The sequence below is a fragment of the Sinorhizobium sp. CCBAU 05631 genome (assembly GCF_002288505.1).
Lineage (GTDB): Bacteria > Pseudomonadota > Alphaproteobacteria > Rhizobiales > Rhizobiaceae > Sinorhizobium > Sinorhizobium fredii_C.
Window position 1 is genome coordinate 623,546 of the sequence record NZ_CP023064.1, and the last position, 461,373, is coordinate 1,084,918.

Below are 461,373 nucleotides of genomic sequence, written 5' to 3' on the forward strand. Positions count from 1 at the left end.
ACATCGGCGAGCCGGTGACCTGGAACCCGTCGAGGCAGACGGCCCGGCATCCCTCGAAGACCACCACGCGGGGCCGGAACTCAGCCGGAATGAAGGTGCCGACATCCGGGTCGTCGCCGGTGATGAAATGCTCGCCGCCCGCCTCGATCCTTCCCGGACCGGTGATCCGCACATTCTCGGCGTTGCGTGCGACGATCATGCCCCTGTCGGATTTTTCGGCGATGACGCGAACGGCCGTATCGCGATAGGCGTGGTAGTCAGGAATGGGCCGCAGCAGGACGCCTTCCGCCAGATGCAGTTCGACGCCGCTCTTCAGGAGCAGCCCGCCCGCCACGTGCTCGCCGGCGAGCAGCGACACGCGGCCGCCGCCGCAAGCGGCGACCTGATCGATTGCCGTCTGGATCTCGGCGGTCGCATCCCGGCCGGTCGCGTCGATGCTGAGCAGCTGCGGCGTCACGATTTGGTATCCTCCTCGAGAAGCACGTCGATCAAGAGCAGCATGGTCAACGCCTGGCCGTAGGGGGTCGGCAGGTTGGGGATGCGCCGGTAGAAGTCGAGGTCGTGGCCCATCGGCGTTCCATCGGAGACGCCCTGGACGACGCCCTCCGCGTCGATCTGGCCGAGCACCGCCATCAGGGCGCGATCGGCGTGGACGCGGTCTTCCTGCCGCAGGATGCCGGCTTCGATGCCGCGCAGGAGGCCATAGGCTATGCCGGCGGTGGCGGAGGTCTCGACAGGCGAGGTCGGGTCGTTCACAAGCGTATGGAACATGCCGTCGTCACGTTGATGACGCTTCAGCGCACGGACCTGGCTGGCGAGCACGTTTGAGAGGAAGCGCTTGTCGCTGGGGTTCAGCGAGGGCACGAGCTCGAAAAGCTCGGGGATCGCCACGGTGATCCAGGCATTCCCGCGCGCCCAGAAGGCTTTGGCGAAGTTGTGCCGGCCGTTGAAGGTCCAGCCGTGATACCAGAGGCCGGTGATCGGGTCGGAGAGATAGCGGGTGTGAACCATGAACTGGTAGACCGCCTCGTCGATCCAGTCGCCGCGGTCGCAGATCACCCCGGCGCGGGCGAGGAACAGGCAGGCCATGAACAGCGTGTCGTCCCAGAGTTCGCCGTCGTTCAGCCGCTCCTTGACGACGTGCTGGAAGCCGCCATCCTCGGTCTTGGGCAGCTTGTGCACCAGCCAGTCGGCCCAGTCCTCGACGAGGGCGCGGAAATCTGGCCGGTCGACATGCTCGGTCAGGATGACCAGCGGCAGCATAGGCGCCGAACTGTTGATCTGGCGCGGCGGCAGGCCGCGTTCGATCTGCCAGGCATACCAGCCGACGAGATCGTCGATCGCCTTGCGATCACCGGTGGCGATTGCGCGGCGCAGGAAGCCGTAGAGACCGACGCCGACCTCCCAGTCCCACTCGTCGAACTGGATACCGCCGGCATGATCCGCGCCGACGAGGCCTTCCTTGATGCCCTTGAGGCGGCTGAAGGCGGAGGCGACCTTGTCGATCTTCGTCTTGAGCATCGATCGCTCGATGTTGATCTTATTCATCTGCATGGTCCACTCATGAATAGAAGAGACGGTCCGCCCGACCGGCGGGACCCGCACTGTCGAAGGTGATCTCGGGCTGCGGCTGCGCGTGGCCGAAGGTCAGGGGCTTCCCGCCGAGCGAGAAGGCGCCGTCATGGGAAAGCCGCAACGCCGGCCGATTCGGAGGCGCGACCGAAAGCAGGCGCCGATCGGCGTCGAAGCTCACCTCGGTCAAGTGAATGCGCTTGCGAAATCGCTCGAGATCAGTGCCGCTGCCGCAGCCGATGGCGCCGATCCAGCCGCAGAGGCGTCCCTCGGAGCGGAGCTCGCGCCCGGCCGTGGCGCCCTTGGTAAGCATGGTGAGGCCGTTGGTGGCGTAAAGAGCGGCGAAGCCGGCGCCCGAGCGGACGATCAGCCAGTTGTCCTCGATGAGGATCTCATCGAAACCGTCCCGTCCGAGATAGGCGTGCGTCCAGCCGTTGCGATGATCCTCCGTGTCGAAGATCATCAGCGCCAGGTCGCGGTGCTGGGCGACGCGCGGAAGAATGCCGCTGCCTGCCCAGTAGGAGGGCCGCTGCGTGCCCCAGGGATCGTCCTCGCCCGGGTGGTTCACCCAGAGCCGCGCCATCGGGTGGCCCGCCAGGCGGATGTCCATCACGTGCTGCTGGTGTCCCTTTTGGCCGGTCTTGTGGTCGACGACCGTCGATAGCTGCGCCGCCTCGTTCTTGAAGAGAACGAGCTTGCCGGCATCGAGCCCCTGCGCGTAGCGGGCCTCGATGGCTCGGCCGGGCTCCAGCCGCGCCAGCCGGTCGAGACGGGTCGGCGGGACATAGGCGGATGAGCAGAACATCGGCAGCGACGCGACGCCGCCGTTCAGCCATCCCTCGCCGAAGGCGACCGCGGCGAAAGGCGCGAGCTCGGTCAGCGGTCCGGCCCGCAGTTCCTTGTCGTAGGCGCGGCCCTGCGAGCCCGCCGGCACGCCGGCAAGAGTATGCAGCGCGATCATCTCGAAGATCAGGTCGAGCTGGCGCCGGGCGCGGCCGGCGAGTTCCGGCTCGGCCCAATGTTCGAGCGCCAAAAGGCCGATGAAGTCGATCGGGTAATAGGCCGCCGAGTTCCATTCCGCGAGCCCATGCGCCTCGACTCTGTCGAACCAGCGATGAAGGCGTGCCTTGGCGAGCGCCGCCTGCTCACGTCCGTTCCGCCCCGAGGCCGCGAAGACGGCGTCCGGCAGGAAGTCTCCGGCGAGCAACTGGCTCGTATGGAAGCACAGCACATGGTTCTCGCTCCAGAACCACATCACGTCATTGCCGGGCTCGTCCACCCAGTAGCGGTAGGCGAGGACCGATGCCCGGATTCTCTCGACGGTCTGAGGTCCAAGGTGCCCCCCGTAGGCGCGGACCAGCCAGAGCAGCGGCACCAGGACGAAGTCGGAACAATCCTCGCGTCGGTCGATCGACTGCAGCGTCACCGCGATGAGGCGGTCGATCGTTGTCCTGTCGTCGCTGCCGGAGGCGACCATGGCAAGCGCCCGGCCGATGCGTTCCGCCCCGTGGCGGGCACTGAAATCGAGTGCCGCCCGCTTTCGCTCGGTGATGCTGCCCGCCCGTGTGGCTGGCGAAAGCCGGCCGAGGAAGGCGGTATCGATGACCCGGGTGACGGTGCCGGCGCCGGATCCGATCGTCAGCCGCACGCTGTGATAGCCATCGGGAATGCCGAGGGTTTCGGGAATGGAGAGCCGCGTCTCGGCTGCGCCGAGCGTCGTGGCAGCGCGCGTCAGGATCGCTCGATCGTGGCCATGGCTCACGACTTCGACGAGGAGGGGAAGGTCGGTTCCGGACGGGGCGTCGAAGACGAGTTCGAGCGCCGACCCGACGAAGACGTCGCGGCTGGGCCGGACGTCGCGCACAAGGGCGGCGAGGCGGTTGACCTCATCGCTGTCGAGAGGAACCGGCAGGACGACCGTCAGCGGCGCCTCATCCAGAAGCTCGAGCTCGAAGAACCAGATCGTGTCCCGTTCGGCGAGATCCTCCGCGTGAAGCAGGATTTCGTTGTCGCCCGGTTGAAGGTCGAGCGTTACGTCGGTCGTGCTCTCGACATTGCGCCGGAACGGTTCGAAGCGCACCTGCTCCGCGCCGTTCACCCAGATGCGCAGGCCGCCGCAGGTGCGGAGCCTCAGATGGAGCCGGCGCGGGGCATCGGTCCGCAACGTGCCCTTCAGCCACCGGCGGATATGGGTCGGCACATGCCAGAAGCCGGTGAATTCGACGCGGCGGTTCGAGCCCGGCAGGTTCAGATGCTCTGCCGGCCAGTCGCGTTCCGGTTCGATCGTCCGGCCGACCATCTCGGCCCAGAAAGCCTTGCGGCAGGGCAGGTCGCCGACATCGACGAAACCGTTGATGAAGCGGTAATTGACGCGATCCTCCGCCGGCGCCGCGGTCCCGGGGAAGCCGTCGCTGATCAGCTCGGAGACGATCCAGGCGGTGATCGTCTCGCCCTTTCGGACCTCATAGGTCGGGTCGAGAGACGGCGCTTGCGTTGCGGAATTCTCCTTCATAGACCGCCTCCCGTCGATCGTATGAAAATTTTTTCACCAGTGGCGTTCTGACCAGTTAGGACGTCCCGCCTGCGATATGCCGGCAAAGAAACAGCTTGACCTTTGCGCTGTCAAGTCGCAAAAAGGTGAAAATCGAATTTGGCAGAGGAGTTCCGGTTCGATTTATGAAAATATTTTCATAGGGAGGATGAGCATGTCGAAACTCTTATCGGGCGTCAGCGCCTTTGTAATCGCCGGCTTCGTCGGCGTGGCTTCGGCTCAGGCCGAAACCAAGACGATCACATTCCTGTTTACCGATGACGATCAGGGCTACGTCCAGCGCATGGCCGAGCTCAGCAGGGAATTCGAGAGCACCCATCCGGATGTGAAGGTCAATTTCGTCTCGTCCGGCTACGACGCCGTGGCCAAGCAGTTGCCGGTGCAGCTTGCGGTCGGTGAGGGCCCCGATCTCGCCAAGATCACCGATTGGCAGCTCGCTCCCTATTACCTGGACATGCGCCCCTACATGAAGGATCCGGAAGCTTACGCCAAGCTTCACGGCGCAAGCCTCGAACAACTGCGCCTGCCGAACATCAACGAGCCGAATTCCATCAACGGCTACGTGGCGTCGCAGACGCTCAACCTGCCCTTCGTCAACAAGACGCTGTTCGAGCAGGCCGGCGAGCCCCTGCCGGGGCCGAAGGCGACGCTCAAGGAGATCGTCGAAGCCTCGGCGCGGGTCGCGAAGGCAACGGGCGTGCAGGTTCCCTTCACCATGGACCGCTCCGGCCACCGCTTCTCGGGTGCCGCCTTCTCCTACGGTTCGACCTACGTGAAGGACGGCAAGTTCAACTTCCCGGACGAAGCAGCCAAGAAATATATCGCCGACGTCTATTCCTGGACCGAGAACAGCAGCTTTCCCAAGGAAATGTGGGGCGCGGCCGGCGGATCGCAGTACAAGAACATGGGTGACGAGTTCGTCAACGGCAACGTGGTGACCTATCTCGCCGGCAACTGGATGGTCAATCCGTTCCAGACCAAGATCGGCGACGCCTTCGATTGGACGGCGATCAATGCGCCTTGCGGCGAGGCCGGATGCTACGCCATGCCCGGCGCCACCGCGATCGTCGGCTTCAAGCGCACCAAGCACCCGGAAGCGGTGGCCGAGTTCATCGAGTTCCTCGGCTCCGAGAAGATCCAGCGGGAAATCGCCGAAAATTACGTGATCCTCACCGGCGCCGACATCAAGGACCCGCAGTACAAGCTTTCGAGCGAGAACGCCAAATCCGCCATGGCGGTGTTCCTCGACAACAAGAAGAACGTACCGCAGGCGGCGCGCGACTTCGAGCGCCAGAAGGGCGGATCGGCGCTCTACCAGCAGATCGTGCAACGCATGAGCCAGCTGATCGTCGGCGAATTGTCGCTCGATGAGACCTACAAGGTGCTGGAGGACGACGTGCGCAAAATAAACGAAGCGCGCGCCACCCAGTAAGCGCCACTCCCATAAGCCTCCCAGGCTGGACGGCGTGCCCGCTCCGTGGGCGCGTCGTCTCTCGCGCTCGAAGCAAAACGAAGAGGAACCTCATGCAGTCGTCGATAACTGTTCGCCACGCGGTTCACTACTCGCAGTCGGGAAGCCATGACCGGGAGCGAGTTGCGGCAGAACTTCATGATCGAGGAACTGTTTACGCCCGGGCGCGCGACCGCGGTCTACACCCATTACGACCGGCTGCTCCTCATCGGCGTGATGCCGGACAGGCAAGCGATCGGCTTCGGCGAGGACTTGGCACGCGTCGTCGGCGGCGAATTCCTGCTTGAGCGGCGCGAGTTGGGGCTGATCAATATCGGCGGTCCGGGGATCGTCCGGGCGGACGGAGCGGTCTTCGAGATCGGCTTCCAGGACGCGCTCTATCTCGGCATGGGGACCCGAGACGTCTCTTTCGAAAGCGCCGATCCTTCGGCGCCCGCCAAGTTCTATATGAACAGCGCCCCCGCCATGCCGCCTTTCCGGCCCGGCCTATCCGCAAGTCGGAAGCGATTGAGCTCAATCTCGGCGACGGCAAGACCTCGAACAAGCGAACGCTCTTCCAATATATTCATCCGGATGTCGTGCCGAGCTGCCAATTGCTGATGGGCATGACGCGGCTCGAGCCGGGCAGCGTCTGGAACACCATGCCGGCGCATACGCATGACCGGCGCATGGAGGCCTATCTCTATTTCGAGGTGCCGCAGGACGCCTTCGCGATTCATCTCATGGGACGGCCGGAAGCGACCGGCCACCTGATCGTCAGAAACGAACAGGTGGTCGTCTCGCCGCCCTGGTCTGTCCACTGCGGCGCCGGCACCTCGGCCTACGCCTTCATCTGGAGCATGGCGGGCGACAACAAGTCGTTCAAGGACATGGATTTCGTGCCGATGGGGGAGATCCGATGACCGCCGCCGCCGGCCCTTTCGACCTCATCGGAAAGCGGGCACTGGTCACCGGCGCACACTGGCCTGGGGGCAGGGCCTCGCTGTGGCGCTCGCTTCCGCCGGCACCGACGTCATCGGGCTGGGATCGCAGGAGATGCCCGAGACCCGGAGTAAGGTGGAGGCGCTGGGTCGGCGGTTTGAGGAGGTCGTCTACGATCTGCGCAATCCGCGCGGTATATCGGTGATGTTTGCCAGTCTTGTCGAAGGCGGACGAACGGTCGATATCCTGAACAACAATGCCGGGCAGATTCGCGGTCCGACTTCACCGAATTCACCGAAGAGGACTGGGACGACGTTCTGAACATCAATCTGAAGAGTGGCTTCGTGCTCTCCTAGGCGGTCGTCCGGCATATGCTCGAACGCGGCGTCAAGGGGCGCATCGTCAACATCGCCTCCCTCTTGTCCTTCCAGTGCTTGCCGTCGACGGCGGCTGGCTCGCCCGCTAGCTCGGAAGGCACCAGTTGCCGCTCTTCGGCGACCGCCTGCCCCATCTTCCTTTCGATCGCGTCCCATGCGAGGCTTCGGCTGGGATCGCCGCGGGCGGTGCAATTTCCGTTGCGGCCGGTTCCACCCGTTCCCCGACCGCCCCTCGGGCGTTATTTGCGGGAGTGCAGCATGCGGACACTCGAGCCTTTGCCGGTCGTCGCGATCATCGGAGGCGGTTTCAGCGGTGCCGCCGTTGCGCTGCATCTCACGCGCTCTCTGGGCGTGGAGCGAGCGGCGCGGATCGTCGTCTTCGAACGCCGCGCCAGGCTCGGCTCCGGCCTTGCCTATGACACGGCAGAGACCGCGCATCGCATCAATGTGCCGGCCTTCAAGATGAGCCTTTATCCGGACGAGCCGGAAAGCTTCGCTGACTACGTCGTCCGAGCCGATACGGTCGCGACCGATCCGGGCTCCAATAGTCCCGACGGCATAGCCTATCCGCGGCGGTCAGTGTTCGGCGACTATGTCGCGGCCGAACTCGCCCCTTGTCTCGCCAGCGGGGCGATCGAGCACAGGCGCAAGCGCGTACTTGAAATGAAGCGATCTGCAGGCCAGTGGACGATCCTTGCGGAGGATGGGGAGGCACTCGTCGCCGGCATTGCCGTTCTTGCCGTCACGCATCCGGCGCCGGCGCTGCCAAAGGCTCTGCTGCCGCTTTCGTCTTCCCCCAAGCTGATTGCGGATTCAACGCGCGCCGATGCGCTGGACGGCATCGCGCCGGCAGATCGCGTGCTGATCGTCGGCAATGGTCTGACAGCGGCGGATGTGGTCGCCGCGCTTGCCGAGAGAGGCCACGGCGGGTCGATCGTTTCCATTTCGCGGCGCGGCCTGCGGTCTCGCGGCCACCCGGCGATCGCGCAAGAACCGTTTGGCGACTTCGTCTCCGATCCGGCCAGCCGCGCATCGGAGCTTCTTCGCCGTATTCGCCGAACGCTGCGGGACGCCCGGCAACAGGGCCTGAGCTGGCATCCGGTCATCGACGCGGTGCGGGCGCAGGGCCAGCAGATCTGGCAGGCCTTGCCGCTCGTCGAGCGCCGCCGCATTGCGCGGCTGGCGCGATCCTATTGGGACGTGCATCGGTTTCGCATAGCGCCGCAGGTCGAAACCGTTCTGGACAAGGCGATCGAGGAAGGCCGACTGGAAATTGTTGCTGCCTCCATCGCATCGGCGGCGATCGAGGACGGGGAGATCCGGGTCGATCTCCGGCAGCGCGGCCGCGACGCGCCGCGGCGGATCGTCGTCGATGCGATCGTGGTAACCACCGGCCCCGCCCATGGCGAGATCCTGAAGTCTCAGCCCTTTCTGGCGGGACTTGAGAGGGACGGCGTGCTCGCTCCTTGCGAAACCGGTCTCGGGATTGCATGCGATCTTCGTTCTCGCGCCGTTGGCGCGGACGGCCGGGTGCAGCCGAACCTCTTCATCGCCGGACCGCTGGCGCGCGGCACCTTCGGCGAATTGATGGGTCTTCCCCAGGTGACGGAGCATGCGGTTTTCGTCGCCCGAGAAATCCAGGCGCTGCTCACGATGAACGAAGCGAACGGCTTCACCCCGTCTCCGGCCTGAGAATTCTCCCACCGACTCGGAGAAAATATTATTTTGATTAAAAACAGCGGCTTGATCGTAATTTCGGGCGTGCGCAGACGCCTTTCACGGTGAAATTTGGTTTTGCCATTGCATATCTCGAAGCAGCATCTATATATACCCCGTCGAACATTGCTTGTGACCTTTGTCTACGCGCTGATGCGCTTCGCCAGATTTCCTTTCAAATATCGATCAAATCGGGTGAATACTCGCCCGTAATCTCTACCATGAAAGGAAATCGTTATGAGTTCAGGCACCGTAAAGTGGTTTAACAGCACCAAGGGCTTTGGCTTCATCCAGCCCGACGACGGCTCCACGGACGTGTTCGTCCATATCTCCGCCGTCGAGCGGGCCGGGCTGCGCTCGCTGGCCGAGGGCCAGAAGGTGACCTACGACATCGTCCGCGACAACAGGTCCGGCAAGAGCTCGGCAGACAATCTGCGAGCTGCTTAAATTGTCATTCGCCTCCGCTGACCACGGATGTACTGGCAGGGAGCGTTTGAATGACAGGGCGCCGTTGCGCGTCTGAAAAGATGCGCGGCGTTCAAGAGGAGGTCGGGGTAATGCCCGGCCTTTTTTGCTTGTGCCACCTAAAGGGCACAGACGAAGGAGATGGCCATGAGCCGGAACACCTACAATGTTGGCGATACGGTCGTGCTGAAGTCCGACCTGATGCGGATGTTGGCGGCCGACAGGACCTGCCGTATCGTCGGCATCCTGCCTGCCGCCGAACACGGAGAAGCACAGTATCGCGTCCGGCTCGGGACCGAGACCTTTGAACGTCGAATTTTCGAACACGATATCGATCCTGCGGAAAGCGCCCTGCCGGTCAGTGAACGCGTTCCGGCGGCAACGGTCAGTGGCAGTCCTTGGCTTAAGCCGTTGAGCATCAGGACCGCCAAGTGAATAAGGGCTGGAGCGCGCACGCGCCTCTTATTCCCCCGCAAGGAAGCACTCGGAATTTCCCGCCCTCTGGTTCTGATCGAAGGAACCATGTAGCAACTCATCAAACGGAAAGGATGTATTTTGCAGGTACTTGTCAGAGACAATAACGTCGACCAGGCTCTCCGCGTTCTCAAGAAGAAGATGCAACGCGAAGGCGTCTTCCGCGAAATGAAGATGCGCAGCGCCTATGAAAAGCCCTCCGAAAAACGTGCTCGCGAAAAGGCCGAGGCCGTTCGCCGCACCCGCAAGCTTGCGCGCAAGAAACTGCAGCGCGAAGGCCTTCTGCCCTCGCCGAAAAGAGTGGCGCGCACGCGCTGAGCATGTCTGTGCGGGTCAGGGGCGAGAGCGTCGGCTCTATTTGCCCTCCCGCGCAGCCCTTCCTTCAGGCGACTGTCACGACGCGTACATGTCCGCGGCGCTCTAGCACGTCGATGACGACGCTGGTGCCGGAGTGGTTTGCCGCCACGTCGACGGAGCCGGAGCCGATTTGCAGGTTCCGGATCTCGAGCTCCTCGATGAAGCCGGGCAAATAGGGCGTATCGAAGGTGATCTGCATCTGCTTCGTAAAGAATTCTATTCCGAGGCACGACTGAAGCAGCGATAGCGGCGCTGCCGCCGCCCAGGCCTGGGGAATGCAGGCGACCGGGTAGAAGGTCGGGCCCTGGGCGCGCTGGCGCGGAAAACCGCAAAAGAGCTCCGGTAGACGCCGCAGATCGATATAGGTCGAGGCTGCAAACAGTCCCTCAAAGATCCGCGCCGCCTGCAGACGAAAGCCGTAGCGCGCCAGACCGAGCGCGATCAAGGCATTGTCGTGCGGCCATACCGAACCGTTGTGGTAACTCATCGGGTTGTAGCGGCTTTCGGTGACCGGGATGGTTCGTATCCCCCAGCCCGAAAACGAGGCGCCCGACATCAGCGTCTTTGCGACAACTTCGGCTCGCTCGGGAATCGCAAGTCCGGTGAGCAGGGCATGCCCTGCATTTGAGGAGCGGACCCGGCAGGGCTGCTTGTCGCCGTCAAGCGCCAACACATAGGTGCCGAGTTCCGCATCGAAGAAGATCGCGTCGAAGCGATGCCGCAAGTCATCGGCGCGGCGCGAGAACTCGACGGCCCGGTCCTCGTGGCCGAGAACCCTGAGCATCCTCGATGCCGCCTCCCAGGCGCCATAGACATAGGCCTGCACTTCCGCGATGGCGATCGGCCCCCTGGCGAGCGTACCGTCGGCGTGGAAGACGGAGTCGTGGCTGTCCTTCCAGCCCTGGTTGGCGAGCCCTTCCTCGGTCCGGCGACCGTATTCGACGAAGCCGTCGCCGTCGCGATCGCCGTGGACATCGATCCATTTCAACGCGGCCTCGATATTCGGCCAGATCGTCCGGATCGTCGAAACGTCGCCGGTGCGTTGCAAGTACTGCCCGGCCAGCATCACGAAAAGCGGCGTCGAGTCGACGCTGCCGTAATAGCGGCGGAATGGAACTTCCCGCAATTCGGCCATCTCGCCGAAGCGCACCTCGTGCAGGATCTTGCCTGGTTCGGCATCCGACAGGGGATCGAAATCGGTCGCCTGGTTGGCGGCGAGATGCGCAAGCACGCCGCGGGCGATCTCCGGATCGAGCCACAGGGTTTCGATCGCAGCAATGATCGCGTCGCGGCCGAAAACCGTGCTGAACCAGGGGATCCCCGCATAGGGGTAAGGTCCTTCATTGGTCTCGGTGATGAGCATGTAGAGGTCGGATATGCTGCGGCGCACGACCTCGTTGAAGACCTCGTTCGAACTGACGATCGCCGCCGCCCGCCCCGAAGAGGTGCGCAACGCACGACGCGCATCCCGGAGCGCAAAGAAGAACGACCTGTGACCGATGGTGATCGCCGGCTCCCGCTGGCAATTGACCTCAAGGAAAAGCGTTCGGCTTTGACCGGGTGCAAGACCGATCTCGAAAACGGCTTCGGTTGCAGAAAGGCGCGAGGGCGGCGGATCGAAGCCAAGCCGGGTCGTCCGCTTCTGAGCGTCCAGTCCGGTATAGGAAAGATGCACCTCGCTGGCCTTTGCCGTCGGCGGATGCATCTGGCCGCGCTTTTTGCGCTGCTTGCCGCGCACCTCGAACAAATCCGCGAAATCGGCTGCAAAGGCCAGCCTGATTTCTATCTGATGCGGCCTCTCATGAAAATTGCGCACCAGGATCCGTTCATAGCAGGTGCCGTTCCAGAGAAAACGGGACCGCCTGAGATGGATCGAATCATGGGGAAGCGCCAGTGCGCCGCTCTCGTCCAGGAAGTCAGGATTGGTCAGGTCGCAGGTCAGCGTCGCGTTGTCGTCTCTCAAGGTGGAGGAGAGGAGCAAGGGTCGAGCGCCGTTGATGGTCACGGCGAGATGGGAGAGATGCCGTGTGTCGCGATGGAACAACCCTTCGGGGCTGCCGGAACCCGAATAGGCGTCGCCGTTGTGGTCGAAGACGGCGAAGGTATCGCCGTGCTTCAAGGTGTTCGGACGTCGTTCCTGCAGGGAGGTGGCTGCAGCAACCGCATATTCGGGCGGCTCGGTGACCGGAGAGTCGACGTTCTCAGGGGACATGGCGCTTCCCTTGGCACGCACCGCGGGGCGCCCCGCGAAGATGTCCGTTAACAACACCCTGCTGATTTTGTTCCCAGTTTGAGGAAATAAGTGGGCAGCGGATGGACAATTGCGCAGGAGCCAACCGGAGTTGACGAGGCACGGCTTGGCAACCTCACCCGCCTCCATGGAACAAGGCTGCAAGTGGCTGGTTTGAATGACATAACCAGTCGCGTTCCACGACGGGAGGAGCCAAGATGAGCAATGACACGAGCGGACGCAACCTCGGGGACCAGCCCGGTTCCCCCGCAACGACGCCGGACCGTGCGGGCAACCAGCCGGAAGCCGGAACAAGGGAAGGCGAAGGCGGCATGGACCGTTCCCTGCAGCAAGCCGTCCGCGAGGACCTCGACGAACTTCGGCAATTTGCCGATGAGCGGACGGAAGAAGCCAAGGAAGCCGTCAGCCGCGCTGCGGAGGACGAGAAGAATGTGGCCGCACGCCAGCTTGGCGGCATCGCCACGGCGCTTGAGAAAGTCGGCGGCGAACTCGAACAGTCGGATCAACGCGCGCTCGGCCGCTATGCCAAGCAGATGGGCAGTTCGCTGCAAGACTTGGCACGCGACATCGAGGGCCGCGAGCTCGGCGAAATTGCCGCCATGGCGGAGGATTTCGGCCGGAAGCAGCCGCTGGCCTTCCTGGGCATGGCGGCCATTGCCGGGTTGGCCGCCAGCCGTTTCCTGACGGCCTCGGCTCATCGCCGCAGCAGGCGGAGCGTTTCCCAACCGTCCTCGCCAACGCCATCGGGAAGCAGTCGACCAAGTGAAGGCGGGTGGAATTTTACGGAGGATCGGCGCAATGCTTAACCATCGGGACGACCGCCCCCTATCGGAACTGATGACCGGGCTGGTGGCGGATATATCGGGACTTTTCCGCAAGGAAATCGATCTCGCCAAGGCGGAGGCGTCGGAGAATGTCAACCGGGCGATAGGCAGCCTGGAGACGCTTCTAATCGGCCTGATCTTCGCCATCGGTGCCATTGGCGTGCTGTTGAGCGCGGCCGTCCAGGGACTGGCCGCCTTTCTCATCGCGCGGGGCATGATCGAGCCGAACGCCGACGCCCTGTCGGCCGTCATCATAGGCGTCGTAGTCGCGCTTCTCGCCTGGGCGATGATCTCGCGCAGTCTCTCGAACTTGCGCGGCAACAGCCTCAAGTTCGATAAGACGGCCAGCTCCCTGCAGCGCGACCTGGACGTCGTGAAGGAGAGAGTGCAATGAACGACTATTCCCACACGCACTCGGCTGCCGAACTGCAGCGCGAGATCGAGGCCGATCGCCAGCGGATCGAGGAAAAGTTCCACGCCATCCAGGAACGGATGTCGCCGGGCCAACTGATGGACGAGATGCTTGAATATGCCAAATCGAGCGGCGGCGCCGAATATATGGGCAATCTCGGCGCCGCGCTCAAGGCGAATCCCATTCCGGTCGCATTGATGGGAGTAAGCCTCGCCTGGCTCCTCGCCAATCCGGGCTCACGCGCGCCGAAATACCCGGATAACACCGCGGACGAGTATCCGCTCGCCACCGTGACCGGCCCGGTGAAACGCACCGGCCCGATCGAGGAGAGCTTCGGCGAGCGCTACAGCCACTTCGCGGACGAAAGCGGCAATCGCTTCCGGGCGATGACGGATGCCGCCGGGCGCCGCGCCGGCCACTTCATCGACCAGAGCGGCAAGATCTATCGCGGTTTTGCCGACGCAGCCGGCCAGCAGATCGAGGATATAAGGGACGAGACCGGTGCCCTGTTCGACGAGGCCTCCGGTTGGGCGTCGAGAACCTGGCGGCAGGTGAGCGCCTCGGCGAGCCGCATGTCCGAGAGCCTTGCGGACACCGGCCGGTCGCTCGCGGGAAGCGTGCAGTCGGCGGGAAGGTCGCTGGAAGACCAGGGCGCGCGATTGAATGCCGCGATCCTCCAGCATTTCCGCGATCAGCCGCTGGTCGGCGGCGCGCTCGCCTTTGCGGTCGGTGCGGCAATCGGCGCGACGCTCCCGCACACGGAGGCCGAAGACGAGGCCATGGGCGAGGCGGCGGACGAAATGCGCAGCAACCTCGCCGCGAAGGCAAATGCCGCAGTTGGCGAGGCGATCGGCACGGCACAGGAGGTGTTGGATAAGACGAGCAATGCCGCCTTGGAAGCCCACGACGCCGCCAGGGACCGTGTCCGCGAAACGCTTCGGGAGTGACGGCTCGCCTGCGGTGGCCTGATCGACGAGTGCCGCGATAAGCCGCTCCAATCGACGGGCGACAGTTTCCGCTGTCGCCCCTTGACCATGCTCGCCTCGAAGTTCTCGCCACCCCACCCCTCATAGTCTGATCCTCCCAGCCACACGGGGGCCGGCGGCGGGCCGTATTTGCCCTTCGGCTGCGCTTCGGACGCCGGTCCACTTCCAGTCATCGTCATAACAGAGCCGCTGCAACCACCCCGTTGTTGACATTTTTTGCAGAACGTGAAATTTCTTTCAGTAGGCGATAAAAATATCATGCAATGCAAAAAGTCACGCGGCGCAGCATCGGACGGGAAGCGATGGCGATCATCGGGGGATTGGCGGTTCGGGATGATGAAGCCAGCATGGCGACGCGGGCGGCCTGGCTGCACTACGCCGGCGGCTTGACCCAGGCGGAAGTCGCCAAGCGCCTCGGCCTCACCTCGTTGAAGGCGCACCGGCTGATCATGAGGGCCAACCAGGAAGGCCTGGTGAAGGTCTATATCGACGGCGACGTCTCCGAATGCGTCGAGCTCGAACAGAAGCTTTCCGGCCGCTACGGCCTCGACTATTGCGAGGTCGTTCCGGATTTCGACAGCGACGACCTGCCGCTGAAGGCGCTCGGCATTTCGGGCGCGCAGTTCCTGAGGCGCGAGATCGAGCGGGGCGAGACGGCGCTGATCGGCGTCGGCCACGGGCGAACGCTTGCGGCGTGCGTCGAATACCTGCCGCGCACGCCCAGCAACAACACGCGCTTCGTCTCGCTGCTCGGCGGCCTGACGCGCAAGTTCTCAGCCAATCCGCACGACGTGATCCATCGGCTGGCGGAGCGTACCGGTGCCGAAGCCTTTGTGATGCCGGTGCCGTTCTTCGCCAACACGGTCGAGGACCGTGACGTGCTGTTCAGCCAGCGCGGCGTTCGCGAGGTCTTCGAGCTGGCGAAATCGGCCGATCTCCTGATGGTCGGCATCGGCACGGCCGAGCGCGAGGCATCCCTGGTTGCCACCGGCATGATCGAGATGAGCGAAATCGAGGCCATTCAGAAAAGCGGTGCCACGGGCGAGCTGCTCGGCCACTTCTTCGACGCAAAGGGCCGGCCGATCGAGACGACGCTTTCCAACCGCACCTTCACGCTCGGCCGCAAGGACCTGCGGGACCGCCGCACCGTGGCGGTCGCCGGCGGCAGGATCAAGACACGCGCGATCCGTGCGGTGCTCGAAAGCGGGCTCTTGAATGGGTTGATCACCGACGAGCGCACGGCGCAGGCGCTCGCTGCCTAGCGCATCGGCCCGAAAATCGGACCCGATTTTCGGAAAGCCGATGCGTAGGTTCAAAGACTTATAGCGTCCTCTGAGCGTCCCGAAGGACGCACGGCGCTGGAGAAACATTCGAGGCCGCGGCAGGGGGAGGAAACCACCGCGGCCGGGGAGGCAGTACCGGTCGGGTAGCCGGTCAGCTCATTGAAGCATTCTTACCCGCAACGGAGGAGAAAACAGATGTATGAGAAGGAGAAAGACCTCATAAGCGCATTCCTGCGCGGCGAGGTGGACCGCCGCGGGATGCTGAAGGGCCTCGGTGCGGCAGGTCTGACGGCAGGCACCGCCGGCACGTTGTTCAACATGATGTCGACCCGGGCGCTTGCCGCCGATTTCGACTGGAAGGCGCATTCCGGCAAGTCGGTGAAGCTGCTCTTGAACAAGCATCCCTATGCCGATGCGATGATCGCCAACCTGCAGACCTTCAAGGATCTGACGGGCATGGAAGTCACCTACGACGTCTTCCCGGAGGACGTCTATTTCGACAAGGTGACGGCGGCGCTGTCCTCGAGTTCGTCGGAATACGACGCCTTCATGACCGGCGCCTACATGACCTGGACCTACGGCCCGGCCGGCTGGATCACCGATCTCAACGAATGGATCAAGGATACGACGAAGACCAACCCCCAATATGGCTGGGATGATTTCCTGCCGGGCGTCAAGGCGTCCTGCGCCTGGAACGGCCAGCCGGGTGGCGCGCTCGGTTCGGAAGACGCCAAGCAATGGTGCATTCCCTGGGGCTACGAGCAGAACAACCTCTCCTACAACAAGGAGATGTTCGACAAGGTCGGGGTCGGCGTTCCGAAGAACCTCGATGAACTACTGACGACGGCCGCAAAGCTCACCAAGGACGTCGGCGGCGGGGTCTACGGCATCGGCGTACGCGGCTCGCGCTCCTGGGCGACGATCCATCCGGGCTTCCTTTCGGGCTATGCGAACTTCGGCCAAAAGGATTTGAACGTCTCGGCCGACGGCAAGCTTTCGGCCGCTATGAACACGCCGGAATCGAAGGCCTTCCACGCCAAGTGGGTGCAGATGATCCAGGAGAGCGGCCCGAAGGACTGGTCGACCTATACCTGGTACCAGGTCGGCACCGACCTCGGCGCCGGCGCCTCGGCGATGATCTACGACGCCGACATCCTCGGCTACTTCATGAACGGCGGCGATAACAAGATGGCTGGCAAGCTTGCCTATGCGCCGTTTGCCGCCAATCCGGCCGCCTCCGCACCGACGCCGAACATCTGGATCTGGTCGCTGTCGATGTCCAACTTCTCCAAGGACAAGGACGCGACCTGGTACTTCCTGCAATGGGCGACGGGACTTGAGCACGCGATCTTCGGCGCGACGAAGATGGATTTCGTCAACCCGGTGCGGGCGACCGTCTGGAAGGACGAAATCTTCCGCGAGCGGCTGAAGAAGAGCTATCCGGGCTATGTGGAGATGCACGACATTTCCGCGCCGGGCGCCAAGATCCACTTCACCGCCCAGCCCCTGTTCTTCGACCTCACCACCGAATGGGCGGCAACGCTCCAGAAGATGGTGGCGAAGGAAGTGCCGGTCGACGAGGGGCTCGACAAGCTCGCCGAGAGCATCAATCGCCAGCTCGCGGAAGCAGGACTCGGCTGATCGCCGGCGGCGCCGGCCCGCACGCCGGGCCCGGCACACCGCAACGAATGCGCATACGAGGAGGGGGTCTGGCTGCGCCGGCCGCGGCCGGCCCCTTCATCGCCTTTCGAAATGGCATTTGAACGGAGCTGGCCATGGCTTCAGTGACGCAATCCGGGGCAACGCCCCGCGGTTTCAGGATCAGCAAGAAGGTTCTGCCCTATGTGCTTTCCCTGCCGGCGCTTCTCGTCTGCATCGGCATCCTGATCCCGTTTTTCTCGGCGGTGGTCTATTCCTTTCAGCGCTACCGGCTGAGCCAGCCGTGGGCGCGCCAGTTCAACTGGGGCGAGAACTACCTGAATTTCTTCACCGATTCCGGCTTCTGGAATACGCTCAGGGTCTCGCTCGTCTATGCCGGCACCACGGTGGTCCTCGAACTGCTGCTTGGCCTCGGCATTGCCCTGCTTTTGCAGCGACGCTCGACCGTCAACAATTTCATCTCGATCATGCTGCTCTTGCCGCTGATGACGGCGCCGGCGCTGGCGGCTCTGATGTGGAAGCTGATGACCAATCCGGGCTTCGGCATCCTCAGCTACTTCGCCAGCCTGATCGGCCTCGAGAATTTCCGCTGGGCCTCCTCGCCAGACACGGCGCTCCTGACGGTCGTGCTCGTCGACATCTGGGTCTACACGCCCTTCATCATGATCTTGCTGCTTGCAGGCTTGCGTTCCCTGCCGACCCAGCCCTTCGAGGCGGCGGCCCTCGACGGCGTGCCGCGCAGCTTCGTGTTCTTCCGCATCACCCTGCCGATGCTGACGCCCTATATCCTGACGGCGACACTCTTCCGGCTGCTCGACTCGATCCAGCAATTCGACATCATCTATGCGATGACGCAGGGCGGCCCGGGCGATACGCTGACCGTCTTCCAGGTCGAGGCCTATCTCAATTTCTTCCAGTCGACCAATGTCGGCCGTTCCGCCGCGCTGCTGATCATCCTGTGGGCGATCACCTACATTCTGTCGAACGTCTTCATCAAGAACTGGCTCCGGCTGCGCGAGCGCGCCCGCGGCGAGGCGTAGAGAGGTCAAGATGGAAGCCATGTCTCCGCTCGAACGGCTGCTGCGCGGCGTTGCCCTGACGCTGGTCGTCGTCTTCTTCATGTTCCCGATCGTCTGGATTTTCCTGATGTCCTTCCAGACAAACGAGACGATCCTCAGGATACCGCCATCGGTGGTCTTCACGCCGACATTGGACAACTATGCGGCGCTGATCACCGGAAAGCTGCAGACCGCCGCCGGCACGCTCGACATCGCCTTCATGCGCAATCTTGGGAACTCGGTGTTCTTGTCGGTCGTATCCGTCGCCGTGGCGCTCGCCCTCGGCGTCCCCGCCGCCTACGCCTTCGCGCGGCACAAGTTCAGGGGTTCGGAGGATATCGCCTTCACGCTGCTCTCCTTCCGTTTCGCGCCGCCCCTGCTGGTGCTGCTGCCGCTGACGCAATATTTCCAGTGGCTTGGCCTCTCGAACACCTATTTCGGTCTGATCTGGGTCTATCAGCTCATCTGCCTGCCGCTCATCCTCTGGATCGTGCGCGGCTATTTCGAAGACATCTCGGCCGATGTCGAATATGCCTATCGCATTGCCGGCCATTCCTGGTTCTCGACCTTCCGCAAGATCGCCTTGCCGCTGGCGGGGCCCGGGATCGCCGCCGCTGGCCTGCTCGCCTTCATCTTCGCCTGGAACAATTTCGTCTTCGCGCTGGTGCTGGCCTCGGCCGACAAGCAGCCGGTGACGGTCGGCGCGCTTGCCTTCGTCACGGCCTCAGGCATCCAATACGGCCAGATCGCCGCGGCGATCGTGCTGTCAATCACGCCGACGCTCGCTCTCGCACTCTACGCCCAGCGCTACCTCGTCGAAGGCCTGTCGCTCGGCGCGGTGAAGGGATAATCGCTAATGACGACACTTGAATTGAAGAATATCGTCAAGCGCTACAAGAGCCAGACCGTCCTCGACGATCTGTCGCTCGAGGTTGCCGACGGCGAGCGGCTGGTGCTCTTCGGCCCGTCCGGCGCCGGCAAAACGGTCCTCCTGAGGCTGATTGCCGGCGTTATCGACCCGGACGAGGGCCGCGTGCTGATCGGCGGCGAGGATATGACGGACGTCGATGCGGAGCATCGCGGCGTCGGCATGGCCTTCCAGAATTTCGCCCTGTTCCCGCATATGAGCGCCTTCGACAATATCGCCAGCGCGCTCACCGCGCGAAGATTCCCGAAGGAGGCGATCGCCGCCGGGGTCGAGAAGGTGGCGAAGCTCCTGAAGATCGACCACGTGCTCAGCCATCATCCGAAGGCGCTTTCCAACGGGCAGAAGCAGCGCACGGCGCTTGCCCGGGCGCTTGTCGGCTCCCCGCCGCTGCTCCTCCTCGATGATCCGCTTCGCAACGTCGATGCCAAGCTTCGCTTCGAGATGCGCCTGGAACTGCCGCGTCTTCTCGCCGCCCAGGGTGCGACCGTCGTCTACGTTACCCAGGACTATAAGGAGGCGATGGCGCTCGGCGACCGGATCGCCGTAATGTTCGAGGGACAGCTTCGCCAGATCGGCACGCCGGCCGACATCTACGACACGCCAGCGGAACTCGAGATCGCCCGGCTGTTCGGCGACCCGACGATCAACCTGCTCGACGTCGTGCCGCAGCGCGGGCCGGACGGCGCCTTTGCCGAACTGTCCGGCGTTCGCCTTAGGCTGCCGGGGTTCGGGCCCGAAATCGTCGGGAAGGCCTGCGTTCTCGGCATCCGGCCGGAAAACATCACCTTCACCGCGGCGTCCGCGCCCGGGGCAATCCCCGTCACGGTCGAGGCCGAAACGCCGCTCAACGAGAAAACCGTCACCCTGACGCTAACGGCGCGCCGCCGGGAAATCCTCGTTTCTCGCCCGGCGGGCACACCAGGCCCGCAGGCCGGGCCGGCGCACCTTGCGGTCAACAGCCGGACGACCCTGCTGTTCGACAAAGGCAGCGGCCGGCTGATGCGGCCGTCGGAGCCTGCCTCCAAGCGGAATGGAGAAGCGGCATGACCGACATTGCGCTCCTGCTGAAGGATGTCGACAAGTTCTACGGGCCGATCGACTACGGCGTCCATGCCGTGAAGAAACTCAGCATGGATGTCAGGAAGGGCGAGATCATCGCGCTCCTTGGCTCGTCTGGTTGCGGCAAGACCTCGACGCTCAGGATGATCGCCGGCTTCGAGGCGGTGTCTCGCGGCAAGATCTCGCTTGGCGGCCGCGAAATCCAGACATTCCCGCCGGTTCGCCGCAACGTGGCCATGGCCTTCGAAGGCTATTCGCTTTATCCGCCGCTGACGGTGCGGGAGAACATTGCCTTCGCGCTCAAGGCCTCGAAGCTGTCGCAGAGCACCGTCGACGAGAAGGTGGCCAGCATCGCCAGGCTGCTCGAGATCGAGGACATACTCGGCCGCTATCCAAGCTCGATCTCCGGCGGCCAGCAGCAGCGCGCCTCGCTCGGCCGGGCGCTGATCCGCGACGCCAGCCTGCATCTGCTCGACGAGCCGATGGGGCAGCTCGAGCCGCAATTGCGCGCCGTGCTGCGCGGCCGCATCAAGCACTACATCAAGGAACGCGGGCTGACCGCCATTCTCGTCACCCACGACCAGACCGAAGCAAATGCACTTGCCGACCGCATCGCCGTCATGGAGGGCGGCGTGCTGCAGCAGTTCGACACGCCGCAGCGGATCAAGGAGCGGCCGGCCAATCTCTTTACCGGCACCTTCGTCGGCGAGCCGCCGATGAACGTCTTCGAGGCGAGCGTCACCGCCTCCGAAAGCCGCCTGGCCTTCGGCCTCAAGGACGGCATCCGGCTGGAATATGCCGCCTCCGATTTCTCGCATGCGGTGCGCGATGCGCTGAGAAAGCGCCAGCGGGTGATTCTCGGCGTCAGGCCCTATGCGGTGAAACGCAGCGCCGACGGCGTCACCGGCCGCGTCGCCGTCAACCAGTGGCTCGGCGACCAGACGCATATCGCCGCGGATTTGGCCGGCGGGACGCTGGTGCTGGTGGAGCACGATCGGGCAAGGCTCGAGGTGGGCCAGCCGATCGGCATTCGCCTCGAGCCGGCGAGCCTGCATGTCTTCGACGTCGAGAGCGGCGCGGCGATCTCGCATGGGGAGGAGCTCGCCTGATGCGCGACATCCTGATCGGCATCGATGCGGGGACGTCGGTCATCAAGTCGGTCGCCTTTGACCTCGGCGGCCGGCAGCTCGCCATGGCGGCCGTTCCGAACAGCTACGAGGCGGTGGAGCGAACCGGCAGCGTGCAGGACCTGCGCCGCACTTGGGCGGACACCGTGAAAACCCTGGTCGAGCTCTCGGCCAGGATCGAGAACCTCCCTGGCCGCGTTGCCGCGATCGCGGTGACCGGTCAGGGAGACGGCACGTGGTTGATCGACAGCGACGGCGAGCCGGTCGGCAAGGGCTGGCTCTGGCTCGATGCGCGGGCCAGCGAAACGGTCGAGCGGCTGCGCGGCGACAGCGGCGATGTCGAGCGTTTCGCGCATACCGGTTCGGGACTTGCCGCCTGCCAGCAGGGGCCGCAACTGCGCTGGATGCTGGAAAACGCGCCGGAGATGCTGGAGGGAGCCGCCACGGCCTTCCATTGCAAGGATTGGCTCTATTTCAACCTCACGGAAAGGCGCGCCACCGATCCATCGGAGGCGAACTTCACCTACGGGGACTTCCGTACCCGGCAATATTGCGACGCGGTGATTTCCTTCCTCGGTCTCGAGAGGCTTACGCATCTGCTGCCGGAAATCGTTGACGGGGCGGCGTCGCATCATCCGCTCTCTAAGGCTGCCGCCTCGGCCACCGGCCTTCCGGTCGGGACGCCCGTGGTGCTCGGCTATGTCGACGTGGTCTGCACGGCGCTCGGGGCAGGGCTTTATGATCCGGGAACCGATGCAGGGTGTTCGATCATCGGCTCGACCGGCATGCACATGCGGCTGGCGAAGAGCGCCGACGACGTTCGGCTCAACCGCGACCTGACCGGCTACACCATGTGCATGCCGATCCCGAACACCTATACGCAGATGCAGTCGAACATGGCGGCGACGCTCAACATCGACTGGATCCTTTCGATCGCCGGCGGCGTCCTAAAGGGGATGGGGGTCGAGAAATCGAAGGGCGAGTTGCTCGCCCATGTGGATGGCTGGCTTGAGGAGGCGAGGGGCACGCCGCTGCTCTTCGAGCCCTATATTTCCGAAGCCGGCGAGCGCGGTCCCTTCGTCGACGCTGCGGCGCGTGCCTCCTTCGTCGGCCTGTCGAGCACCCATGGTTTCGGCGACATGGTCCGGGCCGTCTTCGACGGCCTCGCCCTTGCCGCCCGCGACTGTTATGCCGAAATGGGGCCGCTGCCGGAGCGCATTCGGCTGACCGGCGGGGCGGCGCGCAGCGCCTCTTTGCGCCGCATCCTCGGCGGTGCGCTCGGCGCCAGCATCCAGACCAGCGAACGCGAGGAGGCGGGCGCCGCGGGCGCCGCGATGATCGCTGCCGTTTCGCTCGGCATCTACCCCTCGATGGCCGATTGCGCTGGCGATTGGGTGCGGCCGCAACTGCGCACTGCCGAGCCGGCCGACGAGGAACTGGTCCGGCGCTATGACGCGCTTTTCCCCGCCTACCAGCAATCGCGCCTCGCACTCAGGCCCGTCTGGCACGCGCTCTCCCACGCGGCCGGCTCGGGAGATCAACAGGACAAACCGAAATGAAGAAGATTGCCATCATCGGCGACCGGTTCATGCTGCCGGAGGTGTTCCGCGACAAGATCGTCGCGGCCTGCGGCGACGGACATGAGATCCGCATCCTTGAACAGCCCTGGCCGGATGTGCCGATGGAGCATGGCTATGCGGTCGAGGGGATGGACGGGCTCAAGGAATATCTCGGCAAGCCCGCCGAGATCATCCGCTGCGTCGGCGACGCCGAAATCCTGGTGACGCAGCTTGCGCCCTTGTCGCGGGCGATGTTGTCCGAACTGCCGAACCTGAAGCTCGTCGCCGTCTCCCGCGGCGGGCCGGTCAATATCGACATGAGTGCCGCCCGCGATGCCGGTGTGCGGGTCGTCAACACGCCGGGACGAAATGCGAGCGCCGTCGCGGAGTTCACGATCGGCGCCATTCTCGCCGAGACGCGGCTGATCCGGGTGGGCCACGAGGCGTTGCGCAAGGGCGAATGGCGCGGCGATCTCTACCGCGCCGACCGCACCGGCCGCGAGCTTTCGGAATTGACCGTCGGCGTCGTCGGCTACGGCAATATCGGTGCCAAGGTCGTCCGGCTGCTGCGCGCCTTCGGCACCAAGGTGATCGTCCACGACCCCTATGTGCAGCTCAGCGCCGAAGACCGCAACGCCGGTGTCGAGCACGTCTCGCTCGACGACCTGCTGGCGCAATCGGACGTGGTGACGCTGCATCCACGCGTCACTGCCGAAACGCGAAACATGATGAATGCGGAGGCCTTCGCGAAGATGAAGCCGGCGGCGATCTTCGTGAACACCGCGCGCGGTCCGCTCTGCGATTATGAGGCGCTTTACGAAAACCTCGTCAGCGGTCACCTGTCGAGCGCCATGCTGGAGACATTCGCGGTCGAGCCGGTGCCGGAAGACTGGCCGCTCTTGAAGTTGCCGAACGTGACTCTGACGCCCCATATCGCCGGCGCCTCGGTCCGGACCGTTACCTATGCAGCCGAAATGGCGGCGGAGGAGGTGCGCCGCTACATCGCCGGCCTGCCGCCGGTCAATCCGTGCTGAGGGGAGGGCGATGAGCGAGCCCGGGACATACGACCTATTCGTCATCGGCGGCGGCATCAACGGCGCGGGCATTGCCCGCGATGCAGCCGGCCGCGGCCTTTCCGTGCTGCTCTGCGAGAAGGACGATCTTGCCCAGGGCACGAGTTCGCGGTCCGGAAAGCTCATTCATGGGGGCTTGCGCTATCTCGAATATTACGAGTTCCGGCTGGTCCGCGAGGCACTGATCGAGCGCGAGGTGCTGCTCCGATCGGCGCCGCACATCATCTGGCCGATGCGCTTCGTGCTGCCGCACAACCCCGCCGACCGACCGGCTTGGCTTGTCCGCCTCGGCCTGTTTCTCTACGACCATCTCGGCGGCCGCGAGCGCCTGCCGGGCACGCGGACGCTCGACCTCAGGACGGCGCCGGAAGGCGCGCCGATCAAAACGTCCTATCGCAAGGCGTTCGAATATTCCGACTGTTGGGTGGACGACGCCCGGCTGGTCGTCCTGAGCGCCCTTGATGCGGAGCAGCGAGGCGCCCGAGTCCTCACCCGCACCGCCTGCACGAGCATCCGCCGCCGCGGCGAGCTCTGGCAGGTCGAGATGACTGATGCCGGGACCGGTGCGAGGACGGAGGCGCGGGCGCGCTGCGTCGTCAACACCGCCGGCCCCTGGGTCAACGACACGATCGGCCGGGTCGCCGGGCTCAGCTCCCGCCGCAGCGTCCGGCTCGTCAAGGGCAGCCATATCGTTGTGCCGAAGTTCTGGGAGGGGAGGCAGGCCTATCTCGTCCAGAATCCCGACAAACGGGTCATCTTCATCAATCCCTATCAGAACGATCTGGCGCTGATCGGTACCACCGACATTCCCTACGAGGGACGGCCGGAGGACGTTGCCGCCGATGCCGACGAGATCGCCTATCTGATGAAATCGGTGAACCGCTATTTCAAGCAACAGCTCAGCGAGGCAGACATCATCCAGAGCTTCTCCGGGGTCCGGCCGCTCTATGACGACAATGCCGAGAATCCTTCGGCGGTGACGCGCGACTATATTTTCGAGTTGGATGCGGCGAACGGCGAGGCGCCGCTGCTTTCCGTCTTCGGCGGCAAGATCACCACCTTCCGCAAGCTTTCCGAACATGCACTGGAGCGGTTGAAATCTTTCTTTCCGAAAATTGGTCCGGCCTGGACCGCGGGTGCCCACCTGCCGGGCGGCGATATGGCGAATGCGGATTTCGACCAATTCCTTGGAGAGCTGCGCGCCTGCTATCGCTGGCTGCCGGCCGATCTCTTGAAGCATTATGCCAGGCTTTACGGCACGCGGACCCACGCGCTGATCGACGGGGCAACGTCGCTCGACGAGCTCGGCACCGGCTTCAGCCGGCTCTTCCGCGAACGCGAAGCCCGCTTCCTGATCGAAACCGAATGGGCACGGACGGCGGAGGATCTGCTCGAGCGTCGCACCAAGCATGGCCTGCATATGAGCGAAGCCGAGAAGCGGGCCTTCGGCGGCTGGCTCAAGGGTCAGCAGGCGGCCGCATGAGAAAGGGGCAGGCGATGTTGCGAAGCTCCGAATTCGAAGCGCTTCTAGATCTGTCGGCGCGGATCGGCGCCGATCCGGAGCTCGTCCAGGGCGCCGGCGGCAATACCTCGATCAAGGAGGGCAATACCCTCTGGATCAAGGCTTCAGGACTTTGGCTCGCCGAGGCTCGGGCGCGCGATATCATGGTGCCGGTCGCGCTCGATCCGCTGATCGACGCATTGGAGCGCGACGATCCGGCGGCGGAGAGGGCCCAGGACTTCGTCATCGAGGAGCTCAACCCATCCGGCCTCCGGCCGTCGATCGAAACCACGGTGCACGCGCTGATGCCGCAGAAGGTGGTCATCCATGTGCATTGCGTGGCGACGATCGCAGCCGCCGTGCAGACCAATGCGGCGGCCATCGCGGCCGAAAGGCTTGCCGGCATTCCCCATGCCTTCGTTCCCTATGCCCGCCCCGGCCTGCCGCTCGCCAGAGCGATCGGCGAACGGATCGATGCCGATACGGCCGTGCTGGTGTTCGGCAATCACGGGCTGGCGGTCGCCGGCGATACGATCGAAGATGCGGCGCTTCTCCTCGTCGACGTCTCCGAGCGGTTTGCCGGCCTCGTGCGCCAGGCTCCGCCCGCGGACCTGTCGGCGCTGTCGCGCCTCGCCGTCAACAGCGCCTATCGTCTTCCGGAGGAAGAAAGACTGCATGACGCCGCAACTGATCTCGAAAGCTGCAGGATCGCCGCCGGCGGCAGCCTCTATCCCGACCATGTGATCTTTCTCGGCAAGGGTTCGGTGATCGCCGCGCCGGAGGATACGGCTCTTGCGATCGAGGCGCGCTTTCTTGAAGCGCGAGAGCCTTTGCCGCCGGTTCTCCTTTTTCCGGGCAAGGGGGTGCTGGTCCTCAAGGATATAACCGCCGGGGCGCTTGCGATGGCCCGCTGCCTTTCCGACGTGGCGGCGCGCATTCCGGCGAGCGCGCGGCTGCGCTACCTGACGGATGCCGAGAATGCCGAGCTTCTCGGCTGGGATGCGGAAAAATACCGTCAGCAGCTGAACCGCGCCGGGCAGGTGCTGCAATGAGCGGTGGAGACGGGCTCGTCCTCGGCATCGATATGGGCACGTCCGGTGCCCGCGCCGTGGCAATGGACGAAGCCGGGAACGTCGCCTCCTCGGGCGCCGCCAAGCTCGGCGCCTTTTCCGAGGACCATCGCGATCCGATCGGCTGGTGGAAGGCGGTACAGGCCGCACTTCTGGAGGCGCTTGCGGCAATCGATCCGGTGCGCGTGCGTGCAATCAGCATCGACGGCACGTCCGGGACGATGTTGCCGGTTGCGGCCGACGGAGAGCCGCTTGCGGCGCCGCTGATGTACAATGATCCGGTCGGCGACCCGGCCATTGTCGACCGCATCGCCGCACATGCGCCGCTGGAAAGCGCCGCGCACGGCGCGACCTCCGGTCTCGCCAGGCTGCTGGCGTTTCAATTGTATCCCGGTGTCTTCCGCGTGGTCCACCAGGCCGACTGGCTCGCAGGGCATTTGACCGGCCTCTACGACGTCACCGACGAGAACAACGCGCTGAAGACCGGCTACGATCCCGTCCAACGGTGCTGGCCGGACTGGTTGGCGCGGACCGGTGCGCGGGTCGAGCTGCTGCCGGACGTCCAGCCGGCCGGAGCGCCCATCGCGACGATTTCACCGGCGGCGGCGGACGCCTTCGGCCTGCCGCGCGATACGGTCGTCGTCGCCGGCACGACGGACGGCTGCGCCTCGTTCCTCGCCACCGGCGCCGACGGGCCGGGCGATGGGGTCAGCGCGCTGGGCACGACCCTGACGGTGAAGATGCTGTCGGATCGGCCGCTGTTCGCTCCGGAATTCGGGCTCTACAGCCACCGGATCGGCGACATGTGGCTTGCCGGCGGTGCCTCCAACACCGGCGGTGCAGTGCTTGCCGCGCATTTCAGCGCCGAGCGGATCGGCGAACTTTCGGCGGAGATCGATCCGGCAACCGCGACGGGTCTCGATTTCTATCCGTTGACGAGGCCCGGCGAACGCTTTCCGATCGCCGATCCCGCGCTGATGCCGCGCATGACGCCGCGTCCGGCAGATGACGCGGAGTTCCTGAAGGCGATCTTAGAGGGGATCGCGGCCGTCGAGAGCCTCGCCTATCAGCGGCTCGCCTCACTCGGCAGCCCACCGCTTCGGACGGTCCGCAGCGTCGGTGGCGGCGCCGGCAACAGGGCCTGGACGGCCATCCGCGCCCGCAAACTCCGCGTGCCGTTTCTGCCGCCGCGCTCCGAGGAAGCGGCGGCCGGCACGGCGCGGTTGGCACTGTCCGGTGCAAAACAAGCGGGGGTGCTATGAGTGCCGCCCGCACAATCCCCGGCCTCTCGGCGATCGCCGAGGCCTATGATGCCTTCCTCATCGACCAGTTCGGCGTCTTAAGAGACGGGCGCGGGCCATATCCGGGTGCCGCCGAGGCGCTTGTCCGCCTCAGGCAGGCCGGCAAACGCATCATCATCCTTTCGAATTCCGGCAAGCGCTCGGCGGAAAACGACCGCCGGTTGGCAGCGCTCGGCTTCGAGCCGGGCAGCTGGGACTGGTTCCTGACCTCCGGCGAAGTTGCCTGGCAGCTCCTGAAGCGGGAAGAGGCAGCCGCAGCGGGAGGGATGCGCAAATGCCTGCTGATCAGCCGCGACGGCGATCTGTCGCCGCTGAATGGCCTGGATCTCCTTCGGACGGAGAGCGGCGAGGAGGCCGACATCGTGCTGCTCGCGGCAAGCGAGGGCGACGCCCATCCGCTTGGCTTTTACGAGGATCTGCTTCGGCCCGCGGCGCAGCGCGGTGTCCCCTGCCTCTGCACCAATCCGGATAAGGTGATGCTGACGCGGACGGGGCATGCCTTCGGCGCCGGACGCATTGCCGAGCTCTATGAGGAACTCGGCGGCAGGGTGCGCTGGATCGGCAAGCCGTTCCGCGACATCTACGATTTCGCGCTCGATTTCCTCGGCAAGCCCGATCCGGCGCGGGTCTGCGCGGTCGGCGACAGCGTCGAGCATGACATTGCCGGCGCGGCAAACGCCGGGCTCGGCTCTGTGCTGGTCACGACCGGCATCCTCGAACGGCAGTCGGAGGAGGGGCGCCACGGGCTGTTCGCGGCACACGGCGCCATGCCCGATTTCCTCCTGCCGAAATTTCTCTGGTAGCCAGGAGCCCGGCCATGGCCTTCACCCTGTCGCTCAACACCAATCCCCTGGTCAACCGCTTTGCCGAGCCGGACGATCTGATCGACGCGATCGCCGAGAGGATCCGGATCGGCCACGTGCAACTCACCCACGAATTCGTCAATCCGAGCTGGCCGGCGGCGACCATCAGCAAGGTGACCCGGCAGTTCCGGGCGGCGCTTGCCCGCACCGGCGTGAAGATCACCTCCGGCATGACCGGACCCTATGGGCGGCTCAACCATTTCGGCCATCCCGACCCGGATGTGCGCCGCTATTATGTTGATTGGTTCAAGACCTTCGCCGATATCTCGGCGGAACTCGGCGCCTCCGCCATCGGCACGCAATTCGCGATCTTCACGCTGAAGGACTATGACGACCCGGTGCGGCGCGAGGAGCTGATGGCGATCGCCATCGACTGCTGGCGCGAAGTGGCGGAGCACGCCAAGGCGGCGGGGCTCTCCTATCTCTTCTGGGAGCCGATGTCGGTCGGCCGCGAATTTGGCCACACGATCGCGGCGTGCCGGGAACTGGACGGTCGCCTCGCCCGGGCCGAGTTGCCCATCCCGTTGAAGATGATGGTCGATATCGACCATGGCGACGTGGCGTCCGACAACCCGGCCGACATCGATCCCTACGCCTGGGCGGAAGCCTTTCCGCGGCGATCGCCGATCATTCACGTCAAGCAGTCGTCGATGAACAAGGGAGGCCATTGGCCCTTTACCGCCGCTTACAACAAGAATGGCCGCATTACGCCCGAGCGCCTGCTCGATGCGGTGAGGAGGGGTGGGGGAACGGACAACGAGATCTGCCTCGAACTGTCGTTCCGCGAGCGCGAGCCGGCCGATCACCAGGTGGTCCAAATGATCCGGGAGTCCGTGGAATACTGGGAGCCTCATATCGATACTGGGCTGAACGATGAGAAATATCACACATCAATATAACAAAATACCGCAAACCACGTTGCAAAATCACATAATCATGTTATCTCTCTGTTGAGATGCGTAGCGAAAGACCGCGCGCCGAGAGGATGATGGCAGTGAAACCGGAAGACAGGCGACAGGCGGTCATGGACGTCCTAATGGAGGCGGGCACGGCCACCGTCGAGGACCTTTCCATTCGCTTCGGCGTCAGCAAGATGACCGTGCATCGCGATCTCGACGACCTGGAGCAGGCCGGCCTCTTGCGCAAGGTCCATGGCGGCGCGTCGATCCAGTCGAGCTCGCAATTCGAGAGCGACTTCCGCTACCGCGAGAAGATCGCCACGGCGGAGAAGCGGCGGATTGCCGAACATGCCGCGACTTTGATCGAACCCGGCCAGAGCATCATCATCGACGACAGTTCCACTGCCGGTGCGATTGCCGCCTGCCTCAAGGACATCCGCCCGCTCACCGTCATCACCAACAATCTCGGCGTCATTGCCGAGCTATCGGGCGCACCGGGCATCAACCTGATCGCGCTCGGTGGCCAGTATAGCAAGAAATTCAACGGCTTCTTCGGCATCGTCACGGAGGAAGCGCTGCGATCGCTCAGAGCCGACGTCGCCTTCCTGTCAAGTTCGGCAATTGAGGGCGCCACGGCGTTCCACCAGGACCAGGAGGTCGTGCAGACAAAGCGGCAGATGGTGAAATCGGCGGCGCGCAAATACCTGCTCGTCGATCACGGCAAGTTCGGCCGCTCCGCCCTGCATTTCCTGACCGGGCTCTACGTTTTCGATGCGGTTTTGACCGGCAGCGAGGTTTCGAAGGATCATGCCGCCACGCTCGGCGAGGCCGGCGTCAAGCTCATCGCTGTCAGCGACCAGAAAATAGCGGAGCAGGCATGAGCAAGGCGCGGGTCTGGGTCGGCACCAGCTGGAAGATGAACAAGACGCTGTCGCAGGCGACGGCCTTCGCCGAAGGCCTGGCGGCTGCCGATGCGGAGCGCGACCAGCGCATCCAGCGCTTCGTCATGCCGCCGTTTACGGCGGCCCGCGAGGTGAAGGACAGGCTGAGGGAGACGAGCGTCCAGGTCGGCGCCCAGAACATGCATTGGGACGACGCCGGCGCCTGGACCGGGGAGATTTCTCCCTTGATGCTGAAGGATTGCGGGCTCGATCTCGTCGAGCTCGGCCACAGCGAACGCCGCCAACATTTCGGCGAGACCGATCGCACCGTCGGGCTGAAGACGGCAGCGGCCGTCAGGCATGGTCTTGTCCCGCTGATCTGCATCGGCGAAACGCTTACCGAACGGGAGGCGGGCGAGGCCGATGCCGTTTTGCAGCGCCAGGTGGAAGGGGCGTTCGCGCTTCTCGAAGGCGACGCCAGAAGGGAGCCGGTCCTGCTCGCCTACGAGCCCGTCTGGGCGATCGGCGTCAACGGCATACCGGCGACCGCCGACTATGCCGACGCCCGCCACCGGCGGATTGCCGAGGTGGCCGCGGCGGCGCTCGGCGTCGCGGTGCCGGTGCTCTACGGCGGCAGCGTCAATCCCCAAAACTGCGAGGAGCTGATCGCCCAACCCCATATCGACGGCCTCTTCATCGGCCGCTCCGCTTGGGAGGTCGGCGGCTATCTCGACATTCTGAAGCGCGTCGCCGGTGCGATCTGACCGGCCAAGGTTTGGAACAAGTGCGGAAAGGAAGCCCCATGAGAATCGCAATCGGTGCAGATAGTGCAGGCAAACCGTTGCTCGATGTCATTGCCGCGCATCTCGCCGGCCGGAGCGACGTCGAGGTCAAGGATCTGAGCCAGGCAGGCTTTTACGCCGAACTGTCGGAGCATCTGGCAAAGACGATCACGGCCGGCGAGAACGATCGCGGCATCTTGATCTGCGGCACCGGCATCGGCGTCTGCATCTCGGCCAACAAGGTGCCCGGCATCCGCGCGGCGCTCACCCACGACACCTATTCGGCCGAGCGAGCGGCGAAATCCAACAACGCCCAGATCATCACCATGGGCGCGCGGGTCATCGGTCCGGAATTGGCGAAATCGATCGTCGATACCTGGCTCGCATCCGAGTTCGATCCGCAAGGTCCGTCGGCCGGCAATGTCCAGGCGATCGATCGTCTGGATGCAGGCAAATAAAGCTCCGTTTCCGCATCGCCCCGTGATCCTCCCTCGGGAAGTGCGGCGTTGACGCCCGGCAGCAATGCCGGGTGTCTTCGTTGCGGACTTACTTTTCACTGCGAATACCCATCCCGGGCTCCTCGGCGCCCGGTAGTGGCTCGGCGGAGCGCCGATGACGCGCTTGAAGGCGCGGCTGAAAGCCGCCTCCGAATCATACCCTCACGGCTTATCTAAGAGAACTCGGATCGTTAAAGATTGCTTTGATGACAAAGCATGCATGCTCCCCTTGTGGCCACTGAGATCGAAGAACGCAGCGAGCCGGCCTGGGCCGGCGTCATCTCGCTAGCGCTCGGCGTGTTCGGCCTCGTCACCGCGGAGTTCCTTCCCGCAAGCGTGCTGACTCCGATGGCGGCCGATCTCGCTATCAGCGACGGTACCGCAGGGCAGGCGGTCACGGCGACCGCCGTGGTCGGCGCCATCGCTGCGCCGACGATCGCGATCGTCACCCGCGGATTTGACCGCCGGCTTGTGCTCTGGGGTTTTACCCTTGCTCTGATCCTCTCCAGCTTGCTCGCCGCCATGGCCACCAACCTCACCATGCTGCTTGCAGCCCGCGTCATCCTCGGGATCGGGCTCGGCGGCTTCTGGTCGATGATGGCGGCGATTGCGCTGCGCCTCGTTCCGACGCGTCTCGTGCCGCGCGCCATGTTGATCATCTTCACCGGCGTCTCGCTCGCGACCGTCTGGGCAGCGCCCGTCGGCGCCTATATTGGCGATCTTTGGGGCTGGCGCGTCACTTTCCTGGTGGCTGCCGTGCTCGGCGTCGTCACGCTCGCGGTGCAGATGACAAGCGTGCCGCGCCTGCCGCCGCAATCGGTGCCGAGCATCAGGCTGCTGTTCGATCTAGTACGCCGCCCGAGCATCAGCATCGGCATCATCACCGTGCTGCTCTTTGTCTCGGGTCATTTCGCCGGCTTCACCTATGTCCGGCCGTTCTTGGAAAAGATACCCGCCTTTGGCATCGAAGCGATCTCGCTGACCCTGCTCGCCTACGGCGTCGGCGGCTTCTTCGGCAATCTGGCCGGCGGCTTCGTCATCGAGCGCAGCATCACGGCCGCCGTCAGTCTCGGCACGCTTCTCATCGCCGCGACGGCGCTGGCGCTGGTGGCCTTCGGTGCGAACGATCTTGTTTCGGCGGGCGCCGTCACCCTCTGGGGCTTCGCCTTCGGAGCCCTGCCGGTTGCGGTCCAGACATGGATGGTCCGGGCGGCACCGGACCAAGCGGAAAGCACCGGCGGACTGATCGTCGCCACGTTCCAGTTGGCGATTGCCGGCGGCGCGGTTCTAGGCGGCCTCTTCGTCGACGGCTTTGGACCGCTCGGCGCCATCAGTTATTGCGCCGCCGCAACGCTCGCCAGCGCGCTCTTCGTTCTGGCCTCCCGGCGCAGCATAGGGGTGTGAACATTGACTCCGCCGGAGCAATTCCTAGATGCCCCCTAAGTTTCAAAGGTCCTTGGGAGTATTGCGTGGCTGGTAGGTCCTTTCGCGCGGCAATGGCGCAGGTAATGAACGATGCGGATGTCGACGCGATCGCAGCGTCGGCAGCCGCAGAAGGCGCCGACATCATCGTCTTCCCGGAGATGTTTTCGAACGGTTACAGCCGCTTCGATCCTGAAGATCCGGTCGCCCGGCAGGCCTGGATCGATGCGGCGGTGCCGATCGACGGCGCCTTTGTGAAAGGCTTTCGGGAGGCGGCGCGCAGGCACGGACTGGCGATGGTGGCGACCTTTCTCGAGGGCGGCAGCCCCAAGCCTTTCAATGCCGCAGTCCTGATCGACAGTCGAGGCGAGGTTGTCCTCCACCAGCGCAAGCGGCACGTCTGCTTCTTCGACGCTCCGGAAGAAGCCTGCGCCGCCGGCGAGACTTCCAGCGTGGCGCGGCTCAGGACTGAGGCGGGCGAGGTCACGATCGGCATCATGATCTGCATGGACCGAGAATTTCCCGACGTCACGTCAGACCTCGTGCGGGACGGCGCCGAAGTCATTCTCGTTCCGAACAGCTGTCCCTTGGTTGATGATCCCGCGGTCGGGGACGTCCGGATCGCAGGCGTGCGGGCACTGGCGTTTCAATCTGTCCTCGGCGTGGCGGTAGCGAACTATCCGGCGCCGAAGGACGACGGGCGGTCCTTTGCGGTCGATGCTCTGGGGAGGATCCTCTCCATGGGCGGACCGCAGCCGGAACTCGTGTTCGCGGATTTTGATCTGGACCGGATCAGAGTTTTGCAAACAGAGGACTGGTTCCGGCGGGTCCGTTGAGGAGCAGCACCCGGGTCATTCCGGAACAAGGAACGCGACCGGGAAGCCGTGGAAAACCTCCGAGATCACAATGCGTCGCTGCGAGTCGACGGTCGCGCCCGTTGCGAGGTTTCGCAATCGCCTCGGTTCGCACTCCTCCGGCCACAACAGGTAGGTGTCACGCCAAAGGTCGGAACGAACGGACAGCCCCTCTCCAAGATGCCTGAAGACGAGCCGTGGGACGAGGGTGACCGAAAGCTGATCCTCCCTGCGGCGCATGAATGCGGCGGCGTGTCGGGAGGCAGGGCCTTGGATATCCAAGGGGAGGTATTCGCCGCTCGCCAGCAGCGCCGCGCCTCGGCCTTGGCGATGGTTCAGGCAGAGCCTGATCAGCCACTGTTTGCAGTCTTCGAAGTCGCCGGCTGTCGGCTGACGCCGCAGGTCGCGCAGCGAGGGCCGCGGTGAGAAGCCGCGGCGGTTGTCCGGATCCACCAGCGAGAGGTCGAGGCGCTCGCTGCCCTGATAGATGTCCGGAATGCCCGGCGCGGTGAGTTTCACCAGCGTTTGCGAGAGGCTGTTGATCAGGCCGGCGCGGATGAAGGGCGCGGTCGTATTCTCGAAGTCGTCGAGAAAGGCTCGATTCTGCCAGTCGAGGATGCCGCGAAGAAATCCGGTGACCGCCGCTTCATAGGGCTCGTCCGGGGCATCCCAGCTTGTCCGGAGCTTCGCCTCGCGCAGCGCCTTCACGGCGAAGTCTTCCATACGCTCGCGCAGGGAAAGCAGATCCTTCTCGTCAGCGTGGGGTTTGATCGGCCAGGCGCCGAGCAGGCTGTGATAGAGAAACTGCTCGACGGAGGTTTCCGGGGCAAAGGCGCCAGGCTGGAGGCCAGCCCGGTTCATGTCGCGCCAGCGGTGGACTGCCGCCGCCCAGAGCTCCAGTGCCTCGCTGATCACGTAGAGGCGGGCGCGGGCGTCCTCGCCCCGTTTCGTGTCGTGGGTCGCGGTTGTCGACAGGCCGGCCGGGCTTCTGCTTCCCCGTTCCCGCATCCCCTCGTGGAACCGGGGGACGCCACACGGCGCCCAGGAGGGCGCAGCACCCACCTCATTGGCGGCGAGATAGTCGCCGCGGCGGTAGAAAAACGTATCTTCGACCGCCTTGGCCATGACCGCGCCGCTCAATTGCTGAAAGCGCGCCCGCAATTCGGTCGCCGCCTGTCGATCCGTTTCGGCATCGTTCGACCTCAGGCAAGCCGTGATCGTCGCGATCTCGGCGCCGACCTCCGGTGCGGCAGCGCGTGACCGGGACTCGATCCCGTCGAGCATCCGCCGATCGTGCTCGCTTGCGCCACGGTCGCTGAGATAGGTGCGGTAAACCGGCATTGCTGCGATCAGATGGCGAATGGCCTCGGCGATTTGCTCGCTTCCGTCCGGTGCGTTGTCATAGCCCCGCGCGCGCCCCGCCAATGCGGCGAGCCGTCGGACTTCAGCGTTGAAATTGTGGCTCAGCACCTGCAGCTTGCTTTCGGTAACGGCCCTCTCCGTCGCGGATCGGTGATCTTCTCTCCAAAGCCCGGAAGATTCGTCGGAGAGCAGATCGGCAAGTGTCGAGATGAACTCGTAGCCCGTGGTGCCATCGACCGGCCATTCCTCCGGCAGCACCTCGTTCGCCTCGAGTATTTTCTCGACGATGATATAGGTGTGCTCGCCGGCGCGTTCCCGCAGCCTGTGAAGATAAACCTCCGGATCGGCAAGGCCGTCAATGTGATCGACGCGCAGTCCGTCGACCAATCCTTCCTCGACAAGGCCGAGGACAAGCCTGTGGGTGGCCTCGAAGACCGCTGGATCTTCGACGCGAAGGCCGACGAGGCCGGCGATCTCGAAGAACCTCCGATAGCTGAGGTGGTCCCGCGCCGCTTTCCAGCTCATCAGCCGCCAGCTTTGCATGTCGTGAAGTCGCTGCAGCAACGGCTTGTCGGCGGAGACCCGCTGAAGATGCGCGTCGAGAGCGGCGGCAACAGGGGGCGTCTTTAGGAGAGAAGCCACTTCGGAGTGAAAGCCTAGGGCATTGTTCGCTTCCGCTTTCTTGGCGACGCCGATCAGCCTGTCGAGAGCGAGGTTGCAACCTTCAAGGGCCGCCGGGTAGGAGGCGGGGTTGAGAGGGTAGAGGGCGTCGTAATAGGCAAAGGCCAGGCAGTTTCGGTCATGATCGAATGTCAGCCGTATGCTGCCGTCCGCCAGTTCCTCTTCGAACTGCCGGCCAAGAAACGGAAGTGTGAGCGGCGCACGCCAGTCGATGTCGAAATGGCCGGCGAACGCACTCGCCTGTCCCCATTCGACGACGCTGTGCCACCAACGGTTCTCGAGATGCGCGGCCATGTGGTTCGGCACGATATCGAGGATGATCCCGAGTCCATGCGCTCTCAGTTCTCCGACGAGCCGGCGTAACCCGTCGATACCGCCCAAGGCTGGGTCGATCTCGTTGAAGTCGACTATGTCATAGCCATGCGTCGAGCCGCCGACCGCGGAAAAAATTGGCGAGGCATAAAGGTGTGAAATGCCGAGATCGACGAGATGCGGGATCAACTCCGCGGCTTTTTCGAAGTCCATCCCGTTTCGAAATTGCAGTCGGTAAGTCGCTTTGGGCAGGGGCATGGCAGGTCGGTTTGACATCTATGCGGGCACAACACGCTGCGGCCGAGCTTTGTTCCGCCGGCGTAGCGGGAACAATCTCGGTTGAAATGGATTTTTTTGCAGTCGCCACCCACGGGAAAAGAAGCTTGGCCTGGAAGACCGTTTTCACTGGCACCCCGCCCAGCCGATTGCGCCGGGCACGCCGACCGATCATCAAGGAAGCCGAGAATATCTGGCGCAGCGCGCCGGCCGAGCGGGTGTCCTTCCTCGTGGACGGGGCGGCCTATTATGCCTGCCTCGATCGGGTGCTCGAGCAGGCCGAAGAGCAGGTCTGGATCACCGGATGGGATTTCGATCCGCGCATCAAGCTGCGGCCGGACGATCCGGACGCAAAGGCGCTCGGCACCAAGCTCGAGGCGCTGGTCGCGCAAAAGCCGAATCTCAGGATCCGCATTTTGATCTGGGCGATGGGGCCGATCTATTCGGGAAAGTCGTTGCGACTGTTTCGCGGCCAGCAATGGGCTTCCCATCCGCAGGTCGAGCTCCGTTTCGCCAGCCACCACGCGTTGCGCGGTTCTCATCACCAGAAACTCGTCTCCATCGACGACCGGATCGCTTTCGTCGGCGGCATCGATCTGACCGCCCGGCGCTGGGACACGCCGGACCACCTGGCCGAGAATGACCTGCGCCGCGATCCGGACGGAAATCCTTATGATCCGGTCCATGACATCCAGGTGGTGCTGGAGGGCGAGGCGAGCCGGGCGATCGGCGATCTCTGCCGCTCCCGCTGGAAGTCTTCGGTCGGCGAAGGTATCGGCGCTCCAGGCTCGTCGGCGGTCGCCTGGCCGCCCGGCATCGAACCTCTCCTGACCAATTGCCGGATCGGGATCGCCCGCACCGAGCCGGGCTTCGGCAAGAGGCGTGGGCGGCAGGAAGCGCTGCGGCTCACCCTCGACGCTTTGCGCAGCGCCCGGCGCCACATCTATATCGAGAACCAGTATTTCGCCTCGCATCGGATCGGCAAGGTTCTGTGCGAGCGGCTGCAGGAGCCCGACGGACCCGAGATCGTGGTCATCACGACGCGCAGTTCGCACGGGTTTCTCGAAAGGGTGGTGATGGGGGGCAATCGCGACCGCCTTATCCGGCGGCTGAAGCGGACGAATCGCTACGGCAGGCTGCGGGTCGCCTATCCCGTCGTCCCTGCGGCGGACGGCTCCGAACAGGAGGTGATCATCCATTCCAAGGTGGTCGCTATCGACGAGCGGTTTCTTCGGGTCGGGTCGTCGAATTTCAACCACCGTTCGGAAGGGTTCGATACCGAGTGCGACGTTGCGGTGGAGGCGGCGAACGAGGAGCAAAGTGCCGCGATCGCAGGCTTTCGCAACGCGCTTCTGGCGGAGCATCTGGACGTCGAGCCGGCGAAGATCGAGAGCATGCTGCAGGAAACGGGCTCCCTCGTCGCCGTCGTCGATCGGTTGAACACGCGCCGGCGTAGTCTGCGGACCTTCGACGGGATCGAAGGCCACGGCGCGACCGCGCTGGTCTGGGCAACCGACATCGTCGATCCGCGCCGGCCGTTCAGGCCCTTCCGCCGCACAGGCGCTCTGCTGCGGCGATGGATCGGTCAGCTTTTCGCCTTGCTATCCAGGCTTCTCGCATTATCCCAGCGGCGGACTTCCGCGATCGACAGCGAAATCAAGCCGAGCGGCAGCGGCAGGAAGAAATAGATCGCCCTGAAGGCGATGAGGGCGCCGATGCTCGCCGACTGCCCGAGCAGGAAGGCGATCGTTGCCTCGAGCACACCGATGCCGCCCGGAACGTGGCTGACGAGAGCGGTCAGGTTGGCGCCGACATAGGCCGTCGCGGTTTCGAAGAAGCCAGGAGTTCCGAACGCCAACACCAATTGATGCAGGCAGGCGCTGACGCAGAGGAAGTTGGCCGTGCCGACCAGGACCTGGCCGGCGGCGATCCGCAGCGGCGGCATTTCGAACGACCATCGGAATAGGCGAAGCGAACCGCGCAAGAACCCGGCGAGCACGATATAGCCAGCCGAGGCGGCAAGGCAGGTGATGCCGAGAAGACGGGCGCCGCCTTCCGACAGGCCGATGATCGGCGCGGCGCTCTCCGGCATGATCAGACAACAAAGGCCGGCAAGGGTCAGGAGGCCGACGCCGACGGTGACGCCGCAGAAGAGGATGATTTTGGCGATCTGCTCGACACTCAATCCCCAGCGCGAATAGAACCGATACCGGACCGCGCCGCTGCTCAAGGCCGCCACGCCGACATTGTGGCCGATCGACAGGCTGGTGAAGGAGGCAAGCGCCACCTGACGATAGGGAAGCTTGTGGCCGACATAGCGCACCGCGAGCGTGTCGAACAGCGTTAGGCAGAGATAGGAGAGGACGACGAAGCCGATCCCCGCCAGCAGATGTGCAAATGGGATCTGCAGGATGGAGCCGACGATCTCCTCGAACGTGTATTGACGAAGCGTTCGGTAGATCAGCCAGGCGGCGACGCCGATAGCGGCGAATATGAATAGTCTGGCAATGATTTTCTTCGGCATCGGCCTCGTTCCTTTGCGCGTCCACCGGAACGAAATGCAGGTCCCGTGTGTTCCCGAACGCAGGACCTGCAGCGACGCGCCGCCCTATCGAACGCGCAAAGGTCGCTGCAGCACTTTGATCTCTGCCCGAAAAAGCACCATGCCTCGACCGCTTCGCTTCCTCACCTACAATGTCCATGCCTGCTTCGGGACCGACCGAAGGCTCGACCCGGCGCGCATAGCCGCGGTGATCGGCGAATGCCGGCCCGACATCATCGCCCTGCAGGAGGTGGACGTCGGACGTGCCCGCAGCGGCGGCACAGACCAGGCGCATATGATCGCCACCCACCTCAACATGGCCGCGCATTTTCATCCGGCTCTGCACCTGAAGGACGAGCGGTACGGCGACGCGGTGCTGACGGCGCTGCCGATGCGGCTCGTGAAGGCGGATGTGCTGCCGTCGACCGGGGAGCCGCGCGGAGCGCTCTGGGTGGAGATCGATCTCGCTCATGCCAAGCTTCAAGTCATCGTCACCCATCTCGGGCTGCGCGGTTCGGAGCGGGTCCGCCAGGCGACGGCTTTGCTCGGTCCCGGCTGGCTCGGCGGCATAGGGCAGGGAGACGCGCGTGTGATCCTTGCGGGCGACCTCAACGCCATCGCCCGCTCGGCCGCTTACAGGCTGCTGGCGACACATCTCAAGGACGTACAGGTCCAATCGAATGCCAAGCCGCGCCCGACCTTTCCCTCCCGCTTGCCGCTGCTGCGGATCGACCATGTCTTCGTCGGCGACGGGATAAGTGTCCGCGATTGCAAGGTGCATAGCAGCGTCCTTGCGCGGGTTGCTTCCGATCATCTGCCGATCCTGGTCGAATTAGACATCGAGCCGACTGCTAAAGGGTGCCTGACCGAGGCGGACGATCGCCTGGAAGGGACGCAACGCCGGTGACGGATCTAGAGTGGGGGAGGCGGCGATGAACTGTCGCTTTCCCGGTTGTGGGCACGCCATGTATCGAGCAGCAGCAAAGTCACCGTGAAAGTCACCGGTCCGATCACCAGCCCTGCCGGTCCGAAGACGATGACGCCGCCGATCATGCTCATGAATGCCACGACGGTGTGCAGCTTCAGCCGTTCCCCGACGAACATCGGATAGAGCAGGTTGTCGACGGTTGCCACCACGCCGGCGCCCCAGACAGTCAGGATCAGCGCCTTGCCCCATTCGCCGGTCAGCGCAAGCGACAGAGCGGCCGGAATCCAGATGATGAAGGCGCCGAGAACCGGCACCATCGCCAGCAGGCCCATTGCAAGACCCCAGAGGAGCGGCGACGGCAGACCAAGCAGCCAGAACATCAGGCCGCCCAAGGTGCCCTGCACCAGCGCGACAGCGAAGGTCCCGAAGACGATCGCGTGCACCGTTTCGCTGACGCGCAGGAACAGCCTGTTCATCTCTGGGGATGTCAGCGGAGAGAAGTTCTTGAGCATGGCCAGGGCTTCGCGGCCGTCGCGCAGGAAATAGAACAGGAAATAGAAGGTTAGCACGAGGTCGATAATCTGCACCACCGATCGGCGGACCAGGATTGCGCTGAAATTGGTGAGCAAGGTCGCGGCGTTGCCTGCAAGCCCAGCGAGGTCGAGCTGGGTCTCGATCCACAGCAGAACCAGCCCGATACGCGGATAGCTGGCAATGGCGTCGCGCCAGCTTCCCGTCCTCAGCCCTTCCGCGATGATCTGGGCGCCCTTGGCTGCCTCGTTGACCAGCCGCTCGGCAATCAGCATGAGCGGCACGGCGACGATGAAGGCGGCAATCGCCACCGTCGCCGCAGCGGCGATTTCCGGGTAGCGGAGGTCCTTTGAGATCCGGCGGTGGAGCGGGTGGAACATGATCGCGAGGACCAGCGCCCAGGTCAGCGCCGGCAGAAAAGGCACGGCCAGCAGGTAGCAAACGACGATTCCAGCTGCGATTGCGATCAGGATCACCAATGACCGCGAACGTCGCGCGGTCAGCAATCGATCTGGAGCTTCCTGTTCTGCCTCGGCCGAAACGTTCCTCGCCACGTGAAAATCGCTCCTTTGCGAACAATCTGGCGCCACCCGAACAGACTTGTCAAAAGATAGGTTCCACCTCCGATACGCCCGGCCACGTCAAGGAACCTTCGGACGAGCCGAGGGTTCGATCCTTGGAGCTGGAAAAGGATCGTGACGATGAGCAATCCCAAGGACGAAGCCCTCAAGAATCAACCCATGCCGTCTCCTACCTGGAAGCCCGATCCGAAGGAGATGAATATGGATCCGAAGCCCTTGCCGGATCAGGCTCGCCCAGCCGGCGAGGAGGCCGACGAACCGCCGGCAAGGAGCGGAACGTCGGAGCGGCGCGAGAAGCCGACCGAAGCAGCCGGAAAGGACAATCCGGTCCATCATACGGGCCGCGTTCCGCCGAAGGTGACGGACGACGAGCTCTGATGTGCTGAGGAGGGATTGATATTCGCGGCATTCCTTCGTCGGACACTGCACATGACCGTGCGCACCTTTGGTCTCGGGGATGCTTCTCCCTCCTCATCTCTTGTGCTCGTCACAGGAATGAGGGGAGAAGAGTACACGCTGGTGACACACCGTCACCGCATCATCTTGATTTTCGCTTCCTTGACCGCAGCGACAAAAGCTTGGCGCGCTTGATCCTCTGGGGCCGTTCCGAGCATGGCGTCGGTGCAGGCATTGAGGGCGGCGTTGTAGGCGTTGCCATGGGAGACTGGCCAATGTTCGCTAAGCAACCTTGCCGCTTCGGCCGGGCTCCAGACGATCTGGACACCGTCGAGATCGGGCAAGTCCACGATGACGCATTCGTTCCATGACTTGAACATGTCGGCGTCCCTTGGCTTCTGGCCCACCTAACTGCCTCTGAACTCTTTCGTTCCCGTGCTTTCCATCTTGGCTTGCATCATTGATGCGGGAACGCGGCAATGATGGATCACTTGTTGCTGTGGGTCGGCTCGGCCCCGGTCGCACGAGGAGGCTCTTCCGTTTCGCGTCCGGGAGTGCCGGGTTCTTCCTCTGGGAGCTTTTTGGGTTGCGGTTCTTTGGTTGGCGGGTCGGGGATGCCGAGCGGAGGGACGGGATTTGGCGGGATGATGCCCGGTCCGGGACCGGGGCCGGTGGGGTCGGGTTTCATGGCGGAACTCCCTTGATGCGTCCGGACAGTCCACTGGTGTCACGATTGTTCCTGCTGACGAGGCTGAGGCAACATTAAGACTGCGGACCGCTCGCCTCCTCACAAGTCGCGAATGCGGGCGTCAGCCGGCGCGTTCGGCCGATCAGCGCTGCCCCGCCGAGTCGGCGACCTGCGGCGTATAGACGACCGTGTCTGCTCCGCCCTCCAAAAAGCCGCCGCCGATCGTCAGGTAGACGAAAATGGCGCATACCGCGAGCAGCAGGACCGCGACCGGGAAGGTGGCTGAGGCCTGCTTCTCGGGCGCCAGGCGCTCATTTCTTCGGGTGAACATATCCATTACTCCGTTGATCATAGGAGAACGAAATCGCGTCGCCGGGGTTCCCTGACACGCCTGGATGCGGCGCTAGCGGCCGGCTATCATTCGAGGTTTGAAAGTCACTCTCGGAAAAACTGACTATTCACTCAAGGAAATATTGACGGTCCTGCGCCCCACGCTCGTCCATTTCCTTGCGCATGACCACCGAGACCGACCTCGGCGCGTCCGAACCGGAGAAGCACACGCCGGTGATAGGGCCATGCAACTCAGTTTGATTGAACAATATATCAATCTTGCTGCATTGCGGCAGGGGGCGCAACGGCGCGCTTTACGATCATGGCACCGACCTTAGGCGTTTCGGCGCCACGGCGCTGCAGCCGCTGACGATCTCGGCGGCAGGGGACAGAAGAGAAAAAGGACGGCGAGACGGTCACGGCGAAGAGCAGTTCCGGTGCCAGTAAGATCAAAACGCCGCTGATCGTAACGCCACGATCAATCGCGAGATCTCTCCCTAAACCGGCGCCAAGCTGTCGCCGTTCGAGGCGTGGCTGGTGCTGCGCAACCTCGAAACGCGGCCTTTGCGCATGCGGCATTACCACGATGCAGAGCTGAATGTTGCGACAAGTCGAGGCCGCTTGCGATCAGAACTCCTGCCAATCGGCCGTCGCAGCGGCGGTTTGTCCACCGAAGGCGCCGGCGAGCTTGCGGCCGAGCGCCCGGGCGGGAGAAGCCGCCGGCATGCTGTCGGCTGCGGCGAGGCGCGGTGCCGCGCCCGCCTCGAGCCGGAAGCGGGCGATCAGCCGGGCGAGGTTCGCCGCCTCGTCGGCGAGCCGGTTCGTCGCCGCCGTCGATTCCTCGACCATCGCCGCGTTCTGCTGCGTCACCTGGTCCATCTGGTTGACCGCGGTCGAGACCTCCGACAGGCCGGTCGACTGCTCGCGGGCGGCGGTCGCGATCGAATGGACGTGCTCGTTGACCTTGATCACATGCCCCTCGATCAGGGTGAGTGCCGCGCCGGTCGCGGTCACCAGCTTCACCCCGGCCTCGACCTCGGTGCCCGAGCGCGAGATCAGCGCCTTGATGTCCTTGGCCGCATTGGCGGAGCGCTGCGCCAGTTCGCGCACCTCTTGCGCTACGACGGCGAAGCCTTTGCCGGCCTCGCCGGCCCGTGCCGCCTCGACGCCGGCATTGAGTGCGAGCAGGTTTGTCTGGAAGGCGATCTCGTCGATGACGTTGATGATCTGGCCGATCTCGCCGGAGGCCGCTTCGATCCGGCCCATGGCCGAGACCGCATCCTTGACGACAGCGCTCGACTGCTCGGTGCTCTTGCGGGCCTCGTCGACCATGTGGCTGGCCTCCGTCGCCCGCTCCGTCGAGCTCTTCACCGCGGCGGTGATTTCCTCCAGCGCCGAGGAGGTCTCTTCGAGCGAGGCGGCCTGCTGCTCGGTGCGCTTCGAGAGGTCGCCCGAGGCAATCCGCATCTCGCCGGCGCCGCCGTTGATCGTGTCGATCGCCCCGCGGACCTCGCCGAGCACGGTGCGCAGGTTCGCCATCGTCTGATTGACATTGGACTGGAGCTCGCCGAAGGCGCCCTGGAACTCGCCGCGCATGTTTTCCGTGAGGTTACCCACCGCCAATGCCGAGATTACCCGGCGGGTCTCGGCAACGCCGCGGTCGACGAAGGTAACCAGTTCGTTCACCTGGTTGGCGAAGCGGTCGAGATCGGCATTGTCATAAGTCTTGGTGATGCGCCGCGTGAAATCGCCGGCAACCGCCGCGGTCACCACCTCGCCGATGCTCGACTGAAGGTCCGCGCTTTTCGCCTGCAGCGCCGCTTCCTGTGCGTTCAATTCGCGCACCTTGAGGCCGTTCTGCTTGAACACCTCGACGGCGCGCGCCATCGCGCCGATTTCGTTCGCCCTGTCGGTAAAGGGGATTTCGAGCGACAGATCGCCATCCGCAAGGGTGCGCATGACCGCGGTGGTCCGATTGATCGGGCGCGAGATACCGACAATCGCTAAGGCCATGGCGGCGAGAGCGCCGAGACAGGCGATCGCCAGCAGCATGAAAGTCGTGATGCGGGCGCTGGTGAAGTCGGTCGAGCTGTCCGCGTAGCTCTGCTTCGCCCCCGCAAGGTTGATGTCGCGGAACCCGTCAGCCAGCTTGTCCAGTTCGTTGTAGCTTTGACGCATGGCGCTTGTCAGGAAATCCCCCGCCTCGTCCTTCTTACCGGCGCGCGACATCGCGATCAGCTCGTCATGTTGCTTCAGATAGGTGGCGAGTACATCCTTGAACTCGGTGTAAAGCTCGCGCTCCTTCTGGTCGTACACCAGCCCGTCATAGGTTCTCATCCGCTCTTCCAGTTTCTTGAGATCGGCGGCGATTGCGTCGTCGGCACGCTTCATGCCGGCTTCGGTGCGGTTGACGATATGCCGATTTTCCGAGCCGCGGAGGTTGGAAATCGCAGTGTTGATCTTGTTGGTGATGTCGACGCTCGGCACCCAGCGCGTCGCGAGGGTCTCCACGTCGCCGTAAATGCTGCGAGCTAGGGAAAGGGCAAACAGACCTTGCCCGATAAGTAGCAGCAGCAAGACGGCAAAAGCGCCGACGAGTGAGGTTTTGAGTGAAATCCGATTCATCGATCCTCCGGTCAAATGAGATCTAGGAAGTCGTCATGGTTCCTGTCGGTAGAGAAAAGTCGATAGAGTCATTCGCACGGCAGTGTTCTTCGACATACTCCGGGTGCTACAACCATGGCATGCAGAAGCGGAAGTGAACAATCTCTTATAAAGGTTACCATATTGCTGATTCAGTGGGCGAGCGGCCGCCATTGCTGCGCATTGTGGATATTCAACGCCCCGTTTGTGCTAGTTTCACGAGTAGCCCGTCAGCCGATTCCTATCGGAGATGCATCTGCCGCGCCACAAAGCAACTCTTTACATTTAGTCGTGAACGGAACGAGCGTCGCCGGCTGCATCCATCCGCTCAATATCTCCGGCGCGAGCCTCTCCGGCCTCTCCGTAGAAGTGGTCGTCTACCCGTGGAAGTATTCGTTGCAGATCTAGCCGTATCGGATATGCCCACTGTTTCATCAGGCCCGTCCCAGCAGGCTAATTTTTGGTCACCTGCCCAGCGAGACGGTAGAGCTTCTTCGAGCAAGCCACTGCTTTTGCAGCGCTTATATCAAATGTTTGCAGTTGGCATGTCTCTTGCTTTTCATCTGGTGAGCCCGAGCTGACCGCCGGCGGTGCCCAATGTCGCGCACCAGGAGCAAGGTTGCTTAAGCAGGATGGAAGCGGCGATCGCTGAGAAGCGACGCGCGTTGTTCGGGGCATTTCCAGGATCAACGATCGAATGGCGCCTTTGCGCCGGGAGAAGCTATGTCCGCTGTTCACCAGTCACAGAAGATCACTGCCGGGGAGCAGGGCCGCGCCCTGTGGATCTCGACGACCGCTTTCACCATCTGTTTTGCCGTGTGGACGATCTTTTCGATCATCGGCGTGCGCATCAAGCAGGAACTGGGACTAAGCGAAGCGCAGTTCGGCCTGCTGATCGGCATGCCGATCCTCACAGGCTCGCTGATCCGCATCGTGCTCGGCATCTGGACCAACCGCTACGGCGGCCGGCTCGTCTATACGGTCACCATGCTGGCGGCCGCGCTTTCGACCTTTCTCCTCGCCTACGCCACCACCTTCCCTGAAATGCTGCTCGCCGGCCTCGGCGTCGGCATTGCCGGCGGCTCCTTCGCCGTCGGTGTCGCCTATGTCTCCCCCTTCTTCCCGCCGGAAAAGCAGGGGACGGCGCTTGGCATCTTCGGTGCCGGCAATGTCGGCGCGGCGGTTACCAAGTTCCTGGCGCCGTTCGTTCTCGTCGCCTATGGCTGGCAGACGGTCGCGCAGGTCTGGGCGGCCGGGTTGTTGCTGACGGCCATCGTCTTCTGGTTCACGACTGACGACGATCCGAAGTTCCGTGCCCGCCGCGAGGTGAGCCAGCCGCGCAAGAGCTTCCTCGCCGAATTCGCGCCCCTCAGGAACGTTCAGGTCTGGCGCTTCTCGCTCTACTATTTCTTCGCCTTCGGCGGCTTCGTCGCGCTAGCGCTGTGGCTGCCGCGTTACCTCGTCGGCGTCTACGGTTTCAATCTCGAGACGGCGGGCATGATCGCCGCGGCCTACTCCATTCCCGGCAGCATTTTCCGTGCCTATGGCGGCGCTCTTTCCGACAGGATCGGCGCGCGCAAGATCATGTATGCGATGTTCGCCGTGTCGGCCGTCGCAACGCTCATCCTCTCCGTGCCCGAGGGCGGCGCGTTCCAGATTACCCCGGTCGTGTTCGTCGCCGTTACCTTCGTGCTCGGCTTCGTGATGAGCCTCGGCAAGGCGGCCGTCTACAAGCACATTCCCGCCTATTATCCTGAGCATGTCGGCGCTGTCGGCGGCGTCGTCGGCATGATGGGCGGCCTTGGCGGCTTCATCCTGCCCGTCGCCTTCGGTTTCCTCAAGGACCGGACCGGCCTCTGGTCAAGCTGTTTCATGCTGCTCTTCGTGATCGTCGCCGTCTCGATGGTCTGGATGAACGCCTCGATCCGCCAGTTCAAGCGGCGTGCCGACGAGGGCGCGCCGGCCGGTGCCTACGGGCAATAGAAGGACGGCACGGCTGCAGCATCGATACTGAATGCAGCCGCGCGGCACATCCGAACCCCCAACATACCACTTCCCCGCAGGGATTGCCAAAACCCTGCTTCCTGCCCGGCACTTTAAGTGCCGGGCTTTTTCGTTCCTCTTTCGAAGCCCTGAACTCAGAAGGAAAGATCGAGGACCTTGCCCTCGAAGAGCCGGTCGCGCGAACCTTCGAGGTGCTTGCGCATCAGGTCGCGGGCCTCTTCGGCGCGGCCCTCCTGAACGGCGCGGTAGATCTGCCGGTGTTCCTCGTAGACCTGTTCCAGGCCTGGCCGCGGGCCCATCAGCGAAAGGCCGTGAAGGTGCATGCCGACGGCGATATGGGCGCGCAGGGCCTCGAGCGAGGCGGTGTAGTAGTGGTTGTTGGCCGCTTCGGCGACCGCCTTGTGGAAGAGGAAATCGGCATCGGTGCGGTGCAACTGATGGCTTGTCGCTTCGCGCAGTTCGGCAAGCGCCGCGGCGATCCGAGCGATCGCCGCCTCGTCGCGTCGCTGGGCGGCGTAATAGGCGGCGGCGGGCTCGATCGTCAGGCGGAATTCATAGCAGCGCTGAATGTCGGCGATCGACTTGACCGGCGAATAGGCGAGCTGCGCGGCGGCCGAGACCTGGGCGCTGACGAAGGTGCCCGCACCCTGGCGCGAATAGATCAGGCCCTGCTCGCGCAGCCGCCCGAGCGCATCGCGCACGACGGGGCGGGAGACGCCCAGCATCGAGGCGAGCTCATGCTCGCCCGGAAGCCTCGAATCCGGTGCGTAGTTGCCGGTGCGGATCCGCTCGTGCAACTGGTTGAAGACCCGATCGACGAGCTTTACCGATTTGCCGCGTTCGCTTTTCGCTTCGGCTGCCGCCTCATGGCCAAGGCCGCCATTCTCCGCCATTCGCTTACCCATCCTGTTCATCGGCCGCATTCCGTAATTCTGGCGCGTCTCGCAGAACCTTTAGCAGAGATTGCGCATTGCCGAAGCCCCCCGACTTCATCGCTGACCGCATCCTCCCGCCGCCCCGGCGCTCCGTCTCGAACCAGGGGATTCCCGCCTCGATCTCGCCCCTTGGCAACAGCACGCGAGCCCCCAGCGTATGCAGGATAGCATAGGCCGTATCACCGCCGCCCATCATCAGCATGTCGGGCGCCATGGCGGCGACGAGACGGGCAACGCCTGCGGCGAAGCGTTCCGCCACAATCTCCGGTGCCTCGGCCAACGTCCCGGTGCATCTCAACAGTGCCGGCAGCCGCGCCGGTCCGCGCTCACCAGGCACTTCGCCGGCCGGTGCATCGACGTGACTGGCGATGTGACCGCTTTCGAGCAGCACCGCCATCTGCGTCTCGGTGATCGGATCACGCGAACCGAAAGCAAAGAGCGTGCACGGCGACGGCGCGAAAGGTGCCGGCGACGAAGGCCGGGCGAGCCGCCGGGCAAGCGCACGCCCGAGGCCGCGCGCTCCAACGCCGATGCTGGTCGACCAGTCGAGGCTTTCGACTAGCGCGTCGAGATCCTCGTCTGAGGCCGCGTCGGCGATCCGAACGTCGATGGCGCTGCCGGAAAAGAGCGGCTTGATCGGCAGCGGTTCGCCGACGCCGAAACCGGCGACACGGGCTTCGCGGGTGTAGCGTCCCTGGTCGGGCACGGCAGGAGCGACAGCCAAGCGCCGGCGGCCGACGGCAAAGGCCAGCGCTTCGCTCTCCGCCCCGACATTGCCCTTGAGGCGCGAGTCGATCTTCTTCAGCACGAATACGGGCGAGGTTCGGCACAGGGCGGCGGCGGCCCGCCTGACACGATCCGCAGCCCGGAGGGAATCGAGCGCGCGCGACACCGTATTGACCACGACGACCTCCGCGCCCGTCGCAATCGCGGCCTCGACTGCCTCGACGTCGAGCGCCACGGCGACGCTCAGGCCTGCATCGACGAAGGGCGTTCCGGTGTCGAGGGCGCCCGTCAGATCATCGGCGATGATGGCGACTTTGAGGGTCATGCTATTCGCCGTTTACGGCGTGGCAGGCGACGAGATGCCCCGGCCGCGCCTCCTTCCACTTCGGAACCACCCGGCGGCAGACCTCCATGGCGATCGGGCAGCGGGTGTGGAAGCGGCAGCCGGAGGGCGGGGCAAGCGGGCTCGGCACGTCGCCTTCGAGGATCTGCCGCTTGCGGCTGCGCTCATGTTCGGGATCGGTTTCAGGCACCGCCGAGAGCAGCGCCTTGGTATAGGGATGCAATGGCGTCTCGAAGAGCGCGTCGCGGCTGGCAAGCTCGGCGAGCCGACCGAGATACATGACGCCGACGCGGGTCGAGATGTGGCGTACGACCGCCAGGTCGTGGGCGATGAACAGGTAGGTGAGGCGGTACTTCTCCTGCAGATCGAGCAGCAGATTGATGATCTGCGCCTGGATCGAGACATCAAGAGCCGAGATCGCTTCGTCGCAGACGATGAACTTCGGCTGGCAGGCGAGCGCCCGGGCAATTGCCACACGCTGGCGTTGGCCGCCGGAAAGCTCGTGCGGATAGCGTGAGGCGAAGCGCGGCGGCAGGCCGACATCGGTGAGCAGTGCCGCAACCTTTGCTTCGAGTTCCGCCTTGCTGGCGAGCTTGTGGAACAGGATGGGTTCGCCGATCGCCTCGCCGACGGTCATGCGCGGGTTGAGCGTCGAATAGGGATCCTGGAAGACGATCTGCAGGTCGCGCCGGAAGGGCCGCATCCGCTTCTCGTCAAGCGCCGTCAGGTTCTGGCCCTTGTAGAGAACCTTGCCGGAGGTCGCCCGATGGAGGTTCAGGATGGTGAAGCCGGTCGTCGACTTGCCGCAACCGGACTCGCCGACGAGGCTGAGCGTCTCGCCTTCGACGATATCGAGGCTGACATCGTCGAGCGCGTGCACTGTCGCCGCCCGTTCGCCGAAGGCGCCGAGCCGCACATGGAAGTGCTTGACGAGGTTTTCGATCTTCAGCAGCGGTTCTGCACCCATCAGGCGGCCTCCAGCGCTTTTTCGACGGCGAAGCAGGCGGCGCGGTGGCTTCCTGCAGCGGAAACGGGCTCGAGCTTCGGCACATGCGAGCGACAGATGTCCATCGCCAGCGGACAGCGCGGCGCGAAGGGACAGCCCTCAGGCCTGCGGCCCGGTTCCGGCGGCGTGCCGCCGATCGAGTTCAGCCGCGAGGCCGGTGCATCGGAGAGTTTCGGAATCGAGGCGAGCAGCCCGCGCGTATAGGGGTGGCGCGGATTGGCGTAGAGCGCGTCGACCGGGGCATCCTCGACGACGGTGCCGGCGTAAAGCACCACGACGCGGTCGACGAGGCCGGCGATCAGCGCGAGGTCATGGGTGATCCAGACCACCGACATGCCGAGCTTTTCGCGCAAGCCCTTCACCAGGTCGACGATCTGCGCCTGGATCGTCACGTCGAGCGCCGTTGTCGGCTCGTCGGCGATCAACAGCTTCGGCTCGCAGGCAAGCCCGATGGCGATCATGACGCGCTGGCGCATGCCGCCGGAGAGTTCGTGCGGATAAGCCTGAATGCGGTCCTCGGGCCCCGGAATGCCGACGAGGCGGAGTAGCTCGATGGCACGTTCGCGGGCTTGTTTCCTGTTCATGCCGCGATGGTAGATCAACGGCTCGGCGAGCTGGTCGCCGATCCGCATTACCGGGTTGAGCGAGGTCATCGGATCCTGGAAGACGAAGCCGATGTCGCCGCCGCGCGCCTTTCTCAGCTCCCGATTCGACATCTTCTGCAGGTCGTGGCCGTCGAAATGCGCCTCGCCCTTGGCGACGCGGATCTTGTTGGGCAAAAGCCGCATCAGGCTCAGCATGGTGAGGCTCTTGCCGCAGCCGGATTCGCCGACGACGCCGAGCGTCTCGCCCTTGTCGACATGCAGGTCGATGCCGTCGACGATGACCGCGGGGCCGCTACGCGTTTCGATTTCGACCGTCAGTCCCTTGACGTCGAGCAGGCGATATTCCGTGTTCGCGCTCATCATTTGCTACCTCGCGGGTTCAGGGCATCGTTGAGGCCGTCGCCGAGGAAGGAGAAGGCGACGGATGCGAGGCCGAGGACGGCCGCCGGTGCGGCGAGCAGATGCGGGTAGTGTTGCCAGACGCGCAGTCCGTCCGAGATCATGTTGCCCCAGCTGGGCGTCGGCGGATTGACGCCGACGCCGAGGAAGGAGAAGGCGCTCTCGAGCACCATCGCGGTGCCGAGGCCGGCACTGACGGCAACGATCAGCGGCCCGAGCGCGTTCGGTATCACATAGCGCATTAGGATGATGCGGTTCGACAGGCCGAGCGCCTGGGCGGCGGTGATATAGGGCCGGCTGCGGATGGAGAGTACCTGGGCTCGCACCAGACGCGCATAGGGGGGCCAGGAAATCAGCGCCATGGAGCCGAAGACGAGCAGGAAATCGATCCAGACCGTCTCGCGGTAGAACGGATTCAGCGTTTCGAGATAGCGCGCCTCCATCCATTGCGCGATCGGCGTCTTCAGCGATGCGTTGATGACGACGACGAGAAGCAGGTTCGGCACCGACATGGTGATGTCGGTCAGCCACATGATCACCCGGTCGAAGGGGTTGCCGAAGAAGCCGGCGACCGCGCCGAGAACCGTACCGATGACAAGCGCGATTGCCGTCACCACGACGGCGACGACAAAGGCGGTCCGCGTACCGTAAACGACGCGGCTGAAGACGTCGCGGCCGAGATCGTCGGTACCGAAGAGGTGGGCGAGGGACGGCGCCTGGTTGCGGGCCTCGAGATCCTGGCTGAGGAAGTCGTAAGGCGTCAGATAGGGGCCGAACAGCGCGACGAAGGCGAGCAGGATGATGATGCCGAGGCCGAAGATCGCCAGGCGGTTTCGCTTCAGTCGGTACCAGGCATCGCGCCACAGGCTGACCGGCGCTTCATCCATAAGAGGGGCGGGCTGGGCTTGAACGCTAGACATGTCAGCGGCTCCTCTTGGCATCGACGGCGCGCGGATCGAGGAACGGATAGAGGATGTCGACCAGGAGGTTCGAGATCATCACCAGGAACGAGCCGATAAGGGTGATCGCCAGGATCACCGGATAGTCGGAATTGGTCAGCGCCTTGACGGTCAGCCGGCCGAGGCCCGGCAGGCCGAAGACGAGTTCCACGAAGATCGCGCCATTGACGATGGTGATCATGATGAGGCCGAGTTGGGTGACGACCGGGGTCAGCACCGGCCGCAGGATATGCTTGAGCGCCACGACGATCTCGGGCACGCCCTTCGCGCGGGCGGTCCGGACGAAGTCATCGGAAAGCACCTCGATCACCGCGGCGCGCGTCTGGCGAATGATGAGGGCGATCGGCTGGAAGGACAGCACGACCAGCGGCAGGAGGATGCGGATGTCGAAGACACCGCCCCAGCCGTAGGGCACGTTGACGCCCGGCAGAAGAACGATGAGGGCGACCATCAAGAGCGGCCCCGCGACATAGGCCGGGATCGCCCAGAGGAAGAGCGCCGAGCCGAGGATGATGTAGTCGAGGCGGCGGTTCTGGTTGAGCGCCGCGATCATCCCGAGCGGAATGGCAATGAGCGCGGTGAGAATGATCGAGCAGAGCGCCAGCTTGAAGGAGACGGGTGCGGCCGCCTTGACCATCGCCCAGACGGAGCGCCCGGAGTTCAGCGAGTTGCCGAAATCGCCCTGGAGCAGGTTCCAAACATAGTAGCCGAACTGCTCGATGAAGGGCTTGTTGAGCCCGGCGCCTTCGCGGATCGCCTCGATGCGTTCCGGATTATAGGCGACGTCTCCCGGCGCACGCAGGAAGATCAGCTTGATCGGGTCGCCGGCGCCGTAAAAGGCGAGGGCATAGACAGCCATCATCACCAAGAGAACCGATGGTATCCAGATGGCAAATCGTGTCGCGACGTAACGCAGCATGTCGCTCATTCCTCCCGCATGGTGCCGGCCAACCCGCCATGGCGATCTCCGGGCGTCATGCTTTGCCTGAGCCGGCCTGGGTCCGTAAAGGGCGCTGGCGTGCCGGCCGTTATGGGCGCCAGGACCGCCACGGAAGCCGAAGCTTGCGTTCCATGCGCCTATTTGAGCGCGAAGGCCCGGAAGCCTTCGCGCGACTCGTCCTGTTTAAGGTCGACAGCAGCCGGCCGTATCAGCCGACCGAAATCTCCCAGGGCTTGGCAACCTGCCAGTCGAGGTTCTTGTCGATGCCCTTGACCTCGGCGGTCGCCCAGCGCGACATCGCCTGAGCATACCAGGGGATGAAGGTCCAGTCGTCGCGGAAGGCCTTTTGCGCCTCCTGGGCGAGCGCCACGCGCTGCGGATCGTCGGCCGCCTTCGTTGAGGCTTCCTTCAGCAGGCTGTCGACCTTGTCGTTCTTATAGCCGCCGAGCTTGTTCTGGGCATTCGAGGAGGTCGAAGCGATGGAACCCTGCAGGTAGGAGACGGCATCCGGCACGCGGGTGCCGACGTCGTCGCGGAAGATCTGTACGGCATTCTGGTCGGGGCCGGCATAGGCGTCCTGCTGCGGCTTCATGTCGACGGCGGAAATACCGAGATTCTGGCGCCATTGTTCGGCGATGAACTGCGCAGCCGCCTCAATCGCCGGGCCGGATACACCGACGAAGAGAAGCTTCGGCAGCTTCTCCGGTCCGCCATAGCTCGACTCGGCAAGCAGCTTCTTGGCGCCTTCCGGATCGTAAGGGTAGGGCTCGAAGCCGGAATTGTCGGCGCCCGGCACGGAGTTCAGGATCTGGTCCGTCTTCTTGTGCGGACCGTCGGGGAAGGAGGCCTTCATCAGCCCTTCGCGATCGACGGCGCGGATCAACGCCTCGCGCACCTTCGGATCGTCCATCGGCTTGCGCGCCGTGTTGAACCAGAAATGCTGGCTGGTCGGGATGATTGGGCCGGAGGCGAAGTCCGCTCCGAGGTCCTGGATGATCGTCGAGGTGACAAGTTCCGTATGGGCGTTGAATTCGCCGGATTTCAACAGTGACGTCGCGGTGACGTTGTCCTCGATCGAGCCGATCTCGATTCGCGCCAGCTTCGGCTTCGGGCCGAAGAAATTCTCGTTGGGCTCGAAGGTGAGCGTGCCGGCATCGATGTCGATCGCCGTCAACTTGAACGGACCGGAATAGACGGCGCCGCTGTCCGGTGTGTACCAATCGGCGATCTCCTCGCCGTCTTCACCGCGCGACTGCTCGGCCTTGGTGATCGGCGCGATATGGTTGGCAAGGCGCATGAAGAAGATCGGGTCGGCCTCGCTCAGCGTCACGACGACGGTGCCTTCGTCCGGCGTGGCGATGCCGGAAATCTCTTTGGCGCTGCCGCCGCTCACCTCCGCAAAGCCGGCGACCTTGCTCAACACTTGGTCGGCGCGCTGGTTCTTGGTGTTCGGCATCGCCGAGACGTTCCACGATCCCTTGACGTCCTCGGCGGTGATCTTGCTGCCATCGGAGAAAGTGGCCTTCGGATCAATCTTGAAGGTCCAAACCTTATCGCCCTCGGAGGACTCCCAGCTCGTGAAGACATAAGGATTGATCTTGCCTTCGCTGTCGAAGAACATCGGCGAGGCCCACCAGATGGAGTTCCAGCGATAGGGGACGCCGCCGCCGCGCAGCGGCGACCAGTCCTGGTTGAAGGCCGGATTGGCCACCTTCAGCACCTGGCCTTCCTGGGCCATCACGATGCGCGCGTTCATGCCGGCGATCGTCAGCGCCACCGTGGCGCCGAGACCCAGCTTCAGCGCCTCCCGCCGCGAGATGCCCGCCGTTGCGGAGTCGAGGTCATTCCGTCTGGTCATTTCTTCCTCCCGTGCGTGAAATCGAGCGCCTCCGCTCTCCCCGGATCATGGTGCTCTGATTGGCCCTACACTGGACCATATTGTAAATATGTCAACTAAAATTGCGCGTCCGTTCAACAGCGAGGTCGGCGTTGTTAAAAAAACACGTATAATCAACTGGTTGTAGATGCGCGAAAATTGGAGCTCCGTTTTTCATATTGACAACAGGGGTCATGTTGAACCAAACAGGAGCGATGAAGCGCATGCGGGAAGCGGCGAAAAGCGGTCCGGAAGGCCGCATCTGACAAGTTCGTCAACCGTTTGCGGGACCGCGGAGGAGGCGCAGATGAACGGACGACATGTGGTGACCGGCGTTTATTGCGCCGCTGCGACGCCGCTTAAGGCCAGCGGCGATCCCGACCTCGCGCTCTTTTCCGATCATTGCGGCAGGCTGCTGGCGGAGGGGTGCCATGGGATCGCCCTCCTCGGCACGACCGGCGAGGCCAATTCGTTTTCGCAGGACGAGCGCAGGGCAGTCCTGGAGAGCGCCCTCGGAACCGGCATTGCCGCCGACCGGCTGATGCCCGGCACCGGGGTTGCCGCCATACCGGAAACGGTTGCGCTGACGAAGCATGCGCTCTCGCTCGGGGTGACGAAGGTCGTGATGCTTCCGCCCTTCTACTACAAAGGCGTCAGCGACGAGGGGCTCTACGCAGCCTATTCGCAAATCGTTGAAAAGATCGCCGACAACCGGCTGAAGGTGATCCTCTATCATATTCCGCAGGTCTCCGGGATTCCGCTCTCGATCCCGCTGGTCAAGCGGCTCGCGGCGGCCTTTCCCGAGACCATCGTCGGCATCAAGGATTCCGCCGGCGACTTTGCCAACATGCAGGCGCTGGTGGCGGAGCTGCCGGGCTTTTCCGTGCTGGCCGGCGCCGATCCCTTGCTTCTGCCGCTCCTGCAGGTCGGAGGCGCGGGCTGTATCACCGCGACGTCCAATCTCGTCGCCGATTCCCTGCGGCTGATTTTCGACCATGTTTCGGATCCGGCAAAGGCGGCCGAGGTCGAGGCGGCGCAGGCGCGCATCAACGCCTATCGGACTCTGTCGAATTCCTATGTGCAGATCCCGACGATCAAGGCGATGGTCGCCCTGAGGCGCGGGGAGGATGCCTGGCTCCAGACGCGCGCGCCGCTCGTGCCGCTGAACGACAGCGAGCGCGCCGATCTCGCCGAAAAATTCGCGGCTTTGGACTGAGGAGGATCGGATGACCTATTCCGCCCTGGAGCCGCACGAGGTTCCGTCCCAGATGACGGGCGAGCTCGTCCCGAGCCCGGCCGAGCCCGGCCGCTGCGACGCCTATCTTCCATCCCCTTGCGTGCAGAACCACGCGGCCAATCTTGCCTTTCTGCCGGATGGCACGCTGACTTGCGTCTGGTTCGGCGGAACGATGGAGGGCATGGGTGATATCTCGGTTTACATGTCGCGGCTGGAGCCCGGCCAGCGCCGCTGGTCCAGCCCGGAAAAGATGTCGGACGACCCGGCGAAGTCCGAGCAGAATCCATTGATCTTCACGGCGCCGGACGGCCGCGTCTGGCTGCTCTTTACCTCGCAGACCTCCGGCAACCAGGATGGAGCGGTGGTCAAACGGCGCATTTCCGATGACCGCGGCAAGTCTTTCGGTCCGACGGAAGTGCTTTGCGACATTCCCGGCACCTTCGTGCGCCAGCCGATCATCGTCAATGACGCCGGCGCCTGGCTTCTGCCGGTGTTTCGCTGCATCGGGAAAGCGGGCCGGCGCTGGACCGGCGACGTCGATCGCGCCGCCGTGCTGATTTCGCGCGACGAGGGCAGGAGCTGGACGATGTCCGACGTGCCCGACAGCATCGGCGCGGTTCACATGAACATCGTTCCGGCCGACGGTGCCACGATGATCGCCTTCTATCGCAACCGTTTTGCGACCCATGTGCTCAGAAGCCAGTCGGACGATGCGGGGCTCAACTGGACGGCGCCGGAAGCGGTCGACCTGCCGAACAACAATTCGTCGATCCAGGCCATTCGCACAAAAAACGGCGCCATTACAATGGTTTACAACCATAGCAATGCGTCCATGTCGGATGCGCGCCGGCACTCGCTTTATGACGAGATCGACGGCGGCGAGGAGGGCGCTTCCGCCAATGAGGTCGTCTCCGCCCGTCCGGCCGTCTGGGGCGTGCCGCGCGCGCCGTTAAGCCTGGCTTTTTCGACGGACGGCGGCCGAACCTTCCCGCGCCGCATCGATCTCGACACGGGCGATGGCTATTGCCTCAGCAACAACTCGAAGGATTCGCTCAATCGCGAATTCTCCTATCCGTCGATCGTTGAGGACGCCGAGGGCCGGCTGCACGTCGCCTACACCTACTTCCGTCGGGCGATCAAATACGTCCGGTTGGAGCCAGGCTTCCTCGAAAATGCCGGGTGAACTGGCGTCCGGCTGACCGGCTGCGGCCCAGAATTGACAAGTGTAGCTGCTGCCATCGCATCGCTGGCTTGCCAGGGTCAATCGCTGTGCGCTGGCGGACGCCGCAGCGCGCGAAAAGGAATTGCCTTTTATTTACAAAGCGATAGCGGTAACCGTCCGGCGTCGTCATCGGCCGCGGTGAAGCAGCAAAGAACATATCACGGACAAAAGCGCGGTCACGGCTCTTGCCATAGGGCGATATAAAGTATAACAACTTTACATCTTGTCGTACTTGCGGCGCCGGGTTCAGGGAGGATCGAGCGGATGAGCAATCTGGAAACGCCCATTTCCATGGTGAAACCAGGCCTGATCGAATTCGGCACCGGTGTGGCGGCAAGGCTCGGCACATGGGCCGCCAGCAAGGGATACCGCCGTGTCCTCGTGATTTCCGATGCCTTCAACGCAACGCGGACTGAAGTTCTCGGGCTCGCTGGCGAGGTGACCGTCTATGGCGAGGTCAAGGCCGAGCCGGATACGAGCGATCTCGAGCGTGTGCTCTCGGCAGCGGAGGATGCCAGGGCCGATCTGATCGTCGGCTTCGGCGGCGGCAGCGCCATGGACCTCGCCAAGCTTGCGGCGGTTCTTGCCGGCTCGCCGCAGCGGCTTGCCGAAGTCGTCGGAGCCGGCAAGGTCGCGGGCCCGCGCAAAGCCGCGCTTGCCCAGGTGCCGACCACATCCGGAACCGGCAGCGAGGCGGGAATTCGCGCCCTCGTCACCGACCCGGAGACGACAGCCAAGCTCGCCGTCGAAAGCATCCATATGCTCGCCGATATCGCCGTCATCGACCCGGTGCTCACCTTCACAGTGCCGCCGAAGGTGACCGCGGCAACAGGCGTGGATGCGCTCGCCCATTGCGTCGAGGCCTTCACCAACCGCAAGGCCCATGCCGCCATCGACATCTATGCGATCAAAGGCGTGCGGCTTGTCGGCCGCTATCTCGCCCGCGCCGTCCGCGACGGCAATGATGCGGAGGCCCGCGCCGGGCTGTCGCTCGCCTCGCTTTACGGCGGCTATTGCCTCGGCCCGGTGAATACGGCCGGCGGGCATGCGCTTGCCTATCCGCTCGGCACGCGCTGGCACGTCGCCCATGGCGCCGCCAATGCGCTGATCTTCCCGCATGTGCTCGCCTTCAACACGCCGGCCGTGCCGGACAAGACGAGGGCGGTGCTCGAGGCGCTCGGCCTGCCTGCCTCGGAGCGCGTCGACTCGGTCTTCGATGCCGCGCATGGGTTCTGCGCCGCGCTCGGCATCGAAATGAAGCTCAGGCAGCTCGGCGTGCTTGCCAACGACCTCGGCACGATGGCCGACGATGCCTTCGCCATCCGGCGGCTGCTCGACAACAATCCGCGCGACCTGTCGCGCGCCGACATTCTCACAATCTATGAAGCCGCCTTCTAGGCGGGGCACAGGGAGAAAACCATGGGCAAGGACACCCGCGTCGCAATCACGCTCGGCGATCCGGCCGGCGTGGGGCCGGAGGTGATCGTCAAGGCGCTCGCCTCGCTGCCGCGCAAGGAGCTCGCGAGCTTTATCGTCGTCGGCAATATCGAGGCGCTGGAACGGGCGAATCGCGCCACATCCGCGGCTGTCGACTTCGCGTCGCACCCGACGGACGGCGCCGTTTTGGTCGAGGAGGTGCCGATCGACGCGCCCTTGCCGGAGATCGGCAAGGTGAACGCCACGGCCGGCGAGGCCTCGGTGCGCTATATCCGCCGCGCCGTTGAAATGGCGACGGCGGGCGAGGCCGATTGCATCGTGACGGCGCCGATCAACAAGGAGGCGATGAATCTCGCGGGCCATCATTTCGACGGCCACACCGGTCTTCTGGCGCACTTCACCGGCTCGAAAAGCTCCTTCATGCTGCTTGCTTCCGAGCGGCTCAACACCATCCACGTGTCGACTCACGTGTCGCTGCGCGGCGCCATCGCGCGCGCGACGGTCGAGCGGGTGCTGGCGACGATCGAGGCCGGCCACAATCATTTCCTGCGACTTGGTATGAAGCCGCGCATCGCCGTCGCCGGCCTCAACCCGCACTGCGGCGAGAATGGTCTCTTCGGCGACGAGGACACCCGCTTCCTGGCGCCCGCCGTCGAACTGGCCAGGGCCAGGGGCATCGACGTTTCCGGCCCGATCTCGGCCGATACCGTCTTCGCGCGCGCCTATAACGGCGCCTTCGACCTCATCATCGCGCAATATCACGACCAGGGACACATCCCGATCAAGCTCGTCGCCTTCGATACGGCGGTGAACGTCTCGCTCGGGTTGCCGATCGACCGCGTCTCCGTCGATCACGGAACTGCTTTCGACATCGCCGGCACCGGCAAGGCGAACCACGTCAACATGCTTTCGGCGATCGCCTATGCGCGGCTGATGGCAAGTTCGCCGAGGCGAGCGGTCGCGCAGTAGCGGCACTCGCAGGAGACGTCAGTCCCCGGACCATGGCGCATAATTGGCGGCATCGACGGCCGAAGGTCGTCCCTCGATATGCAGCTCACTCAGCCGTGGCGGCGTGTGGGCGATGACCTTGCCGCGACGGATCACGGCGAGCCGGTTCGGCCTCAGCCGCAGGGCCTCCAGCGTATCGCGTGCCTGGAGAATGACGAGGTCGGCGTTGCAGCCCTTGTCGAGACCATAGCCTTCGAGGCCCATCGTCTTCGCCGAATTGACGGTCAGCGCGTCGAAGATCTTCCGCTTGTCGTCAATCCCGGCCATCTGGGCGACATGGATCGCCATGTGCCCGACCTCGAGCATGTCGCCTGAGCCCATCGGGTACCAGGGATCCATGACGCAGTCGTGGCCGAACGAGACGTTGAGGCCGGCCTCCATCAATTCGCGCACGCGTGTCAGCCCACGGCGCTTCGGATAGGTGTCGTGCCGGCCCTGCAGCATGATGTTGATCAGCGGATTGGCAATGACGTTGATCTCGGCCTCCGCCATCAGCGGGATGAGCTTCGAAACGTAGTAGTTGTCCATCGAATGCATCGAGGTGAGGTGCGATCCCGCCACCCGACCCTTGAGGCCGAAGCGGATCGTCTGCGCTGCCAGGGTTTCGATATGGCGCGACATCGGATCGTCGGTCTCGTCGCAATGCATGTCGACCGGCAATCCCCGCTCGGCGGCGATCCGGCAGAGCGCTTCCACCGACGCCGCGCCGTCGCTCATGGTGCGCTCGAAATGCGGAATGCCGCCGACGATGTCGACGCCCATGTCGAGCGCCCGGTACAAGGCGTCGACGGCGCCGGGCGAGCGGTAGTAGCCGTCCTGCGGGAAGGCGACGAGCTGCAGGTCGATATAGGGCGCGATCCTTTCGCGGACTTCGAGCAGCGCCTCGACGGTAACCAGCCGCGGATCGCTGATGTCCACGTGGCTGCGAATGGCGAGGAGCCCCTGCGAGACCGCCAGGTCGCAATAGCGCAGCGCCCGTTCGATCAGTGCCTCGCGCGTCAGAGTGGGGCGCAGTTCGCCCCAGAGCGCGATGCCCTCGAGCAGGGTGCCGGAGCGGTTCATGCGCGGCAGCCCGAGCGACAGCGTCGCGTCCATGTGAAAGTGCGGATCGACGAAGGGCGGCGTGGCGAGCCGGCTGGTCGCGTCGATCTCCTCCTTGCCCGACGCTTCGATCTTCGCCGCCACCTCGGCGATCCTTTCGCCTTGGATGCCGATATCGATGCCGCTGCGCCCGTCCGGCAGATTGGCGTTACGAATGATCAGGTCGAACATGGCGGCTCCAGCGGATAAGATGAGAAACACCAGCGCCAGCTGCGGCGAGTCGGCGGCAGCATCATAGCTTGCACTACACTATCATTGTAGGCGAGGGGGCCACGCGCGATGAGGTGCTGCGAAGTCGCGCTTAGCGAGGCTGGCCTGCATCGGACGGTCGATGTCTTGCGTGCGGGGACGGGGTCGCCAGACCTCCGCTTGAGGCACAGGTAGGTCAATTCTCCTCGACCGAAATACCCTGCTCGCCAATCTTGATCTCGATGCCTGGCTGGTTTTCTTCGCGGTAGACGTAGATGCCCAGTCCGACAGCGACCACGGCGAGAAGAGTGATGATGAGATAGAGGCCATTCCGGCTCATTCAGTGCGTTTCCTTCAAAGCGTTGACATGTCCGTAGCTAGGAAACCTGGCGGGAAAGGCAACCGCTGCGTGCTGTGGCGTCAGAGCTGGCGCGGCTCAGGACGGGTCGCAGTTATCAGCCTTGTTGCTGAAGTGGGCGTTGCCGAGGCCGGTGCCGATCGTCAGAATTCCCCAGTCGGAAACGTCCTGCATGAAGGGTATCTGCGAGAGACCCTGAACAACGGCGTCGTTGTGCATGATGACGAAGGTTTCCTCCTCGCCGATTTGCGGAATGGCTCGCTTGAGCGCGACGGGCAGGTTGAAATGCTCGCTCTCCCAGTTGCCGCCCGGCAAGTTCTGGCCGCCGCGCAGGATCGATCCATCGTCATTGATTACTCCGGGGCAAGCCACTCCGATCACCGGTGCCGGCGCGAGGCCCGCCTTGGCCCCCTTTGCGGCAAGCTTCTCGATCATGGCGATGAGCCGCTCGATCGTCGCGCTTCGATTGGGCTTGTCGTCCGCATGCCGCCAGATATCCGACTTCCAGACCGCGGCCTTCGAGAGGTCGGTCCCTTCCTTCAGGCGCAGCTCGACGATGCCCACGCGCACGTTGGTGCCGCCGATGTCGATGGCAAGAATGGCCCTGTGGCCCTTGAGCATCCAGCCGGGCATCAGATGAGCGGCGCCGATGAGCCCCGCATCGTCCGGATGGTGGACAATGGGCGCGAGCTCGATCCTCAGACCCTCGGCTTTCAACAGCACCATTGCCCGGGCAATGGCCAGTTCACCGACGGCGCTTCCACGGAAACCGCCGCCGATCACCACGCGCTCGGTATTCTTCCAGCTCTTCTGCTGCAGGAATTTCCCGAGCACGCCGGAGAGTTCGCCGGCAAATTCGTCGACCGCTCCCATGACGAGGGCGGCCGCCTCCTTGTCGTCTCCGAGCAGGAATGCGTCGATCTGCTTTTTCGACAGGCCGTCGGTCGGGGTGTTGCCGAGCGGGTCTTCGCCGCCCTTGCGCACACGCTTGCGCCAGGCATCGAGCTTTTCCTGAAAGGCAAATTTGTTGGCCCTGTCCCCTAAGAAACCGTCGCCGGAACGAAGCCCCAGATTGTAATCGTCGACCGTGACCGACGGCAGATCGCCGGCACCATGGATGAGCGGGGCCCCATTTCGTTTTTCGTTCACGGATCTGCCCACGCAACCTCCTCATGAAGCCTCGCCTGCAGTTGTGCGCTGGCGGCGTCACTTACAACGTAAGGGGCAGGGCGATGTTCCCGCGTTGCTTCACCTGTTTCCGATGCGCCCGCACGCAATTCGGCTCTCGGCGCAGAACTAGACCTAGCAGTCAGATATTCTCCGGCGTGTAGATGTCGAAGGGCAGGATGGTCTGCCCTGGAACGCCGGCGGTACCCCGGTCGATCGCACCGATCATCAGGTTGACCGTCTCTCGCGCCAGCGTCTGGACCGGTGTGGCGACCGCCATGATGACCGCCTCGTCGGCAAGGGCGCCGCGCGATTCCGGTGTCAGCTCGTTGACGACGACGAGCAGCTTGCCGACCAACTTCTCCTCGCGGATCGCCGAGATCGCCCCCTCCATGCCGCCGCCGCAGACGTAGAAACCGAGAAGGTCCGGGTGGCGTTTCAGGAGGTCGAGGGTCGCCTCATGGGTGATCTCGGCGGTATCGAGGTTGACCATCGTGTCCAGCACCTCGAACTCCGGCGCCTTTTCGCGAAAATAGGAGCGGAAGGCGATCTCGCGCAGTTCATGGCCGAGAAAGCGATGGCTGCCGATGAATGCGGCGACCTTGCCAGGTCGCTTGGCCGCCTTGGCGATCATCCAGGCGGCCGTTCGCCCGACCTTTTGGTTGTTCAGGCCGATATAGCCCTCGCGCACGCCGGACGCGAAATCGGAAAGCAGTGAGAAGGTCGGAATGCCGCGCTCTCTCAGTTCCTCGACCGCGGCAGTGACGGCCGGGTAGTCGGGGGCGACGAAGGCGATTGCCTGATTGCGTGCCGCCATTGTCTTAAGTTTCTCGGTAATCCCCGCCGGCGTCGAATTGGCGACGAAGTCGATCTGCGGGATGACCCGGACATTGGTCAGTGACAGCGCCGCATTCTCCATTTCCCGAGCGACCGCCTGATAGAAGGCTTGCTGCGGCTTCTGCAGGAGAAAACCCAGACGGTACTGCGGCAGGTCCTCGAAAACCCGCTGCCGCAGCAGCCCGACCGCATGGTAGCCGATTTCCTTTGCCGCGTCGTAGACGCGCCGCGCCGTCTCCTCGCGCACCGGGTGGCGTCCGTTCAGCACCCGGTCCACCGTCGCAACACTCACCCCCGCGGCCCGCGCCAGATCCGCTATGGTCGGCCTGCTGCTCATCTCCGCCTCCCTGACAGCATTACCTCATGAATGAGGCCACAGTTATGATGTGTTTTGATAGAATATATCATAGCTGCATTGAGAGCTGTCAAAAGTCAACTTATTCTCCTCGCATCAGATGAAGGCGCAATCCGGAGCGCTCTTCGGGAGGCAGGGATGACGACAGGTCCGACGAAACGAGATTACAGCCTGCTGGGCCGCGATGCCCAAGCCGCGGTGGCGAACGGCCTCGCCGCGGCCGAGTGGTACCATACGGAAATTCCGCGCAAGCAGATGAAGGAGTTAATGAAGCGCGAGGATGGTCCGGCGATTCGCGACACAGCGATCTGGCTCGGCAGCATGGCTGTCCTCGGTGGGCTCGGCACCTATTTCTGGGGCACCTGGTTCGCCGTGCCGTTCTTCCTTGCCTATGGCGTCCTTTACGGCTCGGCCTCCGACAGCCGCTGGCACGAATGCGGCCACGGCACCGCCTTCAAGACGATGTGGATGAACGACGCCGTCTACTTGATCGCCTGCTTCATGATCATGCGCAATCCGGTGACCTGGCGATGGAGCCACACGCGCCACCACACCGACACGGTCATCGTCGGCCGCGACCCGGAAATCGCCGTCATGCGGCCGCCGGATCTCTTTCGTCTCGTCCTCAATTTCTTCGGCATCATCGATGTCTGGTATGCGGTCATCGACATGCTGCGCAACGCTTTCGGCGTGATCAGCGCAGCGGAAAAGACCTTCATTCCGGAAATGGAACGGTCGAAGGCGATTCTCGTCGCCCGCATCTGGCTTGCCATCTATCTGGCGACCACCGGTCTCTCGGTCTATCTCGGCTCGATACTGCCCTTGATGCTGATCGGCCTGCCGCGGCTTTACGGCGCCTGGCACCACGTGCTGACCGGCCTGCTGCAGCATGGCGGCCTTGCCGACAATGTCATCGACCACCGGCTGAACAGCCGCACCGTCTACATGAATCCGGTGAGCCGCTTCATCTACTGGAACATGAACTACCATGTGGAGCATCACATGTTCCCCATGGTGCCCTATCACGCGCTGCCGAGGCTGCACGCGATGATCAAGCACGACCTGCCGGCGGCCAACCCATCGATCCTCGACGGCTATCGCGAAATGATCCCGGCCTTCCTCCGGCAGCTGCGTAACGAGGATTATTTCCTGAAGCGCGAACTGCCGCCGACGGCAAAGCCCTATCGCGAAGAATTCCACAACGACCGGGAAGCCCAGGCCGCCGAGTGAGCGGCAGGCGATCCCGCAAATCAGAACAAACGACTGAATGGAGGAAACCCATGAGCTCGAACTGGGTCGAGGTCTGTGCCGCCGACGAAATCGACGAGGAAGACGTCATTCGTTTCGACCATGAAGGGCGCACCTTTGCCGTCTACCGCAGCCCCGATGACGAATATTTTGCCACCGATGGGCTCTGCACGCATGAGCAGATCCACCTCGCCGACGGGCTGGTGATGGAGGACATCATCGAATGTCCGAAGCACAACGGCCGCTTCAACTACAAGACCGGCCAGGCCAAGGGCGCGCCCGTCTGCGTCAATCTCACGACCTATCCGGTCAAGGTCGAGGCCGGCAGCGTCTTTATCGCGATTTCCTGACGCTTCAGGGGCGAGGGGAGGAGAACATGAGCCATATCGTTATCGTCGGCGCCGGCGAATGCGGGGCAAGGGCGGCCTTTGCTCTCAGGGAAAAGGGTTTCGAAGGCGAAATCACGCTGATCGGCGCCGAGCCGCATCTCCCCTATGAGCGTCCGCCGCTTTCCAAGGACGGGCTCGACGGGGCCGAGCCGCCGAAATATGTGGCCGGCCTCGAGCGTTACGAAGAGGCGCGCATCACCGTGGTGACGGGCGTCGCGGTCGAGGCGATCGACCGACGGCGAAAGGCTGTGCGGCTCGAAGGCGGCCGTGCGATCGACTATGATCGGCTGCTGCTCGCGACCGGCGCCCGGCCACGCGCCCTTCCGGGCATGAGCGGAAACGCCGAGCGCATCCGGATGCTCCGGACGCACGCCGACGCTCTGGCGATCCGCAGGGCGCTGGTACCCGGCCGAAAGCTCGCCATCATCGGCGGCGGCTTCATAGGCCTCGAGCTTGCCGCGACGGCCCGCAAGCTCGGCGCCGACGTCGTGCTCATCGAGGGCCTGCCGCGCGTCCTATCGCGCGGCGTGCCGCAGGAAATCGCGGATGTCGTTGCCGAGCGACATCGGCAGGAAGGTGTCGAGATCGTATGCGGCGGGCGCATCGCCGCGCTCGAGGCGGATGACGGCGGCGCAAGGGTGCTCTTCGCCGACGGCACCAGCAGGCTCGCCGACCTGATCGTCGTCGGCATTGGCGCGGTCCCGAATACCGAGCTTGCGGAAGCCGCCGGCATTCTGATCGAAAACGGCATCGCGGTCGATGAGACGCTGCGGACATCGGACCCCGACATCTATGCGGCCGGCGATTGCTGTTCCTTTCCCCTGTCGCACTATGACGGGCGGCGGGTGCGCCTCGAAGCCTGGCGAAACGCGCAGGATCAGGGGACGCTCGCTGCGGCCAATCTCATGGGTTTGGCCGAGCCTGTCGCGAGCGTGCCGTGGTTCTGGTCGGATCAATACGAGCTGACCCTGCAGATCGCCGGCCTTGCCGACGGCGCCGCGACGACAGTACGGCGCGATCTGACGGACGGCGGCTTCGTTCTCTTTCATCTCGATGGCGAAGGCCGGCTGATTGCCGCAAGCGGCATCGGGCCAGGCAACGCGGTCGCCCGCGACATTCGCCTCGCCGAAATGCTGATCGCCGCCGGCAGCAGGCCCGACCCGGCGGCGCTTTCCTCGCCCGAGACCAAGCTGAAGACGCTGCTGGCGGCCTGACGGCCGCTGCAGTTCGCCCCCTTCCAAGCATTCACCGGAGATTTCCATGAAACACCGTCGCCCGACCGTTGCCGATCTCTTGTCGATCAAGGGCAAGCGACAACTCACCATGCTGCGCGTCGTGACGCTGGAGGAGGCCGAAGCCGCCGAGAAGGCCGGCATCGACCTCGTATCCGTTCCGCCGGCGCTGCTGGGACCGGAATTCCGCGAGGCGGCGCCGACGGTCTTTGCCTTTCCCGGCCTCGAATATGGCGACTTTGTCACCGCCGAAGACTATCTGCGCGGCGCGTTCCAGGCGATGCGGGCGGGCGGCGATGCCGTTTATTGTGCGGCCGGCCTTTCGACGGTCAAGCGGCTGCGCGAGGAAGGCATCCCGGTCTGCGGCCATGTCGGGCTGATCCCGTCAAAGGCCACCTGGACCGGCGGCTTCCGCGCTGTCGGCAAGACGGCGGCGAGCGCGCTCGAGATCTGGCGCCAGGTGAAGGCGCTCGAAGAGGCGGGCGCCTTTTCGGCCGAGATGGAGGTTGTGCCGGGAGAAGTGGCGGCCGCGATTTCTGAGCGCACCTCGCTGCTGATGCTTTCGATGGGAGCGGGCACCGGATGCGATGCCCAGTATCTCTTTGCCGAAGACGTGCTCGGGCAGAACCGCGGCCATTATCCCCGCCATGCCAAGGTCTATCGCAACTTTGCCGCCGAATTCGAGCGGCTGCAGCGGGAGCGTATCGCCGCCTTCCGAGAATATGCCGAGGATGTCCGCTCCGGCGCCTACCCGGAGAAGGCACATCTGGTCGGTATCGAGCCGGCGGAGTTGAAGGAATTCCTCGGCAAGATCGATAAGCAGGAGCACGCGGCGTTCCGCGTAAGATGATCGTGACAGCGCCGTTGCGTCGTTTCAGACGCAAAAGGTCGCTGCAGCACTTTCAATTGCTGCAGGAATTATCCTTTAATTGGCTCCGGTTTACAGCACCGCGCGTGTTATCAGACGCGCAAAGGTCGCTAGCACCTTGAGTTGCTGCATGTCTTTGTCCTTGAATCGAGATCGATTTAAGGAACATGCAGTAGGGAAGCAAATGGGCGCAACGCCCAATGATGCGACAGCTAAGGACAAATGATGAACAGCTATGTCTTGACGGTAACCTGCAAATCCACCCGCGGCATCGTCGCGGCGCTTTCCGCCTATCTCGCCGAGCAGGGCTGCAACATCATCGACAGCTCGCAATTCGACGATCTTGAAACCGGCCTGTTCTTCATGCGCATTTCCTTCATTTCGGAAGAGGGCGTCGGCCGTGCCGCACTCGAGGAGGGGTTGAAGCCAATCGCCGAAAAGTTCGCCATGGAAACGGCGCTCTATGACCAGGCGGAACGCACCAAGGTGCTGCTGATGGTGTCGCGTTTCGGCCATTGCCTGAACGACCTGCTCTACCGCTGGAAGATCGGCGCGCTGCCGATCGACATCGTCGGCGTCGTCTCCAACCACTTCGATTACCAGAAGGTCATCGTCAACCACGACATTCCCTTCCACTGCATCAAAGTGACGAAGGAGAACAAGCCAAAGGCCGAAGCCCAGCTTCTGGAGATCGTCGAGCAGACCGGCGCCGAGCTGATCGTTTTGGCCCGCTACATGCAGGTTCTGTCCGACGCGCTCTGCAAGAAGATGTCGGGGAAGATTATCAACATCCACCACTCCTTCCTGCCGTCCTTCAAGGGCGCCAATCCCTACAAGCAGGCCTATGAGCGCGGCGTCAAGCTGATCGGCGCGACGGCGCACTACGTCACCGCCGATCTCGACGAGGGCCCGATCATCGAGCAGGACATCGCCCGCATCACCCATGCGCAGTCGGCCGAGGACTATGTGTCGATCGGCCGTGACGTCGAGAGCCAGGTGCTGGCGCGCGCCGTGCACGCCCATATCCATCACCGCACCTTCATCAACGGCAACCGCGTCGTGGTGTTTCCGCCGAGCCCTGGGAGCTATGCGTCCGAGCGAATGGGCTGACGGCAAGGAAACGTATCGCCAACCGACTCAACCCCGCTCGGCAACGAGCGGGGATTTTCGTTCCAGGCTGCTGAATGGCTTCGGCTTTGCGCGTTTCCGAAAACGCCGCTTGACTCTGCGGTATTATGGCATACCATAGTATGTAATAGAGATATCAAGGAGGCGGCGATGCCCATCGAAATCCGCAAGACCCTGCTGCAGGTGGAGACGACGCTGATCGAAGGCGGCAAGGCTGCGCCGGCGCCGCTGAAGCTCTATTCGGCCATCGCCGTCGTGAAGAACCCCTGGGCGGGTGTGGGCTATGTCGAGAACCTGAAGCCGGAGATCCACGCCGCTGCCCCGGTTCTCGGCGAGCTGCTGACGAAGATGATCATCGACGCCGTCGGCTCGGGCGAGGCGGTCGAGGCCTATGGTAAGTCGGCCATCGTCGGTCTCGACGGCGAGGTCGAGCATGCCTCGGCACTGATCCACACGCTGCGCTTCGGCAATCACTACCGCCAGGCTGTCGGGGCCAAATCCTATCTGGCCTTCTGCAATACGCGCGGACCGGCAAACGCACCCTTGATGATCCCCCTCATGGACAAGAACGACGAAGGACGCCGCTCCCATTATCTCACCATCCAGACTTCTATCGCCGACGCCCCGGCGGCAAACGAGATCGTCGTTGCGCTCGGCGCCTCGGTCGGCGGACGTCCGCATCACCGGATCGGCGACCGCTATCAGGATCTGAAGGATCTCGGGCAGGACGTCGCCAACCCGGCCGGCGTTTGACGCCTCTCTATTGGACCGCGGCGATGCTTCAGTCAGAGCGAACGGAATTTGCTGGCCTGGGTGCCGGGCGAGAGCGAACCGCACATGGCGCCGCCTATGTGGAGACCGGCCATGGCGAACCGCTTGTCCTCGTCCACGGGGTAGGCATGCGGCTCGAGGCCTGGGCGCCGCAGGTTGCCGCCTTGTCTGGCCGGTGCCGGGTCATCGCCGTCGACATGCCGGGCCATGGCAAGAGCGACAGGCTGGCTCCGGGCGCCAAGCTCGAGGATTTCGTCGCCTGGCTGGGCGTCTTTCTTGATGACCTGAAACTCGCGTGTGTCAATCTCGCCGGCCATTCGATGGGCGCCCTGATCGCCGGTGGCGCGGCCGTAACCTTTGGCACGCGCATCCGCCGCGCGGCGCTTCTGAATGGCGTATACTTGCGTGATGCCGATGCGAAGGCGGCAGTCGTCGCCCGGGCCCAGATGATCGGCAAGGGCGCCGTCGACGTCTGCGGGCCGCTGAAACGCTGGTTCGGCGAGGATAGTGGAACCGCGTCGGTCTACGAACTGACGCGAGGCTGGCTGCAGGCCGTTGATCCTGAAGGCTATGCGACGGCCTATAGCGCCTTCGCGCATGGCGATGCCGTCTATGCCCCACGCTGGCCCGAGGTTCGTTGCCCGGCCCTGTTCCTGACCGGCTCGGAGGATCCGAACTCGACGCCGGAAATGGCGCACGCCATGGCCGCCGCGGCGCCGTGCGGCTGGGCGCGAATTATTGAAGGGCACCGCCACATGGTCAATCTGACGGCGCCCGACACGGTCAATGCAATCCTCGAAGACTGGCTTTCAAGGGAAGGGGAGAGGTCATGAACACAGCTTCTTTGGACCCCCGCGCGCTGCGCGACGCCTTCGGTTCGTTCATGACCGGCGTGACGGTGGTCACGGCGAAGGACGCCTCTGGAAATCCCATCGGCTTTACCGCCAACTCCTTCGCTTCCGTGTCGATCGATCCGCCGCTGCTGCTCGTCTGCATCGCCAAGACCTCCCGCAATTTCGCGACGATGACGGGCGCCAAGGGCTTTGCCGTCAACGTTCTGTCGGAAAAGCAGATGACCGTTTCCAACACCTTCGCCAAACCGGTGGAGGATCGTTTCGCGACGGTCGAATGGCGGCATGGGCCATACGGCGCTCCGATTCTCGCCGGCGTCAGTGCCTGGTTCGACTGCTCGACGAACGAGATCGTCGACGCCGGCGACCACGCCATACTGATCGGCCGCGTCGAGGCCTTCGAGAACGGTGTCATGGCCGGGCTCGGCTTCGCACGCGGCAGTTACATCACGCCGGGTCTGTCCGGCAAGGCGGTGTCGGCCGCCGCGGAGGGCGTGCCGCTGATTGCCGCCGTCGTCGAGCGCGCCGGCGCCGTCCTCTTGATCCCGGAGGCGGGTGGCCACTGGCGCCTGCCACAGATGGAGCTCAAGGGCGGTGAGCCGCTGGCGGCGCTGCAAGATCATCTGACGAACACGACGGAATTGGCGATCGAGGTCGGATTTCTCTATTCGGTCTACGACAACAAGACGACCGGCCACCAGCACATCGTCTATCGGGCCGCCGCCGAGCCCGGCGACACCGAGGCGGGGCGGTTCGTCCCGATTGCGGACCTGCCGCTCGACGCGATGGACAACTCCGCCACGGCCGATCTCCTGAGGCGCTTTGCCGCCGAGAGCGCGCTCGGCAACTTCGGCGTTTACGTCGGGGATGAGAAACAGGGCAAGGTTCACCCCTATGCCAGAAAGGCCTGATCCATGAAATTCTCGCTTTTCGTGCATCTCGAGCGGCTCAATCCCGGACAGTCGGACGAGAGCCTCTATCGCGAGTTCATCCAGCTTTGTGAAATCGCCGACAAGGGCGGCATGCATGCGATCTGGACCGGTGAGCACCATGGCATGAGCTTCACGATCGCGCCCAATCCCTTCCTCAGCCTCGCCGATCTCGCCCGCCGCACGAAAAATGTCCGGCTCGGCACCGGCACTGTGATCGCGCCGTTCTGGCACCCGATCAAGCTCGCCGGCGAAGCGGCGATGACCGACATCATCAGCGACGGTCGGCTCGACATCGGCATTGCCCGCGGCGCCTATAGTTTCGAATACGAGCGGCTCGCCCCCGGATTGGACGCCTGGGGCGCCGGCCAGCGGATGCGCGAGCTCATCCCCGCCATCAAGGGCCTGTGGGAAGGCGACTACGCGCATGAGAGCGAGTTCTGGACCTTTCCGTCGACGACCTCGGCGCCGAAGCCGATGCAGGCGCCGCATCCGCCGATCTGGGTGGCGGCGCGCGATCCCAACAGCCATGAATTCGCGGTCGCCAATGGCTGCAACGTACAGGTCACACCGCTTTGGAACGGCGACGGCGAGATCGCCAGCCTGATGGAGCGTTTCGAGGCGGCCTGCACCCAGAACCCGGAGATCAAGCGCCCGAAGATCATGCTGCTGCAGCACGCCTATGTCGGCAAGGACGAGGCTGATCTCGAACAGGCCGCCAGGGAGATGAGCGTCTACTACAACTATTTCTTCGCCTGGTTCAAAAACGAAAAGCCTATCCGGCAGGGGCTGATCAAGACGATTTCCGAAGAGGAAATGGCTGAGAATGCGCTGATCTCGCCCGAGGTGATGCGCAAGAACCTCGCGGTCGGCACGGCCGATCAAGTCATCGCCCGCCTGAAGACCTATCAGGCGATGGGTTACGACGAATATTCCTTCTGGATCGATACCGGCATGAGCTTCGAGCGCAAGAAGGGCTCGCTTGAGCGCTTCATCGCCGATGTCATGCCGGCATTTGCGGAGTAGGGCACATGCAGCGCTTCCAGTGCTATATCGATGGCGAATTTGCAGACGGCGAAGCCCGCTTCGAAAGCATCGACCCGGCGACGGGTGCGGCCTGGGCGGAGATGCCGGAAGCGCGCGAAGCCGATGTCAATCGCGCTGTCGAGGCGGCCCATAGGACCCTTTCCGCGGGACCGTGGTCCAAGCTGACCGCCACCCAGCGAGGCAAGCTTCTTTACAAGCTTGCCGACCTCGTCGCCGAGAATGCCCAGAAACTGGCCGAACTGGAGACGCGGGACACGGGCAAGATCATCCGCGAGACCTCGGCGCAGATTGCCTATGTCGCGGAATATTATCGCTATTACGCCGGGATTGCCGACAAGATCGAGGGTTCCTATCTGCCGATCGACAAGCCGGACATGGATGTCTGGCTGCGCCGCGAACCGATCGGCGTCGTCGCTATGGTCGTGCCGTGGAACAGCCAGCTGTTCCTGTCGGCGGTGAAGATCGGCCCGGCGCTGGCGGCCGGCTGCACCATGGTAGTGAAGGCCTCGGAAGACGGGCCGGCGCCGGTCCTTGAATTTGCCCGGCTCATCCACGAGGCGGGCTTCCCGGCCGGCGTCGTCAACATCATCACCGGCTTCGGCCCCGCCTGCGGTGCGGCGCTCAGCCGCCATCCGAAGGTCGATCATATCGCCTTTACCGGCGGGCCGGAGACGGCGCGTCATGTGGTACGCAATTCGGCGGAGAACCTCGCCTCGACCTCGCTTGAGCTCGGCGGCAAGTCGCCCTTCATCGTCTTTGCCGATGCTGATCTTGAGAGTGCGGCCAATGCCCAGGTCGCCGGCATCTTCGCGGCGACCGGCCAGAGCTGCGTCGCCGGATCGCGATTGATCGTCGAGACAAGCGTCAAGGACCGCTTCCTCGACATCCTCAAGGCAAAGGCCGAGGCGGTCCGGATCGGCAGCCCTCTCGACATGGCGACCGAGGTCGGGCCACTCGCGACCCGCCGTCAGCGCGATCATATCGAGGCGCTGGTCGAGCGCTCGCTTGCCGCCGGCGCCAAGCTGGTCACGGGCGGCACGGCCCCCGAAGGCGCCGGCTACTATTACCGGCCGACCATTCTCGATTGCGACGGCAGTGCTTCGCCGTCACTTGATGAGGAGTTTTTCGGTCCCGTCCTTTCCGTGCTTTCCTTCGAAACGGAAGCGGAGGCGCTCGAACTCGCCAACAATACCCGCTACGGCCTCGCGGCCGGCCTCTTCACCCGCGACCTCACCCGTGCACACCGCCTGATCAAGGGGATCCGCGCCGGGATCGTCTGGGTCAATACCTACAGGGCGGTTTCGCCGATCGCGCCCTTCGGCGGTTTCGGGCTTTCCGGCCACGGCCGCGAGGGCGGCATGGCGGCCGCGCTCGACTTTACGAGGACGAAGACGGTGTGGCTGAGGACCTCGGACGAGCCGATCCCCGATCCTTTCGTGATGCGGTGACGGCGATGTTGTACGAAATCCGCACCTATCGGCTGAAGAACGGCGCCATCCCCGCCTACCTGAAGGTGGTCGAGGAAGAGGGCATCGCGATCCAGAAGAAGCATCTCGGCGAGCTCGTCGCCTATTTCTTCTCCGAGATCGGGCCGATCAACGAGATCGTGCACATCTGGGCCTATCGGAGCCTCGACGATCGCGAGAGGCGCCGGGCCGCACTCATGGAAGACCCGGCCTGGCGGGCTTTCCTCCCCAAGATACGCGACCTCATAGAAGTCGCGGAGAACAAGATCATGAAGGCGGCGCGCTTTTCGCCGACGGGCGGCAGCGTGTCATAGAACAACCAAGCAAAACCGGATCACGGAGCAAGGGAACATGAAGAAGATACTCGCTTTGGCGGCTGCAGCCGCAACCATCGCAACGGCCATGCCGGCAACGGCCGCCGATCTCGTCTTTTCCAGCTGGGGCGGCACGACGCAAGACGCGCAGAAAAGCGCCTGGGCAGAGAAATTCACGGAAAAGACCGGCATCAACGTCCTGCAGGACGGGCCGACGGACTATGGCAAGCTGAAGGCGATGGTCGAGGCAGGCTCGGTGACCTGGGATGTCGTCGACGTCGAGGGCGACTATGCGGCGCAGGCCGGCAAGAACGGGCTGCTCGAGAAGCTCGACTTTTCGGTGATCGACAAGACGAAGCTCGACCCGCGCTTCGTCACCGACTATTCGGTCGGCAGCTTCTATTATTCCTTCGTCATCGGCTGCAACAAGGATGCGGTCGAGGCCTGCCCGAAGACCTGGGCCGATCTCTTCGACATCGAGAAGCTCCCCGGCAAGCGCGCCTTCTACAAGTGGTCGGCCCCGGGTGTCATCGAGGCTGCGCTGCTCGCCGACGGCGTCCCGGCCGACAAGCTCTATCCGCTCGATCTCGACCGCGCCTTCAAGAAGCTCGACACGATCAAGCCGGAAATCATCTGGTGGACCGGCGGTGCGCAGTCGCAGCAGCTCCTCGCCTCCGCCGAGGCCCCCTTCGGCAGTCTCTGGAACGGCCGGATGACGGCGCTCGCCCAGAGCGGCATCAATGTCGAGACCTCGTGGGAGCAGAACATTACCGCCGCCGACTCGCTCGTCGTGCCTAAGGGCGCAAAGAACAAGGAAGCCGCGATGCAGTTCATCGCGCTCGCTACCTCGCTTCAGGCGCAAGCCGATCTCGCCAAGGCCACCGGCTATGCGCCCATCAACTTGGATTCTCCCAAGGTGATGGACCCGGAATTGGCGAAGACATTGCCGGATGCGCAGACGGCAAGCCAGGTCAATGCCGACATGAGCTACTGGGCAGAGAACCGCGACGCAATCGGCGAGCGCTGGTACGCCTGGCAGGCAGAGTAAATGTAGGAGGCGGGGAGTGCGCAGCCCGTACTCCCCGCCGATCCGGCGCAGGGGCAGGAGGAGGTCCCTCGCGCAGCTGAAATGGGAGACACAGCCATGTTGTCGCGCACCGACGCGAGGGCGGAAGGATCGAAGATCCCTGCACACCGCCTGCGCTTCACCGACTTCGACCTGACCTTGCCGGCGCTCGGCCTGCTGGTCCTGTTCTTCGTCGTGCCGGTCGCCATCCTGTTGGCGCGCAGCGTCTCGGAGCCCGTGCCGGGCCTCGGTAACTATGCCGAACTCTTGGGCTCCTCCACCTATCTCAGGATATTCGCAAATACCTTCATCGTTTCCGGCCTGGTCACGCTCGTATCGCTGCTGATCGGCTTTCCCGTCGCCTGGGCGCTGGCCATCATGCCGAGCCGCCTCGCTTCTGTCGTCTTCGCCATCCTGCTCTTGTCGATGTGGACCAATCTCCTCGCACGCACCTATGCCTGGATGGTGCTGCTGCAGCGCACCGGCGTCGTCAACAAGCTGCTGATCGGCCTGGGCCTGATCGACAAGCCTCTGCCGCTCGTCAACAACCTGACGGGGGTGACGATCGGCATGACCTATATCATGCTGCCCTTCATCATCCTGCCGCTCTATGGCGTCATCCGGAAAATCGATCCGGCCGTTTTGCAGGCGGCGGCGCTTTGCGGCGCCAATCGCTGGCAGGCCCTCGTCCGGGTTCTCCTGCCGCTCGCCATTCCCGGCATGGCGGCCGGCGTTCTGATGGTCTTCGTGATGTCGCTCGGCTACTTCGTCACGCCGGCGCTGCTCGGCGGGACGGCGAACATGATGCTCGCCGAACTCATCGCGCAGTTCGTTCAGTCACTGGTCAATTGGGGCATGGGCGGTGCAGCGGCCCTGGTGCTGCTGGTCGTCACGCTCGCGCTCTATGCCGTTCAGCTACTCTTCTTCGGCACCGACCGGATGGGAGGGCGTTGACATGCTCCTGAATTTCGACCGACTCGGCCGGTGGAAGCTGGTTCTCCTCGGCATCACATTGCTGACGGCCGCCTTCCTGCTCCTGCCCATCCTGTTCATCGCGGCGCTCTCCTTCGGCTCGTCGCAATGGCTGATCTTTCCGCCGCCCGGCTGGACGCTGAAATGGTATCAGGAACTGTTTGCCGATCCCCGCTGGCTGGAGTCCGCCTGGACGAGCTTCCAGATCGCCATCATCGTCACGGTCCTTTCGGTCCTGCTCGGTCTCGTCACCTCCTTCGGTCTGACGCGCGGCCGCTTCATGTTTCGCGAAGCGCTGAAAGCCCTATTCCTGACGCCGATGATCCTGCCGGTCGTCGTTCTCGCCGTGGCGCTCTACGCGTTCTTCCTGCAGATCGGCCTCAACGGAACGCTGACCGGCTTCGTCATTTCCCATCTGGTGCTGGCGCTGCCCTTCTCGATTCTGTCGATCACCAGTGCACTCGAGGGTTTCGACAAGTCGATCGAAGACGCCGCCGTGCTGTGCGGCGCGTCCCCCTTCGAGGCGAAGATCCGCGTGACGCTACCGGCGATCAGGCACGGCATCTTCTCGGCGGCGATCTTCTCCTTCCTCACCTCCTGGGACGAAGTCGTGGTGGCGATCTTCATGGCGAGCCCCACGCTGCAGACGCTTCCCGTCAAGGTCTGGGCGACGTTGCGGCAGGATCTGACGCCGGTCGTCGCCGCCGCCTCCACCCTCCTCATCCTGCTCACCGTGCTTTTGATGGTGCTCGTCGCCATCGTTCGCAAAGGATTGAAGTCATGAGCAAACCCTTCGTGCAAATCCGCGGCATCCGCAAGGAATATGGACCCGTCACCGCCGTTCAGGACGTCAATCTCGACGTAGCGCAGGGGGAGTTCCTGACATTCCTCGGGCCCTCCGGCTCGGGAAAGAGCACGACGCTCTATATTCTTGCTGGCTTCGAGGATCCGACCCGCGGCGACATCGTGCTGAACGGGGAAACGCTGCTGTCGACGCCGTCGCACAAGCGCAATATCGGCATGGTGTTCCAGCGCTACACGCTGTTTCCGCATCTCACCGTCGGCGAGAACATCGCCTTCCCGCTGAAGGTCAGGCGGCTGCCGAAGGCCGAGATCGATGCCAAGGTGCGCGACATGCTGAAGCTCGTGCGGCTCGAAGGCTTCGAGGACCGCAAGCCGGCACAGATGTCCGGCGGCCAGCAGCAGCGCGTCGCGCTGGCGCGGGCGCTCGCCTATGACCCACCGCTGCTCTTGATGGACGAGCCGCTTTCGGCGCTCGATAAGAAACTGCGCGAGGAGATCCAGCACGAGATCCGCCGCATCCACCAGCAGACGGAAGTGACGATCCTCTATGTCACCCATGACCAGGAAGAGGCGCTCAGGCTCTCCGATCGGATCGCCGTGTTTTCAAAGGGGGTGATCGACCAGATCGGCACGGGACCGGAACTCTACGCCAATCCGGCAACCCGCTTCGTCGCCGAGTTCATCGGCGACAGCGATTTCCTACCCTGCGATCTGGTGACGGCGGCAAACGGCAAAGCGGAGATCGCGCTCGCCGGCACGACAGTTATCCCGAACGTACCGGTGCATGGCAAGCCGGTTGCCGGCGGCAAGGCGGCGCTTATGCTGCGGCCGGAACGCTTGCGCCTGATGCGATCGGCGCCGGGCGGCGCGACCGCAGTTCCCGTCACCGTCAGCGATATCACCTTTCTCGGCAACAACATCCATGTCGCGACCGAGACCGCCAGGGGCGACGCGCTGGCCGTTCGCCTTCCCTTCGGTCACGAGGCGATTTCCAGCCTCAGCCGCGGCGACAGCGTCTGGCTCGGCTTCGACCCGGCGACGGCGCACGTCTTCTGCTGAGGCGGCGTAAGGCTCGGAAAATCGGTGATAAATCCCAGATTGGCGCCTGCTTTGCTAATCTTCAGAGAGTTCTTCCGCTGTTGCTGCGACAGGTGCATTGCCCAAGGAATTATCCGCATATTTGAAAGCAAGTATGCTGATGACCGAGGCGATGATTACGAACAGGACGAGACGCATGAAGGTTTCCCGGGGATCGTTGCATTGGCTAGCAACTCACCCGGAGACCTCGTTGTTCCAGCGCGAAGGATGCCTCACCGGTAGTTGGTGGGAACCAGTGCCGCCCTGGCCGGCGGCGTCTCCAACTCCGCTCGGTCGACAGCAAGGATGCTCATCACGAGAGAGACGAGGACGAGTATCAGCGCCATGAATGCGATGCCTGCCTTATCCATCCCTCATCATGATCGCGGGAATGCGAGCAAAACGGGGCGCCGGCGGCCAAGAATTCCACCAGTGCGCATCATGGTTAATTTCGTCTGAAGAGAGGGGCTTTTTTTACTTTCGCGCCAGCTCCGGGCGGCACTGTTACCCCGCCCTCGCGCCTTGCTGTTCCGCGAGCAGCGCCTCGGCGATTGCCGCCGCATTCTTGACATGCACATTTGCCGCCTCATAGGCCGCCGCGCCGTCGCCGGCCTTGATCGCGTCGATGATCTTCTGCATCTGGGCCGGACCCTGCTTGTCGCGGTCGGGCGTCTTGATCGTCATGGAGCGCAGGTGATTGATCCTCGCGGTGATCGAATTGACGATTCCCCAGGCGACATGGCGGCCGGAATTCTCGAACAGGGTGCGGTAGAAATCCGTCGTGGCGCTGAGAACCGCCGCGAGCTCGTTGGCGGCATAGGCGGCCCGGATGCGGGCAAGGATGCGCTCGAGCTCGGCCACGACCGCGGGGTCCTTTTGTGTGGCGCAGGCCTTGGCGGCGATGCCTTCGAGCACGCCGCGGATCTCGTAGATCTGCCGGGCCTCCTCCGGGGTTGTCTCGGCGACGATCGGGCCGCGGTTCGGTTGGATGGCGACGAGGCCTTCGGATTCCAGGTGCCGCAGCACCTCGCGGACGATCGTCCGGCTGACGCCGAGCTGGTCGCAGAGATCGCGTTCGACAAGCCGTTCGCCGGCCCTGAAGTGCATGTTGACGATAGCGTCGCGCATCTTTTCCAGGGCAAGCTCGCGAAGGGTCTTCTCCGGACGGAGCACTCGCATCGGCTGTTCAGACGCGCTCATGGGGCCGTTCCCTTTCCGCCAGCACCTGTGGCAAATGCGCGATCTCGATCCGGTCCTGGCGGTTACGTATACCATAATATCACTGGAGAAGGCGTCTGTCAGCAGGATACGCGTCGACATGCGCTGCGTCTAAAGTTGTCTGCCGGCCGGAAGGGATAGTCACGAAAATGCCGCAGTTAACCCTGGGCGGCCCCGGTGGAAAGCGACTCGATGAGCGCGGTGATGTAGCCATAGCAGAAGGCGAAGGCAACGCCGGTCGGGTCGCGGCCGCTGATCGTCGGCACGTGGTCGGGCATCACCATGTATTGGTATCCCACCTCGTGATAGATCTTCAGCGAGCGCACCATGTCCATGTCGCCCTCGTCGGGGAAGGTTTCCGTGAAGGAAAGCTTGCCGCCGCGGATGTTGCGGAAGTGCAGATTGAAGATCTTGCCGCGCGTGCCGAACCAGCGGATGATCTCGTCGATCTCCTCGCGCGGATTGTCGAGCATCTCGCCGATCGAGCCCTGGCAGAAGTTCAGGCCGTGATAGGGGCTCTCATGCATCTGCACGAATTTCTTGAGCCCCTCGACCGTGCCCAACACGCGCGTGACGCCGCGATAGCCGGGCGGCGCATAGGGATCGTGCGGATGGCAGGCGATGCGTACCCGATTGCTGGTCGCAACCGGCACGACGCGTTCCAGGAAATAGTCGATGCGCTCCCAGTTCTCGTCCTCCGACAGAACGCCGGCCAAGCCCGGCGCGGCGTTCTGGTCGATCCGATCCCAGCGAAATGCCTCGTTCATCGAACCGCCGCGGCCGCGTTCCATTTCGCTGCGGGGAATGCCGATCAGGTTCAGATTGTACTTGGCCGCCGGAATGCCGGCGCGGGCGCAGTTCTCGATCATCCGGCAGACAGCATCGATCTGCCGATCGCGTTCCGGGCCGGCCAGCAGGATATCCGGAAAGGAAGCTTTCTCGATCGGCTTCGAGGGCAGGGGAAGCTGGATCATGTCGAGTACGAGGCCGAAACTCTCGACATGGTCGCGATGCCGTTCCAGATCCTCGAGCGTCCAGCCTGCCGGATCGCCCGGCGGATCGGCGGAGATGTTTTTGACGCCAAGCTGGGCGTAGACCCGATGATCCTCGTCGTCGCGCGCCGCGACCTGCGTTCCTACATACACGGAGAGGCTCCTTTCCGAACTTATCCAATGTCGTATGACATAATATGAATTCTTCGGAGATGTCGAGCGATTATTGCTCGGCGAGCCGGCGATAGCGGCGCTGGCTGGCGATGATGTGCTTGCGCATCGCCTGCCTGGCGCGTTCCGGATCCTGGTCGGCAATGGCTGCGAGGATGTCGGCATGTTCCGCCTGGACGCCGAGCAGATAGGCCTTGTCGGCCGCCTCGGGCAACGTCGTGAACTGGCTGCGGGGAATGGCACGCGGCCCGAACTGGCGCATCACATCGAGGTAAAAGCGGTTGTTGGTCGCCGCGGCGATGGCCATGTGGAACTCGAAATCGGCCTCGACCGTCGGCTTCCCCTCCTCGATCAGCTGCGCCATCTTTCTGTTGGCGACGCTAATCGCCGCTTCCTGCTCGGCGGTCCTGCGATATGCGGCAATCGCCGCGGCTTCGCTCTCGCAGGCCAGCCGGAACTCGAGGAGCTCGAGCGTTTCCGGGATGCTCCTGATTTCGACCGGAGTGAGCGCGAAGCGCCGGCTTGCTTTCGGGTCGCTGACAAAGACGCCCTTGCCCTGAATGGGGCGGACGTAGCCTGCGGCGCGCAGGTCGGCGATCGCCTCGCGGACCACCGTGCGGCTCACGCCGAAGCTCGCCTCCAATTGCGGCTCGGTCGGCAATTGGTCACCCTCCTTCAGCCTGCCGGCCTCGATCTGCCGGCGCAGTTCGTCGATTACCTGTTGCGCCAGTCTCTGTCGTCCGCCCGTCATTTATCCCTCATCAGAGTCCGTTGCTTTCACGGTCTCGCCCGGAAAGCTCTTGCCAACGCCGCCGAATGTCGCTAATTCATACTATGACATACGGACGACGTAATATGTCTCCTATAATAGGTCAGGGAGGAGTTTCAATGAAGCATTTTTCGAAGGGCCTCATCGCAGGGGCCGCGGCAATCGTTCTGAGCTTTTCTGCGCCCGGCGCACACGCCGCTACTCCCGACGACCAATTGGTCATTGGCACCTCTCTCGCCCAGGTTCTGTCGCTCGATCCGCAACAGGCGACCGAGGCGAAGGCGATCGAGATCATGTCCAATCTTTACGACCGGCTGGTGAAGACGGAAAACCGCAAGATCGCGCCGCAGCTCGCCGAAAGCTGGGAGATCGATGACAAGGGCATCACCTTCCATCTGCGCGAAGCGACCTTCGCCTCCGGCAATCCGGTCACCGCCGACGACGTCGTCTATTCGCTCGCTCGGCTGCTCAAGCTCGATCAGGCCTCGGCTGCCAATTTCAAGCGCATCGGTTATATGGCCGACAATGTCGACAAGCTTGTCAGGGCAGTGGATCCGAAAACGGTGCGCATCGACCTTTCCGGCGAAACCACGGCGGAGCTGCTGCTCTACCGGCTGGCAATGTGCGTCGCGAGCGTCGTCGACAGCGTCGAGGTCAAGAAGCACGTGCAGGACAATGACTACGGCAATGCCTGGCTGCGCACCAATTCGGCAGGCTCCGGCCCCTTCACGCTGAAGCGCTGGACGCCGAACGAGATGGTCATCATCGAGGCGAACGACGCGTATGCCGGCGGCGCTCCGCACATGCGTCGTGTCATCGTGCGGCACGTGCCGGAAAGCCAGGTGGCGCGCCTGATGCTCGAGCGCAACGACATCGATATCGCCAGCGCGCTGAGCGCGGCGGACCTGAAGACCTTCGGGGACCAGCAAGGTTTCGAGGTCCAGCGGGTGCCGACCGGCGGCTTCTATGTTCTGTCGATGAATGCAGGCAACCAATATCTCGCCAATCCCAAGGTGCGCGAGGCGATCGCCTACAGCATCGACTACAAGGGCATCGAGCAGACGATCATGGGCCCCTATGGCCGGGTCCGCAACGTGCCGGTGCCGGAGGATTACGAGTATGCCATTGCCAATCCGGACTGGCACTTCGACGCGGCGAAGGCCAAGGCGCTGCTGGCGGAAGCGGGGTATCCCAACGGCTTTTCGCTGACGCTGAAGACCATCGCGCAGACGCCGCGCATCGACCTGGCGACTGCCATCCAGGGTTCGCTCGGCCAGGTCGGGATCAAGGTCGACATCCAGCAGGGCAACGGCTCGGACATCATTGCCGATCACCGGGCGCGCAATTTCGACCTGCTCATCCCCCAGACCGGCGCCTACATGCCGAACGTCCTCGGCTCCATGGAACAGTTCTCCAGCAATCCTGACAATTCCAAGGAGGCGAACAATGCCGGCAACTTCGTCTGGCGCTCGGCCTGGGACATTCCGGAACTGACGGCGCTGACCGCCAAGGCTTCGCTCGAGCCGGACGCGAAGAAGCGGGGCGAGATCTATGTCGAGATGCAGGAAAAATTCGTCGAGCAGAAGCCCGCCGTGCTGCCGCTTTTCGAACGCTTCGAGCCGATCGTCGTCAATGCGCGCGTCAAGGACTATGTCGGTCATCCCAATCAGCTGACGCGGCTCGAAGGCGTCACCAAGGCGTCCGACTAGGGGCGGCGTCGGGACACGGCCATGAAGGAACTCACCGCAATCGAGCTGGCACGGCGCGTCCTCCATCTCGTCATCAGCCTGTTCATTCTGCTCTCGGTCACCTTCGTCATCGGCCGTGTCCTGCCGGCCGATCCGGTCGGCGCCATTGTCGGCGAGCTGGCGGATCCGGCCGCCTACGAGGCGATGCGGGCGCGGCTCGGCCTCGACCTGCCGATCTACCAGCAGTTCTTCATCTATCTGCAGGGCCTGTTCCGGGGCGATTTCGGCCAAGCCATCCTCACCGGCAACTCGGTCGCCAGCGACATGCTGCAGGCCTTCCCGGCAACCTTCGAGCTGGCGACGCTGGCGATCATCATTTCGGCCGTCATCGGCGTTCCGCTGGGCCTCGCGGCCGCACTGTTCCGCGACAGCTTCATCGACAAGTTCGCCCGCGTCGTGGCTCTGGTCGGCCACTCCATCCCAGTCTTCTGGTTTGGCATCGTCGGGCTGGTGATCTTCTATGCGGCGCTCGACTGGGTCGGCGGACCGGGGCGGATCGACGTCTTCTATGAGGGCATGGTCGAGCCGGTGACCGGCATGCTGCTCGTCGACAGCCTCCTTGCCGGAGAAACCGAGATTTTCTGGAACGCGCTGTCGCACATCATCCTGCCGGCCGCCATCCTCGCCTATATGGCCATGGCCTATATCACCCGCATGACGCGCAGCTTCACCCTGGAACAGTTGAGTCAGGACTACGTGATTGCGGCCCGTGCCAAGGGTGCGGGGCCGGCCCGCACGGTCACCCATCACGTCCTGCCGAACATCGCCGTGCAGTTGATCACGGTGCTTGCGATTTCCTACGGCAATCTGCTCGAAGGAGCGGTGGTGACCGAGATCGTCTTCTCCTGGCCGGGCATCGGCCAATACATGACGAACGCCCTGATGATCGGCGACATGAATGCGGTGCTCGCGGCAACCATCATCGTCGGCTTCGTGTTCATGCTGCTCAACTTCATTGCGGACATTGCCTATGCGATCCTCGATCCACGGACCCGGGAGGCGGTATGATGAGTGACGCGATCCGGACCCATTCAGAAATGCTGCAGTCGCCAGGTCTCACGGAGCGCATGCTTTCGGCGCTCCGCCGCGCGGCCGGCAAGCTTGCCGAGGAGCCGCTCGGTCTGGCTGGCTTCGCGATCATCGGCCTACTCCTGCTGGTGGCCGCCTTCGCGCCGCTGATCGCCCCATATGACCCCACCGCCCAATCGCTGTCGAACGCGCTGCAGCCGCCAAGCCTTGCGCATCTCGCCGGGACCGACGAGTTCGGGCGCGATATCTTCAGCCGGCTCCTCTATGGTTCGCGCATCACTATCCAGACGATCTTCTTCGTTTCGATCATCGTCGGCCCGATCGGGCTCGTTATCGGCGTCGTCTCCGGCTTCTTCGGCGGGCGTACCGACGCGATCCTGATGCGCGCCACCGACATCGTGCTTTCCTTCCCGTCGCTGATCCTGGCGCTCGCCTTCGCGGCGGCGCTCGGTGCCAGCCTGTCGACCGCGATCATCGCGATTTCACTGACTGCTTGGCCGCCGATCGCCCGGCTCGCCCGGGCTGAGGCGCTGGTGGTTCGCAATGCCGACTATGTGGCGGCCGCACGGCTCTACGGGGCGAGCCGGCTTCGCGTCCTCTTCCTCTACATCGCCCCGATGTGCATCCCCTCGGTCATCGTCCGCCTGACGCTCAACATGGCCGGCATCATCCTGACGGCCGCGTCGCTCGGCTTCCTCGGCCTCGGCGCCCAGCCGCCGGCGCCGGAATGGGGCGCGATGATCTCGAGCGGCCGCAAGTTCATGCTCGATTTCTGGTGGGTGGCGGTGATGCCGGGGATTGCCATCCTCCTGACCAGCCTCGCCTTCAACATCGTTGGAGATACGCTCCGCGACATCATGGACCCACGCCATGCCCGATCGTGACGCTTCGCCAATCCTCTCCATCCGCGACCTGAACGTCCGCTTCGGCCGAGACGCGGTCGCCGCCGTCACCGATATAAGCTTCGACATCGGCCGAGAGCGCGTCGGTATCGTCGGCGAATCGGGCTCCGGCAAGTCGACGACCGGCCGGGCGATCATGCGGCTGCTGCCGCCGAAGGCGGGTGTCACCGCGAAGACCATGACCTTCTGCGGCGAGGAGCTGCTTGGCAAGACGGAGCGGCAGATGGACCGCTTGCGGGGACAGGAGATGGCGCTGATCATGCAGGATCCGCGCTATTCGCTGAACCCCGTCCTGTCGATCGGCAAGCAGATCTCCGAATCCGCCCGGCTGCATCTCGGTCTCAAGGGCAAGGAGGCTCTCAAGGCTGCGCGCGACATGCTGGTCCGGGTGCGGATCAGCGATCCGGACCGCGTGATGGGGCAATATCCGCACCAGGTCTCGGGCGGCATGGGCCAGCGCGTGATGATCGCCATGATGCTGATCGCCCGGCCGAAACTCGTGATCGCCGACGAACCGACCTCGGCCCTCGATATGAGCGTGCGCAAGGACGTCCTGCTGCTGCTCGACGAACTGGTGCGCGAGAACAATTCCGGTCTCATCCTCATCAGCCACGACATCCGGATGGTGGCGAGCTTCTGCGACAGGATCATCATCATGTATCGCGGCCGGATCGTCGAGGAACTGACCAGCCTCGACGAGGCGCAGCATCCCTATACGCGGGCTCTCGTCGCCGCCATGCCGGACGCGCGTCACCCGGTGCGGCGACTCGCCGTCATGGACCGCCAGGCGCTCGAAAACATCGGGGGGAGGGTGGAGTGATCAGGGTCGAGAACCTCGATGTGGCTTTCGGGCACGGCCAGAGCCGCCACCACGTGGTGCGCGACGTCAGTTTTTCCGTGGCGCGGGGCGAGACGCTCGGCATCGTCGGCGAGTCCGGCTGCGGCAAGTCCACGCTGTTACGCTCGCTGGCGGGCCTCGAGGGCGGCTGGACGGGGCGCATCTGGTTCGACGGGCGCGAAGTCGGAAAGCTTCGAGGGCGCGAGGAGCGCAAGCTGGCGCAAATGGTGTTCCAGGACCCGTATGGTTCGCTCCACCCGCGCCACCGGATCGGCACGGCGCTGGCCGAACCCGTGAAAGCGATGGGCCATCGCGACGATCGGGAGCGGGTGCTGCGGGCCCTGCGGCAGGTGGGCCTCCCCGCCGATTTCGCCAACCGTTTCCCCCATGAGCTCTCGGGCGGCCAGCGGCAGCGCGTGGCGATCGCCCGCGCCCTGATCCTGTCTCCGCCGATCCTGCTGCTCGACGAGCCGACATCGGCGCTTGACGTGTCGATCCAGGCCGAGGTCCTCAACCTCTTGGCGGACCAGCGCGACGAGCGGAACCTGACATTCGTGCTGGTCAGCCATGATCTCGCCGTCGTTGCCCATATGTGCGATCGGGTTCTGGTGATGAAGAACGGAACGTTCGTCGACCAGTTGACGAAAAACGACCTGCAGCGCGGCGTCGCCCATGATGCCTATGCGCGCGAGCTGTTCGACGCGAGCTTCATGCAGCCGGAACAAGGCTCCTGATGCTGGTAACGAGCTCGGTCCCGTCGAATGGCTTGCTGAGGCGCGGCAGCGCACGGAACCGCTCCGGCAGATCCGATGGCGCATAGCCGGTCAGCAGCAGGACCGGCACCTGGCGTTCAAGCAGTTCGTCGACGAGCGGGTAGACGAGCTCGCCGCGCAAGTTCAGGTCCAGCGTCGCTACGTCGAAACTCTCGGCGCGCGAGGCCGCGATCGACGTGCTGAGGCTGGTGAAAGGCCCAACCACCAGATAGCCGGCCGCAATAAGATCGTCCTCGATTTGTAATGCCACCAGAAATTCATCTTCGACAACGAAGACCCGATATGGCTGCGTGGCGGTCATGGGGAGGGTTCGCGAGGGTAGGGAATGTCGATCATGCAGACCAGGCCTTGCGGCGCGAATTGGAGCTTGACTTCGCCGCCGAGGTCGGAGGCCAAGACGCGTTCCAGCAGCAAGCGGCCGAAACCGTTGCGCTTGGGGGCGAGGACGGCCGGGCCGCCCGATTCGCTCCAGCGAATATGGAGCCGATCGGTTTCCCGGTCTGCGGACCATTCGATGCCGACGCCGCCGGTTTTAACCGAAAGCGCCCCATGTTTCGCGGCGTTGGTGGCAAGTTCGTGGGCCGCCATGCCGAGCGTCAGGGCGTACTTAGGCGGCAGCATCATCGGCGGTCCGGAGAGCGTCACGTTGTTCCTGCCATCGTCGTGATAGGGGGCCAGTTCGTCCAACAGCACGGTTTCCAGCGAGACCCCCGACCAGCTTGCTTCGGCCAGACGCGTATGGGTTTGAGCGAGCGCCCTGATGCGGGCATCGAACGAGCGATGCGCCTCGTGCATCTCCGGGCTGACCGAAAAGGACTGGCGCGCGATCGAGCTTACGATTGCAAGCGTGTTCTTGACCCGGTGGCTGAGCTCGGCGACGAGAAGGTTGCGTTGGGCTTCGGCTTCCTTGCGCTCGGTGATGTCCATGCAAACGCCGGCGAGCTTGCCTGGCTTTGCGGCACCTTGAGGCGAGAACTGCGCGAACGCCTCCATCCAGCGGATCCTCCCGTCGGGGAGCCTGATCCGGTAGACGACGTGATAATCCTCGCGCGTCTCCATCGCCCTGGCGATTTCCAGCTCGACAAGGAGGAGATCGTCGGGATGGATGTCGCGCTTGAAATCCTCAAACGTGCCGCCGAATGTTCCCGGTTCGAGCTGATGTAGCGCCTCGAGGCCCGGCGACCATATGACCTTGCCGGTGGCGATATTCCATTCCCAGGCGCCCATCCGTCCGGCGCCGAGAGCGATCTGCAGCCGTCGTTCGCTCTCCTGCAGCGCTTCTTCGGCCTGCTTGCGCGCGGTGATGTCCACCGATGCGGCCACGGCGCCGACCACCTCCCCGGCGGTGTCGCGCAGCGGCGTGGCGTTGCCAAAGAGGTAACGGGACGTCCCGTCCTCGAAGCGGATTTCTTCCTCGAAGTTCGACACCAACTCGCCGCGCGCCGCACGCTGCACCGGGAGCTCCTCGGGCGACAGCATCTTTCCCAGCGAGAAGACGCGGAAGTTGTCAGGTCGCTCACCCGTCGGGGCCGAGAGCGACAGGTTGCTGTCGGGTGCTTGACGGAGAAGCTCATAGGCGGCTCGGTTGCCGCTGATGACACGGCAATCGGGCGCACGCGCGATCCAGATCGAAGCCGGCACCGCCTCCATGATGGCCATCAACTCGGCTGCGCGTGCCCTCTCACTTGCCTCGTTGCGTCGCAGCTGCTCCTCGGCGAGACGCCGCGCCTCGTCGGCGCGCATGCGCTGGATGCTGAAGCCGAGCTGGCGGGCGATCGTCAATGCGACGTCGACCTCATTGTCGGTGAAAGCATGCGGCTGGTCATAATAGGTCATGAACTTGCCGATGAGCCTGCCGTCGGCGACGAGCGGTATGAAGCCGAGCGCATAGATACCTTCCGCCTCGATGACCGGCCGAAGGGTCGCAACCGCCTCGGCTTGCGCAACATCCTCGAGGAAGATTGGCTGCGGATCCCGCTCATCGCCGGTCCAGGGAGAATGACCGTCCACCGCGGTCCGATATTCTGGCGACAGCCCGCGCCAGGCGACGAAGTGCATCTTTGCGGAACTGTCGGTTGCTGAACTGTCGAAAATCAGAATCGAGGCCCGATGGCAGCAGAGCGCGCCCTGGATGGCATCGAGCGCGGCCTCGTAGACCTCCGAGATGTCCTGGGCCCGGTGCAGCCGCTCGGTCAGGCGGTAAAGCGCGCTCTGTTCGCGCAGGCGAGCGGCCAGCGCCGCGGCGCTCCGCCTTTGTTCGGTGATGTCGCGGGCGATCTTGGACGCACCGATAATGCGGCCGTACGCGTCTCGGACCGGCGAGACGGTCAGCGATATATCGATCAGCCTGCCGTCCTTGCGGCGACGGATCGTCTGGTAGTGATCGATCCGCTCGCCACTACGGATGCGTCTGAGGATGTTGGGCTCCTCGTTTTCATAGCCGGGCGGCATGAGAATGGTGATCGACTTGCCCACCACCTCGTCGGCCAGGTACCCGAACAGCCGCTCGGCGCCCTTGTTCCAACTCGTGATGATGCCGTTCAAATCCTTGGCGACAATGGCGTCGTCTGAGGATTCGACGATCGCCGCCAGATAGCGCGAATCCTTCTCCGCGCTTTTGCGTTCGGTAATGTCGACGAGCAGATTGACGGCGCCGGCAAGTTCACCGGACTTGTCGAAGATCGGCGTGGGATGCGGGAGGAGCAATGCGGTCGAACCGTCCGGTCGAACCGCCACCAGTTCCTGCCCGCGGATCGGCTGGCGCCCTTTCAGCGCCATCGCCATTGGGCATTCGTCGTGCGGCAAGGGCGTGCCGTCTGGGTGACGAAGCTTCCAACTGATGCACCAGCGGTCCTGGCCGAGCACCGGCTGGCGCCCCGCGAGGCTCGCTGCGGCCGGGTTGCAATAGGTGATGAAGCCGTCTGCATCCGTGATGTAAACGGCAACGGCAAGCGCATCGAGTGCCGCTCGAAAATCTGGTGACCCCAACACACTCAGATCGCCCAAATCGAATTTGGGCAGAGTCTCCGCACTGCACATCTGTTCCCTCCGCACGCCGCATAACGCTGGACAACGCCGCTGATCGGAGCTTTGTTCCGAGGCGCCCCAAAAGAGGTAGGGGTGCTCGACCGCATCTCAGATGGTAGGTTCGTCGGAGAGGGTGTAGCCCCTCGGGCTTTCGCGGAGGAGGAGGTCACTCAAAACTGGAGATATACGATGAGCAGAACTGTGCTAAATGCCGTGGGCAAGCCGCTCTATTACAGCGGAAGCTCGACGGCCTGGTTTTCCGCCACCGGATCAGGGCCAACACTCTATGGCACCGCCGGCAATGATTCCATGTGGGGCGACAGTTCCGTCAACGTCACCATGATCGGCGGGAAGGGCGACGACATCTATTATCTCTATTCGGGGATCAACCGGGCCTATGAGGCCGCAGGCGAGGGTGTCGATACCATCAATACCTGGATGAGCTATACGCTGCCGGCAAATTTCGAGAACCTGACCGTTACCGGAAGCGGCCGGTTCGCCTTCGGCAACGATACGGACAACATCATCAAGGGCGGCTCGGGAAGTCAGACGCTCGACGGCGACGGTGGCAACGATGTCCTGATCGGCGCGGGCGGGGCCGACACCTTCGTGTTTGCGCGAGGCAACGGAAGCGACCTCATCACCGACTTCAATTATGACGACACTGTTCGCTTGGACGGCTACGGGTTTACTTCCTTCCAGCAGGTCCTCGCCAATGCGAGCCAGGAAGGGTTCAATCTGCGGATTGCTTTGGCAGATGGCGAGAGCCTGGTGTTCGCCAATACCACTGCCGACCAGTTGCAGGCGCATCAATTCAGGCTCAGCCTCGATCGCTCCGTGCTGACACAGACATTTTCGGACGAGTTCACCACGCTCCAGCTCCGAAGCGGCACGAGCGGCGTCTGGGATCCGAAATTCTGGTGGGCGCCTGAGAAAGGCAGCACGCTTACCGGAAACGGCGAACTGCAATGGTATATCAACCCAAGCTATCAGCCGACGGTTTCGGCCAATCCGTTTTCTGTCAACAACGGCATTCTGACGATTACTGCCAAGCCCGCGTCGGAGGCTCTCCAGGCCGAAATCAACGGCTATGATTACACGTCCGGAATCCTCACGACACACTCGTCCTTCGCCCAGACCTACGGCTATTTCGAAATCCGCGCCGATATGCCGGACGACCAGGGCGTCTGGCCGGCCTTCTGGCTGCTGCCCGCCGATGGCTCCTGGCCACCGGAACTCGACGTCGTCGAAATGCGTGGCCAGGATCCGAATACCGTTATCGCCACCGTTCATTCGAACGAGACCGGCTCGCAGACCAGCATAGCGAGTGCAGTGAAGGTCGCTGACGCCAGCGGCTTTCACAAATACGGGGTGCTTTGGACCGAGGACGAGATCGTCTGGTACTTCGATGATGCGGCGATCGCGCGCGCCGACACGCCGTCGGACATGCACGACCCGATGTATATGCTCGTCAACCTGGCGGTCGGGGGCATCGCCGGCGCGCCGAGCGATGGGCTCGTCGATGGGTCGCAGATGAAGATCGACTATATCAGGGCCTATCAGTTGGACGCCGACTGGCAGATCTAACGACGGAGGCTTGGGAGGCCGACAGCAAGCGGCCGGTCTCCCTTGTAGATGTTACTTCTGGATGCAGGTATCCGCCGTGTCCTTGGTGCATTCGTCGAGACCGGTAAAGACCGGATCCTCGACCGGCTTGCCGGCGATGAGATCGAGCATCACCGACGGCGCCTTGTAGCCCATCTCGAAGGGCCGCTGCCCGACGAGGGCGGTCACCAGACCTTCTTTCGCGATAGCCACTTCCTCGCCGATAGTGTCGGCAGCGCCGATAACGAACTCGTTCTTGGCGATCTTGTCGGCCATGGGCTTGAACAGGTCGCGGTAAGGCTGCGGCGCGCCGAACAGCGGCCACCCGCCCATGATGCCGAAGGCGTCGAGGTCGGGATTGGCGGCCAGGATATCCGTCATCGCCTGCACACCCTTTGCGCCGTCGTCATTGGTGAAGACCGGGCAGCCGGCAACTTCGGTCCAGCCGCCTTCGCCCTTAAGCTCCGCCAGCCCTTTTTGGCCGGTCAGCGCGTCGCGCATGCCCTGGGCGCGGCGCAGGATATTGTCTGCGCCGGGGTTGCCTTCGATGGTGCAAATCTTGCCGCCATTCGGCTTGCCCTTCTTGATGTACTCGCCGATACGGTAGCCCATCAGGTAATTGTCCGTGCCGAGATAGGTCTTGCGAAGGGCCGAATCCTCGGCCGCGAGATCCGCGTCGAGTGTCATGACCGGAACTGTCGGATTTGCGGTCTTGAGCGTCTGGGCAATGAGCTTGGCGTTCGAGGGCGAGATGGCGATTGCCGCGGTATCCGCCTTGCCCAGCATGTCCTGGACGATCTGGGCCTCACCGGCCTCGTCGGATGTCGAGGCAGGGCCGGTGTAGAAGCACTCATATTCCGAATCCGGATTTTCCTTGTTCCACTTCTGACAGCCCTGGTTGATCGCCTCGAAAAACGGGTTGTCGAGGCCTTTCACGACAATGACAAGCTGCTTCTTCTGGGCCAGAGCGGTTCCGGCGCTGAACGCCAGCACGGCTGCGGCAAGCAATAATGCCTTCCTCATGCTTTCCTCCCTTGAAACGCGCGGACACCTCGTGTCCGCGACACCAGTCAGCCGGGATACCAGACGACGCGCGGATCCTCCTCCGAGCGTTCGTACTGCCAGGCAGAGTCTATAAGCTTCTCGAGATCATAGGCGGGTTGCCAGCCCAGCAGGTATTTGGCCTTGCTGTTGTCCATCCAGTTGGAATGGAAGCGGCTGCGGATATTGACGAAGCCAAGAGCGCGCGTGCGGGCGAGATAAGTTGCAACTTCGCCGTAATCGACCGGTCGATCCATCGAGATGTTGAAGAGCTGCCGGACCGCGCAAGGATGATCGATCGCCGCCAGTATCGCCGAGACGAGATCATCGACATGAACGAAGTTGCGCTTTAGCGGTCGCCCGTCGGCGTCCAGCAGCAACGGCACCGTGCCGTCTTTTTCATAGCGCTTCGCATCGGCCTCGGGAACGAGGTCCTTCCACACCGGCCCGCCGAAAACATCGTCGCCGAAGGAGAGGGAGTATTTGAAGTCATCCTTCTCCATGATCCAGGGCGCGCGCAGGCAGCAGCCGTTCAAGCCATATTGGATGCCGTATTGCTCCAGCATCACCTCCTCGAGGACTTTCGACAGGGCGTAGCAGCCCGGATAGGCCCGATGCGGCGTCGCCTCGGTGATGGGGCCGTTGTGCCGGTAATGGAAATGGCCGACGCCTGCATCGCCGCCGATCAGGATGAACTGCCGGGCGGTGTCCCTGGCGCGGAATTCCTCGAGCAGCCAGAACAGTCCCTTGACCGTCACGTCCATGACGCTGTCGGGGGTCTCCTTGCAGGTGGCGAGATGGATGACATGCGTTATCCCGGCAAGGGCGCGGGCGACGAAATCGCGCTCGGCGATCGTTCCGCGAACCACTTCGACACGGTCAGTCTCGGCATGCAGGCGGTTGTGACAAAGCGCACGGATGCGCGCCTTGGAAAAACGCGGATCGTCAAGCAGCCTAGCAATGAGGTGCTGTCCGACCTTGCCCGTTGCCCCGGTGACAAGGATCAGCATGCTCTCCTCCTGCTGATAGCTAATATCGGCGCGCCTCGCGCGTCAACGAATATTTGTAATACAATATGAGTTCGCGCGCATATACGTCTTTATTTGTAGGATGATTGATTGACGCTGTTCCGCGCATTTGCGTAAATGGAGATCGCATCACCCAGGGGAGGAGACCCGGCAGCGGCGTCATACAGGCTTCGTCCCGACGAGGTATGCGTGAGCACGGCTTCTGCCAGCTATCGGGAGGCTAACGTGGCGGTTCTCGAACTCGCCAATGTTTCCAAGCATTTCGGCGCCATCCAGGCGGTCAACGACGTTTCCTTCGCGCTTCAGGCGGGCGAGGTCGTCGGCCTCATGGGCGATAACGGCGCCGGCAAATCGACGCTCGTCAAAATGATCGCCGGAAATTTCCGGCCAAGCCATGGCACTATGCGCATGAATGGGGCTGATCTCGTCATGCATCGCCCCGTCGAAGCGCGCAAGCATGGTATCGAGATTGTCCACCAGGACCTGGCGCTCTGCGATAACCTCACGGCGGCGGCGAACGTGTTCCTCGGTCGGGAGTTGCGGCGCGGTATCGGACCGTTGCGCATTCTCGATTACAAATCCATGTACCGGCGTGCCGGCGAGATCTTCAGGGAGCTCAAATCGGAAACCCGCCCGCGCGATCTCGTCAAGCAGATGTCCGGTGGCCAGCGGCAGGCAGTCGCGATCGCCCGCACCATGCTATCGGAGGCCAAGATCGTGCTGATGGACGAACCGACGGCGGCGATCTCCGTTCGCCAGGTCGCGGAAGTGCTGAATCTCATCCGCCATTTGCGCGACCGCGGCATCGCCGTGGTGCTGATCAGCCACCGCATGCCGGACGTCTTCGACGTTGCCGATCGCGTCATCGTCATGCGGCGCGGCCGGAAGGTTGCCGACAAGGCGATTGCGGCGAGCTCGCCCGAAGAGGTCACGGGCCTGATCACCGGGGCGATCGAACAGGTATAGTGGGGCTCAGGAAAAGCGAAGGTCGGTCATGGCAATTACCTTGGATCGAGCGATTGGGCAGAGGCAGCAGGGCTGGATCACCTCGGTTCTGTCCAGCCAGACATTCTGGGTGCTGATCGCCGTCATTCTGGCCTGCCTTTTCCTGTCGGTCGCGACGGATACCTTCGCGACCCCGAAGAACCTCTACAACATCACCCGCAATTTCACCTTCGTGGCGATCATTGCGCTGGGCATGACGCTAGTGATCATCACTGGCGGTATCGACCTGTCGGTCGGATCTGTCCTTTGTCTCTGCAGCATGGTGCTCGCGGTGGTCATGAATGCTGGCTATAGCATCGAAGTGGGGATTGCCGCCTCGGTCGGCACGGCCCTGTTGATCGGAGGTTTCAACGGCGTGATGATCGCCTATCTCGGCTTTCCGCCCTTCGTCATCACGCTCGGCATGTTGTCGATCGCGCGCAGCCTGGCGATGGTCGCCTCCAACAACACCGTCGTCTTCCAGTTCGGTCCGGATCACGACACTCTGCTGGCGCTTGGCGGCGGCGCCTGGTTCTTTGGCATCGCCAATCCGGTGATCTACATGATCGTACTGGCGCTGCTCACCGGCTTCGTGCTGCGCTGGACGAAGTTCGGCCGCTACGTCTTCGCGATCGGCGGCAACGAGCACGCCGCGACGCTGACGGGCGTCCCGGTCCGTCGCATCAAGGTTGCCGTCTACATGATTTCGGCACTCGCGGCGGGCGTCGCCGGCATCATCCAGACCGGCTGGCTCGGCGCCGTCACCACCAACATTGGCGCCGGCATGGAGCTCCAGGTGATCGCCGCGGCGGTCATCGGCGGTGCCAACCTGGCCGGCGGCGTCGGTACCGCTTCAGGCGCGCTGATCGGTGCGGCGCTGATCGAAGTGATCCGCAACAGTCTCGGCCTGCTTGGGATCAATGCCTTCTGGCAGGGAACCTTCATCGGCGGCGCGACGGTGCTCGCCGTTCTGTTCGATCGCATTCGCAGTTTCCGCCAGAGCGAGTAAGGGCGGTCGAGCCGCTCAGCCCTTGGTGAGGATGCGCTGCATTTCCATCATGGCTGCGTCGTGTTGCGGGTCGCGCCCGGCCGCGTAGGGCAGGCTGAAGGGCACGGCTATGTCCGGTTCGACGCCGCGGCCTTCCAAACGAAGAGTGTCGTCGATGACCGCATCGGAGACCGCCACTTCCAGAAGACTGTCATCGGGAAGAAGAAAGGCGCGTCCGGCGAGCAGGGCGCCGGCCGTCCGTGAGCCGACGAGCGGTATGCCATTCACCTTCAGGGCATGCGCGAAGAGCTCGAGGCCGCTTCTCGATCCCTGATCGATAATCGCCACTACCGGCCGCCGCCAGCGAACGGTTCCGAACATGTCCTTGCCGTCCCGCGAGATCAGCCGGAACGTCGGCACCCCGCCGACGAAAAGGTCCGCCGCGTCCGGCGGGCCGCCGCCCCATCGACCGCGCAGGTCGACAATAACCCCGTCGGCGTTTTTGAGGCGACCGCCGGCGAGTTCACGGGCGACGATGTCGAGGCCGTCGCGGGTCGACAGCGTCCAGAGCCGCAGATAGCCGATGCGCCGCCCATCCCGTTCGGTCACCGCTATGCTGTTCTCGATCGCCTTTTCGAACGTGCGCAGCGGCTGCAGCCGCTCGACGGCGACCGTGACGGTGATCGGCAGTGCGTCGCGGTGCCGGCGCAGCCGGACGTCGACGGTTCGGCCGATTTTGTCGCGGAAGGAAGCGATCTCGCGGTAGGGCAGACCGTCCACGGAGAGGATCTCGTCGCCGAGCCTGATGCCTGCCCGGGCGGCGGGGGCCCCGTCATAGACATCGCTGACGAAGCGCTGACGGCCTTCCACCCGCGTAACCATGCCAATTCCGGCATAACGAACTTCGCCGTCCGGCGGAAACAAGCGTTTGATGTCGTTGCGGATGGCGAAGCGGAATATGTCGGCCAGTTCGTAATAGTCGATCGTGTCGTCGGTGAAGCGGCCGGTATGCGACACGCCGAGGCTGGCAAGCACGGTGTCGACTGCCGCATCGACGCGATCCTCCGAGCTCTTCGCGGTCAGCCTGCCGCGCTCATCCGAGACCTGGCGGCGGACCGCGGCACTGAAGCGATCAAGCGCGGATGTGTCATAAAAATTGTCGACGACTAACTCGACGGCGCGATCGAAGACCGCATGGCCGGAACGGGGCAGATCCAGCGCGAACCCGTGGCAGGGCACGAGCAAGAGCAGGAGCGCGAATGGCAGGGAGCGACTGGTCTTCATCGTTGCGGAACCATGTTTCCCATGATGCCCAACACTATCCGCAAAGCCGCGGCCGGATCGAGACTCCCCTCAACAACATTCCGTGAAGCCAATGGCCGTAGCCGCCGCGAAATTCAGCTTCGGCTCTCGGGATTGCGATGCCGCAAATGCCCGAAACGAAAGCGTCCGGCGGCGGCCGCGCGTACCATCATCATCTCGCCGATGGTTTCGTGGGTCATCAGGCCGACGAGGCGGTCCATGCTGTCCACGACCGCGACGGCAGGGGAGCTCGCCTCCTGCATGAGGCGGAGGCTTTCGTCGAGGCGCTTGCGATGGTGGATTCTCGGCACGTCACGGCGCATCGCCAGGACGACGGGCGTTGTCGCGCCCTTTTCCTTCAATGTACGGATCATATCGTCCCGGGTGAGCAGGCCCTCGAAATGCCCGGAGGCGTCGACCACGGGGAACTCGCGCTGCGTCGTCGCAAGCAGCGCTTCGATGGCCTCGTCGATGCTCGCCGTGCGGTCAAGCTTCGCGAATTCGGTAATCATTACGTCGCTCACCAGAACGCTGCCGGAAACTTCGCGGATCTGGGCGTTCTGCGCTTCCGCGGTCGCTGCCAGATAGACGAAGATTGCGATGAAGATCAGCAGCGGATTGTAGAACAGGCCGACGAAACCGAAGACGAAGGCGAGGCCCTGGCCGATCATTGCGGCGATCTGGGTGGCGCGCGGCCAGCTCAAGCGCGAGGCAAGCGCGGCGCGCAGGACGCGGCCGCCATCCATCGGAAAGGCCGGGATCATGTTGAAAAGTACCAGAAACACATTCACCCCGGCGAGCCGCGCCAGAAAGCTCATATGCGGGTCCTCGATCCCGGCGATCTGCTCCAGGCCGATCGAGGTCCTGAGCACAAGAATGAGGACGCCGGCGATCGCCACGTTGACGAGCGGGCCGGCGATCGCGATCACGAATTCCGCCCCCGGCTCCTCCGGCATGCGCTCGAGCCGGGCGACACCGCCGATCGGAAGCAGGGTAATATCCGGCGTCTTGATGCCGAAATGGCGAGCCGCGGCAATGTGCCCGAATTCGTGCAGCACGACGCAGCCGAATACAGCCAGGACAAAGGCGATCCCTTCCAGCGCGGCCGGTGTACCGCCGATCCGGTAGTGCATCAGCCAGATCCAGACGAGCAGCAGCGCAAAGGTCACATGCACGCGGAGCGCGGTGCCGGCAATCGTCCCAATCCTGAATGACCAAGCCATGCGCGATGCGCTCCTGCCGTACGGGATAGACCGTGACCGAGTGTACGCTGCCGGCGGCGGCTTGGACATCGCCTCGATCGTCTACCGGGCGGCGGCGCAAACTCGAATGTACAATCAATGGCCGGCAGGTTCGTTCCCTGCGGCTGCCGAAGCGTCATCGGGATCGATCGCGATCGATCTGCGTCTGACATCGCCCGGACGCCTGAACGCCCCTAATAGGCTCTTGCCGGGACAAAAAGACAGATCGTCCTTCCGCGGTCTTCGCCCGCCGCCGAGCACCAGTGATATTCGCCGTCCGGCGATATGCGGACCCTTCTGTCGGAATAGGGCAGGACCTCGCCGGTAGCGTTGATGATGTAGCCTTGGGGTCGTTCGCTTACGGCCGTCTGGTTGACGTGACGGCAGTCGAAGTTCGAACAGCAGGAGTTCGGATATTTCCAGCCGCTTGGCGCGTCATGGGCGTAAGCAAAGGTGGTCGTAGACAATCCGACGAGCAAAAAGAAAATTCCGCGCATTGCGATCTCCTTCTCCAGCAGGATGTCGAGAGAACGCGTTACATTCGAAATCCGCTTTAACCATTGGAATCGAATAGCTTTTATGGGCTCGGGATCGAGCCCCCGCAAAAACACTGCGATCGGCAAGGACAGTCGCCAATTCCCCAACGAGAGCCACTGGTTCGGACCCGACGGCGTTCGCTGGTGCTTACAAACGGTGGGATCATCCAAATTGATCCACATCAGCGCCGTACATTTCAAATCCGGCGAATTCACGTCTTGGCGCTGCAATTGGTGCCAGCAGCCACCTCTTGATTGTGACGAGGCAGGTTGCGGCCCACTCAGGACTGCTGGATATGGAGGGCGTCGCTGGCGCCTTCGACAAGCTCCATCGGCCAGAGCTTGCTCGCCGTCCCATGCGGATAATGCTCGCGGAAGGCCGGCATGGTCGAGAGCAGCGTTTCGGCCAGGGCTACGCCGAGATCGCGCAGCGCTAGCCGAAAGCAGGTGAGCGAGGGTGAGAGGAACTGCGCATGCGGGCTGTAGCGTCCGATGACCGCGATATCGCGTCCGGGCTTCACGCCTGCCTCCGAAAGCGCCCGGTAAAAACCGATCGAGATCGTCTCGTTGATCAGCACGATGGCGGTCGGGCGCTCGTCGAGTGAGAGAAGTTCGCGGCCGATCTCATATCCGCCCGCTTCATTGGGCGTGGACCGGAAGATCAATTCCTCGTCAAGCGTTAGTCCGTGGGCGGCCAGCGCCTCGCGGCAGCGTTCGACGAAGACATAGCCGAGATTGACGTCGTCATGCGGGCGTGTGACGGCGATGCGGCGATGGCCGCGCGCCACCAGCCGGTCGATGGACGCCTGCGCCATGCCCTCGAAATCGAGATCGAGCCAGGGCTGGCCGGCATCCGTCAGGGTCCGGCCAAGGGTGACAAAGGGAATGTTGCGCTCGGACAGAAGCTCGACACGGGCATCGTGCCGTTGCGTCGCCGAGAGGATCATCCCGTCGGCAAAGCCGCGGGTCACCACGCGGCGCAGATAATCCGCCGGGTCCTCCTGCGACGAGCAGAGCAGCGCGACGAGATCGAGCTTGTGCCTGGCGAAGACCGCCTGCACCCCGTCGAAGACGCTCATGAAGAACGTGTCGCCTTGACCGGTGATCTCCGTACCGGTCTGCATCATGAAACCGATGATGTTGGTCGTGCCCTGGCGCAGGCTTCGCCCCGACTGGTTTGGCACATAGCCGAGTTCCTTGGCCGCCGCCAGCACCCGCCGGCGCGTCTCCTCGTTGACATCCGGGCGATCGTTCAGTGCTCGGGAAACCGTTCCAATCGAGATGTCGAGATGCTGCGCAAGCCGCCGAATGCCCTTCATTGTCGGAGTGTTTCCTCCTCTGCCGCTTGCCGTTCCCGATTCCCTATTGACATGTTTCGGAAACTCCGCATAGTTCCGTAAACGTTTACGGAGGCCGATACAAGGCGAAATCGTCATCGTTCAGGAGGAGAAGCGTGATCTTGCGCGCAGTTCTATGCGGGTGCGGAGCCATGGCCAGAGGCTGGGTGAGGGCAATCGCCGCCAACCCCGATCTCCGGTCGGAGATCCGGTTCGTCGGGCTTGTCGACGTCAAGCTGGAGGTCGCCACCGCGCTTGCCGCCGAGGTCGATCTTCAGGACGTCGTCATCGGACCCGATCTCGACGCGGTGCTGGCTGAAACGAAGCCGGACATCCTCTTCGATATCGTCGTACCGGCTGCGCGTCGCGACGTGGTCGCGGCCGGATTCCGGCATGGCTGCCACGTTCTGAGCGAGAAGCCGATGGCCGCTTCGCTGGCGGACGGCCGGGAGTTAATCCGTCTCGCCGATGAGGCGGGGAAGCTGCATGCGGTCGTGCAGAACCGCCGCTTCATCTCGGGTGTGCGCCGGATCCGCCGTTTCGTCGACGAGGGTGCACTCGGAGAACTCACCGGCATCCACTGCGACTTCTTCATCGGTGCCCATTTCGGCGGATTCCGGGAAGAAATGGAGCACGTGCTGCTTCTGGACATGGCAATCCACACGTTCGACGCCGCCCGCTTCATCGCAGACAAGAAGCCGCTTGCCGTTTATTGCTATGAGGAGAACCCGCGCGGCTCCTGGTATCGTCACGGCGCTGCCGCGATGGCGATCTTCGAACTTTCGGATGACGTGACCTTTACCTACCGCGGCTCCTGGTGCGCCGAAGGCGCCAATACGAGCTGGGAGAGCGCCTGGCGGATCACCGGGACGCGGGGCACCCTGCTTTGGGATGGCGCCGAGAGCTTCCATGCCCATACGGTCGCGGGCGGCGAAGGCCTGCAACGCGAACCGCTGCCGCTCGAAATCCCGGAACCCTCCGACCCGCGGCAGACGCACGGGCATGTCAGCGTGATTGCCGATTTCGTCGCATCTATCCGCAGTGGGCAGAAGCCGGAAACGGCGAGCGACGACAATATCAACAGCCTTGCCATGGTGTTCGCGGCGATCGAGAGCGCCCGCACCCGGCAGCGCGTGACAATCTGAGCGAGGCATTTGATGAGCAATCCAGCCAAGTCCATTCGCATCGGCACAATGGTCAGCGCCACCAAGGGCGAGGCGGCGAAGCGCATCGCCGAGATCGCTGACCTCGGCTTCGAGAGTTTCGAGCCGTTCTTCTGGCAGACGACCAACGGGCAGGATCTCGCCGAGTTGGGCAAACGTTGCCGCGAGGCGATCGGCGATCGCGACATCACCATCTCGACGCTTGGCATGTTCGGCAATCCTCTCGAGGAGACCGACATCGACCTGCAGACGCTTCAAGGCTGGAAGGCCTGCATCGACAATGCCCACCATTTCGGGGCGACCTGCGTCGCCGGATTCACCGGCCGCATTCGCAACCGGCCGCTCACCGACAGCCTGCCGCGTTACCGGAAGGTCTGGCGGGAGCTTGCAGCGCGTGCCGCCGACAGGGGCGTCAAGATTGCCTTCGAGAACTGCGCTATGGACGGCAACTGGGCGACGGGCGACTGGAACATCGCACACAATCCCGACGCCTGGGAACTGATCTTCAACGAGACGCCAGACGACCACATCGGGCTCGAATGGGAGCCCTGCCACCAGATGGTCTACTTGATCGAGCCATTGCCGCAGATCCGCAAATGGGCACACAAGATTTTTCACGTGCACGGCAAGGACGCGACGATCCGCTGGGACGTCATCCGCGAGCACGGGATATTCGGCAAGGAGAAGTTCGTCTTCATGCGCACGCCTGGCTTCGGTGACAGCAACTGGACCGACATCATTTCCGAGTTGAGGCTCGCCGGCTGGTCCGGCTCGATCGATATCGAAGGCTGGCACGATCCGGTCTATCGCGACGCGTTGGAAATGACCGGCCAGGTGCACGCGCTCAATTACCTGAAGACCTGCCGGGGAGGTGACTTCGTCGCCGATCCTGCCTGAGGCATGCCCGACGGCCGGCGTGGAGGATGCCGGCCGCGGGTCAACATTGAGAGGAGGAGACCATGGGTATCAGCAGATATGCAATGCTGGGCGCATTCGCCCTTGCCAGCCTTTCCTTGCCGGCCTTGTCCGCAAGTGCAGAAGATGTGACCATTAGCGTCTGGTCGCTCGACAGGGACATCCAGCCGGCGCCGAACTTGATAAAAGATTTCAACAAACTCAACACGGGAATTAAAGTCGAATATCGGCAGATCCAGTTTGATGACGTGGTCAGCGAGGCAATGCGCGCCTATTCAACCGGACAGGCGCCGGATATCATCGCGGTCGATAATCCCGAACACGCGCTCTTCTCCTCGCGCGGCGCCTTTCTCGATCTCACCGACAAGATCGCGAAATCCTCGGTGGTCAAGCCGGAGAACTATTTTCCAGGACCGCTCGCCTCGGTGACTTGGGACGGCAAGTATTACGGCATTCCGAAGGCGACCAACACGATCGCGCTTTACTACAACAAGGACATGTTCAAGGCGAAAGGCCTTGATCCGAACAAGCCGCCGCAGACCTGGGACGAACTGGTGGAGGCGGCGCGCAAGCTGACCGACCCGGCCGCGAACGTGTACGGCCTTGCCTTCTCCGCCAAGGCAAACGAGGAGGGAACCTTCCAGTTTCTGCCCTGGGCGCAGATGGCCGGCACCAGCTACGACAACATCAACTCCGAGGGTGCGGTGAAGGCGCTCGAGGTCTGGAAGACCATTCTCGACGAGAAGCTCGCTTCTCCCGATACCCTTACGCGCGGCCAATGGGATTCGACCGGCACATTCAACTCGGGCAATGCGGCGATGGCGATTTCCGGCCCATGGGAACTTGACCGCATGATCAAGGAGGCGAAGTTCGACTGGGGCGTCGCACTGCTGCCGGTGCCGCAAGTGGGCGCCGAGCGCTCCTCTGCCATGGGTGACTTCAACTGGGCGATCTTCTCGAGCACCAAGCATCCGGAAGAAGCTTTCAAGGTGTTGGAATACTTCGTTTCGCAGGATGATAGGATGTTCAAGGATTTTGGGCAGTTGCCGGCCCGTTCCGATATCGCTATTCCGCCGACCGGCGAACCGCTCAAGGACGCGGCGCTCAAGGTATTCCTCGAACAGTTGAAATACGCCAAGCCGCGCGGTCCGCATCCGGAGTGGCCGAAGATCTCCAAGGCTATCCAGGACGCTATCCAGGCGGCCTTGACCGGCCAGATGAGTTCCAAGGACGCGCTCGATCAGGCTGCCGAAAAGATTAAGTCGGTTCTGGGCTGACTAGCGTCCGCCGCTCCCGCGGGCGGCGCATTCGTCGGCGGGTCATTGCATCCGCCTCGAGTTTCCTCCCGAGAGAGGCGATCTGCGGCTTCGGCCGAGATCGCCTCCGGGGATGGGGGATAGCCAATGAAGAAAATACTAGCCAGCGTCACGGACGGAAAAGGCTTCGACATCGGCCTCGTTCTGCTACCGCTCGCCTTCCTGTTCGTCATGTCCGGGCTGCCGCTCGTCTACAACGTCGTTATGAGCTTCCAGGAAGTGGACATGTTTAGCCTGGGCACCTTCGCCCGGCCTTTCGTCGGCTTCAAGAATTACGTCGACCTGTTCTCGCAACCCGAAACCCGGCCCATCCTCGTCAATACCGCGCTTTTCGTCAGCGCTTCGATCGCCGGCCAGTTCCTCATCGGCTTCGCCCTCGCCCTGTTCTTCTGGATGAACTTTCCAGGAGCGTCCTGGATGCGCGGCCTCTTTCTCGTCTCCTGGGTGATGCCCGGTCTGGTCGTCGGCGCCATCTGGAACTGGATCCTTTCCGGCGATTTCGGCGTGCTCAACTTCTTCCTGCGGGAGATAGGCATCATCGAAGGCAATATCTTCTGGCGCTCCGATCCGCACTATTCGCTCTGGGCGGTGATCATCGCCAATATCTGGCTCGGCACCTCCTTCAACATGATCCTTCTTTCGGTCGGTTTGTCGGGCATACCGAAGGACCTTTTCGAGGCGGCCGAGCTCGATGGAGCGAACGCATTGCAGCGCTTCTTCACGATCACCCTGCCGATGATGCGTTCGACGATCGGCGCAATCATCGCGCTCGGCCTGATCTTCACTCTGCAGCAGTTCGACCTCTTCGCCGGCATTACCTCGGGCGGGCCGAACAACTCGTCCAACGTGACGCAGTATTGGGCTTGGGACCTTTCATTCCGGCAATACGACTTTGCCAAAGGGGCGACGATCTCGGTGATCATGATCGTCTTCGTGATGCTCGCTTCCATTGTTTATGTGCGCTCCACCCGCCACGAGGTCCGAGGATGACCGACGATTTCCGCAATCGGCTGATGTTTGCCGTCGCGCTCGTTCTGGCGGCCATCTACCTCTTCCCGCTCTATTGGATGTATATCACTGCGCTGAAAACCGGTTCGGCGATGTTCGCAACGCCGCCGAAATTCCTGCCGAGCGATCCCCAATGGAACATCTACGAGTTCGTCTGGCAAAGCCGCAACATGGGACGCTACCTGTGGAACTCGCTGGTCATCGCCTTCGGCGCCGTTTCGCTGATCGCGGTGCTCGGCGTCGGCTGCGCCTATGTCCTCGCCCGCTACCGCAATGCCTGGGTGGACATCGGCCTGTTCCTGATCCTGATGCTTCAGGTGCTGCCGGCCTCGCTGATGGTGACGCCGATCTTTGTCGGCTTCTCGCAATTCGGCCTGCTCGACACGCCGCGGTTTGCCGTCATCCTAGCGATCGCCGCAAAGAGCATGCCCTTCTTCGTCGTGCTCGTCCGGGCGACCTTCATGAGCGTTCCGATAGAACTGGAAGAGGCGGCGCTGGTCGACGGCAATTCGCGCATCGGCGCCTTCTTCAACATCGTCCTGCCGCTTGCGAGAAACGGCATCCTGGTCAGCGCCATCCTGATCTTCATGCAGGCCTTCGGCGAGTTTGTCTATTCGAAATCAATGATCCAGGCGGTCGAATTGCAGCCGGCGAGCGTCGGCCTCAACTCCTTCATGGGGCCGAACACCAATGAATGGAACAACATCATGGCGTACGCCACGATCTATGTGACGCCCATTCTCGCCGCCTTCGTCCTCTTGCAGCGCCGTATCGTTTCCGGCCTCACCTCGGGAGCCCTTAAATGACCCTCCAGATCGAGCTCAACGGCGTCAACAAATATTATGGTGCCTTCCATGCGCTGAAGGACATCAACCTCGCCATAGAGGAGGGGACCTTTGTCGCCCTTGTCGGCCCGTCCGGCTGCGGCAAGTCGACGCTGCTTCGCTCGCTCGCAGGCCTCGAGAAGATCTCGACCGGCGAGATGAAGATCGCCGGCCAGCGGATGAACGACGTTCCGCCGCGCAAGCGCGACGTGGCGATGGTCTTCCAATCCTATGCGCTCTACCCGCACATGACCGTCGAGGAGAACCTCACCTACAGCCTGCGCATTCGCGGCGTGAAGAGAGCGGAAGCCCGGAAGGCAGCCGAAGAGGTTGCCGCGACGACGGGCCTTTCGCACCTGATGAAGCGCTATCCGCGGGAGCTGTCGGGCGGGCAGCGGCAGCGCGTGGCGATGAGCCGCGCGATCATACGCCATCCAAAGGCTTTCCTGTTCGACGAGCCGCTCTCGAACCTCGACGCAGCCCTTCGCGTCCACATGCGTAAGGAAATCCGGGCACTGCACGACCGGCTGCACGCTACGTCAGTCTATGTGACGCACGACCAGATCGAGGCGATGACCATGGCTGACCACGTCGTCGTCATGCGCGACGGCGTGATCGAGCAGCAGGGACGGCCGCTCGACCTTTACGACAGGCCTGCCAACAGGTTCGTCGCCGGTTTCATCGGTTCACCGGCGATGAACTTCATCCCGGCCATCGTCGCGGAGGGCGGGGCGGACGCAATCCTCGATTTCGGCAGGACGCGGGCGAGGTTGACGCTTGCCGCGCGCCTGGCGCCCGGCCTCGCCGTCACCGTCGGCATCCGACCGGAGCATGTCAGGATCGTCACCGCCGGCGAAGGGGCCTTCGACGTCCCGGTCGGCATTGTCGAATCGACCGGCTCGGCCACCTATGTCACCGCCGCGACGCAGCCCGAATTGACCGTGGTCGAGACCGGACGCGGAGAGGTGAAAAGCGGCGACGTCATCGGCCTGGCGATCAATCCGCAGCAACTGCATCTGTTCGATGCGGAAACGGGAACGCGGATCGAAGGGGAAGGCGGTCGCGCGAACCTCCGATTTGTGCCGCGCGCTGCCCCTCATCCCGCTGCCGCGACCTTCTCCCCGTTTTGACGGGGAGAAGGTGGCCGGCAGGCCGGATGAGGGGCGGCCCGCCCAGGGCGCCTGCGAACTTACGCCAAGTTCTCCCGTGCCCTGAGGTCGAGGATCAGCCGTTCCTGCCCCACCCGGATGACGTGCTCCATGGCATGGCGGGCGCCTTCCTCGTTGCGGCGGCCGATTTCCTCGACGATGCGGATATGCGCCAAGGCGACCCGGTCGATTTCGCTGTCGTCCGCCGAGGGGCTGGTCAGCCGGAAGACACCCACGAGTGCGGCTTCGATCAGGCTTCCGACCGACCGCATGAAAGGGTTGAGCGAGGCTTCCAGCAGCCGTAGGTGAAAATCGAGATCGGCTTTCGCCAGCGTCTGGCCACTATGGCCCGCATCCCCCATGGCCACGGCAAGCCGCATCATCCAGGCGATGTCCGCATCAGTCGCGCGGCGGGCCGCGAGGCTTGCGGCATAGGGCTCGAGGGCGAGGCGCACTTCGCTGACATGGCGCAGAAACTCCTCGTCGACGCCGGCGCTGAAATGCCAGGTGAGCACGTCGCCGTCGAACAGGTTCCAGTTGGCCCGCGGCATGACGCGCGTGCCGATCCGCGCCCGGGCCACGACGAGGCCCTTGGCGGCCAGTGTCTTCATCGCTTCACGTAGGACCGTGCGGGAGACGTTGAAGCGTGCCGCGAGTTCAGTGTCGCCGGGTAGCGTTTCGCCGACGGGGAAGTGACCGGAGACGATCGCCTGGCCAAGCTCGTCAACGACGAGCCGATGGCTGGTCCGCTTGCCCGGTTGGTGGCCGAAACCCGACGACGGCATTTTAGGCGGCCCTCCACCTCGTCATGCGTGCTGCCGATCAGGGCGGGAGAGGCGGATGATCCCCTTCTGCAGGAGGATGAAGGCGAAGAGCAGCAGGCCGATCAGGATCTTGGTCCACCAGCTCGAAAGGGTGCCGTCGAAGGTGATGTAGGTCTGGATGAGGCCTTGGATGAAGATACCGACGAGCGTGCCGGCAACAAAGCCGGAGCCGCCGGTCAACAGCGTTCCGCCGATGACGACCGCAGTGATCGCATCGAGCTCGACGCCGACGGCGGCAAGGGAATAGCCGGCCGAGGTATAGAGCGAGAAGACGATGCCGGAAAGTCCGGCCAGGAGCCCCGACAGCGCGTAGATCCTGACGGTCGTGCTGGCGACCGGCACGCCCATGAGCTTGGCCGTCGCCGTGCCGCCGCCAAGGGCGTAGACATTCGTCCCGAAGCGGGTGCGGTGGGCGATAAGGATGCCGACGGCAAAGACGAGCAGCATCAGGCCGCCGATCAGTGTGATGCGCCCGCCGCCAGGCAGCTTGAAATAGAGGCTCTTCAGCGTCGCGTAGAAGGGGTGCTTGATCGGAATGGAATCGATCGACAGCACGAAGGCCATGCCGCGGGCGAGGAACATCCCGGCAAGGGTGACGATGAAGGCCGGCATTTCGAGATGATGGATGATTGCGCCCATCAGCGCCCCGAAGAGCGTCGTGATGGCGAGCACCAGCACGAAGGCGGCGAGCGGATGGATGCTGGTCTGTTCGAGCACGACCGCAAGGAAGACGCCGGTAAAGGCGATCACCGCGCCGACCGAGAGATCGATGCCGCCGGAAAGGATGACGAAGGTCATGCCGACGGCGGCGATGCCGAGAAATGCGTTGTCGGTCAGCAGATTGCCGATCACCCGCGTCGAAAGCATGTTCGGGTATTGCGCGGCACAGAGCACGTAGCTCAGAAGGAAGATGAGGATCGTCGCCGTAAGCGGAAGATATTTCTGCTTCATTTTGCTTCTCGCTCGGTCGGTTTGCCGGCTGCGCGTGGCATGCTGACGAAGGTGAAGGCGGTCCGGAAACGCGGCGACTGCAGCACCAGGATGAAGACGATGATCGCCGCCTTGATGATCAGGTTGAATTCCGGCGGGAAGCCCGACAGGAGAATGCCGGTGTTGATCGCCTGGATGATGACGGCGCCGAGGACCGATGCGGCGATGCTGAACCGGCCGCCGAGCAGCGACGTGCCGCCGACCACAACCGCAAGGATCGCGTCGAGCTCCAGCCAGAGCCCGGCATTATTGGCGTCGGCCCCCTTGATATCGGCGGCGGCGATGACGCCGGCGATCGCCGCGCACAGGCCGGAAAGGACATAGGCCGCAATCAGCAGCACCGGCGTGAAGACGCCCGAGAGCGTGCTCGCCTCCCTGTTGACGCCCACTGCCTCGACCAGCATACCGAGCGCCGTCTGCCGGACGACGAGCGCGACGAGAATGCCGAAGACCAGCCAGATGACGACCGGCATCGGCAGGCCCAGGAAGGAGCCGCTACCGATGAAAATGAGGCCGGCATCGTTGAAGGTGAGGATGGCGCCCTCGGTGATGAGCTGGGCGATGCCGCGCCCGGCGACCATCAGCACGAGGGTGGCGATGATCGGCTGGATATCGAGGACGGCGACGAGAATGCCGTTCCAAACCCCGCAGAGGATGCCGACGGCAAGGGTGACGAGTAGCGTTTCGGCCAGCGAATGGCCGGAGGTGATCAGCGAGGCGGAGACCGCGCCGCAGATCGCCATCACGGCGCCGACCGAGAGATCGATGCCCTTGGTGGCGATGACGACCGTCATACCGATCGCCAGTAGTACCACGGGCGCGCCGCGGTTGAGGATATCGATGAGGCTGCCGTAAAGCCGGCCGTTCTGAATCTGCAGGTGGAGGAAACCGGGAAAAATGATTGAAATCGCGGTGATGATGATTGCCAGAGCGATCAATTGCGGCAGCAGCCTGCCAAGATAGGTTCGCACGATCGATGTCACGATGCCTCCCGCTCGTTTGCCGCTGCGATCGCTTCGACGATCTGATGCGCTGTAATACGGTCTCCGCCGAGCTCGGCGACGTGGCTGCGGTCGCGCAGCACGACGACGCGGGAGCTATAGGCGACCAGTTCCTCGATTTCGGACGAGATGACAATCAGCGACAGGCCCTTCTCGCGCAGGCTCTCGATCAGCCTGACGATCTCGGCATGCGCGCCGACATCGATGCCGCGGGTCGGTTCGTCTAGGATCAGGAATTCTGGTTCGGTCGCAAGCCAGCGGGCGAGGATCGCTTTCTGCTGGTTGCCGCCGGATAAGAGCTTGATCGGCTTCTCGCGGTCGGCGGTTCGGATGTCGAGCGCTCGAATGTACTGGTCGGCCAGCCGGTTCTGTTCGGCGCGCGAGAGCGGCCGCGTCCAGCCGCGCCTTGCCTGCAGCGCCAGCACGATGTTTTCGCGCACCGACAAATCGCCAACGATACCGGCCGTCTTGCGGTCTTCCGGGCAGAAGCCGAATTTGTGGCGGATCGCCGCCCGCGGCGACGACAGATCGACCGTCTGGCCGTCGATTTCCGCGCTGCCGCTGTCGGCGCGATGGGCGCCGAAGAGCACCTCCGCCGTTTCCGTGCGTCCGGAGCCGAGCAGGCCGGCGATGCCGACCACCTCGCCGGCCCGGACGTCGAGATCGAAAGGATTGATGCGGCCGCGGCGGCCATAGTTCCTGAAGCGGTAGCGCATCCGGCCCTCGGCGGTCGCGGCGCGCACAGAATGAATCTCGGCTGCGAGCTCACGACCGATCATCATGGCGATCAGGTCGCGCCGGTTGAGATCGGACGTTTCGCGCGTGCCGACGAGTTGACCGTTGCGGAGCACGGTGATGCGGTCGGAGATTTCGTAGACCTGTTCGAGGAAGTGGGTGATGAAGATGATGCCGAGGCCGCGCGCCTTGAGGCGCCGGACGATGCGGAAGAGCATGGCGACCTCGTGCGCGTCGAGGCTCGCCGTCGGCTCGTCGAGGATCAGCACCTTGCCGGACAGATCGACGGCGCGGGCGATCGCCACGACCTGCTGGATCGCCACCGAATAGCTTGCGAGGTCGCGGGTGACATCAAGGTCGAGCTCGTATTCGGCAAGCAGCTCACGGGCCTTGCGGTTCATGGTGCGCGTATCGACCATGCCGAAGCGGCGCGGCTGGCGGCCGAGGAACAAATTTTCCGCGACGGTCAGGTTCGGCAGGAGATTGACCTCCTGGTAGACCGTACCGATGCCGAGCCGCTGGGCGTCGAAGGTATCGCGCGGGTCGACTTCGGCACCGTCAAGGAGGATGCTGCCGCCGTCCCTGCGATAGGCGCCGGTCAGGCATTTGATGAGCGTCGATTTGCCGGCGCCGTTTTCACCGAGCAGCGCATGGACCTCGCCGCGCCTGAGGTGAAAGTCGACCTTGTCGAGCGCCTTCGTTCCGGGAAAGCCCTTCTCGATGCGGACGGCCGAGAGAATTTTGTCGTTGCTGGTCTGCATGGAAACTGTCTCTGCACCGGAAGGCGGCGCGATGCCGTTTCGGGGAGTCGCGCGCCATTCCTCGCCAAGGATCAGGCGTTCTTTCCGAGGCGAACGGTGAGACGCCACGGAACATTGTCGGCCCACGCGAGCGGATCGCGTGGGCCGCAAGCGAGATCAGTAACCGAGGCCCTTCTTTTCCTCATAGACCTTCATCGGATCGTCGGCCTGGGTGTAGAGCTTCGATTCCGTCTGGATCCACTTTGCCGGCTCCTTGCCGTCCTTCAGATAGGCAGCAAGCGCATCGAAGGCCGGGCCGGCCATGTTCGGCGTCAGTTCGACCGTGGCGTTGGCTTCGCCGGCGGCCATGGCCTGGAAGATGTCCGGAACGGCGTCGATCGAGACGACGAGGATATCCTTGCCCGGCTTCAGGCCGGCTTCCTTGATCGCCTGGATCGCGCCGACGGCCATGTCGTCGTTATGGGCGTAGAGTGCGCAGATGTTCTTGCCGCCGTCCTCGGCCTTCAGGAAGCTTTCCATGACTTCCTTGCCCTTCGTACGGGTGAAGTCGCCGGTCTGGCTGCGGACGATCTTCAGGTTGTCCTTGCCGGCGAGCGCCGCTTCGAAGCCCTTCTTGCGGTCGATGGCGGGCGAGGAGCCGGTCGTGCCCTGAAGCTCGACGACGTTGCAGGGCTTGCCCGCCACGGTATCGACGAGCCACTTGCCGGCGACATTGCCTTCATGCACGAGGTCCGAAGTCACTGCCGTCAGATAAAGCTCCTTCGGTGCGTCGACGGTGCGGTCGAGCAGGATCACCGGGATTTCGGCATCCTTGGCTTCCTGCAGGACTTCGTCCCAGCCGGTGGCGACGACCGGCGCGAGAAGGATGGCGTTGACGCCCTGGGCGATGAAGGAGCGAATCGCCTTGATCTGGTTTTCTTGCTTCTGCTGCGCATCGGCAAATTTGAGGTCGATGCCGCGCTGTTCGGCCTGCTGCTTCGTCAGCGTCGTCTCCGCGGCGCGCCAGCCGGATTCCGATCCGATCTGGGAAAAGCCGACGACGAGCTCGTCGGCCGAAGCGCTGCCGAAAGTGCAGGCAGCAAGGATCGTTGCACTAGCAAGTGCCTTCACGAATTTCATGATTTCCTCCCAAAGAAAGCTGCTCTCGATGCAGCTGTGGAGAAAAAATCATATAATATTACTTTTGTAAACTCACATTTGAATGCAACTGTTTTTGTTCTTGTGGATTCATCCGCAAAATGTGGGCCTGGTACCTTCTCAAAGTGTCGCCAGCGTGCGGTTGGGGAGCGCGCCCTGATAGAGCTGCTGCAGCCGCACCTTCTCCTCCAGCGCCATGACGATGTCCTCGCCGAAATCGACCCCGTGCGCCGCTTCGATTTCGGGCAGGCCGCCAGGGGTGAAGACATTGGCTTCCAGGACACGGTCGCCGACGATATCGAGTCCGACCAGAAACATACCGTCCTCGATCAGTTTGGGCCGCAGCTTTTCGGCTATGGCGAGAATTTCCGGTGTGACGGTCGCCGGTTCGGCGGTGCCGCTGGCGTGCAGGTTCGAGCGGACATCGCCCTTTGCCGGTACGCGTCGGAAGGCGGCATAGACGCCTTCGCGCTCGAGCGGCCGTCCGTTCATCAGGAAAAGCCGAATGTCGCCGCCGACCGCCTCCGGAAGATAGTTCTGGGCGATCAGGTATCCGGTTCCGCTCGCCGCCTCGAAGATCTGGTTGAGGTTGGCTTCGTCCTTGGAGCGGATCTTGAATACGTTCTTGCCACCGGATCCCTGCAGCGGTTTCAGGATCACGCCGTCCGGATGGTCGTCGATGAAGGCGCGGATTTCCTCGATGCTCCTGGAGATCATCGTCGTCGGTCGCACGACCTCCGGGAAGCCCTGGAAATAGAGCTTGTTCTGCGCCAGCGCCAAGCCGTCGGGGTCGTTGACGACGATGACGCCCCGGGCCGCGGCCAAGCGTCCAAAATTGGTCCCGACATAGACGGCCCAGGGGCGCCGGTCAGCGTCCTCGGAGGGATCGTTTCTGAGGAAGAGCACCTGGATCTCGCTTATCTCCATGGTGGTCACCTTCTCCTGAGCGCTTCTGAGGCTCGCGAGCAGCGTTTCTGGCTTCTTCGGTTTGGAGCCGGTCAGGGTCGTTGCGCGGATGAGCAGGCTGTCGTCCGGGCGGAGCACGAAGTCTCCCGGCGTGACATAGCAGACCTCGTGGCCGCGGGAGAGCGCCGCCAACGCCAGCGACGTCGTCGTGTAATACGTTGCCTCGCCCTCGATGGAGTTGACGAAAAAGGCGATGCGCATGGGCGTCTCCTAACTGTCCAAGAGATCGAGCGGGGACATTCCCGATCGCGCCCTCTCAAGTCGCGCCGGGGTTTGCGGATGGTCGATGAACATGGGGCGCACCGCCGGCGCCCCGATCAGGCCGCGGGCACTGAGCTCCTGCATGACCCGGAAATGCGAGGCCGCGATCTTTCCCATCCAGAAGGGCTCGAGCGCTCCGCCCTCGGCCAGATGGTGAAGCAGTTGCAGGAGCCCCCGCAAATAGATTGCGTCCTTGACCAGCCCGCCGCCGCGATAGACGCGCAACACGACGTTGAAGGCATCCGCCTCCGGCAGGCCGCGCTCACGCGCGAGCAGCCGATAGGTGTCCGGCAGCGAGGCCCCGTCGAGCATGGCGGCGCAGGCAATCACGCGTGCGGCGATCAGGCGCAGCCGTTCGCTCGTCATCCCGCCGGACAGATATTCCGCAAAGACCGCCAGCCCCTCCTGCATGCCCTCGTATCCCGCAAGACCCGAGCGAAACAGGCGCAACCCCTGGGCCGAGCCGTTAAAATAGGTCAGCAGATGAACCCCGATCTCGTGGCTGAGGATCGCTTCGACGCGATCGATCGGCATCAGGGTGCTCCGCGAGATCAGCAATCGCCTGCCCGATACGAGCAAGCCGGAGGGCAGGTCATCCCGCACTTCGACGCGTGCTTCGAAGTCGCTGCAGCGGCGCTGATACTCGGCGATCATTTCGCGCGCGCGTCTTTCGACGAAGTGGCAATCCGCCGGCGGTCGGATCGCCGATGCCGAATGGCGGCTCTTCTTTGCGCCGCTGTCGCTGACGCCAAGGATGGTCTCGGCCACGCGCAGGAGCTCGGCCTCCACGGGACCGTAAAGCGCTCGGCCGAATTCGATGAACTTTGTCGTTTCCCGTGCGGAAAGGATCGAGAGTTGCAGATCGAGCTCCTGCTGCTTCTCCCGGTACAGTTGGTAGAGCACCGGATCCTCGAGATGCTCGAAGGAAATGGAAAAGAGCTTTCGCTTGGCCGCCTCCACCTGCAGCGTCAAGGGTCGATAGAGGAAGCGCGGCGTGCGATCGAAACCGCTGGAGGCAAACTCGCTCCAGGCGGCCTCGGCGTTGATCGGCGTGACGGCAAGCAGGAAATCGAAAGTCGAGGCCACTTCGTCGATGCAGCGGTCGGTGCGCACGACCGCGTCGACAAAGGCCTTCCGCCCCAGGGCGCGATGCGTGGGGGCGGTCAGGCTCCCCGTCGAAGTGGCAAAAGCCGAAAAGGCGTGCAGGCCGGCATCGAAGATCGCAGCGACGAGACGCTCGCGCAGCTCCGGGTAGATGTTGCCCGACTCCTGCTGGCGGTAGACCGGCGCAAAGCGCACGCGCATCGACGGGAAGGGGATGTCGAGCGCCCCGGCCGCGGTTCGCCCGTCTCCCGGCCAGTTGTGGACTTCGACTCGCGGCGTGCGGAACTTGACCTGGATCGCCTCGATGGCTGCGATGAAGGCACGTGCGGCTGCACGAATGGGTCCGGTTTTTTCCGCCGTCACTTCGATCGTGAAGGGCGGCAGAAACGGTTCCTTGTCGGTGAGCAACTCGTCAGAAGCGAGTTCCCCCATTTCGAGCACCATGAAGGCACCGAAGCGGCGTTCTAAGAGAGCCCCGACGGCAGAGACGATCAGTTCGGCGGTCGGGCTGTCCGGCGCGAGAAGATAGGAAGCGTTCGCCTGGGTGATTTCGCGCGCGACGGGAGCATGGCCGACGTCCGAGACATGGACGCAGAGAAAAGGCAGGGCTCGATCGATATGAAGCCGGCCTCCGTCCGGCAGTTCCTTCCGCACCGCCTTGCCCGCTTCGATTGCCGCGAGCGCTTCGGTCAGCCAATTCGGCTGCCCCGCTCTCACAGCGAGGGGTGCGCTTGCCGACTTCATCGCTCCGCCTCCAGGGCGTCGGCGAGGGCCGGCAGCGTCGAGGCGAGCAGTTGCCGGAGCGCGCGAAGCGTCTCGGCGAATGGTTCTCCGGTCCATTCCTCCATGAAGATCTTCTTGAACTCCACGGCGATGGCGCAGCCCGTCTGCGGGAACTGTTCGTGGATGAAGCGCGTCTGGTATCCGCGGCCCTGAAAGGCGATGTTTTCCCGGACATCGAGGCGGCCGCCGGGGAAGTCGAAGGACCGGATCGCTTCCACGAAGCGATCGACGAGCGGCGCCCATTTCTTGCGGTCCATGGAAAAGGTGCCGATATTGACGTCCGGCGCTTCAGCCGCGAACGTCGGCTCCGCCTCGCGGCCGGCGCGACGGTGGTTGTAGCTGTGCACGTCAAGGACGACGAAGCGCCCGTGGCAGCGCTCGATGCCGCTGAGATAGGATTTCAGCATCGCATAATATTCGTCGTGCATGGCGAGCGACGCCTCGGTGATCTCGCTCGGCAGTTCGCCAGTCCAGACGTTGAGACCCCAGGCCTGTTCCGGCCGCAGGTAGATTGCGCCATCGCGCGGCCGGTTGAGATCGACCTCGAAACGGGACCGGTGAACGACGATCCGGTTCGGCACGTCGCGGATGATGAACTCGGTAAAGGGGTCCTCCTCGCGGAGGCGCTCTTCCTCGGTAAGCCCGCAGAGGCGCTTGGCTGCGTCACGCATCGCGTGGCCGTTGTGGATGGCGGTTGCGACGACGGGCGACTGGCCGCGGTGCTGCGTCCACCATTCGCCGGCGGCTGCGAGCGTCAAGTCGGTGACTTCCTGAGCGATGTTCATGTCCATGGTTCCGCTGCCGCATCCGCCCGTCGATGGATGGCATTCGCCAGCTACAATCCCGAACAAAGTTTTTCGGTTCCAAATGTTGGAGGAAGACCAGTCTTCTTACGCGCGATTGATCGTGGGCAGGAAGAGCTCTACTTCCCGCTGCCGCTCGGGGCTGAGCGTTTCGACATTGGTCTTCCAGAACGCCTCGGCCTCGTCCGGCTCCGGCTCCCAATTCCGGATCGACGTCACGTTGTCGTCGATGACCACACGGCGGTGGCCGCCGAGGCGCAGATATTCGTCCGCCAGCTTGCGCGCATTCATCTGTTCCATGGCTTTACTCCACGTTCTTCCCGGTTCAGAACGCCAGCGCCCTCGGAACGTTCCCGGCTTCTGGACGCTCCCGGGACACAGCTATGAAGTTTATACGCTTTTTGCTCTGCGGATGCGAGTTTCTGCGCGGATCGTCCGGCGGGCCGGATTAGGCGCTTTGCGGACCGCTATGCTATCATTCGCGCTTTCCTTGAGCCGTGCAGGGAACAGCGAGATGTAGCGGAAACTGGCTGCCATTCTGGTCGGCGATTTTGTCGCCTCCACGTCGGCGATGGAGCACGACGAGGAGCAGACGATCGCGCGCCTGGTCGATTGCATGACCATCATTGGAGAGATCGTAACCCGCTTCGAGGGCCGGGTCTTCAATACGGCGGGCGACGCCGTCCTCGCGGAATTCTCCAGCCCGGTCAACGCGCTGCGTGCCGCCATGGAGATGCGCGGAGCGATCGCGGCCGTGCCCCGGACTTCGTCGCAGGACATGCGCTTCGGCCTGCATCTCGCCGACGTGGTCGTCGTCGGCGAGGATCTGCGCGGCGATGGCGTCCCGAGGCCCACCGCATCATGGGCGCGATCAAAATGAAGCGCGGCGATTTCGTCGCCTCGCGCTTCCACCATGAACGCGCGATCGAATTGGCGCCGAACGACGCCTACACAGTCGGCCGCTGCGCGGCTTTCTACCTGTTCGCCGGCGAGCCCTTGCGGGCGCTCGAACTCCTCGATCGCGCCGAAACACTGGATCCGTTTCTCCCCGTCTGGATCACCGAGGAGCGGGTAGCGGCTCTTTACGCGCTCGATCGTTTTGAGGACATGTTCGAAGTGGCCCACAAGCTGCCGTTCCAGACGCGCCGCACCTATCTCTATCGGATCGCGGCGCGCATGGCTCGCGGTGAGACACCGCGCGGGGCTGAACTCGTGGCCCAGGCGCTCGCCCTAGACCCCTCACTGTCGGCCGAGTATCTGATTGGCCAGGAGCTTTTCAAGGACAAGGGCATATTGGGGGCGCTGGTCGAACGAACCCGCGCCGCTGGTCTGCCGGCGTCGCGTGACGCGGCTTCTTGCGCTGCCTGAGCCGTGATCCGGAGGATGCGGTCTATACCGCGTCCTGGCCGGCGGGAGCCGTTTTCTCCGCAGTCGAACCACGCCGCCTGCGCGCCTGATGGCGGCGGGCAATCTTCGCGCGCACGGCCTTCAATGGCCGCGCCACCTCCTCGGAAAGCGCCTCACGGACGGCGTCGGAGATCACAGAGACAACGAAATCGGCTTGCAGCTCTTCGACCAGTTCGGCGATCGGCGTGCCGTCTTCCCGCCACAGCACGATGCCGATGCGGGCGATCGGCGTGAGGCGTTTCAGCCGGCGCACGATGAATTTCGCATGGCGAAGTGAATCCTGATCGAGGAAAGTCACGAGAATCGCGTTGCGCCCCGGGAAGGGCAGCGCCCGAATGGTCCCGGGCTTCAGGTCGTCATGGCTTGCGGCAGCGACATCCGCCCCTTGGACGCGGATGACCTGGGCGAGCATCGCCGCCGTCACATCGTCGAGTTCGCCGCGTCCGCCGATGCAGAGCACGGATTTTCCGTCTCCGAGTGGCAAGTCATAGTCGTCGCTCTGATCGTCTCCTTCGCCGTTATTTTCGCCGGCCTCATCCTCCTCGTCCTCTTCTTCCTCTTCGGCGGCGATTTCCTCGAGATTGGCGACAAGCGTGCGGGCGCTTTGAGCTATCTGAGCCACCTGCGGCTCGGACAAAGCGCCACGGGTGCGGTCGTGCTCGGCGAGCAGCAGGGCGGGAATTGCGACCGTGTCGTAGAATTCGACGAGATATTTCTCCTCGAGCATTTCTTCGGCGTTGTCGGTCGCCTCGTCCGGATCGCCGGCCAGCAGTCGTTGATAGAGCCGTTCCTTGGGGTCCAGCACCGGCTCGTTGCCCAAGAGGATTTCGAGGAATTCGAACTGCGGGACATGGCGGCCGAGCACGACAAGACAAACGGTGAGCGGCGTCGACAGCACCAGGCCGACCGGCCCCCAGAGCCAGGCCCAGAAAATCGCCGCGACGATGATCGCGAGCGGCGAAAGGCCGGTCCGCGAACCGTAGAGCCAGGGCTCGACGACATTGTTGCTTAGCAGTTCCAGGACAATGAAGAGAGCCGCCGTCCAGAACAGCAGGCTCCAACCCTGAGCGGCGGCGAAGGCGAGAAACAGCGGAAGGACAGCGGCGATGACGGGGCCGATATAGGGGACGAAACGCAGCACGATAGCGAGCATTCCCCAGAGAATCGCATTGGGTATGCCGAGCAACCAGAGGCCGACCGCCAGCGGTATCCCGTAGGTGATGTTCACCACCAGCTGCATGAGCAGATACTGGCCGACACGCGCGGCGGCATCCTGCAGTGCCTCGGTCGTGCGGTGCAGATCGCCATAACCGACAAGCCGGATGAAGCGGTCGCGCAGATCCTCTCTTTCGAAGAGCATAAAGATCACGACAACGATGACGAGACCGGTCGTGGCCAAAGGCCCGAGCAGGGGATTGATGATATTCCTGAGCGTTTCGATCGGGCGTTCAGGAGAGAATATCTCTACAAGAAGCGGTTTCTGCCCGGGTTCCGGTGCAGGGGATACGGGCGTTTCGGGCCTCGGCCGGCTGATCTCCGTGCTGATCCTTTCCACGACGCGGCTGATGCGGTCGAAGATCTGGCTTTCCGAGCCCGCCTCCTTCAGAACCCTGATCTTCTCGATGATGTTGTATTGGTAGGTGGGGAGATTCTGCGCCACTTCGCTGACCTGCACGGCCAGGATGACGCTGAATGCCGAGAGGAACAGGAAGGCTGTCGCGACGGTGACTATAACTGCGACCGAGCGCGGCAAGCCGGCTCTTCTGAGCCGCGAAACCACGGGTGCCAGCGCAAATGTCAGCAGGATCGCGATCGCAAGCGGCAGAAACACTTCGCTGGCGAAATAAAGAACGGCCACCGTCGCCGCCGTCGCGGCAAGCGTTGGAAGCCGGGAAGGCTGCGCGATTGCTGACGACCCTGGCGCGAAAGCGATCTGCAACGATCGGCTGCCGGCCTTGACCTGATCCTGATCGGCTCTCCGAGAAAACCTCAGCATCTTATCCCTATGCCCCCAAAACCATCAGACTGCTTTGTGCATCTCCGAAGGGCCTTGGGCAAGATGAGGCCTACACCACGGCGCTGCCGGCGAGCAGGGCAAGGATCAGGAAGAGCAGGAATATGGCGAGCGCCAGATAGAACAGGATCTTGGCGATCCCGGCCGTCGCCGCGGAGATGCCGGAAAAACCGAGGAAGCCCGTTATCAGCGATATGACCAGGAAAATGAGAGCCCACTTGAGCATGGCGCAACCCTTGTTCGTAGCGTCCTCCTAAGCAAGTAGAGCGGCCATGGACGAAGCCTAGCGTGGCGGCCCGAAAAATCGGAGTCGCTGTAGAGGAGCAATCGCCTGCTACTTGTTCGGCCAGATCTCCTGTTCCCTGCTGACATCGGCGAGGCCCCGCCGCGCGTCCCGGTTACCGGTTGCCGCGGCGGCTTCGAAGATGCGCTTCGCTTCCGCGAAGCGGTTGAGGTTGAGATAGGCATAGCCGCGCAGGACCATCAGGTCGGTACGCTCCGTGGAAATCCGCCGCAACTGATCGAGGAATATCAGGGTTTCTCGGTAGCGGCCGGCGTCGAAGGCGGCGATTGCCCGGTCTGCCAGGATGGCGGTCTGCAGTTCGGCCACGCGGGCACGGCTTTGCGGCGACTTCGTCGCGGCGACGGCCGCCTTGCTTGTCAGTCCGGCGCGAAGATAGGCCAGGCTCTGACCGTAGGCGGCATCCTCCCTCACGGCGGAAGCGGGGGCGCGAAGCGCAACCTCGAAGGCTTGGACGGCTTCAAGCGGACGGTTCATGTCCATCAGGCACCATCCCCGTGCCAACGCCGCCTGCGGCGACAGGCGGCTCGGGTCGAGGGTCTCGCGGCAGGCTATCGTCCTTCGCACGACCTGACGCGGCGCGGTGCCGACCCGCGCGGGCAAGCCGCCTTGTCGGCGGACAACGGCGCCGGCTGGCTGACCGCCTGCCGCTACGTTCGGCTTTGCACCTTGCAGCACCGGCGGAGCCGGCAGCTGAGCGGGTTCCGCCGGCTTCTCCGGCTCGCCCAGACGAGCGATCCGCTCCGAACGGCCCGCCCAAAGCCGCTGGATCTCGGCCGTGCCGGCGGTGTCGCCAAGTTGATGGCGGGTGATCGCCAGACCATAGGCCGACGGCTCGTCATCCGGTTTCCAACTGAGCGCCGTCGAAAACCATTGAAGGGCCGTCTGCGGCTGCCCCAGCGTGCGGGCATACCAGCCGAACTGCTGCGCAGTGGCCGGATCGCGCGCCTTGATGGTCTCCTGCGCTATGCGTTGAAGGACTTCGCCGGTGAGAATCACCGGCGGTTCCATCGCCAGCAGATTGGCGGTTGCGGCCATATAGGTGGCGCGAGCGTCGGCCGAAGCATCCCGCCAGGGATAGAGCACCTTCTCGGCTTCTTCCGGCGCCTTGCGGTCGATCAAGGTGAGCGCCAGGCCTTGCGAGGCGGAGGCGGAATCCTGCTTCTCGCGCGCACGCCTGAACCATTGCTCCGCCGCGCTCATGTTCTTGCGGCGCAGGTGATACCAGCCGAGCAGCAGCGCGTCCGATGCCGTTCCTTGCGTCTCGACCAGCCGTTCGACCCGCTGCAGGTATTTCGGGTCGACGGCGAGCGTCGCGTCATCTTCACCCTCGGCAACGAAGCGGCGGGCGAGGTCGTCGCGGATGCTTTCGAACTCCAGCGTGCCTGATGCGTTGGGTTTCTCGTAGGAAAGCAGTTCCTGGACCATGGCATAGGGCAGGAGAGCTGCTGCCTTCTGCAGCGTCGCGAGCCGCTCCGGTCCGCTGTCGCAATTCTTCAGGATGTAGAGATAGGCGTCGCGCGCCCGTCCTTGGCGCTTCGTTTCCGCAAAAGCTTCGGCGACGCGCCAAAGCACGTCAACCTCGCTGCAGGTGAGCAGGATGGGCGTGCTCGCCCCGACTTGAATGACAGTCTCGTATTGCTTGAGATCGGATGCATTGACGAGCCTTGCCCGGGCCTCGGCGACATCGAGGCGCTCAAGGAGGTCGGCGGGCGGCTGCCAACCGGCTTCTCTCGATCTCCGGTCGGCGATCGCCTTGCGCACCTCGGCGTAGCGGCCTTCCGCATAGAGCTGCCACATGGCTTCGAGCTGCACGTCCTCGTTGCGCGGAACTGCCAGGGGATCCTCGGGAGGGGTCCAATTGGGATAGAGCGCTCTCAGACGCGAAATCTCCGCCTGCAGGCGGGCCGTATCGCCCTGGCTGGCGAAATAGCGCAGCGCCGATTCGTCCACGGCTGCCGGTTCGTCAGGCGGAGGGGTTTCCGCTTCGGACGGCGTCTCAGCCTGGGCGACGTCGCGCGAACCCGGCTCTCTCGCGCCCTTCCGGCTGTCGCCGACGTTACCGAAGGGCACGGCCAGTTCCGGTGCGGCACTGGCGATGAGGTCTCCCAAGCCCTTGCGCAGATGGTTACCGTCGGCGAAGCCGGCGATTCCGATCACCGTTGCGGTGACACCTGCGAAGGCTATGACTGGAAACTTCATAAGCACTCCGGATGCTTTTCCTCCACGAAAGACAACCCCAGCAGGTGCAGGGTCGAAGGGTAGTATTGCGTCGGTTGGAACGCCTTGGCGTCCTCTGGCATCTTCGTGCCTTCGAGCACACAGGCCAGAATATGGTTAATAATTCGATAACCTGGATCCGTCAGCGTCGCGCGCACCGCTCCGCTTTCGAGATCGCGGGTCAGAAGCTCGCCTTGCGGCCCAGAGATCCCACGTTGCAGCCGCAAGAGAAACTCCCGATCTGATTGATCGGCGCGCACGAGGTAAAGGGGAATTCGCAGAGCGTTAAAACCGAACTCTCGCGGAAATCCGGCGGCCGGCTTGAGTGTGGTCTTGGCGCTTACCCAATCGGCCGGCATGTCCTGCGGTCCAAATTTCATGCCCTGGATCATCGTCTTGCCGTCTGCCCCGAGCTCTTGCCATTTCGGCGAAGGGACGAGTCGGTCGAGCACGGGCAGTGCTTCGAACACCCAATAGGAGGGATTGATGACCGGGCCATCGTCCCGGTCGGCGGCTGAAAATCCCGCGACGCCGGGCAATAGCAGCGTGCGCCCGCCATGTTTGACGACGGTCTTGTCGAGAATGGCCTTGGCGATCGTGGCTGCCGCCTGCGAATAATCCCTGCGGCCCCAGCGCTCGGCAGCGAGCGCCAGGCCATAGGCGATCAAAATGTCGCCGTCGGTCGCGTTGTTGATGTCGGTAACATGCGGATCGTTGTCCGGACTCCATTTCCAGGCCGCAAGCCCGTCGTCGCGTAACAGAAGCTCGCGACGGGTGAAGGACCAGATCTGCTCGAAATCGGCCGGTTTGTCTGCCAGGAACGAAAGCAGCAGGCCATATCCCTGTCCCTCGCTGTGGCTGACATTGCCATTGGCGTCGTCGAGGATGCGCCCGCTCGGATCGAGGAACTTCGACTTGTACTGCGCCCAGGCGTCGGCTTTCACGCTTGCCCGCCTTTCATCCGCTCCGACCGGCCCGACAAGCGCCGCCAGAAGGAGCGCGAATATCAACAGGTATCTCATGTTCGGCGCCCCAGTTTACCGAGCAGCACGGCAGTGGCCAGTCCGAGCACGACTGCAAGGCTGACGAGCAGTACCGCATAGAAGAGAATGTTCGTCGAAAGCCAGTTCGCGGCGATCAGCCGGTAGTTCCAGAAAGACGGCGGCTGCGTCTCGATGAGTCTGAAGCGGCGGGCCGGCGTGGCGCTCACCTTGTCGTCCACGGGGTCGTAGACCGCGATGTGCCCCGACACCTCGCTCCACCGCGACGTGTCCGCGATCGCCGCCACCCCCTCGCGCAGCAATGCCGGCGAAGGAGCTGCAACCACTGTCCAGGTGGCGTTCTCGGCCGGATTGGCCGATTGTGCCACCAGCAGAGTCGCCGCTTTCGGCGGCACGAAAGGCGCCTCGGCCTCCGGTATCAGTCGCAGCGAATTCAAGGAAATGTCGAAATTCTCCTTGAGCCAGCTTTCGAAATCGATAATGGCGCTCCGCCAGCCGCCCCCCTTCAGCCGCGTCTGCCACTCGTCCAGCGCCGTCTGTGTGTTGCGCCCCTGGGCAACGTCCTTCGCGCTCCCCCAGGAGGCCTGGCTGACCGGGTCGATCCCGGCCTGCGTCAGCACCATCTTCGGCAGCTGCGGCATGGCGCCGATGAACAGCGCTTGCCTGCCGTCGGCCACCAGCGGATCGGCGATCGTTTCGATCTGCATCGGCCGTCCGCCGGCGACGGCCAGCTTCGCGATAAAGGTGCCAGCCGCGGAAAGCGTGTCGGGGTCGGCTCTGTCGATGTAGAGTGCCACCGGATCGGCGCTGCCGCGATAGGGATAGGCGGAGCCGGACGTTGCCGCGAGGTCCGGGCGCCGTGCGATGCGGGCGAAATCGGGCATCGCGAATTCAGACGTGTCGAACAGGGCAAAGCGCGGTTCGGAAGAAGCCGGCGTCCCGGGCGCGCATGTCTTGTCGGCTTCGGTCAGCAGGACCGCTTCGAGCTCGATGAGATTGGCACCGGGCCGGAAATGCCGCAGCGTCACATTGATCGGAAGGTGACCAAGGATCCCGCCCGCCGACGCTTCCAGGGCGACCGTCGTGGCGATGTTGCCGTTGACATAGACGTCGATCCGGCTTCCGGGACGGACCGCCTCCGTATAGCCGGCATCGAGAAGGATGGTGGCCTCGCCATAGGCGTCGGCATAGAAATCGGATGGGATCGCCACCTGGAGGGCCGTCCGGAACCGCCGGCCGGAGAACTCGCTCGTCGCGACGCCCAGTTCGGAAAAGCGCAGCCGCTTGCCGGAAAACACCAGCGGCGTTTGCGGCAGCCGCCAGCGCTCCGTCTTGATGACGTCGCGCGGGATGTTCGAGGGTTGCTCCGTGGCGGCGGTGATCGTTTCGATCGCCGCCGCCACGGCCGTCCAATCGGGGCCGCTGAGGACAAGAACCGGCGCATGTGCCGTCCCGGTTTCCGCGAAGGCGGCAATCGTGCCGGTCGCCGCCTCGGCGGGCAGCGAGGGAAGCAGGGGCTGGAGTTCCGTTGCGGTTCCGGCAACGATCGTCAGCTCGCCGGGCTTGCCGAGCTCCGGCATGATGCGGCTGAAGACGATGGACTGGGACCGCATGCGCCCGAGTAGGCCGACGCCCTGCGCCAGCCGCATCAGCACCGGTACGCGGCTCGGCTGCTCCAGCGCGGGCGCCACGATATTGAACTGGGTTCGCCCGGTCTCGTTCGTGCCGACGGCCTGAATGTCTTCGATTGCGGTCAGTGCTCGGGGCTCCTCACCCTCGAATGTGATGAAGGCGCTCTCCGAGGCGATCTCTGTCCAGAGTTCGTAGGTCGACTGGATCGTGCAGTCCGTTCGATGGCGGTGGTGCGCGCGGAAGCGGATCTCGTTCTCGCCGGTACGCAACAGGCCGGCGGGAATGTCGTAGCTGCGCTCGTGCGGCCCGTCGGCTGCCTGCACCGCTCCTTCGCCGACAAGCTTGCCGTTCACCAGGACGGACAGGACGGATGCCTCGGGCGCAACGACGATCGCGTTCTGATAGGCAAAGGTCAGCCTGCGGCCGGCTTGCGCCTGCGCCGGCGTGAGATAGAGGGACCAGGCGCGCTCGTCCGCTTCGCCGGCGAGCGACAAGGTCGGAAACGGCAGGACGAAGCGCCGGAACGGCGCTGCCGCCGGGCGGGGCGAGACCGCCTTGGGGCTGCCGGAGCTTGGCGCCGCATCTCGTCTTTGCGGCGCCTCTTCCACCGGCGGTGCGGCACGCTGTTCGGCAGGGCGCTCCCCGGACATGTCGAAGGGGGAGGGCTGTGCAGCCGCCGGCGAGCCGGCCAAGAAAGCCATCAGGAGAGCGAGCACGCGTTTCATTTGCCCGCTCCCGCTTCGGTCTTGATGCTGCGGAAGAAGTAAATCAGGCCGCGGCTCATCTGATAAAGGGCGAGCCACAGGAACCAGAGAGAGCCGCGCACCAGGCCCGGATTACCGCGCCGCAGGCGCTGAAACTCGCTCCACTGCTGCGAGTTCGCAAAGATAAGATCGGCGACGAGACTGTGGTGGCGGGCGATTTCCGGCAGATAGCGGCAGCCGACGATTGTCAGATCGCCCTCGGTTTCGATGTTCCTGATCGAGACCGGCAGCGTTTCGAAGGTACCGTCGCCGCTATAGGGCTGGAAGCGGATCTGCCCCCTGACATCGATCAGCAGTTCGTCGGTGGGTAAGCCGTAGACCTGGACTCGCGCCCCATGCGCCGAAACATTCTCGATCGTTGCCGGATAGGTTTGCTCGCCGAAGGAAAATTCGCAGCGGCGGCTGACTTTCACACGCCGCGAGGCTGCCTTTTCACCCCGCTCGGAAACGACCCCGAGCGCGCAGCCCGCCATGATGAGATTGAGGAGATTCCAGCCGCCGACGACGAGGGTAATGTCCGCCTTGTAAGGCTCCGTATAGACCCGGTAGATGGCGAGCGCCGTGGCGATGAGGAGCACGGCGAAGATGATGAAGAAGGGCCGGCTGATCTCGGAAAGCCGGCTTTTGAGGACGGACTCGTCCTTTGCCGTCACCTTGAACGTCGGCTTGCGCGGGTTGAGCAGAACCGAAACCACCGCCGGCAGCAGATGAACCGTCTGCGCATATTCGTAGAGTTCGGATATCCAGGGCCAGCGGAACGATCCGTATAGGTAGTTCTGCATCGTCAGGTTCACGAGCATGTAGACGAGCGTATAGGCGAGGAATTCGCCGCCGGAGGCGGTGAAGATCTGGAGATCGAAGAACAGGTAGAACAGCGGTGCGAAGAGGAAAATCGTCCGCGAGAACGGAAACAGCCAGAAGAGCGTCGACGACATGTAGCAGAGGCGCTGCGGTATGGACAAACCGCCCTTGAGCAGAGGGAAGCGGAACATCAGGATCTGCATCATTCCCTGCGCCCAGCGACTGCGCTGGCCGATGAAGCTCGCGAATGTCGCCGGCTGCAATCCGGCGATCAAGGGGCGGTCGACATAGACGCTGTTCCAGCCGCGCCCATGCAGTGCCAGCGCCGTCTCGCAATCCTCGGTGATGCTCAAGCCGCTGAAGCCGCTCGTATCCTCCAGCGCCTTGCGCCGGAGCACGGCCGCCGAGCCGCAGAAGAAGGCGGCGTTCCACTTGTCAAGACCGCGCTGGATGATGCCGTAGAACATCTCGTTCTCGCTTGGCATCTTCTCGAAGGTCCTGAGGTTGCGCTCGAGCGGATCGGGGTTGAGGAAAAAGTGCGGCGTCTGCACCAGGAACAGGCGCGGATCGTCTTCGAAATAGCCGACCGTTTCGAGCAGGAAGTCGCGCGCCGGGGCGTGGTCGGCATCGAATACGGCGATCAGCTCACCGTTTGAATTGAGCATCCCGTTGTTGAGATTGCCGGCCTTGGCATGTTCGTTGCGGTCGCGGGTGAGGTAGCGCACGCCGAGATCCTCGCAGAGTCTCTGCAGTTCCCGGTGTCGTGCGGCAGCGCGATGCGCATCGACGAGATTGGTGGAATTGCGCTTCTGCAAAGTGCCGCCGTCGTCAAGCAGCCAGACCGTCAGTTTCTCGGCCGGGTAGTCCATGCCCTTGGCCGCGGCGAGCGTGTTGGCAAGCAGGTCCGCATCCTCGTTATAGGAGGGCACGAAAACGTCGACCCTCGGGTATTTCCCGGGCGTCGCCGAACGGGAGGGCCGCGGCGGAAGCGGCATGGCGACCACGAACAGGCTGAGGCCGAGCATCATGACGCTGTACATTTCCGCCAGGTAAAGCAGGAAGCCCGGAATGAAATTCTCCGGCTGGTTGACAGGCGGCAAGGTGCTCGTCGTGCGCCAGTAGACGTAGCGCAGCACCATGGCACTGCCGAAGGCAAGCGCGATGAGCCGCCATTTGCCGCCTGCGTCCAGGAGCTTGATGAGCCCCATGAACGTCACGACGAGGACGCTTGCGACCAGCTGCGTCTGCATGTTGACGGGCAGCGTGATGAGCGTGACCAGGCAAAGGGATACGACAACCCATGCGGCAAGAGTCGCGATCTTACTCATACATTTGCCTTCCAACAGCGGCGTTCATGTCGCTGGCAATGGTTTACAACACTAGCCGGATCGGACGATTCCATTGGCCCCTTAGCAGGCCCGAGTTAGCGCCCGTTTAAGGGCAGGCCGGCCCTCCCTGCGGTGTGCAAGTCGGCAGGGGGACGACGACGCTGCCTGCCGCGCCGGTGGGACCCGCCGGGCTCGGCAGGCTTCCGCCTGTCTGCGGTGCGGGTAGTGGCGCGACGACCGGCTGGCGCGTCACCTCCGGTATTTCGATCTCAGGCACCGTGCGCGCGGGAGTCGTCACCACTGCGAGTCTCGGGCGTTCGAGCGCGGGTGCCTGGTCCGAAGGCGGCGCCGTCCGGTAGATGGGACTGCCGGTACGTCCGAGCCGGGCGTCGACCGTCGGCGGCGGCCCGTAGGGGTTCCAGGACGGATCGCCGATGATGGTCCCGCTGATCGTATAGGCGTAGACGATATTCAGCAGTTCGTTTTCCGACGCATCGGTCGCACAATAGCGGAACCGCACCTGTATGGTGCCATAGCTGCGCAGAGGCGAGCGCTGGCTTTCCGGCGGACGTATCTGCTGCCAGGCATAGAGGCAGGCGTCGCCGTCGCGCCGCCCGAAGGCATAGCCGAACGGACCGTAGTTGTTCTGAAGGAAATAGGGCGACTGGGCCAGGGGGACGCCCGGAACTGCCCGTCTTGCCTCCCGCATCATTTCCGATGCACGGACGGCCGAATAGGTTGCCGTCTTCTGATCGAGCCCGGCACCTGTCGGTCCGAAGAATGTGGCGCGCAGGTAGTTCTGTCCGGGTGTTGAAGCGGAGGTATGCAAATTGACGTCCTGCTCGACGGCGTTGCCGAAGCGCCGCTCGACCACGTTTAGGATGTCGGGCCCGCCGGGCGGCGGCAGGACGAGCGCGTTTTCCGTCGCTACGATGGTTGCGCCGGTCGGCACGCGGGCACCTTCACGGGCCGTGCAGCCTGCAAGGGACAGAGACGCGAGAACGATCAAACCGACGGCCTTGCCGCTGCACCGCAAACTGGCAACCTCCAACCTTGCCTTACAGGGACGCGCGTCTTCTTGAAACGCGCAAAGGCCGCTGCGGCACATCGAATAGCTACATGTTTCAATAAATCGGCTCGACAAAATGAAACACGCAGCAGGCAGGTAAGGAATGCAGGGGCCGCGCCACCCGCATTCCATATCTCAATCTCATGCCACGACCACGAATCGCGATCGGCCGGCACGCTAGAGATTGCATAGTGCAAGTGGAGGCTTTTTCAAACCCGCGGAGAAGGAGGCACGCAAGGCGGGGCCGTCCAAACGGCGCCCGGGGCCGCCGCGACTGGTCTGCCAGAGGCAGGCCGGTGCCCTTTTTGTCCAAGGAACATTTCTGATTGAGCGCGGTTCGTCGGGAGGGAGATTGAAGCCATGAACGTGCAGTCCGAACGCAGCCAGTCCCTTTGGATGGCAACCGCCGCGGAGCACCGGCCGCAGCTGCTTGCCGCCAATGAGCGAGCCGATGTCGTCGTGGTGGGCGCCGGTATCGCCGGTCTCTCGGTCGCCTACGAATTGTGCCGTGAAGGACAGTCGGTGATCGTCGTGGATCGGGGCGCTCTTGCCCGAGGCATGACGGCTCGCACAAGCGCGCATCTTGCCTCCGTCCTCGACGACTTCTACCACGAACTCATCAGGCTGCGTGGCCTCGAGGAGGCGCGGCAATACTTTCGCAGCCAGGTGGCGGCCCTTGATCGGGTGGAACAGATTCAGGCGTCCGAAAATATCGAGTGCGACTTCCGTCGCCTGGACGGCTATTTGTTCGCGGCGTCGGACGAAGACGTTTCCATCCTGGAGCGGGAGATCGATGCCTGTCACAGCCTCGGCTTCTCCGGCGTCGCCTGGGATGCATTGCCGGGTACTGGGGACGGCGGCGACCGCCGTTGTCTCCGCTTCCCGGACCAGGGACGGTTCCATCCGCTCAAATATCTCGACGGCCTCATCCGCTGCATCGAACGCGATGGCGGACGCCTATACGCAGAGACGCCAGTCGTAAGTGTCGAAGAGAAGGACGGCGAAACCATTGTCCGCACACGGGAAGGCCGCGAAATCCGCGCGCGAGCGGCGGTGATCGCGACGAATTCGCCGATCAACGACTGGATCGCGGTTCACACGAAGCAGGCACCATATCGCACCTATGTAATTGCCGGCCGAGTACCAAGCGGCGCGGTGGTCGACGCGCTGTACTGGGATACGCTGGACCCGTACCACTATGTGCGCCTGCAGCCGTCAGGCGCAGACCATGACTGGCTGCTTGTCGGCGGCGAGGACCACAAGACCGGACAGGTCGACGACCAGCCGGAGCGGCTAGCGAGGCTCACCGAATGGGCAAAGTCGCGCTTCCCGCAGATCGGCGATCCGGAATTTGCGTGGTCCGGCCAGGTCATGGAGCCAGTCGACCACCTCGCCTATATCGGCCGAAATCCCGGAAACAACAACGTCTTCGTTGTGACCGGCGATTCCGGCGAGGGCCTGTCGAACGGTGTCGCCGGTTCCTTGATCCTGCGCGATCTTGTCATGGGCCGTGAGAATATCTGGGCCGGCATCTATCAGCCCAGCCGGATCTCGATCGGCGCAGCTGGCGAGTACATTTCTGAAAACCTCACCATGCCGGCCAATCTCGCCGAACATCTCACTGGCGGGGAATTGTCTTCGCTCGACGAATTGAAGCCCGGCGACGGCGCCCTCATTCGTCGCGGCACTTCAAAGCTTGCCGCCTACCGCGATGACGGCGGCGAACTCCATGTTCGATCCGCGACTTGTACCCATGCCGGCTGTGTCGTGCACTGGAACAGTTTTGAGAGGTGCTGGGACTGTCCATGCCACGGCTCCCACTTTTCGGTGGATGGCGAGCCCCTGAACGCGCCTGCCTTCACGCCGCTTGCGGCCGCTGACGAATAGGCGCCGCGGCGGGACCGCCATATCTTCCGGCCATGAGTGGCCCCCCGGAACAACCGGCCGCTTGAGCCGTTCGAAGCAGGCTGTTTGACAGGAAACCGGAACGGCGAGACGCCAAGTGCGCGATAAACTCGACTATGATTGCATTGTTGTCGGTGGTGGCCCTGCCGGCCTGGCGGCAAGCGTCTATCTGGCGCGCCTCAATCGGCATGTGGTCGTCGTCGACGAGGGGAATAGCCGCGCTTCTCTCATTCCGCGCTCTTACAATCATCCAGCCTTCCCGGATGGCGTCCCGGGTCAGGTGTTGCTCGACCGTATGCATGATCAAGCCGGCAAGTTCGGAGTCGAGCGTCTCGCCGCCCGTGCCGATCTGCTGGAGCGGGTAGCGGACGGCTTTCAATGCAGAGTGGCCGGCCGCCTTCTCGGGAGCCGCGCGGTCATCTGCGCGACGGGCCTCCTCGACGTTCTTCCGCCCTGGCCGAATGCGAAGGAACTCGTGCGGAATGGCAATCTCAGGCTATGCCCGATCTGCGACGGGTATGAGATCAACGGCGCACCGGTGGTCGTCATCGGCAACAACCGGCGGGCGCTGAAGGAAGCCGCATTTCTGCTGTCGTTCACCGACGACGTGACGGTGGCGACCTTGGGCGCCGAACCCGAGGGCCTGACGCCTGCGGACATCAGGCCGCCCATCCGGCTGCTCACCGCCCGATTGGCCCGGCACGCGCCCGTTCCCGAAGATCGCATGGCATTGGAATTCATGGGAGCGGCAACGATGGAGGCGGTGGCGGTCTATTCGGCGCTTGGCTGCAGGCCTCAGTCCCTCCTGGCGCAGGCAATCGGAGTGAAGCTTGACGAGGAAGGGCGGATACCGACCGATCGGCATCAGCGAACCGATGTCCGGTTCTTCTACGCGATCGGCGATGTGGTGACGGGCCTAAATCAGATGGGAGTCGCCATGGCGCAGGGAGAGATCGCCGCGGTCACCGCGCACAACGATCTGTCGGAGGCTTTCGGCAATCCTTGAGCGGGGTACTCGTCAGGGCCTCGCGCTCACGCGGGTGAAAGACGCCGCGCCAGGCCGATCTTCTCGAGTGTCGTTCGCAGCACCGCATCAAAGGCGACCTTCCTCCAAAGCTGCCGGTAACCGAGGCGTTGATAGAGTTCGAGCGCTCTCGCATTCGCAGCGGCCACTTCGATGTGCGCTTCGCAGTATCCGCGCTCCAGGATTTGTCTTTCGAGCGCTCTCACAAGCGCCGATCCGGCGCCTCGACCCTCGAATGCCGGAGCCACCCAGATGTCGCTGATCGTATTGTCCGCGTGCTCGCAGGCCCCGATGCCGGCAGCCTGGCCTTCGACCTCGGCTACCAGGACCTTTGACCGCATGTCCCGTAGAAATGGCAGGAACGGGTTATCCTGCTCGACCGCCAGCGCAACTTCCGGTGGGATGAGCGGCTTTATCCCCTTACACCAGGCCGAGAGCCCCAGCCGGGCAAGAGCCTCCACTTCGTCCGCTAAAGCCGGGCGCACGACAATCATGTGGTCTGTCCCTCCCGATAAGCGCCACGCCGCCGCTCACCACTCTATAGCGGGCCGGGCGATCATCAGCCAGAAAATCCCGAGGACCGCAGCAAAGGCCGGAAAACCGAAGGCGAACCACAGGTGAAAGAGCCGATAATAGCGTTTGGGCAATGGCTGCCCACCCTTGCTCGCGGCCTCGGCGAGCCTGCGCATCTCCATCTGCATCCAAACGACCGGCAGCCAGAATGCACCGGTGATCAGGTAGAGGAGGATCGACAGCAGGATCCAACCTTCCGTCAGGGAGTAACCGACATGCCAGGCGAGCGCCACCCCCGTTATCGGCTGCAGGACGACGGCGGTGGCGGTGAACAGGAAGTCGGCCAGGACAACGATGCGCGCAACCGAAGCGATCGTCTCGGCACGACCGGTGCGATGCGCCACCAGCATGAAAAACGCGATGCCCGCGCCCGTGCCCAACAGCACGGAGGCCCCGATGATGTGCAGGTACTTGAGAACGAAATAGAGCATCAGCGCTCCTCCAGGATCGCCAAGGCGGCGAGGTGCAGCACGATGATCGGCCAGATCTTCATCAGCGGGCCGAGCGGTTCATTCCACAACTCAGGGAGTAGTATCGTCCCGGCCAAGGCGTAGAAAAGGGAGAGGCCGATCGCACCGTAGAGCCCGGCGCGGCTCGTTCGACGAACCGCAATGGCAAGTCCGATGACGATGTCTGCGATCGCTCCGGCGACGACGCTGGGGCCAGCAAGCACCCCCGCGCCGGTGCGCTCCATCAGGTCGATGCCGATCTGGTAACCGGTCGTCAGCGATATGACGCCGGTAGCGATCCAGAACAACGACAACACGACGAAGATGACCGGCTTCAGGAGGTAGAGCCTGGCAAACCATCTTTCCTGAACCGTAACCGGCGTTCTCGCCAGCGCCACCGAGAGCGCGGTCGGTTCTATCCCGGTATTCTCCGACCACGCCCGGATGTCGCCCACGGCACCGCGGGTGATCTCCTTCTGCGCCGTGCTGCGCGTCGGCGGAAGCCAGCCGAGTGCCCCGGCGAGATCGCTGAGCTTATAGAGGAGGCCTGCGAGCGGAGCGGGTATGTTGAGGATGCGGGCAGGGCTCCAGCCAAGCCAGTGCCGGTAGGTTCTCACGACATCTTCGAAGGAGAGGGGCCCCGGCCCTGCTATCTCCAGGATCAGTCGCTTGGGGGCACTCGGATGGACGAGCATCTCGACGGTGCGTGCCACGTCTTCGAGGCGCACGACCTGGAGCAGCCCGGTATTCGGCATGATCGGCAGGACGGGCAAAGCCGCCAGCCCACGGATGAGCGCACTGACGCCAAAGGCGCCGGGGCCGAGCACAACGGAAGGGCGCAGAATGACCCAGTCGAGGTCCCTGGCCATCAGCGCCTCGTCGCCTTCGAGCTTGGTGCGCGAAAAGGGGGAAGGTTGCTGCTTTTCTACGCCCATGGCCGAGAAATGGATGACGCGGCGGACACCGGCCTGTTCGCAAGCTTGAAACAGGGCGGAGGGACCGCGGATATGGACGCCGGACGTATCGTGACCCGGCCCGTCCTGGAGTGTGCCTGCGCAATTTACAACGGCGGCTATGTTCAACAGATGCGGCAGCCAGTCTTCGGGCCGAACCGCTCGGGCAAGATCGAGTTCCACGGTTTCGCCGGTCTTTGACAGCGAAGAGCCCGGTCGAACCACGCGTACGACCGTCATGCCGCGCTCGAGAAGCTTCGCGCAGACGGCAGAGCCGATCAGCCCCGAAGCCCCTATTACAAGGACTCTCATCCTTCCCCCTTCTGTCGCCGGCGATTACCGTAATACCGCAGCCATTGCCGGCGCGTTGCACCTTACTGCTCCAACAGGCGCCGGGTGGAACATGTTCCGCGGATGGTGAACAGCGGATTATCGAGAGAGCCGGTTCAGTGCCTCGCGAAGCGTCGCGGCGGCCTCTTCCCGCTCGCCGGACGACATGAGGTCGGGCTCTGCATCAAGCTTCAGATGCGGGAGTTCCTTGTGAATCGCGTCGCAAGCGACGCTGAGATTGGCCCTGAAGTCGACGACTCGGAAGGTAGCGACCGGGTAGGCTAGGCCCTTGACCCGGACGCGTCCCACCTCCTCGCAATGGATCACATCCTGCACCTGCGCGAAGGTCTCGTAGGAAATCAGCACCGCGCCAGGCTCCGCTTCCTGCTCCAGTCGGGCGGTGAGATTCACGGCCCCGCCGATGATGGTATAGTCCATTCGATCTTCGCTGCCGAAATTGCCGACGGTGCAGTAGTCCGTGTGAATGCCGATTCGGCAGCGCAGGGGCGTCTCTATTCCGGCGCCGCGCCAGGCTTCGCCGAGTTCGGCCATCCGCTTCTGCATGGCAAGTGCCATCGAAACGCAGGCGATGGCGTCCTCCTTCACGCCGCTCGTCTCCGGATCGCCGAAGAACATCAGGATGGCGTCGCCGACATACTTGTCGATCGTGGCGCCGAAGGACAGGGCGATCTTCGACATTTCTGTCAGGTATTGATTGAGGAGCTGAGTGAGTTCCTCCGATTCCATCTTGTCGGTCGTCTCGGTGAAACCGGCGATGTCGGAGAAGCAGATCGTCAGTTTCTTGCGCTGGCTCGCGATGCTGACATCCTGCCGGCCGCTGAAGATCGAACTGTAGACCTGCGGGGCGAGGTATTTCGCCAGCTTGCTCGACAAGGCTTCGAGGGCGGCCGATTTTTCGGAAAGGTCCTGCTCGCGACGTTTCAGCTCCGTCACGTCGGAATAGACGGCGACCGTGCCGCCGCCCGAAATGCGGCGTTCGCTGATCTGCACCCAGCGATCCGGACCGCGCTGCTGCAGGATCGTTCCGACGGGATTGCGGTGCGCCGCGAGGCGCCGGGCGATCCACTCATCCTCCCGTCCGATGGCATCCTCGATCAGGCCGCGCTCCGCCGCGGCACGGATGATCGCCTCGAATTTCGTGCCGGAGACGACGGCGTCATCCATGCCCGGATAGAGTATCTCGCGATATCGGCTGTTGCAGAGGAGGAGCCGGTCCTCGCCATCATAGAGCGCGAAACCTTCGGAAATGCTCTCGATCGCGTCGATCAGGCGCTGGCGGGCTTCGGCGACGTCGCGCAGGTTCTTCTCTTCGACCTCGATCGCTGTGTCGCGGAAGACGCGCAACGCCTTGGCCATGCGGCCGATCTCGTCGCGCCCGGTATCCGGCAGCGTCACACGCAGGTTGCCGGCGGCAATGGCGAGCATGCTGTGGCTGAGCCCGGCAAGACGGGCAAGCAGGTTACGGTCGACATAGAGCCAAACGATCATTACCGAACTCAGCAGGCTGAGCAGGGCGGAGCCGAGCACGATCGCGGTGCCATAGCGCCGCACGGTCGCGGCTTCGGCGCCCGCTTCGGAAATATCCCGTTTCGCCGCCGCCACGAGGCGATCCACGGCAAGCGTCAGCTTGCGCGAAAGCTGATCGTTTTCCGCCACCAGCTTCTCGCCCTCTGCCAGGAGAGCAAGTTCTTCGCCGCGCGCGCCCGGAATGCTTGTTGGCCCGTCGATCAGCGCCTTGAACTCGTCGACGAGCTGACGGAAGCGCTTGCGCAATTGCTCGTCGAATTCGGGCGTGACGGCCTCCAGCGCGTTGACCGAGCGGTGCAGGGGAAACGAAAGCAGCGACAGGTCGCCCGGGGCCGGCACGACGGCAGCCTGCAAAAGCGTGTCGTTGATCGCCGCTATCTCGCGTTGCGCCGTTTGCTGCGGAATATAGGCGGCGATTGCCCGGGCGAGATCTCGCGTCGCCGCAGCTTCCGCTTCCGGCGACAGTGTCGGATCGACAGTCGCGGCCCGCCACCGCGGCACCTTGGAATTCATCACGAGAATGCCGGGCGCGACGAGCCGCTGGCTGGCATTGGTCGTCGCCGACAGGCGGCGCAGAAGCTCCTCCTTTCGGGCCACGGCGTCGAGACGCGCGGTCACGAGACCATTGAGGGCGTTCAGGTTGCGCCGCAGCCCCACTGCCGCCGCTTCGATTTCGGCAACGACCGCCGAGCTGAGCGCCGTTCCCCTCAAGGCGGCAAGCAATTCCTCCAGGCGCGTCATCTCGCTGCCGATCGCCGCCGATACCTCGGCGTGCCGGGCCTGGCTGCTCGATGCAAGCACGGCGGGAGCGGTGGCGGCGACGCGCTCGGCTTGGCGGGAGAGTTCGAGAGATAGAAGGGCGGACGGGGCCCGGCGCTCCGTTACCCGTTCGAGCACCTGGCCGAGCTGGAGAAAGGCGTATAGCGCGCCAGCGGTCGCAAGCACGGCGAAGGCACTGATGCCGAAGAAGGCGAGCAGCAGACGACCGCGAATGCCGAGACGATCAAACATCGCGGCCCCTCGCTCCGGCTGAGGCGGTCAACATCGTCCGCACGGATTTCTTCTCAGATGCGTGCTGCTGCGGTGAGCCGCCAGTTACTCCAGCGGCACGTACTCGCCACCCTTCCAAATATACCATACCCAGTTCTGAACGGTGAGGTCGCCCTTCTCGTCGAAATCGATCCGGCCGAGCACCGTATCGAACGCGTGGTTGCGCAGCGCCGCGATGACTTTCGGCGGTTTCAGCGACCCCGCTTTACGGACCGCCTGCGCCCAAACTTCGGCGGCGCCGTAGCTGTGCAACGTCCAGGAGTCGGGCTCGAAATTCTCCGCCCGGAAGCGCTCGACGACCTCAGCCGCCTCGGCATTGCGACGCGGGTCGGCGACGAAGGTAAAGAGTGTTCCTTCGGCAGCGGGGCCGGCGATCAGGCCGAAGGCCTCGGTTGCAGTGTCGTCACCGGAAATCACCTGCACCGGAAAGGCGCGCTCGCGCGCTGCACGAACCATGAGCGCCGCTTCCGTGTGATAACCGCCGAGATAGAGCACCGTGATACCTGCCCTTTGCAAATCCGCGATCTCGGCCGAGTAGTCGTCCTTCCCCGGTTCGTAGCTCTGATAGATCGCCTCGTTGACGCCGCGCTTATTCAACTGCTTCTTCGTCTCTTCGGCGAGACCCTTGCCGTAGGTCGTGTCGTCGTGAAGGATTGCGATCTTTTTGGTTCCCCACTGATCGGCCAGGTAGTTGCCGGCCTTCAAGCCCTGGGCATCGTCCCGACTGCAGACCCGGAAGACGTTGGCATGGCCTTGCTCGGTCAGGGCCGGATTGGTTGAGGACGGCGAAATCTGCAGCACGCCGGCCGCGGCGTAGATTTTGGAGGCGGGGATCGAAGCGCCCGAGCAGTAATGGCCGACGACGAAGACCGCACGGTCGGCGACGAGCTTCCGGGCGGCCGCAACGGCCTGCTGTGGATCGCAGAAATCATCCGCCACGATCAATCGAACCTGCTCGCCGAGGACGCCGCCGGCGGCATTGATCTCCGCGACTGCCATCTCCGCGCCGCGCTTCAACTGGGTGCCGGTCCAGGCGAGTTTGCCACTCATCGGGCCGGCAACACCGATCAGAACTTCCGCTTGAGCCGGAAAGCTGAGAGCAAGGGCAACGGCGGCAGCAAGGGCGAGAGGTCGGCGCATGAACACCTCCGCCTGCAATATACTCTTGATGCGCCGGTGCGGCTACGTGTGGTGGCGAAAGGTTGCGTGCCGCTTGAGCATGCCGGGACGTTCAGCAGTTGATCGGCGTCCCGTCCGCAACGTGAGCCCAATATTGCGGCAGCTCATCGTTGATCGTGTACCAGGGTGCCTTCGAGCCGACGAAAATGTGCTCGCTCGGCCGGATTGCCGGTTCGTCGGCGAGCGGACCGAGCGCGACATGCACATAGGCGCCATCGCGGACCACCGAATAGAGAAAGGAGCCGCACTTTCCGCAGCGGGCATTGTGCGCGTTCTCCTCACCGTAGCTCTCGACATGGTGTGCCCCTTCGGTGACCGTGAACTTCTCCCGCTCGATGCCGGCAAACGGCTTGAAGGCGGACCCGGTCGTCCGCCGGCAATCCGCGCAATGGCAGTTTGCGGCATAGCGGAACGCGTCGGCGACGACATAGTGGACGGCGCCGCAGAGGCACCGTCCGGCTAGCATACGAACGCTCTGGTCTGTCATGATGATCAAATGGCCTCCTGGCTCGACGCAAGTTCCTGAGCGATCTCCCAAATATGGCCCGACGGATCCGCAAAGGCGGCGGTGCGGCGTCCCCAAGGGCGATCGATCGGGCCGTTAAGCAGTCTCACGCCTCGACCCTCCAGGCTGGCGCAGGCGGCGTCTACATCAGCGACCTTGATCGTGAGCAGGATACGCGCGCCCGAATTCGCCGACGCCACCGGCAAAGGTTCGATCAGTTCCGGCGCCTGCGACACATGAAGCAGATTGATCATGGCGCCCCCGAACTTAAGGACGCAGGAGACGTCATCCTGGTACACGATTTCCGGCTCAAAAACCTTCCTGTAAAAGGCTTTTGCCTCGCCGAGATCATCCACAAACAGGGTTACGACTTCGAGCGCAACATGCAATGACAATTGTTCCTCCTTTCATGCACTTGGCAGCGCCGACCTGAATGTGATTGGTCGGCGGCTCCAAGACGCAGCCGCAGCATCCATTCCGACAAGGAGAGTGAAATCTTTCGCAAAGAAGGGCGGAGTTCAAGGCTGCAGATGTGAGGAAAACTTCGTCAGATCAGGACGCTTCGCGCGGGGCAGGGGTGCGCGGCCAGCCGAAGGGCCGGTGCGAGGCGGATGCGACCTTTCCAATCAGACCAGCGGCGTTCCAATGATATCGACGCCGTTTTCGCTGCAGCACCGTGTCAGGGCCTCGATGATTTCCGGTGTCGGCGCCGACTGCGGCGGCAATTCCGGCCGATCGGCCGGGCGGCCCATCTGGCGCAGCAGTGTTTCGAAGTCCGAACCGCGCGTGATCGTCAGGCACCGCGCCCCACCGCTCGATTCGACGCGGAAGGTGTGGGCGAGGCCCTTTGGCGCGACAACCGTTTCGCCGGTAACGGCAATCCGCTCGCGGCCATCGATATGGAAGCGCATCCTGCCTTCGAGGATGTGAAAGACTTCGTCTTCCCGGTGATGCACGTGCAGTGGCGGAGAATCCCAGTAGGGCATCTGGTGCTCGACCACGCAGATGCCGTCGCTCCCCTTGCTCGAGGAGACGTGGATCGCGACGAGCGTGTTGTTGAACCAGAAGAGTTCCTTGCTTTCTGTGATGTTGCTAGTGATGGTCATGGCGGGCGTGCTCCTTTGCCTTATGTGACGTGGCGTCGCGGGTGACTTACCGGCCGACCGGGTCGAGCGGAAATCGAATGATCGTATGGGGCGAATTGACGGGATGAATTTAAATGCTCTGGACCTCAATCTGGTGCGGGTGCTCGATGCCCTGCTGCGGGAAAGAAGCGTCACCCGCGCCGGCGATCGGATCGGCTTGAGCCAGCCTGCCGTCAGCGCGGCACTCAACCGCTTGCGTCACGCGCTCAATGATCAGTTGTTTGTCCGGCGCGGCAACGAGATGGTGCCGACGCCCCGGGCGGAGAGCCTGGCGGAGCCGGTGCGGGTGGCGCTGCGCGAAATCGAACGCGTTTTTCACGCAGCCAAGAGGTTCGAGCCTGCGGAGCTTGAGCGCACCTTCACGCTGATGGGGGCCGATTTCTTTTCGATGCTGCTGATGCCGTCCCTGGCAGCGCGCATCACGCACACGGCGCCTGCCGTGTCACTCCGTTTTCTCGACAGCGCGCGCGGCGATGTCGCACGGCTGCTTCAGGACGACGAGGTCGACGCGGCGCTCGAGCGGCCGCTGGAGGTGCCCGACTGGGTCTCGAGTGCCCTTCTCTTTCACTCACCCTTTGCGATCATCGCAGCCAAGGACAATATCGCGATCGGCCGGGCTGGGATCGGCGAGAATGGACTTCTGCCGATCGAAATCTTCTGCGAACTTCCGCATGCCATCCGCTCAATCGACGGTTCGATGTCGGGCTTTACTGACGACGCCCTCGCCAAGATCGGGCGGGCGCGCCGCGTGAGCCTGGCTTTGCCGCACTTCCAGGCCGTGGCGTTGGCCGTGGCAAGCGGGAATTACCTCGCCGCTGTTCCTCGCCAATTCGCAGTTTCGGCCGCGCGGAGCCTGCCGATTGCCATCTATGAGCCACCGCTTACGATCCCCGTTCCGGAGATCAGGATGTATTGGCACGCCCGTCACGACGACGAGCCGCCGCATCGCTGGCTGCGCGGTCAGATCCTCGGGACCGTCGACATCCTCGGATTCCCCGAAGCGGGAGTCGCGTGAGATCAATCGGATAGGGCTGCACTCCCGGACTTGGTCTTCGCACGCATTGCTTCGTCGGCCTTGCCGATATTTTTGCGCCGCCTGTCGAGCCAGTGCATCGCCGGGGTGACAGTGAGCCCGTGCGTAACGATGGAAATCAGCACGATCAAGGCGACGGCGGACCACATGACGCCGACCTCTTCGAAACGCGCCACCCCGGTGGCAAAGGCGAGATAGTAGATCGAGCCCAGGCCGCGGATCCCGAAGACGGCGATCGCCGCCCTTTCACCCTTGGGCAAGGTCGATGGCAGGCTCACCCATCCGGTGGCCGGCCGGGCAATGGCCAGGACGAAGAGGGCAAAGGCGACCACGCGCCAATCGAGGTCGACAATGAAGTGTCCGAGGCTGACGGCGGCGCCGAAGCAGACGAGAAGCACCATCATCAGGAGCCTTTCGATCTGCTCGGAGAAGTCGTGCAGTTCCTTGTGAAATTCGTGGTGTCGCTCGACGGTGCGGAAGGAGAGCGCGGCCACGAACACGGCGACGAATCCATAGCCGTGGACGAGTTCCGTCAGGCTGTAGGCGAGGCAGGTGATTCCCAAGGCGACGAAACCGTCGCCCGTGCGCACGAGCGCAGCGCCCTTCGGAAGGCGAAACGTGGCAAAGCCGAGCGCCTTGCCGACAATCCATCCCATCACGATGCCGGCGAAGAGCCGCCAGGTGACATCCAGCAGCAGCCACCCGGCGAACCAGCCCGGCTCATCGGAGGCGAGTGCGATCGCAATTGCCAAATACACGAACGGAAAGCTCAGGCCGTCGTTCAAGCCGGCTTCGGACGTCAGCGCGAACCGAACTTCGTCCTCGGTTCCCGTCTCCGGCGGTCCTACCTGGACATCGCTCGCCAGGACCGGGTCGGTCGGTGCCAGGCAGGCGGCGAGCAGAATGGCGGAAGCTGCTCCAAGACCGAGTATCAGCGAGGCGCCGGCGGCCATCACGGCGATCCCCAGCGGCATCGCAATGCCCAGGAGCCGCCAGGTGAGAGCCCAGTTGCGCAGGCCGATCGGCCGGTCGATCTTCAGTCCGGCACCCATCAGCGCGACGATGACGGTGAACTCCGTCATATGCTCGATGACGAGTCGACTGTCGAACGAGCCGAGATCGACGACCGGTCTGAGTATAGTGTGTCCGGCCAGGGCGCCGATGGCGATGCAGAAGATGGGCAGTGAAAGCGGCAGACGGCGAAACGCCATGGGAATCCAGGCGGTCAGCAGGATGACCAGCCCAAACAGCCCAAGCGTTATGTCGTAGTGCTCCATCCGCGGTACCTCTCAGTCGATCAACGCTGGGGCTGGATCGAGATCGAAGGTCACGAGGGGATTTGTGGACATGATAGCTCCGAAAGACGCGCAGCAAGATCGTAAAAAACGCGTCTGCCGCGTCTGACGTTCCCGTCGACCACGATCAACGGTCATTGATGGGCAACATCTGGAATCCGAAGCTTGGCGCACCAATATCATTGCATGAGCAACAAACCTGCTTTGATCGGAGGGTCAAAGGGAAATGCATATGCGCTTTTCGGATCTCGCCATTGACGACCTTGAAATCTCGATGCTCCGGCGCGTTCATGTCTATGCTTGCTCCTCCAGGGAGCTGGAGCCGGAAAGTGAAGAGGGTGCTAAAATAGGCAGGATGCTTTTTCACCTATACCAGCAAGGCGTAAGGAGCGAAATCGCCCTGATGCGGATGTTAACGACGGGCGACGCGACACCCGAAATGACCGCCGATTAGCCACTCGGCACCTGCTTGTGTGAAAGCCCATCCGAGGGCGGGGGCGTTTTGTTGTCTATATGCGGAAATCCGCCACGGCGGCTCGCCCGGCCTGCGTGAACAATTGTGGTGTTCGAGCGTTTTCCTTCGACCTCACAACGACGTGGAGGAACTGGCATGCGTCGCGACATGCAGCGTTACATGATGATCGAACTGATCGCCCTTATCGCTTCGCTCGCCGTAGTCGCAGCGGTTATGGTGGTTACCCTGCTTCCGGGCTGACACATGGCGGCCTCCGAGCGGAGTCAACCGATGGCTGAACCGTCCCTGATGATGCGGTTGGCATGATTATGTCGGATCACTTTGCCGGATCGCGCGTTTCCTCCAATAGCAGTGGACCTCGAATTGTCTGAGGTCAGGCTCGAGGAGAAAGAGTACGCCTAGGTACCGATGAACGAGCTTCAGAGAGAATTTTCCCCTGCGAACGAGTATGACGTGCAGCGGCTGCCGTTCGCAAAACGCCTCGAGGATCTGTCGCCCGGCGAGTGCATCTGGCCTATCAACGGCGGCGGACCCTATCTCTTCTGCGCCGCCAAGGCCGCCGGCAAATACTGTCCCCATCACAAGGTAAGGCTGATACAGAAGCGCGGCGTTCATCTCCAGGAATGAGCCGCCCCGCCGACTATCTAAGATGGATTGTTCTTGTCGCCGCTGGCGCTTGGCGGGTTCGGGTCGATCGTCTTCACGCCGTCGGCATTGACTTTCGTGTCTTCGATACGCGTCGCATTGCTTGTCGGAAAGCGGTCGACGTAGAAATAGAACAGTGCGCTGGAGAGGATGATGATGGCGGCGCCGATCAGCGCCAAACGCTCCCAATTTCTGTTCATGTCTGCATCTCCCGTCCAGTATCGAACAAAACTGCGGCAGGGGGCGATTGTTCCGGGACGGCGCGCGGCGACTGGTCAAATCCTCGGCGCGCTGGAACAAGGAAGTTCCCCGAAAGTTGGGCGCTAGCTTAGGATCGAGAGTAACACCGGACATGCCTCGATGAACGCTAAGGACGTCGATCTTACGAAGGCAATGGAGACCGCCGATCCGGGCAGGGGGCGCAGTGCAGCCACGCCGGGAGAGATACCGGCGAAAGGGTTGCGCGACGTGTTCTGGCGGGTGATGTCCGAGATCTCCGAGGAGCGCGTCTTCCTGATCGCGGCAGGGGTAAGCTTTTACCTGCTGCTGGCGCTGTTTCCGGCTCTGGGCGCGCTCGTCTCGCTTTACGGGTTTATCGCAAATCCCTCCGATATAGGCGCGCATATGGCCGTATTGGACGAGCTCCTGCCGCCCGGCTCGTACAGTATGATTACGGATCAGCTGACGTCTCTTGCCACGCAGAAGACGTCGACCCTCAGCCTTGGCTTCATCGGCGGACTGTTGGTCTCGCTCTGGAGTGCGGCCAACGGCATTGCTGCACTCTTCGACGCCATGAACGTCGCTTATGGGGAAAAGGAGAAGAGAGGGATCGTTTCTAGAACGCTCCTGTGCCTTGCCTTCACCTTTGCCGCATTGCTTTTTGCCGTCGTCCTCATCGTGGCGATCGGCGTCATTCCGGCCTTGCTCGCCTATCTATGGCTGGATCGCTGGATTGAGGTCCTGACGAGAGTGGCGCGGTGGCCGGCCATTCTGCTGCTCGGGACCCTCGGCACCGTGCTCATCTATCGTTATGGACCGAGCCGCGAGCGGGCCAAGCTGCGGTGGCTGAACTGGGGCGCCGTATTCAGCACATTGCTGTGGCTCGCCGCCTCATGGGTATATTCCTACTATCTGGAAAATTTCGCGAACTACAACGCGACCTATGGCGCACTCGGCGCGCTGATTGGCTTCATGATGTGGGTCTGGATTTCCATGGTCATCCTGATCACCGGCGCTCTCCTTAACGCCGAGCTCGAGCATCAGACGGCGGTCGATTCCACCACTGGAGAGCCGATGCCGATGGGCGAACGCGGGGCTTTTGTCGCCGATACGCTCGGAAAGGCTGCGGATTAGCCGTCGAGGGCGCCTGAGCGACGGCCGGCGCGCCCTCTACCTCACGAGATTGAGATTTTACGCTGGCCTTTGCACGCAATACGCTCATAGCCTGGACATCCAAGGGAGGCATGCCATGAAACGCATGGCACTTATCGCGACGGTATTGGCCTGTTCGGTCGGCCCGGCTGTTGCTCAGGACACGTCGATGAGCTTCTTCGTCACCAGCTCCAATCCGGGCAAGGGCGGTGATCTCGGCGGACTTGCGGGCGCCGATGCCCATTGCGGCGCGCTGGCGGCGGCCAGCGGCTCGACCGGCAAGACCTGGAGGGCGTATCTGTCTACCGACACGGAGAACGCCAGGGACCGTATCGGGACAGGGCCCTGGTACAACGCCAAGGGCGAAAAGATCGCCGACGATGTCGCTGCGCTTCATGGCGAGACCAACAACCTGACCAAACAGACCGCGCTCAACGAGAAGGGCGAAGTCATCAATGGTCGGGGCGACACGCCGAACCGCCACGACATTCTGACCGGCACGAAGCCGGACGGAACCGCCGCCGCGGAAACCTGCGGCAACTGGACGATGGGCGGCGCGGAGGGTGCTGCAATTGTCGGCCACAGCGACCGCACCGGTACCGACGACTCGGCCGCGGCCAAATCCTGGAACTCTTCCCATTCGACGCGGGGCGGCTGCACGATTGAGGCCTTCAAGGGCACCGGAGGAGACGGCCTCTTCTATTGCTTCGCGACCGATTGAGGATCGGCTGAAGCTGCAGAGGCGACGTTACACGTAGCGGGCCAGCATTGAGCGTATGAAAGTCCTGCAGGCAAGGGCAAGAGCCTGCAGGAGCGGGCGGCGTCCGTCGACCAGAGCGTTGAACAGGCGGCGCAGCAAGGAGCTCGCGTGCCGGAGTGCTCTCCTCGACCGCCGCTCATCCTTAGTTGAAAAAATCGGCCCGATGTGGGGTAAAGCTATCGACGAGACGGCCTGGCTCCAGCGCCTTGACGCCATGGACCACCCCGGACGGCACGATGAAACTGTCGCCGGCGGAAAGAACCTGGGTCTGCCCGCCGACCGTCACCTCGAAGCTCCCCGCCGCGACATAGCTGGCCTGAACGTGCGGGTGAGAATGGGGAGCGCCGATGGCTCCCTCATCGAAGGCGAATTCCACCAGCATCAATTCGTCCGTCGAGAGGATCACCCGGCGCCGATTGCCCTCTCCGAGATCTGTCCATTCGCCTTCGTTACCGCGGGCGAAAAGTTTCCTATCCATGATCGTCTCCTATCTCGCGAGCCAGCCGCCGTCGACCGGAATGACGGCGCCGTGCATGTAGTCGGAAGCCGGGGCAAGCAGGAACACCGTCGCATCGCCGATGTCGTCCGGCGTGCCCCAGCGGCCGGCTGGGATGCGCTCCAGAATGGCCGCGCTTCGCTTTTCGTCGGCGCGGAGCGCCTCGGTGTTGTTGGTAACGATATAGCCGGGCGCCACGGCATTCACGTTGATGCCCTTCGCCGCCCATTCGCAGGCGAGAACCCTGGTGATGCCCAGCGCGCCATGCTTCGACGCGGTATAGGAGGCGACGCGGATACCTCCCTGGAAGGAAAGCAGCGAGGCAATATTGACGATCTTGCCGCGCCGTCCCTCGGCAAGCAGCCGGCGGCCATAGGCCTGGCTCAGGAAGAACAACGAACTGAGATTGATATCGATGACGTCGTCCCAGTCGGCTTCGCTGAAATCCACCGCGTCGGCGCGGCGGATGATTCCGGCATTGTTGACCAGGCCGTCAAGCGAACCATGCTCGCTCCACAAATCGTCGATCAGCGAACGGCTCGCTTCGCGGTCCGCAAGATCGGCATGCGCGGAAATGAAGCTTCCGCCTGCCTCCGAGATCTTCGTCTCGGTTTCGTCCATGGCGGAGCGGCCGACGCCGATCACTGTTCCGCCGGCGCGGGCGACCGCCACGGCCACGCCCTGGCCGATGCCGGTATTGGCGCCGGTGACGACGATGCGGCGGCCGGCGAGGCTGAAGGCCGACGGAACGCTCACTTCAGCGCCTCCATCGGCACCATCTCCACATCGGTATAATCGACATTGTCGCCGGCCATGGCCCAGATGAAGGCATAGCTGGACGTGCCGCAGCCGGAATGGATGGACCAGGGCGGCGAAATCACCGCCTCCTCCTTCGCCATCACGATATGGCGTGTTTCGCTCGGTTCGCCCATCAGATGCAGAATGCGTGCCCCGTCCGCTAGGTCGAAATAGAGATAGGCTTCCATGCGCCGATCGTGAACGTGGCAGGGCATGGTGTTCCAGACGGAGCCGGGCGCAAGTTGCGTCATGCCGACAACGAGTTGGCAGGTCTTCACACCTTCCGGGTGAATGAATTGGAAGATCGAGCGCTCGTTCGAGGTGGCCGCGCTGCCGAGATCGAGCCGTTTGGCATCGCCGATGCGGATATGGCGCGCCGGCAATGCCTGGTGGGCGGGCGCGCTGAGCAGATAGAATTTGGCGGGGGCGGCTGGATCTTCGGACGAGAAGGAGACGTCATCGCCCATGCCCGCATAGATCATGTCGCGCGGCTCGAGCCGGAAGCTTTCGCCACCGACCTCGACGTGGCCGGCACCGCCGATACTGACGGCAATGAGCTCGCGCCGGTCGAGGAAGCGGGGCGTGCCTGTCGGGCGAATGGTCTCCAGCGGCAGGGGTGCGTCGACCGGCATCGCGCCGCCGACGATCATCCGGTCGTAATGGGTATAGGTCAGTGAAATGCGGCCCGGCCTGAACAGCCCCGAAATGTGGAAATTCGCGCGAAGCGCATCGGTATCCATGCGCGCGGCGGCTTCGGGGTCGATGGCGTGACGGATGGCATAGTCGATATGGGTTGCGGTCATCGGCGTGTTGTCCTCGGATTTGCAAGAAAGGAAGTCAGTCCCGGCGGGTTGTCGTGTCCAAAATCCATTTGGCCTGCTGACCGCTCAGCCGCACGCGATAGCGTTCCTGGCTGGCGGTAAGATGGGCGCGCATGGCGGCGCGGGCAGCGTCCGGATCGCTGGCGGAAATCGCCTTGAGGATCGCCAGATGCTCGCGCTGCAGGCCCTCCTGATATTCGCGCGACAGGATGCTGTCGGTGCCCCAGGGCGAGGCGATGTCGCAGGGGATCGCCCGCATGCCAAGCGCATCGAGAACTTCCACATAGTAGGGATTGTTGGTCGCAACGGCGATCGCCCGGTGGAAGGCGAAGTCTCTCTTGCCGGTCGCCTCGCCGCGCTCGAGCAGCCGTTCGAATTCAAAGAAGGCCTCCTGGATCTGCGCCTCCTGGGCGGCATTGCGCCGAAGCGCCGCAAGCCCGGCGCTCTCTATCTCAAGCCCCATCCGCACTTCGATGACGTTCAGGGCATGGGAGATCCGGTTGCCGACGTCGAGGCTGATCGAGCCGAAAGCAAGTGTCGGGTGATCCTTGACGAAGACACCGGCTCCCTGTCGCGCCTCCACGAGACCATCGGCGGCAAGGGTCGCGATCGCCTCGCGCACCACGGTCCGGCTGACGCCGTAAAACGCGCTCATCCGGCTCTCGGTCGGCAACTTGTCGCCGGGAGGAATTTCGCCTTTCAGAACCTGCTCCCGGATCGCGTTCGCGACGCGCTCGGAAAGCTTTGGCTTGCGCTCCGTCTTCGATTCGGCCGGGGAGTCCATGATGTTCTTACCCCTTGAAGACGCCCGGCAGCCAGAGCGAGAGGGCCGGAACATAGGTGACGAGCCCGAGGACGATCAAACCGGCCAGATAGAAGGGCCAGATGCTGCGCATCGCCTCCCACACTGTGATTTTCCCGACCGCGCAGGCGACGAACTGGACCGCGCCGACCGGCGGCGTATTGAGGCCGATGCCGAAGTTCAGGATCATGATCACCCCGAAATGGACCGGATCGACTCCATAGGCCATCGCCACAGGCAGAAAGATCGGCGTGCAGATGATGATTGTCGGCCCCATGTCCATGAAGGTGCCGAGGAACAGCATCAGGACGTTGATCAGGAGCAGCACGATGATCGGGTTCTCCGAGATCGTGTTCATCCAGTCGATCAGTGCCGCGGGCACCTTGAGAAATGCCATCAGCCAGGAGAATGCCGCTGCCATTCCGATAATTAAGAGGACCATCGCCGTCGTGCGCACCGCGCCGAAGGTGGCGTTGACGAAGTCCTGCCAGCTCATTTGACGGTAGACGAAGACGGTCACGGCCAGCGCGTAGAGAACGGCGATGCATGAGCTTTCCGTCGCCGTGAACACGCCCGAGCGGACGCCGCCGAAGATGATGGCGATGAGCAGCAGGCCGGGGGTCGAGATGAGTAGGAGGCGGCCGACCCTCGCGAACCCTGGAAAAACCTCAGTGGGGTAGCCGCGGCTGCGCGCCACGAAATAGGCGGTCACCATCAGCGCGGCCGCATAGAGGAGGCCGGGGAGAATGCCGGCGGTGAAGAGATCCGCAATCGAGATCTTTCCACCCGCCGAGATCGAATAGATGATCATGTTGTGCGACGGCGGCAGCATCAGCGCGATCAAAGCCGCCATGGAGGTGACGTTGACGGCATAGTCGGCGCCATAGCCGCGCGCCTTCATCTGCGGGATCATCAGACCGCCGACGGCTGCGGCCTCTGCGACGGCGGAGCCGGAAATGCCGCCGAACAGCGTCGCGGTGACGATGTTGACCTGTCCCAGTCCGCCGCGGATGTGCCCGACCAGCGAGGCGGCGAAGGCGACGATCTTCTGGGCGATGCCGCCACGTACCATCAGGTCGCCGGCATAGATGAAGAACGGGATGGCGAGCAGAGAAAACACGCTCATGCCGGAATTCAGCCGCTGGAAGATGACGAGCGGCGGCAGCCCGAGATAGAGCACGGTCGCGAAAGAGGCAACGCCGAGGCAGAAGGCGATCGGCGTGCCGATCAGCATCAGCAGCGTAAATACGCCGAAGAGGATCATCATATCCATCCGATCACGCCTTTACATTCGCGGTGTCGAGTTCGGCGGCAGCCTCCGCCGGCGGCAATTCGTCGAGAAGATCGTCGATCGGTTCTCCTGCAAGCCGAAGAACGATGCGTTCCAGGGCGAACAGGCTGATCAGCACGCCGCCTGCAACCAGCGGCACATAGTTCCAGCCGCCGGAGATGTGCAGGGACGGCAGAATGGTGTCCCAGGTGAGCCTGACAAGCTCGATCCCGTACCAGATCATGCCGCAGCCGAAGGCGAGCGCGACAAGGTCCGAGATCATCCGCAGCCACTTCTTCCCACCCTTGGGTACCACGTAGAGCAGGACGTCGAAGCCGAGATGGTAGTTTTCCCGCACGCCGACCGCGGCACCCAGGAAGATGAACCAGCTCATCAGCATGACGGCGCCGGGCTCGGTCCAGCTCGGCGAGTCGTTCAGCACATAGCGGCAGAACATCTGCCAAGCGACGATCGCCGTCATCACGACAAGGCCGATCCCCGCGAGCCAGAGCGAAAGCGTGCTCAACCCCGAGAGCGCGCGGCCCGTTTTCACCAGTCTGGTGGACATGGTCGTCATCCCTAGAAGGGATGGGCAGGGTCGGGCCTGCCCATCAAATGGCGTCATTGAACCGCCCGTACGTCCTCGACCATCTTCTTCAGGACCGGATCGGTGACGTGCTTCTCGTAAACCGGCTTCATCGCATCGATGAAACCCTGCTTGTCGGGCGTGGAAATCTTCGCGCCGGCCGCCTCGACCTTGGCGCGCGACTCGCTGACCTTGGCCGCCCAGAGCTCGCGCTGCTTGGCGACGCTGTCCTTGGCGGCCTGCTTGAAGATCTCCTGGTCTTCCGGCGTTAGCTTGTCGAAGGCGGCCTTGTTCATCACGAACACCTCCGGAAGAATGGTGTGCTCGTCGAGCGAGAAGTTCTTCGCCACCTCGAAATGCTTGGCGGTGTCGTAGCTCGGGAAATTGTTCTCCGCGCCGTCGATGACGCCCGTCTCGATCGCCGAATAGACCTCGCCATAGGGCATCGGCGTGGCGTTGGCGCCGAGCGCCGCCACCATGTCGACGAAGATGTCCGACTGGATGACGCGGAACTTGAGCCCCTTCATGTCGGCAACCGACGTGATCGGCTTCTGCTTGTTATAGAAGGAGCGCGAGCCCGCATCATAATAGGCAAGCACCACCAGTCCGGCGCCTTCGAATGCCTTTTTGATCTGGTCGCCGATCGCGCCGTCCATGACCTTGTGCATGTGCTCTTCCGAGCGGAAGAGGTAGGGCAGGGCCGGGATGATCGACTCCTTCACCGTGCCGTTGAAGGGTGCCATCGACACGCGGTTCAGTTCGATCACGCCGGAGCGCACCTGCTCGATGGTGTCCTTTTCCTCGCCGAGTTGCGCCGAGTGGTAAACCTCGACAGCGTAGCGGCCGGCAGTACGCTCCTTGACCAGCTCGCCGAAATATTCGACGGCCTCAACCGTCGGATAGCCGTCCGGATGCGTATCCGATGAGCGCAGCACTGTCTGGGCGCTGGCCGCACCGGTCATGAATGCAGCGGCAAGCAGCAGGCCCGCCGTCAGTTTTCCAAGAATTCTCATGCTCTCCTCCCGTTTCGCATGATCAGATCGATGATCTCACTTTCACTGTTTCAAAGTCGGTACGCCTTCTTTGCGAGTCCGCAGGCAAGATCTCGGGCAAGCTCGCAGGCCTCGTCCTCTCTCAGCCGATGTTCGGCCACCAGGCGTGCCAAAAATGCGCAGTCGACCCGGCGTGCGATATCGTGGCGCGCCGGGATCGACGGAAACGCCCTGGTGTCGTCGTTGAAGCCGACCGTGTTGTAGAACCCGGCCGTCTCGGTGGTCATCTCGCGGAAGCGGCGCATGCCTTCCGGGCTGTCGTGGAACCACCAGGCGGGCCCGAGTCTGAGCGCCGGGTAGACGCCGGCGAGCGGCGCAAGCTCGCGCGCATAGCTCGTCTCGTCCAAGGTAAAGAGAATGACGGTCAGGTCGGGCTCGAGTCCGACGGCGTCAAGCAGCGGCTTCAAGGCCGTCACGTAATCCGTGTGGGTCGGAATATCGAAACCCTTGTCGCGGCCGAACTTTGCCAGCATCGACGGGGAATGATTGCGGAAGGAGCCCGGATGGATCTGCAGCACCAGTCCGTCGTCAAGGCTCATCTTTGCCATTTCGGTCAGCATCTGAGCACGGAAGAGTCGGCTCTCGTCCGCATCCGCCTTGCCAGAGCGCACCTTGTCGAAGAGCGCCACTGCGGCCGCCTCGGAAAGGTTCGCCGTATCCGCCGTGGCATGGCCGTGATCCGTGGAAGTTGCGCCGAACTGCTTGAAATAGGCGCGCCGGGCCCGATGCGCGTCCAGATAGCCCTTCCATGTTCCGGTGTCGGCGCCGGTGATCTGACCCAGCCTGTCAAGATTGGCGGAAAAGCCGGCGAACTCCGGATCCACGACCGAGTCGGGTCTGTATGCGGGAACGACGCGGCCCTTCCAGCCGCTTTCGCGGATTTTCGCGTGCCAATGCAGATCGTCGAGCGCGCCGTCGGTCGTCGAGATTACCTCGATATTGAAGCGTTCATAGAGGGCGCGGGGGCGGTAGTCCGGCTTGTCGAGGCAAGCGGAGATGCGGTCGTACAGGCGATCGGCGTTTTCCGCCGAGGGCAACTCCTCAATGCCGAAGAGGTTGGAAAGCGTGTAGTCGAACCAGAGGCGCGTCGGCGTGCCGCGAAACAGATGATAGCGTTCGCAGAAAAGTCGCCAGATCGCGCGTCCGTTCGTCTCGACCGGCGCGCCGTCGAGGGTCGGCACGCCGAGCTCTTCCAGTTTCACACCCTGGCTGAACAGCATGCGGAATACATAGTGGTCCGGTACGATGAGAAGCTGTGCCGGATCGGGGAAGGGCTCGTCGAGCGCATACCACCGCGGTTCCGTGTGACCGTGCGGGCTGACGATCGGCAGTCCGCGCACCTCGGCATAGAGGTCCCGCGCGAGCCGCCGCGTGCCCTCGTCCGCCGGAAACAGAAGATCTGGGTCGATCAGCCCCTTCATGTAGCCCGCTCCTCCTATAGGCTCGCTATGGCTAGAGCCTGTAAAATAAAATGTCAACAGACAAATTTTTTTACTTGTATGATGAATTTGGTTGTGCACGTTCTTACGTTGAGCAAGTCGCGTTCGGCCCCGTCGCGGCAGCGGTGCGGGTTTGCCCAAGCGGTCGCCGATCACCGGGTGATGGAGAGAACGAGATGGCAAGGATACGCGTCGGTCTGATCGGCCTCGGCATGGCCGCAGCGCCACATGCCAAAAGTCTGCTCGATTTACAGGAGAGGGCCGAGGTTGCCGCTGCCTTCAGTCCTACGCCGGCGCGGCGCGAAGCATTTACGCAGATTTACGGATTTCCCACTTGCGACGATGCCGAGACGATCTTCGCCGATCCGTCGATAGCAGCCGTCATGGTGCTGACGCCGCCCAATACACATCTTGACCTCGTCCGGCGGGCGGCCGCAGCGAACAAGCATGTGCTTCTCGAAAAGCCGCTGGAGATATCGCCGGCGCGCGCCGAGGCATTGGTGGAACTTGCCGAAAAAGCAGGAATCGTACTCGGCATCGTGCTTCAGCACCGCTTTCGCCCGGTCAGCGAGGCACTTGCCGAACTGATCGAGGAGGGGCGTCTCGGCGAGATCGTCAGCGCTTCGGCGCGCCTCCACAACTGGCGCCCGCAGAGCTATTACGACCAGCCGGGACGCGGCACGCGGGCTCGCGACGGCGGCGGCGTGCTTCTCACCCAAGCGATCCACACGCTCGACCTCATCATTTCGCTCGCCGGCCTTCCGGAGGAGGTCAGAGCCCATGCGGCAACCAGCAAGGTGCACCGCATGGAAACGGAAGACCTCGCCATGGCGGCCATCCGCTTTGCAAACGGAGCGATCGGCACGGTGAGTGCTACCACCTGCGCCTATCCGGGCTTTCCCGACGAGATCGACGTCATCGGCACGCGCGGCATGGCGCGCCTCGGCGGAAGGAATTTGACCGTCTCCTTTCACGATGGAACGGAACTCACGATCGAGGACGAGGCGGCCGGAGGTGCCGGCGCCGATCCGATGGCCTTCCCGCACCACCATCACCGCGCGGTGCTCGCCGATTTCCTCGATGCCATCGAGACCGGACGAGAGCCGCGCGTCAACGGCCGCGAGGCGTTAAGGGTTCATCGCCTCATTGAGGCAATTCTCGTGGCCGCCGAGAGCGGCCGCCCGCAACGTTCTTAGGCCTCGTTGCGCCACCTACGACCAATCGGGGAGGCGGACATGGCTTTCTCAGTGAACATGACGGCTCACCTATAGCGACCGATCGCCAGATCCTTCGCGTCGATCTCTGGCTTGCGCCCGCCGACCAAATCGCTGATGAGACGGGCCGAACCGCAGCTCATCGTCCAGCCGAGCGTGCCGTGTCCGGTGTTGAGGTAGAGACCGGCAATCTTCGTCGGCCCAATCACCGGCGTCCCGTCCGGCGTCATCGGCCTGAGCCCGGACCAGAAGGATGCCTGTCGCAAATCGCCGCCTGGGAACAGATCTGTCACCGAATGGTCGAGGGTGCGCCGCCGGGCCGGGCCAAGATCATTGGTGTATCCAGAGATTTCCGCCATGCCACCGACACGGATCCGGTCGCCGAGGCGTGTGATGGCGATCTTGTAGGTCTCGTCCATCACGGTGGATTCCGGTGCGCGCGAAGCGTCGGTGATGGGAATCGTCAGTGAATATCCCTTGACGGGATAGACCGGCAGCTTGATGCCGAATGGTTTCAGCAGCAGCGGTGAATAGCTGCCGAGCGCGACGACGACCGCATCCGCGTTCAGCCGGTCGCGTTCGGTCAGGACGCCGCGCACCTGCCCGCCTTCAACATCCAGCCCCTTGATAAGCGTGCCATAGGCGAAGCGGACTCCGAGCGCCGCCGCCCTGGCGGCGAGCGCGTTGGTAAATTTGAAGCAGTCGCCGGTTTCGTCCTTCGGCGTCAGCAGACCGCCGACGATCTTTTCTCGGACATGCTTCAGAGCGGGCTCGACCCCAATGCAGCCGTCACGGTCGAGCACCTTGTAGGGCACGCCGTCGGCCGCCAGCGCCTTGACATCCTTGCCCGAAGCGTCCAGCTGCTGCTGCGTCCTGAAAAGCTGCAGCGTGCCCTGCATGCGTTCGTCATAGGCGATGCCGGTCTCCGCCCGGACCTCCGCCAGTGATGTCCGGCTGTAAGCCGCGAGGCGCAACATGCGGCTCTTGTTGATGGCGTAGCGCTCCGGGGTGCAGTTCCTCAGCATCTGGAACATCCAGGTGAGCATGGCGCGGTCGATCTTCGGCCGCAGGATGAGCGGCGCATGCTCCATGAAGAGCCATTTCAGCGCCTTCATCGGAATACCGGGTGCGGCCCAGGGCGAGCAGTAGCCGAAGGAGACTTCGCCGGCATTGGCGAAGCTGGTTTCCAGGGCCGGACCTTGCTGGCGGTCGATGACGGTGACCTCGTGTCCTGCCTTGGCGAGCTGGTAGGCACTGGTGACGCCGATCACACCGGCGCCGAGAACGATGACTTTCATGGTTTCCTCGATGATGGACGATCAGCGGTAGCGACGCTCGTAGCGGCGGCCGAGGCTAGTCAGAATTTCATAGGAGATGGTGCCGCCTGCTTCCGCCAGTTCTTCAAGCGTTTGGTGAGGGCCGAGAACCTCGACAAGGCTTCCCAGCGTAAGCGTGCCTTCGGGAAGGGCGGAAATATCGACGGTTATGCTGTCCATCGAGACGCGCCCGACGAACGGCAGGCGAACGCCGTCGTAGAAAACGGCGCCGCGATGGCTGAGACTGCGCGGCAGGCCGTCGGCATAGCCTGCGGCGATCGTGGCAAGCCTGGTTTCGGCGGAAGTCACATGCGCACCGCCATATCCGACCCGCGTGCCGGCCGGCACCGTTCTCGTCTGAATGACGGCAACGTCGAGCCGCACGACCGGCTCCATTGGATTGGGCTTGCCCGCTGTGGGTGCTCCCCCGTAGAGGGCGATGCCGGGACGAGACAGCACACCGTGATAGTCGTCGCCCATGAATATGCCGCCGGAATTGGCTAGGCAGACGCTCAAGCCTGGAAACTCGGCGGCGATCCGACCGATCTCGGCGAGCTGCTCTGCATTCTGGCCATTGTCCAGCTCGTCGGCGCAGGCGAGGTGGCTCATGATGAACAGAATTTCGATATTGCCGCAGCCCTCGAGATCAGCCGCAAGCGGGGTTCGTTCCTCCGGGGGAACCCCCAAGCGCGACATGCCCGTGTCGAACTGCAAGACGGCGGGAAGAACGCGCCCGAGCTTCCGCGCCGTCAGCGACCAGCGGCGGAATTGCTCGAGAGAGTTGAGAACCGGAACGATGCGGGCCTTGGCGCAGGTGATCTCCGTTCCGGGCTGCAGCCCGTTGAGCACGAATATCTGCGTGTCGTTCGGCAAAAGCGGTCCGAGCTTCACCGCCTCGGGGAGATGCGCAACAAAGAAATGCCGGCAGCCTTCCGCATGCAGGGCGTCGGAGACCTGCTCGGCGCCAAGGCCATAGGCGTCGGCCTTGACCACCGCGGCGGCGGTTGCCGGTGCGACCCTTGTCGAAAGCTTTCGATAATTCCGCCGCAAGGCGGCAAGATCGATCGTCAGGTAGCCCGAAGCGCCACCCACCGTTTGTCGATCTGGAACATGCAAGGCATGACGGTTCATGTGCAACCCTCTCGTTGCGCAGAACATATTGAAACGATCGTCGAATATCTTATCTGGTGTTGATTGATTGTATCAAAGTATGGGCAATACCTGCACATACTGCACAAAAACGGAGCTTTATGCATGACAGCGCTTGACGCGATCGATCGAAATATCCTGCGTCTGCTCCGCGTCAACGCGCGCATGAGCAATGCCCGCATGGCGAAGGAGGTTGGCCTGTCGCCGTCGGCTTGTCTGCGCCGGATAAGATTGCTCGAAGAGGCCGGCGTCATACGCGGCTACACCGCGCTGGTGGAAAGCGGCAGTTCCGAGGACACGATCGCGGTGATCATCAATATCACGCTGGAGCGACAGACGGAGGATCATCTCGACCGTTTCGAAGCGGCGGTGCGCAAGCATCCGGAAATACGCGAATGCTTCCTCATGACGGGCGGATCGGATTATCTGCTGCGGGTAGAAGTCGCGGGCGCCGGCGAGTTCGAGCGGATCCACAAGGACATTCTCTCGACGCTGCCCGGCGTCCTGCGCATCCATTCGAGCTTTTCAATCCGCAACGTTCTCGCCACCCGAACCAAGCCCCGGCGGTGACGGGTCTGTCGAAGGTTTCGGGGCAAATAATCCAGTGGGTGGCTTCATTGTCCGAAGTTCCATAAGATAGATTACGCGATTTTTGCGTGTAGCCGCAAAGTTAAAGTGTCCTGATCCTGCAAAGTAAGAATGTCACTCTCCCCGCGTTTTGATGACGTGGGAGATTGCGGATGGGATTGATTGCGATGAGCGAGCGCGACCTGCAGCGGATCGAGGTTTTGTCGAAGGTGGTCGACGGCCGGATGACGATGGTGTCGGCTGGACATGTGCTTGATCTGAGCACCCGCCAGGTTCGCCGGCTCCTGGAGCGGATCCGGACGGATGGTGCGGCATCGATCCGCCACAAGGCGATCGGTCGCCCATCGAACAACCGGATTTGCGACGGCGTGCGCGACTATGCGGTGGCGATCGTGCGCGAGCGTTATGCGGACTTCGGTCCGACGCTGGCGGCCGAGAAGCTTGCCGAGCTTGATGGTCTAACCGTGTCGCGCGAGACCTTGCGCAAATGGATGTCGGAGGCCGGCCTGTGGCTGTCACGCAAACAGCGCCGGACGTTCCATCAGCCGCGGCTGCGCCGTGAGGCCTTGGGCGAGCTGGTGCAGATCGACGGCTCCGAGCATCGCTGGTTCGAGGATCGCGGGCCGCCGTGCTCGCTTTTGGTGTTCGTCGATGATGCGACCGGCAAGTTGATGCAGTTGCGGTTCGTGCGCTCGGAAAGTGCGTTCAGCTATTTCGAGGCGCTGGAGCTCTATCTGCAGGCGCATGGTGCTCCAGTCGCCTTCTATTCCGACAAGCATTCGGTGTTCCGGGTGGCGAAGAAGGATGCCAAGGGCGGTCAGGGCATGACGCAGTTCGGCCGCGCGCTTTCAGAGCTAAACATCGAGATTCTTTGCGCAAATTCGAGCCAGGCGAAGGGCCGGGTCGAGCGGATGAACCGAACGCTGCAGGACCGGCTGGTCAAGGAACTGCGGCTCGCCGGGATCTCCGGCATGGACGCAGGCAACGACTTCCTGCCCGGCTTTATCGCGCGTCACAATGCACGCTTTGCCCGCACCCCTGCCCGGTCGGAGGATCTGCATCGGCCGCTGAACCTCATGCCGGACCGGCTAAAGGATATTCTCTGCAAGCGCGAGCAGCGTTATGTCGGCGCCCAGTTGACGTTCTCCTACGAGCGCAAGCGGATCATGCTCGAGGAGAACGAGGTGGCACGCGGACTGGTCGGGCGCTATGTCGAGACCTACGCTTTCGCCGACGGCCGGCTCGACGTGCGCTGGAAGGGACATTCCCTGCCTTATAAGACGTTCGACAAGGACCAGCGGGTGACGCATGCGGCGATCACCGAGAACAAGCGGCTTTCCGATGTGCTGGCCTACATCAAGGGGCGGCAGGAGCAGTTGCCGGCGCCGAAGGTCCGGACCAACAGCGACAAGAAAGGCTACACGCCACGCGGCCGTAAGCCGGGCAAACGGACGGATTTTATGAACGATCCCGCGGTCATGGGCCGGCGGCAGCAAGCGCTCTCTCGCCTTGATGCCGCAGAATAATCAGCGGTCTGGCTGTCAAAGCTAAAGCCGATCAGTGGATAATCCACCCGCCCCGATCTCACCTTGCAACCCGGACCAGCCGGTCAGATCGGGGCTGGTCCTCGTGCCGTGTGGCAGCGCTGCAAGTGACATTTCTACTTTGCGCCGGAGCGGACATTTCACCCTGGCCGCCACATGCGGCATTTTAGAGATGCGACATATGAGCCAGTTAGAGATGCGACAGTCGTCGCCTCTTGGGATGCTGGTCAAACGCTTCCGCCACCAACTTCGCCAAGGCCAAAGAGGCGGTGAGGCCCGGCGATTCTATGCCGAACAGGTTGATCAGCCCGGGCACGCCATGCACGGTGGGGCCCTGTACGACGAAATCCTGATGGGCGACCTCTGGAGGCACGATCTTCGGGCGAATGCCGGAATAGGCCGGCAGCAATGCGCCATCCTTAAGGTCTGGGAAATAGCGGCGTACGCCGGCATAAAAGAGCGCCGCCTTTGCCGGGTCGACATCGTATCGAAGCGTGTCGACCCATTCGATGTCGGGGCCGAACCGCGCCTGGCCGGTCAGGTCGAGGGTCAGGTGGATTCCGAGGCCTCCCTTGACGGGGACGGGATAGATCAGGCGCGAGAACGGCGCCTTTCCGACGAGCGAGAAATAGTCTCCCTTTGCGAAGTATTCCTTCGGCACCAGCGCCGGCGGCATGCCGTCGATCAGCCGTGCCAGCTTGGGTGCGGCAAGCCCGGCGGCATTGACGAACAGACGGCAGCCGAGACGTGTCGGTGCGGCGCCGCCGACATCGACCACAATGCCGCGCGCGGTTGCCCTACCCCGCTCGACCGGGCTGTTGCAGACGAGGACTGCGCCGGCATTTTCGGCATCGCCGAGCAGCGACAGCATATAGGCGTGACTGTCGACAATGCCGGTCGAAGGCGACAGGAGCGCGCCGGTCGCGGCAAGTGCCGGTTCGAGGGAGCGCGCCTGCCCGGCAGAGATTTGCCTGACATCCGTCACCCCGTTGTGCGCCGCCCCGGCGGCGATCGCCGGCAGCTGTTTCAGCTCCGCTTCTGAAGTTGCGACGATCAGCTTGCCGCACCGCTGGTGTGGAAGCCCGCGCTCGCGGCAATAGGCATAAAGCAGGTTTCGGCCGTCGACGCATAGACGCGCCATCAGGCTGCCTGCCGGATAGTAGATGCCGGCATGGACGACTTCGCTGTTGCGCGACGAGGTCTCGCTTCCGATGCGATCGGCCGCTTCGAGGATGAGCACCTCGCGGCCGGCCAGCGCAAGGGCGCGGGCAACGGCAAGCCCGATGACGCCGGCTCCCGCGACGATGCATTCCACTTGCTCCAGCGACATGGCAGGCCCTGACATCATTTCATTGCTTCACCGAATCTATGAAAGCAACGAAGTGCGCTAACTCTCTGAAATTATGACTTTTGGACGGAGGACCGCTACATGCCTGTTCTAGAAATTGCTCTAGCACAGGAGAGCGGGACGCGCCAACGACCCGTTAGATCGATGCTCCCTCGCCCATTCGGGTCATGGTCTAATTCTTGACTGCAGACCTCGTTGTGCGAGCCTTGAGACGGAGGTCGCCGAGCGGCAAAACGCTCTTATGTAAATCCAATGAATTCCATCCCCACCCAACCGTCACATTTCATACTTTCCCATTCAATGGGAGGTTCCCATGTTCAGCAGGAACGAATGGCACGCTCACGAAACCGAGACTTCACCGGCTTTTGCCGTTGGCGTCTTGCTCTTGTCGATCGGCCTCATCGTCGCTTACCTCGTGCTGGCGACCGGCGTCGCAGACGATAGGCGATCCGGAGCCAAGGTCTACGCACCGCTGACCCAAGAGAGGCTGAGCGCGCCCGGGAGGTTATGACAGTTTCTTGCGAACGGCTCCGCAAGGTCTCGGCGCTGAGTGCCTTTTCGCTAAATGATCACTTGTTCCCCCAACTCGACGACGCGGTTGGCGGGCAGATGGAAGTAGTCGGTCGGGTCAATTGCCGAGTCAGCCATCGCTATGAACAGCCTGTCCTGCCATCTCGGCATACCCGAAGCGGGGTCCGGAACGAGCTTGCGCCGGCCGAGATAGAAGGACGTCGACATGATCTCGAATTTGAAACCTTCCTTGCGGCAGCGCGCCAGCGCCCGTGAGACATTCTGGTCATCCATGAAGCCGAACCTCAGCTCGAGCTTGCTGAACCGGTCGGAGAGCTTCGTCAGCGTGTAGCGATCCTTCTCCGCGACATAGGGCACCCTTGCCGTTTTGATGGTCAGGATGACGTTGTGCTCGTGAAGCACATGATTGTGCTTGATGTTGTGCAGGAGGACGGACGGCGTGGTCTCGGGCGTGGCGGTCAGGAAGATCGCCGTTCCCGGCACTTCGACCGGAGCGTGCTCGGATTTTCGTTCGACGGCAGCGATGAACTGGTCGAGCGGCACTTCCAGACGCGCAGTCTTCTCGCGCAGAAGCTGCACGCCTCGCCGCCAGGTCCACATGATCGTGATCAACGTTCCGGCGAAAAGGATGGGTACGAAGCCGCCATGGTGAATCTTGAAGAGGTTGGCGCCGAGAAAGACCATTTCCAGCAGGAACAAGGGGAGTAGGACTGCAATGGCAGTCAGCACAGCCCAGCCCCACTGCCGGCGAACGAACTCGAACGCGAGAATCGTGTCGATCAGCATGGCACCGGTGATCGAGACGCCATAGGCGGGCGCGAGGGATTCGGAACTGCCGAACACAAACAAAAGGACGAGCACCCCGATGAGGAGCGCCGTGTTGACCAAGGGCAGGTAGATCTGGCCAGTATGGGTTTCCGAGGTGTAGCAGATCTCGAAGCGAGGCAGGAAGCCGAGATGGATGGCTTGCCGCACGAGCGAGAACGCGCCGGTGATTACCGACTGGCTGGCAATGATGGTCGCGAGCGTCGCAAGGAGCACCACCGGCAACAGGGCCCAGCTCGGAAACATCAGGAAAAACGGGTCGGAGATCGCCTCCGGATGCGACAGGATCAGCGCGCCTTGTCCGAGATAGTTCAAGGTCAGCGCCGGGAATACGACCGCAATCCAGGCCGCCTGGATCGGGGCGCGGCCGAAATGCCCCAGATCGGCGTAGAGAGCTTCCGCTCCCGTGACCGTCAGAAACACGGCCCCAAGAACGATGAAGCCAACGAGGCCGGCATTCCATAGGAAAACGACGGCGTGCACGGGATTGAAGGCTCCGAGGATCGCCAGATCGTCGCCGATATGGGCCACGCCCGCCGCGCCGAGGACGATAAACCAGATGAGCGTGATCGGCCCGAAGAAGATCGAGACGGCGCCGGTGCCACGCGACTGAACGGCAAACAACAACACCATGATCCCGACCGAGATCGGCAGCACATAGTCATGCAAAGCCGGCGTCACGAGCTTCAGCCCCTCCACGGCGGAGAGCACCGAGAGCGCCGGTGTGATCATTGCGTCGCCGATGAAGAGCGACGCACCGAAAATGCCGGTGAAGAACATCAGTACCGGATACCTGGTGCCCTTCTTCATCAGCAGGGCAAGCAGGGCCAAGGTGCCGCCCTCGCCATTGTTGTCGGCGCGAAGCAGCAGGATCACGTATTTAATTGTCACGATGATCGTCAGCGTCCAGATGACCAGCGAGATGAGGCCGATGATCTCTGCCCGCTCGACACCGCCCGCCGCAAAGGGCCGCAATGCCTCACGAAACGCATAGAGGGGGCTGGTGCCGATGTCGCCATAGACCACTCCCACGGATCCGAGCATCAGGGCGAGAAACTGGCGCAGGCCACGGCCCTGTGCCGGTGCATGGTCGACGGAGGCGGTCATGGGTTCTCCACGTCAGAAAATCCCCGAAGTGACGGACGCGCATGATGCTGGGCCAAAAATGGAGGCAGGGCGCCAACTTCTCTGCAACGCGCGGAAATCGGAGAAGTTTCTATCTTCGTACAGGACTGTACCGCCGACTTCCATGACCCAGAAAGGGAATCCAGCAGAAATCCGCTCTGGCAGAAGCTTGACCTCTGGCCGTCCGGGGGCTGGTCGCCTGAGCTATCCGGCAACCGCCGGTCGGTCGGAATCGGTTTCATCCACGTGAATGCGGTCCCGGCCGGCGAGCTTGGCCATGTAGAGGGCCCGGTCCGCACGGGCATAGAGGCTGATCGCAGTGTCGCCCGGCTGAGCACCCGCGATGCCGGCCGAAAACGTGTATCCGAAATCGGGCCGCTCCTGAAGCGGACGGGACTTGCGCACGGAGGCGAGCATTCTTTCGAGAATCAATTTAGCCTGCTCGACGGGCGTGGCCGGTAGGGTAAGCACGAATTCCTCGCCGCCGACCCTCCCGAAGCAGTCGGTGCGCCGCACCAGGCGGTGAATGCGCGTCGCGAAATCCCTCAGGATTGCATCACCGGTCTGATGGCCGAACTGGTCGTTGATGCTCTTGAAACGGTCGATGTCCAGCACGCAGAGGCAGCCTGGCGAGCTCTGCTGCAGCATGTCCTCGATTCTCGCCGTCACGAAACGGCGGTTGGCGACGCCGGTTAGTTCGTCGGTATAGGAGGCCTTGATGGCCAGATCACGATCCTGTCGCACCGTGCGCGCCTTCACCCTGAGACCGGTCACATCGGTGGCCACGCAAAGCATCCAGCCATCCTTCTCGACGGTTTCGGTCATCCAAAGCCAGCGCCCGTCGAACAGATCGGTTTCAAAAGACCTGAAGCCGACCTTGCCGCGGCGCGACTGGGTCGATCGCAGCCATTTTTCGAAATCTCCCGAGCGAATGACGGTTCCGCGTTGGGCATGAAAGTTCCGCCGCATCAAGTCCGGCCATAGCGGCGTCTCATCCGGTGCGACGAAATAGGCTGACCGGAATGCCTCGTTGGTTTAGCGCAGCCTGTCGAACTCGTCATAGGCGGCGACGAGAACCGGAGAGGTCTCGAAGAGTTCAAAGAGTCGACTGGTATCCTTCGCCATATGTCGACGTTAGACGGTCTTCGTTAAAGGAAGCAATAAGCCAGCGGTGCGAATGCAAGCGCTTGGCGAATGGCCGCCGCTCCGTCGTGGCCGATATTCCTCTCCGGCAACGGTCCCAAAGGGCAAACCAGCACTTGCACAGAGATTCGGGGCCGCTACCTGCAGTGACTCGTCATCGTCCCAATCAGGCATACACTGAACGTTTCCGGCACACGCTCGGGCGCCACGGATGTGCGAATCCGCCCCCGTCGAGAGGAGATGAACCATGGTGCCATCTCGCGACCGGTGCAGCACTTTCGGCCCCACAGAGGTGGATCTGCTGCACAGCATTTTCGAACAGATCCTGGAGGAAAAGGGTGTGGAGAGCAGCGGCGAGAGAGCGAATGAAATCGCCGCACGGTTGATTCGCATTTATCAGTCCGGCGTGCGCGACGTCGCAATGCTGAAAAAACTGTCCGTGCGTCCGCGGGAGTGATCCCACGACGCGAGGTCGGGCCGCCTGCCATCAGTGCAACGTCTTGTTTCCTGGGAAGGGAACGGGAGTGGCTTCGGCCATTTTCGCGGCCATTCGCATCGCGATCACATAGTCTTCGGTGAGCTCCATCAGCGCGAGCGCGATCTCCTGCCACGTCCAGCCGGCGCTTTCGGCCAGACTCGTGAAAATCTGAAAATCCTCTTCCAGCGCGCGCTCGCACTCGACCCGGCGGTCCGGGGGCTGGGGCTGGGTGATCGTGTCGGTGACCTTAGGCATCGTTCCTCCTAGTGAAGAGGGAAACTCGCAGACGAGGAGACCGGTTCCATCGCGCCGTTCCGAAAAGCATCTGGCTGCGGGAGGCTCGATCGAGACGAAGAAAGCGACCGCGCGCAGCGTTACTCCTGAAGGGCGTGGAGACGGTCATGGTTCCGCACAATCAGTGGAAGCGCGACGTTGAGGCTCGGCAAGGTGAGTTCGCGTCCTTTCCCTATGATCGAGCGACCGTCGAGCGATTTCGCCAAGCGTTCCCACGGTCCCGGTGGAACGACGAACGCAAGAGCTGGTTCGTGCCGGGAACGACGGCCGCCGGTCGTATCGAGCGGTGGCTGGCACGGGAAGCAGAGCGCGCCGACATCCATGGTGACGCCAAAGGCCGCGACGCCTATGATTTCGAGCCCATCGTCAGCCCATATCTAGAGGTCCGCGACGACCTGCGCATCCGAACGCCCTATTCCAGATCGGTGATCGAATTGCTGCGCGGAATTCCCTGGGCGCATTGGGACGAGGATGGGCGGGTCTGGCGCGTACCCTTCCGGTCCTACGAGGAACTGCAGCGACACTGGCCAGGGATCGAGGAGGCCGCTCGAAGAAGCGAACCGGAGGAAAGAAAGCGCCGCCGAGATGCGGAAAGAGGTTCCGAGGCAGATAGAGCGGCGAGAGCGCGGGTCGCGGAAAGGCGTCGCCGCCGCTATCCCCTCCCCGCTGACGATCCGCCGCCCTTGGACCGCCCGGTTACGACCGTTCAGTATGGGAGCGTCGTCTTTGTGGATCTCTCCGGCGAAGTCGCCGAGCCGGCGTCGCTGGCGCAATACTATCCGCAAGCGGATCACACCGTTGACCACGTTTGGGGGAGATGGCGCCCACCGACCCTTGCCGAACTCGTCGCGACATGGCCGGCCCGCCGAGAGCCCGGGCCCCAGGCGCTTTCCAGGGGATGATGGCAGCAAACACTCACCAAGTTGAGGATCGCCCGCAGAAACGCACGCTCCATGGCGCGACGCCAGCAGGCGCGGAAGCCGGCGGGCATCTCCGAACATCGAACGCGCGCCGAATAGCAAAGCGGCCGATCCGTTCGGGCCGAAATTGACCATCCAGACCGCTGGCGGCTTTGCGGTATGTCGAACTGCGGCTATGTTCCTTTTCCGTTCACGCGCGATTCGCGGCAATTTCCGCCGCCTTCACAGGACGCGCCTGTTCAATCGGAGGCGGGACGAGGTCGGATGAGCGTGGCATATCTGGAAAAACTGAACGAGCGCCAGCGCAGTGCCGTCTCACACGGTGTCGGACCGGATGCCCATATCGGTGGTCCGCTTCTCATCATCGCCGGCGCCGGCTCAGGCAAGACAAACACGCTAGCCAACCGGGTGGCGCATCTCATCGTCAACGGTGCGGACCCCCGACGTATCCTGCTGATGACCTTCTCGCGCCGGGCGGCCGCCGAGTTGGGCCGAAGAGTCGAACGCATCTGCGGCCAGGTTCTCGGCGGCAAGGCCGGCACGATCTCGGACGCGCTTGCCTGGGCGGGAACCTTTCACGGCATCGGCGCGCGGCTTCTGCGCGACCATGCCGGGGAAATCGGTATCGATCCGGATTTCACCATTCACGACCGGGAAGACAGCGCCGATCTCATGAACATCGTGCGGCACGAACTTGGTTTATCGAAAACCGAGAACCGTTTCCCCACCAAGGCGACATGTCTTGCCATCTATTCGCGCACCGTCAATGCGGAACAGCCGCTCGACGAGGTCCTGCACGACAATTTTCCCTGGTGTTCTGCCTGGGAAAAGCAACTGCGCGAACTTTTCGGCGCCTATGTCGAAGCCAAGCAGGCGCAGAACGTCCTCGATTACGACGACCTGCTGCTCTACTGGGCGCAGATGATGGGCGACGCCGCCCTCGCCGAGGACGTCGGCGGCCGGTTCGACCACGTGCTTGTCGACGAATATCAGGATACCAACCGGCTGCAGGCTTCGATCCTCCTTGCGTTGAAGCCGAATGGTCGGGGCCTCACCGTGGTGGGCGACGACGCCCAGTCGATCTACTCGTTCCGCGCCGCGACGGTGCGCAACATTCTGGATTTTCCGGCAAGCTTCACGCCGGCGGCGGAGATCATCACGCTCGATCGGAACTATCGCTCGACACAGCCGATCCTCGCTGCCGCAAACGGCGTCATCGAACTGGCCCGCGAACGCTTCACCAAGAACCTCTGGACCGAGCGGCAATCGGCCGAGCGGCCGCGGCTCGTGACCGTGCGCGACGAGGCGGATCAGGCCAACTACGTCGTCGAACAGGTCTTGGAGAACCGCGAAGGCGGAATGCTGCTGAAGCAGCAGGTCGTGCTCTTCCGCACCTCGCACCACAGCGGCGCCCTCGAGGTTGAACTGACCCGCCGCAACATTCCCTTCGTGAAGTTCGGCGGGCTCAAATTCCTGGACAGCGCGCATGTGAAGGACATGCTGGCGGCGTTGCGCTTTGCGCAGAATCCGCGCGACCGGGTCGCGGGTTTTCGGCTGATGCAATTGCTTCCCGGCGTCGGTCCGCAGACGGCCGGGCGCGTCCTCGAGGCGATCGCCGCCGATCCGGAACCGCTGGCGGCGCTTGCGGAGATCCCTGCCCCGCCGCGCTCCGGCGATGCCTGGTTGCTCTTCGCTGACATGCTGCAGACCCTGCGCTCCACCCGGACCGGCTGGCCAGGAGAAATCAGCACGGCCCGCGCCTGGTACGAACCGCATCTGGAGCGTATCCATGAAGACGCCGAGGTCCGCAGGGCCGACCTCCTGCAGCTCGAGCAGATCGCCAGCGGCTATCCGTCGCGCGAGCGCTTTCTGACCGAGCTCACCCTCGATCCGCCGGACGCCACCAGCGACCATGCGGGCGTGCCGCTGCTCGACGAGGACTATCTCATCCTCTCGACCATCCACTCGGCCAAGGGGCAGGAATGGAAATCGGTTTTCGTGCTGAATTGCGTCGACGGCTGCATTCCGTCCGATCTCGGTGTCGGCAGCACGGCGGAGGTCGAGGAGGAGCGCCGTCTGCTTTACGTCGCCATGACGCGCGCCAAGGACAGCCTGCATCTGATCACCCCGCAGCGCTTTTTTACGCACGGTCAGCATGCCCAGGGCGACCGGCATGTCTACGCCTCGCGCAGCCGCTTCCTACCTGCAACGCTTCTGCAATTCTTCGAGTGCTCGGCCTGGCCCGTTGCCAAGCCGGCTGCGGCTGGCCAGCGTGATGCGCAGCAATTGCGCATCGATGTCCGGGCCCGCATGCGCGGTATGTGGCGTTAATGCATGTCGCCCAAAGTGTGCAGCGTGAATACGTTTGAACGCGCCTTAGGAAAATGATCGTTGCCGGCTCGCTGGAGCCGAACGCGCCAATTGACGGACGAGCATTGTCGGCGCAGTGATCGAGCGGTCGTCTTTAGCCATGCCGTTCAGAACCTGGAGCAGATCGTAGCCGGCCGGCCAGCGGCCGAAGCCGCTCGCGATGTTGATGTGGCCGGCATGGCCGAGATCGACGAGGCGGCCGCCCCATTCTTCACACAAAATCCGTAAGCGGTCGAAGCGCATATAGGGATCGTTAAGACTGCCGACGACGAGACTTGGAAAGCTAAGCCGCTGTCGCGGCATGCCCCCGAAGGCGATCGCCCCCGGATGCAGTCGCTCCGTCTCCTCGAGATCACAGGGGCCGACCAGAAGCGCGCTTCGGATTCGCTCGACAATCGGGCGTCCGGCCAAGGCCGCGACCAACAGGCAGCCCAGACTGTGGGCGACGATGTCGACCGACGGATGCCTGTCGATTTCTGTCTCCAGAGCACTTCGCCAAGCCGCAAGCGCCGGTCGGTTCCAGTCGCCCTGCTCGACGAGCGTGGCCCCTGGTTGATCGATGAGCCAGTGGCGCTGCCAGTGCCCTCGCCCGATCCGAACAAACCCGGAACGATCAGCGTCTTCACCATACGTTCGCTCCCCGGAACACCGGTTGCTGCAAATGAATAGGTTCATGCGGAGATTGTGCCCGGCAGCAAGAGCGAAGGTAAGGAATGAAGGTCCATTCTCTACAAAATTACTGGAAAAAATGCCGGACACGCGAAGCGCGCCGACCGACCGGCATCGCCTCATCCTGCAGCGAGCAAATCAGCAATAGCGCCGGTGGAGCGAAAGCCAGCCGTCGCCGCCGATCCGGACCTCGATGTCGGCGTAGTGCTCCAAAGTCAGATGCGGCGTTCCCTCCGCTGCCGCGTGAGCACCGGTGATCACGGCCACCTCGGCGCCGGCGGAACTGCCCGCGAGTATCCCAGCCGGAGCATCTTCGAAGACCAAGCAGTCCTCGCCGCGAACACCGAGCCGGCTGGCGGCGAGAAGATAGCCCTGCGGATCGGGCTTGCCCGCCGTGACGTCCTCACCGGTGACCATGTGGCGCGGAACCGGAATGCAGGCCGCGGCAAGGCGGCGCCTGGCCAGCTCCAGCGGCGCCGACGTGACGATCGCCCAGCGCTCCGGCGGCAATGAATTAAGGAAGGCGACCGCCCCGGGTATCTCGACGATACCCTCCACATCGGCGATCTCCGCCAAGGCGAGCGCGTGCGCCTCGAGGTCGGGGTCGACGGCGAGCCCGAGCTTGCGGATCGTGTCCGACGCGCGCACGCCGTGCACCGATTTCATCAACTCATGGGGATCGAGCCCATTGCGGACCGCCCATGCCCCCCATACCCGTTCGACGACGGCCATGGAATTGAGCAAGGTGCCATCCATATCGAACAGCAGGGCAGCGAAGCTTTTTGGGAATATCGCGGTGGTCAGGGTATCCAAGCCGGCTCCTTGAAACGAGTGTCTCGCGCATCGCGCGATTGCACAACTATCCCTGGACGGGCCGGCGCACAACCTCCTTCTCGGCGCTCTCAGCGATGCCCGCCGGCAATAAGAAAATTGATCGGCCCGCCGGCGACGTCATCGTCGAAAACGGCGCAGGAAAGCACGCCGCCGAAGACGGCACCCGAATCGACATTGGTTCTGTTGCCGACAGTGCGGGGGTTGACGCGGCTCGGCGTGTGCCCGTGGCAGACATGCTTGCCCCAGTAATGGCCGGAGTAGTTCGGATCGGTCCGCATCCAGAGCAGAATGTCGTCGCCCTGCTCCTCGAGCGGGATCGAATCATCTACGCCGGCATGGACGAAGATGCGATAGGGGTCGACAAGGATCGACGGCAGTTCGGCCATCCAGACCAGATGGCTCAAGGGTATGGCGCCGCCGTAGGACTCCAGGGTCTCGCCGCCGCCGTTCATCAGCCAGGAGCTCATCTCGGCGAGACCCTTGCGGGCCGAGAGCAGCATGTCTTCGTGGTTGCCCTTGAGCGTGAGCCATTGCCAACCGGCCTTGGTCGGTCCCGCCATGATCCGCTCGACGACGCCCCGGCTCTCCGGGCCCCGGTCGACGAGGTCGCCGAGAAAAATCACCCTCCCCTCCGGCGCGGCGGACTCGATTGCGCTCAGTAGGGTTTCGAGCTCATCGAGACAGCCGTGAATGTCACCGACAGCAAATGTCAGACGTCGGCCATTCATGAAGCGGTGCTCCTGTCCCCGTCGCTGCAGCGGCGCGCGTGTTGCACCTTGAATTGCTGCTACGAACACATGGTTCAGCGAACAGCTCTATCGCATTACAAAATTTAAAGGAATCGCTTTCGGCTAAAAATTGCGGAAACGCAATATGTAGGTTAATCAGGCGGCAGAAGAGCCGGAAGAAGGATGTCCGGCGCTTCCGTGGCACAGCTCAACGGCGCGGCGTGGCCCTCGGAATGGCTGAACTGGTGATGGACACCGGGTCGCTGGCAGGAAACGTGTCCTCGAGCCCCTCCTCCAACTGCTCTTCCATCGCATCCGCGTCATGTGCCTGGCGGGCATTCGCGAGCGCGCCTTCCGGGATCGATGGGGATCGCCGCGCGCCTGTTATGCCGAGCAACTCGCCATCCGCCTCCATGGCGGCTCCAAGGATTTCCTTCGCGCGCGCCACGGCGTTGAGCCTGTTCAGGGTGCCGGCCGCGTTCTGCGGGCACAGGACGGAAACGACTTCACCCGTCGCACCGACGAACTCGACGGTGAACCCCGCCTTGCCGCCGCGCTCGGGGAAGACCTGGATGCCAACGAACTGCATCGCTTTCTCCTCCATGCTAGCGCGGCAGTCTACCAGATTTGTCGAACTGCCGACAGCCGCCGTGGCGCAGCATTGTCAGCCGCATGGAAGCCCGGCGCCCCTTTCTCCCGCCCCGCCGGCCTGGTACAGGCCGCGAAGGCGTCGAGGGCGCGATTATAGACTCGCGTCTGCACGTCCATCATGCCCAGCACAGTATGGAACAGGTTGTCGTGCGACCGCGGCTCGTTGGTATCTCTGGCAAGGCAGCCCGTGTCGACGCCCATCAACGCCTGGTAGGGCTTCGAGAACCAGGCGATGAAGGGGACCTGAGTTTGTTCCTTCGGTGCGATCGCATAGGGAGCGCCGTGCAGGTAAATGCCATTCTCGCCAAGCGATTCCCCATGGTCCGACATGTAGATCATCGCGCCGGCGATGCGGTCCTGATGCTTCTCGATGAGCCCGGCGACGCTCGCCAGAACATGGTCGGTATAGAGGATCGTGTTGTCATAGGCGTTGACGATTTCCTCTGTCGTACAGCTCATCAGCTCCGGCGTGCGACAGTCCGGCGTGAAGCGGCGGAACGCTTCGGGATAGCGCAGGTAATAGGCCGGGCCGTGACTGCCGAGCTGATGCAGTACGATGACGCTGTTTTTCGTCGTCGCGGCAAACTTCTTATCCAGGTCGCCGAGGAAGATTTCGTCGAGACATTCGCCATTGCTGCAAAGTGGGCTGTTCTTTTGGTGCGTCATGCTCGCAAAACTGACGAGGTCGGCGATGCCCTTGCTGCCGGTGTTGTTGTCCCACCAGGTGACCGAAACGCCCGCATGCGTCAGTACGTTGACGAGGTTTTCGGTCGAGCGAGCTTTCCAGTCGCTATACTCGATGCGCGGATAGATGGAAAACATGCAGGGCAGCGAGACGGCCGTCGCCGTGCCGCAACTCGTCGTGTCACGGTAGTTGACCACTCCGAGTGCCTCCAGTTCCGGATTTGTGTCGCGGTGATAGCCATTGAGAGAGAAGTTCATCGCCCGCGCAGTCTCGCCTGCGACCACCACCACGACGACAGGCTTGCCGGCTTTGGCGATGCGCGCGCCTTGTTTGGCGTCGACCCCGAGCGGCTGCACGACCAGATTGTGCTCGCGATAGCTGGAAAGCCCGTAGCGGATCGCCGACGTGATCGGTCCGGCCGGATTAAACCGGACCATCAGATCCCGATGCTCCCTGAGTGCATAGGCGATGCCGGCAAAGTTGGCGTAGATGAGCATGCCGCTCAGGAGAAGCGCTGGAGCAATGAAGAGGAAATTGATAGCCGCTTTTGAGAGCAGCGGCCGATGCTTGATCTCAACCCAGGCTATGAGAAGCGACGGCAAGAGCGCGTAGAGCGCAAGATGAAGCGCCAAACTGCCAGTCAACAGGTGGCTTGCCTCCGGCACGGTGGTGACGGCGGCGTTTCCTATCATTTCCTTGTCGATGACGATGCCGAACGTCTCGGTGAAGTGCGACGCAGCCGCCGATATGGCGATCAGCAGGATCAACAGCGGCTTCATCAGATATTTCATCGACAGCATGGTCAGGACTGAAAAGGTGGTCAGACCGAGTGCCACGCCGAACGATAGGACAGCGATCCACGCGTGACCGAAAGAGGTCACCGCATGGCTCCAGAAGGAATTGTTGGTGATGAGCAGCAGATAAAGCGTGGCCGCCGCACTCAAGGAGATGCTGCCGATCTCCGGCCGGCGAATTCTGAAGACAGCCAAAACATTGTTCTCCAGGATGGAAATTCTTTGCCCGTGGTTACGTCGCACCTTTTTCGAACCGGCGTCGTCCCTATTCTTGGACGCGACGAAGTTGCCGGCGTGTCACGACACCTCCGCCAGTACCGCGGGCAAACTGTCGAGGTCCTGTCGGGCACGATGCTCCCCGGGTTCTGCGACGTTGGCACGTGAGGGAAAACCCCCTATGGTCTGCGGCCGCCAATCCAAGAAGGCTTTAGATCAGGGAAACGCATGCGCCTGCTGCTTATCGAAGACAGTCCCCGCCTCATCGAACTCGTGGGCGAAACCATGCGCGATGCGGGCTGGCGGCTCGACGCCGTTTCGAGTGTCAGCGAAGCCGAGGCTGCCATTGTCGAACGGGAGCACGATCTTGTACTTCTCGACCTGGGCCTGCCGGATGGCGACGGCCTCGACCTTCTGAGATGGATAAGGCAGGAGCACGCCGGCTTGCCGGTGCTGGTCATCACCGCCCGCGGCTCCGTCGACGAGCGGGTCCAGGGTCTCGATGCCGGGGCGGACGACTATTTGGTGAAGCCCTTCCACCATCGCGAATTGCTTTCCCGCTGCCGGGCCATGCTGAGGCGCAATCCGCACGCGATACAGCCGGTGCTCGAAGCCGGGGCGCTGCGCTTCGATCCAGCCACCGCAGAGCTCAGCTGCGATGGGACGATCATCGCCCTTCCCCCGCGCGAGCGCTCCCTGATCGAGATATTGATGCGTGAGGTCGGGCGCGTCGTTCCAAAGCGACGGCTCGAGACAGCCCTCTCCGAATATGGCCAGGAGCTTAGTTCCAACGCGCTGGAGCTCGCCGTCTCCCGCGTTCGGAAGCGATTGCAGCCCCTCGCCACCGGTATCCGGATCGAAACGGTGCGCGGCATCGGCTATCTCCTGCGGACCGCTGCATGAGGAAAGGCAATCCGTCGCTGATCGGCATCGTTGCCGGGCGCATCATCGCCTTTTCGCTGCTCGCCATGGTGCTTGAGATCGGCGTGGTTTTCGCGGATTACTGGTTTGACGACGAAAAGCTCAGCGTCCTGATGCTGCAGCAGGAAACGGAGATCCTGTCGCAAGGGATCACGACGGAGGGCGGGCTGCCGACATTCAGAGCCGATCGTGCGTTCCGTGAACGCTACGTCGAACTGGATGGGCGCGCAGGCGCGATCTATGTCCGGATTCGGACCGCTTCCGGCTCTATCCTCTTTTCCGATTGCACGACGGAATGCGCCGAGCATTTCCTGCCGTTGAGCATTAATGCGCCGCGCTTCTGGAAGCGGACAATCGAGGAGGGAAAGCCATTCAGCGTGGCGGGCGGCCAATCCTTCGAGCGGGGTGGCGAATCCGTGTTCGTCGAGCTGGCGATCCTGAAAGACCCGAACGGTTTCATGTATGGGGCCCTCCTGCGCGAGATGTTCGATTCAATGATCGTTCCGATGACGCTGATGTTTTGCCTCGTCATCGGCGCGACGATCTGGTCGATCCGAAGTGCGCTGAGGCCGGTGGCGATGGCGGTCAAGGCTGCGGATGCGATCGACCCGCGCGACAGCGGCGCCCGACTGCCGATAACCCGCATGCCGGAAGAGATCGAACGGCTGGTAAGCGCCGTCAACCGGCTGCTTGCCCGTGTCGCCGATCTCGTTGAATCGCAGAAGGTCTTCTCTTCCTCGATCGCCCATGAGATACGCACGCCGGTTTCGATCGCCAAGATGGAGTTGAGCCGGATCGACGATCCGCGGGCGCGCAATGCCGAGCGGGATCTCGACGCGCTGACGCATATTCTCGAGCAGCTGACGTCGCTGGCGCGGGCGGACGCAGTGGACCCTTCCGCCTATGAACAGGGCAATCTGTCCGAAATCGGAGCCGAGGTGGCGCAAGCCACGGCGCCGTTCGTCTTCGATCACGACAGGTCGATCGAGTTCGTCGACCGCGGGACGACGCCGGTAAGGATGATCCCCGCGCTCGTCGAGAACATGCTCAGGAACCTGATCGAGAACGCGGTAAAGCACAATCCGCCGGGTACCCGGATCGTTCTGACCTGCGGGCCCGGCCCACAGGTCTCCGTCGAGGATGACGGCAAGGGCATGGTCGATCTACCGGAACTGAACGAGGACCTCGGCTACGTCAAGCGCTCCGGCCAGCTCGGTCTCGGCCTGAAAATCGTCCATCGGATCGCCGAGTTGCACAAGGCGAAAATCTCATACGACACCGCTCCGAACCGGGGCACCAAGATCACGATCGACTTTGCCTCTGCGGCCTGAATTCGGCGCCGCTCCTTGTGCCGGGTATTTGTTGAGCATAGTGCATATTTTTTAATCCGGTGCGTTTTCTTGGATGCAGATTTCGTGCCCAATCCGCAGTCACATGCTATTGCGCTGTGCACTTCGTTCTCGTTCCACCCTCCGTGTCGCTGACGAATATCCATGTCTAAGGCCGCAGCCCTTCTTCGACGTTTCATGCCCTCGCTGGTACCGGTCAGCGGCTGGGAGCGCCTGCGCGCCTCCTGCGGCGCGCTCATCGGGGTCCTGTCGACAGGGTTCGTCAGCACGGTTGCCGTCGGGGCCGACGCCAGCCTGCCGCTGCTCATCGCCCCGATGGGAGCCTCCGCGGTGCTGCTTTTCGCCGCGCCGTCGAGCCCGCTCGCCCAGCCCTGGTCGATCGTGGGCGGCAATGTCGTCTCCGCAACGGTCGGCGTCACCTGCGCCTTGCTCATCCCGAACCCGGTGGTGGCAGCAGCCATCGCCATTGCCTTGGCGATCGGCGCCATGCTGCTCCTCGGCTGCCTGCACCCGCCGAGCGGCGCCGTCGCCCTGACCGCGGTTCTCGGCGGCCCGGTGATCCGTGAGGCGGGCTACGCCTTCGTCTTTTCCCCGGTCGCCATCAACTCGCTGGTCATCCTGACGGCGGCGCTAATCTTCAACAATCTTACCGGCCGGCGCTATCCGCACCTTGCCCCTGCCCCGAACCCCCATCGGACCGAGGATCCGCTGCCAAGCCAGCGCCTCGGTGTCGTGCCGGACGACCTCCAGGCGGTGCTGGCGCAATATGGCGAGATCGTCTACATCAGTCCCGAGGAGCTCGACAGCTTCATTCACCAGGCGCAAATTCGTGCCTTCACCCGCCGGTCGGGCGAAATAACCTGTGGCGAGATCATGTCCCGCGACGTGCTGACCGTTGCGCCCGACACGCCGCTGCGCAAGGCATGGCGAATGCTCGTCGCACACCGAATTCAGGCCTTGCCGGTGGTGACCCAGAAAGACGGCATGGTCGGCATGATTACCCAAGCCGACTTCATGAAGCACACGACGCTGGCGGCGGACGGGCGGCTGCAGATCGGCCTTCGCGAGCGGATTGGCAATATCATTGGACTGCCGGCGAAATCGCCTCGGCTGGTTTCCGAAATCATGATGCCCCGAGTCCAATCGGCCCTGCCGGAAACAATGATCGCCAAGCTGGTGCCGCCCATGGCGGACATGGGTCTGCATCATATGCCGATCGTCGACGCTGACAACCGCGTCGTCGGTATCGTCACCCAGTCGGATCTTATCGCGGCGCTGTTCCAGGGGCGGCTTGACGCCGTGCAGCAGGTCGCCTGATTCGCGATAGTTCCTGATCCTCCTCATTTCCATTGCTGGCCGCGGCTGGCCGAGGCGCCAGCTGGGCCAAACGCTCCCCGGCACCCATTGGATTTAATTCGATCGAGTGACTTAGTCGTTTGAATGATATAATTTCAGCAAATGATGAAAAACAAGGACACCATGACACAGCTCAAGGCCGAGCGCGGCGACGCCACGCGAGAGAAGCTTCTCGCCACGGCGATCGACATCTTTGGCCGCTACGGCTTCGACGGCGCCACGACGCGGAAGCTCGCCGATGCGGCGGGCGTCAACCTCCAGGCCATCCCTTATTATTTCGGCGGCAAGGAGGGCCTCTATATCGCCGCGGCCGAGCACCTGGCAGCTCTGATCGGCAACCATGTCAGCGATTTACGCGCCATCATTCATGGACGCCTTGCCGAACTCGAGGAGCAGGGCCAGCCGATGACTGCAGCCGAGGCGCGCGGCTTCCTCACCCAGATGGTCCAGAGGATGATCGTTCTCTTCGTCAGCAAGCAATCGGAGAGCTGGGCGCGCTTCATCATCCGCGAGCAGATGGAGCCGACCGAGGCATTCACGCGCCTCTACGGCAACATCATGCGGCCGATGATCGAGATGGCCCGGCGGCTGATCGGCGCCATTCTCGAGGACGACCCGGCCTCCGAGCACATCCGGCTCAGAACCCTCTCCTTCGTTGGCAGCGTGCTCGTGTTCCGCATGGCGCATGCGGCCGTCTATGCGCAGCTCGAATGGGAAACAGCCGGGCCGAAGGAGATCGAGACATTGCACAGGCACGCGGCTGAACTTGTCGCGATACTCGGTGCGGAGAAGGATCGCCAGCCATGAAGAAGATTGCACTCATCGCCCTGGCCCTTGCGGCCGGCGCGGCCGGCGCCTGGTGGCTGGATCTGCCCGCCCGGATCGGCTGGGCCGAAGACCACAGGAACACGGTTCTCTACGGCAATGTCGATATCCGCCAGGTGTCGCTCGGCTTCCGCGTCAGCGGCCGTATCGCCGAACTGCGCGTCGACGAGGGTGATACCGTCAAGGCCGGAGACGTCATCGCCAGACTGGATGCCGAACCGTTCCAGCAGGCGCTGGACGCCGCCGAGGCGGATGCCGAGGCGCTCCGCTCAACGCTCGCAAAGCTCAAGGCCGGCGCTAGGCCAACCGAGATCGCCCAGGCTCGCGCCGCCCATGAGGAACGCCTTGCCGAACTCCAGAATTCCGAACTTGCCTATCAGCGGGCGCAACGACTGCGGCCGGCCGGCACGATCTCGCAAGCCGAGCTCGACCAGGCGATCGCAAGCCGTGCCGCGGCCACGGCCCGTGCGGCCTCCGCACGCGAGGCATTGGCCCTGCTCAAAGAGGGAAGCCGCGTCGAAGACATAGCCACGGCCGAAGCGCAAGCGAATGCGGCAACGGCCAAGGCCGCGAGCGCCCGCACTGCACTCGAGGACGTCTCGCTGGTCGCGCCGAGCGCCGGCGTCATCCTCTCTCGCGTCCGGGAAGTCGGGGCGGTCGTCTCGCCGTCGGACACCGTTTATGTGCTGTCTCTGACCGCGCCCGTCTGGGTCCGCGCCTATGTCTCCGAACCGGACCTCGGCCGCGTCCACCCTGGGATGAAGGTCAAGGTGACCTCAGACTCTAACCCCCGGCAAGGCTATGAGGGAACGATCGGATTCATTTCGCCGGTGGCGGAATTCACGCCGAAGTCGGTGGAAACGCCCGAGCTTAGAACCGATCTCGTCTATCGGCTGAGAATCGTCGTCGACAAGCCGGGCACTGACCTGCTCCAGGGCATGCCGGTGACCGTGCACCTGCCAGGCCAGGAGACCGGGTCATGACATCCGCTCCCGACAACTCGGCCGCGGCGGCGCCTTTCATACGGCTGTCGTCCGTCTCGAAGCGCTTCGGCGAGGCGCCACCTGCCCTGGACTCCATCGACGGCATAATTGCGGGCGGCAGGATCACCGGCCTAGTCGGTCCGGATGGCGCCGGCAAGACGACATTGATCCGGCTGATGACCGGGCTGATGCTGCCCGACCAGGGTACGGTCGAAGTGCTCGGCTATGACACGCGTAGGGATCCGGCGAGCATCCAGGCGGCGATCGGTTACATGCCCCAACGCTTCGGGCTCTACGAGGATCTCTCGGTCCAGGAAAACCTCGATCTCTATGCGGACCTGCGCGGCCTGCCGCTCGCCGAACGCGGCCGGACCTTTGCCGAGCTGCTTGAATTCACCGATCTTGCCCGTTTCACCGCGCGTCTGGCCGGCAAGCTCTCCGGCGGCATGAAGCAGAAGCTCGGCCTTGCCTGCGCGCTTCTGCGTAAGCCGCGGCTGCTGCTGCTTGATGAACCCGGCGTCGGCGTCGATCCGATCTCGCGGCGCGACCTCTGGAAAATGGTCGAGAACCTGACGGCGGAAGGCATAGGCGTGCTCTGGTCGACGGCCTATCTCGACGAAGCGGAAGCCTGCGATCATGTCCTGCTGCTCAACCAGGGCAAGCTACTGTTTTCCGGTTCGCCGCACGAGATGACCGGGCGCGTCGAAAATCGAGTCTTCCGTCTCTCCGGCACGGTCGGGCGACGGCGCGAAAGACTGGCACGCCTGCTGGACCAGGAGGGCGTCGTCGACGGCGTCATCCAGGGCGAAGCGATACGCCTGGTGATGAGGCCAGGGCTCGCCCCTCCGTCTCTCGACGAGGCATCTTCCGGCCGCGCCACGACGACACCGCCGCGCTTCGAGGACGCTTTCGTCGACATGCTCGGCGGCGGTCCCGGCGGGCAGTCACGGCTCGCTGGGACCCAGCGGCCATTTACCACCGACGGCGGCCGGCCGGTGATCGAAGCGCGCGGGCTGACGAAGCGCTTCGGCGACTTCACCGCCGCCGACAGCATCACCTTCGAAATCCCGCGCGGCGAGATTTTCGGCCTGCTCGGTCCCAACGGCGCCGGCAAGTCCACCACCTTTAAGATGCTGTGCGGGCTCTTGAAACCCACCGCCGGCGAGGGTCGGGTCGCGGGCTTCGATCTCCGGCGCGACGCAGCCGAGGCGCGCAACCGGCTCGGCTACATGGCCCAGAAGTTCTCGCTCTACGGCGACCTCAGCGTCCTGCAGAACCTGAATTTCTTTGCCGGCGTCTACGGTCTCTCCGGCTTGAGGAAGCGCGAGCGGATCGACCTGATGACCGAGATCTTCGATTTCCGCGCGATCCGAGACATGTCGGCGAAGGACCTGCCGCTAGGCCTCAAGCAGCGGCTGGCGCTCGCCTGTGCCGTCTTGCACGAGCCGGAGGTGCTCTTTCTCGACGAACCGACGTCCGGCGTCGATCCGATCACCCGGCGCGAGTTCTGGACCCATATCAACGGGCTCGTCGAAAAGGGCGTCACCGTTCTCGTCACCACCCATTTCATGGACGAGGCCGAATATTGCGACCGCATTTCGCTCATCTATCGCGGCCGGTCGATCGCCCTCGGCTCGCCGGACGAGATGAAAGCGCGGGTCACCGGCAAGGACCTGCCGGATCCGACCATGGAAGACGCCTTCATCGCTCTAGTGCAGGGCTCGGAGGCAAGGGAGGCAGCATGAGTGCCGACCAGAAAAGGCGGGAGGCCGAAAGCTCTGGCCGCGGAAGGCGCTTCGCAGCCCTTGTGCGCAAGGAAACCTACCAGGTGGTGCGCGACCCGAGTAGCATCCTGATCGCCTTCGTGCTGCCGCTGATCCTGCTCTTCCTGTTCGGCTATGGCGTGTCGCTCGACACGACGCAGACGCGGATCGGCCTCGTCGTCGAGGAGGCGACGCCGCTGACGCGCGATCTTGCCGCGAGCTTTCAGGCTTCGCGTTATTTCGCCGTCGTCAATGGCCGGGACCGCCGCGAGTTCGAGGACGACCTCGTCCTCGGACGAGTGCGGGGCATCGTCGTCATTCCGGCGCGCTTTGCGGCCGACCATGCGGCGGGACGAAATCCTGCGGTGCAGGTGATCGTCGACGGGTCCGATCCGAACACGGCGAATTTCGTGCAGAACTATGCGCAGGGAACGGTCGCCAATTGGGAGCGGCAGCTTGCGAGCGAAGGCCAAGGCCAGTTGCCGGCGATCGCCGCCGAACAGCGCTTCTGGTTCAATCCGGAACTGACCAGCCGCAACTTCTTGGTCCCTGGCTCGATCGCGATCGTCATGACGCTCGTCGGCACATTGCTTACCTCGCTCGTCGTCGCCCGCGAATGGGAACGCGGCACCATGGAAGCGATGATGGCAACCCCCGTCTCGGCTGCCGAACTGCTTGCCGGCAAGCTTCTGCCCTACTTCATTCTCGGCCTCACCTCGATGACGCTCTGCGTTCTTCTCGCCGTCTTTCTGTTCGGCGTCCCGTTCCGGGGGTCGGTGGTCGCGCTTTATGCGCTCTCCGCGGTCTTTTTGATGCCGGCACTCGGGCAGGGTCTGGTGATCTCTGCCGTCACCAAGAACCAGTTCCTGGCGTCGCAACTCGCACTGATCACCGCATTCCTGCCGGCCTTCCTGCTTTCGGGCTTCCTGTTCGAGATCAACTCGATGCCGACCGTCATCCAGTGGATCACCTACGTCGTGCCGGCGCGCTATCTCATCCCCAGCCTGCAAACAGTGTTTCTCGCCGGCGACATCTGGCCGATGTTCGCCCGGGCGATTGTGGTGATGTTCCTGATTGGCTGCGTTTTCTTCGCGCTCGCCGCACGCAGCACCAGAAAGAGGATCGGTTAGATGTGGTGGGGCAGACTGAAGGCGCTGATCGTCAAGGAACTGCTGGCCGTGCTGCGGGATCCGAAAGGCCGCACGATCCTGATTGGCCCGCCGATCATCCAATTGCTCGTCTTCTCCTACGCGGCGACGCTCGAGGTGAAGAATGTCGACCTCATGGTCTTGAGCCGCGACAACGGCCGCTGGAGCGAGGAGCTCGTGCAGCAGATCGGCGGCTCGCCGACCTTCCGTTCGATCCGGCTCGCCGACAGTCCCGCCGAGGTCCGCGCCGCGATCGATAACCAGCACGTGCTGGCCGCTCTGGAGATCGGCCCCACCTTTTCCCGCGACATCGAGGCGGGAAAGCCCGCCGAAGTGCAGATGATCCTGGACGGGCGGCGCTCCAACGCCTCGCAGATCGTGTCCGGCTATCTGAGCCGCATCGTCGGTGCGCTCGCAGCCGAGGCTCCGGCCGGCAAACGCGCCGCCTCCGAGGCGATCAGGGTCGAGGCGCGCAACTGGTTCAACCCCAATCTCACCTTTCAGTGGTTCATGGTGCCCAACCTCGTGGCGAGCATCGCTCTCCTGATCGGCCTGATCGTCACTGCGCTGTCGGTCGCTCGCGAGCGGGAACTCGGCACATTCGACCAGCTCATCGTCTCGCCGCTGCGGACGCACGAAATCCTGATCGGCAAGCTCATCCCGCCGATGATGATCGGGCTCTTCCACATCACCATCTATATTCTGGCCGCCGTCTTCGTCTTCGGCGTGCCGCTGCGCGGCTCGCTGCTGCTGCTTTACGGAAGTGCCATCTTCTACCTCGCCGCAGTCGTCGGACTCGGCCTCTTCATCTCGGCACTGTCGATGACCCAGCAGCAGGCCATCCTCGGAGCATTCCTGTTCATGGTTCCGGCCATGCTGCTATCAGGTTTTGCGACGCCGATCGAGAACATGCCGGCCTGGCTGCAGCCGGTGACGCTGATCAATCCGCTGCGCTATTTCCTGGTCATCGTGAAGGGCGTCTTTTTGAAGGATATTCCGCTCGCCGAGGTGGTGCACCAAACCTGGCCGCTGTGCCTGATCGCCGTCGTCACGCTTTCCTCCGCCGCCTGGCTTTTCCGCCGTCGACTGGAGTGAGGGTCAGAGGAGACGGACGGGACCGGGATAGCGGCCGACGATTTCGTCGGATGTCACGAGCACAAAACCTTCGACAATCGATTGGGCGACGAGGATGCGGTCAAATGGGTCCTTATGGATCGGAGGAAGCTGATCGACGGCCACCGCATGAGCGCCGTTTACCGGCAGTTCCGCATAGCCGTTGTCGAGCAGTCCGCGACGCAGTAGCCGAGGATCGGCCTGGAAGTCCGCCCGCCCGAGACCGCGCTTGATGGCGATTTCCCAAAGGCTCGCCGCGCTGAAATAGGGCGCGTTTGCACCGTCTTCGATGAGCGCACTCGCTCCTTTTGACAGGCGGCCGGGGCTGCCGGCCGCCCAAAGCAAGATTTGCGTATCCAGAAGAATGTTCATGCGCCGAAAAGGTCTTCGATTTCGTGACTGCCCATTCTGTCGAAGTCGTCTGGGACGATGATCTGGCCTATCATGAAGCCGAGCCTGCGCTGCTCTGCCTCTGCGGGTTGGTCGATCGGCACGACCTTCACCATAGGTTTTCCTGCCTTGGCGATAATGAAGGGCTCTCCCCGCGCGGCTTTTTCGATCAGGCGCGAGAGATGAGTCTTCGCCTTGTGAATGTTAATCGTTTCCACCGCTGCCTCTGACATTTGGACTTAGTTCACCAAACTTAGTCCATCGCATGCCCGTTTTCAAATCGACCAGGCAGCTAGGCTTTCAGGAACCGCTCGATCGCCGCAATCTCGTTCTGGCGGATGTCGTGTCCCCCGGAATGCCATTCGAGGTCTACTTCCGCGTTCTGCGCCTTGAAATAGACCACGAGCGCTTGCGTCAGCGGGGCCGGGCAGATCGGATCGCGCTCGCCGGCGGTGATCAGCACCTTCCGGCCCGCCAGCGCGGCATGGTCCTTCGGACGGAACGGGATCAGCGGATGCATGAGCACCGCCCTGTCGAAGACACCATCTTCGATCAGCACATTGGCGAGGATATTGGCGCCGTTCGAATAGCCAAGACCGATGATCTCCGAGGCATCATGCTCGGCGGCAAGCGCTTTCACGAAGCTAGCCATCTTGTCGGTGGCGCGGGCGAGGTCCGCCATGTCATAAACCCCCTCGCCCGTGCGCCTGAAGAATCGAGCGGCCCCGTGCTCGGAAACGTCGCCGCGCGGCGAGACGATGGTCGCCTCGGGCAAGAGCTCGGCGCCGAAGCCGAAGAACTGGTTTTCGTCGCCCCCCGTTCCGTGCAGGACGAAGAGGATCGCTTTGCCGGGCTTGCTTGCCCTCAGCTTGTGAACATAGCCATGGTCGGCCATTGAATTCTCCTTTTCCGCCAACAGGTCGGCGGTCGTTTGTAGCACGGAACTTCAAGAGCGCTTGCGCCTCCCGCGCATCGACGAAGGAGGAGCGGAGCGCCGAAGGACACGTTTAGCCTTCCAGCTTTTGCAAGTGGCTCTCGAGGATCGGTCGCAGATGCTTGTGCTGCTGCGGCAGTTTCAGCGCCTCGCCGAGATGGGCGATCTCCTCGTCGCGGTCGAAGCCGGGTTCGTTGGTGGCGATCTCGAACAGCACACCGCCCGGGGTGCGGAAGTAGATCGCCCAGAAATAGTCGCGGTCGATCACCGGCGTCACATGGTAGCCGGTATCCATCAGCGCCTTGCGCACCTCCAACTGCTTTTCGCGATTGTCGACGGCAAAGGCGACGTGGTGCACCGAGCCGGCCCCTTGCGCGGCGCGGTTGATATTCGGCAATGTCTCGAGGTCGACAAGGCTTGCGCCATTGCCGCCCGGCACGATCAGCCGCGTGACGCCATCCCTGCGGTCGAGCTCTTCATAGCCCATGAACTTCAGCAATTCCGCGGTCGCGCCCTCGTCGCGCAGCCGCATGGAAACCGAGTGGAAGCCGCGAATCGCGTGATCCTCGAAAATTCCGCCTTCGGTCCAGGGCGTGCGCGAGTCGTCCTCGACCTCGACCAGGGCAAAGCCGTCGCCGTCCGGCCCTGTGAAATTCAGGCGTTTTTCGCCGAAGGCCTCCTCAGCCTTGACGCCGGTGACGCCGAGTTGCGTCAGGCGCTCCTGCCAGAAACCGAGAGACCCCTTCGGCACGGAGAAGGCAGTCGTTCCGACCTCCCCCGTCCCTGCGCGCCCTCGCGGCATCTGCGGAAAGGGGAAATAGGTCATCACCGTGCCGGGCGTTCCGGTTCTGTCGCCGTAATAGAGATGGTAGACGTCCGGCGAATCGAAGTTCACGGTCTTCTTGACGCGGCGCAGGCCAAGCGTGTTCGTGAAGAAGTGATTGTTGGCACGGGCATCGTCCGCCATTGACGTTACGTGATGCAGGCCTCTGATCTGGTCGAGCATTTGTCGCTGCCTTTCTGCCCGTCTATCCTCGGGCTTGTCGATGCCGGATAGATGCGCTCTTCCGCTCGAGCGCGAAAGACCAGTGGCAACAAACGCATTGTCAACGTTGTGTTGACGTACATCGATGTTCGTCTATACCGCACGGTATTCACCGACCGCTTGCCACCGGTCGAGCACGCTCTTACGATCCGGAATACTGTCTGAAATCCGCGGGAGGAGGAGCCCGGGCATGCCGTGAAACATCGCTTCCTGCTCCTGCTCCTGCTCCTGCCGGTTGCCGTCGTGACGCTTGCCGTACAAGGCAATGTCGTTGCGACCCGGAGCTACATGCAGGAAGCCTCGGCGCAGGCGAATACGGCGCTGAGACTGGCGGTTGCCGCCCTCAGCGGCCATCTCAACCGCTATCAGGCTCTGCCCGCCTTGATCGCCGATCACGATGACATCAAGGAACTGGTGACGCGCCCGCGGGATCGCCGGCTGCGCGATTCCGTCAACGGTTATCTGAAAGAGATCAATGCGCTCCTGAAATCGTCCGACATCTACGTCATCACCCCCGACGGCGACACGATAGCCGCCAGCAATTACGACGGACCGGCAAGCTTCGTCGGCCAGAATTTCAGCTACCGCCCCTATTTCCAGGATGCGCTCAGGGGGGAGCAGTCCCGCTTCTATGCGCTCGGGACGACATCGCTGAAGCGCGGCTATTACTTCGGCTCGCCGATACGTATCGGCGAGGAGGTCCGCGGCGTTATCGTCTTCAAGGTCGATATCGAGACCATCGAGGCCTCCTGGCAGGGCGGCGAGTACAGAATTTTCGTTTCCGATCCAGAAGGCATCATCTTCATGAGCGGGGATCCGGAATGGCTTTACGCGAGTATCCTTCCCCTGACGCCGGATCGGCTTTCCCGGACGGAAGCTTCCAGGCGCTATGCCAATGCTATCCTTCACCCCCTGCCGGTCGCTCGTAGCGAGGTCGACGGTCATGCATTGATTAAAGTCTCGGGAGCAGACAGCGCCCGGGAGTATCTTGTCCTCTCGCACTACATGCCGGAAGCGGACTGGACGGTGAACGTACTGACCGACACGGCTTCGGTCAGGACCCAGGCGCTGACCACGGTCGCAGCCGCCATCCTGTTGCTCTGCCTTGCCGGGTTGGCGGTCGCGATCCTCATCCAACGGCGGGCGCGGCTGCGCGAGCGCATGCTGATGCAGGCGCAGGCGCAGGAGGAACTCGAGCGCCGGGTCGAGGAACGCACCGCCGATCTCGCTCGCGTCAACGAGCAGATCGAGGCCGAGATCGCCGAACGGCGGCTTACCGAGCAGCAATTGCGCCAGACGCAGGCGGACCTCGTCCAGGCGGGCAAGCTCGCCGGGCTCGGCCAGATGTCGGCCGCCCTTTCGCACGAGTTCAACCAGCCGCTTGCCGCCGCCAAGACCTATGCCGACAGCGCGGCGCTGCTGATCGAGAGGGGGAGGACGACGGAAGCGAGCGACAATGTCAGGCGCATCTCCGGGCTCATCGACCGCATGGCGGCAATCAGCCGGCATCTGCGCAATTTCGCCCGCAAGCCGAATGAGAAGCTCGGCCCCGTTCCGCTCGAAGACGTGATACACGACACGATGGAGATCGTCGCGACACGCCTGAAGACGGCGCAGGCTGCAATCGACATCGACCTCGGCCCCGAAGCGCTGGTCGTCCGCGCCGGATCGGTGCGGCTGCAGCAGGTGCTCGTCAACGTGATCTCCAATGCGGCCGATGCGGTCGAAGGGCTTGATGACCGCACGATATCGCTGCGCGCCTGGCGCGAAGGCGACATGGCGGTGCTGACCATCCGCGATCGCGGGCCTGGCGTCGCCCCCGCCATCGCCGAGCGCATCTTCGATCCTTTCTATACGACCAAGGGTGTCGGCAAGGGTCTCGGCCTTGGCCTCTCCATTTCCTACAATATCGTCAAGGATTTCGGCGGCAGCCTGACTGTGTCGAACCATGGCGAGGGAGGAGCCGTGTTCCGTATCGTGCTTGCCGTCGTTCCCGAAGCCGAGAGGGAGGCGGCAGAATGAGCGAAAGCCGCGTGCTGCTCGTCGACGACGAAGAGGAGTTGCGCCGCTCGAGCGCGCAGGCGCTGGAACTCGCGGGCTTCCGGGTCGATACCTTTGCGGGAGCCGAGCGAGCGCTCGAGTTCATCAGCTTCAGTTTTCCGGGCGTCGTCATCAGCGATATCCGCATGCCGGGAATGGACGGCATGACATTCCTGCAGCGCATCCGCGAGATCGATCCGGAAGTGCCGGTGATCCTGGTCACCGGCCATGGCGACGTGCAACTGGCGGTCCGGGCGATGCGGGAGGGAGCCTATGACTTCGTCGAGAAGCCATTCACGGCGCAGACACTTGCAGGCACGATCCGCCGGGCGCTTGATTGGCGCGGCCTGGTGCTCGAGAACCGGCGCTTGCGGGCCGTCGCTGGCAAGCGCGACGATATCGAACAGCGCCTGCCCGGGCGAAGCCAGGGCATGGTCGACCTGCGCTACCGGGTGCGCGCCATCGGCGCGTCGGACGCCGATACGTTGATCATCGGCGAGACCGGCGTCGGCAAGGAGGTGGTGGCCCGGGCGCTGCATGATCTGAGCAGCCGGGCCAACAGCCCCTTCATCGCCATCAATTGCGCCGCCCTGCCGCAAAACCTGATCGAAAGCGAGCTCTTCGGCCACGAGCCGGGGGCATTCCCCGGGGCGCTCAGGCCGCGTTACGGCAAGTTCGAGCACGGGCGCGGCGGCACGATCCTGCTCGACGAAATCGGCTCCATGCCGTTCGATCTGCAGGCGAAATTCCTGCGCGTACTGCAGGAAAGGGTGATAACCCGGCTGGGCTCCAACGAGACAGTGCCGCTCGACGTGCGCTTCATTGCCACCAGCAAGCTGGAGCTCGAGCCGGAGGTCGCCGCCGGGCGCTTCCGCGCCGACCTGCTCTATCGGCTGAACGTCGCGACCTTGCGCGTCCCGCCGCTTGCGGAACGCCGCTCCGATATTCCGCTGCTTTTCATGCAGCTCGTCCGGGAATCGGCCGCCCGCTACGGCCGCGACGACATCGAGATCTCGCCCTCGCTCGCCTCAGAAATGGCAGCGCGGGACTGGCCGGGAAATGTCCGCGAACTGCGTAATGCCGCCGAACGGCTGGTGCTGGGCCTCGAAACGGACCGCGACGAAGCAGCCTCGCCCGCCAACGGGTCTCGCCTTGCCGACCGGGTCGCCGCCTTCGAAAAGAGCGTCATCGCCAGCGCCCTCGCAGCACACGGCGGCGCGCTGAAGCCGGTCTATGAATCGCTCGGCATCTCGCGCAAGACGCTCTACGAGAAAATGCAGAAGCTCGGCCTCGACAAGCGGGCCCTGACGGACGAGCCGTAGACGCGAAGCCTTACAGCGCCGCGCGTCTTATCAGACGCGCAAAGGTCGCTGTAGCACTTTGAATTGCTGCATGTCTTTTGTCCTCAAATCGAGATCGATCCAAGGAGACATGCAGTAGGCGCGTGCTCCGCTCCATCTCGTCTCACGCTGTTGCCTTGCCAAGCGCGGTAGAGGGATCCACGGCGGCGCTGCTTTGCGGGGAGGCAGGCAATTGGTAGATGACTGCCGTCCCTTCCGTCTTGTCGAGATACTGCATGAGAGCGGTGACGAGGTGGTAGAAGATCGAGGCCGGAACTTCGTTAGCGACGACCCTTCCCTTCTCGTCGATGCGGTCGATCCACATTCCGAGGGGGGCGGGGTCGATATGCCAGCGGAACAGGTGGCCGACGCGCGCCTCGATCTCCGGCTTGAGGTCCGGTCCGCCGGTTCCTTCAAGCGCGATCGCGGCCTTTATAGCCTCGGCCTGCGGCCAACTGCGCGAGATGACGTCGAGCGGCAGGCCGGATCGCGAGACGGCGCCATAGGCCAGCCCGGTCGAGCGGTTGAGGCCGTTGGCGATTGCGGATGCATAGAGTTTCCGGGCAAAGGGGATCAAATCCGTCTGCCTGCTCTTGGAGACGAAATCGACCAGAAGAGATGCCCATTCGAAGTGATGGCCGGGCTCGGTCCACTGGCCCTGCTCGCCGGCGGCCGGCCGCCAGGAATCGTCGAAATATTCTCCGAGCGTCCAGCTTTCGACATCGAAGAAGTGACTGCGGAACAGATCGATGATGCGGGCAGCGCGCCGAAGGTAGCTGCGCTCGCCGGTCGCCGCGTGCCAGGCGAGAAGGGCTTCGAGCAGGTGCATGTGCGGGTTCGTGCGGCGCAGCTCGGTGCCGTCGGAGGTTTCCAGGAATCCAGTCAGCCGTTCGTCCTCCAGATGGGCGTCAAGGAAGGCGAAGGTCTCCTGGCCAAGGCGCAGCGCTTCCGGGTGTCCGGCCTGGTGGGCATGAGCAAGCGCCAGGAGCACGCAGGCATGATCATAGGTGTCTTCGCAGCCATCGGCGATGGCGCCGTCTTCCTGGAGCACCCTTGCCCAGCCGCCCCGCTTCGTGCGGCCTTTCTCCATGAATGCGATGCCGTGCGCGATCAGCCGGTCGGCATCGCCGTCCCAACCGCGCAGCTTTGCCACGGAAAAGGCGTAGACCTGACGGGCCATGGTGCGCATGCGCTTCGGCTTGATCAGCGGCGCGCCATCGAAGCTCAGCGCTTCGTGAAATCCGCCATTCCGCTCGTCGACGCCCGCCGTCGACCACAGCGGCAGGGTCTCTTCGAACAGCCAATGGGCGACCCGCTGCCGCCAGGCCCCTGGCAGCAACACGCGGTCGTGCGCCGGCGTGAACTTGGTCTCCAGCCGCCCGCTCTTCTCCAGCTGTTCGACGATGCGTTTGACCTCCTGGCTCTTAGCCACCGGCGCTACGAAGGTCGCGTCGGCCGTCGCCACGATCGCGATATCCTTCAGCCCGATGACCGAGAGCAGGCGGCCCTGGCTGCGCAGGTAGGAGTGCTCGCAGTCGATGGCGACGACGTCGCCGATCGCAACATTGCCGGTCGCATCGGTCGCGCTGACGTCAAGCAGCGACTGCCAGGAGCCGAGGTCGCTCCAGCGGAAGCTTGCCGGCACCATGGCGATGTCGCCGGCATGCTCCATGATCGCGTAGTCGATCGACACCGAAGGAATTGCCGAATAAAGCCCCTGCGGCAGATACGCGCCCGACACCTCGCTCACTGCCGCAGCATGGGCGCGCTCCGCCTTCTCCCAAATCTCCGGCTGAAGCATGCGGAATGCCGCGCGCATGGCGCTCGCGCGAAACAGGAAGATGCCTGCGTTCCAGAAAAAGGTGCCGGCCGCGACATAGGCCTTTGCCGTTTCCAGGTCGGGCTTTTCGACGAAGCGCGCGACATCGCGGACATCGCCCTCCCCCGTCGCCTCGATGTAGCCGTAGCCGGTCTCCGGCTGGCTTGGCGAGATCCCGAAGATGACAAGCCTGCCCGCATCGGCAGCCGGCATTCCCCTTTCCACCGTTTTCCAGAATTGCTCCTCAGTTGAAATTTCGTGGTCCGAAGGCACGACCAGCACCAGCCCGTCACCGTGGGCAGCGATCGTCTCGAGCGCGGCCACCGCCACCGCGGCCGCCGTGTTGCGGGCGACGGGCTCGAAGACGGCGCGACCGCCCGCAAGATCGATGCCGGCCATGTCGGCGCGCACTCGCTCGGCATGGCGTTCGGAGGCGATCAGATGGATCGGCGTATCGCCCGCTGGGCGAGCTTTGAGCCGCCGGATGGTGCCGAGCAGCATCGAGCCATGGCCGGAAAGGTCATGGAATTGCTTGGGATTGTCCTCGCGCGATAGGGGCCAAAGCCGCGAGCCGACGCCGCCGCTCATCACGAAGCAGGAGATCCGTTCCGCCATTCTCTCGTCCCCTTCCCTTTGCCCGCCAGCCGGGCGGAATGCCGCACACGTCTTGCCGCTCAGAACGTCTGGTTATAGGGGCCGACCTCCGCATGCTCCCTGAGAACACGGTCGACCGCCGCGAACATGGCCCGCTGCTGTGCTTCCGACACCGGGCTTTCCACCACGACGACAAGCTCCGGCTTGTTGGAGGAGGCCCTCACCAGACCCCAAGTGCCGTCCTTGATCACCACACGAACGCCGTTCACGGTGACCAGGTCTGCGATCCTCTGACCGGCAATCGGCAGACCGTCGCGCTGCATGGTCCTGAAGCGCTCCAGCACGCGCTCGACGACTGCGTATTTCACCTCGTCGCCGCAATGCGGCGACATCGTCGGCGATCCCCAGGTCACGGGAAGAGCGCGATAGAGCTCGGCCATGCTGCTGTCGGGATTGCGGTCGAGCATTTCGCAGACAACGATCGCGGTGATCAGCCCGTCATCATAGCCGCGCCCGAGAGGCGGGTTGAAGAAGAAGTGACCTGATTTTTCGAAACCCGCGATGGCGCCGAGTTCGGCGACCCTGCGCTTGATGTAGGAATGGCCGGTCTTCCAATAGTCGGCGCGAGCACCGTTCGCCTTCAACACCGGATCGGCCGCGAACAGCCCGGTAGACTTCACATCGACCACGAACACGGATTGGGGATGCAAGGCGGACAAATCCCGGGCCAGCATCACCCCGACCTTGTCGGCGAAGATCTCGCGGCCCTCATTGTCGATCACCCCGCAGCGGTCGCCGTCGCCGTCGAAGCCCAGCCCCACATCGGCGCCGCTTTCAAGCACCTTGTCCCGGATGGCATGGAGCATCGCCAGGTCCTCGGGATTGGGATTATAGCGCGGGAAGGAATGGTCGAGCTCGCAGTCGAGCGGGATTACCTCACAGCCGATCCGCTCCAGCACCTGCGGCGCGAAGGCGCCGGCGGTGCCATTTCCGCAAGCCACCACCACTTTCAGCTTCCGGGCGATCCGCTTTCCACGGGTCAGATCGTCGATGTAGCGCTGGCGGAAGTCCGGGACGAATTCATAGGAGCCGCCGCCGGCGAGGTCGAAGTCGGCCTCCAGCACTATCCTTTTCAACTCGGCCATCTCGTCCGGACCGAAAGTCAGCGGCCGGGCCGTGCCCATTTTGACGCCGGTCCAACCGTTCTCGTTGTGCGAGGCGGTCACCATCGCCACCGACGGCACGTCGAGCGCGAATTGCGCGAAATAGGCCATCGGCGACAGCGCCAGGCCGATGTCCCTGACCCGTGCGCCGGCGGCCATCAGCCCACTGACCAAGGCCAGCTTGATGGCAAGCGAATAGGAGCGGAAGTCATGCCCCGTCACAATGTCGGGGCCGGCGCCCGAGCGTCGGATGAAGGTGCCGAGCCCCATGCCCAGAGCCTGCACCCCCATCAGGTTCAGCTCCGGAGCCTTCCCGTCGTTCGGCCGCCCAAACCACCACCGCGCGTCGTACTCCCGAAAGCCTGTCGGCCTGATCAGCGCGCTCGTCTCGAGAGCAAACCGGTCGGATTCGGGCTCACGCGGGGCGCCTGGTTTGAAGGAAGCAAGATCCATCTGCATCATCTCGCATGCCGCTGGCTGTTGAAACGGGAAGAGCGTCGCCGCGGCAACCACGGCTAACCTGCGGCACGAGGATACTGTTCGCCAGAACGGAAGATCCCCGGCTGCAATGTCGGGATCGGCAACTTCTACGCGTATTACTGACATAAAATCCAATGAATTACTTTGGTCTAACTGTCCAATAGATACTAAGAGGAAGGTCTACTCTCTCTCCGATGCAGAAGTAGACTTTTGCTAAACATTTATACAGGTATACAGGCCTAAGCTACTCGAAATTAACAATAACAGATGCTGGACCGCGAATGAAGTATCACATTCTAATAATCTATGTAGCGATTTAGTATTAATGCGATAGCATTACAGGCCAGCATGTTCGCCCGCCGCGCTTTTGGCAGCGCAAGAGCACACTGTTCCCCGGCTGGCAGTCAATGAAAGGGCGTCAGGGCTTCGGCATCATGCGTCGAGAACCCGGCGAGCGCATACTTGCCATCGGCGAAGGGTAGCGAGCGGCGATGCCGCAGTTCCTCATCGACGACAGATTGGATGCCGGACCTGAACCGCCTCACACTGAATTGCGCTGCATGCGTCCTGATGACATCTGCCCGGAAGGAATCCTCCCTGGCCTCAAAGGAATAGATGGCCTTGATCAACCCTTCGACTGTCTGGTTCTCGAACAGAATGCCCGTCAGTCCTGGCACGACCGTTTCGACCGCGCCGCCGCCGCCGTAGGCGACGACGGGACGGCCGCTCGCCATCGCCTCGACTGGAACGATGCCGAAGTCTTCCTCACCGGGAAAGACAAAGGCACGGCATTTCGCGAGCTTCTCCTTGAGCACGGCGAACGGCGCACGCCCCAGAAAGGTAACGGTCGGACCGGCCATGCGCTTCAGCCTGGCAATGTCCTGCTCCTTGCCGCCGCCGATCACCACCAGGTTCTTGCCCATTTTGGTGAACGCCTCGACGGCGAGGTCGATCCGCTTGTAGGAGACGATCTGCCCGGCGCAGAGATAGAAATCCTCGACCTCGGCCGAAGGCGAGAAGTCCTCGATGCCGACAGGCGGATACACCACGGTGGCAGGTCGGCGGTAATACTTGCCGATGCGGGCCGCCACATGGTGTGAATTGGCGATGAACCGGTCAACGCGAAGGCTGGTGTTGACGTCCCATGTGCGCAACATCGGCGCCAGCACCGGCATCATCATGCGCGACAGGATACCCGCACTCGAGCGGTAGGCGTGATAATGATCCCAAAGATAGCGCATCGGAGAATGGCAATAGCAGATATGGGCGGCATGCGGCGGCGGGATGATACCCTTGGCCGGACCGGATTCGCTTGAGATGATCAGGTCGTAGCCGCTGAGGTCGAGGCTTTCGAGCGCAAACGGCATCAGTGGCAGCAAGGATTGATAGTGGCCGATGGCCCCGGGGACTCGCTGCAGAAAGGATGAAGTCACCTTGTGCTTCTTGATCGTATCGGAAACCTGTGCCTCGTCGTAGACTAAGGTGAAGATATCCGCTTCCGGATAGAGATCACACAACGCCTCGATCACCTTCTCGCCACCGCGCATCGAAACCAGCCAATAATGTACGATTGCGACGCGCATAGCTGTCCCTCGCTTTCAATACCCCAGCTCAGCATGCGTCAGACGGGCATGTCGTTGATAGCGCCAAGAACGGTTCGCGCCCGCATCCGAGCGAACGATGTCCCTGATCGAAAGGGTTAGGTCGGGCTGGGGTCCGGCGCAGCGCTAGGGCATTGGGCAGGTGTCGCCTATACGATAGTTTCCCTGGTTTAGGCAGCTTCCCCAAAAGGGATTAGCCGCGTTTAGGCCGCAGTCAATTTTATCTCGAACGTTTTGAGCCGACAATCAGGGCGGGTTTTGCGTTCGGCCGCTCGGCGGATCGCGACCTTCTGAGAAATTTGCGAGGTCCCATGCGAACTGCCGGTCAGAGCCTGCCGAAGCTGATGCGTACCCTCGGACGCGCATCGACGTTTTGCTCCGCAATCGGTCTGGTGGCCTTCGGCGCCCTTGCGTCGGCCCATGCCGATTCCGCCTTTCGCCTGCAGCCGCAAACGAGAGTTAAGGTGGCGATCGTCGAGTGGATGGCGTCTACCGGCGAATACAAGGAATGGTCCGCCCTCAACGGAGAATACAGCGTGTCGCCGTCCGGCACGATCTCCGTGCCCATGGTCGGGGAGATCACCGCCAAGGGCCGCACACCGGCCGAGCTGTCTTCAGCGATTGCCGATCTGCTGAAGCAGCGTACCGGGCTAATGACGGCACCGCAGACGACTGTAGAGGTCATCCGATATCCGATGATCTATGTCACCGGCCTGGTGGATCGCCCGAGCGAACTCGAATACAGGCCGGGCCTGATGGTCATGCAGGCCGTGACCATGGCAGGCGGGAGAGAGCGGCGGACAAACCCGGCCGGCGGATACTCCGACATGGAGCAGATCCGCTACACGGGCGAGCTCAATCGTGTGGAACTGGAGTTGCTTCAATTGGCGGCCCGCCGCGCGCGGCTGCGGGCCGAATTCGGCGAGAGCCCCAAGGTGGAGTTCCCCCCGGTGCTGACAGGCGCCAAGGGCGCCGCGATCCAACAGATGATCCGGGACGAAACCACGCTCTTCGATGCCCGGCGTGAGGCGCTGCGTCGACAGATCGAGTCTCTCAACGAACTCGCCACCCTGCTGAAGAACGAGATCGATGTCCTTGAGGAAAAGAGGGTTTTCAAGGAACGGCAGGTCGTGATCGCCCAGGATGAACTGAAGGGCGTGTCGAAGCTGCTTAGCGACCAGACAGTGACGAAGTCGAGGCAGACCTCGCTTGAACGGATACTTGCCGAACTCCAAAGCGACAACCTCGACCTGCAGATCGCCGCCATGCGTGCCAGGCAGAAGCTCAGCGAAACCGAACGTGACGTGGTCACGCTCCAGGGACAGCGCCGCACCGAGGCGGGACGCGACCTGCAGACGACGGAAGCTTCGATCGAGGATCTGAAGGTCAAACGTAATACCTATCTGCAACTCCTTCAGGTGAACGGCGCCTCGCTCTCGCGCATCGCCAGCCTCAAGACGTTCGATCAGCAGCCCCTGGAATACTGGATCACGCGCGCCGGCCAGGACGCACCATTCAGGGTTACGGACTCAACACTGCTCGTGCCCGGCGACGTTCTGGACGTGCGCTCGCCGCTGCCGGAGGCGGTCGACATGCAACTTCTGTCATCCGTCGGAATCGAACAGTCACAATAACCACAAGCGCATGAGCGCCGCACCTTCGATAGGGAAGCACAATGGTCGTGCATGACATCTCGAAAATCGTACTGGACGAGAACTTCGAGGCGCGCCGCGCCGATCGGCAGGAGAATATATCCTTTCGTGACGTGACCGATTTCCTACGCCGGCATACGGCACTCATCGGGTCATTCGGGGCGATCGGGCTTGCACTCGGCGTGTTCTACATCCTAAACACCTCGCCCTCGTACACAGCCACGGCGCGGCTTGTCATCGATCCGGAGCAAGGACGCATCGCCTCACAGGACGCATCAACCGGCACGATCATCATCGAGGCGGCCGAAATCGCCAGCCAGGTGGAGATTGTCAAGTCCGAGGCGATCGCGCGCGCCGTCATCGAGCAACTGAACCTCACGAAAGACCCGGAAATCGTCAGCACCTCGTCCTGGATGTCCTCCATCAAGGAAACGGTGAAATCCGTCTTCACGCTCGGCGCCAAAGATGAAGCCGACAACGTGCCGGACGAGGAGTATCTCATGCGACGCACCATGGCGACGTTCCTGTCGCGCATGACGGTGCGTCGGGTTGGCCAGTCCTACGTGCTCGAAATAGGGTACACTTCGCTTGACCCTCAGAAGGCGGCAAAAACCACCAACGCCATCGCCATGGCTTATATTAAGACAGGCTTGAACGAGCGGGCAGAAGCGGCCCGCAGCGGCGCCCGCTGGCTCGAAAGCCGGCTGATGGAAATTGGCGAACAGGCGCGTGCCGCGGCAATGACCGTCGAAGATTTTCGTGCCATGAACGACATCACGACGATCGGCACGACTTCGACGCTCGAGCAGCAGCAGCTCTCAGAGCTCAGCAGCCAAATGCTAGCAGCGCGGGCAGCGACCGCGGCCGAGTCCGCCAAGCTGATGACCTTCCAGGAGGTGATCGCGAGCGGTTCGATAATGGCGGATATCGACGAAGGCGCCGACAACCCGCAACTCCAGAAGCTGCGCGACGAGATGCGCGCCGCCACCAGCAAGCTCGAGAATCTCAAGGCCCGCTACCACGAAGGCAATCCGGCCATCGTCGCCGCCAAGGCCGAGATCGAACGGCTCGAAGCGGCCATGCGCGCCGAGTTCCAGCGGATCGAGCGGCTCTTGCGGTCGCATGTCGACATCGCCCAGACCCGCGAAAAGCTCCTGGAGACGGAGCTTGCCAAACTTACTGCGGCCGGCGCAGGCAAGAACGTTGCCCGCGTGGAACTCTCCGAAATGGAAAGCCGAGCCACGACCTACCGCAACATGTACGAGGGTGTCCTGCAACAACTCATCGGTGCGCTACAGACGCAATCCTTCCCGCTCGGCAAGGCTCGCATCGTGATGGCGGCTACCGCCCCCCTCGGCAAGACCTGGCCGAAACCCTCGACGGTCCTGCCGCTTTCGCTGGCTCTCGGTTTGGGAGCGGGACTGGTGATGGCCCTGATGCGCGATGGTCTCGACCGCCGCGTCAGTTCGAGCGAGCGCCTCCGCGCCGAACTCGGCATCGCATCGCTCGGACACGTTCCGGTCTACCGAGGCGGACCGCGGCCGCAGCAGCCGGCCATTGCGTCCACGATGCTGCCGCTGCGCTCGGTGCTTGACATGCCCTATTCGCGCTTCTCCGAGGCATTGCGCGGTGTCAAGAATTCCATTGATTCCGCCTTCCCGGCCAATGCCACAGCCGTGGTCGGCGTAACGTCTGTCGGCCCCGGGGAAGGCAAGACGACCATCGCTGCCAATCTTGCGCAGCTCTACATGAACGAAGGCACGTCCGTTCTACTGGTCGACGCGGATTTCATCGGCTCCCGTCTCAGCCGCGTCACGAGCGAGGACGGCGCGAACTTCGGCATGGAGAGCCTGCGGCTCATCGGCATATCGGGACAATATTCGAAACGGAGATCGAGCGGCGAGACACCGAACCCCGAGGACTTCGACGGCAAGGCGGTATGCTGCGTGCCGGTGCTGACGGTCGACCAGACCCGCAAGGCGGCGGTCGCGCATCAGCGCTACGGCCACTTGCCGGCGTTGAAGGCTGAGCTCGAACTCTTGCGGCAGCGCTACAAGGTGATCATCGTCGACATGTCCGGCTTCGAGGATTCTGCCGACACGCGGGTGATTTGCACCTATCTCGACGGTATCGTCGTCGTGCTCGGGCAATCCGACAAGATGACGGTCGAGCGTCTTGCCGAAGCACTTTCGACCTTTGGCAAGTCGCGCGTGGCGCTGCTCGGCGTCATCTCGAACCGCAGTGAAGGTCCGCGTCGTGCCAAGATGAAGGATCGGAAGCCATGGCGCCCGAGCAGCATGTGATTCCGTCCGCCGTTCGGCCCGAAAGCACCAAGGCGTCGCCTTCGACAGGCGCCTCCACGACCAGGATCGCCATCGGCATCGCCAGCGCCGGGCGACGGGAGGTTCTTTCGGCGGTTCTGCCGCTGATTGCCCGTCAGACGCGCAGGCCAGATGAGGTGATCGTCTGCCTGTGCTCGACGGCCGACATCGACCAGCACAGCATCGACATGCTCGACTGTCCCGGCAAGGTCATCCTGTCACAGCGGGGTCTCTGCCGTCAGCGTAACGCGATCCTGACGGCCGTGACAGCGGACGTCGTGCTCTTTCTCGACGACGATTTCCTGATGGCGCCGGACTACCTCGGGGAACTCGAGCGCCTCTTCGAGGAGAACCCCGGCATAGCGATGTCCACGGGAACCGTGGTCGCCGACGGCATCATCGGACCAGGCATTTCGATCGAGGTCGGGCTCGAGACTATCGACGCGACCAAAGGCAAGCCGCGCGCGGCGGAAAGGCTGGAGCCGGTCTACAACGCCTATGGCTGCAACATGGCCATCCGGATGGCGGCCGTCAGGCGCGGGCAGCTGCGATTTGACGAGAACCTGCCGCTATACGGCTGGCTCGAAGACGTCGACTTCAGTCGGCTGGTTGCGGCCCACGGCAGCATCGTGCGCTCCAACCGCCTGCTCGGTGTTCACCTCGGCACCAAAATATCGCGGACCCCCGGCGTCAAGTTCGGTTATTCGCAGATCGCCAACCCCATTTACCTCGTGCGCAAGAAGACGATGAGTTTGCCAATCGCGGCGGTCCAGGTGGCACGTAACCTGATCGCCAACATCGTCAAGGTCTGGAAGCCGGAGCCCTGGGTCGATCGCAAGGGCCGGCTGCGGGGCAATGCACGCGCCTGTCTCGACCTTTTCTTGGGTCGCCTCGGGCCGCGAAATGTTGAAGGACTGGAGTAGGGTCCATGACCGGCATCCCGCCCGCCCGCATCGTCATCATCAATGACCGCTCCACCAGGGTCGGCGGAGCGACCAATCTCGCGATCCTTTCGGCCGAACTGCTGCGGCGGCGCGGACTTTCGGTCACGTTTTTTGCCGGCGACAACGCGCCGGGGGAGCCGCCCGCGGACGACATGATAAACCTGGGACAGGCTCCGTTGCTCGACCGGACGCGAAGCGACGCTCTGCGCCTGGGCCTCTACAATCCGCGGGCCCACGAGGCGTTGAGCGGACTGATCTCGACCCGCGATACGCCGACGACGATCTATCACGTGCACGGCTGGTCGAAGATCCTGTCGCCAGCCATTTTCCGCGCACTCGCCAAGGTGCGCGAGCGGGTTGTCCTGCATGCCCACGACTATTTCCTCGCCTGCCCCAACGGAGGCTTCGTGAACTACAGGACGCAACGCGTCTGCGAGCTTGAACCGATGTCGCGCCGATGTTTGGCGACGCAGTGCGACAAGCGCGGCCTGCATGAGAAGCTCTGGCGGACGGCGCGTCACCTCTTGCGCGAACATCTCTTTCCCACTCGCAGCGCACCTGCGCACATCGTCATCGTCCATGAGAGAATGCGCGAATATATGCTGCGCGCCGGAATCGGCGACGGGCGCATCTCGACGATCCGCAACCCCGTCTCTCCGCTCGCCGGACCGGGCCTGGCGCCCTGGACGCGCGAGAATTTCGTCTTCATCGGACGGCTTGAGGAAGAGAAGGGGTACAAGGACGCGGCGCGCGCGGCGTACCTCGCCGGTGTGCCGCTGCATTTCATTGGCGACGGCGCAGGCCGCGCCTTCCTCGAGCGGGAATTTCCGCAAGCGAGGGTTCACGGCTGGAAATCCAAGGAGGCGATGCATGATATCGTGTGCGGGGCACGAGCCGTCGTCGTCCCCTCGCGGGTGCCCGAACCCTTTGGCCTGGCTGCGCTTGAGGCCGCCGGCAGTGGATTGCCCGTCATCATCACCAATGCGGCTCTGCTTTCTCAGGAAATCGCGGCGTCCGGCTGTGGCTTGTCCTTCACCCCCGCGAATGTGGACGACCTTGCCGCAGCCATGCGCCGCATCGCATCCGACGACGATCTCGTTCACCGGATGAGCATGACCGGCGTGGCTGTGGCCGGGCAATTGTCACACACGCCCGAAAGTTGGGCCGACGCACTCATCGATCTCTACGAAAGCATTCTGCTGCGCGGCCGATCAGATCCACGGGCACCGGCCACACTGCCGGCCCCTCGCGCGGCAGGCTGGGGGACCCTGCGCGATCAGATCTGGTGATGCTCGCCACCATTGACATCGTGACGGCTAGCACGCCGTCCGTCGACCGGCCGAGCGTCATCCTGATTTTTCCTGCCGTGTACGTCCATTGGACTAGGTGTTGGCCATCATGATCGGATTGTCAATCAAGGTGGCCGCTGGCAGCCTGAAGGACATCGGACGACTTCGAGGAGCGAGAGATATGCTGTCTATTTCCGATGGCGCGGCAAGAGGGGAACGCTCCATTCCGGCGACGGTTGCGGCGCCGCGCGGCGACCGCGGTAAACGCATTTTCGACGTGACGGTTTCCGCTGCCGCGCTCCTGTTCTTCGCGCCGCTGCTGGCAGTCATCGCCGTCGCGCTGCTCGCCGTGGACGGCCGGCCGCTGATCTTCCGTCACGCACGCGTCGGCGCCCAGGGCCGGCTGTTCGATTGCCTTAAGTTTCGATCGATGCGGCGCGATGCCTCGGAACGGCTGACGGAACTGCTCGCGACTGATCCCGAGCGTCGACGGGAGTGGGCCGAGAAACGGAAGCTCAGCAGCGACCCCCGGGTCCACTGGCTTGGGAAGATTCTTCGAATGACCTGCCTCGACGAGCTGCCGCAATTCTACAACGTGCTGCGTGGCGACATGAGCCTCGTCGGACCCCGCCCCATACCTCCGGACGAGACCGAGAAATACGGCAGCAACCTGCACTACTACACATCGTTGAAGCCCGGAATGACGGGAATGTGGCAGGTAAACCGGCGGGCCGACACCACTTACGAGGAACGCGTCCAGTACGACATTAAGTATTGCCAGTCCCGGTCGGCCTATCTCGACCTGGTGATCATCGTGAAAACGGTCGGCATCGTCCTGTTTGCAACGAACTATGCGTAATGGGGCGATTCACCAGATGAAGATGACGAGCGCAGCCCAAAAGATGAGGCAAAACGCGATTGCCAGCCAGCGAATGACCAATTGCGCGTTCCATGAAGTTCGGCTGGTCATGATGTCCATTCCGCCAAATGGTGCCTGCCTCGACATCTGCGGCGAGCCCTTCGTTCCTGCCGGGGGGCAAAATGTCCGCGGAGAGACGATCGCCTCCGCCTGCCCATCCATTCACAGGCGCAAGTCCCGGTTGCCCTACTCGTCATCCTGCGACCGACGGCAAATCGACCCACGCCTCTATGTCATAGGACACCCGTCATGTGGTGATATTTCGGCAACAGAGTGGTGTTTTCCAGTCCGTCGTGGCACACGTCCCGCGGCTCCCAACAGCGAGCGGGCGATGCCAGTCGGCAGGCCGGACGACCGGACGATCCGCGAGCGATGATGCGGCGCCATCTTTCCATCGCCGCCGTACACCTCGGAAACCTGTCCGCCGGTCTGCGGCGACTGGTCAGCCTTCCAGCCCTGGTCGGGGATGGCTTCATGGCCCTCTCCGCCAAAGTGGTCTCCCAGGCGGTTCAACTCGCTATTTTCATCGTCGCCGCGCATGTCCTGGAGGCTGCCGAGTTCGGATTCTTCGCTTTCAGTTCATCCTTCGCCATTTTCGTCCTCGTCATGGCCGAGGGCGGGTGGGGCGAATTTGTCATGAAGGCGGGAGCGGACAAGGTCGATCTAGACCAGCTCGCGACCATGTCGATCCTGTCGGGCGCGATCGCGACACTGCTCGGCCTGCTTGCAGCGCTGGCGGCCGTCTCGTGGTTCGCAGACGGCTGGTCGGCCGTCCTGATCCTCCTGTTCAGCGCCTGGTACTTGCCGGCGTCGCTCTCCACGGTCTACGACGGCATCCTCATCTCGCGCGGGCAATTGCGTGGCCAGTCCCTGATCCGCATCGCCGGCGAAGCGGTCGGACTTGTCGTTGCGATCGGCGGGCTGTGGATAGGCCAAGGCATCGCGGCCCTCATCTGCGGTCGGCTGGCGCAGCAGATAACCTTCCTTGGTGCATCGATGGTGCTCGTGCGCTGGCTTCCCTCCCTGCGCCTTTGCCGCGACTTCGCGCTCGAAGTGCTCGAGTTTTCGCGTCATATCGTCGCCAACCGCCTCGTCGTGTTCTTCCGCTCCTATGCGGGCACGCTGGTGGTCGGCAGCGTTTTGGGTCTTGCGGAGGCCGGTTACTATCGCGCCGCCGAGCGGATCGTCGCCGCGTTTTCCGAATTGATGGGCGAGCCGGCGCGCATGCTGGCCTGGATCGTCTTCGGCCGCGCCGGCGGTCAGGCCAAGGGTGAGCGCGACCGAGCCGCGATCGGTTCCACGGCAACCACGTTCATGACCGTGCTCATGGCAGTCTCCGCTCCGGTCTATCTCGGCCTTGCGCTGGTGTCGGGTGGACTGATCGACGTCCTGCTCGGCGAGAAGTGGGCGCCCGCCGCCATTCTCGTCGCCATTCTGGCAGCCAAGCAGACCCTGCTCATTCCCGGATACGTGACCGAGCCGCTGCTTTCGCTGAGCGGCACCATTCACAAGATGCCGCGGGCCATAATGCTGAACGGGGCGATCTCCGTCGGTCTCATCGTGCTGCTGACCCCGTTCGGCGCGATCGCCACCGCGCTCGGACAGTGCCTTGCGGCCGTCATCTCATTCAACATCTCGATGCGCCTTCAAACCCAACAGGGCGGCCTCGTCTGGAGCCGTGTGCTCGGCAATTGCGGCCTGGTGGCCATCGCTGTCGTGGCGATGGCGGCAACCGTGCTGCTCCTTGGCAGGATTGCCGAGGTGTCGGCACTGAGGCAGATCTCGACGGTCGCCCTCCAGGTCGTCTCCGGCGCCTGCATCTATGTAGCAACGCTGGCCCTCCTGCAGCGGTGGGGCGGCGCGCTGAAGCCTATTTTCGCTTTCGGGCGGCATTGACGACTGATCCAGTGACGCCTGCCACGGGGGAACCACAGATGCTGGGCAACGATATCAGGAACACGGCCTATCCGCTGTTGCGCCGCGCGGTTCGCAGCCTCAACCAGTCGCTCACGCCGCTGCGCGCTGCCGGCGGACGACTGCGTTATCTTTCTCCCTTCCCGCAGCGGTTCACCGGCGCTTATGCCACGTTCGAGGAGGCGCTTGCCACCGCGCGGTCGAACGGTCTCGCCGGCTACGATCACGAGGAAATCGCCGAAGTCGCGTTCGAGCAGATGTGCAAGGTGGCACCCTGGGACTATCCGGTGCTGTTCTGGATGCACCAGATCGCCGGCGAGGTTAACGGGCTCGTCGATGCCGGCGGCCACATGGGCACGAAGTACCGGGCGTTCCGCAATCTCATGCAATTCGACGACACGTTCCGATGGGTCGTCTACGATCTGCCGTCGATCGTCCAGGCGGGCCGGCGCAGGGCCGAGCGAGAAAATCTCCCCGCGTTGCACTTCGTGGAGTGCATCGCGGATGCCGGGCCGGTTGAGCTCTTCCTGGGCTCCGGTCTACTGCAATACCTAGACGTCCCGTTGTCTCGGCTCCTCAACGAACTCCCTGTCCCCCCACGACATCTGATTTTGAACAAGGTGGCGCTACGAAAGGGAGGAGCAGTGGTCACGCTTGAGCGCATTGGACGCGCGACCGTTCCCTACCAGATGCGCGATGAAGGCGCGCTGCGCCAGGACATCGAACACCTCGGCTACACGCTCGTCGATCGCTGGACAATCCCCTCGCTCGCCCACGTGATCGAGACGCATCCGGAACTGGGCGCAAGCGAGAGCGCCGGCTTCTACTACCGGCTCGGATAACAGCATTACCCCGGCGTGCCGTTTGCACCGCCGGGCGTCACCTCCCGGTTGCGGCGACCTGCCGCCGCAATTCCACGACGGAGCGGCGTTCGTTGCGGGCCTTCAGGTGATCGGCAAGCCGGATCGCCAGTGCAAGGGCCATCAAGGTCGGGTTGGCGTGGCCCGGCGTCGGAAAGACCGAACTGCCGGCGATGAACAGGCCCTCGACGCCATGGACCATGGCATCGGGGTCGACGACGCTGACTGATGGATCGGTGCCCATGCGCGTCGTGCAGGAGGGATGCGCCATGTCGGTGAAAACCGCCTTGCCGTCGTCGTTCTCGGCAATCCAGGCGGCCAAGCGGGGCGCCGGCAGGCCGTTGCGGACGAACTGCGAGGACAGGGCGTGCGCCAGCCGCTTTATGCTCTCGACCTCCGCCTCGCCGATTTTCCAGTTCACGCGCGGCAACGGCGTCCCGAACAGATCCCGCTGCTCCGAGAGAGTTACGCGGCTGTCCGCATCGAGCCTCTGCTCGGCCATCACGTCGAAGCGAAGCTCGTCGGAACGGTGCAGCATTCCGCGCTTTTGGACGAGGCGGCGGAAAGCGCCCTGGGCCAGCAGGCCAGGCGATCGGAGAGCTGTCGCGAGATCGCCGAAAAGCCGCGTGCTGCCGCCCTGCATCAACCGTTTCACCGCTGCCCAGGGATCGCCGGCGGCATGGACCTGCACCGGATAGGCCGCACAGTTCACCAGCCCGTCGCGCCGCTGCACATGAGGACTGAGACGCATGCCGTGGAGATAGAAATGCGGCCGCCCCTGATGTGACAGGCCGTAGAAATTGAAGTGCCCGGCCAGCTTGTTGATATCAGGACCGACGAAGCGCGCGATCGCTGCGCGAGGATGGTCGGCGAGATAGCGACCGACCACGTCTCTGGAATTGCCGACGCCCGATTTCATCACCGCGTTGGAGGCGAGCAGCAAGCGGGCGTTCTCGATGCCGCCTGTGCAAAGCACCACGGTCGCCGCCTGCACGGTCGCGTGGACGCCCTCGACAGCGCGTATATCGAGCGAGATCACCCGTCGGGCGTCTCGGTCGAGATTGATGGCCGTCACCGTGGCGCGCGACAGCACGTCGACATTCGGCGCATCGAGATCCCGCGCCATTCGGCTAAATCGCATCGGCTCACCGCGTCGGTCGCGTTCATGGCTGAACTGCCAGAAAAAGGGCCGAAGGAGATCGGCGTCGAAATCGAAGCCGCGCGGCGGCGTCCGCAGCAGGCGATACAGGCTCTCGTCATAGACATTCGGACCAAGGTTGAGCAGGTCGGCGGCCTTGGCCAACGCGGGCGACAGGTTCTCGCGCGTCATCGGCCAGCCGGACACCGGCAGCCACGGCCGGCGCTCGAAGTCGATCTCGTCGAAACTCGCGCACTTGCCGATCCAGGTATGCGAACTGCCCCCGAGCGTGCGATTGCGCAACTCGAAGGGAGCCACATCGTTCAACCAGGCGAGCCCGCCGTTATAGCCGCGGCCAAGTGGTTCGGCGCCGGCGCGGGCGATCGGCTCCCCCACATTTTCGACAGCGTTCAGAACTTGATGCTCCTGGCAGAAATCGGGGCCGCCGCTTTCGATCAGCAGGACACGACAGCGGCTCTTGGACAACTCGCGAGCAATCGTGATGCCCACCGGGCCGCCGCCGATGAGAGCGATGTCCGCCCGAAAGTTGGTTCCCGACGGGAAGGTGCGGAGATCGTGGATCGACATGCGCCTCTCCTGCGCGTTGGATTCCGGTGGTACCAGAAGCACTCTCGGGCCGAAATCCGCCAATATGGATAGGAGTTTAGGTGCACTACTGATTTCGGATAGGCGGGGCCTGCACACTTTGAGCAGGCCATGACCGTATGTCCATTTTGAAACGCGGCAAGCACGCGACTAACCTTACACTGCGCCGGTATGCGGCAGCGGTCCTCTTGCCTGGAACGCCGGTGGTCGGCGACGACGGGACCGGCGCGGATCGGAGAACAAGCGATGGCTCGCGTAGGATTGAGGGAATGGCTGGCACTTGCGCCTGTCTTCGCGTCGGGAAAGCTGGCGCGATTCAGCGGCGACGGCACGGGTCCGCTGACGCGGTTCGAAGCTAACTTTTCGGAGAAATTCGGCGTCAAGCACACGCTAACTGTCAGCAGTGGAACGGGCGCGCTCATCGCCGCGCTCGCGGCCTGCGGCGTGGGCCCCGGCGACGAGGTGCTCGTTCCGGCCTATACCTGGATTGCGACAGCCGCAGCGGCGATCGCCGTGGGCGCGGTTCCGGTCATTGTCGATATCGACGAAACCCTGACGATGGATCCGGCGGACATTCTTCGCAAGCTTACCCCGCAGACCAGGGCGATAGTTCCTGTGCATATGGCGAACATGGTTTGCAACATGAGCGCGATCCTGGCGATCGCGCGAAAGCACGATCTCATCGTAGTTGAGGATGCCTGCCAGGCGGTGGGGCTCACATACAGGGGCGTGCGTGTGGGAACGATCGGTCATGCAGGCGCCTACAGTTTCAATCAGTTCAAGAACATCAACATCGGCGAGGGAGGCGCGATCGTTACAAATGACGACCGTCTCTTCGCTCGCGCACGCATGTATCACGATATCGGAGCGCTGTTCCGCGGCCATCTCGACAATTACAACGAACCATCGATGGTCGGTGTAAATCTCAAGGCCAGTCAGATACAGGGCGCCATGCTCAACGTCCAACTGAAGAAGCTCGATCCGATGATCCGGCGGATGCGGGTGCGTTACGATGCGATGGCGGAGATTCTCGACAGCGCGGGGTTCACGCTGGGCCCGCACAATGACCAGGAAAGCGCGGCCGGGCTGCACCTCCTCTTCGACACTGCCAAGGAAGCAGAAAGCTTTGCCGCAGAGAACAAGCGGGGCGTCTACCGTCTCTTCGATTCCAGCCGGCACGTCTATACCAACTGGCTGCCGATCATCGAGCAACGCACCGCCAATCCCAGAATGAACCCCTATTCATGGGCTGCGCGGAGGATCGAATATGCGCCCGACAGCTGCTCGAGGTCGCTCGACATTCTCAAGCGGACCTGCCGAGTGAGTCTTGGCGAAAACTACCCCTTGGCGCTGATGACCTATCTCGCCAGACGCATGCGGCGCCAGCGCGAGGCATCGAAGGGGGGATTGGCCTATGCGACGTAGTCTCGAGCGCATCGGCCCGAACACCATCGACATATGGCAGTGGAGCATCGCGCCCGAGGCGGCGCAAGCCGAGGCACATCTTCCGCTGCTCAGCGCCGCCGATCGTGCCCGCGCGTCACGGTTCATCCACGCCCGGGACCGGCATCGCTTCATCGTCGGCCGTGCGGGGCTGCGTCTGGTGCTCAGCCGCTACCTTCATATTCCGCCAGCACGCATCGGGCTCGCCTACAATGTCTTCGGCAAGCCGCGCATCGCCGCGGCGATGATCCCGGAGTTGCACTTCAATCTAAGCCACAGTGCCGATGTCGCCATGCTCGCGGTGTCGGATCACTATCCCGTCGGCCTCGACATCGAAGAAATCAAACCGCTGAAGGAAGATGTCGCCACCCATTTCTTCTCGCCTCGCGAATGCGCCGAACTGGCCGCCTTGCCGGAGCAAGATTATCTCGCGGCCTTTTATCGCTGCTGGACACGCAAGGAGGCTTTCGTGAAGGCGCACGGCGCGGGCCTCTCCCTGCCGCTCGACACTTTCGACGTGACGATCAGCGCTACCGAGCCGCCACGACTCAAGCGGCTGGACGGCGACGTGGACGCACCATCGAACTGGAGCCTGCTGGAACTGATGGCGCCGGAGAACTTTCACGGCGCCGTGGCGGCCCTGACGATCGGCAATGCCGTGCGCCTGCGCTATCGCAGGGAGGACGTCTTCCGGATCAAGACATCAATCGCGCATCCAGGACGTAGCGATCTCCAGCAGCATCGAAATGGTGGCAGCCGACCAATCCAGGCTTGAAGTCGGGCTCGATCGTGCGCACGCATTTCTCCCTGTAGGTGTCGAGATCCAGTTGCTCGATTTCCATGATATTCAGCCCGTAGCCATAGATGCCGTGCGCATTGCGCTGCGAGGGGCGGAACACACGATCGTCGCGCGCGAAGATCCGCCCGGCGTTCCGGGCGAAGGTGCTGCCGATCACCACCGGATTGCGCCGGTGCGGAGTGATGCGCGATAGGGCCGGCCCGTCGACTTCGAATATGTGCAACTCGCTGCAGTGATCTTCGAAGGCGTGGTATTCCGACAAGTTGGTGAAGAGCCACCAGCGATCGGCGTGGCGGGTCAGCACGCTGTCGGCGGCCGACATGCCGTTGAGCGCGGTCGAATGAAGCTCCCATTTCAACGGAAACTCCACGCAGCGCCAGATCTCGATCCGCTTCGACTGATGCGTTTCCGGCATCATGAAGATATCTTCGCCATCGCGAAAGACGAAGGGATATGAAAGGTGATAGTGGCAATCGAGAGCAATGCCGATAGGCTGCAAACGGTCGCCGTCGAGCCGTCCCACGGCGATATGCGCCTTGCGGTCGCCATCGGCATAGGCTTCGTAGAAGAGGTAGCAGGCGCCCTCGTGTTCGAGCAGGAAAGGATCGGCCCTGATGTTGTCGCGGGTGGGGGGAATTTCGACCGAGCCGCACGGCTCGAAGTTGTCGATCCCGCCGCTTCCGGTGTAAAGCGTCCAGACCGCCGATCCCGATCCCGTCTTCTTCTTGAGCGCCTTGAACGCACGCCCGGCAAGTTGTTTGGTGAGGCCGGCCACGTATTTGGCGAGTTCCCCGGTCGTCGGCGGCGCCGCATCGGGTGGTGAGTGCGACGTCGACGGCAGCTCGGCCGAATCCGCCAGGCGCGACAGTTCGCGCATCAGCAGGGTGGCCGCGCGCTCCTTGACGAAATTGATGTTCCGGAGCGCACTGAACTTGATGTTGAAGGACGAGGCGGCGATGTCGCCCACGCTGGAGCCAGACCGGACATAGAGGGAGAGATCAACGCAAGGCGCATTGCGGGCAACCTCACGATAGCTGAACCATTCGCAGCCCCTCGCCTTCTGGTCCGAAAACGAAAACGCCCATTCGCCGTAGCGCAAGTGCCCGACGGCATCGTCGGGCATTCCGTTCGGAGACATGCGGATGACGAGGTCAAGCCCGAGTTCGGCGATTTGCGCCTGTACGGCACCCGGCGTCGACTGTGCAAGTGGCACGATGCGCTGCTTGCGCGCCTCGAAATTGCAGGGGCTGTACGGCGCCTGCCTTCCCAGCGTCTTCTCCTCGAAGCCATAGGCCAACTTCAGGAGTGCCGAGGGAGCGGTCCGGAATCCCCGGGGCCTGTCGATCAAGATCGCGGTCAGGGCATAGCGGCGGTCCGCTATGATGCGGTCGAAGACCATAAGTTGCCAGTTCTCGAAGTCTACGGCATCCGCGAGGATTCCAATGCGCAGCGGGCGGCTCAGATCGCGCATGGTCGTGCTCTCCACGTCGGTGATCAATTGGTGCTACGGCCGCCGAAGCGATGTGTGGCAATGGCGGCAAGTGCCTTGATACTGTTGCTGTTGAGACTGTCTTCATGCCACCCCTCGAGGTCGAAGACCTCCGTGTCGGGGGCAACGGCCTCGCCCCAGCCGAACAGGAGCTTGCGCGCCCGCGGATGGTTCGCCTCGCTGCGGAAAAGCAGAACCGGATTGCCGTCGGCGTGCGCAGGACGATAGCTGCGAGCCGCGTCGACGAGCAGGTCGGTCACCCTTGCATTGATCTCTTCCTCGTCCGAGTAGGCGCCTGCCTGCAAACCGATGCGTGTCATCAGGCCGAGGCTGAAATTGAACTCCCGGAGGAAGTCGACCAGGCGGATGCGCCCGGCCAATAGCTTGCGGGTGAAATAGCCGAGCCGCTTCAGGCGCCGCTCGCCATTCCAGCGCAGCCGGCGCAGCTTCGGCTGGGAGCGCACGAAGCCGGGGGCCCAGGCGTCTATGACCGCAGTGAAGCGCAAGTCCGCTCCGCGCTCGCGAAGCTGCCGGCCCACTTCCATGGCCAGCACGCCGTTGACGCAGAGCCCCATGATGGCGATCGGCCCCTTGAGAATGTCGGCGCCCATCCTCTCGACGACGCGCCGTGCAATGTCTTCGAACGACATTGACGCAAGTCTTCCGTCGAGATCCGCGCTGAACATGTTGGCGTTGTAGACGGACACAGTGCTGTCGAGCTCGTTGGCGAGCCGATAGTAGAGAAACGGGTGGTTCAGAGTGTAGAGCGAGCACGGGCCCGTGCCCTCTCGGCAGACGCTGACGGACCAGGGATTGTCGTCTTTCGCTGCCGTATCCCCGTCGGCAACGCCGAAGATCGCACCGGCGAAACCGCTAAAGGTCGGTTGCTTGAACAGCAGCTCCAGATCCGCTTTCCCGCCGAGCTTGGAGCGGACCGCGGACAACATTCGCAAGGCGAGCAGAGAGTGGCCGCCGAGCGAAAAGAAATTGTCGCCGGGCGCGATTTCTCGGACATCGAGCACATCGGACCAGATGGCTGCGAGCGCCTTCGTCCTTTCGTCAATCGGCATGCTGGTCTTGCCCGCGGCAGGTGTGACCTGCACCGCCGGCGCGGTTTTGACGGGGACAGTCAGCGCATCGCGATCAACCGTGCCATCGAATTTGCGCGGCAGGTTCAGGAGCACACTGACGCCTTGCGGCATCGCCGGGGTCGCCAGCTGCGACCGGAGATAGGTCATGAGCGTCTCGGGCAGTCGGTCGAGCGGCTCGATCATATTGGGGACAGGCGTCACGAAGCCGTAGCTGCCTATGCCGCCATCGGTAGGTACCACCGCCGCTGCAGCAACCGAGGGGTGGCTGGAAAGGACTTGCTCCGCGACCGGGACAGACCGAAGAATTTCCGGCTGCTGGAATATCTCCCGTTCGGGCACGATCAACGAGGACAGCAACGCGGACGGCCGTTCCAGCACGATCTCGTAGATCTGTTGCCAAAGATCGAGCAAGCCCTCGATGGTGCGCCGCTCGAACAAGTCGGCATTGTACTCGATCGACATGCGCCAGCCGCTCGGGCGGCCAATCATCATGAAGCTGAGGTCGTAGATTACACCCGGCGATTGCGACGGCGCACTGATAAGTTCGAGGCCGCCATATCGCTGGTCCTCGAGAAACGCCTTCTGGAGATTGAAGTTGACGGAGATCAGTGGATTGCGCGAAGGATCGCGCATCGGGTTGACCATCTCGACAAGCTTGTTGAACGGCATCCGGTGATGATTGAGCGCTGCCGTGACGATCTCGCTTGCCGAGCGCAGGTGGTCGGCAAAAGTCATGTCACTGGGGAAGTCGAACCGCAACACGATGTTGTTAATGAAAACGCCGATCAGATTCTCCAGATCGGTGTCGTCGCGCCCGGCCACCTGGGACCCGAAGAGGACCTTGTCGGCAGCGGCGTAGCGATGGAGCAGCGCGCTCACCACGGCAGCGCCGAAACTGTAGAGGGAAACGCGATGCTGCCGGGAGGCGGCATCGATGCGCTCGCCGAACTCGACGGGTTTGGCAACCGACAGGATGGAGCCGCGTGTCGTCTTGACAGGTCCCCTCGGATGGTCCGGGACGACCTCGAAATAGGGAGCGCCTTCGAGACGCTCACGCCAGAACGCCTTCTCCGCCTCGAACCCATAGCTTTCCAGATACTCACTCTGCCAGAGCGAGAAGTCGCCATACTGCAAAGGCAGTTCCGGGAGGGCAGGCGAACGCCCGGCCTCGATCGCCGCCGAAATTTCGCCGACCTCCCGCCCAAGCACGCGGATCGACCAGCCGTCGAAACAACTCTGGTGGGCGGTGATCAGCAGGAAGCCGCGGTCGTTCTCCACCATCAGCAGCGAGACGCGGAAAAGGCAGGGCTGGCTGAGGTCGAACGGCGCGCGCGCCGTCTCCTCGCCGATCGAAAGGATGCGGGCCTCGCGCTGGTCGGCCGGCACGTTCCTGAGATCGATCACCGACATGCGGAAGTCGACCTGGTCGACGACCTGTTGGCATGGACGGCCGCCAACTTCGACGAAACGGGTGCGCAGGATCTCGTGACGCTGGATGATGGTGCGGAACGCCGCCTCGATCGCCGACGAGCGGATCGCGCCGCGCACCTCCCAACGCACTGCGACGTTGAGCGCGGGATTTCCGGGTTTCATCTGGTCGAGAATCCAGCAGCGCAGTTGCGTCTGCGAGCAGGGAAATTCGGCGACGACCGTCGGTGCGGTTGTCGGAACTGCCTGGTTCGTTTCCTTCATGCCCGTGTCACCTGTTCGATGCGGCGGCGCGCGCCATTGCGGAAATCCCTCAGCGAGGGAACAGAGGGATGGGGAAGCGTCCCATCCGTCTCATTGCGAGCCTCGGCGAAGGCCGCGAGTTCGGCCACCGAGGGATGCATCATCAGATGCTTCGCCTCGAGTTCGAGGCCGCTGTCCAGCATACGTGCCGCGATGCGGAAGATGACGAGCGAGTCGGCGCCCAGCGCGTAGAGATTGTCCTCCACGCCGATATCGTCGGAATTCAGCACCTCGCGCCAGATGGTGCAGAGTCGCTCCTCCATCGGCGTGCGGGGCGGCACCCGGATCACGGTCGCCGCGCGCTGCGGCAAGCCCCGTTGTTCGAGGGCCTTCCGATCCAGCTTGCCGTTGGCCGTCTGCGGGAGCGTCTCCTCGAATGACCAGAAGGTCGGAACCATGTGGGCAGGAAGGTTAGCTTCCGCGTGGGCAGAGAGTTGCGCGTTGCTGGGGCGGCTGCCGCCTTCCTCGACCACCAGGTAGCAGACGAGGTGCTTTTCGCCCCGACCGTTATGCGCCGCGACGACGGCGCATTGGCGAATGCCGGGTGCGCGTGCCATGACGGCTTCGATGTCGCCGAGTTCGATGCGGAAGCCACGCAGTTTGATCTGTTGGTCGCGGCGGCCGAGCAATTGCAGGGAGCCATCGACAAGCCGTCTGCCGACATCACCCGTCCGATAGAAGCGCTGTGGCGTGCCGGTGCCGATGTCGATCTCGACGAAGGCTTTTTCGGTGAGGTCGGGACGATCGAAGTAGCCGTTCGCCAATCCCTCGCCGCCGATGTGGAGCTCACCGGTAACACCGATCGCCGCAATACTGCCGGTCCGGTCAAGAATATGAAGCTGCGTATTGGCAATCGGGTGACCGATCGTGATCGGCCCGTCGGCTGCATCAATCTTCCCGACGGAGGACCAGATCGTCGTTTCCGTCGGTCCGTACATGTTCCAGAGTTCGCCGCCGGTGGCGAGCAAGGTTTCGGCCAGCGCCTTCGGCAACGGTTCGCCGCCACAGAGCATCTTGAGCCCGGGGCGCTTGAGGCCCGCTTCCACGAGCATCTGCCACAGCGTCGGCGTCGCCTGCAGCACGGTGGCATTGCACTGCTCGACGAGGCGCACGAGCGCAAAGCCGTCCCGGACCGCCTGGCGGCCCGCCAGTACGACGCGTCCCCCCGTGATCAGCGGCAGATACAGCTCCAGGCCTGCGATATCGAAGGAGATCGTGGTGACGGCGACGATGGTGTCGCGATCGGTCAGACCCGGTTCCTTCGCCATCGACACCAGGAAGTTGACGAGCGCCCTGTGCGACACTTCCACGCCTTTGGGTGCCCCTGTAGAACCCGACGTGAAGATGACGTAGGCGGCCGATGTTGTGTCGGTGGGCAGCTTTGGTGCACTTCGGACGGCCGCGATGGCGTCGGCGTCCCTGTCCAGTCGAATGGCCTGGAGCTGCGATCCTGCAAGCCCCGCGGATTTTTCGCTATCGCAGATGACGGCCGCCACGCGTGCGATCTCTAGCGTCTGGGCGAGTCGGTTTTCCGGGTGCGCTGGATCGAGCGGCACGTAAGCATGCCCGGATTTCATGATGGCGATCAACGCAACGACCATGTCGAGCGAGCGCTCGACCAGCACCGCAATCCTCAGCCCAGGATCGGGCACCACCTCCTGGATATAGGTGGCGAGTTGGTCGGAACGGCGATCGAGTTCCGCGTAGGTTAGCACTTGCCCGTCGTGCTCGACGGCCGCTGCATCGGGCTGGGCCTTAACCTTTTCCGCAAAAAGCGAGAACACGAAGGCGTCGCGATCATAGTCCGCCGCGCTGTCGTTGAGCGTGTGGACCAGCCAGTTCTTCTCGCTTGCGCGCATCAGCGGAAGCTGGCCGATCGGCCTGGTTATGTCCTCGGCAAGCGCACCGGCGAGGGTTACAAGATGGCCGATCCAGCGTTCGACCGTGCCTCTATCGAAGACCTCGGCATTATAATCGACGTCGATGCGCACGCCCTGCGGGCCCTCGGTCAGGTTGAAGAACATGTCGAAGTTGGAGAAAGCCTTGCCGTTCGAGGCGATCCGCGTCTCGAGGCCTCCGAAGTCCAGATTTTCCGGCACTCTCTCCAGGTTGAATTGAATCTCGGTCAACGGCAGGCGGTGCATGTCGCGCTTGATGCCGAGCTTCCGCACCAGGGTGCCATAGGTGTAGTCCTGATGCTCGAAGGCATTGATCACGAGTTGCTGCGTGGCTTTCAGATGTGCGTCGAACCGCATGCTTGCATCCACCTGCTGGCGCAGTGGCAGCAGGTTGACGCAATGGCCGACGAGCGTCTGGCCGTCCAGCAGGCTCTGGCCGGCCGAGGGTACGGCGACGACGATGTCGTCCTGCCCGGAAAGACGGGAGATCACCACCTGAAGCGCTGCAAGCAGTGTGGAGAACAACGTCGCACCAGCCTTGGCACCGGCTTTCTTCAGAGCCTTGTAGTCATCGGCTTCAATCTGCCCGTGCACGGTCCCGCCGGCAAAATTCCGGCGCTCCGGGCGGGGGTGGTCGAGCGGCAGGTCCGGCAGGTCCGGGACCTCCGCGAATTGATCGAGCCAGAAGCGCTCGGTCGCGTTCGACATTTCCGCCTTTGGCGCAAGATCCGTGGCATAGGTCGCGAAGGACAGGGCCGCGGGCAGGTCTGGCGTCGCGCCATCGACCAGGGTGGAATAGGCCTTCGCCAGTTCCTCGACGAGAACATTGACGGACCAGCCGTCGCACACGATGTGGTGGGCGGTGAACACCAGCCGGTGGCTCTGGGGTTCCATGTGCAGGATGCATGCCCGGGCGAGCGGGCCTTCTGCCAGATCGAAGGGCGTGTGCGCATCGTCTTCAAGAAACCGGGCGAACAGCGCTTCACGATCGGCATCCCCGACGAGATCGACGTGACCGATATCGAGATCGAAGTCGGGAATGAACTCGAAATGATCTCCCGCTCTGCCGAACCGGATCTGCAGGGCGTCGTGCCGCGCGATGACGGTCTTGAGGGCCTGGTGAAGCTTCTCTTCGTCAAGCTGCCCGTCGATCGTCATCGTGAAGGATTCGTTGAACGCGCATGACGCACCGTCCCCGGCTTGCGCCGCCAGCCAGATCTCCTTCTGCGCCTCCGTCAAAGGAGCCGCCGAAGGACGGGCCGCCCGCGGGGTCGACGTCTGCGGTGGGGAGGCAAACTCCGCAGGCGGCGTACCGAGAATGCCGACCGCCTGAAATGCATCAAGGCTTTCACGGAACGCGGCAGCGATCGCCTGGAAATCCGCTTCGCTATGGGCCGTCGTGAGGAAGCAGGGGTAGCCGTCCTGGATGTGGATGCCGAGCATGCGCATCTTCGCATAGAGCAGCGTGCCCAACGGATCGTCCCTGCCGAAATCGGTGACGAACCAACTCTTGTAGCTTTGGACGACATTGGGAATGCCGCGCCGCGCGAGATCGGCGTTGACCTCAGCCACCAGCGCCTCAGTGCGTTCGGCCACCCGTCCATACAGAGCGGCGCCGTCGCCCTCAATATGCTGCAGCACGGCACGGGCCGCAGCGAGAACCACCGGATGGCGAACGAACGTGCCCGCGCAGAAGGTCGGCGCGGTCATCGGCACGGAATCGTCGCCATAGCTCCAGTGGCCGCCGTCGAGCGCATCCATGAACCGGCTGTCGCCGACCAGCAGGCCGATCGGCATGCCGCCGCCGACGACCTTGCCGTAGGTCGCCATGTCGCCCTTGATTCCCCAGATCGCCTGCATGCCGCCCGGATCGACCCGGAAACCGGTGACGACCTCGTCGAAGACGAGCGCGAATTCGGACGCCGTTGCGATCTCGCGCAAAGACCGCACGAACGCCTGCGGACGTAGCTCCGGATGCCGGCTCTGCACGGGTTCGATGATGACCGCGGCAATCTCTCCGGCATTGGCGCGGATCCAGTCGAGACTCTCGGCATCGCCGTAGCGAAGCACGGTCATGTTGGTGACGGAGGCCGCCGGAATCCCCGCCGCGACCGGCAGCGCGACCGGTGTGCCTCCACGGTTCCTTCCCTTCACCAGAACCTCGTCGAACTGGCCGTGATAATCGTTGCCGAAGACGACGATCCTGTCTCGGCCGGTCACTGTGCGGGCGACGCGCATCGCGGCCATCACCGCTTCCGATCCGGTGTTGCAGAAGGTCACGCGCTCATGTCCGGTCATCGCCGCAACCAGCTCGGCGACTTCGCCGGCAAGCGGCGTCTGCGGACCGATGGCGAAGCCCGCATCCACCTGGGACTTTATCGCCTCGGTCACGAAATCGGGCGCATGGCCGAAGGCGGTCTGCCCCATGCCGTTGACCAGGTCGATGTATTCGTTGCCGTCGATGTCCCAGATACGGGAGCCCTTCGACCGATCGGACACGACCGGGAAGACGATCTCTTTCCAGTCCTGCCGAAAGCCGGCGGCCGTGCGCGGATCGGCAAGCCACCGCCTGTTGCGGTCCGTGAAGCTCTTGGATTTCGGATTGCGCGCCTCGTAGGCAGTGATCAGCTCGGCTACGAAGGCGTGCTTCTCGGGTGTCATCTCGGAAGCCGCGTTCTTGGCGCCGGGGCTGTAGAGCTTGATCCGCTGCGCGCCGACATCGCCATCGCCCACGGCCCGTGCCGCTTCCGCCGTCACCGGCATAGGCATGGGCTGTACCGTCGTCGCAACGGGCGCTGCCGCGGACAGCGCGCGCTCCGCGGTACCCGCCTGCAAGACCTGGAGCTGCTGCGAGAGAATCGACTGCACCATCAGAAGTTGAGACTGCAAGATCCCTTCAAGACCGCTGGCGCTCGCGGGCGGCGCGCTCGCCGTCGGTGCGCTGAAGGCGGCGGTCGGAGCGGGCGCCGAGGGCGCCGGCGGCACGGCGACCCGAGCCGCACTGGCGGGTTCCGCGGCCACCGCTTCGGCCGAGTTTGCCGGTTCCGGCGGCAGTTGCTGGTCAAGGTGGCGCGCCAGATCCCGGACGGTCGGGATATTGCTCAGCAATTCGCGGAAGGAGAGCTTGATCTTGTAATCCTTTTCGATCCGCTGCGCGAACTGTCCGATGAACAGGGAATCGAAACCCAGCTCCAGGAAGGTCGCCGTCGAGTCCCCTGCCCCGAGTGCCTCGCCGGACATATCGGCCAAGACGTTCAACAACGAGGCCTCAAGCTTGGGAGCGCGGCTCGCCACGGGTATTGGTTTGACGACTTCCATGGTGGGACTTCCCTCGATCGATGGGGCTGACGCAATGGATGCAGGTCTCTCGGCAGTCAGTGCCGGTGCCGCCGAGGCGTGGTCGCCGGCGCGCCGGACCGATTGCGGCGCATCGATCCAGTGCCGCTGACGCTGGAATGGATAGGTCGGCAGGAGCAGCTTTGACGGCTGCGGCCCGGGTTTCTCCGGCCAGTCGAGATCGCAACCCGCCGTCCAGAGCTTGCCATGCGCCTCTGCAAGCGTCTCGCTCGCGGCATGGGCGCGATCGTGTTCCGGCAGCGACTGAACGATAGCATGGGTGGCATCACGGCTCAGTGTCTGAGCGGCAAAGACCGAGAGCGTGCGCCCTGGGCCGACCTCGAGCAGCACCGGCTTCTGCTCCCGGCTGAGAGTTTCGAGCCCCTGCGAAAATCGCACCGCCGCCCGGCAATGACGCGCCCAGTAGTCCGGCGACATGCCCTGCTCGACCGTTTGCCAGCTGCCGCTGACACAGGAGACATACGGCAGGTTCGCCGTTCCGTAGGTGACCCTGGCGGTTTCCTCGCGCAGCGCGTCGGTCACTCCGTCCATCATCGCGGAATGGAAGGCATGTGAGGTGTGCAAGCGGCTGAAGGCGATTCCGGATGCCTCGAGGGCCGCGCAGGTCGCGTCGACGCCGGCGAAAGTCCCCGAAATGACGCAGAGCTTGGGGGCGTTGATCGCCGCGATCTCCACATCCGCGCGCAGGTGCGGTGTCACGGTCTCGACATCCGCGCGCACGGAGACCATCGCGCCCTGCGGCTGCGCCTGCATGAGGCGGCCGCGGGCGGCCACCAGGCGCAGGCCATCCTCGAAGGAGATGACATTGGCGAGCGTCGCGGCAACAAACTCCCCGACGCTATGGCCGATCATCGCGCTCGGCTCGAGCCCCCTGCTCATCCACAACCGCGCCAGAGCGTATTCGACCAGATAGAGACAGGGCTGGGCAATCCGCGTCTCGCGCTGCTCGTCCGCCATCGCCTGCGAGACTGCGCCGGCATGACAGATGAAATCGCGAAGGTCGATCTTGAGGGACGCGCGCAGGATTTCGGTGCCGCGATCGATCCAGCGTGTGAATTCCGGCTCGCGGTTGTAAAGCACGGCGCCCATTCCGACATATTGCGAGCCCTGGCCCGGAAACATGAAGACGACGGGCGGGCGATCGGCGGCGACGGCGCTCGCCACGCGCTCGGACCCTAGGCGCTCTACCGCGTCGCTGACGCTGTTGGCAACGATCGCGGAGCGATGCGCGAAGGCCCGTCGGCCGGTCTGGAGCGTATGGGCGACGGCCGCCAATGTACCATCGGGCATCTTTGCAAGATGGTCTCGCAGGTTGAGGCGCATCGCCGCCAGCGCCGCTTCATTGCGCGCCGACAGGGGGAGAATGAATTGGCCGCGGGGGGGATCGCCCGCCGCCTCCCCGCGGACCGGTGCCTCCTCGACGACGACATGGACATTGGTCCCGCCGACCCCGAAGGAGCTCACGCCCGCCCGTCTCGGACCCTCCCCCTCTGGCCAGTCGGTCATTTCCGTGGGGATGTAGAACTGGCTCCCGTCGAGGTCGATGCGCGGATTGGGGCGCGTGAAGTTGGGTAAACCGGGGATCTTTGCGTGCTGGAGTGCCAACGCCGCCTTGATGAGGCTCGTGACGCCGGCCGCCGCATCAAGATGGCCGACCGTACCCTTCACCGACCCGAGTGCGCATGATCCCCGCCGCTCGTTCGTTTCGGCAAAGGCGGCGCGCAAGCCTCCGAATTCGATGGGATCGCCAAGTGGCGTCGCCGTGCCGTGGCATTCGACATAGCCGATGGTCGCAGGATCGACGTCGGCGCCCGCCAGCGCTGCAGCAATGGCCCCGGCCTGGCCAGCGACGCTCGGCGCTGTGAACCCGACCTTCTCCGACCCGTCGTTGTTGACGCCATAGCCGCGGATCACCGCGAAGATGTGGTCGCCGTCACGAAGCGCATCCTCCACCCGCTTCAGGAGGACGACGGCCGCGCCGCTGGCAAAGACCGTTCCGGCGGCTCGTTCGTCGAAGGGTCGGCAAACCCCATCGGGCGAAACCATGCCGCCCTCCTGGTAGAAATAACCGCGCCGCTGCGGCACGGTGATCGACACGCCACCGGCGAGCGCCATGTCGCAACTATAGGTCAGCAGGTTCTGGCAGGCCTGCGATACCGCCAGCAGCGACGTCGAGCAGGCCGACTGAATGGTGATGGCGGGTCCGCGCAGATCAAACTTGTAGGCAATCCGGGTCGCCAGTGCATCCGTCAAGGAGCCGACGATCTGCTGGAAGCAACCGATCTGGTAGTTGGACGTGAACTCCTCCGCCTTCGCCCGCTCTCCAAGTACGTTGTTGATGAGATAGGTCGGCATCGAAGCGCCGGCGAAAACGCCGACAAGTCCGGGATATTTCTGTGGGTCGTAGCCGGCGCGTTCCAGCGCTTCCCAGCAGATCTCCAGAAAGACCCGATGCTGCGGGTCGGTGACTGCGGCCTCCCGCGGAAACATGCCGAAAAACTCGGCGTCGAACAGTTCGATGTCGGGCAGGTGCGGCCGGGCGGGCACGTAGTTGGCGCTGCCGCGCTCCTCGTCGGTGAAAGCGTCTTCGAGCTCATCCGGTTTCAGCTTGGAAAAGGCATCCCGCCCTTCGCAGATCATCTGCCACAGGGCTTCCACCGAAGGAGCTCCGGGAAAGCGGCCGGACATGCCGATGATGGCGATGCCGGAAAGATTGCTGTCTGCTTCGCCAATCGCCGTCATGGAGCACTCCTGCGGAATTGAGACATGGTCTTGCGCTGCAGCGCGGCTCGCTCCGCCGCCGACATTGCCCGTGCGCCAGCAATGGCTCTGCCATCGAGAAAGCCCGCCAGTTCCCTGATCGTCGGATGCTCGAAGAGCGCCACGACGTCGACCGGCCGGCCGAGATTGCTTTCGAGTGCTGCATGGATGCGCATCAGTTGAAGCGACGTCCCTCCGAGGTCGAAGAAATTCCGATCGAGTTCCACCGCCTGGATACCGAGGACAGCCTGCCAGAGGCCGAGCAGGACCGCCTCGGTCTGGCTCGTGATCGGTGCCGTTGCCGTTGGCGCCGCATTGACAGGCAGGGGCAGCTTGGATCGGTCCACTTTCCCCGATTGATGCAGCGGAAGCTGGCGGAGCACAGTGACGACGCTCGGGATCATGTAGGCCGGCAAGGCGTTGCGCAGCCGCTCCATAACACCCCGTATCAACTCGGCGTCATCTGCGGTGGCGCTGGCCTGTGGGCAGATATAGCCGAGGATTCGCTTGTTCTGCGGACCGAGCGTCTGGCAGATGACGACGCCGTCTGAAAGGCGCGGGTCGCGCCGGAGCGCGGCCTCGATCTCGTCGAGCTCGATGCGCTTGCCGTTGAGCTTAATCTGTCGATCAACTCTGCCCTTGAACCGGGCCGACCCGTTTTCATCCAGGACGGCCAGGTCGCCGGTCAGATAACCTCGAAGGGGCGCCTCCGGCGTTTCGATCGTGACAAACCGCTCCGCCGTCAGTTCGGGCCGCTTGAAATAGCCGATGGCCACGCCGTCACCCGTCAGCACCAGTTCGCCCTCGACGCCAGCCGGAACCGGACGACGCTCTTCGTCAACGATCAGAATGCCGGTATGCTCCACCGCCTGACCGATCGGCACGTCGCTACCGTCGAAGCCTGCCGGTATGTCGTAGGCGGTGGCGAGAACGGTGATCTCGGTCGGCCCGTAAGCGTTGGTTACCCGGCAATCGGGAAAAGTCTTCTGAAAGCGCCGCACATGTTCGACAGAGGCGACTTCGCCGCCGAAAAACATGTGGCGCAACGACGGCAGGGCCGAACCGGGGTAGTCGGCGAGCAGGTTGAAGAGCCCCGTTGTCAGCAGCGCGACCGTGACGCCATTGCCGCCCACGACATCGCGCAGGCGGGCGACCGAAAAGTTGCCGTCCGGCAAGATCGCCAGCTTGCAACCGTTTGTCAGGGCGCACCAGACCTCGAAGGTGGAGGCGTCGAATGCGATCGTCGCGGCGTGCAGCATGACGTCGTTGCTTGTGAGCTTGAGGTAGTTCTGGTCCAGCGACAGCCGCGCAATGCCGCGATGGGCGATGGCAACGCCTTTCGGTCGGCCGGTAGAGCCAGAAGTGAACATCACATAGGCCAGATCGCCGCCACCGACTGCGATGTCAGGCCGGATCTCGTCTGCGCCGCCAGTGAGTTTCTGGAGCAGCGCGAACAGATCGACGTTCGATCCCTTTGCGTTCGGGACCGAACGGATCGTCCGCGCCGTCTCGGGGTCGACGAAGACGACCTTCGGCTCGCATTCGCCGATGACATAGTCGAGGTGCTCAATGGGAAAAGTCGTGTCCAGCGGCAGGTAAGCGGCCCCGGCCTTCAGGATCGCCAGCATGGCCACAATTGCTTCCGGCGACCGCGGCACGAACAAGCAGACGATGTCGCCTTTCTGGACCCCTTCCCGGATGAGATAGGCCGCTAGGCGGTCCGAAACTCGTTCAAGCTCGTCATAGGTGATCGTGCGCCCCTCACAAACTAGTGCTACCGACTTCGGACTGGCTGCAGCGTGCTGTGCAACGATCGAGGGAATGGAGCGATCCCGGTCATAATGTATGATGACATCCGAGCGCGGCTCCGCCGATCGGGCGACGCCGGATTTCTCCTCCGTCGCGGAAACACGGAAGTCCATCATTGCCGATCTCCTGTCCCTTTCCCGTCCCCACAGAGCGCCGAATGCGGTCGTCCGACGCGACTGGCAACGGCGACACAACTTTCAAGCCGTGCCGCCGGTCGTCAGAATTTCATGGTGAGGAAAAATAAACAGTTGATCATTGGGATAGCTTCAGCTTTGCCCGCTGCCAAAAGGGTTAGACTGCTTAGTCCTTCGGCGGAAGCTCTCACGGGACGGCCGCGGTCGCACCTAGAAACGAGGTCGAACAAGCTCCGAGCGCGTGAAATGCGCACGCGCTCCGTGGAGGTGAAATTATCTCGAGATATCAACGGAAACGGTAGGCGCGGACGTAGTCCACATACATGTGGGAAGGGTCGGGTGCATCGTCTGCGGTCGACTCGACGAGGGCGAGGTTGAGCAAGATGAACATCGGCTGGCGATGCTCGGGACGCGTGCTTGCCTTCCAGACCAGGCGACGGTCGAAGTACATTCGGATGAACTCGGCGTCGACCTTGACGCCATAAGTATGGAATTCTCCCGGATCGCCGGCAGCAAAAGCATCGATGCGCTTGAACTGGGAATCGTGACGCCCATCGCGATGCCACACATGCACGACGGAGGAGTAGCCGTCCGGCTTGTCCCCGTAGAACTCCAGCACGTCGATCTCGGCCGTCGCCTTGGACCGGTCCTTGCCGATCAGCCAGAAAGCTGGCCAGACTCCGGCGCCGGTCGGCAGCCGCGCCCGCATCTCGAAATATCCGTATTGCTGAGCAAAGCCTTTGCCCTTGGGGTCGACCGAGGCAAGCAGGCCGGAAGTCCATTTGCCCTCGTCGTCGCGACTGGCCTCGATGCGCAGGATGCCGTCCTCGGTGGTGAACGGATATCCGGCTTCAGGATTGGCAAAGCGCGCACCGCCGAAATCGCCCGACCAGGGCGTATGCGCGATCCAGCGCGTGTCGGGCCCCCAGGCGGATACGCTGAGGGTGTCGAAACTCTCGTCGAAAGACGTCTCCATCCTGTCGAGTGAGAGCTCGTCGCCGGTATCGCTGCCAGCAACGCCTTCTGCCGCCACCGGGCCGGGGAAGGTCGATGCCAGCGCGCATGCCAGAAGCCCCGAAGCGAGCCTCCTGATCAGGAACCGGCGGTTCAATCCAAACCCGAGATCGCGAGGGTGCGAGAACATCAGAACAAACTAGCGCAAGCCCGTCGCGGCCATCCACTACCAAATCGGGTCGAGCGGCTATACGAAAGGCGTAACCGCGGGCGTAAATACGCGCGTAACAGCCTTTGCTACGATCCTGGCACAACCGGATCTTGGCAATGAACTTTGAACTGATCGGCGTCATCACGGTGATTGTAGGACTGGGCGTCTTGTTCGCACCGGTCCATTGGGCCTTTACGTTCATGGTCATATCGACGGCACTCGGTTCCGCGGCTGCGTTCAACCTGCCTGCCCTTGGCGGCGCGTCCGTGCTTGTGCCCAACGTCTTTCTGCTCTTCTTTTGCGCCAGGATCTTCATGGCCTATGGCGAAGGGCCGGTGCTTGCGGCCTACGCCCCACCAAAGGCGGGGTTCTGGCTCTTGGTGCTGACGATGTTCGGGCTGATGACCGCGATCCTCCTGCCGCGCCTGTTCCAGGGTACGATCGATGTACTGACCGTCGAGCGTTCGGTCGGCGCGCGCAGCATCGTCGCCCACGTGCCCCTTCGCTTTTCGTCCAGCAACATAACGCAAGCAATCTACGCGCTCGGCGGTGCTGTCTGTTTTGGCCTTTGCTACGCGTATATCCGCCGGACCGCTGCGTCCGCGCATCTGGTCAACGTTCTCTTGATCGTTGCCGCCGTCAATCTCGGCTTTGCCGTCGCCGACGTCCTGACCTATTTCACCGGCACGGAGCAACTCCTGGAGTTCGTCCGGACGGCCAACTACGCGCTGTTGACGGCCTCCGAGAAGGGTGGCTTCAAGCGGATTTCCGGCGCCTTTCCCGAGGCGTCGGCCTTCGCCGACTACACACTGGTTCTCTTCGCGGCCATTGCCAGCCTCTGGCTCGACCGTATCCGCTCGCGCGTGACCGGACCGATGGCGGCGGCGTTGCTTGTCGCATTGGTGCTGTCCACGTCCGCGACGGCCCTCGTGGGCCTCGCCGTCGTCGTCCCGTTTCTCTGGTCGCGCTCGGTCGCATCCGCGCTCGGTTCCCGGCGAGCGGGGCGCACCGGCTTCCTCCTCGCCGTGGCCGCCTTGATGCCCCTCGCCCTTATGATGACCATAACCCTCTTCCCGGCCACCGCCGAGTCCATCAATCAGTTCCTCGACGAGATCCTGCTGTCCAAGGCAGACAGTCAGTCTGGTCGGGAGCGCATGGCCTGGAACGCCGCCGCCTACCAGACATTTCTGGACACTTCCGGGCTCGGCGCCGGGCTTGGAAGCGCTCGCGCATCGAGCTATCTGCTCGTGCTCCTCTCGAACGTCGGGGTCCCGGGGACGGCGGCATTCTGCCTCTTTGTCGCCGCCACTCTCCGGTCCAGAATGCCGAAGGCGCCGAGCGGCGACGGGGAAACGGCGTCGGTGGTGCGTGCGGCAAAGGCCGGGTTGGTCGCAGGGCTGACGACATCGCTCATTTCAGGCACGGTTTACGATCTCGGCCTGACATTCTACATCCTTGCCGGCAGCATCTCGGCCCTCACCTATCCTCGCGTCACGATGACGCAGCCCGCTCGGGCGCACCTAGCCGGCGCGTCGGGACGGCGACATTCGGGAAGCCTGTCATGAAGGTCCTCGTCTTCAACGTCAAATACAGTGCGAACCTCGGAGACGGCCTGTTGGCACAATGCCTCGAGGGCGAACTGATGCGCGGATCCGATGAACTCACCGTCGAGACGATAGACCTCGCAGGGCGGAGCGCTTTTGGAGAGAGCAACAATGCCAGGCGGCGTCTGTTCCTTCGGGCTCTCCAGACGCTTCCCTCCTTTCTCCGGCGCACCGCGGTTTCGCGCGGGCTTGCCGGAAAGCTCGGCAACTTGCGCGATCGTTGGCAGGCGTTGATAGACGACGCCGACGCCGTGGTGATCGGCGGCGGCAATCTCTTTCAGGACGATGACCTGAACTTTCCCCTGAAGGTCGCAACCGTTCTCGATTGCGTGCGGCGCAGCGCAAAGCCGCTCGCGATCTATGCGGTCGGGGTCGGACGCCAATGGTCGCCGCGCGCCGACGAGCTGTTTCGCAGGCTTGAACTGGCGCGTGTGGTTCATGTCTCCGTTCGCGACCGCATCGCGGCCAGGAACTGGGCGCAACATTTTCCCGCCGGCCCGCACGCCGAGATCGTCCCCGATCCCGGCCTCCTGGCCATCGATCTTCTGGCAAGACACTACGGACGTGAACCGGCGCGGACCATGACCATTGGCGTCTGTGTGACCGACCCGCTCATCCTCCACAGGCACGCGACACAGGGCCGGTCGACCATACCTTTCCGCGGTCCGGGTGAATATCAGGAACTCATCAAGCTGCTGCTCGATGACGGCTACAATGTCCGCCTCTTCAGCAATGGCGCCGAGGAAGACCAGGCGTTTGCAAGGCGACTCCTCGGCGCGCCGGACCTCGCCCGCTGTGTCGCCCAAGACAGGCTCAGCCTGGCGCCGCGTCCGACCCGACCCGAGGAGCTCGTCGATACGATTGCCGCGATGCAGGTGATTATGGCGCATCGACTTCACGCATGCATTGCCGCCTATTCGCTGGGCGTGCCGCAGATCGGGCTCGCATGGGACGAAAAGGTCGAGGGCTTCTTCAGCTTTACAGGGCAACCGGACCGCTTCGCTGCCGGTGACATGCCGGTCCGGCAGATGGCAGTCGCCTTGGCGGAAGCTGCACGCCAGGGGATCGATCCGACGGCGCGGGATGAGATCGTCTCGCGAGCGCGATCTGGCGTGCGCGGGCTCGAAACTGCCCTGCTAGGCGCGCAGCCGGTCAAGACTGCTGGTGGAAGCAGCATCCAGCGCCACGACCGACGCGCCGCACTCACCGCTTCCGCATCAGTGAGACCGTGAGCCTTTCATCCCGGATCTGAGTCCAATGCTTGAAATCCCGGCATTGGCATTGATTTTGTTCGCCTTTCACAGCACCTGAGCGGGAGAATCCCCCACGGGGGCTAGGCAACACTCCCCCGATTTATCACCAGCCTAACTATCTTGGGTAATATTCCCAACCATCGGTTGCCTGATATATTCTAAAGTACAATCGTGCAGACCGAAGAGAGAGTGTGCGCGATGGTGGGGCGACTTGAGGCATTATCAGGTGCATCCATCCGGCGCACCCCCTTGAGCACCCAGACATGAGCTGATCGCGAAGCAGCCGAAAAGACTGACGAATCGGTAGTAATAGTGAGCGACGATACCCGTTAATTGTTGAATTATTCTTATATTTAAGAACGAATTGGAGTACTATATATGTATATTCTCTCAGCGACTGTCGGAAGAACCGTAACGAACAGCCCTGCAACCTTTCAAGTGCCGCTCGACCGTCAATCGCCTCCAGGTTTGACTGACCCGGACGTGACTGACCATCCGGAGGATGCGGACTACATCCTGCTCATCGATCCACGCGCCCTGGACAGGGAGTGCCTAGCCAAGAGCTTGTTGGACTATGATCCGACGCTCAGCATCGTGACGGTCGGTTCGTTCGACGAGTGGCGCGCCCGCAAGTTGCACGCCGATCCGTCCGCCGTGCTGCTGATCGTTGGCGGCAGCAAGATCGGCGAACAGGAAGTCTGCGAGAAGATCGAGAACCTCGCCGAGAAGTTCAAGTTCAGCCCGGTGATCGTCGTTGCCGAAACCGACGAACTCGGCCAAATCCTCAAGGCGCTGGAGTGCGGTGCCCGCGGATACATTCCAAGCAATGTCGGTATCAATGTCGCGGCGGAGGCGATTGCGCTCGCACGCGCCGGCGGTGTCTTCGTTCCGGCGAGCAGCATCCTGACGATGCGCGAAACGATCAACTCCGCCGTCAACGGCGCGCGTTGTTCCGACACCTTCTTCACGCCCCGCGAGATCGAAGTCGCCGAGGCATTGCAACGTGGCAAGCCCAACAAGATCATCGCCTATGAAATGGACCTGTGCGAAAGCACGGTTAAGGTCCACATTCGCAACATCATGAAGAAACTGAACGCGACCAATCGTACCGAGGTCGCCTACAAAATCCGCGAATTCATGAAGTAGGACGGGGCGGCTTCACCGCGAAGGGCAATCCGTATCGTCTCGGCCCGCACGGACGCGGGCCTGACCTGCGGTGGATGTTTCCACCATCGCTCAAGTCGGCGCGAGTCGAACTCGCGCCGAGGCGCTGCATGTCTCCTTGAATCGACCTCGATTTGGTGCATGTCGCCCAGAAGTGTGCAGCGGTTTTGGGATGACGACATGCACAAAAACAAAGACCTGAAGCGCGCCGCGTGAACACGTTTAAACGCGACGCGCTTTAGGGACAAAGACATGCAGGGATTCAAAGTGCTGCAGCGACCTTTGCGCATCTGATAAGACGCACGGCGCTGTCGTGATCTCCGACCGGAACCTTGCGGCAATTTGCGTCGCCGAGGACGAACCGTCAGACCGTCGCCTGCTCACACGTTGAAGGCGGCGCCGATCAGCGTCTTGGTATAAGGCTCCCTCGGCGCTTCGAAGATCGCGTCCGTTTCCCCCTCTTCGACAATGCGACCGTTTTTCATGACGATCACATAGTCCGACATCGCCTTCACCACGGAAAGATCGTGGCTGATGAAGATGTAGGAAAGGCCGTGCTTGCGCTGCAGGTCGCGCAGCAGCTCGATCACTTGGCCCTGTACCGAGCGGTCGAGCGCCGAGGTGGGCTCGTCGAGGATCACCACCTTCGGCTTCAGGATCATCGCCCGGGCGATGGCGATGCGCTGGCGCTGGCCGCCGGAGAATTCGTGCGGGTAGCGATTGCGCGAGGCGGGATCGAGGCCCACCTCCTTCAAGGCGGCAATGGCGCGCCGGTCGCGCTCCGCACGGCCGAGCCCCGGCTCATGCACATAGAGGCCCTCGGTGATGATCTCGCCGATCGTCAGGCGCGGCGAGAGCGAGCCGTAGGGATCCTGGAAGACGAGCTGGAGCTCGCGGCGCAGGGGCCGCATCGTGCTGCGGTCGAAACCGGAAATGTCGGTCGCGCCGAAGCGGTAGGAGCCGTTGCTCGGCAGCAATCGCAGCAGCGCCCGCCCGAGCGTCGATTTTCCCGAACCGGACTCGCCGACGATGCCGATCGTCTGGCCCTGCCTCAGGCGCAGGTTGACGCCGTCGACCGCCCGGAAGACGGAGGACGAGCCGCCGAACAGGCCTTTGCCGATAGCGTATTCGACCGCCACGTTGCGGCCCTCGAGAATGATCGGCGCGTGGCCCGGCGGCGCCGGCTTGCGGCCGCTCGGCTCGGCGGCGAGCAACATCTTCGTGTAGTCCGCCTTGGGTCGCTCGAAAATCTCAGTCGTGCTCCCCTGCTCGACCACCTCGCCGCGCCGCATCACGGCGACGCGCTCGGCGAAGTGCTTGACGATGCCGAGGTCGTGGGTGATCAGCACGATTGCCATGCCGAAGCGCTTCTGCAGCGATTTCAGCAGTTGAAGGATTTGCGCCTGGATGGTGACGTCGAGTGCGGTCGTCGGTTCGTCGGCGACCAGGATGTCCGGCTCGTTGGCAAGCGCCATGGCGATCATCACCCGCTGACGCTGGCCGCCGGAAAGCTCGTGCGGATAGTTGCCGATGCGACGCCCGGGCTCGGGAATGCCGACCAACTCCAGAAGTTCCAGCACGCGCTTCTTCGCCTCTTTGAACGTGCCGCCGCGGTGATGGACGATCGGTTCGGCGATCTGCCGGCCGATCGTATAGAGCGGGTCGAGCGAGGTCATCGGCTCCTGGAAGATCATGGTGATCTTCGAGCCGCGCACGTCGTTGAGGGCCTTCGGCGGCAGCCCGATGAGTTCCTGCCCGCGGTAGCGCGCCGATCCGGCAACCGTGCCGTTCTTCGCCAGGAGCCCCATGATGCCCATCATCGTCTGGCTCTTGCCCGAGCCGGATTCGCCGACGACCGCCAGCGTTTCGCCGGCATTGACCTCGAGATCGATGCCCTTGACCGCTTCGACCGTGCCGTCCGGGGTAGAGAAATCCACCTTGAGGCCGCGGACGGCGAGAATGGAATCCTTGGTGTCTGCCATGTCAGCGGTCCTTGGGATCGAGCGCATCGCGCAGGCCGTCGCCGACGAAGTTCAGCGAAAACAGCGTGACGACGAAGAAGATGGCCGGGAATATCAGCAGCCAGGGCGCCGATTGGATGTTGTTTGCCCCTTCGGAAATCAGCGCGCCCCAGCTCGTCAGCGGCGCCTGCACGCCGAGGCCGAGGAACGACAGGAAGCTCTCGAGCAGGATCACCTTCGGCACCACGACGGTGACGAAGACGATCACCGGGCCGATGGTGTTCGGAATAATGTGCCGGCGGATGATCTGCCAGTCGGTCAGTCCGAGCGCCTGCGCCGCACCCACGAATTCGCGGCGCTTCAGGGCAAGCGTCTGGCCGCGCACGATACGGGCCATGTCCAGCCACTCGACGGCGCCGATCACCAGAAAGATCAGGATGAAACTGCGGCCGAAGAAGACGACCAGAACGACGACGAGAAAGACGAAGGGCAGCGAATAGAGAATCTCGACGAAGCGCATCATGACGTTGTCGACGCGCCCGCCGATATAGCCGGAGGTCGCCCCGTAGACGACGCCGATGCCGAGCGAGACGAGGCTGGCGAGCAGGCCGACCGCAATCGAGATCTGGCCGCCCAGCATGACGCGGACAAGGAGGTCGCGGCCGTTGGAGTCCGTGCCGAACGGGAAATATTCGCGATCGACCTGGCCCTCGACCTTCAGCCTGCGACCATCGTCCTCGGTCGCGACGACCTTGGTGTTTTCGAACTCGTTGGCCCTATCGAAGTAGCGCGTGGCGCGCGGATCGATCGGTTGCTCGGAGGTGACCGTGGCAGTGAAGGCTTCGCCCTCGACGTGGAACTCCTCGAGCGTCACGCGGGCGCGCGCCGCGACATTCTCCATGACTTCCTGCAGCGTCGAGGTATCCGGACGCGGCTCGAGGCTTGGGCCGATCGACACATAAGAGGGGAAGACCTGATCGTAGCTGTGCGGCGAGAAGAACGGCCCGACGAAGGAGAAGAGCGCGATCAGTGCCAGCATGACGCAGCCCGCCATGGCGGCGCGGTTGCGGCGGAAGCGCAGCGCCGCGAGTTGGAAGAGGCTGCGCCCTTTTGTCTCCGGCGAGACCGCCGGGACCTGAACGATATCAGTCATGGCGAACCCTCGGATCGAGCAGGCCGTAGAGAATATCGACCAGAAGATTGAAGACGATGACGAAGATGGCGATGAGGACCACCGTGCCCATGACGAGCGTATAGTCGCGATTGATCGCGCCGAGCACGAAGTAGCGGCCGACGCCAGGAATGGTGAAGATCGTCTCGACGACCGCGGAACCGGTGAGCAGTGCCGCCGCGCAAGGGGCCAGATAGGAAACAACCGGCAGCATGGCGCCGCGCATCGCATGGGTGACGACGACGACGCGGGACGGCAACCCGTAGGCCTTGGCCGTTCGAATGTGATCCGTGTGAAGCGCCTCGATCATCGAGCCGCGCGTAAGCCGTGCGAAGACGGCGAGCTGCGGCAGGGCCAATGCGATCATCGGCAGGATCAGGAAGCGGAACGACCCGTCGCCCCAGCCCCCGGCCGGGAGCCACGACAGCATGATCGCAAAGATGAGGGTCAGGACGGGACCGACAACGAAATTCGGCACGGTGACGCCGACGGTCGAAATCGACATCACGGCGAAATCGAGAAAACTGTTCTGCCTCAGCGCGGCGATCGTGCCGGCGATTACGCCGCCGACGACGGCAAGTATCAGCGCGTAGAAGCCGAGCTCCATCGAATAGGGCAGGCCCTTGCCGATTAGCTGCGCGACATTGTTGTCATGGTAGATATAGCTCGGGCCGAAGTCGCCGGTTACCGCATTGCTGAGATAGATCAGGTATTGGCGCCAAAGCGGCTGGTCGAGATGATAGGTCCTCATCAGGTTCTCCATCGTCGATGGAGGAAGAGGGCGCTCGAGATTGAAGGGGCCACCGGGGGCAAACCGCATCAGGAAGAAGGATATCGTGACGACGATGAACAGCGTCGGCACCGCACTCGCCAGCCGGCGAAGGACGAAGGAGATCATGGACGTGGCTCCGGAGGCGACGCGCGGGCTCCCGCGCGTCGCCTCATTTCGTTACTCGGCGATCGAGAGGAACTTGCTCAAATGCGCATTCGGCGCATTGTCCTGCCAGCCCTTGACGCGGCTCGACACGAGCCACAGGTCCGCCTGGGTGAGGAACGGCGCAATCGGCTGCTCCTTCATCAGCAGGGTCTCGGCTTCGTGGAGAATCTTCGAGCGCGCCGCCGGATCCTGTTCTTCATAGGACTTCTTCATCAACGCGTCGAACTCGGCGTTTTCGAAGTGGCCATAGTTGAAGGTCTTGTTGGTGCTGAGGCTCAGCGCCAGGAAGTTCTCGGCGTCCGCATAGTCGGCGACCCAGCCGGCGCGGGCGACGTTGAACTTGCCGCCTTCCTGCAGGTAGGCGTAGTGCGACGAGACGTCGAGATTCACCAGCGAGACCTTGGCGCCGAAAGTGTTCTTCCACATGTCGGCGACCGCCGTCGCCACGCGTTCGTGGTTCGGGTTAGTGTTGTAGCGGATCTCGATGTTCAGCGGCTTGCCGCCCTCGCCGTAGCCGGCCTCCTTCATCAGTTCGATCGCCTTGTCCTCGCGGTCGAGCTGCGACATTTCCGCAAAGTCTGCCTTGGCCGGTTCGCCGTATCCTTCGATGCCCGGCGGTACCATCGAGTAGGAAGGAATTTGCGAGCCGCTGTAGATCTCCTTGGCGAGGAAGTCGCGGTCGACCGCCATCGACAGCGCCCGGCGGACGCGGACGTCGTTATAGGGCTCCTGCCGCGTGTCGAAGGCGTAGTAATAGGTCGCAAGCGTCGGCGAGACATGCACCTGGTCGCCATAGGACTTGCGCAGCCGCTCGATCTGATCGGCCGAGAAGTTGTAGGCGAGGTCCATTTCCTTCGCCTCGAAGCGACGCACCGAGGCCGCCTGATCGTCGATCGGGTAGAAGATCACCTTGTCGAGCTTGACGTTGGCGGCATCCCAATAGCTCGCATTCTTCTCGACGGTCAGGCTGTCGTTCGGCACGTGCGCCGTCAAGCGGAAGGCGCCGTTCGAGACCATCACGCCCGGCTTGACGAAGTCGGCACCGTTCTTCTCGACGCTCGCCTTGCTGACCGGCAGCGCCGTCTGGTGCGCCAGCAGTTCCAGGAAGAAGGGCGTCGGCCGCTCAAGCGTGATTTCGAGCGTCTTTTCGTCGACGGCCTTCACGCCGAGCTGGTCGACCGGCACCTCGCCCTTGTTGACCTTTTCCGCGTTCTTGATCGGGAAGAGAATGTTGGCGTACTCGGCGGCCGTCTTCGGATCCTCGACGCGGCGGAACGAGAAGGCGAAGTCCTCGGCAGTCACCGGCGAGCCGTCGGACCACTTGGCATCGGCGCGCAGCTTGAACGTATAGACGACGCCGTCATCGGAAAGCTCCCAGCTTTCCGCAGCACCCGGCACGATCTTGCCGGCGGCATCGTAGATCGTCAGGCCCTCATAGAGATCCTTGAGGATGAATTCCTCGATGTTGATGGAGGTGTGCGCCTGGTCGAGCGTCTGCGGCTCGCCGGCATTACCGCGATGCAACACAGCTTCAGCGAGCGCCGGGCTTGCACCGATAAGCAGCGAGCCGATGAGCGCGGCAGCGCTGAGGTTGAGTTTCATTGAAGCCATTTTTCTTCTCCTTCCCCTCGTTTTGAGTGTGGTTGATCGCAGGAGAGAAGTGCAAATCCTCACCAAAGGCAAGGCGATTTTGCATCCTCCTTTATAAAACGAAACTCTGATAATCGCTTTAGTTGCATCGCGCCCTTGCGGGGGATTCCATCGCCTGTTAGACCTGTCCAGCCAACGAATTATGCGCCGGAAACCCGCAACTGCAACGATTTAGATCAGAAAGAGAGAACGAGCCCGCGCTCTGTTGACAGGGCGAAATAAGACTCCGTGCAAACTTCATGAATAGATATGGCACTTTACGTAATATGCGGAAAAATTCTGATCGCCTTTCGCAATCTTTTTGCGGGATGCGCGCATTGCGTGCTGCCGGCCGAAGACACCCGCAACCAGGCGACGGATCGAGACAAGGAGAGAACAGGCACGACGAAAGCGCCGTTCCCACCGGATTTCTCCGCGGACGCCACCACCAACCAGAAAGCGAATGCCCCGATTTTTCGCATGAGGGCTTTTCATCCACAGCAAATTCCTCTGACGCACGTCAATCAACTGTCCGCCCCGCCCATCGTTCCGGTTGCCAAAAGGTCCTCATCAACTATTGTGCCTCTGACTTGGGCCGCTAAGCCGGTTCGGAGGCATCGGAGCGCGCGCGCACGCTGCCGCGTCGCCGGCGAACGAGCCCGCACCGTGGCGGCGCGTGGGCCGCTTCATTCACGGCGCCTGGAGTGAGGCGCACCAGCATCAGGGAGATTTCGAATGGCATTGATCACATTGCGGCAACTGCTCGACCATGCGGCGGAGAACGACTACGCGCTGCCGGCCTTCAATGTGAACAATCTCGAATATATCCAGGCGGTCATGCGCGCCGCCGATGCGACCGACTCCCCGGTGATCCTTCAGGCAAGCCGCGGCGCGCGTGCCTATGCGGGCGACGCCTTCCTGCGTCACCTGATCCTCGGTGCGGCGGAAGAATATCCGCATATCCCGGTCTGTCTGCATCTCGACCACGGCGACCAGCCTTCGACCTGCATTTCGGCGATCACCAACGGCTTCACATCGGTGATGATGGACGGCTCGCTGGAAAAGGACGGCAAGACCGTCGCCAGCTACGATTACAATGTGGCAGTCACGGCCGAAGTGGTGAAGATCGCTCATGCGGCGGGCGTTTCGGTCGAAGGCGAACTCGGCTGCCTCGGCAACCTCGAAACCGGCGCCGGCGACAAGGAAGACGGACACGGATTCGAAGGCAAGCTTTCGCGTGAAGAATTGCTGACCGACCCCGACCAGGCCCTCGACTTCGTCTCCAAGACCGGCGTCGATGCTCTGGCGGTGGCGATCGGCACCAGCCACGGCGCCTACAAGTTCACGCGCGAGCCGGATGGCGAAATCCTTTCGATCGAGACGATCGCCAAGATCAACAAGCGGCTTCCGAACACCCACCTCGTCATGCACGGATCATCCTCGGTGCCCGCCGACCTGCAGGAATTGTTCAACGCCTATGGCGGCAAGATGAAGAAGACCTGGGGCGTGCCGGTATCCGAGATCCAGAAGGCCATCCCGCTCGGCGTCCGCAAGGTCAATATCGACACGGACCTCCGGCTCGCCTTCACCGGCGAGATCCGCAAGCACCATATCGAACATCCGGACAATTTCGATCCGCGCAACTACCTGAAGCCGGCCATCGCGCATATGACCGAAGTCTGCAAGGAGCGCTTCGAGGCCTTCCGCGCGGCCGGCCAAGCATCGAAGATCCGGGTGCTGCGGCTCCCGGAAATGGCCAAGCGCTACGCCAAGGCAGCCTGACGGCGCATTGCCAGACAGGAAGGCGGAAGCCGCGCACCCGGACTGACGGCGCGCGGCTTTATTTTAGTCCAGCCGCTCCAGCGGCGCCTCATGCTCGTAGAGCTGATCCATGCTGAGCGAGGCGACGTCGGCGAGCGGCGTCTGACTTTTCACGCGGCCGCTTCCGAGAACCACGACGTCGTCGCAAAAGGAAATCGTGCTTCTGTGATGGCTGATGACGATGGTCGTGCGCCGGCCGGCGCGCAGCTTGAGCGTCTCGACGATTGCCGCCTCCGACAGTCCATCCACGGCGTTCGTCGCCTCATCGAGAATCAGGATCGCTGGATCGCGCACCAGCGCCCTCGCAAGCGCGATGCGTTGGCGTTGCCCGGCCGAAAGACTCGCTCCCCGATAGCCGACCACAGTCTCGTAGCCTTGCGGCAGCATTTCGATGAAGCTGTGCGCTTCGGCCAGTTTGGCCGCTCGCTCGACTTCCGCGGCCGTCGCCTCCTGACCGTAGGTGATGTTTTCATGAATACTGCCATCGACGAGTTCCAGGTCCTGGCTGGCGACGGCGATCTGGCGCCGCCATTGCGCCGGATCGATCTGATCGAGCGGCACGCCGTCGATGAGGATCCGGCCTTCGTCCGGGTCGACGAAGCGGCACAGGAGGTTGACGATCGTCGTCTTGCCGGCGCCCGATCGGCCTATGAGGGCCGTCGAACGGCCCATGCGGATCGCGAAGGTGGCGGCGCGCAACACGACGGGGCGCGCTTCCAAGCCCGGATATCTAAAGGTCACCCGATCGAATGCGATGTCCCGGTGCAGGCCCTCGACCGGTTCGCTCCCGGCCGGGGGTTTCGGCTTGTCAGACGAATCCAAGAGCCAGCGCACTTCTTCGAGCGATCCGCTCCAGCCCTGGATTTGGCTCCAGGACATTTGCAAGGCTCGCACATGCGGTTGCAGCCGGTAGAGCAGCACGACGAAGGCAACGATTACCGGGAAGCTCACGCCGACGGACCAGGCGCTCACGACCGCCCCCAGGAAAAGCGCGGAATGCAGTACTTCCGTCAGCGGCGGCAGGATGCCCTGTCGCGTTTGCAAGACGAAAGCCGCATGGCGCACGGAATCGGAGGCCGTGTCGAACGCCGCCTTCTCGCGACCTTCCTGCCCGAAAACGCGGATCAGCCGTCCCGCATGAACGAGATGCAGCATCCGCGCCGCAAGCTCGCTGTTGAAGGAGGTCACATTGCGGCTAGGGCCCCTCAGGGTCGCCGATAGTGCCGCATGCGCTATCTGGACAAGGATCAGACCGAGCGCGACGAAAAGCGTCATCTGCCAGGAAAGAAGCAGCAGGAAGGCCAACAGGATCACCGCGGCGGACGCGTTCACCACGGCGGCGAGCACGGTCTGGATCGCGTCCGAGGCCCGCCAGGATTCATTCGAGATGATGTTGAGCAGCCGGCCGGGGTTCTGTTGCAGGAAGAATGGGTAGCCTATACGCAAGAGCTGATTGGCCAATGCGCTGCGGGTCGAATGGCTCGCCTTTCCGTAGATAAAATTGGTGAGTACGGTGTTCGCGAAGGCGAGGAGGTTCTTAAGGACGATCAGCGCAAGGATCGCAGCCGCGAGTGCCAGCAGCCTGTCGCCTTTGTCCAGCTCCGATCCCACCTGCTGGAAGATCGCCGAGATACCGCTCAGAGCGGGGGAATCGTCGCTGCCGGCGATAATCCCGAGCATCGGGATGATGAGACCGATGCCGGCTCCTTCGAGCGCCGCGCTTGCGAGTCCGAGCACCACGACTAATGGAAGCAGGTGCAATTGGCGCCCGAGCGCGTCACGCAGAAACTGCAGGCCTGGCATGAGGAAGCGCACAATCATCGGCTCCGCTCCAGCTCAGCTGTCCTCTCCTCGACCGGCTGCAGCTCGGTCGGCGCGGCCCGGCTTGCCACAACGAGATAGGCGAATTTCGCGGCGCCCAACAGGTTCATGGACACGATCGGCCAATGGGACAGTTGGAGTTCAGGATCGAAACGGGGACCGCCAAAGACCTGGCCACATGCCGATCTGACCGTCCAACAGAAATGCCGGAGAAGCCACGGCGCTTTGAAGAGATGTTTCAGGCAAAGCGCTCCGTTGCCCAGGCTGTAGCTTCGGTGGAGCTTTTCGATCGCAGCGCGGGACGTTCGTCCGTGGTGATGAAACACCGTCATGTCCGGGACGTATTCGACGGGGATGCCGAGTTGAAAGGCACGCACGAGATAGTCGGTATCCTCGGCGGAATGGAGCGGCGTGCCCGCGCCGAAGCGTTCGTCGAAGTGGCCGATAAGAGCAGCGACCTCGCGGTGCATGGTCATGTTGCAGCCGAGGACGAAGCCGCCGGGATGGACATCGCGGGTCAGGCGGGCAGCGATCTTCGACCGCTTGATTGTGAAAGGCTGGTCGCAGGCGTTGCCGAGCTCGACGCGGCCGCCGCGAACAACGCGCTGGTCGCCGGTTACGTAATGCCGTTCCAGGTCACGCAAATAGGCTCGATCAATTTCGCAGTCATCATCTACGAACACCAGAATCCGTCCGCCGGCCCGCTCCAATCCCGCATTGCGCGCGGCCGCAAGGCCCAGGCGCGGCTCGGTGACGAGCGTGATCGTCATATTTGAAGACGCGGCGATGCGGCGCAGCTCGAGCGGTGTGTCGTCCGTCGATCCGTTGTCGACCACCACGAGTTCGCTAGTGACGGCGGGGTAAGCGCTGCGAGCCGCCTCTATCGAACGGATACAGGCCTTAAGCGCCCGTACGCGGTTCCGCGTACAGACGATGAAGCTCGCGTAAGGCCTCGTCCGCGCCCCAGCAGCGCAAAGGTTCGTCCTCGGTTCCAGCGTACGTTCAAGCGCCATTTCACACCGCGCCATGTTGAGGAAGGATCGTCGCCGCTGGAACGGATTGCATATAACGCGCCAGCCAATCCACTTTCCTGGTCGCGGCCATGGAGAGTCGGCTGCACCAGGGTGCACGCGCGCCGGCGAGCAGGCCGTACCGCTCCCGGCGCCGAATGAGCTGCCATTTCCCCGTCCGTGTCAGGAAATCGTGCGTCAGTTCCGGCCGTTCTTCATCGACGATCATCTGATAGAGGAAGTAGAAGAAGCACAGGATGCCGTCTTCGTAGGCCTTGCGTGTCTCGGCCGGGCAGGTGGAAATCCTGCGTTCCAGCGAGAGCATGAATTCGGAAACGGCCGCGATCGTCTGCCTCGTCACCGCGGCTCCGATCTCGCGAAGCGGGCTGGCATCATCGAAAAGACCATCCCGTTCAAGGTTTTCAGCGACGATCTTCAAGTGCGTGTGACGCATGCGCCGCTGGTGCTTGCTCGTCACGCTGTTGCCATGGATGCGGTAGGCAACCAGTGGCTCGTCGATCATCGCGGCCGGACAACAGTCGGCGATCCGACGGAACAGATCGAAGTCTTCCGCATGCGGATAGTCCGGATCATAGACGAGAAAACTTTCGGGGATTGCTTTCCGATTGTAGACGACGGTCGAGTGGAGGAAGAGGGTGAAAAACATCGACAGGATGCGCATGCTTTCCCGCCGGTATATCGGGCTAGGCTTCCCGCGGATGATGCGTGTGCCGATAAGCGTATCGACGCCTGAGCCGCACAAGGCAAGCCGAGGCTCTTCGGCAAATAGCGCGACCTGTCGGGAGATGCGCGACGGATAGGCAACGTCATCGGCATCCATCCGCGCCACGAGCTCGCCGTTTGCGAGCGCCAGTCCCTCGTTCAAGGTCGCAATCAGGCCGCGGTTCTCCCGCGAAAGAATGGAAAGGCGACCATCCCCTTTTCGATAAGTCTCGAGGATCTCCAGCGAACGATCCGTCGATCCATCGTCGATCGCAATCACTTCAAGGTGTTTGTAGTCCTGGTACAGAATGCTCTCGAGCGCTGCAGCGAGGTAGGGTTCGCCATTGTAGACGGGCAGCAGGACGGACACCAATTGGCTGGGCATGGTTCGGCTCATGTTTATTGCACCTCCGAGCCCTGGAAGGCCCCAGTGCGCTCACCCGGCGCGGGCCGATACGCGGCGCCTTCCGAATTCCCGCTTCCGCGGCGAACATAGGGGAAGTGGCGTTTTAGCGCGTTGAGCGGCTGCTCGAAGGCGATCCAGGAAATCGAAGCAAGGATCAGCGTACCGGCGCCGGCGACCAGGAGCCGCCCCGGCCCCTGCTCCGAAACATTGACGGGAATGATGGGTTGCGCCTTGACGACAAGGGCAAGCACGATCGCATGGTAAAGATAGATGCCGTAGCTGATGCGGCCGAGGGCGACCATCGGCCCCCATCCGAGAAGGCGGCCAAAAGTGCCTCCGATCCCGCGCGGGCAATTGCCGACGAGCAGCGCCAGCGGCAGGAGCGGAAGGATCTCGAGCCCCATCCAGGCTAGCCACTCCAGGAGCGGCGGCTTCGACGTCGGGCGAGACCATAGGAGGATCAGGGAAATGGCCATAAGCGGCACCCAGCTTCGCTCAACCCATCGAGGCCAAGCTTCTCTGCTTGATCGTCTGGTGGCCAGAAGCGCGCCGACCGCCAGCGCGTCCATCGAGGCCGGCGGCAACAAGTCGCGCGCGAGCGACGGCGTCCCGGTCAAGGGCCAATAGAAGCGGTAGGCGAGCGAGAGGGCGATTACGCCGAGACAGATAGCGGCGACCGAGCGCCTGGGCGCCATAAGCACGGCCAGCGGCCAGACAATGTAGAATTGCTCCTCGATGCTCAGGCTCCAGGTATGACAGAGCACCCAAGGGTTCCACTCGTTCTGCAGCGCATACCAGAAGTTCGAAAGATAGAGCGCGTGCCAGGCGAGCACTTGCTTGGACCCTTCCAAACCGATCAGCCAAACGAAGCCTAGCACCGCGAAGTACGGAGGAAAGATGCGCAGCGCCCGGCGCACGTAGAAGGATTTGAGGGCCGCAGCAGTTTCGAAGCGAGCATCAGCGCGCGCTTCGAGCAGCAACCGGGTGATCAGGAAACCGCTCATAACGAAGAACAATCGTACCCCGATATGTCCCAGATGGGATCCGTCGGCGAAGAAGTGCGCGTAGAGAACCAATGAAACGGCGATGGCTCTTAGGCCGTCCAGCTGCCGGTCGCGCGCAATCTGCATGAACATCCCCAGAGTAAAACCTTGCGGGATTCTTCTTGGCGGCATCCCTTGCCGGTATGATTTTTGCCGCAGCTTCGCCAGATGCTCTTCGGAAGAGCGGTGAGTTCAGGTATATGAAAAATAGTTAAGGCGGTGGTCGGCGACTGTATAGCCGAATAGGGCCAAACTTTGGCACGCGTCGCGCAAGCATTCCGGTGGAGGCATCGGAACGCGCAGAAGTGTGTTTCGCCTGCAACGAGAGACGAGATCTGAGTTGGTTGCAAGAATCTTGGCACTACGCCAAATAAGATGCAGCAGCGGTACGCCTACTTACCTGAAGTCGCCGCCGTAACTCTTTGCCAAGCCGCCTAAAAAGTCGGCGGCGTATTGATCCACAGCAGCACGGTCTCGCCGTCGTGGCGGTTCGACCAGGCATGGCGGCGGCGGCTCTCGAAATAGAGGGAGTCGCCCGGATGCAGGTCGTAGAACTGATCCGAATCCAGCACGAACTCGACGCGACCGGAAAGCACATAGACGAACTCCTCGCCTTCGTGCCGATAGGCTCCCTCGCTCGAGGCGCCGGGCGCCAGTATGAAGCGGTGGCAGTCCATCTGGTTCTTACCCTCGGCAAGCAGTTGCACCGTCACGCCTGGAGTCGTACGCGGCCAATTGCGCCATTCGCCGGCGCGGACAAGCGCGCGTGCCTGCGGCTCCTCTTCACCCGAGAGGCTCGAGACCGTGGTGCCAAAATGTTCGGCGAGATTGTGCAAGACGGCAATCGAGACGCCCTGGGAGGTTCGTTCGAGCGTCGAGAGTACCGATGGCGCGATGCCGACATCGCCGGCCACCTGTTCCAGTGTCTTGCCCGCCGCATGCCTGAGGCTTCTCAATTTGCGCCCGACCTGGAGGTCGGCATTGGCTTCCGCCGACGGCCCGGGCCTGGCGTGGTCGTTCGCCGCGCCTTCGGCCTCCAGCGCCTCGCGAATTGCCGCCGGGTTGAGGCCGCGCTCGGCGCGAAACCAGGAAATGCGCTTCAACCGCGCCAGGTCGGCCTCGGTATATTGCCGATGGCCGGTCGCCGAACGGCCGGGCACCACGAGCCCTTGGGTTTCCCAAAGACGCAGCGTCGAAGCCGAGACGCCGGCGAGCCTTGCCGCTTCGGCCACCTTGTAGCGAATATTGTCCGGCCCGCTCATCTAGATCCGTCCCTTCCGACGCCGAAGACGGCGCGATTCCCCGTCGTGCACAGTTTTCGGCAATCTAGCGGCGCGCCCCGCGGATTTACAAGAAGCGGCCATCACTAGGCCTGCTCGCTCCATCACCAAATTTGATTTGCTTTCCATGTCAAAAGATGTACCACTTCCGGAGAAAAGTTGCAGAAAAAATGCAATATATCTCTGAATCCAGACAGGACAGCGACGATGACCAGCCTGACCGAACGCAAGAATGCCGCCATTTCCCGCGGCGTGGGGATGACAACGCAGATCTATGCCGAGCGCGCCGAAAATGCCGAGATCTGGGACAAGGAAGGCAATCGCTTTATCGATTTCGCTTCCGGCATCGCCGTGGTCAATACCGGACACCGCCATCCGAAGGTGATCGCTGCCGTCAAGGCGCAGCTCGATCGCTTCACCCACACCTGCCATCAGGTCGTTCCCTATGAGAACTACGTTCACTTGGCAGAGCGGCTGAATGCGCTCACCCCCGGCACGTTCGCCAAAAAGACGATCTTCGTCACCACCGGCGCCGAGGCGGTCGAAAACGCGGTGAAGATCGCCCGCGCCGCAACCGGACGCCAGGCCATCATCGCCTTCGGCGGCGGCTTCCATGGCCGCACCTTCATGGGCATGGCGCTGACCGGCAAGGTCGTGCCCTACAAGGTCGGCTTCGGCGCGATGCCAGCCGACGTGTTCCATGCCCCCTTCCCGATCGAGTTGCACGGCGTCAGCGTCGAGCAGTCGATCGCAGCGCTGAAGAAGCTCTTTGCCGCCGACGTCGATCCGGGCCGCGTCGCGGCTATCATCCTCGAACCGGTTCAGGGCGAAGGCGGCTTCTATCCGGCCCCGACCGCGTTCCTGAAGGCACTCCGCGAGATTTGCGATCAGCACGGCATCCTGTTGATCGCCGACGAAGTCCAGACCGGCTTTGCCCGCACCGGCAAGCTCTTCGCTATGCAGCATCATGACGTTGCTCCGGATCTGACGACGATGGCGAAGAGCCTCGCCGGCGGCTTTCCGCTCGCGGCGGTGACGGGCCGCGCCGAGATCATGGACGCGCCGGGCCCGGGGGGCCTTGGCGGCACCTATGGCGGCAATCCGATCGGCATCGCAGCCGCCCACGCCGTGCTCGACGTCATCGAGGAAGAGCAGCTTTGCGAGCGGGCAAACCAGCTCGGCAACCGGCTCAAGCAGCGCCTTGCCGAGATCCGCGAAAAGGCGCCGGAGATCGCCGACATCCGCGGCCCCGGCTTCATGAACGCCGTCGAATTCAATGACGCGAAACCGAACCTGCCGAGCGCGGAGTTCGCCAACAAGGCCCGCCTCGTCGCCCTCGAAAAGGGATTGATCCTGCTCACCTGCGGCGTCCACGGCAATGTCATCCGCTTCCTGGCGCCGATCACCATCCAGGAAGAAGTCTTCGCCGAAGCGCTCGATATCCTCGAAGCATCGATCGTCGAAGCGCGCGGTTGACGGCACGCCGGCCGACCGCTATCGCGCTCGTCCGACACCGGCTTGGGGCGCGCGGACGCGTGCCCCGCAACAAAACAAAGAGCGAGGCTTGCTGAGCCGTGGCCCGCCTCGCCGGAGGACGCGCCATGGCCCTGACACCCGCACTCACCAAGCACCTTCGCGCAGCGGACCAATTCGCAACGCTCGATCGGGTGACCCGGGCCGCCTCCGAGTGGAACGGCCCGACCTTCGATGTCTTCAATCCTTCGACCGGCGAATTGCTGGCGACGCTGCCCGACATGGAGATCGAGGACGCCCATGCCGCAATCGATGCGGCCGCCTGCGCCCAGCCGCTCTGGGCGGGAAAGCCTGCCAAGGACCGAAGCGCGATCCTGCGCCGCTGGCACGACCTGATCGTCGAGCATGTCGACGATCTCGCTGCCATTCTCACGGCCGAGATGGGCAAGCCGCTCGGCGAGGCGAAGGGCGAAGTGCTGCACGCCGCTTCCTATGTCGAGTGGTATGCGGAGGAGGCGAAACGCGTCTATGGCGAAACCTTTCCTGCCCCTGCCAACGACCGTCGCATGCTCGTCATCAAGCAGCCGGTCGGCGTCGTTGGCACAATCACGCCCTGGAATTTCCCGGCATCGATGGTCGCCCGCAAGATTTCACCGGCGCTTGCCGCCGGCTGCGCCGTCGTCCTGAAGCCTGCGGAACAGACGCCACTCGTCGCCGGTGCGATGTTCGTGCTCGCCGAGAAGGCCGGCTTTCCAGAAGGCGTGCTCAATTTGCTCTACGCTTCGGAGGGGGCGCCGATCGGGCGCGAACTCTGCAGCAATCCCAAGGTCCGCAAGATCAGCTTCACCGGTTCGACCGAAGTCGGCCGCCTGCTGATGCGGCAATGCTCCGACCAGATCAAGAAGGTCAGCCTCGAACTCGGCGGCAACGCCCCTTTCATCGTCTTTGACGACGCCGACATAGACGAGGCGGTTGACGGCGCGGTTCAGGCGAAGTTCCGCAATGCCGGGCAGACCTGCGTTTCGGCAAACCGCATCTATGTGCAATCGGCGGTGCACGACGCCTTCGCCGCGAAATTTGTCGCGCGGGTACGCGAGCTCAGCGTTGGCGACGGCTTTTCGCCCGGCATCACCATCGGTCCGATGATCGATGGCCATGCGATCGAGAAGATCGAGGCGCATGTCGCCGACGCCCTCGCCAAGGGTGCCGAACTGCGCTGCGGCGGGGAGCGAATCGGCACGAACGGGACCTTCTTCGCGCCCACGGTTCTCACCGGCATCTCGCACGACATGCGCGTCGCCCAGGAGGAGACATTCGGGCCGATCGCCCCGATCATCCGCTTCGAGACCGCCGAGCAGGTGGTGGCCGAGGCGAACGACACGATCTACGGTCTCGCCGCCTATTTCTATGCGGAGAATCTCAAGCGGGTCTGGCATGTGGCCGAGGCGCTGGAATACGGCATGGTCGGCATCAATACCGGTCGCATGTCCTCCGAGGCAGCCCCCTTCGGCGGAATAAAGCAGTCCGGGATCGGCCGCGAGGGTTCGCGCCACGGCCTCGAAGACTATCTCGAGATGAAATATCTCTGTATGGGCAATATCTGACCTTTCGAGCTGCACCTCTCGGTTCATCGCATTGCCGGAACCTTCCGGCTCTTGAAATTCACGCTGCGCCTTGCCAATTGGGGCGAAAACCGAAGCAGGATGAATATCCGTCGGCTCGCTTTGGCCCGTCGAAGTCAGCTAATCCCAGGAGGCCCGCAGCACGATGAGTGACGTCGAAATGTCCGTCGAGAAACATGTCTTCGAAGCCGATGTGGCGAAACTGCTGCATCTGATGGTGCACTCGGTCTATTCCGACAAGAACGTCTTTCTCCGCGAACTGATTTCGAATGCCGCGGACGCCTGCGAGAAGCTGCGCTACGAGGCGATCGTCGCGCCGGAACTGCTTGGCAGCGATCCCGCTCCGCGCATCACGCTAACGCTGGACGAGGAGAACGGCCGCCTGGTCGTCGAGGACAACGGCATCGGCATGAGCCGCGACGAGCTGGTCGAATCGCTCGGCACGATCGCCCGCTCCGGCACCCGCGCCTTCATGGAGCGGATCGAGGCGGCACAGGGCAAGGACGGCGCGCAGCTGATCGGCCAGTTCGGCGTCGGCTTCTATTCGGCCTTCATGGTGGCCGACAATGTTGACGTCGTTTCCCGCCGCGCCGGCGCCGACAAGGCCTGGCATTGGGCGTCGGACGGCAAGGGCAGCTACACGGTCTCCGCCGTCGAGCTCGCCGATGCGCCGGCGCGCGGCACCCGCATCACGCTGCATCTTATGGAGGACGCAAGAACCTACACCTCGCGCTGGACCGTCGAGCGGATCGTCAAGGATCAGTCCGGGCACGTGCCGGTACCGATCTCGATCGTCGAGAAGCCAGGCGCCGAGCCTGCACAGGTTGCCGACGGTACGGCGCTGTGGACCAAGCAGAAGAGCGACATCAGCAAGGAAGACTACACGGACTTCTACCGCGGCGTTGCCGGGCAGTACGACGAGCCGGCGGTGACCGTCCACTTCCGCGCAGAGGGGCGCCACGAATATACGGCGCTCGCCTTCGTTCCCGGCTCGAAGCCTTTCGACCTGTTCGACCCGGACCGCAAGGGCCGCATGAAGCTCTATGTGAAGCGTGTCTTCATCACCGACGAGGCGGAGTTGCTGCCGCGCTACCTGCGCTTCGTGCGCGGCCTCGTCGACACCGCCGATCTGCCGCTCAACGTGTCGCGCGAGATGATCCAGGAAAGCCCGCTGCTTGCGAGCATCCGCAAGGGCCTGACGAATCGCGTGCTGACGAGCATTGAAAAGCTCGCGGAGGGCGAGCCGGAGACCTTCACCACGCTTTGGGAGAACTTCGGCAGCGTCATCAAGGAAGGCATCTACGAGGATTTCGAGCGGCGGAGTCAGCTGCTGGCTCTTTCCCGATTCCGTACGACTGCCGGCGATGAAAAGCCGCGCGCCTTGAGCGACTACGTCAAGGATATGAAGGAAAGCCAGTCGGCGATCTACTACCTCACCGGCGACAACCTCGCCCAGCTTAAGGCGTCTCCGCAGCTCGAGGGATTTCGCGCCCGCGGTATCGACGTGCTGCTCTTGACGGATCCGGTTGACAGCTTCTGGGTGACGACGGCGCCTGATTTCGAGGGAAAGCCGTTCAAGTCGATCACCCAGGGCGCCGCGGACCTCGCCGGAATCGCGAGGCAGGACTCAGAAGCCGCCTCGTCCGAGGCGAATCCCGCCGTCACCGAGTTCGTGGACTTTGCCAAGGCGACGCTCGGCGAAGCGGTTTCGGATGTGAGAGCTTCCGACCGCCTGACGGAAAGCGCCGTCTGCCTCGTGGCGCCGGAACACGGTCCGGACCGTCAGCTGCAGAAGATGCTGCAAGGTGCGGGGCGTATCGAAGGAGCGGCAAAGCCTGTGCTCGAAATCAATCCCGGGCATCACCTGATCGCCGCCCTAGCTGACTGCCCGGCGGAAGAAGGCTCGTTCCGAGAGGACGCAGTGAAACTGCTTCTCGATCAGGCGCGGGTTTTGGACGGCGACAAGCCGGAGGATCCGCGCGCCTTTGCGGAGCGGCTGTCGCGCGTTTTTGATAGGGCGTTGAAGGGCTAAAATTCTGCCCCTCATCCGGCCTGCCGGCCACCTTCTCCCCGCACGCGGGGCGAAGGAGACTCGCGGCGCCTCTCAAGCTCCCTCTCCCCGCAAGACGGGGAGAGGGTTAGTACCCGGGCTAAACCCGAGGAGAGGGGCAAATCAAGACACGCGCGTGCAAAATCAGGGCAAGTCTGTACGACCTCATCCCTTCTCCGGGCCGCGCGCGCCCATTCCAATTTCCGCCAGCACTTCAGCCGTATGCTCGCCTAGACGCGGCACGCCGCGCTCCAGGGCCAGCGCTGCGCCGGAAAACCGGACCGGTGCTCTGACACCCGGCGACGTGCCGGTCGCCGCACCCGTATGCGGCGTCTCGACCCGCATCCGCCGATGGACGATCTGAGGATCGGCAAAGACGTCGGCAACCGTGTTGATCGGCCCGCCCGGCACGCCGGCCGCTTCTAGCTTGGCGAGCAGGGCGTCCCGGGTAAAGTCTTGGGTTTTCGCGGCGAGTTCCGGCGTCAGGCTGTCACGGTGCTGAACACGGCCCGCATTCGTGCGGTAGCGGTCGTCGGCGGCAAGGTCGGGACGGCCGAGCAGGTCGCAGAACTTGATAAACTGTCGGTCGTTGCCGACCGCGACGATCAGGTGGCCATCCGAGGTCGGGAACACCTGGTAGGGCGCAATATTCGGATGGGCGTTGCCAAGCCGCCGCGGCGCCTTGCCGGAGACGAGGAAGTTCAGCGCCTGATTGGCGAGCACGCCGGTCATGCAGTCGAGCAGAGCCATGTCAATCTGTTGGCCTTCTCCGGTGCGCTCCCGCTGCGCCAGGGCCGCCTGCACGGCGATGACGCCATAGAGGCCGGTGAAGATGTCGGCAAAGGCCACGCCGATCTTCTGCGGCTCTCGATCCGGTTCGCCGGTCAGGTCCATGATGCCGCTCATGCCCTGGATGATATAGTCGTAGCCGGCGCGATGAGCGTAGGGCCCGTCCTGGCCGAAGCCGGTGACGGAGCAATAGATCAGCCGCGGATTGATTTGTCTGAGGCTCTGATAGTCGAGCCCGTATTTGGCGAGCCCGCCGACCTTGAAGTTTTCGAGAACGACGTCGGACTGCGCCGCGAGCCGGCGCACGGCCTCCTGCCCCTCCTCCGTCGTGAAGTCGAGAACGACGGAGCGTTTTCCCCGATTGCAAGCATGGAAATAGGCGGCATCGAGCTTCTCGCCCCCCTCGCCTTCGACGAAGGGTGGCCCCCAGCTGCGCGTGTCGTCTCCGGCCGGACTTTCCACTTTGATGACCTCGGCGCCGAGATCGGCGAGCGTCTGGCCGATCCACGGACCGGCGAGGATGCGGGCGAGTTCGAGAACCTTTATGCCCTTCAGCGGCGCTTCCATCGTCACACCGCTCAGAAAAAGGCCTGCAGCCCAGTCTGGGCGCGGCCGAGGATCAGCGCATGGACGTCGTGCGTCCCCTCATAGGTGTTGACCGTCTCGAGGTTCACCATGTGGCGCATGACCTGGTACTCCTCGGAAATGCCGTTGCCCCCATGCATGTCGCGGGCCATGCGGGCAATGTCGAGCGCCTTCCCGCAATTGTTGCGCTTGACGATCGAGATCATCTCCGGCGCCATCCGCCCCTCGTCCATCAGCCGCCCGACGCGCAGCGACGCCTGCAGCCCGAGCGCGATCTCGGTCTGCATGTCGGCGAGCTTCTTCTGGAAGAGCTGGGTCTGGGCGAGCGGTCGGTTGAACTGCTTGCGGTCGAGGCCGTATTGCCGCGCCGCATGCCAGCAGAATTCGGCCGCGCCCAGCGCTCCCCAGGAAATGCCGTAACGGGCGCGGTTGAGGCAGCCGAAAGGACCCTTGAGACCTTCGACATTCGGAAGCAACGCCTCCTCCCCCACTTCGACATTGTCGAGAACGATCTCGCCGGTGATCGACGCCCTGAGCGAAAGCTTGCCGGCGATCTTCGGCGCCGATACGCCCTTCATGCCCTTCTCCAGCACGAAGCCGCGAATGGCATTGCCATGCGCCTCCGACTTGGCCCAGACGACGAAGACATCGGCGAGCGGCGCGTTGGATATCCACATCTTCGAGCCGATCAGCCGATAGCCGCTGCCGGTCTTGATCGCCCTGGTCTTCATACCTGCCGGATCGGAACCGGCATCCGGCTCGGTAAGGCCGAAGCAGCCGATCCACTCGCCGCTTATCAGCTTCGGCAAGTACCTTTGCTTCTGCTCCTCGGAGCCGTAGGCGAAGATCGGATAGATCACCAGCGAGGATTGCACGCTCATCATCGAGCGATAGCCGGAATCGACCCGCTCGACCTCGCGGGCGACGAGTCCATAGGCGACATAGGAGGCGCCGACGCCGCCATAGGTGTCGGGCACGGTCACGCCGAGCAGGCCGAGCTCGCCCATTTCGCGGAAGATCGCCGGATCGGTCTTTTCGTCACGATAGGCTTCGATCACCCGCGGCTGCAGCCGCTCCTGGGCGTAGGCGCGCGCCGTATCGCGGATCATTCGCTCGTCTTCGCTCAGCTGATCCTCGAGGAGGAATGGGTCGTCCCACTGAAATTGACTTTTGCCGGCCATGTTTCTCTCCCATCGGATCTAAATAGGACCGGGAATCAGGCCGCATACCTTTCCCCATCCCGCTCCCTGGCGTTATCGCAACCGGGGTCGAGCCTTTCAAATGCAATTGAGGCAATGGCTCATGCACCTGCTGCATGGTTTTCCTGAATTGGGGGCAGTTGCAAGCAGTCGTCTGCTTCATCCGCTTCTGTTGTCGCTGATGAGAGGGCCCAGGCCCGCGCCTGTGAACTGTAACAGAAGCTACAACAAACTGACATCGCGCCTTCACGAAGCGTCGATATGGCAGGGATCACTAATAAACGATCGCCCACCGACGAGGACCTGCCGCCGATGTTTCAGTTGAGGAACGTGACCCGCCAGTTCGGCAAGAAGCGAGCCGTCGACACGGTCACCTTCGACATACCGCAAGGTCAGATGGTCGGGGTCATCGGCCGGTCCGGGGCGGGCAAGTCGACGCTTCTGCGGATGATCAATCGGCTCGTCGACCCCACCTCCGGGACGATCGAATTCGCCGGCATCGAGGTATCCTCGCTCAGGGGTTCTGCCCTGCGGCATTGGCAGCGCGACTGCGCGATGATCTTCCAGCAGTTCAATCTGGTTCCGCGCCTCGACGTTCTGACCAATGTCCTCCTCGGCCGGCTGAACCATCGTTCGACGGTCTCGAGCATCCTCAACCTGTTCACCCGGGAGGAACGGATCATGGCGATCGGCGCACTCGAGCGTCTCGGCATCGAGCAGACGGCGCTGCAGCCGGCCGGTACGCTTTCCGGCGGCCAGCAGCAGCGCGTCGCGATCGCCCGGGCGCTGATGCAGCAGCCGAAGGTGCTTCTCGCCGACGAGCCGATCGCGTCGCTCGATCCGCTCAACGCCAAGATTGTCATGGATGCGCTGCGCGACATCAACGAGCGTGACGGCATCACCGTCGTCACCAACCTGCACACGCTCGACACGGCGCGCAACTATTGCGAACGGATCATCGGCATGGCGCAGGGCCGGATCGTCTTCGACGGACAGCCGAAGGATCTCACCGCCACGGCGGTCGCCGAGATCTACGGCGCCGAAACGGCGATCGAGGAATCGATGACCTCGACGAGCATCAACATTCCCGCGGCTGTCGCTCGCGAGGAAAACGCATCGGCCGGCTACAAGCCGCTGGCACTGGCCGGCCTCTAAGGCCGCCGCGATCGAATGCCCGCGTCAAGGGCGCCCAATCGAAACAGCCACTGATCCGGCGAGGCCGGATAAACGGGAGACGAACCTCATGCTGAAGAAAGCTCTTCTGGGCGCCGTTGCGCTCATCGCCCTGGCCGGCCATGCCCAGGCCGAAGACCTAAAGGAATTCCGCATCGGCATCATGGGCGGCGAGAACGAAGCCGACCGCCTGCGCAACTACCAGTGCCTGGTCGACAAGCTCCCGGCCGCCATCGGCGTCGAGAAGGTCTCGCTCTTCCCGGCTGCAGACTATGACGGCGTCATCCAGGGGCTGCTCGGCGGCACGCTCGACTATGCCGAACTCGGCGCTTCCGGCTACGCCAAGATCTACCTCGCCAAGGCTGATGCCGTCGAGCCGATCTTGACCACGGTCCAGACCGATGGCTCCACCGGCTACCACTCGATCATGGTCGCCCGCAAGGACGCCGGCATCACCAAGCTCGAGGATCTCAAGGGCAAGAAGCTCGGCTTCGCCGATCCGGACTCCACCTCCGGCTACCTCGTCCCCCTCGTCACCCTTCCGGAAGCGATCGGCGCACCGGTCAAGGAATATTTCGGAGAGACCGGCTTCGGCGGCGGTCATGAAAACCTCGTCCTCGAAGTCCTCAAGGGCACCTTCGCTGCCGGCACGACCTTCGGCTCCGGCGTCGGCGAGTTCAAGGACGGCTACACCTCCGGCAATCTGCGCAAGATGGTCGACAAGGGCGTGCTCGACATGAACGACCTCGTCGAGCTGTGGCGCTCGCCGCTGATTCCGAACGGCCCGATCGTCGTGCGTACAACGATGAACGACGACATGAAGGCGAAGTTCAAGCAGTTCATGATGGATCTGCCGAAGACCGACGCCGCCTGCTTCTCCGCCATCCAGGGCGGTGATTTCACCGGCTTTACGGAAGTCAACAGCGATTTCTACAAGCCGATCATCGACGCTCGCAAGGCAACGATCGGCGGCTGATCAAGAACCGCCAGATTTACGCTGGCCGCGTTACGCGGCCAGCGTTTGATTGTTCGGGGTTGCCGCCGGCACCCACCGCAAGAGGCCGGCACGAGCCGGAAATCCCATGGCCACCTCCCTGCTGTCACAGCGCTTGAGCGAGAACGGCGCCCTGATCGAGCGTCATTGGCAGGAGCTCAATACGCGCCGTCGCCTCTACACCTGCCTCGGGCTTGTCGCCCTGGCGCTGGCGCTCCTCGGCTCGCTCTGGTTCGCGAACGACTCGAATGCCGGGAAATTCCTTGTCCGCCTGCCGCATTTCTTCGACTTCGTCGGTGACCTGATGCCGCGCGAGCCGATGGAGATCGTTCGGGCGCTCTTCGATCTGCCCTCTCCCTACGACGACGGCAGTTTCAAATACAACTATCCGGATGGCCGGCTATACGTCACCGAGAGCGTCTACATTCCCGAATACTTTCACAAGATGCTGGAGACGGTGAATATCGCCATCTTCTCGACGCTGATTGGTGCGTTCTTCGGCTTCATTCTGTGCTTCCTCGCGGCCCGCAACCTGACGCCCAGCGCTTGGGTGCGCGGCCCGGTCCGCCGGATCATGGAAATCCTGCGCGCATTTCCGGAAGTCGTGATCGCCGGCTTCTTCCTGGCGATCCTGTCGCTCGGCCCGATCCCCGCGATCGCGGCGGTGTCGATTCACACGATCGGTGCGCTGGGCAAGCTGTTCTTCGAAGTGGTCGAGAATGCCGACATGAAGCCGGAGGAGGGCCTGCGCGCTGTTGGCGCCAGCTGGATCGAGCGGGTTTGGTTCGGGATCGTGCCGCAGGTCTTGCCGAACTTCACCAGCTATTTCCTGCTTCGCCTGGAGATCAACGTGCGCGCCTCGACGATCATCGGCGCTGTCGGCGGCGGCGGAATCGGCGAGCTCCTGCGCCTGTCGATCGGCCAGGGCCATCAGGCCAAGACGCTCGCGATCGTGCTTTTGCTCTTCGCAACGATCTTCGCCGTCGATCAGTTCTCCGCCTGGCTTCGCCGCCGCCTCGTCGGCGACCAGGCCTTCCAGCTCGCCCAGTAGGAGCGCGCCATGATTGCCTCGACCAAGCCCAGCGCGCTCGAAATGGAAGCCATTGCGGCGCGCCACCCGCATCTCCTGCAGTCATCCACCGCAAGGCGGCGCAGGACGGCGCTGATCGGCATCGGCGTCGTTCTCTATCTCGCATTCAGCTGGTGGCTCTTCTCGATCGGCCATGTGCTCGCCAACGCCAATTGGGGTATCGCGGGCACCTATCTCGCCGACTGGGTCTCCTATGAGGTTCGACCCGAGATCGCCGTCGCCCCCGACGGGACGATGGCCGTTTCCTACCAGCGCAACTCGCCGCTCGGTCGAAATCCCGATCCGGAATGGGTGACCCTCGAAAAGCGGACGGCAACGCGCACCGTCGAGGCACCGGCTGCGACGAAACAGGCGCCGAAGCCGAAGACGAGTTCCTCATTCAACTTCATGGCTCCGAAGGCGGCACTCGGTGGCGGAGAGGCTGCAGCCGCCCAGAACGCTGATGAGACACGTACCGAGGAAATCGTAACCCGAGCGGTCGTAACCTATGACCGTTCGACGCGCATCGAAGTCGGCGACAAACTGGTCACCGCCAACCACGGCGGCGAAACGCTCACCATGACGGTTGACGGTGTCGACACCGTCACGCCGCAGACACCCCTCCCAAGCTGGGCCACGCAGAAGCGGCCGGGCGAAAAGGTCACGCTTTCCTTCGGCTCCACCGGCTGGGCGGAAGTTACCGGCGACGAGGTCTCGATCCGCAATCGCTTCTTCGGCTGGGCGAACTTCCTCTTCGACACCAACTCGCCGTTCTTCGGAAAATCCTACGGCGAAGTGGCACGTCTGATCCTGTCGGGAGACCGAATCGACCCGGCGCGCTCGAACCTGTCACTCGCCTGGGACAACGTCCTCTACAATGCCGAATGGCAGCATCTCGATGTCTGGACGAAGCTGCTGCAGACGGTCGTCATGGCCTTTGTCGGGACGGTGTTCGCGTCCCTTATCGCCTTCCCGCTCTGTTTCCTTGCCGCCCGCAACATCACCCCGAGCCGTGTAACCAACCAGTTGGCCAAGCGCTTCTTCGATTTCCTGCGCTCGGTCGACATGTTCATCTGGGCGCTGTTCTTCACCCGTGCCTTCGGTCCGGGGCCGCTTGCCGGCATGTCGGCGATTTTCTTCACCGACACCGGCACGCTCGGCAAGCTCTACTCCGAAGCGCTGGAAAACATCGATGACAAGCAGCGCGAAGGCGTCAAATCCGTCGGCGCTCCGCCGGTCGCGGTGCAGCGCTTCGGCGTGCTGCCGCAGGTGCTTCCCGTCTTTGCCAGCCAGGCGCTTTATTTCTGGGAATCGAACACCCGCTCCGCGACTATCATCGGCGCCGTCGGGGCCGGCGGCATCGGGCTGAAGCTTTGGGAAGCCATGCGGACCAATTCGGATTGGGAAAATGTCGCCTATATGGTGCTTTTGATCTTGATGGTTGTCTTCGTTTTCGACAGCATCTCGAACGCGTGCCGCTCCCGGCTGATCGGGCGCAGCGGACACTGAACTCTTTTTGCGCTTCAGACCGATGCGATCATGATGTTGTCATGCAAATCGGCTAGCTGCGCATCACACCCACAAGTGGTCGGCTCGCCTCACCGCCGGCCGACGATCAAGAAAGTGAAGACCAGTGCGCTACGCAATCTATTTCGCGCCGCCGGCCGATGACCGGCTGTCGCAGACCGCGTCCCGTTGGCTCGGCCGCGATGCCTTCCTCGACGGCGCCTTGGCCTGGCCGGACAACTTGGCACTCGAACGGGAACAGCACATGACCCTGACGGCCGAGCCGCGCCGCTACGGTTTCCATGGGACCTTGAAAGCGCCCTTCGCGCTTGCGGCGGGACGAAGCGAAGCGGAATTGATCGCCGCCTTCGACGAATTCGCCGCGGAAATCGAGCCCTTCGAGATACCGGAGATCAGGCTCCAACAAATCGGTCCGTTCTTCGCGCTCGTACCGAGCGCGACGTCGGCGCCCATGCAAGATTTGGCGGAGCAGGCGGTTCGCCGCTTCGAGCCTTTTCGCGCCCCTCTCTCCGGAGCTGATCTCGCCCGCCGCAATCCGGAAAAACTGACGCAGCTTCAAAAGGATTACCTCGCGGCATGGGGATACCCCTATGTCTTCGAGGAGTTCCAGTTCCATCTGACGCTCACCGGCTCCGTGCCGGAGGAGACGCGCGGCCTGATGCGCGATACGCTCGAGGCCGCCTTCGACGAATTTATCGGGCGGCCGCTGAGCGTCTCGACGATCGCTCTTTTCGTCGAGCCGCAGCGCGGCGCCCCCTTCACCGTTCATTCCCTGCTGCCACTCGGCAGCGCATCCGCACGAAAGATTGCATGACATGAGCAGCGAACAGGTTCTGAGCAATGCCCGCATCGTTCTCGAAAATGACATCATCGATGGTTCGGTGCTGATCCGCGACGGCAAGATTGCCGACATTTCGGAAGGGGCGAGTCGGGTTGGCGAAGATTTCGAGGGCGACTACCTGTTGCCCGGGCTGATCGAGCTTCACACCGACCACCTGGAGGCGCATTATTCGCCGCGTCCGGGTGTGCGCTGGCTGAAGATCGCCGCCATCCAGGCGCACGACGCCCAGGTCGTCACCTCCGGCATCACCACCGTCTTCGACTGTCTGCGCCTCGGCTCGGACGAGGAAAGCGGCTTCCCGAAGGGCGAGATGCGCAGCATGGCCGACGCCTTGGCGCAGGCGAAGGACGAGGGCCGGCTGCGCGCCGACCACCTCATCCACCTGCGCTGCGAGGTTTCGACCGCCGACGTGCTGGAGCACTACGACGATTTTCGCGACGACCCGCAGGTTCGCCTCGTCTCCCTAATGGATCACGCCCCCGGCCAGCGCCAGTTCCAGACGATGGAGCAGTATATCCTCTACTATAAGACCAAGCGCGGCCTGACCGACGAGGCTTTCGCCGCTTTCGTCGAGCGCCAGCAGGCGCTTTCGGCACGCTATGCGGCCCCGCACCGCACGGCGCTCGCGCAAGCCTGCGCGGAACGCGGCATCACCGTCGCAAGCCACGACGACGCCACCCTCGCGCATGTCGAGGAGTCGATCGGCTACGGCGTCCGGCTGGCAGAGTTTCCGACGAGCTTCGAAGCGGCTGAAGCCTCCCACCGGGCGGGATTGAGCGTTCTGATGGGGGCGCCCAACGTCGTGCGCGGCAAGTCGCATTCCGGCAACATCGCCGCGCGTGAGCTTGCGGAACGCGGCGTGCTCGACGTGCTTTCGTCGGATTACGTGCCCTTCAGCCTGATCCATGCACCCTTCATCCTCGCCGACGAGGTCGAGAGCATCGACCTGCCGAGCGCGATCGCCCTGGTGACCGCAACGCCGGCACGCACCGTCGGCCTCACCGATCGCGGCCGGATCGGCGTCGGCCTGCGCGCCGATGTAGCGCGTGTCCATCGGCCCGAGGGCATTCCGGTGGTTCGCTCCGTATGGCGCGAAGGACGGCGTGTCGCATGATGGCCGCGGAAAATCAGGGCGGGACGCTCATCGTCGTCGTCGGCCCGAGCGGCGCCGGCAAGGATAGCGTCATGGGTTTCGCCGCCCGCCACTTCGCGCAGCGGCCGGATATTCTCTTCGTCCGACGGGTCATCACCCGCCCCTCGGATGCCGGCAGCGAAGTGCACGAAAGCGTCTCCACGGCGGAATTCGAAGAGATGCAGCAAGTCGGCGCCTTCGCCGTTTCCTGGCAGGCGCACGGCTTGAGCTACGGAATTCCGCGTGAGATCGCCGACAGGATCGAAAGCGGTATGACGGCAATCGTCAACGGCAGTCGTGCAGCCCTTCCCGCCATCCGAGCCGCCTTCGGCAAGGTGGCCGTTGCCCTGGTCACCGCCGACGCATCGGTGCTCGCAAAGCGCCTCGCCCAACGCGGTCGCGAAAGCGAGGAAGACGTGCTGCGTCGACTGAAGCGGCAGGTCCCCGACGTCGTGGCCGGGCCGGACGTGACCGTGATCGACAATAGCGGCCGGCTCGACATTGCCGGGCAGCGTTTCGTCGCACTTGTCGAACAGCATTGCGCCAAGGCCCCCCACCCCGCCTGATCGCCGACCCTCGGACAATTTCGCCCAAGCCCCGGATCGAAAGACCGGGGCTTTTTTTTGGCGATTGCTGGCCCGGTCCACGGGCCGCCTTACCTCCTGGCAGAAGGTCGAACATTTTTTCCGCTTGCCGCCGGCTTGTTATGTATATACATTATCGCAAGAGAAGGGCGGAAAGCTTATGAACGAAAACGCCGACATGAAAGCGGAACAGAGCAGTCTCTGGCGCAACGTGCGCCTTGCTACGCTTCGCGAGGATTTGGGCCCGCTCGGCATTGTCGAAACGGGCGCCGTGGCCGTGCGCGGTGGTCGGATCGTTTATGCCGGCGCCGAAAGCGAACTCCCCTCTCGGCTGTCCGGCGCCGACCGGGTGATCGATTGCGAAGGCCGCTGGATGACGCCGGCGCTGATCGACTGCCACACCCATATCGTCCATGGCGGGAACCGTGCCCGTGAATTCCAGATGCGGCTCGAAGGCGCGAGCTATGAAGAGATCGCCCGCGCCGGCGGAGGAATCGTCTCCACCGTAAAGGCGACCAATGCACTGTCGGTCGACGAACTCGTCGAAGCAGCGCTGCCGCGGCTCGATACGCTGCTTTCCGAGGGCGTTGCGACGATCGAAGTCAAATCGGGCTATGGCCTCAACATCGAGGCGGAACTGAACATGCTGCAGGCGGCGCGCAAACTCGCGCAAGCGCGCCCGGTCCGCATCGTCACCAGCTATCTCGCCGCCCACGCCACGCCGCCGGAATACAAGGGCCGGAACGCCGACTATATCGAAGATGTCGTTCTCCCCGGACTAAGCCGGGCCCATGCGGAACGACTCGTCGACGCTGTCGATGGCTTCTGCGAGGGGATCGCCTTCTCACCGGCCGAGATCGCCCGTGTGTTCGATCGGGCCAAGGCGCTCGGCCTGCCGGTCAAACTTCATGCCGAACAGCTTTCCGATCTCGGCGGTGCCAAGCTTGCAGCCTCCTATGGCGCGCTTTCGGCCGATCACCTCGAATATCTCGATGCGGACGGCGCGACCGCCATGGCGAAGGCCGGTACCGTCGCCGTCCTGCTGCCGGGAGCATTTTACACCCTTCGCGAAACGCAATTGCCGCCGGTCGAGGCGCTGCGCGCCGCCGGCGCGCGCATCGCGATTGCCACCGATTGCAACCCGGGAACCTCGCCGCTGACGTCTCTTCTCCTGACCATGAACATGTCGGCGACGCTCTTCCGCCTGACGCTGGAGGAATGCCTCGCCGGCGTTACGCGCGAGGCGGCGCGCGCGCTTGGTATCCTCGGCGAGACCGGCACGATCGAAGCGGGAAAGTCGGCCGACCTTGCTCTCTGGGACATCGAGGCGCCGGCTGAGCTGATCTACCGCATCGGGTTCAACCCCCTCTCCGAGCGGATTTTCAAGGGTGAAAGGATTGCCCGATGACCATTGTTCTGAAACCCGGTTCGGTACCGCTCAAGGACCTGGAGGCGATCTATTGGACGGGTAAGCCGGCCCGCCTCGATCGCGCCTATGATGCCGGTATCGAAAAGGCCGCAACCCGGATCGCCGAGATCATCGCCGGCAATGCCCCCGTCTACGGCATCAATACCGGCTTCGGCAAACTCGCCTCGATCAAGATCGACAGCGCCGATGTTGCCACCCTGCAGCGCAATCTGATCCTGTCGCATTGCTGCGGCGTCGGCCAGCCGCTGCCGGAGAATATCGTGCGCCTCATCATGGCGCTGAAGCTCATCTCGCTTGGTCGCGGCGCGTCCGGCGTGCGCCTCGAACTCGTCCGCCTGATCGAAGGGATGCTCGAAAAGGGCGTCATCCCGCTGATCCCGGAAAAAGGCTCGGTCGGCGCCTCCGGCGATCTCGCGCCGCTCGCCCATATGGCCGCGGTGATGATGGGCCATGGCGAGGCCTTCATCGCCGGCGAGCGCATGAAGGGCGATGCTGCCCTAAAGGCAGCCGGGCTTTCCCCGGTGACGCTCGCCGCGAAGGAAGGCCTGGCGCTGATCAACGGCACCCAGGTTTCGACGGCACTGGCGCTGGCGGGCCTGTTCCGTGCCCACAGGGCCGCCCAGGCGGCGCTCATCACCGGCGCGCTCTCGACCGATGCGGCCATGGGATCGTCAGCCCCGTTCCACCCGGAGATCCATACGCTGCGCGGCCATCGCGGCCAGATCGACACGGCGGCCGCACTCCGGGGGCTGCTTGACGGGTCGGTCATTCGCCAAAGCCATCTCGAGGGCGACGAGCGCGTGCAGGATCCCTATTGCATCCGCTGCCAGCCGCAGGTCGACGGCGCCTGCCTCGATCTGCTGCGCTCGGTTGCCGCGACCCTCACCACCGAGGCCAATGCCGTCACCGACAATCCGCTGGTGCTCTCCGACAATTCCGTCGTCTCCGGCGGCAATTTCCATGCCGAGCCGGTCGCCTTCGCCGCCGACCAGATTGCGCTCGCGATCTGTGAGATCGGCGCCATTTCGCAGCGCCGCATTGCGCTCCTCGTTGACCCGGCCTTGAGCTACGGTCTGCCCGCCTTTCTCGCCAAGAAGCCGGGCCTCAATTCCGGGCTGATGATCGCCGAAGTTACCTCGGCCGCGCTTATGTCGGAGAACAAGCAGCTCTCGCATCCCGCCTCCGTCGACTCTACGCCGACGTCGGCCAACCAGGAAGACCACGTCTCCATGGCCTGCCACGGCGCCCGCCGCCTGCTGCAGATGACCGACAATCTGTTCTCGATCGTCGGCATCGAGGCCTTGGCCGCCGTCCAGGGCATCGAATTCCGGGCACCGCTTGCGACCAGCGCGGAACTTCAGAAGGCGGCCGCAGTCGTGCGCGCCGTTTCCCCGACGGTCGAGGAGGATCGCTACATGGCTGACGACCTCAGGTCCGCCGGCGAACTCGTTGCCTCCGGGCGGCTCGCAGCCGCCGTCTCCGACGGCATTCTCCCGCGACTGGAGATTTGACATGGCCGTCTACGAAGTCCGGCAGGGCACCTCGCCCGTCATTCTCGGCTTTCCGCACACGGGCACCGACGTTCCCCCGCCGATCTGGCAGCGCTTGAACGACAACGGCCGTATCCTCGCGGATACCGATTGGCACATCCACGAGCTCTATGAAGACCTGCTGCCGGAAGCGACCATCGTCCGCGCCACCTTCCATCGCTATGTCATCGACGCCAATCGCGATCCGGAGGGCGCCAGCCTCTACCCGGGCCAGAACACGACCGGCCTTGTTCCCGAAACCGATTTTGATGGCGTGCCTATCTGGAAGGAAGACGAAGGCCCGACGGACGCGGATATTGCCGCGAGACTGCGCGATTTTCACGCCCCCTATCACGCCGCGCTCGCCGCCGAGATCGACCGGGTCAAGGCCATTCATGGCGTGGCGGTCCTCTACGACTGCCACTCGATCCGCTCGCATATCCCCTTCCTCTTCGAGGGCAAGCTGCCGGACTTCAATATCGGCACCGATATGGGCAAGACCTGCGCCCAGCAGATCGAGCGTACGACGGCGGATATCGCAAGCAAGGCAGAGGGTTACACCCACATCCTGAACGGACGCTTCAAAGGCGGCTGGACGACCCGTCACTATGGCCGCCCCGAGACCGGCGTCCATGCGATCCAAATGGAACTCGCCCAATCGACTCATTTGGCGACGGAGGCGCCGCCCTTCGCCCTCGACGCAGGCAAGGCCAAGCTGCTCCGCAGTCATTTGAGGGCGATCCTGGAACAGATCGAAGCGATCGCCCTCGGTCTTCGCGATAACTAAACTTACAGAATTGAACAAACACAGACACTTATGGCGGAATGCTGATCCGATAGCGCAGCACATTCTCCAGCATCCCGCCGGAACCGCAATTGACAGGGAGTGAGGCATGACCATGAACAATCCGCGCCACAACATCCGCGACGTGCGCAGCCCGCGTGGCACCGAGATCAGCGCCAAGAGCTGGCTGACGGAAGCGCCGCTCCGGATGCTGATGAACAATCTCGACCCGGAAGTCGCCGAGAACCCGCACGAACTCGTCGTCTATGGCGGCATTGGCCGGGCCGCCCGCACCTGGGCGGATTTCGACCGGATCGTCGCGACGCTGAAGGATCTCAACGAGGACGAGACCTTGCTCGTCCAGTCCGGCAAGCCGGTCGGCGTCTTCCGCACCCACAAGGACGCGCCGCGCGTGCTGATCGCCAACTCCAACCTCGTGCCGCACTGGGCGACCTGGGACCATTTCAACGAGCTGGATAAGAAGGGTCTCGCCATGTACGGCCAGATGACCGCCGGTTCGTGGATCTATATCGGCAGCCAGGGCATCGTGCAGGGCACCTATGAGACCTTTGTCGAAGCCGGCCGCCAACACTACAACGGCGACCTCAAGGGCAAATGGGTGCTGACCGGCGGCCTCGGCGGGATGGGCGGCGCCCAGCCGCTTGCCGCCGTCATGGCCGGCGCCTGCTGCCTCGCCGTCGAATGCAATCCGGATTCCATCGATTTCCGTCTCCGCACCCGCTATGTCGACGCGAAAGCCGAAACGCTTGACGAAGCGATGGAGATGATCAACCGCTGGACCGCCGCGGGCGAGGCGAAATCCGTCGGTCTGCTCGGCAACACGGCCGAGATCCTGCCGGAGATGGTCCGACGTGGCATCCGCCCGGACATGGTGACCGACCAGACCTCCGCCCATGACCCGATCAACGGTTATCTGCCGAAGGGCTGGACCATGGCCGAGTGGAAGCAGAAGCGTGAAGGCGATCCGAAAGCCGTCGAAAAGGCCGCCCGCGCCTCGATGCGCGAGCATGTCGAAGCGATGATCGCCTTCCAGGACATGGGGATCCCGACCTTCGACTACGGTAACAACATCCGCCAGGTGGCGAAGGAAGAGGGCCTCGAAAACGCCTTCGCCTTCCCTGGCTTCGTGCCGGCCTATATCCGCCCGCTGTTTTGCCGCGGCATCGGCCCGTTCCGCTGGGCGGCGCTGTCCGGCGATCCGGACGATATCCGCAAGACCGATGCCAAGGTGAAGGAGCTGCTGCCCGACAACAAGCACTTGCACAACTGGCTCGACATGGCCGCCGAGCGCATCGCCTTCCAGGGCCTCCCAGCGCGCATCTGCTGGGTGGGTCTTGGCGACCGCCACCGCCTCGGCCTCGCCTTCAACGAGATGGTCAGGACCGGCGAGCTCAGCGCACCGGTCGTCATCGGCCGCGATCATCTCGACTCCGGCTCCGTCGCCTCGCCGAACCGCGAGACCGAAGCCATGAAGGACGGCTCCGACGCCGTGTCCGACTGGCCGCTCCTGAACGCACTGCTCAACACCGCGTCGGGTGCCACCTGGGTCTCGCTGCACCATGGCGGCGGAGTCGGCATGGGCTTTTCGCAGCATTCGGGCGTCGTCATCTGCTGCGACGGCTCGGAAGATGCCGCCCGCCGCATCGAACGGGTACTCTGGAACGATCCAGCAACGGGCGTCATGCGCCATGCCGATGCGGGCTACGACATCGCGGTCGATTGCGCCAAGGAACAGGGCCTGCGGCTCCCGGGCATCCTCGGCAACTGACGAAATGGCGGGGAGCTGCCCCGCGGCCTCCCGCTGCCCGGCTCCTACGATGCCGCAATCCTGGCACGCTTGCCGTCGAGCAAAAGGAGCAGCACCAGCCCTGCGAGCCCGGCCGCAGCGCCGAGCAGCGCCGTCCCGGAATAGTCGCTGAAGCGCGTGCCGACCGCAAAGAGCGCAGCGCTGAACGCCCCGCCCAAAAAGATGTTCACCGCGATCAGCGAACTGCCAAGCCCCGGCCGATCGGCAATCAGGTCCTGGAGGTAGGTGATCGGGATGCTGATCAGCGCCGCCGCACCGAGGCCGCTGGCGAGGGTCAGCGCATAAACGTGCCAAGGCCGGTCCGACAAGCCGAGCAGCGCCAGATAGACCACGTAGACAGCGGTGCCGAGCGCCAGGGCATCGACATGGCTGAGGCTGTATTGAATGCGGCCCCAAACCAGAATGAAGGCCACTTCCAACAGCGCCACGACGCCGACGACGATGCCGATGTCGGTAGCGGTGCCGCCGGCCGCACCGGTGACGATCAAGGGAAGGACCGCCGCATTGACATGTAGGGTCGAGGAAATCAGCGCGATGGCGACAAGCCGCCCGAGTACCCGCGGCGACAGAATCTCGCCCAGGGAAACGAGCTAGGAAAGCCGTTTGCCGAGGGCTGAGCCGGCACCGGCTGTGGGCGGCAACAGGAAAGCGACGAGGATGAGGTTGGCGGCGCAGCCGAGACTCGCCAGCAGATAGGCCGGCAGCATGCTGCCGCGCGCTGCGAGCACGAAGCCGACCACGCCCGGGACCAGCACCCAGGAAAGCGAGATGGCGGCCCTCACTGCCGAGTTGACCGCAGCCGCGTCCCTGCCGCCCATGTGGTTGGCCGCTGTGCGTACATTGGCGAAGAGGAGCGAATTGAGGGCGCCGTAGATCGGCAGGAGCAGCAGCGTGGCAATCACGAAGCTCGCCTTCGCCGGCCAGGCATAGACCATCCCATAGCCGACAACGCCGAACAGAATGACCGCCAGCATCAGCGTGCGGTAATTGCCGACGCGGTCCGCGACGATGCCGACGGTGACGCTGGCAATGACGTTGAGTAGGGCGGCGGCGAAGATCAGCGCCGAATAGAACGCGTTGCCGAGGCCGAGTTCGGTGATGCCGACCACTGACTGATAGGGCGAGGTCGCGGCGCCGGCGAAGCCGAAGAGGAATATCGCGAGCATGCTCGCGCGAATGACCGGGTTTCGCATGGCCGTGAGCAGCGACGAAGACATGGAGGGGGTGTTCCGCGGAAGGGGCGAGGTCAGTTCTGTCCGCCCGAGGCATCGAGCGGGGTCGTGCGGCTGCGGCGTCAGGTCCAGCGGGCGGACAGCCGCGCCTTCGGGGTGAAGTCGAAATCGCGATCGAAGGGGAAGATTGGCCGCTGGCGGCGCTCGCTCGCGAGCTTCTCGATATCCTGATTGACGACACCGTCGGTGAGCGCCATCAGGTTGGGATTGGCGATCGGCGCGAGTTCCGGTGAAAGGTAACCGGACTTGACGACCAGCAGGCGGACCGCCTGCGGGTCGAGACCGAGCCGGCGCAAATCCTCGATATTGTGATAGGGCCGCCGCCGGGCCGAAAGCACGACGGTGATGCCGCCGACCTGAACCACCGCCTGCCGTTCCGCAAGCAAGCCGGGATCGTCAAGCCTGACGATCTTCGCCGCGGCTTCGACGGCAGCACCCGAGGGGTCGAGGCTGCCGCCGATCCGAAGGGCCAGGGTCGAGCCCTCGCTTGCGGCAAAGCATGCCTCTACCGCCGGCCGATCGGCGATTCCGGCAATGAGCGCGTCCTGCCAATCACGTGCCAGAAGCGCCTTCAACACGTCGGCGCGGTCGCCGACGCCGCCGCCGGTCGGGTTGTCGCCCGAGTCGGCGAGAACGATCGGTCGCGTCGTTGCCGCTTCGGCAATGTCGAGCATGGCTTCTAGGGCTCCGGTCACCGAACCGAAACGGAATTTTTCCCGGGCATCCCAGTAGCTTGCGGCGATTTCCTCCGCCGCTTTCAAAGTGGCTTCCTGGTCCGATCCGGTCACGACCGCGCAGGCGGTGGCCCGCGGCTCGTCCGCCCAGACATAGCCGACCATCAGATTAGCATCGAGGATGCCGGCCCGAACATTAATCTCGGGCAGGACTCGATAAAGGCTTGCCGCAGGCTCTTCCTCCGTCGAGGTCCTCTCTCCTGGCAGGAGCAGCGGCACGGGCGCCCAGGCGACGCCCGGCCGAGCGCCGGTGCGCAGCACCTCGACCAGCATCGTCCACGCCCTCACCATGGTTTCGCGCGTATCGATATGCGGCGCCGTGCGATAGGCGGCGAAAATATCGATTTGGTCGATGATCCGCTGGCTGACATTGCCGTGCAGGTCATAGCTGACGGCAATCGGGCAGCCGGGACCGACGACGTCACGGGCAGCCGAAATCCAGTCGGCCTCCGCATCGTCCAAGCCGTCGACCTTGATCGCGCCATGCATGGCGAGATAGAGTCCGTCGATCGGCACGGCTGCCTTCAACCCTTCCAGGAACTCCGCCTTGAAGGCCACATAGGCCGGCCGGGAAACCGGCCCACCGGGGACGGCGCGGGCATGGAGCAGCGGAACGTGTTCCACATCCTCAGCGTCGAGGAAGCTGAAATTGTCGGCCCTCAGCAGTTCCTCGCCCCTCAAGACCCGAAAGTCCTCGACCGACATCAGGACGGGCGAATAGGTGCTGCATTCCGTGTGGATTCCGCCGACGGCGATCCGCATGACTCAAAACTCACAAGATCGGGCTCAGGGGAGCGATCGCCGCAAAGCGCAGCCAGTCCTTCTCAGCCTTTGGCGTCCAGGCCGCCTCGGCGATCGCCGACAGGCGCGGGAAGACGAGCCGGTTGAAATAGCCGCGCGACAGAAAATGCTCCGACCAGATGCAGGCCTGCACGCCCTTCATTCGGCTCTTTAGCTCTTCCGGGAACTCGCCTTCCGCCTCGTAGGCATAGGTATGCGCCGGCGTTGCCGTGCCGGCCCAGCTTGCGCCGGGCTCCTGCCAGGCTTCCGCCTGGGCCATGTCGAGGTAGTAGGCCTGGCCGGGCGTCATGACGACGTCGTAGCCCTCGTGCGCCAGTTCGATGCCGACCTTGGGGTTCTCCCACGCCATCAGCAGCGTGTCCTCGGTTCCGACGCCGCCGCCATGGGCGACCTCGTTCCAGCCGACGAGCTTGCGGCCGCGCGCCGTCAGCATCTGCTTCACCTTTTTGAGGAAGAAAGACTGGAGCGCGAAGGTGCCGGAAATGCCCTCCTCTTCCATCAGCCTGCGTGCCAGGGGCGAGGCGAGCCACGAGCCGTTCGCCACCTCGTCGCCGCCGATGTGGATATAGCGGCTCGGGAAAAGCTCAACCATTTCGTCGAAGACCTTCTCGAGGAATTCGTAGGTGAGCGGGACGGCTGGATTGAGCGCGTTGTTGGGATAGCCCTGGACGGAATGATAGCTCTCCGGCGCCTCCTGGCCATCCGCAAGATCGGGAAGTGCCACGAGCGCCGCAGTGCTGTGGCCGGGGATGTCGATCTCCGGCACCACCTCGACATTGAGACCGGCCGCATGGCCGACAATCGCCTTGACGTCCTCCTGGCTGTAGAAGCCGCCCGAGGGCTCCGCCCCGTTGCCGAGCTGCGGCAGCAGCGGCTCGTCAGGCCCGCGCAGTACGCCGAGGGTCGTCAGGGTCGGAAAAGCCTTGATTTCCAAGCGCCAGGCCTCGTCGTCGGTCAGGTGCCAGTGGAAGATATTGAGCTTGAACCAGGCGAGAATATCGATCAGCCGCAGGACGTCGGCAGTCGGATAGAACTGCCGCGACACGTCGAGATGGCAGCCGCGCCAACCGTAGCGCGGTTGGTCGGCGATCGTACCCGAGGCAGGAAAACGGAATCTGCCGGCATGGCTGCGCGCGCCGTCGAGGAGCTGCGCGAGCGTCGTCAGCCCGTACTGCCGTCCGGCTGCCGCGCTATATTCAAGCCGGATCTCGCGGGGGGAGAAGGTAAGACGGTACGCCTCGGGAGCCAGATCAGCACCCTTTGCGAAGACAATCGGCACCCCTTGCTCCGATGGTGCGAGGCTGAAGGGAGAGTGCCCGGCGGCAAAGAGCCGATGAAACAGCGCCAGCACGTTCGAAACCGCCTCGACATCCTCCGGGCTGCTTCCCGCGGCCGGGTAGAGGACCACGGGAAATTCATCTCCTGCCACGGCGTCGATCTTCGCCGGCCAGGGCTGCAGCGCGAAGGGCAGGTCGAGCCGTCCTTCGGGCAGACGGACCGGCGGCGGTTCGCTCGTGGCACCCTCGAGCCTAAGGTCCGAGACCGCCACCGGCACATGCTTGCCATTGGAGAGCGTCAGATAAGCCGACTTCGCCCCGTCGCTGCAGTGCTTGGCCTGCCGGTGCAGACCGCTGACCACGAAGGTCCAGCTTTCCCCCGGCTGAAGGGTCAGCCCCTCGGGCGGGGCGAATTCATGAAAATTGGCGTTGCGGCGCAGGAAGACGGCGTTCTCGCAGGCAGCCGGATCGATGACGCGAGTGAGCGAGGTGTAGACGAGACGGAAGCCGCTCAGCGCCCTGCCGGAGAGATTGAAGAGACTTAAGGTGAAGCGACCGTTGGGGCCGCCATCCGGCTGCCAGGCAGATTCGAGGCGATATGAAACCGGCTGCATCAGCATCCTCCAAGGGGATTGGTCAATAATGGCTGGACTGCGAGAAGGTGCGGGCGAGTTCGGCCTGGCCGGCTGTCAGGCCGCAGTCGACCGGCAGGCACACGCCCGATATGGCGCCGGCTTGCGGCCCGGCCAGGAAATCGACGGCATTGGCGACGTCTTCGGGGTTGACGATGCGCTGAAGCGGATACCAGCGCATGGCCTCCTCGAAGACCTGCGGATTGGCCGCGGCGCGGGCTTCCCAGGCCTGGGTGCGCACCGTGCCCGGCGCCACCGCATTCGAGCGGATGCCGAACTTGCCGTATTCGACGGCGATGAGCCGGGTCAGATGCAGGAGGCCGGCCTTGGCGCAGCTATAGGCCGGATGTCCGAAGACGCCGACACCATTCACCGAGGCGATATTGACGACCGAACCCCTGCTCTCCTTCAGCATGTCCTCGACCGCCCGGAAGCAGAGGAAGGCGGCTTCGAGATTGAGCGCATTGTCCATCCGCCAGATGTCCTGCGTCGTATCCTGCAGGCTGACGGCGCGCGCCGCGCCGGCATTGTTGACGAGCGTATGGACGACGCCACGCTCCCCCGCGGCTGCGGCCATGGCCGCCACGCTCGCCGCATCCGTCACATCGCAGGCGACGGCGGCGAACCGTTCCTCTGCGCCGAGTTCACGCGCGACCTTGGCTCCGGCATCGCCGTCCATATCGGCGAGGAGAACGACGTCGTGTCCATCCGCCAGGCGACGGGCAATGGCCCGGCCGATGTCGCCGGCTGCGCCGGTGACGATCGCTACGGATTTCGGCTTGGGCGGTTGCTCTGCCACATCAGTCTCCGAGAAGCTGGCGATCGTCGCCATCCCTATGCGCGACCAGCTGCTGCTTGATGCGCCTGAGCGTTGCGGTGGCCTGCGGCTGGACACGGTAAGCCACCAGGCTGGCAAGGATGTCGACCAGAGCCACATAGGCGATGCGCGTGGATGTCGGACGATAGATGTTGTTGCCTTCCGGCAGGTCGACCGGAACGGTGATGTCGGCGGCGCGCGCCACCGGGCTGCCGGTCTGGGTAAGCGAGATGGTCGGCACCTTCGCTTCGCGGGCAAGGCCGAAGGCACGCACCAGCTCGGCGTTGCGACCCGAAAAAGACGAGCCGATGATCACATCGCTCTGCCTGGCGGCTGCCGCGAGCATCAATTGCATGCTGTGGTCGGAGCTCGCGGTGATGCGCAGGCCGAGGCGGAAGAGGCGGTTCTGCAATTCGCCGGCAATCATCGAGGAATTGCCGCCCGACCCGAAGGCGTAGATCATTTCCGCGCCGGCTAGCCGGTCGGCCGCCTGTTCGAGGGCTGCAAGGTCGAGCGAACGATGCAGCAGGAACAGCGCGTTCTGCGCCTTGGCGATGATGTCCTGGGCCACATCGCCGGTCTCCTGGCTTTTCGGCTCGGGCTTCAGGTAGCGCATCCCGACATAGGCGGTGCGGGCGAGTTGCACCTTGAAATCGGAAAAGCTGTCGCAGCCCAGCCGCCGGCAGAAGCGCGTCACCGTCGGCGGCGAGACATCCGCCTTCCCCGCAAGCTCGATGATCGATGCGTTGACGGCAAATTCGAAGTCGTTGAGCAGAATGTCGGCGATGCGGCTCTCCGCCTGCGAGAGCCGCTCCTTTTCATGCTGCAAGGTTGCGAAAATATCCATCCGGACGGCCACTCCTATCTGAGCCGCGGGATGCGGGCGGAAATCCGCACGCACTTTTCCTCATCCCGCGACATATTGGGCGTCCTTGGGCTTATAGGCGACGCAGTCGATCTCCACCTTGCAATCGACCATCATCGAAGACTGCACGCAGGCACGCGCCGGCGGATGAGCTCCAAAATATTCCTGATAGATCTTGTTGAAGCTCCAGAAATCGCGCGGGTCGTCCAGCCAGACGCCGACTCTCACCACGTGCTCGATACCGTAGTCGGCCTCCTTCAAAATGGCCAGCAGATTGCCGATCGCCCGGTGGGTCTGGGCGACGATGTTCCCGTCGACGATCTCGCCATTTTCCATGGCAACCTGCCCGGACACATGGAGCCAGCCGTCTACCTCCACGGCCCGCGCGAAAGGCAGCGATTTTCCGCCCGCCCCGATCTCTTCGGTGCCATAGCGTTTGATGGACATCAGGAACCTTGTGCAAATTATTTTCGCATTGCGTTGACAAATCACCACAGAAAGACAATTTTGGCCAGAGAAAAACGCCAATCATGAAAAGAATTTCAATAAGGGGCGAACACATGCGGAATCCCTTCCAGAATCCGTTCCCCGTCAGCGACGCCGCCAGGCGACAGATCTGGGAGATGCTGGTGACGCGGGACATCGACGCTTTCCTTGCCGCCGACTGGTCGCTGGTGGCCGCCGATTTTGTCGAAGAGGGTTTCATCGGCATCGATGGAAAACGGACGGCAAGCCCTGACAATTGGCGGCTGGCGTTTCCGTCGCTTGCCGCCTATCGCGACGAGTGGCTGCGCCAAGCCCTGGATTTTGCCGAGCAGTCCTTCTCGGAGGACGCGCGCACGGCGATTTTCACCACCACGACGCTCGAGGACATCGAGATCAACGGCGATCGGGCGCTCGCCCGAAAGAAGTTCGATGGCGAGATCAGGAAAGCCGACGGCAGCGCCGATGTCCTGAAGTGGCAAACGGTCTATTATTGCAGGCTGCATGAAGGCCGGTGGAAGATCTCTGGCTTCACCGGTTATCTGCCGAATCCGATGGGTGATTGAGGAAGGCGACGGCATTGCGCATTTTTACAGCGGCCCTGGCAACCGAAACGAACACCTTCTCTCCCATCTGCATCGACAGGCGCGCCTTCGAAGCGTCGCTTTATGCGCCTCCTGGCAAGCATCCGGAAACGCCGACGCTCTGCACCGCGCCGATCACCGTGGGCCGCCGCGTGGCGGCGGAGAAGGGCTGGCAGCTGATCGAGGGCACCGCGGCCTGGGCGGACCCCGCCGGGCTGGTCAACCGGCAAACCTATGAGGCATTGCGCGACGAGATCCTCGGGCAATTGCGTTCGGCCCTCCCCGTCGACGCCGTGGTGCTCGGGCTGCATGGTGCGATGGTCGCCGACGGCTACGAGGATACGGAGGGCGATCTCCTGACGCGCGTGCGCGAGATCGTCGGGCCGGAGGTGCTTGTCTGCGTCGAGCTCGATCCGCACAGCCATCTTACTGAAAAGCGTGTCGCGGCCGCCGATTTCTTTGTCTTCTTCAAGGAATTTCCGCACACGGATTTCGTCGATCGCGCCGAAGACCTCTGGCGCATTGCCGTCGACACGCTCGAAGGGCGCGTTCGACCGGTCATGTCGGTATTCGACTGCCGGATGATCGACGTCTTTCCGACGTCGCGCGAACCGATGCGCAGCTTCGTCGACAAGCTGATGCGGATCGAGCGGGAGGATCCGGACGTCCTGTCGCTGTCGGTCGTGCACGGCTTCATGGCCGGCGACGTTCCGGAGATGGGCACCAAGACGGTTGTCGTCACCGATGGCCGTCCGGAAAAGGGCCAAGCGCTCGCTCGCGAACTCGGCCTCGAACTTTTCGAAAGGCGCGGCACCTTCCGCATGTCGGAAATCGACGAAAGGCAGGCGGTCGCCGCGGCGATCGCCGCACCTGCAGGTCCGGTCGTAATCGCCGACATGTGGGACAATCCCGGCGGCGGCACGGCGGGCGATGCGACGGTCGTGCTCGGGGAACTGCTCGCGAACGGTGTGACGGACGCGGCGATCGGCACCATCTGGGATCCGATGGCCGTGCAGATTTGCATGGCGGCGGGCGAAGGCGCCGAAATTCCTTTGCGCTTCGGGGCGAAATCGGCCCCCGGCACGGGCCATCCGATCGACGGCATCGTCAGGGTGGTGCGGCTGGTGCGCAATGCCGAAATGCGCTTCGGCGAGAGCTTCGCCCCCTTCGGCGACGCAGCGCACCTTCAGTATCGCGGTATCGACATCATTCTCAATTCGACTCGCGCCCAAAGCTTCGACCCGAGCCTGTTCTCGGTGATGGGTATCGATCCGAATGCGAAGAAAATCCTGGTGGTCAAATCCACCAACCACTTCTACGCCTCGTTCTCCAAGATCGCGTCGCAGATCCTCTATTGCTCGGCCGGAACACCCTACCCCAACGATCCGGCGAAAACGCCCTATCGGCGGGCGCGGCGCGATATCTGGCCGATCATAAGCGATCCGCACCGGCGTGAACATCTCGATACGATACGCGACTCCGCAGCCCAAACGCACACGTCCGGCCCCAGTGCAGCCCGCAGTCGGGACTTCCTCTATGGGGATGACGGGCTGCTGTAATGATCGCCGTCGACACGTCAGCCTCCGTGTCGCTTGTTAGCGGGGCGGCGAAGGCGGTGATGCCGCCTCTTCCTTCAGCCAGGAAGCGAAGATTTCTGCGGCGGGGGCCGGTCGGCGACCTTTTGGCGTGACGATCCAGTAGGCGATCCGATCGGACCGGACCGAGTGCGCGAAAGGTTGCACGAGCCGTCCGGCCGAAAGATGGTCGCGCACCATATGCAGGCGCCCGATCGCGACACCTTGCCCATTGAGAGCCGCTTGAAGCACGATGTTGTAGTCGGTCAGCTGAAGTATTCGGCCGCGCCGATAGTCGACACCGGCTTCGCCGCACCAAAGCTGCCAGTCCACGGGCTTGCTGGACTCGAGCAGGGTCTGGGCGAGCAAATCCGCCGGCCTTGCGAAGCGTGATCCATCGCCGTAGAGGGTCGGGCTCAACACGGGGCTCAGCTCTTCGTTCATCAACCGCTCCGCCAACATCCCATCCCACTGCCCGGCACCGAAGCGTATGGCCAGGTCGACATCGCCGGTTTCGAAGGTCGTGAGACCCAATGTCGGCTCGAGGTCCACCTCAATCTCAGGATGCTCGATCATGAACCGGGAAAGACGGGAGACCAGCCAGTTGGCGGCAAAGGAGGGAAGGACGCTGACGCGCACGCGTTGCCTGGCAGCGCGGTAGCGAATCTCGGAAGTCGCGCCGGCGATAATCCCGAAGGCTTCGGTGGTCCTGCCGAGATAGTCCGCCCCCTCGATCGTCAATTCGATGCTCTTGGCTTTGCGGACGAACAGCCGCACGCCGAGCGTCTCCTCGAGCTGCTTGATGTGGTGGCTCACTGCGCTTTGGGTGATCAGCAACTCTTCGCCCGCCTTGCGGAAGCTGAGCAAGCGACCCACCGCTTCGAAGGCCCGCAAGGCCTGCAGCGGCGGCATGGTGCGGGATGTGCGCATGGGCTCTTTCGTCGTGGCATTAGCGTAATCGATCGCACCATAGCGCAGTTTGAATTGGAAGCAATCGAAGGACCCTCGCATTCTCTCGGCATTTCCAACGGGAGACCGCCATGTCAGCGACCATCGCATCCAAACTTTCTGCCCTCGGCCATCGATTGCCGGGAGCTTCGGCGCCGGCGGCGAATTACGTCTCGACGGCTCGAACCGGCAACCTCCTCACCGTTTCGGGGCAGATCAGCGTGAGGGATGAAGAGGTCCTGACTGGGATCCTCGGCACCGGCGTTTCTGAGGAGGCAGGTCGCATCGCGGCCGAATATGCTGCGATCGGCGTCCTCTCGCAGATTGCGGCGGCAACCGATGGCACGTTGGCGGCGGTCCGGCGTGTCGTTCGGCTCGGCGTCTTCATCGCCTCGACGCCGGCCTTCACGGCGCACTCGCAAGTCGCCAATGGCGCATCGGACCTGTTCGTCGAGGTGTTTGGCGAAGCGGGGCGGCACGCGCGTGCCGCCGTGGGCGTGGCCGCGCTGCCCGCCGGTGCCATGGTCGAGGTCGACGCACTGGTGGAGCTGGGGCCTGCCGCATGAAGGAAGCACTCGACGTGGAGCAGCTTCGTGCGGAGACTCCCGGCTGTGGGGCCGGAATGCATTTCAATCATTCCGGCGCCTCGCTGCCCTCGCAAGCGGTACTTGCGGCGATCTGGGACTACCTGCGCAAGGAAGCGATCGAGGGACCGATGGAAGCGGCGAGTGGAACGAGCGCGCTTCTGGAAGAGGTGCGCGCCGACACGGCCGCACTGATCGGCGCCGATCCGAACGAGATTGCCTTCCTCACCAGTGGGTCGGCCGCCTGGGGCGCGGCTTTCTCGGCCTTGCCGCCGCTTGTCGCCGGTGACCGCATTCTCGTCGGTCGCCAGGAATGGGGCGGCAATCTCGCCACAATGCAAGAGGCCGCGGCGCGGGCCGGAGCGCGGATCGAGACAATTCCCGCCCGTGATGACGGCAGCGTCGACGCCTCGGCGTTGGCATCGATGATCGACGATCGCGTGCGTCTGGTATCGCTCACATGGCTTCCCGCGAATGGCGGCCTCATCAACGACGCGGCGGCCGTGGGCCGCGTGACCAAGGGGGCCGGCATTCCCTATTTCATCGACGCCGCCCAGGCCCTCGGCCAGATCCCGATCGATGTCGCCTCGCTCGGATGCGATGTGTTGAAGGCAACAGGCCGGAAATTCCTCCGGGCGCCGCGCGGCACGGCGATCCTCTATGTCAGACAAGAGTTCCTGCCACGGCTGACGCCGCGCTCTCTCGATGTGCTTTCGGGGCCGATCGTCGATGGGGTCGTCAAATTCCGCAACGACGCACGCCGGTTCGAGGCGGGCGAGATTTCGCCGGCGCTGATTTTCGGGTTGGGCGCTGCCATTCGCCAGGCACGGACCCTCGGCATCGGAGCGATCCGCGCGCGGATCAGCGGACTCTCCAGCGCGCTGCGCGACAATCTGCGCGGTATTCCGAATGTGACGCTGCGGGATATGGGAACAGAACTCTCCGGTATCGTCTCCTTTACGGTCAAGGGCGTTCCGGCGGCCGACATTCGTGCGGCACTCGCCGAACGGCAAATCGCGATCGGTGCGAATGGTGTTCCCTATACGCCGCTCGATATGACCGCACGAGGACTGGACCATATCGCCAGGGCGTCGGTAAGCTATCTGAACACGGCGTCGGAGATTGCCTTACTGTCAGAGGCAGTGGCCGACATGGCCAGGCGAGTGTGACGTCGCTCAATATCAGCCGCCAGTTTGTGAACCTGTGAGGGCAAACTGGCCAAAAGTGAAAATCGGAGCATACGATGGATTTGGGTATCAAAGGCAAGCGGGCGTTGGTCTGCGCCGGTTCCAAGGGGCTGGGCCGAGGCGTCGCTGAAAAGCTCGCCGAGGCGGGCGTCATCCTGACGCTCAATGCGCGCGAGCCGAAACAGCTTCGCGAGACGGCGCGCGCCATCGGCAAGGAATATGGCGTGGAGGTCGGGATCGTCGCCGCCGACGTCACCACGGAGGATGGCCGCGAAGCGCTCATGCGGGCGGAGCCGCGTCCGGATATCCTTGTCACCAATGCCGGCGGGCCGCCGCCCGGCGACTGGTCGAGCGTGACCGAAGACAATTGGCTGGAGGCGATCAGGGCCAATATGCTGGCGCCGATCCTGCTGATGAAGGCCTTGATCCCCGGCATGATCGAGCGGAAATGGGGCCGCATCGTCAATATCACCTCGGCCTCGGTGAAATCGCCGATCCCAGAACTCTGTCTCTCCAACGGCGCCCGCACCGGGCTCACCGGCTTCGTTGCCGGCACGGCCCGTCAGGTCGCCCGTCACGGCGTCATCATCAACAACCTGCTGCCCGGTTCGCATGAGACGGAGCGTCTGGAAAAACTGCTTGAAAAATCCGCCAAGGCACGCGGGATTTCGCTCGAAGAGGCTCGCGCCGAGGAATATGCGCAGAATCCGACCGGGCGCATCGGCACGCCGAGCGAGTTCGGCGCCGCCGCGGCATTCCTGTGCAGCCAGTATGCCGGCTATATCGTCGGCCAGAACCTGCTGCTCGACGGCGGCGCGCTCAATTCGACGCTCTGACTGCGCCGGCACTCATTGTTCAATCGACGATCCGCCGGACCATGATGATGTCGTCGACTTCCCGGCCGTTGCGGATGCAGCCGCCGGGAATGCGACCGACCGCTTCGAACCGCTCGCGGCGGTAAAAGGCGATTGCCGCCGCGTTTTCAGCGCTGACCGACAGCTCCAATTGCCGGATGCCTTGATGCCGCGCGTGGTCGGTCACCGCTGCGAGCAGCAGCCCTGCGGCATCGCTGCCGCGCAAGCTCCGATGCACGTAGACCATGACCACGGTGGCGCGATGCGCCATCATGCTGGCGCTCTGCCGCAGCAGGCCCATGATGCCCACCGGTTCGCCGCCGCGGAAGGCGACGAAGACGGGATTGTCGGTCAGCCGCCGGCGCCATTCTTCGTCTGGAAGCTTTTCCCAATCCGCCGCGCTGCTGGCAAAGGAATCGGGCTCGGTGCGCAGCGCCTCGAGGCGGATGCGCCGGAAGGTCCCGACCTCGTCGGGGCCCAGCAGTCGTATCGCCACGGTCACGCTCAGGCCGCCGGATCGAAGAGGGCCAGATCGATGTCGGTCATCTCGACCCGACGCTCGAAGGCAACGCCATTTTCGTCGAACAGGTGGCAATCACCGGCGCGGATGCCGGTCGTCACCTGTTCTTCCGCGCGGATGACGGCGGTACCCGGCAGCATGGCGCAATAGTTCTCGCCCTCGCCACCGAGCGAAGCATAGGCAACCGTGTGTGCTCCGAGGCGCTCGATGACCGACGGGTTGATCACCAGCGTCAGGTCGGCGGAGCCCGTCTGGATGTGCTCCGGCCGCACGCCAAGCGTCAGCGAACGGCCAACCATGCCGCTGCGGGCCGTAACCGGTACGACCGCGGTCTGTCCTCTGTAGTCGATTTCAACGCCGTCCTCGCGCACGCCGATGCAGGTGACCGGCAGAAAATTCATCTTTGGATGGCCGATGAAGCCGGCGACGAAGATGTTGGCCGGTTTGTGATAGAGCTCGAGCGGCGCGCCGGTCTGGGCGATCTCACCGGCATTCAGCACGACGATCCGGTCCGCCATCGTCATCGCCTCGACTTGGTCGTGGGTGACGTAGATCATCGTTGCCTTCAATTGCCGATGCAGTTTCGCGAGCTCGATGCGCATGTCGGCGCGTAGCGCCGCGTCGAGGTTCGAGAGCGGCTCGTCGAAGAGGAAGATCTTCGGCTCGCGCACGATCGCCCGGCCGATCGCCACGCGCTGGCGCTGACCGCCGGAAAGCATGCCCGGTTTCTGCTGCAGCCGCTGGTCGAGATGGAGGATGCGCGCCGCATGCTCGACCTTTGCTTTCAGCTTCTCCTCCGCCATCTTTTCCACGCGCAGCGGAAAGGCAATGTTCTCGAACACGGTCATGTGCGGATAGAGCGCATAGGACTGGAAGACCATCGCGATGCCGCGCTTGACCGGCGGCAGGTCGTTGACCCGCTTGCCATCGATGACGATGTCGCCGGCGGTCGTCTCGTCGAGACCGGCGATCATTCTGAGCAGCGTCGACTTGCCGCAGCCGGAGGGGCCGACGAAGACCACGAATTCGCCGTTCTTCACCTCGAGTTCGACGCTCTTCAGCACCTCGTATGTGCCGTAGAATTTCTGAACCTTGTTGAGATTGAGCTGTCCCAAGTCACTGTCTCCGACCGCCGGCGAAGGCGGCTTATCCGCGAATAGGCGGGACCGCGAGGATTGAGTCCCCGCGGTCCCCTCGGGCTTACTTGTACTGCTCGAGATCGGCAGCAGCCTTTTTCAAGGCATCGGCCGGTTCCGCCTTGCCGGTGACGACCGACTGGACCATCTCGATCATGGTGTTCTGGAACCCTTTGTAGTCCTTGAAGAGCGGCTCGGGTCCACCATAGGCGATCCCGTCGATCAAGGGCTTCCAGGATGCATCGGCCTTGACGAATTCATCGACCTTCGGCGACGGGCGCAGCGGCGTCAGCCCCGCGCCGCCCTGCAGTTCGTACTCGCCCTGCGGACCGGGAGAGGTGATGAACTTCGCGAATTCGATCGCCTTTTCCTCGACGCCCGTATCCTTGAAGATCGCCAGGCTGTCGGTGATCAAGAGCGTGCCTTCGCCCTTGGCCGAGGGGCCGAGCGGCAGCGGCGCAATGCCCCAATTGATCTTCGTTTCCTTCAGGCGCGCGGCGGCGCCGGAGCCGGCCTGCATCATGCCGACCTTGCCGTCGAGGAAGATGGCCCGAATTTCGTTTTGCTCGTAAGCGGTTGCGCCTTCGACGGAATAGGGCGTGATATCCTTGTAGGCCTGCAGCGCCGCCAGCACTTCGGGGCTGTCGATGACGATCTTATCGCCGTCGATCACCTTGCCGTTGTTGGTGTAAACCCAATGCATGAACTGGTGCATCGTGTTGTCGAAGGTTTTCGCCGGCAGACCATAGCCCGGAATACCGGTTTTTTCCTTGATCTGCTTTGCGAAGGCGATCTCGTCCGCCCAGGTCTTCGGCGGCGTCTCCGGGTCGAGACCGGCCTGCTTAAAGAGGTCCTTGTTCCAATAGAGTGCCTTGGTCGAGAAGGCGATCGGCACGCCCCACTGATTGCCCTCGAAGGTTACCGTGTCGACGATGTTGGGGTAGTAGCTCTTCTTCTCTTCCTCGGTCATCGGCACCGGAACGATCAGTTCGTTCTCGGCGAATTCCTTGAGGGTACGGGATCCGACATAGGCCATGCCAACCGGCGTGCCGGCCGCGGCGAGCGTCGTCGCCTTGTCCTGGCACTGCGCCCAGCCGACGACTTCCGGCGTCACCTTCCAGCCGGGGTTCTTGGCTTCCCATTCCTTGATGTATTTCTCGTGGATCGGGTCGATCTTGTCGCCGCAATAGATCCAGCTGATCTCCTGGTCGGCGGCCTGTGCGGCGAGCGCGGTCGATCCGAGCAGGGCAAGCGCAAGAAACCCGGTTTTGTAAGCGATGGTCACTGTAAGACTCCCGTTCTCTGGTGGTTGCTTATTGTTTCACCGCGCCGGCGGTCAGACCGCTGACGAGATAGCGTTGAAGGAAGAAGATGACGATCACCGCCGGCGCGATGCCGACGAAGCTTGCGGCCATCAACTCGTTCCAGACGACTTCCTGGCGGCCGAAATAGGCAAAGAGCCCGACCGGCAACGGCATGTATTCGGTCTTGGAGTTGAAGGTCAGCGCGAAGATGAACTGCTGGGCATAGGAGCCGATGAACGTTGTGATCGCGACCACGGTGATGCCGGGCATGGCGATCGGCAGGATCACGCGGCGAAGCGTATAGAAATGGCTGGCGCCATCGACGAAGGCCGCTTCGTCCAATTCGCGCGGGATGCGCAGCATATAGGTGCGCAGGAGCCAGATCGCCGAGGGAATGAGGAAGGCGACCCCGGGCACGATCATCGCGAAATAGGTGTTAAGCACGCCCATGCTGCGCATCAGCCGGAAGAGCGGGATCAGCAGCACGGCGCCCGAAAACATGTTGACCGCGAGGAAGGCGCCGAGCAACGCCCCGTTTCCCCGAAACCTGAAGCGCGCGAAAGCGTAGGCGGCCGGCACGACCAGCGCCAGCACGACCGCCGTGACGATGAAGGACACGAAGAACGAATTGAAGATGTAGCGGGCAAATCCCGGCACGCTTACCCACATGGTCCTATAGGCTTCGAAGGAGCCGTTCTCAGGCCAGAAGCGATAGGGCGAGGAAAACAGCAGGCTGAGCGGTTTCAGCGACACCAGGAAACCTTCGACGAAGGGCGCCAGAATGAAGCTCAGGAAGACGAATATCCCTGCATAGATGCCGACGAGCTCGTACCAGCGGTAGCGGTTGATCATGGCCGGCTGGCTCATCGGCTTTCTCCGGAAGCAAGGCGGTGCGTGACGCGGAAATAGGTGATGCAGAAGATCGACAGGAAGATGCAGATCAGCACCGCACGCGCCGCACCCTCACCGTATTTCTTCGAGCCGATGGCCGTTCGATAGGTGTCGATGATCATCGTCGTCGTGTCGCCGTTCGGGCCGCCTTGCGTCAGGATCCAGATGATGTCGAAGGAGTTGAAGGTGGCGATCAGCGACAGCATCGACATGGTGATCATCGACGGCACAAGCAGCGGCAGGGTGATGCGGCGGAAGCGGTAGAAGCGCCCTGCGCCGTCCGTCCAGGCGGCCTCGTAAAGATCCTGCGGGATCGCCTGCATCGAAGCGAGCATATAGAGGGTCACCAGCGGCACGCCGATCCAGACATCGGTGATGATCGTTGCCCAGAAGGCCGTCGAGCCGTGCGCCAGGAGGGCGACCGGGCCGCTAACCAGCCCCAGGTTCTGCAGCAGGCCGGAGATCATCCCGAACTGGCCGTTATACATCCAGCCCCACATGAAGATGCCGATCGCCATCGGCACGATCCAGGGCGGCATGGTGAGCACCCGGAACAGCGCCCGCCCCGGCACTGCGGCATTCAGCATCACTGCGCCGAAGGTGCCGATGATCATCTTGATCGCCACCGAAAAGGCGGTCCAGACGAAGGTCCGGATGATCACTTCCGCAAAGGTCGCGTTGAAAATCTTGTCGTAATTGGCAGTGCCGACCCATTTGGTGGTCTTCTTGAGCGAGGCATCCGTAAACGACAGAATGAACGTATCGACCAGCGGATAGGCGACGATTACCGTCACGTAGAGGACGGCCGGAAGAAGCAGTATCCAGGCGAAGATGACGGTGCTGCGGCGAACACTCATGCCCCTGCCCCTCAGGCCGCACGGGCGTGCAGGGCTTCGTCGAAGCGGTCCCAGAGCGGCCGGAGATCGATGACCTGCCGCTTCATGCGCGCCTCGTCCATGGAGAGCGCCAGGATGCCCGCCTCCAGCGCATCGAGCGGCGAGACCGGCAGCGGTCCGCCGTGCTTGACATGGGCGATGATCTCGGCCGCCATCTGCTCGTCCGCACCATAGTGCTGCGAGAGTGCTGTTTCCGTCGCATATTTCTTCTCGACGACCTTCCTGCCGGAGAGCGCCTCGTGGACGTCGAGATAGCCGCGGATGAAGTCGCCCTCCGCCATGCCGCGCGAACCCATCACGCAGAAGCGGCGGAACTGGTCCGGCACGTTGAGGTTCGTGTGGAAATTCATCGCCACGCCATTGGCGTATTCGATGATCGCAACCTGATAGTCGATGATGTCGCCGTCGCTGTCGAAGACCTTGTCGGAGCCGAGCCAGCCGCTCGGCTTGCGGTGAAACAGTTGCAGGTCGTTGATGCCGTCGCGGGCGGGATCATTGGCTGGGGTGAAACTCTTGCGCCCGCCGAAGCTCGCCACCCGCTCCGGCCGGGCGCCGACGACGCCGTTATAGAGGTCGAGGTCGTGGCAGCATTTCTCGAGCATGAAGCTGCCGGCATAGCGTCCATAGCGGCGCCAGTCGCGCATGAAGAAGGCGCCATGATAGGGTTCGATATGCTCGGCCGCCTCGATCGAAACGATCTCGCCGAGGGTTCCAGCCGCCTGGGCGGCGCGAAGATCGCGGTACATAGGCGCATAACGCAGCACCAGCCCCACCATCAGCCGGTCGTGCCCATGCTTCGCCAGCAGCGTGGCAAGTTCGACGCTCTGCTCTATGGTGCTGACGATCGGCTTTTCGCAGAAGACCTTGAGACCCGCCTCGAGTCCGATGCGGATGTGATCCAGATGCATGTGGTTCGGCGAGCCGATCATCAAGAGGTCGAGTTTTTCGCCGGCAATCAGTTCCTCCGGCTTGGCATAGGCCTTTCCCGCCGAAATGCCCTCTTCCGCAAGCGTCGCGAGGCCGGCGGGGGCGGGGTCGACATAGCCGGCGATCACGAAGCTTTCGTCGATCGCCTTGAAGACATAGCCCAGATATCCGAGACGGAATCCGAGTCCGATTATCCCGACTTTCATGCTGATGCCGTTCCCGTTTCGTAATTTATTTTCGTAGACTGGGATAGAATTTTCATCGCGTCAACAGAAATCCAAACATTCGGAGAAAATGTGAAATTCATTTTCATCGGCCGGCGAACGCCGCTTCCCGTCAGGGCTCCCGAATGGCACGCCTGACGCTATGCATGGGTGCGTCCGGCGAGCGTGCGCTCCAGCGCCTGAAGCAGGTCGTGAATGAGCACGGCGAGCGCCGCAACGATGAGACCGCCCTGCAGGACAAAGGCGAGATTGTTCGACTGCAGGCCGGCAATGATGACCTCGCCGAGGGTCTTGGCGGCAACGGTCGAGCCGATCGTTGCGGTCGCGAGGCTGATCACGACCGAAAGTCGGATGCCGGTGAGGATCACCGGCAGCGCCAGGGGAAGCTCGATCTGAAGAAGCCTTTGGCGTTCGGTCATGCCCGCACCGCGCGCCGCCTCCATCACCGCAGGCGGCAGCGTCGTCAGCCCCGTCAGGGCATTCTCGAAGATCGGCAGCAAGCCATAGAGAAAAAGCGCGATCAGCGTCGGCTTCTCGCCGAAGCCGAAGATCGGAACCGAGAGCGCCAGCACCGCCACGGGTGGGAAAGTCTGGCCGATATTCACGAGGCTGCGCGACAGCGGCAGGAATTCGGCGCCCATCTCCCGCGTCACGAGGATCGCCAGCGACACGGCAACAAGCGTCGCGGCGAAAGTCGCGACGAGCACGGTTCGAAGATGGAGGAGCGTCAGCCAGAAAATGCTGCCCCGATTGTAGACCGCCGGCGCATTCTCCTGCACCAGCGGCCTGAATAGCGGCTCGAACCAGCCGGGCTGCAGCAGGAAGGCCAGCAAGACGAGGAATACCGCCAGCCGCAGGAGCGTCGGGAGCGACGGCATCACCGCGGCCTCGCGGCACGTTTGACCAGGCCGTCGAGGCTGATCTTGCCGAGGATGGAGCCGTTCGCCGCCGCAACCGGCAAGGCAGAGCGCCCGGACCACAGGAGTTCGGAAAGGGCCTCGCGCTGGCTCAAGGCCTCCGGTATCGGCGTGCCCTCCGCCGCACCGGGTTCGACGGCATCGCCTGCCGTCTCGATGGCCAACAGGCGGAATGGCCTTTCCGTCGCGCCGATCAGTTCCTCGACGAAAGGCGTTGCCGGGCGCACCAGCATCTCGGCCGGCGTTCCGTGCTGCACCACTTCGCCCTTGTCCATGACGGCAATCCGGTCGGCGAGATGGAAGGCCTCCTCCATGTCGTGGGTGACGAGGATGATCGTCGTGCCGAAATGCTTCTGGATGGCGAGCAGGTCGTCCTGCGCCTTGGCCCGGATGATCGGGTCGAGCGCACCGAAGGGTTCGTCCATCAGAAGCAGGTTCGGCTCCGCCGCCAGCGCCCGCGCGACGCCGACGCGCTGCTGCTGGCCTCCGGAGAGCTCGTGCGGATAGCGCGGCCCGAAGAAATCCGGATCGAGCTGGAAGAGGGTCAGCAGTTCTTCCACCTTGGCCTTGACCCGCGTCCTTTCCCAGCCGAGCAGCGTCGGTACGGTGGCGATGTTCTCGGCGACCGTGCGGTGCGGAAAGAGGCCGTGCCCCTGGATCGCATAGCCGATCCGGCGGCGCAGTTCGAATTCCGGCACCAGGCGATTGTCCTCGCCGTCGATCCGGATCATGCCGGAGGTCGGCTCGACCAGACGGTTGACCATCCTGATCAGCGTCGTCTTGCCCGAGCCCGATGTCCCGACGATGACGGTGATCGTATGCGGCATGACGGTGAGCGAAACGTCGCTCACCACCTCGGTTTCGTCGTATCGCTTGGTGACCCGGTCGAATTCGATCATGTGGCCTTGCCCCGGCTGTGTTTCGGACCCGTCACTTCGATCAGGGCGTCGAGGACGATCGCTGCGGCAAAAGCGAGCAGGACGGTCGGCACGGCACCAAGCAGCACGAGATCCATGGCCGTCTGGCCGATGCCCTGGAAGACGAAGACGCCGAAGCCGCCGCCGCCGATCAGGGCGGCGATGGTGGCAAGCCCGATATTCTGGACGAGCACGATGCGGATCCCGGCAAGAATGACCGGAAAGGCCAAGGGAAACTCGACTCGGGCGAGCCGCTGCCCTTCGGTCATGCCGAGCCCGCGAGCGGCATCGTTGGCCGCGCGCGGCACGCCGGCGAGGCCGACGACCGTGTTGGCGACGACCGGCAGCAGCGAATAGAGAAAGAGCGCGACGAAGGCCGGAGCGACGCCGATGCCGCGCACGCCGATTGCATGAGCGCCCGGAACATGCGTCGCAACCCAGCCGAGCGGGGCGATGAGGATGCCGAAAAGGGCGATCGACGGGATCGTCTGGATGGCGTTCAGGACATTCAAGAGCGCCGCCCGCAGCCGATCTACGCGATGGCAGAGAATGCCGAGCGGCAGTCCGACGGCGGTTGCCACGGCGAGCGATCCAAGCGCCAGCGTCAGGTGGCGGCCGGCCTCGGCCCAGAACGTCTCGGCACGACTCGCATATTCCTTGAGGATCGACAGACCATTCCATTGCCCGGTGGCGAGCATTGCGCCGATGAGCGCCAAGGCCCCCGCGAGGAATAGAAGCCGGAGGCCAGGTCCGGGGTTCAACCGCGTCAACGCATCGGCGACCAGAAGCGCAAAGGCAAGGACGAGTATCCAAAAGCCCGAGGCCGGCGAGACGCGGGCATAGGCATTGTCCGCCGGCGTCAGGCTGGCCGCAGCGCTGCCGATGAGAAAGCAGAGTGCGACGAGGGCCGCAAAGGCCGCCGCCATGCGCACGAGAACGGATGTTCTCAGGACCGCAACGATGGCACCGGACATTACAAGAGCAAGAAGTCCGTAGCCGAGCGACGGCGGCAATGCTTCCAGGATCGCCTTTCCCTCCCCCTGGACGATGCGGTTTGCCCGGAATGTCGCGAAGGGGGCAAGAAACGCCCCATAAAGCGCCAGAGCCGCAATGATTACGCCGAGCTTATCGATAATAGTAAGGGGTCTGCGCTCTATTTCCCGGATGACACCGCTCGCCATGAATTGATCCGCTCGCCCCATCTTTCGCGGGGGTTGTCCGATCCAGCATCGGACAACCCCCGTTCATCAGCCTACTTCAGGAAGCCGTTCTTCTTCAGAAAATCCTCGGCGACCGCCTTCGCCGGTTCGCCGCCCACCTGCACGCGGCCGTTCAGTTCCTGCAGCGTCACGAGATCGAGCTTCTCGAAGACGGGCTTCAAAAGCGTCTCGATATTGGGATTTTCCTTCAAGATGGCCTCCCGGATGATCGGCGTCGGCTGATAGACCGGCTGCACGTTCTTGTCGTCCTCGAGGACGACCAGGCCGGAGGGCGCAATGCCGCCATCGGTACCATAGACCATCGCCGCATTGGCGCCGTTCGTCTGGTTGGCGGCCGCGGCGATGGTCGCTGCCGTATCGCCGCCCGACAGCGTGATCAATTGCTCCGGCTTCAGCGTGAAGGCGTAGGCGGTCTGGAATGCCGGCAAGGCAGCCGCGGAGTTCACGAACTCGGAGGACGCCGCCAGGATGACCTCGCCGCCGTCGCTGACATATTTGCCGAAGTCGGAAAGCGTCTTGAGGCTGTTCTTCTCGACCACCTCCTTGCGCAATGCGATCGCCCAGGTGTTGTTGGCCGGCGACGGTGTCAGCCAGACGATCTTGTTGGCATCGTAGTCAAGCTTCTTTGCCAGTTCATAGCCTTTGGCCACATCCTTCCAGGCGGGATCGTCTGCCTTCTCGAAGAAGAACGCGGCGTTGCCGGTATATTCGGGATAGATGTCGATTTCGCCGGCCGTGATCGCCTTGCGGACAACAGGCGTAGCGCCGAGTTGGACCCGGTCGGTGGTCTTGATGTCGTTGGCATTCAACACGGCGAGAATGATGTTTCCGAGAACGCCGCCCTCCGTGTCTATCTTGGAGGAAACCACGACGTCGGCCTTGGCCGCGGCGGTACTCAGAGCAAGGGCTAGAGCGGTGCCGATAACTGTGTTCATCAGGGTCAGGCGCATGATTGTCTCCCTCAATTGATCGCAGCCGCCACGGCTCTCCGCTGCGTCCGGTTAGAGCATCCATATATGTCAGGGTTCCGCAAAGAACAGGGCAACGACCCTTTAGTACTTGCGGTTGAGCTTCGGGTCGACTGAGGTCAGAACACGTACTAACAGGTTGCAATCGATGGCGAAGTCGGTCACTCTTACGCGAGGCCTCCCTTACAGCAGCAGTTCTCCGTACCCGGTGACGGCTGATCGCCACTTTCGTCATTCCAGAATGCCAGCATGAGCCCGGTCGGCCTGAGGCAACGGCATTTCCGCACCGGCCGCAGCGGTCCTTGAGAAAACAGTCGGGGGATGTGATGACCGTCTATGTGCTAGCGCTTCTCATCGGCGTCGTCGCAGGGTTGCGGGCGATGACCGCGCCAGCTGCCGTCAGCATCGCCGCCGCGGCCGGCTGGCTGCCGATTGCCAGCACCTGGGCGGCCTTCATGGGCTACCGCTTCACGCCTTATATCTTCGGCCTGCTGGCGCTCGTCGAATATGTCACCGACCAGCTGCCGGGCACGCCGAGCCGCACGGTGCCGCAGCAGTTCGGCGCCCGCATTGTCAGCGGCGGCTTTTGCGGCGCGGTCATCGGCACGGCAAGCGGCTCCTTGGCCGGCGGTGCCATCGCCGGCGTTATCGGTGCGATCATCGGAACGCTCGGCGGTTATCAAGCGCGCAAGCGGCTCGTCGCGATGACCGGCGGCAAGGACCTGCCGATCGCCCTTCTCGAAGATCTCGCCGCAATTCTGCTGGCCTTTTGGGTGGTGTCGTCATGAGCAGGCAATTCGATGCGATCATCATCGGCGCCGGTCAGGCCGGTCCGTCGCTTGCCGGCCGATTGACGGAGGCCGGCAAGACCGTGGCGCTCATCGAGCGCAAGCTTTTCGGCGGCACCTGTGTCAACACCGGCTGCATGCCGACCAAGGCGATGGTCGCGAGCGCCTATGCGATCCACACGGCGCGCCGCGGTGCCGAATACGGCATGACGACCGGTCCTGTTTCGGTCGATTTCGCCCGGGTCATGGCCCGAAAGGAAAAAATCCGACTCGAGTCGCGATCGGGAATCGAATCCTGGCTCAAAGGCATGAAGAACTGCACGGTGCTGGAAGGCCATGCGCGCTTCGAAGGTCCAACCGAGATCCGCATCGGCGAGGAGCGGATTTCCGGAGAGCAGATCTTCCTCAATGTCGGCGGACGCGCCGCGATCCCGGATTTTCCGGGCGTCGACGAGGTCCCTTATCTCACCAACAGCTCGATCATGGAGCTGGCCCACCTGCCCCGGCGTCTCATCATCATCGGCGGCAGCTATATCGGGCTTGAATTCGCACAGATGTTCCGCCGCTTCGGGTCCGAAGTCACCGTCATCGAGAAGGGCCCTCGCCTGATTGCGCGCGAGGATCCCGACGTCTCGGATGCGATCCGCGCCATCCTCGAACAGGAGGGAATCCACATCCGCCTCAACGCCGAATGCATCCGCTTCGCCAGGCACGCCGACGGCATTGCCGCCGGGGTCGACTGCACGTCGGGCCCCCCGCAAGTCGTCGGCTCCGACGTGCTGCTTGCCACCGGCCGCCGCCCGAACACCGACGATCTCGACCTCGACAAGGCGGGTGTTACGACCGACGCACGCGGATACATCGAGGTCGACGACATGCTGCGCACCAACGTGCCGCATATTTTCGCGCTGGGCGACTGCAACGGACGCGGCGCCTTCACTCATACATCCTACAACGATTTCGAGATCGTCGCCGCGAACCTCATCGACAATGACCCGCGCCTGGTCAGCGACCGCATTCAGACCTATGCGCTCTACATCGATCCGCCGCTCGGCCGGGCCGGCATGACCGAAACCGAGGCGCGCCGGACCGGCCGCAAGCTGCTGATCGGCGCCCGGCCGATGACCCGCGTCGGCCGTGCCGTCGAGAAGGGCGAGACGCAGGGATTCATGAAAGTCATTGTCGACGCCGACACGAAGGACATCCTCGGCGCCTCGATCCTCGGCACAGGCGGCGACGAGGCCATCCAGAGCATCCTCGACGTCATGTATGCGAAGCGGCCCTACACCACGATCAGCCGCGCCATGCATATCCACCCGACCGTGTCGGAACTGATCCCCACCGTATTCGGCGATCTTTCGCCCGCGACGTAGCGCAAGAATTTTAGAGCACTCCAGTCAGTTGGAGCGTCTGGTAGCCGGCCAGCAGGGTGATCAGAATTCCGACAAGCCGCAGGAGTGTCTTCTCCTTCAGCGCCTTGACCATCCAACCGGCCAGCGGCGCCGCCAGGACGCCTCCGGCGATCAGACCGCCAATCGATGCCAGATAGTCGCGGAAATGGCCTGCTTCCTCCCAGTGGCCGGTTACGATCATGGCGAGGAAGCTCAGCGAGACCGAAAGCGCAATCAGAAACTCGCTCGCATTGACGGTGCCGATGACGAAGCGCGGCTGTCCGCCGGCGCCGAGCAGGCCGGTCGTCGCAACGGGACCCCAGCCGCCGCCACCGGCCGCATCGAGGAAGCCGGCAGTGGCGCCGAGCGGCGCAACGATTCGCATTTTCACCGGGTTCGTCGGAATACGATGAAACGACCGGTACAACAGCCAGCTCCCGATGATGGCGAGATAGGCTGTGACGAAGGGCTTGACCTGGTCGCCGTCGAACGAAGTGAGGACGAAGGCGCCGAGGATGCCGCCCCCGACGCCGAAGGGCACGAGGCGCCGGAACAGTTTCCAGTCGATGTTGCGGTGATAGAGATGGGCGGAGCCGGAGGCGGCGGTGGTGAACAGTTCCGCGGCATGGGCCGATGCCGAGGCTTGTGCCGGCGGCACGCCGAAGGCGAGGAGCACCGTCGACGAGATCACGCCATAGGCCATTCCAAGAGCACCATCGACAGCCTGAGCCAGAAACCCGACCGCCGCGAACAGTAGGAAGTCTTCCATGGGAGGCTCCGCAACAGGATTCGTTTAACATAGCGAAGCCTCGCGTGCGCATCGACACGGAGGCTTATCGCTCGACCGAACTGCGTTCATGGTGCCCTCGGGCTCGCAATAAACGGAACATGCGTTCTGCTTGTTCCGCGAGTATGGTTCAATCCGGGCGTGTTCTTCAATACTGTAGGATCGCAGGGTGCCTACTGCATTTCTTCTTAAATCGGCGTCGATTAAAGAGGAAGACATGCAGCAATTCAAAGTGCTGTAGCGCGTCGCTCAGACGAACTCGCTTTGAGCACGCTTTCAGCCATGCGGAACAAGTCGACTGAGCCAAATTCGGAGCCAACATTCTCGATCGAAAATAGCACGAGCAGCTGACTGTCAGGGCCGCCATTTGCGGGCGCCCGTTCGCGCCCGCGATTTCTGGCCATCGCTATTTTACCGGGATCATCAGGTGGGCATAGGGCGTGCCCGCCCACATGACATAGGGCATCGTCGTGTCGGGCTTGGGATCCGTCGGATAGCCTTGCATCATGTCCGTCGCGTTGACGATCATGACATGCGGCCCGGTCTGCACCCAGTTGTTGCCCTCTTCGGGCTTCGTCGCATAGGGATCGGTATTGCTCGCGTCGGTGCCGCCGGCCAGCATGTACATGAAGCCCACCTTGCCTTTGGGCGGCTCCTTTTTGCCGATCCATGCCATCGCCCATTCCATCGCATTGGCATCGCCGCACATCGGGTCGGGGCCGGGCGTGACCGGGTTGTCCGGCATGCACCAGAAACCGTTCGTGCCCTCCCTCAAGGTGCGCATCGTGCCCTTCTCATCCATGGCATGGATGGCAGCGCCGCTTGCGACCGCAGCGGGCGCTGCGGATTCGGCGCTCTTGATCAGCGCAGCGTCGTCGGCGGCTGCGCCCTGCCCTGCGACCAAACTGCTCGCCGCCAAAAAGGCAGCAGCCGTCAGAACCCGTTTCATGGCCGTTCTCCCGGATCGTGTTCATGGTTTCATGCTATCGGCCCGCGGCTGTGTCTAACCGCATTAGCTGACGCTAAAATAATAGCAGAGCGGGCTCAACCGGACAATTTGGCAAGGCTGGCGCCATCGGCAACGCTCGTCGCCTGTGCGGCACGCGTTCACCTTCCACGGCTGAACCACCGCAGCGACATGCAGGAAAGCCCGGCGTCGATCTTCCCAATCTCCGTCGTTTTCAACGGCACCACCTTATAGCCGGCCTTTTCGAGCATCTCGATCGTACGCGGAAAATCGGCGCCGACCATCACCACATCGTTGACGCGAAGTGCATTGGCGGCTGGTTCCTCGCCTTCGGGAATGAGCATCTGCCGGAGTTTCTTGAAGGCGCCCGAGCGCGCCAGGCGGCTGGTGGAGAGCACCGTTTCCTCGTCGAGCAGCGAGCAATCGGTCTTGAAGTGGAGGACGCCCTCCGGCGTTTCAACAATCTCGCTCTTGCGGCCGAGCTTGTCCAAGCAAGCCTGCAATGCCTCGGCCCCCGCTTTGTCGGTGCGGGCAGAAAGACCGATCATAACGCTTTCCTGGGTCGTGAGAACGTCGCCGCCATCGGCATAGCCTGCCGGCAGATCGAGGACGGTGTCGAACAGGTCGCGGAGCGTCGGCGCGATCTCTTCGGTTTCCCGAACACGCGTGGCGGCACCCGGGCGCAGAACGATCGCGCCCTCGGTGAAGACCAGCGCCGGGTCTTCGACGAAGATCGAATCCGGGAAGGCCTCCAGCGGCGGCAGTACCGTCGCCTCGACGCCGGCCTCGCGCATCGCCGCCAGATAGGCGTCGTGTTCGGCCTTGACGCCCGCATAGCTTGGGCTGCCGCGGTCCTGCGCCCGCAATCCGCAGACAACGGAATTCGCCGGTTCCCGGGCGATGATCGAGTTGAAGTGATAGACCGGACGCGATGTCATCGAGAAACTCTACCCCTCTCAGTTATCCGGAAATCCGGCTGACGAATTCAGGATTGCCGCGCAGCGTATTGCTGACCGTGCAGATTTCCACTTCCGCCGCTTCGGCGATTGCGTGGCGCATTGCGTCGTCGATATCGCCGCGGATGACGAATTCGATATCGAAGCGTGCCACGCGCGACGGTTCGTCCTGCGCCTTTGCGCCGGTCACGTTGGCCGATATTTCCACGACCCTGTCGAGCAAGCCGTAACGACTTGCAGCGATCCGAGCGCTGAGCACCAGGCAACTGGCAAGCGAAGCGTAGAGAAGGTCGAGCGGGCCGAACCCAGCCGGCGACGGGCTCGTGACGATGTCGAGCGCACCGCCGGTCACCGAGGTCACATGCGGGGAACCCGTTCGCCCGACGGTCGCGCCCGCGCCGGTCTGCCTCGTCTTCACTCTGAGCTCGGCCATCGGGCTTCCTCATCCATCTGCTGAGAAGACAATATTCCAGCTATTTCGGGATTCGGCCATGGAGATCAAAGTCGATTTCAGGATCAGCCCTGGCTGCGCGGCCGTGCCGGGGCGAGCGACCTTCACCGCCCGACAGCTTCTCCGGTGTTCTTCAGGAAGAAATGAACCTTCGCCATGTCGATCGGAACTTCGATCACGTCGTCCGGTGCGATACGCGCCGCGGCGTGCACCTGGGCGGTGAACGAGGCCGATTCTACTCTTCCGATCACCAGCGTGTGGGGACCGAGCGGTTCGATATCGCGCACCTGCAGCTTGATCTTCGGAAAAGCCGCATCGGTCGCAATCGTATGCTCGGGGCGGATGCCAAGCACAACCGCCTCGCCGATATGGGGAGCAAGCCTCATGGCCAGGTTTTCCGGAAGCGGAAAGGCGACGTGGCCAGGCGCTCGGAACGAGAGCCCCGCTTCGCCGCGTTCGACATTGCCGTCTATAAAATTCATGCTCGGCGCGCCGATGAAGGCGGCAACAAAGAGATTGGCCGGCGCTTCATAAAGCGTGATCGGATCGGCAGCCTGTTCGATGCGCCCCTGGTTCATCACCACGACGCGGTCCGCCATGGTCATGGCCTCGACCTGATCGTGCGTCACATAAACGGCCGTGGTCTGCAGCCGCCGGTGCAGAAGCTTGATCTCGGTGCGCATTTCGATCCGGAGTTTCGCGTCGAGGTTCGACAGCGGCTCGTCGAAAAGGAAGACGTCCGGCTGACGGACGATCGCGCGGCCGATCGCCACACGCTGCCTCTGGCCGCCGGAGAGCGCGCTGGGCTTGCGGCTGAGATAGGCGCCGAGATTCAGGATACGGGCGGCTTCCGCTACGGATTTTTCGATCTCGGCCTTCGGCGTGCCGCGAACCTTCATGCCGTAGCCGATGTTCTCGGCGACCGTCATGTGCGGATAGAGGGCGTAGTTCTGGAACACCATCGAACAGTTGCGCAAGCCGGGCCTAATATCCGTGACATCGCGTTCACCGATCCGGATCGTGCCGGAAGACGCGGTCTCCAGCCCGGCGATCATTCGGAGCGTCGTCGTCTTGCCGCAGCCGGAGGGGCCAACGAGAACGACGAACTCGCGGTCGGCGATCGACAGATCGAGCGGCGGGATGACGGTAACGCTGTCGAAGGATTTGCTGACTTGTTCCAGGCGGACCTGCGACATTCGAATGCCTTTCTCGAGACCCCATGCCCAAAGCCGGGGAACGCACTGCGAAAGAGGGGCGTCGGCTGCCAGCCCCCGTGCGGTGCCCGCTCCGGAACCGGAGCGGGCACCTATCCTTATTTCTGTGGGAGGCCCATCGACGAGCGATAGGCAGCAAGTTGCTTGTCGCGGCCGAACTCGTCCGTCAGCTTGTTCCATTGCTCGGCCACCGCATCGAGTGCCTGCTGCGGCGTCACCTCGCCTGCAAGGGCCTTGGAGAGTTCGATCTCGAGCACCTCCGTATAGGAGAAGTAACCGGGCAGACGCATGTCGAGCGCGATGTTCTTGGCGGTGACCGCTTCCTTTTGGGCGCCGAGATATTCCTTCGCCTCACGATCCGAGAAAATCTTCGACCAGAGTTCGAGATTGGTGGTGTGCGAAAGGCGATACGGGTTGACCCCCGTGCCGCCGGTAATCGCCGCCTGCGCCGAGACCTCGGGGCTCGTCAGATACTGGATATAGTTCCAGGCGGCCTCCTGCTTCGTGGACGAACTCGGCACGGCTGCCTGCCAGCCACCGAAGGCCATGAAGGAGGTCTGCACAACCTGATCGAACTTGTCCCACTTCTTCGTCTTGTAGTTATAGATCTCGTCTACTCCGGGCAGCGGCGCCGAGCCCACCTTGCCGGCGACCTTCGACTGCTTCGGGTCGGCGGCGATAACACCCGTGTCGCCCCAGCCAATCGACTCTGCCACCTGTCCGCCGGCAAAGGCGGCGTTCACTTCACCGAAGGAGAAGTTGAGCGCATTCGGCGGCGCAAGCTTGGAGGCGCGGATATATTCCTCGAGGCCGCGGACCCAGCCGGGATTATTGACCTGCGCGTCCATCGTGTCCGGATCGAAGAACATGCCGCCCGGATTGTCGGGATGGCTCGTATAGCCGGCCACATGGCTGAAGAGGAACCAGAACTGCTGGCCGCCACGGCGGAAGGCTTCTGCGGTACCCCAGAGGTTGTTCGCCGGTTGATTGAAGAACTCGGCGATGTCGAGATACTCTTTCCAGGACTTGGCCGGCGCCAGGTCGTAGCCGTATTTCTCCTTGAACGCCTTCTGGTTGTCCGGATTCTCGAAGAGATCGATGCGATAGGTATAGGTATGAGCGTCGCCGTCCATGGTCTGCGACAGGACCTTGCCGTTCCATACCATCAATTGTTCGCGATAGACCGGCGCGATATCTTCCCACGCCGCACCCTGCCGCATCTCAGCCGGCATTTCGGCGAGGAAGTCGGTGAAATCCGGCGCCCATGCCGGTGCAAAGGCGATGACGTCGAAGGCGTCCTCGCCGGAGGTCAGCGAGGTCACGATCTTCGGATAAAGTTCGGACCAGGGAAACTCGACGACCTTCACCTTGCCGCAGGTTTTCTCCTCCCAGCCCTTCGCGGCGATCTGAAGCGCCGAAGCGATGTAGGGGCCGGTCTGGGTCGTGGCGGTCAGTTCCACCCCGCTGAAGTCCGGGTCGCAGGCAAAGGCCGTTCCGTTGGCCGCCGCGGCCAGCAAACCGGCGGCGGTGGATGCAAGCAGAAGTCTCCTCATTTTTTCCTCCCTCTGAGTGAACCTTGCGAAGCTGGAGATGCGTGCGGTCACTTGATCGCTCCCAGAAGCAGGCCCGACCGCATGAGCCTGCTCAAGATCCCTGCCATGATCATCATCGGGATGATCGCCACGAGTGCTGCAGCGGATATGGACCACCATTCGTCGCCGCGCTGGCTGTTTTGTCCGGCGACCAGGATCGGCAGCGTCTGCCATTTCGAACTCGTCAGGAAGAGCGCGAAGAGGAACTCGTTCCAGACGAAGGCAAGCGTGATCATGAAGGTCGCGATGAGGCCGGGTTTCGACATCGGCAAGACGATGCCGAAGAAAATGCGCCAGGACGGCACGTTGTCTACCATGGCCGCCTCTTCCACCTCGATCGGAAGCGCTTCGAAGAAATCCCGCATCAGCCAGATGACGATCGGCAGCGAGAAGGCGATATAGGCAAACGTCAGGCCGATATAGCTGTCGACGAGCTTGAAGCCGAGCTTTCCGACTTCCGTATACATGAGATAGAGCGCGAAGGCGGCGACGATCGGCGGAAACATACGCTGGCTTACGAACCAGAAGACGATGTCGTTGTTGCCAAGTTCCGGCCCCGGCAGACGAAAGCGGCTGGAGATCACCGCGAGCGCGAGCGCGGCGATGAAGGAATAGATGAGCGAAATCCCTTGGCCGAAACCGAGCACGTTCCGCCCGAGCAGAAAGCCGCCGAAGGCGACCACCACGAAGATGAGGGCGGAGAGCAGCCGAAATCGAAAGGTGAACCGCACGAGCGCGTAGGCCGCCATGGCGCCGATGAAGGTTGCAAGCACCGCAGCCGACAGGCTGACGATCAGCGAGGCGATGAAGGTGTTGTAAAAGGCGCCGCGCTCGCCGGAGAGCAGTTCGTTCCAGGCCGTCAGCACCGGCTCGAAATCGACGAACGGCAGATAGGTCGGCCCGCCAACAACGGCAATCGGCGTCTTGAACGAGGTGATCGCCACCCAATAGAGTGGAAACAAGGTGAAGGCGAGCCAGACCAGGCAGCCGCCGAGCGCCAGCCAACGCCGCTTTCCCTGAAGGGTGCGCACGCTCATTTGTGCTTCTCCAGATAGGGCTTCAGCACGGCCAGGTAGACGAGGCCGATCACCGTGATGAAGATCAGGAAGAGGAAGGACAGAGCTGATGTGTAACCGAGATTGAACTTCTTGAACCCCTCCTGATAGGCGAACAGCGTCAATGTCTCTGTCGAGACGCCCGGTCCGCCGCCGGTCATCACGAAGACCGTGTCCATGATCTTGTAGCTTTCTATGAGGCGAATGAAGACGACGGCCGTCGAGATCGGCAGCAGCATCGGAAAGGTGATGTCGCGGAACTGCTGCCAAGGCGTGGCGTTCTCCAGCGCCGCGGCCTCGTAGACGTCGTCCGGCAAGGTTTGCAGCCCGGCCAGCAACATCAGGATGACGAACGGCGTCCATTGCCAGACCTCGACGACGATGATCGAGCCGAGCGCCCAGGCCGTCCGCGTCAGAAATGGGAGGTTCGGAAAGCCGAAGAGCGTCATGAACTCGTTCAGCGGCCCCATCGTCGGGTTGAGGATCTGGCGCGCGACGAGCGCCACGGCGACCGGGGCCACAAGCATCGGCAGCAGGAAGCCGACGCGGAATATCCCCTCGCCCGGCACGCGGGAATTCAGCGCCAGCGCCACGGAAAGGCCGATCACATATTGCAGCCCGACGGAAAGGAAGGCGATCAGCGTCGTCGTGCCGGCAACATGCCAGAAGCGCGGATTGGAAAGCAGGTCGGCATAGTTGCCGAAGCCGACGAAACGGGCCGGCATCGGCGGCACCAGCCGCATGCTCATGAAACTCGTCGTCAGCGAATAGACGAGCGGAAAAATCGAGATCAACAGAACGATGATCAGGGCCGGCCAGATGAAGAAATGCTTGATCGGGTCGTTGCGCGTCATGCCGCCGCTCCGCGCGCCAGCAGCGCCTCGATCTCCTCGAGCTTCGGCATCGCCGGGGCCGTTCCGCGGCGCGTGACCGCAATGCCGGCCGTCGCGCAACCGAACCGTACCGCCTCGACCGGCAAGACCCCGCGTGCCAGAGCCGCGGAAAAGCCGCCTACGAATGCGTCCCCTGCGCCGGTGGTGTCGATCACCGGACCGCTGGCGACCGCCGGCACGAGCACCGACTGACCGTCGGCATGGTAGAGCACGCCACGCTCGCCGAGCGTGATCAGCGCCGTTTTCGCCCCCTTCTTCAGCAGCACATCGCCGGCGCGGCGGGCATCGTCAGGCGTCGGCAGCGCGAAGCCGACAAGTGCCGCCGCTTCCGTTTCGTTCGGTACGATGTAGTCGCAGAGCGGATAGATGCTTTCAGGAAAAGGCTCGGCCGGCGCCGGGTTGAACACCGTCGTGACGCCCGCGGTATGGGCAATTTTGAGCGCTCTTTCTGCAGCCGCCGCCGGTTGTTCCAGCTGGGTGACGAAGACGCGCGAATTCTCGATCGTGCCACGCGCCGCTTCCACATCTTCGATGCCGATCGAGCCGGCGGCGCCGGGATAGACGATGATGGCGTTCTCACCGTTCTCGTCATTGACATAGATGAAGGCGGCGCCAGTTGGCAGATCATCCATCTGCAGGACCTTCGGCGTCACGCCTGCCTCGGCATAGGTCTTCAGCGCCATCTCGCCGAAAGTATCGCGCCCGAGCCTCGAAATGAACGAGACCTGACTGCCGGCCCGCGCCGCCGCCACCGCCTGGTTCGAGCCCTTGCCGCCCGGACCGACGGAGAAGCCGCTGCCGGTGATCGTCTCGCCGAGCCGGGGCATGCGCGACGCCAGATAGGCCGTGTCGGCCACGAAGATCCCGAGGATCGAAACACCCGTCTTCATGCGTAGCCTCCTCTCTCAAAAAAGCTGCCGACCGGGTGTTTCAGGCTGTTTCCGGCGGAATAACCCCCTTGGTGATGAGGAAGCAGCCGTAGAACCGCGTCTCGCCGGTGGTGATGACGCAGTAGGCCTTCTTTGCTTCCTCGTAGAAGGCAAAGCGCTCGATGCCGTACATCGGCGTCGGCTTACCCTCGGCGCGATCGATCTCGGCCTGAACTTCGCGCTGCACGGCGGGGATCTCCTCTGGCGCGCCCATCACTTCCATGCGGCCGACCGAAGGCTGCAGCGGCGTGTCGAGCGGCAGCACGGAGAGCACTGCCCTCACCGCGCGGGCGGCCGAAACATTGTCGATATGGAGCAATTTGCCGAGCGTCGTCTGCCGGGCGATGGCATCCGAGGGGAAATTGGTATCGGAAATCACCAGCGTGTCGGCGTGCCCCATCGATCGGAGCGCGTGCAGCACGTCCGCATTGAGCGCCGGGTCGATATTCTTGAGCATGTCGGTCCTCCTCCAAACCATTAATTAGACTGCCGCGCCGCGGCATGGCGCCGCTGGCGGTCTGATCACATATGCAAATGCCTTGTACACACCGCCGGTCGGCCTCCTCCGCCAGGTGGCATGCGCGGACCCTCTACTCGCCGTAGGGGATCCAGATGTTCTTGACGTCGACGGCGCGGCGCAGGAAGGCCGGCCCTTCGGCAGCCGAACGGTCCAGCCAGTCGATCGCCTTGCCGTAATCGACGAAGGTGCGCTTGAGATTGCCGATCGAGAGCCTCTCGACAAGGGTCGATAGCTCCGGCGAACCGAAAGCCCAGAGCGCGTCGACGTCGTTGTGGCCGGCCAGCGTCTTGGCCAACTCCGTCGCCGAACCGGTGACGATGTTGACGACGCCGGCCGGAACGTCGGACGTCTCCAGCACCGAATAGAAATCCGTCGCGGCGAGCGGATGCGGCTCGCTGGGAACGGCGACCACCCGATTGCCGACAGCGATCAGCGGCGCGACGAGACTGACGAAACCGAGCAGCGGCGCCTCCGGCGGGCAGATCACCCCGACGACGCCCTGCGGCTCGGGCATGGCGAGCGCGACGCCACGCAGAGGCGGCAGGTGGACGACGCCCTCATACTTGTCGGCCCAGGCGCCATAGCTGAAGAGACGGGCGATCGCGGCCTCCACCTCAGCCTTCGCATTCGCCGCCGACGCGCCGGTCATGGCGACGATGCGGTCGGCAAATTCCGCCGCCCGGCCGCTCAGATTCTCGGCGATGTAATAGAGGATCTGGGCGCGGTTGTGCGTCGTCGCCGAAGACCAGGCTGAGGCCGATTGTGCCGCGACGACGGCGTTGCGGATATCCTTGCGATTGCCCTCGCCGACTTCGCCGATGACCTTGCCCTTCGGCGTCAGGATCGCGCGAGAATAGTTGCCATCCGGCCGCGCCTGCTTGCCGCCGATGAAGAGCTTGGCGGTGCGGTCGAGCTGCGGCATAGCGAAATCGCCGGCGGCGGCCTTGAGGACCGGCGCCGCGATTTCCGTGCGGAGCTTCCGGCCGAGCCAGGCTCTGGGCTTCAGATATTCGTAGCACCCTTCCTTGCCGCCTTCCCGGCCGAAGCCGGATTCGCGCTTTCCGCCGAAGCCGCTGGAAGCGTCGAAGAGATTGGTGGCATTGACCCAGACGACGCCGGCGGCAAGCTTGGCGGCGACATGCAGGGCGAGCCCGATCGTCTCGCTCCAGACGCTGGCAGCAAGGCCGTAACGGCTGTGATTGGCAAGCTGTACCGCCTCTTCCGGCGTGCGGAACGTCATCGAAACGGCGACCGGGCCGAAGATTTCCTCCGTGGCGACGACGGAGGTCGGTTGCACCGCCGTCAGCAGCGTCGGCGGGTAGAAACTGCCGCCCTTGGGGAGTTCGATCTGAGGCTGGTACAGCGCCGCCCCTTCGGAGACACCCTGGCTGACGAGGTTTTCGATCCGCTGCAACTGCACCGGCGCGACGATCGCCGCCATGTCGATCGCCTTTTCGAGCGGATGGCCGACCCTAAGCGTCCCCATGCGCCGCTTCAGCCTTTCGTGAAACAGCGGCGCCGCGCCCTCCTGGACGAGCACCCGCGAGCCGGCGCAGCAAACCTGGCCCTGATTGAACCAGATTGCGTCCACCACGCCTTCCACCGCCGCGTCGATATCGGCGTCGTCGAAGACGATGAAGGGCGACTTGCCGCCGAGCTCCAGCGTCAGCGACTTGCCGGAACCGGAGGTTTTTTCGCGAATCAGGCGGCCGACCTCGGTCGAGCCGGTGAAGGCGATCTTGTCGATGTCGTCGTGCTCGACGATCAGCGCACCCGTCTCTCCCTCGCCGGTGACCACGTTCAGGACGCCCGGCGGCAGGCCGGCAGCAGAGGCAAGCTCGGCGAAAAGCAGCGCCGTCAGCGGCGTGAACTCCGCTGGCTTCAGAATGACCGTGTTGCCGAGCGCCAACGCCGGCGCCACTTTCCAGGCGAGCATCAGGAAGGGAAAGTTCCAGGGGATGACCTGGCCGACGACGCCGACCGGCACCTGATCGGCAAATTCCATTTCCTGGAGCTGCGCCCAGCCGGCGTGATGATAGAAGTGGCGGGCGGCAAGCGGAATGTCGATATCGCGCGTTTCGCGGATGGGCTTGCCGTTGTCGAGCGCTTCGACCACGGCGATCAGCCGGGCGTGACGCTGGATCGTCCGCGCCAGCGCATAGAGATGCCGGGCCCGGGCGTGGCCGGAGAGCTTCGCCCAGGGGCCTTGCGCCTTGCGGGCTGCCGCCACGGCGGCGTTGACGTCCTCGCGGCCGCCGAGCGCGATCTTCGCCAGCAGCGCACCCGTCGCCGGCTCGAAGCTGTCGAGCGTCTTGCCTGATGCGGACACGACGAAGCCGCCGTTGATGAAATGGCCGAACGCGCCCTTGTGGCGGGCGAGCCAGGCCCGGGCTTCGCTATCGCCTTCGGGTGCGGGGCCGTATGACATCTCGTCGAAAAACCTGGCGACGCTCATCGGATTATCCTATCGGGTGTCTGTTGAGGGCCGAGTAGGCGCCGCTGACATGGTGTTCGAGCTGGCGCTCGATGTCCGCCAGGAGGCTCGATGCCCCGACGCGGAAGAGGTCCGGCTCCAGCCATTCGCGGCCGAGCTCCTCCTTCATGAGGAACTGGTAGTTCAGGACGTCCTTCGCCGCCGAGATGCCGCCGGCCGGCTTGTAACCGACCTTCGTGCCCGTCCGCTCCTGATAGGCGCGGATCATCCTCAGCATGACGAGGGTCACGAGCAGCGTCGCGTTAACACCCTCCTTGCCGGTCGAGGTCTTGATGAAATCGGCCCCGGCCATCATGCAGACGAGCGAGGCGCGGGCGACGTTGCGCAACGTCTTGAGGTCGCCGGTCGCCAGGATCGCCTTGACATGCGCATCGCCGCAGGCGTCGCGGAAATCGCGCATCTCATCATAGAGCGCCTGCCAGTTGCCGGTCAGCACATGCTCGCGGGTGATGACGATGTCGATTTCCCTGGCGCCGTCAGCAACGGATGCTTCGATTTCCTTGAGCTTGACGTCATGCGGCACGAGACCGGCCGGAAAGCCGGTGGAAACCGCGGCAACCGGGATTCCGCTGCCCTCGAGCGCCTCGACCGCCGTCGACACGAAGCGGTGATAAACGCAGACCGCGCCGGTCGTGATGTCGCGATCGCCCATGCCGAGCGCATCGAGAAGATCCTGGCGCACCGGCTGGCGCGCCTTGGCGCAGAGACGCTTGACGCGCTCCGTCGTATCGTCGCCATTGAGGGTCGTCAGATCGATGCAGGTGACCGCCTTCAAGAGCCAGGCAGCCTGCGCATCCTTTTTCACGGTCCGGCGACCCGGCAGCGTCGCGACACGACGCTCGGCGGCTGAAAGATTGACACGCTGGTCGAGCACCCAGGAAAGATCGAGATCGACACCGTCGTTGCGGGGCCAGTTATGACCGGCGCCGGCGGGCTCGGCAGCACCGGCCGGCACCCTCTTCACAGCAAGGTCTTCCAAGCGATTACTCCTCGTATCTCCCTGCCGGACCAGGCCCCTGCGGGTCAACCGCCGACTTGTTATTTTTTTATCTACTTTTTGTTATCATTTCATCAGGCTTGATGAGTGTCAAGCGATGACGCGGTCGAAGCGGCGAGACTATCACATTTATCCCGTCGGCGCCTCACGCACCGCAAGCGCCGCCTCTCCGTCTTCCGTGATCACCGCCCGGAATGTGGTGAGCGGCGCAAAGAAGGCGGGCTTCAGCCTGCCGATCTTGCTCTTGTCCACCACGAGGTAATTCTCTCGCGCGAGTGAAATCACCTTCTGCTTTACCGGCACTTCATGAAAATGAACGCATGTCGCGCCACGGCTGGGGTCGACGCCGGCCGCCGAGAGGAAGGCTACATTGATGCCGAGGTGATTGAGCGTCTCGAGCCCGGAATTGCCCGAGAAAGAAGCCGAGGACGGGTGGTAAACGCCGCCGAGCATGACGATCCGGACATTGGGCCTGCGGGTCAGGCGATCGGCCACATTCAGAGAATAACACACCGCCGTAATTGAATAATTTTCCGGGATGAGATCGACGAGATACTCAAGCGTCGTGCCGCAATCGATGAAGATCGTCTCGTCGGGACGGATGTGCTGGGCGGCATGGACGCAGGCTTCCCGCTTCGCCGCCGCGTGACTGTCGGCCGCACGCGCGAGATCGTAAGGCGCCTCAGCCTCGATATCGGCGGCCGGAACGATATGCCCGCCGAGATATCCGAAGAGGCCGGGGTTGTTGGCGACGTCGCGCCGAATGGTCATTTCGGAGACGCCCAGCAAGGCGGCTGCATCTTTCAGATGCAGAACGCGCCGCGCCGATAGGGCATTTGTCAAAGCGACAATCCGTGTTGTCTTGCGATTGGCCATTTCCATCCGGAGTCCGCGCCCTGGGCAGGCTTAAACCAGGGGCGCGACGAGCTGCAGCCTAACAATCTTTGTTAGAAATATCACAAATGTAAACGTCACCGCAAGTGCGCTGTGCGTTGTCGTCCGGCGCAATACAATCTGGATAGGAAGCGCCGTTGCGACACTCACAAATGAAAAGCGTCGCGCAAACCTCCGGCGTTTTTCGTCGGCCGAAGGTCGAGATCCGCCTCGATATGATCGATATGCTGCAGCATCAGCGCGCAGGCAGCTTCGACATTCTTCTTTTCCAGTGCATCAACGATATGCTGGTGTTCATTGTGGCCGCAGCTTGAGATCACCGATTGCCCATAAAGCGCGATCACGAGCGAGGAGCGCGCAACGAGCTCATCCATGAAGCGCTTGAGAATGGCATTGCCGCTCATGGCGGCGACCGCCAGGTGAAAATCGCCGGAAGCCTTGATCTCGGCGCGGCGGGCAGGTGCGCCGCGCTGATTCATCAACCGCTGCTCTTCCGCAAGCAGCTTTCTGAGTTCCTTGACCTCAGCCTTGCCGATATGGGGCGCTGCCTCGCGGAGTATGACCGGTTCCAACAGCCGGCGGGTCGCGAATATCTGCTGAGCCTCGATCACGGAAGGAAAGGCGACGAAGGCGCCGCGATTCTTCTCGACACTGACGAGCCCCTCATAAGAAAGGGCCTGAAGGGCGGCGCGAACCAGCGTCCGGCTGACATTGAAGAGGCTGCCGACGTCGGTCTCGGAGAGCTTCGTTCCGGGCGCGAGGCGCCGCTCGACGATCGCATCGCGGATCGCGTCGCGGATCTGCTGGGCGCCGGTGTCCATGGCGCTTCCCGCCGGGCTTAGATTGACTGACGTCATGAGGCAGGGAATCCGAACGATGCCGTTACAGTGGATACAGCGGAAGTTAACCGCTTGTTGCCGTCAATCAAAGCTCAATATTGTATACAATGATAGGCAGTCTTTGAGCACGAACGCCCACAAAATGTGCATCCAACATGGCCCGCCGGCTGCCCAGTTTGGCGACGTACGAAAACATAGCCGCGGATTCAGGCCTTTAGCAAACTGGCACGCTTGATGCTTCTTCTCAGCTGCAAGGAGAAAGCGGGCATGTCCAAAGCAGCAGAGATCGATATCGCTTCCGTTTCCAAGGTCTATGGCGCGACGACCGCCGTCCATGCCATCAGCCTGAAGATTCCGGCGGGCAGCTACTGCTGCCTGCTCGGCCCCTCCGGATGCGGCAAGACCTCGACGCTGCGCATGATCGCCGGCCATGAACGCATTTCCTCCGGCGATATCCGCCTCGGCAGCATCGTGGTCACCGACTTTCCGCCAGCAAAGCGCGGCACGGCGATGATGTTTCAGTCCTATGCGCTGTTTCCCCATCTCGATCTCGTCGACAACGTCGCCTTCAGCCTGAAGATGAAGGGTGTCGAGAGGGAAGAGCGCCGCGCCAAGGCGCTCGAAGTGCTGCGATTGATGCAGATGGAGGCCTATGCGACGCGCCGGCCGGCGCAGCTTTCCGGAGGCCAGCAGCAGCGTGTGGCCCTCGCCCGGGCGCTGATCACCGACCCCGAAGCGCTGCTGCTCGATGAACCGCTTTCCGCACTCGATCCATTCCTGAAGATCCGGATGCGGGCGGAACTCAAGAAACTGCAGAAGACGCTCGGCATCACTTTCGTCCATGTGACGCACAGCCAGGAAGAGGCGATGGCGCTCGCCGACCTGATCGTCATCATGAACGACGGCCGCATCGAGCAGGCGGCAGCCCCGCGAACCGTGTTCGAAAAGCCGGCGACGGCCTTCGTCGCCCGTTTCATGGGCGACCACAATGTTCTTTCCGGCCGCGTGACCGCGATCGGCCGCGGTGTCGTTACCCTGACGGTGCCGGAAGGCCAGACCTTTTCCGTCCGCGACGTCGCCCAGGAGGTCGGCAAGCCGATCGACATCGGCATCCGCACGGACCGCGTGCGCCTCGAACCCGCATCGGACAAATCACTCGGCTTCCAGGGTGTCGTCTCGAATGTCGAATATCGCGGTGCCTCGGTGAAGATCACCGTTATCGGCGCCGGCAGCGACGAATTCACCCTCGTCGTTGCCGATACCGAGTACTTCAGCAAGCCCCTGTCGGCCGGCGACGCGGTGTCCCTGAGCTGGGCCCTTGAGGACGTGATCCCTCTCGGCCGCCTCGCAGCCTGATGCGGGCCGAAATGCGACGATCGACCCGATCCCACAAAAACCATCAATCAAGCACCACGAAAAAGGGGAACGACAGCATGACTAGTGAAACGAAGACTGATAAGGGAATATCCCGGCGCACCCTCCTGAAGACAGGCGCCGCCGCGGTCGGCGCCATCGCCGGTTCCGGCGCCATCACCGGCTTCCCGACGATCTGGGCGCAGAACCCTATCACGCTGCGCCAGTTCGGCACCGGCGTTTCGAACATCAATGCGATCGCCGAGAAGTGCAAGGAAGATCTCGGCATCACCCTCGAGATGACAGCGACCGATTCCGATGCCGCCGCCCAGCGCGCCGTCACTCAGCCGGATTCCTACGACATCGCCGACATCGAATATTGGATCGCCAAGAAGGTCTTCCCGACGGGCGTCATGCAGCCGATGGATGTGTCGAAGATCAAATACTACGACAAGATCGTGCCGCTCTTCATCAACGGCAAGCTCAAGCCGGAGAGCGTCGTCGCCCAGGGCACCGCGCCGCACACCGTCGGCTTCGTCGAGGCGCAAGACTCCAAGAGCTTCGCCAAAGAGCCGACACAGTGGATGACGCTCATCCCGACGATCTACAATGCCGACACGCTCGGCATTCGCCCGGACCTCGTCGGACGCGAGATCACCACCTGGGCCGACATCATGGACCCGGCCTTCAAGGGCAAGTCGGCGATCCTCAACATTCCGTCGATCGGCATCATGGACGCGGCGATGATCATGGAGGCGATGGGCAACATCAAATACGCCGACAAGGGCAACATGACCACGGACGAGATCGACCAGACGATCGATTTCCTCATCAAGGCGAAGCAGGACGGCCAGTTCCGCGCCTTCTGGAAATCCTTCGACGAGAGCGTCAACCTCATGGCCTCCGGCGAGGTCGTCATCCAGTCCATGTGGTCGCCTGCGGTCGCCGCCGTCCGCTCCAAGGGCATCGCCTGCAAGTACCAGCCGCTGAAGGAAGGCTATCGCGCCTGGGGCGGCGGCCTCGGGCTCGCGGCGCATCTTCAGGGCGCACAGCTCGATGCCGCTTACGAATACATCAACTGGTATCTCTCCGGCTGGGTCGGCGCCTACCTCAACCGCCAAGGCTACTACTCCGCCGCCTTGGAAACGGCGAAGGCCCACATGTCCGAGGACGAATGGGGCTTCTGGGTCGAGGGCAAGCCGGCCAAGGGCGACATCCTCTCGCCGGAGGGCAAGGTCATGGAAAAGGCCGGGGCAGTGCGCGACGGCGGCTCCTTCGAGGAACGGATGGGCAAGGTCGCCTGCTGGAACTCGGTGATGGACGAGGACCGCTACATGGTGCGCCGCTGGAACGAGTTCATCGCGGCTTGAGCGAGAGGTTTTGCGCTCTCCCTGGTTTAACTAACCCTCTCCCCGCTCGCGGTGAGAGGGAACCGAGACGTCGCCGCAAGCTCCCTTCTCCCTGCTTGCGGGGAGAGGGTGCCGGCAGGCGGATGAGGGGCTGCCAAAGCTGTATGTATTCGGAAGGATAAATAATGACGGCAGTCGCAACCTCAGGAGAAATGAAAGCCGACAAGGCACGCCGCGGCCTTGCCGCGCCGTCCTGGCTGATCGCCTATCTCCAGGTAGCGCCCCTTCTCCTCATCCTCGGCTTTTTCTTCATCCTGCCGATCCTGATGATCATCGTCGTCAGCTTCTGGGATTACGACTTCGCCGGCCTTTATCCCGACTTCCTGACGATGAACTATACCGACACTCTCGGCTCCTGGGTCACCTGGAAGACCTATCTCAACACGCTGAAATTCACCGCCATCACCTGGGCGCTGACGCTATTCATCGGCTTCTGGGTCGCCTACTTCCTTGCCTTCCATGTCCGCACGGCGACGATGCAGATGGTGCTCTTCCTCGTCTGCACCGTACCGTTCCTCACCTCGAACATCATCCGGATGATCTCCTGGATACCGGTCCTCGGCCGCAACGGCCTCGTCAACTCCACCCTGACCAAGCTTGGCCTCGTGGCGAAGCCGATCGAATGGCTGCTCTATTCCGATTTCGCCGTGGTCCTCGCCCTGGTGCATCTCAACACGCTGTTTATGGTGACGCCGATCTTCAACACGCTGATGCGCATCGATCGTTCGCTTATCGAAGCGGCGCGCGACTGCGGCGCGAGCGGCTGGCAGGTGCTCTGGAACGTCGTCCTGCCGCTTGCCAAGCCCGGCATGGCGATCGGCTCGATCTTTGTCGTCACGCTAGTCATGGCCGATTTCTCGACGGTTCAGGTGATGTCCGGCGGGCAGAGTGCATCAGTCGCGCTGATGATGAAGAACCAGATGTCGCTGCTGCAATATCCGGCGGCGGCCGCCAATGCGGTCGTGCTGCTCATCGTGGTGCTGCTGATGGTTGCGGCGATCCTCAGGGTCGTCGATATCCGCAAGGAGCTCTGACATGAAGAACGAGAGACGCGGCAAGGAATTCTACCTGCTCGCAGCCTTCTTCGCGCTGTTCGTGCTGTTTCTCTACGGGCCGCTTTCGGCCGTCCTGATCCTCTCTTTCCAGGGGCCGGACGGCGGCCTCACCTTCCCATTGAACGGCGTCTCGCTTCACTGGTTCTACAATCTCTTCGAAAAGCAGGCCGTCGGCGATTTCGGCGCCTCGTTCCGCCGCTCTTTCACGCTCGGGCTGATGGTCATGGTGGTGAACGTCGCTGTCGCGCTGCTTGCGGGGCTTGCCTTCCGCCACCGCTTCCGCGGCTCGACCGCCCTGTTCTACATGACCGTCGCAAGCCTGGTCGTACCGTCGATCATTATCTCGCTCGGCATCGGCGTCGTCTTCCAGCAATTCGGCCTGAAACCTGCCTGGTATTCCTCGGGCTTCGGCGCGCATCTCACTTGGGCGCTTCCCTTCGGCGTGCTTATCATGTTCGCCGTCTTCAACCGCTTCTCGCCGGCCTATGAGGAGGCCGCCCGCGACCTCGGCGCGACCTCCTGGCAGACCTTCCGCCACGTCGTGTTGCCGATGATCGCTCCGAGTCTGATCGGCGTTGGCCTGTTCGGCTTCACGCTCTCCTATGACGAGTTCGCCCGCACGCTGATGACCTCCGGCACCTACAACACCCTGCCGCTGGAAATCTACGGCATGACCACCAACGTTACGACGCCGGTGCTCTATGCGCTTGGCACCGTCACGACGCTCTTCTCCTTCACCATCATTCTCGCAGCGCTCGCCATTATCCTCGTGCTTCGGCGCCGCCACGCAAGGTTAAGCTGACGTCCATGCGCATTCTACTCGTCAATCCCAACACGACCGTCTCAATGACCGAAAAGGCGGCGGCCGCCGCACGGGCGGTGGCGGCGCACGGCACCGAAGTCATCGCTGCCACGTCAAGGAGCGGGCCGGCCTCGATCGAAGGGCACTACGATGGAGCGATCGCCGTCCCCGGCGTGCTCATGGAAATACGCGAAGGAGAGGCGGCGGGAGCAAACGCCGCGATCATCGCCTGCTTCGACGATACCGGGCTTGAAGCCGCCCGAGCCCTCGCCGGGATCCCGGTGCTCGGTCTTTGCGAATCCGCGGTGATCACCGCCGCACTTGTTGCCCAGCGCTTCGCCGTGGTCACGACGCTCGAGCGTTCCCGCGTCCTCATCGAAAACCTTGTGCGCCGCTACGGCATGGGCGACCGGGCGAAGGTCCTTGCCGCCGACATTCCGGTCCTCGCGCTTGAAGACAAGGCGTCGAGCGCTTCCGACAAGCTTAGGCGGCGGATCGAACGGGCGCTAGACGACGGCGGCGCCGAGGCGATCGTCCTCGGCTGTGCCGGCATGGCCGACCTCGCGCAATCGCTGCAGCGCGAATACGACATTCCGGTCATCGACGGCGTCTCGGCGGCGGTCAAGCAGGCCGAAGCGCTCGTCGCACAGGGACTCGTGACCAGCAAGCGCGGCTCCTATGCCTCGCCCCTCGCGAAGGCTTATACCGGGGCGATGGAGGCCTTTGCGCCGGCTCGCAGCTGACCCGTGCCGACGAATCCCTATGGTTGCAAAGCTGGTTGTTGACAACGCTCTTCGAAGGTTGAAAGAGTGGTGCTCACTCGAAGCGGGCAGCGTTGGGAGGACTTTGTCGATGCGCGCGTTTCTCGGCCTTACCACCCTTCTCTTCGCGCTTCTTTCCCTCGGCACTCCGGCCGCGGCCGCCGAAGCCGACCGCAAGGTCGAGGTGACCGGCGACGCCGATTATTTCGGCTTCGATCTACGGACCGAGCAGAATGTCTCGCTCGACGAGTGCCAGGCACGCTGCATCGCCGACCGCGCCTGCAGGGCCTTCACCTACAATCCCAAGGTGAAGTGGTGTTTTCTCAAGTCCGACTTCAACCAGCTGAACACGTTCAAGGGTGCCATCGCCGGCAAGGTCGTCGAGACCGCCGCGGGCGAACCGGATCTCGGCGCCCCGCCACGACTGCCCTTCGTGTCGGACGACCTCCTGCAGCAGGCGCGCGACGTCAAGGCCGGGCTCGCCTTGGCAGACGATCAACTGGGCTTCGGCGTCAACGGGTTGATCGAAGCGGGCCGCAACGAGTTGACAGCCGGCAATTTCGTCGCGGCGCTCAAGGCTTTCCGCGGCGCGCTGGCGATCACCCCGGAGAAAGGGGACTTGTGGCTGGAGACCGCCAGAACAGCCAACCGCTTCAGCGGCGGCACGGATCTAGCAAGCGAGGCCGCCCTTGCAGCGCTCAACGGCTACCAGCTGACGAGGACCGCCCAGAGCCGCGCCGATGCGCTGGCCATCCTCGCCCAGGCGCTCGACAACCTGCAGAATTACCGAGCCGCGCTCCAGGCCTACAAGGCGAGCCTCGACCTCGTGCAGGCCAAGACGGTCGAGACGGCTTATCTCGACCTCAAGGAGCGCCAGGGCTTCCGCGTCACCGGCCACACGGTCGATGCGGATGGCGCAAGCCCGCGCGCCTGCGTGCAATTCTCCGAACAGCTGCTGAAGAACGGCCCCGACTACGCCTCCTTCGTGACGCTCGACGGCGTCGCCCCGAAGGCGGTCGAGGCCAAGGGCAGCGAGATCTGCGTCGATGGGCTCAAGCACGGCCAGCGCTACAAGCTGGCCTTGAGGCCGGGACTGCCATCGTCTGTAGACGAAGTCATCGAGACGCCGGTCAGCCTCGACATCTATGTCAAGGACCGCGCGCCGATGGTGCGCTTCACCGGCGACAGTTTCGTGCTTCCTTCGACGGCGCGGCGCGGCATCCCGATCGTCTCGGTGAACTCGGAAAGCGCCAACCTCAAGCTCTATCGCGTCGGCGACCGCAGCATCTCGTCGTTGCTGACAAGCTCTCAGTTCCTTACCCAGCTCGACGGCTATAGTGCCGAGCGCATCGAGACCGAGAGCGGAGAGCTCGTCTGGCAAGGCAGCATCGACATCAAGACCGACCTCAACAAGGAAGTGGTGACGAGCTTCCCGGTCGATGAGGCGCTGCCGAAGCGCAAACCCGGCGTCTATGTGCTGACGGCGGCTTCCGCGACTGCGCTCAGCCAGGACTGGGACGCGCGCGCCACGCAATGGTTCGTCGTTTCCGATATCGGCATCTCGACCTATGCCGGAACCGACGGGCTCACCGTCTTTGCGCGCTCGCTCGCAAGCGCCAAGCCGCTTGCCGAGGTCGAACTGCAGCTGGTCGCCAAGAACAATGAAGTGCTGGGCACCGCCACGACCGATGCGGAAGGCAGAGCGATCTTCGCCGCCGGCCTGATCCGCGGCACGGCGAGCATGGTGCCCGCCGTCATCACGGCCAGGAAAGGCGAGGATGATTACGTCTTTCTCGATATGACGCGCGCCGGCTTCGACCTTTCCGACCGCGGCGTCACCGGCCGTGCCGCACCCGGCGCGATCGACATCTACGCCTGGACGGAACGCGGCATCTACCGCACCGGCGAGACGGTGCATGCCGCAGCGCTTGCCCGAGACATCAACGGTCAGGCGATCGAAAACCTGCCGCTCACTTTCGTCTTCCTGCGCCCGGACGGGGTGGAGGATCGGCGGATCGTCAGCAATGGCGGCAAACTCGGCGGCCATACACTCGATCTGCCGATCCAGGAAAATGCCATGCGCGGCACCTGGACGATGCAGATCTTCACCGATCCGAAGGGCTCGGCGATCGGCGAGAAGCAGTTCCTCGTCGACGATTTCGTGCCGGACCGCACCGAGTTCGACCTGGCGAGCGATGCGAAGGCGATCGAAGTCGGCACGCCGATCGAGGTCGCCGTCGAGGGGCGCTTCCTCTATGGCGCACCGGCTGCGGGCCTGACACTGGAAGGCGAAGTGACGGTCAGGCCGACGCGTGAGAACGAAGCCTTCAAGGGCTATGTCTTCGGGCTCGCCGACGAGGAGGCGAGCGAAGACAACCGCGTGCCGCTCGAAGGGCTCGAACCGCTCGACCAGGATGGGAAGGCCGTCATTGCCCTCGATCTCGGCGAGGTGCCGGCGACGACGCAGCTGCTCAACGCCACGGTCACGGTTCGCATGCGCGAAGGCGGCGGCAGGGCCGTCGAGCGCGCCCTGACGCTGCCGGTCAAGCCGGACGGTCCGATGATCGGCATCAAGCCCGAATTTTCCGGCGAGCTCGCCGAGAATTCGGTCGGCAAATTCCATGTCATCGCCATCGACGCGAACGGCGCCAAGGTCGCGATGCCCGGCCTCTCCTGGAAGCTGATCAGCGTCGAGCGGAACTATCAATGGTATCGCGACGGCAGCGCCTGGAAATACGAGCCGGTCATCTCCACGAAGCAGGTGGCAAACGGCACGGTCGACGTGACCGAGAACGGCGCCGAGATCGCCGTGCCGGTCGGCTGGGGCCGTTATCGTCTGGAGATCGAGACCGCGGCGGCGGACGGCCCGACCTCCAGCGTCGAGTTCGACGCCGGCTGGTATGTCGAAGCCACGTCGACGGAAACCCCGGACGGGTTGGAGATCGCCCTCGACAAGGCAAACTACGCGATTGGCGAGACGGCGAAACTCAAGGTTTCGCCGCGTTTTGCCGGCGAATTGCTGGTGACCGTCGGCACCGAAAACCTGATCACGACGAAGACGGCGACGATCGCCGAGACGGGCGGTGAAGTGGAACTGCCGGTCACCGCCGAATGGGGCGCCGGGGGCTACGTGACGGCGACGCTTTATCGGCCCGGCGACGCTCAGGAAAGCCGCATGCCGATGCGGGCGATCGGCATCAAGTGGCTTGCAGTCGACCCGGCCGATCGCAAGCTTGCTGTGGGTCTCGACGCACCGGAGAGGACGCAGCCGCGCCAGCCGCTCGATATCAGTCTCCAGGTCCGCGGCGCGGGCGCCAACGAGGACGCTTACGTCACGGTTGCCGCCGTCGATGTCGGAATCCTGAACCTGACGCGCTACGAGGCGCCCGACCCGGACGGCTGGTATTTCGGCCAGCGACGGCTCGGCCTTGAAATCCGCGACCTCTACGGTCGCCTCATCGACGGCTCGCTCGGCGCCACAGGGCGACTGCGCACCGGCGGCGACGGCGGGCAGATGCCGCTGCAGGGCAGCCCGCCGACCGAAAAGTTGGTCGCCTTCTTCTCCGGGCCGGTGAAGCTCGACGCCGAAGGCACGGCGCATGTGCGCTTCGACATCCCGCAGTTCAACGGCACGGCCCGCGTCATGGCGGTCGCCTGGACGAAGTCCGGCGTCGGCCATGCGGTGAAGGACGTCGTCGTCCGCGACCCGATCGTCGTAACTGCCAGCCTGCCGAAGTTCCTGGCGCCCGGAGACCGGGCCGGCCTCAGGCTCGACATCGCCAACACGGACGGCCCGGCCGGTAACTATCAGTTGCAGGTGACGACCAACGGTCCGGCCACGGTCGAACAGATCGCTCCATCCCAGACCGTACAGCTCGGTGCCGGCGGCAAATCCACAGTGACGCTGCCGCTCACCGGCCAATATCCGGGCAACGGCCTTGTCACCGTCACCCTCTCGAACGCCGAGGGCCTGTCACTGGAGCAGGCGGTGAACATCCCGGTTCGCCCGGCCGCACTGCCGATCACGCAGCGCCAGGTCGTCAACATCGCCGCCGGCAGCAGCGTGACGGTCGACGATCAACTGCTGGCCGACAGTCTGCTGCAGGGCGCCTCGGTCAGCCTCAACGTGACCCGTTCGGCCGCCTTCGACGTTCCGGCGCTGCTGATGTCGCTCGACCGGTACCCCTATGGCTGTGCCGAACAGACGACGAGCCGCGCCTTGCCGCTGCTCTATCTCAGCGAACTCTCGAAACAATCTGGACTTGCGGAGGACGGCGAGGTGGCAAAGCGCGTGCAGGAGGCGATCTACCGCGTGCTTTCCTACCAGTCCTCCTCCGGCAGCTTCGGCCTCTGGAGCCCCGGTTCCGGCGATCTCTGGCTCGACGCCTATGTCACCGACTTCCTGACCCGTGCCCGCGAGCAGAAGTTCGACGTGCCGGAACAGGCGATGGTCCAGGCGCTCGAAAACCTGCAGAACGCGCTGAGCTACGAAACGAACGTCAAGGACCGCGGCAACGAGATCGCCTACGCGCTCTACGTGCTCGCCCGCAACCGCAAGGCCGCGATCAGCGACCTTCGCTACTATGCAGATACGTTGCTTGGCGATTTTCCGACGCCGCTTGCCAAGGCGCATATCGCCGCGGCACTCGCGCTCTACGGCGATGGCGGGCGATCGCAGGATATCTTCGCGGCGGCGGTCAACATGTCGACCGGCCTCGTCAATGTCAGTCTCGCCCGCTCCGACTACGGCTCGTCGCTGCGCGACGACGCGGCGGTGCTGGCGCTCGCAGCCGAAAGCCGGCCGGTGCCGCCGATCATTCCGGAGCTTTCAAAAATTGTCGCCCGGGAATGGGAGCAGGCCCGCTACACCAGCACCCAGGAACAGGCCTGGATGCTGCTCGCGGCGCGCGCCGTCCAGGGCGGCGACGAGGATATGAAGCTGGAGGTCAACGGCGCCCAGAGCACCGGCAGCTACGCTGCCCGGATAACCGGCGATGCGCTGATCGAGCACCCCGTCGTCATTCGCAACCACGGCACTGACGCCGTTTCCGCCGTGGTGACGACCGTTGCGGCACCCGCTCAGCCGCTCTCGGCCGGCGGCGAGGGCTTCACCATCGAGCGGACCTATTACACCCTCGACGGCGCCGAGGCGAATGTCAGTGAGGCGCGACAGAACGAACGCTACGTGGTCGTGCTCAAGGCAACGGAGAGCAACGACTGGCCGTCGCGCGTGCTGATCACCGACCTCCTGCCGGCCGGCTTCGAGATCGACAATCCGAGGCTTGTCGACAGTGCCCAACTCTCGAATTTCGAATGGATCGGCGAAGTTCAGGCCGCCCACACCGAGTTCCGCAGCGACCGCTTCGTCGCCGCCTTCGACCGGTCGAGCGGCGACAATCGCGAGATCACGCTTGCCTATGTCGTGCGCGCCGTGACCCCCGGTACGTACGACCATCCGGCCGCAAGCGTCGAGGACATGTACCGGCCACAGTTCTCGGCCCGGACGGCGACTGGGCGCATGGAGGTGCTGGCGGCACAGTAGAACGCGCGATGTCCATTTGGCGACAGTTCATTATCGGTGTGCCGGGGCGGTTTCTTGAGCGAATAGGATTGTGCCGCCAGGGCGTCGGCCCGGCATCACCCCCCTCTGCCCTGCCGGGCAACTCCCCCACAAGGGGGGAGATCGGGGATGCGACCGCTCGCTCCACAACCGGCATCGCGCTCAAGGCGCGTCCGCCGATTGTAGACGGAACCACCAAGTTCGACGCGTTTTGGAAGCAGATCTCCCCCCTTGTGGGGGAGATGTCCGGCAGGACAGAGGGGGATAGCGCCGGCCCGATCCATTGCGATGCTCCTCGAAGCCCAACGCGTTCCCCAGTACGTGCCCTGATCACGCTGGCGATCGTCCTTATCATGACTGGACTTGTGGCGATCGGCCTAGAATGGGCTGACCGAACCTTCCCGCCGCCACTTGAGCGCGCCCAGATCTTCTCCCGCGAGGTTCTCGACAAGGATGGACACCTCTTGCGCGCCTTCGCTACGCCGGATGGCCGCTGGCGGCTGAAGACGAGGGTTGATGATGTCGACCCGCGTTTCCTCGACATGCTGGTCGCCTATGAGGATCAGCGGTTTTACGAGCACCACGGCGTCGATCCGCTGGCGCTCGGACGGGCGGCACTGCAATTCGTCACCAATGGCCGCATTGTTTCCGGCGCCTCCACGCTCTCGATGCAGGTGGCGCGGCTGATCGAGCCGCGCGAGCGGCGGACATGGGCGGCAAAGCTGTTGCAGGTTGCGCGCGCCATCCAGATCGAGCGGCGGCTCGGCAAGGATCAGATCCTCGCCCTTTATCTCACCCATGCCCCCTATGGCGGCAATCTCGAAGGCGTGCGTGCCGCAAGCCTTGCCTGGTTCGGCAAGGAGCCGCGCCGCCTCGCGGTCGGCGAGGCGGCCCTGCTCGTCGCGCTGCCGCAATTGCCCGAGAAGCGTCGCCCGGACCGCAACCTGGCGGCCGCCGATGCCGCGCGAGAACGGGTGCTCGGCCGCGCCGCGGTCGCCAAGGTCATCGGCCAAGGCGAATCTGAGCGTGCGGCGATGACCGCCATACCGACCCGCCGCCTGCAGCTGCCGGCCCATGCGGCGCATCTGGCGGAAGCCGCGCTCCGCAAGGAGCCGAAGGCGCTCCGCCACGAGACGACGCTCCGTCGCGACATCCAGCGCGGGCTGGAAACGGTAGCGCGGGAGGGGGCGCAGCGGTTGGGACCGAAGGTGTCGGTAGCAATGGTGATGGCCGATGCGAGGACCGGCGAGATCGTCGGCGAGGTCGGCTCGGCGGATTATTTCGACGCAAGCCGCTCCGGCTGGATCGACATGGCGCGGGTCACCCGCTCGCCCGGATCGACGCTGAAGCCTTTCATCTACGGGCTTGCCTTCGAGGAAGGCATCGTCAGCCAGGAGACGATCATCGAGGATCGGCCGGCGGATTTCTTCGGCTATCGGCCGCGCAACTTCGACATGAGCTACCAGGGCGATGTCAGCGTGCGCGAGGCGCTCCAGCTTTCGCTCAACGTGCCGGCGATTCGGCTGCTCGACGCAGTCGGGCCGTCGCGTCTGATGGTTCGCTTCCGCCGCGCCGAGGTGCACCCGAAGCTGCCGCCGAACGAAGCGCCGGGATTGGCCATCGGCCTTGGCGGCGTCGGCATCACGCTTCGCGACCTCGTTCAGCTCTATGCCGGGCTTGCCAATCGCGGCTGGCCGGTTCGGCTCGGCGACGGCATCGAAGGCAAGCCGGGGCTGATCGACGGCGAGCCGCTGCTTTCGACGGTCGCCACCTGGCAGGTCGCCGACATCCTCTCCGGCGTGCTGCCTCCGGCCGGAACCCGTCAGCACGGTATCGCCTACAAGACGGGCACCAGCTATGGCTATCGCGATGCATGGTCGGTCGGCTTCGACGGCCGCTACGTGCTCGGCGTCTGGGCGGGGCGGCCGGACAACGGCGCCGTCCCCGGATTGAGCGGCTATGGCGCAGCCGCTCCGATCCTGTTCGAAGGCTTTGCCAAGGCCGGCATCGCCATCACCGCGCTGCCGGACGCGCCGGCCGGCGCCATTCGCCTGGGGCAGGCCGACCTACCGATCGGTCAAAGGCGCTTCTCAGTGACGGCGAACGGCCTGCCGTCCACATCCATCCGTGAAGCCGCGCCGCGGATCGTCTTTCCGCCGGAAGGCGCGCGTGTCGAGCTTGGTGCCGCCGCCGGCCAGGCAATAATCCCTTTGACCCTGAAACTGCAAGGCGGCCGGGCACCGTTCCGCTGGCTGGCGAACGGCCGCCCGCTGCCGGACGTGACGCGCCGCCGCGTCAGCCAATGGCTGCCCGACGGCGGCGGCTATTCGACCCTGACGGTCATCGACGCGCTGGGCCGGGCCTCTACGGTGCGCGTTTTTGTCGAATGATGCTCAATGTCCGGGTATAAAGCGACGTTAGGTATTGATCGGAAGGCCGGAGCGCTTCCGACCAATCATTCCCTTCATCAGGCTGATATCGCAGTCTTTGCTTCAGCGCTTCGCGGTTCGTGGCGCGGCGTCACCATAACGAGCGGCATGCCCGCCTCCAGGCAGGCCGCGATGAAGGCCTCCCGGGCCACCGCCGCCGGTGTCATCCTGTTCAGTGCCCGCAGGCAGGTGCGCAGCGCGCGCTCGTAGCGCTCTCCTTTGCGCAGCGGCCACTCGTTCTCGAGAAAATCGACAGCCTCGTAAACTGAGGTGAAGGTCCGTTCCAGGCCGTTTGAGAGGCGCACTGTCAGCGGAATCCTCCAGGGAATCTCATTGAGAAGCATTTTTTCCTCCTTTCTGATGCCGTCAATGGATCGCACGCACAGAGATATTTGGCGTCGAAAAGCCAGATTCAAGAACCCGACAAGCCCGAGCCGCGCACTTCTTCTCCAGGCCGCCGCGGGGCGCCCGAGAAGCGGTGAAATGGGCGTGAAATGCCTCTTGAATCCATGGTTCGAGTAACTAAATCGATCGTGTGGGCCGCCTTTCAGGGGTCTCACAGTCGAGGAGCTCCGGCCTCTTCGGCGCTCCTCATCGTCCATGTTGCTCAAGGAGGATATGGCTATGAGAACAACCTTCGATTTTTCGCCGCTGTCACGCTCCAGCGTGGGCTTCGACCACTTGTTCGAACTGCTCGACTCTGCAAACCGCATGGCGCCGGCCGACAACTGGCCGCCTTACGACATCATGCGCGTTGGCGAGAGCCAGTATCGCATAGCGATGTCGGTTGCAGGCTTCAGCCCGGACGAACTCACCATCACGCACGAGCAGCGGCTGCTCGTCGTCAGCGGTGAGAAGGTCGGCGAGGACAATGCGGAGTATCTCTATCGCGGCATTGCCGCTCGTAACTTCGAGCGCCGCTTCCAGCTTGCCGACCATGTGATGGTCACCGGCGCAAACCTCACCAACGGTTTGCTGACGATCGATCTCGTCCGCGAGCTTCCGGAACAGATGAAGCCGCGGCGCATCGATATCCAGCAGGCCGGCGCGCTGCCCGCCGGCGAGGTGAACAAGCAGATCAAGGGCGACAAGCACGCCGCCTAGCGGCGAAGAAATTCCGCCAAAGCGCCGGCGATGTCGGCACTTCGGCTTGGGGCAAACGGGGGGCGAGGTGCAGAAATTCGGCGACGGGCCTCATCCCGCTCCATCGCTTCTTCCCGTTCGAAACGGGGGCCGGATCTGCCGGCCTCCGGCCTTTAAACCAGTTCCGCCTTCTTCGGGGCCAAGTTCTTGCCTTGTCCTCTCCTGCCGTGCTTCATTGGCTGCCCCGCCACATAGACTTCCGCGACGCAGCGATCGTCGCCCATCGTCTGCAGGACGAAGAGCTCTTCGGCAAGTGAGGATGCCACCTGCATCCTGAGTTCCATCGCCGGCTTGGCACCGCTGTCGAGAATGACGATATCGGCGTCGGCGCCGGCATGCAGCGAACCGATGCGATGCTCGAGGTCGAGGGCACGGGCGTTGCCGAGCGTCATCATGTAGAAGGAGCGGAGCGGCGAAAGCCGCTGGCCTTGAAGGTGGAGCACCTTATAGGCTTCGTCCAGCGTTTCCAGCATCGAGAAGCTCGTTCCGGCGCCAACATCGGTTGCGACTGAATGGCGGGCACCGAGCTTATCGAAGCGGTCGCGATCGAACAGGCCGCTGCCGAGGAACAGGTTGGAGGTCGGGCAGAACACGCCGACGGCGCCGGTCTCGGCAAGCACCGATATCTCGCGGTCGCTCAAATAGATGCAATGGCCGAGCAGCGTCTTGCGGCCCAGAAGCTCATATCGGGCGTAAATGTCGGTATAGTCCTTCGCTTCCGGATAGAGCGAGGTGGCAAAGGCAATCTCGTCCTTGTTCTCGGAAAGATGCGTCTGCACGTAGCAGTCCGGATGTTCGGCGACGAGCGCCCGGCTCATCTCCATCTGCTCGGGCGTCGAGGTGATGGCGAAGCGCGGACCGATCGCGTAATGCGCCCGCCCCCGGCCGTGCCACTTGCCGATCAGGTGCTTCGTTTCGTCATAACCCTTCTGCGGCGTGTCACGAAGCGCCTCGGGGGCGTTGCGATCCATCATCACCTTGCCGCCGATCATCAGCATGTTGCGCTCTTCGGCTGCCGTGAAAAAGGCGTCGACGCTTTCCGGATGGACCGAGCAATAGGCGACGGCCGTCGTCGTGCCGTTCGCGAGAAGCTCGTCCATGAAGCGGCCGGCGACGAAGTCGGCGTGCCGGCGCTCCCTGAACTTCTGTTCCTCGACGAAGATATAGGTGTTCAGCCATTCCAGAAGCTGGGCGCCATAGGAGGCGATCGCCTGCGTCTGCGGGAAATGCAGGTGCGTATCGATGAGACCCGGCAGGACGAGATGAGGGCGATGATCGGCGATGCTGATACCGCGGCCGGTCCGTTTCGCCACGTCAGCATAGGTGTCGACATCGGCAACCTTGCCGTTGCGGACGAGAACGGCGCCGTCCTCGTGATAGCGGTAGGCGGTCGCATCGTCGATGCCCTCGGGCTCCTTGACGAAGGTCAGCACGCGGCCGCGGATCAGCAAGTCATTCATTGAATCGTTCCTTCCTTCACGGCTGTCTCGTACCAGGTGGCCAGCAACTGCCGTTCCTCCTCGGTGACACCGGTGACATTGGCGGGCGGCATGGCGTGCGAACGCCCCGCCTGCAGATAGATTTCGCGGGCGTGCTCGACGATATCGCCGTCGCTTTCGAGGATGACGCCCTTGGGCGGTACGACGATGCCTTCCCAGCCGGGCTCCCGCGCATGGCACATGGAGCAGCGGCCAAGCACCGTGTCACGCACCTTCGAAAAGTCCGCCGCGGCCACGACCGCCCGCTCCGCGCTCGACGCCCTCGCCTCGCTTCCCTCGGTCAGAACCTTGGGCACCGTCGAAAGCCACATGATGACGATGAAGAGGAGCACGGTGACCAGCCAGCTCCAGGTCGGGGCGCCCTTTCGGGCGTGCTGCGTGTTGAACCAGTGGCGGATGGTGACGCCCATCAGGAACACCAGCGAGGCGATGATCCAGCTGTACTCGGTGCCGAAGGCGAGCGGATAGTGGTTCGACAGCATCAGGAACAGAACAGGCAGCGTAAGGTAGTTGTTGTGCGTCGAACGCTGCTTGGCCTGCTTGCCGAGAGCCGGATCCGGCGTGCGGCCGGCGATGAGATCGGCGACCACCTTCTTCTGGTTCGGGATGATGATGAAGAACACGTTCGCCGACATGATCGTCGCCGTGAAGGCGCCGAGATGCAGATAGGCGGCGCGGCCGGTGAAGAGCTGGGTATAACCCCAGGCGACGGCGACGAGGATGAAATAGAGCAGCACCATCAGGCGGGTGTTGTCGTTGCCGAGCGGCGAACGACAGATCGTGTCATAGGCGAGCCAGCCGAAGGCGAGCGACGCCAGCGAGATGGCGATCGCCGTCGGCTTCGACACGTCGAGCACGCTCGGATCGATCAGATAGAGATCCGCGCCCGCATAATAGACGAGGGCCAGCATGCCGAAGCCGGAAAGCCAGGTGACGTAGGATTCCCATTTGAACCAGATCAGGTGCTCCGGCATGTTTTCCGGCGCGACGAGATATTTCTGGATGTGATAGAAGCCGCCGCCGTGGACCTGCCACTCCTCGCCATAGGCTCCGGCTGGCAGGTCCGGCCGCTGCCTGAGGCCGAGGTCGAGCGCGACGAAATAGAACGACGAGCCGATCCAGGCAATGCCGGTAATGACGTGCAGCCACCGCACCGCGAATGTCAACCAGTCCCAGGCAATGGCATATTCGTACATAGAGGCCTCCCATTTCTCTAAAGTGCGTCGCGTTCAAACGAGTTGACGTGACGCGCTTTAGATCTTTGTCTTCATGCATGCCGTTGTCCCAAAACCGCTTACGCACTTTCGGGCGACATGCATTGGGCCGCATTATGTGTCATTGCTTGGAGGCGCGAGAAATGCCGCGAGATCACCAACTCTTTCAAAAAAAACTATAAAATAGCGCCTGGCAGGCGCGGTAGTCTGGACCCGGAGGAGCGGAGGCGGGAGCATGTCCTATCTCGATAATGTGCGCGTCTTCGTGCGCGTCGTGGAACTTGGAACGCTGTCGGCCGCGGGCCGCGACCAGCGGGTAACCCCGGCCGTCGCAAGCAACAGAATCAAGGAGTTGGAGCGGCATATGGGCGTGCGCCTGTTCAATCGCACGACCCGGAAACTGACGCCGACCGAGCATGGCCGCGTCTTCTATGACGGTGCCGTAAAGATCCTCGAGGCGGTGAACGAGGCGGAAAGCGCCATCGCCGATCTGTCGCGCAATCCCAAGGGCGCCGTGCGCATTACCGCGCCGCTCGGCATAGGTCGGCGGCTGATCGCATCGGGCGTTCCCGAATTCCACGACCGCTATCCGGATATCGAGGTGCGGCTGCGGCTTTCCGACCGCAATGTCGATATCCTGAGCGAAGGCATCGATGTCGCCTTCCGGCTCGGAATTCTCGAGGATTCCAACCTGCGCATGCGCGGCATCATGAATTGCGATCGCGTGCTCTGCGGCGCTCCAAGCTATCTCGAGAAGCGCGGCGTTCCAAGGACGCCGGACGAGCTCATCACCGAGCACCACGACTGTCTGCTGCTGCGCTATCCCGGATCGAAGGAATATTACTGGACGCTGCAGACGCCGGAGGGGGTACGCAAGTTCGAGGTCGGCGGTCCCTACGATTCCGACGACGGCGACGTTCTGACCCAATGGGCGCTCGACGGCCGCGGCATCATCAACAAGCCGCTCTTCGAAGTGAAGCAGCATATCAACGATGGCACGCTCGTGCCGATCCTTGAAGACGCGCCGCCGCTCGGCGCACAGCTCGCGGCCATTTACCCGCACAAACGGTTTCAGGATCCCAAGGTGCGCCTGATCATCGACTTCATGGCCGAGCGCTGTCAGCGGCTGATCGGCAAGATGCTGGCCGAGCCCGCGACGGCGCGGCTGGAGGAGAGTGTGACGTAGAGTGGGTCGGGGCGGAACGAGAGCCTCGTCCGGAAACGCAACTAGGCGAAGGAGTACTTGTAGCGACTTGGTGGCGACGCTAGTCGCGGAGACGAACTCCCGCTTGGGGTGGGAAGCAGGCACCCCGCTACGGCTAGCGAGAACGGCCGCCATACCGTGGGGCCCAAGACATGATATCGGCGGCCGACAGGCGGAAACATCCGTTTTCGCTGTCCGTGGGAATGTTTGATAGCTGGCGTATTACCTGAATCAGGTTTCAGGTTCTTGACCGGGCTGCCTATTCTCCTCGGAAGCCGAGTGGTCTCCATGACTTCAGGCATTCTTCCGGTCTACCATCATACACTTGTCGCGCAGGCGTGAGGGCCTCCTAACATTTGGTGAGTGCCTGTCGAGGTGGTCGGCTCGTCGAGCACCCACGGACGGAGCATTTTGATCGCCCGTACGGGAGGAACCCGGCGGCGCGTGTTCGACCGCCTCGCTTCCCGTTTCTCGCCACAATGCGGTAACCGCAAGGATCAACACGCCACCGGCGCCGAACTCGAGGACTTCTTCCAGGATTGCTGCCTTGTATGACGTCACGAGATCGAGCGTCACGGCACTGGCAAGCATCGCGACAGCCACGGCTAAGCGGCATTCAAACGCCCGTGCGAAAATTCGATGCAGGATAGCCCAAACCGTTCGTTGAAACGCGTAAAGAAGCACGACCGTCACGGTCAGGCAAAGCAGCGCCCCAGTCGCTGCCGCAAGGTAGCCCGCGGGCCCAGAGTCTCTCAAGAGCCGGAAGACTACAATGACGATATCATGACCGCCGTCGAACTCGCCTCCGCCGCGCATTTTTGGCATCTGCACATCAAATATGCGGGCGCCGAAACTTATCTCGCTGAGGAACAGTATCAGACACAATCCGCTGGTGCAGACTAGGGTGATCGTCTCAATTGAGGACAAGAACACGCGCCTTCGAATCGCCGTTCCTAATGCGAGCAGAGATGCTGTGCCAAAACCCATGGCGCCGAGATTTTCCACGAGGTTATCCTCGACCAACAAATCCGGCCGTGAAAGACCGAGGGCGAAGAACAAGGCTATTCCGGCGGCTACCGAACAGAAAAACACAACATTCTCGCGGCTCATCGCTCCTGCCCCTGTCATAAGACTGTCATAAACAAGTCAAGGGGAATTTGGCGAACGTGCGGCGGTAGAAAACAAGCTTACTTCTTCAGCATTGAGGAAGGCTCAAAGTGTGACCGTTCGACTTCATGTCGTCTCTTGCGTCAGTCGGGTTTCGCGGGTGACTGCTCGGCTCCACTCTCGCATGCACTACGGTGGCAAAATTTAGGAAACGGCCATTCGGCGTCGTTCCGCCGAACGGCTCGATAGCGTCACTATTTCAGAACGACCACGGCTTCGACCTCGAAGAGCATGGGGTCGATTGCAAGCTTCGGTACCGGAATGAGAGTCTGCGCCGGTAGCGCCTCGCCGAACATGTCCTTGACGTTCCTGGTCAGCACCTCAAGCTTGGACATATCGTGATCGACCACGAAGACCGTAAGCTTGGCAACCTGATCCGGTTTTGCGCCGAGCGCATCGAGGGCACTGCGCAAATTCGCGTAGGCCTGCTTAACCTGGACGGCGAAATCGGGTGACAAGGCTCCGGTGCTGTCCTGGCCGCCCTGTCCGGAGATGTAGGCCACCCGGCCTTCGCGGGGCACGATCACCGCCGTGCTGTAGCCGTTCGGCGTGGGGTCGTAGAGGTTTTGCGGATTGACGATGGTCAGCTTGAGATCATTCGCCGTCGCTGCAGTGGGAATTCCCATGGTCATGATGATGAGCCCTCCGATAAGATGCTTGATTGCGCGTGACATGGTTTTCTCTTGGCTCTGAAGACCGTGAGCAACGCTCCCTGGCGGCCTGCAGGATTGAACTTCCAGACATTGCCGTATGAGTGACTCGTACGGCGTACGATTCCATCGCATCGTACACCGTACGAGTCAATCGCCGAGCATCGACATCCGTTGCATTGTCGGTTTAAATCGACGGTCTGATCGGCAGGGAAGACGGATGGCAGCCAAACGTAGCGATGCTCGGATCAACCGCTCTCAACGGAAAGACGTGTCGCTCCCGTCCGCGCAAGAGCAGCGCAGCGAACCGCCTCTCTCCCTCGAAAGGATCGTGGCGACCGCGGTGGAACTGCTGGACGCTCAAGGGATCGACGGGTTGACGATGCGTCGGCTGGCCGATCGCCTCGGCTCGGGCGCGATGAGCCTATATTGGCACGTCGACAACAAGGAAGAGGTCTTCGATCTGGCGCTCGATTCCGTGCTCGAATATCGCGGACCGGCACAAATAGCTGCGTCTCGAGACTGGCGCGGGCAAGTCGTTCATATGCTTGAAGACTGGCGCGCCACCATGCTGCGCCACCCGTGGTCGGCATCGCTGCTGCCGCGCCGGGCGCTCGGCCCGAACATCCTCAATCGTTTGGAACTCTTGAGCAAGACCCTGTCCGGCGCCGGTGTAGCGGATGCAGATTTGAACGTCGCGATATGGTCGCTCTGGAACTATGTAATGGGAGCCACCATCACCCGGGCGAACTTCGACCTCTCGGACGAGGACAGGGCCGCGGCGCAGCAGCGCCTTGCGCGTCTCAGCGAACACTACCCAACGATCGAGCGCTCTCGCCTGCTGCTGGATAATGATTGGGACGGCGCTTTCAGGAAGGGCCTGGACTTCCTGCTTGACGGCCTCACTCCTACAGCGCCGCGCGTCCAATCGGACGCGCTAAAGTCGCTGTAGCACTTTGATTGCTGCATGATCCTCAAATCGATTTCGATTTAAGGGGGTCATGCAGTGGCTAATGAACATCCGTCATTTCCTGGAGGAGACGGTGCCGGTCGAAACCCGCATGTCGGCTTTTTTCGGCTCATCCGCCAACGTGCCCTTTGGCTGCTGCGTGAGGACCGCCGTCATGATCTCGGCCGCGGCGAGTGCAGCGATGACGGCGGGCCGCTTGTCCTTGACTGCGCTGCCGCCGATCGGGCAGACGAGCCGGCCGAAGAGTTCGGGGCGGCCGACATCGCGCGAGAGCCAGTTCCTGAAGGTGGCCCGCTTTGTCTTCGAGCCGATCATGCCGACATATGAGGCATCCTCGCGGCCAAGCGCTTCCGCGGCGATCAAGAAATCCAGGGCATGATCGTGCGTGAGAATGACGAAGGCGCTCCCCGGCGGGGCGTCGCGGACGACCGCCTCCGGCATCGCCGTCAGGCAGGTTTCGATGCCCTGCACGCCGACCGCCGACAGTTCGTCCTCGCGGGTGTCGACGAGTACGGTCCTGACCGGCACAAACGACAACGCCAGGGCGAGCGCATCGCCGACATGGCCCGCCCCGAAGACATAGACATGCGGCCGGCGGGCGATTTCCGTGTCGCTGCGCTCGATCAATGCCGCCCGGGTTTCCGGATCGACAGCCGTGAACGCCAGCGCCACACGCCCGCCGCAGCATTGGCCTATCTCCGGACCGAGCGGGATCGTCAGCCGGTCATCAGCGGCCGTCCCCTTGAGCAATCGGCGGGCATGGTCGATCGCCATATATTCCAGCTGACCGCCGCCGATCGTGGCGAAGGTGCGCTCCTTCGAGACGAGCATCCAGGCATCCGTATCGCGCGGCGTCGAGCCCGCCGCTCCCGACACCTCGACGAGAATGCAGGCCGCTTCCCCGCTCAGAAACTGTCGAATGTCCTCTCTGCCCGTCATGCCGGTCACCCATCCGCCTTGCCGCGCGTCGCGGCGCGCAGCCGCTCTATCGCCATCAGCACCCGTTCCGGTGTTGCCGGGGCATCGATGCGCGGCGGAATACGATACTCCGCAACGCTTGCCGCTGCCATGGATATCGCCTCCAGGACGGAAATCCCCAGCATGAAGGGCGGTTCCCCGACCGCCTTCGATCGGCGGATGGTCTCCTCGCGATTGACCGACCATTCCACCAGCCGCACGTTGAAGATGCGCGGGCGGTCGGAGGCGAGCGGGATCTTGTAGGTGGACGGCGCATGGGTGCGCAGCCGTCCCTTCGCGTCCCACCACAATTCCTCCGTCGTCAGCCAGCCCATGCCCTGCACGAAGGCGCCTTCGACTTGGCCGAGATCGAGTGCCGGATTGAGCGACTTGCCGACGTCATGAAGGATGTCCGTACGCTCGACCTGGTACTCGCCGGTCAGCGTGTCAACGCTGACTTCGGAGCAGGAGGCACCGTAGGCGTAGTAGTAGAACGGGCGGCCCCGGCCTTCCGCGCGGCTCCAGTGGATCTTCGGCGTCTTATAGAAGCCGGCCGCCGAAAGCTGCACCCGCGCCGCATAGGCTGATTTGATGAAGTCGGCAAAGGCGATGCGCTCGCTGCCGATCCGCACCACGTTCGGCTCGAAGGCAACATCCGCTTCGCTGGCGCCGTACCGCTGCGCCGCGAAGCCGACGAGCCGTGCCTTGATCTGCTGCGCCGCGTTGGCGGCCGCCATGCCGTTCAGGTCCGAGCCCGAGGAGGCCGCCGTCGCCGAGGTATTCGGCACCTTGCCGGTCGAGGTCGCCGTGACCTTGATGCGGTCGAGGTCGACCTGGAACTCATCCGCGACCACTTGGGCGACCTTGGTATAGAGCCCCTGCCCCATCTCGGTGCCGCCGTGATTCAGCTGGATCGAACCGTCCGTATAGACATGGATGAGAGCGCCGGCCTGGTTGTATTCGGTCTTGGTGAAGGAGATGCCAAACTTGACCGGCGTCAGCGCGATGCCGCGTTTGATCACATGGTTCTCGCGGTTGAAGGCGAGCACCACCTCACGCCGGGCGGCATAGTCGGCCGAGGCTTCGAGTTCCTCGATGACCCGGCCGATGATGTTGTCTTCAACCGTCTGGTGATAGGGCGTCAGGTTGCGCCCTTCGCCGCCGTAGAAATTCAGCTTGCGGATTTCGAGCGGATCCTTGCCGAGCGTATAGGCGATGTCCTCGATCATCCGCTCGCCGCCGACCATGCCCTGTGGTCCGCCGAAGCCGCGGAAGGCGGTGTTCGACACCGTGTTCGTCTTCAGCGGGCGCGATCGCAGCCGGACATTCGGGTAGAAATAGCAATTGTCGGCGTGGAACAGCGCTCGGTCGGTCACGGGACCGGAGAGATCGGCCGAGAATCCGCAGCGCGCCGCAAAGACCGCGTCCACCGCCGCGATGCGGCCATCGTCGTCGAAGCCGATCCTGTAGTCGACGTGGAAGTCGTGGCGCTTTCCGGTCGCCGTCATGTCGTCGTCGCGGTCGGGACGCACTTTTACCGGGCGACGGTATTTCCTTGCGGCAAGGGCAGCAACCGCGGCGAAGAGATTGGCCTGCGTCTCCTTGCCGCCGAAGGCGCCGCCCATGCGGCGGATATTCACGGTGATCGCGTTCGACGGAATGCCGAGCACCTGGGCGACCATGTGCTGCGTCTCGCTCGGATGCTGTGTCGAGGCGATGACGGTCACCTCGTCGTCTTCGCCGGGAATGGCGAAGGAGATGTGTCCTTCGAGATAGAAGTGGTCCTGGCCGCCGATCCGCATCTCGCCCTGGACGATGTTCTTCGCCTTGGCAAAGCCGGCGTCGATATCGCCGCGCTCGAGTTTCAGGGGATCGATCACCAGCGGGTAATTGGCGGCCGCCGCCTCGACGACGTCGGTCACATGCGGAAGGTCGCGATATTCGATCTTCACCCTTGCCGCGGCCCGGCGGGCGGCGTCGCGCGAGGTGGCGATCACCGCGAAGATCGGCTGACCATGGAACTCGACCTTGCCGGTCGCAAAAACCGGGTCGTCGTGCTTGTGGGCCGGGCTGATGTCGTTCTCGCCGGGAATATCCTCAGCCGTGAGGATGCCGACGACGCCGGGGCTGCTCTCCACCGCCTCGAAATCGATCGACAGGATTTCCGCATGGGCGCGCTGGGAGAGCCCCAGATAGCCGTGCAGCGTGCCCGCCGGCTCCGCCATGTCGTCGATATATTCGGCCGTGCCCGACACATGCTTGTGACCGGATTCGTGCCGCTCCTGCTCGTGGACGCCGCCGCGGATGCGGTCGATGGGCTGCATCACATTCATCGGTCCACCCTCCTAGACAGCCACCGCAACCGTGCGGTCGATACGGACAATCCCTTTATCCTGCGTCTCCAGATAGAAGCGACGCAGGAGGTTCTTGGCGACGAGCATGCGATAATCCGCCGAGGCACGCCAATCGGTCAAAGGCGTGAAATCCTGTTCGAAGGCGCCGACGGCCGCTTCGATCGCGGCACCGGTCCAGCCTCGCCCCTTGAGCGCGGCCTCGACATTCGCCGCGCGCTTCGGCGTGCCGGCCATGCCGCCGAAGGCGATCGTCGCATCCGCAACCTTGCCCTCGCTATCGAGCGTCACGCGGAACGCGCCGCAGACGGAGGAAATATCCTCGTCGAGCCGCTTGGAAACCTTGTAGACGGCAAACCGGTCGGCGCCGCTCAGGAACGGGATATGGACGGACTCGACGAATTCGCCTGGATGACGGTCCTGCCTGCCATACTCGATGAAAAAGGATTCAAGCGGCACCGTCCGTCGGGCCCCGCCCTTCCGCAACGTCACCGAGGCGCCGAGCGCGATCAGCGCCGGCGGCGTATCGCCGATCGGCGAGCCGTTGGCGATATTGCCACCGATCGTACCCATGTTGCGCACCTGCTCGCCGCCGATCCGGTGCCAGAGCTCGCGCAATTGCGGGAGGTGGCGGACGATCACGGTATAGGCTTCGGTGTAGCTCACACCGGCCGCGAGCGTGATGCCCTCATCGTCGACGGAGATCCGGCGCAATTCCTCGAGGTGCGAGAGGTGGACGACCGGGGCGATATCACGCATGAATTTCGTTACCCAAAGCCCGACATCGGTGGAGCCGGCCACGATCGTCGCCTTTGGGTTGCTTTCCAGGACATCAGCGAAATCGTCGAGCGAAGCCGGCAGCACCACGCGATCGGCCTCGTTGCCGATCTCGACGCGGCGGCCGTCCCTGAGGGCGGCAAGCTGGCCGGCGATCTTCTCGCGCTCGGCAACCAGCGGGTCCTTTCCGACCTCGCCGATTGACGAAATCGCCTGGGCGGCGCGAATGATCGCCGCATATCCGGTGCAGCGACAGAGATTGCCCTGCAGCGCCTTCTCGATCTCCTGGACGCTGGGCCTTGGGTTTTCCATCCAGAGACCGTAGAGCGACATGACGAAGCCCGGCGTACAGAAGCCGCATTGCGACGCGTGCGTGTCGACCATCGCCCGCTGCACCGGGTGGAGCGGCCCATTCGGCTCGGCGAGCGCCTCGACGGTGACGACATGACAGCCATCGAGCGAGGCAACGAAACGGATGCAGCCATTGACGGATTCGTATTTCAGCCTGCCGTCGTAAAGGCGGCCGACGAGCACCGTGCAGGCGCCGCAGTCGCCTTCTGCGCAGCCTTCCTTGGTGCCGCGCAGATTGCGGTCGATGCGCAGGAAATCGAGCATCGTCTGGACCGGCGAGACATCGGCAAGCTCGACCTGCCGGTCGTTCAGGAGGAAGCGGATCGTATTGCGGATTTCGGTCGTCATGGCCGGTCAGCTCCCGCGATAGGTGGAATAGCCGTAGGGGGAAAGCAGGAGCGGCACGTGGTAATGCGCGTTTGGATCGGCAATGCCGAAGCGGATCGGGATGAGATCGAGGAACGGATTGCTGCCGCTCTCGGCCCCTAGATATTCGCCGGTATGGAAGCGCAACTCGTAAATGCCGGTCGTCATCGCCTCGCCGCTGAGCAGCGGCTCGTCGCAGCGGCCGTCGTCGTTCGTCCGGGCCGAGACGAGATGCTCCCGCCACTCGCCATCCAGACGGTAAAGGTCGATGCGCAGCTTCGCCGCAGGCTTGCCGCTTGCCGTGTCCAGCACATGGGTCGTCAGACGCCCGGGGTTTCCGCCTCGAGATCGCATGCGTGTCGCTCCTCCCACTCACTCTCAACGGCTGAAGTATCCAAAGCGCCGGTCCCTTTGTGTAGCGGGCGCGAGCTTCGAGACTTTCAAATTTTTCGAGGGGAATGAGCCTGCGGATTTCTCGCTACGACTGGCTATCCAGCGACAAAATCAGGAGGAAAGTTGCATGAGATATCCCCGTGATCTCCTGGGATACGGCCCCAGTCCAAAGGCCGTTTGGCCGAATGAAGCACGGATCGCCGTACAATTCGTCGTCAATTACGAAGAGGGTGGCGAAAACTGCGTGCTGCACGGCGATGCGGCATCGGAGGCGTTTCTGTCGGAAATCGTCGGCGCCCAGGCCTGGCCCGGCAAGCGCCACTGGAACATGGAGTCGATCTACGAATATGGCGCGCGGGCCGGCTTCTGGCGACTGCACCGGCTTTTCACGGAACGTCAGGTGCCGGTCACCGTTTATGGCGTCGCGACCGCGCTGAAGCGATCGCCGACGCAGGTCGCTGCTATGCAGGATGCCGGCTGGGAGATCGCCTCGCACGGACTGAAATGGATCGAGCACAAGGATTTCAGTGTCGAACAGGAGCGCGCCGAAATCGCCGAGGCGATCCGGCTCCACACGATCGTCACCGGCGAACGGCCGCGCGGCTGGTATACGGGCCGCTGTTCGGAAAACACCCTCGACCTCGTCACCGAAGCCGGCGGGTTCGACTATGTTTCCGACTCCTATGCCGACGACCTGCCCTATTGGCACGAGCATCAGGACCGGCATCAGCTCGTCATTCCGTATACGCTCGACACCAACGACATGCGTTTCGCGACGGCACAGGGCTTCAACAGCGGCGACCAATTCTTCAGCTATCTGAAGGACAGCTTCGACGTTCTCTATGCCGAGGGTAAGGCAGGGTCGCCGAAGATGATGAGCATCGGCCTTCACTGCCGCCTCGCGGGCCGGCCGGGCCGGGCCGCGGCACTCGCCCGCTTCATCGACTATGTGAAGAGCCACGGCAAGGTCTGGCTGGCGCGCCGGATCGACATCGCCCGCTACTGGGCCGAGGCCTATCCGTTCCGGCCGCACGGCGACCGCCCGTTCCTGCTTTCCGAAGAGGCGTTCGTCGCCCGCTTCGGCGGCATATTCGATCATTCGGACTGGATCGCCGAGCGCGCCTTCGCCGGCGAGCTTTCTCCAGCAACCGACACGGCGACCGGCCTGCACGCGGCGTTGACCGCGGTCTTCCGAGAGGCGAGCGATGCGGAAAGGCTTGCGGTGCTCAACGCCCACCCGGACCTCGCCGGCAAACTCGCCCAGGCAAAGCGCCTGACCGAGAGCTCGACCAACGAGCAGGCCTCAGCCGGACTCGACGCGCTGACGGACGGCGAGCGCGAGCGCTTCACGACGCTCAATGCGTCCTATGTCGAGAAGTTCGGCTTCCCCTTCATTATTGCGGTCAGGGGCCGCAGCAAGGACGACATCCTCGCCGCCTTCGAAAGCCGCATCGGCAACAACCGCGAGACGGAGTTCGAGACCGCCTGCCGTCAGGTGGAAAGAATCGCCCTGCTGCGGCTTCGCGAGATGCTGCCGGCTTAACCCGCCATCTTCAGCCGATTGCTTGTTGAACGAAAATCGGCCGGACCCGCAATATGACGGGTCCGGCCGATTTCGTTTTGTCATGAGAGGGGCGTTGGTCGCCCCTCCAGAACTCCGTCAACCGCCAAAGAAGGCGAATCGCACGACGAAAAGGGCGGCGACGATCTGCGTGGCGGGATGGATGACGCTCCAGCGGCCGGTGCAGATCTTCAGGACCACGTAGCTCACGAAGCCGAAAGCCAGCCCGTTCGCGATCGAGTAGGTGAAGGGCATTGCGATCGCGGTCAGCGCCGCCGGTGCCGCTTCGGTCAGGTCGTCCCACTCGATTTCGGTGAGCTCGCGCATCATCAGCCCGGCCACGTAAAGCAGCGCCGGCGCCGTTGCATAGGACGGAACGGCGGCCGCCAGCGGCGAGATAAAGAGGGCGGCAAGGAACAGCACCGAAATGGTGAGCGCCGTCAGACCCGTCCGGCCGCCCGCCTGCACGCCGGAGGCGCTCTCGACATAGGCCGTGGTGCTGCTGGTGCCGATCAGAGAGCCGGCGATGATCGCCGAGCTGTCGGCAAGCAGGGCGCGCCCGAGACGGTTCGGCTTGCCCTCTTCGACGAGTTTCGCCCGCTTGGCGACGCCGATCAGCGTACCGGTAGCGTCGAAGACCTCGACGAGCACGAAGACGAGGATGACGTGAACGAGGCCACCATGCAGCGCGCCCATGATGTCGAGCTGCATGAAGGTCGGAGCGATGCTCGGCGGCGCCGCGACCACGCCCTTGAACTCGGAAACCCCGAGGAACATGGACAGGATCGTGACCACGAGAATACCGATCAGGATCGAGCCCCGGACCTTCAGCGAGTCGAGCACTGCGATGACGAAAAAGCCGAGAATGGCGAGCAGCGGCCCGGTCTGCTTGAGGTCGCCGAGGCCGACCAGCGTTGCCGGATTGTCGACAACGATGCCGGCGTTCTTGAGCGCGATGATGCCGAGGAACAGGCCGATACCGGCCGCGATGGCGCTGCGCAGCGAATGCGGGATGCCGGCGATCAGCCAGCTTCTGACCCCGGTGACCGTCAGGAACAGGAAGATGAGGCCGGAGATGAACACCGCGCCGAGGGCCTGCTGCCAGGTGAAGCCGAGGGCGGCAACGACAGTGAAGGCGAAGAAGGCATTGAGGCCCATCCCGGGCGCCATGCCGATCGGCCAGTTGGCGACGAGCGCCATGACGGCGGAACCAAGCGCTGCCGCCAGACAGGTTGCGACGAAAATGGCGTCACGGTCCATGCCGGTGGTCGACAGGATATCGGGGTTTACGAAGATGATGTACGACATCGTCAGGAATGTCGTGAGACCGGCGACCACCTCCGTGCGGATCGTCGTGTCGTGCTCTTTCAGTTTGAACAGTCGCTCAAGCATATTTCCTCCCTTGGCAGCCGTCATCTCGACGCAGCCGAACAACAGAGGCCAGGTCGCTGCTCCTCCAGCGTCCGGCCGTTGCATTTTTGACCCCTCTCCGGAATTCTTCGTCGGGCGGTCGTGGCGACCATTGGGCCGCGCCGGATGGGATACCCATGCAGCGCCCTAATTGTGCGGCGTCGCGCGCATGATCGCTAGCCGCCCATTTCGACGGCGAAAGCGAAAGACTTTCAAATTTTTGAGGGCATTCCGCCGGATTTCCTTGAGAAAATCCTCCTTAAGTCGGCGATACGACCAAGCGGCCCACAGCGCCGATCGGACGGCGGCTAATGCAAGCCGCCGACTCCCAGAAGCCGCTCGACGGCCGTGTGATCCTTCGTCAGCGCCGCCGGCGTTCCGCTCCACGCGAGCCTTCCCCGCTCGAGAACGATGACGTGGTCGGCGAAATCGAGCGCGCTCTGAATGCGCTGTTCGACGAGCAGGATCGTCATGTCGCCGACCTTTGCAAGTTCGGCGAAGGCCTTCATCAGTTCCTCGCAGATGACCGGCGCCAGCCCCTCGAGCGGTTCGTCGAGGAGCAGGACGGAGGGACGCCCGAGGATCGATCGGGCGGTCGACAGCATCTGCTGCTCGCCGCCGGAGAGCTGGGAACCGAGATTCTTGCGGCGCTCGTAGAGACGCGGAAACATCTCGTAGGCTTCCTTGAGCGCGTTTTTGGGGCGTCCCTTGAGGCCGACGAAGAGGTTTTCCTCCACCGTCAGCGTCGGAAAGACGCAGCGCGCCTGCGGCACGAAACCGAGGCCCTTCAACGCGCGAGAGGCGCTCGGCATCGCCGTGACGTCCGTCTCGCCGATCCGGATGCGTCCGTCGTAACGCCGCGTCTGGCCGGCGAGCGTGGCGAGCAGCGTCGTCTTGCCCATGCCGTTGCGGCCGAGCACGGCGAGCCGCGCCCCGGCAGGCACCGAAAAGGAGATCCCTTCCAGCACCCGCGTCGGCCCGTAGCCGGCCGACAGGTTCTCGACTTCAAGCGGCGTGGCCGGCATTGGCATAGCTCCCGAGATAGGCTTCGCGCACGCGCGGGTCCTTAGTGACGTCCGACGGCGAGCCGTCGAAGATTATCGTGCCTGCGGCGAGCACGATGACGCGCTTGGCAAAGCGGAAGACGAGGTCCATGTCGTGCTCGATCATCAACACGGCGAGATCGGCCGGAAGGTCTGCTAGCGCCTGTTCGATGCGGCCGGTATCGCTTTGCGGCACGCCGGCCGCCGGCTCGTCGAGGAGGAGCACCTTCGGCTTCAGCGCCAACGCTACGGCGATTTCCAATAGCCGCTGCTGGCCATAGGCGATTTCGCTGACCGGCCGGTGCATCAGCTCGCGTAGCCCGAGCTTGCCGAGCAGTTCGCCGACCTCCGCCATGACGTCGGGCATGGCGAGGAAATGGCCGAACAGGCGGCCCGCCCGTCCGTCGCGTTGCAACACCGCAAGAGCCACGTGTTCGGCAGGCGTCATCTCCTGGAAGAGGCGCGTCACCTGAAACGAGCGTACCAGGCCGCGCTGCACCCGCCCGATCGCGTCGATGCGTGTGATGCTCTCGCCGCCGAGCTGGACATCGCCGGAATCGGGCGCCAGGTTGCCGGTCACGAGATTGACCAAGGTCGTCTTGCCAGCGCCGTTCGGGCCGATCAGCGCGACGCGGTCGCCCGGTGCCATGGCGAGGCTGACGTCGTTGGTGACGGCAAGACCGCCGAAGGATCGCTTCAGGTTCCTGACTTCGAAGATCGCGCTCATCGGGGCGTACTCCGCCATCTGGACGCCAGACCGGCAAGGGTGCCGTAGAGACCCTTCGGCGCGAAGAGGACGACGGCGATCAGCAGGGCGCCGACCATGGTCAGCCAGTGAAACGGGTTGGCGGCGGAAACGACATCCTCAAAGAACATGAAGACGATCGTGCCAGTGAGCGCGCCGAACAACGAGCCGGTGCCGCCGAGGACGAGCATGACAAGGCTCTCGGCCGAGAGCGTGAAGGACAGGCTGTCGAGGCCGACGACCTGTGTCGAGATGGCATTGAGCGCGCCGCCCGTTCCGGCAACCGCGCCTGAAATGACGTACATCTTCATCAAGGCAAGCTTCGGCGAGGCGCCCATGGCGCGGATGCGGATCGGGTCCTCCTTGATGCCGCGGCAGAGCATGCCGAAAGGCGAACGGACGATGAGCCGCAAGATCGTAAAGACGACTGCAAGCAGGACAATGCCGAAGACATAGGCGGTGCGGCCCCAAAGGTCGAATTCGAAGTGAGCGAGCAGCGGATCGGGCGCGATGCCGGCGAGCCCGTCGCTGCCGCCTGTCCAGGAGGAGGCCTTGTTGGCAAACTCGTGGAACAGATGAATGAGCGCGATCGACAGGACCAGCTGCGGAAGACCGTGCGCCCTGAGAATGACGATACCGCAGACGAGGCCTGCAAGAGCACCGCCGAGAATGCCGCAGGCGAGCATCAGCAGCGGATCGGTGATGCCGAAGTGAACCGCGGCAATTCCGGCCGCATAAGCGCCAGACCCGAAGAGCGCGGCATGGCCGAGCGTCGCCACGCCGCAATAGCCGGTAACAAGATCGAGCGACAGGACCAGGAGCGCGATCGCGGTGATACGCGTCAGCAGCGCCAGATTGTTCGGAAACAGGAGATAGCCGAGCACGGCCAAGAGCAGAATTGCCGCAAGACCGGCGAGATCGCGGGCGAGCTTGCGCCCTTTGCCGGGCGCGCTCGTCATCGCATCGTTCATCGTTGCCATGGTCACTAACTTGTCCTTCCGGAAAGCCCGCGGGGAAAGACGCAGACGATGGCTATGACCGCGAGGTAGAAGAAAAATTCGCCGAATTCCGGCACGAGATAGCGGCCGGCGGTATCGATGCCGCCGAGCAGCAGGCACGCGATCAACGCACCCGGTATCGACCCCGCGCCGCCGACGGAAACCACGACGAGGAAGGTCACCATGTAGCGTAGCGCGTAATAGGGTTCGACCGGCAGCAGTTCGGCGCCGACGACGCCGCCGAGCGCGGCAAGCCCGACGGCAACGGCGAAGCTCACCGCATAGACGATCTCGGTGCGCACGCCGAGCGCCGCCGCCATCGCGGCATTGTCGACGGCCGCCCGAAGCTTCACGCCGAAGGCGGTCTTTTCGATCAGGTACCAGAGGGCGGCGGCAACGGAGAGGCCGCAAAGGATGGCAAAAATTCTGTGCGTGGCGATCGATCGGAAGCCGAGATCGACCGACCCCTGAAGCGCCGAAGGAAGGGGAACGGTCTTCAGCGTAGGGCCAAAGACGTAATTGGCGATGCCGATGATGCAGAAGGTGATGCCGATCGTCATCAGCACTTGAGTGAGTTCCGGAGCCCCGTAGATGCGCCGGTAAAGCAGGCGCTCGATCGGCACGGCGATAGCGATCGTTCCGAATACGGCAAAGAGCACCGCGAAACCGTAGCCGAGCCCCAGATCGCGTGCGGCATAGGAGGCTATGTATCCGCCGATCATGGCGAAGGCGCCGTGGGCGAGGTTGACCACGCGCATCAGGCCCATGGTGACGGAAAGACCGATCGAGATCACGAACAGCACCATGCCGTAAGCGAGCGCGTCGACCGCTATGCTGAAGACGGTTTGCATTAACCCCATCCTGTTCCGCTAGGGCGGGGCCAGCGGCCCCGCATCCCTTTCCCCGAACGGCCTACTTCAGCGCCGCCAGACCGGGATCGCCCTGCTTCTCGAAGGTCGCGATCTCCTTGTTATAATAGGTGCCGTCCTCGGCCTTGGCGACTTCGCGCAGGTAGATGTTCTGGGTGATGTGGCGCGACTCCGGATCGATCGACACCGGTCCGCGCGGGCTCGTCCAGGAAAGCCCCTTGACGGCCTCGACCGCCTTCTGTGCGTCCTGCTCGCCGCCCGTCGCCTCGATCATCTTGTAGATGACGTGCATGCCGTCGTAGGCGCCGACCGAGGGGAAGGAAAGCTCGGCCGGATTGCCGATCGCCTTGCCGGCCGCCTCGACGAACGCCATGTTTTCCGACGAATCGTGCGAGACCGCGTAGTGGAAGGTCGTCTGGATCCCAAGTGCAGCTTCACCAAGTGCCGGCAGGTCCGATTCCTGCGTCAGGTCGCCCGGTGCGAAGAACTTGATGCCGGCGCCCTTTAGGCCGTTTTCGTTGAAGGACTTGACGAAGCCAAGCGTCGTCGGGCCGGAGGGCAGGAAGGCGAAGACTCCTTCGGCCCCCGAATCCTTGATGCGCTGCATGATCGGCGAGAAGTCATTGGTGGCGAGCGGCATGCGGATCGCCTCGACGATCTGTCCGCCCGCGGCTTCGAACCCCTTCTTGAAGGCGTTCTCGGCGTCGACGCCCGGGCCGTAGTCGCTGACCACCGAGATGATTTTCGAGACGCCGGCGTCCTTCGCCACCTTGGCGATCGGCGTCGAGGTCTGCCAGAGCGTGAACGAGGTGCGCACGACCAGCGGGCTCTTGGTGACGATCGCCGACGTTGCGGCATTCATGATGACGAGCGGCACGTTGGCCTGCTCGAGCAGCGGCGTTACCGCCATCGCGTCGGGCGTGAAATAGAAGCCGGCGAGATATTGCACGCCTTCCTTGACAACGAGCTCCTGCGCCAGCGCCTTGGATTGAGCGGGATCGGGCTGCGGCACGTCCCGGTAGATGATTTCGATGTCGTCGTCGCCGACCTTGCTGCCGTTCAGCGCCATATAGGCATCGATGCCGGCCTTGAAGTTCTTGCCCTGCAGCGCGAACGGGCCGGAAAACGGCCCGATGACGCCGACCTTGATCGTGTCGGCATGCGCTGCACCCGCAATCGTAAGTGCCGCCAAGGCGGCGAGAATAGTCCGTTTCATTTTTCCTCCCCACGGCACCCGGCTCACTCCCGTCCGGTGCCCGTCCAAGATCAACTGCGAATTGATCGTCGTCAGTTTGCCACCTGAGACGGCGGTGAATAATGAAAGATAGGCCGCCCCACATAACTGCACAGTTATGAATACTCCTCTATCAAACCTCCCTTCCCTCGGCATCAGCACAAGGTCAAAACGGCAACCCGACATAATTCTCGGCGAGCGCCGTCGCCGCGGCCCGCGAATGGGTGAGATAGTCGAGCTCGGCCTCCTGGATTTTCTGGTCGAATTCGCTGGTGTCGGGAAAACGGTGCATCATCGTCGTCATCCACCAGGAAAAGCGAACCGCCTTCCAGACACGCGCGAGCGCCCGGGCCGAATAGGCGTCGACGGCTGCATTGGAGCGGTCCTGATAGTGCTCGAGCAAGCCCTCGAACAGGTAGTGCACATCGCTCGCCGCAAGGTTCAGCCCCTTGGCCCCGGTCGGCGGCACGATATGGGCGGCATCGCCGACAAGAAACATTCGCTCGAAGCGCATCGGCTCGGCGACGAAGGATCGAAGCGGCGCGATCGATTTCTCGAAGGAAGGACCGGTCACCACCCGTTCGGCGTGATGGATCGGCAGGCGGCGACGCAACTCGTCCCAGAAACGCTCGTCGTCCCAATCGTCGAGCTTCTCGTCGAGCGGGCACTGGATGTAGTACCGGCTGCGGCTCAAGGACCGCATCGAACATAGAGCGAAGCCGCGCGGGTGATTGGCATAGACCAGTTCGTGATCGACTGGCGGCACGTCGGCGAGGATGCCGAGCCAGCCGAAGGGATAGACCTTCTCATAGGCGCGGATCGCGCGCTCCGGCACGGACCTGCGGCTGACCCCGTGGAAGCCGTCGCAGCCAGCGATGAAATCGCAATCGATCCGATGGGTGACTCCGTCCTTTTCATAGGTGACGTAAGGTGCATGGCTCTCAAAGTTATACGGCTTCACATTTGCCGCCTCGTAGATCGACGACGCGCCCGACTGTTCGCGATGATCCATCAGGTCGCGAGTGAGCTCCGTCTGGCCGTAGATCAGCACCCGTTTGCCGCCCGTCAGACCGTTGAGGTCGATACGATGATCACGGCCGTCGAAAGCGAGCGAAAATCCGTCATGCGGGAGGCCTTCGGCATGCATCCGCGTTCCCGATTGCGCCTCGTCCATAAGCCGGACGGTGCCTTCCTCCAAAACGCCGGCGCGCACCCGGCCGAGAATGTGTTCCTTGCTGGCGCGGTCGAGGACAAGATTGTCAATGCCCGCCAGTGTCAACAATTGCCCAAGCAGCAGACCGGACGGGCCGGAACCGATGATGACGACTTGGGTTCGCATGTATCTCCTCACCATACAAGCCGGCGAAGCCGTTGATGTGCCCGCTGCAAAATTGGCCTTTATCAGGGAAGTTTGCGCGCCGCCGGCCCTTGTCTCAATGGACATTTCTGCCATGTTATTGGACTTCTCGAACATCGATGCTGCGTGAGCCAGATGAAGCGACCTGTCCCGACCTACGAGCTCTATGGCGAGGAATCCGGAGAACGGCCGGATTTCTGGCTGCATTGCGAGACAATCCCTTCGCGCAGCCGCCTGCACCACTGGGAGATCGGCCTTCATCGCCACGAGAGCTTCTTTCAGATCCTCTACATCGCCAAGGGTTCAGGCGATGCGCTGTTCGACGGCACGGCCAGGCCGATTTCGCCGCCGGCGGTGATTACCATCCCGCCCGCCGTCAGCCATGGCTTCCGCTTTTCGGCTGATATCGACGGTTTCGTGTTCACGGTGCTCGCATCGCATCTGCCGGTCGCGCCGGGTGGCCGCAACAGGCTCGGCGGCTGGCTGGCGACACCCCGCCTGACGCCACTCGGCGATAGCGACGACGGCCGCTACATCGCCGAGACATTGCAGCGCCTGGCCGAGGAATGGGACGCGCGCCGCAGCCACCGCACCGGCCTGCTCGATGCCTATCTGACGACGGTGTTGGGATTGGCGGCGCGGCTCGCGGATGAGCCGCGCGACAGCGGGCCAGCCGGGGAGAGCGAAAACGAGCGGCGCATGGAACGATTCGACGCCCTGCTCCGGCAGCACTATCTGGACCACCGTCCGGCCGCTTACTATGCGCGCGAGCTGGGCCTGTCGCCGACCCATCTCAATCGCGTCGTCCGCGCAGTCGCCGGGCAGAGCGTGCACGAGGTGATCGCCGGACGGCTGCTGGACGCCGCGAGGCGCCAGCTCGTCTTCACCCGTGCGAGCGTCCAGGAGATCAGCTTCCGCCTCGGCTTCTCGGACGCAGCCTATTTCTCACGCTTCTTCGTCCGCCACATCGGCATGACGCCGCGGGCCTGGCGGATCACCGAGCGGCAAAGGCTCGGTGTATGACGTGCCTAGCCGTCTGCTGCATCAGTGAGGTGGGCGCGGCCAAGGCGGCCGCGCCCGCATGTCTTTCGGCTCGCGATCAGACGAGATCGAAGCGATCGGCGTTCATCACCTTCGTCCAGGCCGCCACGAAGTCGCGGACGAACTTCTCCTGCGAGTCGCCCTGGCCATAGACCTCGGCAATGGCCCTCAGTTGCGAGTTCGAACCGAAGACGAGGTCAACGCGGGTGCCGGTCCACTTGATTTCGTCCGTCTTGCGGTCGCGCCCCTCGAAAACATACTTCGATTCCGCAGAGACCTTCCATGCCGTGCCCATGTCGAGCAGGTTGACGAAGAAGTCATTGGTGAGCGTCTCGGGCCGCGTCGTGAACACGCCGTGCTGGGACTGCCCGGTGTTGGCGTTCAACACGCGCATGCCGCCGATGAGAACCGTCATTTCCGGTGCGGTAAGCGTCAGAAGCTGCGCCCTGTCGATCAGCAGTTCTTCCGGCGAAATCAGATAGTCGCCCTTCTGATAGTTGCGGAAGCCGTCGGAGATCGGTTCCAGTACGCCGAAGGAGTCCACATCGGTCTGCTCCTCGGTCGCATCGGTGCGGCCGGGCGCAAAGGGAACTTCGATGTCGTGGCCGGCGTTCTTCGCCGCCTTCTCGACCGCGGCGGCGCCGCCGAGAACGATCAGGTCTGCGAGCGATACCTTCTTGCCGCCGGACTGGGCGCCGTTGAATGCCTCCCGAATGCCTTCGAGCGTTTCGAGCACGGTCGCAAGCTGGGCCGGCTGGTTGACCTCCCAATCCTTCTGCGGTGCGAGGCGGATGCGCGCACCGTTTGCCCCGCCGCGCTTGTCCGAACCGCGGAAGGTCGATGCCGACGCCCAGGCGGTCGATACCAGCTGAGAGACCGACAGGCCGGACGCAAGAATCCGTTCCTTGAGATCGGCGATGTCCTCTTCGTCGACGAGCGGGTGGTCGACGGCCGGGACCGGATCCTGCCAGATCAGTTCCTCGGACGGAACCTCCGGGCCGAGATAGCGCACCCGTGGGCCCATGTCGCGATGGGTCAGCTTGAACCAGGCACGGGCAAACGCATCCGCGAACTGGTCCGGGTTCTCGAAGAAGCGCCGCGCGATCTTCTCGTAAGCCGGATCGAAGCGCAGCGCGAGGTCGGTCGTCAGCATGGCCGGCGCGTGGCGCTTGGACTGGTCATGGGCATCCGGAACCGTGCCCGCGCCCATGCCGTTTTTCGGCGTCCACTGATGCGCACCGGCCGGGCTCTTCGTGAGCTCCCATTCGTAGCCGAACAGGTTCCAGAAGAAGTTGTTGCTCCACTTCGTCGGCGTGCTCGTCCAGGTGACTTCCAGGCCGCTGCCGATCGTGTCGCCGCCCTTGCCGGTTCCGAAGCTGCTGGTCCAGCCGAAGCCCTGTTCGGCGATATCCGCGCCTTCGGGCTCAACGCCGACATGCGAGGCGTCGCCAGCACCGTGCGTCTTGCCGAACGTATGTCCGCCGGCGATCAGCGCTACGGTCTCCTCGTCGTTCATCGCCATGCGGGCGAAGGTCTCGCGGATGTCCCGGGCAGCGGCAAGCGGATCCGGGTTGCCGTTCGGACCTTCCGGATTCACATAGATCAGGCCCATCTGCACGGCGGCCAGCGGCTTTTCGAGCTCTCGCTCTTCCGTATAGCGCTTGTCGGCAAGCCAGGTATCCTCGGCACCCCAGTAGACGTCTTCCTCGGGCTCCCAAACGTCAGCGCGGCCGCCGGCAAAGCCAAAGGTCTTGAAGCCCATCGACTCGAGCGCAACGTTGCCGGTGAGGATCATCAGGTCGGCCCAGGAAATGCTGTTGCCGTATTTCTGCTTGATAGGCCAAAGCAGCCGGCGCGCCTTGTCGAGATTGACGTTGTCCGGCCAGCTGTTGAGCGGCGCGAAACGCTGCTGGCCCGCACCCGCACCGCCGCGGCCGTCGCCGGTGCGGTAGGTGCCGGCGCTATGCCATGCCATGCGGATGAAGAGCGGCCCGTAATGGCCGAAGTCGGCCGGCCACCAATCCTGCGAATCGGTCATCAGCGCGTGGAGGTCTTTCTTCAGGGCCTCCAGGTCGAGTTTCTTGAATTCCTCGGTATAGTTGAACGCCTGGCCCATCGGGTCGGACAGCGACGAGTGTTGGTGAAGAATCTGCACATTCAACTGGTTCGGCCACCAGTCCCGATTCGACCTTCCGCCATGGGCCGTGTGGGTGTGCGCCACCGGACACTTGCCCGCACTCTCGACCTTGGAATCCATTATGCTCTCCATTGCGCTTGGCTTCAATTGCGCCATCCAGATGACATCGGTCTTCAACCTCGGGCGTTCTGCATGGCGGTGCGTCAGAGCTGGCCGCTGCACTCAAGGGGCAGCAGCTGCATCTGGTGCGACCATACCGATTCAGTTCCATTAGTTTAAGTTGGATTTTCCGATTGCGTCGATAGGATAAACTTATTGTCCAATGAACTTCTCTCTCGTATTGCAGCGAATCTCGCCTGAGGCGTGCATCGGCGCTCTTTCAGGAATGCCAGCGCGCCTAGGACCTTAGTCCGGGGTAGCGGGTCCAAAGGTCTTAGGCCCGTTGCCGAGCGCTGCTCGGCAATACATACTCGATAGTGAGCACCTGCGGAACAACGGCCAGCCCCCCGCCGCCGCGGCCGTGCGATGATCCTGGAGCGGTGCGCCGATGCCCTTCCGCGCCGCTCCAGGACCTCAACTACGGCGCGCGTCCTGCTTGACGCACAGATATCGCTGTCGCCTTTGAATCTCTGCATGTTTTTATCTCCAGAACGGCGATGATCTAGAGGAACATGCAGTAGCGAGCTTTCCTATTGAGGTGTCCGATGAACTCCGAAAAAATGAGAAAGCTCATAGAGGACTGCCAAAGGGACTTATGGGAATACCTATCCTCCGACTGCGGGATCAGCGACAGGGAGATCATTATCGCGCTCCTCAATCGGTTGAATGGACCACAAGCCAAGGATGCGCTGGGGGTGGATTGCGATTGGCGCCCGCGACTTGAGGAACAATGGGTCGGGGAGCGCACTGGAACCAACCAGAACGAAGCAAGGCTCAGAATAATTTTCAACCGTCTCGCAAATGGATCGGCGCATACCTGAGCGTTATCGATGAAGGCGACACGACACTCTTCCCGCACCGGAAGCGTCATCGATGAAGCGCTTCAACTCGTCATGATGCCGCTCTTACGGCGCCAGGGCTCTGTTGCGGCATCTTCAAGCGTCAGTCGCAGTGAAACTGCCCGTCGCCCTCGCTATAGCTCCGCCGGAGCAAGCGGCTTGCGGGCCGGACCGTGGATCACCGATCCATCTGCTGCGAAAATCGAGCCGTGGCAGGGACAATCCCATGTCCGATCGGCATTGTTCCAAGTCACCGTGCAGCCCTTGTGGGTGCAGGAGGCGGAGACGGCACGCAGGGTTCCGTCATCGTCCCGGCAGACGGCGAGCTTCTCGTCGCCGCGCAGGACGACGCCGCCTTCACCCGGTCGTATGTCCCTCGCGCTGCCGACAATCGACTGGCTGTCGCCATTCTTGTGAAAGCCCTTGGGATAAGGCCGGGTCGGATCATAAAGGCTCCGCCAGGGGCTGGCGCGGCCAAGGATCGTGTCGGCGATCATAATGCCGGCCGCGGTGCCGTTGCTAATGCCCCAGGCGTTGAAGCCGGTGGCGATATGGAAGCCCGGCGCCTTTTCGGGATCGGGTTCGCCAACATAGGGCACCCGGTCGGCGGTGTCGTAGTCCACGTTGCACCAGTGCCAGGCCAGCTCGCCGACGGCCAGGTTCTGCCGCGCCCACTCCTCGAGTTCGACGAAGCGCGCGGCGACGTTCCCGTCCTGGCCGGTATTGAACTTCGGACCGAGCACGACAAGCAGGGGGCCGGCGTCATCCCTCCCCGTTCTGATCGAGTGTGTCGGATCGTCGATGCCGATGAACATGCCATCGACGGCGAGCGGACTGTCGACGCGGAAGGCGATCGCGGTATGGCACCGCGGCTGTGTGCGGTTTGCCATGCCGACGGGGCTCTTGACCGTCATGTTGGTCGCGACGACCACGTGTTCCGCATGAACCGTCCCGCCAGAAGTGACCACGCGCCAGCGGCTCGCCACGTCGATCAGAATCGCTCGGCTCTGTTCGAACAGGCGCGCGCCCCGGTCCGCCGCGGCGCGCGCCAATCCGACGAGATATTTCGCCGGGTTGAATTGCGCCTCACCAGGAAAACAAACTGCAGCCGTGGTCTCGAAAGGCAGCGGTGCACGATCGAGCACCTGTGCCTCGAGCCCGACCTGTCGCGCCGTCTCCGCCTCGGCAATGATGGCTTCGCGGCCCGCCGAGCTGGTGGCATAGGTATAGGCGTTCTTGCGCTCGAGATCGCAGGCGATCGCATAGTCGCGGATCCAGTCCTTGATCAGCGCGGCTCCGGCCGAATTCGCCTCCGCATAGCTACGCGCCCGTGCCAAACCGAGGCTGTCGATGAGGTGGCGATAAATCAAGGCGTGCTGGGTGGTGATTTTCGCCGTCGAACGCCCGGTCACCTGCCCGCCGATCTCGAGCGCTTCGAGCAGGATCACCGAACGGCCAGCTTCGGAAAGGCGAAGCGCTGCGGTAAGCCCGACGATCCCGCCTCCAACCACGACCGTCTCGGCATGGATCGAGCCGTCGAGCGGAGAATAGCCCGTCGGCCCGGCGCCAGCCACCCAGCAGCTTCCCCGTTTTCCCGGCAGATCGACCATCGTGGCATGTCCTCGTTCAGGTGGTCCGATAACCAGCCTGTTCGGGAATGTTCCCGCCCGGCAGCCCTGCACATATCGAGTGAACCTCAAATGGACATGCCTCCAGGCCACGGGAACGGATCGTGCAGTGTCGTTTAGCGCTTGCTCATGGACCGTTGTGGGGCCATGCTGAATTCAGAAGCTGGCTGTGCGGCAAAGCGAGAGGTCAGGCCTATTCAGCGGCCTCGAAGCCCTGCCGTACTGCCTTTCTCGGCCGTACCTTGACGCGAGGAGTTTGTCCGATGTCTGCGCACGCTGCCAACAATCCATTGCAACCGGGCGATCAGGCGCCGAACGTCGTGTTCGACGCGATTTCGCGCGAGGGGAAGATCGCACTTGACGATTTTCGCGGCCGCAGCCCGCTGCTTGTGGGCCTGTTTCGCGGCCTGCATTGCCCGTTCTGCCGCCGCCATGTGGCGGCGATGGCCCAGCTCAACCCGGCGCTCCGCGAAAAGGGCGTTCAGACGCTTGCCGTGGTAAACACTCCCGTCGAACGGGCCCGTCTCTACTTCCGTTTCCATCCGATCGCTGGTCTTCTCGCCGCATCCGATCCGGCCCGCGCATCGCACCGCGCCTTCGGCTTGCCCATCGTCGAGTTCACCGAAAACGAGACTGACTGGCCGACCAAAATCGGAATGGACGCGGTCATGGAGATGCGCGTCGACCTGCCGGGCGAATTGCCTGAACCGATGAATCCGCCCGCGGCAGGAGACCTCCTTGCCGAAAAGGACCCGTACGAAATCAAGGACGCCGATAAGCAGGTCAGCCTGGCCAATCATATGCAGCTCGTCGGCCATTTCCTGCTCGACCGTGAAGGCGTCGTGCGCTGGAGCTTCACCGAAGTCGAGGAGAACGGCCAGAATCTTTGCCGGGCGCTGAGCCCCGAAGAACTGATGTCGGCCGCTTCGAACGTTGCCCATTGACCTGGCTCCTCCCTGCGGAGCTCCGCTATGCGAATCGCGCGGGTGTTCGGCTCCGGCGGCGCGATCAGAAGCCCTGCAAAGGGAAGCGCCGCTCCATGCAGATAATGATTGTTCTTCCGGCGAAGCAAGCCTACTTTGCGCCGTCTCCATGTATGGAATACATAGTTCAGATGCGCCCGCGCCGGTTTCTTCCCTCCATCAGTCTCCTCTCGGCCTTCGAGGCGGTCTTGCGTAACGGCTCGATCTCGGGGGCGGCGCGAGAAGTCAATCTGACGCAAAGCACCGTGAGCCGCCTTGTCCAGAACCTCGAGGAGCAATTGGGCCGGCCGCTGTTCGAACGCCACAGGCAGAGGCTCATTCCGACCGAAGCAGCTCAGGCCTATGGACGGGACGTCACCCGGGCGCTCGACCTCATCCAGCGCGGCAGCATGGAGTTTTCCGCCAATCCGGGCGGCGGCGCCCTGTCGCTCGCCATCCTGCCGGCCTTCGGCACGCGATGGCTGGCGCCGCGGCTCGGTACGTTCCTAACCCGGAATCCGGGCGTGACGATCAATCTTGCGACGCGCCTCAAGCGGTTCAATTTTGCCGCCGAGGGTTTCGACGCAGCCATTCATTTCGGAGCGGACGATTGGCGCGACGCGGGGCACATGAAACTCTTCGAGGAGCGTTTGACCGCCTGCATCGCTCCGTCGCTTCTCTCCGAACACCCGGTTCGCACGGTCGACGACATGGCCGGTCTGCCGCTGCTGCAGTTGGAGACACGCGGGAACGCCTGGGAGATCTGGTTTGCCGCTCAAGGCGCCGAAGCCCCGAGCGTCACGGGAATGTTGCTGGACCAGTTCGCCACGATGACGCAGGCCGCCATTTCGGGCCTCGGTGTGGCCCTGCTTCCCGATTATCTCGCCGATGTCGAGATAGAGGAAAAGCGCCTTGTGCCGCTTCTCAAACGTTCTGTTCCGGGTTCCGGCGCCTATTGGCTGGTCTGGCCCGAGTCGCGGGCCAACCACCCGCCGCTCGAAGCCTTCCGCAGCTGGCTCGCCGCCGAGGTCTCCTCCTGAGCCCCGCTCCAGAGTCGGCTATGCTCCTGCCACCGGAAGCGGGATCGGCTGTCTCCTGTCCTCTTCATCGAGAATGCTGAACGTAAACTTGCCCTGCTGGTCGCGCTCGACCGAATAGGTCAAGCGATCGCGAACATGGTTGTTCTCGTCGAAGGTCAGCACCCTCGGTTTCAGCTCCGTCAGCCGGCTCTCGTCGAGATAGACCGAGTTGCAAATGATGACCTGATCGCCCGGCTGGCAGGTGCGGGCGGCCGCCCCGTTGAGGATGCAGCACCGCGAGCCGCGCTCGCCGAGAATGACATAGGTGGAGATGCGCGCGCCGGAGTTCTTGTTCCAGATCTCAACGAACTCCATCGGCAGGATGCCCGCCGCCTCACAGTGGTCCGGATCCAAGGTGATCGAGCCGTGATAATTGAGGTTAGCCTCGGTCACGTGGATGCCGTGAAGTTTGCCAGCAACCAGTTTTCTCATGTTCCTCCCCTCGCTTCCGCCGCGTTGTCATAGAGCAACGGCTGTCGAAGGGAAAGTGACGTCAGAAACGGCGTGTGCTCGCCGGAGGCGCGTGTCGGATATTCGCCGACGTTTCACAAAGAATGCGGCGCCTGGATGCCAAGCGGCCTGAGCCGTGATACACGGCTGGAACGAGCATCTTTCCACTCCGCCGCTAGAGGTTGCTGCACGCCCGAACGTGGGCAAAGGATAAGGCGAAGAACACGATGCCTATTGCGAATACGACAAGGTCCATGTCGATAATTCCTGTCTGTTGTTTCTACTGACTTGCGCGTCCCCGATAGGCGGCGCCGGCCGCCCGGTAGGTGATCGCGATGGCGTGCATATCCGTCGCCGCAGCGATCGAGGCGATGCGGCGCGTGGATCAATAGAATATGGCTCAAGCGCATAGGACGAGAGAGGTCCAAGAGGAAAGAAATAGGATTCCTATAATCGGCCGCCTCGGGGCTCATGCACGCAAACGCGCTTCGGCGTGAACATGCGAGACGCGAACGAAGCGCCAATTCCTCAGGCACTCCGGGCGAGGCGACGCACGAGGCCCTGCCGACCGCGTTCCATGACGACGTCATGGTTCCAGCTGAAGACGGGCTTCAGGATGACAGCAAGCCTGACCATCCAGGGTTTCGTCACCTTGACGATCCAGTCGTAGCGGATATTGCATACCGCTCCGTCCCGCCGCAGCGTCCATCGACCGGTCCCATCGAGCTCGCCTGAAGCTTTGCCCTCGATAAGCGATAGCGGTTCAACCCTGGTCGTTTCCATGTTGAAGGCCAAGTCATAGGGCAAAGCGGTGGACCATTTCATCCGACGCACGGCGCCGATGCCGGACTCGTCGCCTGGGCGCAGAAGCGTGACCTCATTGACCGAGGGCCACCAGTCCGGCCAGCTCTCGGGCGTGCTGAGCTCCCGCCAGACATCCTGGACAGAGGCGTCGACGGCCCAGGTCGTGACAAGATGAAACTCGGTCGATGCCATCGCGGTCTATCTCGCGGAGGCCGATGAATGGCCCTCACCAATATAGGCGATCCGGGCGGGCCGAAACAGCACCGCATGCTTCGGTCATGCCGCAAGGCAACGATTGGGAGCGCCGCTACTGCCCGTAGGAAATGCGACGGCGCACATAGTTTGCGCGGCATGCAAAATTGCTGGATGGTGCAACGCACAATAATTCATCTTCTGCAGGTCATGCTATATTTTTGGGCATATCGGAATTGGCTAATTTTCCCTCGTCAATTCAGCCACATACGAGATCTGGCGGTGTTTGGCACGACGCTTGCATTGGTGTGCTTGCTTCGGTCAACGGCGATTGAAGCAAGTTCAGGCGAAATGCGCCTGCGAAGGACAGTGACGTCGCGACGGTCTTTGCCTCCGAAAGGGATACCTCCCGATCCCCGGAGCGCGATTTCCGAGCGGCGTTTTTTTCGTCGGTTTTCGACCGGCCAACAAGTTGAGGGAACGTGCGCATGACCAAGATATCGATCGGCGGCTTTACTCGCCGCAGCCTGCTGAAGACGACCGCGACGGCCGCCATGGTCGGCGCAGCGAAAACGCTATTGCCCTCCGGGGCCTTTGCCCAGGGGGCTGGTCCGGAGACGGCGAAAGCCATCCTCGGTTTCATCGCGCTGACCGATTCCGCACCGCTGATCATCGCCAAGGAGAAGGGCTTCTTCGACAAATACGGAATGACCGAAGTCGAGGTGGTGAAGCAGGCCTCCTGGGGAACGACGCGCGACAATCTGGTGCTCGGCTCTGCCGGCGCCGGCATCGATGGGGCACATATCCTGACGCCGATGCCCTATCTCATCTCGACCGGCAAGGTGACGCAGAACAACCAGCCGCTGCCGATGGCGATCCTCACCCGCCTCAACCTCGATGCCCAGGGCATTTCAGTCGGCGCGGCCTATGCGGATCTCAAGATCGGTCTCGATGCCTCGGTGCTGAAGGACGCCTTCGCCAAGAAGAAGGCGGCGGGTGCGGCGGCAAAGGTCGCGATGACCTTCCCCGGCGGTACGCATGACCTCTGGATCCGCTACTGGCTCGCCGCCGGTGGCATCGATCCGGACAAGGACGTCGAGACGATCGTCGTACCGCCGCCGCAGATGGTCGCCAACATGAAGGTCGGCACCATGGACTGTTTCTGCGTCGGCGAGCCCTGGAACGAGCAGCTCGTCAACCAGAAGATCGGCTACACCGCCGTGAATACCGCTGAGCTCTGGGCCAAGCACCCCGAAAAGTCCTTCGCCATGCGCGCCGATTGGGTCGAGAAGAACCCGCGTGCCGCCAAGGCGCTGGTCATGGCCGTCGAGGAGGCCGCGCAATGGTGCGACGACATGGCGAACAAGGACGAGCTTGCCAAGATCGTAGGCAAGCGCAGCTGGTTCAACGTGCCGCCGAAGGACATCGTCGACCGGCTGAAGGGCGAATACGACTACGGCAACGGCAAGGTCGTGGAGAACAGCCCGCATTTCATGAAGTTCTGGCGCGACCACGCCTCCTACCCCTTCCAGAGCCACGACGCCTGGTTCCTCACCGAGAACATACGCTGGGGCAAGCTTGCACCGGATACGGATATCAAGGGGCTGATCGCCAAGGTCAACCGCGAGGACATCTGGCGCGAAGCGGCGAAGGATCTCGGCGTCGCCGACATTCCGCCCTCCACCTCGCGCGGCCCGGAAACTTTCTTCGACGGCAAGGTCTTCGATCCCGCCAATCCCGAAGCCTATCTGAAGAGCCTGGCAATCAGCCGCATCGCCTGATGCCGCAATCGCAGCCGGGCCCGGTCCCGGCTGCCGTCGACCGAGAACCCGTAGGAGAAGGGCATGTCCGCCACCAATCTGAAGCTCAAACCGCAGGCGCCGCCGCAGTCCTCGGCGCAGGTGATTGCTCTCGAGGCTACGGCAAGACCGCGCTTTGACAGCCGCCTGCCGCGCTTTGCCGCTCAAACCATCACCAATCTCTTGCCGCTGCTGGTGACGCTGACCTTCCTCACCCTCGCTTGGCAGCTCGCCTGTGCCTCGCCCGATTCGAGCCTGCCGGCGCCGACGCGCGTGCTCGAGGAGAGCTGGGAATTGATCGCGCATCCCTTCTATGTCGGTCAGGGTGTCGACCAGGGCCTCTTCTGGCACGTCTTCGCCAGCCTGCAGCGCGTCGCCCTCGGCTATGCCATGGCCGCCGCCGTCGGCGTGGCGCTCGGCACTCTGGTCGGCCAGAGCGCGCTCGCCATGCGCGGCCTCGACCCCATCTTCCAGGTGCTGCGCACCGTGCCGCCGCTCGCCTGGCTGCCGCTTTCGCTGGCCGCCTTCCAGGACGGCAACCCCTCGGCGATCTTCGTCATCTTCATCACCGCGATCTGGCCGATCATCATCAACACCGCCGTCGGCATCCGCAACATTCCGCAGGACTACCAGAACGTCGCCAGGGTGCTGCGGCTGAACGGCTTCGAATATTTCGCCAAGATCATGCTGCCGGCCGCCGCCCCGTATATATTCACTGGCTTGAGGATCGGCATTGGTCTCTCATGGCTGGCGATCGTCGCCGCCGAGATGCTGATCGGCGGCGTCGGCATCGGCTTCTTCATCTGGGATGCGTGGAACTCGTCGCTGATCAGCGACATCATCGTGGCGCTGATCTATGTCGGCATCGTCGGTTTCCTCCTCGACCGCATCATCGCGCTCATCGGCCGCGCAGTCGCCCGCGGCACGGCAAACGCCTGAAGAAAAGGAGGCTTTTCATGCCCAAAAGCTATCTCTCGCTGGAACTCATCGACAAGACCTTCGAACGCGGCGGCACGCTGAGCGAGGTTCTGAAACAAGTGTCGCTCGCGGTCGACAAGGGCGAGTTCATCTCGATTATCGGCCATTCCGGCTGCGGCAAGTCAACCCTGCTCAACATCGTCGCCGGATTGACGCAGGCGACGAGCGGCGTCGTGCTGCTGGACGGCCAGGTGGTCGACGAGCCGGGACCGGACCGCGCCGTCGTCTTCCAGAACCATTCGCTGCTGCCGTGGCTGACGGTCTACGAAAACGTCCGGCTCGCCGTCGACAAGGTGTTCTCGGCGACTCGCACCAGGCAGGAACGGCATGAATGGACCATGCGCAACCTCGAACTGGTGCAGATGGCGCATGCCGCCGACAAGCGCCCTTCGGAAGTCTCCGGCGGCATGAAGCAGCGCGTCGGCATCGCCCGTTCGCTGGCGATGGAGCCGAAGGTGCTGCTGCTCGACGAACCCTTCGGGGCGCTCGACGCGCTGACCCGTGCCCATCTGCAGGATCAGGTGATGCAGATCCACGCGACGCTCGGGAACACGGTCTTGATGATCACCCATGACGTCGACGAAGCGGTCCTGCTTTCCGACCGCATCGTGATGATGACCAACGGCCCCTCCGCCCGGATCGGCGAAATCCTCGACGTGCCGCTCGCCCGCCCGCGCCGGCGCATCGAGCTCGCCTCCGATCGCACCTACCTGAAATGCCGCGAAGCGGTGCTCAAGTTCCTCTACGAGCGCCATCGCTTCGTCGAAGCTGCGGAGTGATCGAGGGCGCGCCGGGCGCTCTTGACCTTCCAACGGTGGGAAGCCCCATCTTCGGTTCCTAACGAAAATCGGAGACAGGAAATGCACCGCTACAAGATCGAAGACATGACCTGCAGCCATTGCGCCAGCGTGGTGGAAAGGGCGATTCGCGGCGTCGATCCCGCCGCGGCAATCAAGGTGGACCTCGGCAAGAAGGAAGTCAGCATCGAGACCGCGGCCAACAAGACTGCGATCTCCGACGCGCTCAGAGCGGCCGGCTACGAAAGCCGCCCGCTCTGATCCACGCTGCCGGCCAACCCCCTCAGCGACCGGTTCACGATAGGCGAGCTATCTCAATCCTCACCCGGATACTGAAATCCTGGAGGAAGCTGCAGGCTGGCGGCATAGGCCGGCTCAGGCGCGGCGGCCTGCGCATGTTCCCGCGGCTTCATTCAATGGGCCGCGACGACGGAACGGATCGCCAATGGGCGATAGCGTTGGAGGAGATCCGGATTCTTCTCTTCCTTCGCCGCCTCGTCGTTGCGTCCTGACTTTGCTTGCCCCCTGGGCCAGAGAACGGACGGCTCAAGCGGTCACGTGCTTCACCATGGTGCCGCCACCGCTTGCCTGATCGGTCGGGAAGACTTCGACACGGGCGACATCGACAAATACCGGCAAATCGATGACATCGTTGATGATGCGGGCGATATTTTCCGGCTGAATCGAGCGGTATCCGTCGTACAGCATGGCCTTTGCCTGACCATCCGGAATCGAGGTCCGATAGAGAGACGTCTCCACGCGGCCCGGAACGATTTCGCTGACGCGGACGGAAGTCCCCAGGAGATCGCAACGCAGGTTGTCGCAGAAGAGACTTAGTCCCGCCTTCGACGGTCCATAGACCGCCATGTTGGGATAGGCTGCCCGCCCGCCGCTGGAACCCACATAAATCAGATGACCGCGCTTACGTGCGACCATGCCTGGCAGGAAGACGCGCGTTAAGTGCATCGGGGCCTTGAAATTGATATCGATCATCGCATCGATCTCGGAAGGTTCGATCTCGTGGAATGTGGCGCGGGTGGAAAGAATGCCGGCGTTGTTGACGAGGATATCGACTTCAACATCCTTCAACGCCTCGGCGATGACGGCCGTATCGCGCACGTCGGCCCGCACCGGAACAGCGCCGCACCCATCTGCCAGTTCCGCAAGCAGGCTTTCGTTGCGGCCCACCGCGTAAACCGTCAAGTCGCGTTGCCGCAGAGCCGAAACCGTCGATTTGCCGATACCGCTAGTCGCGCCGGTGACGACTGCCACGCGATAGGTGTCAGACATAGATATAGCCCCCGCTGACGACGACATTCTCGCCTGTGGCATAGGTGTTGCGGCTGGACGCCATCATGACGATCCATTCGGCCATTTCGACGGGCTCGGCGGCGCGGCCAAGAGCGCTCGCCTTGGCCAGCTCCGGCAGGAAGCCGAGTTCTTTAGCGCGGTCCGTCGCAAAGCCTGCCGGCGCCACCGAATTCACGAGGATCTGGTCCTTGGCGCATTCCTGGGCGAAGGACTTGGTGAGGCTGACCACCGCCGCCTTGGTCGCGGCATAGTGGGCATTCTGCGGATGCGCCTTGAAGGCATCGACGGAGGTGACGTTGACGATGCGTCCTGTCACTTCCGGCGCGTTCACGAACTGGCGCATATGCAGCACCGCCGCCACCATTATATGGTAGGTGCCCTTGACGTTGATGGCGTTCTCCAGGTCCCAGTCCTCGTCGGTGATTTCCAGGATCGGCTTGCGGGGATAGATCGCTGCGCTGTTGACGAGAGCATGGATGCGGCCAAGCTTGCCGGCAACCGTCTCGAAACCGCTGTGAGCCGTTTCTGCGCGGGAAATATCGGCAACCGCTACCGCCACCTCCGCGCCGAGTGCTTCCAGCTCCGCCGCCGCGGAGGCGAGCAATGCCTCATTGCGGTCAATAAGCCCGATCTTCGCCGCTCCATGCGCGATCATCAGTTTCGCAGTGGTGAGACCGAGGCCCGAAGCTCCCCCCACGATGACAACGGATTGGGCTTTCACGACGAGCCTCCTGATGGTTTGTATGTTATCACTTATATGCTAGGATGGATGGAGATCAAGCAGTTTTTGTCGGTGCGAAATGACTCCGCCGCGGGCCCAACACCTCCATCTTTGAAGAGAATCCCGCGAGGCAGGCAATCTATCGAGAAACGCGATATTTCGAGCGGCATGTGGCACGATATGTGATATGTGCCAACGGGGATTTTCAATCGGAGCGAATAGGTGTCGATTATCACGCAACGTGGCAATTTGGCAGAAATCGTCGTCACAAAGCTTACCGAGCGCATCGACTCCGGGCTCTATGCTCCCGGCGCGAAAATTCCCTCCAGCGCCCAGCTATGTGAGGAATTCGGCGTTTCCCGAACCGTCATTCGCGAGGCTCTGACATCTCTGAAGGTGGGAGGACGCGTAACCGCGCGACAAGGCGCTGGCGTCTATGTGACTGAGAAGGACGCCAAGACGCTTCACTATGAAATCAGCCGCATCGAGGACATTCGCTCGGCCATGCAGATCCTCGAATTGCGGCTTGGCGTCGAGATGCAATCCGTCGCTCTGGCCGCAACCAGGCGCACTCCGGAAGCTCTCGCGGAGATTGCCCGCGCCTATGACAAATTGGAAACCCTCAAAACGGACGATGCGGAAGTCGAAGCGCGCGCGGATTTCGACTTTCATCTGGCTATCGCCCGCGCCACCCGCAATCCGCATTTTCCGAGCTTTCTAGAAGCCGTCATGGAAAGCATCAACTTCGAACTGGTGCTGAAACATCGCCAATCATCGCGCGCCTACAGTGGCTATTTGAAGAAAATCAACAGGGAACATGCGGCCATTCTGGCAGCGATCACCCAGGGCGACGTGAAGGCAGCAAAGCATGCGCTTGCCGTGCATCTCGAGGAGAGCCTCAACAGATACCGGCTGATGCTGGACGAGCCTGAAAGTGTGGAGATGGCGGACTGATCAGGTTCGCAAATTTTCTACGCGCGCCTGCGGAGACTTCGGCATCGTCGACACTGTCGCAGGATGCGTTCACTCAGCCGGCAATCTCCCGCCATTGGGGTCGCCTTGATGGAATGCCACCGTCACCCATCCTGTCCGGCAGCAGCGGCGTATTCTTACCTCCCCAGCGCCATCGCCTGTTCGCGGATCTGCGTGAGGCTCATTTTGGGCGTCAGTGCTTCCGGATCGAGGCGGATTTCGATCAGCGCCGGCTTGCCGGAGGCTTCGCAGCGCTGGAACGCCGGGGCGAATTCCTCGGTCCTCTGCACCGTTTCTCCATGCAGTCCGTAGGAGCGGGCAAGCGCGGCAAAATCCGGGTTGGTCAAACGCGTGCCGGACACCCGGCCCGGATAATTGCGCTCCTGATGCATGCGGATGGTGCCGTACATGCCATTGTTGATAACCAGGACGATGACACGCGCGTCGTACTGCATCGCGGTCGCCAGTTCCTGGCCGTTCATTAGGAAGCAGCCGTCGCCGGCAAAGGCCACAACGATCCGGTCCGGCGCGGTGATCTTGGCGGCGATCGCCGCCGGCACGCCATATCCCATCGAGCCGTTGGTTGGGCCGAGTTGGGTGCGAAACGTCCGGTATTGATAGAAGCGATGCGCCCAGGCGGAATAATTTCCCGCCCCAGTCGTCAGGATCGCGTCGGGCTTCAGATGACCGCGCAGCCACTCCATCACCTCGCCCATCTGCACCGGGCCGGGAATTTCCGGATGCTTCAGGTTTTCTAGATAGTCCGCATGCGCGGCCCTCGTCCATTCCATCCAGGCAGCGGATGCCGCAGGTCTTAGCTTCGCCGCCTGCGACAGGAAGCCGGCCACGCTGGCATTGATTGGCAAAGCCGCGTGATAGACGCGTCCGAGCTCCTCGGCGCCCGGATGGACGTGCACAAGCGTCTGCTTCGGAACCGGAATGTCGATCAGCGTATAGGCGCCCGTCGTCATTTCGCCGAGCCGCGCGCCGATCGAAATCAAGAGATCGCAGGCCTTGATGTGCTGGATCAGCTTCGGCCCGGCGGCAAGGCCAAGGTCGCCGGCATAGTTCGGATGCCTATTGTCGAACAGGTCCTGGCAGCGGAAGGAGGCTGCGACGGAGAGCGAGAAGGCTTCGGAGAACGTCCTGAGGTCGGCGACCGCCTGCTGCGTCCAGCCACCACCACCGGCAACGAGCATCGGGCGCTTCGCTTCCGCGAGCAACCGGACGAGCTCATCGAGCTGCTGCTCGCCCGCATGGGCCTCGACCCGCTTGTACGCCGGCGTATCGGCAACCGCCACCTCATCGGTCAGCATGTCTTCCGGAAGTGCGACGACGACCGGACCCGGCCGGCCGTTGACGGCGCGATGGAACGCCTGGCTGACGAGTTCGGGGATACGGGCCGCATCCTCAATCTCGACGATCCATTTCGCCATCTGGCCGAACATGCGGCGATAGTCGATCTCCTGAAATGCCTCGCGCTCCATCTGGTCGCGCGCCACCTGGCCGATGAACAGGATCATCGGCGTGGAATCCTGGAAGGCGGTATGAACGCCGACCGAGGCATTGGTGGCGCCCGGCCCGCGGGTAACGAAGCAGATGCCCGGCCTGCCGGTCAGCTTGCCATAGGCCTCGGCCATATAGGCCGCTCCGCCTTCCTGGCGGCAGATGACGAATTCGACCGCGTCTTCCGCATCGTGGAAGGCGTCGAGCACCGCGAGATAGCTTTCGCCCGGCACGCCGAATGCACGCTCGACGCCATGGATGCGCAGGGCGTCGACCAGCACTTGGCCGCCGCTGCGTGTCTTGATTTCGTTGTTCATGAAGTTCCCCTGCCCTTTTGGTCAGATGACGGCGTCTTCGAGGAAAGGACGGTTCGCCACAACCCGTTCGTAGCCAAAGGGCGCAAGGTCGAGCGTGCGGAAGCCTCCATAGGTAATGATTTCGGAAAGCCCACGCCCCATGGCCGGCGACTGCTGCAGCCCATGGCCGGAAAAGCCGTTGGCGAAGAGAAAGTTCTTCACCTCCGTATGCGGGCCGAGGACGACGTTGTGGTCGAGCGTGCAGTAGTCGTAGTGGCCGGCCCAGGAACTGACGACCTTGATCGCCTCGAAGGCAGGCACGCGGTTCGCCAGCGTCGGCCAGATCTCCTCCTCGAATTCGTCATGCATCACCTCGAAATCGTTCGGATCGACCTCCGGATCGTGCTTGGGATAGGTGCCCATCAGATAGAACTTGCCCTCCGGACGGAAAAAGACTCCCGTCGGATCGATGGTCAGTCCGACCTTGCCTTCAAGGGACGTGCGGCAATCGACGACGAAGAGCGAGCGCCGGCGCGGCTCGACGGGGATGTCGAGACCGGCCATGCGGGCGACGTGTCTGCCGTTGGTGCCGGAGGTGTTGACCACCGTCCCGCAGCCGATCGTCTGGCCGCCCTTTGTCGTCACGGAGACGACGCGGTCGCCCTCGCGGTTGACCGCGACAACCTCGTCTTCGATGTATTCGACGCCGAGCGAACGGGCCTTCTTGCGGAAACCCTGCATCAAGCCGACGCTGTCGAACCAGCCTTCGCCACGCTCGCCGGTGCTGCCGAGCACCAGCCCTTCGAGGTTGAGCCAGGGGAAGCGTTTCGCGAGACCTTCGACCTCGAGCAGCGTCACCCCGGCGCCACAGGAGACCTGCGTTTCATGATTGCGGCGCAGAACTTCAGCGCCTCGTTCGTCGCCCGCAAGGAAGAGATAGCCCGCCTCGTGAAAGCCAATCTCCGGCGTATCGTCGTCGACGGCGACGTTCTCCTTGAAGTTGCGGATGAACTCCGTGCCGAACTGGGAGACCTTGACGTTAATGGCGTTCGAGAACTGATGCCGGATCGAACTGGACGAGAGCGCCGTCGCGCATCGTTGATAGGTCCAATCCTTCTCGATCACCAGGACGGAACCGGTGAAGTCCGGATTGGTCGCCAGGAAGTAGGCGGTCGAGCTGCCGACGACGGCACCACCGACGATGACGAGGTCATAGGAGGTCCTGGCAGCCCGCATCACTTGTTCTCGTCTTCGAAGTGGCCGGCCGCACAGAAGCTGCCGCCTTGGAAGCGCACGGCCGGATCGTTCGGATCCCCCTGCTCCGTCTTGGCGAACACCCTTTCCGCATAGTCGTCAGCACTGTCCTCCGGCTTGTAGCCGAGAGAAGCGGCGGTGCGGTTGTCCCAAAAGGCGCGGCTGTTGTTGGACATGCCGTAGGCGACCATGAAGCCGACGCGTTCGGCCGACAGGCTCTTTTCAACGAGTTGGCGGCAATCGCGGTAGGAGAGCCAGGTGATCAGATGTCGGCGATCTGTGGGCTCCGGAAAGGACGAGCCGATGCGCAGGCTTACCGTTTCGAGGCCGAACTTGTCGAAATAATAGCGGGCGAGGTTTTCGACGAAGGTCTTCGACACGCCGTAGAGACTGTCGGGCCGGGTCGGCACGTTGCCGTCGATGGTCTCGGTCCGCTCGTAGAAACCGATGGCATGGACCGAGCTGGCATAGACGATGCGCTTGACGCCATGCTGGCGGGCCGCCTCGTAAATGTTGTAGCTGCCGACGATATTGGCGTCCAGAATGGTCTTCCACGGCGCCTCGAGTCCCTGTCCGCCCATATGGACGATCGCGTCGCAGCCTTTCACTGCATGGGAAACGGCATCGAAATCGGCGAGGTCCGCCGGGGAATCCTCTTCGTGCGGCGCCAGGTTCTGGCACGCCTGTCGGGCCGAGAGCCGAACGATCTTGCCGAGCCTGGTACCGGATTTGCGAAGCTGTGTTCCAAGAGCGCCGGCGGCGCCGGTGAGAAGCGTGCGCTGATAATCGGTCACGAGACTTGATCCTGATTAGCGAAGTCTAGCCAGGGCACCGGCGGTTCGCTCGATGGCCAAAGCGAGGTTTTCGCGCGATGTTGCGAAGGACAGGCGAATATAGGGCTCTACGCCGAAAGCTGAACCCGGCACGGTCGCGACCTTTCCCTCCTTCAGGAGGTACGACGCCAGCTCAGTGTCACTGGCGATTGTCGCTCCGTCCGGCGCGGTCTTGCCGATATAGGCGGCGCATTTCGGAAACAGATAGAATGCGCCTTCCGGGGCGCGTACTTCAAGACCGGCAATCGCGCCGAAACCTTGCGTCACCATTTCACCGCGCGCCTTGTATTCCGTCACAGCTTTCGTCACGAAATCCTGCGGGCCGTTCAGCGCAGCCGCGGCGGCAACCTGGGTGATCGAAGACGGACAGGTGGTGCTCTGTGACTGGAGTTTGTTCAACACCTTCGTCAGTTCCTTCGGCCCTGCCGCATAGCCGAGCCGCCAGCCGGTCATCGCATAGGCCTTGGACACGCCGTTGATCAGGAGCGTGCGATTGCGCAGTTCGGGGCATGCATTCGCGAATGAGGTGAAGGGCACGTCACCGCAGACGATGTGCTCGTAAATCTCGTCCGACATGATGGCGACGCGCGGGTGGCGTGCCAGCACTTCGCCAAGGGCTTTCAGCTCGTCGGCGGTATAGATCGCACCGGTCGGGTTGGAGGGTGAGTTAAACAGGAACCAACGCGTTTTGGGCGTAATCGCCGCTTCGAGGCGTTCAGGTGTAATCTTGAAGGCATCCTCGACGCCGCAGGGCACGACGACAGGTAAACCGCCGTGCAGGATCACAATATCCGTATAGGAGACCCAGTAGGGCGCCGGAACCACCACCTCATCGCCCGGCTCAAGCGTTCCGAGGAAGGCATTGAAGAGTATCTGCTTGGCGCCGTTGCCGATCGAGATCTCGTCCATGGCGTAGTCGAGATCGTTCTCGCGCCTGAACTTGGCGACGATCGCCTCGCGCAGTTCGGGCAGGCCGTCCGGGGCCGTATAGCGGGTGATCCCGCGCTTCATCGCGTCGGCCGCCGCCGCGACGACATGCGCCGGCGTGTCGAAATCCGGCTCGCCGAGCGAGAGGTCGACCACATGCTCGCCCTGGGCCCGCATTGCCTTGGCGGCAAGAGAAATCGCCATCGACGGCGAGGACTTGATCGTCGCGGCTCGGCTGCTTTCGAACGTCATCATGTTCATGCCTTCCTTTTCGCCTTGCCGTAGAGCATGGCCTGATCTTCGGTGATGTAGCCGTGCCTGACGTCATGGGCGACAGCATCCGCAGGGCGCTCCGCCGGATCGCCGTAGCCTCCGCCGCCCGGAAGCGCGAGCACGAGCCTTCTTCCCTCAGGCACGAATTGCAATCCCTTGCCCTTCAGCACCGTTCCATCGTCGAGCGTCACGAAACCGGCCGCCCCGTCCCTGCCCCCGTCGCGGCCGCGCGCCGGATGACCGAGACGGTCGAACATGGCGGAGAAGCGGAAAGAATAGCCCTCGGCCGCCTCGATCTCGATCATCTGGCCGAGGCCGCCGCGCTGTGCACCGGCGCCGCCGGATCCTTCGCGTAACTCCTTGCGCCAGACGATGACCGGGCCGACATTCTCCGTCGCCTCGATCGGCATAGTATGGACGCCGCTGGGGAAAGCAGTGGCGTTCAGCCCATCGAGCGAAGCGCGTGCGCCGGAACCGCCGGAGTTGAACATCAGGATCTCCGCGCCCTTGCCGCCGATTTGATCGGAGACTGGGCGCACGCTCATATGCAGGTTCCAGAGCGCGCTCGCGCCTTCGGCCGGCACCTGACCCGGCAGCGCCTGATGTAGCGCGCCGAGCACCAGATCCGGGACGAAATGGCCGAGCACGTGGCGCACCGCGACCGGCGCCGGACGTTTGGCATTGAGGATGCAGCCTTCCGGCGCGACGACGTCGAACGGCGCAAGCGAGGCGGCGTTGTTCGGGATTTCCGGGGCAACGACGCATTTGATGCCGTAGCAGGCATAGGCCTTCGCATAGACAAGCGGCACGTTGATGCCGAACTTGCTCGTGCCGGAGGTACCGTCGAAATCGACCGCCACGCCCTCGGGGCTGATGGTGAGCTTTGCGGCAAGGTGCACCGGTTCATCGTAGCCATCGAGATCGAGGCTGTACTCCCAGGAGCCGTGCGGCAGGTCCTTCAACCGATCGAGCGTCGCCTCGCGGCTGTTCTTCAGGATGAAGCCGCCGATCATCGACAGGTCTTCGAGGTTGAATTCCGTCAGCATGTCGATGAGGCGGCGGTGGCCGGTCTCGTTGCAAGCTGCAAGCGCATGGAAGTCGCCGACCACCTTGTCGCTTTCTCGGACGTTGTTGCGCACGATATGGATGAGCGTACGGTTCAGTTCACCGCGCTCTAAGAACTTCATGATCGGGATGAAGATGCCTTCCTCGTAGACCTCACGCGCATCCGGGCCGAAGCCGCGGCCGCCGACATCGACGACATGGGCAGTCGAGGCGAAGTAGCCGACGAGCTTGCCGTGGTGGAAGGAAGGCGTGACGACCGTGATGTCGTGCAGGTGACCGGTGCCCTTCCATGGATCGTTGGTGATGTAGACGTCGCCTTCGAAGATGTTCTCCGGGCCGATATCGCGGATGAAGTGCGCAACGGATTCCGCCATGGCGTTGACGTGGCCCGGCGTGCCGGTGACGGCCTGCGCCAGCATGCGCCCTTCGAGGTCGAACACGCCGGCGGAAAGATCGCCTGCCTCGCGGACGGAGGTGGAGAAGGCCGTGCGGATCAGCGTCTGCGCCTGCTCCTCGACGACGGAGATCAGGCGGTTCCACATGACCTGCATGTGGATATCGATCATCGATTGGTTCATGGGAATATCCTCAAAGCCGTGATACGAGCAGGCAGCCGTCGTTCTGAACGATGGCCCTGAAGGCGGAGGTCAGAACCGTCGAGGTCTCTCGCTCCACGATAACGGCCGGACCTCTGACGACGTCGCCGGGCTTCAGGTGCGTCCGTTCATGAATACCCGCTTCGAGATAGGTCCCTTGAGCTGCTTCGAACAGCCGGCGCGTCTTGGCGGGCCTGATGGCCTCGCCTTCAGCAACGGCGGCAACCCGGGCGACCGGCGGCAGCGGCGAGCTCGCCTTGACCGACCAGCTGACGATCTCGATATCGAGGCCTTCGATGGCGCGGCCGAAGAAGCGCCCGTATTCAGTCTCGAACAGCGCAGCGATCGTCTTGGCACTGTCGGAGTCGAAGCGGGGGGACTGCAGCGGAACGGGAATGTCCCAGCCCTGCCCGGCGTAGCGCATGAAAAGGATGCGTTCGATCACCGGCTGGCCCATGTCGAGCCCGCCTTCGACGAAGCCGACGGCCTCGGCCAGCATCGCTTCCATAAGCCGGTTCGCCGCCGCATGATCGAATTTCGTAAGGTTGAAGACGGCGCTGCGCACGGACTCATAGCCGAAGGGTGCCTTCAAAAAGCCGATCGCCGAGCCGACGCCGGCGCCCGGCGGGACGAGGAAGGTGGTAATCCCCATCTTCTCGCAGAGACGCGCCGCATGCAGCGGTCCGGCGCCGCCGAAGGTGATCATCGTGAAGTCGGCGATGTTCTTGCCGTTCTCGACCGTATGGACGCGGCCGGCATTGGCCATGTTCTCGTCCACCATCTCGCAGGTGCCGTAGGCGGCAGCTTCCGGATCGAGCGCGAGAACAGAGCCGATATCGTCGCTCATCGCCTTGCGGCTCGCATCGATGGAGAGCGGGATGGCGCCGCCGGCAAAGTTCTCCGGATCGAGCTTGCCGAGGATCAGGTCGGCATCCGTCACGGTCGGGTTCTTGCCGCCGCGCTGGTAGCAGGCCGGGCCCGGCTCTGAAGCGGCGGAGTGCGGTCCGACACGGATCTGGCGCATGCCGTCGACACTGGCGATCGAACCGCCGCCCGCACCGATCTCGACCATCTCGACCACCGGAATCGAGATCGGCATGCCGGAGCCCTTGCGGAAGCGGTAGGTGCGGGCGACCTCGAAGGTCTTGGCTGTCTTCGGCACCTGGTTCTCGATCAGGCAGATCTTGGCGGTGGTGCCGCCCATGTCGAAGGAGAGCACCGTGTCGAGACCATGACGCCGGGCAATGTCTGCCGCGAAGATCGCCCCGCCCGCGGGACCGGATTCCACCAGCCGCACCGGGAACTCCGACGCGCTTTCCACCGAGACGATGCCGCCGCCCGAATGGATCATGAAGACCGGGCAGCCGACGCCGATCTCCTTCAGCGACACGACGAGCCGGTCGAGATAGGATTTGATCGCCGGTTTCACATAGGCATTGGCGCAGACCGTGTTGAAGCGCTCGAACTCGCGCATTTGCGGGGAAACTTCGGAGGAAATCGAGACGGAGACATGCGGCAGCCGCTCGAGCATGGCCTCACGCACCGCAACCTCATGCGCGCCGTTGGCATAGGCATGGATGAACCCGATGGCGACACTCTCGTAACCGCCCGCGGCGATCTTCTCGATGACTGCCGCGACGGATGCTTCATCCAGCTGCAGAAGAACTTTGCCCGACGCGGCGATCCGCTCGCGCACGACGAAACGATCCGCGCGGGCAATCAGCGCCGGCGGCAGCGAGATGTTGAGATCGTATTGCTCGAAGCGGTTCTCCGTGCGCATCTCCAGCACATCGCGGAACCCTTCCGTCGTCACCAGCGCCGTCTTAGCCCCGCGCCGCTCGATGAGCGCATTGGTGGCAAGCGTCGTGCCGTGGATTAGGATATCGATGTCCGAAAGCGCTATGCCGGCCATCTCGGCGACGACCCCTACACCCTTCAAGATCGCCCGCTCCGGCGCCACGTAGTCGGTCAGTACCTTGGTGGAGTGGAGAACTCCGTCCAGATCGAGGGCGATGTCCGTAAAGGTGCCGCCGATATCGACGCCGACCCGGCAGTTTGAAGGGCTGGTTTTCACCGCTTTATTCCCCCGGTTTCGCCACCCGTCCGCATAGGCGATGTGCAATTGAAGTGACGCTCTTACTATGCACTTATCATATAAGTGTCAACCGGCTGTGGTGACCGGCCATTACCGTTCGAACATTGAAGGTGAGCCCGCTGGTCCTTCGGTCGCGCCAGCTCGTGCTTCAATTTGCCGGTCTCAAGCCGGTGAGCGCTCTCCCTCGTCATGCGACAGGCCGCCGCAGCCCTTCGAAGCACCGGCGTCATCATCATCATCATCAAACCCCGAATATTTTTCCAAAGCGTCCGCCTTGACCTTCCCACCGTTGGAAGGCCCATCTTCAATGACAGATATAACCGCAAGGAACATAAGCATGGCATCCCTGAACGCAGCCGGAACGAGGCACGTGGAAAGCACGCAAAACGTCAGCCTTTCCGTGGAGGGCATGAGCTGCGCCTCCTGCGTCGCGCGCGTCGAGAAGGCGATTAGCGCCGTCCCGGGGGTGGTTTCCGCCTCCGTCAACCTGGCAACGGAGCGTGCCGACATTCGCTTCGACGAGACGGCGAAACCATCCGAGATCATCAAGGCGATCGAGAATCTCGGCTACGGGGCGGTTGAAGATGCGCTTGAGCTCGGCATCGAGGGGATGAGTTGCGCCTCCTGCGTGGGGCGCGTCGAGAAGGCGCTGAAGGCCGTCCCCGGCGTCGTCGAGGCGAATGTCAATCTTGCCAACGAGAGGGCCTCGATCCGGCTAGTAAGGGGGCTCGCCTCCACCGAGCAGCTGGTGGAAGCGGTTCGCGGCGTCGGCTACGAGGCACATCAGCGCGGCAATGATCAGGATATCGACCGCGAGGGAGAAAGGCGCGCACAGGAGCTGAGACGCGTTGAGCGGGCCTTCCTGACCGGCGCCCTCCTGACGCTTCCTGTCTTCCTCCTCGAGATGGGCTCGCACTTCGTTCCGGCAATCCATGATTTGGTGATGACCCGCATCGGCATGGCCGAGAGCCGGTACCTGCAGTTCGCTCTGGCGACGATCGTTCTCTTCGGCCCCGGCCTCCGCTTCTTCGCCAAGGGCGTGCCTGCCTTGTTGCGCGCCGCACCTGACATGAACTCGCTGGTGGCGATCGGAACGGCCGCCGCCTGGGGCTATTCGGTCGTCGCCACCTTTGCGCCCCGGCTCCTGCCGGCCGGCACCGCCAATGTCTACTACGAGGCGGCAGCCGTCATCGTCACACTGATCCTGCTCGGACGGCTCCTCGAAGCGCGCGCCAAGGGCCGCACATCGGAGGCGATCAAGCACTTGATGGGCCTGCAGCCCAAGACAGCGCGCGTCCGGCGCGGCGGCGAGATGCTGGAAATCCCGGTTGCCGAGTTGCGCGTGGGCGACATGGTGCTGGTGCGGCCTGGCGAGAAGGTCGCCGTCGACGGCGTGGTCGTCGAAGGCCAATCCTATGTCGACGAATCGATGATCACCGGCGAGCCCGTGCCGGTGGAAAAGACGAAGGGTTCGGATGTCGTCGGCGGCACGATCAACAGGACCGGCGCCTTCACCTTCCGTGCCACCAAGGTTGGCACCGATACCATTCTTGCGCAGATCATCCGGATGGTCGAGCAGGCGCAAGGCGCGAAACTGCCGATCCAGACGCTCGTCGATCGCGTCACCGGGTGGTTCGTGCCGGCCGTGATGGCGGTCGCCGTGGTGACTTTCCTCACCTGGCTCGTTTTCGGGCCGGACCCGGCCCTCACCTTCGCGCTCGTCAACAGCGTCGCGGTACTGATCATCGCCTGCCCCTGTGCCATGGGTCTCGCCACGCCAACTTCGATCATGGTCGGCACCGGCCGGGCCGCCGAGATGGGCGTGCTTTTTCGCAAGGGCGAAGCGTTGCAGACCTTGCGCAATGCCGCGGTCATCGCCATCGACAAGACCGGCACGCTGACCGAGGGACGGCCGGAGCTGACCGATCTCGAGAGCGCGCCCGGTTTCGAGCGCAACACCGTCCTGGCTCTAATCGCCGCCGCCGAAGCACGGTCCGAACACCCGATCGCCGAAGCGATCGTTTCCGCGGCCGAAGCCGCCGGCCTCGAATTGGCCGAGCCTGAGAAGTTCGAGGCAATTCCGGGTTTTGGCACCAGAGCCGAGGTTGCCGGAAAGGACGTCCACATTGGCGCCGACAGGCTGATGGCACGTCTCGGCCTCGACGTCTCGCACTTTGCCTCCGAAGCCGCCCGGCTCGGCGACGAGGGCAAGAGCCCGCTCTATGCGGCGATCGACGGCAGGGTCGCCGCCATCATCGCGGTTGCCGATCCGCTGAAGGAGACGACGCGAGAGGCCGTCCGAGCGCTGCATGACCTCGGCCTGAAGATCGCGATCGTCACCGGCGACAATCGCCGAACGGCCGAGGCGATCGCCCGCAAGCTCGGCATCGACGAGGTGCTCGCCGAGGTGCTGCCGGACGGCAAGGCCGCGGCGGTCAAGCGCCTGCAGGCGGACGGCCGAAGAGTCGCCTTCGTCGGCGACGGTATCAACGACGCGCCGGCGCTTGCCGCCGCAGATGTCGGAATCGCGATCGGCACGGGAACCGATGTCGCAATCGAGAGCGCCGACGTGGTGCTGATGTCCGGCGACCTCGTCGGCGTGCCGAATGCGATCGCCCTTTCGAAGACGACGATCCGCAACATCAAGCAAAACCTGTTCTGGGCCTTCGCCTATAACGTGGTTCTGATTCCGGTGGCCGCCGGCGCGCTCTATCCCGGCTATGGCGTCCTGCTCTCGCCGGTCTTTGCCGCCGGAGCAATGGCGCTTTCTAGCGTCTTCGTGGTCGCCAATGCGTTACGCCTCAAGGGATTCCGAGCTTCGGAGCGGCAGGCGTGAACGGCAGCGGGTCCTTATTGGCGTCCGCCCCGGCAAGTTCCTATATTTCGGCTTGGCTGCCGGCTGTCGAAAGGATGACGACATGAATATCGGCGATCTCGCACGCGCCTCGGGGGTTTCGGCGAAGATGATCCGCTATTATGAGAAGATCGGCCTCATTCCGCCGGCCGACAGGGCCCAATCCGGCTATCGCAACTACGGCGACAACGACGTCCATACGCTGCGGTTCATCCGGCGGGCCCGCGACCTCGGCTTCACCGTCGAGCAGATGGCGGAACTTCTGGCACTTTGGCGCGATCGTTCGCGCGCCAGCGGCGAGGTGAAGAAGATCGCACTCGATCAGGTCGCGATACTGGAGCGCAAGGCGGAGGAACTGAAGGCGATGAGTCTGACGCTGAAACACCTTGCGGCCCATTGCCACGGCGACGCGCGGCCGGACTGCCCGATCATCGACGATCTTGCCGATGCAGACAACGAACCGAAGAAGTCGCCCGAGCCGGCGCGTTTCGGCCGCGGCGGCGAGCCGGTCCGCGGCCTGCGGCGATCTGGTGCATCGACACGCTGACCATTCGGGCGTCTAATTTCATGCGATCCGCGGTGCGCTGGAATGAACAGCGCGGGGAAGGAGTGATCCGATGACCATCCACCGCAGAGATTTCCTGGCCGGCACCCTGGCATGCGCCTGTGTTGTCCTACTCGGCGCTCCGACCCCGCTGGCAGGCGCCGTGCGCATGGTGATCTACAAGGATCCCGGCTGCGGCTGCTGCGAAAGCTGGGCGGCAGCCATGAGGGAAGCGGGCTTCGCGGTCGAAGTCCATAACGAAAGCGACATGACCGCGATCAAGCGGCGCTTTGCCGTGCCGCCGGACATGGCGGCCTGTCACACGGCGGTGCTCGACGGCTATCTGATCGAGGGGCACGTGCCGCTCGAGGCGATTAGAAAGTTGCTCGCCGAGCGCCCGAACATTCCCGGGCTCGCGGTGCCCGGCATGCCGGTGGGTTCGCTCGGCATGGGCGACGATCCGCAGGCTGCCTATGAAGTCTATGCGCTAAGCAGGATACCCGGCGCCGCGCCGACCATCTTCCATAGCGTCCGACCGGCAATCTGACACGCCGTCCCTTACTCACTTGGGAAGGAAGAGCAGGTCGAAGCCTTTGAGTTCGCGTCTTGCGATCGATTTGCGCAATGCCGCAAAGATCGCCGACCTGTTCTCCAGGCGAAGTCCGCGAAAGCTTCGGATCAAGCGCACCGTCGCGGCCATGGTCCGGATGGCTCGAAACAGCGCAGGACCGGAAAGCGAGGCAGCCAGGATCTGCGGATGCACCGCAAGGAGCACACCCGCCGTTCGCCTGCGGTCGATCGCCCGGAACTGGTCCAGCGCCTTGTATTCATAGCCTTCGATATCGATCTTGAAGCAGAGGCGCTCGGTCGTTGCCATTGCCTGGAGCTTCTCGATCGTCACGGTTTCGGCGCTGATCGCCATGCCGGTGTCGTCGGCGATCAGTGCCGAGGTCTCCGAGCTGCCGAAACCGCCGCCGACGGAGTTGAGCACCAGGCGTTCGTCCTGCGACAGGGCGGCATTGACGAGTTCCACCTCGCCGGCATTGCCGGCCTTCATCTGTGTCAGGATGTCGAAGCACACCGGGTCGGGCTCGACGACGATAACATTGTTGGCGATCTGCGCCGCCCAATAGGGGGTGACGCCGATCCAGCCGCCGATGTCGATGAAGGTGGTTTTTTCGTCGACCAGGCGCGCGATGTTCTGGAAGGTGCCGGGTTCCCATTGACCGGCCTGCAAGCGGGCGAAAAAGCGCTTCTTTTCCGGCTTGTCGGGGAAGTGAACGGTCTTGTCGAAATAAGTTATGGCGCGCATGGCGCCTCTCTACTGCATGATTCCGGAAACCGGAACCGGAATAATCGCCCATCCGCGGACGGGTACCGGCGGACGCGTCATCGGAAATGTCTGGGAACCCTACGCCTCGGCCCGTTGGGCGCGGCTGCGGGCTTCGGTGAGCTCGGACGTCGTCTGGCTGAGACGGTCGGCGAGCACGCGCATGATCTCAACCGCCATCTCGGGGAAATCGGCCAGCAGCTTCAGGAAATCGTCCTTGCGGATCCGCAGGGCTTCGAGCGGAGTGGTCGTCTGGATGGTTGCGGTGCGCGGCGTGTTGCAGAGGATTGCAATCTCGCCGACGATCGAATTCTGCTCGACTTCGGCGACCTTCAGCTGGCCGGTCGGCGTCGATACCAGTACGTCGGCCTTGCCGGACAGGATGACATAGGCGGCGTCTCCGATATCTCCTTGGCGGAACAGGTTTTCGCCGGCGCTGTACATCACCCGGTCGGAGGTGAAAGCGAGTAGCTTGAGTTTCGCAGGCGGCAGACCGGAAAAGAGCGTTATCCGGCGCAACATTTCCACTTCGTCTTTTAGGAGCATATCAGTCCGCTTCTCCGAATGTGCCGCGGGCGCGAAGACGCCCGTTCCCGACCGGCCGGGAAATTACGCCTGCCACCCTATGCTAATATTACATCAAGACGCCAGTTCCTTATAGTCGCTGTCTTTTGAGGGCGTTTCCACAGATTCGTCGTGCACCAGCCGGCCGTTTTCGAAATGCACGACGCGATCGAAGAGTTCCGATAGGGCAGGATTGGAGAGAACCCACACGATCGCCGGATCCCGCTTTTCGTCGTGGAGAAAGGCGAAGACGTTGCGGGTAATCTGGTCCTGGGTGCGCTGGTCGAGCGCCGCCAGCGGCTGGTTGATGATGTAGAAATCCGAAAGCCGGATCAGGGTGCGCGCCAGATTGAGCTTCTGCCGCTGGCCTGCGGTCAGCCGCTTGCCGCCGGCGCCGACGTCGAAATCGAGACCGAAGGCCAGCACCTTGTTGTAAAGGCCGAGCGCCTCGAAGAGATCGCGAACGATCGCCCGGATCTTGTCCGATCCATCCGTGTGCTTGTGGCCGATGCGACCGAAAAGCACGTTGTCGAGGATGGTGGCCGAGGCCATGTAGCGGTTCGGCTGGTAGTGCTCGATGACGCCGACGAGATCGGCAGGCAGTCCGTCGCTGAACTCACGCCGCGCCTCGACGATCTTTTGCATAAGCTCCTCAGTCAGCAGGCCGAAGCGATGCCGCGGCTCGATATAGCCGAAGCACAGTCGGATGATCCGGATCGCGTCCTCCTCCGAGACCTCGTCGAGCGGCCGGCCCCTGACCTTCTGTAGAAGCGCTTCATAGCCCGGGATTTCCTCGCTGGTCATGAAGGTCAGCTGCTGGAAGAACGGATGATCCGGCGGCAGGTCGCGGAACAATTCGACGACGTTCTCGGCAATTTCCAGCCCCATTTCGTAGAAGGTCTCGTGCAGGCCCGCCCGCTTCAGCACCGTCTTGAAGAAGGGATGATTCTCGAGCGCTTCCTCCCACCTTGCCCTGTCGGTGACCGTGCCGAAGAGCAGGTTCTCGCCGACCGTCGCCTCGATATTGTAGGAGCCCGGCTCGAAGAAGACGACGAGGTCGCTGAGCTTCTCGGCCTCGAGGCGCCGGCGGAGCGCTGCGCGCATTTCGACGATTTCATGGGCAAATGCCTCATGTTCGACGGGATTGATCGTCGAACGGACCGCCAATGCCGAAATGTCGTTCGTCAACAGCACGACGTCGAGCACCGCCCTGACCTTGTTGAAGAGATCCTCTGGCCCCGTCGCTCCGGCCGCTCCATAGTCGATCCAGTCGCTATTGAGGTCGAGCGAGGGATTGCCGGCGAGCTTCGCCTCGAGCAGTTCCCACCGGCGATGGGCCGCCTTGTCGCCCTCATAGACGACCTCGGTCAGCGGCGCATGCTTGAGACCGTAGAGCAGATTGTCGCCGAGACTGCCTTGGAAGGTGTAGACCTCGGAGGAGGCATAGGAGATCCGCCGGCCGATGACGGACTCCGGCAGCTCATGGATGTCATCGTCGCCGACGACGATCCTGCCGCTTGCCGGCCAAGCCAGGCGGCCGAGGGCCTCGGCCAGAGCCTCTCCGCCGCCACCCGTGCCGCCCGTAACCGCCACCGTCTCGCCCGGGCGCACCTGAAAGGAGACATGCTCGATCAGCTTGGCGCCGCCGTCGTCGGCAAGAGTGAGATTGACGGCAGCAAGAACGCCGGCGAGCACCGGGGGCGACGCAAGGGAAACCTCCTGCACCTTCGGGTCGATCAGCGGCTCGACGCTGAACTGTTCGACGACCTGGGTGTATTTGACCTGCACGTCCTGGCGCGCCTGGTCCCAATCGATCAGTTCCTTCAGCGGTCCCGGCAGGTCCTTGTAGGCACCGATCACCGCGACCAGCTGGCCGATGTCAAGGCGTCCCTGGAGGGCGAAATAGCCGCCGATCGAATAGAACAGGAAAGGCGTGACCTGGGCGAGGAAGTTGTTCAGGAACTTCACCAGGAACTTCCACTGGTAAAGGTCGTAGCGGATCTTGAAAATCCGGCCGAGGCGGGCGGCAATGTCGGCGCGCTCGTAGTTGGACGTATCATGGCCGCGGATCGTGCCGATGCCATCGACGATTTCGCTGACCCGTCCGGAGAGCTCGCGTGCCGTCAGCTGCCGCTCGCGGCCGAGCACCAGCAGGCGCCGGCGCATGCGCGGAATGATTATCGCCTGGATCGCGACGATGACAAAGGCGATGATGCCGAGCCAGAAGCTCTGGATCAGGATGAAGATCAGCGCCGTCAGCGCCTGGCCGCCGAGCAGCGCAGGCTGCACGAAAGCGTCGCCGGTGAAGCCGCCCATCGGCTCCACTTCATCCTTGATCATCGTCGAGATTTCCGCGGGCTTCACGCGCTTCAAGTGATGCGGCGGGAAGCGCAGGACGCGATCGACGAGCTCGAAACGGATGCGTCTGAGGAGCCTTTCGCCGAGCCGGCCCTTGTAAGTGTTGATGTAGAACTTGAAGAGTCCGTTGATGATCACCAGCAGGAGAAAGACGAGACTGAGTGCCAGCAGCGTCCCCTGCCGCCCAAGTTCGATTCCCGAAAACAGATTGACCTCGCCAAAGTACGGCAGGCTGAAGGAAATCGGCAGGAAGAGCTGGGTCGCTCCGGGCGTCTCGAAGCCCTGTCCCTGGATCGGCCCGTTGACGATCTGCTTCGGCAGGTCGAAAGACATGAAATAGGGGATCATCGACAGCGCCACGATCAGGAGGATCCAGAGCTGCGACTTTCGGGTATGGGTCCAGATGTAGCGGGAAAGACGGGGTTCCATGGGCGGGTAATGAGACCTAATCTGAAATTCGGGATCGCAGGGCCGCTCCGAAGGCGGACGCTAGCCGCAAATGGTTTTTCTCCACCAGATCTTCAATGGCGTTCGCCTCTTCCGCGAACTCGATGACTGCCTGCCATGAGAGCAGAGGCATGCTCCATGTCAAGCGCTTGGTGGGCCAAGCAGACTTCTTCAGTCGGATATCGAACTGCCCTGTCGTTCTGCTCGGCTCCTTCGGCAACCGACCAGTCGCGGTGTTCTTGCGCGCCTTGCGCTTGCCGGATCGTGAGCTTACAACAGCCGCATGACGCATGCCAGCCACTCCCCCCGCACATCCGACGATTGGCTCGAAAACGGTTATGACCTCGCGCGGGGTCTCGCCGCATACACGGGCAGCACGCTTGTCGCCGGCATAGCCAAGGTCATTGCGAAGCATCCGGAAGCGAATATCGCCAATGCCTTCAACCACAAGCAGGTTCTTTGCAAACTCTGGGCCCGCGAGGAGCTTTTGAAGAGCGGCGGCTCCGACTACGGCAGGATTGCCGTTCTCGGCGGCTGGTACGGCATTCTGCCGGCCATGCTGCTCGAAGATCGGCGCTTCATAATCGCCGCGATCGACAGTTTCGACATCGATCCGGCGGTCCAGCAGGTGGCGCTGACGCTGAATGCCGGCTTCGGCGCCCGTTTTCACGCCGCAACCGCGGATATGTATCAGATCGACTATCGCGGCCTTGGGGCCGATCTCGTCATCAACACGAGCTGCGAGCACATCGCCGATCTTGGCGCATGGCTCGGCCTCGTCCCCTCCGGCACCCGCGTGCTCTTGCAGTCAAACGACTATTTCAGCGAGCCCACCCACATCAACTGCGTTGCCTCGCTCGGGGAGTTTCAGGCCAAGGCCGGCCTTTCCCGGGTCAACTTCGCCGGCGCACTGCCGATGAAGAAATATACGCGCTTCATGCTGATCGGTGCGGTCTGACGCCTTCCATCCGATTCAGACGCTCCTCGATAATTGTCGCCGTATTGTCGGCTCCGTCGAGATCGAGCGGCGGAATATCGGGTTTCGAACGCGCAAGCGACGCCTCCACCCGGCGGGCGAGTTGCCGCGCGGTGATTCCTTCCTCGGGCAGGACGGCGGCCAGCCCGAGCCTCTCCAGTCTCGTTGCCCGCGTGCTCTGCTCCGTTTCGCCGCCGGCGGTAAAGGGAATGAGCAGCGCGCTGCATCCGGCCCGCAATATGTCACAGACGGTGTTGTAACCGGCCTGTGACACCGAGAGACGCGCGCCGGCAAGGAGGCTTGCGAAATCCTGGCGGAAACGAAACAGGCTGGCATTTTCCGGTGCCGAGACGGCGAGTTCGTCGAAGTCCGGCTGCGGCAGGTTCGGGCCGGTCACCAGGCACCAGCGGAGCTCTTGCGGCAAGAACTTCGCAGCCCCGAGAGCAGCGCCGATCAGTTCCTTGCCGACGGCGCCGCCGCCCGCAGAAACCAGAATGTCGAAGGTCTCGGCGGGCTCGCCCGGCGATGGTGGGGCGACAAGGCCGGTATAGGCCACCCGCTCGGCGATCTCGCCAGCCAGCGGAAACGTCTCCTCGAGCCGGGCAAAAGCCGGGTCGCCGTGGACGAGCACGAGGTCGAAATGCTTCTTCACCAGTTCGACCGTCTCCTCGGCCCGGCCTGGCTTCGTCCGTTCCTGCAGAATGTCGCGCAGCGAAGTCGCGACCAGCGGGCGGCGTTCCATCGCTTCGATCGCCTCGAGCAGCGGCAGAAGCTCGAAGCGCATCTGCCGGCGGCCGAACGGAAAGGCCTCGATGATGACGATGTCGGGTTCCGCACGGCGGAGTGCATCCAGGAGCAGATCCTTGCGACGCTCCTGGAACGCGGCGGTCACCGGATTGGCCTCGGCGTCTGCCAGACCGGAGAATCCCTTGTCCCCCGCCGTCACCGGCGGCAGGACGACCGTCCTGATGTCCTCTCCGGGAAAGCCCTGAACCGGCAAGCCGCCGGTGACCATCGTCACGTCGAAGCCGCGCTTCAGCAGCGCCTTCGCAATGCGGCTCGCCCTTGCCAGATGCCCGATACCGAGCAGGTGCTGCACATAGAAAAAAACGCGCCGCTTGCTCAAGGGGCCCTTCTCCATTCGCTTTCGAAAAGATCGCTCAACTGGCTGACGCTCGAGTGGTGGTCGAACTCGGCCCGCACGCGCCTTTCCGCCGCAGCGCCAAGCCTCCTGCGCAAAGCCGGGTCGCGGATAAGCCGCTCAAGCGCGGCTGCGAGGGCACGCGGATCCTCGGGCGGCACGACAAGGCCGTTCTCATTATCCTCAAGCAGCTCCGGAATGCCGGATACACGTGTCGAAACACAGGCAAGCCGCTGGCTCGACGCCTCGACCAGCACGTTCGGCAAGCCGTCGCGATCGCCGTCGGCCGCAACCCGGCAGGCAAGTGCAAATATGTCGCTCTCCCGATAGCGCGCGAGCACGTCCTTCTGATCGAGCGCGCCGTGCCAGGTCACGCGATGGGCAAGGCCGAGATCACCGGCGAGTCCCCGCATATCCTTGGTCAGATCGCCCGCCCCTATGTGGTCGAAACGCCAATTGAGGTCGGCGGGCAATATCGCCAGCGCCTTGAGGAGAATGTCGTAGCCCTTCTTGGCGACGGCCCGCCCGACGCTGACGATGCGCACCGGATCGCCGGGATCATATCCGTCGCGGCTGGAGTGATCGCCCTCGAAGCTTGGGAAGCGATCGAGGTCCAGGCCGTGATAGCTGAGATGCACCCGGGATTTCTCGGCCGCCAGGCTCTTCAAGTGCTCGAAGCCGCTGCGCGTGCATGTCACCGTCCAGCGCGCCCGACCAAGCTTCTCCGACAGCGCCCAGTCCGCGGAAGTCCAGATGTCCTTGGCATGGGCCGAGCAAGTCCAGGGAACGCCGGCCATGATGCTCGCATAGGCCGTCACCGAGGCGGGCGTATGGATGAAATGCGCGTGAAGCCAACGCGCCCCGGCCGGCCATTCGGCGAAGAGCACCAGCGCCTGGCCGAAGCGGCGGAAGCGGTTGCGCGTCCAGTCACGGCGGAGATCGCGTGTGAAGGGAGGAAGTGCCCGCCAGAAGCCGTTTTTCGGCAGCGACTTTAACAGCGAGCGAAACACCCGCCAAGGTTCCTCATGCAGATATTCCGGGAGATAGAAGACCTTCGCCCGAATCTCGTCATGGACGGGGTGTCGCTTCGCGTCGGTCGGCCGTCTGAGGGCGACGAGCACGAGATCGTGCCCCGCCCTTTCGAGACCCAACAGTTCCTGGGCAATGAAGGTCTCGGAAAGGCGTGGGTAGCCCTTCAGAACAACGGCGATCTTTCGAGTTTCGGGCACGGGTATTTCAGCTTGTCTGCTTGACGACGCTCAGGTGATCCCTCGATCGGTGATCGAGCCAGTCTCCGACGATCCCGGAGATATGGACAAGGCCCTCCAGCCTCAGTTCGTGCCTGTTGCGGGAGGGGGCGGCACGCTGCGGCAGGTCCCTGAGCGCCGCGGCGAAGCGCAGCGGGTCCTCCGCCTCATGGGGCAGCAGCATCTCGACCAGGCCGAGCTCCGAGGCGCGCCGCGCGCGGATCAGCTGCTCCTCGCGCGGCTGCAGCCGCGGCACGATCAGCGCCGGCTTGTCGAAGGAGAGTATCTCGCAATAGGTGTTGTAGCCGCCCATCGAGACGACGGCCCGGGCGCCGGCGACCAGTTCCTCCATGCGATTGTCGAACTCGATGATCTTGATGAACGGGATACGGCCGCCCTTCCGGATTAGCTTGTTGCGCTGCTTGGCGGGCATGTAGGGGCCGAGGACGACAAGTGCGTTATGCGTGAGGTTCGGGTCCTGCTGGTAGGCGTGGATGACGTTGTGGATGAGCTCGGCGCCGTCGCCACCGCCCCCGGTGGTCACCAGAATATAGTCGCCCTCCGGCCGGTGATCGGGCAATCCGTCATGCGGAACGCTTCGCTGCAGGAAGCCGACGAAATTCATGCGGTCGCGCACCGCCGCCGGCACGTCAATCCCGACCAGCGGGTCATAGAAATCCGGCGGGCCGTAGACCCAGATCGAATCGTAGAACTGCTCGATCTTGCGCATCGTGTCGCGGCGCTTCCACTCTTCCTCGAGCAGGTGCGGCGCATCCATGATTTCGCGAAGGCCGAGAACCAAGCGGGTCCCGTGCGTCTTCAGATAGGTCAAGGTGTCCTCGACCTCCCCGCGCAGCCCCATCGGCTCCTTATCGACGATGAAGATGTCCGGTTTGAAGGTCTCGGCGGTCGAGCGAATGATCGACTGACGCATCTTCAGCGTCTCGTGCAGGTCGATATGGCGGTCAAGGGAGGTGTATTCTCCATTCCTGAGCTTGATGACGCTCGGGATCTTCACGAAGTCGACGCGGGCCCGATAGTCGAAGGCGCCGGCGATGGTGGCCCCGGAAATGATCAGCACCTGCAGGCCGCTGTAGTCCTCGACGAGCGCATGCGCGATCGCGCGACAGCGCCGGAGGTGCCCCAGGCCGAACGTATCATGGCTGTACATGAGAATCCGGGCATCTTCGAAGCGCCGTATCATACGAAGAACCTTTCTCTCATACGGAAACGCCAAGTCCGCTGCAGCGCCTGTTTTTTGATCGAGCGACGGTACCGGGGCTATTTGTAGGGATCTGCGGCGTCGCGCAACCCGTCTCCCAGGAAGTTGAACGCCAATATCACAAGAATGACTGGTATAGTCGGAAACAGCAGCCAAGGATAGAAGGCAATCACGCTGACACTCTTTGCCTCGGTCAGCAGGATGCCCCAGCTGGTGATCGGCGGGCGCAGCCCGAGGCCGAGGAAGCTGAGCGCCGTCTCGCCGAGAATCATGCCGGGAATCGAGATCGTCGCTGTCGCGATGAGATGCGACATGAAGCCCGGCACCAGATGCCGCCCGATGATGCGGCTGCTTTTCGCCCCCATCAGCTGCGCCGCAAGCACATAGTCCTCTTCCCTGAGCGCCAGCAGCTTGGAGCGGACGGCGCGCGCCAGGCCGGTCCAGTCGAGAAGCCCGAGAATGACGGTGATGCCGAGATAGATGAGGATCGGGCTCCATGTCGCCGGCATGATCGCCGCCAGCGAAAGCCACAGCGGAATGCTCGGTATCGACTGGAGAACTTCGATCAGCCGCTGCACGACGAGATCGAAAACGCCGCCGTGATAGCCGGCAAGGCCGCCGATGACGATGCCCAGCACGAAGCTGACGGTGATCCCGAGCAGGCCGATCGTCAGCGAGATCCGCGCGCCGTAGATGATGCGCGACAGCACGTCGCGCCCCAGCCTGTCGCTGCCGAGCAGGAACATCTGGCCGTTTTCCGCCGGGCAGACGAGATGCAGGTTGCTTTCGAAAAGTCCCCAGAAGCGATAGCTGTCGCCGCGGCAGAAGAAGCGGATCGGCTGGACGTCCGCCCGGTTGTCCGTGTAGTTTCGCTTCAGCGTATCCATGTCGAGCTGCATCGTCCGTCCGTAGACGAAGGGGCCGACGAAATCTCCCTCATGGAAGAAATGCACCCGCTGAGGCGGCGCGTAGATGAAATTCATGTTGCGCGTGTGCAGATTGTAGGGCGCCAGGAACTCGCAGATGAGAATCATCCCGTAGAGCACCGCCAGGAAGATGCCGGACGCCAGCGCAACCTTGTGCCGCTTGAACTTCCACCACATCAGCCGCAGCTGCGACGCCTGGTTGACGCGCACCTGCTCCTCCGTCATCACCTCGACGGAATAGGGATCGAAGGGGGCGGTCGACACGTAATGCGGTAGGGGTTCGCCCGGGGCAGGAATCGGTGACGTCACTTGGTGCTCCTGCCTTGCAGGCGAATTCTGGGATCGAGGACGGCGAGCGCGAGGTCGGAAATCAGGACACCGATGACGGTGAGGAACGCCAGGAACATCAGGAACGACCCCGCGAGATACATGTCCTGACTTTGCAGCGCCTTGATCAGCATCGGCCCGGTGGTCTCGAGCGACAGCACGATCGCGGTGATTTCAGCACCGGAAATGATCGCCGGCAGGATTGAGCCGATGTCGGAGATGAAGAAGTTGAGCGCCATCCGCAGCGGATATTTGACAAGGGTCCGGGTCCGCGAGAGGCCTTTGGCCCGGGCGGTCACCACATATTGCTTCTGCAATTCGTCGAGCAGGTTCGCCCTCAAGCGCCGGATCATCCCGGCCGTGCCGGCGGCGCCGACGATGATCACCGGAATCCAGATGTGTTCGAGGATCGACTTCGCCTTCTCCCAGCTCATCGGCTCGGAAAGGTATTTCTGGTCCATCAGGTGGCCAATCGAGGTGCCGAACCAGATATTGGCGAAATACATGAGGATCAGCGCCAGCATGAAGTTCGGGATGGCGATGCCGATGAGGCCGACGAGCGAGAGACCGTAATCGCCCCAGCTGTATTGGTTGGTCGCCGCATAGATGCCGATCGGGAAGGCGATGATCCAGGTGAAGATGATGGTGAAGAACGACACCAGGATCGTCAGCCACAGGCGGTCGCCGACAACCTCGCTCACCGGCAACTCATATTCGAAGGAATAGCCGAAATCCCCCTGCAGCATGCCGCCGACCCAATAGACGTAGCGCAGCAGCGGCGGCTGATCGAAGCCGTATTGCTGGCGCAGCGACTCGATCTGCTCCATGTCGACGCCTTCGCCCTGCGCCCTCAGCTCGGCGATGTAGCTCTCGAAATAGTCGCCGGGCGGCAGCTCGATGATGGTGAAGACGAGTGCCGAGATGATGAGCAAGGTCGGCACCATCACCGCGATGCGCCAGAGGATGTACCGCAGCATCTCAGCTATCCTGTTCCAGCCAGAAGGTATCGGCCTTGTAGACGCCGAAATAGCTCGTCGGATCGAAGCCCCACAGCGCCTCGTCCGGCATGTTGCGCAGCTTCGTCGAAACGAGGATCGGCTGCAGCGAAGCGTTGACGAGGCCGATCGAGAAGACCTGGTCCGTATAGATGGACAGCATCTGCCTCCATATGTCGGCCCGCTCCGCGTCGTCGGCGGAATGCCGCCAGCGCTTGAGCAAGGCGAGCAGCTCGACCACCGGTTCCAGGTCCGGTGCCTCGCCCATTTCGCCGTGCGAAATATAGTTCAGACCCCAGACCGGCCATTGCAGCTGGTCGTCGGCGGTCGGCGCGAGCTGGCCGGGATTCATGTCCGCCGTCGGCACGCCGTTGTCGATGCCGAACCACATGGACATGATGATCTCGCCGCCGACTGCGCGGCTGCGGAACGTGTCGCGCTGCGAGGTGCGGATGAAGAGCGAGATGCCGACCTTCTGCCAATAGTCGGTGATGAGTTGCAGCACATCCGTGTCGAGCGTGCTTTCGCCAGGCGTTTCCACGACGATCTGCGCCCGCCGGCCATCGGGAAGGATGCGGATGCCGTCGCTGTCGCGTTTTGCAAGGCCGGCCTGATCGAGCAGGGCGTTGGCTTGGTCCGGATCGTGGGCGATCCAGGCGCTCGCGAATTCGGGACGGAACAGCGGACTTTCCGGCAGGACCGTATCGGCGCTCTCCTTGGTCAGCCCATAGAAGGCCGCCATGTTGATCTCGCGCCGGTCGATCGCCAGCGACAGGGCTCGGCGGACCCGTACGTCTCTCAGGAGCGGCCGCCACACCGGGTCGGCGCAATTGAGATTCGGAAGCAGCGCCAGGCGCGAGCCGGAGGTCTTCTTCCACAGTTTGACCTTCACCGGATAACGCTTCTCGGCATCCTTGAGGTACGTATAGTCAACGAAGTCGATGCCCGCCGCCTGCAGGTCGCTTTCGCCTGTGCCAGTCTTTGCCGGAATGAGCGCCGAGGAACTGACGCTCAGCACGAATTTGTCGATATAGGGCAGTTGCAGGCCGTTCTCGTCGACACGATGGAAGAACGGATTGCGCTCGAAGATGAATTGTTCGGCCGGCAGCGGCGTCGTGTTGCGCCACGGATCGAGGGTCGGCAGGTCCGGGTTTTCCGGCCTGTAGGAGCGCGCCATGCGTTGGTGGAGCTGGTGCCACTTCTTGACCCGCTCTTCCTTCATCAGCGCCTTCAGCTTATCCTCTTCCTGGTATTTCTTGTGGAACTGCTTGAGATAGGCCGAGGGCATGGCGAGAACCAGCGGCTGCGGCGCCGCCAGCTTCTGCAGGAAATCCGGATTGGGCATCGCCCAGGAGTAGCGCAGCGTGCGCTCGTCGAGGACCTCGAACTTCGCCGCCTGACCGTCCATGACCATGGCCGTCGGCAGGCCGGCCGGCGACAGGTCCTCGTTGAGCAGCACGTCCTCGAAACAGTAGCGGAAGTCCTCGGCGGTCAGCGGCGTGCCGTCCGACCACTTGTGCCCCTCGCGGAGATGGAAGGTGAAAATCCGGTCCTCCACCGTCTCGAAGCGTTCGAGCACGTCCGGGTGGAGGTTGAGCGCCTCGTCGTAGCCGACCAGCCGGGCATAGCCGTAGATCGTCATCAGGCGGATGTCCTTGGCGCTGCCGATCAGGCTGCGGATCGTTCCGCCATGCCGGCCGGGCTGCCTCCCCATCGCTGCGACATTGATCACTCGCGGCGTTTTCGGCAGGCGTTCGTTGAGCGGCGGAATCTTGCCTTCGGCGACAAGCGGCGCCGAGGCATCGACCCCGCCCGCCGCGGCGAAGAGGACTTTCGGCAGGGCGGTTGAAGCGAGGATGGCGAGTGCTGTTCTTCGGGTAATCACGGGCGCAACTCCCTAGCATCTGCCGATTTCCTGGCGAGCACGTAATGACCACCGCCAAGATCGGCCGGAAAGAGAGCGTTCTCCTCGCCGCCGTCCGAGAATTGCACTCCCCACTGACGCTGGTCCGAACACCCGCTCGCCTGGAGCGCGTCGAAGTCGAGCTTCCGATCCAGATCGGGATAGGGCACGGCTGCCAGCAGTGATTTCGTATAGGGATGAACCGGATTGCGCATCAGCACCTCGCGCGGTGCGAGCTCGACAATCCGCCCCGAACACATGACGGCAATTCGGTCGGCCATGTAGTCGACGACCGCCAGATTGTGCGAGATGAACAGCATCGTCAGGCCGAGTTCCTTCTGCAAATCTTTGAGAAGGTTGAGAATCTGGGCCTGGACTGAGACATCGAGAGCCGAGACGGGCTCGTCGCAGATCAGGAGCTGCGGAACCAGCGCCAGCGCCCGGGCAATGCCGATGCGCTGCCTCTGACCGCCGGAGAAGCTGTGCGGATAGCGATTGATGAAGCGCTGGTCGAGGCCGACCGCCTGCAGCAGGGAGCGGACGGTTTCGACCCGCGACTTCGGATCGCCCCGGCCGTGAATCTCGAGCGGCTCGCTGAGGATGTTCTTGACCGTCATGCGCGGCGAAAGCGACGAGACCGGATCCTGGAAGACCATCTGGATCTTGGCGCGAAGCGCCTTGAGCTCGGCGCCATCGAGCTTCAGGACGTCGACGGCGCCTTCCCCGTCGTCGAAGGTGACCGAACCCTGATCCGGCGTCACGGCGCGCATCAGTATCTTGCTGACGGTCGTCTTGCCGCAGCCGCTTTCGCCGACCAGCCCCAGGCACTCGCCGCGACGGATGTCGAAGCTGACATCGTTGACGGCGCGGTGGCGCGACGTGGTGCCGCTGCCGAACCAACCGGACGAGCGCGTCGAGAACGTCTTGCACAGATGGCGGACCGAGACGAGGACATCCGGCCCGGCGGCCTTCTTGACGTGCTGGGTTCCGAGGAGCGTCCCGGCCTTGACCGGCACCTCGCGAAGCGCCTTCAGCCTTTCACCCGGCTTCATGTCGAAATGCGGCACGGCCGCCATCAGCCCCTTGAGATAGGGATGCTGCGGATTGCGGAAGATTGCCTCGACCGGCCCCGCCTCGACAATATCGCCGTGATAGATGACGACCACCTCGTCGGCCATGTTGGCGACGACGCCAAGGTCGTGCGTGATCAACAGCATGGCCATGTTGAGCTTCGACTGGAGCTCGCGCAGCAGCTGCAGGATTTGCGCCTGCACCGTCACGTCGAGCGCCGTCGTCGGCTCGTCGGCGATCAGCAGTGCCGGGCGGCAGATCAGCGCCATGGCGATCATCGCCCGCTGACGCATGCCGCCGGAAAGCTCGAAGGGGTACATGTCGTAGGCCCGCTTCGGATTAGCGAAACCGACATAGCCCAGCAGCTCTTCGGTTTGCGCCCGGCGCTCCGCCTTGTCCGCATCCGTGTGGATTCTCAGCACTTCGGAAATCTGGTTGCCGATCGTGTGGAGCGGCGACAGCGAGGTCATTGGCTCCTGGAAGATCTTGCTGATCCGAGCGCCGCGGATTTCCTGGATCTCGCTCCCGTCGGTTTCGAGCGAGAGCAGGTCGACCGGCTTTGCCCCGGCCGCGGTGTCGTTAAACAGGACCCGGCCGCCCACCTTGGCGACACTGGGCAAAATGCCCATGATCGCCTGGCTGATGGCCGACTTGCCCGACCCGGACTCGCCGACGAGCGCCGTCACCTTGCCTGGCAAAATCCTGAAATTCGCTCCCCGGACGGCCTCCACGTTGCCGCCAAGCACGGAAAATGTGATCCGCAGACCCTCAACCCTTAGTAGGTCCGCTCCTGAAGTCATTGCAACACACCGCCCTCATTACCCCTCCTGCATGATCCCCCTCCCTTATGGCAGGGATATTATGCAGCAATTTCAAGTGTCACAGCGACCTTGACATGCCCCGCGGCGCTGTAGCGTCCGCCACCGTCGAAACAGTAGCTTAGCTTCCGCGGGCTGTCCAGCGCACCGCCGGTGGGGTACGTGGAGGGCGTTGGCAAGTGGCGCGCGGACCTTTTACGGAAAGGGGCAAACGCCGTCCGTCAGGACATCGGCACAACGCGATGAACGGCGGAAGTCGTCGTAATAGAGCGTCCAGTCGGTCGTGTCGGCGGCGCGATAGGGGCCGAACTTGAAATACTGATTCTCTCCCAGGCCTTTGTCGGCGTGGCCGATATGGCCCTTGACCGTTATGATCGGCTTACCGTTGGCAAACAGCTCGATGTGCCCCGCGCCGTCCGGCCCGGGTTTGGTGAAGATCGCGAAATCGATCCAGCCGGAACCCGGCTCCGGGAGCGGATTGCCGTGATCGGTGACCGTCACCGCCTTCGTGCACGAGTTGAAAAGGCTGCTGTCCTCAGTCGTCCAGTTCGGGTCCGTGGCCACCAGGATGCGCACCTGGTTCACGTCGGGGCGGGCCCAGGCCGGCACCTCGCCCGGCCCGCAGCGGGCCGGCTTGCCTTCGGGGCCGGTCGAAATCGGCAGCTGATAATTGGTCTCGACGGTGGCGAAGAGCTTCCCGAGGTCCATGCGCAGCGCCAGAAAGGGGCTGAAATCCCCATCCGCGCCAGGATCGATCTCGCGCTTCCATTGTGCGATCAGATAGCGATGGTCGCCGCTCGGAATCGGGTCCTCGAACTTGACCGCGAAGCCGTACCAGACGCCTTGGTCATAGGGAACGCGCAGGGCGGTCTTTTCCCAGATTTCCGCCCGCTCGCTGCAGCCGTCGTTCAATGTCGGGCAATGCGGCACGACGCTGAGCTTCAGCCCGCCATTGCCCGTCCGTTTGACCGCGGTCTGGAACTCGACGGTGCCGGCGCTCTGCTCGAAATTCTCGCGGTAATAGAGGCCGCCTTCCGGCGCAAAATCCTTGCCTTCGAAACCGTCGACCAGTTTCTGCTCCAGAGGCGGTTGTTGTTGCTGCAGTGCTTGAGCGTTTGCGATGGTCGGCAGGAGAAGAGTGGCGGCCAGAAAAGCGACGCGAAGCATATATCCCTCATTGGAGCATCTTGTCGATCAGGCCGCGAGGCCCCGGCGGCCCGATCTTGTTGCGATAGAGCAGCATGACATGCTCCGCTTCGGAAAGTCCATCCTCCGTCTCGTCGAAGGCGCGTTCCTGTGCGATGGCAGCGAGGGCCGCGTCCTTGGGATAGAGAACCGTAAACTTCTGGCGCACGCCGCGCAGCCTCTCCTGCCCGAGGGTCAGCCAATCGCCGCCGCAATAATTGACGAAGGCTTCGCTGGCGACGACGTTGTGGCCGTATTTCTTCGTGAGATTCTGCAGCCGCTGCACCTCGTTTACCGCCGAGCCGAAAACCGAGAAAGTCAGCCGGTCCCGCAATCCGACATTGCCGAACATGACGTTGCCGACATGCAGGCCGACGCCGTAGCCGATCGGTTCGCGGCCCTGCCTCTTCCGTTCGGCATTGAGAGCGGCGAGCCGGGCGCGCGCCGTACCGACTGCGGCGAAGGCTTCGCGGCTCGCAAGCTCGGAAGGCTCCTTGTGCCGGCCGCAGGGATAGACGGCGATGAAGCCGTCGCCGACGAAGCTCAGGATCTGGCCGCCATGGCGGTTGAACGGCGTCGCGATCGCGTCGAAGAAACCGTTCAGCGTCTCGATATAGGCTTGCCGGCCTTCCCGCTCTGCAAGAACGGTTGAGTCGCGCATGTCGGCCATGACGAGGACCGCGCGAACCGTCTCGCCATCTCCCCGGCGCACCTGGCCGCTGAGGACCCGCCGGCCGGCATTGGCACCGAGATAGGTGGTCAACATGTTGTCGGCGAGCTTGCCGAGCACCGCGACCTTGGCGGCGATGGCCAGATGGTTCTGCAGCCTCAGCAAGGCGGCGATGACGTCATCGCTGAAGCCGCCGTGACGATCGGTCGTCCAGGAGCCGACCATGCCATGCTCGGAGACGGCGCCGAGCGGCTGCATGAAGGCGATATAGTCGGTCGCTCCCTGTTCCTTGAGCTCATCGAAGATCGGGAATTCCGACGGCTGTGCCGGATCGATCCGTCGCCGCACATGGTCGAGATTATTGCTGAGCAGGTAATAATAGGGGCTGCGGAGGAACCGATCGGGATTGAGCGCCAGTTCCTCATGGCGAAGGCCGCTGACCTCGACGCCGCGGCCGCGCCACCAGGTGAAGCCGAGCGCGTCATAGAGCGGGTGGAGCATCGAAAAGGAGAGGTGAACGCGCATGAGCGGCAGGCCGGCCGCTGCCAGCCGCTCGCAGAAGCCGCGCACGATCGTCTCCAGCGATTCGTCGCTGAGCGATGTCCGCATCAGCCAGTCCGCGACCTTGTCCAGGAGGATTTCGGAAACATTGCCGTTGATCGCACTCATTCCACGTCCTCATTTGTCGCGATGGCGGATGTCGACAACGCTCCCGCGGCACCTGGCGAACTACATCGCCTGTCCGGCAGCACTGGCTGTGGCACCCGTCACTAAAGAAAGGCTCCGGCCGCATCTGACGGCGGCGGCGGCGGCGCGCAGCGATCGGATCGCCACGATTTCGCCTTGCAGATATTCACCGCCGGCCCCGATTTCCAGAGACGTTCGCAATTTTTAATCGTGGGAGAATGCTACACGGAACAGGCCCTCCGATTACACCCTGCAATTGCCGGGGTTGCCGATTGGACGCCGCTCCACGATGCTGCCCGCGCTTGACTTCGCGCCGCTTTGTCGCCAACAAAACCGGACCAGCTCGCGCGGCCGCCACGTCGAAAGAGCGGCGCGTCCGCCAACACTTGGAAATGATCTTGACCTCCTCTCATCACGACAGGCTGCTCGAATCGATCGGCGCGCGCACCGCCAAGATCGGCGTCATCGGCCTCGGCTATGTAGGCCTGCCGCTTGCCATCGCGGTTGCCCGCTCGGGTTTTCCGGTCACCGGCTTCGACATCGACCCGGCAAAGATCGTCGCGCTCGACGGCGGCCGCTCCTATATCGAGGCCGTCCCGGACGATGCGCTGAACCGGGAGGCCGCCGCCGGACGGTTTCGCTCGACGACCGACTTCGGCGAGCTCGGCAGCTGCGACGTCATCGTCATCTGCGTGCCGACGCCGCTCACCAAGCACCGGGACCCAGACCTCTCCTTCGTGGAGAAGACATCGCGGTCGATCGCGGCCTGCCTGCGGCGGGGCCAACTCGTCGTTCTCGAGTCGACCACCTATCCCGGTACGACGGACGGGATCGTCCGTTCGATCCTGGAAGAGACCGGCCTGAACTCGGGGGTGGATTTCTTCCTGGGCTTCTCGCCGGAGCGCGAGGATCCCGGCAACCGGAAATTCGAGACGGCGAGCATCCCCAAGGTCGTGGCCGGAGACGGACCGCTCGCGGCAGCGCTGATGGAACGCTTCTACGCGGCCGTGGTCGAGACCGTCGTGCCCGTTTCGTCCAATGCGACGGCCGAGGCGGTGAAGCTCACGGAAAACATCTTCCGGGCGGTGAATATCGCCCTCGTCAACGAGCTCAAGGTCGTCTACGAGGCGATGGGCATCGACATCTGGGAGGTCATCGAGGCGGCGAAGACCAAGCCGTTCGGCTACATGCCGTTCTATCCCGGCCCGGGGCTTGGCGGCCATTGCATTCCGATCGACCCCTTTTACCTCACGTGGAAATCGCGCGAATACGAACTGCCGACCCGCTTCATCGAATTGGCCGGGGAGATCAACTCTGCCATGCCGCGCCACGTGGTGACGCGGCTCGCCGAGGCGCTCGACCGGAGACAGGGCAAGGCGCTCAGCCGCGCGAGCGTGCTGATCATCGGGCTCGCCTACAAGAAGAACGTGCCGGACATTCGCGAAAGCCCGTCGCTGCGGCTGATCGAGCTCATCGAGGAACGCGGCGGGAAGGCGGCCTTTTACGATCCGCATGTCGAGGAAATTCCGCCGACCCGCGAGCACATCGCACTCAAGGGCCGGCGGTCGATCGTCTTCGACGAAAACACCGTGCGCAGTTTCGATGCCGTGCTCGTCGCCACCGACCATGACGCTGTCGACTACCCCGCACTTCGCGACTGGGCGCCGTTGATCATCGATACGCGCAATATCTTCGTCCGCCGCGGCCTCGCAGGCGATCACATCGTCAAGGCGTGATCGCGCGCGCTTGCGGCCCGTCTTCGGCAAGCGTTGCCTTGAGGTTCGTTGCCGCCATGGCATAGCCGCCCGCCGCTCCATCGATGAAGTGCATGTGGTCGCGGCTCATCGGAGACGGCACGATGCAGGTCATTAGAGCGGAATCCTGCCGATGCAGCCCATAGCGGCAAACGCCCGCTTCGGCGCCTCGCTTCAACCGCTCCTCGATCCGGTTCAGGCGATCGGCGCCGACATCGATCGTCATCTTCAAGCCGTCGTCGAATTTGCGGAAGTCGGAATTATTGGCAAGGTCGTGCTTGTACTGGGTGACATCGAACCTGCCGATATTGAGGCCGAGCCTGAAGCAGACGAACAGCAGGGCGCTCTGCAGCGCGATCCATGGCCAGGCCAGGAGGCGCTTGCCCGGTGAGGCGATGGCGCGCGATTCCATGGCGATCCCACGCATCGAAAGGCGAGGCTCGGGACCGCCCTCCGGAACCGGATGGCCGCCGCGCTCCTCGCTCTCGGCGAGCGCCACGACCTCGGCGATCAGCGCCTGAAATTCCGGTCCGTTGCCACGCGCGCCGGGGACCGCGATGATCGACACGATGGCGCCATGATGAGAGACGATCGGATTCCAGCGGCAGGAAAGCCCGCTCAAGTCCGGCCTCGTCCCCGGCGCCGCAGCGTCGATCTGGTAGCGCCCCGCCTTCATCTCCGCTTCCGCCCAGCTTGCGCCGCCGCCCGAGAACATCGCGTAGGAAACCTCTTCGCTCGCCTTGAAGCGGGCGACGCGCATATCGAGACCCTTGGCGCGAATGTCGCCGATCGGAACGAGGGCGGCGCGCAGTTCAAGGCCGAGCTCTTCGGCCACCCAGGTCTTGGCCGCGGCGAGAGCCGTGCGCGCCTTTGCCGACAGGGCGGCGGGTATGGCGGCGAGCGCCCCATCGCCGCCGAAGACGAAAGGCAGGTCCCTTTCCTCAAGCGCGTTCATCAGGGCCGAGATCACGCTGGCGCCCGCCATATTGACGCTCTTGTAGCGTCCCTCGGCGATCGCGCCGGTCGAATTGACGATGTCGGCTACGGCCAGCGACCAGCCCTCCGGCAGGGGCCGGTAATTCGCCTCGTCGGCCACGCCTTCGAACGCTTCGAAAAGCGGCAGGCTCTGGTAGAATTGCATTTCGGCTGGCTCTGCCATCGATGCTGAACCCTTTGGCCAGGGTGGAATTTGGCCGCCACCAATTTTCAGGGTGGGAGCGGAACGCCTCAGTCCTGAATCGCCCCATACAACTTTTAAATCACGTTGGGGCCGACGGTAAGGCTTTCAATTCAGGACCGGCACAGAAATCGTCGACAAGCATTCCGTGGCCGCGAGTGCCAATGGCATTGCAGGACCCTCATGATTTGTGCTTGTCTAGTCAGCGCGCCGGGGCAAAGTGCCCGAGGCGGGCAGGATGAAACCGAAACGGAATGCGGGACGACACCTTTCGAGTGAAGCTTTGGGGCGTCAGAGGCAGTTTGCCGGTGTCCGGCGAGCAGTTCCTGCGCTATGGAGGCAACACGCCCTGCATCGAAGTCCGTTGCGGCGCCGAGGTGCTGATCTTCGATGCCGGCTCGGGACTGCGCGAGGCTGGCCTGTCGCTGATGTCCGAGGGCGTCTCGGAGTTCGACGTCTTCTTCACCCACACCCACTACGACCACATCATCGGGCTGCCCTATTTCAAGCCGATCTACCGCTGCAGCTCGGCGGTGCGTTTCTGGTCCGGCCATCTCCACGGCACGATGTCGACGGCCGAGATGATCAACGACTTCATGCGGCCCCCATGGTTTCCGGTCGGCCCGGGCATCTGTCAGGCAAGCCTCGACACGGTCGATTTCCGTCCGGGCGACACGCTTTCCCCGCGCAAGGATGTTTCGATCCGCACGATGAGCCTCGTCCATCCGGGCGGCTGCGTCGGCTACAGGGTCGACTGGGGCGGCCGCGCCGTCGCGCTCATCTATGACACCGAGCACGAGCCGGGCATACTCGATCCCACCCTCCTCGATTTCATCGCCGACGCTGATCTGCTGGTTTACGACTGCACCTATCTCGAGTCGGAGATGGCGGCCTATCGCGGCTACGGCCACTCGACCGGGATACACGGCTCGCGCCTGGCGATGGCCGCTGGCATTCCGCGGCTTGCCATGTTCCACCACGACCCGTCGCGCACCGACGCGGCGCTTGCAGCGATCGAACAGGAGGTCCAGGCATTCTTCGCGGGCGCCTTCGCGGCCCGCGACCACCAGGTCATCGACCTATGAGATCCGACACTTTCCGCCAGCGACTGGCCGGATGGGTGACGGTAACCTCGAACAGCTTCGACAGAAACGCCCAGACATTCTCGTCATGGACGAGGTGATGCGTCAGGATTCCGACGGAACCTGTGCCGTTCACCACCTGCTCCAGTCTCGCGAGAATGTCTCGAACGATCTGCGCATGATCGCGGCAGCCGCGCGTTCCGCGCCAATCGATGACATCCACATGCGTGTTGATGATCTGGAGGCCGGGCCGCAGGAGAGCGGTGGCCTTGCCGCTCCTCTCCGAACCGAAGACCGACAGCGCCCTGAAGCCGATGGCGCCGAGCCCGGCGACGATTTCCGCATCGATCCGGTTCCATGGCGGGACGAGCAGCGGCACGAAGGAAGCGGGAAAGAGGGTTTTGAGACGGGCATATCCGGCCCGCAATTCGTCGGAGACCGTTCCGCCCTGTCGGTGGCTCCCTAGTTCCTGGCGCTTCTCTCCTGCGGGCGCATGGTTCTCGTGCGACCAGCCATGAACCGCGACGCTGATGTCTCTGCGGCCGGCGAGGCAGCGCTCGAGACGCGCGTCGGTATGTGCAGGAATCACCGCCAGGGTCAGCGGCACCGAAAACCGGTCCGTCAGGTCCAGCAGTCGGTGAAGCGCCGCCGTCGGTTCGACCGCATCGTCGTCGCGCAACCAGAAATCCGCGCTCTCGCCGGCTTCCTGCATCTGGTCGAGCCTGTCGATCAGCGCCTGCCAGATGGCCTCACTCTTCATCCTGCCCTCCTGACGAACGTGCCGAAAATAGTGTCCAGACGCCGAGCGGCGGCAGTGAGCGAGCGCTCTTCGAGCACGAAACGGCGCGCCCGATTGCCGAACTCGGCGCGCATGGCAGCGTCGCCCAGCAAGACCCGGATCGCTTCGGCGATGCTGGCGATGTCGCCCGCCGCGGTGAGCAGCCCGGTGTCCCCGTTTCTGACGACCTCGGGGACGCCGGCGGTCGCCTGCGCCACAACCGGCAGGCCGGCCGCCTGCGCCTCCAGATAGGAAAGACCGTAGGCCTCGCCGCATCCGGGCCAGACATAAAGATCGCTTGCGAAGAGCAGCTCCGCAACCGCTTCGGGTGCATTTTCGCCGGCCCAGGCGAGCCGCTCTTCCGGCAGACCTGCAAAGGCCTGCTGCACCTCCGGGCGCGTCGGGCCGTCCCCGACGACGGTCAGCGTCCAGGGAATGTCGACGATCATTTCGAGTGCGGCCGCGAGCATCCGGTAGCTGTCCAGCTTGTCGCCGGGCCGCATCATGGCGACCGCGATCAGTCGGGCCGCATCCGGTTTTTTCCGCGGCGTTCCCTCAAATTGGGTCGTGTCGATGAACGGAGGCAGCATGGCATATCGCCCCTCCGGTATCGCCTCATCGAGCCCCTTGCGGTCGCGCTCGGTAAAGCAGATGTTCACCGCCGCCTGCCTTGCGCCGGCTGCGATTGCCTCCTGGGCGAGCTTCCACGCCCCCTCGTTGCGACGCGACGAATAGGAGCTTTCGGCCGTCACATAGGGAACGGAAAACTCAGCGGTCAGCGGAGGACCGATCAGGTCGGCGGCCTTGTAATAGGGATGGTAGCAGAACCATGCGTCCGGCGGACCCTCGCTCGCCCACCTCCGGCGAAGCCGGGCGATTTCCGCGTCCGCTTGCTTGCTGAGATCCAGATAGGCCGCGTCAGACGCTTCGCGCGAAAAGGCACGCAGTCGCGACGAGATATCGACCTCATGTCCGCATAGCCCAAGCGCCTCGACCAGCATGCGCGCCATCTGCCTGTCGCCAGAGGGGACGGGATGATCCGGGGACTTCAGCGGCGCGTAGAAGGCAATCCTCATGCGCCGCGAGCTATCCCGCCTTCTCCTCCTGATGTCAACACGGACCGCCAGGCCGCGGCGCCCCCTGCCCCGATCTACTCGGCCGCGGCCTCCCCTCCTTGCTGCGCGGCCAGAGCCGCCTTTTTCTTCTCTATCGCATCCCGGGTCACCGCCGCGGCGGCGGTCGCTTGCCCCTCATCACCGGCGACCTGAACGGTCGGCGAGGCAAAATTGATTCCGTTGGCGTCAAACGCCTCCTTGATCATCGCCTGAGCCCGGCGCCTGATCTGGGTCTGGTGACCTGGCTTGGTCGTCATGGCGAAGCTCAGGGTGATGCCGTAGTCGCCAAACTGCTCAACGCCCTTCATCTTGACGGTCTCGATGATCAGCGGCCCGAGTTCCTCATCCTCGAGGAGCGCAGCACCGATGCCCTTCACGACCTTCTTCACCTTGGCCACGTCGGCATCGTAGGAGACATTGATCATGAACTTGTCGATGACCCAGTCGCGGCTCATGTTCTGGACCGCGCCGAGCGAGCCGAAAGGCACGGTGAACACGGGCCCCCGGTGATGGCGCAGCTTGACGGAACGGATGCTGAAGGATTCGACCGTTCCCATATAGCTGCCGCTCTGGATGTATTCACCGACCCGGAAGGCGTCGTCCATCATGTAGAAGATGCCGCTGATGATATCCTTGACGAGCGTCTGCGAGCCGAAGCCGATCGCGACGCCGAAGACGCCGGCGCCGGCGATCAGCGGCCCGATTTCGACGCCGAGACCGGAGAGCACCATCATGCCGGCGACGACGGCGATGAAGGCTGCGAGAAAATTGCGCAGGATCGGCAGCAGCGTGCGCAGCCGCATGCCGCGAGCTAGCTGAACCGGGTCGGCGACGTCAACGCTTGCCCGCTTGACGTGTAGATTGATGAACTCCTTCGTCAGTTGCCAGATCAGATCCGCGGCGAGCAGAATGACGATGCCGGAAAGCACGCCCCGGAAGATGCGGTTGAAGACGTCGTCCTGCATCATCTCGCTGCCGTTGAAGCGGAAGACGATGGCGAGCCAGGCGGCCGCGAGCGCGATGATGGCGAACCGCGCTCCGCGGTCGATCAGCACATTGCGCATTACCCGGACATTATCGGCCGCCTCTGCGTCCAGCATCGTCCGCGTCGCGGCACTGACGAAACGCAGCAGCGGCGGCAGGCCGAGGAGATAGACCCCGAGCCAGAACAGCACCTTCATGCCGGCAACCCAGACGACCCACAGCAGGATGAGGAAGGCAACGAGCAGCGCGTTGCGCAGGATGAGCCGGCCGCCCGACAGTTCCTGAGCCGGCCGGCGGAGCACCGTGTCGATGCCGATGCCGAGCACGACGAGGCCGAGGCCGGCGCCGGTGAGGTCCCGGACGTCGGGGAGGAACGAAAGGGCCTGCATCATGTCCATGACGGCCCACAGGACAGCGACCGCACAGACCATGACGACGAAGCGCTTGTGCCAGAACCTTGTCACGTCGGCGGCGGGCGACACGCCTGCCTCCTCCGCATTCTCATCTGCCGGCTTCGCCAAGGCCGCAGCGACAGTGATCAGCAGGCGCGCGACGATCAAGGCAATCAGGAGCGGTGCGACCGCCGCCTCCAGCCGGCTCGGCCAGTCGGCAAGGACGAAGGCGGCGATCGCCGAAACTGCAAAGACGACGAGCGGCGCGATGCGAACAAAGGCCGCAAGGCCTGGCCCAGACTGTCCTGCGCTTCGACTTGCACTCCGCCGCAGCAAGTAGCGGAGAAGAAACTCGGCACCGTAGCCGACGAGAAGCACGAAGCCGAAGCCGCGCAGGATCGGCATCGTTCCTTGGTGCATATCTGCCGTTATGCGCTGTCTTGCCGCCATCCACTCGGGAACCAGCCGCGGGGCCGCTTCACGCATGCCGCCGAGGTGCCTTCTGATTTGCGCGACCCATCGCGAGGCAACGCCGCTCGGCGGCGGGGCGGCCGCAGGCGGAGGCGTGATCTGCCTGGCAGAAAGCCATTGCCGCACCTCGGGATCGTCCAGCAGTTCGATCAATTGCTGGACCTTGGCCGGCGGCGCCGTCGCCGCGGCCTCCTGCGCAGCCAGAGGAGAGCGGGAACCCAAACCCAGTTGAAGAACGAAGACGAACAGGGCCAGAACTGCACTTTGCCCAACAAGCCTAAACATCGAACTCATGCAAGCGCCCCCTCATAGCGCGGGACAATCGCGCGAGATGAATTGTATCAAATATTTACGCATACGGCAGGTCAGAAAGCCCGAGGCGCTCAGACAGGCAGTGCAACGGCGCGAGGTCGAAAGATGCTCGGGATCGCTTCGGCCATAGCGCGAACCGGCCTGCCCGGTGATCTTGCCGTAGGTGCGGGCCGACCAAAGCGCAGATTAGCCGGCACTATCAGAGGTCTGCAAAGGCGTCTTCGAGGACTGCGTCAACACGCGCGCGGCCAGCATGTCCCAATCGGCGAGGATCTGCTCAGGCATGTATCTTTGGGCGCTGGCCGCAGCCCTTGCCCCCAGTCGTTCCCTGAGGTTACGATCGGAAAGCATCCTGTCGAGGGCTTTAGCAAGGGCTTCGACATCCTCCTTCGGCACAAGTATGCCGTCGCTCTCATGCGTGATCATAGCCCGTGGACCCCATTCGCATTCGAAGGAGACAACGGGCAGGCCGGCAGCCATGGCTTCCAGCAGCACAATTCCCCATCCCTCGTAACGGGAGGAGAGGACAAACGCATCCGCGGTTTCAATCCAAAGGCCCGGCCTTTCGGTGACCCCGGGCATGTCCACCCGTTTCTGCAGACCGAGCGTCTCGCGCAGGGTCTCCAAGCTACGCCGTTCATCGCCCTCACCCCAGATGACCAACCGCCATGCGGGGTGAGCGCCAGCAATCCTGGCGAAGGCTTCGAGCAAGAGGTCGAAGCCTTTCTGGGGCGTCAACCGGCCGACCGCAGTCAGGATGTTCTTGCCGCGCCTGTTCCGCCAATCCCGCGGCAAGTCGACGGGATTGGCGATGACCCAGCCCTTTTTGCGAATGCTCGGCGGAAAGTAATCCAGCGCCCCTTGGGTCATCGTCACCAGGCCGAATGCTCGAGGGTATAGGCTTGTCTGAAGCCGCCTCCAAAACAGACCGAAGGGCTGTAAAGCCGGGTTGTTGCGCTCAGAGACGACGACCGGAATCGCGGAACCGATCGTCGCCAGTAGCGTCAAGACATTCGTTCGCGTTAGAAAGCTTAGAACAAAATCCGGGCGAGTGCGCCGAATGGCAGAGCGCAAGCGTCCCAACCGCTGCAGCACCAGGAGGGACGACCGCAGCTTCGAGGCTTTGCGGGGCGGTACGCCCAGGCGGACGATCTCGATCTTGGGATCGAAATCGTAATAGGGCTGCGCATCCGGACGCTCGAGGGTGATGAGCGTCACTGCGCAGCCGGTGCTGTTCCAGTGGTTGGCAACGAGATTGACGATGTGCTCGGTTCCGCCCGCGCCGAGCGCCGGAACGACGATCGTTATCCTTGCCCCGGCGATCTGCGGCGATGCGAGCGCTCGAGAATCTGAACGTTTGTCCATCCAGAATTGCCCTCCCCATGCCGAGGTTTCTACTGGCCGCGTGACTAAACACATGGTAGAAATTACGGGAACAAGACTTTGCAATATAGACGCACTTGTATTTCTCGACAGTACGTAAAATGCATTCCTTGGGGCACAACAAGTTTCGTTCCCTCATAGAGCAACTGTGAATTGCAGAAGGGACGCTAACACTAACCGCTTCGTCTAGCTTTTTAAAAGCCGCAGGCATCCGGCCGTAGTCGGGCCGCGGTCGACACCAGCCGGATCGCAATGGGAACGCGATCTCGCCTGATCGTTGCGAAGAGGCGGGAGGGGCAGTTGAAAAACCTGATCGCACTCCTGGTTTCGGTGATTCTGGCGTTCGGAGCCGGGGAGGCGATGCTGCGGTTGCTTACGCCGTTTCCGATCGGCACGCAGTCGCATCGCCATATCGACTCCAAGTACGGCTATCGCCTCGATACCACTCTCGGCGACGTCGACGAGGAAGGCTTCCGAAACCCCGCCGGCGCGCATCACGGCTTTCAAGTCGCGGCGGTCGGCGACTCGATGACATACGGCAACAACGTCGAAAGCGCCCATTCCTGGCCGGCGGTCTTCGAGGCAATCACGGGCGAACGCACCTACAACTTCGGAATTGGCAGCTACGGCATCTACACCTATCACGCGATCGTCGTCGATGCGCTGGCTGCCGGTGCGAAAGGCGCGATCGTCGCCGTTTACCCTGCCAACGACTTCGCGATCGTATTTTCCGCATGCGATATCCTGGACGCGCGATCCGACTTCTGGCTTGCAGAACAGAAGCGACTTCAGCTGCAAGCCTTCATCGGTCAGTCCGGAGGTCATTCGCAATGCACCAAGGCGCGGTCGGCAAGCCTCAAGACGAAGCTCTTCGAGAATGTCGCCATCTTGAGCGCCTATCACTACGCGATCAGGGATCGGGCGAAGAGCTTGTATGCTCGCTTCTTCGCAACCAGCGATCAGGAACTATCCGAATATTATCGGTTTCCGGACGGATGTCCGCCAGTGTCGAAGCGCTATGTCGACGAAGCTGGCCGAATGGCCGATCCGACCTCGCCCGAGGTCGCTGCAATGCTGGCGGATTTCGAGCGCTTTGCGGCCGATTGGGCTGACAGAGGGCGGGGCCGGATCGGACTTTTGGTGCTTCCGACAAAAGAGCGGGTGATCTACGAACATCTGCGCCGCCGTGGCCAGCTCGCAACCGCCGAACCTGGCTTTGTCGCCAGCGTTGAAACGCAGATCGCGCTCGAGGAAGAAATCCGGCAGATCGCCGACCGGCTCGACTTGCCGCATCGCAGCGCCGTTGCCGCAACTGCCGACGCTTTGCAGGCAGCTATCCTGGCCGGGCAGCGTTTTTATCCGGACAGCGACGGCCATCCGTTCGAGTCCGGTTATGAAGCTTTTGCAAGAACCGCATCGTCGTTGTGGGAGGAAATGAAGGCGGCGGCTTCCGAGACACCCGGCATTGGCTGCGAGGGCAGCTGCCCGAGCACGATGCTGCAAAAAGAAGGAGCCGGCGTGGATCAACATCGGTAGCGAGGGCTTGCTGCTTGTTTGTTCAGTTCGCTCTTGCGGAACTATGACCTCTGAGGTCGCGCCTCTTCCGTTGAGCTGGCGCTTGCCATGAGCTCGCGGAGAACCTGTGCCGCCCTCCCGACGGCAGCCGTGTCTAGAGCGGGATCGACCAGGAATGCGAGGCTCGTCTCTCCGAGTTGCCGCGCGTTCGGCAACCGCTCAACCGGACCCATGTTCATATCCACGAATGCCTTCTCGAGGTAGATCTCCGGGCAACTGCCGCTGAAGCAGGCGACCCCGGCACTGTTAATTTCCGCGACGATTCGGTCCCTGCTCCATCCCGGCAACAGTAGCTCCGGCTTCAAGAAGGTGTAGAACCTATACCAAGCATGCCGGACGCCTCGGGGAGGGAGGGGTGTGCGCAGCGCGTCTATCCCGGCGGCCGCCCTGGCGAGAATGGCGGCATTCTGCGCCCTGATGCTGTGCCATTGCTCGAGGCGCCGCAACTGCCGCGACCCCAACACCGCCTGGAAGGAAGTCATGCGCCAGTTCGTCCCGATCGACTCGTGCAGCCAGCGGAACCCCGGCGGGTGCTCTCTGTTGTAGACGGCATCGAAAGACTTGCCGTGGTCCTTGCGGCTCCACGCCTTCTTCCACAGCTCCTCATTGTTCATCGCCACGAGGCCGCCTTCGCCTCCGGTGGTGATGATCTTGTCCTGGCAGAAGGAGAAGACGGCAATGTCGGCGAAGCTGCCGACCGGGCGACCGTCAATTTCAGCGCCATGCGCCTGGGCGCAGTCCTCGATGACCCACAGACCGTTTTCGCGGGAAAATTCCATGATCGCCGGCATGTCACAGGGCCAGCCGGCAAGGTGGACGGCGATAATGCCCTTGGTTTTCGCTGTCAGTTGCTCCCTGATGGTTCCTACCGTGATGTTCTGGCTGTTGCGGTCGACATCGGCAAAAACGGCGACCCCGCCCGCCATCGGCACCGAAGAGGCCGAGGCGATGAAGCTGCGTGGCGTAACGATCACTTCGTCGCCGGGCTGAAGTCCGAGCGCAAAGAGCGCCAGGTCCAGCGCCACGGTTCCGTTCGCCAGAGCCACCGCGTGCTTCACCCCAAGAAAGCGCTCATAAAGCGCCTCGAAGTTGCGGACATGCGGTCCCGTCCAGGCATTCACCTCGCCCGATCGAAGCACCGAGACGACATCCTCGATCTGCTCCTCGTCGTAGATTGGCCAACGCCCCATGTGTGCCTCCCGCTCGTATTCATCCGCCTCCGGCCATGGCCGAAAGAGTGTATCGAAAATCCAACGGACACTGCCGCGGTCGGTGGTCTCCGGTTCAAACGACGTGCCGAACCAGGACGAAGGCCTCGGCCGCAGCACACATCACGGTTGCCCCACGCAAGGTGGCGAGGGCCCGCAGGGCCGCTATGGAACGCTCGTGCGGTGGTTCGCGCAGCTGCGATGCAAAGAGCTGCATTGCCTCAACCTTCGCCTCGAGATGCTCGCTGATGTCGACAAAAAAATTCGGCAGAAATCCTGGAGACAAGTACGGAGCATTCCAGTTCGTTTCCGAAAGCGTTTCGTAGGCGAGGATCAGTTTCGGAAACCCCGCCTGGTGCGGCCGGCAGGCCACCAGGGCCGAGGTGAATGTCAGCTGATGGTCCATGTGCATGTCGCCCGCGAAGGGAACGAGCACTGTTTGCGGGCGTAGACGAAGAACAAGGTCGAGCAGCGCACCGTTGACGGAAGCATGTGCGGTTTCGGCAAGCTGTGCAGCAGGCAAACGCAGCCAAAGGGTTTCCCGCACGCCCAAGACCCGGTGCGCCTCCATCGCCTCGGCCTGCGTCCTGGCGATCGTTGCGGCGTCGAAAGTGGGCGGCTTTCCCTCGGTTACGATGGCGACGAAGACCTCCTCGCCCCGCGACGCCAGCTTTGCGATGGTCCCGCCGGCACCCAGCACCTCATCGTCAGGATGCGGAGCGACGACCAATGTGCGGCCGAAAGAGGAATGCGAACCGTCCATGGAACCTCCGAGAGCCCCTGCCGCCATCGCATCGCTATCCGTGGCTGCGACCCGCACGAATGACGCGCAGAAAATCCTTGGCGACTTTCAAATGCATTTCATCGACACGCTCGCCCAAGACGATCGTCTTCAGTGTCAACAGGAGAATTCGCCCATCGAGCCAAAGACTGGCGTGCGCGACATACCAGAGGTCAAGCGCGATCTTCTCCTCGTCCGACAGCAACGTATTGCCATTCACCTGCGCCCAGCCCGTCATGCCGGGAGCGACCAGTGAGCGCAGGCGGCCGAGATCGCCGAAGCTTGCGACCGTGGCCAACGGAAGCGGGCGGGGGCCCACGATCGACATGTCGCCTGCCAACACCGCAAGGAGTTGCGGGAGCTCGTCGCAGCGGAGCCTGCGCAGCAGCGAAGTCGCAGCCGTCTGTCGCATGTCGTCCGGCAACAATGTGCCGTCCGGTCCGCGCGCGTTCGTCATCGTCCGAAACTTGGTCACCGTGATGGCACGCATGCCCGCACCGGCGCGCGTCTGGGTGAAGAGCAACGGCAAACCGAGGCTCGCCCAAACCACCATCGCCGTTACCGCCATCAGCGGCAGGCAGAGGACGAGGAGCAAGCCGCCAAGCGCGCACTCAGCTATTCGCTTGAGACGGTATGATCCCGACGGGGCGGGCAGAGCAAAAGCGAAAACTGCATGCTCTCGACTGGGCTTCACTTCGATGTCCCCTGGCGCGTGGAGCACGGTTTTCAGTATCACTTGTCTACGAATGCTACATTCCGGCGATACTCACGACGACGACATCGCCTGGCAGCAATTCTGTGACGAGGGACGCCTGCAGGCTGGTCGGCTTGCCGCCAACTGCGCTTCGACGGACCTCGTAAGCATAGGAGATCTGATTCTTCTTCGATTCATCGCGGGCCACAGCGGCGAGGAGAAGGATCTGCTCTTCAGCCGAACGCTGCTCCGCAATCAGCTTTTTGATGGCAATTTCACGCTCCTGGAGCTGGGTCAGAATATCCTTCTTCCTGTCAGCTGCGAGCTTTGCCAGCTGCAGTTTCAGCTCACTCATCTCCTGGCGCGTACGCGCAAGGGTCGCGAAGGTTTCCAGCAGTTGCGCCTTTTCCGTTGCCGCACTGTTCTCCGCGCGAGAAAGCTCGCTCTCAGTGTTCAACCCGCGCTGCCGGAGCGCGCCGACGCGCGCCACATCGTCGACGCTGTTGCTCACGATATCTTTCTGCTGCTGCACCAGCTCGTTCAGGATCTCTATCCCACCCTCGGCCTGGGCAATTCCTTCCGTCAGAATTTGCGCTTGCGATCGATAGGCGGCGAGATCCTCCTTCAGGATCTTCTCCTCAAGCTCGATGACGCCGTCGACAGGCAACTCCTCGACATGCGTGCGGGCGACTTCCGGGACGTCTTTCAGGTCGACCTTCTCGCTGGATTTCAACTGCGCCGCAAGTCGCGCCGCATAGACGGCCTCGTGAACGATTTCGGCTTTTGCGGCCTCTATCTCGGCGCGCAGGCGGGCGCGTACGATCAGCCGGTCGGACGCGTTCGCCGTCACCACCTGCATACCGCCCGCAAGGCCGATCGCCTGCTCGACCGTCAGGCCGCTGTAGAAGGGAAACGAACCGGGGCTCCTGACCTCGCCGAGGACGAAAATCGGCCGGAAGGTCGAAATATTCAGAGACAGCTTCGGATCGACGAGGATGTCGCGTCTCCGGTACTCGCTGCCAAGCTTTTCAATCGCCTCCGTTATCGTGAGACCCACGACGTTGACGCCGCCGATAAGGGGGAACTGCGCTTCGCCGTTGCCTGAAACGGTCGCCGTTATCGGCAGCTCGGCATCGTCGAGGAAGTCGAAGGTCAGGACATCTCCGGCGTTGAGCCGATAATCACTGGCAGACGCAGGCGGGGCCGGGCCTACCACGAGTCCGACTGCCAACAGCACGATCGCCAAAAAATACGTGCCCCAAACCCTTAGGGACAAGCTCGTGGCCGATAGCGGAGGTAACGTCCCCATCGCAACCGCCCTCCAAAAGCAACAAAGAAAAGGCTATCAAAATATCTCGCGCGACTATATTCTCCCTCATACTGTCCCGTCAAAGGATTTTAGTTGTTTTTTGCGCCGGTGACCGGCAAGGCGACTTACCTGGACGCTCAAACACGACTGCGCCCAGGGGGCCGCGCGGGTGTTCCTGCCCTGCGGAGTCAGGCTCACTCCCGATAGATTTATGAGTGCATCGGCCCTGCGCCACGGGCGAAGGGCGGCGCGTTTTTCGACAGGGCGGCCTCGCTAGAGGCGGGAGGTCTCGTTTGGCGATACGAGAAGAGCTGGCCAAATATTTCAACCGCCTCCACAAGATGCTCGCTCGGGAAAAAGGACTGAAGGGTCGCCTGGGAAATATAAGGCACCTCCTTACGGGGAATGCGCTTACCTCCCTGCTCGGCCTTGTTGGATTCGCCTTGACGGCCAGGGCGCTTGGTCCGTCCGAGTATGGCGTCCTGGCGCTTTGCTTCACCTATACGGCCGCCATAGAGCGGCTCGTGAACTTCCAGTCCTGGCAACCACTGATCAAGTTCGGCGCCGAATCGAAGAGCGCGGAAACGCTTGCTTCGTTGTTCAAGTTCGGGCTTCTGCTCGATGTTTCTGCGGCTGCGACCGGATGCGTGATTGCCGTGGCGCTCGTGTGGGCCTTCGGGCCGTGGCTCGGGATCTCGTCCGAGATGTCCGGACTTGTCACGCTTTTTTGTGCCATTCTGCCGTTTCGCATCTCCGGCATGCCGCTGGCCGTGCTGCGCCTGTTCGGGAAGTTTCGAACAATCGCCTATGGCCAGGTCGCCTCGAGCGTTTTCCGCGCGGGATTGTGCGCAATCGGCTTTGCCTTCGGCGGTACCTTGCAGGACTTCGTGCTGATATGGATGGCGGCCCAAATCTTCGGCTCGCTGTCCGTTCTCTTCCTTTCGCTTGCGGAGTTGCGAAGACAGGGAATGCTGGCGAGCATGCTTAAGGCTCCTGTCCGCGGTATCAGCGCTCATTTTCCAGGCCTCTGGAAATTCGCGATCTCGACGAACCTGTCATTGACCCTGCGTTCGAGTGCCAACCAGCTCGACACGCTTCTCGTCGGCTACCTGGCCGACCCGACCGCGGCAGGTCTTTATCACATCGCCAAGCGCATTGGCCGAATGACCCTGCAGATCGGAGATCACGTGCAGGCGGTGCTCTATCCGGATCTGGCCCGGGCCTGGGCCGCGAGCGCAATCGAAGCGTTTCATCGGGCCGTCACACAGATGCGAGTGCTTCTTCTCGGCTTCGGAATATTGCTGGTCGGCGCCGTGTCTTTGACGATCGATCCGGTGCTGAGACTGGCTGTCGGTCCGGATTTCGAGGCGGCAGGGCCCTTGGTCATCGTTCAATCGATCGCGGCGACCATGACGCTCTATGGTACTATAACGCGCTCAGCGCTCCTTGCCATGGGGCGGGAGGACCGGGTTCTAAGCAGCGTGCTCGTCGCGACAATCGCGTTTCATGGCACCGCGTTGGCGCTGGTCCCGCGGATCGGCCCGATGGGCGCCAATTTGGCCCACATTGTCATGGCCGCCATCTGGCTCTGGATGATGGCAGTGGCGTATCGGCAGACATAGGCAAGATCGCCAGAAGCTTCTCTCGACAGCTGTGACGGAGGGAAATCCATGAAGCTGCACGATATCGATTTCCTGATTATCGGCGCCACCAAGAGCGCCACGACGTGGCTGCAGCAATCGCTGCAGCAGCACCCGCGCATCTACATGCCGGCTCCAGAGCTGCATTATTTCAGTCGCTACTATGACCGCGGAGACGAGTGGTATCTGTCGAACTTCGAAGGGCCCAAGGATCGACGCCTCGTCGGCGAAAAATCCAATTCCTATCTGGATACAGAGGGCGCAGCTGAGCGGATATGCCAGAAACTTCCAGGCGCGATGCTGATCGCCCAGTTGCGCAATCCGATCGAGCGGGCCTACTCGGACTACTGCATGCTATACCGCCGGGGCGAAGTCGGCCGCGACATCGCCACATATCTTGACCCGCGCATGGGTGCCGGCGGGCGCTTCCTGAACGGTGGTCTCTACTTCCAGCAATTGCGCGCCTATTTTGATCGGTTTCCGGCCGAGCAGATCCTCGTCGTTCTTTATGAGGACATGCGAATAGATGCGTCTGCACAGCTCGATCGCATTAGCAAGTTCATGAAGATGACGGACGACATGCCGCTCCAGCCGCTGGAGAAAAAGGTCAAGGACAAGGCGGAGCCGATGATCAACCCTACGCTGCGCCGTCTGCTGCGCCCGTTGAAGCCAATCGTCGCTCCTTTCAGGAACAATGCGGGATTCAAGAGACTGCGGTCGATCGCCGCTGCCGAAGTCGAGTATGCGCCGCTGACCCGAGAACTCAGGGAACGCATGGGCGACTTCTACGCCGCCGAAATAGAAAAGCTCGGCGCCATCGTCGGCAGGGATCTGAACGGGTGGCTGAAAAATGGGGGCGTTCACTAGTTCAGCTGGCCCGGCTACGCTACTGGCGCCCGATCGACAACGCTCCGATAGCCGTCGACGGTTGCGGCCCGCGAAAATCCAGCACGAGCCTTTCGATCTCCGACCCGCCGCCCACGCGCCCCAGTGCGGTAAATGATCCGTCCTCGTCTAGCTCAAACAGGGTGGCAGCGTTTTCCCCAGCGCGATTGGTGCGGGCGATCATGAGCAAGGCGCCAGGACCGTGGAGATAGGCTTGAATATTCTCAATTGCGACATGAAGCTGATCCGCAGAAAAGTAGCCCGTATTCAGAATATTGGCGGCGCGTATCATGTCGAACCGGCGGATAAAGCGTTCCGACTGACGCATTATGTCATTTTCAACGAACACGATCGCACCATTAGGCGGCAGCGACCGGGTAACCATTCGCACCGGCGTGCTCACACCCGCGCTTATGCGCGATCGCAGGCGTGCTTGTAGAATGCTGCGGCTAAGCATGAGCGGAATAAATGCAAGCGTCACGTAGTCCAGTCTTCGGATCCAGGGACGGATCGCGATACCCCTGAGGTCATATTGCAATGGCCAGCCCCCCGGATCGCAGAACACTCTGAACCACGGAAACAGTTCGACGATGTGGGCCTCGATGAAGAGATCGGTTGCCGTGATGCTGGCAGCACTGCCGCAATCACTCAGGAATCTGGCGAGTTCCACGGTTGTCAGCCCGGTCGAAACTCCGACGTCCAGAACCTCGCGAAGCGAGCCTGCCCGCTCCTGGACATGGGGGCGGAACGCGACCTCCAGCTCCTGAAAGCGCGACGGCTGGGTCAGCTTGAAGGTGCCGTTTCGCATCTTGAGCTTGGCAAAGAAGGCAGACTCCAAGACTGCATCGGTCGTATCCGCGCCCGATGAATAGAACTCGCTGGCACTCAGGTTCATGGCCCCCTCAACCCTGCTGCATGTCTTACCCCTAGATCGAAACGATTTAAGGACGTCTAAGGTAGCTCATTGCGGATCCGGCAGCGGCCGGAAATCGCCGTCTCCCGGATCGCCGGCCATGACGTGGAGAAACTCTTCGAGGTTCGACCACCCGTCACCATCCATGTCCTGCTGACCATCGTCGGCCTTTGCCGGATCCAGGCCGTATTTCACCTCCCAATCATCTGAAATGCCGTCCATGTCCCCGTCCTGGTATGGCGTTCCAGCATCAAGATCGGGCCATCCGCCGACCTCGCGCGGATCCGTTTTCAACAGGCGCCCGCTGCGACTTTTCACATCCTCGACAATGCGGCTGTCGGCCTCATCGCGCTCGGGCTTTGTGGCACCGGCATTCTCCAGAACTTCCTCGAAGGCGGCCATGGGCGCGGACGTCCGGATGGCCGGCGCCTCGAACGGCGCCTTCACAACAAAACGTCTTTGATCCTCAGCGAGAACCAAGCTGTCATCCTGGTCAGGCGCAGTTCGATACGGTTCGTCATAGTTGTCCTTTACATAGATCGAGTGCCCGAGGCCGCTTTCGGGGAAAAGATGCACCAGGTGGTCGTTGCGCAACTTTTGTCCTGCGATCTTATAATTGCCCACCACATTGGCCTGAATATGCGTCCATTCATCGCCAAAGCTCACGACGTATTGCCACTCTGGCGAGAAGAGAACATTATTCACGACATCCGCAACCGCGCCGGGAAGTTTCATCTTTATCTGCGGATTTCTGAACCTGCCGAACGCGAAGAGCGAGTGGTGCACCGAGACGTTGCCACCCTTAGTGAACAACATGTTGCGAGCACGATTGTTTTTCCCCGGCCCGCCTTTCAGCAGCGGCTCGCTGGCAATTCCCCATTGCCAGGTGAAATGGCTGGCGTCTTCCGAATCTACCGTCTCGTCCGATCCCCAGCTGGCGGAGATATGATCGAGCATGATGTCTCTTGCCGCCTCAGAGTACATTCCGAGACCGCCGGAACAACACGCCTTGCGCGCATGCGGCCCAGGTCGAAGGCGAATATGCCTGATGATCACGTCGTTGGTCCAAATTTCAATGGAAGGACGAATCTGTGTCTCACCGTTGCGAATGGCGATCCCGCCGCCCGGAGCAGTCTCCCCGGCAATCGTCAGGAACGGATTTCGAACCAACAGCGATTTCTCGCGCAGCGTGATCGTGCCGCCGGTGCGGAAGATGCAGACGCGCGGTCCAGACGCTTCTATGCACCCGCGCAGAGATCCTGGGCCCGACTCGTTCGTGTTGACGACATAGATGACCTTACCGCCGCGGCCTCCAACGGCACCGGCGCCGAAGCCTTCGGCCGTCGGAAAGGCACGCTGCCTGCCGTCCGGCAGCTTGGGTGAAAGAGGTTCCTGCACTGCCGTTGCAGCTTCGGCCTCCCGCACCGGCCCGACCTGCGATCCAAGGAGCAGCCCTGCCAACATCAGCTGAGCCGCGACAATGTCGGGGTGCCTCCAATGTCGGGACCTTCGCGAAACAGCTGAACGCGCAGCCAGCATAGGTTTTCCCTCGCTCCTGCAGGCGATGCTTAAAGATAGCCGTAGCGTCTGAGCATCCAGCCGCACAGCCGCTCGAACGAGAGCTGCTGGCCGGCCGGCATCCGCGCCCGCCAAGACTCGTCCCTCGTGAGTGCGACAGATCCATTCATGCGCAGCCGATTGCCCGCGACCTGGTGCCCTGGACCGACCGGCTCGCCATTCCGCAAAGAAGAACCGATTTGTTGGAGGTCGAGCTCCAGAAACGCCCCGATCTGCCGCATGATGCCGACGGGGTCGGAGACGAAATCCTCATACCTCACACGCAGCACTTTATCCGGGCCCAGTTTTCGCGAGAGATATTCGACCGCAAGATTGACTATGCTCCATCGCAGCGCCGTTCTAAGTACCGATTTTGGCCGGATCTCCTTCTGCAATCCCGAGTTCGCGTCGCGCGCATAGGGTTTCAGCAATGACCAGGCCACGCCGCGCCCGTCACGCACCATGTGGATGACCCGCATGTCAATTCCCGGTATCTGCGCAAGCGCCATCGCCCTTCCCGGCAATTTCGAAGAATCGACGATGACCTGCTTGCCGGAAGAGGTAAGCATCGCGTTCATCAGACGCTCCGTGTGCAGCGCATAGGCCGCAAATTGTTTGCCGAGACTGAGCCCGGAAAACATCCGTGCAAGCACGGGCAGACCCTCGAATTTTTCTTGAAGGCCGCAATACTCCGACATGAGCGTCGGGTCCGAGTTCGCCAGCCATTCCTGGCAAACGGTGCTCCAGAAACGGCAGTCCCGAATCCGATTGCCGCAGGCACAATATTCGTTGTGACGCCAAACATGCCGTGTGAGCGACGTTATCTCACCCGCCCCCAGCACGGCATCGTGCTGCCCCAACGCAATGTCGAGCAAGGTGGTCCCGCTGCGTCCGTAACCTGCGATGTAAGCAATGCGAGCGGGCTGCGAGGGCATCATCATAGCCTTTCATATGAGCGGCTGCTTGAACTTGCCTTCAATTATGCTTGCACGGATCGCGGACGTCCCACCAGCAGATGCGATCGACTACAATCTTCTAGCCGCGGACGTCAGCACGCGCCGACCAGTTATTTCAAATTCAGCGGGGGAATTGGCTGCTCTCGTTCACAAAACAAGTGAAACAAAGAATATATGATAATGCATGCACGCCTGATTAGCAACCCGGCCAGCTTTACTACCGCTCGGCCCTGAACGTACTTCCTCTCCAACTATTCGCCAACTATTTTTTCGACATAAAACCGCTACACATGAATAGATATGATGCGACGCGGTTAGCCGCCTGATTCCGTGAACGACAAAGCCCTCGGGCCTTAAGCTCCGCGCCTTCTAAATCTTTCGGTCTGGCGGAATTGCGCGAGGCCGAGTCCGCAGCACAAGAAAATAGGGATCGTCCAATACCGCGCGTACATATGCGGATTGAACAGGGCAATCGTCAGAAAAACCACAATGGTCGTCGTCATCGCTGCCAGCGCCCTCTTATCTCCTCCGCCCCTTTTGAGCGTCAATCCATGCAGCAGGAGGACGGCCGAAAACATGATCCAGCCCAGGAGCGCGAGCAGCCCGCCTTCGACCCAGAGGAGAAGATAGAGATTGTGAACGGGAGCGGTTTGTACACTTCTCTCCCGGAACTCGTCCGCTCCCAAACCCACAAAGGCAATCTGCTTATCGGATATCGTCTGGAGTGCTTCCTCGATCAGCGCGGCTCTCGAAACGAACGTTCCCGCTTCGGATATGTCGCCGGAGGAAAGCGCGCCCAAAACACGCGTCTGAAATGTCTTGGGCAACAGGTCCTTGCTTCCAAAGCCCGCCACAGCCGCAGCAAGTATGCCGCCGGCAAGCGCCAACCGTAGCAACAGCTTGGGCGTCGAAAGAAACGCCGTGAAGACGCCTAGACAAAGCAACGTTACGAACAGACCGCTATTCGAGCTGGTAAGTATCACCGTACCTATGAATATCGCTATTACCGGTAAGGCGACGTATGACTTGATCCGGCCGGTCGCCCACAAGAAGAGCGGAATTGGCAGCGTCAGGGCATTCATCGCCGCAGCCAAGTTCGGGTTGCGAAGGACTGTCGCCAAACGCCGTCCACCGGTAACGACGCCCTTTCCTTCTCCAGGCACATAGCCAACCGTGTAGAAGGTAATGATGCCGTGAATATCGATGAGAACCATGCTGACCAGGAAAATGGCCGCCAAACGATAGGCTACCCTGGGCTCATCTCGGATCAGAATGAACATCAGGAATACGTAGGCGAACAAATATTGCGCCGTCACGATCAGCCCTCGTTCGGGGCTGTCATGCAAGAGGCTGCCGACCATTAGCCCGACGAACAAGAGCGTGAACGCGATAAGCCAAAGCGGCGTTGCTTCGCCGAGCGGCTTGCTCCAGATCCGCCCGGTTATGAAAAGAAGAGAAAGACTGAGGCAGAAAAAGAAATCGCTGAGCGTAAAGAATAGCTCGGAAAACCGCAGTGTTGCATAGGGCGCCAGGAACACGCCCATATAGAGGAAGGCACGTTCGATTGCAGGCAAGGCCGGCGCGCGCAGGTGGGTATCGGAATGAACGTGAAGTGTCGTTGTTTTGCCTAGGTGTGACACTGTCGCCTCGCGCCGCATATCGCTGCCCCGTCACCGGCTATGGGCCTGCACTCGGTCGGCGCCCTTAATGCCGCCCGTGCGCAGCAGGTCTTCGTAGACCGCCGTGATTGCGTGCACGTGGCGCTCTATGCTGAAGCGGGCGCGTGCTTGGTTGCGCGCCGTTTCCACGATGTGCGCCAGATAGCCGGAGTCGCCGAACAGTTTTAGGCAAGCTCTTGCGAATTCGTCCGGATCCTCCGGGCGAACGAGCATGCCCGTTTCGCCGTCCTCTACGACCTCGGGATTGCCACCCGAATCTGCTGCAATGACCGGCGTTCCGAGCAGCATTGCTTCGACGAGCGTTCTTCCGAGCGGTTCGTTCACCGCCGTCACCAAAAGAGCATCCAGCCCCGCGATCCAAGGCTCGCCCGGATAGCGGAAACCCATGAAATGCACGCGGTCGCCGACCCCAAGGGCTTGCGCGCGCGATCTTGCGGCGTCGTCAAGCCCGTTCAGAGCGTTTCCCAGGAACAGCCCGGCAAACTCTAAACTCGGCTCCAGCCGCCGCAGGGCCGCGAGCACCTCGACGAAAAGGATTGGCCGCTTGCGATCGACCAGGGTTCCGACATATCCGAGGAGCCTTGTTTCCGGCGCGCACCCAATCGTGGCGATGATGTTTCTTCGACTGTCTTCCCGCTCGACCTCTTTCGCTTTCATGACGTCGAATGGACTATGAACGACGCTGCATTTGGCCGCCGCTGAAATAAATCCAGGGCGTGGCGAGGCAAATTTCGAAACGGCCACGAGACGGTTCGGAAGCCAGGGCGCGATGCGTCGCAAGCCGAAGGACGTCGCGTCGCCACGGTGGTGCCAGAGGTGCTTCGATCCCGCCAATCGAGCTGCGAGACCCCACATGAGATGTGCGCGACCGTCGTTGGTGTGCACGATTGCGACGTCCCTGCCCCGCAAATATCTGACAAGCGCCGGAAGAGTGCGGGCGACATTGAGCGCCGCCGTGCCGTTGCGCGCGCCGGCCCGCTCCAGGCGGTTCAAGACGGGCGCTGGTTCAAAGTCGATACCTTCGCGGCGAAACAGTTCCGCCACCGGCCCCTCGGTATCATGGAGGACAACGAGCGGCGCGAACAACGGTTTCGGAAGATTTCGTATCAGTCCGAGGGCGGACAGATGACTGCCGCCTATGAAATCCCCGATGAAAGGAAAGCACACGGTCCGCGGCCGCCCGTTGCTCATGTTGGATTCTCCGTTCTACAACAAACGCTGGAGCCGAGACCGACGGAAAGCTTGTGGGCCCGCCCTTTCAGACGATCTCCTCCGACAGACGAGCCTTGCTCGGTTTCAGCAAATACGAGCGCGGGCCCTCGGGTTGCCGAATTACACCATCTTCGACGGAGAATTGGGCGCGGCTCTCACCGAAAGGACCGACGAGGTATTCGTTTCCTTGATCGGGCGGTCGGCGATCGCACCATTTCCGCGGGACCGGCTCCTGATCCATCCACCCGCCGGAAAACGCCTCGAGGTTATCACGTAGCCTCCGTAGCGGTGGCGTCTATGAATGTCAGGATTGACTTGATTGATTGCCGTGCCGATCAGTGGCGCATGATTCATCCGAAGCTGGGAAACGGCCACCAACAATTGGTCCTCGGTTGTCTCGCCCCAGGACACCATCAGGATGACCCCGTCGACAAAGGGTGCGAGCCAAGTCGCATCGCCCGAGCTGAGGACGGGCGGGGCGTGAAGCACAATGAAAATCATACCCGCTCTGCCTGAGCGCCTGGATCAGTTCACATAGCTTGTCGGAGTCGATGAGTCTGAACGGCTCCGTCATTGCCAGCGTCGCGTCGAGATAACCTAGGCCCGGCAAGGTCGGAATCGTTTGCACGACATCGGCGAGGGTCGCTTCATTGTTGAGATAGCGCTCGAGGAGTTCGGGTGAGCGCCCCATGCTCTTCAAAAAGGGAATGCTGTGCTGATGGAAGTCCAGGTTCACGAAGGCGGTGGGGCGGCCGTCTGCGGCCGCCGCCGTTGCAATTCCCCACGCAGTCGATGCGTTTGCAATGTTGTGACGGCATGAGGTGACCATCACGACGCGATGCAGCTGCTTGGCTTCCGAGAAGCGGGACGCCATATAGATCGAACGCTCCGCTTCGGCCGATGTCACATTGCTCCAGTCCGGTATGCATGACGATCGCTTGGTGCCGTGCGACGAAAAATGTTTCGGGATTTTCGGCACATAGCCCAAGTTGGGAATTCTCAGGAGTTCGGCGGTGCGCTGGCCGCTGCGGATTCGCGTATCAGTCGCCTCGAACAGGAGGGCGAGCAAGAAGGCCAACAAGGTCGACCCGGCAAATGTCGCCGGAACAATGATGCTTGCCTTGGGAAAGGATGGTGAATTCGGGAGTTCCGCCGCCGATACGATCCGGGCGCTCGGCTTCAGCGATTCCGCCTCAAGGTCCAACAAGATGCGCCGAACCTCCTCTTCGATCATGCTGCGTACGCCCGCGATTTGCGAATCTGCATCGATCATCTGAGGGTGGTTCTTGCCGAACTTCGCCGCGATCTCCGCTTTGCTCTGCAGCAATCGGGCCTCTTCTGCCCGCAATGTGACCAGAAGCGGCTGCGTCATGCTTTGCCGGAGGAACCCGACCGCGCCACCCGTATTAATGGCCCGCTGCTTGTCGGCGATCCGCTCGTCCTGCTTGAATTCGAGCGAGGATTCGACGTACAGCTTGGCAATCGTATTGGCGATTTCCTGAGCGAGCCTGGGACTGGGATTCGATACGGTAATTCTTACCGCAAGGCTCTCTCCGGTCCGGCTGACATTGAGCTGGGGCAGCAGTGTCGAGATTGCGCGGTCCCGTTGAGCTTTCAGATCCGGCAGAGTTCTGACCGGATCGGGCGACTGATCGATTCCGATTATTCCCTGTAAGTACGCAAGAAGTCCGCCACCGATGTTTTGCGGTTGTTTGGCCTGGCGAGCATAGGGGTTGAAGCTGGGATTGTTGATGAGCTCCAATCTGTCGACCACGCGGCCGGCAAATTGTCTGGACTGCAAGACATCCATCTCGGTTTCTGCTGCAGAGCGATCACGGTCGACGGTCGTCAAAGAAGCGTCAGTAGCAAACGGTCGAACGTCTTTCCGCTCGAGCACGACTTCAGAACTGGCCGTGTAGGTTTTTGGCAGCGTGAATGATGCGATCGCAGAGAGCAAAGTGCACCCGACGATCACTGTCGCAAGGAGCCGCATGCGCCGTTTGACGAGCGCCCAAGCATCTAGCAGACCTACCGAATTCCCATTGCGCTGAACGGCAAGCTCAACGCTTTCTCGGTAGTGGGAGCGAGCAGAGAGGCTGCCATTAGAAACGAACGTCGTCATGGAAACCATCTTAAGCAACAATTTTCGCTATCGTTCTAGATTAGTGAAATGTTTAGTAGGGCGCAATAATTTAGTTCGCCCCATCGCCACCTGTAGTTTCGGAAGCTACGTATATCTTATTCAATCGCTTCATCTTTTAGCCATTTCTTGGCGCGAATACGGCGGGTCACCAATTCTGAAACGCCGCTTCATCCGAGGGCAAGGGCGGCCGCCTTCTCCTTTTGCGGCGCAAATCCAAGGTGCTGTCGCGGCGGACTTGTCTGATTCCTGCACTGGACATCATGGTCGTCCTTGGAGTTCAATGCGGCCAGCATAGCATCACATCGTTCGTTGCCGCCGGGAAATGACATCCCGCGCTCGTCGATAGTCGGCGGTTGTTGGATCATGCGTATCGTTTTCGTCGGTGCCGTGGAGAGCTCCGTAATCGCTCTCGAAGCGCTCATAAGGATGGGGCGCGCTCCTACGCTCGTTGTCACCCTGCCGCCTGAGCTGGCCGGGCGCCACTCCGATTTTGCCGATTTGGGGGCCATGGGGCGCGCCGCCGGTTGCGCCGTTCGCTACGCGTCGGATATCAATCAGCCGGACGTGCTGGAGGCGATGGCGGCGGTCGAGCCCGACCTCACCTTCGTCATCGGCTGGTCGCAGGTCTGCAGGCAGGCCTTTCGAGATGTCGCGCGCCTGGGTACGATCGGGTTCCATCCTGCCGCCTTGCCGCGTCTGCGCGGTCGCGCGGTCATTCCCTGGACGATATTGCGCGGCGAGGAAGTGACCGGATCAACGCTGTTCTGGCTGGATGAAGGCATCGATTCCGGCCCGATCTTGCTTCAGCGGCTGTTCGCCGTCGCGGCCGACGAAACCGCTCGCAACCTCTATGCAAAGCACACAACGAATTTGCGCGAGATGGTGGTCGAGGCGATCGCGCTCGTCGAGACGGATAATCCCCCACGTAGAGAGCAGGATCATGACCAGGCTAGCTATTGTGCGAAGCGAAGCGCCGAGGACGGCCTGATCGACTGGAATGCGTCCGCCGTCTCCGTGCTCCGGCTGATCCGTGCAGTCGGCGCCCCCTACCCCGGTGCATTTTCCTTTTACAGCGGCGAGCGGGTCCGTATCGACGCAGCCGTGGAGTTCGAGAACGCCGGCCGTTACATCGGTTTGGTCGGACAGGTTCAATGCCATTCAAAACGCGGATTCGTCGTTCTATGCGGCGACGGCGCGTGCATCGAGGTGGTGGCCTGGGCCTCCCCGACTGGCAGGCGCCCGGCGGTACACGGCAGATTCCGTCCACATGCGCCTTAGGACTAGCCGAGGCGGCCTTCGTCTCCAGAGCCGGAAAGTCGGCAACGAATCTGGTCTTTGGAAATGCAATTCGACATAATCCCCTCTGGCCTGCCGAAAGACCGGGGTTGATTGCCTGCCTGAAGAGAGGACTTGGCGGTGAAGTACTGGGCCTCCGCGATTTCCACAGTGCGGGCCGAAAACGGGTTGGCCCCGGCGACCAATCGACAGACTTGGATCAATACATTCCGGGCTCGCTCGGACGCGGTCATCGCCATCGCTCGCATCGTCCTGGCGATCGGCAGCCTGTGGATTACATGGCTCGATGCCGCCATCTGGCCCGCGCGCTCGCAACTCGTTTTCTGGCTGCTCGTCGCTTATCTCGCTTACGCCATCGCTGCAGCCCATTTCGTTTGGAAGGCCCAGGTCCATAGGGTCCGCGGGACCCTCGTGCGGCATATCATCGACGTCGCCACTTTGGTTGCCCTGGCGCTGCTTACCGGCCGGGTGTCTGGCCCGGTCTTCATGCTCATGCCGTTCGTCCAGCTGACAGCGACGCTGCACTGGCTCTGGCGCGGTGCCTTGTGGACCGGTTTCATCGGCGTCGCGATCCTCGCATATCTGGCGCTTTCGAATACCGTCTGGCCCTTCAACTCGGACGTCGACGCGGCAGTCGCGCTGTCGTTCATACTCTTCCTGCTGACGGCAACGGTTCTTCTCACATGGCTCGGGACTCATCAGGAGGCGGTGCGCTCCGAGTTGTTGCGGCTCGTCGAGCGGACGCCCGGCGCGCCCGACGGGCGCGATTGGCCGGCCGAGGCGGCGCTGGATTATGCCGCGCAGGTGATGCGCGTCGGCCGCGCACTACTGATCTGGAGTGACGGCGACGAACCCTGGACCCATCTTGCCACATGGGAGAACGGCGCATGCGAGGTGAGGCATTTGTCGCCGACCGCCTATCTGCCGTGGACACCCGAAGCGCTGGAGCATGCAAGTCTTCTGATCATCGACGCAAAGCGATCGCGAGCCCTCATTCACCGCGGCGAGGGACGTTTCGATCGATGGCGCGGAGACGAGTTGCCGGCGTCCCCCGCCCTCGTCGCCGAATTCTCGATCACTTCGGCGATTTCGGTGCAGTTCCACGCGAGCGACGTCGAGGCGCGCCTGTTTCTCCTCGATCCCCCTGCCCCGACACTTGACGACGTTGCCATGGCGGAAATTGTCGCCGACCGGCTGAAGACGCTTTTCGAGCAAGCAATTTTGCTGCGCCGTCTCAGCGACGCAGCCGCCCTTGAGGAACGCATCAAGATCGGACGGGATATACACGATGGGGTGCTGCAAACCCTGGCGGGCATGGCCTTGCAGCTGCAAAGCCTGCGCTCGTCGACGGCCGAGCCAGAGGAGATCGACAGGCGTCTGATGGCCTTGCAAGCCATGCTATACGACGAACAAAGAGAGCTCCGCGCTCTCATTCGCGCGCTCGAACCGGGATCCGATCACGGCGGCGCGAAGGACTCGCCGCTGGTGGCGCGATTGGAGGCACTGGCCAAACGCTTGCGGCGGCAATGGTCGATCGACTTTCGCTTCCTTCTGGAACCCGAAGACCTCCGCTTGCCGTCATCGATCATCGACGAACTGATGCGGATGATTGCAGAGGCGACGGCCAATGCGGCACGTCATGGGCATGCAAGAACGCTCGAGGCCCGGCTCCGGCTCGACGGCGGGGCCGTGGTCCTCACCGTGGACGATGACGGAACGGGCTTCGGCTTTGACCGGCGCCTCGAGCATGCGGAGCTGGAGAGCAGCAAGGTCGGTCCGCGGAGCCTTCGAGAGCGCGTGGCGACCTGGGGAGGAGAACTCTCGATCGACAGGGTGGAGCAATGGACTCGGATAACCATCAAGATACCGGCCCATCCGTGAGCCCGCGTATCGTGGTCGTCGACGACCACCTGATCGTCCTGGACGGGTTGCGCCGCTTGATCGACGCCGAGCCCGGCTGGCAAGTGGTTGCAACATGCAAAACGGCTGCCGAGGCGCTCGAGGTCGTCTCGACCCGGCCGGTCGACCTGGTCGTCGCCGATCTGCGAATGCCCGAAATCGACGGCCTCGACCTTATTCGCCGCCTGCACGGCGATCGGCCGGAACTCGCCTGCGTCCTTCTGACCGCCGATATCGGCGATCAGGAACTTGCCGAGGCGATGAGAATTGGTGTGCGCGGCATCGTTCTCAAGGAACAGGCGCCAAGTGCGCTTGTCGAGTGCATTCGGGCGGTGATGGCCGGCCGAACCTCTGTCGTGGATCAAGGTTTGACTGCGGAGATCGATCGAATTCGTGAACGCGACATCGAACGCCGCGCGGTCATGCAGAAGTTGACCCCGCGTGAACTCGAGATTTCCCGCCTTGCGGCAGCAGGTTTGCGCAGCCGCGAAATAGCCCTGCGGCTTGGAATAGCACCCGGCACCGTCAAGCTTCACCTTCATAGCGTCTACAGCAAGCTCAACATCACGACCCGCGTGGAGCTCGCCAATATTTCTCAGCGGCTGCAGCTAGGTTCGAATTGATCATCACGGGGTCGCCATCGGAGGCAGGCATGCTTCGCCGCAAGGTCGTTTGATCGCTGCGGTGATTGGAAGGCCAGTCTCCTTCACCGCGATGGAGCGGAGGATTTCCTTCGCAACGAATTTGGCCCCGGCACGACTGAAATGAGCATCGGGCGCATACAGAAGAATAGGGTCGGGCTGGGCGCGTATGGCCTCGTGAAGATCAAGCACGGGAATCCCCTCTGCCGCGGCAGCATCGAGTACCCTCCTCCGCAGCGGATCGAAGGGGCGATCCGATGAGAACGGCCCGATGAACCTGTCCATCCTCGGCACGTAGACCAATGTGAAAGTGCCGCCCCAGCCCTTGGCCAGTTCTTTCGCGCGGTGCAATATCTTTCTGAACTCCGGCCTGTCGCCGGCAATCTTCGGATAAACCAACCCCAGCCGTGCGAGAGTTTGCTGCAGGGCGACGAAATTGCGCAGCAAGGATGTTCTCGTGAGCAGGTCGACACTCGTCACCGGGGCATTTTTTCGCTCCGCCAGAATGCTGCGAGCCTCGCGCATGGTCGCTTGCGCCGTCGACTGCAAACCGAAGTTCGCATCCGGCGAAAGCGCTTGTCGAAGCCAGGGCACTGCGAGTTCCCGCTCCAGATTCTCCCAGTCGTTGCCTTCAACAAAAACCATCATCACGTGGCGGGGACGCAAAAGCTCACCGAAACGACCGAGCATTGCGAGTTCGACCAGGGGACCATTTCCGCGAATGCCTATGCTCGCTGTGGTAGCGCCGCCCGCGCGCACGCTCGATGCGAGGTCCTCGCCCGGAGGCAGGCAGAAGCCTTCGACGAACGAGTCTCCGAGGAGCATCAAATCCAGCCGGCGACTATACACATCGTCGGGATTGTTGAAGCCGTACCGGTCCGCCGTATAGCTGACAATGCCGTCCTTTGACGTGCACAGCACCACCTGGGTCGCCGGAAAACCCGACAGCAGCGCCTCGGGTAGCTCGTCGGTACCCGAAAGCCGGTTCAGGCTCCGAAGCGTGAAACCGGGCACGATGTTCTTGTTGCGCCTGAGCGTTTCAGCCTGCGCCTCGCTGAGCTGGCCGAGCATTTCCAACCGGACTGAGACCACCGAGACCGTGTGCATCGCCTCGAAGAGGAAGAGGCCGAGCAGCATGCTCGAGGCACAGATGCCGACAAGTACGGAAATGCGCGGCTTCGCAAGCAAGCCGATGGCGATCACCGCGGCTCCCAGCACGCCCGGGATCAGCACGTAGCGGATGAAATGCGGGGGTTCAGCTGCGAAAAGCTGGTAATGCAGTAGAGCGTAGACTGGGCTTAACAACAGATACAGGCCAGGAACGGCGCATGCCACAAGCCCGAGATGCCGCTTCGTCATGACATCTTTTCCTCTCTGACGAGCCGTCCAGCAAGTCGTGCCTTTGCAGACCGCCTTGTTCAGGCGGCCGATCCCGACTTGTCTGTTCTGACAGCTTTGGCAGATAAGAATCGTATCTCTTGCACTTGAACTCACACAAATGAATTCAAAATAGGAATTTGATACGAAAGCATTTTTGTGCGGCGGAATATACGGCGTTTTGCCGATAGAGTCTCCCCCCAAAAAGTGGCCTGGCGCAGCAAGTTTGATCAATGCCGCTGTACCGCTTGGTCCCGACCAGGCGTCGCCTGCTCTCTATATCCAATGGTATATTGACCGGATCGGTCGCCGCTTGTTCTATACGATGCGTCCTATATTATTCCTCAATGCAGGCGATTGCATTTCGAGCAGTATCCTATTTTAGAGATTAGCACTGGCCGCTGAGGGCGTTCCCGATGAACCAGGCGCACGAGTCTTTTTCCGAGCATGCCTTGGAGGGGCCGTCGAACCGCAGCTTCGGCTACACGGTCGGTGGCATCCTCCTCGCTTTTGTTCTCGCGCGGTGGTTTATCAGCGGCGGGCTCACTCCGATCACCACGGGGCTTGCGGCCATCGGCTGTGTTCTCGTCCTGTTGGCGTTTGCCTCTCCCGACTGGCTCGCCTTGCCGAACCGACTGTGGATGAAACTCGGCCTGTTGCTGTTCAAAATCGTCAATCCCGTGGTGATGCTTCTGATCTATGCGGTAGCCTTCGTTCCGATCGGGGTCTTCTTGAGGCTGCGCGGCTACGATCCGCTCGTCGCCGCGTTCGACAAAGGTGCGCACACGTACTGGAATGAGCGGCAACCGCATGAACCGGACCCGACGACGATGCGCAATCAGTTCTGACGCAGGCGGTTGTAAAGCGACAAGAGCGTTGTCGGTTGATGAGTGGAGGAAATGGATATGGAACTGATCCGTGAACTCTGGGCCTATATGGGCGTCCGCAAGAAGTTCTGGCTCCTACCTATCTTCATCATACTCGGAGTGTTTGGCGGATTGGTTGTGCTGACGCAGGGTACCGCGGTGGCGCCGTTCATCTACACCCTGTTCTGAGCCGACGCCATGCGCATTCTCGGTATCTCGGCATTCTACCACGACAGCGCGGCTGCGATGATCGAGGATGGTCTGATCGTCGCTGCCGCGCAGGAGGAGCGGTTCACGCGCAAGAAGCACGACGCCGGATTTCCGGCAAATGCGGTGGCCTATTGCCTGGCTGCGGCCGAATGCGACATGGCGGACGTCGATCACGTCGTCTTCTACGACAAGCCATTCCTGAAATTCGAGCGGTTGCTGGAAACCTATCTTGCCACTAGTCCGCGCGGTTTCCGTTCCTTCAGGATGGCGATGCCGCTGTGGATCAAGGAAAAGCTGTTTCAGAAGAACCTGTTGCGCAGGCAATTGGGGAAGCTTTCCGGATCAAAGGAATGGTCAGGTTCGCTCCTGTTCACGGAGCATCATCTGGCGCATGCGGCAAGCGCCTTCTTTCCGTCGCCCTTCAAGAGCGCCGCGGTGCTGACGATGGATGGAGTTGGCGAGTGGTGCACCACGTCGCTCGGCCATGGCCGGGACAAGGATCTCGAGATACTGAAGGAGATACGCTTTCCGCACTCCCTCGGGCTGCTCTATTCCGCCTTTACCTACTACACCGGATTCAAGGTCAATTCCGGAGAATATAAGGTGATGGGCTTGGCGCCCTATGGCCGTCCGCTATTCGCGCAGAAAATACTCGATAACCTGATCGACCTGAAGGAGGACGGCTCGTTTCGGCTCGACCAGCGCTATTTCGACTACTGCACCGGTCTCACCATGACATCCTCCGCCTTTCATCGTCTGTTCGGCGCCGAGCCGCGAAAGCCGGAGTCGCCGCTGACCCAGCGCGAGATGGATCTCGCCGCTTCGATACAGGCCGTCACCGAGGAAGTCGTTCTGAAACTTGCGGGTTATGCCCGGCGGGAAACCGGCGAGCGTCACCTATGTCTTGCCGGCGGGGTTGCCTTGAATTGCGTCGCAAACGGCAAGCTTCTTCGAAAGCGGATCTTCGACGACATCTGGATCCAGCCGGCGGCCGGCGATGCGGGCGGCGCGGTGGGTGCGGCGCTGGCCGCATGGCACGGCTATCTCGGACACGGCCGCACTCCCGACGGGCGGGACCGCATGGCCGGCGCCTATCTCGGTCCCGCCTTCGACCAACGCGACATAGAGAAGCGTCTGACGGCCGTGGGCGCCGTCTATACCGTCCTCGACGACGACCAGGTGATCGCGCGCACCGTCGACTCTTTGGTCGACGAGAAGGCGGTGGGATGGATGCAGGGACGGATGGAATTCGGACCGCGGGCGCTCGGTGCAAGGTCGATCCTGGGTGATCCGCGCTCGCCGACGATGCAAAAGACCCTCAACCTCAAGGTCAAATACCGCGAAAGCTTCCGTCCCTTTGCCCCTTCTGTCCGCCGCGAGGACGTGGCGGAGTGGTTCGACATCGATGCCGACAGTCCTTACATGCTGCTCGTCGCCGATGTGCTCGGCGGGCGGCGATTGCCCCTCGCTCCCGACGAGGCTGCATTGTTCGGCATAGACCGCCTCAACGTTCCACGATCTAATATCCCGGCGGTGACGCATGTCGATTATTCCGCCCGGGTGCAGACGGTGCATCAGGATACCAATCCACGGTACTGGGAACTGCTGAGCGCATTCAAGGAGCGGACAGGCTGCCCTGTCCTCGTCAATACCAGCTTCAATGTCCGCGGCGAGCCGATCGTCTGCACCCCGGAGGACGCATTCCACTGCTTCATGGGTACCGAGATCGAATGTCTCGTCGTCGGCAACTGCTTTCTGCTAAAGGAGGATCAGCCGTCGCACCTGCGGCAGGACTACAAAGAGCATTTCGAACTCGACTAGAATCGGTTCAGATGGCGATCTTGGTCGGATGCCTGCTCGACGTGTGCGACGCACCCCAGCGGATGTAATGGATGGCCGGGATCGGCATGAGAAGATGGGGCCTGGCGATCTTTGGCGCGCGGACGTCTCTTTCGGACTGGAGCGTGCGACTTTCCAGTCTCGGAATGGCGGTCGCGACGGACCGGATCAGGGTCGGTGCAATGCCGTAATGCGCCGTCAGACGACGGAAAATGCCGGTCGCAGCATAAATCTCGTCGGCGCCTCGTACAGCCTCGCAAACGCGTGCCTTGTCGTTGAGGCTGACATAAAGCACGCCAGGGATCGACAAAGGCAGCGTCGTCACGATCGGGTCCAGAACCAGATTGATCGCTTGGGGGGTGACGCCATTCAGAACATAGACCACAACACCGGCCTGGCTTGCCCAGTAACCGGCCACGATAAGTTCAGCAGGCAGCCGCCCGCGAGACTCCACAATCTCGATAACGCTTCGTGCTTGCATGTTTCCGCCCACCTCGGTGAAAAAAGAGGGGCTGACGCCATGACCATTATGGCAATGCGCCGGATGGCGCCTGATCGATTACACTTTCATCGAAAGCTTATGTCTAAACCTCAAGTACGGCGTAGAAGACTAACTTCTTCATCCGGGTTACGCCATATGCCTTTAGATATACTCTTGCCGAGCGTCACACCTTTCTCGTGAGATACGGATCGGCCACGACCCGATCGCCGCAGGTGGCGAATTCATCTCCCGGGACCTCGATTTCCTGACCCGCCCTGGTGGCGTTTGCATGCCAGGGCGCCTGACCGCCCAGCAGCCAGTAAACTTTTGTGAAAAACTATAAGCCTGCGATTTATAAGCATTTACAACTACTGAATTACGTGTTTCTTATTATAGACCATTTGATCGCGATCTAGCCCACCGCGATGAGTAACCTTTTGTCGAAGTAGATTTATCAAGCCTTTCGAGCTGGTCGACAACAAGACTTACAGACGCACCGTTCTCTACCCCACCATTAAGCCTTCTTGAGGGAGGTGCGGTTCTCGTTCGGCGGCACGGCAGGCTTGCAGAAATTAGGAAGGGCCCGTCATGCAGCGTTTTTACGACGCCGCGAAGGCAGTGCGCGATAGTTTCCTAATGTTGCCGAAAGGCGGAACAGCAAGAGCATCGGCCAAAATGTTGCTACCGGTGTTCGGGGCGGCCCTCGATATCGGCTACCGGCGTCTGCGAGGGGCCGTTTTCAGCATTCAGAAATATCCGGCCTTGTATCTTGCAGACCTTGGCTCCGCAGGCGTGGCGCTGGCCGTGGCGCTGTTGCTGCGTTACGGCTTTGTCGAGCTCAGTACGAGGCCCGAAACCGCCTCCGTCCTGTTGTGGTCCGGTGCCCAGTATCTCGCGATTTGCGCGATCATTTTTCCGTTGTCCGGGCTTTACAGCCGAAACTGGAAATATGGCTCGATCTCCGATCTCCTGATCATTCTTCGCGCAGTCCTCGCGACGTCGCTATTGCTGATTTCGCTCCTGTTCTTTTCGACAAGGCTGATCGACATGCCGCGATCCGTCGTGCCTATGCAGTCGCTGCTCCTGATCGCCTTCCTTGCCGCCGCGCGGCTGAGCTTTCGCGCCGACGAAATCCCGCTGGCGCGGCCGGTTTTCAAGAATGGGCGCCACAAGGGAGTGGGCCACGATCACCAGGTGCCGTTGCTGCTCGTCGGAGCGGGCGACGCCGCCGAGCTTTACCTGCGGGCACTCGCGCGCGATCCAAATGCCACTCATGTGCCGGTGGCCTGCCTCGACAAGAACGCAGACCAGCTGGGGATGAGCTTGCGCGGGGTGCCGATTGCGGGGCGGATCGAGGATTTCGAGCAGGTCGTGGCGGAACTGCAGCAAGCCAACAGGCGGCCGCGCCATGTCGTCTTCACGGAAGCGCCGGCAAACTTCGGCGAAGCCGCGTCGGACGAGCTGCTGCGGTCGGCCGAAAGGCTTGGCATTGCCGTGTCGCGCCTGTCGCAGCCAACCGAGTTCAAGCACGCCAAGGGAGACAATCCTTATGAACTGCGGTCGGTAGAACTCACCGATCTGCTGGAGCGCCCGCAAGCGGCACTCGACCGCGAGGCGATCGCCCGGCTTGTCCGGGGTCGGCGCGTGCTGATCACCGGGGCCGGCGGATCGATCGGCAGCGAGCTGACCGCACAGGTCGCTGCCTGCGAGCCGGCGGAGATCGTGCTGGTCGACAATTCGGAATACAATCTCTACTCGATCGACATGACGCTCGCCGAGACCCTCCCGAACGTATCTTCGTGGAGTTACCTTTGCAGCGTCCGGCGCAGCCAGCGTGTCGAGGAAATTTTCGAGCGGCATCGCCCGGAGCTGGTCTTCCATGCTGCGGCCCTCAAGCATGTACCCATGGTGCAGATGAATCCGCGCGAGGGCATCCTCACGAACGTCATCGGCACGATGAACGTCGCCAATGCGGCAAAGAAATACGGCACGCTTGCCATGGTCCAGGTATCGACCGACAAGGTTGTGAACTCTACAAGCATGATGGGTGCGACGAAGCGGCTTGCGGAGCTTTATTGCCAAGCACTCGACCTGCAGGGGCTCGAAACCGGCAAGGGCCCGCGGTTCATGACCGTCCGCTTCGGCAACGTGCTGGGATCGAGCGGATCGCTAATCCCGCTCTTCAAGCGCCAGCTCGCTAGAGGCGGCCCGCTGACCGTGACCGATCCATGCATGACGCGCTTCTTCATGACGATCCGCGAGGCCGTGGAGCTGACCTTGCAGGCATCGGCCTATGGCTTTGAGAAACAGCTCGGACAGGGTGAGATTTTCGTCCTCGACATGGGCGAGCCGGTGAAGGTCATCGACATCGCGCGCCGCATGATCCGGCTGGCCGGCTTCAGCCCAGACCAGGATATCGAGATCAAGATCATCGGCTGCCGCCCAGGCGAAAAGCTCTACGAGGAGCTTTTCGACGAGACCGACAAGCGCATAACCTCTCCGGTGCCGGGCGTTCTCGGTGCGGTTCCGGAGCCCATTCCCTTACCGACGCTGCGGGACGCGTTCGCTCGCCTGCAGCGACATGCGGAGCGGGGCAACGATCCGGCCGTCGTGGCAGTCATGCGCGAACTGCTTCCGCGCTACGAGCATGAGGCCGCCATGACGAAGCCCCCCGCCGTGAACAAGAAGCGCGGCCGGCTCCAGCCGACAAGGCGCAGCAAGCCTGAGAGTCCACGCCGGCAGATCTATCAAAAGAGCGCCCGCGGGGGACTGCGATTGCCGGATTAGGTGAAAGCGCGCGGGGAGGTCAGCCTTGAGTTCCGCTGAACATGTTGCCCGCATGCAGACCGAGGAGATCGCCCGCGCAGCGAGCCCCTCCGGTGTCGCACAGCCTTCGACGCGCAGACGCGTGATTGCCGTCGTCGCAAGCCTGACGGCGTCTCTCACGATTTTTCGGCTGGAGTTGCTGAAGCGCTTGGTCGGCGCCGGCCACGAAGTCATAGCCTTCGCTCCCGAGCAGGACCCGCGGATCGCGCAGGCGCTCGCTGAAATCGGCGTTCGCTTCGTCCGCATTCCGATGGTGCGGACCGGTCTCAATCCGCTGCAGGACATCCGCACCTTTTGGTCGCTGCGGCGACACTTCAAGCGGCTGAAGCCCGACATGGTCCTTCCCTATACAATGAAGCCGATCATCTATGCCGGGATCGCCGCCCGGACGCTCGGGATCAGGGAACGGTGCTTCCTCGTCACGGGCCTTGGCCACATCTTTTCCGAAACCGGCGGTCGCCCCTTCAAGGCGCTCGCCATCCGCCACCTGTGCGTCCGGCTGTATCGCCTGGCGTTCAGGGGCGCGAGGGTGGTTTTCGTCTATAACGACGCGGATGCAGAGGACATTCGCCGCTACCATATGCTGCCGGATGCCTTGACCCCCACGATGGTTCCCGGATCCGGGGTGGACCTGGAGCATTTTGCCTTTGCGCGAAGGGCTCGCGGCGGGCCTGTCTTCCTGATGATCGCACGGCTCCTGCGCGACAAGGGAGTGGTGGAATATGTCGAGGCCGCGAGGATCGTGCGACGCACTTTCCCCGATGCCCGGTTTCAACTGCTCGGTCACTTCGACAGCAACCCGACGGCAATCTCGCGCCAGGAGATCAAGGCTTGGGTCGGTGAAGGAATATTGGAGTATCTTGGCACGACCGACGACGTGCGCCCCTACTTGGCGGCATGCAATGTCTTCGTCCTTCCCTCCTACTATCGCGAAGGCATTCCGCGGAGCATCCTCGAGGCGCTGGCGGTCGGCAGGCCGGTGATCACGACGGATCTGCCGGGCTGCCGCGATACGGTGCAGCCGGGCGTGAACGGCATGACGGTGAAACCGCTCGACGTCGCCGCGCTTGCAGATGCGATGGCGGCGTTTGCGCGCGATCCAGATCTCGCCGAAAGAATGGGCAGGCGCTCGCGGGAACTCGCGGAAAGCAGATTTGACGTGCACATGGTCAACCGAATTCTCTTTGCCGGCATGGGTCTGACCGATTGACGGACGTTCATGGCAGAGCGGTTCGTTCCTCCTATCGATGCATGGGCAGTGCCGAACTTGCAGCTCCGCGTCTTCAGACGCGCAAAGGTCGCTGTAGCACCTTGAATTACTGCATGTCTTTGTCCTTAAATCGACCTCGATTTAAGGACAAAGACATGCAGTAGGGCGGCCTCGATGATAATGCATGTCATCACCAACTTCACCGCCAGCGCAGGTGCCGAGACCATGCTCGCACGCCTGCTTCAGGGTTCCGCCGATGAGCGCATCGTCGTCGTTTCGCTGATCGGTGTCTCGGATCGGAACCGCAATCTCGCCGACAATCCGAGAGTTGCCTACGTATCGCTGGCCGCCTCCTCCCTCACCGCGCTTCCAGGTGCGATCGTCCGGCTCGCCCGGCTTATTCGCAAGGAGCGTCCCGATGTAATCCTGTGCTGGATGTACCATGCGATGGTCGTCGGCACGATCGCTGCCCAGATGTGTCGGTCCGGAGCGGCGGTTTACTGGAACATTCGCCAGTCCTTGGACGACCCCGCCTCCCTTACGCGCAGCTCGCGCCTGGCAATTGCCGGTGCGAAGCTTCTGTCGAGCCGGCCGGCCGGCATCATCTACAACAGCGCGCGCGCCCTCCAGTTGCATCGGGCCTACGGCTACGCAAACCGGAACGCCGTCGTCATTCCGAACGGCTTCGACTTGCCGCGCATCGATTCCCCCGAGGCGAAGACCGCACGCCGGATCGGCATCGTCGGTCGGTTCCACCCGCAGAAGGATCACGGCACCTTCTTCAAAGCCGTGGCTGCCGTCCGCAAGACGCACCCACAGGCGCTCTTTTCCGCCGCCGGCAACGGGCTTTCCCGCGACAACCGCGCTGTGGTCGACTTGATGGCGGAGGCGGGTCTGCCCGAGCACGCGGTCGACCTCATGGGCGAGATCTCCGACATGCCTTCCTACTACCGCAGCATCGACGCCTTGGTGCTGTCGTCGAGGACCGAGGGTTTCCCGAACGTGATTGCAGAGGCGATGAGCTACGCGAAGCCGATCGTCACGACGGACGTCGGCGATGCCGCCACAGTTGCCGGAAATGCGGGCATCGCCGTACCGGCGCGCGACCCGGAGGCTCTTGCCGAGGCGATCCGCGAAATCCTCGATTTTTCCCCCACCGAATATGCCCGCTATGCCTACAACGCCCGAGAGCGTGTGGAAAAAGCGTATGCAATCGCCGCGATCAGGACAAAATACGCAAGTTTTCTAACGCCTTACATTCCGCATCTATGAAGTTATTCCTGATATCCGTTTCATTCCGTCAGAAGAAGTGAGCATTTTCAAGGCCAGCGCTTTCAGATTCAGTTGTGAAGGCCATTGAATATTTCTAGAATAGGTAGTATAAGCCTTCGTCTCCATTCAATTGTACATATTGAATTAGGCCCAAATCCACTTTTGCGCCCTATTCTGAAATTATCCGCCCTCCTGCAACTGCTAGGAGATCATGATGATTTTTAAGGGAACCAACCTTACCGACACGATTCTCGGCACCCTCAATGGCGACGAGCTTTGGGGCTATGCCGGCGACGATTACCTCGATGGCCGCGAAGGCAATGACAGGTTTTTCGGTGGAGTCGGTAACGACCACATCAAGGCGGGCGTCGGTGACGACTATGCCGAAGGCGGCGACGGCAACGACAGCATCGAGGGTGGGCTTGGGGCCGATACGCTGATCGGTGGTTTGGGAAACGATATCTTCGAAGGCGGTGACGGCAACGACATCATCGACGGTGGCGACGGCCATGATCACATCCTGGGCGACAGCGGAAACGACAAAATCTACGGTGGAGCAGGCGAAGAATATATCGACGCAGGCTCCGGCGATGACATCATCTATGCCGGATCGGGAAATGACGGCTTCAACAATCGCATAGACCCGGCAACCGGCAAGCTGACGCAACAGGCCGTGTCGGGTGGCGCGGGCAACGATACGATCTATGGCGAAGAGGGCAACGACGCCCTGAAGGGGCAGTCGGGGCACGACCGTGTCTATGGCGGGATCGGCGACGACATCGTCGACGGCGGCGACGGCAACAATTATCTCGACGGCGGCGACGGCAATGACGTGCTCGACTCCGAAACCGGCATCGATGAAGCCCACGGCGGCATCGGCAACGACAGGATCTCGGTCGGCGACGGCAACGACATCGCCTTCGGGGATGACGGCGACGACATCCTGACCGGCGAAGGAGGCGCGGACTCGCTCAGGGGCGGCAACGGCATCGACCTCATCTATGCCGGTGACGGCAATGATACCCTGCGCGGTGATGCCGGGAAGGACACCCTCATTGGGGAAGCGGGCAGCGATATCCTCTGGGGCGGTGCCGACTCCGACCGTTTCGTCTTCAAGGCGACCGCTGCCCTCAGCGCTCAGGACACGATCATGGATTTCCAGGATGGCGTGGACTTCCTGGTCATTGAGAAGCTCGGGGTCACGCAGTATTCGAGCTCCGGCGCCAACGGCACCGTCTATGCCTACAACACCACGGATGGCGACGTGTTGCTCAAGGGTCTCAACTCCGCGGGCCACGCCTTCTCGATCCTCGTGGACGATCCAACCAGCAGTCTCTCCGCCTCCAACTTTTCGAGGAGCGACTTCATCTTTGCCTGACCCCGCGCACGCGTAGCAGCGTGGGTTGGGAAGGGGCCGGACATCGGCGCCTTCCCCTGCAAAGCATTGGCGGCCGTCACATTGTCAGCGCTGGCCTTGGGCGTCGTCGAACTCCGCAAATCCGGTCTCCGCCTTCCAGGCTTCAATGCCCTCGCGAAAGGAACGAGGCTGGTAGTCGAGATGCTTCGCAGCCTTGGCGACTTCGAGCGCCCTGAACCCGCGAGCGGCTGTATTGGTGCCCGCGGCCTCGACCCCAATGAGAATCCGGTCTGCCCCGACGACGTCGGCAACCGCCTGCGCGGCTTCCAGAGACGCGCAGGAGCAACCGCTGCCGGCATTGAAAACCCCGTCCGCGCTCTTCTCCACCGCCCGCAGCGCCAGCGTCACGACGTCGTCGACATAGACGAGGTCGACGCTGTATTGCCCGCCGTCCGCTATGATCATGGGACGCCCGCGCGCGAGCGTCCGCAGAAAGGCAGGCACCATCCCCGTGGCGTGCATGCCCGGGCCATAGACCGACGCGAGACGGAGGACCGTCACCGGCATCGCATTTGCCTTGCCGAAAGCCATCAGGCAAATCTCGGCAGAGAGCTTGCTCGCCAGATAATAGCTGGCCCGATGGACGGGAAATGTGGCGCTCGTTTCCGATGCGGGACCGGGATCCGGCGCATAGACCTGCGCGGATCCGAAGAAAACCAGCCGCCTCAAACCCTGGGAAGCGGCTTCCATCGCGACCTGCAGGGCGCCGATGGTATTGATCTTGAAACAGCTCGCGGCCTGGCCGGCGTCGCTGAGATCGGCTGGAATGTAGGCGGCAAGATGAAGCAGGGCATCGGCTTGCCCTATCGAAGGCAGGGGGTTGCCGATCGACCATTTCTCGAGCCGCAAGCGAAAACCACTGCGCGCGGCGACCCGCTCGGGATCGCGCACAAGCGCCGTCACGGCGTAGCCTTGTGCAAGTGCACGCTCAATGACTCTTGCCCCGATGAACCCGGTAGCGCCAGTTACCGCCAGGTGCTTTGTGCTCACGGCCGATCTCTTTCCTCAGACTTGTTCTTCCAGACGAGTGGAAGCCGTGACCAGGTCGCTGGGTCTGACCACAGTCTCCGACCAGTGGCGCAGTATGGTTACCGGCGTGATCTCCGGCTGAACGATCGGCTCTCCAAAGAGCAGATGCCGGATGCACAGCTCGACTTCATTGAAGCCCGCATGGATCCTCACCGCGGTGGTGCCCGAAAACCGCGCATTGATCTCGAAAATCCTGGGAACGCCGTCGTCGAGGCGGAACTGGAAATTTGCAGGCCCGTCGGCGCCGAGGGCGTCTGCCGCCTGGGCCATTGCCGCGTTGAGGGCCGGAAACGGCTCCGCGAAGGCGCGGTAGGTATTGCCGTCGCGCAGATCCCGGCGCATGACGATCGTCGCGCGGCATTTGCCGTCGAAGGTGAGTGTGCCGGAGGTGTATTCGGTCGCATCAGAGCCGACATATTTCTGTATCACGATGTCGGGCTGCTCGGCGATTGCGCGCGTTAGCTGGTCCCGATCGCGGACGATGCCGAAGCCGATCGACCTGGCGCCGATCCTCGGTTTGACGACAAGCGGAAAGCCGCACTCTTCGATCAACGTCTCCTCGTCGCCTGGCAGGCAGGAGGGAACGAAGCCCAGTCCGCGTTGCCGGAGGAACTCGGAGGTAAGCCACTTGTCATTGGCGATGGAGACGACATTTGGCGAACTGATGATCACCTGGGTTGCGTAGGTGCTCTCGATAGCTTCCCGGTTCGCTGCAAGGATCGGCAATTCCACATCAGTTCCGGGAATAAGGATGTCGGGCCGCTCCGCTCGCAGCAGGTCGCCCAGCTTGTCCAGATATTCCGGGTCCTTCGCCATCGGAACGAGATAGGCGGCATCGCCCCAGTAGAGGCCGGCCGAGAGCGGGCTCGGATCCCCGACGATTACGGTCGCTCGAAGCGTGGAGCGCCGCAAAGCGCGAATGATCCCCTGCCCGAGGAGGGCGCCCGCCCCCGTGATGAAGACCTTCATGCCAGCCCTACCCCCAGTTCACGAAGCCTGTCCCGGCAACGGCCCAGCTCGCTCAGCTTGTGCGCATCGGAACCGATTGAAACAAACGGATTGATCTCGTCGCACAGCGCCAAGAACGCGGGGATATCGACCAGGTACGAGGAGTTGATCTCGATGGCGATCCCCCGCTCGAGCGTCGCTGTCATCAGCATGCGAAAGTAATTCTCCGGAAACCGGCCGTAGCGCCTCAGGCTCATCCCACCCGGGTGTCCGAGCACGTCGATCGGCGCGCTCGCAATCATGCCCATCGACAGACGGAATTCGATTTCGGCCGTCTCCTCGAACGACATTTGCTTGAAATCGAGGTAGCCGCCCTGCCCGTCCGGCAAGCGGTGGACGACGCCAAGAACAATATCGCAGGCGTCTAGCACGGATCGCGACACATCCAGCCGTCCATCGTCGTCGATGGCTTTCGTCTCGCAGCCGACATAGACGCGCAAATCGCCGAAGCCGTCCGCAGCGGAAAGAATCTCGGCCCTGAAGTCGGGAAACCAGGACGTGTCTTCCCGGACATGTTCCGTGAAAGCGAGTTCGGCGAGGCCGCGTTCCTTGGCCGTTTGCAGCACCTCAAGCACCGTCGCCTGCCCGTCTGTCCAATTGGTATGGACCTGGAACTCCACATTCAATTGCGCGCGACCAAGATCCCGAAAACGGGAGAACACAGGCTTGCCGCTATCCGTCATTCGTTGCGGTTCCATGTTTGCGTTACGCCCTTGCTCTGCCTTCTGTCTCGGTCAATCGGAACGGACCCAACGGTCGTGCCACAGGTTGAACATCAGCACCGCCCACAATTGCGGCCCCCAGTCGCGGCGGCCGGCGAGATGTTCCTTCCAGCGACTGACGATCGGCTCGGCCCGGAAGATTCCATCGCGCTGCAGGCGAGACGGCGACAGCATCTCTTCCGCCCAGGCGCGCAGCGGTCCGCGCAACCAAGCATTGATGGGGACGCCGAATCCGCGTTTTGGAAGACTTATGAACTGTTCCGGCAGCCTCCGGGACAGGAGCTTGCGCAGCGCGGGCTTGCCCGGCGCTTCGGCGAAGCACAACGTTCTTGGTGCACGCCAGGCCAGTTCGACGAAGCGGTAATCGAGCAACGGGGCCCGCATCTCCAGGCCCACCGCCATCGAAGCCCGGTCCATCTTCACGAGGATGTCGTCGGGCAGATAGTCGACCATGTCGCTGTACATCATTCTGTCGACGGCGCCGAGGCAGGCCGGTATCCGCTTCGAGGTCATCGTGGTCGGAGGCTCCGCTCCGCCGAATACGACCTCGTCCGGATGTGACCAGATCGAGCGAAAGTCCAGGTAGCGGGCGTCCGGGTCCTCGATCTCCAGGAGCTCGGCAAGTCTTCTCAGCCGATTGCCGGTCACTTCGTCCTGAAGCGAGGACGGGTGCGCATGGCGAGCGGCCGCGGCGGCAACCTCCAGCGCCCAATGGGGTGCATGCCTTGCCGCCTGCAGGGCAACGGCAGGCGTTTTCCTCGCCAGCCGGTCGAAGGCGAGCATTTGCCGATAGCGTTTGTAGCCACCGAAGAACTCGTCGCCGCCGTCGCCCGAAAGTGCCACCGTTACGGTTCTTCGCGCCAGTTTCGATACAAGCAGCGTCGGAATCTGTGAAGGATCGGCGAAGGGCTCGTCATACACCTCCGGCAACTCGGTGACGACGCCCAATGCCGTGTCGGGTTCTGCCGTGATCTCCGTATGATCGGTGCCGAGCTGTCTGGCGATGCCTGACGCCAGGTCCGCCTCGTTATACTGCTCCTCCAGAAAGCGCACGGTGTAGGTTTTTACACGCGAGGTCGAAACTTCCTGCATGACGGCCGACACCAAGGAAGAATCGACCCCGCTGGAAAGGAGAGCCCCCACCGGCACGTCGGAGACCAGCCGCTCACTCACCGCCCGTTTCAGCTCCGCGTCGAGCGCGTCCAAGGCTTCGTCCGGGCATTCGATCCGCTGCGCATGGCCCCGTTCCGCCGCCTCGAAAGCATCCCAATAGCTCCTGGCTCCGCTAAGGGCGGCGGCCGCCGACGCCGGCGGCGTGTCGACCGAGAGGCTCAGCCAGGAGCCATGCGGAAGCTTGACGATGCCGCGGTAGATCGAATAGGGCGTTGGCACATAGCCGTATCGCAAGAACAGCGTGGCCGCCTGCGGATCTAGATCGGCGGCGCGGAAGGCCGGATGCGCCCTGATGCTTTTCAGCTCGGAGCCGAAGGCAAGGCCACCCTTGGATATGCCGATATAGAGAGGCTTCTTTCCTATCCGGTCGCGAGCGAAGATGATCTGTCGCGTGGCGCTGTCGTAAAGTGCAAAGGCGAACATGCCATTGCAGCGCTGCAATGCACCTTCCAGGCCGTAGGTCTCGATCGCCTCCAGGAGCACCTCGGTATCGGAGTGGCCGCGGAAGCGAGCGCCCTGCTCCTCCAATGCGGCTCTCAGGTCAAGGAAGCCGTATATCTCGCCGTTGAAGACGATCGAGTAGCGGCCGCTGCTCGAATGCATCGGCTGGGCACCCGTCGGGGAGAGGTCAATGATGGACAAGCGGCGGTGTCCGAGCCCTACACGGCCCTCGCGATCGAGCCATGTACCCGAAGCATCCGGCCCGCGGTGGGCGAGGGCGTTCGTCATGCGCGTCAATATCTGCGCCGCTTCCTCCCGACTGTGCTGCGCATAGTCTATCAGGCCGGCAATTCCACACATGAGAAATTCCTCCTGCCCGTGCCTGCGTTCAGCTGGCGGTACTAAGGAGCCGTCAACACCGAAGACGTATCCGCCCAGGCGACGAAATGCGGATTTGCGAAGTCGCTGTCGTCCGTCTGCTTCATCTTGCCGTAAGAGAGGCGCGAGCCGTCGAGCCGGACCACCGATCCGCCGGCGGCGTTGAGCACCGCGTTGCCTGCCGCCGTGTCCCATTCCATCGTCCGGCCGAAACGCGGATAGACATCCGCCCTGCCTTCGGCGAGCAGGCAGAATTTCAGCGACGAGCCGACCGAGGTCAGATCCGTGACGCCGTGGCCGGCGAGAAAGGCCTCGGTCTCCGAACTGTAGTGCGAACGGCTGGCAACGGCGGTCAGGGCCGGACCTCTCGCCCGCACCCGTATCGCCTGCCGTTCTCCCACCCGGCCGGAGCCGAAGACGAGCTTCTCCGCCCGCCCCTCGTCGGCGACATAGGCGCAACGCAGCGCTGGCGCATAGACGATGCCGGCAACCGGGACGCAGCCTTCGATCAGGGCGATATTGACGGTGAAATCGTCGCGCCGGTTGATGAATTCCTTCGTCCCGTCGAGCGGGTCGACCAGGAAGAACGTGCCGCAACTGATGTCGGGGACGCAGCCCGAAGCGACGGCCTCCTCGGCGACGATCGGGATATGCGGGAAGGCGGCCGCCAGCCGGGCGAGAATGATCGCTTCGGCCCGCTCGTCCGCCTCGGTCACCGGCGAGCGATCATCCTTGTAGCAGACCGTCGGTCCCGCTTCGTAGATGGGGAGGATCGACGCGCCGGCCTCGAGCGCGATCCGCTCGAGGAGTTCGCAAAGGAGCGTCATTGGTCCTCCCTATGTCTGTCGAGGAATGCCTCGATCTTCAGCGCAAGGGCGACCGGGTCCTCTTCGACTGTCTTCAGATGCAGTTCCGGGTTCTCCGGCGCCTCGTAGGGCGAGGAGACGCCGGTGAAATTGGCTATCTTGCCGGCGAGCGCCTTCTGATAAAGCCCCTTCGGGTCGCGCCGCGCGCATTCCTCGAGCGGCGTGTCGACGAAGATTTCGATGAACTCGCCCTCCTCCATCAGTTCGCGGGCCATCCGGCGCTCGCCGCGAAACGGCGAGATGAAGGACACGAGCACGATCAGCCCGGCATCGGCCATCAGCTTGGCGACCTCGGCGACGCGGCGGATGTTCTCGACGCGGTCGGCTTCGGTGAAGCCGAGGTCGCGATTGAGGCCGTGGCGCACGTTGTCGCCGTCGAGCATGTAGGTGTGCTTGCCGCGGGCATGCAGCAGCCGGTCGAGCGCATTAGCGATCGTCGACTTGCCGGAGCCGGAAAGTCCTGTGAACCACAGGACGGCGGGGCGCTGGCTCTTCATGGCCGCACGCGCCCCTTTGTTGACGTCGGTCGCCTGCCAATGCACGTTGTCGGCGCGCCGGAGCGGGAAATCGATCATGCCGGCGCCGACCGTTGCATTGCTGGCCCGGTCGACGAAGATGAAATTGCCGGTCGCCCTGTTATCCTTGTAGGCGTCGAAGGCAATCGGCGCCTGCGTCGAGATGTTGCAGACCCCCACCTCGTTCATCTGCAGGGATTTCGCAGCCTCGCGGCCAAAGCTGTTGATATTGACCTGGTGCTTCAGCGCCGTGACCGTGGCGCCGACGCTGTCCGTCTCCGTTCTCAGGATATAGCTGCGCCCGGGAAGCAAGGGATTGGCGTCGAACCAGATCACATGCGCCTGGAACTGGTCGGCGACGAAGGGCCTCGAGGCGGGGGCGACCAGCATGTCGCCGCGCGAGGCGTCGACGTCGTCGGCAAGGACGAGCGTCACCGGCTCGCCCTCAACCGCGGTCGCCAGATTGCCGTCGAAGGTGACGATCGCCTTGACCGTGGAGCGCTGTCCGGATTTTGCGACGACCAGCGGATCGCCGGCCGAGATCCGGCCGGAAGCGATCTGCCCGGCATAGCCGCGGAAATCGGCGTTGGGACGCGTGACCAGCTGCACCGGGAGACGGAAGGGCCGCTCCGCCTCGGGCGGATCGAGCGGCACTGTCTCCAGATAGTCGAGAAGCGGCGGCCCCTCGTACCACGGCATGTTCTGCGATGGCGAGATAACGTTGTCGCCGAACCGCGCCGAGATCGGGATCGGCTGGATGCCGACAAAGCCGAGCGTCTTCGCGAAAGCTTCGTAGTCGCGGGCGATTTCGTCGAACACCGACTGGCGGAATTCGACGAGATCGATCTTGTTGACCGCCAGCACGACATGGCGGATGCCGAGCAGCGAGGCGATATAGGAATGGCGGCGAGTCTGCTGGAGAATACCCTGTCGGCTGTCGATGAGGATGACGGCGAGGTCCGCCGTCGAAGCACCGGTTACCATGTTGCGCGTGTATTCCTCGTGGCCGGGCGTGTCGGCGACGATGAATTTGCGCTTCGCCGTGGCGAAATAGCGGTAGGCGACGTCGATGGTAATGCCCTGTTCGCGCTCCGCCTCGAGCCCGTCGAGCAGCAAAGCCAGATCGACTTCTTGGCCATTGGCTCCGCCCGAAGAACCGACCCGGCCGAGATTCGCCAATTGGTCCTCGAAGACCAGCTTCGCGTCGACGAGCAGCCGGCCGATCAGCGTCGACTTGCCGTCGTCGACAGAGCCGCAGGTGATGAAGCGCAGCACCGCCTTGCCGTCGTGGTCGGCGAGATGCACCGCCAGGTCGTGCGGCGGCACGGATTGAAGATACGACATCAGAAATACCCCTCGCGCTTCTTCTTTTCCATGGCGCCGGCCTCGTCTGTGTCGATCAGCCGACTCAGCCGTTCGGAGGTGCGCACCGTCAGCATTTCGCGCAATATGTCGGGAACCGTGGCAGCCTCGGAGTCGATCGCCCCGGTCAGTGGATAACAGCCAAGCGTACGGAAGCGGACCATCCGATCCACGACCTCTTCGCCAGGTTCGAGCGGCATGCGGCCGTCGTCGACCATGATCAGCGTGCCGCCGCGGCTCACCACCGGCCGGCGCGCCGCGAAATAGAGCGGCACGATCGGGATAGTTTCCTGAAGGATGTATTGCCAGATATCGAACTCGGTCCAGTTGGAGAGCGGAAACACACGCATCGTCTCGCCGGCGCCGACGCGGGTGTTGTAGGTCTTCCACATCTCGGGCCGCTGGCGCTTCGGGTCCCAGCCGTGCTGGGCGTTGCGGATCGAGAACATGCGCTCCTTGGCCCGCGACTTCTCCTCGTCCCGCCGCGCTCCCGCCAAAGCCACGTCGAAGCCGTATTTCTCGAGGGCCTGCCGGAGCGCCATCGTCTTCATGACGTGGGTGTGCAGGTTGGACCCATGCGTAAACGGATTGATACCCTGCTCGACGCCGTCCTGGTTAACATGGACGAGAAGCTTGAAGCCGCGTTCCTGCGCCATCCGGTCGCGAAACTCGATCATCTCCCGGAACTTCCACGTCGTGTCCACATGCAGGAAGGGAAAGGGCGGCTTTGCCGGAAAGAACGCCTTCATCGCCAGATGCAGGAGAACGGACGAGTCCTTACCGATCGAGTAAAGGACGACGGGGTTCGAAAACGTCGCGACCACTTCTCGAAGGACATGAATGGCTTCGGCTTCAAGTCTCCGAAGGTTGGCAAGAGACATGCCGCAACCCCTCTGACTTTTGAAAAAGAGACTTTTCTCTAAGCATTTATCGAATGCGTCACCCAGAAAACATTCGGGTGTTTATCGGCAATCGTATGGCGGCAGAAATCGCTGCACCGAAAGGCGGCATTTAACCGCCATATTGCTAATATTTCAAGTAACAAAGGTTACTTTGCGTGGAGATGCACGCAAATGGTCACGGAGACCGGGGCGCGCGAGTCTTCAAGATGGCGGAGAAACTCGGGTCGAAGGTCCGGCTGATCGGCTCGGCCGCTGCGCCGATTGCGACCGCCCAGGGGTCGGTAAGCCCAAGCTGCAGGCGCGGCGCGCTGCGCGCACGCCGCTCGGCGATCGACGGCAGCAGAGGGTGGATGGAATCGATGAGCCGGCGCGCGAGGCCGGGCGGCATGCCGCCGCAGAGCACGATCGTCTGGGGATCGAATGTCGTCTCGAGGATCTGGACGGCGCCTCTCAACTCATAAGCCGCGTCGGCGATCCAATCGGCAACTCTGCCGTCCGAGACAGCGGCCATATCGTCGAGATGCCGGTAAAGGGCGGGGTCGGCCGGGTCGAGAGCGAGGATCTTGCAGAGCGAGGCGATCGACGCGCGGTGCTCAAGCGGCGCCCGCTGATCTTCCGTCCCTCCCCGCGGTCGGCTGAGGATCATGCCGATCTCGCCGGCATTGCCATTGGCGCCGCGATAAAGCTCTCCGTCCAGAATCAGGCCGGCGCCGAGACCGTAGCCGAGATAGATGCAGATCGCCTGTTCGAAGCCATGGGCGGCGCCGACCATCTTCTCCGCCGTCGCCGCCGCGGCCGCATCGTTCTGCAGCCGGACGTCGAGTCCGGTCCCGTTCGCCAGGGTTTCAGAAAGTGGAAAGCGTTGCCAGCGGGCCATCATCCAGGGATCGTCCGGATCGGCATCGATGCCGAAAGGACCCGGCATGGCGACGCCGAGCCCGACAAGGCGATCCCGCGACTGCGGCGCCACCCTGGCCAGTTCCCGTTGTGTGCTGTCGATAAGCGAGAGGATGGTCTCCGTCCCCCGCTCCGGCCCGCCAGCGGGCAAGTTCGCCTCGCCCCGGGCAAGCACCGTGCCGACGAGGTCGACCGCAATGGTGCGCGTCACATGCCGGTCGATTTGCAGGCCGATGGCGAAAGCACCCTCCGGCACCAGCCGATAGGGGGTCGAAGGCTGCCCGCGGCCTCTGCGCACTGCGGCAAGCGAGGCGACCAGCCCGTCGCGCTCTAGTTCCTCGATGATGTTCGACACGGCCTGCTTGGTGAGCGCCGTCGCCCGCGCCAGATCGGCGCGCGACAATTGTCCGTTGAGGCGCAGCGCGTCGATCATCACACGGCGATTATGGGCACTCGCGCCCTCCTGATTGGTGCCGCTCTTGGCCCGGATCGGGCGCATCTCGTTCATCCATAAATCCCGCTTGACTCATCTAGAATATTGAACAAGAAATAAGTCAAGCCAATTGACTTAATAGAGGGCACAAGAACCTCGGGGAATGACGACAGCGGCGAGACAGGGCCGCGAACGCTTCGATCGATTTGTCGACGGCCGTCGCGGCGAGCGACGGATTCTCGCATGTAGACTGGAACGATCAGCTATTGGAGGCAGCAATGTTGAAATCCATACGCAATGCCTTACTGGGAGCGACACTCATTGGAACCGCCTTCGCAAGCCAGGCCTATGCGGAAACGACGCTGAATGCCCTATTCATGGCGCAGGCCGCCTATAGCGAGGCCGATGTGCGCGCCATGACCGAGGCCTTCACCAAGGCCAACCCGGAGGTGAAGGTCAATCTCGAATTCGTCCCCTATGAGGGACTGCACGACAAGACGGTATTGGCTCAGGGCTCCGGCGGCGGCTATGACGTCGTCCTCTTCGACGTGATCTGGCCGGCCGAATATGCCAGCAACAAGGTGCTCGTCGATGTCACCGACCGCATCACCGACGAGATGAACAAGGGCATCCTGCCGGGCGCCTGGACGACGGTAGAATATGACGGCAAGCGCTACGGCATGCCGTGGATCCTCGACACCAAGTACCTGTTCTACAACAAGGAAATCCTCGAAAAGGCGGGCATCAAGGAGCCGCCGAAGACCTGGGACGAGCTTGCCGAGCAGGCAAAGACGATCAAGGAAAAGGGGCTCCTCCAGACGCCGATCGCCTGGAGCTGGTCGCAGGCGGAAGCCGCGATCTGCGACTACACGACGCTGGTCAGCGCCTATGGCGGCAAGTTCCTCGACAGCGGCAAGCCCGCCTTCACGACGGGCGGCGGCCTCGAGGCGCTGAACTACATGGTGACGAGCTATACCTCCGGCCTCACAAATCCTAACTCCAAGGAATTCCTCGAGGAGGATGTGCGCAAGGTGTTCCAGAACGGCGAGGCCGCTTTCGCGCTCAACTGGACCTACATGTACAATCTCGCCAACGATCCCAAGGAGAGCAAGGTGGCCGGCAAGGTCGGCGTCGTGCCGGCTCCAGGCGTTGCCGGCAAGAGCGAGGTTTCCGCCGTCAACGGCTCCATGGGGCTCGGCATCACCGCAACCAGCAAGCATCCGGAAGAGGCGTGGAAATATATCGTCCACATGACCTCGCAGGAAACGCAGAACGCCTATGCGAAGCTCAGCCTGCCAATCTGGGCGTCGTCCTATGAAGACCCGAATGTGACGAAGGGCCAGGAAGAGCTGATCGCCGCGGCGAAACGCGGGCTTGCCGCCATGTATCCGCGGCCGACCACGCCGAAATACCAGGAGCTCTCGACCGCATTGCAGCAGGCGATCCAGGAGGCGCTGCTCGGCCAGGCCTCGCCGGAGGATGCGCTGAAGACCGCCGCTGAAAACAGCGGGCTCTAATGGCAATACGACAATGGGGTCCCGGGCTTGCCGCCCGGGACCCATTTTGTCAGCGCAACAGCCCCAATATCGAACGATCGGCAAGGGTTTCATTCATGTCCGGCACCTGGATTTCGACACGCGCATGGCTGCTGATGCTGCCGCTGCTCGTGGTGATGGTCTCGGTGATCGGCTGGCCGCTTGTCGACACGGTGCGGCTCTCCTTCACCGATGCCGAGCTCGTCGGCACCGAGGGAAGCTTTGTCGGCATCGCCAACTACGAGAAGATGCTGGCGGGATCGAACTTCCAAAAGGCACTTGTCACGACGACATGGTTTGCAGTCGTCTCGGTCGCCGCCGAGATGGTACTCGGCGTTCTTGCCGCCCTTCTGTTGAACCAGCAGTTCCGCGGCCGAACAGCGCTTAGAGCCTTGATGATACTGCCCTGGGCGCTGCCGACGGTGGTCAATGCGACGCTGTGGCGGCTGATCTACAACCCGGAGTATGGCGCGCTCAACGCCGCACTCACCCAACTCGGCCTGATCGACAACTACCGCTCCTGGCTCGGCGAGCCGGGGTCGGCGCTGACCGCGCTGATCATCGCCGATTGCTGGAAGAACTTTCCGTTGGTCGCCCTCATCGCACTGGCTGCACTGCAGGCCGTTCCGCGCGACATCACTGCCGCCGCTCACGTCGACGGTGCCGGCCCGTTCAACCGGTTTCGCTTCGTCATCATGCCCTATCTCGCCGGCCCGCTTCTGGTGGCGCTGGTGCTCCGCACCATCGAGGCCTTCAAGGTGTTCGACATCATCTGGGTGATGACGCGCGGCGGACCGGCGAACAGCACGCGCACCCTGTCGATCCTCGTCTATCAGGAGGCCTTCTCCTTCCAACGGGCCGGTTCCGGGGCGTCGCTGGCGCTGATCGTCACCCTGCTCGTCACCATTCTCGCCGCTGGCTATGCGGCGCTGCTCCGCCGGGCCGCAGGAGCCTCGTGATGGAACGCCGGAACCCGCTCTTCAACGCCTTCGTCTATGCGAGCGCGCTACTCCTTGCCGCGGTCATCCTTACCCCGGTCGTGTGGCTTTTCGTCATGAGCATTTCGCCGGCCGCCGACCTCTCTGCCAAGCCGCTCGCCTGGTGGCCGAGCAACATCGACCTCTCCCGCTACCGCACTCTGCTCTCTGCCGTCGAAAACAGCGCCGGTGCCGCCTTCGTCGCCTCGCTCGTCAACAGCCTGCAGGTCGCCGGCATGGCAACGCTTGCCGCGATCGTCGTCGCCGTCCCGGCTGCCTGGGCGGTGTCGCGGACGCCCGCCGTCTCTTGGTCGCTCTATGCCGTGATCGCCACCTATATGCTGCCGCCGGTAGCACTTGCCGTGCCGCTCTATATGGGCCTTGCCTATTTCGGGCTGCTCAATTCGGTCTTCGGGCTCGCGCTCGTCTACCTCACCATTCTGGCGCCCTTTACCACCTGGCTTCTCAAATCCGGCTTCGATGCGATACCGCGGGAGATCGAGAGCGCAGCGATGATCGACGGCGCGCGGCTCGACCAGATCCTCAGATTGCTGACGCTGCCGCTCGCCGCCCCCGTCATGGCAACCTCGGCGCTCTTCGCCTTCCTGCTCGCCTGGGACGAGTTCTTCTACGCGCTGCTCTTCACCTCCGACCTGCGCGCCAAGACCCTGACGGTCGCCATCGCCGACCTCGCCGGCGGCCGTGTTTCCGACTACGGGCTGATCGCGACCGCCGGGGTGCTTGCCGCCCTGCCCCCGGTGCTAATTGGCCTCGTCATGCAACGGGCCCTGATATCCGGGCTCACCAGCGGCGGCGTAAAGGGATGATCATGCGAAGCTCGAAACAACGCCCGATCGGGCTCGTCGCGATCGATCGCGAGATGGGCCGCCAGCACGCCGATGCCCTTGCCTCCTACGATGAGGCGGCCGCCCTTGCTGAAGGGGTGGCGGCATCGCTGAAGTCGACCGGCCGGCTTCTGCTTCTCGGCATGGGCGGTTCGCATGCGGTCGGCCGCGCCGTCGAGCCACTCTACCGCGCCCTCGGCGTCGATGCCGTCGCCCTGCCGCTCTCCGAGCAGCTCGGCCAGCCGCTGCCGATCGTAGGCAAGACGATCCTCATCACCTCGCAATCCGGCGAAAGCGCCGAGGTGCTGCGCTGGTTCAAGGAGACGAATGGCGGTACGCCCGAAGCATTTGGCCTGACGCTCGAGGCAAATTCCTTCCTCGCAAAAGCAGTGCCGTCACTGATCGGCGCCGGCGGCAGCGAAAAGGCGTTTGCGGCAACCCGCAGCCTGACGATCAGCTTCGCGCTGCATCTCGCAATCCTCTCTGCCCTTGGTGGCGACCCGGCAGCAGCGCTGGCCGCCCTCGAAGCACCCGAAACGCCCGAGACCGAAGGCGCACTGCAAGCGCTCGCCGACGTTAGCGCCTTGGTAACCTCCGGCCGTCTCCTTCAGGGCCTCGCCGAGGCGATTGCTCTCGGACTCACCGAACTGTCGCGGCTGCCCTGTTTCTCGCTCGAAGGCGGACAGTTGCGGCATGGACCGATGGAAATGCTCGGACCTTCGATCGGCCTCGTTCTCTTCCGCGCCGCCGACCCTACCGCCGGTCTCGTCGCCGCCATGGCAGCCTCGGCGGCCGAAGCCGGCTCGCCCGTCGTCGTCTTCGATGCCTCGGGCGAGCCGCCGCTCGCAGGCGTGACGACAATTCCCTTCAAGCCGGCGGCGGGCATGGCGGCGATCTTCGCCATACTGCCGGTCGCGCAAGCCTTCATGATCGCCTTTGCCGACGCCCGCGTCGAACATGCCGGTACGCCGGTGCGATCCACCAAGATCACCCGGAGCGAGTAGAAAATGCGTCCACTGGCCGTCATCGGCAATGTCAATGTCGATCTTATCCTCGGGCCTGCCGCGCCCTGGCCCAAGGCAGGCACGGAGATCATCGTCGATCACGACGAGCTGCGCGTCGGCGGCTGTGCCGGCAACAGCGCGCTTGCCTGGGAGTCACTCGGCGTCAACTACGCGATCGCCGCCAATGTCGGCAACGACCAGTTCGGCGCCTGGCTGAAGGAGGCCTTCGGCGCGCGCTCGCGCCACTGGCCGGTGGAAACCGTTGGCTCGACGCTTTCGGTCGGCATCACCCATCCGGACGGCGAGCGCACCTTCTTTACCACGCGCGGCCACCTGCCGCTCTTCAGCTTCGACGAGATGCGTGCAATGCTCGATGGAAACGCGCTTCGGGGCGGGATCGCCTTGCTCGCCGGGTCCTTTCTGACAGACGCCCTGAGGCTTGCCTATGACGCGTTCTTCGATTGGGCGGATGCGCATGAGATCGCTGTGGCGCTCGACACCGGCTGGCCGCTGGAGGGCTGGACGGAGGCCAATCGATCGAAAACCCTCAATTGGCTGAAGCGCTGCCATTGCGCGCTCTTCAATGAAGTCGAAACGACGACGCTGACCGGTTGCACCGACCCGGCGGAGGCGGCGCGCAGCCTGAAATCCCGAATGCCTGCCGATGCGATCGTCGTCGTCAAGCGCGGCCCGCACGGCGCGCTCGCCATTGACCACGACGGCAAGGAATTTTCCGTCGGCGCGCCGCGCGTTGCCGTCGTCGACACGATCGGCGCCGGCGACGTCTTCAACGCCGGCTTCCTGGCGGCGCTCGCCGCCGAAGTGCCGCTGGAGGCCTGCTTGAGGACCGGCGTCACCGTCGCCTCGGAGGCGATCTCCACCCTGCCGCGCAGCTACGGCAAGCCTCTTTCGGCCCTCCTCGAGGATGTCCGCCAATGAGCGCACTCGAAATCCGCAACATCCAAAAGCGCTACGGCGATGTCGAAACGCTGAAGGGCATCGACATCGCGCTCGAAAGCGGCGAGTTCCTGGTGCTGCTCGGCTCCTCCGGCTGCGGCAAGTCGACGCTGCTCAACATCATTGCCGGGCTCGCCGATCCGAGCGGCGGCGACATCCTGATCGGCGAGCGTTCGATCCTCGGCGCCCATCCCAAGGATCGCGACATCGCCATGGTGTTCCAGTCCTACGCGCTCTATCCGAACATGAGCGTCGCCCGCAACATCGGCTTCGGCCTCGAAATGCGCAAGGTGCCCTCGGCCGAGCGGGAAAAGGCGGTGCGCGAAGCCGCCAAGCTGCTACAGATCGAGAACCTGCTGGACCGCAGGCCGAGCCAGCTTTCCGGCGGCCAGCGCCAGCGGGTCGCGATCGGCCGGGCGCTGGTACGCAACCCGCAGGTCTTCCTCTTCGACGAGCCGCTGTCGAACCTCGATGCCAAGCTGCGCATGGAGATGCGCACCGAGCTCAAGCGCCTGCACCAGATGCTGAAGACGACTGTCGTCTACGTCACGCACGACCAGATCGAAGCGATGACGCTCGCCACCCGCATCGCCGTCATGCGCGACGGCCGCATCGAACAGCTCGGCACGCCGGCGGAGATCTACGACCGGCCGGCGACCCTTTACGTCGCCGGCTTCGTCGGCTCGCCGCCGATGAACATCCTCGATGCGGAAATCGTCGGAGACCAGCTGAGAATCGCTGGCTCCGACCAGGTGCTGCCGCTGCCGCAAGATTTCAGGAGAACCGCGGTATCGGGCGGGCGCGTCGAGGTCGGCATTCGGCCCGAAGCGCTCCGGCTCGCGGATCCCAGCGCAAGCGGCGTCCGCTTGGTTGCCGATATCGAGGTGATGGAATTGACCGGACCGGAGCTGGTGACCACGGCAAGGGTCGGCGGACAACGGATCACCGCCTGCCTGCCACCACGAACGCCGCTCGCCGCGGGATCGACGCGGGCCTTCTCGTTCGAGGAAGCGGCACTGCATCTCTTCGATCCGGCAAGCGGCCGCTCCGTTCGGACGGCATGAAGCCTTCTTGTCTGTCGCTCACGCCTCTCCGGGTTTTAGCGGCCGGCGACGCTCCGCGCCGTTGCCGCACCGGCCTGCCGATAGCCGAGCTTTTCCGATAGTTCGCCCGCCGCATCGACCAGCACCCGCAGATAGGCGTCGCGATTGCGCAGCCCATCTTCCTTCGGCGATACGAGGCAGAGAGTGGCGATGCAGACTTCCTCCGCGTCGTAGATCGGCACGGCGAAGCAATGGGTGAAGCTATCGACGATGCTGTTGAAGGTGAAATAGCCGTCTTTCTTGGCCTGCCGGACCTGCGAGATGAACTCGGCCGGATCCAGGTGCTTGCCGTTCGGCAGTACGAAGTCGCTTTCCGGGATGAAGGCCATTATCTCCTCGTCGCTCATATGGTCGACGAGGAGGCGGCCGGAAGCGGTCCACGGAATGGCGACCGGCTCGCCGATATTTGTGGAGATGCGGAACGGCCGGCTGCCCTCGTTCATCAGCACCACGGCATATTTATTGCCCTCGAGCTGGCACATCTGCGCGGTCTCGCGCGTCTCCTCGGCGACCCTCGAAAGCAGATGCTCGCATTCGCGCATCAGGTCGAACTGCTCGGCGTAAGCCGCTCCGAGGAAATAGAGCTTGCGGCCCAAAAAGACGCGGCCATCATCGCCCCGGTACTCGATGACGCCCTGGCGCAGCAGCAGATTGACGAGCTCATAGACCGACGAGCGCGGTGCGCCAATTCCCTGGGCGATCTCGTTGGGGCGCAGCGGCTGGCGCTGCAGGCGCAGATAATCGAGGATCTCGAAGGCCCGATCGAGACCCCGTGCCCTACGATTGATCGTGTCTTCCACCTCCGCCATCGCGTCCTCGATCGTGTTGGAAGGGCGCGCGAAGCACGCCCGGTTCACTTCATTTAGCCTTGTAGGCGACGCAGTCAACTTCCACCTTGCAGTCGACCATCATACGCGACTGCACGCAGGCGCGGGCCGGCGGGTTGCTGCCGAAATACTCCGCATAGACGCCGTTGAACGTCCAGAAGTCGCGCGGATCGTCGAGCCAGACGCCGATCCTGACCACGTCTTCGACGCCATAGCCCGCCTCATCGAGGATGGCGATCATGTTCTCGATCGCCTTGCGGCTTTCGGCGACGATGCCGCCGCCGATGATCTCGCCCTTCTCCATGGCGACCTGCCCCGAAACATAGAGCCAGCCATTCGCCTCGACGGCGCGAGCAAAGGGCAAGGGCTGCTTGCCGGCACCGGTTTCCCCCGTTCCAAAACGCTTGATCGTCACACTACACTCCACTTCTTCCTTGAAATTCACTGTTAGTTGAACTTTGAGGTCTTCAAAAATTCCGCCAGCCGCTCGGTCTGCGGCTTCAGGAACATTTCGCGAGGATTGCCTTCCTCGCCGATGCGTCCCTGGTTCATGAAGATCACCCGCGACGACACCTCATAGGCGAACCGCATCTCGTGGGTGACGATCAGCATGCTCATGCCGTCCTCCGCGAGCGCCTTGATCACCTGCAGCACCTCGTTGACGAGCTCGGGGTCGAGCGCCGAGGTCACCTCGTCGAAGAGCATCAGCTTCGGGTTCATGGCGATGGCGCGGGCGATCGCCACGCGCTGCTGCTGGCCACCGGAAAGCTGGCCCGGATAATGGTCTTTGCGCGAGAGCAGGCCGACGCGGTCGAGCCATTTCTCCGCCAGCGCCCGCGCCTCGTCGCGGCCCATCTTCTTCACCTTGACAAGGCCGAGCATGACGTTGGCGGCGGCGGTCATGTGCGGAAACAGGTTGAACTGCTGGAAGGCCATGCCGGTCAGGGCCCGCTGGCGGGCGATCTCGCGCTCCGGCTTGCGGCGGCGCACGCCGCCCGCCGTCTCGTAGCCGATCTCCTGGCCGTCGATCGCGATCGTGCCGCCCTGGAATTCCTCGAGCATGTTGATGCAGCGGAGCATGGTCGTCTTGCCGGAGCCGCTGGAGCCGATGATGCTGATCACCTCGCCCTGGGGCATGGAGCAATCGACGCCCTTCAGCACCTCGACCGTGCCGTAGCGCTTATGGAGATCGCGGATTTCAAGAAGGTTGGTCATCGGAGCCTCACGATGGGACGGCGGTCTTGCGCTCGACGTAGCGTCCGAAGCGCTCGATGCCGTAATTCATGACGAAATAGAGGAAGCCCGCGAAGAAATAGAATTCGAGGCTCATGAAGGTGCGGGAAATCACTTCCTGGGTGCGCAACAGCAGTTCGCCGACACCGATGATCGACAGTAGCGTCGAAGCCTTGACCATTTCCGCCGCCGTATTGACCCAGGCCGGCAGCGCCTGGCGAAGCGCCTGCGGTCCGAGCACATAGGCGAAGGTTTGCGGGAAGGTCAGCCCGATCGCCTTGGCGGCCTCGGTCTGACCCTTGGGGATGGACTGCAGCGCGCCGCGCACCAGTTCGCCGACATGCGAGCTGCAGAAGACCGCAAGCGCCAGCACGCCCGCCTGGAACGGCCCGAGATCGATGCCGACGGTGCTGAGCACATAATAGCTCGCCAGAACCAGCACGAGCACCGGCGTGCCGCGGATGAAGTCGGTATAGCCGCGCACCAGCCATTTGATCGGCCTGTAGCCATAGGTGAGCGCCAGGCCGACGAAAATGCCGAGGACGGTGCCGACGACGATCGCCAGCAGCGAGATCGAAATCGACACGCCGAGACCTTTGAGGAGGGGAACGCGGGCGACCCAGAGCTGATCGATGAAACCCAAATCCATGGGCGTCACCTCGGGACGGCGAGACGGCGCTCGACGGCGCGCATCAGCGCGGCCAAGAGCGAGCAGGTTGCGACGTAGAGGCAGCTCGCGACGATCCAGGTCTCGATGACGCGGAAGGTCTCGACATTGATCTTGCGCGCCTCGAAGGTCAGCTCCGGCACGGCGATGGCGGCTGCGAGCGACGTATCCTTGAACAGCGAAATCAACGTGCTGCCGAGTGATGGCAGGACGTTGCGCAGCATCAGCGGGATGATGATCGAGATGCGTATCTGCATCTCCGTAAGGCCGATCGCAAGCCCCGCCTCGCGCTGTCCCGGCGGCACGGCGATGAGGCCGCCGCGGAACACTTCGGCAAGGTAGGCGCCCGAATAGATGGCGAGCGTCAGCACGAAGCTCTGGATCTTGCCGAGCCGCACGCCGAGCTCCGGAAGAGCGAAATAGCTGAACAGCACGAGCACCAGGATCGGCGTGTTGCGGATGATCGTCACGTACAGACCGGCCGGTTTGCGCAGGAGCATGCTTTTGGAAACGAGCCCGAAGGCCGTGATCAGTCCGATCACGCAGCCGGCGAGGATAGCCACGACGGCAAGGCCAAGGCTAAGCGCCAGCCCCTGCAGCAGCAGGTCGAAGGAGCGCCAGACAGCCGCGAAATTCAATGTATAGGTCATGGGCGCACTCGCCTCTCAGCACGCTTCGGGGCGGCACCGCCGAATGGCGGCGCCGCCGTGACGAGGGCTTACTTGTACTCGACCGGGAAACCGATCTGCGGCGGGGTGAGGTCCTTGCCGAAATAGGTCTTGAACGACTTGGCGTAGAAGTCGAATTCGACACCGGTCATCGCTTCGTGCAGCGCCGTGTTGACGAAGTTCAGCCAGTCCTGGTCGCCGCGCTTGACGCCGCAGGCATAGGTCTGCGGGTTCCAGCCATAGCCGGCATCCTTATAGCGGCCCGGGTTCTGGGTCATGTACCAGGTTAGCGACGACTGGTCGGTGGCCGCCGCATCGGCGCGGCCGGATTCCAGCGCCTGATAGATCAGGTCCACCGATTCATACTGGTCGACCGTCGCGTCCGGCAGGGCGGCATGGACCATGTCCTCCGCGTAGACGTTCTGCAGCACCGAGACGGTGACAGATGATCCCGCATCCTTCAGTGCCTTGTAGTCGGCATACTTGCCGTCGCCCTTCAGCATCAGGCCGACGCCCTCGCGATAATAGGGAATGGTGAAGGCGATCTGCTGGGCGCGTTCGCCGGTGACCGTCATGAACTGGCAGGTGAGATCGACCTTGCCGGTGGTAATGTTGGGAATGCGCGCATCCGACGACTGGTTGACATATTCGATCTTGTCGGGATCCCCGAACAGCGCCTTGGCGATGATGCGCCCCATGTCAACGTCGAAGCCCTGCAGCTTGTCCTCGGCGCTCTTGAAGTGCCACGGCGCGTTCGTGCTGCCGGTGCCGAGTATCAGATGGCCGCGCGCCAGAACCTCATCAAGCTTGCTGGATGGCTGCTGCGCTTGCGCCGGCATGGCAGCGAGCGCGGCGACTGCGAGGCTCGCAGCGATGGCGAATGTCTTGAGCATCGGAGATCTCCCCTTTTCGTTCCCGGTGAATTCGTTGTCCGTTATTTTGGACATACGTCCTCAATACCGGATTGACCTATCAAATGCCTCGGGTCATAACTTGTCAAGCGGCTTCGGCGAGATTCGCCGTCCGTGCCATCTCGTGGAGGAACCGAGCCAATGCAGCTGCCGATCGAAACGCCCGCCGTGCTCGTCGATCTCGACATTGCCCGCCGTAACATTTACGCCTTCCAGGCCTATGCCGATCGGCACGGCATTCGCGTGCGTCCGCACATCAAGACGCACAAGCTGCCGCAGATGGCGGAGCTGCAGCTCGAGGCAGGGGCGATCGGCATAACCTGCCAGAAGGTCTCCGAAGCCGAGGCGATGGTCGATGGCAGCCCCCGGATCAAGGATGTGCTGATCACCTACAACATCCTCGGCGAGGCAAAGCTCGCAAGGCTGGTCCGGTTGAACGAGCGGGTAGCCCTCAGCGTGGTTGCCGACAATCCGGCGGTGGTCGACGGCATGTCCGCCGTTTTCGCCGACGCTACGAAGCCGCTCACGGTGCTCGTCGAATGCAACACCGGCGCCGACCGCTGCGGCGTCGCCTCGCCCGAGGCGGCGGCAGAGCTTGCGCGACGCGTTGCCGAGGCGCCCGGATTGCGGTTCGGCGGTTTGATGACCTATCCGCCGGCCGGCGGTGAGGCGCGGGTGCAAGCCTTCATGAGCGAAGCAAAGCGGCTGATCGAAGCGGAGGGGCTGGAGGTCCCCACCATCACGTCCGGCGGCACGCCGAGCATGATGCAGGCGGCCGAGGCACCGATCGCGACCGAGTATCGCCCGGGCACCTATATTTACAACGACCGCTCCCTCGTCGCCCGCGGCGTCGCCACATGGCAGGATTGTGCCCTCACGGTGCTTGCGACGGTCGTCTCCGTTCCGGCCGAAAACCGGGCGATCATCGACGCCGGCAGCAAGGTGCTGACCTCCGACCTGCTCGGCCTCGCCGGCTATGGCCATGTGCTCGGGCACGACGACATCCGCATCGACCAGCTATCCGAGGAGCACGGCAGGCTGGTCTGCGACGGTCCGATCCGCCTTAAGGTCGGCGAGCAGGTTCGCGTCGTTCCGAACCACGCCTGCGTGGTGACCAACATGGTCGATGCGGTCCACATTCTCGAGGCCGGTCAGCCGAAAGCCGAGTGGAGCGTTGTGGCGCGCGGTCGCGTTCTCTGACGGGGGGCCTGCGCTTCTGCCTCCTTGAAACGCTCCACGGCCCCTCGTCTGCCGTACCCCGGGACCATCGCCGTGCCAGCGGTCGACCGGCGGCGATCGCCGCGTGCCACACGTAAAGTTACTTTGGCCCAGCGCAAAAATGGGCCATGCTCCTGCGCGCCGAGCGAAGCGGTTCGGCACGGAATTCCCGGAAACGCCTAAATTAGGATACGACATTTCCCAAATCCGCCTGCCGGCGTCACATGTTTGCGTTGATGTAGTCTATTAAATTGATAGTTTTATCTGGCAAAGGATGGAGGTCGACATGCGTTCGAATAGACTTGCCGGAATGATGAAACTAGCACTTGTGGTCGGAAGCTTGCAGCTCGGCTCGATCGGTGTTGCCGCCGCCGATACGACAATCCTGAACGTGTCCTATGACCCGACGCGGGAACTCTACAAGGACTTCAACGCCGCCTTCGCGGAAAAATGGAAGGCCGATACGGGCGAGACCGTCACGATCCAGACTTCGCATGGCGGCTCGGGCAAGCAGGCCCGATCGGTGATCGACGGCCTGGAAGCGGATGTGGTGACGCTGGCGCTCGAAGCCGACATCAACGCGATTGCACAGGCGACCGGCAAGATCCCGGCGGACTGGAAGACCCGCCTCGAAAACAACAGCGCTCCCTATACGTCGACGATCGTCTTCCTGGTCCGCAAGGGCAATCCGAAGGGCGTCAAGGATTGGGGCGACCTGACCAAGGAGGGCATCCAGGTCATCACGCCGAACCCGAAGACCTCGGGCGGCGCCCGCTGGAACTTCCTCGCCGCCTGGGCTTGGGCGCGCGCCGCCAACAACGGCGACGATGGCAAGGCGCAGGAATATGTGACGCAGCTCTTCAAGCACGTTCCGGTGCTGGATACCGGCGCGCGCGGCGCAACCACCACCTTCGTCCAGCGCGGCCTCGGCGACGTGCTGCTCGCCTGGGAAAACGAAGCCTATCTTTCGCTCGAGGAACTCGGCCCCGACAATTTCGAGATCGTCACGCCTTCGATCTCGATCAAGGCCGAGCCACCGGTGGCGCTCGTCGACGGCAATGTCGACGCGAAGGGCACCCGCAAGGTGGCGGAAGCCTACCTCAACTATCTCTACAGCGATGCCGGCCAGAAGCTCGCCGCCAAGCACTATTACCGGCCGTTCAAGCCGGAGCTTGCCGACCCGAAGGACACCGCCCGCTTCGCCGACGTGAAACTCGTCACTATTGACGAATTCGGCGGTTGGAAGGAAGCTCAGCCGAAATTCTTCGCCGATGGCGGGATCTTCGATCAGATCTACAAGCCGGGACAATAACAGCATATGGCCTTTCGCAGCAGCACGCGATGGCGGTTTCGGCAGCCGAGCGTCATTCCGGGTTTCGGATTGGCGCTCGGCGTCACACTGGCCTGGCTCACCCTTATCGTCCTCATTCCCCTCTCCGGCCTGATCTGGCGCTCGACGGGCCTCGGCTGGTCCAATTTCATGGCGCTCGTCCTCGACGAGCGCACCGTCAACGCCTTGACGATCAGCTTCGGCACCGCCTTCATCGCCGCGGTCGTCAACCTGTTCTTCGGCGTCATTCTCGCCTGGGTGCTGGTGCGCTATCGCTTCCCGGGAAAGCGGGTGATCGACGCCATGGTCGACCTGCCTTTCGCGCTCCCGACCGCGGTTGCCGGCATCGCCCTGACGGCGCTCTATGCGCCGAACGGCTGGATCGGCTCGCTGCTCGAACCGCTCGGCATCAAGATCGCCTTCACGCCAGCCGGCATAGTCGTGGCGCTCGTCTTCGTCGGCCTGCCTTTCGTGGTGCGCACGGTTCAGCCGGTCATGGAGGAAATCGACAAGGAGGTCGAAGAGGCGGCCGCGACGCTCGGCGCCAGCCGGTTTCAGACGATCAGCCGGGTCCTGCTGCCGGGACTGCTACCGGCCGGGCTGACCGGCTTTGCGCTTGCCTTTGCACGCGGCGTCGGCGAATACGGCTCGGTGATCTTCATCGCCGGCAACCTACCCTATGTTTCGGAGATCGCACCGCTGCTGATCATCATCCGTCTGGAGGAGTTCAACTATCCGGCTGCGACCGCAATCGCCACGGTGATGCTGTTCCTCTCGTTCATCATGCTGCTCGTCATCAACTCTATCCAGGCCTGGAGCAGGCGGAGATACAGCAATGGCGCTTGATACCGGCACGGCCCCGACGGCGTCATCCAAACTCGTGAAAGCGGCAACATCGGAAACGCGGGTCGCGCGCCTGACGCTGATCGCAGTCGCGCTCGGTTTCGTTGCCCTTTTCCTCCTCCTGCCGCTCGCGACCGTCTTCATCGAGGCGTTTCGCAAGGGGCCGGCCGAGTTCGCGACGGCGCTTCGCGATCCCGAGACCTTTTCGGCGATCCGCCTGACGCTGATCGTCGCAGCAATCTCCGTTCCCCTGAACCTGGTCTTCGGGGTAGCGGCCGCATGGGCCATCGCCAAATTCGAGTTCAAGGGCAAGGCGTTTCTGACGACCCTGATAGACCTGCCCTTCTCCGTGTCGCCGGTGATCTCGGGCCTCGTCTTCGTCCTGCTCTTCGGCGCCAACAGCGCCCTCGGCCCCTTCCTGCAGAAGCACGGTATTCAGATTCTCTTCGCCGTGCCGGGCCTTGTGCTTGCCACCGTCTTCGTGACCTTTCCCTTCGTCGCCCGCGAACTCATCCCGCTGATGCAGGAGCAGGGAACGAGCGACGAAGAGGCGGCGCTGTCGCTTGGGGCGACCGGCTGGCAGACCTTCTGGCATGTGACCCTGCCGAACATCAAATGGGGCTTGCTCTATGGCGTGCTGCTCTGCAATGCCCGGGCGATGGGCGAGTTCGGCGCCGTGTCCGTGGTTTCTGGTCACATTCGCGGCCAAACGAACACCATGCCCTTGCAGGTCGAGATCCTCTATAATGAGTACAATTTCGTGGCTGCATTCGCGGTGGCGGCAGTCCTTGCGCTCCTGGCGCTGGTGACGCTCGTCCTGAAGACGGCGCTTGAAATCCGCTACAGCGACGAAATCGCTGCCAGCCGCAGGCATTGAAAGGTCCATACATCCATGGAAGTCCGCGTCCAGAACATACGCAAGGAATTCGGCCGCTTTCCGGCGCTCGACGACGTGTCGCTCGACATCCGCTCCGGTGAACTGATCGCGTTGCTCGGCCCCTCCGGCTCGGGCAAGACGACGCTGCTGAGGCTCATCGCCGGGCTTGAGAGTCCGACCGACGGGACGATCTTCTTCGGCGCCGAGGATGCCTCGAAGAAGACGGTGCAGCAGCGAAACATCGGCTTCGTCTTCCAGCATTATGCGCTTTTCCGGCACATGACCGTGCTTGATAACGTCTCCTTCGGGCTGAAGGTCCGGCCGGCGAGCCGCCGGCCGCCGGCCGCCGATATCCGCCGCCGGGCTCTCGACCTGCTCGAACTGGTGCAGCTGTCCGGCCTGGAAAAGCGCTATCCTGCCCAGCTCTCCGGCGGCCAGCGCCAGCGGGTGGCGCTGGCACGCGCCATGGCGGTGGAACCGAACGTCTTACTGCTCGACGAGCCCTTCGGCGCGCTCGACGCGCAAGTGCGTAAGGAACTGCGCAAGTGGCTGCGGGAAATCCACGACCGCACCGGCCACACGACGGTTTTCGTGACCCATGACCAGGAGGAGGCCCTCGAACTCGCCGACCGAGTCGTGGTGATGAGCAAGGGTGCGATCGAGCAGGTCGGCACACCCGACGAGATCTACGACCACCCGATCTCGCCCTTCGTCTATGGCTTCATCGGCCAGTCGAACTGCATCGACGTGACGCTTTCGAGCGGCGAGATCTGGTTCGAGGACCGCCCGATCGGCCTGCGCGCCACAAGCGAGCCGGACGGGGCGGCAACGCTCTACTTCCGTCCGCACGACATCGAACTCATCGATGGCTGCGGCGGCTGTCTCGCGGGCCTAGTGACGACGAGCCGCCGCGTCGCCGGCACACGGCACCTCGAGATCGATCTCGGCAAGACCCACCCTCCGGTCGAGATCGAATTGCCGCCGGAGCGCGCCTCATCGACCGACCACACCCGTGTCGCCTTCCGGCCGACCAAGTGGACGCTCTTCCGCAAGGAAGGGGATGTCGCAGCCGTCTCGAGAGAGGTGGAAGCACCGGTGAGCGAGCTGGCACGCACCGGCACCTGAAGCGGCATCACAGTGCCGCGTCGTGACGCGGCACTGGCTGGCGCCGACTTCCGGTTTACTCTATCGGAGGGATAGCATCGGGCGAGATCGATCGATCCGATCCCGTTCCTCGGATTGCTGCCCGCCGCGCGTGGAGCCACCGCATGACCGTCATCGAAGAGCTTGTTCAATCCCTCGGCGAGGCCGTATTGACCGGCGACCGCATCGGCGACCGTTATCGCAGCGATGCCAGCCTGACGGGACGCAGCCTGCCGAAGGCGGTCGTTCGCCCGGCAGGTGCAGCCGAGGTCGCCATCGCCCTGAAAATCCGCAACGAACACCACCAGAACGTCGTGCCGCAGGGCGGCATGACCGGTCTGGCTGGCGGCGCCAACCCAAAGACCGAAGACATCGTCATCTCCCTTGAGCGGATGTCCGGCATCGAGGAGATCGACAGCGCCGCTGCCACGATGACGGTGCTTGCAGGAACGCCGCTCGACGTGGCGCAGCGCGCCGCCGAGCAGGCCGGGTTCCTGCTGCCGATCGACCTCGGGGCCCGCGGCTCCTGCCAGATCGGCGGCAATCTCGCCACCAATGCCGGCGGCATCCGGGTCATCCGCTACGGCGTGACCCGCGACAATGTGCTGGGTCTGGAAGCCGTGCTCGCAGACGGTACCGTGCTCTCCTCGCTGAACAAGATGGTGAAGAACAATACCGGCTATGATCTCCGGCAGCTCTTCATCGGCTCGGAGGGCACGCTCGGCATCATCACCCGGGCCGTTCTCCGGCTCCGCCCCTTGCCGACGGGTCGCCTGACGGCGCTCTGCGCCCTCGCCAGCTATGCCGATGTCGCCGCCTTGCTCAAGCGGGCGCAGCAGCAACTCCCCGGCCTGTCGGCTTTCGAGACGATGTGGGAAAGCTATTTTCGCTTCACTTGCGAGGCCGAAGGCTTGCGGCTTTTCGAGACATCGCCCGCCTTCGCCGTGATCATCGAACAGGATACGCAGGGCCGCGACGGCGAGCGCGACGCATTCGAGGTCTTTCTTGGACAGGTGCTCGAAGACGGGTTGATCGGCGATGCGCTGATCGCGCAGTCGGAAAAAGAAGCGCAGACCTTCTGGCGCGTTCGCGAAGGGCATGCGCTCGACCGGCTGCCGTCGCTCGCCAATTTCGACGTCAGCCTGCCGATCGGGGCGATCGGCCGTTTCGCCGAGGCGTGCGGCGCCGCACTCCACGAGGCGTTTCCCTCAGCCCATGTGTCCTTCTTCGGCCATGTCGCCGACAGCAACCTGCACATCGCCTTCTCGGCCCCGGATGCGCCCGAGACGCTGCATGCGGTCGACGAGATCGTCTACACCCTCGTCGGCCGCTACCACGGCTCGATCTCCGCGGAACACGGCATCGGTACGCTGAAACGCGATTTTCTCGACCGATCCCGCAGTCCGGCAGAGATCGAGGTCATCCGGCGCATCAAGACCGCGCTCGATCCGAACGGCATCCTCAATCCGGGTAAGGTGCTCATCTAAAGCCAGGAGGCTGGCGATTTCGGGAGCCGGCCCTCTGGATCGATGACGTCGAGCTGCGGTCCGCTCCGGCCGTTCCAGCGCCAGAGGGCGACACATGTGCCGCCGGGCGACATGTAGGACGGATAGATCACGCCGTCATAGCCGCGCTTCAGAAGGTCGGCCCGGGTCTTGTGCGTATGCGGCATTGAGCCCCTGTCGAGTGCGTCGCGCCATTCGCAGCGGTGGATCGCCTCTTCCAGCCGGAGTTCGGCAAGCACATCGCCACTCGTCAGGTCCGCCAGCTTCGCGTCGCGAAGCTCGAGTTGGACGATCAGCGCCGGATGCTGCACGAAACCCTGGTTATATTCGGCCCAAGCGGTGGAAAGCTCCCGCGCCGCGTAGATCGTCGGCGTGCCGACGGGATTCCATCGGCCACCGAACCGGGCGGCACCCTCTCCGGAAAGCGGCATATGCGCCCAGCGGGGCACGAAGGCACGCCAGAGCGTCATCGGCTCCGCCGGCGACATTTGTTCCTGATCGGAGCGGGACGCGGGCGGAGATCCGCTCACACTTCTCCTCATCCTCAGGCGTAGACGCCGGCGCGGATGGCCTCGAGATAGGCGAGGACCTTGTCGGCCTTGCCTTCGCCGACCAGGTCATAGGCGGTCTTGCCGGCCCAGCCGGGGATCGGCTGATGTTTGAACCAAATGACGGCGCGGGCTTCGTCGCCGGCCATTTCAGACGCCATTGCGAGGATGCGGACGACCTTGCTCAAAGCGCTGTCGACCTTTCGCGCGCCAGACTTTGCCGTCAGCGTGTTGCGTGCCACGCCGATCAGCTTGGCGAGTTCGGCAAGTGTGACGCCGAGCCGGTCGGCGACGAGGCGTGCCGACAGGTACGGCGAATGATCATCCCCGAAGCGTGCCGCCGGAATCTGGAAGTCGACAGCCATCATGACAAACTCGATCCTATTTTGAGCAGTCCACTATTAAATTAGGATTAGATACGGCGCAATTCAAGCCCAATTTCCGCCACTGCATGTCTCCGTTAATCGACCTCGATTAAAGACATGCAGCAATTCAAACGGCGACCCTTGCGCCTTTGAAAAGACGCGCAGCGCTTTAGGAAGCTCAGCTCCGCCAGGACGGTTCGCGGCGCTCGAAGAAGGCCGCGACCCCCTCTTGCGCTTCTTTGGTTTCCCAGGTGTCGGCGAGTTGCTCTATCGTCGAAGCGATGACGGCATCGGTAATCGGGCTGCCGAGCGACCGCGCAAGCCGCTTGGCACGGCCGGCGGCTCCCGGAGCCGCCACCAGGTAGGACGCGACTTCGGCCTCTACGGCGGCATCCAACGTGGCAACGTTCGAGACCATCGAGACCAGGCCAGCGGTTTTCGCCTCTTCGGCCCCGAAAATCCGCGCCGACATGAACATAGGCCGCGCCCTCGCCTCCCCGATCCGGGCGACGACATAGGGGCTGATGGTAGCCGGGATAAGCCCGAGGCGGGTTTCCGTCAGCCCGAATTTCGCCCCGCGCTCGGCGACGACGGCATCGCATACGCTGATCAGCCCCACCCCACCGCCGAAGGCGCTGCCGTGGACCCGCGCGATCAACGGTTTCGGCATCTCGTTCAACGCCTTGAACATCATCGCCAGCCGCGTCGCCTCGGCGATCCGCGTCGGCCTGTCTGCCGCGAACTGCCGCCGCATCCACTCCAGGTCGCCGCCCGCGCAAAAACTCTTGCCTTCCGCTTCGAGAACGACCGCCCGCACGGTCTGATCGGCTCCAAGCCGGCCGGCAATCTCCCTGAGTTCGCCGATCATCAAGGCCGAGAGCGCGTTGTGCTTTTCAGGGCGCGCGAGCGTCAGCCGGACAATGCCGCGTTCGTCGCGGTCGTAGCGGATCGTTTGGTAGATCATGCCGTACTCCTCAAGGAGCGCGCGAAGGCGGCGGCCTGTTCGAGCTTCTCGGCGTCGAGTCCGGTGGAAAAGCCCCTCTTCCCTAGAAGCGCGTTGACCGCGACCGTATCCACATTGCCTGCGGCGCCGGGTGCATAGGGGCATCCGCCAAGGCCGCCGGCAGATGCGTCGAACACTCTGAGACCGTGCTCCAGCGAAACCGCGATATTCTCGAGCGCGCGGCCTGACGTGTCGTGGAAGTGACCGGCGAGCTTCGTTGAGGCAATCTCGCCGAGCACCGCTTCCAGCATGGCGTCGACGGCTTCCGGGGTCCCTCGTCCAATCGTATCGCCGAGGCTGATCTCGTAGCAGCCGAGGCCGGAAAGCAGCCGCACCAGGCGGGCAGCAGCCTGCGGCGCGATAGGCCCCTCGTAGGGGCATTCGACGACGCAGCTCACATAACCGCGCAGCGGAATGCGGTTATGACGGCTCGCCTCCGCCACCGGACGGAACCGCTCGATGCTTTCGGCGATCGAACAGTTGATGTTCTTCTGGGAAAAACTCTCGGAGGCCGAGGCGAAAATCGCCACCTCGTCGGCGCCGGAGGCAAGGGCCGCCTCGAAGCCGCGCATGTTCGGTGCCAGCGCCGTGTAGCGCGTGCCCTGGCGCCGCGCAATGCCCGCCATCACGGCCGGAGCATCGGCCATCTGCGGCACCCAGCGTGGGCTGACGAAGCTCGTCACCTCGATCCGCTCGTAGCCGCAGTCGGAGAGCAGGTCGACAAGCCTGATCTTGTCGCCGGTATCGACGAGCCTGGCCTCGTTCTGCAGACCGTCGCGCGGCGCCATCTCGACGATCGTGACGTGCTCGCTTTTCTGCGAGGTCATTCGGCCGCCTCCTCGTGAAGCTTGACGAGCACGGTGCCTTCACTGACCTGCGCGCCCTCGGCCACGTGCACGCTCGCTACCTTGCCTTCCCGCGTCGCCGAGAGCGTAAGCTCCATTTTCATCGCCTCCATGACGACGAGCGGCTGGCCCTTGGCGACCGCCTCGCCGGCGCCGACGCGCACCAGCTTGATGAGTCCCGGCATCGGCGCGATGAGTTCGTCGTCGGCGCTCTCGCTCGTGTGCCCGCCCGAAAGCGAATCCGGCAGGTGGAAGACGAGGTTGCGGCCACCGAAGAACAAGGTCAATGTCTCGCCGTCCTTGAGGAAGCGAAGCATCCGCTTCTGCCCGGCCACTTCGAGCCGGGCGCCGTCCTCGAACCGCTCGAGCACCAGGATCGGCAGCGTGCTCGACCCCGCATGCACTGCGAACTGGTCGCGGCCGCGGGCCTTGAGGGTCGCCGCCACGCGGACTCCGCCATGCTCAACCGTCACCGTCCGTTGCGCGTCGCCCCATATCTGCCAATAGCCGAGCGACGACCAGGGATCGCTTTTTATGGCCAGCTCGAGGACGCCGGTCGCGACGACTGCCGCCAGCGCCAACGCCTCGTCGTCGGCCGCGGCCGGCGCCGTCAGCCGCTCGATTTCGCGGTCGATCAGACCCGTATCGGGCCTGCCAGAGCGGAAATCGTGTTCTTCGGTCAGGCGGATGAGGAAGTCGAGATTGGTGACCGTGCCGCCGATCTGGCATTCCTTGAGCGCGGCCTGCAACTGGCCAAGGGCCGCTGACCGGTTGGGGCCATGGACGATCAGCTTGGCGATCAACGGATCGTAATAGGGCGTCACCATGTCGCCCTGCCGCACTCCGGAATCGATCCGCGCCTTGCCTTCCGGAAAGTGCAGGTGCTGCAACCGGCCGATCGCCGGCAAGAATCCCTTGGCGGGGTCCTCCGCATAGATCCGTGCCTCGAACGACCAGCCGTCGATCGTGATGTCGGCCTGCTTTTTCGGCAGAGGCTCCCCGGCGGCAACCCGCAATTGCCACTCGACGAGGTCGAAGCCGGTAATCGCCTCCGTAACCGGGTGCTCCACCTGCAGCCGGGTGTTCATCTCCATGAAAAAAAATTGATCCGGCCAGAGCCCGTTCGAAACGTCGGCAATGAATTCGACCGTCCCGGCGCCGACATAGCCGATCGCCCCCGCCGCAGTGACCGCCGCATCGCCCATGGCGCGGCGCACCTCGGCGGTCATCCCCGGGGCCGGCGCCTCCTCGATCACTTTCTGGTGCCGACGCTGCAGCGAGCAGTCGCGTTCGAACAGATGAACGAAATTGCCGTGCCGGTCGCCGAAGACCTGGACCTCGATGTGGCGCGGTCTGGTCAGATATTTTTCGATCAGCACCGAGCCGTCGCCGAAGGCGGCTTCGGCCTCCCGCCGGGCGGCGTCCAGCGCCGAGGCGAAGTCCTCCCGCCGGTCGACCCGCCGCATGCCCTTTCCGCCGCCGCCGGCGCGCGCCTTGATCAGCACCGGATAGCCGATTTCGGCCGCCTCCCCGGCAAGGAAGCCAGCATCCTGCTCTTCGCCGTGATAGCCGGGCACGACCGGAACGCCGGCGCGCTCCATCAGCGCCTTGGCGGCGTTCTTCAGCCCCATGGCGCGGATCGCATCCGCAGAGGGCCCCACGAATACCATGCCCGCCGCTTCGACGGCGGCGGCAAAGTCGGCATTCTCCGAAAGAAAGCCGTAGCCGGGATGAATGGCATCCGCCCCGACGCTTCTCGCCGCCCAGATGATCCGCTCGATCGACAGATAGCTCTCGGAGGCCGCCGCCGCGCCGATCCTCACTGCCTCGTCGGCCAGCGCCACGTGGAGCGCGTCGTCGTCGGCATCGGAATAGACGGCGACGGTGCGGATGCCGAGCCGGCGGGCGGTGCCTATGACGCGGCAGGCAATTTCACCGCGATTGGCTATCAGGAGCTTCGAAAACATACGCCTCTCTTCCGCTTATTGCGCCGCCACCACTTCGACTTCGAGGAGCCAGGCGGAATCGAAGATTCCGGCAACCACCACTGTCATCGCCGGCGCCAGCGCACCCAGATAATCGTTGCGGATCTCGCGGTTCGCCGCGAGATGATGCCTGTCGGCGAGATAGGTCGTCACCTTGACGATGTCGGCTTTCGACATGCCCGCCGCCTTCAGCTGCGCATCGACATTCAGCCACACCTGGCGCGCCTGCGCCTCGATACCGTCCGGCACGATGTCGCTTGAATTCATCGGCACCTGACCGCTGACGAAGAGCAGTCGCCGGAAATTCTCGATGCTCACGGCCTGCGAGTAGCCGCCGCGCGGCTGCGGTGCGCTCAGGGCGTTGATATTGTCGCGCTTCATTCCCCAAGCTCCCCTACATCCTGAACAGCCCGAAACGCGTGTCCTCGACCGGCCCGTTCAGCGCTGCCGAGAGCGACAGCGCCAGCACCTCCCGGCTCTTGCGCGGATCGACGACGCCGTCGTCCCACAGACGCGCCGAGGCATAGAGCGGATGGCTCTGCCGCTCGAAAAGATCGAGAACCGGCTGGCGAAATCGTGCTTCCTCCTCTTCGTTCCAGGGCGTTCCGGCGCGCCTCAGCGCCTCGCCGCGCACAGTCGAAAGCACGCCCGCCGCCTGCTCACCGCCCATCACCGAGATGCGGCTGTTCGGCCAGGTCCAGAGAAAGCGCGGAGAGAAGGCCCGGCCGCACATGCCGTAATTGCCGGCCCCGAACGAGCCGCCGACCAGCATGGTGATTTTCGGAACCTTGACGGTCGCGACCGCCGTCACCAGCTTGGCGCCGTGCTTGGCAATGCCCTCGGTCTCGTATTTGCGGCCGACCATGAAGCCGGTGATGTTCTGCAAAAAGACGAGCGGGATTTTGCGCTGGGCGCAAAGCTCGACGAAATGAGCACCCTTCAGCGCCGATTCGGAGAACAGCACGCCGTTGTTGGCGACGATGCCGACCGGGATGCCGTGGACATGGGCAAAACCGCAGACGAGCGTCGTGCCGAAACGCGCCTTGAACTCGTCGAAGCGTGAGCCGTCGACGATCCGGGCGATCACCTCGCGGATTTCATAGGGCGTCTTCAGATCGCCCGGCACGATGCCGGCGATCTCGTCGGGATCGTAGAGCGGCGGTTCCGGTTCGCGAAGTTCGACGGAATGCGGCTTCTCGCGGTTGAGCCCCGCGACGGCGCGGCGGGCGAGCGCCAGCGCGTGCGCGTCGTCGCGCGCCAGGTGGTCGGCAACGCCGGAGAGCCGGGTGTGCACGTCGGCGCCGCCGAGATCCTCGGCCGACACCACCTCTCCGGTCGCGGCCCGGACCAGCGGCGGGCCGGCGAGAAAGATCGTCCCCTGGCCCTCGACGATGATCGTCTCGTCGGACATCGCCGGCACATAGGCGCCGCCGGCCGTGCAGGAGCCCATGACCACGGCGATCTGCGGAATCCCGGCCGCCGACATATTGGCCTGATTGTAGAAGATGCGGCCGAAGTGATCGCGATCCGGGAAGACCTCGTCCTGGTTCGGCAGGTTCGCGCCGCCGGAATCGACCAGATAGACGCAGGGAAGCCGGTTTTCGGCGGCGATCTCCTGGGCCCTCAGATGCTTCTTCACCGTGATCGGATAATAGGTGCCGCCTTTGACGGTCGGGTCGTTGCAGACGACCATGCATTCGCGGCCGGAGATCCGCCCGATGCCGGCAATCAGCCCGGCGCCGGGCGCGTCGCCGTTATACATCCCGTGTGCAGCCGTGGCCGCGATTTCCAGAAAGGGCGTGCCCGGATCGACGAGGGCAGCGACCCGGTCGCGCGGCAGGAGCTTGCCGCGGCTGACATGGCGCTCGCGCGCCGTTTCTCCGCCGCCGCCGGCCGCCAGCCGCACCGCTTCCTCTATCGTCGAGATCGCCTCCGCCATGGCGGCCCGGTTTGCCTTGAACACATCCGAGGATGGCGAGATGTGCGATCGCAAGATTGTCATTGTCCCCCAGCCCTGCCCTTCCTCAGTCAAGCGGCGCCCCTCGGTCTATAGCGTCCTCTGTACGCCTGAAGGACGCACGGCGCCGTAGTGGCTATTTCGTCTCGGCAAACAGTTCGCGCCCGATCAGCATGCGGCGGATCTCGCTCGTGCCGGCGCCGATCTCGTAGAGCTTGGCGTCGCGCAGCAGCCGGCCGGCCGGATAGTCGTTGGTGTAGCCGTTGCCCCCGAGCGCCTGGATCGCCTCGAGCGCCATGGCGGTTGCCTTCTCGGCCGCATAGAGAATGCAGCCGGCAGCGTCCTTGCGGGCCGTCTCGCCGCGGTCGCAGGCCGCCGCCACTGCATAGACATAGGCGCGCGCCGCATTCATCGTCACATACATGTCGGCAAGCTTCCCCTGCATCAGTTGGAATTCGCCGATCGGCTGGCCGAACTGCTTGCGCTCATGGAGATAGGGGACGACGACATCGAGGCAAGCCGCCATGATGCCGAGCGGCCCGGCGGAAAGCACCACCCTCTCGTAGTCGAGGCCCGACATCAGCACCTTGACGCCCTCGCCGACCTTGCCGAGCACATTTTCTTCCGGCACCTCGCAATCCTTGAAGACAAGTTCGCAGGTGTTCGAGCCGCGCATGCCGAGTTTGTCGAGCTTCTGACCGGTCGAGAAGCCGGAGAAGGCCTTCTCGACGAGAAAGGCGGTGATGCCGCGCGGCCCGGCGGCAGGATCGGTCTTGGCATAGACGACCAGCACATCGGCATCGGGGCCGTTGGTGATCCACATCTTGCTGCCGTTCAAGACGTAGCGGTCGCCGCGCTTGTCGGCCTTGAGCTTCATCGAGACCACGTCCGAACCGGAGCCCGGCTCCGACATGGCGAGCGCCCCGACATGCTCGCCAGAGATCAGCTTCGGCAGGTATTTCGCCTTTTGCTCGGCGTTGCCGTTGCGATTGATCTGATTGACGCAGAGGTTGGAATGGGCGCCGTAGCTCAGGCCGACCGAGGCCGAGGCGCGGCTGATCTCCTCCATGGCGACGCAATGGGCGAGATAGCCGAGCCCGGCGCCGCCATAGGCCTCGTCGGCGGTGATGCCGAGCAGGCCGAGTTCGCCCATCTCCCGCCAGAGCGGCGCCGGAAAGGCGTTGCTGCGATCCGTTTCATCCGCCAGCGGCGCAATCCGCTCGGAGGCGAACCGCCGCACGCTGTCGCGCAACGCGTCGATGTCTTCGCCCAGGGCGAAGTTCAATCCAGCTTCAAACATTCCGTTCTCCTCCCGACGCCCGCCGACGATCTCCTCACCGACGAACAGGCCGGCACATGTTACCGCTATGCGGGCCTCTCGCGAACGATAACATCGCTGCCGGCTAATTTCCTTCCAAAGAGCCGGGCGGCCAAGCACGAATTGCAAAAGAAGAAGGTGGGCAAGCGGCGCAACCATGCTTTGATGGCGAAAGGCGTAGATGCCCGTCTACTGTCCAGCGCTGGAGGTAAGGCGGAGGCGATTCCTTGGTTCAGCGCAAAGGTGCAGAGCCGGCCCGATCTCTGGGCATTTGCCTCGAATTTCTCACATTCGCCATTCCATATAGGACATGCCCAAGCGCACCGACAAAGCAGGCATGGCCTTCCTCGTGCTTATCTGCATCCTCATCGCTCTTGTGGTCAGTATTCTCGCACTCGATCCGGGCGTTCAGGAGCCCCCACCCGTCAGACCGGCAATCGTTCCGGATAACTAAAGCACGCGTTGCTTACTGCACGCGATGCGCTTTATGCATGTCATTACCCAAACCGCTGCGCAATTTGGGACATGAGTCCGTTCGCGCAGCCGATATCCGAGAGATCGCTGGTGGCCCTTGCCTACCGTGTCGGAATATGGCCCCATCATCAGCCTGCCTGCGGCAACAGTTGGGGCTTCGGATGTCTGAGAAACCGGAAATTTTAAATCAAGTCCTGGCCGATTTGATCAGTGATCAAATCGAGCTGCGTCATGCAAACGAACTTCGAGCAGTTCTCTCAACCGGCAATGAAATCACCATGCACGGAAAGTTCACCGTCGGTCGAGACTTCATCATCTACAGAACGACGAAGGATGACAGCGGCAAATGGGCGATGACGCCCTTCACACACATTGTGCAATTGATAATTTGATACTTGGCAGAGGCGGGTCCCCCGAAGGAGTCGAGTGAACTGGCTGCCGCCTTGTCGGGTGTCTCTACGATTGATCGAAAGAATTCACGCCTCGCCGCGCGGGCGGGCGATGTCGTTCACCCCGTCCGCATCCGGCGCCTGGCCGTAGCTCATGCGCTGCATCTGGGCGATGACGCGCTCCATCTCGTCGTCAGGCAGGATCGGCGGTTCGCCAAGGGTGAGAGCCTGGACATAGATCCGCGACAGCGTCTCGACTTCGATCGCAAGCCAGAGCGCCAATTCGAGCGTCTTGCCGAGCGAAATCTGGCCATGCTGGCCAAGCAGGCAGGCGGTCCGGTCCTTGAGTGCGGCAAGCGCGTTGTCGGAAAGCGCCTGCGTGCCGAAGGTCGCGTATTCGGCGCAGCGGATCGTCGTGCCGCCGGCAATGCCCGTCATGTAATGAAAACTCGGAATGGTCTTGTGGTGGCAGGCGAGCGTCGTTGCATAGATCGAGTGACAATGGAGCACGACGTTGATATCGGTGCGGGCGCGCAGAATATCACGATGGAACCGCCATTCGGACGACGGCCTATGGCCGACATAGGTTCCATCGAAATCCATCTCGACCAGATCTTCCGGCTGCATCGTCTCGTAAGGCATGGAAGATGGGGTGATCAGGAACCCCTCGCCGGCACGAACGGAAAGATTGCCGGCCGTTCCCTGGTTGATGCCGCTCGAATTCATCCGCCGGCAGATGTCCACCATCTCGCGCCTCAGTGCCAGCTTGTCGGTCGTCGGGTCTTCAGCCATGGAAGCTTCCTTTCGCGTGTTCGACTTCATTTCGCTTGCCCGGCGCTGCGCAGGCAAGGGCCCGCCAATCGGCGGCGTAACATATGAGCTCGGGTGTGAGTTGCTTGAGATTTGTCGGCTCCCCGAGGGCAAGTGGCGCCGGATGCCGGCGCCACTCCTGGCCGGCAAGCAGCGCCGCACCGGCGGCGACGCCATAGGCATCGAGGTTGATGCGCACCTTGCGGTCGGGAAGCAAGGATGCCACGAGCCCCGCATAGAGCGGATCGCGCAGAAAACTTCCATCGAGGACGACGAGGCGATCATCTGAAAGCATGTCGATGCACTCCGCAGTCAACAGCGCGCAACAAAGGAGCGCCAGGGCCTTGCGTTCCATCGGCTCCGCGACCGGCGGACCCAGGATTTGGCCGCGTCCGGCGCTGCCGGGAAAAATGCCATCCCCCTCTCCGAAGGAGGGAACGGCGAAGGTGCGCTGCGCTATCAGACGTGCAACGGTTTCGGGCGGCACAGGCTCGGCCGGCGGATCGCTGCCGGCGATCTGCGAGAATTCCCGCCCTCCCATGGTCAGAATGCCGCCGAGCGGATTGCCGAAAACATCGCTGTTCAAGGTCATGCCGCGATGTTCGTCGAGCCGCTCGACCGGCGTCGAACCGGAAAACCCGACGATCCAGGTCCCCGTCGAGATGACCGTGAAATCCCGCAGCCCCGCGGCGTGGTAGCGATAGTGATTGAGGCTGCTGTCATGGCCGCCCGTCAGCACGGGCAGTCCTTCCGGCAGATCGAAGCGGCGGGCAAGTTCGGAACGGAGGGGCCCCAGCGCCTGCCAAGCCTTGGCGAAGGGCGGCATCAGGCGCTGCCAGCCGCGGGTGCTGACGATCGGCGCCCAGCGCCCTTCCGCGACATTCCAGAGATGCGACTGGGCGCCGAGGAAACTCGCTTCCGAGGCGGCGACACCGCAAAGCCGCCAGGCCCAATATTGCGGCAGGCCGAGATACCAACGCGCTTTCCCGAACCCGCCCGGCTCCCGCTGCTCCATCCAATAGAGCTGGCGGGCCTGGTGCGTCGCGCCATGCATGGTCGCACTGCCGCGGTCGAGGAAGCTGCCGGCGAGCGGTGCATAGCCGTCGCGGATGTCGACCGGCAATGGCTGCTCATAGTCGACCATCGGAAGTGCTGCGCCGTCGCCGGCATCCGGATCCGCGCCGGTCAGCACCCCGCCGGAGCCATGCCCCGAGGTCACGAACGCGCCGAAGGCATGGCGGCGCGAGAGGATCGCCAGCGTCTCGAAGATCCAATCGCTTAAGGCATTCAGATCGTGATGGCGCCAGGGCGGTCCGGGCAGAACGGGGTTTGGGACGCTGAGGGTCTCGACGATCGTGCCGTCCGCCTGGGCGGCGCCGAGCTTGACATTGGTCTTGCCGACGTCGAGGACGGCGGTCATCGCCGTTGCACTTCCTCGATCGCTCACCGGTGCCTCCACTTCAGATCAGCCCATATTGCCTGGCCTTGTTGCGAAGGAAGGGCAGGCCATTGCCCATCACTTCCTCCTCATCCTTGGCGACCGGCCGCCAGACCGCAAGGCCGTAGGCCACTTCCGGCGGCATGTTGATGAAGCTCTCCATGGCGAGACCGCCCGTGAAGCCGATGGCGGCAAGCGTCGAGAAGATTTCATCCCAGCCGCAGGTGCCGTAGCCGGGCGTGCCGCGGTCGCTCTCCGACAGGTGAATATATTTCAGATGCTCGCGTGCATCGAGAATGCCCTTGCCGACGCCCTTCTCCTCGATGTTCATGTGGTAGGTGTCGAGATGGACGAAAATGTTGTCGGCACCGACGCGCTCGATCATCTTCACTGCCTGCCAGCCGGTATTGATCAGGTGGTTCTCATAGCGGTTGACGGCCTCGACGCCGATTTCGATGCCGCGCGACTTGGCGTGCTTGGCGGCGGCCTCGAGCACCCGGGCGATATTGTCGTATTCCGCGAGCGTCGGCGGCACGCCTGTGCGCTCGCCGATGCCGCCATAGATGACTCCGGAAAGCGCCTCGCCGCCGAGCTCCGCGGTCTTGTCGATCGCAACCTTCAGATGCTCGATCGCCGCATCCGGCCGCACCGAGGCCCAGGCGCGCTCGGGCAGGCCGAGCGAGCAGAGCGCCCGCAGCCGGTTTTTCTCGAGCAGCGCACGGGTATGTTCCGTATCGACGGCCGGCGGGTTCAGCATCGGGATCTCGATGAAATCGACCTCGTATTTGACGGCGGCTGCCACCGCCCGCTCCGCACCCGGACGGTCCCAGTTCATGGTCCACATGCTCGTATGGACGCCAAATCCCTGCATGGTCATGATCCTCTTTTGATGATGGAAACCCTGATTTTCGAAGCGACCCAGCGAAGGATCATCACGCCGACGAGCAGGATTCCCCAGACGGCGGTCGCAAGATGCTGGTTGGCCCCTATGAGATTGA

393 protein-coding genes and 4 pseudogenes (2 of these 397 only partly in view) are annotated in these 461,373 nt (G+C 63.1%); 177 read left to right on the plus strand and 220 right to left on the minus strand.

Annotated features, from left to right (window positions below):
- The 3 genes in view from SS05631_RS22510 to SS05631_RS22520 are tightly spaced (at most 13 nt apart) and all read right to left on the minus strand, a layout consistent with a single transcriptional unit that may run on beyond the window.
- Positions 1–460, minus strand: the beginning of a protein-coding gene (locus SS05631_RS22510) for a glycoside hydrolase family 28 protein (protein WP_037419592.1). 875 nt of this gene lie to the left of the window's left edge; the window shows 460 of its 1,335 coding nt (coding positions 1–460); its start codon is at positions 458–460; the stop codon falls past the left edge of the window.
- Positions 454–1,548 carry a glycoside hydrolase family 88 protein gene (locus SS05631_RS22515; protein ID WP_037419746.1) on the minus strand — a complete coding sequence of 365 codons (1,095 nt, stop codon included), beginning with the start codon at positions 1,546–1,548 and terminating at the stop codon, positions 454–456. Before SS05631_RS22515 ends, SS05631_RS22510 begins: the two co-directional genes overlap by 7 nt.
- A gap of 13 nt (positions 1,549–1,561) precedes the next feature.
- Positions 1,562–4,084, minus strand: coding sequence for a hypothetical protein (locus SS05631_RS22520; protein WP_037419594.1), 2,523 nt, complete (start codon positions 4,082–4,084; stop codon positions 1,562–1,564).
- A gap of 193 nt (positions 4,085–4,277) precedes the next feature.
- Between SS05631_RS22520 and SS05631_RS22525 the strand changes: the two genes are divergently transcribed.
- The 3 genes and pseudogenes from SS05631_RS22525 (at position 4,278) to SS05631_RS32070 (ending at position 6,836) form a co-directional block, all read left to right on the plus strand.
- On the plus strand, positions 4,278–5,555 hold the full coding sequence (locus SS05631_RS22525; protein ID WP_037419597.1) for an ABC transporter substrate-binding protein: 1,278 nt from the start codon (positions 4,278–4,280) through the stop codon (positions 5,553–5,555).
- Between the two features lie 92 nt (positions 5,556–5,647).
- Positions 5,648–6,496, plus strand: a pseudogene (gene kduI / locus SS05631_RS22530) (5-dehydro-4-deoxy-D-glucuronate isomerase).
- Positions 6,497–6,578: 82 nt separating this feature from the next.
- The gene (locus SS05631_RS32070) at positions 6,579–6,836 is read left to right on the plus strand and encodes a hypothetical protein (protein WP_244412172.1); all 258 of its coding nucleotides are present in this window, start codon (positions 6,579–6,581) and stop codon (positions 6,834–6,836) included.
- A gap of 31 nt (positions 6,837–6,867) precedes the next feature.
- Here SS05631_RS32070 and SS05631_RS31465 read toward each other — a convergent pair whose 3' ends face one another.
- Positions 6,868–7,026 carry a hypothetical protein gene (locus tag SS05631_RS31465; RefSeq protein WP_162109115.1) on the minus strand — a complete coding sequence of 53 codons (159 nt, stop codon included), beginning with the start codon at positions 7,024–7,026 and terminating at the stop codon, positions 6,868–6,870.
- 124 nt (positions 7,027–7,150) lie between these two features.
- On the opposite strand from SS05631_RS31465, the gene SS05631_RS22540 reads away from it, so the two are divergent.
- The 4 genes from SS05631_RS22540 to rpsU all read left to right on the plus strand — a co-directional run bounded on the left by SS05631_RS22540 (position 7,151) and on the right by rpsU (position 9,865).
- Positions 7,151–8,584 (plus strand): FAD/NAD(P)-binding protein, encoded by a 1,434-nt coding sequence (locus SS05631_RS22540; RefSeq protein WP_037419749.1) that lies wholly within the window; start codon positions 7,151–7,153, stop codon positions 8,582–8,584.
- 261 nt (positions 8,585–8,845) lie between these two features.
- Positions 8,846–9,055 carry a cold-shock protein gene (locus SS05631_RS22550; RefSeq protein WP_037419601.1) on the plus strand — a complete coding sequence of 70 codons (210 nt, stop codon included), beginning with the start codon at positions 8,846–8,848 and terminating at the stop codon, positions 9,053–9,055.
- Positions 9,056–9,220: 165 nt separating this feature from the next.
- Positions 9,221–9,508, plus strand: a complete 288-nt coding sequence (locus tag SS05631_RS22555; RefSeq protein ID WP_037419605.1) for a hypothetical protein — start codon at positions 9,221–9,223, stop codon at positions 9,506–9,508.
- Between the two features lie 120 nt (positions 9,509–9,628).
- Positions 9,629–9,865 carry a 30S ribosomal protein S21 gene (rpsU, locus tag SS05631_RS22560; RefSeq protein WP_014331582.1) on the plus strand — a complete coding sequence of 79 codons (237 nt, stop codon included), beginning with the start codon at positions 9,629–9,631 and terminating at the stop codon, positions 9,863–9,865.
- Positions 9,866–9,929: 64 nt separating this feature from the next.
- Here rpsU and SS05631_RS22565 read toward each other — a convergent pair whose 3' ends face one another.
- A complete protein-coding gene (locus SS05631_RS22565) occupies positions 9,930–12,116 on the minus strand; it encodes an amylo-alpha-1,6-glucosidase (RefSeq protein WP_037419611.1) in 2,187 nt (728 codons plus the stop codon).
- Between the two features lie 236 nt (positions 12,117–12,352).
- Here SS05631_RS22565 and SS05631_RS22570 point away from each other — a divergent pair, with 236 nt between their 5' ends.
- The 21 genes from SS05631_RS22570 to SS05631_RS22670 all read left to right on the plus strand — a co-directional run bounded on the left by SS05631_RS22570 (position 12,353) and on the right by SS05631_RS22670 (position 34,175).
- A complete protein-coding gene (locus tag SS05631_RS22570) occupies positions 12,353–12,961 on the plus strand; it encodes a hypothetical protein (protein ID WP_037419618.1) in 609 nt (202 codons plus the stop codon).
- The gene (locus SS05631_RS22575; RefSeq protein ID WP_037380277.1) at positions 12,954–13,373 is read left to right on the plus strand and encodes a phage holin family protein; all 420 of its coding nucleotides are present in this window, start codon (positions 12,954–12,956) and stop codon (positions 13,371–13,373) included. The genes SS05631_RS22570 and SS05631_RS22575 overlap by 8 nt, the downstream gene beginning before the upstream one ends.
- Positions 13,370–14,338: a DUF3618 domain-containing protein gene (locus tag SS05631_RS22580; protein WP_037419624.1), complete on the plus strand. Its 969-nt coding sequence runs from the start codon at positions 13,370–13,372 to the stop codon at positions 14,336–14,338. The genes SS05631_RS22575 and SS05631_RS22580 overlap by 4 nt, the downstream gene beginning before the upstream one ends.
- A 341-nt stretch (positions 14,339–14,679) precedes the next feature.
- Positions 14,680–15,639 carry a sugar-binding transcriptional regulator gene (locus tag SS05631_RS22585; RefSeq protein WP_037419752.1) on the plus strand — a complete coding sequence of 320 codons (960 nt, stop codon included), beginning with the start codon at positions 14,680–14,682 and terminating at the stop codon, positions 15,637–15,639.
- Between the two features lie 216 nt (positions 15,640–15,855).
- Positions 15,856–17,301, plus strand: a complete 1,446-nt coding sequence (locus tag SS05631_RS22590) for an extracellular solute-binding protein (RefSeq protein ID WP_037419627.1) — start codon at positions 15,856–15,858, stop codon at positions 17,299–17,301.
- A gap of 134 nt (positions 17,302–17,435) precedes the next feature.
- Entirely contained in the window at positions 17,436–18,359 is a 924-nt protein-coding gene (locus SS05631_RS22595) for a sugar ABC transporter permease (RefSeq protein ID WP_037419630.1), read from the plus strand.
- Between the two features lie 10 nt (positions 18,360–18,369).
- The gene (locus tag SS05631_RS22600) at positions 18,370–19,227 is read left to right on the plus strand and encodes a carbohydrate ABC transporter permease (RefSeq protein WP_037419632.1); all 858 of its coding nucleotides are present in this window, start codon (positions 18,370–18,372) and stop codon (positions 19,225–19,227) included.
- A gap of 6 nt (positions 19,228–19,233) precedes the next feature.
- Positions 19,234–20,352, plus strand: coding sequence for an ABC transporter ATP-binding protein (locus SS05631_RS22605; RefSeq protein ID WP_037419635.1), 1,119 nt, complete (start codon positions 19,234–19,236; stop codon positions 20,350–20,352).
- On the plus strand, positions 20,349–21,473 hold the full coding sequence (locus SS05631_RS22610) for an ABC transporter ATP-binding protein (RefSeq protein ID WP_037419638.1): 1,125 nt from the start codon (positions 20,349–20,351) through the stop codon (positions 21,471–21,473). Before SS05631_RS22605 ends, SS05631_RS22610 begins: the two co-directional genes overlap by 4 nt.
- Positions 21,473–23,050: an FGGY-family carbohydrate kinase gene (locus SS05631_RS22615; RefSeq protein WP_037419640.1), complete on the plus strand. Its 1,578-nt coding sequence runs from the start codon at positions 21,473–21,475 to the stop codon at positions 23,048–23,050. Before SS05631_RS22610 ends, SS05631_RS22615 begins: the two co-directional genes overlap by 1 nt.
- Positions 23,047–24,084: a 2-hydroxyacid dehydrogenase gene (locus SS05631_RS22620; RefSeq protein WP_037419643.1), complete on the plus strand. Its 1,038-nt coding sequence runs from the start codon at positions 23,047–23,049 to the stop codon at positions 24,082–24,084. Before SS05631_RS22615 ends, SS05631_RS22620 begins: the two co-directional genes overlap by 4 nt.
- A gap of 10 nt (positions 24,085–24,094) precedes the next feature.
- On the plus strand, positions 24,095–25,606 hold the full coding sequence (locus SS05631_RS22625) for a glycerol-3-phosphate dehydrogenase (protein WP_037419647.1): 1,512 nt from the start codon (positions 24,095–24,097) through the stop codon (positions 25,604–25,606).
- Between the two features lie 14 nt (positions 25,607–25,620).
- Positions 25,621–26,676, plus strand: a complete 1,056-nt coding sequence (locus SS05631_RS22630; RefSeq protein WP_037419650.1) for a class II aldolase/adducin family protein — start codon at positions 25,621–25,623, stop codon at positions 26,674–26,676.
- Complete coding sequence (locus tag SS05631_RS22635; RefSeq protein ID WP_037419653.1) at positions 26,673–27,956, plus strand: FGGY-family carbohydrate kinase; 1,284 nt, start codon at positions 26,673–26,675, stop codon at positions 27,954–27,956. Before SS05631_RS22630 ends, SS05631_RS22635 begins: the two co-directional genes overlap by 4 nt.
- Positions 27,953–28,798, plus strand: a complete 846-nt coding sequence (locus SS05631_RS22640) for a TIGR01459 family HAD-type hydrolase (RefSeq protein WP_037419656.1) — start codon at positions 27,953–27,955, stop codon at positions 28,796–28,798. The genes SS05631_RS22635 and SS05631_RS22640 overlap by 4 nt, the downstream gene beginning before the upstream one ends.
- A 14-nt stretch (positions 28,799–28,812) precedes the next feature.
- A complete protein-coding gene (locus tag SS05631_RS22645; RefSeq protein WP_037419659.1) occupies positions 28,813–29,757 on the plus strand; it encodes a TIM barrel protein in 945 nt (314 codons plus the stop codon).
- 95 nt (positions 29,758–29,852) lie between these two features.
- Complete coding sequence (locus SS05631_RS22650; RefSeq protein WP_037419755.1) at positions 29,853–30,638, plus strand: DeoR/GlpR family DNA-binding transcription regulator; 786 nt, start codon at positions 29,853–29,855, stop codon at positions 30,636–30,638.
- Positions 30,635–31,402, plus strand: coding sequence for a triose-phosphate isomerase (locus SS05631_RS22655; protein ID WP_037419662.1), 768 nt, complete (start codon positions 30,635–30,637; stop codon positions 31,400–31,402). Before SS05631_RS22650 ends, SS05631_RS22655 begins: the two co-directional genes overlap by 4 nt.
- Positions 31,403–31,440: 38 nt before the next feature.
- Positions 31,441–31,878 (plus strand): RpiB/LacA/LacB family sugar-phosphate isomerase, encoded by a 438-nt coding sequence (locus SS05631_RS22660; RefSeq protein ID WP_037419665.1) that lies wholly within the window; start codon positions 31,441–31,443, stop codon positions 31,876–31,878.
- A 255-nt stretch (positions 31,879–32,133) separates the two neighbouring features.
- On the plus strand, positions 32,134–33,321 hold the full coding sequence (locus tag SS05631_RS22665; protein ID WP_037419667.1) for an MFS transporter: 1,188 nt from the start codon (positions 32,134–32,136) through the stop codon (positions 33,319–33,321).
- A 65-nt stretch (positions 33,322–33,386) separates the two neighbouring features.
- The gene (locus SS05631_RS22670) at positions 33,387–34,175 is read left to right on the plus strand and encodes a carbon-nitrogen hydrolase family protein (RefSeq protein ID WP_095678068.1); all 789 of its coding nucleotides are present in this window, start codon (positions 33,387–33,389) and stop codon (positions 34,173–34,175) included.
- 15 nt (positions 34,176–34,190) lie between these two features.
- Here the strand turns inward: SS05631_RS22670 and SS05631_RS22675 are convergent, their stop codons facing one another.
- The gene (locus SS05631_RS22675; protein WP_037419669.1) at positions 34,191–36,806 is read right to left on the minus strand and encodes a malto-oligosyltrehalose synthase; all 2,616 of its coding nucleotides are present in this window, start codon (positions 36,804–36,806) and stop codon (positions 34,191–34,193) included.
- An 86-nt stretch (positions 36,807–36,892) separates the two neighbouring features.
- On the opposite strand from SS05631_RS22675, the gene SS05631_RS22680 reads away from it, so the two are divergent.
- On the plus strand, positions 36,893–38,512 hold the full coding sequence (locus tag SS05631_RS22680) for a phospholipase D-like domain-containing protein (protein ID WP_037419672.1): 1,620 nt from the start codon (positions 36,893–36,895) through the stop codon (positions 38,510–38,512).
- Here the strand turns inward: SS05631_RS22680 and SS05631_RS22685 are convergent.
- A complete protein-coding gene (locus SS05631_RS22685) occupies positions 38,410–39,348 on the minus strand; it encodes a lysylphosphatidylglycerol synthase domain-containing protein (RefSeq protein WP_037419674.1) in 939 nt (312 codons plus the stop codon). The genes SS05631_RS22680 and SS05631_RS22685 overlap by 103 nt on opposite strands.
- A 139-nt stretch (positions 39,349–39,487) precedes the next feature.
- Between SS05631_RS22685 and SS05631_RS22690 the strand changes: the two genes are divergently transcribed.
- Positions 39,488–40,273 carry an endonuclease/exonuclease/phosphatase family protein gene (locus tag SS05631_RS22690; protein WP_037419757.1) on the plus strand — a complete coding sequence of 262 codons (786 nt, stop codon included), beginning with the start codon at positions 39,488–39,490 and terminating at the stop codon, positions 40,271–40,273.
- 5 nt (positions 40,274–40,278) lie between these two features.
- Here SS05631_RS22690 and SS05631_RS22695 read toward each other — a convergent pair whose 3' ends face one another.
- Entirely contained in the window at positions 40,279–41,379 is a 1,101-nt protein-coding gene (locus tag SS05631_RS22695; protein WP_037419675.1) for an AI-2E family transporter, read from the minus strand.
- A 147-nt stretch (positions 41,380–41,526) separates the two neighbouring features.
- Here SS05631_RS22695 and SS05631_RS22700 point away from each other — a divergent pair, with 147 nt between their 5' ends.
- Positions 41,527–41,784 carry a hypothetical protein gene (locus SS05631_RS22700; RefSeq protein WP_037419682.1) on the plus strand — a complete coding sequence of 86 codons (258 nt, stop codon included), beginning with the start codon at positions 41,527–41,529 and terminating at the stop codon, positions 41,782–41,784.
- A 152-nt stretch (positions 41,785–41,936) separates the two neighbouring features.
- Here SS05631_RS22700 and SS05631_RS22705 read toward each other — a convergent pair whose 3' ends face one another.
- The 3 genes from SS05631_RS22705 to SS05631_RS22725 form a co-directional block, all read right to left on the minus strand.
- On the minus strand, positions 41,937–42,182 hold the full coding sequence (locus tag SS05631_RS22705; protein ID WP_037419759.1) for a DUF982 domain-containing protein: 246 nt from the start codon (positions 42,180–42,182) through the stop codon (positions 41,937–41,939).
- A gap of 450 nt (positions 42,183–42,632) precedes the next feature.
- A complete protein-coding gene (locus SS05631_RS22715; protein ID WP_037419685.1) occupies positions 42,633–42,821 on the minus strand; it encodes a hypothetical protein in 189 nt (62 codons plus the stop codon).
- 626 nt (positions 42,822–43,447) lie between these two features.
- Positions 43,448–45,445: a methyl-accepting chemotaxis protein gene (locus SS05631_RS22725; protein WP_037419688.1), complete on the minus strand. Its 1,998-nt coding sequence runs from the start codon at positions 45,443–45,445 to the stop codon at positions 43,448–43,450.
- A gap of 741 nt (positions 45,446–46,186) precedes the next feature.
- Between SS05631_RS22725 and SS05631_RS22730 the strand changes: the two genes are divergently transcribed.
- Positions 46,187–47,446: a nitrate/nitrite transporter gene (locus SS05631_RS22730; RefSeq protein ID WP_037419690.1), complete on the plus strand. Its 1,260-nt coding sequence runs from the start codon at positions 46,187–46,189 to the stop codon at positions 47,444–47,446.
- Between the two features lie 155 nt (positions 47,447–47,601).
- Here the strand turns inward: SS05631_RS22730 and SS05631_RS22735 are convergent, their stop codons facing one another.
- The 7 genes from SS05631_RS22735 to SS05631_RS22765 all read right to left on the minus strand — a co-directional run bounded on the left by SS05631_RS22735 (position 47,602) and on the right by SS05631_RS22765 (position 55,238).
- Positions 47,602–48,360 carry a FadR/GntR family transcriptional regulator gene (locus SS05631_RS22735; RefSeq protein ID WP_037419692.1) on the minus strand — a complete coding sequence of 253 codons (759 nt, stop codon included), beginning with the start codon at positions 48,358–48,360 and terminating at the stop codon, positions 47,602–47,604.
- 4 nt (positions 48,361–48,364) lie between these two features.
- Positions 48,365–49,453: a four-carbon acid sugar kinase family protein gene (locus SS05631_RS22740; protein WP_037419695.1), complete on the minus strand. Its 1,089-nt coding sequence runs from the start codon at positions 49,451–49,453 to the stop codon at positions 48,365–48,367.
- Position 49,454: 1 nt separating this feature from the next.
- Positions 49,455–50,438, minus strand: a complete 984-nt coding sequence (locus SS05631_RS22745) for an oligopeptide/dipeptide ABC transporter ATP-binding protein (RefSeq protein ID WP_037419698.1) — start codon at positions 50,436–50,438, stop codon at positions 49,455–49,457.
- Positions 50,438–51,445 carry an ABC transporter ATP-binding protein gene (locus tag SS05631_RS22750; protein WP_037419699.1) on the minus strand — a complete coding sequence of 336 codons (1,008 nt, stop codon included), beginning with the start codon at positions 51,443–51,445 and terminating at the stop codon, positions 50,438–50,440. Before SS05631_RS22750 ends, SS05631_RS22745 begins: the two co-directional genes overlap by 1 nt.
- On the minus strand, positions 51,442–52,401 hold the full coding sequence (locus SS05631_RS22755) for an ABC transporter permease (RefSeq protein ID WP_037419700.1): 960 nt from the start codon (positions 52,399–52,401) through the stop codon (positions 51,442–51,444). Before SS05631_RS22755 ends, SS05631_RS22750 begins: the two co-directional genes overlap by 4 nt.
- A 1-nt stretch (position 52,402) precedes the next feature.
- On the minus strand, positions 52,403–53,359 hold the full coding sequence (locus tag SS05631_RS22760) for an ABC transporter permease (RefSeq protein WP_037419761.1): 957 nt from the start codon (positions 53,357–53,359) through the stop codon (positions 52,403–52,405).
- Between the two features lie 229 nt (positions 53,360–53,588).
- A complete protein-coding gene (locus SS05631_RS22765) occupies positions 53,589–55,238 on the minus strand; it encodes an ABC transporter substrate-binding protein (RefSeq protein ID WP_037419702.1) in 1,650 nt (549 codons plus the stop codon).
- A 325-nt stretch (positions 55,239–55,563) separates the two neighbouring features.
- Here SS05631_RS22765 and SS05631_RS22770 point away from each other — a divergent pair, with 325 nt between their 5' ends.
- From SS05631_RS22770 to pdxA, 4 genes are all read left to right on the plus strand, one after another.
- Positions 55,564–56,472 (plus strand): dihydrodipicolinate synthase family protein, encoded by a 909-nt coding sequence (locus SS05631_RS22770; protein WP_037419704.1) that lies wholly within the window; start codon positions 55,564–55,566, stop codon positions 56,470–56,472.
- Between the two features lie 10 nt (positions 56,473–56,482).
- On the plus strand, positions 56,483–57,676 hold the full coding sequence (locus tag SS05631_RS22775) for an exo-alpha-sialidase (RefSeq protein ID WP_037419706.1): 1,194 nt from the start codon (positions 56,483–56,485) through the stop codon (positions 57,674–57,676).
- A 303-nt stretch (positions 57,677–57,979) separates the two neighbouring features.
- Positions 57,980–59,113 carry an iron-containing alcohol dehydrogenase gene (locus SS05631_RS22780; RefSeq protein ID WP_037419710.1) on the plus strand — a complete coding sequence of 378 codons (1,134 nt, stop codon included), beginning with the start codon at positions 57,980–57,982 and terminating at the stop codon, positions 59,111–59,113.
- A gap of 21 nt (positions 59,114–59,134) precedes the next feature.
- Entirely contained in the window at positions 59,135–60,121 is a 987-nt protein-coding gene (gene pdxA, locus SS05631_RS22785) for a 4-hydroxythreonine-4-phosphate dehydrogenase PdxA (RefSeq protein ID WP_037419713.1), read from the plus strand.
- Positions 60,122–60,139: 18 nt separating this feature from the next.
- Here pdxA and SS05631_RS22790 read toward each other — a convergent pair whose 3' ends face one another.
- From SS05631_RS22790 to SS05631_RS22805, 4 genes are all read right to left on the minus strand, one after another.
- The gene (locus tag SS05631_RS22790) at positions 60,140–61,432 is read right to left on the minus strand and encodes an amidohydrolase family protein (RefSeq protein WP_037419716.1); all 1,293 of its coding nucleotides are present in this window, start codon (positions 61,430–61,432) and stop codon (positions 60,140–60,142) included.
- 214 nt (positions 61,433–61,646) lie between these two features.
- Positions 61,647–61,790 (minus strand): hypothetical protein, encoded by a 144-nt coding sequence (locus tag SS05631_RS22795; protein ID WP_037419718.1) that lies wholly within the window; start codon positions 61,788–61,790, stop codon positions 61,647–61,649.
- Between the two features lie 96 nt (positions 61,791–61,886).
- On the minus strand, positions 61,887–62,969 hold the full coding sequence (locus SS05631_RS22800) for an ROK family protein (RefSeq protein ID WP_037419721.1): 1,083 nt from the start codon (positions 62,967–62,969) through the stop codon (positions 61,887–61,889).
- Positions 62,970–63,117: 148 nt separating this feature from the next.
- Positions 63,118–64,149, minus strand: coding sequence for a LacI family DNA-binding transcriptional regulator (locus SS05631_RS22805; protein WP_037419722.1), 1,032 nt, complete (start codon positions 64,147–64,149; stop codon positions 63,118–63,120).
- A 156-nt stretch (positions 64,150–64,305) separates the two neighbouring features.
- On the opposite strand from SS05631_RS22805, the gene SS05631_RS22810 reads away from it, so the two are divergent.
- The 15 genes from SS05631_RS22810 to SS05631_RS22880 all read left to right on the plus strand — a co-directional run bounded on the left by SS05631_RS22810 (position 64,306) and on the right by SS05631_RS22880 (position 78,311).
- Positions 64,306–65,397, plus strand: coding sequence for a fatty acid desaturase family protein (locus SS05631_RS22810; RefSeq protein WP_037419723.1), 1,092 nt, complete (start codon positions 64,306–64,308; stop codon positions 65,395–65,397).
- A 50-nt stretch (positions 65,398–65,447) separates the two neighbouring features.
- A complete protein-coding gene (locus SS05631_RS22815) occupies positions 65,448–65,765 on the plus strand; it encodes a MocE family 2Fe-2S type ferredoxin (protein WP_037419724.1) in 318 nt (105 codons plus the stop codon).
- A gap of 26 nt (positions 65,766–65,791) precedes the next feature.
- Positions 65,792–67,018, plus strand: coding sequence for an FAD-dependent oxidoreductase (locus SS05631_RS22820; protein ID WP_037419725.1), 1,227 nt, complete (start codon positions 65,792–65,794; stop codon positions 67,016–67,018).
- A 46-nt stretch (positions 67,019–67,064) separates the two neighbouring features.
- The gene (locus SS05631_RS22825) at positions 67,065–67,886 is read left to right on the plus strand and encodes a 3-methyl-2-oxobutanoate hydroxymethyltransferase (protein WP_037419733.1); all 822 of its coding nucleotides are present in this window, start codon (positions 67,065–67,067) and stop codon (positions 67,884–67,886) included.
- Between the two features lie 243 nt (positions 67,887–68,129).
- Positions 68,130–69,014: a formyltetrahydrofolate deformylase gene (gene purU, locus SS05631_RS22830; RefSeq protein WP_095678069.1), complete on the plus strand. Its 885-nt coding sequence runs from the start codon at positions 68,130–68,132 to the stop codon at positions 69,012–69,014.
- 168 nt (positions 69,015–69,182) lie between these two features.
- A complete protein-coding gene (locus tag SS05631_RS22835; protein ID WP_037425688.1) occupies positions 69,183–69,785 on the plus strand; it encodes an amino acid synthesis family protein in 603 nt (200 codons plus the stop codon).
- Positions 69,786–69,808: 23 nt separating this feature from the next.
- On the plus strand, positions 69,809–70,636 hold the full coding sequence (locus SS05631_RS22840; RefSeq protein WP_037425694.1) for an alpha/beta hydrolase: 828 nt from the start codon (positions 69,809–69,811) through the stop codon (positions 70,634–70,636).
- Positions 70,633–71,565, plus strand: coding sequence for a flavin reductase family protein (locus SS05631_RS22845; RefSeq protein WP_037425685.1), 933 nt, complete (start codon positions 70,633–70,635; stop codon positions 71,563–71,565). The genes SS05631_RS22840 and SS05631_RS22845 overlap by 4 nt, the downstream gene beginning before the upstream one ends.
- 3 nt (positions 71,566–71,568) lie before the next feature.
- Positions 71,569–72,609 (plus strand): LLM class flavin-dependent oxidoreductase, encoded by a 1,041-nt coding sequence (locus tag SS05631_RS22850; RefSeq protein WP_037425683.1) that lies wholly within the window; start codon positions 71,569–71,571, stop codon positions 72,607–72,609.
- Between the two features lie 5 nt (positions 72,610–72,614).
- On the plus strand, positions 72,615–74,078 hold the full coding sequence (locus SS05631_RS22855; protein WP_037425682.1) for an aldehyde dehydrogenase: 1,464 nt from the start codon (positions 72,615–72,617) through the stop codon (positions 74,076–74,078).
- A gap of 5 nt (positions 74,079–74,083) precedes the next feature.
- Positions 74,084–74,410, plus strand: coding sequence for an NIPSNAP family protein (locus tag SS05631_RS22860; protein WP_037425680.1), 327 nt, complete (start codon positions 74,084–74,086; stop codon positions 74,408–74,410).
- 37 nt (positions 74,411–74,447) lie between these two features.
- A complete protein-coding gene (locus SS05631_RS22865) occupies positions 74,448–75,458 on the plus strand; it encodes an ABC transporter substrate-binding protein (protein WP_037425677.1) in 1,011 nt (336 codons plus the stop codon).
- 96 nt (positions 75,459–75,554) lie between these two features.
- Entirely contained in the window at positions 75,555–76,430 is an 876-nt protein-coding gene (locus SS05631_RS22870) for an ABC transporter permease (RefSeq protein ID WP_037425674.1), read from the plus strand.
- 1 nt (position 76,431) lies between these two features.
- Complete coding sequence (locus tag SS05631_RS22875) at positions 76,432–77,232, plus strand: ABC transporter permease (protein ID WP_037425671.1); 801 nt, start codon at positions 76,432–76,434, stop codon at positions 77,230–77,232.
- Positions 77,229–78,311, plus strand: a complete 1,083-nt coding sequence (locus SS05631_RS22880; RefSeq protein ID WP_095678070.1) for an ABC transporter ATP-binding protein — start codon at positions 77,229–77,231, stop codon at positions 78,309–78,311. The genes SS05631_RS22875 and SS05631_RS22880 overlap by 4 nt, the downstream gene beginning before the upstream one ends.
- Positions 78,312–78,365: 54 nt before the next feature.
- On the opposite strand, the gene SS05631_RS32560 is transcribed toward SS05631_RS22880, so the two are convergent.
- From SS05631_RS32560 to SS05631_RS22900, 5 genes are all read right to left on the minus strand, one after another.
- Positions 78,366–78,488 (minus strand): hypothetical protein, encoded by a 123-nt coding sequence (locus tag SS05631_RS32560; RefSeq protein ID WP_272938880.1) that lies wholly within the window; start codon positions 78,486–78,488, stop codon positions 78,366–78,368.
- Positions 78,489–78,562: 74 nt separating this feature from the next.
- The gene (locus tag SS05631_RS22885) at positions 78,563–78,700 is read right to left on the minus strand and encodes a hypothetical protein (protein WP_086022811.1); all 138 of its coding nucleotides are present in this window, start codon (positions 78,698–78,700) and stop codon (positions 78,563–78,565) included.
- Between the two features lie 133 nt (positions 78,701–78,833).
- On the minus strand, positions 78,834–79,529 hold the full coding sequence (locus SS05631_RS22890; RefSeq protein WP_037425666.1) for a GntR family transcriptional regulator: 696 nt from the start codon (positions 79,527–79,529) through the stop codon (positions 78,834–78,836).
- A gap of 176 nt (positions 79,530–79,705) precedes the next feature.
- Entirely contained in the window at positions 79,706–80,692 is a 987-nt protein-coding gene (locus SS05631_RS22895) for a mannonate dehydratase (protein ID WP_037425663.1), read from the minus strand.
- 70 nt (positions 80,693–80,762) lie between these two features.
- Positions 80,763–81,461, minus strand: coding sequence for a FadR/GntR family transcriptional regulator (locus SS05631_RS22900; RefSeq protein ID WP_037425660.1), 699 nt, complete (start codon positions 81,459–81,461; stop codon positions 80,763–80,765).
- A 137-nt stretch (positions 81,462–81,598) separates the two neighbouring features.
- Between SS05631_RS22900 and SS05631_RS22905 the strand changes: the two genes are divergently transcribed.
- Genes SS05631_RS22905 through SS05631_RS22925 form a run of 5 tightly spaced genes read left to right on the plus strand, consistent with a single transcriptional unit; the run spans position 81,599 to position 86,730 of the window.
- On the plus strand, positions 81,599–83,188 hold the full coding sequence (locus tag SS05631_RS22905) for an ABC transporter substrate-binding protein (RefSeq protein WP_037425658.1): 1,590 nt from the start codon (positions 81,599–81,601) through the stop codon (positions 83,186–83,188).
- A gap of 21 nt (positions 83,189–83,209) precedes the next feature.
- The gene (locus SS05631_RS22910; protein ID WP_037425655.1) at positions 83,210–84,235 is read left to right on the plus strand and encodes an ABC transporter permease; all 1,026 of its coding nucleotides are present in this window, start codon (positions 83,210–83,212) and stop codon (positions 84,233–84,235) included.
- Positions 84,235–85,140, plus strand: coding sequence for an ABC transporter permease (locus SS05631_RS22915; RefSeq protein WP_037425652.1), 906 nt, complete (start codon positions 84,235–84,237; stop codon positions 85,138–85,140). Before SS05631_RS22910 ends, SS05631_RS22915 begins: the two co-directional genes overlap by 1 nt.
- Positions 85,127–85,978, plus strand: coding sequence for an ABC transporter ATP-binding protein (locus tag SS05631_RS22920; protein ID WP_037425649.1), 852 nt, complete (start codon positions 85,127–85,129; stop codon positions 85,976–85,978). The genes SS05631_RS22915 and SS05631_RS22920 overlap by 14 nt, the downstream gene beginning before the upstream one ends.
- The gene (locus SS05631_RS22925; RefSeq protein ID WP_095678071.1) at positions 85,975–86,730 is read left to right on the plus strand and encodes an ABC transporter ATP-binding protein; all 756 of its coding nucleotides are present in this window, start codon (positions 85,975–85,977) and stop codon (positions 86,728–86,730) included. Before SS05631_RS22920 ends, SS05631_RS22925 begins: the two co-directional genes overlap by 4 nt.
- Here SS05631_RS22925 and SS05631_RS22930 read toward each other — a convergent pair.
- Together SS05631_RS22930 and SS05631_RS22935 are read right to left on the minus strand one after the other, a co-directional pair.
- On the minus strand, positions 86,705–87,070 hold the full coding sequence (locus tag SS05631_RS22930; RefSeq protein ID WP_037425643.1) for a response regulator: 366 nt from the start codon (positions 87,068–87,070) through the stop codon (positions 86,705–86,707). The genes SS05631_RS22925 and SS05631_RS22930 overlap by 26 nt on opposite strands.
- On the minus strand, positions 87,067–89,808 hold the full coding sequence (locus SS05631_RS22935) for a PAS domain S-box protein (RefSeq protein WP_037425641.1): 2,742 nt from the start codon (positions 89,806–89,808) through the stop codon (positions 87,067–87,069). The genes SS05631_RS22930 and SS05631_RS22935 overlap by 4 nt, the downstream gene beginning before the upstream one ends.
- Positions 89,809–89,985: 177 nt before the next feature.
- Between SS05631_RS22935 and SS05631_RS22940 the strand changes: the two genes are divergently transcribed.
- Entirely contained in the window at positions 89,986–91,383 is a 1,398-nt protein-coding gene (locus SS05631_RS22940; protein ID WP_037425638.1) for a family 16 glycosylhydrolase, read from the plus strand.
- A 51-nt stretch (positions 91,384–91,434) separates the two neighbouring features.
- On the opposite strand, the gene SS05631_RS22945 is transcribed toward SS05631_RS22940, so the two are convergent.
- Positions 91,435–92,424 (minus strand): sugar-binding protein, encoded by a 990-nt coding sequence (locus SS05631_RS22945; protein ID WP_037425634.1) that lies wholly within the window; start codon positions 92,422–92,424, stop codon positions 91,435–91,437.
- A gap of 47 nt (positions 92,425–92,471) precedes the next feature.
- On the minus strand, positions 92,472–93,452 hold the full coding sequence (locus SS05631_RS22950; RefSeq protein ID WP_037425631.1) for an NAD(P)-dependent oxidoreductase: 981 nt from the start codon (positions 93,450–93,452) through the stop codon (positions 92,472–92,474).
- Positions 93,453–93,659: 207 nt separating this feature from the next.
- Here SS05631_RS22950 and SS05631_RS22955 point away from each other — a divergent pair, with 207 nt between their 5' ends.
- Both SS05631_RS22955 and SS05631_RS22960 read left to right on the plus strand, forming a co-directional pair.
- Entirely contained in the window at positions 93,660–94,436 is a 777-nt protein-coding gene (locus SS05631_RS22955) for an ATP-binding cassette domain-containing protein (protein ID WP_050988372.1), read from the plus strand.
- A 28-nt stretch (positions 94,437–94,464) separates the two neighbouring features.
- Positions 94,465–95,463 (plus strand): ABC transporter permease, encoded by a 999-nt coding sequence (locus SS05631_RS22960; RefSeq protein ID WP_037425626.1) that lies wholly within the window; start codon positions 94,465–94,467, stop codon positions 95,461–95,463.
- A gap of 15 nt (positions 95,464–95,478) precedes the next feature.
- Here SS05631_RS22960 and SS05631_RS22965 read toward each other — a convergent pair whose 3' ends face one another.
- The 4 genes from SS05631_RS22965 to SS05631_RS22980 form a co-directional block, all read right to left on the minus strand.
- Positions 95,479–96,726, minus strand: coding sequence for a S41 family peptidase (locus SS05631_RS22965; protein WP_037425624.1), 1,248 nt, complete (start codon positions 96,724–96,726; stop codon positions 95,479–95,481).
- A gap of 113 nt (positions 96,727–96,839) precedes the next feature.
- The gene (locus SS05631_RS22970; protein WP_037425621.1) at positions 96,840–97,967 is read right to left on the minus strand and encodes a site-2 protease family protein; all 1,128 of its coding nucleotides are present in this window, start codon (positions 97,965–97,967) and stop codon (positions 96,840–96,842) included.
- 212 nt (positions 97,968–98,179) lie between these two features.
- Positions 98,180–98,482 (minus strand): hypothetical protein, encoded by a 303-nt coding sequence (locus SS05631_RS22975; RefSeq protein WP_037380159.1) that lies wholly within the window; start codon positions 98,480–98,482, stop codon positions 98,180–98,182.
- Between the two features lie 320 nt (positions 98,483–98,802).
- Entirely contained in the window at positions 98,803–99,840 is a 1,038-nt protein-coding gene (locus tag SS05631_RS22980) for a LacI family DNA-binding transcriptional regulator (protein WP_037425619.1), read from the minus strand.
- Positions 99,841–99,974: 134 nt separating this feature from the next.
- Here SS05631_RS22980 and SS05631_RS22985 point away from each other — a divergent pair, with 134 nt between their 5' ends.
- From SS05631_RS22985 to SS05631_RS23010, 6 genes are all read left to right on the plus strand, one after another.
- The gene (locus SS05631_RS22985; RefSeq protein ID WP_037425616.1) at positions 99,975–101,003 is read left to right on the plus strand and encodes a Gfo/Idh/MocA family oxidoreductase; all 1,029 of its coding nucleotides are present in this window, start codon (positions 99,975–99,977) and stop codon (positions 101,001–101,003) included.
- 12 nt (positions 101,004–101,015) lie between these two features.
- Entirely contained in the window at positions 101,016–101,918 is a 903-nt protein-coding gene (locus SS05631_RS22990) for a sugar phosphate isomerase/epimerase (RefSeq protein WP_037425613.1), read from the plus strand.
- 62 nt (positions 101,919–101,980) lie between these two features.
- A complete protein-coding gene (locus SS05631_RS22995) occupies positions 101,981–103,213 on the plus strand; it encodes a sugar ABC transporter substrate-binding protein (RefSeq protein ID WP_037425610.1) in 1,233 nt (410 codons plus the stop codon).
- Positions 103,214–103,339: 126 nt separating this feature from the next.
- The gene (locus tag SS05631_RS23000) at positions 103,340–104,242 is read left to right on the plus strand and encodes a sugar ABC transporter permease (protein ID WP_037425607.1); all 903 of its coding nucleotides are present in this window, start codon (positions 103,340–103,342) and stop codon (positions 104,240–104,242) included.
- Positions 104,239–105,066 (plus strand): carbohydrate ABC transporter permease, encoded by an 828-nt coding sequence (locus SS05631_RS23005; RefSeq protein WP_037425604.1) that lies wholly within the window; start codon positions 104,239–104,241, stop codon positions 105,064–105,066. Before SS05631_RS23000 ends, SS05631_RS23005 begins: the two co-directional genes overlap by 4 nt.
- The gene (locus tag SS05631_RS23010; RefSeq protein ID WP_037425601.1) at positions 105,063–106,214 is read left to right on the plus strand and encodes an ABC transporter ATP-binding protein; all 1,152 of its coding nucleotides are present in this window, start codon (positions 105,063–105,065) and stop codon (positions 106,212–106,214) included. The genes SS05631_RS23005 and SS05631_RS23010 overlap by 4 nt, the downstream gene beginning before the upstream one ends.
- Positions 106,215–106,273: 59 nt before the next feature.
- On the opposite strand, the gene SS05631_RS23015 is transcribed toward SS05631_RS23010, so the two are convergent.
- From SS05631_RS23015 to SS05631_RS23055, 9 genes are all read right to left on the minus strand, one after another.
- A complete protein-coding gene (locus tag SS05631_RS23015; protein ID WP_037425598.1) occupies positions 106,274–107,017 on the minus strand; it encodes a FadR/GntR family transcriptional regulator in 744 nt (247 codons plus the stop codon).
- Between the two features lie 21 nt (positions 107,018–107,038).
- A complete protein-coding gene (yjfF, locus tag SS05631_RS23020; protein WP_037425595.1) occupies positions 107,039–108,007 on the minus strand; it encodes a galactofuranose ABC transporter, permease protein YjfF in 969 nt (322 codons plus the stop codon).
- The gene (locus SS05631_RS23025) at positions 108,004–109,029 is read right to left on the minus strand and encodes an ABC transporter permease (protein WP_037425593.1); all 1,026 of its coding nucleotides are present in this window, start codon (positions 109,027–109,029) and stop codon (positions 108,004–108,006) included. Before SS05631_RS23025 ends, yjfF begins: the two co-directional genes overlap by 4 nt.
- Entirely contained in the window at positions 109,026–110,543 is a 1,518-nt protein-coding gene (gene ytfR / locus SS05631_RS23030) for a galactofuranose ABC transporter, ATP-binding protein YtfR (protein WP_037425590.1), read from the minus strand. The genes SS05631_RS23025 and ytfR overlap by 4 nt, the downstream gene beginning before the upstream one ends.
- 156 nt (positions 110,544–110,699) lie before the next feature.
- Positions 110,700–111,662 carry a galactofuranose ABC transporter, galactofuranose-binding protein YtfQ gene (ytfQ, locus tag SS05631_RS23035; RefSeq protein ID WP_037425587.1) on the minus strand — a complete coding sequence of 321 codons (963 nt, stop codon included), beginning with the start codon at positions 111,660–111,662 and terminating at the stop codon, positions 110,700–110,702.
- 138 nt (positions 111,663–111,800) lie between these two features.
- Complete coding sequence (locus SS05631_RS23040) at positions 111,801–112,847, minus strand: glutathione synthase (protein WP_037425584.1); 1,047 nt, start codon at positions 112,845–112,847, stop codon at positions 111,801–111,803.
- A gap of 9 nt (positions 112,848–112,856) precedes the next feature.
- Positions 112,857–114,755 carry a flavohemoglobin expression-modulating QEGLA motif protein gene (locus SS05631_RS23045; RefSeq protein ID WP_037425582.1) on the minus strand — a complete coding sequence of 633 codons (1,899 nt, stop codon included), beginning with the start codon at positions 114,753–114,755 and terminating at the stop codon, positions 112,857–112,859.
- Positions 114,752–115,585 (minus strand): N-formylglutamate amidohydrolase, encoded by an 834-nt coding sequence (locus SS05631_RS23050; RefSeq protein WP_037425580.1) that lies wholly within the window; start codon positions 115,583–115,585, stop codon positions 114,752–114,754. The genes SS05631_RS23045 and SS05631_RS23050 overlap by 4 nt, the downstream gene beginning before the upstream one ends.
- A 99-nt stretch (positions 115,586–115,684) precedes the next feature.
- A complete protein-coding gene (locus tag SS05631_RS23055; RefSeq protein ID WP_037425578.1) occupies positions 115,685–115,897 on the minus strand; it encodes a hypothetical protein in 213 nt (70 codons plus the stop codon).
- A gap of 316 nt (positions 115,898–116,213) precedes the next feature.
- Here SS05631_RS23055 and SS05631_RS32075 point away from each other — a divergent pair, with 316 nt between their 5' ends.
- Both SS05631_RS32075 and SS05631_RS32080 read left to right on the plus strand, forming a co-directional pair.
- Positions 116,214–116,477, plus strand: coding sequence for a hypothetical protein (locus SS05631_RS32075; protein WP_244412366.1), 264 nt, complete (start codon positions 116,214–116,216; stop codon positions 116,475–116,477).
- On the plus strand, positions 116,474–116,965 hold the full coding sequence (locus tag SS05631_RS32080; protein WP_244412364.1) for a hypothetical protein: 492 nt from the start codon (positions 116,474–116,476) through the stop codon (positions 116,963–116,965). Before SS05631_RS32075 ends, SS05631_RS32080 begins: the two co-directional genes overlap by 4 nt.
- A gap of 22 nt (positions 116,966–116,987) precedes the next feature.
- On the opposite strand, the gene SS05631_RS23065 is transcribed toward SS05631_RS32080, so the two are convergent.
- The 7 genes from SS05631_RS23065 to bcsN all read right to left on the minus strand — a co-directional run bounded on the left by SS05631_RS23065 (position 116,988) and on the right by bcsN (position 128,101).
- Complete coding sequence (locus SS05631_RS23065; RefSeq protein ID WP_037425576.1) at positions 116,988–119,000, minus strand: AI-2E family transporter; 2,013 nt, start codon at positions 118,998–119,000, stop codon at positions 116,988–116,990.
- A gap of 70 nt (positions 119,001–119,070) precedes the next feature.
- Positions 119,071–119,244: a DUF1328 domain-containing protein gene (locus tag SS05631_RS23070; RefSeq protein WP_018237251.1), complete on the minus strand. Its 174-nt coding sequence runs from the start codon at positions 119,242–119,244 to the stop codon at positions 119,071–119,073.
- 108 nt (positions 119,245–119,352) lie between these two features.
- Positions 119,353–121,521, minus strand: coding sequence for a tetratricopeptide repeat protein (locus SS05631_RS23075; protein WP_037425574.1), 2,169 nt, complete (start codon positions 121,519–121,521; stop codon positions 119,353–119,355).
- On the minus strand, positions 121,518–122,561 hold the full coding sequence (locus SS05631_RS23080) for a glycosyl hydrolase family 8 (RefSeq protein WP_037425573.1): 1,044 nt from the start codon (positions 122,559–122,561) through the stop codon (positions 121,518–121,520). The genes SS05631_RS23075 and SS05631_RS23080 overlap by 4 nt, the downstream gene beginning before the upstream one ends.
- Entirely contained in the window at positions 122,558–124,897 is a 2,340-nt protein-coding gene (locus tag SS05631_RS23085) for a cellulose biosynthesis cyclic di-GMP-binding regulatory protein BcsB (protein ID WP_037425570.1), read from the minus strand. The genes SS05631_RS23080 and SS05631_RS23085 overlap by 4 nt, the downstream gene beginning before the upstream one ends.
- Positions 124,894–127,065 (minus strand): UDP-forming cellulose synthase catalytic subunit, encoded by a 2,172-nt coding sequence (bcsA, locus tag SS05631_RS23090; RefSeq protein ID WP_095678072.1) that lies wholly within the window; start codon positions 127,063–127,065, stop codon positions 124,894–124,896. Before bcsA ends, SS05631_RS23085 begins: the two co-directional genes overlap by 4 nt.
- Positions 127,066–127,171: 106 nt before the next feature.
- Complete coding sequence (bcsN, locus tag SS05631_RS23095) at positions 127,172–128,101, minus strand: cellulose biosynthesis protein BcsN (RefSeq protein WP_037425534.1); 930 nt, start codon at positions 128,099–128,101, stop codon at positions 127,172–127,174.
- 393 nt (positions 128,102–128,494) lie between these two features.
- Between bcsN and SS05631_RS23100 the strand changes: the two genes are divergently transcribed.
- Both SS05631_RS23100 and SS05631_RS23105 read left to right on the plus strand, forming a co-directional pair.
- A complete protein-coding gene (locus tag SS05631_RS23100) occupies positions 128,495–130,021 on the plus strand; it encodes an FAD-dependent oxidoreductase (protein ID WP_037425531.1) in 1,527 nt (508 codons plus the stop codon).
- 115 nt (positions 130,022–130,136) lie between these two features.
- Positions 130,137–131,045 (plus strand): NAD(P)/FAD-dependent oxidoreductase, encoded by a 909-nt coding sequence (locus SS05631_RS23105; RefSeq protein ID WP_037425528.1) that lies wholly within the window; start codon positions 130,137–130,139, stop codon positions 131,043–131,045.
- Between the two features lie 26 nt (positions 131,046–131,071).
- On the opposite strand, the gene SS05631_RS23110 is transcribed toward SS05631_RS23105, so the two are convergent.
- The 8 genes from SS05631_RS23110 to SS05631_RS23145 all read right to left on the minus strand — a co-directional run bounded on the left by SS05631_RS23110 (position 131,072) and on the right by SS05631_RS23145 (position 138,756).
- On the minus strand, positions 131,072–131,557 hold the full coding sequence (locus SS05631_RS23110; RefSeq protein ID WP_037425525.1) for a GNAT family N-acetyltransferase: 486 nt from the start codon (positions 131,555–131,557) through the stop codon (positions 131,072–131,074).
- A 36-nt stretch (positions 131,558–131,593) separates the two neighbouring features.
- The gene (locus SS05631_RS23115; protein WP_037425522.1) at positions 131,594–132,067 is read right to left on the minus strand and encodes a DUF2269 family protein; all 474 of its coding nucleotides are present in this window, start codon (positions 132,065–132,067) and stop codon (positions 131,594–131,596) included.
- Entirely contained in the window at positions 132,067–133,350 is a 1,284-nt protein-coding gene (locus SS05631_RS23120) for an SDR family oxidoreductase (protein ID WP_037425519.1), read from the minus strand. The genes SS05631_RS23115 and SS05631_RS23120 overlap by 1 nt, the downstream gene beginning before the upstream one ends.
- A 117-nt stretch (positions 133,351–133,467) precedes the next feature.
- Positions 133,468–135,927, minus strand: a complete 2,460-nt coding sequence (locus SS05631_RS23125; protein WP_037425516.1) for an adenylate/guanylate cyclase domain-containing protein — start codon at positions 135,925–135,927, stop codon at positions 133,468–133,470.
- 84 nt (positions 135,928–136,011) lie between these two features.
- Positions 136,012–137,106, minus strand: a complete 1,095-nt coding sequence (locus SS05631_RS23130) for a branched-chain amino acid ABC transporter substrate-binding protein (RefSeq protein ID WP_037425513.1) — start codon at positions 137,104–137,106, stop codon at positions 136,012–136,014.
- Positions 137,107–137,197: 91 nt separating this feature from the next.
- The gene (locus SS05631_RS23135) at positions 137,198–137,632 is read right to left on the minus strand and encodes a GFA family protein (RefSeq protein ID WP_037425556.1); all 435 of its coding nucleotides are present in this window, start codon (positions 137,630–137,632) and stop codon (positions 137,198–137,200) included.
- A gap of 5 nt (positions 137,633–137,637) precedes the next feature.
- Positions 137,638–138,045: a VOC family protein gene (locus SS05631_RS23140; protein WP_037425510.1), complete on the minus strand. Its 408-nt coding sequence runs from the start codon at positions 138,043–138,045 to the stop codon at positions 137,638–137,640.
- 231 nt (positions 138,046–138,276) lie between these two features.
- Positions 138,277–138,756, minus strand: coding sequence for a cupin domain-containing protein (locus SS05631_RS23145; RefSeq protein WP_037425507.1), 480 nt, complete (start codon positions 138,754–138,756; stop codon positions 138,277–138,279).
- A gap of 103 nt (positions 138,757–138,859) precedes the next feature.
- Between SS05631_RS23145 and SS05631_RS23150 the strand changes: the two genes are divergently transcribed.
- Positions 138,860–139,810 carry a LysR family transcriptional regulator gene (locus tag SS05631_RS23150; protein WP_037425504.1) on the plus strand — a complete coding sequence of 317 codons (951 nt, stop codon included), beginning with the start codon at positions 138,860–138,862 and terminating at the stop codon, positions 139,808–139,810.
- Positions 139,811–139,812: 2 nt separating this feature from the next.
- Here the strand turns inward: SS05631_RS23150 and SS05631_RS23155 are convergent, their stop codons facing one another.
- Entirely contained in the window at positions 139,813–141,105 is a 1,293-nt protein-coding gene (locus SS05631_RS23155; protein ID WP_050988370.1) for a cation:proton antiporter, read from the minus strand.
- A gap of 244 nt (positions 141,106–141,349) precedes the next feature.
- Here SS05631_RS23155 and SS05631_RS23160 point away from each other — a divergent pair, with 244 nt between their 5' ends.
- Both SS05631_RS23160 and SS05631_RS23165 read left to right on the plus strand, forming a co-directional pair.
- Entirely contained in the window at positions 141,350–141,577 is a 228-nt protein-coding gene (locus tag SS05631_RS23160; RefSeq protein WP_037425501.1) for a hypothetical protein, read from the plus strand.
- Between the two features lie 429 nt (positions 141,578–142,006).
- Positions 142,007–142,225: a hypothetical protein gene (locus SS05631_RS23165; protein WP_037425497.1), complete on the plus strand. Its 219-nt coding sequence runs from the start codon at positions 142,007–142,009 to the stop codon at positions 142,223–142,225.
- Between the two features lie 17 nt (positions 142,226–142,242).
- On the opposite strand, the gene SS05631_RS23170 is transcribed toward SS05631_RS23165, so the two are convergent.
- Positions 142,243–142,443, minus strand: a complete 201-nt coding sequence (locus SS05631_RS23170) for a hypothetical protein (protein WP_037425494.1) — start codon at positions 142,441–142,443, stop codon at positions 142,243–142,245.
- Positions 142,444–142,603: 160 nt separating this feature from the next.
- On the opposite strand from SS05631_RS23170, the gene SS05631_RS23175 reads away from it, so the two are divergent.
- Positions 142,604–143,596, plus strand: a complete 993-nt coding sequence (locus SS05631_RS23175; protein WP_037425491.1) for a YihY/virulence factor BrkB family protein — start codon at positions 142,604–142,606, stop codon at positions 143,594–143,596.
- Positions 143,597–143,711: 115 nt separating this feature from the next.
- Complete coding sequence (locus SS05631_RS23180) at positions 143,712–144,335, plus strand: hypothetical protein (RefSeq protein WP_037425488.1); 624 nt, start codon at positions 143,712–143,714, stop codon at positions 144,333–144,335.
- Between the two features lie 181 nt (positions 144,336–144,516).
- On the opposite strand, the gene SS05631_RS23185 is transcribed toward SS05631_RS23180, so the two are convergent.
- The 8 genes from SS05631_RS23185 to uxaC are packed head-to-tail and all read right to left on the minus strand — an operon-like array spanning position 144,517 to position 151,620.
- Positions 144,517–144,852: a cupin domain-containing protein gene (locus tag SS05631_RS23185; protein ID WP_037425486.1), complete on the minus strand. Its 336-nt coding sequence runs from the start codon at positions 144,850–144,852 to the stop codon at positions 144,517–144,519.
- A gap of 9 nt (positions 144,853–144,861) precedes the next feature.
- The gene (gene kduD / locus SS05631_RS23190) at positions 144,862–145,626 is read right to left on the minus strand and encodes a 2-dehydro-3-deoxy-D-gluconate 5-dehydrogenase KduD (RefSeq protein WP_037425484.1); all 765 of its coding nucleotides are present in this window, start codon (positions 145,624–145,626) and stop codon (positions 144,862–144,864) included.
- The gene (gene kduI / locus SS05631_RS23195) at positions 145,623–146,471 is read right to left on the minus strand and encodes a 5-dehydro-4-deoxy-D-glucuronate isomerase (RefSeq protein ID WP_037425482.1); all 849 of its coding nucleotides are present in this window, start codon (positions 146,469–146,471) and stop codon (positions 145,623–145,625) included. Before kduI (SS05631_RS23195) ends, kduD begins: the two co-directional genes overlap by 4 nt.
- 34 nt (positions 146,472–146,505) lie before the next feature.
- Entirely contained in the window at positions 146,506–147,273 is a 768-nt protein-coding gene (locus SS05631_RS23200) for a FadR/GntR family transcriptional regulator (protein ID WP_037425481.1), read from the minus strand.
- Positions 147,274–147,280: 7 nt separating this feature from the next.
- On the minus strand, positions 147,281–148,564 hold the full coding sequence (locus SS05631_RS23205; protein ID WP_037425479.1) for a TRAP transporter large permease: 1,284 nt from the start codon (positions 148,562–148,564) through the stop codon (positions 147,281–147,283).
- 4 nt (positions 148,565–148,568) lie between these two features.
- On the minus strand, positions 148,569–149,129 hold the full coding sequence (locus SS05631_RS23210) for a TRAP transporter small permease (protein WP_086022810.1): 561 nt from the start codon (positions 149,127–149,129) through the stop codon (positions 148,569–148,571).
- Positions 149,130–149,182: 53 nt separating this feature from the next.
- Positions 149,183–150,160 (minus strand): TRAP transporter substrate-binding protein, encoded by a 978-nt coding sequence (locus SS05631_RS23215; RefSeq protein WP_037425474.1) that lies wholly within the window; start codon positions 150,158–150,160, stop codon positions 149,183–149,185.
- 50 nt (positions 150,161–150,210) lie between these two features.
- Positions 150,211–151,620, minus strand: a complete 1,410-nt coding sequence (uxaC, locus tag SS05631_RS23220; RefSeq protein WP_037425471.1) for a glucuronate isomerase — start codon at positions 151,618–151,620, stop codon at positions 150,211–150,213.
- 194 nt (positions 151,621–151,814) lie between these two features.
- On the opposite strand from uxaC, the gene SS05631_RS23225 reads away from it, so the two are divergent.
- Positions 151,815–152,834: a Gfo/Idh/MocA family oxidoreductase gene (locus SS05631_RS23225; protein WP_037425468.1), complete on the plus strand. Its 1,020-nt coding sequence runs from the start codon at positions 151,815–151,817 to the stop codon at positions 152,832–152,834.
- A 65-nt stretch (positions 152,835–152,899) separates the two neighbouring features.
- Here SS05631_RS23225 and SS05631_RS23230 read toward each other — a convergent pair whose 3' ends face one another.
- Entirely contained in the window at positions 152,900–154,150 is a 1,251-nt protein-coding gene (locus SS05631_RS23230; protein ID WP_037425465.1) for a D-amino acid dehydrogenase, read from the minus strand.
- A 21-nt stretch (positions 154,151–154,171) separates the two neighbouring features.
- A complete protein-coding gene (gene alr, locus SS05631_RS23235) occupies positions 154,172–155,299 on the minus strand; it encodes an alanine racemase (RefSeq protein WP_050988369.1) in 1,128 nt (375 codons plus the stop codon).
- Positions 155,300–155,422: 123 nt separating this feature from the next.
- Between alr and SS05631_RS23240 the strand changes: the two genes are divergently transcribed.
- Entirely contained in the window at positions 155,423–155,887 is a 465-nt protein-coding gene (locus SS05631_RS23240; protein WP_037425458.1) for an Lrp/AsnC family transcriptional regulator, read from the plus strand.
- Between the two features lie 170 nt (positions 155,888–156,057).
- Complete coding sequence (locus tag SS05631_RS23245) at positions 156,058–157,431, plus strand: ISNCY family transposase (protein WP_095677950.1); 1,374 nt, start codon at positions 156,058–156,060, stop codon at positions 157,429–157,431.
- Positions 157,432–157,639: 208 nt separating this feature from the next.
- On the opposite strand, the gene SS05631_RS23250 is transcribed toward SS05631_RS23245, so the two are convergent.
- Positions 157,640–158,779: an NAD(P)/FAD-dependent oxidoreductase gene (locus tag SS05631_RS23250; RefSeq protein ID WP_162109096.1), complete on the minus strand. Its 1,140-nt coding sequence runs from the start codon at positions 158,777–158,779 to the stop codon at positions 157,640–157,642.
- A 331-nt stretch (positions 158,780–159,110) separates the two neighbouring features.
- Between SS05631_RS23250 and SS05631_RS23255 the strand changes: the two genes are divergently transcribed.
- Entirely contained in the window at positions 159,111–159,308 is a 198-nt protein-coding gene (locus SS05631_RS23255; protein ID WP_037417309.1) for a hypothetical protein, read from the plus strand.
- Positions 159,309–159,358: 50 nt separating this feature from the next.
- Here the strand turns inward: SS05631_RS23255 and SS05631_RS23260 are convergent, their stop codons facing one another.
- Positions 159,359–161,260 carry a potassium transporter Kup gene (locus SS05631_RS23260; RefSeq protein ID WP_037417306.1) on the minus strand — a complete coding sequence of 634 codons (1,902 nt, stop codon included), beginning with the start codon at positions 161,258–161,260 and terminating at the stop codon, positions 159,359–159,361.
- 222 nt (positions 161,261–161,482) lie between these two features.
- Positions 161,483–162,403: pseudogene (locus tag SS05631_RS23265) on the minus strand (GGDEF domain-containing protein).
- Between the two features lie 265 nt (positions 162,404–162,668).
- Here SS05631_RS23265 and SS05631_RS23270 point away from each other — a divergent pair.
- A complete protein-coding gene (locus tag SS05631_RS23270) occupies positions 162,669–162,878 on the plus strand; it encodes a hypothetical protein (protein WP_037417303.1) in 210 nt (69 codons plus the stop codon).
- Between the two features lie 30 nt (positions 162,879–162,908).
- Here the strand turns inward: SS05631_RS23270 and SS05631_RS23275 are convergent, their stop codons facing one another.
- Positions 162,909–163,154, minus strand: a complete 246-nt coding sequence (locus SS05631_RS23275) for a hypothetical protein (RefSeq protein WP_037417300.1) — start codon at positions 163,152–163,154, stop codon at positions 162,909–162,911.
- Between the two features lie 146 nt (positions 163,155–163,300).
- Here SS05631_RS23275 and SS05631_RS23280 point away from each other — a divergent pair, with 146 nt between their 5' ends.
- Positions 163,301–164,095 carry a hypothetical protein gene (locus SS05631_RS23280; RefSeq protein ID WP_244412144.1) on the plus strand — a complete coding sequence of 265 codons (795 nt, stop codon included), beginning with the start codon at positions 163,301–163,303 and terminating at the stop codon, positions 164,093–164,095.
- Between the two features lie 282 nt (positions 164,096–164,377).
- A complete protein-coding gene (locus tag SS05631_RS23285) occupies positions 164,378–166,444 on the plus strand; it encodes an ATP-dependent helicase (RefSeq protein WP_037417298.1) in 2,067 nt (688 codons plus the stop codon).
- Between the two features lie 45 nt (positions 166,445–166,489).
- Here SS05631_RS23285 and SS05631_RS23290 read toward each other — a convergent pair whose 3' ends face one another.
- The 5 genes from SS05631_RS23290 to SS05631_RS23310 all read right to left on the minus strand — a co-directional run bounded on the left by SS05631_RS23290 (position 166,490) and on the right by SS05631_RS23310 (position 171,039).
- Positions 166,490–167,242 carry an alpha/beta hydrolase gene (locus SS05631_RS23290; RefSeq protein ID WP_348225555.1) on the minus strand — a complete coding sequence of 251 codons (753 nt, stop codon included), beginning with the start codon at positions 167,240–167,242 and terminating at the stop codon, positions 166,490–166,492.
- Between the two features lie 48 nt (positions 167,243–167,290).
- On the minus strand, positions 167,291–167,965 hold the full coding sequence (locus tag SS05631_RS23295) for an HAD family hydrolase (RefSeq protein WP_037417295.1): 675 nt from the start codon (positions 167,963–167,965) through the stop codon (positions 167,291–167,293).
- Positions 167,966–168,054: 89 nt separating this feature from the next.
- Positions 168,055–168,714 carry a metallophosphoesterase family protein gene (locus SS05631_RS23300; RefSeq protein WP_037417293.1) on the minus strand — a complete coding sequence of 220 codons (660 nt, stop codon included), beginning with the start codon at positions 168,712–168,714 and terminating at the stop codon, positions 168,055–168,057.
- 208 nt (positions 168,715–168,922) lie between these two features.
- The gene (locus tag SS05631_RS23305) at positions 168,923–169,303 is read right to left on the minus strand and encodes a hypothetical protein (protein WP_037417291.1); all 381 of its coding nucleotides are present in this window, start codon (positions 169,301–169,303) and stop codon (positions 168,923–168,925) included.
- Between the two features lie 29 nt (positions 169,304–169,332).
- Positions 169,333–171,039 carry a phosphoethanolamine--lipid A transferase gene (locus tag SS05631_RS23310; RefSeq protein ID WP_037417288.1) on the minus strand — a complete coding sequence of 569 codons (1,707 nt, stop codon included), beginning with the start codon at positions 171,037–171,039 and terminating at the stop codon, positions 169,333–169,335.
- 249 nt (positions 171,040–171,288) lie between these two features.
- Between SS05631_RS23310 and SS05631_RS23315 the strand changes: the two genes are divergently transcribed.
- From SS05631_RS23315 to SS05631_RS23350, 8 genes are all read left to right on the plus strand, one after another.
- On the plus strand, positions 171,289–171,963 hold the full coding sequence (locus SS05631_RS23315; RefSeq protein WP_037417285.1) for a response regulator transcription factor: 675 nt from the start codon (positions 171,289–171,291) through the stop codon (positions 171,961–171,963).
- Positions 171,960–173,312, plus strand: coding sequence for a HAMP domain-containing sensor histidine kinase (locus SS05631_RS23320; protein ID WP_037417282.1), 1,353 nt, complete (start codon positions 171,960–171,962; stop codon positions 173,310–173,312). The genes SS05631_RS23315 and SS05631_RS23320 overlap by 4 nt, the downstream gene beginning before the upstream one ends.
- Before the next feature lie 162 nt (positions 173,313–173,474).
- The gene (locus tag SS05631_RS23325) at positions 173,475–174,647 is read left to right on the plus strand and encodes an HPP family protein (RefSeq protein ID WP_037417279.1); all 1,173 of its coding nucleotides are present in this window, start codon (positions 173,475–173,477) and stop codon (positions 174,645–174,647) included.
- 141 nt (positions 174,648–174,788) lie between these two features.
- Positions 174,789–175,493, plus strand: coding sequence for a CerR family C-terminal domain-containing protein (locus SS05631_RS23330; protein WP_037417277.1), 705 nt, complete (start codon positions 174,789–174,791; stop codon positions 175,491–175,493).
- A complete protein-coding gene (gene hlyD, locus SS05631_RS23335) occupies positions 175,490–176,494 on the plus strand; it encodes a secretion protein HlyD (RefSeq protein WP_037417274.1) in 1,005 nt (334 codons plus the stop codon). Before SS05631_RS23330 ends, hlyD begins: the two co-directional genes overlap by 4 nt.
- Positions 176,491–178,239: an ATP-binding cassette domain-containing protein gene (locus SS05631_RS23340; RefSeq protein ID WP_095678073.1), complete on the plus strand. Its 1,749-nt coding sequence runs from the start codon at positions 176,491–176,493 to the stop codon at positions 178,237–178,239. Before hlyD ends, SS05631_RS23340 begins: the two co-directional genes overlap by 4 nt.
- Positions 178,236–179,387, plus strand: a complete 1,152-nt coding sequence (locus tag SS05631_RS23345) for an ABC transporter permease (RefSeq protein ID WP_037417270.1) — start codon at positions 178,236–178,238, stop codon at positions 179,385–179,387. The genes SS05631_RS23340 and SS05631_RS23345 overlap by 4 nt, the downstream gene beginning before the upstream one ends.
- Positions 179,388–180,500, plus strand: a complete 1,113-nt coding sequence (locus SS05631_RS23350; protein ID WP_037417267.1) for an ABC transporter permease — start codon at positions 179,388–179,390, stop codon at positions 180,498–180,500.
- A gap of 3 nt (positions 180,501–180,503) precedes the next feature.
- On the opposite strand, the gene SS05631_RS23355 is transcribed toward SS05631_RS23350, so the two are convergent.
- The 4 genes from SS05631_RS23355 to SS05631_RS23370 form a co-directional block, all read right to left on the minus strand.
- The gene (locus SS05631_RS23355) at positions 180,504–180,890 is read right to left on the minus strand and encodes a type II toxin-antitoxin system VapC family toxin (RefSeq protein WP_037417264.1); all 387 of its coding nucleotides are present in this window, start codon (positions 180,888–180,890) and stop codon (positions 180,504–180,506) included.
- Positions 180,887–181,126: a type II toxin-antitoxin system prevent-host-death family antitoxin gene (locus SS05631_RS23360; RefSeq protein WP_037417353.1), complete on the minus strand. Its 240-nt coding sequence runs from the start codon at positions 181,124–181,126 to the stop codon at positions 180,887–180,889. The genes SS05631_RS23355 and SS05631_RS23360 overlap by 4 nt, the downstream gene beginning before the upstream one ends.
- A gap of 74 nt (positions 181,127–181,200) precedes the next feature.
- Positions 181,201–181,803: an alpha/beta hydrolase gene (locus tag SS05631_RS23365; protein ID WP_037417262.1), complete on the minus strand. Its 603-nt coding sequence runs from the start codon at positions 181,801–181,803 to the stop codon at positions 181,201–181,203.
- Positions 181,804–181,915: 112 nt separating this feature from the next.
- Positions 181,916–182,848, minus strand: coding sequence for a VOC family protein (locus SS05631_RS23370; protein WP_037417259.1), 933 nt, complete (start codon positions 182,846–182,848; stop codon positions 181,916–181,918).
- 234 nt (positions 182,849–183,082) lie between these two features.
- Here SS05631_RS23370 and SS05631_RS23375 point away from each other — a divergent pair, with 234 nt between their 5' ends.
- Entirely contained in the window at positions 183,083–184,909 is a 1,827-nt protein-coding gene (locus SS05631_RS23375) for a sensor histidine kinase (protein ID WP_037417256.1), read from the plus strand.
- The gene (locus SS05631_RS23380; RefSeq protein WP_037417253.1) at positions 184,906–186,249 is read left to right on the plus strand and encodes a sigma-54 dependent transcriptional regulator; all 1,344 of its coding nucleotides are present in this window, start codon (positions 184,906–184,908) and stop codon (positions 186,247–186,249) included. Before SS05631_RS23375 ends, SS05631_RS23380 begins: the two co-directional genes overlap by 4 nt.
- Before the next feature lie 142 nt (positions 186,250–186,391).
- Here SS05631_RS23380 and SS05631_RS23385 read toward each other — a convergent pair whose 3' ends face one another.
- The 3 genes from SS05631_RS23385 to SS05631_RS23395 form a co-directional block, all read right to left on the minus strand.
- Complete coding sequence (locus SS05631_RS23385) at positions 186,392–188,701, minus strand: AGE family epimerase/isomerase (protein ID WP_037417251.1); 2,310 nt, start codon at positions 188,699–188,701, stop codon at positions 186,392–186,394.
- A gap of 59 nt (positions 188,702–188,760) precedes the next feature.
- Positions 188,761–190,296: a phosphomannomutase/phosphoglucomutase gene (locus tag SS05631_RS23390; protein ID WP_037417350.1), complete on the minus strand. Its 1,536-nt coding sequence runs from the start codon at positions 190,294–190,296 to the stop codon at positions 188,761–188,763.
- Positions 190,297–190,727: 431 nt separating this feature from the next.
- Positions 190,728–191,906, minus strand: coding sequence for a glycosyltransferase (locus SS05631_RS23395; RefSeq protein ID WP_083853960.1), 1,179 nt, complete (start codon positions 191,904–191,906; stop codon positions 190,728–190,730).
- 329 nt (positions 191,907–192,235) lie between these two features.
- On the opposite strand from SS05631_RS23395, the gene SS05631_RS23400 reads away from it, so the two are divergent.
- From SS05631_RS23400 to SS05631_RS23435, 7 genes are all read left to right on the plus strand, one after another.
- Positions 192,236–193,558 (plus strand): polysaccharide biosynthesis/export family protein, encoded by a 1,323-nt coding sequence (locus SS05631_RS23400; protein WP_050988226.1) that lies wholly within the window; start codon positions 192,236–192,238, stop codon positions 193,556–193,558.
- Positions 193,559–193,599: 41 nt separating this feature from the next.
- Positions 193,600–195,879, plus strand: a complete 2,280-nt coding sequence (locus SS05631_RS23405) for an exopolysaccharide transport family protein (RefSeq protein WP_050988225.1) — start codon at positions 193,600–193,602, stop codon at positions 195,877–195,879.
- Positions 195,858–196,820, plus strand: a complete 963-nt coding sequence (locus tag SS05631_RS23410; RefSeq protein ID WP_050988224.1) for a glycosyltransferase family 2 protein — start codon at positions 195,858–195,860, stop codon at positions 196,818–196,820. The genes SS05631_RS23405 and SS05631_RS23410 overlap by 22 nt, the downstream gene beginning before the upstream one ends.
- Before the next feature lie 5 nt (positions 196,821–196,825).
- Positions 196,826–198,130 carry a glycosyltransferase family 4 protein gene (locus tag SS05631_RS23415; protein ID WP_244412142.1) on the plus strand — a complete coding sequence of 435 codons (1,305 nt, stop codon included), beginning with the start codon at positions 196,826–196,828 and terminating at the stop codon, positions 198,128–198,130.
- Between the two features lie 181 nt (positions 198,131–198,311).
- Complete coding sequence (locus tag SS05631_RS23420; RefSeq protein ID WP_037417248.1) at positions 198,312–198,989, plus strand: sugar transferase; 678 nt, start codon at positions 198,312–198,314, stop codon at positions 198,987–198,989.
- A gap of 534 nt (positions 198,990–199,523) precedes the next feature.
- Entirely contained in the window at positions 199,524–200,945 is a 1,422-nt protein-coding gene (locus SS05631_RS23430; RefSeq protein WP_157213164.1) for an oligosaccharide flippase family protein, read from the plus strand.
- Between the two features lie 38 nt (positions 200,946–200,983).
- The gene (locus tag SS05631_RS23435; RefSeq protein WP_037417245.1) at positions 200,984–201,805 is read left to right on the plus strand and encodes a methyltransferase, TIGR04325 family; all 822 of its coding nucleotides are present in this window, start codon (positions 200,984–200,986) and stop codon (positions 201,803–201,805) included.
- A gap of 37 nt (positions 201,806–201,842) precedes the next feature.
- On the opposite strand, the gene SS05631_RS23440 is transcribed toward SS05631_RS23435, so the two are convergent.
- Positions 201,843–203,549 carry a GMC family oxidoreductase gene (locus SS05631_RS23440; protein WP_037417242.1) on the minus strand — a complete coding sequence of 569 codons (1,707 nt, stop codon included), beginning with the start codon at positions 203,547–203,549 and terminating at the stop codon, positions 201,843–201,845.
- A gap of 264 nt (positions 203,550–203,813) precedes the next feature.
- On the opposite strand from SS05631_RS23440, the gene SS05631_RS23445 reads away from it, so the two are divergent.
- Both SS05631_RS23445 and SS05631_RS23450 read left to right on the plus strand, forming a co-directional pair.
- Complete coding sequence (locus tag SS05631_RS23445; protein ID WP_037417235.1) at positions 203,814–204,992, plus strand: aminotransferase class I/II-fold pyridoxal phosphate-dependent enzyme; 1,179 nt, start codon at positions 203,814–203,816, stop codon at positions 204,990–204,992.
- On the plus strand, positions 204,982–205,785 hold the full coding sequence (locus SS05631_RS23450; protein ID WP_050988223.1) for a 4'-phosphopantetheinyl transferase superfamily protein: 804 nt from the start codon (positions 204,982–204,984) through the stop codon (positions 205,783–205,785). Before SS05631_RS23445 ends, SS05631_RS23450 begins: the two co-directional genes overlap by 11 nt.
- Here the strand turns inward: SS05631_RS23450 and SS05631_RS23455 are convergent.
- The 5 genes from SS05631_RS23455 to SS05631_RS23475 form a co-directional block, all read right to left on the minus strand.
- Positions 205,706–207,280, minus strand: coding sequence for a hypothetical protein (locus SS05631_RS23455; protein ID WP_050988222.1), 1,575 nt, complete (start codon positions 207,278–207,280; stop codon positions 205,706–205,708). The two genes, SS05631_RS23450 and SS05631_RS23455, sit on opposite strands and share 80 nt — an antisense overlap.
- Before the next feature lie 23 nt (positions 207,281–207,303).
- A complete protein-coding gene (locus tag SS05631_RS23460) occupies positions 207,304–210,081 on the minus strand; it encodes a condensation domain-containing protein (RefSeq protein WP_037417232.1) in 2,778 nt (925 codons plus the stop codon).
- Positions 210,078–218,117: a hybrid non-ribosomal peptide synthetase/type I polyketide synthase gene (locus SS05631_RS23465; RefSeq protein ID WP_037417229.1), complete on the minus strand. Its 8,040-nt coding sequence runs from the start codon at positions 218,115–218,117 to the stop codon at positions 210,078–210,080. The genes SS05631_RS23460 and SS05631_RS23465 overlap by 4 nt, the downstream gene beginning before the upstream one ends.
- Positions 218,114–220,060: a non-ribosomal peptide synthetase gene (locus tag SS05631_RS23470; protein WP_037417227.1), complete on the minus strand. Its 1,947-nt coding sequence runs from the start codon at positions 220,058–220,060 to the stop codon at positions 218,114–218,116. The genes SS05631_RS23465 and SS05631_RS23470 overlap by 4 nt, the downstream gene beginning before the upstream one ends.
- A 304-nt stretch (positions 220,061–220,364) precedes the next feature.
- A complete protein-coding gene (locus SS05631_RS23475; protein ID WP_244412140.1) occupies positions 220,365–221,189 on the minus strand; it encodes a glycoside hydrolase family 16 protein in 825 nt (274 codons plus the stop codon).
- A 170-nt stretch (positions 221,190–221,359) separates the two neighbouring features.
- Here SS05631_RS23475 and SS05631_RS23480 point away from each other — a divergent pair, with 170 nt between their 5' ends.
- From SS05631_RS23480 to SS05631_RS23490, 3 genes are all read left to right on the plus strand, one after another.
- Entirely contained in the window at positions 221,360–222,808 is a 1,449-nt protein-coding gene (locus SS05631_RS23480) for a hypothetical protein (RefSeq protein ID WP_050988221.1), read from the plus strand.
- Complete coding sequence (locus SS05631_RS23485; protein ID WP_050988220.1) at positions 222,805–224,079, plus strand: polysaccharide pyruvyl transferase family protein; 1,275 nt, start codon at positions 222,805–222,807, stop codon at positions 224,077–224,079. Before SS05631_RS23480 ends, SS05631_RS23485 begins: the two co-directional genes overlap by 4 nt.
- 504 nt (positions 224,080–224,583) lie before the next feature.
- The gene (locus tag SS05631_RS23490; RefSeq protein WP_234819625.1) at positions 224,584–225,246 is read left to right on the plus strand and encodes a response regulator transcription factor; all 663 of its coding nucleotides are present in this window, start codon (positions 224,584–224,586) and stop codon (positions 225,244–225,246) included.
- A 398-nt stretch (positions 225,247–225,644) separates the two neighbouring features.
- On the opposite strand, the gene SS05631_RS23500 is transcribed toward SS05631_RS23490, so the two are convergent.
- From SS05631_RS23500 to SS05631_RS23515, 4 genes are read right to left on the minus strand one after another with little or no spacing between them, the layout of a single operon-like run.
- The gene (locus SS05631_RS23500) at positions 225,645–227,246 is read right to left on the minus strand and encodes an ABC transporter ATP-binding protein (protein WP_037417219.1); all 1,602 of its coding nucleotides are present in this window, start codon (positions 227,244–227,246) and stop codon (positions 225,645–225,647) included.
- Between the two features lies 1 nt (position 227,247).
- Complete coding sequence (locus tag SS05631_RS23505; protein ID WP_037417216.1) at positions 227,248–228,378, minus strand: ABC transporter permease subunit; 1,131 nt, start codon at positions 228,376–228,378, stop codon at positions 227,248–227,250.
- Positions 228,371–229,294: an oligopeptide ABC transporter permease OppB gene (oppB, locus tag SS05631_RS23510; RefSeq protein ID WP_037384901.1), complete on the minus strand. Its 924-nt coding sequence runs from the start codon at positions 229,292–229,294 to the stop codon at positions 228,371–228,373. Before oppB ends, SS05631_RS23505 begins: the two co-directional genes overlap by 8 nt.
- Before the next feature lie 51 nt (positions 229,295–229,345).
- Positions 229,346–230,944, minus strand: coding sequence for a peptide ABC transporter substrate-binding protein (locus tag SS05631_RS23515; RefSeq protein WP_050988219.1), 1,599 nt, complete (start codon positions 230,942–230,944; stop codon positions 229,346–229,348).
- A gap of 753 nt (positions 230,945–231,697) precedes the next feature.
- Between SS05631_RS23515 and fba the strand changes: the two genes are divergently transcribed.
- The gene (gene fba / locus SS05631_RS23520) at positions 231,698–232,744 is read left to right on the plus strand and encodes a class II fructose-bisphosphate aldolase (RefSeq protein ID WP_037417213.1); all 1,047 of its coding nucleotides are present in this window, start codon (positions 231,698–231,700) and stop codon (positions 232,742–232,744) included.
- Positions 232,745–232,807: 63 nt separating this feature from the next.
- On the opposite strand, the gene SS05631_RS23525 is transcribed toward fba, so the two are convergent.
- The 5 genes from SS05631_RS23525 to SS05631_RS23545 all read right to left on the minus strand — a co-directional run bounded on the left by SS05631_RS23525 (position 232,808) and on the right by SS05631_RS23545 (position 239,048).
- Entirely contained in the window at positions 232,808–234,601 is a 1,794-nt protein-coding gene (locus tag SS05631_RS23525; RefSeq protein ID WP_037417318.1) for an ABC transporter ATP-binding protein, read from the minus strand.
- The gene (locus tag SS05631_RS23530) at positions 234,601–235,617 is read right to left on the minus strand and encodes a glycosyltransferase (RefSeq protein ID WP_037417211.1); all 1,017 of its coding nucleotides are present in this window, start codon (positions 235,615–235,617) and stop codon (positions 234,601–234,603) included. The genes SS05631_RS23525 and SS05631_RS23530 overlap by 1 nt, the downstream gene beginning before the upstream one ends.
- 1 nt (position 235,618) lies before the next feature.
- Complete coding sequence (locus tag SS05631_RS23535; RefSeq protein ID WP_037417315.1) at positions 235,619–236,722, minus strand: glycosyltransferase; 1,104 nt, start codon at positions 236,720–236,722, stop codon at positions 235,619–235,621.
- A gap of 14 nt (positions 236,723–236,736) precedes the next feature.
- Positions 236,737–237,873 carry an acyltransferase gene (locus tag SS05631_RS23540; RefSeq protein ID WP_037417312.1) on the minus strand — a complete coding sequence of 379 codons (1,137 nt, stop codon included), beginning with the start codon at positions 237,871–237,873 and terminating at the stop codon, positions 236,737–236,739.
- A 347-nt stretch (positions 237,874–238,220) separates the two neighbouring features.
- Entirely contained in the window at positions 238,221–239,048 is an 828-nt protein-coding gene (locus SS05631_RS23545) for a MerR family transcriptional regulator (RefSeq protein ID WP_037417208.1), read from the minus strand.
- A gap of 225 nt (positions 239,049–239,273) precedes the next feature.
- On the opposite strand from SS05631_RS23545, the gene SS05631_RS23550 reads away from it, so the two are divergent.
- The 3 genes from SS05631_RS23550 to htpG all read left to right on the plus strand — a co-directional run bounded on the left by SS05631_RS23550 (position 239,274) and on the right by htpG (position 244,193).
- Complete coding sequence (locus SS05631_RS23550; RefSeq protein ID WP_037417206.1) at positions 239,274–240,542, plus strand: 4-aminobutyrate--2-oxoglutarate transaminase; 1,269 nt, start codon at positions 239,274–239,276, stop codon at positions 240,540–240,542.
- Between the two features lie 125 nt (positions 240,543–240,667).
- Positions 240,668–242,143 carry an NAD-dependent succinate-semialdehyde dehydrogenase gene (locus SS05631_RS23555; protein WP_037417203.1) on the plus strand — a complete coding sequence of 492 codons (1,476 nt, stop codon included), beginning with the start codon at positions 240,668–240,670 and terminating at the stop codon, positions 242,141–242,143.
- A gap of 163 nt (positions 242,144–242,306) precedes the next feature.
- Positions 242,307–244,193, plus strand: coding sequence for a molecular chaperone HtpG (gene htpG, locus SS05631_RS23560; RefSeq protein WP_037417200.1), 1,887 nt, complete (start codon positions 242,307–242,309; stop codon positions 244,191–244,193).
- Between the two features lie 183 nt (positions 244,194–244,376).
- On the opposite strand, the gene SS05631_RS23565 is transcribed toward htpG, so the two are convergent.
- Together SS05631_RS23565 and SS05631_RS23570 are read right to left on the minus strand one after the other, a co-directional pair.
- The gene (locus SS05631_RS23565) at positions 244,377–245,567 is read right to left on the minus strand and encodes a CaiB/BaiF CoA-transferase family protein (protein WP_037417197.1); all 1,191 of its coding nucleotides are present in this window, start codon (positions 245,565–245,567) and stop codon (positions 244,377–244,379) included.
- 11 nt (positions 245,568–245,578) lie between these two features.
- A complete protein-coding gene (locus SS05631_RS23570) occupies positions 245,579–246,766 on the minus strand; it encodes an acyl-CoA dehydrogenase (RefSeq protein WP_037417194.1) in 1,188 nt (395 codons plus the stop codon).
- Between the two features lie 330 nt (positions 246,767–247,096).
- On the opposite strand from SS05631_RS23570, the gene phnC reads away from it, so the two are divergent.
- The 11 genes from phnC to hutU all read left to right on the plus strand — a co-directional run bounded on the left by phnC (position 247,097) and on the right by hutU (position 259,635).
- Positions 247,097–247,939, plus strand: a complete 843-nt coding sequence (gene phnC, locus SS05631_RS23575; RefSeq protein WP_037417191.1) for a phosphonate ABC transporter ATP-binding protein — start codon at positions 247,097–247,099, stop codon at positions 247,937–247,939.
- Between the two features lie 88 nt (positions 247,940–248,027).
- A complete protein-coding gene (phnD, locus tag SS05631_RS23580) occupies positions 248,028–248,933 on the plus strand; it encodes a phosphonate ABC transporter substrate-binding protein (RefSeq protein ID WP_037417188.1) in 906 nt (301 codons plus the stop codon).
- 106 nt (positions 248,934–249,039) lie between these two features.
- The gene (gene phnE / locus SS05631_RS23585) at positions 249,040–250,002 is read left to right on the plus strand and encodes a phosphonate ABC transporter, permease protein PhnE (protein ID WP_037417185.1); all 963 of its coding nucleotides are present in this window, start codon (positions 249,040–249,042) and stop codon (positions 250,000–250,002) included.
- Between the two features lie 9 nt (positions 250,003–250,011).
- Complete coding sequence (gene phnE / locus SS05631_RS23590) at positions 250,012–251,529, plus strand: phosphonate ABC transporter, permease protein PhnE (protein ID WP_037417182.1); 1,518 nt, start codon at positions 250,012–250,014, stop codon at positions 251,527–251,529.
- Between the two features lie 124 nt (positions 251,530–251,653).
- Positions 251,654–252,361, plus strand: a complete 708-nt coding sequence (locus tag SS05631_RS23595; protein WP_037417180.1) for a DUF1045 domain-containing protein — start codon at positions 251,654–251,656, stop codon at positions 252,359–252,361.
- A gap of 1 nt (position 252,362) precedes the next feature.
- A complete protein-coding gene (locus SS05631_RS23600) occupies positions 252,363–253,502 on the plus strand; it encodes an alpha-D-ribose 1-methylphosphonate 5-triphosphate diphosphatase (RefSeq protein ID WP_037417178.1) in 1,140 nt (379 codons plus the stop codon).
- Positions 253,499–254,086 (plus strand): phosphonate metabolism protein/1,5-bisphosphokinase (PRPP-forming) PhnN, encoded by a 588-nt coding sequence (gene phnN / locus SS05631_RS23605; RefSeq protein WP_037417175.1) that lies wholly within the window; start codon positions 253,499–253,501, stop codon positions 254,084–254,086. Before SS05631_RS23600 ends, phnN begins: the two co-directional genes overlap by 4 nt.
- A 178-nt stretch (positions 254,087–254,264) precedes the next feature.
- Positions 254,265–255,512 (plus strand): imidazolonepropionase, encoded by a 1,248-nt coding sequence (gene hutI / locus SS05631_RS23610; RefSeq protein WP_037417172.1) that lies wholly within the window; start codon positions 254,265–254,267, stop codon positions 255,510–255,512.
- Entirely contained in the window at positions 255,509–257,044 is a 1,536-nt protein-coding gene (hutH, locus tag SS05631_RS23615; RefSeq protein ID WP_037417169.1) for a histidine ammonia-lyase, read from the plus strand. Before hutI ends, hutH begins: the two co-directional genes overlap by 4 nt.
- A 1-nt stretch (position 257,045) precedes the next feature.
- The gene (gene hutG, locus SS05631_RS23620) at positions 257,046–257,849 is read left to right on the plus strand and encodes an N-formylglutamate deformylase (RefSeq protein WP_037417164.1); all 804 of its coding nucleotides are present in this window, start codon (positions 257,046–257,048) and stop codon (positions 257,847–257,849) included.
- A gap of 112 nt (positions 257,850–257,961) precedes the next feature.
- Positions 257,962–259,635, plus strand: a complete 1,674-nt coding sequence (gene hutU, locus SS05631_RS23625) for a urocanate hydratase (RefSeq protein WP_172900199.1) — start codon at positions 257,962–257,964, stop codon at positions 259,633–259,635.
- Between the two features lie 44 nt (positions 259,636–259,679).
- On the opposite strand, the pseudogene SS05631_RS23630 reads toward hutU, so the two are convergent.
- The 6 genes and pseudogenes from SS05631_RS23630 to SS05631_RS23655 all read right to left on the minus strand — a co-directional run bounded on the left by SS05631_RS23630 (position 259,680) and on the right by SS05631_RS23655 (position 266,479).
- Positions 259,680–260,891 (minus strand): annotated as a pseudogene (locus SS05631_RS23630) (MFS transporter).
- A gap of 77 nt (positions 260,892–260,968) precedes the next feature.
- Complete coding sequence (locus tag SS05631_RS23635) at positions 260,969–262,402, minus strand: M81 family metallopeptidase (RefSeq protein ID WP_095678077.1); 1,434 nt, start codon at positions 262,400–262,402, stop codon at positions 260,969–260,971.
- Between the two features lie 10 nt (positions 262,403–262,412).
- The gene (locus SS05631_RS23640) at positions 262,413–264,332 is read right to left on the minus strand and encodes a beta-N-acetylhexosaminidase (RefSeq protein WP_037417137.1); all 1,920 of its coding nucleotides are present in this window, start codon (positions 264,330–264,332) and stop codon (positions 262,413–262,415) included.
- A 22-nt stretch (positions 264,333–264,354) separates the two neighbouring features.
- The gene (locus SS05631_RS23645) at positions 264,355–265,182 is read right to left on the minus strand and encodes an SDR family oxidoreductase (protein ID WP_050988218.1); all 828 of its coding nucleotides are present in this window, start codon (positions 265,180–265,182) and stop codon (positions 264,355–264,357) included.
- On the minus strand, positions 265,151–266,014 hold the full coding sequence (locus tag SS05631_RS23650; RefSeq protein WP_037417133.1) for a MurR/RpiR family transcriptional regulator: 864 nt from the start codon (positions 266,012–266,014) through the stop codon (positions 265,151–265,153). The genes SS05631_RS23645 and SS05631_RS23650 overlap by 32 nt, the downstream gene beginning before the upstream one ends.
- Before the next feature lie 60 nt (positions 266,015–266,074).
- On the minus strand, positions 266,075–266,479 hold the full coding sequence (locus SS05631_RS23655; RefSeq protein WP_037417130.1) for a RidA family protein: 405 nt from the start codon (positions 266,477–266,479) through the stop codon (positions 266,075–266,077).
- A gap of 113 nt (positions 266,480–266,592) precedes the next feature.
- Here SS05631_RS23655 and SS05631_RS23660 point away from each other — a divergent pair, with 113 nt between their 5' ends.
- Together SS05631_RS23660 and SS05631_RS23665 are read left to right on the plus strand one after the other, a co-directional pair.
- Positions 266,593–267,081 carry a hypothetical protein gene (locus SS05631_RS23660; RefSeq protein ID WP_037417127.1) on the plus strand — a complete coding sequence of 163 codons (489 nt, stop codon included), beginning with the start codon at positions 266,593–266,595 and terminating at the stop codon, positions 267,079–267,081.
- Positions 267,082–267,095: 14 nt separating this feature from the next.
- Positions 267,096–268,658, plus strand: coding sequence for a M81 family metallopeptidase (locus SS05631_RS23665; RefSeq protein WP_037417123.1), 1,563 nt, complete (start codon positions 267,096–267,098; stop codon positions 268,656–268,658).
- Positions 268,659–268,694: 36 nt separating this feature from the next.
- Here SS05631_RS23665 and gcvA read toward each other — a convergent pair whose 3' ends face one another.
- Entirely contained in the window at positions 268,695–269,603 is a 909-nt protein-coding gene (gene gcvA, locus SS05631_RS23670; RefSeq protein WP_037417145.1) for a transcriptional regulator GcvA, read from the minus strand.
- A gap of 110 nt (positions 269,604–269,713) precedes the next feature.
- On the opposite strand from gcvA, the gene SS05631_RS23675 reads away from it, so the two are divergent.
- The 3 genes from SS05631_RS23675 to SS05631_RS23685 all read left to right on the plus strand — a co-directional run bounded on the left by SS05631_RS23675 (position 269,714) and on the right by SS05631_RS23685 (position 272,228).
- Positions 269,714–270,187 (plus strand): RidA family protein, encoded by a 474-nt coding sequence (locus SS05631_RS23675; protein WP_037417120.1) that lies wholly within the window; start codon positions 269,714–269,716, stop codon positions 270,185–270,187.
- Positions 270,184–271,374, plus strand: coding sequence for an aminotransferase class V-fold PLP-dependent enzyme (locus SS05631_RS23680; RefSeq protein ID WP_037417117.1), 1,191 nt, complete (start codon positions 270,184–270,186; stop codon positions 271,372–271,374). Before SS05631_RS23675 ends, SS05631_RS23680 begins: the two co-directional genes overlap by 4 nt.
- A gap of 74 nt (positions 271,375–271,448) precedes the next feature.
- The gene (locus tag SS05631_RS23685; RefSeq protein ID WP_037417114.1) at positions 271,449–272,228 is read left to right on the plus strand and encodes an SDR family oxidoreductase; all 780 of its coding nucleotides are present in this window, start codon (positions 271,449–271,451) and stop codon (positions 272,226–272,228) included.
- A 19-nt stretch (positions 272,229–272,247) separates the two neighbouring features.
- On the opposite strand, the gene SS05631_RS23690 is transcribed toward SS05631_RS23685, so the two are convergent.
- The 10 genes from SS05631_RS23690 to SS05631_RS23740 form a co-directional block, all read right to left on the minus strand.
- Positions 272,248–272,748 carry a GNAT family N-acetyltransferase gene (locus SS05631_RS23690; protein ID WP_037417111.1) on the minus strand — a complete coding sequence of 167 codons (501 nt, stop codon included), beginning with the start codon at positions 272,746–272,748 and terminating at the stop codon, positions 272,248–272,250.
- Positions 272,749–272,750: 2 nt separating this feature from the next.
- Entirely contained in the window at positions 272,751–273,881 is a 1,131-nt protein-coding gene (gene ugpC, locus SS05631_RS23695; protein WP_037417108.1) for a sn-glycerol-3-phosphate ABC transporter ATP-binding protein UgpC, read from the minus strand.
- Between the two features lie 85 nt (positions 273,882–273,966).
- A complete protein-coding gene (locus tag SS05631_RS23700) occupies positions 273,967–275,187 on the minus strand; it encodes an extracellular solute-binding protein (RefSeq protein ID WP_037417105.1) in 1,221 nt (406 codons plus the stop codon).
- A gap of 28 nt (positions 275,188–275,215) precedes the next feature.
- Positions 275,216–276,073: a carbohydrate ABC transporter permease gene (locus SS05631_RS23705; protein ID WP_037417102.1), complete on the minus strand. Its 858-nt coding sequence runs from the start codon at positions 276,071–276,073 to the stop codon at positions 275,216–275,218.
- Positions 276,070–276,954: a sugar ABC transporter permease gene (locus SS05631_RS23710; RefSeq protein ID WP_037417098.1), complete on the minus strand. Its 885-nt coding sequence runs from the start codon at positions 276,952–276,954 to the stop codon at positions 276,070–276,072. The genes SS05631_RS23705 and SS05631_RS23710 overlap by 4 nt, the downstream gene beginning before the upstream one ends.
- Positions 276,955–276,965: 11 nt before the next feature.
- Entirely contained in the window at positions 276,966–278,126 is a 1,161-nt protein-coding gene (locus SS05631_RS23715) for a Gfo/Idh/MocA family oxidoreductase (RefSeq protein ID WP_037417095.1), read from the minus strand.
- Positions 278,127–278,284: 158 nt separating this feature from the next.
- Positions 278,285–279,022, minus strand: coding sequence for an ABC transporter permease (locus tag SS05631_RS23725; RefSeq protein WP_037417092.1), 738 nt, complete (start codon positions 279,020–279,022; stop codon positions 278,285–278,287).
- On the minus strand, positions 279,022–279,960 hold the full coding sequence (locus tag SS05631_RS23730; RefSeq protein ID WP_037417089.1) for an ABC transporter ATP-binding protein: 939 nt from the start codon (positions 279,958–279,960) through the stop codon (positions 279,022–279,024). The genes SS05631_RS23725 and SS05631_RS23730 overlap by 1 nt, the downstream gene beginning before the upstream one ends.
- Positions 279,957–281,159, minus strand: a complete 1,203-nt coding sequence (locus SS05631_RS23735) for an ABC transporter permease (protein ID WP_050988217.1) — start codon at positions 281,157–281,159, stop codon at positions 279,957–279,959. The genes SS05631_RS23730 and SS05631_RS23735 overlap by 4 nt, the downstream gene beginning before the upstream one ends.
- A 71-nt stretch (positions 281,160–281,230) precedes the next feature.
- On the minus strand, positions 281,231–282,148 hold the full coding sequence (locus tag SS05631_RS23740; protein ID WP_037417086.1) for an ABC transporter substrate-binding protein: 918 nt from the start codon (positions 282,146–282,148) through the stop codon (positions 281,231–281,233).
- Between the two features lie 344 nt (positions 282,149–282,492).
- Here SS05631_RS23740 and SS05631_RS23745 point away from each other — a divergent pair, with 344 nt between their 5' ends.
- Together SS05631_RS23745 and SS05631_RS23750 are read left to right on the plus strand one after the other, a co-directional pair.
- Positions 282,493–282,954 carry a membrane protein gene (locus tag SS05631_RS23745; protein ID WP_037417084.1) on the plus strand — a complete coding sequence of 154 codons (462 nt, stop codon included), beginning with the start codon at positions 282,493–282,495 and terminating at the stop codon, positions 282,952–282,954.
- Positions 282,951–284,327 carry an FAD-containing oxidoreductase gene (locus tag SS05631_RS23750; RefSeq protein ID WP_037417082.1) on the plus strand — a complete coding sequence of 459 codons (1,377 nt, stop codon included), beginning with the start codon at positions 282,951–282,953 and terminating at the stop codon, positions 284,325–284,327. The genes SS05631_RS23745 and SS05631_RS23750 overlap by 4 nt, the downstream gene beginning before the upstream one ends.
- A gap of 10 nt (positions 284,328–284,337) precedes the next feature.
- On the opposite strand, the gene SS05631_RS23755 is transcribed toward SS05631_RS23750, so the two are convergent.
- The 14 genes from SS05631_RS23755 to SS05631_RS23820 form a co-directional block, all read right to left on the minus strand.
- On the minus strand, positions 284,338–285,114 hold the full coding sequence (locus SS05631_RS23755) for a sulfite exporter TauE/SafE family protein (RefSeq protein ID WP_037417080.1): 777 nt from the start codon (positions 285,112–285,114) through the stop codon (positions 284,338–284,340).
- A gap of 424 nt (positions 285,115–285,538) precedes the next feature.
- Entirely contained in the window at positions 285,539–286,081 is a 543-nt protein-coding gene (locus SS05631_RS23760; protein WP_037417078.1) for a hypothetical protein, read from the minus strand.
- Positions 286,082–286,239: 158 nt separating this feature from the next.
- Entirely contained in the window at positions 286,240–287,037 is a 798-nt protein-coding gene (locus SS05631_RS23765) for an arginine deiminase family protein (RefSeq protein ID WP_037417076.1), read from the minus strand.
- A 22-nt stretch (positions 287,038–287,059) separates the two neighbouring features.
- Entirely contained in the window at positions 287,060–287,488 is a 429-nt protein-coding gene (locus SS05631_RS23770) for an OsmC family protein (RefSeq protein ID WP_037417074.1), read from the minus strand.
- Between the two features lie 122 nt (positions 287,489–287,610).
- Positions 287,611–288,702 (minus strand): sn-glycerol-3-phosphate ABC transporter ATP-binding protein UgpC, encoded by a 1,092-nt coding sequence (ugpC, locus tag SS05631_RS23775; protein WP_037417072.1) that lies wholly within the window; start codon positions 288,700–288,702, stop codon positions 287,611–287,613.
- A 116-nt stretch (positions 288,703–288,818) separates the two neighbouring features.
- Positions 288,819–290,273 (minus strand): extracellular solute-binding protein, encoded by a 1,455-nt coding sequence (locus SS05631_RS23780; RefSeq protein ID WP_037417070.1) that lies wholly within the window; start codon positions 290,271–290,273, stop codon positions 288,819–288,821.
- Between the two features lie 47 nt (positions 290,274–290,320).
- On the minus strand, positions 290,321–291,349 hold the full coding sequence (locus tag SS05631_RS23785; protein ID WP_037417068.1) for a carbohydrate ABC transporter permease: 1,029 nt from the start codon (positions 291,347–291,349) through the stop codon (positions 290,321–290,323).
- Positions 291,346–292,221, minus strand: a complete 876-nt coding sequence (locus SS05631_RS23790) for a sugar ABC transporter permease (protein WP_095678078.1) — start codon at positions 292,219–292,221, stop codon at positions 291,346–291,348. The genes SS05631_RS23785 and SS05631_RS23790 overlap by 4 nt, the downstream gene beginning before the upstream one ends.
- Positions 292,218–293,150: a ribokinase gene (rbsK, locus tag SS05631_RS23795; RefSeq protein WP_037417050.1), complete on the minus strand. Its 933-nt coding sequence runs from the start codon at positions 293,148–293,150 to the stop codon at positions 292,218–292,220. Before rbsK ends, SS05631_RS23790 begins: the two co-directional genes overlap by 4 nt.
- 40 nt (positions 293,151–293,190) lie before the next feature.
- Complete coding sequence (locus SS05631_RS23800) at positions 293,191–293,646, minus strand: RbsD/FucU family protein (RefSeq protein WP_037417048.1); 456 nt, start codon at positions 293,644–293,646, stop codon at positions 293,191–293,193.
- 133 nt (positions 293,647–293,779) lie between these two features.
- Positions 293,780–296,164: an aldehyde dehydrogenase family protein gene (locus SS05631_RS23805; RefSeq protein WP_037417045.1), complete on the minus strand. Its 2,385-nt coding sequence runs from the start codon at positions 296,162–296,164 to the stop codon at positions 293,780–293,782.
- A gap of 4 nt (positions 296,165–296,168) precedes the next feature.
- Entirely contained in the window at positions 296,169–297,182 is a 1,014-nt protein-coding gene (deoC, locus tag SS05631_RS23810) for a deoxyribose-phosphate aldolase (protein ID WP_037417043.1), read from the minus strand.
- Between the two features lie 147 nt (positions 297,183–297,329).
- Positions 297,330–298,076 (minus strand): DeoR family transcriptional regulator, encoded by a 747-nt coding sequence (locus SS05631_RS23815; protein WP_037417061.1) that lies wholly within the window; start codon positions 298,074–298,076, stop codon positions 297,330–297,332.
- A gap of 164 nt (positions 298,077–298,240) precedes the next feature.
- The gene (locus tag SS05631_RS23820) at positions 298,241–298,951 is read right to left on the minus strand and encodes a GntR family transcriptional regulator (RefSeq protein ID WP_037417041.1); all 711 of its coding nucleotides are present in this window, start codon (positions 298,949–298,951) and stop codon (positions 298,241–298,243) included.
- A gap of 249 nt (positions 298,952–299,200) precedes the next feature.
- On the opposite strand from SS05631_RS23820, the gene SS05631_RS23825 reads away from it, so the two are divergent.
- The 7 genes from SS05631_RS23825 to pbpC all read left to right on the plus strand — a co-directional run bounded on the left by SS05631_RS23825 (position 299,201) and on the right by pbpC (position 312,263).
- On the plus strand, positions 299,201–300,289 hold the full coding sequence (locus SS05631_RS23825; protein WP_037417039.1) for an ABC transporter ATP-binding protein: 1,089 nt from the start codon (positions 299,201–299,203) through the stop codon (positions 300,287–300,289).
- A gap of 77 nt (positions 300,290–300,366) precedes the next feature.
- Positions 300,367–301,656, plus strand: coding sequence for a PotD/PotF family extracellular solute-binding protein (locus SS05631_RS23830; RefSeq protein WP_037417037.1), 1,290 nt, complete (start codon positions 300,367–300,369; stop codon positions 301,654–301,656).
- Positions 301,657–301,847: 191 nt separating this feature from the next.
- Positions 301,848–302,729, plus strand: a complete 882-nt coding sequence (locus SS05631_RS23835) for an ABC transporter permease (RefSeq protein ID WP_050988216.1) — start codon at positions 301,848–301,850, stop codon at positions 302,727–302,729.
- A gap of 1 nt (position 302,730) precedes the next feature.
- Positions 302,731–303,552, plus strand: coding sequence for an ABC transporter permease (locus tag SS05631_RS23840; protein ID WP_037417032.1), 822 nt, complete (start codon positions 302,731–302,733; stop codon positions 303,550–303,552).
- A 5-nt stretch (positions 303,553–303,557) separates the two neighbouring features.
- Complete coding sequence (locus SS05631_RS23845; RefSeq protein WP_037417029.1) at positions 303,558–304,295, plus strand: aspartate/glutamate racemase family protein; 738 nt, start codon at positions 303,558–303,560, stop codon at positions 304,293–304,295.
- 109 nt (positions 304,296–304,404) lie between these two features.
- Complete coding sequence (locus SS05631_RS23850) at positions 304,405–309,855, plus strand: alpha-2-macroglobulin family protein (RefSeq protein ID WP_037417026.1); 5,451 nt, start codon at positions 304,405–304,407, stop codon at positions 309,853–309,855.
- Positions 309,856–310,226: 371 nt separating this feature from the next.
- Positions 310,227–312,263, plus strand: coding sequence for a penicillin-binding protein 1C (gene pbpC / locus SS05631_RS23855; RefSeq protein WP_245369168.1), 2,037 nt, complete (start codon positions 310,227–310,229; stop codon positions 312,261–312,263).
- Positions 312,264–312,340: 77 nt separating this feature from the next.
- Here the strand turns inward: pbpC and SS05631_RS23860 are convergent, their stop codons facing one another.
- Complete coding sequence (locus SS05631_RS23860; protein ID WP_037417020.1) at positions 312,341–312,646, minus strand: DUF982 domain-containing protein; 306 nt, start codon at positions 312,644–312,646, stop codon at positions 312,341–312,343.
- A 280-nt stretch (positions 312,647–312,926) separates the two neighbouring features.
- Between SS05631_RS23860 and SS05631_RS23865 the strand changes: the two genes are divergently transcribed.
- Positions 312,927–313,406, plus strand: a complete 480-nt coding sequence (locus tag SS05631_RS23865) for an Hsp20 family protein (RefSeq protein WP_037417059.1) — start codon at positions 312,927–312,929, stop codon at positions 313,404–313,406.
- 152 nt (positions 313,407–313,558) lie between these two features.
- Here SS05631_RS23865 and guaD read toward each other — a convergent pair whose 3' ends face one another.
- Positions 313,559–314,905, minus strand: a complete 1,347-nt coding sequence (guaD, locus tag SS05631_RS23870; RefSeq protein WP_037417017.1) for a guanine deaminase — start codon at positions 314,903–314,905, stop codon at positions 313,559–313,561.
- A complete protein-coding gene (locus SS05631_RS23875; protein WP_037417015.1) occupies positions 314,902–316,140 on the minus strand; it encodes a urate hydroxylase PuuD in 1,239 nt (412 codons plus the stop codon). Before SS05631_RS23875 ends, guaD begins: the two co-directional genes overlap by 4 nt.
- A gap of 253 nt (positions 316,141–316,393) precedes the next feature.
- Between SS05631_RS23875 and SS05631_RS23880 the strand changes: the two genes are divergently transcribed.
- A complete protein-coding gene (locus SS05631_RS23880; RefSeq protein ID WP_037417012.1) occupies positions 316,394–317,344 on the plus strand; it encodes a LysR family transcriptional regulator in 951 nt (316 codons plus the stop codon).
- 312 nt (positions 317,345–317,656) lie between these two features.
- On the opposite strand, the gene SS05631_RS23885 is transcribed toward SS05631_RS23880, so the two are convergent.
- Together SS05631_RS23885 and SS05631_RS23890 are read right to left on the minus strand one after the other, a co-directional pair.
- Entirely contained in the window at positions 317,657–318,472 is an 816-nt protein-coding gene (locus SS05631_RS23885) for a hypothetical protein (RefSeq protein ID WP_037417010.1), read from the minus strand.
- 251 nt (positions 318,473–318,723) lie between these two features.
- On the minus strand, positions 318,724–319,203 hold the full coding sequence (locus tag SS05631_RS23890) for a RidA family protein (RefSeq protein ID WP_037417007.1): 480 nt from the start codon (positions 319,201–319,203) through the stop codon (positions 318,724–318,726).
- A gap of 196 nt (positions 319,204–319,399) precedes the next feature.
- Here SS05631_RS23890 and SS05631_RS23895 point away from each other — a divergent pair, with 196 nt between their 5' ends.
- Positions 319,400–320,131: a TetR/AcrR family transcriptional regulator C-terminal domain-containing protein gene (locus SS05631_RS23895; RefSeq protein WP_050988214.1), complete on the plus strand. Its 732-nt coding sequence runs from the start codon at positions 319,400–319,402 to the stop codon at positions 320,129–320,131.
- A 72-nt stretch (positions 320,132–320,203) separates the two neighbouring features.
- Here SS05631_RS23895 and xdhC read toward each other — a convergent pair whose 3' ends face one another.
- The 4 genes from xdhC to uraH are packed head-to-tail and all read right to left on the minus strand — an operon-like array spanning position 320,204 to position 325,305.
- Positions 320,204–321,088 (minus strand): xanthine dehydrogenase accessory protein XdhC, encoded by an 885-nt coding sequence (gene xdhC / locus SS05631_RS23900; protein WP_234820230.1) that lies wholly within the window; start codon positions 321,086–321,088, stop codon positions 320,204–320,206.
- 5 nt (positions 321,089–321,093) lie between these two features.
- On the minus strand, positions 321,094–323,439 hold the full coding sequence (gene xdhB / locus SS05631_RS23905) for a xanthine dehydrogenase molybdopterin binding subunit (protein WP_095678080.1): 2,346 nt from the start codon (positions 323,437–323,439) through the stop codon (positions 321,094–321,096).
- Between the two features lie 12 nt (positions 323,440–323,451).
- On the minus strand, positions 323,452–324,933 hold the full coding sequence (gene xdhA / locus SS05631_RS23910; protein WP_037416966.1) for a xanthine dehydrogenase small subunit: 1,482 nt from the start codon (positions 324,931–324,933) through the stop codon (positions 323,452–323,454).
- Between the two features lie 6 nt (positions 324,934–324,939).
- Positions 324,940–325,305, minus strand: a complete 366-nt coding sequence (uraH, locus tag SS05631_RS23915; protein WP_037416962.1) for a hydroxyisourate hydrolase — start codon at positions 325,303–325,305, stop codon at positions 324,940–324,942.
- 166 nt (positions 325,306–325,471) lie between these two features.
- Between uraH and puuE the strand changes: the two genes are divergently transcribed.
- Positions 325,472–326,887, plus strand: coding sequence for an allantoinase PuuE (gene puuE / locus SS05631_RS23920; protein ID WP_037416959.1), 1,416 nt, complete (start codon positions 325,472–325,474; stop codon positions 326,885–326,887).
- A gap of 117 nt (positions 326,888–327,004) precedes the next feature.
- Here puuE and SS05631_RS23925 read toward each other — a convergent pair whose 3' ends face one another.
- The 7 genes from SS05631_RS23925 to pobA form a co-directional block, all read right to left on the minus strand.
- Complete coding sequence (locus SS05631_RS23925) at positions 327,005–328,297, minus strand: NCS2 family permease (RefSeq protein ID WP_037416995.1); 1,293 nt, start codon at positions 328,295–328,297, stop codon at positions 327,005–327,007.
- A 326-nt stretch (positions 328,298–328,623) separates the two neighbouring features.
- Positions 328,624–329,340 carry an ABC transporter ATP-binding protein gene (locus SS05631_RS23930; protein ID WP_037416957.1) on the minus strand — a complete coding sequence of 239 codons (717 nt, stop codon included), beginning with the start codon at positions 329,338–329,340 and terminating at the stop codon, positions 328,624–328,626.
- Positions 329,321–330,085 carry an ABC transporter ATP-binding protein gene (locus tag SS05631_RS23935; protein WP_037416955.1) on the minus strand — a complete coding sequence of 255 codons (765 nt, stop codon included), beginning with the start codon at positions 330,083–330,085 and terminating at the stop codon, positions 329,321–329,323. The genes SS05631_RS23930 and SS05631_RS23935 overlap by 20 nt, the downstream gene beginning before the upstream one ends.
- Positions 330,082–331,083, minus strand: a complete 1,002-nt coding sequence (locus SS05631_RS23940; RefSeq protein ID WP_037416993.1) for a branched-chain amino acid ABC transporter permease — start codon at positions 331,081–331,083, stop codon at positions 330,082–330,084. Before SS05631_RS23940 ends, SS05631_RS23935 begins: the two co-directional genes overlap by 4 nt.
- A gap of 5 nt (positions 331,084–331,088) precedes the next feature.
- Positions 331,089–331,952, minus strand: a complete 864-nt coding sequence (locus SS05631_RS23945; RefSeq protein WP_037416953.1) for a branched-chain amino acid ABC transporter permease — start codon at positions 331,950–331,952, stop codon at positions 331,089–331,091.
- A 61-nt stretch (positions 331,953–332,013) separates the two neighbouring features.
- Complete coding sequence (locus SS05631_RS23950; protein WP_037416952.1) at positions 332,014–333,186, minus strand: ABC transporter substrate-binding protein; 1,173 nt, start codon at positions 333,184–333,186, stop codon at positions 332,014–332,016.
- A 184-nt stretch (positions 333,187–333,370) separates the two neighbouring features.
- Positions 333,371–334,543 carry a 4-hydroxybenzoate 3-monooxygenase gene (pobA, locus tag SS05631_RS23955; protein WP_037416950.1) on the minus strand — a complete coding sequence of 391 codons (1,173 nt, stop codon included), beginning with the start codon at positions 334,541–334,543 and terminating at the stop codon, positions 333,371–333,373.
- On the opposite strand from pobA, the gene SS05631_RS31140 reads away from it, so the two are divergent.
- Positions 334,542–334,691 (plus strand): hypothetical protein, encoded by a 150-nt coding sequence (locus SS05631_RS31140; protein ID WP_157213163.1) that lies wholly within the window; start codon positions 334,542–334,544, stop codon positions 334,689–334,691. The genes pobA and SS05631_RS31140 overlap by 2 nt on opposite strands.
- Positions 334,692–334,696: 5 nt before the next feature.
- Positions 334,697–335,584, plus strand: coding sequence for a helix-turn-helix domain-containing protein (locus SS05631_RS23960; protein WP_037416948.1), 888 nt, complete (start codon positions 334,697–334,699; stop codon positions 335,582–335,584).
- 76 nt (positions 335,585–335,660) lie between these two features.
- Here SS05631_RS23960 and katG read toward each other — a convergent pair whose 3' ends face one another.
- Together katG and SS05631_RS23975 are read right to left on the minus strand one after the other, a co-directional pair.
- A complete protein-coding gene (gene katG, locus SS05631_RS23965; protein ID WP_037416946.1) occupies positions 335,661–337,859 on the minus strand; it encodes a catalase/peroxidase HPI in 2,199 nt (732 codons plus the stop codon).
- Between the two features lie 1,012 nt (positions 337,860–338,871).
- Entirely contained in the window at positions 338,872–340,347 is a 1,476-nt protein-coding gene (locus tag SS05631_RS23975; protein WP_037416942.1) for an FAD-dependent oxidoreductase, read from the minus strand.
- A gap of 281 nt (positions 340,348–340,628) precedes the next feature.
- Between SS05631_RS23975 and SS05631_RS23980 the strand changes: the two genes are divergently transcribed.
- Both SS05631_RS23980 and SS05631_RS23985 read left to right on the plus strand, forming a co-directional pair.
- A complete protein-coding gene (locus SS05631_RS23980) occupies positions 340,629–341,309 on the plus strand; it encodes a redoxin family protein (RefSeq protein WP_037416940.1) in 681 nt (226 codons plus the stop codon).
- 170 nt (positions 341,310–341,479) lie between these two features.
- The gene (locus SS05631_RS23985; protein WP_037416992.1) at positions 341,480–342,367 is read left to right on the plus strand and encodes a LysR family transcriptional regulator; all 888 of its coding nucleotides are present in this window, start codon (positions 341,480–341,482) and stop codon (positions 342,365–342,367) included.
- Positions 342,368–342,385: 18 nt separating this feature from the next.
- On the opposite strand, the gene panD is transcribed toward SS05631_RS23985, so the two are convergent.
- Both panD and SS05631_RS23995 read right to left on the minus strand, forming a co-directional pair.
- Complete coding sequence (gene panD, locus SS05631_RS23990) at positions 342,386–342,838, minus strand: aspartate 1-decarboxylase (RefSeq protein ID WP_037416938.1); 453 nt, start codon at positions 342,836–342,838, stop codon at positions 342,386–342,388.
- 546 nt (positions 342,839–343,384) lie between these two features.
- The gene (locus tag SS05631_RS23995; protein WP_037416936.1) at positions 343,385–343,852 is read right to left on the minus strand and encodes an SRPBCC family protein; all 468 of its coding nucleotides are present in this window, start codon (positions 343,850–343,852) and stop codon (positions 343,385–343,387) included.
- 488 nt (positions 343,853–344,340) lie between these two features.
- Between SS05631_RS23995 and SS05631_RS24000 the strand changes: the two genes are divergently transcribed.
- From SS05631_RS24000 to SS05631_RS24015, 4 genes are all read left to right on the plus strand, one after another.
- Positions 344,341–345,633, plus strand: a complete 1,293-nt coding sequence (locus SS05631_RS24000) for a CmpA/NrtA family ABC transporter substrate-binding protein (protein WP_037416934.1) — start codon at positions 344,341–344,343, stop codon at positions 345,631–345,633.
- Between the two features lie 63 nt (positions 345,634–345,696).
- Entirely contained in the window at positions 345,697–346,590 is an 894-nt protein-coding gene (gene ntrB / locus SS05631_RS24005; protein ID WP_037416932.1) for a nitrate ABC transporter permease, read from the plus strand.
- Positions 346,591–346,607: 17 nt separating this feature from the next.
- Positions 346,608–347,408, plus strand: coding sequence for an ABC transporter ATP-binding protein (locus SS05631_RS24010; RefSeq protein ID WP_037416930.1), 801 nt, complete (start codon positions 346,608–346,610; stop codon positions 347,406–347,408).
- A gap of 81 nt (positions 347,409–347,489) precedes the next feature.
- Entirely contained in the window at positions 347,490–347,687 is a 198-nt protein-coding gene (locus SS05631_RS24015; RefSeq protein WP_037416928.1) for a heavy-metal-associated domain-containing protein, read from the plus strand.
- A gap of 285 nt (positions 347,688–347,972) precedes the next feature.
- On the opposite strand, the gene SS05631_RS24020 is transcribed toward SS05631_RS24015, so the two are convergent.
- Positions 347,973–348,716: an SDR family oxidoreductase gene (locus SS05631_RS24020; RefSeq protein WP_037416926.1), complete on the minus strand. Its 744-nt coding sequence runs from the start codon at positions 348,714–348,716 to the stop codon at positions 347,973–347,975.
- On the minus strand, positions 348,709–349,458 hold the full coding sequence (locus SS05631_RS24025; protein WP_037416924.1) for an SDR family oxidoreductase: 750 nt from the start codon (positions 349,456–349,458) through the stop codon (positions 348,709–348,711). The genes SS05631_RS24020 and SS05631_RS24025 overlap by 8 nt, the downstream gene beginning before the upstream one ends.
- 222 nt (positions 349,459–349,680) lie before the next feature.
- Between SS05631_RS24025 and SS05631_RS24030 the strand changes: the two genes are divergently transcribed.
- Positions 349,681–350,412, plus strand: a complete 732-nt coding sequence (locus SS05631_RS24030) for a FadR/GntR family transcriptional regulator (protein ID WP_037416921.1) — start codon at positions 349,681–349,683, stop codon at positions 350,410–350,412.
- Positions 350,413–350,567: 155 nt separating this feature from the next.
- Here the strand turns inward: SS05631_RS24030 and SS05631_RS24035 are convergent, their stop codons facing one another.
- From SS05631_RS24035 to SS05631_RS31145, 7 genes are all read right to left on the minus strand, one after another.
- Positions 350,568–352,253 (minus strand): thiamine pyrophosphate-binding protein, encoded by a 1,686-nt coding sequence (locus SS05631_RS24035; RefSeq protein ID WP_037416918.1) that lies wholly within the window; start codon positions 352,251–352,253, stop codon positions 350,568–350,570.
- A gap of 21 nt (positions 352,254–352,274) precedes the next feature.
- Entirely contained in the window at positions 352,275–353,468 is a 1,194-nt protein-coding gene (locus SS05631_RS24040; protein ID WP_037416916.1) for an FAD-binding oxidoreductase, read from the minus strand.
- A complete protein-coding gene (locus SS05631_RS24045) occupies positions 353,468–354,280 on the minus strand; it encodes an NAD(P)-dependent oxidoreductase (RefSeq protein WP_037416913.1) in 813 nt (270 codons plus the stop codon). Before SS05631_RS24045 ends, SS05631_RS24040 begins: the two co-directional genes overlap by 1 nt.
- Positions 354,281–354,295: 15 nt before the next feature.
- Entirely contained in the window at positions 354,296–355,507 is a 1,212-nt protein-coding gene (locus SS05631_RS24050) for a pyridoxal phosphate-dependent aminotransferase (protein ID WP_037416910.1), read from the minus strand.
- Positions 355,504–357,162: a hydantoinase B/oxoprolinase family protein gene (locus SS05631_RS24055; protein ID WP_037416907.1), complete on the minus strand. Its 1,659-nt coding sequence runs from the start codon at positions 357,160–357,162 to the stop codon at positions 355,504–355,506. The genes SS05631_RS24050 and SS05631_RS24055 overlap by 4 nt, the downstream gene beginning before the upstream one ends.
- 10 nt (positions 357,163–357,172) lie before the next feature.
- Positions 357,173–359,254, minus strand: a complete 2,082-nt coding sequence (locus tag SS05631_RS24060; RefSeq protein WP_037416903.1) for a hydantoinase/oxoprolinase family protein — start codon at positions 359,252–359,254, stop codon at positions 357,173–357,175.
- Positions 359,255–359,437: 183 nt separating this feature from the next.
- On the minus strand, positions 359,438–359,608 hold the full coding sequence (locus SS05631_RS31145) for a hypothetical protein (RefSeq protein WP_157213162.1): 171 nt from the start codon (positions 359,606–359,608) through the stop codon (positions 359,438–359,440).
- Between the two features lie 4 nt (positions 359,609–359,612).
- Between SS05631_RS31145 and SS05631_RS24065 the strand changes: the two genes are divergently transcribed.
- The 3 genes from SS05631_RS24065 to SS05631_RS24075 all read left to right on the plus strand — a co-directional run bounded on the left by SS05631_RS24065 (position 359,613) and on the right by SS05631_RS24075 (position 363,220).
- The gene (locus tag SS05631_RS24065; RefSeq protein ID WP_037416900.1) at positions 359,613–362,111 is read left to right on the plus strand and encodes a heavy metal translocating P-type ATPase; all 2,499 of its coding nucleotides are present in this window, start codon (positions 359,613–359,615) and stop codon (positions 362,109–362,111) included.
- A gap of 82 nt (positions 362,112–362,193) precedes the next feature.
- A complete protein-coding gene (gene cueR, locus SS05631_RS24070; RefSeq protein WP_037416897.1) occupies positions 362,194–362,676 on the plus strand; it encodes a Cu(I)-responsive transcriptional regulator in 483 nt (160 codons plus the stop codon).
- A gap of 70 nt (positions 362,677–362,746) precedes the next feature.
- On the plus strand, positions 362,747–363,220 hold the full coding sequence (locus SS05631_RS24075) for a DUF411 domain-containing protein (RefSeq protein ID WP_083853947.1): 474 nt from the start codon (positions 362,747–362,749) through the stop codon (positions 363,218–363,220).
- Positions 363,221–363,235: 15 nt separating this feature from the next.
- Here the strand turns inward: SS05631_RS24075 and SS05631_RS24080 are convergent, their stop codons facing one another.
- The 4 genes from SS05631_RS24080 to SS05631_RS24095 all read right to left on the minus strand — a co-directional run bounded on the left by SS05631_RS24080 (position 363,236) and on the right by SS05631_RS24095 (position 367,664).
- The gene (locus tag SS05631_RS24080; RefSeq protein WP_037416893.1) at positions 363,236–363,985 is read right to left on the minus strand and encodes an FkbM family methyltransferase; all 750 of its coding nucleotides are present in this window, start codon (positions 363,983–363,985) and stop codon (positions 363,236–363,238) included.
- 99 nt (positions 363,986–364,084) lie between these two features.
- A complete protein-coding gene (locus tag SS05631_RS24085; RefSeq protein ID WP_037416890.1) occupies positions 364,085–364,549 on the minus strand; it encodes a Crp/Fnr family transcriptional regulator in 465 nt (154 codons plus the stop codon).
- Positions 364,550–364,642: 93 nt separating this feature from the next.
- The gene (locus tag SS05631_RS24090) at positions 364,643–367,354 is read right to left on the minus strand and encodes an ABC transporter ATP-binding protein (protein ID WP_037416887.1); all 2,712 of its coding nucleotides are present in this window, start codon (positions 367,352–367,354) and stop codon (positions 364,643–364,645) included.
- Between the two features lie 16 nt (positions 367,355–367,370).
- On the minus strand, positions 367,371–367,664 hold the full coding sequence (locus SS05631_RS24095) for a hypothetical protein (protein ID WP_037416884.1): 294 nt from the start codon (positions 367,662–367,664) through the stop codon (positions 367,371–367,373).
- Between SS05631_RS24095 and SS05631_RS24100 the strand changes: the two genes are divergently transcribed.
- On the plus strand, positions 367,656–368,330 hold the full coding sequence (locus SS05631_RS24100; protein WP_037416881.1) for a hypothetical protein: 675 nt from the start codon (positions 367,656–367,658) through the stop codon (positions 368,328–368,330). The two genes, SS05631_RS24095 and SS05631_RS24100, sit on opposite strands and share 9 nt — an antisense overlap.
- Here the strand turns inward: SS05631_RS24100 and SS05631_RS24105 are convergent.
- The 9 genes from SS05631_RS24105 to SS05631_RS24145 form a co-directional block, all read right to left on the minus strand.
- Positions 368,308–369,489: a glycosyltransferase gene (locus SS05631_RS24105; protein WP_037416878.1), complete on the minus strand. Its 1,182-nt coding sequence runs from the start codon at positions 369,487–369,489 to the stop codon at positions 368,308–368,310. The genes SS05631_RS24100 and SS05631_RS24105 overlap by 23 nt on opposite strands.
- Entirely contained in the window at positions 369,471–370,718 is a 1,248-nt protein-coding gene (locus SS05631_RS24110; RefSeq protein ID WP_037416875.1) for a glycosyltransferase family 4 protein, read from the minus strand. The genes SS05631_RS24105 and SS05631_RS24110 overlap by 19 nt, the downstream gene beginning before the upstream one ends.
- A gap of 7 nt (positions 370,719–370,725) precedes the next feature.
- Positions 370,726–371,940: a glycosyltransferase family protein gene (locus SS05631_RS24115; RefSeq protein ID WP_037416872.1), complete on the minus strand. Its 1,215-nt coding sequence runs from the start codon at positions 371,938–371,940 to the stop codon at positions 370,726–370,728.
- 77 nt (positions 371,941–372,017) lie between these two features.
- Positions 372,018–373,193, minus strand: coding sequence for an ABC transporter permease (locus tag SS05631_RS24120; protein ID WP_037416868.1), 1,176 nt, complete (start codon positions 373,191–373,193; stop codon positions 372,018–372,020).
- Positions 373,190–374,188 (minus strand): ABC transporter permease, encoded by a 999-nt coding sequence (locus tag SS05631_RS24125; RefSeq protein WP_037384592.1) that lies wholly within the window; start codon positions 374,186–374,188, stop codon positions 373,190–373,192. The genes SS05631_RS24120 and SS05631_RS24125 overlap by 4 nt, the downstream gene beginning before the upstream one ends.
- Before the next feature lies 1 nt (position 374,189).
- Positions 374,190–376,091 (minus strand): ABC transporter substrate-binding protein, encoded by a 1,902-nt coding sequence (locus SS05631_RS24130; RefSeq protein ID WP_037416865.1) that lies wholly within the window; start codon positions 376,089–376,091, stop codon positions 374,190–374,192.
- Complete coding sequence (locus SS05631_RS24135; protein WP_037416863.1) at positions 376,088–377,980, minus strand: ABC transporter ATP-binding protein; 1,893 nt, start codon at positions 377,978–377,980, stop codon at positions 376,088–376,090. Before SS05631_RS24135 ends, SS05631_RS24130 begins: the two co-directional genes overlap by 4 nt.
- Before the next feature lie 213 nt (positions 377,981–378,193).
- Entirely contained in the window at positions 378,194–379,165 is a 972-nt protein-coding gene (locus tag SS05631_RS24140) for a polysaccharide lyase (RefSeq protein ID WP_037416860.1), read from the minus strand.
- A 7-nt stretch (positions 379,166–379,172) separates the two neighbouring features.
- Entirely contained in the window at positions 379,173–380,522 is a 1,350-nt protein-coding gene (locus tag SS05631_RS24145; protein WP_037416858.1) for an adenylate/guanylate cyclase domain-containing protein, read from the minus strand.
- A 416-nt stretch (positions 380,523–380,938) separates the two neighbouring features.
- On the opposite strand from SS05631_RS24145, the gene SS05631_RS24150 reads away from it, so the two are divergent.
- Entirely contained in the window at positions 380,939–382,276 is a 1,338-nt protein-coding gene (locus tag SS05631_RS24150) for a nucleotide sugar dehydrogenase (RefSeq protein WP_037416988.1), read from the plus strand.
- Here SS05631_RS24150 and SS05631_RS24155 read toward each other — a convergent pair.
- Positions 382,266–383,453, minus strand: coding sequence for a DUF3095 domain-containing protein (locus SS05631_RS24155; RefSeq protein ID WP_037416855.1), 1,188 nt, complete (start codon positions 383,451–383,453; stop codon positions 382,266–382,268). The genes SS05631_RS24150 and SS05631_RS24155 overlap by 11 nt on opposite strands.
- 272 nt (positions 383,454–383,725) lie before the next feature.
- On the opposite strand from SS05631_RS24155, the gene SS05631_RS24160 reads away from it, so the two are divergent.
- The gene (locus SS05631_RS24160; RefSeq protein WP_037416853.1) at positions 383,726–384,556 is read left to right on the plus strand and encodes an MBL fold metallo-hydrolase; all 831 of its coding nucleotides are present in this window, start codon (positions 383,726–383,728) and stop codon (positions 384,554–384,556) included.
- Here SS05631_RS24160 and SS05631_RS24165 read toward each other — a convergent pair.
- From SS05631_RS24165 to SS05631_RS24180, 4 genes are all read right to left on the minus strand, one after another.
- Entirely contained in the window at positions 384,543–385,313 is a 771-nt protein-coding gene (locus SS05631_RS24165) for a polysaccharide deacetylase family protein (RefSeq protein ID WP_037416850.1), read from the minus strand. The two genes, SS05631_RS24160 and SS05631_RS24165, sit on opposite strands and share 14 nt — an antisense overlap.
- Positions 385,310–386,407, minus strand: coding sequence for a glycosyltransferase family 4 protein (locus SS05631_RS24170; RefSeq protein WP_037416847.1), 1,098 nt, complete (start codon positions 386,405–386,407; stop codon positions 385,310–385,312). Before SS05631_RS24170 ends, SS05631_RS24165 begins: the two co-directional genes overlap by 4 nt.
- A 74-nt stretch (positions 386,408–386,481) precedes the next feature.
- The gene (locus tag SS05631_RS24175; protein WP_037416844.1) at positions 386,482–388,587 is read right to left on the minus strand and encodes a mechanosensitive ion channel family protein; all 2,106 of its coding nucleotides are present in this window, start codon (positions 388,585–388,587) and stop codon (positions 386,482–386,484) included.
- 204 nt (positions 388,588–388,791) lie between these two features.
- The gene (locus SS05631_RS24180; RefSeq protein ID WP_037416841.1) at positions 388,792–389,970 is read right to left on the minus strand and encodes a glycosyltransferase family 4 protein; all 1,179 of its coding nucleotides are present in this window, start codon (positions 389,968–389,970) and stop codon (positions 388,792–388,794) included.
- Between the two features lie 318 nt (positions 389,971–390,288).
- Here SS05631_RS24180 and SS05631_RS24185 point away from each other — a divergent pair, with 318 nt between their 5' ends.
- Positions 390,289–391,524, plus strand: coding sequence for a hypothetical protein (locus SS05631_RS24185; protein ID WP_234828209.1), 1,236 nt, complete (start codon positions 390,289–390,291; stop codon positions 391,522–391,524).
- 41 nt (positions 391,525–391,565) lie between these two features.
- On the opposite strand, the gene SS05631_RS24190 is transcribed toward SS05631_RS24185, so the two are convergent.
- The 4 genes from SS05631_RS24190 to SS05631_RS24205 form a co-directional block, all read right to left on the minus strand.
- On the minus strand, positions 391,566–392,753 hold the full coding sequence (locus tag SS05631_RS24190; protein WP_037416838.1) for a DegT/DnrJ/EryC1/StrS aminotransferase family protein: 1,188 nt from the start codon (positions 392,751–392,753) through the stop codon (positions 391,566–391,568).
- A 94-nt stretch (positions 392,754–392,847) separates the two neighbouring features.
- Positions 392,848–393,534 carry a PIG-L deacetylase family protein gene (locus SS05631_RS24195; RefSeq protein ID WP_037416835.1) on the minus strand — a complete coding sequence of 229 codons (687 nt, stop codon included), beginning with the start codon at positions 393,532–393,534 and terminating at the stop codon, positions 392,848–392,850.
- Positions 393,535–393,568: 34 nt separating this feature from the next.
- Positions 393,569–394,246 carry a sugar transferase gene (locus SS05631_RS24200; RefSeq protein ID WP_037416832.1) on the minus strand — a complete coding sequence of 226 codons (678 nt, stop codon included), beginning with the start codon at positions 394,244–394,246 and terminating at the stop codon, positions 393,569–393,571.
- Positions 394,247–394,301: 55 nt separating this feature from the next.
- The gene (locus SS05631_RS24205) at positions 394,302–395,555 is read right to left on the minus strand and encodes a polysaccharide biosynthesis/export family protein (protein WP_037416830.1); all 1,254 of its coding nucleotides are present in this window, start codon (positions 395,553–395,555) and stop codon (positions 394,302–394,304) included.
- Positions 395,556–395,848: 293 nt separating this feature from the next.
- Here SS05631_RS24205 and SS05631_RS24210 point away from each other — a divergent pair, with 293 nt between their 5' ends.
- On the plus strand, positions 395,849–397,177 hold the full coding sequence (locus tag SS05631_RS24210; protein WP_037416827.1) for a lipopolysaccharide biosynthesis protein: 1,329 nt from the start codon (positions 395,849–395,851) through the stop codon (positions 397,175–397,177).
- Between the two features lie 48 nt (positions 397,178–397,225).
- Positions 397,226–398,062: a sulfotransferase gene (locus SS05631_RS24215; RefSeq protein ID WP_037416824.1), complete on the plus strand. Its 837-nt coding sequence runs from the start codon at positions 397,226–397,228 to the stop codon at positions 398,060–398,062.
- A gap of 19 nt (positions 398,063–398,081) precedes the next feature.
- Here SS05631_RS24215 and SS05631_RS24220 read toward each other — a convergent pair whose 3' ends face one another.
- The 6 genes and pseudogenes from SS05631_RS24220 to SS05631_RS24245 all read right to left on the minus strand — a co-directional run bounded on the left by SS05631_RS24220 (position 398,082) and on the right by SS05631_RS24245 (position 406,519).
- Positions 398,082–398,975 (minus strand): hypothetical protein, encoded by an 894-nt coding sequence (locus SS05631_RS24220; protein WP_037416821.1) that lies wholly within the window; start codon positions 398,973–398,975, stop codon positions 398,082–398,084.
- Positions 398,976–399,041: 66 nt separating this feature from the next.
- Positions 399,042–400,457, minus strand: coding sequence for a pectate lyase (locus tag SS05631_RS24225; protein WP_172900196.1), 1,416 nt, complete (start codon positions 400,455–400,457; stop codon positions 399,042–399,044).
- Between the two features lie 104 nt (positions 400,458–400,561).
- Complete coding sequence (locus SS05631_RS24230; protein ID WP_037416980.1) at positions 400,562–401,488, minus strand: sulfotransferase; 927 nt, start codon at positions 401,486–401,488, stop codon at positions 400,562–400,564.
- A gap of 371 nt (positions 401,489–401,859) precedes the next feature.
- Positions 401,860–403,164 (minus strand): O-antigen ligase family protein, encoded by a 1,305-nt coding sequence (locus SS05631_RS24235; RefSeq protein WP_037416818.1) that lies wholly within the window; start codon positions 403,162–403,164, stop codon positions 401,860–401,862.
- Positions 403,165–403,176: 12 nt separating this feature from the next.
- On the minus strand, positions 403,177–404,376 hold the full coding sequence (locus SS05631_RS24240; RefSeq protein ID WP_037416815.1) for a glycosyltransferase family 4 protein: 1,200 nt from the start codon (positions 404,374–404,376) through the stop codon (positions 403,177–403,179).
- 141 nt (positions 404,377–404,517) lie between these two features.
- Positions 404,518–406,519 (minus strand): annotated as a pseudogene (locus tag SS05631_RS24245) (Wzz/FepE/Etk N-terminal domain-containing protein).
- 384 nt (positions 406,520–406,903) lie between these two features.
- On the opposite strand from SS05631_RS24245, the gene SS05631_RS24255 reads away from it, so the two are divergent.
- From SS05631_RS24255 to SS05631_RS24265, 3 genes are all read left to right on the plus strand, one after another.
- Entirely contained in the window at positions 406,904–407,818 is a 915-nt protein-coding gene (locus SS05631_RS24255; RefSeq protein WP_037416810.1) for a formyltransferase family protein, read from the plus strand.
- A 138-nt stretch (positions 407,819–407,956) separates the two neighbouring features.
- Positions 407,957–409,717 (plus strand): sensor histidine kinase, encoded by a 1,761-nt coding sequence (locus tag SS05631_RS24260; RefSeq protein ID WP_037416974.1) that lies wholly within the window; start codon positions 407,957–407,959, stop codon positions 409,715–409,717.
- Entirely contained in the window at positions 409,678–410,358 is a 681-nt protein-coding gene (locus tag SS05631_RS24265; protein WP_037416807.1) for a response regulator transcription factor, read from the plus strand. Before SS05631_RS24260 ends, SS05631_RS24265 begins: the two co-directional genes overlap by 40 nt.
- Positions 410,359–410,361: 3 nt before the next feature.
- Here the strand turns inward: SS05631_RS24265 and SS05631_RS24270 are convergent, their stop codons facing one another.
- Entirely contained in the window at positions 410,362–411,735 is a 1,374-nt protein-coding gene (locus SS05631_RS24270) for an SGNH/GDSL hydrolase family protein (RefSeq protein WP_050988211.1), read from the minus strand.
- Between the two features lie 434 nt (positions 411,736–412,169).
- On the opposite strand from SS05631_RS24270, the gene SS05631_RS24275 reads away from it, so the two are divergent.
- From SS05631_RS24275 to SS05631_RS24285, 3 genes are read left to right on the plus strand one after another with little or no spacing between them, the layout of a single operon-like run.
- Positions 412,170–412,601: a hypothetical protein gene (locus SS05631_RS24275; RefSeq protein ID WP_037416804.1), complete on the plus strand. Its 432-nt coding sequence runs from the start codon at positions 412,170–412,172 to the stop codon at positions 412,599–412,601.
- Positions 412,602–412,658: 57 nt separating this feature from the next.
- Complete coding sequence (locus tag SS05631_RS24280; protein ID WP_082912469.1) at positions 412,659–412,808, plus strand: DUF5989 family protein; 150 nt, start codon at positions 412,659–412,661, stop codon at positions 412,806–412,808.
- Between the two features lie 9 nt (positions 412,809–412,817).
- On the plus strand, positions 412,818–414,650 hold the full coding sequence (locus tag SS05631_RS24285; protein WP_037416801.1) for a carbamoyltransferase: 1,833 nt from the start codon (positions 412,818–412,820) through the stop codon (positions 414,648–414,650).
- A 7-nt stretch (positions 414,651–414,657) separates the two neighbouring features.
- Here the strand turns inward: SS05631_RS24285 and SS05631_RS24290 are convergent, their stop codons facing one another.
- On the minus strand, positions 414,658–415,149 hold the full coding sequence (locus tag SS05631_RS24290; protein ID WP_037416798.1) for a hypothetical protein: 492 nt from the start codon (positions 415,147–415,149) through the stop codon (positions 414,658–414,660).
- 675 nt (positions 415,150–415,824) lie between these two features.
- On the opposite strand from SS05631_RS24290, the gene SS05631_RS24295 reads away from it, so the two are divergent.
- From SS05631_RS24295 to SS05631_RS24310, 4 genes are all read left to right on the plus strand, one after another.
- Positions 415,825–417,936 (plus strand): nucleoside-diphosphate sugar epimerase/dehydratase, encoded by a 2,112-nt coding sequence (locus SS05631_RS24295; RefSeq protein ID WP_050988210.1) that lies wholly within the window; start codon positions 415,825–415,827, stop codon positions 417,934–417,936.
- A gap of 25 nt (positions 417,937–417,961) precedes the next feature.
- Positions 417,962–419,185, plus strand: coding sequence for a glycosyltransferase family 4 protein (locus SS05631_RS24300; protein WP_037416791.1), 1,224 nt, complete (start codon positions 417,962–417,964; stop codon positions 419,183–419,185).
- Positions 419,186–419,359: 174 nt separating this feature from the next.
- Positions 419,360–420,457, plus strand: a complete 1,098-nt coding sequence (locus SS05631_RS24305; RefSeq protein WP_037416789.1) for a glycosyltransferase — start codon at positions 419,360–419,362, stop codon at positions 420,455–420,457.
- A gap of 214 nt (positions 420,458–420,671) precedes the next feature.
- Positions 420,672–421,835, plus strand: a complete 1,164-nt coding sequence (locus SS05631_RS24310) for a calcium-binding protein (RefSeq protein WP_037416786.1) — start codon at positions 420,672–420,674, stop codon at positions 421,833–421,835.
- An 84-nt stretch (positions 421,836–421,919) separates the two neighbouring features.
- Here the strand turns inward: SS05631_RS24310 and SS05631_RS24315 are convergent, their stop codons facing one another.
- From SS05631_RS24315 to SS05631_RS24350, 8 genes are all read right to left on the minus strand, one after another.
- A complete protein-coding gene (locus SS05631_RS24315) occupies positions 421,920–422,864 on the minus strand; it encodes an NAD(P)-dependent oxidoreductase (RefSeq protein ID WP_037416783.1) in 945 nt (314 codons plus the stop codon).
- Positions 422,865–422,879: 15 nt separating this feature from the next.
- Positions 422,880–423,872, minus strand: a complete 993-nt coding sequence (locus tag SS05631_RS24320) for an ATP-grasp domain-containing protein (RefSeq protein WP_037416780.1) — start codon at positions 423,870–423,872, stop codon at positions 422,880–422,882.
- Entirely contained in the window at positions 423,869–424,594 is a 726-nt protein-coding gene (locus SS05631_RS24325; RefSeq protein ID WP_234819618.1) for a PHP domain-containing protein, read from the minus strand. The genes SS05631_RS24320 and SS05631_RS24325 overlap by 4 nt, the downstream gene beginning before the upstream one ends.
- Before the next feature lie 51 nt (positions 424,595–424,645).
- Entirely contained in the window at positions 424,646–426,607 is a 1,962-nt protein-coding gene (gene asnB / locus SS05631_RS24330) for an asparagine synthase (glutamine-hydrolyzing) (RefSeq protein WP_037416774.1), read from the minus strand.
- 41 nt (positions 426,608–426,648) lie between these two features.
- Entirely contained in the window at positions 426,649–427,452 is an 804-nt protein-coding gene (cysQ, locus tag SS05631_RS24335) for a 3'(2'),5'-bisphosphate nucleotidase CysQ (RefSeq protein ID WP_037416771.1), read from the minus strand.
- Complete coding sequence (gene cysN, locus SS05631_RS24340; protein WP_037416768.1) at positions 427,449–429,350, minus strand: sulfate adenylyltransferase subunit CysN; 1,902 nt, start codon at positions 429,348–429,350, stop codon at positions 427,449–427,451. Before cysN ends, cysQ begins: the two co-directional genes overlap by 4 nt.
- Positions 429,350–430,249, minus strand: coding sequence for a sulfate adenylyltransferase subunit CysD (cysD, locus tag SS05631_RS24345; protein ID WP_037416765.1), 900 nt, complete (start codon positions 430,247–430,249; stop codon positions 429,350–429,352). Before cysD ends, cysN begins: the two co-directional genes overlap by 1 nt.
- A 196-nt stretch (positions 430,250–430,445) precedes the next feature.
- Entirely contained in the window at positions 430,446–431,675 is a 1,230-nt protein-coding gene (locus SS05631_RS24350) for an ROK family transcriptional regulator (RefSeq protein ID WP_037416762.1), read from the minus strand.
- Between the two features lie 203 nt (positions 431,676–431,878).
- On the opposite strand from SS05631_RS24350, the gene SS05631_RS24355 reads away from it, so the two are divergent.
- The 6 genes from SS05631_RS24355 (at position 431,879) to ugpC (SS05631_RS24380) (ending at position 437,982) form a co-directional block, all read left to right on the plus strand.
- A complete protein-coding gene (locus SS05631_RS24355; RefSeq protein ID WP_095678082.1) occupies positions 431,879–433,117 on the plus strand; it encodes an extracellular solute-binding protein in 1,239 nt (412 codons plus the stop codon).
- A 95-nt stretch (positions 433,118–433,212) separates the two neighbouring features.
- A complete protein-coding gene (locus SS05631_RS24360; RefSeq protein WP_037416743.1) occupies positions 433,213–434,094 on the plus strand; it encodes a sugar ABC transporter permease in 882 nt (293 codons plus the stop codon).
- A complete protein-coding gene (locus SS05631_RS24365; protein WP_037416740.1) occupies positions 434,094–434,939 on the plus strand; it encodes a carbohydrate ABC transporter permease in 846 nt (281 codons plus the stop codon). The genes SS05631_RS24360 and SS05631_RS24365 overlap by 1 nt, the downstream gene beginning before the upstream one ends.
- A complete protein-coding gene (locus SS05631_RS24370) occupies positions 434,936–435,961 on the plus strand; it encodes an aminotransferase (protein ID WP_162109091.1) in 1,026 nt (341 codons plus the stop codon). The genes SS05631_RS24365 and SS05631_RS24370 overlap by 4 nt, the downstream gene beginning before the upstream one ends.
- A gap of 3 nt (positions 435,962–435,964) precedes the next feature.
- Positions 435,965–436,900 (plus strand): PfkB family carbohydrate kinase, encoded by a 936-nt coding sequence (locus SS05631_RS24375; RefSeq protein WP_037416737.1) that lies wholly within the window; start codon positions 435,965–435,967, stop codon positions 436,898–436,900.
- Entirely contained in the window at positions 436,897–437,982 is a 1,086-nt protein-coding gene (gene ugpC / locus SS05631_RS24380) for a sn-glycerol-3-phosphate ABC transporter ATP-binding protein UgpC (RefSeq protein ID WP_095678083.1), read from the plus strand. Before SS05631_RS24375 ends, ugpC (SS05631_RS24380) begins: the two co-directional genes overlap by 4 nt.
- 35 nt (positions 437,983–438,017) lie before the next feature.
- Here ugpC (SS05631_RS24380) and SS05631_RS24385 read toward each other — a convergent pair whose 3' ends face one another.
- From SS05631_RS24385 to SS05631_RS24410, 6 genes are all read right to left on the minus strand, one after another.
- A complete protein-coding gene (locus tag SS05631_RS24385) occupies positions 438,018–438,830 on the minus strand; it encodes an IclR family transcriptional regulator (RefSeq protein WP_037416725.1) in 813 nt (270 codons plus the stop codon).
- Positions 438,831–438,879: 49 nt separating this feature from the next.
- Complete coding sequence (locus SS05631_RS24390) at positions 438,880–439,263, minus strand: RidA family protein (protein WP_037416702.1); 384 nt, start codon at positions 439,261–439,263, stop codon at positions 438,880–438,882.
- Positions 439,264–439,295: 32 nt separating this feature from the next.
- Complete coding sequence (locus tag SS05631_RS24395; protein WP_037416700.1) at positions 439,296–440,063, minus strand: amino acid ABC transporter ATP-binding protein; 768 nt, start codon at positions 440,061–440,063, stop codon at positions 439,296–439,298.
- Between the two features lie 7 nt (positions 440,064–440,070).
- Complete coding sequence (locus tag SS05631_RS24400) at positions 440,071–440,730, minus strand: amino acid ABC transporter permease (protein WP_037416697.1); 660 nt, start codon at positions 440,728–440,730, stop codon at positions 440,071–440,073.
- A gap of 5 nt (positions 440,731–440,735) precedes the next feature.
- Positions 440,736–441,398, minus strand: coding sequence for an amino acid ABC transporter permease (locus SS05631_RS24405; RefSeq protein ID WP_037416693.1), 663 nt, complete (start codon positions 441,396–441,398; stop codon positions 440,736–440,738).
- 68 nt (positions 441,399–441,466) lie between these two features.
- Positions 441,467–442,309 carry a transporter substrate-binding domain-containing protein gene (locus SS05631_RS24410; protein ID WP_037416722.1) on the minus strand — a complete coding sequence of 281 codons (843 nt, stop codon included), beginning with the start codon at positions 442,307–442,309 and terminating at the stop codon, positions 441,467–441,469.
- 159 nt (positions 442,310–442,468) lie between these two features.
- On the opposite strand from SS05631_RS24410, the gene SS05631_RS24415 reads away from it, so the two are divergent.
- The 6 genes from SS05631_RS24415 to SS05631_RS24440 all read left to right on the plus strand — a co-directional run bounded on the left by SS05631_RS24415 (position 442,469) and on the right by SS05631_RS24440 (position 449,225).
- Positions 442,469–443,527: a D-TA family PLP-dependent enzyme gene (locus SS05631_RS24415; protein WP_037416691.1), complete on the plus strand. Its 1,059-nt coding sequence runs from the start codon at positions 442,469–442,471 to the stop codon at positions 443,525–443,527.
- A 304-nt stretch (positions 443,528–443,831) separates the two neighbouring features.
- On the plus strand, positions 443,832–444,857 hold the full coding sequence (locus tag SS05631_RS24420; protein ID WP_037416719.1) for a sulfate ABC transporter substrate-binding protein: 1,026 nt from the start codon (positions 443,832–443,834) through the stop codon (positions 444,855–444,857).
- Between the two features lie 6 nt (positions 444,858–444,863).
- Positions 444,864–445,721, plus strand: a complete 858-nt coding sequence (gene cysT / locus SS05631_RS24425; protein ID WP_037416688.1) for a sulfate ABC transporter permease subunit CysT — start codon at positions 444,864–444,866, stop codon at positions 445,719–445,721.
- On the plus strand, positions 445,711–446,595 hold the full coding sequence (gene cysW / locus SS05631_RS24430) for a sulfate ABC transporter permease subunit CysW (protein WP_037416685.1): 885 nt from the start codon (positions 445,711–445,713) through the stop codon (positions 446,593–446,595). Before cysT ends, cysW begins: the two co-directional genes overlap by 11 nt.
- Before the next feature lie 15 nt (positions 446,596–446,610).
- Positions 446,611–447,720, plus strand: a complete 1,110-nt coding sequence (locus SS05631_RS24435) for a sulfate/molybdate ABC transporter ATP-binding protein (RefSeq protein ID WP_037416682.1) — start codon at positions 446,611–446,613, stop codon at positions 447,718–447,720.
- 143 nt (positions 447,721–447,863) lie between these two features.
- Positions 447,864–449,225 carry an FAD-binding oxidoreductase gene (locus tag SS05631_RS24440; protein ID WP_037416679.1) on the plus strand — a complete coding sequence of 454 codons (1,362 nt, stop codon included), beginning with the start codon at positions 447,864–447,866 and terminating at the stop codon, positions 449,223–449,225.
- On the opposite strand, the gene SS05631_RS24445 is transcribed toward SS05631_RS24440, so the two are convergent.
- From SS05631_RS24445 to SS05631_RS24480, 8 genes are all read right to left on the minus strand, one after another.
- Positions 449,222–449,785, minus strand: a complete 564-nt coding sequence (locus SS05631_RS24445) for an RES domain-containing protein (RefSeq protein ID WP_037416676.1) — start codon at positions 449,783–449,785, stop codon at positions 449,222–449,224. The genes SS05631_RS24440 and SS05631_RS24445 overlap by 4 nt on opposite strands.
- A 2-nt stretch (positions 449,786–449,787) precedes the next feature.
- Positions 449,788–450,159, minus strand: coding sequence for a DUF2384 domain-containing protein (locus SS05631_RS24450; RefSeq protein ID WP_037384278.1), 372 nt, complete (start codon positions 450,157–450,159; stop codon positions 449,788–449,790).
- Between the two features lie 175 nt (positions 450,160–450,334).
- Complete coding sequence (locus SS05631_RS24455; RefSeq protein ID WP_037416673.1) at positions 450,335–451,120, minus strand: crotonase/enoyl-CoA hydratase family protein; 786 nt, start codon at positions 451,118–451,120, stop codon at positions 450,335–450,337.
- On the minus strand, positions 451,117–451,986 hold the full coding sequence (locus SS05631_RS24460) for a hydroxymethylglutaryl-CoA lyase (protein WP_037416670.1): 870 nt from the start codon (positions 451,984–451,986) through the stop codon (positions 451,117–451,119). Before SS05631_RS24460 ends, SS05631_RS24455 begins: the two co-directional genes overlap by 4 nt.
- The gene (locus tag SS05631_RS24465; RefSeq protein WP_037416667.1) at positions 451,983–453,971 is read right to left on the minus strand and encodes an acetyl/propionyl/methylcrotonyl-CoA carboxylase subunit alpha; all 1,989 of its coding nucleotides are present in this window, start codon (positions 453,969–453,971) and stop codon (positions 451,983–451,985) included. Before SS05631_RS24465 ends, SS05631_RS24460 begins: the two co-directional genes overlap by 4 nt.
- A gap of 15 nt (positions 453,972–453,986) precedes the next feature.
- Positions 453,987–454,370: a RidA family protein gene (locus SS05631_RS24470; protein ID WP_037416664.1), complete on the minus strand. Its 384-nt coding sequence runs from the start codon at positions 454,368–454,370 to the stop codon at positions 453,987–453,989.
- A 13-nt stretch (positions 454,371–454,383) separates the two neighbouring features.
- Positions 454,384–455,991 (minus strand): carboxyl transferase domain-containing protein, encoded by a 1,608-nt coding sequence (locus SS05631_RS24475; protein WP_037416661.1) that lies wholly within the window; start codon positions 455,989–455,991, stop codon positions 454,384–454,386.
- A gap of 91 nt (positions 455,992–456,082) precedes the next feature.
- A complete protein-coding gene (locus SS05631_RS24480) occupies positions 456,083–457,246 on the minus strand; it encodes an isovaleryl-CoA dehydrogenase (protein WP_037416659.1) in 1,164 nt (387 codons plus the stop codon).
- Positions 457,247–457,899: 653 nt separating this feature from the next.
- On the opposite strand from SS05631_RS24480, the gene SS05631_RS24485 reads away from it, so the two are divergent.
- Complete coding sequence (locus tag SS05631_RS24485; RefSeq protein ID WP_037416716.1) at positions 457,900–458,130, plus strand: hypothetical protein; 231 nt, start codon at positions 457,900–457,902, stop codon at positions 458,128–458,130.
- An 84-nt stretch (positions 458,131–458,214) separates the two neighbouring features.
- Here SS05631_RS24485 and SS05631_RS24490 read toward each other — a convergent pair whose 3' ends face one another.
- The 4 genes in view from SS05631_RS24490 to SS05631_RS24505 are tightly spaced (at most 13 nt apart) and all read right to left on the minus strand, a layout consistent with a single transcriptional unit that may run on beyond the window.
- Entirely contained in the window at positions 458,215–458,919 is a 705-nt protein-coding gene (locus SS05631_RS24490; RefSeq protein ID WP_037416656.1) for a class II aldolase/adducin family protein, read from the minus strand.
- A complete protein-coding gene (locus SS05631_RS24495) occupies positions 458,912–460,384 on the minus strand; it encodes an FGGY family carbohydrate kinase (protein WP_244412132.1) in 1,473 nt (490 codons plus the stop codon). The genes SS05631_RS24490 and SS05631_RS24495 overlap by 8 nt, the downstream gene beginning before the upstream one ends.
- 13 nt (positions 460,385–460,397) lie before the next feature.
- Entirely contained in the window at positions 460,398–461,246 is an 849-nt protein-coding gene (locus tag SS05631_RS24500; RefSeq protein ID WP_037416713.1) for a sugar phosphate isomerase/epimerase, read from the minus strand.
- 2 nt (positions 461,247–461,248) lie between these two features.
- Positions 461,249–461,373: the end of an ABC transporter permease gene (locus tag SS05631_RS24505; RefSeq protein WP_037416650.1), read on the minus strand. The gene runs 874 nt beyond the window's last position; only the last 125 of its 999 coding nucleotides appear in the window; its start codon lies beyond the right edge, outside the window — the gene reads right to left on this strand; the stop codon is at positions 461,249–461,251.

What these genes read in the sequence shown, in the direction of transcription:
- SS05631_RS23355 (WP_037417264.1), bottom strand. Translation starts at nt 180,890, where the DNA reads ATGAACATTCTTCTGGATACGCAAATCTTGCTTTGGGCGGCCGGCAGC.
- SS05631_RS22725 (WP_037419688.1), bottom strand. Translation starts at nt 45,445, where the DNA reads ATGAATCGGATTTCACTCAAAACCTCACTCGTCGGCGCTTTTGCCGTC.
- cueR (WP_037416897.1), top strand. Translation starts at nt 362,194, where the DNA reads ATGAATATCGGCGATCTCGCACGCGCCTCGGGGGTTTCGGCGAAGATG.
- SS05631_RS23350 (WP_037417267.1), top strand. Translation starts at nt 179,388, where the DNA reads ATGTGGTGGGGCAGACTGAAGGCGCTGATCGTCAAGGAACTGCTGGCC.
- SS05631_RS23435 (WP_037417245.1), top strand. Translation starts at nt 200,984, where the DNA reads ATGCTGGGCAACGATATCAGGAACACGGCCTATCCGCTGTTGCGCCGC.
- hutH (WP_037417169.1), top strand. Translation starts at nt 255,509, where the DNA reads ATGACCATTGTTCTGAAACCCGGTTCGGTACCGCTCAAGGACCTGGAG.
- SS05631_RS23710 (WP_037417098.1), bottom strand. Translation starts at nt 276,954, where the DNA reads ATGAGTGTTCGCCGCAGCACCGTCATCTTCGCCTGGATACTGCTTCTT.
- SS05631_RS23600 (WP_037417178.1), top strand. Translation starts at nt 252,363, where the DNA reads ATGAGCAGCGAACAGGTTCTGAGCAATGCCCGCATCGTTCTCGAAAAT.
- SS05631_RS24295 (WP_050988210.1), top strand. Translation starts at nt 415,825, where the DNA reads ATGTTGCTACCGGTGTTCGGGGCGGCCCTCGATATCGGCTACCGGCGT.
- SS05631_RS24215 (WP_037416824.1), top strand. Translation starts at nt 397,226, where the DNA reads ATGAAGCTGCACGATATCGATTTCCTGATTATCGGCGCCACCAAGAGC.
- ytfR (WP_037425590.1), bottom strand. Translation starts at nt 110,543, where the DNA reads ATGCAGACCAGCAACGACAAAATTCTCTCGGCCGTCCGCATCGAGAAG.
- SS05631_RS23960 (WP_037416948.1), top strand. Translation starts at nt 334,697, where the DNA reads ATGAAGCGACCTGTCCCGACCTACGAGCTCTATGGCGAGGAATCCGGA.
- SS05631_RS22915 (WP_037425652.1), top strand. Translation starts at nt 84,235, where the DNA reads ATGAGTGACGCGATCCGGACCCATTCAGAAATGCTGCAGTCGCCAGGT.
- SS05631_RS23285 (WP_037417298.1), top strand. Translation starts at nt 164,378, where the DNA reads ATGAGCGTGGCATATCTGGAAAAACTGAACGAGCGCCAGCGCAGTGCC.
- SS05631_RS22600 (WP_037419632.1), top strand. Translation starts at nt 18,370, where the DNA reads ATGGAAGCCATGTCTCCGCTCGAACGGCTGCTGCGCGGCGTTGCCCTG.
- SS05631_RS22845 (WP_037425685.1), top strand. Translation starts at nt 70,633, where the DNA reads ATGAACACAGCTTCTTTGGACCCCCGCGCGCTGCGCGACGCCTTCGGT.
- SS05631_RS23945 (WP_037416953.1), bottom strand. Translation starts at nt 331,952, where the DNA reads ATGCAAACCGTCTTCAGCATAGCGGTCGACGCGCTCGCTTACGGCATG.
- SS05631_RS22950 (WP_037425631.1), bottom strand. Translation starts at nt 93,452, where the DNA reads ATGCTGATCCTTGTCACCGGGGCAACGGGCAAGGTCGGACAGCACCTC.
- SS05631_RS23050 (WP_037425580.1), bottom strand. Translation starts at nt 115,585, where the DNA reads ATGGACATGAACATCGCTCAGGAAGTCACCGACTTGACGCTCGCAGCC.
- SS05631_RS23145 (WP_037425507.1), bottom strand. Translation starts at nt 138,756, where the DNA reads ATGACCATCACTAGCAACATCACAGAAAGCAAGGAACTCTTCTGGTTC.
- puuE (WP_037416959.1), top strand. Translation starts at nt 325,472, where the DNA reads ATGAGATATCCCCGTGATCTCCTGGGATACGGCCCCAGTCCAAAGGCC.
- SS05631_RS23780 (WP_037417070.1), bottom strand. Translation starts at nt 290,273, where the DNA reads ATGAGGAGACTTCTGCTTGCATCCACCGCCGCCGGTTTGCTGGCCGCG.
- SS05631_RS24140 (WP_037416860.1), bottom strand. Translation starts at nt 379,165, where the DNA reads ATGCTTCGCGTCGCTTTTCTGGCCGCCACTCTTCTCCTGCCGACCATC.
- SS05631_RS22595 (WP_037419630.1), top strand. Translation starts at nt 17,436, where the DNA reads ATGGCTTCAGTGACGCAATCCGGGGCAACGCCCCGCGGTTTCAGGATC.
- cysQ (WP_037416771.1), bottom strand. Translation starts at nt 427,452, where the DNA reads ATGACGCTCCTTTGCGAACTCCTCGAGCGGATCGCGCTCGAGGCCGGC.
- SS05631_RS23135 (WP_037425556.1), bottom strand. Translation starts at nt 137,632, where the DNA reads ATGACAGACCAGAGCGTTCGTATGCTAGCCGGACGGTGCCTCTGCGGC.
- SS05631_RS23545 (WP_037417208.1), bottom strand. Translation starts at nt 239,048, where the DNA reads ATGAGCGGGCCGGACAATATTCGCTACAAGGTGGCCGAAGCGGCAAGG.
- SS05631_RS23185 (WP_037425486.1), bottom strand. Translation starts at nt 144,852, where the DNA reads ATGGATAGGAAACTTTTCGCCCGCGGTAACGAAGGCGAATGGACAGAT.
- SS05631_RS22825 (WP_037419733.1), top strand. Translation starts at nt 67,065, where the DNA reads ATGAAACACCGTCGCCCGACCGTTGCCGATCTCTTGTCGATCAAGGGC.
- SS05631_RS23370 (WP_037417259.1), bottom strand. Translation starts at nt 182,848, where the DNA reads ATGCTCGACCAGATCAGAGGCCTGCATCACGTAACGTCAATGGCGGAC.
- ytfQ (WP_037425587.1), bottom strand. Translation starts at nt 111,662, where the DNA reads ATGAAATTCGTGAAGGCACTTGCTAGTGCAACGATCCTTGCTGCCTGC.
- SS05631_RS22730 (WP_037419690.1), top strand. Translation starts at nt 46,187, where the DNA reads ATGTCCGCTGTTCACCAGTCACAGAAGATCACTGCCGGGGAGCAGGGC.
- guaD (WP_037417017.1), bottom strand. Translation starts at nt 314,905, where the DNA reads ATGAATGACTTGCTGATCCGCGGCCGCGTGCTGACCTTCGTCAAGGAG.
- SS05631_RS24115 (WP_037416872.1), bottom strand. Translation starts at nt 371,940, where the DNA reads ATGATACGGCGCTTCGAAGATGCCCGGATTCTCATGTACAGCCATGAT.
- SS05631_RS32080 (WP_244412364.1), top strand. Translation starts at nt 116,474, where the DNA reads ATGAAGCGCGGCGATTTCGTCGCCTCGCGCTTCCACCATGAACGCGCG.
- SS05631_RS22910 (WP_037425655.1), top strand. Translation starts at nt 83,210, where the DNA reads ATGAAGGAACTCACCGCAATCGAGCTGGCACGGCGCGTCCTCCATCTC.
- SS05631_RS23740 (WP_037417086.1), bottom strand. Translation starts at nt 282,148, where the DNA reads ATGCGCCTGACCCTGATGAACACAGTTATCGGCACCGCTCTAGCCCTT.
- SS05631_RS23745 (WP_037417084.1), top strand. Translation starts at nt 282,493, where the DNA reads ATGACCGTCTATGTGCTAGCGCTTCTCATCGGCGTCGTCGCAGGGTTG.
- SS05631_RS22805 (WP_037419722.1), bottom strand. Translation starts at nt 64,149, where the DNA reads ATGAGCAGCAGGCCGACCATAGCGGATCTGGCGCGGGCCGCGGGGGTG.
- SS05631_RS24375 (WP_037416737.1), top strand. Translation starts at nt 435,965, where the DNA reads ATGCGTCCACTGGCCGTCATCGGCAATGTCAATGTCGATCTTATCCTC.
- SS05631_RS23415 (WP_244412142.1), top strand. Translation starts at nt 196,826, where the DNA reads ATGACCGGCATCCCGCCCGCCCGCATCGTCATCATCAATGACCGCTCC.
- panD (WP_037416938.1), bottom strand. Translation starts at nt 342,838, where the DNA reads ATGAGAAAACTGGTTGCTGGCAAACTTCACGGCATCCACGTGACCGAG.
- SS05631_RS23330 (WP_037417277.1), top strand. Translation starts at nt 174,789, where the DNA reads ATGATGAAAAACAAGGACACCATGACACAGCTCAAGGCCGAGCGCGGC.
- SS05631_RS23165 (WP_037425497.1), top strand. Translation starts at nt 142,007, where the DNA reads ATGAACGAGCTTCAGAGAGAATTTTCCCCTGCGAACGAGTATGACGTG.
- SS05631_RS23305 (WP_037417291.1), bottom strand. Translation starts at nt 169,303, where the DNA reads ATGCAGTTCGTTGGCATCCAGGTCTTCCCCGAGCGCGGCGGCAAGGCG.
- SS05631_RS22675 (WP_037419669.1), bottom strand. Translation starts at nt 36,806, where the DNA reads ATGCCCCTGCCCAAAGCGACTTACCGACTGCAATTTCGAAACGGGATG.
- SS05631_RS24465 (WP_037416667.1), bottom strand. Translation starts at nt 453,971, where the DNA reads ATGTTTTCGAAGCTCCTGATAGCCAATCGCGGTGAAATTGCCTGCCGC.
- SS05631_RS23130 (WP_037425513.1), bottom strand. Translation starts at nt 137,106, where the DNA reads ATGCGCCGACCTCTCGCCCTTGCTGCCGCCGTTGCCCTTGCTCTCAGC.
- SS05631_RS23045 (WP_037425582.1), bottom strand. Translation starts at nt 114,755, where the DNA reads ATGAAGTCGGCAAGCGCACCCCTCGCTGTGAGAGCGGGGCAGCCGAAT.
- pbpC (WP_245369168.1), top strand. Translation starts at nt 310,227, where the DNA reads ATGACTGGACTTGTGGCGATCGGCCTAGAATGGGCTGACCGAACCTTC.
- SS05631_RS23800 (WP_037417048.1), bottom strand. Translation starts at nt 293,646, where the DNA reads ATGCTCAAGAATATCGACCCGGCGCTCAATGCGGACGTGCTGCACGCG.
- SS05631_RS24440 (WP_037416679.1), top strand. Translation starts at nt 447,864, where the DNA reads ATGACCGTCATCGAAGAGCTTGTTCAATCCCTCGGCGAGGCCGTATTG.
- SS05631_RS22840 (WP_037425694.1), top strand. Translation starts at nt 69,809, where the DNA reads ATGCTTCAGTCAGAGCGAACGGAATTTGCTGGCCTGGGTGCCGGGCGA.
- ugpC (WP_095678083.1), top strand. Translation starts at nt 436,897, where the DNA reads ATGAGCGCACTCGAAATCCGCAACATCCAAAAGCGCTACGGCGATGTC.
- SS05631_RS24445 (WP_037416676.1), bottom strand. Translation starts at nt 449,785, where the DNA reads ATGAGGAGAAGTGTGAGCGGATCTCCGCCCGCGTCCCGCTCCGATCAG.
- SS05631_RS23895 (WP_050988214.1), top strand. Translation starts at nt 319,400, where the DNA reads ATGGCAGCCAAACGTAGCGATGCTCGGATCAACCGCTCTCAACGGAAA.
- SS05631_RS22935 (WP_037425641.1), bottom strand. Translation starts at nt 89,808, where the DNA reads ATGTGCAGTGCGGAGACTCTGCCCAAATTCGATTTGGGCGATCTGAGT.
- SS05631_RS22645 (WP_037419659.1), top strand. Translation starts at nt 28,813, where the DNA reads ATGGCCTTCACCCTGTCGCTCAACACCAATCCCCTGGTCAACCGCTTT.
- cysT (WP_037416688.1), top strand. Translation starts at nt 444,864, where the DNA reads ATGGCCTTTCGCAGCAGCACGCGATGGCGGTTTCGGCAGCCGAGCGTC.
- SS05631_RS24095 (WP_037416884.1), bottom strand. Translation starts at nt 367,664, where the DNA reads ATGCGTCATGCGGCTGTTGTAAGCTCACGATCCGGCAAGCGCAAGGCG.
- hutI (WP_037417172.1), top strand. Translation starts at nt 254,265, where the DNA reads ATGAACGAAAACGCCGACATGAAAGCGGAACAGAGCAGTCTCTGGCGC.
- SS05631_RS22900 (WP_037425660.1), bottom strand. Translation starts at nt 81,461, where the DNA reads ATGACGGGCGGACGACAGAGACTGGCGCAACAGGTAATCGACGAACTG.
- SS05631_RS23675 (WP_037417120.1), top strand. Translation starts at nt 269,714, where the DNA reads ATGTCAGCGACCATCGCATCCAAACTTTCTGCCCTCGGCCATCGATTG.
- SS05631_RS23790 (WP_095678078.1), bottom strand. Translation starts at nt 292,221, where the DNA reads ATGACGCGCAACGACCCGATCAAGCATTTCTTCATCTGGCCGGCCCTG.
- SS05631_RS23320 (WP_037417282.1), top strand. Translation starts at nt 171,960, where the DNA reads ATGAGGAAAGGCAATCCGTCGCTGATCGGCATCGTTGCCGGGCGCATC.
- SS05631_RS24050 (WP_037416910.1), bottom strand. Translation starts at nt 355,507, where the DNA reads ATGAACATGATGACGTTCGAAAGCAGCCGAGCCGCGACGATCAAGTCC.
- SS05631_RS22930 (WP_037425643.1), bottom strand. Translation starts at nt 87,070, where the DNA reads ATGACCGCCACGCAGCCATATCGGGTCTTCGTTGTCGAAGATGAATTT.
- SS05631_RS24065 (WP_037416900.1), top strand. Translation starts at nt 359,613, where the DNA reads ATGGCATCCCTGAACGCAGCCGGAACGAGGCACGTGGAAAGCACGCAA.
- SS05631_RS22575 (WP_037380277.1), top strand. Translation starts at nt 12,954, where the DNA reads ATGCTTAACCATCGGGACGACCGCCCCCTATCGGAACTGATGACCGGG.
- SS05631_RS22775 (WP_037419706.1), top strand. Translation starts at nt 56,483, where the DNA reads ATGACCTATTCCGCCCTGGAGCCGCACGAGGTTCCGTCCCAGATGACG.
- uraH (WP_037416962.1), bottom strand. Translation starts at nt 325,305, where the DNA reads ATGCGATCTCGAGGCGGAAACCCCGGGCGTCTGACGACCCATGTGCTG.
- SS05631_RS23205 (WP_037425479.1), bottom strand. Translation starts at nt 148,564, where the DNA reads ATGGATATGATGATCCTCTTCGGCGTATTTACGCTGCTGATGCTGATC.
- SS05631_RS24080 (WP_037416893.1), bottom strand. Translation starts at nt 363,985, where the DNA reads ATGCGCGCCATAACTTATTTCGACAAGACCGTTCACTTCCCCGACAAG.
- SS05631_RS23705 (WP_037417102.1), bottom strand. Translation starts at nt 276,073, where the DNA reads ATGAGCCAGCCGGCCATGATCAACCGCTACCGCTGGTACGAGCTCGTC.
- SS05631_RS22555 (WP_037419605.1), top strand. Translation starts at nt 9,221, where the DNA reads ATGAGCCGGAACACCTACAATGTTGGCGATACGGTCGTGCTGAAGTCC.
- SS05631_RS23345 (WP_037417270.1), top strand. Translation starts at nt 178,236, where the DNA reads ATGAGTGCCGACCAGAAAAGGCGGGAGGCCGAAAGCTCTGGCCGCGGA.
- SS05631_RS24460 (WP_037416670.1), bottom strand. Translation starts at nt 451,986, where the DNA reads ATGACCTCGCAGAAAAGCGAGCACGTCACGATCGTCGAGATGGCGCCG.
- SS05631_RS23270 (WP_037417303.1), top strand. Translation starts at nt 162,669, where the DNA reads ATGGTGCCATCTCGCGACCGGTGCAGCACTTTCGGCCCCACAGAGGTG.
- SS05631_RS23715 (WP_037417095.1), bottom strand. Translation starts at nt 278,126, where the DNA reads ATGAAAGTCGGGATAATCGGACTCGGATTCCGTCTCGGATATCTGGGC.
- SS05631_RS23480 (WP_050988221.1), top strand. Translation starts at nt 221,360, where the DNA reads ATGAACTTTGAACTGATCGGCGTCATCACGGTGATTGTAGGACTGGGC.
- SS05631_RS23240 (WP_037425458.1), top strand. Translation starts at nt 155,423, where the DNA reads ATGACAGCGCTTGACGCGATCGATCGAAATATCCTGCGTCTGCTCCGC.
- SS05631_RS23115 (WP_037425522.1), bottom strand. Translation starts at nt 132,067, where the DNA reads ATGCTCTATTTCGTTCTCAAGTACCTGCACATCATCGGGGCCTCCGTG.
- SS05631_RS23385 (WP_037417251.1), bottom strand. Translation starts at nt 188,701, where the DNA reads ATGGCGGAACGGATCTCCTGCTTCGTGATGAGCGGCGGCGTCGGCTCG.
- SS05631_RS23930 (WP_037416957.1), bottom strand. Translation starts at nt 329,340, where the DNA reads ATGCCGGCCACGCCGCTTGAAGTCGAGAACCTGTCGGCCGGCTACGGG.
- SS05631_RS24035 (WP_037416918.1), bottom strand. Translation starts at nt 352,253, where the DNA reads ATGAACAACGAAATCAAGACACGCAGCGGCGGCCAAGTGCTGGTCGAC.
- SS05631_RS22740 (WP_037419695.1), bottom strand. Translation starts at nt 49,453, where the DNA reads ATGACCCTCAAAGTCGCCATCATCGCCGATGATCTGACGGGCGCCCTC.
- SS05631_RS24325 (WP_234819618.1), bottom strand. Translation starts at nt 424,594, where the DNA reads ATGACGGATAGCGGCAAGCCTGTGTTCTCCCGTTTTCGGGATCTTGGT.
- cysW (WP_037416685.1), top strand. Translation starts at nt 445,711, where the DNA reads ATGGCGCTTGATACCGGCACGGCCCCGACGGCGTCATCCAAACTCGTG.
- SS05631_RS23075 (WP_037425574.1), bottom strand. Translation starts at nt 121,521, where the DNA reads ATGAAGTTTCCAGTCATAGCCTTCGCAGGTGTCACCGCAACGGTGATC.
- SS05631_RS22590 (WP_037419627.1), top strand. Translation starts at nt 15,856, where the DNA reads ATGTATGAGAAGGAGAAAGACCTCATAAGCGCATTCCTGCGCGGCGAG.
- SS05631_RS23875 (WP_037417015.1), bottom strand. Translation starts at nt 316,140, where the DNA reads ATGTACGAATATGCCATTGCCTGGGACTGGTTGACATTCGCGGTGCGG.
- gcvA (WP_037417145.1), bottom strand. Translation starts at nt 269,603, where the DNA reads ATGCGCACATCCCGCACCATGCCGCCGCTGCAGGCCTTGCGGGCCTTC.
- SS05631_RS32560 (WP_272938880.1), bottom strand. Translation starts at nt 78,488, where the DNA reads ATGCGTCTCGTCCTGTTCGTAATCATCGCCTCGGTCATCAGCATACTT.
- SS05631_RS23175 (WP_037425491.1), top strand. Translation starts at nt 142,604, where the DNA reads ATGAACGCTAAGGACGTCGATCTTACGAAGGCAATGGAGACCGCCGAT.
- SS05631_RS23040 (WP_037425584.1), bottom strand. Translation starts at nt 112,847, where the DNA reads ATGCGCATCGCCTTTTTCGTCAACTCCATCGAGGGCGAGGCAACGTAT.
- SS05631_RS24360 (WP_037416743.1), top strand. Translation starts at nt 433,213, where the DNA reads ATGTCCGGCACCTGGATTTCGACACGCGCATGGCTGCTGATGCTGCCG.
- SS05631_RS24410 (WP_037416722.1), bottom strand. Translation starts at nt 442,309, where the DNA reads ATGCTCAAGACATTCGCCATCGCTGCGAGCCTCGCAGTCGCCGCGCTC.
- SS05631_RS22520 (WP_037419594.1), bottom strand. Translation starts at nt 4,084, where the DNA reads ATGAAGGAGAATTCCGCAACGCAAGCGCCGTCTCTCGACCCGACCTAT.
- SS05631_RS24235 (WP_037416818.1), bottom strand. Translation starts at nt 403,164, where the DNA reads ATGCGGCGCGAGGCGACAGTGTCACACCTAGGCAAAACAACGACACTT.
- SS05631_RS23150 (WP_037425504.1), top strand. Translation starts at nt 138,860, where the DNA reads ATGAATTTAAATGCTCTGGACCTCAATCTGGTGCGGGTGCTCGATGCC.
- SS05631_RS22540 (WP_037419749.1), top strand. Translation starts at nt 7,151, where the DNA reads ATGCGGACACTCGAGCCTTTGCCGGTCGTCGCGATCATCGGAGGCGGT.
- SS05631_RS23840 (WP_037417032.1), top strand. Translation starts at nt 302,731, where the DNA reads ATGAAGAACGAGAGACGCGGCAAGGAATTCTACCTGCTCGCAGCCTTC.
- SS05631_RS22635 (WP_037419653.1), top strand. Translation starts at nt 26,673, where the DNA reads ATGAGCGGTGGAGACGGGCTCGTCCTCGGCATCGATATGGGCACGTCC.
- SS05631_RS22795 (WP_037419718.1), bottom strand. Translation starts at nt 61,790, where the DNA reads ATGAGCCGGAATGGCCTCTATCTCATCATCACTCTTCTCGCCGTGGTC.
- SS05631_RS23830 (WP_037417037.1), top strand. Translation starts at nt 300,367, where the DNA reads ATGACTAGTGAAACGAAGACTGATAAGGGAATATCCCGGCGCACCCTC.
- SS05631_RS22760 (WP_037419761.1), bottom strand. Translation starts at nt 53,359, where the DNA reads ATGCTGCGTTACGTCGCGACACGATTTGCCATCTGGATACCATCGGTT.
- SS05631_RS23365 (WP_037417262.1), bottom strand. Translation starts at nt 181,803, where the DNA reads ATGGCCGACCATGGCTATGTTCACAAGCTGAGGGCAAGCAAGCCCGGC.
- yjfF (WP_037425595.1), bottom strand. Translation starts at nt 108,007, where the DNA reads ATGAAGCAGAAATATCTTCCGCTTACGGCGACGATCCTCATCTTCCTT.
- SS05631_RS23440 (WP_037417242.1), bottom strand. Translation starts at nt 203,549, where the DNA reads ATGTCGATCCACGATCTCCGCACCTTCCCGTCGGGAACCAACTTTCGG.
- SS05631_RS23640 (WP_037417137.1), bottom strand. Translation starts at nt 264,332, where the DNA reads ATGCAGCCGGTTTCATATCGCCTCGAATCTGCCTGGCAGCCGGATGGC.
- SS05631_RS22790 (WP_037419716.1), bottom strand. Translation starts at nt 61,432, where the DNA reads ATGTTCGACCTGATCATTCGTAACGCCAATCTGCCGGACGGGCGCAGC.
- SS05631_RS23405 (WP_050988225.1), top strand. Translation starts at nt 193,600, where the DNA reads ATGGTCGTGCATGACATCTCGAAAATCGTACTGGACGAGAACTTCGAG.
- SS05631_RS23015 (WP_037425598.1), bottom strand. Translation starts at nt 107,017, where the DNA reads ATGCCGTCGTCGGGTTTCGGCCACCAACCGGGCAAGCGGACCAGCCAT.
- SS05631_RS22615 (WP_037419640.1), top strand. Translation starts at nt 21,473, where the DNA reads ATGCGCGACATCCTGATCGGCATCGATGCGGGGACGTCGGTCATCAAG.
- SS05631_RS24435 (WP_037416682.1), top strand. Translation starts at nt 446,611, where the DNA reads ATGGAAGTCCGCGTCCAGAACATACGCAAGGAATTCGGCCGCTTTCCG.
- SS05631_RS22835 (WP_037425688.1), top strand. Translation starts at nt 69,183, where the DNA reads ATGCCCATCGAAATCCGCAAGACCCTGCTGCAGGTGGAGACGACGCTG.
- SS05631_RS22580 (WP_037419624.1), top strand. Translation starts at nt 13,370, where the DNA reads ATGAACGACTATTCCCACACGCACTCGGCTGCCGAACTGCAGCGCGAG.
- SS05631_RS23450 (WP_050988223.1), top strand. Translation starts at nt 204,982, where the DNA reads ATGCGACGTAGTCTCGAGCGCATCGGCCCGAACACCATCGACATATGG.
- SS05631_RS23860 (WP_037417020.1), bottom strand. Translation starts at nt 312,646, where the DNA reads ATGCTTCTCAATGAGATTCCCTGGAGGATTCCGCTGACAGTGCGCCTC.
- SS05631_RS22705 (WP_037419759.1), bottom strand. Translation starts at nt 42,182, where the DNA reads ATGTTCAAGTCATGGAACGAATGCGTCATCGTGGACTTGCCCGATCTC.
- SS05631_RS22770 (WP_037419704.1), top strand. Translation starts at nt 55,564, where the DNA reads ATGAACGGACGACATGTGGTGACCGGCGTTTATTGCGCCGCTGCGACG.
- SS05631_RS23120 (WP_037425519.1), bottom strand. Translation starts at nt 133,350, where the DNA reads ATGAGAGTCCTTGTAATAGGGGCTTCGGGGCTGATCGGCTCTGCCGTC.
- SS05631_RS23975 (WP_037416942.1), bottom strand. Translation starts at nt 340,347, where the DNA reads ATGGTCGATCTGCCGGGAAAACGGGGAAGCTGCTGGGTGGCTGGCGCC.
- SS05631_RS22890 (WP_037425666.1), bottom strand. Translation starts at nt 79,529, where the DNA reads ATGAGCGCGTCTGAACAGCCGATGCGAGTGCTCCGTCCGGAGAAGACC.
- SS05631_RS24170 (WP_037416847.1), bottom strand. Translation starts at nt 386,407, where the DNA reads ATGAGGATTGCCTTCTACGCGCCGCTGAAGTCCCCGGATCATCCCGTC.
- SS05631_RS23770 (WP_037417074.1), bottom strand. Translation starts at nt 287,488, where the DNA reads ATGGCCGAGCTCAGAGTGAAGACGAGGCAGACCGGCGCGGGCGCGACC.
- SS05631_RS23255 (WP_037417309.1), top strand. Translation starts at nt 159,111, where the DNA reads ATGTTCAGCAGGAACGAATGGCACGCTCACGAAACCGAGACTTCACCG.
- SS05631_RS23815 (WP_037417061.1), bottom strand. Translation starts at nt 298,076, where the DNA reads ATGGCCAATCGCAAGACAACACGGATTGTCGCTTTGACAAATGCCCTA.
- SS05631_RS23925 (WP_037416995.1), bottom strand. Translation starts at nt 328,297, where the DNA reads ATGCTTGAGCGACTGTTCAAACTGAAAGAGCACGACACGACGATCCGC.
- SS05631_RS22630 (WP_037419650.1), top strand. Translation starts at nt 25,621, where the DNA reads ATGTTGCGAAGCTCCGAATTCGAAGCGCTTCTAGATCTGTCGGCGCGG.
- SS05631_RS23260 (WP_037417306.1), bottom strand. Translation starts at nt 161,260, where the DNA reads ATGACCGCCTCCGTCGACCATGCACCGGCACAGGGCCGTGGCCTGCGC.
- SS05631_RS23820 (WP_037417041.1), bottom strand. Translation starts at nt 298,951, where the DNA reads ATGACGTCAGTCAATCTAAGCCCGGCGGGAAGCGCCATGGACACCGGC.
- phnC (WP_037417191.1), top strand. Translation starts at nt 247,097, where the DNA reads ATGTTTCAGTTGAGGAACGTGACCCGCCAGTTCGGCAAGAAGCGAGCC.
- SS05631_RS24370 (WP_162109091.1), top strand. Translation starts at nt 434,936, where the DNA reads ATGATCATGCGAAGCTCGAAACAACGCCCGATCGGGCTCGTCGCGATC.
- SS05631_RS23460 (WP_037417232.1), bottom strand. Translation starts at nt 210,081, where the DNA reads ATGAAGGAAACGAACCAGGCAGTTCCGACAACCGCACCGACGGTCGTC.
- SS05631_RS22960 (WP_037425626.1), top strand. Translation starts at nt 94,465, where the DNA reads ATGGCAATTACCTTGGATCGAGCGATTGGGCAGAGGCAGCAGGGCTGG.
- SS05631_RS22965 (WP_037425624.1), bottom strand. Translation starts at nt 96,726, where the DNA reads ATGAAGACCAGTCGCTCCCTGCCATTCGCGCTCCTGCTCTTGCTCGTG.
- SS05631_RS24305 (WP_037416789.1), top strand. Translation starts at nt 419,360, where the DNA reads ATGATAATGCATGTCATCACCAACTTCACCGCCAGCGCAGGTGCCGAG.
- phnE (WP_037417185.1), top strand. Translation starts at nt 249,040, where the DNA reads ATGGCCACCTCCCTGCTGTCACAGCGCTTGAGCGAGAACGGCGCCCTG.
- SS05631_RS23070 (WP_018237251.1), bottom strand. Translation starts at nt 119,244, where the DNA reads ATGCTCAAGTGGGCTCTCATTTTCCTGGTCATATCGCTGATAACGGGC.
- SS05631_RS24480 (WP_037416659.1), bottom strand. Translation starts at nt 457,246, where the DNA reads ATGTTTGAAGCTGGATTGAACTTCGCCCTGGGCGAAGACATCGACGCG.
- SS05631_RS22735 (WP_037419692.1), bottom strand. Translation starts at nt 48,360, where the DNA reads ATGGCGGAGAATGGCGGCCTTGGCCATGAGGCGGCAGCCGAAGCGAAA.
- SS05631_RS23200 (WP_037425481.1), bottom strand. Translation starts at nt 147,273, where the DNA reads ATGGACTCCCCGGCCGAATCGAAGACGGAGCGCAAGCCAAAGCTTTCC.
- uxaC (WP_037425471.1), bottom strand. Translation starts at nt 151,620, where the DNA reads ATGAAGGGGCTGATCGACCCAGATCTTCTGTTTCCGGCGGACGAGGGC.
- SS05631_RS23125 (WP_037425516.1), bottom strand. Translation starts at nt 135,927, where the DNA reads ATGTTTGATCGTCTCGGCATTCGCGGTCGTCTGCTGCTCGCCTTCTTC.
- htpG (WP_037417200.1), top strand. Translation starts at nt 242,307, where the DNA reads ATGAGTGACGTCGAAATGTCCGTCGAGAAACATGTCTTCGAAGCCGAT.
- SS05631_RS23400 (WP_050988226.1), top strand. Translation starts at nt 192,236, where the DNA reads ATGCGAACTGCCGGTCAGAGCCTGCCGAAGCTGATGCGTACCCTCGGA.
- SS05631_RS23215 (WP_037425474.1), bottom strand. Translation starts at nt 150,160, where the DNA reads ATGAGAATTCTTGGAAAACTGACGGCGGGCCTGCTGCTTGCCGCTGCA.
- SS05631_RS23500 (WP_037417219.1), bottom strand. Translation starts at nt 227,246, where the DNA reads ATGGCAGACACCAAGGATTCCATTCTCGCCGTCCGCGGCCTCAAGGTG.
- SS05631_RS23245 (WP_095677950.1), top strand. Translation starts at nt 156,058, where the DNA reads ATGGGATTGATTGCGATGAGCGAGCGCGACCTGCAGCGGATCGAGGTT.
- SS05631_RS22605 (WP_037419635.1), top strand. Translation starts at nt 19,234, where the DNA reads ATGACGACACTTGAATTGAAGAATATCGTCAAGCGCTACAAGAGCCAG.
- SS05631_RS22680 (WP_037419672.1), top strand. Translation starts at nt 36,893, where the DNA reads ATGGATTTTTTTGCAGTCGCCACCCACGGGAAAAGAAGCTTGGCCTGG.
- hutG (WP_037417164.1), top strand. Translation starts at nt 257,046, where the DNA reads ATGGCCGTCTACGAAGTCCGGCAGGGCACCTCGCCCGTCATTCTCGGC.
- SS05631_RS22755 (WP_037419700.1), bottom strand. Translation starts at nt 52,401, where the DNA reads ATGTCTAGCGTTCAAGCCCAGCCCGCCCCTCTTATGGATGAAGCGCCG.
- SS05631_RS23760 (WP_037417078.1), bottom strand. Translation starts at nt 286,081, where the DNA reads ATGAAACGGGTTCTGACGGCTGCTGCCTTTTTGGCGGCGAGCAGTTTG.
- phnE (WP_037417182.1), top strand. Translation starts at nt 250,012, where the DNA reads ATGATTGCCTCGACCAAGCCCAGCGCGCTCGAAATGGAAGCCATTGCG.
- SS05631_RS22620 (WP_037419643.1), top strand. Translation starts at nt 23,047, where the DNA reads ATGAAGAAGATTGCCATCATCGGCGACCGGTTCATGCTGCCGGAGGTG.
- SS05631_RS23565 (WP_037417197.1), bottom strand. Translation starts at nt 245,567, where the DNA reads ATGGAAGCGCCGCTGAAGGGCATAAAGGTTCTCGAACTCGCCCGCATC.
- SS05631_RS22920 (WP_037425649.1), top strand. Translation starts at nt 85,127, where the DNA reads ATGCCCGATCGTGACGCTTCGCCAATCCTCTCCATCCGCGACCTGAAC.
- fba (WP_037417213.1), top strand. Translation starts at nt 231,698, where the DNA reads ATGGCATTGATCACATTGCGGCAACTGCTCGACCATGCGGCGGAGAAC.
- SS05631_RS22860 (WP_037425680.1), top strand. Translation starts at nt 74,084, where the DNA reads ATGTTGTACGAAATCCGCACCTATCGGCTGAAGAACGGCGCCATCCCC.
- SS05631_RS23985 (WP_037416992.1), top strand. Translation starts at nt 341,480, where the DNA reads ATGCGCCCGCGCCGGTTTCTTCCCTCCATCAGTCTCCTCTCGGCCTTC.
- SS05631_RS22940 (WP_037425638.1), top strand. Translation starts at nt 89,986, where the DNA reads ATGAGCAGAACTGTGCTAAATGCCGTGGGCAAGCCGCTCTATTACAGC.
- SS05631_RS23100 (WP_037425531.1), top strand. Translation starts at nt 128,495, where the DNA reads ATGAACGTGCAGTCCGAACGCAGCCAGTCCCTTTGGATGGCAACCGCC.
- SS05631_RS24010 (WP_037416930.1), top strand. Translation starts at nt 346,608, where the DNA reads ATGCCCAAAAGCTATCTCTCGCTGGAACTCATCGACAAGACCTTCGAA.
- SS05631_RS23300 (WP_037417293.1), bottom strand. Translation starts at nt 168,714, where the DNA reads ATGAATGGCCGACGTCTGACATTTGCTGTCGGTGACATTCACGGCTGT.
- SS05631_RS22810 (WP_037419723.1), top strand. Translation starts at nt 64,306, where the DNA reads ATGACGACAGGTCCGACGAAACGAGATTACAGCCTGCTGGGCCGCGAT.
- SS05631_RS24175 (WP_037416844.1), bottom strand. Translation starts at nt 388,587, where the DNA reads ATGAGTTCGATGTTTAGGCTTGTTGGGCAAAGTGCAGTTCTGGCCCTG.
- SS05631_RS22990 (WP_037425613.1), top strand. Translation starts at nt 101,016, where the DNA reads ATGAGCAATCCAGCCAAGTCCATTCGCATCGGCACAATGGTCAGCGCC.
- SS05631_RS24280 (WP_082912469.1), top strand. Translation starts at nt 412,659, where the DNA reads ATGGAACTGATCCGTGAACTCTGGGCCTATATGGGCGTCCGCAAGAAG.
- SS05631_RS23995 (WP_037416936.1), bottom strand. Translation starts at nt 343,852, where the DNA reads ATGGCATCGACCGAGTTTCATCTTGTCACGACCTGGGCCGTCGACGCC.
- SS05631_RS23515 (WP_050988219.1), bottom strand. Translation starts at nt 230,944, where the DNA reads ATGGCTTCAATGAAACTCAACCTCAGCGCTGCCGCGCTCATCGGCTCG.
- SS05631_RS23420 (WP_037417248.1), top strand. Translation starts at nt 198,312, where the DNA reads ATGCTGTCTATTTCCGATGGCGCGGCAAGAGGGGAACGCTCCATTCCG.
- SS05631_RS23485 (WP_050988220.1), top strand. Translation starts at nt 222,805, where the DNA reads ATGAAGGTCCTCGTCTTCAACGTCAAATACAGTGCGAACCTCGGAGAC.
- SS05631_RS22905 (WP_037425658.1), top strand. Translation starts at nt 81,599, where the DNA reads ATGAAGCATTTTTCGAAGGGCCTCATCGCAGGGGCCGCGGCAATCGTT.
- SS05631_RS23570 (WP_037417194.1), bottom strand. Translation starts at nt 246,766, where the DNA reads ATGGCCGGCAAAAGTCAATTTCAGTGGGACGACCCATTCCTCCTCGAG.
- SS05631_RS23650 (WP_037417133.1), bottom strand. Translation starts at nt 266,014, where the DNA reads ATGGATATTTTCGCAACCTTGCAGCATGAAAAGGAGCGGCTCTCGCAG.
- SS05631_RS23635 (WP_095678077.1), bottom strand. Translation starts at nt 262,402, where the DNA reads ATGCGGATCGCCGTCGGCGGAATCCACACGGAATGCAGCACCTATTCG.
- SS05631_RS22515 (WP_037419746.1), bottom strand. Translation starts at nt 1,548, where the DNA reads ATGAATAAGATCAACATCGAGCGATCGATGCTCAAGACGAAGATCGAC.
- SS05631_RS23750 (WP_037417082.1), top strand. Translation starts at nt 282,951, where the DNA reads ATGAGCAGGCAATTCGATGCGATCATCATCGGCGCCGGTCAGGCCGGT.
- SS05631_RS22870 (WP_037425674.1), top strand. Translation starts at nt 75,555, where the DNA reads ATGTTGTCGCGCACCGACGCGAGGGCGGAAGGATCGAAGATCCCTGCA.
- SS05631_RS24105 (WP_037416878.1), bottom strand. Translation starts at nt 369,489, where the DNA reads ATGGAGAAGGGCCCCTTGAGCAAGCGGCGCGTTTTTTTCTATGTGCAG.
- SS05631_RS24400 (WP_037416697.1), bottom strand. Translation starts at nt 440,730, where the DNA reads ATGGATTTGGGTTTCATCGATCAGCTCTGGGTCGCCCGCGTTCCCCTC.
- SS05631_RS24020 (WP_037416926.1), bottom strand. Translation starts at nt 348,716, where the DNA reads ATGTCTGACACCTATCGCGTGGCAGTCGTCACCGGCGCGACTAGCGGT.
- SS05631_RS23935 (WP_037416955.1), bottom strand. Translation starts at nt 330,085, where the DNA reads ATGAGCGCGATCTTCGAAGTCAGGAACCTGAAGCGATCCTTCGGCGGT.
- SS05631_RS23005 (WP_037425604.1), top strand. Translation starts at nt 104,239, where the DNA reads ATGACCGACGATTTCCGCAATCGGCTGATGTTTGCCGTCGCGCTCGTT.
- SS05631_RS24320 (WP_037416780.1), bottom strand. Translation starts at nt 423,872, where the DNA reads ATGAAGGTCTTCATCACGGGGGCGGGCGCCCTCCTCGGGCAGGGGATC.
- SS05631_RS22690 (WP_037419757.1), top strand. Translation starts at nt 39,488, where the DNA reads ATGCCTCGACCGCTTCGCTTCCTCACCTACAATGTCCATGCCTGCTTC.
- SS05631_RS24455 (WP_037416673.1), bottom strand. Translation starts at nt 451,120, where the DNA reads ATGATCTACCAAACGATCCGCTACGACCGCGACGAACGCGGCATTGTC.
- SS05631_RS24265 (WP_037416807.1), top strand. Translation starts at nt 409,678, where the DNA reads ATGGACTCGGATAACCATCAAGATACCGGCCCATCCGTGAGCCCGCGT.
- SS05631_RS24000 (WP_037416934.1), top strand. Translation starts at nt 344,341, where the DNA reads ATGACCAAGATATCGATCGGCGGCTTTACTCGCCGCAGCCTGCTGAAG.
- SS05631_RS23230 (WP_037425465.1), bottom strand. Translation starts at nt 154,150, where the DNA reads ATGAAAGTCATCGTTCTCGGCGCCGGTGTGATCGGCGTCACCAGTGCC.
- SS05631_RS24195 (WP_037416835.1), bottom strand. Translation starts at nt 393,534, where the DNA reads ATGGACGGTTCGCATTCCTCTTTCGGCCGCACATTGGTCGTCGCTCCG.
- oppB (WP_037384901.1), bottom strand. Translation starts at nt 229,294, where the DNA reads ATGATCTCCTTCGTCCTTCGCCGGCTGGCGAGTGCGGTGCCGACGCTG.
- SS05631_RS23160 (WP_037425501.1), top strand. Translation starts at nt 141,350, where the DNA reads ATGCATATGCGCTTTTCGGATCTCGCCATTGACGACCTTGAAATCTCG.
- SS05631_RS23430 (WP_157213164.1), top strand. Translation starts at nt 199,524, where the DNA reads ATGGCCCTCTCCGCCAAAGTGGTCTCCCAGGCGGTTCAACTCGCTATT.
- SS05631_RS23155 (WP_050988370.1), bottom strand. Translation starts at nt 141,105, where the DNA reads ATGGAGCACTACGACATAACGCTTGGGCTGTTTGGGCTGGTCATCCTG.
- SS05631_RS24500 (WP_037416713.1), bottom strand. Translation starts at nt 461,246, where the DNA reads ATGCAGGGATTTGGCGTCCATACGAGCATGTGGACCATGAACTGGGAC.
- phnD (WP_037417188.1), top strand. Translation starts at nt 248,028, where the DNA reads ATGCTGAAGAAAGCTCTTCTGGGCGCCGTTGCGCTCATCGCCCTGGCC.
- SS05631_RS22765 (WP_037419702.1), bottom strand. Translation starts at nt 55,238, where the DNA reads ATGACCAGACGGAATGACCTCGACTCCGCAACGGCGGGCATCTCGCGG.
- SS05631_RS24405 (WP_037416693.1), bottom strand. Translation starts at nt 441,398, where the DNA reads ATGACCTATACATTGAATTTCGCGGCTGTCTGGCGCTCCTTCGACCTG.
- SS05631_RS23065 (WP_037425576.1), bottom strand. Translation starts at nt 119,000, where the DNA reads ATGCTGAGGTTTTCTCGGAGAGCCGATCAGGATCAGGTCAAGGCCGGC.
- kduI (WP_037425482.1), bottom strand. Translation starts at nt 146,471, where the DNA reads ATGACCGCAACCCATATCGACTATGCCATCCGTCACGCCATCGACCCC.
- SS05631_RS23505 (WP_037417216.1), bottom strand. Translation starts at nt 228,378, where the DNA reads ATGACTGATATCGTTCAGGTCCCGGCGGTCTCGCCGGAGACAAAAGGG.
- SS05631_RS22875 (WP_037425671.1), top strand. Translation starts at nt 76,432, where the DNA reads ATGCTCCTGAATTTCGACCGACTCGGCCGGTGGAAGCTGGTTCTCCTC.
- SS05631_RS22685 (WP_037419674.1), bottom strand. Translation starts at nt 39,348, where the DNA reads ATGCCGAAGAAAATCATTGCCAGACTATTCATATTCGCCGCTATCGGC.
- SS05631_RS22750 (WP_037419699.1), bottom strand. Translation starts at nt 51,445, where the DNA reads ATGATGAGCGCGAACACGGAATATCGCCTGCTCGACGTCAAGGGACTG.
- SS05631_RS24190 (WP_037416838.1), bottom strand. Translation starts at nt 392,753, where the DNA reads ATGGGGCGTTGGCCAATCTACGACGAGGAGCAGATCGAGGATGTCGTC.
- SS05631_RS22745 (WP_037419698.1), bottom strand. Translation starts at nt 50,438, where the DNA reads ATGGGTGCAGAACCGCTGCTGAAGATCGAAAACCTCGTCAAGCACTTC.
- SS05631_RS23010 (WP_037425601.1), top strand. Translation starts at nt 105,063, where the DNA reads ATGACCCTCCAGATCGAGCTCAACGGCGTCAACAAATATTATGGTGCC.
- SS05631_RS23080 (WP_037425573.1), bottom strand. Translation starts at nt 122,561, where the DNA reads ATGAGATACCTGTTGATATTCGCGCTCCTTCTGGCGGCGCTTGTCGGG.
- SS05631_RS22820 (WP_037419725.1), top strand. Translation starts at nt 65,792, where the DNA reads ATGAGCCATATCGTTATCGTCGGCGCCGGCGAATGCGGGGCAAGGGCG.
- SS05631_RS22640 (WP_037419656.1), top strand. Translation starts at nt 27,953, where the DNA reads ATGAGTGCCGCCCGCACAATCCCCGGCCTCTCGGCGATCGCCGAGGCC.
- SS05631_RS23535 (WP_037417315.1), bottom strand. Translation starts at nt 236,722, where the DNA reads ATGCCCAGCCAATTGGTGTCCGTCCTGCTGCCCGTCTACAATGGCGAA.
- SS05631_RS23835 (WP_050988216.1), top strand. Translation starts at nt 301,848, where the DNA reads ATGAAAGCCGACAAGGCACGCCGCGGCCTTGCCGCGCCGTCCTGGCTG.
- SS05631_RS23530 (WP_037417211.1), bottom strand. Translation starts at nt 235,617, where the DNA reads ATGGCGCTTGAACGTACGCTGGAACCGAGGACGAACCTTTGCGCTGCT.
- SS05631_RS24135 (WP_037416863.1), bottom strand. Translation starts at nt 377,980, where the DNA reads ATGACTTCAGGAGCGGACCTACTAAGGGTTGAGGGTCTGCGGATCACA.
- SS05631_RS22625 (WP_037419647.1), top strand. Translation starts at nt 24,095, where the DNA reads ATGAGCGAGCCCGGGACATACGACCTATTCGTCATCGGCGGCGGCATC.
- SS05631_RS22885 (WP_086022811.1), bottom strand. Translation starts at nt 78,700, where the DNA reads ATGGATAAGGCAGGCATCGCATTCATGGCGCTGATACTCGTCCTCGTC.
- SS05631_RS24450 (WP_037384278.1), bottom strand. Translation starts at nt 450,159, where the DNA reads ATGATGGCTGTCGACTTCCAGATTCCGGCGGCACGCTTCGGGGATGAT.
- SS05631_RS23865 (WP_037417059.1), top strand. Translation starts at nt 312,927, where the DNA reads ATGAGAACAACCTTCGATTTTTCGCCGCTGTCACGCTCCAGCGTGGGC.
- purU (WP_095678069.1), top strand. Translation starts at nt 68,130, where the DNA reads ATGAACAGCTATGTCTTGACGGTAACCTGCAAATCCACCCGCGGCATC.
- SS05631_RS22585 (WP_037419752.1), top strand. Translation starts at nt 14,680, where the DNA reads ATGGCGATCATCGGGGGATTGGCGGTTCGGGATGATGAAGCCAGCATG.
- SS05631_RS23785 (WP_037417068.1), bottom strand. Translation starts at nt 291,349, where the DNA reads ATGAGCGTGCGCACCCTTCAGGGAAAGCGGCGTTGGCTGGCGCTCGGC.
- SS05631_RS24165 (WP_037416850.1), bottom strand. Translation starts at nt 385,313, where the DNA reads ATGAAGAGTGAGGCCATCTGGCAGGCGCTGATCGACAGGCTCGACCAG.
- SS05631_RS23850 (WP_037417026.1), top strand. Translation starts at nt 304,405, where the DNA reads ATGCGCGCGTTTCTCGGCCTTACCACCCTTCTCTTCGCGCTTCTTTCC.
- phnN (WP_037417175.1), top strand. Translation starts at nt 253,499, where the DNA reads ATGATGGCCGCGGAAAATCAGGGCGGGACGCTCATCGTCGTCGTCGGC.
- SS05631_RS23340 (WP_095678073.1), top strand. Translation starts at nt 176,491, where the DNA reads ATGACATCCGCTCCCGACAACTCGGCCGCGGCGGCGCCTTTCATACGG.
- SS05631_RS23280 (WP_244412144.1), top strand. Translation starts at nt 163,301, where the DNA reads ATGGTTCCGCACAATCAGTGGAAGCGCGACGTTGAGGCTCGGCAAGGT.
- SS05631_RS22610 (WP_037419638.1), top strand. Translation starts at nt 20,349, where the DNA reads ATGACCGACATTGCGCTCCTGCTGAAGGATGTCGACAAGTTCTACGGG.
- SS05631_RS24085 (WP_037416890.1), bottom strand. Translation starts at nt 364,549, where the DNA reads ATGCTCCTAAAAGACGAAGTGGAAATGTTGCGCCGGATAACGCTCTTT.
- SS05631_RS24290 (WP_037416798.1), bottom strand. Translation starts at nt 415,149, where the DNA reads ATGCAAGCACGAAGCGTTATCGAGATTGTGGAGTCTCGCGGGCGGCTG.
- SS05631_RS23890 (WP_037417007.1), bottom strand. Translation starts at nt 319,203, where the DNA reads ATGTCACGCGCAATCAAGCATCTTATCGGAGGGCTCATCATCATGACC.
- SS05631_RS23765 (WP_037417076.1), bottom strand. Translation starts at nt 287,037, where the DNA reads ATGACATCGCGTCCGGTCTATCACTTCAACTCGATCATCGCCCGGGAA.
- SS05631_RS23680 (WP_037417117.1), top strand. Translation starts at nt 270,184, where the DNA reads ATGAAGGAAGCACTCGACGTGGAGCAGCTTCGTGCGGAGACTCCCGGC.
- ntrB (WP_037416932.1), top strand. Translation starts at nt 345,697, where the DNA reads ATGTCCGCCACCAATCTGAAGCTCAAACCGCAGGCGCCGCCGCAGTCC.
- SS05631_RS23225 (WP_037425468.1), top strand. Translation starts at nt 151,815, where the DNA reads ATGGCAAGGATACGCGTCGGTCTGATCGGCCTCGGCATGGCCGCAGCG.
- xdhB (WP_095678080.1), bottom strand. Translation starts at nt 323,439, where the DNA reads ATGAATGTGATGCAGCCCATCGACCGCATCCGCGGCGGCGTCCACGAG.
- SS05631_RS23325 (WP_037417279.1), top strand. Translation starts at nt 173,475, where the DNA reads ATGTCTAAGGCCGCAGCCCTTCTTCGACGTTTCATGCCCTCGCTGGTA.
- SS05631_RS31140 (WP_157213163.1), top strand. Translation starts at nt 334,542, where the DNA reads ATGTATCTCCTCACCATACAAGCCGGCGAAGCCGTTGATGTGCCCGCT.
- hlyD (WP_037417274.1), top strand. Translation starts at nt 175,490, where the DNA reads ATGAAGAAGATTGCACTCATCGCCCTGGCCCTTGCGGCCGGCGCGGCC.
- xdhC (WP_234820230.1), bottom strand. Translation starts at nt 321,088, where the DNA reads ATGACGGGCAGAGAGGACATTCGACAGTTTCTGAGCGGGGAAGCGGCC.
- SS05631_RS23085 (WP_037425570.1), bottom strand. Translation starts at nt 124,897, where the DNA reads ATGAAACGCGTGCTCGCTCTCCTGATGGCTTTCTTGGCCGGCTCGCCG.
- cysN (WP_037416768.1), bottom strand. Translation starts at nt 429,350, where the DNA reads ATGTCGTATCTTCAATCCGTGCCGCCGCACGACCTGGCGGTGCATCTC.
- SS05631_RS23210 (WP_086022810.1), bottom strand. Translation starts at nt 149,129, where the DNA reads ATGTCCACCAGACTGGTGAAAACGGGCCGCGCGCTCTCGGGGTTGAGC.
- SS05631_RS23110 (WP_037425525.1), bottom strand. Translation starts at nt 131,557, where the DNA reads ATGATTGTCGTGCGCCCGGCTTTAGCGGACGAAGTGGAGGCTCTTGCC.
- SS05631_RS24145 (WP_037416858.1), bottom strand. Translation starts at nt 380,522, where the DNA reads ATGAGTGCGATCAACGGCAATGTTTCCGAAATCCTCCTGGACAAGGTC.
- SS05631_RS24075 (WP_083853947.1), top strand. Translation starts at nt 362,747, where the DNA reads ATGACCATCCACCGCAGAGATTTCCTGGCCGGCACCCTGGCATGCGCC.
- SS05631_RS23725 (WP_037417092.1), bottom strand. Translation starts at nt 279,022, where the DNA reads ATGCCGTCGCTCCCGACGCTCCTGCGGCTGGCGGTATTCCTCGTCTTG.
- SS05631_RS23880 (WP_037417012.1), top strand. Translation starts at nt 316,394, where the DNA reads ATGTCCTATCTCGATAATGTGCGCGTCTTCGTGCGCGTCGTGGAACTT.
- SS05631_RS23445 (WP_037417235.1), top strand. Translation starts at nt 203,814, where the DNA reads ATGGCTCGCGTAGGATTGAGGGAATGGCTGGCACTTGCGCCTGTCTTC.
- SS05631_RS23455 (WP_050988222.1), bottom strand. Translation starts at nt 207,280, where the DNA reads ATGCGCGATCTGAGCCGCCCGCTGCGCATTGGAATCCTCGCGGATGCC.
- SS05631_RS22945 (WP_037425634.1), bottom strand. Translation starts at nt 92,424, where the DNA reads ATGAGGAAGGCATTATTGCTTGCCGCAGCCGTGCTGGCGTTCAGCGCC.
- SS05631_RS24385 (WP_037416725.1), bottom strand. Translation starts at nt 438,830, where the DNA reads ATGGCGGAGGTGGAAGACACGATCAATCGTAGGGCACGGGGTCTCGAT.
- SS05631_RS22700 (WP_037419682.1), top strand. Translation starts at nt 41,527, where the DNA reads ATGAGCAATCCCAAGGACGAAGCCCTCAAGAATCAACCCATGCCGTCT.
- SS05631_RS31145 (WP_157213162.1), bottom strand. Translation starts at nt 359,608, where the DNA reads ATGTTCCTTGCGGTTATATCTGTCATTGAAGATGGGCCTTCCAACGGT.
- SS05631_RS23825 (WP_037417039.1), top strand. Translation starts at nt 299,201, where the DNA reads ATGTCCAAAGCAGCAGAGATCGATATCGCTTCCGTTTCCAAGGTCTAT.
- SS05631_RS24255 (WP_037416810.1), top strand. Translation starts at nt 406,904, where the DNA reads ATGCGTATCGTTTTCGTCGGTGCCGTGGAGAGCTCCGTAATCGCTCTC.
- SS05631_RS23180 (WP_037425488.1), top strand. Translation starts at nt 143,712, where the DNA reads ATGAAACGCATGGCACTTATCGCGACGGTATTGGCCTGTTCGGTCGGC.
- SS05631_RS24225 (WP_172900196.1), bottom strand. Translation starts at nt 400,457, where the DNA reads ATGTTGGCAGGGCTGCTCCTTGGATCGCAGGTCGGGCCGGTGCGGGAG.
- xdhA (WP_037416966.1), bottom strand. Translation starts at nt 324,933, where the DNA reads ATGACGACCGAAATCCGCAATACGATCCGCTTCCTCCTGAACGACCGG.
- alr (WP_050988369.1), bottom strand. Translation starts at nt 155,299, where the DNA reads ATGAACCGTCATGCCTTGCATGTTCCAGATCGACAAACGGTGGGTGGC.
- SS05631_RS23645 (WP_050988218.1), bottom strand. Translation starts at nt 265,182, where the DNA reads ATGGCGACGATCGCCAGCTTCTCGGAGACTGATGTGGCAGAGCAACCG.
- SS05631_RS23940 (WP_037416993.1), bottom strand. Translation starts at nt 331,083, where the DNA reads ATGGCAACGATGAACGATGCGATGACGAGCGCGCCCGGCAAAGGGCGC.
- SS05631_RS23170 (WP_037425494.1), bottom strand. Translation starts at nt 142,443, where the DNA reads ATGAACAGAAATTGGGAGCGTTTGGCGCTGATCGGCGCCGCCATCATC.
- SS05631_RS22665 (WP_037419667.1), top strand. Translation starts at nt 32,134, where the DNA reads ATGCATGCTCCCCTTGTGGCCACTGAGATCGAAGAACGCAGCGAGCCG.
- hutU (WP_172900199.1), top strand. Translation starts at nt 257,962, where the DNA reads ATGAACAATCCGCGCCACAACATCCGCGACGTGCGCAGCCCGCGTGGC.
- SS05631_RS22980 (WP_037425619.1), bottom strand. Translation starts at nt 99,840, where the DNA reads ATGAAGGGCATTCGGCGGCTTGCGCAGCATCTCGACATCTCGATTGGA.
- SS05631_RS24475 (WP_037416661.1), bottom strand. Translation starts at nt 455,991, where the DNA reads ATGACAATCTTGCGATCGCACATCTCGCCATCCTCGGATGTGTTCAAG.
- SS05631_RS24490 (WP_037416656.1), bottom strand. Translation starts at nt 458,919, where the DNA reads ATGGCTGAAGACCCGACGACCGACAAGCTGGCACTGAGGCGCGAGATG.
- SS05631_RS24180 (WP_037416841.1), bottom strand. Translation starts at nt 389,970, where the DNA reads ATGGACAAACGTTCAGATTCTCGAGCGCTCGCATCGCCGCAGATCGCC.
- SS05631_RS24015 (WP_037416928.1), top strand. Translation starts at nt 347,490, where the DNA reads ATGCACCGCTACAAGATCGAAGACATGACCTGCAGCCATTGCGCCAGC.
- SS05631_RS24415 (WP_037416691.1), top strand. Translation starts at nt 442,469, where the DNA reads ATGCAGCTGCCGATCGAAACGCCCGCCGTGCTCGTCGATCTCGACATT.
- SS05631_RS23730 (WP_037417089.1), bottom strand. Translation starts at nt 279,960, where the DNA reads ATGATCGAATTCGACCGGGTCACCAAGCGATACGACGAAACCGAGGTG.
- SS05631_RS23845 (WP_037417029.1), top strand. Translation starts at nt 303,558, where the DNA reads ATGCGCATTCTACTCGTCAATCCCAACACGACCGTCTCAATGACCGAA.
- SS05631_RS22660 (WP_037419665.1), top strand. Translation starts at nt 31,441, where the DNA reads ATGAGAATCGCAATCGGTGCAGATAGTGCAGGCAAACCGTTGCTCGAT.
- SS05631_RS24090 (WP_037416887.1), bottom strand. Translation starts at nt 367,354, where the DNA reads ATGGAACCCCGTCTTTCCCGCTACATCTGGACCCATACCCGAAAGTCG.
- SS05631_RS24100 (WP_037416881.1), top strand. Translation starts at nt 367,656, where the DNA reads ATGACGCATGCCAGCCACTCCCCCCGCACATCCGACGATTGGCTCGAA.
- SS05631_RS23735 (WP_050988217.1), bottom strand. Translation starts at nt 281,159, where the DNA reads ATGGCGAGCGGTGTCATCCGGGAAATAGAGCGCAGACCCCTTACTATT.
- SS05631_RS24055 (WP_037416907.1), bottom strand. Translation starts at nt 357,162, where the DNA reads ATGAACCAATCGATGATCGATATCCACATGCAGGTCATGTGGAACCGC.
- SS05631_RS23980 (WP_037416940.1), top strand. Translation starts at nt 340,629, where the DNA reads ATGTCTGCGCACGCTGCCAACAATCCATTGCAACCGGGCGATCAGGCG.
- SS05631_RS23250 (WP_162109096.1), bottom strand. Translation starts at nt 158,779, where the DNA reads ATGTCGCTGGAGCAAGTGGAATGCATCGTCGCGGGAGCCGGCGTCATC.
- SS05631_RS22880 (WP_095678070.1), top strand. Translation starts at nt 77,229, where the DNA reads ATGAGCAAACCCTTCGTGCAAATCCGCGGCATCCGCAAGGAATATGGA.
- SS05631_RS23685 (WP_037417114.1), top strand. Translation starts at nt 271,449, where the DNA reads ATGGATTTGGGTATCAAAGGCAAGCGGGCGTTGGTCTGCGCCGGTTCC.
- SS05631_RS24230 (WP_037416980.1), bottom strand. Translation starts at nt 401,488, where the DNA reads ATGATGCCCTCGCAGCCCGCTCGCATTGCTTACATCGCAGGTTACGGA.
- SS05631_RS22815 (WP_037419724.1), top strand. Translation starts at nt 65,448, where the DNA reads ATGAGCTCGAACTGGGTCGAGGTCTGTGCCGCCGACGAAATCGACGAG.
- SS05631_RS24365 (WP_037416740.1), top strand. Translation starts at nt 434,094, where the DNA reads ATGGAACGCCGGAACCCGCTCTTCAACGCCTTCGTCTATGCGAGCGCG.
- asnB (WP_037416774.1), bottom strand. Translation starts at nt 426,607, where the DNA reads ATGTGTGGAATTGCCGGCCTGATAGACTATGCGCAGCACAGTCGGGAG.
- SS05631_RS23315 (WP_037417285.1), top strand. Translation starts at nt 171,289, where the DNA reads ATGCGCCTGCTGCTTATCGAAGACAGTCCCCGCCTCATCGAACTCGTG.
- SS05631_RS24355 (WP_095678082.1), top strand. Translation starts at nt 431,879, where the DNA reads ATGTTGAAATCCATACGCAATGCCTTACTGGGAGCGACACTCATTGGA.
- SS05631_RS23390 (WP_037417350.1), bottom strand. Translation starts at nt 190,296, where the DNA reads ATGGATCTTGCTTCCTTCAAACCAGGCGCCCCGCGTGAGCCCGAATCC.
- SS05631_RS24310 (WP_037416786.1), top strand. Translation starts at nt 420,672, where the DNA reads ATGATTTTTAAGGGAACCAACCTTACCGACACGATTCTCGGCACCCTC.
- SS05631_RS23950 (WP_037416952.1), bottom strand. Translation starts at nt 333,186, where the DNA reads ATGAAACGGACTATTCTCGCCGCCTTGGCGGCACTTACGATTGCGGGT.
- SS05631_RS23000 (WP_037425607.1), top strand. Translation starts at nt 103,340, where the DNA reads ATGAAGAAAATACTAGCCAGCGTCACGGACGGAAAAGGCTTCGACATC.
- SS05631_RS24040 (WP_037416916.1), bottom strand. Translation starts at nt 353,468, where the DNA reads ATGCGGGCTGCCAGGACCTCCTATGACCTCGTCATCGTCGGTGGTGCC.
- SS05631_RS22550 (WP_037419601.1), top strand. Translation starts at nt 8,846, where the DNA reads ATGAGTTCAGGCACCGTAAAGTGGTTTAACAGCACCAAGGGCTTTGGC.
- SS05631_RS22855 (WP_037425682.1), top strand. Translation starts at nt 72,615, where the DNA reads ATGCAGCGCTTCCAGTGCTATATCGATGGCGAATTTGCAGACGGCGAA.
- SS05631_RS23755 (WP_037417080.1), bottom strand. Translation starts at nt 285,114, where the DNA reads ATGGAAGACTTCCTACTGTTCGCGGCGGTCGGGTTTCTGGCTCAGGCT.
- SS05631_RS24285 (WP_037416801.1), top strand. Translation starts at nt 412,818, where the DNA reads ATGCGCATTCTCGGTATCTCGGCATTCTACCACGACAGCGCGGCTGCG.
- ugpC (WP_037417072.1), bottom strand. Translation starts at nt 288,702, where the DNA reads ATGTCGCAGGTCCGCCTGGAACAAGTCAGCAAATCCTTCGACAGCGTT.
- cysD (WP_037416765.1), bottom strand. Translation starts at nt 430,249, where the DNA reads ATGTCTCTTGCCAACCTTCGGAGACTTGAAGCCGAAGCCATTCATGTC.
- SS05631_RS24205 (WP_037416830.1), bottom strand. Translation starts at nt 395,555, where the DNA reads ATGGGGACGTTACCTCCGCTATCGGCCACGAGCTTGTCCCTAAGGGTT.
- SS05631_RS24395 (WP_037416700.1), bottom strand. Translation starts at nt 440,063, where the DNA reads ATGACCAACCTTCTTGAAATCCGCGATCTCCATAAGCGCTACGGCACG.
- SS05631_RS23540 (WP_037417312.1), bottom strand. Translation starts at nt 237,873, where the DNA reads ATGCAGATTGCGCGCGACCGGCAGCTGGACGGCCTAAGAGCCATCGCC.
- SS05631_RS24270 (WP_050988211.1), bottom strand. Translation starts at nt 411,735, where the DNA reads ATGACGAAGCGGCATCTCGGGCTTGTGGCATGCGCCGTTCCTGGCCTG.
- SS05631_RS24155 (WP_037416855.1), bottom strand. Translation starts at nt 383,453, where the DNA reads ATGGCAGAGCCAGCCGAAATGCAATTCTACCAGAGCCTGCCGCTTTTC.
- SS05631_RS23555 (WP_037417203.1), top strand. Translation starts at nt 240,668, where the DNA reads ATGGCCCTGACACCCGCACTCACCAAGCACCTTCGCGCAGCGGACCAA.
- SS05631_RS22565 (WP_037419611.1), bottom strand. Translation starts at nt 12,116, where the DNA reads ATGTCCCCTGAGAACGTCGACTCTCCGGTCACCGAGCCGCCCGAATAT.
- SS05631_RS23055 (WP_037425578.1), bottom strand. Translation starts at nt 115,897, where the DNA reads ATGGAACAGATGAATGCGCGCAAGCTGGCGGACGAATATCTGCGCCTC.
- SS05631_RS24220 (WP_037416821.1), bottom strand. Translation starts at nt 398,975, where the DNA reads ATGAACCTGAGTGCCAGCGAGTTCTATTCATCGGGCGCGGATACGACC.
- SS05631_RS23550 (WP_037417206.1), top strand. Translation starts at nt 239,274, where the DNA reads ATGACCAGCCTGACCGAACGCAAGAATGCCGCCATTTCCCGCGGCGTG.
- SS05631_RS32075 (WP_244412366.1), top strand. Translation starts at nt 116,214, where the DNA reads ATGACCATCATTGGAGAGATCGTAACCCGCTTCGAGGGCCGGGTCTTC.
- SS05631_RS22850 (WP_037425683.1), top strand. Translation starts at nt 71,569, where the DNA reads ATGAAATTCTCGCTTTTCGTGCATCTCGAGCGGCTCAATCCCGGACAG.
- SS05631_RS23805 (WP_037417045.1), bottom strand. Translation starts at nt 296,164, where the DNA reads ATGAGCGTCGCCAGGTTTTTCGACGAGATGTCATACGGCCCCGCACCC.
- SS05631_RS22715 (WP_037419685.1), bottom strand. Translation starts at nt 42,821, where the DNA reads ATGTTCACCCGAAGAAATGAGCGCCTGGCGCCCGAGAAGCAGGCCTCA.
- bcsA (WP_095678072.1), bottom strand. Translation starts at nt 127,065, where the DNA reads ATGAGTAAGATCGCGACTCTTGCCGCATGGGTTGTCGTATCCCTTTGC.
- SS05631_RS23395 (WP_083853960.1), bottom strand. Translation starts at nt 191,906, where the DNA reads ATGCGCGTCGCAATCGTACATTATTGGCTGGTTTCGATGCGCGGTGGC.
- SS05631_RS23660 (WP_037417127.1), top strand. Translation starts at nt 266,593, where the DNA reads ATGCGGAATCCCTTCCAGAATCCGTTCCCCGTCAGCGACGCCGCCAGG.
- SS05631_RS31465 (WP_162109115.1), bottom strand. Translation starts at nt 7,026, where the DNA reads ATGGGGCAGGCGGTCGCCGAAGAGCGGCAACTGGTGCCTTCCGAGCTA.
- SS05631_RS24240 (WP_037416815.1), bottom strand. Translation starts at nt 404,376, where the DNA reads ATGAGCAACGGGCGGCCGCGGACCGTGTGCTTTCCTTTCATCGGGGAT.
- rbsK (WP_037417050.1), bottom strand. Translation starts at nt 293,150, where the DNA reads ATGAAGACGGGTGTTTCGATCCTCGGGATCTTCGTGGCCGACACGGCC.
- SS05631_RS23655 (WP_037417130.1), bottom strand. Translation starts at nt 266,479, where the DNA reads ATGTCCATCAAACGCTATGGCACCGAAGAGATCGGGGCGGGCGGAAAA.
- SS05631_RS23885 (WP_037417010.1), bottom strand. Translation starts at nt 318,472, where the DNA reads ATGAGCCGCGAGAATGTTGTGTTTTTCTGTTCGGTAGCCGCCGGAATA.
- SS05631_RS22525 (WP_037419597.1), top strand. Translation starts at nt 4,278, where the DNA reads ATGTCGAAACTCTTATCGGGCGTCAGCGCCTTTGTAATCGCCGGCTTC.
- SS05631_RS22975 (WP_037380159.1), bottom strand. Translation starts at nt 98,482, where the DNA reads ATGCGCGGAATTTTCTTTTTGCTCGTCGGATTGTCTACGACCACCTTT.
- katG (WP_037416946.1), bottom strand. Translation starts at nt 337,859, where the DNA reads ATGGATTCCAAGGTCGAGAGTGCGGGCAAGTGTCCGGTGGCGCACACC.
- SS05631_RS23470 (WP_037417227.1), bottom strand. Translation starts at nt 220,060, where the DNA reads ATGATGGACTTCCGTGTTTCCGCGACGGAGGAGAAATCCGGCGTCGCC.
- SS05631_RS22780 (WP_037419710.1), top strand. Translation starts at nt 57,980, where the DNA reads ATGAGCAATCTGGAAACGCCCATTTCCATGGTGAAACCAGGCCTGATC.
- SS05631_RS23380 (WP_037417253.1), top strand. Translation starts at nt 184,906, where the DNA reads ATGAGCGAAAGCCGCGTGCTGCTCGTCGACGACGAAGAGGAGTTGCGC.
- pobA (WP_037416950.1), bottom strand. Translation starts at nt 334,543, where the DNA reads ATGCGAACCCAAGTCGTCATCATCGGTTCCGGCCCGTCCGGTCTGCTG.
- SS05631_RS23465 (WP_037417229.1), bottom strand. Translation starts at nt 218,117, where the DNA reads ATGACGGCGATTGGCGAAGCAGACAGCAATCTTTCCGGCATCGCCATC.
- SS05631_RS24160 (WP_037416853.1), top strand. Translation starts at nt 383,726, where the DNA reads ATGCGGGACGACACCTTTCGAGTGAAGCTTTGGGGCGTCAGAGGCAGT.
- SS05631_RS22865 (WP_037425677.1), top strand. Translation starts at nt 74,448, where the DNA reads ATGAAGAAGATACTCGCTTTGGCGGCTGCAGCCGCAACCATCGCAACG.
- SS05631_RS22970 (WP_037425621.1), bottom strand. Translation starts at nt 97,967, where the DNA reads ATGGCTTGGTCATTCAGGATTGGGACGATTGCCGGCACCGCGCTCCGC.
- SS05631_RS24125 (WP_037384592.1), bottom strand. Translation starts at nt 374,188, where the DNA reads ATGCTGCGGTACATCCTCTGGCGCATCGCGGTGATGGTGCCGACCTTG.
- SS05631_RS22570 (WP_037419618.1), top strand. Translation starts at nt 12,353, where the DNA reads ATGAGCAATGACACGAGCGGACGCAACCTCGGGGACCAGCCCGGTTCC.
- SS05631_RS24485 (WP_037416716.1), top strand. Translation starts at nt 457,900, where the DNA reads ATGTCTGAGAAACCGGAAATTTTAAATCAAGTCCTGGCCGATTTGATC.
- SS05631_RS24420 (WP_037416719.1), top strand. Translation starts at nt 443,832, where the DNA reads ATGCGTTCGAATAGACTTGCCGGAATGATGAAACTAGCACTTGTGGTC.
- SS05631_RS22655 (WP_037419662.1), top strand. Translation starts at nt 30,635, where the DNA reads ATGAGCAAGGCGCGGGTCTGGGTCGGCACCAGCTGGAAGATGAACAAG.
- SS05631_RS22995 (WP_037425610.1), top strand. Translation starts at nt 101,981, where the DNA reads ATGGGTATCAGCAGATATGCAATGCTGGGCGCATTCGCCCTTGCCAGC.
- SS05631_RS23410 (WP_050988224.1), top strand. Translation starts at nt 195,858, where the DNA reads ATGGCGCCCGAGCAGCATGTGATTCCGTCCGCCGTTCGGCCCGAAAGC.
- SS05631_RS23275 (WP_037417300.1), bottom strand. Translation starts at nt 163,154, where the DNA reads ATGCCTAAGGTCACCGACACGATCACCCAGCCCCAGCCCCCGGACCGC.
- SS05631_RS24275 (WP_037416804.1), top strand. Translation starts at nt 412,170, where the DNA reads ATGAACCAGGCGCACGAGTCTTTTTCCGAGCATGCCTTGGAGGGGCCG.
- pdxA (WP_037419713.1), top strand. Translation starts at nt 59,135, where the DNA reads ATGGGCAAGGACACCCGCGTCGCAATCACGCTCGGCGATCCGGCCGGC.
- SS05631_RS24470 (WP_037416664.1), bottom strand. Translation starts at nt 454,370, where the DNA reads ATGAAGCGCGACAATATCAACGCCCTGAGCGCACCGCAGCCGCGCGGC.
- SS05631_RS24350 (WP_037416762.1), bottom strand. Translation starts at nt 431,675, where the DNA reads ATGAACGAGATGCGCCCGATCCGGGCCAAGAGCGGCACCAATCAGGAG.